This is a genomic window from Azotobacter chroococcum (assembly GCF_002220155.1).
Taxonomy (GTDB): Bacteria; Pseudomonadota; Gammaproteobacteria; order Pseudomonadales; family Pseudomonadaceae; genus Azotobacter; species Azotobacter chroococcum.
Window position 1 is genome coordinate 4,051,706 of the sequence record NZ_CP011835.1, and the last position, 452,511, is coordinate 4,504,216.

The 452,511-nt window shown below is 68.0% G+C and carries 397 protein-coding genes, 3 tRNA genes, 1 other RNA gene, 11 pseudogenes and 3 riboswitches (2 of these 415 only partly in view); of the genes and pseudogenes, 204 read left to right on the top strand and 208 right to left on the bottom strand.

The window, feature by feature from the left end; translation table 11 throughout:
• Positions 1-924 carry the 3' end of a retention module-containing protein gene (locus ACG10_RS18965; RefSeq protein WP_089169397.1) on the top strand. Its footprint begins 6,567 nt before the window's first position, so only the last 924 of its 7,491 coding nucleotides appear in the window; its start codon lies off the left edge, out of view; its stop codon occupies positions 922-924.
• A gap of 70 nt (positions 925-994) precedes the next feature.
• Positions 995-1,333, top strand: coding sequence for a tryptophan synthase subunit beta (locus ACG10_RS18970; RefSeq protein WP_089169398.1), 339 nt, complete (start codon positions 995-997; stop codon positions 1,331-1,333).
• A 16-nt stretch (positions 1,334-1,349) separates the two neighbouring features.
• Here ACG10_RS18970 and lapD read toward each other — a convergent pair whose 3' ends face one another.
• Complete coding sequence (lapD, locus tag ACG10_RS18975) at positions 1,350-3,290, bottom strand: cyclic di-GMP receptor LapD (protein WP_089169399.1); 1,941 nt, start codon at positions 3,288-3,290, stop codon at positions 1,350-1,352.
• 8 nt (positions 3,291-3,298) lie between these two features.
• Positions 3,299-3,958, bottom strand: a complete 660-nt coding sequence (gene lapG / locus ACG10_RS18980; protein WP_089169400.1) for a cysteine protease LapG — start codon at positions 3,956-3,958, stop codon at positions 3,299-3,301.
• A 227-nt stretch (positions 3,959-4,185) separates the two neighbouring features.
• Between lapG and ACG10_RS18985 the strand changes: the two genes are divergently transcribed.
• The 4 genes from ACG10_RS18985 to ACG10_RS19000 all read left to right on the top strand — a co-directional run bounded on the left by ACG10_RS18985 (position 4,186) and on the right by ACG10_RS19000 (position 11,906).
• Positions 4,186-6,501, top strand: coding sequence for a Tex family protein (locus ACG10_RS18985; protein ID WP_089169401.1), 2,316 nt, complete (start codon positions 4,186-4,188; stop codon positions 6,499-6,501).
• 4 nt (positions 6,502-6,505) lie between these two features.
• The gene (locus ACG10_RS18990) at positions 6,506-6,895 is read left to right on the top strand and encodes a PaaI family thioesterase (RefSeq protein WP_198318971.1); all 390 of its coding nucleotides are present in this window, start codon (positions 6,506-6,508) and stop codon (positions 6,893-6,895) included.
• A gap of 178 nt (positions 6,896-7,073) precedes the next feature.
• Entirely contained in the window at positions 7,074-8,657 is a 1,584-nt protein-coding gene (gshA, locus tag ACG10_RS18995; RefSeq protein ID WP_089169402.1) for a glutamate--cysteine ligase, read from the top strand.
• Between the two features lie 530 nt (positions 8,658-9,187).
• Positions 9,188-9,273, top strand: a riboswitch (cyclic di-GMP riboswitch).
• A gap of 422 nt (positions 9,274-9,695) precedes the next feature.
• Positions 9,696-11,906, top strand: a complete 2,211-nt coding sequence (locus tag ACG10_RS19000; RefSeq protein ID WP_198318972.1) for a glycoside hydrolase family 70 protein — start codon at positions 9,696-9,698, stop codon at positions 11,904-11,906.
• A gap of 226 nt (positions 11,907-12,132) precedes the next feature.
• Here ACG10_RS19000 and ACG10_RS19005 read toward each other — a convergent pair whose 3' ends face one another.
• Complete coding sequence (locus tag ACG10_RS19005) at positions 12,133-14,751, bottom strand: alpha-L-rhamnosidase-related protein (RefSeq protein WP_089169404.1); 2,619 nt, start codon at positions 14,749-14,751, stop codon at positions 12,133-12,135.
• 1,013 nt (positions 14,752-15,764) lie between these two features.
• Here ACG10_RS19005 and ACG10_RS23875 point away from each other — a divergent pair.
• The 13 genes from ACG10_RS23875 (at position 15,765) to gspM (ending at position 26,963) form a co-directional block, all read left to right on the top strand.
• Positions 15,765-15,908, top strand: a complete 144-nt coding sequence (locus tag ACG10_RS23875) for a hypothetical protein (protein ID WP_157731484.1) — start codon at positions 15,765-15,767, stop codon at positions 15,906-15,908.
• A 169-nt stretch (positions 15,909-16,077) separates the two neighbouring features.
• Complete coding sequence (locus ACG10_RS19010) at positions 16,078-16,647, top strand: type II secretion system protein N (protein WP_157731485.1); 570 nt, start codon at positions 16,078-16,080, stop codon at positions 16,645-16,647.
• Between the two features lie 35 nt (positions 16,648-16,682).
• Positions 16,683-17,408 (top strand): outer membrane protein assembly factor BamD, encoded by a 726-nt coding sequence (gene bamD / locus ACG10_RS19015; protein WP_089169406.1) that lies wholly within the window; start codon positions 16,683-16,685, stop codon positions 17,406-17,408.
• Positions 17,409-17,739: 331 nt separating this feature from the next.
• On the top strand, positions 17,740-19,626 hold the full coding sequence (gene gspD, locus ACG10_RS19020; protein WP_198318973.1) for a type II secretion system secretin GspD: 1,887 nt from the start codon (positions 17,740-17,742) through the stop codon (positions 19,624-19,626).
• Between the two features lie 6 nt (positions 19,627-19,632).
• The gene (gspE, locus tag ACG10_RS19025) at positions 19,633-21,150 is read left to right on the top strand and encodes a type II secretion system ATPase GspE (RefSeq protein WP_089169408.1); all 1,518 of its coding nucleotides are present in this window, start codon (positions 19,633-19,635) and stop codon (positions 21,148-21,150) included.
• A gap of 5 nt (positions 21,151-21,155) precedes the next feature.
• On the top strand, positions 21,156-22,373 hold the full coding sequence (gspF, locus tag ACG10_RS19030; RefSeq protein WP_089169409.1) for a type II secretion system inner membrane protein GspF: 1,218 nt from the start codon (positions 21,156-21,158) through the stop codon (positions 22,371-22,373).
• 67 nt (positions 22,374-22,440) lie between these two features.
• Positions 22,441-22,818 carry a type II secretion system major pseudopilin GspG gene (gspG, locus tag ACG10_RS19035; RefSeq protein ID WP_131255165.1) on the top strand — a complete coding sequence of 126 codons (378 nt, stop codon included), beginning with the start codon at positions 22,441-22,443 and terminating at the stop codon, positions 22,816-22,818.
• Positions 22,796-23,308 carry a type II secretion system minor pseudopilin GspH gene (gene gspH, locus ACG10_RS19040; RefSeq protein WP_157731486.1) on the top strand — a complete coding sequence of 171 codons (513 nt, stop codon included), beginning with the start codon at positions 22,796-22,798 and terminating at the stop codon, positions 23,306-23,308. The genes gspG and gspH overlap by 23 nt, the downstream gene beginning before the upstream one ends.
• The gene (gspI, locus tag ACG10_RS19045; protein WP_157731487.1) at positions 23,305-23,673 is read left to right on the top strand and encodes a type II secretion system minor pseudopilin GspI; all 369 of its coding nucleotides are present in this window, start codon (positions 23,305-23,307) and stop codon (positions 23,671-23,673) included. Before gspH ends, gspI begins: the two co-directional genes overlap by 4 nt.
• The gene (gspJ, locus tag ACG10_RS19050) at positions 23,670-24,296 is read left to right on the top strand and encodes a type II secretion system minor pseudopilin GspJ (protein WP_089169413.1); all 627 of its coding nucleotides are present in this window, start codon (positions 23,670-23,672) and stop codon (positions 24,294-24,296) included. Before gspI ends, gspJ begins: the two co-directional genes overlap by 4 nt.
• Entirely contained in the window at positions 24,293-25,342 is a 1,050-nt protein-coding gene (gene gspK, locus ACG10_RS19055; protein ID WP_131348695.1) for a type II secretion system minor pseudopilin GspK, read from the top strand. Before gspJ ends, gspK begins: the two co-directional genes overlap by 4 nt.
• Entirely contained in the window at positions 25,335-26,492 is a 1,158-nt protein-coding gene (gene gspL, locus ACG10_RS19060) for a type II secretion system protein GspL (RefSeq protein WP_157731488.1), read from the top strand. The genes gspK and gspL overlap by 8 nt, the downstream gene beginning before the upstream one ends.
• On the top strand, positions 26,493-26,963 hold the full coding sequence (gspM, locus tag ACG10_RS19065) for a type II secretion system protein GspM (RefSeq protein ID WP_089169416.1): 471 nt from the start codon (positions 26,493-26,495) through the stop codon (positions 26,961-26,963).
• A 19-nt stretch (positions 26,964-26,982) separates the two neighbouring features.
• On the opposite strand, the gene argA is transcribed toward gspM, so the two are convergent.
• The 4 genes from argA to ACG10_RS19085 all read right to left on the bottom strand — a co-directional run bounded on the left by argA (position 26,983) and on the right by ACG10_RS19085 (position 31,647).
• Positions 26,983-28,284 (bottom strand): amino-acid N-acetyltransferase, encoded by a 1,302-nt coding sequence (argA, locus tag ACG10_RS19070; protein WP_089169417.1) that lies wholly within the window; start codon positions 28,282-28,284, stop codon positions 26,983-26,985.
• Positions 28,285-28,400: 116 nt separating this feature from the next.
• Entirely contained in the window at positions 28,401-29,549 is a 1,149-nt protein-coding gene (argE, locus tag ACG10_RS19075; protein WP_089169948.1) for an acetylornithine deacetylase, read from the bottom strand.
• A 114-nt stretch (positions 29,550-29,663) separates the two neighbouring features.
• The gene (locus ACG10_RS19080; protein ID WP_089169418.1) at positions 29,664-30,929 is read right to left on the bottom strand and encodes an inorganic phosphate transporter; all 1,266 of its coding nucleotides are present in this window, start codon (positions 30,927-30,929) and stop codon (positions 29,664-29,666) included.
• A gap of 40 nt (positions 30,930-30,969) precedes the next feature.
• Entirely contained in the window at positions 30,970-31,647 is a 678-nt protein-coding gene (locus ACG10_RS19085; RefSeq protein ID WP_089169419.1) for a TIGR00153 family protein, read from the bottom strand.
• A 111-nt stretch (positions 31,648-31,758) separates the two neighbouring features.
• Between ACG10_RS19085 and ACG10_RS19090 the strand changes: the two genes are divergently transcribed.
• From ACG10_RS19090 to ACG10_RS19110, 5 genes are all read left to right on the top strand, one after another.
• Positions 31,759-33,123, top strand: a complete 1,365-nt coding sequence (locus ACG10_RS19090; RefSeq protein WP_039806345.1) for a CYTH domain-containing protein — start codon at positions 31,759-31,761, stop codon at positions 33,121-33,123.
• 52 nt (positions 33,124-33,175) lie between these two features.
• Entirely contained in the window at positions 33,176-33,859 is a 684-nt protein-coding gene (locus ACG10_RS19095) for a DUF502 domain-containing protein (protein ID WP_089169420.1), read from the top strand.
• A gap of 73 nt (positions 33,860-33,932) precedes the next feature.
• Positions 33,933-35,717, top strand: coding sequence for a GspE/PulE family protein (locus ACG10_RS19100; protein WP_089169421.1), 1,785 nt, complete (start codon positions 33,933-33,935; stop codon positions 35,715-35,717).
• 130 nt (positions 35,718-35,847) lie between these two features.
• Positions 35,848-36,099 (top strand): NfeD family protein, encoded by a 252-nt coding sequence (locus ACG10_RS19105; protein WP_089169422.1) that lies wholly within the window; start codon positions 35,848-35,850, stop codon positions 36,097-36,099.
• 87 nt (positions 36,100-36,186) lie between these two features.
• Complete coding sequence (locus ACG10_RS19110; RefSeq protein WP_089169423.1) at positions 36,187-36,522, top strand: DUF2388 domain-containing protein; 336 nt, start codon at positions 36,187-36,189, stop codon at positions 36,520-36,522.
• 591 nt (positions 36,523-37,113) lie between these two features.
• Here the strand turns inward: ACG10_RS19110 and ACG10_RS19115 are convergent.
• The gene (locus tag ACG10_RS19115; protein ID WP_089169424.1) at positions 37,114-37,785 is read right to left on the bottom strand and encodes a YceH family protein; all 672 of its coding nucleotides are present in this window, start codon (positions 37,783-37,785) and stop codon (positions 37,114-37,116) included.
• Between the two features lie 220 nt (positions 37,786-38,005).
• Here ACG10_RS19115 and ACG10_RS19120 point away from each other — a divergent pair, with 220 nt between their 5' ends.
• Genes ACG10_RS19120 through ACG10_RS19135 form a run of 4 tightly spaced genes read left to right on the top strand, consistent with a single transcriptional unit; the run spans position 38,006 to position 41,512 of the window.
• Positions 38,006-39,157 carry an MlaE family ABC transporter permease gene (locus ACG10_RS19120; RefSeq protein ID WP_089169425.1) on the top strand — a complete coding sequence of 384 codons (1,152 nt, stop codon included), beginning with the start codon at positions 38,006-38,008 and terminating at the stop codon, positions 39,155-39,157.
• Between the two features lie 8 nt (positions 39,158-39,165).
• Positions 39,166-39,954, top strand: coding sequence for an ABC transporter ATP-binding protein (locus tag ACG10_RS19125; RefSeq protein WP_198319090.1), 789 nt, complete (start codon positions 39,166-39,168; stop codon positions 39,952-39,954).
• Positions 39,954-40,892, top strand: coding sequence for an MlaD family protein (locus ACG10_RS19130; protein WP_039806362.1), 939 nt, complete (start codon positions 39,954-39,956; stop codon positions 40,890-40,892). Before ACG10_RS19125 ends, ACG10_RS19130 begins: the two co-directional genes overlap by 1 nt.
• Positions 40,889-41,512 carry an ABC-type transport auxiliary lipoprotein family protein gene (locus tag ACG10_RS19135; RefSeq protein ID WP_039806364.1) on the top strand — a complete coding sequence of 208 codons (624 nt, stop codon included), beginning with the start codon at positions 40,889-40,891 and terminating at the stop codon, positions 41,510-41,512. The genes ACG10_RS19130 and ACG10_RS19135 overlap by 4 nt, the downstream gene beginning before the upstream one ends.
• 10 nt (positions 41,513-41,522) lie before the next feature.
• On the opposite strand, the gene ACG10_RS19140 is transcribed toward ACG10_RS19135, so the two are convergent.
• Positions 41,523-41,681: a YqaE/Pmp3 family membrane protein gene (locus ACG10_RS19140; protein WP_012699156.1), complete on the bottom strand. Its 159-nt coding sequence runs from the start codon at positions 41,679-41,681 to the stop codon at positions 41,523-41,525.
• Between the two features lie 126 nt (positions 41,682-41,807).
• On the opposite strand from ACG10_RS19140, the gene ACG10_RS19145 reads away from it, so the two are divergent.
• Positions 41,808-43,271 carry a sigma-54 interaction domain-containing protein gene (locus ACG10_RS19145; protein WP_039806371.1) on the top strand — a complete coding sequence of 488 codons (1,464 nt, stop codon included), beginning with the start codon at positions 41,808-41,810 and terminating at the stop codon, positions 43,269-43,271.
• A 409-nt stretch (positions 43,272-43,680) separates the two neighbouring features.
• Here the strand turns inward: ACG10_RS19145 and ACG10_RS19150 are convergent, their stop codons facing one another.
• Complete coding sequence (locus ACG10_RS19150; protein ID WP_232487142.1) at positions 43,681-44,859, bottom strand: aspartate aminotransferase family protein; 1,179 nt, start codon at positions 44,857-44,859, stop codon at positions 43,681-43,683.
• A 265-nt stretch (positions 44,860-45,124) separates the two neighbouring features.
• On the opposite strand from ACG10_RS19150, the gene ACG10_RS19155 reads away from it, so the two are divergent.
• From ACG10_RS19155 to ACG10_RS19165, 4 genes and pseudogenes are all read left to right on the top strand, one after another.
• Entirely contained in the window at positions 45,125-46,024 is a 900-nt protein-coding gene (locus ACG10_RS19155) for a LysR family transcriptional regulator (RefSeq protein WP_039806376.1), read from the top strand.
• 164 nt (positions 46,025-46,188) lie between these two features.
• The gene (locus ACG10_RS23880; protein WP_136890505.1) at positions 46,189-46,404 is read left to right on the top strand and encodes a hypothetical protein; all 216 of its coding nucleotides are present in this window, start codon (positions 46,189-46,191) and stop codon (positions 46,402-46,404) included.
• Between the two features lie 353 nt (positions 46,405-46,757).
• Positions 46,758-47,219, top strand: coding sequence for a tRNA (uridine(34)/cytosine(34)/5-carboxymethylaminomethyluridine(34)-2'-O)-methyltransferase TrmL (gene trmL, locus ACG10_RS19160; protein WP_039806378.1), 462 nt, complete (start codon positions 46,758-46,760; stop codon positions 47,217-47,219).
• Between the two features lie 111 nt (positions 47,220-47,330).
• Positions 47,331-48,661: pseudogene (locus ACG10_RS19165) on the top strand (IS4 family transposase).
• Between the two features lie 44 nt (positions 48,662-48,705).
• On the opposite strand, the gene secB reads toward ACG10_RS19165, so the two are convergent.
• From secB to ACG10_RS19180, 3 genes are read right to left on the bottom strand one after another with little or no spacing between them, the layout of a single operon-like run.
• Positions 48,706-49,197 (bottom strand): protein-export chaperone SecB, encoded by a 492-nt coding sequence (secB, locus tag ACG10_RS19170; RefSeq protein ID WP_039806380.1) that lies wholly within the window; start codon positions 49,195-49,197, stop codon positions 48,706-48,708.
• Positions 49,198-49,223: 26 nt separating this feature from the next.
• A complete protein-coding gene (grxC, locus tag ACG10_RS19175) occupies positions 49,224-49,481 on the bottom strand; it encodes a glutaredoxin 3 (RefSeq protein ID WP_089169428.1) in 258 nt (85 codons plus the stop codon).
• A 7-nt stretch (positions 49,482-49,488) separates the two neighbouring features.
• Complete coding sequence (locus ACG10_RS19180) at positions 49,489-49,902, bottom strand: rhodanese-like domain-containing protein (protein WP_039806384.1); 414 nt, start codon at positions 49,900-49,902, stop codon at positions 49,489-49,491.
• Positions 49,903-50,081: 179 nt separating this feature from the next.
• Between ACG10_RS19180 and gpmI the strand changes: the two genes are divergently transcribed.
• From gpmI to ACG10_RS19195, 3 genes are all read left to right on the top strand, one after another.
• Positions 50,082-51,614, top strand: coding sequence for a 2,3-bisphosphoglycerate-independent phosphoglycerate mutase (gene gpmI / locus ACG10_RS19185; protein ID WP_089169429.1), 1,533 nt, complete (start codon positions 50,082-50,084; stop codon positions 51,612-51,614).
• Positions 51,615-51,743: 129 nt separating this feature from the next.
• Positions 51,744-53,015 (top strand): murein hydrolase activator EnvC family protein, encoded by a 1,272-nt coding sequence (locus ACG10_RS19190; RefSeq protein WP_089169949.1) that lies wholly within the window; start codon positions 51,744-51,746, stop codon positions 53,013-53,015.
• 29 nt (positions 53,016-53,044) lie between these two features.
• Entirely contained in the window at positions 53,045-54,382 is a 1,338-nt protein-coding gene (locus ACG10_RS19195; protein ID WP_039806388.1) for a S41 family peptidase, read from the top strand.
• Positions 54,383-54,440: 58 nt separating this feature from the next.
• Here the strand turns inward: ACG10_RS19195 and hisF are convergent, their stop codons facing one another.
• From hisF to hisB, 4 genes are all read right to left on the bottom strand, one after another.
• On the bottom strand, positions 54,441-55,211 hold the full coding sequence (gene hisF, locus ACG10_RS19200) for an imidazole glycerol phosphate synthase subunit HisF (RefSeq protein WP_089169430.1): 771 nt from the start codon (positions 55,209-55,211) through the stop codon (positions 54,441-54,443).
• A gap of 159 nt (positions 55,212-55,370) precedes the next feature.
• Entirely contained in the window at positions 55,371-56,108 is a 738-nt protein-coding gene (hisA, locus tag ACG10_RS19205) for a 1-(5-phosphoribosyl)-5-[(5-phosphoribosylamino)methylideneamino]imidazole-4-carboxamide isomerase (RefSeq protein ID WP_089169431.1), read from the bottom strand.
• Positions 56,109-56,182: 74 nt separating this feature from the next.
• Entirely contained in the window at positions 56,183-56,821 is a 639-nt protein-coding gene (hisH, locus tag ACG10_RS19210) for an imidazole glycerol phosphate synthase subunit HisH (protein WP_089169432.1), read from the bottom strand.
• Positions 56,821-57,414, bottom strand: coding sequence for an imidazoleglycerol-phosphate dehydratase HisB (gene hisB / locus ACG10_RS19215; protein ID WP_089169433.1), 594 nt, complete (start codon positions 57,412-57,414; stop codon positions 56,821-56,823). The genes hisH and hisB overlap by 1 nt, the downstream gene beginning before the upstream one ends.
• Positions 57,415-57,565: 151 nt before the next feature.
• Here hisB and ACG10_RS19220 point away from each other — a divergent pair, with 151 nt between their 5' ends.
• From ACG10_RS19220 to ACG10_RS19250, 7 genes are all read left to right on the top strand, one after another.
• Complete coding sequence (locus tag ACG10_RS19220) at positions 57,566-57,964, top strand: acetyl-CoA sensor PanZ family protein (protein WP_089169434.1); 399 nt, start codon at positions 57,566-57,568, stop codon at positions 57,962-57,964.
• A gap of 105 nt (positions 57,965-58,069) precedes the next feature.
• On the top strand, positions 58,070-60,310 hold the full coding sequence (locus tag ACG10_RS19225; RefSeq protein WP_089169435.1) for an AsmA family protein: 2,241 nt from the start codon (positions 58,070-58,072) through the stop codon (positions 60,308-60,310).
• Positions 60,307-61,395 (top strand): A/G-specific adenine glycosylase, encoded by a 1,089-nt coding sequence (gene mutY, locus ACG10_RS19230; protein WP_089169436.1) that lies wholly within the window; start codon positions 60,307-60,309, stop codon positions 61,393-61,395. The genes ACG10_RS19225 and mutY overlap by 4 nt, the downstream gene beginning before the upstream one ends.
• The gene (locus ACG10_RS19235; protein ID WP_089169437.1) at positions 61,392-61,664 is read left to right on the top strand and encodes an oxidative damage protection protein; all 273 of its coding nucleotides are present in this window, start codon (positions 61,392-61,394) and stop codon (positions 61,662-61,664) included. Before mutY ends, ACG10_RS19235 begins: the two co-directional genes overlap by 4 nt.
• Positions 61,665-61,773: 109 nt before the next feature.
• Positions 61,774-61,849: transfer RNA gene (locus ACG10_RS19240), tRNA-Phe, on the top strand.
• A 40-nt stretch (positions 61,850-61,889) separates the two neighbouring features.
• Positions 61,890-61,965 (top strand) — tRNA-Phe (locus ACG10_RS19245).
• A gap of 559 nt (positions 61,966-62,524) precedes the next feature.
• Entirely contained in the window at positions 62,525-62,923 is a 399-nt protein-coding gene (locus ACG10_RS19250) for a nuclear transport factor 2 family protein (RefSeq protein ID WP_198318974.1), read from the top strand.
• Positions 62,924-63,007: 84 nt separating this feature from the next.
• Here ACG10_RS19250 and ACG10_RS19255 read toward each other — a convergent pair whose 3' ends face one another.
• Complete coding sequence (locus tag ACG10_RS19255; protein WP_089169439.1) at positions 63,008-63,220, bottom strand: DUF3079 domain-containing protein; 213 nt, start codon at positions 63,218-63,220, stop codon at positions 63,008-63,010.
• Between the two features lie 210 nt (positions 63,221-63,430).
• On the opposite strand from ACG10_RS19255, the gene ACG10_RS19260 reads away from it, so the two are divergent.
• Complete coding sequence (locus tag ACG10_RS19260) at positions 63,431-64,120, top strand: nitroreductase (protein WP_089169440.1); 690 nt, start codon at positions 63,431-63,433, stop codon at positions 64,118-64,120.
• A gap of 19 nt (positions 64,121-64,139) precedes the next feature.
• Here the strand turns inward: ACG10_RS19260 and gcvP are convergent, their stop codons facing one another.
• From gcvP to ACG10_RS19305, 9 genes are all read right to left on the bottom strand, one after another.
• A complete protein-coding gene (gene gcvP, locus ACG10_RS19265) occupies positions 64,140-67,013 on the bottom strand; it encodes an aminomethyl-transferring glycine dehydrogenase (protein ID WP_089169441.1) in 2,874 nt (957 codons plus the stop codon).
• A 99-nt stretch (positions 67,014-67,112) separates the two neighbouring features.
• Positions 67,113-67,502, bottom strand: coding sequence for a glycine cleavage system protein GcvH (gene gcvH, locus ACG10_RS19270; RefSeq protein ID WP_089169442.1), 390 nt, complete (start codon positions 67,500-67,502; stop codon positions 67,113-67,115).
• A 45-nt stretch (positions 67,503-67,547) separates the two neighbouring features.
• Positions 67,548-68,630 (bottom strand): glycine cleavage system aminomethyltransferase GcvT, encoded by a 1,083-nt coding sequence (gene gcvT, locus ACG10_RS19275; RefSeq protein WP_089169443.1) that lies wholly within the window; start codon positions 68,628-68,630, stop codon positions 67,548-67,550.
• Between the two features lie 163 nt (positions 68,631-68,793).
• Complete coding sequence (locus ACG10_RS19280) at positions 68,794-70,410, bottom strand: ABC transporter permease (RefSeq protein WP_089169444.1); 1,617 nt, start codon at positions 70,408-70,410, stop codon at positions 68,794-68,796.
• A gap of 84 nt (positions 70,411-70,494) precedes the next feature.
• Positions 70,495-71,496, bottom strand: a complete 1,002-nt coding sequence (locus ACG10_RS19285; protein WP_089169445.1) for an extracellular solute-binding protein — start codon at positions 71,494-71,496, stop codon at positions 70,495-70,497.
• Positions 71,497-71,605: 109 nt separating this feature from the next.
• Positions 71,606-72,823, bottom strand: a complete 1,218-nt coding sequence (locus ACG10_RS19290; protein WP_089169446.1) for a 2-octaprenyl-3-methyl-6-methoxy-1,4-benzoquinol hydroxylase — start codon at positions 72,821-72,823, stop codon at positions 71,606-71,608.
• Between the two features lie 65 nt (positions 72,824-72,888).
• Complete coding sequence (gene ubiH, locus ACG10_RS19295; protein WP_089169447.1) at positions 72,889-74,076, bottom strand: 2-octaprenyl-6-methoxyphenyl hydroxylase; 1,188 nt, start codon at positions 74,074-74,076, stop codon at positions 72,889-72,891.
• 2 nt (positions 74,077-74,078) lie between these two features.
• Positions 74,079-75,413 carry a Xaa-Pro aminopeptidase gene (pepP, locus tag ACG10_RS19300; RefSeq protein ID WP_089169448.1) on the bottom strand — a complete coding sequence of 445 codons (1,335 nt, stop codon included), beginning with the start codon at positions 75,411-75,413 and terminating at the stop codon, positions 74,079-74,081.
• A gap of 38 nt (positions 75,414-75,451) precedes the next feature.
• Positions 75,452-76,006, bottom strand: coding sequence for a YecA/YgfB family protein (locus tag ACG10_RS19305; RefSeq protein WP_089169449.1), 555 nt, complete (start codon positions 76,004-76,006; stop codon positions 75,452-75,454).
• A 185-nt stretch (positions 76,007-76,191) separates the two neighbouring features.
• Between ACG10_RS19305 and ACG10_RS19310 the strand changes: the two genes are divergently transcribed.
• The 4 genes from ACG10_RS19310 to ACG10_RS19325 all read left to right on the top strand — a co-directional run bounded on the left by ACG10_RS19310 (position 76,192) and on the right by ACG10_RS19325 (position 77,658).
• On the top strand, positions 76,192-76,401 hold the full coding sequence (locus ACG10_RS19310) for a TIGR02449 family protein (RefSeq protein WP_039806438.1): 210 nt from the start codon (positions 76,192-76,194) through the stop codon (positions 76,399-76,401).
• Complete coding sequence (locus tag ACG10_RS19315; protein WP_039806440.1) at positions 76,398-76,712, top strand: cell division protein ZapA; 315 nt, start codon at positions 76,398-76,400, stop codon at positions 76,710-76,712. The genes ACG10_RS19310 and ACG10_RS19315 overlap by 4 nt, the downstream gene beginning before the upstream one ends.
• A gap of 29 nt (positions 76,713-76,741) precedes the next feature.
• A non-coding RNA gene (gene ssrS, locus ACG10_RS19320) (6S RNA) lies at positions 76,742-76,919 on the top strand.
• 79 nt (positions 76,920-76,998) lie between these two features.
• Positions 76,999-77,658: a 5-formyltetrahydrofolate cyclo-ligase gene (locus ACG10_RS19325; RefSeq protein ID WP_089169450.1), complete on the top strand. Its 660-nt coding sequence runs from the start codon at positions 76,999-77,001 to the stop codon at positions 77,656-77,658.
• Position 77,659: 1 nt separating this feature from the next.
• On the opposite strand, the gene ACG10_RS24780 is transcribed toward ACG10_RS19325, so the two are convergent.
• A complete protein-coding gene (locus ACG10_RS24780; RefSeq protein WP_264371134.1) occupies positions 77,660-77,794 on the bottom strand; it encodes a hypothetical protein in 135 nt (44 codons plus the stop codon).
• Positions 77,795-77,977: 183 nt separating this feature from the next.
• Between ACG10_RS24780 and ACG10_RS19330 the strand changes: the two genes are divergently transcribed.
• Positions 77,978-78,427 carry an EVE domain-containing protein gene (locus ACG10_RS19330; RefSeq protein ID WP_089169451.1) on the top strand — a complete coding sequence of 150 codons (450 nt, stop codon included), beginning with the start codon at positions 77,978-77,980 and terminating at the stop codon, positions 78,425-78,427.
• A gap of 14 nt (positions 78,428-78,441) precedes the next feature.
• On the opposite strand, the gene ACG10_RS19335 is transcribed toward ACG10_RS19330, so the two are convergent.
• The 4 genes from ACG10_RS19335 to trxA all read right to left on the bottom strand — a co-directional run bounded on the left by ACG10_RS19335 (position 78,442) and on the right by trxA (position 82,974).
• On the bottom strand, positions 78,442-79,410 hold the full coding sequence (locus ACG10_RS19335; RefSeq protein ID WP_089169452.1) for a CDP-6-deoxy-delta-3,4-glucoseen reductase: 969 nt from the start codon (positions 79,408-79,410) through the stop codon (positions 78,442-78,444).
• 85 nt (positions 79,411-79,495) lie between these two features.
• Positions 79,496-80,962: a 4-hydroxy-3-polyprenylbenzoate decarboxylase gene (ubiD, locus tag ACG10_RS19340; protein ID WP_089169453.1), complete on the bottom strand. Its 1,467-nt coding sequence runs from the start codon at positions 80,960-80,962 to the stop codon at positions 79,496-79,498.
• 96 nt (positions 80,963-81,058) lie between these two features.
• Positions 81,059-82,318 (bottom strand): transcription termination factor Rho, encoded by a 1,260-nt coding sequence (gene rho, locus ACG10_RS19345; protein WP_089169454.1) that lies wholly within the window; start codon positions 82,316-82,318, stop codon positions 81,059-81,061.
• A 329-nt stretch (positions 82,319-82,647) separates the two neighbouring features.
• On the bottom strand, positions 82,648-82,974 hold the full coding sequence (gene trxA / locus ACG10_RS19350) for a thioredoxin TrxA (RefSeq protein WP_039806448.1): 327 nt from the start codon (positions 82,972-82,974) through the stop codon (positions 82,648-82,650).
• Positions 82,975-83,302: 328 nt separating this feature from the next.
• On the opposite strand from trxA, the gene ppx reads away from it, so the two are divergent.
• Entirely contained in the window at positions 83,303-84,808 is a 1,506-nt protein-coding gene (ppx, locus tag ACG10_RS19355; protein ID WP_089169455.1) for an exopolyphosphatase, read from the top strand.
• Between the two features lie 40 nt (positions 84,809-84,848).
• Here ppx and ppk1 read toward each other — a convergent pair whose 3' ends face one another.
• A complete protein-coding gene (gene ppk1 / locus ACG10_RS19360; RefSeq protein ID WP_089169456.1) occupies positions 84,849-87,071 on the bottom strand; it encodes a polyphosphate kinase 1 in 2,223 nt (740 codons plus the stop codon).
• Positions 87,072-87,089: 18 nt separating this feature from the next.
• A complete protein-coding gene (gene hemB, locus ACG10_RS19365; protein ID WP_089169457.1) occupies positions 87,090-88,103 on the bottom strand; it encodes a porphobilinogen synthase in 1,014 nt (337 codons plus the stop codon).
• A gap of 356 nt (positions 88,104-88,459) precedes the next feature.
• Between hemB and elbB the strand changes: the two genes are divergently transcribed.
• Positions 88,460-89,113, top strand: coding sequence for an isoprenoid biosynthesis glyoxalase ElbB (gene elbB, locus ACG10_RS19370; RefSeq protein ID WP_039806452.1), 654 nt, complete (start codon positions 88,460-88,462; stop codon positions 89,111-89,113).
• A 25-nt stretch (positions 89,114-89,138) separates the two neighbouring features.
• Here the strand turns inward: elbB and ACG10_RS19375 are convergent, their stop codons facing one another.
• The 5 genes from ACG10_RS19375 to ACG10_RS19395 all read right to left on the bottom strand — a co-directional run bounded on the left by ACG10_RS19375 (position 89,139) and on the right by ACG10_RS19395 (position 95,232).
• Positions 89,139-89,588 (bottom strand): YaiI/YqxD family protein, encoded by a 450-nt coding sequence (locus tag ACG10_RS19375; RefSeq protein ID WP_089169458.1) that lies wholly within the window; start codon positions 89,586-89,588, stop codon positions 89,139-89,141.
• 170 nt (positions 89,589-89,758) lie between these two features.
• Entirely contained in the window at positions 89,759-91,645 is a 1,887-nt protein-coding gene (locus ACG10_RS19380; protein ID WP_089169459.1) for an FTR1 family protein, read from the bottom strand.
• A 103-nt stretch (positions 91,646-91,748) separates the two neighbouring features.
• Positions 91,749-92,381: a LysE family transporter gene (locus ACG10_RS19385; RefSeq protein ID WP_089169460.1), complete on the bottom strand. Its 633-nt coding sequence runs from the start codon at positions 92,379-92,381 to the stop codon at positions 91,749-91,751.
• A gap of 119 nt (positions 92,382-92,500) precedes the next feature.
• Positions 92,501-93,259 (bottom strand): TerC family protein, encoded by a 759-nt coding sequence (locus ACG10_RS19390; protein ID WP_089169461.1) that lies wholly within the window; start codon positions 93,257-93,259, stop codon positions 92,501-92,503.
• A 62-nt stretch (positions 93,260-93,321) separates the two neighbouring features.
• Positions 93,322-95,232, bottom strand: a complete 1,911-nt coding sequence (locus ACG10_RS19395; protein ID WP_089169462.1) for an ATP-binding cassette domain-containing protein — start codon at positions 95,230-95,232, stop codon at positions 93,322-93,324.
• Between the two features lie 49 nt (positions 95,233-95,281).
• Here ACG10_RS19395 and ACG10_RS19400 point away from each other — a divergent pair, with 49 nt between their 5' ends.
• Entirely contained in the window at positions 95,282-95,740 is a 459-nt protein-coding gene (locus tag ACG10_RS19400) for a TIGR02444 family protein (RefSeq protein WP_089169950.1), read from the top strand.
• Here the strand turns inward: ACG10_RS19400 and ACG10_RS19405 are convergent.
• The 8 genes from ACG10_RS19405 to ACG10_RS19440 all read right to left on the bottom strand — a co-directional run bounded on the left by ACG10_RS19405 (position 95,737) and on the right by ACG10_RS19440 (position 102,838).
• Positions 95,737-96,420 (bottom strand): AlgP family protein, encoded by a 684-nt coding sequence (locus ACG10_RS19405; protein WP_089169463.1) that lies wholly within the window; start codon positions 96,418-96,420, stop codon positions 95,737-95,739. The genes ACG10_RS19400 and ACG10_RS19405 overlap by 4 nt on opposite strands.
• Before the next feature lie 146 nt (positions 96,421-96,566).
• Positions 96,567-97,034, bottom strand: coding sequence for a sigma D regulator (gene rsd / locus ACG10_RS19410; RefSeq protein ID WP_089169464.1), 468 nt, complete (start codon positions 97,032-97,034; stop codon positions 96,567-96,569).
• Positions 97,035-97,238: 204 nt separating this feature from the next.
• Entirely contained in the window at positions 97,239-97,730 is a 492-nt protein-coding gene (locus tag ACG10_RS19415; protein ID WP_089169465.1) for a disulfide bond formation protein B, read from the bottom strand.
• Positions 97,731-97,863: 133 nt separating this feature from the next.
• A complete protein-coding gene (locus ACG10_RS19420; protein WP_089169466.1) occupies positions 97,864-99,093 on the bottom strand; it encodes a heme biosynthesis HemY N-terminal domain-containing protein in 1,230 nt (409 codons plus the stop codon).
• A complete protein-coding gene (locus ACG10_RS19425) occupies positions 99,090-100,205 on the bottom strand; it encodes a uroporphyrinogen-III C-methyltransferase (protein ID WP_232487143.1) in 1,116 nt (371 codons plus the stop codon). The genes ACG10_RS19420 and ACG10_RS19425 overlap by 4 nt, the downstream gene beginning before the upstream one ends.
• Positions 100,206-100,221: 16 nt before the next feature.
• On the bottom strand, positions 100,222-101,010 hold the full coding sequence (locus ACG10_RS19430; RefSeq protein ID WP_089169467.1) for a uroporphyrinogen-III synthase: 789 nt from the start codon (positions 101,008-101,010) through the stop codon (positions 100,222-100,224).
• Positions 101,007-101,945 (bottom strand): hydroxymethylbilane synthase, encoded by a 939-nt coding sequence (gene hemC, locus ACG10_RS19435; RefSeq protein WP_089169468.1) that lies wholly within the window; start codon positions 101,943-101,945, stop codon positions 101,007-101,009. The genes ACG10_RS19430 and hemC overlap by 4 nt, the downstream gene beginning before the upstream one ends.
• A 134-nt stretch (positions 101,946-102,079) precedes the next feature.
• Positions 102,080-102,838, bottom strand: a complete 759-nt coding sequence (locus tag ACG10_RS19440; protein WP_089169469.1) for a LytR/AlgR family response regulator transcription factor — start codon at positions 102,836-102,838, stop codon at positions 102,080-102,082.
• A 276-nt stretch (positions 102,839-103,114) separates the two neighbouring features.
• Between ACG10_RS19440 and argH the strand changes: the two genes are divergently transcribed.
• Entirely contained in the window at positions 103,115-104,509 is a 1,395-nt protein-coding gene (gene argH / locus ACG10_RS19445; protein WP_089169470.1) for an argininosuccinate lyase, read from the top strand.
• A gap of 39 nt (positions 104,510-104,548) precedes the next feature.
• Here argH and ACG10_RS19450 read toward each other — a convergent pair whose 3' ends face one another.
• Positions 104,549-105,523 carry a magnesium transporter CorA family protein gene (locus ACG10_RS19450; RefSeq protein ID WP_089169471.1) on the bottom strand — a complete coding sequence of 325 codons (975 nt, stop codon included), beginning with the start codon at positions 105,521-105,523 and terminating at the stop codon, positions 104,549-104,551.
• Positions 105,524-105,634: 111 nt separating this feature from the next.
• On the opposite strand from ACG10_RS19450, the gene ACG10_RS24560 reads away from it, so the two are divergent.
• Positions 105,635-106,102 carry a hypothetical protein gene (locus ACG10_RS24560; RefSeq protein WP_232487144.1) on the top strand — a complete coding sequence of 156 codons (468 nt, stop codon included), beginning with the start codon at positions 105,635-105,637 and terminating at the stop codon, positions 106,100-106,102.
• 66 nt (positions 106,103-106,168) lie between these two features.
• A complete protein-coding gene (locus tag ACG10_RS19460; RefSeq protein ID WP_039806481.1) occupies positions 106,169-106,411 on the top strand; it encodes a TIGR02647 family protein in 243 nt (80 codons plus the stop codon).
• An 11-nt stretch (positions 106,412-106,422) separates the two neighbouring features.
• On the opposite strand, the gene cyaY is transcribed toward ACG10_RS19460, so the two are convergent.
• On the bottom strand, positions 106,423-106,755 hold the full coding sequence (gene cyaY / locus ACG10_RS19465) for an iron donor protein CyaY (protein ID WP_089169472.1): 333 nt from the start codon (positions 106,753-106,755) through the stop codon (positions 106,423-106,425).
• A 174-nt stretch (positions 106,756-106,929) separates the two neighbouring features.
• Between cyaY and lptM the strand changes: the two genes are divergently transcribed.
• Genes lptM through ACG10_RS19500 form a run of 7 tightly spaced genes read left to right on the top strand, consistent with a single transcriptional unit; the run spans position 106,930 to position 112,296 of the window.
• A complete protein-coding gene (gene lptM, locus ACG10_RS19470) occupies positions 106,930-107,064 on the top strand; it encodes an LPS translocon maturation chaperone LptM (RefSeq protein WP_039806485.1) in 135 nt (44 codons plus the stop codon).
• A 55-nt stretch (positions 107,065-107,119) separates the two neighbouring features.
• Positions 107,120-108,367 (top strand): diaminopimelate decarboxylase, encoded by a 1,248-nt coding sequence (lysA, locus tag ACG10_RS19475; RefSeq protein ID WP_089169473.1) that lies wholly within the window; start codon positions 107,120-107,122, stop codon positions 108,365-108,367.
• A gap of 13 nt (positions 108,368-108,380) precedes the next feature.
• Entirely contained in the window at positions 108,381-109,211 is an 831-nt protein-coding gene (gene dapF, locus ACG10_RS19480) for a diaminopimelate epimerase (protein WP_089169474.1), read from the top strand.
• Positions 109,212-109,222: 11 nt separating this feature from the next.
• Entirely contained in the window at positions 109,223-109,918 is a 696-nt protein-coding gene (locus ACG10_RS19485) for a DUF484 family protein (RefSeq protein WP_089169475.1), read from the top strand.
• Positions 109,919-109,928: 10 nt separating this feature from the next.
• On the top strand, positions 109,929-110,828 hold the full coding sequence (xerC, locus tag ACG10_RS19490) for a tyrosine recombinase XerC (protein WP_089169476.1): 900 nt from the start codon (positions 109,929-109,931) through the stop codon (positions 110,826-110,828).
• Positions 110,825-111,526, top strand: coding sequence for an HAD family hydrolase (locus ACG10_RS19495; protein ID WP_089169477.1), 702 nt, complete (start codon positions 110,825-110,827; stop codon positions 111,524-111,526). Before xerC ends, ACG10_RS19495 begins: the two co-directional genes overlap by 4 nt.
• Before the next feature lie 5 nt (positions 111,527-111,531).
• Complete coding sequence (locus tag ACG10_RS19500) at positions 111,532-112,296, top strand: CPBP family intramembrane glutamic endopeptidase (protein ID WP_089169478.1); 765 nt, start codon at positions 111,532-111,534, stop codon at positions 112,294-112,296.
• 68 nt (positions 112,297-112,364) lie between these two features.
• Here the strand turns inward: ACG10_RS19500 and sutA are convergent, their stop codons facing one another.
• The 4 genes from sutA to glnK all read right to left on the bottom strand — a co-directional run bounded on the left by sutA (position 112,365) and on the right by glnK (position 115,074).
• Positions 112,365-112,685 carry a transcriptional regulator SutA gene (gene sutA / locus ACG10_RS19505; RefSeq protein ID WP_039806498.1) on the bottom strand — a complete coding sequence of 107 codons (321 nt, stop codon included), beginning with the start codon at positions 112,683-112,685 and terminating at the stop codon, positions 112,365-112,367.
• 122 nt (positions 112,686-112,807) lie between these two features.
• Entirely contained in the window at positions 112,808-113,233 is a 426-nt protein-coding gene (locus ACG10_RS19510; protein ID WP_089169479.1) for a secondary thiamine-phosphate synthase enzyme YjbQ, read from the bottom strand.
• 156 nt (positions 113,234-113,389) lie between these two features.
• Positions 113,390-114,703: an ammonium transporter gene (locus ACG10_RS19515; protein WP_089169480.1), complete on the bottom strand. Its 1,314-nt coding sequence runs from the start codon at positions 114,701-114,703 to the stop codon at positions 113,390-113,392.
• Between the two features lie 32 nt (positions 114,704-114,735).
• Positions 114,736-115,074 carry a P-II family nitrogen regulator gene (gene glnK, locus ACG10_RS19520; RefSeq protein ID WP_012703245.1) on the bottom strand — a complete coding sequence of 113 codons (339 nt, stop codon included), beginning with the start codon at positions 115,072-115,074 and terminating at the stop codon, positions 114,736-114,738.
• Positions 115,075-115,414: 340 nt separating this feature from the next.
• Here glnK and ACG10_RS19525 point away from each other — a divergent pair, with 340 nt between their 5' ends.
• Complete coding sequence (locus tag ACG10_RS19525; RefSeq protein WP_039806510.1) at positions 115,415-115,690, top strand: accessory factor UbiK family protein; 276 nt, start codon at positions 115,415-115,417, stop codon at positions 115,688-115,690.
• 31 nt (positions 115,691-115,721) lie between these two features.
• Complete coding sequence (locus ACG10_RS19530; protein WP_089169481.1) at positions 115,722-117,215, top strand: YifB family Mg chelatase-like AAA ATPase; 1,494 nt, start codon at positions 115,722-115,724, stop codon at positions 117,213-117,215.
• A gap of 105 nt (positions 117,216-117,320) precedes the next feature.
• On the opposite strand, the gene ACG10_RS19535 is transcribed toward ACG10_RS19530, so the two are convergent.
• From ACG10_RS19535 to ACG10_RS19545, 3 genes are all read right to left on the bottom strand, one after another.
• Entirely contained in the window at positions 117,321-118,184 is an 864-nt protein-coding gene (locus tag ACG10_RS19535) for an SPFH domain-containing protein (protein WP_089169482.1), read from the bottom strand.
• A gap of 28 nt (positions 118,185-118,212) precedes the next feature.
• A complete protein-coding gene (locus ACG10_RS19540; RefSeq protein WP_089169483.1) occupies positions 118,213-118,650 on the bottom strand; it encodes an NfeD family protein in 438 nt (145 codons plus the stop codon).
• A 110-nt stretch (positions 118,651-118,760) separates the two neighbouring features.
• Positions 118,761-119,642 carry a LysR family transcriptional regulator gene (locus tag ACG10_RS19545; protein WP_089169484.1) on the bottom strand — a complete coding sequence of 294 codons (882 nt, stop codon included), beginning with the start codon at positions 119,640-119,642 and terminating at the stop codon, positions 118,761-118,763.
• A gap of 117 nt (positions 119,643-119,759) precedes the next feature.
• On the opposite strand from ACG10_RS19545, the gene ACG10_RS19550 reads away from it, so the two are divergent.
• From ACG10_RS19550 to rep, 3 genes are all read left to right on the top strand, one after another.
• A complete protein-coding gene (locus ACG10_RS19550) occupies positions 119,760-120,182 on the top strand; it encodes a DoxX family protein (RefSeq protein WP_089169485.1) in 423 nt (140 codons plus the stop codon).
• Positions 120,183-120,230: 48 nt separating this feature from the next.
• Positions 120,231-120,959: a pirin family protein gene (locus ACG10_RS19555; RefSeq protein WP_089169486.1), complete on the top strand. Its 729-nt coding sequence runs from the start codon at positions 120,231-120,233 to the stop codon at positions 120,957-120,959.
• A gap of 117 nt (positions 120,960-121,076) precedes the next feature.
• Positions 121,077-123,086, top strand: a complete 2,010-nt coding sequence (rep, locus tag ACG10_RS19560) for a DNA helicase Rep (protein ID WP_089169487.1) — start codon at positions 121,077-121,079, stop codon at positions 123,084-123,086.
• Between the two features lie 110 nt (positions 123,087-123,196).
• On the opposite strand, the gene ACG10_RS19565 is transcribed toward rep, so the two are convergent.
• Complete coding sequence (locus ACG10_RS19565; RefSeq protein ID WP_232487145.1) at positions 123,197-123,583, bottom strand: hypothetical protein; 387 nt, start codon at positions 123,581-123,583, stop codon at positions 123,197-123,199.
• Between the two features lie 660 nt (positions 123,584-124,243).
• Between ACG10_RS19565 and ACG10_RS19570 the strand changes: the two genes are divergently transcribed.
• From ACG10_RS19570 to ACG10_RS19585, 4 genes are all read left to right on the top strand, one after another.
• Positions 124,244-124,465: a hypothetical protein gene (locus ACG10_RS19570; RefSeq protein ID WP_089169954.1), complete on the top strand. Its 222-nt coding sequence runs from the start codon at positions 124,244-124,246 to the stop codon at positions 124,463-124,465.
• Between the two features lie 296 nt (positions 124,466-124,761).
• Entirely contained in the window at positions 124,762-125,763 is a 1,002-nt protein-coding gene (locus ACG10_RS19575; protein WP_089169488.1) for a catalase family peroxidase, read from the top strand.
• Between the two features lie 361 nt (positions 125,764-126,124).
• Positions 126,125-126,200: riboswitch (cyclic di-GMP riboswitch) on the top strand.
• Positions 126,201-126,301: 101 nt separating this feature from the next.
• The gene (locus tag ACG10_RS19580) at positions 126,302-130,015 is read left to right on the top strand and encodes a hypothetical protein (RefSeq protein ID WP_089169489.1); all 3,714 of its coding nucleotides are present in this window, start codon (positions 126,302-126,304) and stop codon (positions 130,013-130,015) included.
• A 174-nt stretch (positions 130,016-130,189) separates the two neighbouring features.
• Entirely contained in the window at positions 130,190-130,762 is a 573-nt protein-coding gene (locus tag ACG10_RS19585) for a xanthine phosphoribosyltransferase (RefSeq protein WP_089169490.1), read from the top strand.
• A 52-nt stretch (positions 130,763-130,814) separates the two neighbouring features.
• On the opposite strand, the gene ACG10_RS19590 is transcribed toward ACG10_RS19585, so the two are convergent.
• From ACG10_RS19590 to dadA, 5 genes are all read right to left on the bottom strand, one after another.
• Positions 130,815-131,237: a c-type cytochrome gene (locus ACG10_RS19590; RefSeq protein WP_332460682.1), complete on the bottom strand. Its 423-nt coding sequence runs from the start codon at positions 131,235-131,237 to the stop codon at positions 130,815-130,817.
• A gap of 141 nt (positions 131,238-131,378) precedes the next feature.
• On the bottom strand, positions 131,379-131,927 hold the full coding sequence (locus ACG10_RS19595) for a cupin domain-containing protein (RefSeq protein WP_089169491.1): 549 nt from the start codon (positions 131,925-131,927) through the stop codon (positions 131,379-131,381).
• Between the two features lie 88 nt (positions 131,928-132,015).
• Complete coding sequence (gene alr / locus ACG10_RS19600) at positions 132,016-133,101, bottom strand: alanine racemase (protein WP_089169492.1); 1,086 nt, start codon at positions 133,099-133,101, stop codon at positions 132,016-132,018.
• Positions 133,102-133,134: 33 nt separating this feature from the next.
• Positions 133,135-133,488 (bottom strand): RidA family protein, encoded by a 354-nt coding sequence (locus ACG10_RS19605; protein WP_089169493.1) that lies wholly within the window; start codon positions 133,486-133,488, stop codon positions 133,135-133,137.
• Complete coding sequence (gene dadA, locus ACG10_RS19610) at positions 133,463-134,761, bottom strand: D-amino acid dehydrogenase (protein WP_089169494.1); 1,299 nt, start codon at positions 134,759-134,761, stop codon at positions 133,463-133,465. The genes ACG10_RS19605 and dadA overlap by 26 nt, the downstream gene beginning before the upstream one ends.
• Positions 134,762-134,895: 134 nt before the next feature.
• On the opposite strand from dadA, the gene ACG10_RS19615 reads away from it, so the two are divergent.
• From ACG10_RS19615 to ACG10_RS19625, 3 genes are read left to right on the top strand one after another with little or no spacing between them, the layout of a single operon-like run.
• A complete protein-coding gene (locus tag ACG10_RS19615; protein WP_089169495.1) occupies positions 134,896-135,384 on the top strand; it encodes an Lrp/AsnC ligand binding domain-containing protein in 489 nt (162 codons plus the stop codon).
• Between the two features lie 10 nt (positions 135,385-135,394).
• Positions 135,395-136,711, top strand: coding sequence for an NAD(P)/FAD-dependent oxidoreductase (locus tag ACG10_RS19620; RefSeq protein ID WP_089169496.1), 1,317 nt, complete (start codon positions 135,395-135,397; stop codon positions 136,709-136,711).
• A 28-nt stretch (positions 136,712-136,739) separates the two neighbouring features.
• A complete protein-coding gene (locus ACG10_RS19625; protein ID WP_157731505.1) occupies positions 136,740-138,293 on the top strand; it encodes a phospholipase D family protein in 1,554 nt (517 codons plus the stop codon).
• 103 nt (positions 138,294-138,396) lie between these two features.
• Here the strand turns inward: ACG10_RS19625 and ACG10_RS19630 are convergent, their stop codons facing one another.
• The 5 genes from ACG10_RS19630 to ACG10_RS19650 all read right to left on the bottom strand — a co-directional run bounded on the left by ACG10_RS19630 (position 138,397) and on the right by ACG10_RS19650 (position 142,764).
• Positions 138,397-139,533, bottom strand: coding sequence for an MFS transporter (locus ACG10_RS19630; RefSeq protein WP_089169956.1), 1,137 nt, complete (start codon positions 139,531-139,533; stop codon positions 138,397-138,399).
• Between the two features lie 57 nt (positions 139,534-139,590).
• Entirely contained in the window at positions 139,591-141,084 is a 1,494-nt protein-coding gene (locus tag ACG10_RS19635) for an aldehyde dehydrogenase (protein WP_089169497.1), read from the bottom strand.
• 133 nt (positions 141,085-141,217) lie between these two features.
• Positions 141,218-141,373 carry a 50S ribosomal protein L33 gene (rpmG, locus tag ACG10_RS19640; RefSeq protein ID WP_014854577.1) on the bottom strand — a complete coding sequence of 52 codons (156 nt, stop codon included), beginning with the start codon at positions 141,371-141,373 and terminating at the stop codon, positions 141,218-141,220.
• Positions 141,374-141,383: 10 nt separating this feature from the next.
• Positions 141,384-141,620: a 50S ribosomal protein L28 gene (rpmB, locus tag ACG10_RS19645; RefSeq protein ID WP_039806568.1), complete on the bottom strand. Its 237-nt coding sequence runs from the start codon at positions 141,618-141,620 to the stop codon at positions 141,384-141,386.
• 346 nt (positions 141,621-141,966) lie between these two features.
• Entirely contained in the window at positions 141,967-142,764 is a 798-nt protein-coding gene (locus ACG10_RS19650) for a class II aldolase/adducin family protein (RefSeq protein WP_232487146.1), read from the bottom strand.
• A gap of 198 nt (positions 142,765-142,962) precedes the next feature.
• Here ACG10_RS19650 and ACG10_RS19655 point away from each other — a divergent pair, with 198 nt between their 5' ends.
• Positions 142,963-144,540, top strand: a complete 1,578-nt coding sequence (locus tag ACG10_RS19655) for an ABC transporter substrate-binding protein (protein ID WP_089169499.1) — start codon at positions 142,963-142,965, stop codon at positions 144,538-144,540.
• A gap of 88 nt (positions 144,541-144,628) precedes the next feature.
• Here ACG10_RS19655 and rpoH read toward each other — a convergent pair whose 3' ends face one another.
• From rpoH to ftsY, 4 genes are all read right to left on the bottom strand, one after another.
• Positions 144,629-145,483 carry an RNA polymerase sigma factor RpoH gene (gene rpoH, locus ACG10_RS19660; protein ID WP_089169500.1) on the bottom strand — a complete coding sequence of 285 codons (855 nt, stop codon included), beginning with the start codon at positions 145,481-145,483 and terminating at the stop codon, positions 144,629-144,631.
• A gap of 102 nt (positions 145,484-145,585) precedes the next feature.
• Positions 145,586-146,593: a permease-like cell division protein FtsX gene (gene ftsX, locus ACG10_RS19665; protein WP_089169501.1), complete on the bottom strand. Its 1,008-nt coding sequence runs from the start codon at positions 146,591-146,593 to the stop codon at positions 145,586-145,588.
• A complete protein-coding gene (gene ftsE, locus ACG10_RS19670; protein ID WP_089169502.1) occupies positions 146,593-147,261 on the bottom strand; it encodes a cell division ATP-binding protein FtsE in 669 nt (222 codons plus the stop codon). Before ftsE ends, ftsX begins: the two co-directional genes overlap by 1 nt.
• A complete protein-coding gene (ftsY, locus tag ACG10_RS19675) occupies positions 147,258-148,646 on the bottom strand; it encodes a signal recognition particle-docking protein FtsY (RefSeq protein WP_039806579.1) in 1,389 nt (462 codons plus the stop codon). Before ftsY ends, ftsE begins: the two co-directional genes overlap by 4 nt.
• A 125-nt stretch (positions 148,647-148,771) precedes the next feature.
• Between ftsY and ACG10_RS19680 the strand changes: the two genes are divergently transcribed.
• The 6 genes from ACG10_RS19680 (at position 148,772) to ACG10_RS19705 (ending at position 153,975) form a co-directional block, all read left to right on the top strand.
• Positions 148,772-150,118, top strand: a complete 1,347-nt coding sequence (locus ACG10_RS19680; protein ID WP_089169503.1) for a M16 family metallopeptidase — start codon at positions 148,772-148,774, stop codon at positions 150,116-150,118.
• On the top strand, positions 150,111-151,598 hold the full coding sequence (locus ACG10_RS19685; RefSeq protein ID WP_089169504.1) for a M16 family metallopeptidase: 1,488 nt from the start codon (positions 150,111-150,113) through the stop codon (positions 151,596-151,598). The genes ACG10_RS19680 and ACG10_RS19685 overlap by 8 nt, the downstream gene beginning before the upstream one ends.
• Entirely contained in the window at positions 151,598-152,203 is a 606-nt protein-coding gene (rsmD, locus tag ACG10_RS19690) for a 16S rRNA (guanine(966)-N(2))-methyltransferase RsmD (RefSeq protein ID WP_039806586.1), read from the top strand. Before ACG10_RS19685 ends, rsmD begins: the two co-directional genes overlap by 1 nt.
• A gap of 50 nt (positions 152,204-152,253) precedes the next feature.
• A complete protein-coding gene (locus tag ACG10_RS19695) occupies positions 152,254-153,243 on the top strand; it encodes a hydrolase (protein ID WP_089169957.1) in 990 nt (329 codons plus the stop codon).
• Positions 153,244-153,312: 69 nt separating this feature from the next.
• On the top strand, positions 153,313-153,792 hold the full coding sequence (gene coaD, locus ACG10_RS19700) for a pantetheine-phosphate adenylyltransferase (RefSeq protein WP_039806588.1): 480 nt from the start codon (positions 153,313-153,315) through the stop codon (positions 153,790-153,792).
• A 107-nt stretch (positions 153,793-153,899) separates the two neighbouring features.
• Positions 153,900-153,975, top strand: a tRNA-Thr gene (locus tag ACG10_RS19705).
• Between the two features lie 182 nt (positions 153,976-154,157).
• Here the strand turns inward: ACG10_RS19705 and ACG10_RS19710 are convergent.
• Together ACG10_RS19710 and ACG10_RS19715 are read right to left on the bottom strand one after the other, a co-directional pair.
• Positions 154,158-154,469 (bottom strand): hypothetical protein, encoded by a 312-nt coding sequence (locus tag ACG10_RS19710; RefSeq protein ID WP_089169505.1) that lies wholly within the window; start codon positions 154,467-154,469, stop codon positions 154,158-154,160.
• A gap of 90 nt (positions 154,470-154,559) precedes the next feature.
• Entirely contained in the window at positions 154,560-154,859 is a 300-nt protein-coding gene (locus ACG10_RS19715; protein WP_039806619.1) for a hypothetical protein, read from the bottom strand.
• Positions 154,860-155,478: 619 nt separating this feature from the next.
• On the opposite strand from ACG10_RS19715, the gene ACG10_RS23885 reads away from it, so the two are divergent.
• From ACG10_RS23885 to ACG10_RS19725, 3 genes are all read left to right on the top strand, one after another.
• A complete protein-coding gene (locus ACG10_RS23885; RefSeq protein ID WP_131253805.1) occupies positions 155,479-155,739 on the top strand; it encodes a hypothetical protein in 261 nt (86 codons plus the stop codon).
• Between the two features lie 1,365 nt (positions 155,740-157,104).
• Positions 157,105-158,313: a sugar MFS transporter gene (locus ACG10_RS19720; RefSeq protein ID WP_232487147.1), complete on the top strand. Its 1,209-nt coding sequence runs from the start codon at positions 157,105-157,107 to the stop codon at positions 158,311-158,313.
• Positions 158,314-158,611: 298 nt separating this feature from the next.
• Complete coding sequence (locus ACG10_RS19725; RefSeq protein ID WP_089169507.1) at positions 158,612-159,583, top strand: glucokinase; 972 nt, start codon at positions 158,612-158,614, stop codon at positions 159,581-159,583.
• 76 nt (positions 159,584-159,659) lie between these two features.
• On the opposite strand, the gene ACG10_RS19730 is transcribed toward ACG10_RS19725, so the two are convergent.
• Positions 159,660-160,241 (bottom strand): hypothetical protein, encoded by a 582-nt coding sequence (locus ACG10_RS19730; protein ID WP_089169508.1) that lies wholly within the window; start codon positions 160,239-160,241, stop codon positions 159,660-159,662.
• Between the two features lie 603 nt (positions 160,242-160,844).
• Here ACG10_RS19730 and ACG10_RS19735 point away from each other — a divergent pair.
• The 4 genes from ACG10_RS19735 to ACG10_RS19750 all read left to right on the top strand — a co-directional run bounded on the left by ACG10_RS19735 (position 160,845) and on the right by ACG10_RS19750 (position 164,245).
• Positions 160,845-162,464: a malate:quinone oxidoreductase gene (locus ACG10_RS19735; protein WP_089169509.1), complete on the top strand. Its 1,620-nt coding sequence runs from the start codon at positions 160,845-160,847 to the stop codon at positions 162,462-162,464.
• A 94-nt stretch (positions 162,465-162,558) separates the two neighbouring features.
• On the top strand, positions 162,559-163,332 hold the full coding sequence (locus tag ACG10_RS19740; protein ID WP_089169510.1) for a haloacid dehalogenase type II: 774 nt from the start codon (positions 162,559-162,561) through the stop codon (positions 163,330-163,332).
• Between the two features lie 131 nt (positions 163,333-163,463).
• Positions 163,464-163,754, top strand: coding sequence for a type II toxin-antitoxin system TacA family antitoxin (locus ACG10_RS19745; RefSeq protein WP_089169511.1), 291 nt, complete (start codon positions 163,464-163,466; stop codon positions 163,752-163,754).
• Positions 163,751-164,245 carry a GNAT family N-acetyltransferase gene (locus tag ACG10_RS19750; RefSeq protein ID WP_089169512.1) on the top strand — a complete coding sequence of 165 codons (495 nt, stop codon included), beginning with the start codon at positions 163,751-163,753 and terminating at the stop codon, positions 164,243-164,245. The genes ACG10_RS19745 and ACG10_RS19750 overlap by 4 nt, the downstream gene beginning before the upstream one ends.
• Before the next feature lie 79 nt (positions 164,246-164,324).
• Here ACG10_RS19750 and ACG10_RS19755 read toward each other — a convergent pair whose 3' ends face one another.
• The 4 genes from ACG10_RS19755 to ACG10_RS19775 all read right to left on the bottom strand — a co-directional run bounded on the left by ACG10_RS19755 (position 164,325) and on the right by ACG10_RS19775 (position 168,561).
• A complete protein-coding gene (locus ACG10_RS19755; RefSeq protein ID WP_089169513.1) occupies positions 164,325-165,080 on the bottom strand; it encodes a metallophosphoesterase in 756 nt (251 codons plus the stop codon).
• Between the two features lie 71 nt (positions 165,081-165,151).
• Entirely contained in the window at positions 165,152-166,051 is a 900-nt protein-coding gene (locus ACG10_RS19760; protein WP_198318976.1) for an HNH endonuclease, read from the bottom strand.
• Positions 166,052-167,204: 1,153 nt separating this feature from the next.
• Positions 167,205-168,062 (bottom strand): restriction endonuclease, encoded by an 858-nt coding sequence (locus ACG10_RS19770; RefSeq protein ID WP_089169516.1) that lies wholly within the window; start codon positions 168,060-168,062, stop codon positions 167,205-167,207.
• Between the two features lie 232 nt (positions 168,063-168,294).
• Positions 168,295-168,561: a hypothetical protein gene (locus ACG10_RS19775; RefSeq protein ID WP_131256392.1), complete on the bottom strand. Its 267-nt coding sequence runs from the start codon at positions 168,559-168,561 to the stop codon at positions 168,295-168,297.
• A gap of 118 nt (positions 168,562-168,679) precedes the next feature.
• Between ACG10_RS19775 and ACG10_RS19780 the strand changes: the two genes are divergently transcribed.
• Both ACG10_RS19780 and ACG10_RS19785 read left to right on the top strand, forming a co-directional pair.
• A complete protein-coding gene (locus ACG10_RS19780) occupies positions 168,680-169,552 on the top strand; it encodes a WYL domain-containing protein (RefSeq protein WP_039806641.1) in 873 nt (290 codons plus the stop codon).
• Positions 169,553-170,113: 561 nt separating this feature from the next.
• Complete coding sequence (locus ACG10_RS19785; protein ID WP_232487148.1) at positions 170,114-171,118, top strand: substrate-binding domain-containing protein; 1,005 nt, start codon at positions 170,114-170,116, stop codon at positions 171,116-171,118.
• Here ACG10_RS19785 and ACG10_RS19790 read toward each other — a convergent pair.
• The gene (locus ACG10_RS19790; RefSeq protein WP_039806645.1) at positions 171,085-172,065 is read right to left on the bottom strand and encodes a LysR family transcriptional regulator; all 981 of its coding nucleotides are present in this window, start codon (positions 172,063-172,065) and stop codon (positions 171,085-171,087) included. The genes ACG10_RS19785 and ACG10_RS19790 overlap by 34 nt on opposite strands.
• Positions 172,066-172,252: 187 nt before the next feature.
• Here ACG10_RS19790 and ACG10_RS19795 point away from each other — a divergent pair, with 187 nt between their 5' ends.
• From ACG10_RS19795 to ACG10_RS19825, 7 genes are all read left to right on the top strand, one after another.
• Positions 172,253-173,767 carry an efflux transporter outer membrane subunit gene (locus tag ACG10_RS19795; RefSeq protein ID WP_039806649.1) on the top strand — a complete coding sequence of 505 codons (1,515 nt, stop codon included), beginning with the start codon at positions 172,253-172,255 and terminating at the stop codon, positions 173,765-173,767.
• Between the two features lie 9 nt (positions 173,768-173,776).
• A complete protein-coding gene (locus ACG10_RS19800; protein ID WP_089169519.1) occupies positions 173,777-175,954 on the top strand; it encodes an FUSC family protein in 2,178 nt (725 codons plus the stop codon).
• Entirely contained in the window at positions 175,944-176,144 is a 201-nt protein-coding gene (locus ACG10_RS19805) for a DUF1656 domain-containing protein (RefSeq protein WP_039806654.1), read from the top strand. Before ACG10_RS19800 ends, ACG10_RS19805 begins: the two co-directional genes overlap by 11 nt.
• 25 nt (positions 176,145-176,169) lie before the next feature.
• Positions 176,170-177,063 carry an efflux RND transporter periplasmic adaptor subunit gene (locus tag ACG10_RS19810; RefSeq protein WP_089169520.1) on the top strand — a complete coding sequence of 298 codons (894 nt, stop codon included), beginning with the start codon at positions 176,170-176,172 and terminating at the stop codon, positions 177,061-177,063.
• Positions 177,064-177,669: 606 nt separating this feature from the next.
• Positions 177,670-177,936: a DUF2790 domain-containing protein gene (locus ACG10_RS19815; protein WP_039806659.1), complete on the top strand. Its 267-nt coding sequence runs from the start codon at positions 177,670-177,672 to the stop codon at positions 177,934-177,936.
• 256 nt (positions 177,937-178,192) lie between these two features.
• A complete protein-coding gene (locus ACG10_RS19820) occupies positions 178,193-178,459 on the top strand; it encodes a DUF2790 domain-containing protein (RefSeq protein ID WP_089169521.1) in 267 nt (88 codons plus the stop codon).
• A 102-nt stretch (positions 178,460-178,561) separates the two neighbouring features.
• Positions 178,562-179,050, top strand: coding sequence for a nucleoside 2-deoxyribosyltransferase (locus tag ACG10_RS19825; protein ID WP_039806663.1), 489 nt, complete (start codon positions 178,562-178,564; stop codon positions 179,048-179,050).
• A 96-nt stretch (positions 179,051-179,146) separates the two neighbouring features.
• Here the strand turns inward: ACG10_RS19825 and phaP are convergent, their stop codons facing one another.
• Entirely contained in the window at positions 179,147-179,686 is a 540-nt protein-coding gene (gene phaP / locus ACG10_RS19830; RefSeq protein WP_089169522.1) for a TIGR01841 family phasin, read from the bottom strand.
• A 255-nt stretch (positions 179,687-179,941) separates the two neighbouring features.
• On the opposite strand from phaP, the gene ACG10_RS19840 reads away from it, so the two are divergent.
• On the top strand, positions 179,942-182,779 hold the full coding sequence (locus tag ACG10_RS19840) for a DUF3141 domain-containing protein (RefSeq protein ID WP_089169523.1): 2,838 nt from the start codon (positions 179,942-179,944) through the stop codon (positions 182,777-182,779).
• A 104-nt stretch (positions 182,780-182,883) separates the two neighbouring features.
• On the opposite strand, the gene moaA is transcribed toward ACG10_RS19840, so the two are convergent.
• From moaA to fdhD, 6 genes are all read right to left on the bottom strand, one after another.
• Complete coding sequence (moaA, locus tag ACG10_RS19845) at positions 182,884-183,876, bottom strand: GTP 3',8-cyclase MoaA (protein WP_089169524.1); 993 nt, start codon at positions 183,874-183,876, stop codon at positions 182,884-182,886.
• 123 nt (positions 183,877-183,999) lie between these two features.
• Positions 184,000-184,911, bottom strand: a complete 912-nt coding sequence (gene fdhE / locus ACG10_RS19850; protein ID WP_089169525.1) for a formate dehydrogenase accessory protein FdhE — start codon at positions 184,909-184,911, stop codon at positions 184,000-184,002.
• Positions 184,908-185,555, bottom strand: coding sequence for a formate dehydrogenase subunit gamma (locus ACG10_RS19855; RefSeq protein ID WP_089169526.1), 648 nt, complete (start codon positions 185,553-185,555; stop codon positions 184,908-184,910). Before ACG10_RS19855 ends, fdhE begins: the two co-directional genes overlap by 4 nt.
• Positions 185,552-186,439 (bottom strand): formate dehydrogenase subunit beta, encoded by an 888-nt coding sequence (gene fdxH, locus ACG10_RS19860; protein WP_269768824.1) that lies wholly within the window; start codon positions 186,437-186,439, stop codon positions 185,552-185,554. Before fdxH ends, ACG10_RS19855 begins: the two co-directional genes overlap by 4 nt.
• Before the next feature lie 19 nt (positions 186,440-186,458).
• Positions 186,459-189,515 (bottom strand): formate dehydrogenase-N subunit alpha, encoded by a 3,057-nt coding sequence (fdnG, locus tag ACG10_RS19865; protein ID WP_089169528.1) that lies wholly within the window; start codon positions 189,513-189,515, stop codon positions 186,459-186,461.
• Between the two features lie 102 nt (positions 189,516-189,617).
• Complete coding sequence (fdhD, locus tag ACG10_RS19870; protein ID WP_089169958.1) at positions 189,618-190,445, bottom strand: formate dehydrogenase accessory sulfurtransferase FdhD; 828 nt, start codon at positions 190,443-190,445, stop codon at positions 189,618-189,620.
• 343 nt (positions 190,446-190,788) lie between these two features.
• Here fdhD and ACG10_RS19875 point away from each other — a divergent pair, with 343 nt between their 5' ends.
• Positions 190,789-191,778: an ABC transporter substrate-binding protein gene (locus ACG10_RS19875; protein WP_089169529.1), complete on the top strand. Its 990-nt coding sequence runs from the start codon at positions 190,789-190,791 to the stop codon at positions 191,776-191,778.
• A 34-nt stretch (positions 191,779-191,812) separates the two neighbouring features.
• Here ACG10_RS19875 and ACG10_RS19880 read toward each other — a convergent pair whose 3' ends face one another.
• Positions 191,813-192,739, bottom strand: coding sequence for a ketopantoate reductase family protein (locus tag ACG10_RS19880; RefSeq protein WP_089169530.1), 927 nt, complete (start codon positions 192,737-192,739; stop codon positions 191,813-191,815).
• A gap of 59 nt (positions 192,740-192,798) precedes the next feature.
• Positions 192,799-193,797 (bottom strand): LLM class flavin-dependent oxidoreductase, encoded by a 999-nt coding sequence (locus ACG10_RS19885; protein ID WP_089169531.1) that lies wholly within the window; start codon positions 193,795-193,797, stop codon positions 192,799-192,801.
• 339 nt (positions 193,798-194,136) lie between these two features.
• Here ACG10_RS19885 and ACG10_RS24190 point away from each other — a divergent pair, with 339 nt between their 5' ends.
• Positions 194,137-194,499, top strand: a complete 363-nt coding sequence (locus ACG10_RS24190; RefSeq protein WP_198318977.1) for a hypothetical protein — start codon at positions 194,137-194,139, stop codon at positions 194,497-194,499.
• Between the two features lie 18 nt (positions 194,500-194,517).
• On the opposite strand, the gene ACG10_RS19895 is transcribed toward ACG10_RS24190, so the two are convergent.
• A complete protein-coding gene (locus ACG10_RS19895; protein ID WP_089169960.1) occupies positions 194,518-195,408 on the bottom strand; it encodes a LysR family transcriptional regulator in 891 nt (296 codons plus the stop codon).
• A gap of 182 nt (positions 195,409-195,590) precedes the next feature.
• On the opposite strand from ACG10_RS19895, the gene ACG10_RS19900 reads away from it, so the two are divergent.
• The 6 genes from ACG10_RS19900 (at position 195,591) to dctM (ending at position 202,622) form a co-directional block, all read left to right on the top strand.
• Positions 195,591-197,402, top strand: a complete 1,812-nt coding sequence (locus ACG10_RS19900; protein WP_089169532.1) for a sensor histidine kinase — start codon at positions 195,591-195,593, stop codon at positions 197,400-197,402.
• Positions 197,399-198,781, top strand: a complete 1,383-nt coding sequence (locus tag ACG10_RS19905; RefSeq protein WP_089169533.1) for a sigma-54-dependent transcriptional regulator — start codon at positions 197,399-197,401, stop codon at positions 198,779-198,781. The genes ACG10_RS19900 and ACG10_RS19905 overlap by 4 nt, the downstream gene beginning before the upstream one ends.
• Positions 198,782-198,926: 145 nt before the next feature.
• Positions 198,927-199,310, top strand: a complete 384-nt coding sequence (locus tag ACG10_RS19910) for a bacteriocin (protein ID WP_089169534.1) — start codon at positions 198,927-198,929, stop codon at positions 199,308-199,310.
• 316 nt (positions 199,311-199,626) lie between these two features.
• Positions 199,627-200,619, top strand: coding sequence for a C4-dicarboxylate TRAP substrate-binding protein DctP (gene dctP / locus ACG10_RS19915; protein WP_089169535.1), 993 nt, complete (start codon positions 199,627-199,629; stop codon positions 200,617-200,619).
• A 90-nt stretch (positions 200,620-200,709) separates the two neighbouring features.
• On the top strand, positions 200,710-201,342 hold the full coding sequence (locus ACG10_RS19920; protein WP_089169536.1) for a TRAP transporter small permease: 633 nt from the start codon (positions 200,710-200,712) through the stop codon (positions 201,340-201,342).
• Positions 201,339-202,622 (top strand): C4-dicarboxylate TRAP transporter large permease protein DctM, encoded by a 1,284-nt coding sequence (gene dctM, locus ACG10_RS19925; protein WP_089169537.1) that lies wholly within the window; start codon positions 201,339-201,341, stop codon positions 202,620-202,622. Before ACG10_RS19920 ends, dctM begins: the two co-directional genes overlap by 4 nt.
• Positions 202,623-202,780: 158 nt before the next feature.
• Here dctM and aroE read toward each other — a convergent pair whose 3' ends face one another.
• The 3 genes from aroE to ACG10_RS23890 form a co-directional block, all read right to left on the bottom strand.
• Complete coding sequence (gene aroE, locus ACG10_RS19930) at positions 202,781-203,635, bottom strand: shikimate dehydrogenase (RefSeq protein ID WP_232487149.1); 855 nt, start codon at positions 203,633-203,635, stop codon at positions 202,781-202,783.
• A 214-nt stretch (positions 203,636-203,849) separates the two neighbouring features.
• The gene (locus tag ACG10_RS19935) at positions 203,850-205,073 is read right to left on the bottom strand and encodes an ROK family transcriptional regulator (RefSeq protein ID WP_089169538.1); all 1,224 of its coding nucleotides are present in this window, start codon (positions 205,071-205,073) and stop codon (positions 203,850-203,852) included.
• Between the two features lie 209 nt (positions 205,074-205,282).
• Positions 205,283-205,423 (bottom strand): hypothetical protein, encoded by a 141-nt coding sequence (locus ACG10_RS23890; RefSeq protein WP_157731489.1) that lies wholly within the window; start codon positions 205,421-205,423, stop codon positions 205,283-205,285.
• A gap of 88 nt (positions 205,424-205,511) precedes the next feature.
• Between ACG10_RS23890 and fucP the strand changes: the two genes are divergently transcribed.
• The gene (gene fucP, locus ACG10_RS19940) at positions 205,512-206,843 is read left to right on the top strand and encodes an L-fucose:H+ symporter permease (protein WP_089169539.1); all 1,332 of its coding nucleotides are present in this window, start codon (positions 205,512-205,514) and stop codon (positions 206,841-206,843) included.
• Positions 206,844-207,359: 516 nt separating this feature from the next.
• Here the strand turns inward: fucP and ACG10_RS19950 are convergent.
• The 5 genes from ACG10_RS19950 to ACG10_RS19970 form a co-directional block, all read right to left on the bottom strand.
• Positions 207,360-208,298 (bottom strand): 2-hydroxyacid dehydrogenase, encoded by a 939-nt coding sequence (locus tag ACG10_RS19950; protein ID WP_089169541.1) that lies wholly within the window; start codon positions 208,296-208,298, stop codon positions 207,360-207,362.
• Positions 208,299-208,332: 34 nt separating this feature from the next.
• Positions 208,333-209,886, bottom strand: a complete 1,554-nt coding sequence (gene garD, locus ACG10_RS19955; RefSeq protein ID WP_089169542.1) for a galactarate dehydratase — start codon at positions 209,884-209,886, stop codon at positions 208,333-208,335.
• A gap of 21 nt (positions 209,887-209,907) precedes the next feature.
• Complete coding sequence (locus ACG10_RS19960; RefSeq protein WP_089169543.1) at positions 209,908-211,299, bottom strand: MFS transporter; 1,392 nt, start codon at positions 211,297-211,299, stop codon at positions 209,908-209,910.
• Positions 211,300-211,391: 92 nt separating this feature from the next.
• Positions 211,392-212,303: a 5-dehydro-4-deoxyglucarate dehydratase gene (kdgD, locus tag ACG10_RS19965; RefSeq protein WP_089169544.1), complete on the bottom strand. Its 912-nt coding sequence runs from the start codon at positions 212,301-212,303 to the stop codon at positions 211,392-211,394.
• 556 nt (positions 212,304-212,859) lie between these two features.
• Positions 212,860-213,621, bottom strand: a complete 762-nt coding sequence (locus ACG10_RS19970) for a FadR/GntR family transcriptional regulator (RefSeq protein ID WP_089169545.1) — start codon at positions 213,619-213,621, stop codon at positions 212,860-212,862.
• Between the two features lie 208 nt (positions 213,622-213,829).
• Between ACG10_RS19970 and ligB the strand changes: the two genes are divergently transcribed.
• A complete protein-coding gene (gene ligB, locus ACG10_RS19975; RefSeq protein ID WP_089169546.1) occupies positions 213,830-215,503 on the top strand; it encodes an NAD-dependent DNA ligase LigB in 1,674 nt (557 codons plus the stop codon).
• A 111-nt stretch (positions 215,504-215,614) separates the two neighbouring features.
• On the opposite strand, the gene ACG10_RS19980 is transcribed toward ligB, so the two are convergent.
• The gene (locus ACG10_RS19980) at positions 215,615-216,058 is read right to left on the bottom strand and encodes a c-type cytochrome (protein WP_198318978.1); all 444 of its coding nucleotides are present in this window, start codon (positions 216,056-216,058) and stop codon (positions 215,615-215,617) included.
• Between the two features lie 152 nt (positions 216,059-216,210).
• Positions 216,211-216,299, top strand: a riboswitch (S-adenosyl-L-homocysteine riboswitch).
• Positions 216,300-216,320: 21 nt separating this feature from the next.
• Between ACG10_RS19980 and ahcY the strand changes: the two genes are divergently transcribed.
• From ahcY to ACG10_RS19995, 3 genes are all read left to right on the top strand, one after another.
• The gene (gene ahcY, locus ACG10_RS19985; protein ID WP_089169548.1) at positions 216,321-217,730 is read left to right on the top strand and encodes an adenosylhomocysteinase; all 1,410 of its coding nucleotides are present in this window, start codon (positions 216,321-216,323) and stop codon (positions 217,728-217,730) included.
• Positions 217,731-217,865: 135 nt separating this feature from the next.
• Entirely contained in the window at positions 217,866-218,711 is an 846-nt protein-coding gene (metF, locus tag ACG10_RS19990; protein ID WP_089169549.1) for a methylenetetrahydrofolate reductase [NAD(P)H], read from the top strand.
• Positions 218,712-218,917: 206 nt separating this feature from the next.
• Positions 218,918-220,705 (top strand): DEAD/DEAH box helicase, encoded by a 1,788-nt coding sequence (locus ACG10_RS19995; protein ID WP_157731490.1) that lies wholly within the window; start codon positions 218,918-218,920, stop codon positions 220,703-220,705.
• Positions 220,706-220,894: 189 nt separating this feature from the next.
• Here the strand turns inward: ACG10_RS19995 and ACG10_RS20000 are convergent, their stop codons facing one another.
• From ACG10_RS20000 to ACG10_RS20015, 4 genes and pseudogenes are all read right to left on the bottom strand, one after another.
• The gene (locus ACG10_RS20000) at positions 220,895-221,356 is read right to left on the bottom strand and encodes a hypothetical protein (RefSeq protein WP_157731491.1); all 462 of its coding nucleotides are present in this window, start codon (positions 221,354-221,356) and stop codon (positions 220,895-220,897) included.
• Between the two features lie 146 nt (positions 221,357-221,502).
• Entirely contained in the window at positions 221,503-222,081 is a 579-nt protein-coding gene (locus ACG10_RS20005; RefSeq protein ID WP_089169551.1) for a YceI family protein, read from the bottom strand.
• Between the two features lie 14 nt (positions 222,082-222,095).
• Complete coding sequence (locus tag ACG10_RS20010) at positions 222,096-222,650, bottom strand: cytochrome b (protein WP_089169552.1); 555 nt, start codon at positions 222,648-222,650, stop codon at positions 222,096-222,098.
• A 164-nt stretch (positions 222,651-222,814) separates the two neighbouring features.
• Positions 222,815-224,311: pseudogene (locus ACG10_RS20015) on the bottom strand (flavin monoamine oxidase family protein); the annotation flags it as partial.
• A 158-nt stretch (positions 224,312-224,469) separates the two neighbouring features.
• Between ACG10_RS20015 and ACG10_RS20020 the strand changes: the two are divergent.
• Positions 224,470-225,876, top strand: a complete 1,407-nt coding sequence (locus ACG10_RS20020; protein ID WP_089169554.1) for an adenosylmethionine--8-amino-7-oxononanoate transaminase — start codon at positions 224,470-224,472, stop codon at positions 225,874-225,876.
• A gap of 111 nt (positions 225,877-225,987) precedes the next feature.
• Positions 225,988-226,707 carry a 16S rRNA (uracil(1498)-N(3))-methyltransferase gene (locus ACG10_RS20025; protein WP_089169555.1) on the top strand — a complete coding sequence of 240 codons (720 nt, stop codon included), beginning with the start codon at positions 225,988-225,990 and terminating at the stop codon, positions 226,705-226,707.
• A 12-nt stretch (positions 226,708-226,719) separates the two neighbouring features.
• Here ACG10_RS20025 and ACG10_RS20030 read toward each other — a convergent pair whose 3' ends face one another.
• From ACG10_RS20030 to pilG, 8 genes are all read right to left on the bottom strand, one after another.
• Positions 226,720-227,190: a chemotaxis protein CheW gene (locus tag ACG10_RS20030; protein WP_089169556.1), complete on the bottom strand. Its 471-nt coding sequence runs from the start codon at positions 227,188-227,190 to the stop codon at positions 226,720-226,722.
• Positions 227,191-227,233: 43 nt separating this feature from the next.
• The gene (locus ACG10_RS20035; RefSeq protein ID WP_089169557.1) at positions 227,234-228,244 is read right to left on the bottom strand and encodes a chemotaxis protein CheB; all 1,011 of its coding nucleotides are present in this window, start codon (positions 228,242-228,244) and stop codon (positions 227,234-227,236) included.
• On the bottom strand, positions 228,241-235,224 hold the full coding sequence (locus ACG10_RS20040) for a hybrid sensor histidine kinase/response regulator (RefSeq protein ID WP_089169558.1): 6,984 nt from the start codon (positions 235,222-235,224) through the stop codon (positions 228,241-228,243). The genes ACG10_RS20035 and ACG10_RS20040 overlap by 4 nt, the downstream gene beginning before the upstream one ends.
• A gap of 21 nt (positions 235,225-235,245) precedes the next feature.
• On the bottom strand, positions 235,246-236,115 hold the full coding sequence (locus ACG10_RS20045) for a CheR family methyltransferase (protein ID WP_377802449.1): 870 nt from the start codon (positions 236,113-236,115) through the stop codon (positions 235,246-235,248).
• 79 nt (positions 236,116-236,194) lie between these two features.
• Positions 236,195-238,243: a methyl-accepting chemotaxis protein gene (locus ACG10_RS20050; RefSeq protein ID WP_039806733.1), complete on the bottom strand. Its 2,049-nt coding sequence runs from the start codon at positions 238,241-238,243 to the stop codon at positions 236,195-236,197.
• A gap of 185 nt (positions 238,244-238,428) precedes the next feature.
• Positions 238,429-238,971 carry a chemotaxis protein CheW gene (locus ACG10_RS20055; RefSeq protein ID WP_039806735.1) on the bottom strand — a complete coding sequence of 181 codons (543 nt, stop codon included), beginning with the start codon at positions 238,969-238,971 and terminating at the stop codon, positions 238,429-238,431.
• Positions 238,972-239,022: 51 nt separating this feature from the next.
• Positions 239,023-239,388: a twitching motility response regulator PilH gene (gene pilH, locus ACG10_RS20060; RefSeq protein WP_039806737.1), complete on the bottom strand. Its 366-nt coding sequence runs from the start codon at positions 239,386-239,388 to the stop codon at positions 239,023-239,025.
• Between the two features lie 46 nt (positions 239,389-239,434).
• Entirely contained in the window at positions 239,435-239,842 is a 408-nt protein-coding gene (gene pilG / locus ACG10_RS20065) for a twitching motility response regulator PilG (RefSeq protein ID WP_039808301.1), read from the bottom strand.
• A gap of 231 nt (positions 239,843-240,073) precedes the next feature.
• Here pilG and gshB point away from each other — a divergent pair, with 231 nt between their 5' ends.
• The 7 genes from gshB (at position 240,074) to ACG10_RS20100 (ending at position 245,963) form a co-directional block, all read left to right on the top strand.
• Positions 240,074-241,030: a glutathione synthase gene (gene gshB / locus ACG10_RS20070; RefSeq protein WP_039806739.1), complete on the top strand. Its 957-nt coding sequence runs from the start codon at positions 240,074-240,076 to the stop codon at positions 241,028-241,030.
• 101 nt (positions 241,031-241,131) lie between these two features.
• On the top strand, positions 241,132-242,025 hold the full coding sequence (locus tag ACG10_RS20075) for an energy transducer TonB (protein WP_039806743.1): 894 nt from the start codon (positions 241,132-241,134) through the stop codon (positions 242,023-242,025).
• 86 nt (positions 242,026-242,111) lie between these two features.
• Positions 242,112-242,678: a YqgE/AlgH family protein gene (locus ACG10_RS20080; RefSeq protein ID WP_377802447.1), complete on the top strand. Its 567-nt coding sequence runs from the start codon at positions 242,112-242,114 to the stop codon at positions 242,676-242,678.
• A complete protein-coding gene (ruvX, locus tag ACG10_RS20085; protein WP_089169560.1) occupies positions 242,675-243,103 on the top strand; it encodes a Holliday junction resolvase RuvX in 429 nt (142 codons plus the stop codon). The genes ACG10_RS20080 and ruvX overlap by 4 nt, the downstream gene beginning before the upstream one ends.
• A gap of 44 nt (positions 243,104-243,147) precedes the next feature.
• Positions 243,148-243,657, top strand: coding sequence for a bifunctional pyr operon transcriptional regulator/uracil phosphoribosyltransferase PyrR (gene pyrR / locus ACG10_RS20090; RefSeq protein ID WP_039806751.1), 510 nt, complete (start codon positions 243,148-243,150; stop codon positions 243,655-243,657).
• Positions 243,658-243,675: 18 nt separating this feature from the next.
• On the top strand, positions 243,676-244,692 hold the full coding sequence (locus ACG10_RS20095) for an aspartate carbamoyltransferase catalytic subunit (protein WP_089169561.1): 1,017 nt from the start codon (positions 243,676-243,678) through the stop codon (positions 244,690-244,692).
• Entirely contained in the window at positions 244,692-245,963 is a 1,272-nt protein-coding gene (locus tag ACG10_RS20100) for a dihydroorotase (RefSeq protein ID WP_089169562.1), read from the top strand. Before ACG10_RS20095 ends, ACG10_RS20100 begins: the two co-directional genes overlap by 1 nt.
• A 67-nt stretch (positions 245,964-246,030) precedes the next feature.
• Here the strand turns inward: ACG10_RS20100 and ACG10_RS20105 are convergent, their stop codons facing one another.
• From ACG10_RS20105 to ACG10_RS20115, 3 genes are all read right to left on the bottom strand, one after another.
• Complete coding sequence (locus tag ACG10_RS20105) at positions 246,031-246,432, bottom strand: NINE protein (RefSeq protein WP_039806755.1); 402 nt, start codon at positions 246,430-246,432, stop codon at positions 246,031-246,033.
• 81 nt (positions 246,433-246,513) lie between these two features.
• Complete coding sequence (locus tag ACG10_RS20110) at positions 246,514-247,659, bottom strand: PilT/PilU family type 4a pilus ATPase (protein ID WP_039806759.1); 1,146 nt, start codon at positions 247,657-247,659, stop codon at positions 246,514-246,516.
• Between the two features lie 35 nt (positions 247,660-247,694).
• Complete coding sequence (locus ACG10_RS20115; protein ID WP_089169563.1) at positions 247,695-248,729, bottom strand: type IV pilus twitching motility protein PilT; 1,035 nt, start codon at positions 248,727-248,729, stop codon at positions 247,695-247,697.
• A 71-nt stretch (positions 248,730-248,800) separates the two neighbouring features.
• Here ACG10_RS20115 and ACG10_RS20120 point away from each other — a divergent pair, with 71 nt between their 5' ends.
• From ACG10_RS20120 to hemW, 9 genes are all read left to right on the top strand, one after another.
• Complete coding sequence (locus tag ACG10_RS20120; RefSeq protein ID WP_089169564.1) at positions 248,801-249,493, top strand: YggS family pyridoxal phosphate-dependent enzyme; 693 nt, start codon at positions 248,801-248,803, stop codon at positions 249,491-249,493.
• A gap of 17 nt (positions 249,494-249,510) precedes the next feature.
• Entirely contained in the window at positions 249,511-250,329 is an 819-nt protein-coding gene (gene proC / locus ACG10_RS20125) for a pyrroline-5-carboxylate reductase (RefSeq protein ID WP_089169565.1), read from the top strand.
• A 12-nt stretch (positions 250,330-250,341) separates the two neighbouring features.
• Complete coding sequence (locus tag ACG10_RS20130; RefSeq protein ID WP_039806769.1) at positions 250,342-250,935, top strand: YggT family protein; 594 nt, start codon at positions 250,342-250,344, stop codon at positions 250,933-250,935.
• Entirely contained in the window at positions 250,935-251,234 is a 300-nt protein-coding gene (locus ACG10_RS20135; protein WP_089169566.1) for a DUF167 domain-containing protein, read from the top strand. The genes ACG10_RS20130 and ACG10_RS20135 overlap by 1 nt, the downstream gene beginning before the upstream one ends.
• Positions 251,235-251,388: 154 nt before the next feature.
• Complete coding sequence (metX, locus tag ACG10_RS20140; RefSeq protein ID WP_089169962.1) at positions 251,389-252,528, top strand: homoserine O-succinyltransferase MetX; 1,140 nt, start codon at positions 251,389-251,391, stop codon at positions 252,526-252,528.
• A gap of 7 nt (positions 252,529-252,535) precedes the next feature.
• The gene (metW, locus tag ACG10_RS20145) at positions 252,536-253,129 is read left to right on the top strand and encodes a methionine biosynthesis protein MetW (RefSeq protein WP_089169567.1); all 594 of its coding nucleotides are present in this window, start codon (positions 252,536-252,538) and stop codon (positions 253,127-253,129) included.
• Positions 253,130-253,200: 71 nt separating this feature from the next.
• Positions 253,201-253,620, top strand: a complete 420-nt coding sequence (locus ACG10_RS20150; RefSeq protein WP_089169568.1) for a DUF4426 domain-containing protein — start codon at positions 253,201-253,203, stop codon at positions 253,618-253,620.
• Positions 253,617-254,213 carry an RdgB/HAM1 family non-canonical purine NTP pyrophosphatase gene (rdgB, locus tag ACG10_RS20155; protein WP_089169569.1) on the top strand — a complete coding sequence of 199 codons (597 nt, stop codon included), beginning with the start codon at positions 253,617-253,619 and terminating at the stop codon, positions 254,211-254,213. The genes ACG10_RS20150 and rdgB overlap by 4 nt, the downstream gene beginning before the upstream one ends.
• Positions 254,210-255,406, top strand: coding sequence for a radical SAM family heme chaperone HemW (gene hemW, locus ACG10_RS20160; RefSeq protein WP_089169570.1), 1,197 nt, complete (start codon positions 254,210-254,212; stop codon positions 255,404-255,406). The genes rdgB and hemW overlap by 4 nt, the downstream gene beginning before the upstream one ends.
• 73 nt (positions 255,407-255,479) lie before the next feature.
• Here hemW and trmB read toward each other — a convergent pair whose 3' ends face one another.
• From trmB to ACG10_RS20180, 4 genes are all read right to left on the bottom strand, one after another.
• Positions 255,480-256,202, bottom strand: a complete 723-nt coding sequence (trmB, locus tag ACG10_RS20165; RefSeq protein WP_089169571.1) for a tRNA (guanosine(46)-N7)-methyltransferase TrmB — start codon at positions 256,200-256,202, stop codon at positions 255,480-255,482.
• A gap of 93 nt (positions 256,203-256,295) precedes the next feature.
• Positions 256,296-257,090, bottom strand: a complete 795-nt coding sequence (locus ACG10_RS20170; RefSeq protein WP_089169572.1) for a thiazole synthase — start codon at positions 257,088-257,090, stop codon at positions 256,296-256,298.
• A 90-nt stretch (positions 257,091-257,180) separates the two neighbouring features.
• Complete coding sequence (gene thiS / locus ACG10_RS20175) at positions 257,181-257,381, bottom strand: sulfur carrier protein ThiS (RefSeq protein WP_089169573.1); 201 nt, start codon at positions 257,379-257,381, stop codon at positions 257,181-257,183.
• 86 nt (positions 257,382-257,467) lie between these two features.
• A complete protein-coding gene (locus ACG10_RS20180; protein WP_089169574.1) occupies positions 257,468-257,845 on the bottom strand; it encodes a DUF423 domain-containing protein in 378 nt (125 codons plus the stop codon).
• 69 nt (positions 257,846-257,914) lie between these two features.
• Between ACG10_RS20180 and mtgA the strand changes: the two genes are divergently transcribed.
• On the top strand, positions 257,915-258,628 hold the full coding sequence (gene mtgA, locus ACG10_RS20185; RefSeq protein WP_169531420.1) for a monofunctional biosynthetic peptidoglycan transglycosylase: 714 nt from the start codon (positions 257,915-257,917) through the stop codon (positions 258,626-258,628).
• A gap of 14 nt (positions 258,629-258,642) precedes the next feature.
• On the opposite strand, the gene radC is transcribed toward mtgA, so the two are convergent.
• Positions 258,643-259,317, bottom strand: coding sequence for a RadC family protein (gene radC / locus ACG10_RS20190; protein ID WP_089169576.1), 675 nt, complete (start codon positions 259,315-259,317; stop codon positions 258,643-258,645).
• 156 nt (positions 259,318-259,473) lie between these two features.
• On the opposite strand from radC, the gene coaBC reads away from it, so the two are divergent.
• The 4 genes from coaBC (at position 259,474) to argB (ending at position 263,759) form a co-directional block, all read left to right on the top strand.
• Positions 259,474-260,682 carry a bifunctional phosphopantothenoylcysteine decarboxylase/phosphopantothenate--cysteine ligase CoaBC gene (gene coaBC / locus ACG10_RS20195; protein WP_089169577.1) on the top strand — a complete coding sequence of 403 codons (1,209 nt, stop codon included), beginning with the start codon at positions 259,474-259,476 and terminating at the stop codon, positions 260,680-260,682.
• A 5-nt stretch (positions 260,683-260,687) separates the two neighbouring features.
• Complete coding sequence (dut, locus tag ACG10_RS20200; RefSeq protein ID WP_039806793.1) at positions 260,688-261,143, top strand: dUTP diphosphatase; 456 nt, start codon at positions 260,688-260,690, stop codon at positions 261,141-261,143.
• 177 nt (positions 261,144-261,320) lie between these two features.
• The gene (algC, locus tag ACG10_RS20205) at positions 261,321-262,718 is read left to right on the top strand and encodes a phosphomannomutase/phosphoglucomutase (RefSeq protein WP_198318981.1); all 1,398 of its coding nucleotides are present in this window, start codon (positions 261,321-261,323) and stop codon (positions 262,716-262,718) included.
• A 138-nt stretch (positions 262,719-262,856) separates the two neighbouring features.
• Entirely contained in the window at positions 262,857-263,759 is a 903-nt protein-coding gene (gene argB, locus ACG10_RS20210; RefSeq protein ID WP_089169579.1) for an acetylglutamate kinase, read from the top strand.
• A gap of 109 nt (positions 263,760-263,868) precedes the next feature.
• Here argB and ACG10_RS20215 read toward each other — a convergent pair whose 3' ends face one another.
• Entirely contained in the window at positions 263,869-265,323 is a 1,455-nt protein-coding gene (locus ACG10_RS20215) for a DUF3360 family protein (RefSeq protein WP_089169580.1), read from the bottom strand.
• Between the two features lie 364 nt (positions 265,324-265,687).
• A complete protein-coding gene (gene pyrE, locus ACG10_RS20220; protein WP_039806801.1) occupies positions 265,688-266,329 on the bottom strand; it encodes an orotate phosphoribosyltransferase in 642 nt (213 codons plus the stop codon).
• Between the two features lie 80 nt (positions 266,330-266,409).
• On the opposite strand from pyrE, the gene ACG10_RS20225 reads away from it, so the two are divergent.
• Positions 266,410-267,198, top strand: a complete 789-nt coding sequence (locus ACG10_RS20225) for an exodeoxyribonuclease III (RefSeq protein ID WP_089169581.1) — start codon at positions 266,410-266,412, stop codon at positions 267,196-267,198.
• 51 nt (positions 267,199-267,249) lie between these two features.
• Here the strand turns inward: ACG10_RS20225 and ACG10_RS20230 are convergent, their stop codons facing one another.
• Together ACG10_RS20230 and rph are read right to left on the bottom strand one after the other, a co-directional pair.
• A complete protein-coding gene (locus ACG10_RS20230; RefSeq protein WP_089169582.1) occupies positions 267,250-267,618 on the bottom strand; it encodes a DUF4870 domain-containing protein in 369 nt (122 codons plus the stop codon).
• A gap of 7 nt (positions 267,619-267,625) precedes the next feature.
• Positions 267,626-268,345, bottom strand: a complete 720-nt coding sequence (gene rph / locus ACG10_RS20235; protein WP_089169583.1) for a ribonuclease PH — start codon at positions 268,343-268,345, stop codon at positions 267,626-267,628.
• A 142-nt stretch (positions 268,346-268,487) separates the two neighbouring features.
• Between rph and ACG10_RS20240 the strand changes: the two genes are divergently transcribed.
• Both ACG10_RS20240 and gmk read left to right on the top strand, forming a co-directional pair.
• Complete coding sequence (locus tag ACG10_RS20240; RefSeq protein WP_089169963.1) at positions 268,488-269,351, top strand: YicC/YloC family endoribonuclease; 864 nt, start codon at positions 268,488-268,490, stop codon at positions 269,349-269,351.
• A 38-nt stretch (positions 269,352-269,389) separates the two neighbouring features.
• Positions 269,390-270,007, top strand: a complete 618-nt coding sequence (gene gmk / locus ACG10_RS20245; RefSeq protein ID WP_039806811.1) for a guanylate kinase — start codon at positions 269,390-269,392, stop codon at positions 270,005-270,007.
• 34 nt (positions 270,008-270,041) lie between these two features.
• Here gmk and ACG10_RS20250 read toward each other — a convergent pair whose 3' ends face one another.
• Positions 270,042-270,863 carry a sulfite exporter TauE/SafE family protein gene (locus tag ACG10_RS20250; protein WP_089169584.1) on the bottom strand — a complete coding sequence of 274 codons (822 nt, stop codon included), beginning with the start codon at positions 270,861-270,863 and terminating at the stop codon, positions 270,042-270,044.
• A gap of 373 nt (positions 270,864-271,236) precedes the next feature.
• On the opposite strand from ACG10_RS20250, the gene rpoZ reads away from it, so the two are divergent.
• The 8 genes from rpoZ (at position 271,237) to ACG10_RS20290 (ending at position 279,956) form a co-directional block, all read left to right on the top strand.
• Positions 271,237-271,500, top strand: coding sequence for a DNA-directed RNA polymerase subunit omega (rpoZ, locus tag ACG10_RS20255; protein WP_089169585.1), 264 nt, complete (start codon positions 271,237-271,239; stop codon positions 271,498-271,500).
• Between the two features lie 60 nt (positions 271,501-271,560).
• Positions 271,561-273,684: a bifunctional GTP diphosphokinase/guanosine-3',5'-bis pyrophosphate 3'-pyrophosphohydrolase gene (gene spoT, locus ACG10_RS20260; RefSeq protein WP_089169586.1), complete on the top strand. Its 2,124-nt coding sequence runs from the start codon at positions 271,561-271,563 to the stop codon at positions 273,682-273,684.
• A 53-nt stretch (positions 273,685-273,737) separates the two neighbouring features.
• Positions 273,738-274,121 carry a RidA family protein gene (locus tag ACG10_RS20265; RefSeq protein ID WP_089169587.1) on the top strand — a complete coding sequence of 128 codons (384 nt, stop codon included), beginning with the start codon at positions 273,738-273,740 and terminating at the stop codon, positions 274,119-274,121.
• A 335-nt stretch (positions 274,122-274,456) separates the two neighbouring features.
• The gene (locus ACG10_RS20270) at positions 274,457-274,747 is read left to right on the top strand and encodes a NifU family protein (RefSeq protein WP_089169588.1); all 291 of its coding nucleotides are present in this window, start codon (positions 274,457-274,459) and stop codon (positions 274,745-274,747) included.
• Positions 274,748-274,792: 45 nt separating this feature from the next.
• Complete coding sequence (gene vnfA1, locus ACG10_RS20275) at positions 274,793-276,361, top strand: vanadium-dependent nitrogenase transcriptional regulator VnfA1 (RefSeq protein ID WP_089169589.1); 1,569 nt, start codon at positions 274,793-274,795, stop codon at positions 276,359-276,361.
• Positions 276,362-276,614: 253 nt separating this feature from the next.
• The gene (gene nifE / locus ACG10_RS20280; protein ID WP_089169590.1) at positions 276,615-278,024 is read left to right on the top strand and encodes a nitrogenase iron-molybdenum cofactor biosynthesis protein NifE; all 1,410 of its coding nucleotides are present in this window, start codon (positions 276,615-276,617) and stop codon (positions 278,022-278,024) included.
• Between the two features lies 1 nt (position 278,025).
• Positions 278,026-279,411 carry a nitrogenase iron-molybdenum cofactor biosynthesis protein NifN gene (gene nifN, locus ACG10_RS20285; protein WP_089169591.1) on the top strand — a complete coding sequence of 462 codons (1,386 nt, stop codon included), beginning with the start codon at positions 278,026-278,028 and terminating at the stop codon, positions 279,409-279,411.
• Positions 279,408-279,956, top strand: a complete 549-nt coding sequence (locus tag ACG10_RS20290) for a NifB/NifX family molybdenum-iron cluster-binding protein (RefSeq protein ID WP_089169592.1) — start codon at positions 279,408-279,410, stop codon at positions 279,954-279,956. Before nifN ends, ACG10_RS20290 begins: the two co-directional genes overlap by 4 nt.
• 42 nt (positions 279,957-279,998) lie before the next feature.
• Here ACG10_RS20290 and ACG10_RS20295 read toward each other — a convergent pair whose 3' ends face one another.
• From ACG10_RS20295 to ACG10_RS20300, 3 genes and pseudogenes are all read right to left on the bottom strand, one after another.
• Positions 279,999-280,517, bottom strand: a complete 519-nt coding sequence (locus ACG10_RS20295) for an aspartate carbamoyltransferase (protein ID WP_089169593.1) — start codon at positions 280,515-280,517, stop codon at positions 279,999-280,001.
• A gap of 354 nt (positions 280,518-280,871) precedes the next feature.
• Positions 280,872-281,027 (bottom strand): annotated as a pseudogene (locus ACG10_RS23895) (IS630 family transposase); the annotation flags it as partial.
• 69 nt (positions 281,028-281,096) lie between these two features.
• Complete coding sequence (locus ACG10_RS20300; protein WP_089169594.1) at positions 281,097-281,375, bottom strand: hypothetical protein; 279 nt, start codon at positions 281,373-281,375, stop codon at positions 281,097-281,099.
• 245 nt (positions 281,376-281,620) lie between these two features.
• Here ACG10_RS20300 and ACG10_RS20305 point away from each other — a divergent pair, with 245 nt between their 5' ends.
• From ACG10_RS20305 to ACG10_RS20320, 4 genes are all read left to right on the top strand, one after another.
• On the top strand, positions 281,621-282,388 hold the full coding sequence (locus ACG10_RS20305; protein ID WP_089169595.1) for an ABC transporter ATP-binding protein: 768 nt from the start codon (positions 281,621-281,623) through the stop codon (positions 282,386-282,388).
• Positions 282,388-283,266 carry a Fe(3+)-hydroxamate ABC transporter substrate-binding protein FhuD gene (gene fhuD / locus ACG10_RS20310; RefSeq protein WP_157731492.1) on the top strand — a complete coding sequence of 293 codons (879 nt, stop codon included), beginning with the start codon at positions 282,388-282,390 and terminating at the stop codon, positions 283,264-283,266. The genes ACG10_RS20305 and fhuD overlap by 1 nt, the downstream gene beginning before the upstream one ends.
• Positions 283,263-285,272 (top strand): Fe(3+)-hydroxamate ABC transporter permease FhuB, encoded by a 2,010-nt coding sequence (fhuB, locus tag ACG10_RS20315; RefSeq protein ID WP_089169597.1) that lies wholly within the window; start codon positions 283,263-283,265, stop codon positions 285,270-285,272. The genes fhuD and fhuB overlap by 4 nt, the downstream gene beginning before the upstream one ends.
• Before the next feature lie 258 nt (positions 285,273-285,530).
• A complete protein-coding gene (locus tag ACG10_RS20320; RefSeq protein WP_089169598.1) occupies positions 285,531-286,532 on the top strand; it encodes an IS110 family RNA-guided transposase in 1,002 nt (333 codons plus the stop codon).
• Positions 286,533-286,869: 337 nt separating this feature from the next.
• Here the strand turns inward: ACG10_RS20320 and fhuF are convergent, their stop codons facing one another.
• From fhuF to ACG10_RS20365, 9 genes are all read right to left on the bottom strand, one after another.
• Complete coding sequence (fhuF, locus tag ACG10_RS20325; protein ID WP_089169599.1) at positions 286,870-287,595, bottom strand: siderophore-iron reductase FhuF; 726 nt, start codon at positions 287,593-287,595, stop codon at positions 286,870-286,872.
• A complete protein-coding gene (locus ACG10_RS20330) occupies positions 287,596-288,900 on the bottom strand; it encodes a lysine N(6)-hydroxylase/L-ornithine N(5)-oxygenase family protein (protein WP_089169600.1) in 1,305 nt (434 codons plus the stop codon). It abuts the gene before it with no gap.
• A gap of 137 nt (positions 288,901-289,037) precedes the next feature.
• Complete coding sequence (locus ACG10_RS20335; RefSeq protein ID WP_232487150.1) at positions 289,038-290,036, bottom strand: GNAT family N-acetyltransferase; 999 nt, start codon at positions 290,034-290,036, stop codon at positions 289,038-289,040.
• Positions 290,005-292,140 (bottom strand): TonB-dependent siderophore receptor, encoded by a 2,136-nt coding sequence (locus ACG10_RS20340; protein WP_157731493.1) that lies wholly within the window; start codon positions 292,138-292,140, stop codon positions 290,005-290,007. Before ACG10_RS20340 ends, ACG10_RS20335 begins: the two co-directional genes overlap by 32 nt.
• A gap of 300 nt (positions 292,141-292,440) precedes the next feature.
• Positions 292,441-297,816 carry an amino acid adenylation domain-containing protein gene (locus ACG10_RS20345; protein WP_198318982.1) on the bottom strand — a complete coding sequence of 1,792 codons (5,376 nt, stop codon included), beginning with the start codon at positions 297,814-297,816 and terminating at the stop codon, positions 292,441-292,443.
• On the bottom strand, positions 297,813-308,648 hold the full coding sequence (locus tag ACG10_RS20350; RefSeq protein WP_089169603.1) for a non-ribosomal peptide synthetase: 10,836 nt from the start codon (positions 308,646-308,648) through the stop codon (positions 297,813-297,815). The genes ACG10_RS20345 and ACG10_RS20350 overlap by 4 nt, the downstream gene beginning before the upstream one ends.
• Positions 308,649-308,727: 79 nt before the next feature.
• Complete coding sequence (locus tag ACG10_RS20355; protein ID WP_089169604.1) at positions 308,728-308,931, bottom strand: MbtH family protein; 204 nt, start codon at positions 308,929-308,931, stop codon at positions 308,728-308,730.
• A gap of 88 nt (positions 308,932-309,019) precedes the next feature.
• Positions 309,020-310,702 carry a multidrug ABC transporter permease/ATP-binding protein gene (locus ACG10_RS20360; protein WP_089169605.1) on the bottom strand — a complete coding sequence of 561 codons (1,683 nt, stop codon included), beginning with the start codon at positions 310,700-310,702 and terminating at the stop codon, positions 309,020-309,022.
• 39 nt (positions 310,703-310,741) lie between these two features.
• The gene (locus ACG10_RS20365; protein WP_089169606.1) at positions 310,742-311,293 is read right to left on the bottom strand and encodes a sigma-70 family RNA polymerase sigma factor; all 552 of its coding nucleotides are present in this window, start codon (positions 311,291-311,293) and stop codon (positions 310,742-310,744) included.
• A gap of 182 nt (positions 311,294-311,475) precedes the next feature.
• Here ACG10_RS20365 and ACG10_RS20370 point away from each other — a divergent pair, with 182 nt between their 5' ends.
• From ACG10_RS20370 to ACG10_RS20385, 4 genes are all read left to right on the top strand, one after another.
• Positions 311,476-312,216, top strand: a complete 741-nt coding sequence (locus tag ACG10_RS20370; protein ID WP_089169607.1) for a sulfite exporter TauE/SafE family protein — start codon at positions 311,476-311,478, stop codon at positions 312,214-312,216.
• A 137-nt stretch (positions 312,217-312,353) separates the two neighbouring features.
• The gene (locus ACG10_RS20375; protein ID WP_089169608.1) at positions 312,354-312,917 is read left to right on the top strand and encodes a HupE/UreJ family protein; all 564 of its coding nucleotides are present in this window, start codon (positions 312,354-312,356) and stop codon (positions 312,915-312,917) included.
• Between the two features lie 294 nt (positions 312,918-313,211).
• On the top strand, positions 313,212-313,610 hold the full coding sequence (locus ACG10_RS20380; RefSeq protein ID WP_089169965.1) for a hypothetical protein: 399 nt from the start codon (positions 313,212-313,214) through the stop codon (positions 313,608-313,610).
• A 497-nt stretch (positions 313,611-314,107) separates the two neighbouring features.
• Positions 314,108-314,500: a hypothetical protein gene (locus ACG10_RS20385; RefSeq protein ID WP_089169609.1), complete on the top strand. Its 393-nt coding sequence runs from the start codon at positions 314,108-314,110 to the stop codon at positions 314,498-314,500.
• A gap of 724 nt (positions 314,501-315,224) precedes the next feature.
• On the opposite strand, the gene hypE is transcribed toward ACG10_RS20385, so the two are convergent.
• The 16 genes from hypE to ACG10_RS20465 form a co-directional block, all read right to left on the bottom strand.
• Positions 315,225-316,250, bottom strand: coding sequence for a hydrogenase expression/formation protein HypE (hypE, locus tag ACG10_RS20390; protein WP_089169610.1), 1,026 nt, complete (start codon positions 316,248-316,250; stop codon positions 315,225-315,227).
• On the bottom strand, positions 316,247-317,386 hold the full coding sequence (gene hypD, locus ACG10_RS20395) for a hydrogenase formation protein HypD (protein ID WP_089169611.1): 1,140 nt from the start codon (positions 317,384-317,386) through the stop codon (positions 316,247-316,249). Before hypD ends, hypE begins: the two co-directional genes overlap by 4 nt.
• Positions 317,383-317,637 carry a HypC/HybG/HupF family hydrogenase formation chaperone gene (locus ACG10_RS20400; RefSeq protein ID WP_089169612.1) on the bottom strand — a complete coding sequence of 85 codons (255 nt, stop codon included), beginning with the start codon at positions 317,635-317,637 and terminating at the stop codon, positions 317,383-317,385. Before ACG10_RS20400 ends, hypD begins: the two co-directional genes overlap by 4 nt.
• Positions 317,637-319,943 (bottom strand): carbamoyltransferase HypF, encoded by a 2,307-nt coding sequence (gene hypF / locus ACG10_RS20405; RefSeq protein ID WP_089169613.1) that lies wholly within the window; start codon positions 319,941-319,943, stop codon positions 317,637-317,639. The genes ACG10_RS20400 and hypF overlap by 1 nt, the downstream gene beginning before the upstream one ends.
• 20 nt (positions 319,944-319,963) lie before the next feature.
• Positions 319,964-320,878, bottom strand: coding sequence for a hydrogenase nickel incorporation protein HypB (gene hypB, locus ACG10_RS20410; protein WP_089169614.1), 915 nt, complete (start codon positions 320,876-320,878; stop codon positions 319,964-319,966).
• A gap of 2 nt (positions 320,879-320,880) precedes the next feature.
• Positions 320,881-321,222: a hydrogenase maturation nickel metallochaperone HypA gene (hypA, locus tag ACG10_RS20415; RefSeq protein WP_169531149.1), complete on the bottom strand. Its 342-nt coding sequence runs from the start codon at positions 321,220-321,222 to the stop codon at positions 320,881-320,883.
• A complete protein-coding gene (locus ACG10_RS20420) occupies positions 321,215-322,261 on the bottom strand; it encodes a nickel-dependent hydrogenase large subunit (protein ID WP_089169615.1) in 1,047 nt (348 codons plus the stop codon). The genes hypA and ACG10_RS20420 overlap by 8 nt, the downstream gene beginning before the upstream one ends.
• Positions 322,258-322,707, bottom strand: a complete 450-nt coding sequence (gene hybE, locus ACG10_RS20425) for a [NiFe]-hydrogenase assembly chaperone HybE (RefSeq protein WP_089169616.1) — start codon at positions 322,705-322,707, stop codon at positions 322,258-322,260. Before hybE ends, ACG10_RS20420 begins: the two co-directional genes overlap by 4 nt.
• Positions 322,708-322,713: 6 nt before the next feature.
• A complete protein-coding gene (locus ACG10_RS20430; protein ID WP_089169617.1) occupies positions 322,714-322,932 on the bottom strand; it encodes a rubredoxin in 219 nt (72 codons plus the stop codon).
• Positions 322,929-323,783 (bottom strand): hydrogenase expression/formation protein, encoded by an 855-nt coding sequence (locus tag ACG10_RS20435; protein ID WP_039806918.1) that lies wholly within the window; start codon positions 323,781-323,783, stop codon positions 322,929-322,931. Before ACG10_RS20435 ends, ACG10_RS20430 begins: the two co-directional genes overlap by 4 nt.
• Entirely contained in the window at positions 323,780-324,229 is a 450-nt protein-coding gene (locus ACG10_RS20440) for a thioredoxin domain-containing protein (protein WP_089169618.1), read from the bottom strand. The genes ACG10_RS20435 and ACG10_RS20440 overlap by 4 nt, the downstream gene beginning before the upstream one ends.
• Positions 324,226-324,552 (bottom strand): HypC/HybG/HupF family hydrogenase formation chaperone, encoded by a 327-nt coding sequence (locus ACG10_RS20445; protein ID WP_089169619.1) that lies wholly within the window; start codon positions 324,550-324,552, stop codon positions 324,226-324,228. The genes ACG10_RS20440 and ACG10_RS20445 overlap by 4 nt, the downstream gene beginning before the upstream one ends.
• A gap of 2 nt (positions 324,553-324,554) precedes the next feature.
• Positions 324,555-325,184: a HyaD/HybD family hydrogenase maturation endopeptidase gene (locus tag ACG10_RS20450; RefSeq protein ID WP_039806925.1), complete on the bottom strand. Its 630-nt coding sequence runs from the start codon at positions 325,182-325,184 to the stop codon at positions 324,555-324,557.
• Positions 325,185-325,332: 148 nt separating this feature from the next.
• On the bottom strand, positions 325,333-326,055 hold the full coding sequence (gene cybH / locus ACG10_RS20455) for a Ni/Fe-hydrogenase, b-type cytochrome subunit (RefSeq protein WP_039806928.1): 723 nt from the start codon (positions 326,053-326,055) through the stop codon (positions 325,333-325,335).
• 16 nt (positions 326,056-326,071) lie between these two features.
• Complete coding sequence (locus ACG10_RS20460; RefSeq protein ID WP_089169620.1) at positions 326,072-327,880, bottom strand: nickel-dependent hydrogenase large subunit; 1,809 nt, start codon at positions 327,878-327,880, stop codon at positions 326,072-326,074.
• Positions 327,877-328,953 carry a hydrogenase small subunit gene (locus ACG10_RS20465; RefSeq protein ID WP_039806931.1) on the bottom strand — a complete coding sequence of 359 codons (1,077 nt, stop codon included), beginning with the start codon at positions 328,951-328,953 and terminating at the stop codon, positions 327,877-327,879. The genes ACG10_RS20460 and ACG10_RS20465 overlap by 4 nt, the downstream gene beginning before the upstream one ends.
• A gap of 276 nt (positions 328,954-329,229) precedes the next feature.
• Here ACG10_RS20465 and ACG10_RS20470 point away from each other — a divergent pair, with 276 nt between their 5' ends.
• Positions 329,230-330,540, top strand: coding sequence for an MFS transporter (locus ACG10_RS20470; RefSeq protein ID WP_039806933.1), 1,311 nt, complete (start codon positions 329,230-329,232; stop codon positions 330,538-330,540).
• A 10-nt stretch (positions 330,541-330,550) separates the two neighbouring features.
• Here ACG10_RS20470 and modC read toward each other — a convergent pair whose 3' ends face one another.
• From modC to ACG10_RS20490, 4 genes are read right to left on the bottom strand one after another with little or no spacing between them, the layout of a single operon-like run.
• Entirely contained in the window at positions 330,551-331,693 is a 1,143-nt protein-coding gene (gene modC, locus ACG10_RS20475; RefSeq protein ID WP_089169621.1) for a molybdenum ABC transporter ATP-binding protein, read from the bottom strand.
• 19 nt (positions 331,694-331,712) lie between these two features.
• Complete coding sequence (modB, locus tag ACG10_RS20480; protein WP_039806939.1) at positions 331,713-332,393, bottom strand: molybdate ABC transporter permease subunit; 681 nt, start codon at positions 332,391-332,393, stop codon at positions 331,713-331,715.
• A gap of 18 nt (positions 332,394-332,411) precedes the next feature.
• Positions 332,412-333,167, bottom strand: a complete 756-nt coding sequence (gene modA / locus ACG10_RS20485; protein WP_089169622.1) for a molybdate ABC transporter substrate-binding protein — start codon at positions 333,165-333,167, stop codon at positions 332,412-332,414.
• A 41-nt stretch (positions 333,168-333,208) separates the two neighbouring features.
• Positions 333,209-334,021, bottom strand: coding sequence for a TOBE domain-containing protein (locus ACG10_RS20490; protein WP_039806945.1), 813 nt, complete (start codon positions 334,019-334,021; stop codon positions 333,209-333,211).
• Between the two features lie 204 nt (positions 334,022-334,225).
• Here ACG10_RS20490 and ACG10_RS20495 point away from each other — a divergent pair, with 204 nt between their 5' ends.
• From ACG10_RS20495 to ACG10_RS24575, 4 genes and pseudogenes are all read left to right on the top strand, one after another.
• Entirely contained in the window at positions 334,226-334,654 is a 429-nt protein-coding gene (locus tag ACG10_RS20495) for a TOBE domain-containing protein (protein ID WP_039806947.1), read from the top strand.
• Positions 334,655-334,677: 23 nt separating this feature from the next.
• Positions 334,678-334,926, top strand: a pseudogene (locus tag ACG10_RS24565) (ATP-binding cassette domain-containing protein); the annotation flags it as partial.
• 103 nt (positions 334,927-335,029) lie between these two features.
• Positions 335,030-335,104: pseudogene (locus tag ACG10_RS24570) on the top strand (ATP-binding cassette domain-containing protein); the annotation flags it as partial.
• Between the two features lie 189 nt (positions 335,105-335,293).
• Positions 335,294-335,566, top strand: coding sequence for a hypothetical protein (locus ACG10_RS24575; protein ID WP_232487151.1), 273 nt, complete (start codon positions 335,294-335,296; stop codon positions 335,564-335,566).
• On the opposite strand, the gene ACG10_RS20505 is transcribed toward ACG10_RS24575, so the two are convergent.
• The 13 genes from ACG10_RS20505 to rsxA all read right to left on the bottom strand — a co-directional run bounded on the left by ACG10_RS20505 (position 335,520) and on the right by rsxA (position 347,304).
• Positions 335,520-336,413, bottom strand: coding sequence for a tungsten ABC transporter permease (locus tag ACG10_RS20505; RefSeq protein ID WP_089169623.1), 894 nt, complete (start codon positions 336,411-336,413; stop codon positions 335,520-335,522). The genes ACG10_RS24575 and ACG10_RS20505 overlap by 47 nt on opposite strands.
• A gap of 17 nt (positions 336,414-336,430) precedes the next feature.
• Entirely contained in the window at positions 336,431-338,680 is a 2,250-nt protein-coding gene (locus ACG10_RS20510; protein WP_089169624.1) for a TonB-dependent receptor, read from the bottom strand.
• Positions 338,681-338,743: 63 nt separating this feature from the next.
• Positions 338,744-339,439 carry a molybdate ABC transporter permease subunit gene (locus ACG10_RS20515; RefSeq protein WP_089169625.1) on the bottom strand — a complete coding sequence of 232 codons (696 nt, stop codon included), beginning with the start codon at positions 339,437-339,439 and terminating at the stop codon, positions 338,744-338,746.
• The gene (gene modA, locus ACG10_RS20520) at positions 339,436-340,224 is read right to left on the bottom strand and encodes a molybdate ABC transporter substrate-binding protein (protein ID WP_089169626.1); all 789 of its coding nucleotides are present in this window, start codon (positions 340,222-340,224) and stop codon (positions 339,436-339,438) included. Before modA (ACG10_RS20520) ends, ACG10_RS20515 begins: the two co-directional genes overlap by 4 nt.
• Before the next feature lie 472 nt (positions 340,225-340,696).
• Positions 340,697-341,092 carry a NifB/NifX family molybdenum-iron cluster-binding protein gene (locus ACG10_RS20525; RefSeq protein ID WP_039806959.1) on the bottom strand — a complete coding sequence of 132 codons (396 nt, stop codon included), beginning with the start codon at positions 341,090-341,092 and terminating at the stop codon, positions 340,697-340,699.
• Entirely contained in the window at positions 341,089-341,820 is a 732-nt protein-coding gene (locus ACG10_RS20530) for a dinitrogenase iron-molybdenum cofactor biosynthesis protein (protein WP_089169627.1), read from the bottom strand. Before ACG10_RS20530 ends, ACG10_RS20525 begins: the two co-directional genes overlap by 4 nt.
• A gap of 24 nt (positions 341,821-341,844) precedes the next feature.
• Complete coding sequence (locus tag ACG10_RS20535) at positions 341,845-342,108, bottom strand: RnfH family protein (RefSeq protein ID WP_089169628.1); 264 nt, start codon at positions 342,106-342,108, stop codon at positions 341,845-341,847.
• Positions 342,109-342,130: 22 nt separating this feature from the next.
• Positions 342,131-342,850, bottom strand: a complete 720-nt coding sequence (locus tag ACG10_RS20540; RefSeq protein ID WP_089169629.1) for an electron transport complex subunit E — start codon at positions 342,848-342,850, stop codon at positions 342,131-342,133.
• 13 nt (positions 342,851-342,863) lie between these two features.
• Positions 342,864-343,553, bottom strand: a complete 690-nt coding sequence (gene rsxG, locus ACG10_RS20545; RefSeq protein WP_089169630.1) for an electron transport complex subunit RsxG — start codon at positions 343,551-343,553, stop codon at positions 342,864-342,866.
• On the bottom strand, positions 343,550-344,650 hold the full coding sequence (locus ACG10_RS20550) for an RnfABCDGE type electron transport complex subunit D (RefSeq protein WP_089169631.1): 1,101 nt from the start codon (positions 344,648-344,650) through the stop codon (positions 343,550-343,552). Before ACG10_RS20550 ends, rsxG begins: the two co-directional genes overlap by 4 nt.
• Positions 344,647-346,137, bottom strand: coding sequence for an electron transport complex subunit RsxC (gene rsxC / locus ACG10_RS20555; protein ID WP_089169632.1), 1,491 nt, complete (start codon positions 346,135-346,137; stop codon positions 344,647-344,649). Before rsxC ends, ACG10_RS20550 begins: the two co-directional genes overlap by 4 nt.
• A gap of 20 nt (positions 346,138-346,157) precedes the next feature.
• A complete protein-coding gene (locus ACG10_RS20560; RefSeq protein WP_089169633.1) occupies positions 346,158-346,682 on the bottom strand; it encodes an RnfABCDGE type electron transport complex subunit B in 525 nt (174 codons plus the stop codon).
• A gap of 49 nt (positions 346,683-346,731) precedes the next feature.
• A complete protein-coding gene (gene rsxA, locus ACG10_RS20565; protein WP_089169634.1) occupies positions 346,732-347,304 on the bottom strand; it encodes an electron transport complex subunit RsxA in 573 nt (190 codons plus the stop codon).
• Between the two features lie 427 nt (positions 347,305-347,731).
• Between rsxA and nifL the strand changes: the two genes are divergently transcribed.
• The 8 genes from nifL to grxD all read left to right on the top strand — a co-directional run bounded on the left by nifL (position 347,732) and on the right by grxD (position 354,737).
• A complete protein-coding gene (gene nifL / locus ACG10_RS20570; protein ID WP_089169635.1) occupies positions 347,732-349,291 on the top strand; it encodes a nitrogen fixation negative regulator NifL in 1,560 nt (519 codons plus the stop codon).
• 19 nt (positions 349,292-349,310) lie between these two features.
• Positions 349,311-350,879: a nif-specific transcriptional activator NifA gene (gene nifA, locus ACG10_RS20575; RefSeq protein ID WP_089169636.1), complete on the top strand. Its 1,569-nt coding sequence runs from the start codon at positions 349,311-349,313 to the stop codon at positions 350,877-350,879.
• A 282-nt stretch (positions 350,880-351,161) separates the two neighbouring features.
• A complete protein-coding gene (gene nifB, locus ACG10_RS20580; protein WP_089169637.1) occupies positions 351,162-352,673 on the top strand; it encodes a nitrogenase cofactor biosynthesis protein NifB in 1,512 nt (503 codons plus the stop codon).
• A 42-nt stretch (positions 352,674-352,715) separates the two neighbouring features.
• A complete protein-coding gene (locus ACG10_RS20585) occupies positions 352,716-352,994 on the top strand; it encodes a 4Fe-4S binding protein (protein WP_039806982.1) in 279 nt (92 codons plus the stop codon).
• Between the two features lie 11 nt (positions 352,995-353,005).
• Positions 353,006-353,452 carry an ArsC/Spx/MgsR family protein gene (locus ACG10_RS20590; RefSeq protein WP_089169638.1) on the top strand — a complete coding sequence of 149 codons (447 nt, stop codon included), beginning with the start codon at positions 353,006-353,008 and terminating at the stop codon, positions 353,450-353,452.
• Positions 353,452-354,039 carry a nitrogen fixation protein NifQ gene (locus tag ACG10_RS20595; RefSeq protein ID WP_089169639.1) on the top strand — a complete coding sequence of 196 codons (588 nt, stop codon included), beginning with the start codon at positions 353,452-353,454 and terminating at the stop codon, positions 354,037-354,039. Before ACG10_RS20590 ends, ACG10_RS20595 begins: the two co-directional genes overlap by 1 nt.
• A complete protein-coding gene (locus tag ACG10_RS20600) occupies positions 354,036-354,398 on the top strand; it encodes a thiosulfate sulfurtransferase GlpE (protein ID WP_089169640.1) in 363 nt (120 codons plus the stop codon). The genes ACG10_RS20595 and ACG10_RS20600 overlap by 4 nt, the downstream gene beginning before the upstream one ends.
• A 9-nt stretch (positions 354,399-354,407) precedes the next feature.
• Positions 354,408-354,737 carry a Grx4 family monothiol glutaredoxin gene (grxD, locus tag ACG10_RS20605; protein ID WP_089169641.1) on the top strand — a complete coding sequence of 110 codons (330 nt, stop codon included), beginning with the start codon at positions 354,408-354,410 and terminating at the stop codon, positions 354,735-354,737.
• Between the two features lie 128 nt (positions 354,738-354,865).
• Here the strand turns inward: grxD and norR are convergent, their stop codons facing one another.
• The gene (gene norR / locus ACG10_RS20610; protein ID WP_089169642.1) at positions 354,866-356,410 is read right to left on the bottom strand and encodes a nitric oxide reductase transcriptional regulator NorR; all 1,545 of its coding nucleotides are present in this window, start codon (positions 356,408-356,410) and stop codon (positions 354,866-354,868) included.
• A gap of 177 nt (positions 356,411-356,587) precedes the next feature.
• Here norR and hmpA point away from each other — a divergent pair, with 177 nt between their 5' ends.
• Entirely contained in the window at positions 356,588-357,769 is a 1,182-nt protein-coding gene (gene hmpA / locus ACG10_RS20615) for an NO-inducible flavohemoprotein (RefSeq protein ID WP_089169643.1), read from the top strand.
• Positions 357,770-357,822: 53 nt separating this feature from the next.
• Here hmpA and ACG10_RS20620 read toward each other — a convergent pair whose 3' ends face one another.
• Positions 357,823-358,212: a hypothetical protein gene (locus tag ACG10_RS20620; protein ID WP_089169644.1), complete on the bottom strand. Its 390-nt coding sequence runs from the start codon at positions 358,210-358,212 to the stop codon at positions 357,823-357,825.
• 517 nt (positions 358,213-358,729) lie between these two features.
• On the opposite strand from ACG10_RS20620, the pseudogene ACG10_RS20625 reads away from it, so the two are divergent.
• Positions 358,730-358,846 (top strand): annotated as a pseudogene (locus tag ACG10_RS20625) (HPP family protein); the annotation flags it as partial.
• 92 nt (positions 358,847-358,938) lie between these two features.
• Complete coding sequence (locus tag ACG10_RS20630; RefSeq protein ID WP_089169646.1) at positions 358,939-359,760, top strand: formate/nitrite transporter family protein; 822 nt, start codon at positions 358,939-358,941, stop codon at positions 359,758-359,760.
• 61 nt (positions 359,761-359,821) lie between these two features.
• On the opposite strand, the gene ACG10_RS20635 is transcribed toward ACG10_RS20630, so the two are convergent.
• From ACG10_RS20635 to ACG10_RS20655, 4 genes are all read right to left on the bottom strand, one after another.
• Entirely contained in the window at positions 359,822-361,141 is a 1,320-nt protein-coding gene (locus ACG10_RS20635; RefSeq protein WP_089169647.1) for an MFS transporter, read from the bottom strand.
• A 710-nt stretch (positions 361,142-361,851) separates the two neighbouring features.
• Positions 361,852-362,514 carry a peroxiredoxin gene (locus ACG10_RS20645; RefSeq protein ID WP_089169648.1) on the bottom strand — a complete coding sequence of 221 codons (663 nt, stop codon included), beginning with the start codon at positions 362,512-362,514 and terminating at the stop codon, positions 361,852-361,854.
• 501 nt (positions 362,515-363,015) lie between these two features.
• A complete protein-coding gene (locus ACG10_RS20650) occupies positions 363,016-366,003 on the bottom strand; it encodes a M10 family metallopeptidase C-terminal domain-containing protein (RefSeq protein ID WP_089169649.1) in 2,988 nt (995 codons plus the stop codon).
• Positions 366,004-366,256: 253 nt separating this feature from the next.
• Complete coding sequence (locus ACG10_RS20655; RefSeq protein WP_089169650.1) at positions 366,257-368,857, bottom strand: glycosyl hydrolase family 28-related protein; 2,601 nt, start codon at positions 368,855-368,857, stop codon at positions 366,257-366,259.
• A 617-nt stretch (positions 368,858-369,474) separates the two neighbouring features.
• Between ACG10_RS20655 and ACG10_RS20660 the strand changes: the two are divergent.
• Positions 369,475-370,872, top strand: a pseudogene (locus ACG10_RS20660) (glycosyl hydrolase family 28-related protein); the annotation flags it as partial.
• 326 nt (positions 370,873-371,198) lie between these two features.
• Here the strand turns inward: ACG10_RS20660 and ACG10_RS20665 are convergent.
• The 5 genes from ACG10_RS20665 to ACG10_RS20685 all read right to left on the bottom strand — a co-directional run bounded on the left by ACG10_RS20665 (position 371,199) and on the right by ACG10_RS20685 (position 376,367).
• Positions 371,199-372,566 carry a sugar MFS transporter gene (locus tag ACG10_RS20665; RefSeq protein ID WP_089169652.1) on the bottom strand — a complete coding sequence of 456 codons (1,368 nt, stop codon included), beginning with the start codon at positions 372,564-372,566 and terminating at the stop codon, positions 371,199-371,201.
• Between the two features lie 215 nt (positions 372,567-372,781).
• Positions 372,782-373,930, bottom strand: coding sequence for a galactonate dehydratase (gene dgoD / locus ACG10_RS20670; RefSeq protein ID WP_089169653.1), 1,149 nt, complete (start codon positions 373,928-373,930; stop codon positions 372,782-372,784).
• Positions 373,931-374,003: 73 nt separating this feature from the next.
• The gene (locus ACG10_RS20675) at positions 374,004-374,627 is read right to left on the bottom strand and encodes a 2-dehydro-3-deoxy-6-phosphogalactonate aldolase (protein ID WP_089169654.1); all 624 of its coding nucleotides are present in this window, start codon (positions 374,625-374,627) and stop codon (positions 374,004-374,006) included.
• Complete coding sequence (locus ACG10_RS20680) at positions 374,620-375,585, bottom strand: 2-dehydro-3-deoxygalactonokinase (protein ID WP_089169655.1); 966 nt, start codon at positions 375,583-375,585, stop codon at positions 374,620-374,622. Before ACG10_RS20680 ends, ACG10_RS20675 begins: the two co-directional genes overlap by 8 nt.
• Complete coding sequence (locus ACG10_RS20685; RefSeq protein WP_089169656.1) at positions 375,582-376,367, bottom strand: IclR family transcriptional regulator; 786 nt, start codon at positions 376,365-376,367, stop codon at positions 375,582-375,584. Before ACG10_RS20685 ends, ACG10_RS20680 begins: the two co-directional genes overlap by 4 nt.
• A gap of 346 nt (positions 376,368-376,713) precedes the next feature.
• Between ACG10_RS20685 and pyk the strand changes: the two genes are divergently transcribed.
• The 4 genes and pseudogenes from pyk to ACG10_RS24195 all read left to right on the top strand — a co-directional run bounded on the left by pyk (position 376,714) and on the right by ACG10_RS24195 (position 380,526).
• Positions 376,714-378,159 carry a pyruvate kinase gene (gene pyk / locus ACG10_RS20690; RefSeq protein ID WP_089169657.1) on the top strand — a complete coding sequence of 482 codons (1,446 nt, stop codon included), beginning with the start codon at positions 376,714-376,716 and terminating at the stop codon, positions 378,157-378,159.
• 41 nt (positions 378,160-378,200) lie between these two features.
• Positions 378,201-378,335: pseudogene (locus ACG10_RS20695) on the top strand (hypothetical protein); the annotation flags it as partial.
• Positions 378,336-378,797: 462 nt separating this feature from the next.
• Complete coding sequence (locus tag ACG10_RS20705) at positions 378,798-380,036, top strand: maltoporin (protein WP_089169659.1); 1,239 nt, start codon at positions 378,798-378,800, stop codon at positions 380,034-380,036.
• Positions 380,037-380,184: 148 nt separating this feature from the next.
• On the top strand, positions 380,185-380,526 hold the full coding sequence (locus ACG10_RS24195; RefSeq protein ID WP_198318983.1) for a hypothetical protein: 342 nt from the start codon (positions 380,185-380,187) through the stop codon (positions 380,524-380,526).
• 28 nt (positions 380,527-380,554) lie between these two features.
• Here the strand turns inward: ACG10_RS24195 and ACG10_RS20715 are convergent, their stop codons facing one another.
• The 5 genes from ACG10_RS20715 to ACG10_RS20735 form a co-directional block, all read right to left on the bottom strand.
• The gene (locus ACG10_RS20715) at positions 380,555-381,655 is read right to left on the bottom strand and encodes an alkene reductase (protein WP_089169660.1); all 1,101 of its coding nucleotides are present in this window, start codon (positions 381,653-381,655) and stop codon (positions 380,555-380,557) included.
• Positions 381,656-381,712: 57 nt separating this feature from the next.
• Positions 381,713-382,768 carry an aldo/keto reductase gene (locus ACG10_RS20720; protein ID WP_089169661.1) on the bottom strand — a complete coding sequence of 352 codons (1,056 nt, stop codon included), beginning with the start codon at positions 382,766-382,768 and terminating at the stop codon, positions 381,713-381,715.
• A gap of 64 nt (positions 382,769-382,832) precedes the next feature.
• A complete protein-coding gene (locus ACG10_RS20725) occupies positions 382,833-383,474 on the bottom strand; it encodes an isochorismatase family cysteine hydrolase (RefSeq protein WP_089169662.1) in 642 nt (213 codons plus the stop codon).
• 74 nt (positions 383,475-383,548) lie between these two features.
• Positions 383,549-384,127 carry a cysteine hydrolase family protein gene (locus tag ACG10_RS20730; RefSeq protein ID WP_089169663.1) on the bottom strand — a complete coding sequence of 193 codons (579 nt, stop codon included), beginning with the start codon at positions 384,125-384,127 and terminating at the stop codon, positions 383,549-383,551.
• 74 nt (positions 384,128-384,201) lie between these two features.
• Positions 384,202-385,026 carry an alpha/beta fold hydrolase gene (locus ACG10_RS20735; protein WP_039807035.1) on the bottom strand — a complete coding sequence of 275 codons (825 nt, stop codon included), beginning with the start codon at positions 385,024-385,026 and terminating at the stop codon, positions 384,202-384,204.
• 350 nt (positions 385,027-385,376) lie between these two features.
• Here ACG10_RS20735 and ACG10_RS20740 point away from each other — a divergent pair, with 350 nt between their 5' ends.
• Positions 385,377-385,733, top strand: coding sequence for a helix-turn-helix domain-containing protein (locus ACG10_RS20740; protein ID WP_157731494.1), 357 nt, complete (start codon positions 385,377-385,379; stop codon positions 385,731-385,733).
• Here the strand turns inward: ACG10_RS20740 and ACG10_RS20745 are convergent.
• Entirely contained in the window at positions 385,723-386,697 is a 975-nt protein-coding gene (locus ACG10_RS20745) for a helix-turn-helix domain-containing protein (protein ID WP_089169665.1), read from the bottom strand. The two genes, ACG10_RS20740 and ACG10_RS20745, sit on opposite strands and share 11 nt — an antisense overlap.
• 401 nt (positions 386,698-387,098) lie before the next feature.
• On the opposite strand from ACG10_RS20745, the pseudogene ACG10_RS20750 reads away from it, so the two are divergent.
• A pseudogene (locus ACG10_RS20750) lies at positions 387,099-387,248 on the top strand (IS3 family transposase); the annotation flags it as partial.
• A gap of 50 nt (positions 387,249-387,298) precedes the next feature.
• On the opposite strand, the gene ACG10_RS20755 reads toward ACG10_RS20750, so the two are convergent.
• Both ACG10_RS20755 and ACG10_RS20760 read right to left on the bottom strand, forming a co-directional pair.
• Positions 387,299-388,183, bottom strand: coding sequence for a helix-turn-helix transcriptional regulator (locus ACG10_RS20755; protein ID WP_232487152.1), 885 nt, complete (start codon positions 388,181-388,183; stop codon positions 387,299-387,301).
• 329 nt (positions 388,184-388,512) lie between these two features.
• Positions 388,513-390,717, bottom strand: a complete 2,205-nt coding sequence (locus ACG10_RS20760; RefSeq protein ID WP_089169667.1) for an alpha-galactosidase — start codon at positions 390,715-390,717, stop codon at positions 388,513-388,515.
• Positions 390,718-391,235: 518 nt separating this feature from the next.
• Between ACG10_RS20760 and melA the strand changes: the two genes are divergently transcribed.
• The 11 genes and pseudogenes from melA to mgrA all read left to right on the top strand — a co-directional run bounded on the left by melA (position 391,236) and on the right by mgrA (position 406,095).
• On the top strand, positions 391,236-392,561 hold the full coding sequence (gene melA / locus ACG10_RS20765; RefSeq protein ID WP_039807052.1) for an alpha-glucosidase/alpha-galactosidase: 1,326 nt from the start codon (positions 391,236-391,238) through the stop codon (positions 392,559-392,561).
• A gap of 200 nt (positions 392,562-392,761) precedes the next feature.
• Positions 392,762-394,075, top strand: a complete 1,314-nt coding sequence (locus ACG10_RS20770) for an oligosaccharide MFS transporter (protein ID WP_039807054.1) — start codon at positions 392,762-392,764, stop codon at positions 394,073-394,075.
• 152 nt (positions 394,076-394,227) lie between these two features.
• The gene (locus tag ACG10_RS20775) at positions 394,228-394,992 is read left to right on the top strand and encodes an SDR family NAD(P)-dependent oxidoreductase (RefSeq protein WP_198318984.1); all 765 of its coding nucleotides are present in this window, start codon (positions 394,228-394,230) and stop codon (positions 394,990-394,992) included.
• Positions 394,993-395,135: 143 nt separating this feature from the next.
• On the top strand, positions 395,136-395,990 hold the full coding sequence (locus ACG10_RS20780; protein ID WP_039807059.1) for an SMP-30/gluconolactonase/LRE family protein: 855 nt from the start codon (positions 395,136-395,138) through the stop codon (positions 395,988-395,990).
• Between the two features lie 14 nt (positions 395,991-396,004).
• On the top strand, positions 396,005-396,862 hold the full coding sequence (locus ACG10_RS20785) for an aldose 1-epimerase (RefSeq protein WP_039807060.1): 858 nt from the start codon (positions 396,005-396,007) through the stop codon (positions 396,860-396,862).
• A 111-nt stretch (positions 396,863-396,973) separates the two neighbouring features.
• Entirely contained in the window at positions 396,974-398,653 is a 1,680-nt protein-coding gene (locus ACG10_RS20790; protein WP_089169669.1) for a glycoside hydrolase family 13 protein, read from the top strand.
• Positions 398,654-398,817: 164 nt separating this feature from the next.
• Positions 398,818-399,447 carry an LbetaH domain-containing protein gene (locus ACG10_RS20795; protein WP_089169670.1) on the top strand — a complete coding sequence of 210 codons (630 nt, stop codon included), beginning with the start codon at positions 398,818-398,820 and terminating at the stop codon, positions 399,445-399,447.
• 2 nt (positions 399,448-399,449) lie between these two features.
• Positions 399,450-399,760, top strand: a pseudogene (locus tag ACG10_RS20800) (transposase); the annotation flags it as partial.
• Positions 399,761-400,765: 1,005 nt separating this feature from the next.
• Positions 400,766-402,514, top strand: coding sequence for a glycoside hydrolase family 13 protein (locus ACG10_RS20805; RefSeq protein ID WP_089169671.1), 1,749 nt, complete (start codon positions 400,766-400,768; stop codon positions 402,512-402,514).
• A 254-nt stretch (positions 402,515-402,768) separates the two neighbouring features.
• Positions 402,769-404,487: a carbohydrate porin gene (locus ACG10_RS20810; RefSeq protein ID WP_089169672.1), complete on the top strand. Its 1,719-nt coding sequence runs from the start codon at positions 402,769-402,771 to the stop codon at positions 404,485-404,487.
• 564 nt (positions 404,488-405,051) lie between these two features.
• On the top strand, positions 405,052-406,095 hold the full coding sequence (gene mgrA / locus ACG10_RS20820; protein WP_089169673.1) for an L-glyceraldehyde 3-phosphate reductase: 1,044 nt from the start codon (positions 405,052-405,054) through the stop codon (positions 406,093-406,095).
• A 97-nt stretch (positions 406,096-406,192) separates the two neighbouring features.
• On the opposite strand, the gene ACG10_RS20825 is transcribed toward mgrA, so the two are convergent.
• Positions 406,193-406,978, bottom strand: a complete 786-nt coding sequence (locus tag ACG10_RS20825; protein WP_039807068.1) for an IclR family transcriptional regulator — start codon at positions 406,976-406,978, stop codon at positions 406,193-406,195.
• Positions 406,979-407,206: 228 nt separating this feature from the next.
• On the opposite strand from ACG10_RS20825, the gene ACG10_RS20830 reads away from it, so the two are divergent.
• The 5 genes from ACG10_RS20830 to ACG10_RS20850 all read left to right on the top strand — a co-directional run bounded on the left by ACG10_RS20830 (position 407,207) and on the right by ACG10_RS20850 (position 414,403).
• Positions 407,207-408,355: an efflux RND transporter periplasmic adaptor subunit gene (locus ACG10_RS20830; RefSeq protein WP_089169674.1), complete on the top strand. Its 1,149-nt coding sequence runs from the start codon at positions 407,207-407,209 to the stop codon at positions 408,353-408,355.
• A 3-nt stretch (positions 408,356-408,358) separates the two neighbouring features.
• On the top strand, positions 408,359-411,496 hold the full coding sequence (locus ACG10_RS20835) for an efflux RND transporter permease subunit (RefSeq protein ID WP_089169675.1): 3,138 nt from the start codon (positions 408,359-408,361) through the stop codon (positions 411,494-411,496).
• Positions 411,493-413,007 carry an efflux transporter outer membrane subunit gene (locus ACG10_RS20840; RefSeq protein WP_089169676.1) on the top strand — a complete coding sequence of 505 codons (1,515 nt, stop codon included), beginning with the start codon at positions 411,493-411,495 and terminating at the stop codon, positions 413,005-413,007. Before ACG10_RS20835 ends, ACG10_RS20840 begins: the two co-directional genes overlap by 4 nt.
• A 296-nt stretch (positions 413,008-413,303) precedes the next feature.
• Entirely contained in the window at positions 413,304-413,822 is a 519-nt protein-coding gene (locus ACG10_RS20845; protein ID WP_089166667.1) for a helix-turn-helix domain-containing protein, read from the top strand.
• A 29-nt stretch (positions 413,823-413,851) separates the two neighbouring features.
• Positions 413,852-414,403, top strand: coding sequence for a transposase (locus tag ACG10_RS20850; RefSeq protein ID WP_089169677.1), 552 nt, complete (start codon positions 413,852-413,854; stop codon positions 414,401-414,403).
• A 7-nt stretch (positions 414,404-414,410) separates the two neighbouring features.
• Here the strand turns inward: ACG10_RS20850 and ACG10_RS20855 are convergent, their stop codons facing one another.
• From ACG10_RS20855 to ACG10_RS20865, 3 genes are all read right to left on the bottom strand, one after another.
• Entirely contained in the window at positions 414,411-415,037 is a 627-nt protein-coding gene (locus tag ACG10_RS20855; RefSeq protein WP_089169678.1) for a 3-hydroxyacyl-CoA dehydrogenase family protein, read from the bottom strand.
• Positions 415,038-415,318: 281 nt separating this feature from the next.
• A complete protein-coding gene (locus tag ACG10_RS20860; protein ID WP_089169679.1) occupies positions 415,319-415,975 on the bottom strand; it encodes a CoA transferase subunit B in 657 nt (218 codons plus the stop codon).
• Positions 415,976-416,008: 33 nt separating this feature from the next.
• The gene (locus ACG10_RS20865) at positions 416,009-416,707 is read right to left on the bottom strand and encodes a CoA transferase subunit A (protein ID WP_089169680.1); all 699 of its coding nucleotides are present in this window, start codon (positions 416,705-416,707) and stop codon (positions 416,009-416,011) included.
• A gap of 137 nt (positions 416,708-416,844) precedes the next feature.
• On the opposite strand from ACG10_RS20865, the gene ACG10_RS20870 reads away from it, so the two are divergent.
• Complete coding sequence (locus tag ACG10_RS20870) at positions 416,845-417,750, top strand: LysR family transcriptional regulator (RefSeq protein WP_089169681.1); 906 nt, start codon at positions 416,845-416,847, stop codon at positions 417,748-417,750.
• A 129-nt stretch (positions 417,751-417,879) separates the two neighbouring features.
• Here the strand turns inward: ACG10_RS20870 and lpxO are convergent, their stop codons facing one another.
• Entirely contained in the window at positions 417,880-418,782 is a 903-nt protein-coding gene (gene lpxO / locus ACG10_RS20875) for a lipid A hydroxylase LpxO (RefSeq protein WP_089169682.1), read from the bottom strand.
• Positions 418,783-418,842: 60 nt separating this feature from the next.
• Here lpxO and ACG10_RS20880 point away from each other — a divergent pair, with 60 nt between their 5' ends.
• The 6 genes from ACG10_RS20880 to ACG10_RS20900 all read left to right on the top strand — a co-directional run bounded on the left by ACG10_RS20880 (position 418,843) and on the right by ACG10_RS20900 (position 425,078).
• Positions 418,843-419,475 (top strand): phosphoesterase, encoded by a 633-nt coding sequence (locus tag ACG10_RS20880; protein WP_232487153.1) that lies wholly within the window; start codon positions 418,843-418,845, stop codon positions 419,473-419,475.
• 146 nt (positions 419,476-419,621) lie between these two features.
• A complete protein-coding gene (locus ACG10_RS20885; protein ID WP_089169684.1) occupies positions 419,622-421,481 on the top strand; it encodes a bifunctional diguanylate cyclase/phosphodiesterase in 1,860 nt (619 codons plus the stop codon).
• A 14-nt stretch (positions 421,482-421,495) separates the two neighbouring features.
• Positions 421,496-423,196: a methyl-accepting chemotaxis protein gene (locus tag ACG10_RS20890; RefSeq protein ID WP_089169685.1), complete on the top strand. Its 1,701-nt coding sequence runs from the start codon at positions 421,496-421,498 to the stop codon at positions 423,194-423,196.
• Between the two features lie 201 nt (positions 423,197-423,397).
• Positions 423,398-423,886 carry a SixA phosphatase family protein gene (locus ACG10_RS20895; RefSeq protein ID WP_039807089.1) on the top strand — a complete coding sequence of 163 codons (489 nt, stop codon included), beginning with the start codon at positions 423,398-423,400 and terminating at the stop codon, positions 423,884-423,886.
• Positions 423,887-424,079: 193 nt separating this feature from the next.
• Positions 424,080-424,262 (top strand): hypothetical protein, encoded by a 183-nt coding sequence (locus ACG10_RS23900; protein WP_131256542.1) that lies wholly within the window; start codon positions 424,080-424,082, stop codon positions 424,260-424,262.
• A gap of 54 nt (positions 424,263-424,316) precedes the next feature.
• Entirely contained in the window at positions 424,317-425,078 is a 762-nt protein-coding gene (locus tag ACG10_RS20900; protein ID WP_089169686.1) for a CHAD domain-containing protein, read from the top strand.
• A gap of 9 nt (positions 425,079-425,087) precedes the next feature.
• Here ACG10_RS20900 and ACG10_RS20905 read toward each other — a convergent pair whose 3' ends face one another.
• The 8 genes from ACG10_RS20905 to ACG10_RS20940 form a co-directional block, all read right to left on the bottom strand.
• The gene (locus ACG10_RS20905; protein ID WP_089169687.1) at positions 425,088-426,245 is read right to left on the bottom strand and encodes a glutathionylspermidine synthase family protein; all 1,158 of its coding nucleotides are present in this window, start codon (positions 426,243-426,245) and stop codon (positions 425,088-425,090) included.
• Positions 426,246-426,254: 9 nt separating this feature from the next.
• Positions 426,255-426,935: a DUF1190 domain-containing protein gene (locus ACG10_RS20910; protein WP_089169688.1), complete on the bottom strand. Its 681-nt coding sequence runs from the start codon at positions 426,933-426,935 to the stop codon at positions 426,255-426,257.
• A gap of 20 nt (positions 426,936-426,955) precedes the next feature.
• On the bottom strand, positions 426,956-427,378 hold the full coding sequence (locus ACG10_RS20915) for a DUF350 domain-containing protein (protein WP_039807098.1): 423 nt from the start codon (positions 427,376-427,378) through the stop codon (positions 426,956-426,958).
• Positions 427,379-427,393: 15 nt separating this feature from the next.
• A complete protein-coding gene (locus ACG10_RS20920; RefSeq protein WP_089169689.1) occupies positions 427,394-428,047 on the bottom strand; it encodes a DUF2491 family protein in 654 nt (217 codons plus the stop codon).
• The gene (locus ACG10_RS20925; RefSeq protein WP_089169690.1) at positions 428,034-429,068 is read right to left on the bottom strand and encodes an ion channel; all 1,035 of its coding nucleotides are present in this window, start codon (positions 429,066-429,068) and stop codon (positions 428,034-428,036) included. Before ACG10_RS20925 ends, ACG10_RS20920 begins: the two co-directional genes overlap by 14 nt.
• A gap of 24 nt (positions 429,069-429,092) precedes the next feature.
• Positions 429,093-429,626, bottom strand: a complete 534-nt coding sequence (locus tag ACG10_RS20930; protein WP_089169691.1) for a rhomboid family intramembrane serine protease — start codon at positions 429,624-429,626, stop codon at positions 429,093-429,095.
• A 64-nt stretch (positions 429,627-429,690) separates the two neighbouring features.
• On the bottom strand, positions 429,691-430,392 hold the full coding sequence (locus tag ACG10_RS20935) for a PspA/IM30 family protein (protein WP_089169692.1): 702 nt from the start codon (positions 430,390-430,392) through the stop codon (positions 429,691-429,693).
• A 15-nt stretch (positions 430,393-430,407) separates the two neighbouring features.
• Positions 430,408-431,046, bottom strand: coding sequence for a YjfI family protein (locus ACG10_RS20940; RefSeq protein ID WP_089169693.1), 639 nt, complete (start codon positions 431,044-431,046; stop codon positions 430,408-430,410).
• A gap of 180 nt (positions 431,047-431,226) precedes the next feature.
• On the opposite strand from ACG10_RS20940, the pseudogene ACG10_RS20945 reads away from it, so the two are divergent.
• Positions 431,227-431,433, top strand: a pseudogene (locus tag ACG10_RS20945) (HigA family addiction module antitoxin); the annotation flags it as partial.
• 655 nt (positions 431,434-432,088) lie between these two features.
• Here the strand turns inward: ACG10_RS20945 and recD are convergent.
• The 5 genes from recD to ACG10_RS20970 all read right to left on the bottom strand — a co-directional run bounded on the left by recD (position 432,089) and on the right by ACG10_RS20970 (position 443,287).
• Positions 432,089-434,176 (bottom strand): exodeoxyribonuclease V subunit alpha, encoded by a 2,088-nt coding sequence (recD, locus tag ACG10_RS20950; protein WP_089169694.1) that lies wholly within the window; start codon positions 434,174-434,176, stop codon positions 432,089-432,091.
• Positions 434,173-437,853, bottom strand: coding sequence for an exodeoxyribonuclease V subunit beta (gene recB, locus ACG10_RS20955; protein ID WP_089169695.1), 3,681 nt, complete (start codon positions 437,851-437,853; stop codon positions 434,173-434,175). The genes recD and recB overlap by 4 nt, the downstream gene beginning before the upstream one ends.
• A complete protein-coding gene (gene recC / locus ACG10_RS20960; protein WP_089169696.1) occupies positions 437,850-441,299 on the bottom strand; it encodes an exodeoxyribonuclease V subunit gamma in 3,450 nt (1,149 codons plus the stop codon). The genes recB and recC overlap by 4 nt, the downstream gene beginning before the upstream one ends.
• A 149-nt stretch (positions 441,300-441,448) precedes the next feature.
• Entirely contained in the window at positions 441,449-442,783 is a 1,335-nt protein-coding gene (nhaA, locus tag ACG10_RS20965) for a Na+/H+ antiporter NhaA (protein ID WP_089169697.1), read from the bottom strand.
• Between the two features lie 183 nt (positions 442,784-442,966).
• A complete protein-coding gene (locus tag ACG10_RS20970; protein WP_089169698.1) occupies positions 442,967-443,287 on the bottom strand; it encodes an Arc family DNA-binding protein in 321 nt (106 codons plus the stop codon).
• A 292-nt stretch (positions 443,288-443,579) separates the two neighbouring features.
• Here ACG10_RS20970 and trhA point away from each other — a divergent pair, with 292 nt between their 5' ends.
• Positions 443,580-444,197, top strand: coding sequence for a PAQR family membrane homeostasis protein TrhA (gene trhA / locus ACG10_RS20975; protein ID WP_089169699.1), 618 nt, complete (start codon positions 443,580-443,582; stop codon positions 444,195-444,197).
• 234 nt (positions 444,198-444,431) lie between these two features.
• Here trhA and ACG10_RS20980 read toward each other — a convergent pair whose 3' ends face one another.
• From ACG10_RS20980 to ACG10_RS20985, 3 genes are all read right to left on the bottom strand, one after another.
• Positions 444,432-446,453: a glycoside hydrolase family 97 protein gene (locus ACG10_RS20980; RefSeq protein WP_089169700.1), complete on the bottom strand. Its 2,022-nt coding sequence runs from the start codon at positions 446,451-446,453 to the stop codon at positions 444,432-444,434.
• A 74-nt stretch (positions 446,454-446,527) separates the two neighbouring features.
• Positions 446,528-447,013, bottom strand: a complete 486-nt coding sequence (locus ACG10_RS23905; RefSeq protein ID WP_157731497.1) for a hypothetical protein — start codon at positions 447,011-447,013, stop codon at positions 446,528-446,530.
• 2 nt (positions 447,014-447,015) lie between these two features.
• Positions 447,016-448,635, bottom strand: coding sequence for a carbohydrate porin (locus tag ACG10_RS20985; protein ID WP_089169701.1), 1,620 nt, complete (start codon positions 448,633-448,635; stop codon positions 447,016-447,018).
• A 263-nt stretch (positions 448,636-448,898) separates the two neighbouring features.
• On the opposite strand from ACG10_RS20985, the gene ACG10_RS20990 reads away from it, so the two are divergent.
• From ACG10_RS20990 to ACG10_RS21000, 3 genes are all read left to right on the top strand, one after another.
• Entirely contained in the window at positions 448,899-450,182 is a 1,284-nt protein-coding gene (locus ACG10_RS20990) for an MFS transporter (RefSeq protein WP_089169702.1), read from the top strand.
• A 100-nt stretch (positions 450,183-450,282) separates the two neighbouring features.
• Positions 450,283-451,761, top strand: a complete 1,479-nt coding sequence (locus ACG10_RS20995; RefSeq protein ID WP_089169703.1) for a glycoside hydrolase family 32 protein — start codon at positions 450,283-450,285, stop codon at positions 451,759-451,761.
• Between the two features lie 355 nt (positions 451,762-452,116).
• On the top strand, positions 452,117-452,511 hold the 5' portion of the coding sequence (locus ACG10_RS21000; protein WP_089169704.1) for a glycoside hydrolase family 13 protein. 1,255 nt of this gene lie beyond the right edge of the window; 395 of the gene's 1,650 nt are visible here — the first part of the coding sequence; it begins with the start codon at positions 452,117-452,119; the stop codon falls past the right edge of the window.

Sequence of the window (452,511 nt, forward strand, 5' to 3'; positions counted from 1 at the left end):
GTCAACACCAGCAACTTCTCCTTCGGCGTCTCCGACGGACAGAGCATCGATCAGGGCGAAAAACTGACCTTCCAGTTCATCGACCAGTCGACAAACGCCGCCGCCGGCATGTCCTCCCTCAGCCTGACCGCCCTGCAGCTGGGATATGGTGAAAGCCTCACCTGGCAGGCCTTCGACGCCTCCGGCGCGCAGATTGCCACCGGCACCGTTCAGGGCCAGAACAGCCAGGGCACGCACGGCAGTGCGCTGGACATCGCCTTCACCATCACGGACGCAGGCGCGCGAATCGCCAGCATCACCCTCACCAGCGACACCGCCAGCACCTCGTTCAAGCTGGAGCTCGAAGCGGTTTCCGGCCAGTCCAGCACCCATGCCCAGCAGATCGAGCTCTACGCCACCGCCGAGGACGGCGATGGCGACAGCAGTGCCGAACAGACCCTGAGCGTGACTTTCGAGCCGGAGTCGACCCTGGCGGCCGGCGACAGCGGCTCGGCCCTGGCCGGCGACAGTGCCGACAACCTGCTGATCGGCAGCGACGAGGACGACATCCTCATCGGCGGCGCGGGCGACGACACCCTGACCGGCGGCGACGGCGCCGATACCTTCGTCTGGCGCGCCGGCGATACCGGCAACGATGTCGTCACCGACTTTGCCCCCAGCGAAGGCGACAGCCTCGACCTGAGCGACCTGCTCCAGGGGGCCGGTGAAAGCAACATTCTCGAGTTCCTGCAGCTGGACCAGGGCACCTCGACCCTGCGCATCAGCACGACCGGGGAGTTCGACACGGGCGGAACCGCGGATGCGACCATCCAGCTGCAGGACGGGGCCGGCGGCGCGCTGGATCTGTCCGCCTACGGCTCCACGGCGAACGACATCATCACCGAGCTGGTCAAGCAATCGGTCGCCAAGGTGGAGAACACCTGACCGGCCTGCCCTGCCGCCTCCCGGCGGCGGCTTGCCAGCTCACCCATTGGTCATGCGAGCGGGAGGCTCGATGCTGTATGTGAAACGCGATGCCCACGGCCAACTGCTGCGGGTGGAACAGGTGCCGTTCGAGGACATGGACGGCGGAATCGACGCGGCCAGTCCCGAGGCCCTGGCCTGGAAAGCCGGGCAGGCGGCGCAGAGCAGCCTGCTGCAGTTGCGCCAGAGCGATCTGGAAATGATCCGGGTGCTGGAAGACCTGATCTACGCGCTGATCGACAAGGGCGTGCTGCGCATCACCGACCTGCCGGAGGCCGCCCAGGCCAAGCTGGCCGGGCGCAGCCGGGCGCGCGACGCGCTGCAGGGACGCCAGCGGCTGCTCGACGAGGAGGACGGCGGGCTGATCTGAAGGCCCGCCAGCCTGTTTACAGTCCCCATGGCCAGGGCGCCGGCTCGCCGAGCCGGCGCCCCTGCCCGCCGGCGAAGCCCATCGCCTGCACGACCTGCCATTCCCCGTCGCTTTCCACCCGCTCGGCGATCAGCGGCAGGTCGATGCTGTGGGTCGCGCGATACATGGCCTCGATGAACAGCCGCTTGTCGTCCTCGCGCTCGATGTCGCGGATGTAGCTGCCATCCACCTTGAGGTGGGCGAGGCCGAGCCGGGCGAGGTTACCGATCAGGCTGAAGCGCCCGCCGAAGTGCTGCACGCCGAGACCGCAACCCAGCTCGTGCAGGCGCCGGACCAGGGCCTCCAGCGCCCCCGGCTCGGGCAGTTGCTCCTCGTCCGCCTCGAGAATCAGCCGCCCCCCCAGGCGGGCATGACGCTGCAGCAGCTCGGCCAGCCGCTCGAGGGCCGGGGGATCGCGCAGCGTGGCCCCGGTCAGGCTGAGGGCGAGCTGACCGTCGTGCACCTCCAGGTGCCGCAGGACCTGCTCGAGCATGGTCAGATCAAGGCGCGTGCTCCAGCCGAAACGCTCCAGCCAGGGCAGGAACTGCCCCGCCGGCAACAACCGGTCCTGCCCGTCTGGCAGGCGGGCGAGCACCTTGTAGTGGAGGACGCGCCCGGACTCGCCGGCGCCGACCACCGGCTGGAAGTGCAGCTGGAACAACCCTTCCCGAAGGGCGTGGTCGAGCCGGCGATACCAGCCGTCCCGCTCGTCCGCCGGCGGCGCCACGGCGCCGGGCTCGCCGCAGGCCCAGCGCGGCCCGCTCTGGCTGGAGGCCTGGGCCAGCGCCTCGTCGAGGGCGCGATAGAGCTCTCCCGGCGCCTCTCCGGCGCTGAAGGGCGTCAGGCCGATATGGGCGACCGGCAGGCGATCGCAGGTGCCGGTGTGGTAGAGGCTGCTCATGGCCTGGTCGAGCCGCTCGGCCAGCTGCTCGGCTGCATCGCGCTCCAGACCCGCCGCGAGGATGGCGAACTCGCCGCCGCGGGTGCGCGCCAGCAGGTCATGCCCGGCACAGGCCAGGCGCAGCTGCTCGGCCACCGCGACCAGCAGACGGTCGGCACGCTGCCCGCCCAGGCGCTGGTTGAGGCCGACCAGATCGTCGATGCGCAGCAGCAGCATGAAGCCGCTGCTGGCCCGCTCCTCGCCGGTCAGCCGCGACTGCAGCTGGAGGTCGAAATGGCGGCGGTTGCCGAGCCCGGTGAGGCTGTCGCGGTAGGCCTCGGCGTGCAGCCGCTCGCTGCGCAGGGCCTCCTCGCGGAACAGCGCCTTGAGCTTTTCCACCATCTGGTTCATCGCCTCGACCACCCGGCGCAGCTCCGGGGTGCGCGGCAGCTCGGGCAGGCTGAGGAATTCCCGCCGGGCGATGGCCCGCGACTGCTCGACCAGATAGTCCAGCGGCCGCAGCTGGCGGCGCAGCAGCAGGGCGCCAAGCACGGCGCTGACCAACCCGCAGAGCAGCAGCCAGCCGAGCCAGCCCAGCGCGCTCTGCCAGAGGCGGTCGATGGCGAACAGCGGATGGCTGATCACCTCGATCCGCGCCGCCTGCTGCCAGCCGCGGCTGACGATGGCGTCGGCACCCTCGGCGCGCAGGCCGACCAGCCGGGCGAACCAGTCCGGCGCATTGCCGCCGTCCGGCCCGCCCTGGCGCTCGACGATGACCCTGTCGTCCAGGCCGACCACCCGGATGCTCGAGTAGTAGCCGCTGTCGAAGATCGAGCTGACCATCAGCTCGGCCATCGCCGGATCGTCGATGTGCGGCGCGAGGGACAGGCCGAGGGCGGTGGCGGCGTCCTGGGCGTGGGCGCGCAGCTGGTTGGCGTACTGGCCGCGCGAGGTTTCCAGGCTGACCACGAAACTGCCGGCAAAGGCGACCAGCAGGAACAGGCAGATGGCGATCAACAGCTGTTTGAACAGCGACATTTCGGCTCCTAATGCTGCAGCGGGAAACCCTCGGCCTGCATCTTCTTCAGCAGATCCTGCCAGCGCGACAGCCGCTTGCTGTCGCCGACCTTCCTGTCGCCCGCACCGCCGGGCAGCCAGAGGCCCTCGCCGTTGAAGGCGTACACCGGCAGCAGGTCGTCGCGCCGGCTGGCCGGGAGGATCTCGCCGACCAGATTGTCGAGCACCAGCGGCACCGCATCCGGACGCGGATAGTAGGTGAGCACCATGTGCGCCTGGTTCAGGCGCAGCGCCTTGACGTAGGTGATGCGCAGCTTGCCGGCGGGCACGCCGAGGCGGCGCAGGCTGACGTACTTGGCGATGGCGAAATCCTCGCAGTCGCCGGCACCGCGGCGCAGCGCCTCGACCGGCGTGGCCCAGTAGTCGGCCTGGCGCCAGAGCACGGCGTCGTCCTTGAACTGCAGGCGCAGGTTGAAGAAATCGTTGATGGTACGCAGCTTGTCCAGCTCGCTGTCCCTGGCGCTGTCGGCCAGCAGGCTCTGCCAGGCGACGAGCCGCGCGCGCCCTTCGCCCAGCGGCCCGTAGAGCTTCTCCGCCCGCTCGAGGATGCGGGCGAAATCCCAGTCCTGCGCCAGCGCGCCGAACAGGCCGCCGAGGAACAGGCCCAGCACGGCGACGGCGGTGCCCATTCGACTTCTGCGCGGTCGCCTCGGGCGGAACATTCGACTGCAATCCAGGTGGAGGGGACGGGCCAGCGGCGATCTCCGCACGCATAATGGCGCATCGCCATTTAATGGCCGGCATGGTGGACAGTCGCCGGGGAAAACACAAGGCCGCCGCGCCTGTGCCCGGCCGTTATAATCGCCCTCCCCTGTGGCCGCTGCGGCCACCTTCCCCCGCCCAAGCAGGAAGTCATATGGACAGCATCAACGCCCGCATCGCCGAGGAACTCGGCGTCCGCCCGCAACAGGTCGCCGCCGCCGTGGCGCTGCTCGACGAGGGCGCCACCGTGCCCTTCATCGCCCGCTACCGCAAAGAAGTGACCGGCAGCCTCGACGACACCCAGCTGCGTACCCTGGAGGAGCGTCTGCGCTACCTGCGCGAGCTGCAGGAGCGGCGCACGGCGATCCTTTCCAGCATCGAGGAACAGGGCAAGCTGACCCCGGAACTGGCGCGCGAGATCAACCTGGCCGACACCAAGACGCGCCTGGAAGACCTGTACCTGCCGTACAAGCAGAAGCGCCGCACCAAGGGCCAGATCGCCCTGGAGGCCGGCCTCGGCGAACTGGCCGACGCGCTGTTCGGCAACCCCGGGCTGGCCCCCGAGGCCGAGGCGGCACGCTTCGTCGATGCCGAGAAGGGCTTCGCCGATGTGAAAGCGGTGCTGGAAGGCGCCAAGTACATCCTCATGGAGCGCTTCGCCGAGGACGCCACCCTGCTCGAACGGCTGCGCGGCTTCCTCAAGACCGAGGCCACCCTGAGCGCCCGCCTGGTCGCCGGCAAGGAGCAGGAGGGCGCCAAGTTCAGCGACTACTTCGAGCACGACGAGCCGCTCAAGGGTGCGCCCTCGCACCGCGCCCTGGCGATCTTTCGCGGGCGCCAGGAGGGCGTGCTGAGCGCCGCCCTCAGGGTCGGCGAGGAGCTGCCGGGCAGCATGCACCCCTGCGAAGGGATGATCGGCGAGCGCTTCGGCATCAGCAACCAGGGCCGCGCCGCCGACAAGTGGCTGGCCGAGGTGGTGCGCTGGACCTGGAAGGTCAAGCTCTACACCCACCTGGAAACCGACCTCTTCGGCGAGCTGCGCGAGGCCGCCGAAACCGAGGCCATCAACGTGTTCGCCCGCAACCTGCACGACCTGCTGCTCGCCGCCCCGGCCGGCCCGCGGGTGACCCTGGCCCTCGACCCGGGCCTGCGTACCGGCTGCAAGGTCGCCGTGGTGGATGCCACCGGCAAGCTCTTGGACACCGCCACCGTCTACCCGCACGCGCCGAAGAACGACTGGGACGGCACCCTGGCGACCCTCGCCAGACTCTGCGCCAGGCATGCGGTGGAGCTGATCGCCATCGGCAACGGTACCGCCAGCCGCGAGAGCGACAAGCTGGCCGGCGAGCTGATCAAAAAGCACCCGGACCTGAAGCTCACCAAGATCATGGTCAGCGAGGCCGGCGCCTCCGTTTATTCGGCTTCCGAGCTGGCGGCCCGCGAATTCCCCGAGCTCGACGTGTCGCTGCGCGGCGCGGTGTCGATCGCTCGCCGCCTGCAGGACCCGCTGGCCGAGCTGGTGAAGATCGAGCCCAAGGCCATCGGCGTCGGCCAGTACCAGCACGACGTCTCCCAGCTCAAGCTGGCGCGCTCGCTGGACGCGGTGGTCGAGGACTGCGTGAACGCCGTCGGCGTCGACGTCAACACCGCCTCGGCCGCGCTGCTGGCGCGCATCTCCGGCCTCAACGCGACCCTGGCGGGCAACATCGTCGCCTACCGCGACGCCAACGGCGCCTTCAGGAGCCGCGCCGAGCTGAAGAAGGTGCCGCGCCTGGGCGACAAGACCTTCGAGCTGGCCGCCGGCTTCCTGCGGGTGATGAACGGCGACAACCCGCTGGACGCCTCGGGCGTGCACCCGGAGGCCTACCCGGTGGTCAAGCGCATCGCCGCCGACACCGGCCGCGATATCCGTTCGCTGATCGGCGACTCGGGCTTCCTGAAACGCCTCGATCCTGCCAGATTCACCGACGAGACCTTCGGCCTGCCGACCGTCACCGACATCCTCAAGGAGCTGGACAAGCCCGGCCGCGACCCGCGCCCCGAGTTCAAGACCGCCGAGTTCCAGGAGGGCGTCGAGAGCCTCAAGGACCTGGTGCCGGGGATGATCCTCGAAGGCGTGGTGACCAACGTGACCAACTTCGGCGCCTTCGTCGACATCGGCGTGCACCAGGACGGTCTGGTGCACATCAGCGCGCTGTCGGAGAAGTTCGTCAAGGACCCCTACGAAGTGGTCAAGGCCGGCGACATCGTCAGGGTCAAGGTGATGGAGGTGGATATCCCGCGCAACCGTGTCGGCCTGTCCATGCGCATGGGCGACACCCCCGGCGAGAAGGTCGAGGGCCCGCGCGGCGGCGGCAAGCCGCGCGGCAATGCCCCGCGCAGCGAGCGCCATTCCGGCCAGGACAAGCCGGCAGCGGCGAACAACGCCATGGCCGCGCTGTTCGCCAATGCCAAGCAACTGAGGAAGTGAACGCGTGAGCATGCAAGAGGAAGAGGTCGGCCGGAGCAGCGCCTTCGGGCGCCTGCTCGGCCTGGAGATCCTGTCCGCCGGCGGCGGCGAGGCGACGGTGCGCCTGGCCATGCACGACGGCCTGCGCAACCTGCACGGCAAGCTGCACGGCGGCGCGCTGTTCTCGCTGATCGACAGCGCCATGGGCCAGGCCAGCCACAGCCTCAACGACGGCACGCCGGACAGCGTCACCCTGGAGTGCAAGGTCAACTACATCCGCCCGGTCAGCGAGGGCGAGCTGACCTGCCGCGCCTGGGTCGAGCACAGCGGCAAGCGCACCCAGGTGATCGAGGCCGAGGTGCACCAGCACGGCAAGCTGGTGGCCAAGGCGCTGGCCACCTTCGCCCGCCTGTAGGCGTTCCGTTGCCCCGCTTTGGGCAGGGTGGGAAACGGCCGCCGGCCTTTCCCACCACAAGCGGCGCCATGCTCCTGTCCTGCCGCCGCCATTTCCCCTCCGGCCCCGGGCCGACGATACTTGTATAGCCGTCCGTCCGTCCCCATATTGGGCCGACCGTGCCTGAAGGAATCCGAACTTGAGCGAGCTACTTTCCCGCCGCCTGGCCCTGCTGGGCGAGCCCGCCAACCAGTCCCTGCTCAGGCACTGCCTGCACGGCATCGAGCGGGAATGCCTGCGCGTCGATGGCAATGGCGAGCTGGCGCAGACCCCTCACCCAGAGACACTGGGCTCGGCGCTGACCCACCCGCAGATCACCACCGACTACTCCGAGGCGCTGCTGGAGTTCATCACCCCCGTCGAGACCGACCCGGCGGCGACCCTCGCCGACCTGGAGCGCATCCAGCGCTTCGCCTGCGCCACGCTCGACGGCGAATACCTGTGGAGCCCGTCGATGCCCTGCCCGCTGCCGGCGGAAGAGGACATCCCCATCGCCCGCTACGGCCGCTCCCACATCGGCCGGCTCAAGCACGTCTACCGCAAGGGACTGGCGCTGCGCTACGGCAAGACCATGCAGTGCATCGCCGGCATCCACTACAACTTCTCCCTGCCGGAAGCGCTCTGGCCGCTGCTCCAGCAGGCCGAGGGCGACACCCGCAGCGTCCGCGACTTCCAGTCCGAACGCTACATCGCGCTGATCCGCAACTTCCGCCGCTACAGCTGGCTCTTGATGTACCTGTTCGGCGCCTCGCCGGCGCTCGACAGGAGTTTCCTGCGCGATCGACCGCACCATCTGCAGGAGCTCGACGCCGACACCCTCTACCTGCCCTGGGCGACCAGCCTGCGGATGAGCGACCTGGGCTACCAGAACAACGCCCAGGCCGGCCTGACCCCCTGCTACAACGACCTGGCCAGCTACACCGACAGCCTGCGCCGGGCAGTTTCCACGCCCTATGCGCCGTACGCCGCGATCGGCACTCAGCGCGACGGCGAATGGCTGCAACTGAACACCAACGTGCTGCAGATCGAGAACGAGTACTACTCGAGCATCCGCCCCAAGCGCATCACCGGCAGCGGCGAGCGGCCGATCCAGGCGCTGGTCGCCCGCGGCGTGCAGTACGTCGAGGTGCGCTGCCTAGACATCGACCCCTTCCTGCCGCTGGGCATCGACCTCGACGAGGCGCGCTTCCTCGACGCCTTCCTGCTGTTCTGCGCCCTCGAGGACAGCCCCTGCCTCGCCCCGGACGAATGCGCCAGCTGCACCGGCAACTTCCTCAAGGTGGTCAAGGAAGGCCGCCGCCCCGGCCTGCACCTGCAGCGCCGGGGCAAGCCGGTACTCTTCGCCGACTGGGCCGGCGAGTTGCTCGAACGCCTGCAGCCCTGCGCCGAGCTGCTCGACCGGGCCTACGGCGGCGACGGCTACGCGAGCGCCCTGCACGCCCAGCAGGCCAAGGTCGCCAACCCCGAGCTCACCCCCTCGGCCAGAGTCCTCGCGACCCTGCGCGAACGCGGCGAAAGCTTCCGCGCCTTCGCCCTGCGCCAGAGCCTGGCCCACGCCGAAAGCTTTCGCGCCCGCCCGCTGGGCGAGGAGGAGCGCCAGGCCTTCGAAGCCGAGGCCCGCGCCTCGCTGGCCGAGCAGGCCGAACTGGAACGCCGCGACAGCGGCAGCTTCGACGACTTCGTCGCGGCGTATCAGACGAGCATCCAGACCGCCGGAGCCTGAGCGCTACCACCAAGGCCGGCAAGCCGGCCGTCTTGTCGGCAGGCGCCCCCTGGCGAATCCACCTGCCGCTTAACGGGGCATTCATTGCGGCGCAAGCTTTTGCGTCCGCCCGCTGGACGAGGAGGCGCGCCAGGCCTTCGAGGCAGAGGCCTACGCCTCCCTGACGGACCAGGAATGCCGGGCAGCGCTAAACCAGATGCTTGCTTCGCCGCCTATCGGTCGGCCTGGACACTGCCACCAAGGCCCTTTCAGCCAGTCCGTGCAGTTAAGGGCGGGTTACAGCCAAACGAGCTCTTCCCGTTACCCAAGGACTCCTCCAATCCGGCAGGGTTGCTCCTTATTTGCTCCTTTTCACCGCAAGTAGCTAACGAAGATTGCAATGTTTCGGTCAGTCAACCGTTCATCGAAGTCAACATATACGAATGTATAACAGCATGTTATCGTTAGCCTGCTTGCAAAGATAGCGCTGTCTTTTGGAGCGCCACAGCTTCGCTCCCTGGGTCAACTCACTCCACGGTGAGCGGAAGCTGAACTGAAAAAGGCAAAACCATCGAAAGATGGCGACGCAAAGTCTCCGGTCTAAAGGAAATTTTCCGATGATAGCGGGACCGCCAGTTTTGTATGTCGACACGGTTTCCGTGCTCGCTTCTGAACTATTGCTCTTTCACTCGCCCCTGCTGGTGCCCCGTGCCTGCAGTGCGGCCGCGTCGCGTGCGGATCAGGCCGCCCGGGTGCATGCAGCAATGCCTGGCAAGACTGCGCATGTCCTCTTCCGATGGGTCACTCAACCGAGAAGGGTCAGGGGTATCGACATGAGCACACCCGACGCCACCCTGGCCAGCAGGAAGTTGCCCCTGGCAGCGCCCCTGTCGTGACTTCTCATCACACAAGGTAAAGCGACTCCCCATGAGAGCATCACCAAGCCAATTTTTTGCAATTTCCCTGCTCAGCATCGCGATTTCAGGCCTGTTGTCAGGCGCAGCGGTTGCGGCACAGACCCCCACGGCGCTCGAGCAGGTACCCGACGGCAAGGGCGGCGTGAAATGGCAGGAAGTGCAGCACGACGCGTCGGCCGAGGAAGAGCAGAAAGGCCAGGGCCGGAAAAAGTTTCTCGGTATCCAGGCGATCACCACCGAGCCGGATGGCAGCGTGAAGGTCGAGATGGGCAAGCCCGAAGTCCGGCAGCCCGCGTCGGGTGACGTCTTCGTCTCCAACGAGAAACTCGACGAGCACGTCATCTTCCAGGCGTTCGCGCTCTATCAGCCGAACGACAATGCGACCTACAAGGCCCTGGCCGAGAATGCCCCGCAGTTGGCGCAGTGGGGCATCACCGATGTCTGGTCGCCGCCGCCCTACCGCGCCGCCTCCGACTCCAAGTACGGCGAAGGCTACGCGATTGCCGACCGCTACGACCTCGGCGCCTACGACAAGGGCCCGACCAAGTACGGTACCGCCGACGAGCTGAAGGCGGCCATCGGCGCCCTGCACAACAACGACATCCGCATCCAGGTCGACGTGGTTCCGAACCAGATCATCGGCCTGAACGAGCGCCACGTGCTGCCGGTGACCGGGATCGACATGTACGGCAACCCGATGAACCCCTTCCTCGACCACTATCTCTACTCGACCTACAGCAAGGGTTCGGCGCCGGGGCAGGCTGAGCACGGCGTGATCAAGGAATGGGACTACTTCCACTTCCACGGCACCACGACGCAGTACCAAGGCCTGTTCCGGGTGCTCAGCGATGCCAACAGCAAGCTCTACCGCTATCTTGGCCCGAACCATCCCGAAAACTACCTCCCGGCTTTCCTGGCCGAGAGCGACGCGGCCAAGTACGGCAAGATCAACACCATCGACGGCTATCTGCTGGCCGATACCTGGTTCGCGGTCGAGAACGCGGAGAGCGAAAACGCCGTGTATGCGCCGCTCTTCCTGTACTACGAAGAGCCGCGCAGTGGCGTCGTCGAGCAGACCTTCATGGACTTCGCGCGCGAGAACGGCTACACGGGCAGCGACGAAGATATCCGCGCCACTATGCTGGCCGAGCTGCGCATGACCCCCAACCCCATCGGCCCGCTGATGGACGAGTACCTGGCCGCCCAGCCCGGCTACTCGAAGAAATCGGAAGACGACGCCAGGGTCACCGCGCTGCGCTACGATGGCCCCGAGAACGACGCATCGCACATCGGTACCAACGTGCTCGACTTCGAGTTCCTGGTGGGCAACGACCTCGACACCATCCGCGAAGACGTGCAGCAGGAGCAGCTGAACTGGCAGAAATATCTGCTCGACTTCGGTTTCGACGGTTTCCGTATCGATGCTGCCTCCCACATCAACACCGATATCCTGCGCGACGAGGTGACTCAGCGGCTCAACTACTTCGCCGGCGAGGACGTCAACGAGCACCTGAGCTATATCGAGTCCTATGTGGCCCAGCAGGTCGATTTCGAGCAGTCCAACAACTACGGTCAGATGGCCATGGACGCCGGCCCCTTCTCGGGCCTGATGTTCTCCTTCGGCCGCGACTGGGCGCCGCTGCGCTACGCCTTCGAGGCATCACTGATCGACCGGGTCAACGGCGGTCCGGCACTGCCCAACTGGTCGTTCGTGAACAACCACGACCAGGAGCACAACATCCTGGTGAACGTCCCGCTGACCGAGGAAGAGGCCGGGGGCTACGAGCCGAACAGCCAGCCCTACGAACTGCGTCAGCTAGAGAAGTACGACGCCGACCGCAACAGCGTCGAGAAGCAGTGGGCGCCCCACAACGTCCCGGCCATGTACGCCATCCTGCTGACCACCAAGGACACCGTGCCGACCGTCTTCTACGGCGACATGTTCATGTCCTCGAAGCCGTACATGTCGACCCCGACACCGTACCGCGACGACATCGTGAACATCCTCAAGCTGCGCAAGCAGTTCGCCAAGGGCGAGCAGGTGATCCGCTACGAGAACAGCAACACCGGCAGCAACGGCGAGGACCTGGTCAGCAACATCCGTCTCGGCAACGACCGCAAGACAGGTGTGGCCGTGGTCGCCGGCAACAACCCGGCGCTGGATACGACGATCACCGTCGACATGGGTGCGCAGCACCGCAACCAGTGGTTCGTCGACGCCATGGGCTACCAGCCGGAGCGGCTCAAGACCGACAAGGACGGCCGCCTCACCGTTCAGGTCAAGGGCACCCAGAACGTGGACGTGAAGGGCTACCTGGCCGCCTGGGTTCCGGATCTCCAGGCCCAGGAGTGAGCCTGCTCGTCACCGAGCGGTTCGCTTGAAGGGAGGGCGGCTCGCCAGCGGGCCGCCCTCTTTGACCGATATTTTGTCCTGCTCCGTTTTGAAACCTCTCGACGCATGTTGATAGGCGCATCGAATCCCTCGAGCTGATGCGGAAGACCCGATGCACTGCATCGGGTCGACAACCATCGACTCCAACTCTGACGAAGTTATCTTCGGGGGCACCGATCAGACATGCTTAGCGGACGTCCGAAGGCCCGAGTTTCACAATCCGCACCTTGGCAATGCTGGCCCGATTGACAGGACCGCCTATTCCGCCGCTACCGGAATAGATGGCATTCGACTTCAGATAACTCATATTGAAATAATCGCTGAACACGAGACGATAGTTTCCGGGCTCCAGATCGACCGCCATCTCCGTAGACGTCCTCAGAGGTTGCTCACCATTACGCGGATCGACATGCGGCATTTGCACGATACCGGTAGCTACCACCTTGTTGCGGCCTCTCAGCACATCAATTTGTTTCACCGCGTTGGTGACCCCGGTATTAATGGCATATTGATGGTTGTTATAGACCAGCTCGATGGCGTAGCGACCAGACTCCCTGATAGCGATGTCCTGGATTTCCAACGTATCGGTGGGAGCACCCCAGTCGCGCAACGTCGGCTCGGTAATACCGTCAGAGGGCGGCGTTACCGCAACATTACTAAGCACGCGAGCATCGGTCACAGGAATGACCTGGACCGCTGCCTCATCGGAGCAGAACGGCGCCGAATGATGCGAACGATGGCCACTGCTGCTGAAGACTGCCTGCACTGCATAGCAGACACGGGATCCGGCGGGAGCCTTGCTGCGGTCAGTCCAGCTCATCTGCGTCAATCGATCGTCAACGAGCTTGCCATCCCGGAAAATACGATAGTACACCGAGTCGCTCGAAATCCCGGTATTTCCATTATCCGTAAAGTGGACAGTGTACTTGCCATCTTTTTGCACAATGGAGGTGACCTGCGGCTCGACAGGAGCAAAGACACGCGGATCCCGATGATCGCCTGGATCGACCTCTGGCGCCATGGTGATACGCGTATCACCGGCATGCAAGTCACCGAAGTCGACTTCGATGACGTTCGCAGCATTGTTCAGCTGACTTTCTTCGATGACGCCGGTAACCGGCGCTCCGTTCAAGCGTACCGTCTCAACCATGTAGTAGCCTGTCCCGGACATCGCCTTCGGCAAATTCAGCACCACGTCGAGAGAGCGGCCCTTGTAGTGGAGTCCGGAAAGCCGTGCCTGGGGTGAATCACCGAACAACTGCCGTGCTTTGGCCGTAAGGAATGGTTCGACCGTAATTCCAGACTTGTCGACTTGATATCCAAATATCGTCCCGATGACCATATTCAGATAACCCGCGACAGACCACAGCTGACGCTTGGAGTTGATCACCGGGCCATCATCATAAAAAGGCTTTCCGGTCAGCCACTCCAGGTTTTCCATGTTGGAGAGATTCAATGCCGCTCCCCGCACGAGGGATTGGATCGCGTTATCTGCGACCGCCGAATTACGGACCTTGGCAGCCGCCTGCAGCTCATATGCAGTGACAAAGGGCCATAGCGCACGGTTGTGATAGACCTCTACACCCGGCTGCTGCGGGTAATACACCGGAACGCCCAGCTCGCCATGCGGATAGTTGGCCAGAACCTCCGATGCACGGCTTGACGGAGCGATCCCGCTCAGGATGGCCAGAGCCGAGCCGAGCATGTCGAATTTTTCGACGGGTGCCTGATCCTCGGCCGCGCTCGTCAGACTCGCGTATAAACCCGCCTCTTCCAGCCAGAAATGTTTATTGATTTTGTCCTTCAGCGCATCGGCCCAATCATCATAGCGCTGCGCCAGCGGCGCATCACCATGTTCACGGGCCAGTCGCGCGGTCAGTCGCAGCGCCTGGTAATGAACGACGTTGGTCGACAGAGCCTTGGACTCGGACATGTGACTCAGGTTATCGACGATCCAAGTCGCGTAGGTCTGCGTGCGCCAGTCAAGATAGGATTGCTCACCGTTATACAGGCCGAGCGCCTGATCGAATGCCGCCTGGCGATCAGCTTCAATGGTGCCGCGCAAGGCGGCGTAGGCATAATCCGAGAACTTGTCGTAGGCCTCACCGGATAGGCTGTTGAGAACGCTTTCGGCCGCCAGAGCCCAGGTCACACGGTCCGTGCTCACCGGCCAACTGCCGCCGGAGCCGGTATCCTGAACAATCTGAAGGGTGCCCTCGGGAAGGCTCGCAGGCGACTGAGCCCCTTCACGGAAGTCGCTGGTCTTGAAGCGCAGCGAATTGATAACTTGCGCAGGATTAAGCTCGGCCAAGCCGAGCCGGGCCGCATAGGACAAGTCACGGGTCCAGACGTAGGTCCATTTTTCTCCTGTCTGGAAACAGTTGCAGGCAATGGGCTCGCCAGCATTGTAGCTGCCGTCACGGATCTCGCTGACACTCAGCATCTTCAAGTCGTCCATGGCCATGGCGAACAGGCCATCGAACATCAAGTTGCCGCTCCGCAGCAAGGGGTGCGCGGCATCTTCGGTGAAAACCCGCCGCTTCTCGGCATCGTCACGAAGGTCCATCGTCGTGCTGATCGTATAGGTGCGCTGCGCCGCTTCCTGATTGGTTACCGACACGGTGACCGTTTCATCGCGACCGTTCGGCTCGAGTGGGTAGGCTGGGAAGATCACCGAGTTATCTACCCCGTCCTCCCCGGTCTGGGCTGCCTGGGGATTGTCAGCATAAGCGCCCCCGTAGAGCGCCGCCAAGGACAGCGCTACAGCGGTCATAGCAGTGGTGCCAAGATATTTGCGACGAAACATACGAGCTTCCTATTGTTGGGATTATTGGTAAGCAAGAGGCGCGTTTCCTTGCGTATCGCGCTTTTTCCTTGAGGTGTACGACCTCAGGACCAAGGGCCCCAGGGTCGGAAGTCAGTGGCGGAGGGATTTGACTCGTAGCTGCAGATAACCGCAGCAGGCAATGTCCGCTGTCCTCCCGGTGCAGAGTGGCTGCCAGGGAAAGGCCAAGGACATCCTGGGGAAGGAGGAACATCGCCCACGATCGTGCGCGCATGGACAGCTGGAAGCATTAGGGATACCTCTTAGCTCTAAGACAGCGCTTTCTTGCGATCCGCAACACCGCAAGGCAAAGTCTGCTGCCGCCATTTTGTTGTTTTTATCGATTGCCATCAGGGCCACCCAACGCGGGCAGGAGAGTAAGCCTGCGCCCAAGTCAATGCCACTGGGATAGCGCAACCCTAGTGCCTGAAGTTTTGTTTGACAAGCGGCTTATTCCATAAAGTTCGCCAAGGTAAAACGATTCATCTAGATTTTCCGGGCAATCGCATGACCCCTTTCTCCCCTCTCCCATCAATGGGAGAGGGGCCGGGGGAGAGGGCGTGAATGACTGCCCCCACCCCCGTCATGCGATTGCCTCGTCTAGATTTCCTTGCGCAAAGCTCAATGAATAAGATAACGTTACCCAGATAAAGTCGGCAGTCGCCTAAGATCATCGGGCTTGATTCTTCTTAGCTATTTAGCTATCTGTTCGTTTCGGAGCGCCAACGCCCCCGGATGACAAGAGATAAAAACAACAAAATCACGGTGACAGATGTGTTGTGCGGCGAATTCAGACCCCACAAAGACAGCGCTGCCTCCGAATTAAGGTATCCTATGCTTCCCCGACAACGCTCCAGTGCCCATGGGTGACGCTGCTTGCGGCACATTCACGGCTCGTCAGGCGCACTGCCCACGCCCTGCTGTCGCCCTCGTCGTCTCCCACGGGAAACTCGACGAACATGTCATCTTCCAGGCGTTCGCGCTCTATCAGCCGAATGACAGCGCGACCTACCTACCACGCGGAGCGGCTCAAGAGCGGCAAGGACGGCCGCCTCACCGTTCAGGCCAAGGGCACCCAGAACGTGGACGTGAAGGGCTACCTGGCCGCCTGGGTTCCGGACACCCAGGCCCAGGAGTGAGAGTGAGCCTGCTCGTCACCGAGCGGTTCGCTTTAACGGGGGCGGCCCGCCAGCGGGCCGCCCCTCTGACCGAAATTCCGATCCGCACCGTTTCGAGACGGCTTTACGCATGTTGAATGATCTGATTGGGCACCGGACAGCCGCCGCGACGCTACCCAGAGCGCTCAGCATGATTCTGCTGACAGTTGCCTCGATCCAGGCGGTAGGGATCGCCAAAACGCTCTTTTGGCCCGAGTCATCGGCCTCCGCGGCGCCACTCGAGCGACGCGAGGCAACACCGGGCGATACGCCGACGCTCGATCTCAAGGCCATCCAGCAGGCGGAACTGTTCGGCTCGCTTGCAGAGGAGCCGGCCCAAAAGGCGCTTGCGACGCAGGTGAAAAGCCGTCTGAGCGTCAAGCTGCTGGGCGTCGTCAAGGCCCCCCAGGGGGGCACTTCCGTGGCCATTCTCGCAGAAGCCGGTCGGCAGCGAGCCTATGCCGTCGGCGACAGACTGTCAGGCAACGGCGACGCCAGGCTGATCGAAATCCTGGCGGACCGGGTGGTGTTCGAGGTGTCCGGTCAGCAGCAATACGTCGAGCTGGAAAAGCCCGCCCTGAATGACACAAAGGTCTCCATCGTCGCCAGCGCGCCGCTCCAGACGAGCCGATCGCTACGGCCTGGCGGAGCCGGCACGGGCGGCGAAGCGGATTCGAGTCGCCGTGCGCCGGGGCGAACGGACCCGGGCTATCAAAATTGATCCATGAGCTGTCTTTTGAAGAGGTACGGACCCGGATGACCCTCTGCCGATCAGCCAGCCGCCTCGTTGCGCTCGCCTTGCTGGCAGGGCTGGCGACTGGCTGCACCCCCTTCGGAAAAAACCTGCGTTCCGCGTCCTCCCCGGAAGAACCACGGGGGCAGTTGCTCTACGACGAGAGCATGGAGCTCATCCAGTCCCGTCAACATGAGGCGGCGGCAGCCCGGCTGGTCGAGCTGCTGCGCTCCAATCCACAGGGCAGGCAGCGCATCGAGGCGGCTCTGGCCCTGGCCTACAGCCAGCTGCAGCTCGACCGGCCGAAGGAAGCAGCCCAGCTGGCGACGCAGGTGATCGAGGAAAATGCCGAAACAGAGCGTATGGACTATGCGCTCTATCTGCGCGCCAATGCATTGCTGGCCCTCAGGCCCGCCCCCTCGGCCGCGCAGGTTCGTCAGGCAGCAGAGGATCTCGAGCGCCTGAGACAAGGCTACCCCGACAGCCAATACGCCGAACGCGCCAAGGAAACGCTGGCCAAGGTCGAGGAACGCCTGGCGGACAACGAGCTACAGGCCGCCAGGCTCCATTGGCAGCGCAATCAGCCCGTGGCGGTGGTGAACCGCTGTCGCTACATCATCGAGCGCTATCCCGACAGCGCTGCCGTCGGCGGCGCGCTGGAGATGATGGTTGGCGCCTATCGACAACTCGGCCTGAATGAGCTGGCCGACAGTACCAGGGCGATACGCAAAGGCAGCGTGCCACCCTAGCCTTGGACTCCGCCTCGCTTTCCTGGGAAATATTACGGATGGATCCGTTTAACGTGAAATTTCATAGTTTGCCGAATAAACGGATACAGCCGTGCATTATAAATACCCATTTACTTTTGACTTATCTGCCTCAGTATCTTCTCGATACGCAGATGCAGTGGTTACCCAGTCGATGGGGTGTGAAAGCCGGGCAGAGTCCTTCTCCGGCCTACACCAGCCGACGCATGCAGGCAGACCGGGAAAACTGTCTATCAAGACGCTTGTTGCGTCATTACTGTTCACTTCGTGGTTGCTGGCATGCCCGGCCGGGGCCGACGACTACAGCCTCGACATGCGCGACACCGATATTTCGGAGTTCATCGCCAGCATCGGAAAGCTCACGGGCAAAACCATTGTCATGGACCCGCGCGTCAAGGGAAAGGTCAGCATCAGCACTCCGAAATCGGTGACCAAAGAGGAACTCTACGAAATCTTTCTGGTGCAGCTCGGCGTCAATGGATACTCCGTCATCAATGTGGGAAAAGACATTCTGAAGGTGATTCCCCAGCAAGGCGCGAAACTGGAAGGGATCGAAGTTCAGGGTGGCGGCGCTACCCTGCCGCGTACCAGCGAAAAAATCGTCACCCGGGTAGTTCAGGTGCAAAACGTCGACGTAGCCGCCCTGGTGCCCATCCTGCGTCCGCTGGTGGATAACCAGAGCGGCATCATCACGCCCTACCCCGCCTCCAACGTCATTCTGATCACCGACCGCGAGGCCAATGTTCGGCGGCTATTGGAGGTCATCGAGCGGGTGGACAAGGCCGATAGCGACGATACCGAGATCATCTGGCTACAGAACGCCTCTGCGCAGGAGGTGAGCGAAACCCTGACGGCATTGATCCGCGAGCAGACCAAGGGCAGCGAAGGCTCGCGCCTGATGCCCATCATCAAGGCGGACGACCGGACCAACAGCCTGTTGATCCGGGCCGACAAGGCGAATCGCGACTATCTCCGCCAGGTCATCGGGCAACTCGACAGCGAGGTCCAGACCGACAACAACACCCGGGTCCACTACCTCAAATACGCCAAGGCCGAGGACCTGGCGGAGGTGCTGGAAAAGATCAGCGGCACCATCAGCGAAGAGGAGGGCAAGGCCCCCCCGGAATCCGCCGGGACCAATCAGGACGCCATCCATATCAAGGCCCACGAGGCGACCAACAGCATCGTCATGTCGGGCAGCCCGAGGATCATTCGCGACCTCGGGCAATTGATCGAGCAACTCGATATCCGCCGCGCCCAGGTCCTGGTGGAAGCGATCATCGTGGAAATGTCGGAAGATCGGGCCAAGGAAGTGGGCGTCCAGTGGCTGCTCGCAGATCGCAACGGCAGCGGACGGGCACTGGCGGGAACCAACTTCCCCACCACTACCCAAATGGGCCTCAACGGGATATTGGACGCCACCTCCGACGGCGATCCGTCAGTGCTGGGCGCACTGAGAAATGTCGGCGGCCTGACTGCCGGCGTGGGGCGCTTCAGCGGTTCGGGCCTGAATTTCGCCGTGCTCTTGAAGGCGCTGCAGGACGATACGAAATCGAACATTCTCTCCACCCCCAGTCTGCTGACCCTGGACAACCAGGCGGCCTCCATACTGGTGGGCCAGGAAATACCCGTGTCCACGGGTTCGACGCTCAGTAACGACAACGACGCGAACAACCAATTTCGAACGATCGAGCGCAAGGACGTCGGCGTCAAGCTGCTCATCACCCCGCAGATCAACGAGGGCGGTGCCGTGCAACTGCAGATCGAACAGGAAGTCTCCTCGGTGGGTCCGGAGGTTGGCGACGACGGCGTCAGCTTCAACAAGCGTCAAATCAAAACCGCCGTCCTGGTCGATAACGGTGCGACCATCGTCCTGGGTGGATTGATCGACGACGATATCGAGGAGGTGGGATCGAAGGTGCCCGGGCTGGGCAGCTTGCCGGTGGTGGGCCGCCTGTTCCGCTCGGACGGCAGTCGGATCGCCCGTCGCAATCTGATGGTCTTCATACGCCCCACCATCATTCGCGACCAGGAGATGCTGACCTCGGTCAGCAAGGCCAAATACGGTTTCATTCGGGACCGGCAATTGGCAGACAAGGACAGCGCCGTGGAGCTGTTTCCGGAAGAGAGACCGGCGGTCCTGCCCGAGTGGACGGGGCTTGGCCCCACGTCGATCAACGTTCTGCCGCCCAAGAAGTAAGCCGAGATGGCCGATTCAGTGTTTCCCGATGAAGAAGTCCGAGCGGACGCCACGCCCCCTCCTCAGCGGCTGCCATTCAGCTTCGCCGACCGCTATCGGCTGGTTGTCGAGCCCGAGACGAATCGATTGAGGTGTTACCACATCGAGCAGACGCCTCTCGAGGCGATCCTCGAGGCCAGGCGTTTCCTCAATGCGGAATTCGAGCTGGTGCCGGTCACGGCCGAACAGCTGGAGCGGCGCCTGGGAGCGCTCTACCAGCAGAGCGGTCAGGCCGATATGCAGCTGATCGAGAAGATCGGCGACGACGACGATCTGTTCGAGCTGATCGATGAACTGCCGGAGAGCGAAGACCTGCTCGCCGCCGAGGGCGATGCGCCGATCATTCGCCTGATCAATGCGATGTTGACCGAGGCGATCAAGGAAGGCGCATCCGATATCCATATCGAGCCCTACGAAAAGCGTCTGTCGGTGCGCTTTCGCATCGATGGCGTGCTGCGCGAAATACTGTCGCCCAACTACAAGCTGGCCACCCTGCTGACCTCGCGCATCAAGGTCATGGCCAAGCTCGACATCGCCGAGAAGCGCGTGCCGCAGGACGGCCGCACGGCGTTGCGCATCGGCGGCCGCGCCCTCGACGTGCGGGTTTCCACCCTGCCGTCCAGCTATGGCGAGCGCGTGGTGATGCGCCTGCTGGACAAGCAGACGGCACGCCTCAGCCTCAGCGATCTCGGCATGCCCGAGAACGCCCACCGGACCTTCGAGCGCCTGCTGCTGCAGCCCAACGGCGTCATCCTGGTCACCGGTCCCACCGGCTCGGGCAAGACCACCACGCTCTATGCCGGCCTCGGCATGCTCAACAACAGCTCGCGCAACATCCTCACCGTGGAAGATCCGGTCGAATACGCCATCGAGGGCGTGGGGCAGACCCAGGTGAATACCCGCGCCGGGATGACCTTCGCCAAGGGGCTGCGGGCGATGCTGCGCCAGGACCCGGACGTGCTGATGATCGGCGAGATCCGCGATGCGGAAACCGCCGAAGTGGCGATCCAGGCCAGTCTGACCGGCCACCTGGTGCTGTCGACCCTGCACACCAACAGTGCGGCCGGCGCGATCACGCGCCTGCGCGACATCGGCATCGACTCCTATCTGGTGGCCTCCAGCCTGAAAGGCGTGCTGGCCCAGCGGCTGGTGCGGCGACTCTGCCAGCACTGCCGCGAACCGGCGCGGATCACCGAGGAGGAAGCGCAGTGGCTCAACAAGCCCGAACTGGCGGGAACGGATGGCTATCGCAGCCGCGGCTGCGAGCAGTGCAACCAGACCGGCTATCGCGGCCGGGTCGGCATCTATGAGCTGGCGGTGGTGGACGCCGGACTGGCGACACTGATCAACCAGCGGGCCGGCGAGATGGAGATGCAGCAATACTTGAGTAGCAAGATGAATTCCCTGATGGACGAGGCGCGCCTTCTCGTTACCTGCGGCATGACGAGCGTCGACGAAGTGCTGCGCATCATTCGCAGCGATTGAACGCCATGGCCGCCTTCAGCTACCGCGCACTGACCACCGACGGCAAGACCAAGAACGGTCTGATCGAAGCCGACTCGCCACGCCATGCCCGCGCCATGCTGCGCGAACGGGGCCTGCTGCCCACCGCCGTGGAGGCGGCCGGCCCGGCCCGCGCCACCAGGACCGGCAAATTCCGCCTGGTCCGGCCGCTGCCGGCGCGCGACGTGGCGCTGCTGACCCGGCAACTGGCGACCTTGATCGACTCCGGCTTGCCGCTGGAAGAGGCGCTCTATGCCATAACCCGGCAAACCAGCAATGCCTTGTTGAAGGCGACCGTGCTGTCCGTGCGGGCACGGATTCTGGAAGGCCACAGCCTCGCCTCGGCACTCTCGGAATACCCGCGCAGCTTCAACGAGCTGTATCGGGCGATGATCACCGCCGGCGAGGAATCGGGGCACCTGAGCGGCGTGCTCCTGCGCCTGGCGGAATATGGCGAGCGGCTGCAGAAGATCCGCAGCAAGGTGCAGGTGGCGCTGATCTATCCGGTGTTTCTGACGCTGGTGGCGGTGGGGGTCATCGTCCTGCTGCTGACCTACGTGGTGCCCAAGGTGGTGGAGCAGTTCACCCATGCCGAACAGACGCTGCCGCTGCTGACCCGCTACCTGATCCTGATCAGCGATGTCCTGCAGCAATACGGCCTGCACATGCTCGCGGCGCTGGCGGGCCTCGCGCTGCTGGCGCGCTGGTGGCTGAGCGATGGCGGACGGCGCACCCGCTGGCACAAGGCGCAGCTGCGCCTGCCGCTGGTCAGCACCTTCGTCCTCGGCCAGCAGTCGCTGCAGTTCGCCCGGACCCTGGCGATCCTGGTCGGCAGCGGCATCGACCTGCTGCACAGCCTGAAAGTCTCCGCCGGGCCGATGACCAACCTCTACCTGAAACAGGCGGTGGTCAACACCGGCGACCTGGTGCGGGAAGGCTGCTCGCTGTCCCGCGCCCTCGAACAGTCCGGCCCCTTCCCGCCGCTGCTGGTGTACATGATCGCCAACGGCGAGCGCAGCGGCGAGCTGGAGAAGATGCTGGACAAGGCGGCCGAGAACCAGGAGGCGGAGTTCGAAAGCCGTGTCGCCTGGCTGCTCGGGCTGTTCGAGCCCGCGCTGATCCTGGTCATGGGCGGCATCGTGCTGTGCATCGTCCTGGCCATTCTCATGCCGATCCTGGAACTCAACAACCTGACCTCGTTTTGAAGGAGATATGCTCTTGAAAGCAACGATCCGAACGCGCCGGCAACGGGGCTTCACCCTGCTGGAAATCATGGTGGTGCTGGTGATTCTGGGCCTCCTGGTGGCGCTGGTGGCGCCGAATGTCCTGCAGAACCAGGACAGGGCAATGGTCGAAAAGGCCAAGGCCGACGTCGCCCTGCTGGAGCAGGCGCTGGACATGTACAAGCTGGACAACTTCCAGTACCCCACCACCAACCAGGGGCTGGAGGCGCTGGTGACGAAACCGGAAATCGACCCGCAGCCCAAGCGCTACAACAGCAACGGCTACATCAAGCGCCTGCCCCAGGACCCCTGGGGCAATCCCTACCAGTACCTGCAGCCGGGCACCAAGAAGGCGTTCGACGTCTACTCGCTGGGCGCGGATGGCGAGATGGGGGGAGAAGGGCTTGCAGCCGATATCGGCAACTAGCCCTGTCCGCGGCTTCACCCTGCTGGAAGTGATGCTGGTGATGGCGATTCTGGGCATGCTGGCGGTCACCGTCTCCCTGGCGCTGCCGGAGTCGTCCCAGCAACGCCTGGAAAGCGAGGCGCGCCGCCTGAAGGCGCAGATCGGTCTGGCGGCGGAACAGGCCATCTACCGCAATCGTGACCATGGCCTGTGGCTGGGCGAGGCCGGCTATCGCTTCTATCGACGCGAGAAGGCGCGCTGGCTGCCCGTGGACACCGATTCGCGGCTGGCGGCCCTGGCGCTGAACGAGGGGACCACCCTGCGCCTGCGCATGGCGGGACAACCGGTCGACACGAGCGGGAAGGCGCGCGAGCCGCAGATCTTCATCGCCAGCGACGGCCAGATCAGCGAGTTCGAATTGACCCTCGGCCATCCCGACGCGCAATGGCCGCAGGTGATCCGCGCCAGCTTCGCGGGCGATCTGCGGCTGGTGCAGGCGGAGCGGCCGTGAATCCGTCGCGACAGCACGGCCTCACGCTGCTGGAGGTGCTGGTGGCGCTCTCCATCTTCGCCCTGGCCGCCGGCGCCCTGCTCAAGATCGTCGGCGAGCACGGACGGCATGCCGGGCAGCTCGAACTCCGCTACTTCGCCCAGCTGGCGGCCCAGAACCACCTGGCGAATCTGCATCTGCAGCCGAACTGGCCGGCCACCGGCAAGCGCACCCGGAAGGTCGAGCTGGCGGGCTACAGGTTCACCCTCACCGAACAGGTGGAGGGAACCGACAATCCCGATATCCGTCGGGTGACGACCCGGACGACGGGCGACGACGGCCGGCTGCTGAGCGAACTGCAAGCCTTCATGGGAGCGACGCCGTGAAGGGCAGCGGCGGCTTCACCCTGCTCGAAGTGCTGGTGGCGATGGCACTGCTGGCACTGCTCGGGCTCGCCGCGGCGCTGACGCTCAACAGCGGCCTGCGCAGTCAGCAGGTGGTGGGCGAAAGCATCGAGTCGCTGCAGCACCTGCAGCTGGCCCAGCAGCTGCTGCGCCGGGACCTGGAGCAACTGGTCGTCCGCCAGGGACGGAACGAGCGGGGCGACGTTCGACCCCAGGTGCTGGTGGCTCCTGCCGATGGCGATCCGCAAGGGGTGCTCCTGGATTTCTACAAGGCCGGCCGGCGCATCCTGTCCCGCTCGTCGCCGGGGTCCAGCCTCGAGCGCGTGCGCTATCGCCTGCGCAACGGGCGTCTGATTCGCGAAAGCTCGCCCCTGATCGACACCCCGGTGGGCACGCAATGGCACAGCGCCACGCTGCTGGAAGCGGTAGAGGGCATCGACCTGCGTTTTTTCCACAACCGCACCTGGATCGACCAATGGCCGCCGCTGCGCGACGCGGCCGGCCAGGGTTCGGCCGCGATGCTCCCCCAGGCGCTGGAGCTGACCATCGAGACCGATCGCTATGGAGCGGTGGCGCAGATCGTGCTGCTGCCGAGCGCCCCATGAAGGGCTCGGCAATGGCGGCCAGGCGGCATGGCCGCGGCATGGCGCTGATGGTCGTATTGCTGGTGGTGGCCCTGATCTCCCTCATCGCGACCCACCTGGGATCGCTGGTCCAGCTCAACATCCAGCAGGCGGCCAACCGCGAGCAGTATCAGCAGGCCTACTGGTTCGCCCTGGGTGGCGAGAGGCTGGCGCGCAAACTGCTGGAATCGGCCCTCAAGACCGACAAGCTCACCCACCCGCGGCAGGCCTGGGCCGATCCGCGGCTCAGCTACCCGATCGACGGCGGCGTCATCAGAATCCGCATCCAGGACCAGAACGCCTGCTTCAATCTCAATGCCCTGACCACGCTGAACACGCCCCAGGACGCCTCCCAGACCAAGGAACCGCTGCTCTTGCGCCAGTTCGTCCGCCTGCTGGTGGAGCTGGGGGCCGACGAGTCGCAGACGGCACAACTGGTCGAGCCACTGCGCGACTGGCTCGACAACGACACCCTGCCGACCGGACTCAAGGGTGCCGAAGACCTGTTCTACACCGGCCTAGAGCCGGCCTATCTGCCGGCGAACGGCCCCTTGGCGGATCCGACGGAGCTTCATTTCATCGACGGCTTCCGGCAGCTGGCCGCCAAGGCCCGGGACGACGAACAGGGTTTTCTGAAGAGGCTTCGTCCTCATCTGTGCGCCCTGCCCGGCACCAAGCTGCAGGTCAACGTGAACAGCCTCGGCCCGGAGCAGGCGCCGCTCCTGTCGGCCCTGTTCGAGGGACAGGTCCCCTTCGGCCTGCTGACGCAATGGTTGAGCGAACGGCCCGCGGAAGGCTTTCGCAGTGTGGACGAGTTCTGGGCGCTGCTGACCCAGAGCGGCGACGACACGCTCTCCACCGACGTCGACGCGGCCGTCAAGACGCAGCTCAAGGTCTCCTCCGAATTCTTTCTGGCCCGGATTGAGGTCGACTACCACGACGCGAATTTGGTGCTGCTATCGCGCATCCAGATGCGCAACGGCACCTCCGCCGTGTACCAACGCCATTATGGAGCGCTCGATGAATGAATTTCTGCTGGTGAGTCTCGGGCCGCGGCCCGAGGCGCCCGTCGAGTGGCTGGTCTGGAGCCCGGACGAGGCCCGCTGCGTCGACGCCGGACGGCTCGCCCATGCCGACGAGCTTCCCCAGCTGGCGCAACTGGCCCGTACCCATCCCTGTTATGCGCTGCTGCCCCAGGAGCAGGTGCTGGTGACCGAAGTCCGGCTGCCCAACGCCAGCCGCGCCGCCCGGCGGACGATACCCTACCAGCTCGAAGAACAACTCTGCGACGACCCGGCCCTGCTGCATTTCGCGGTGGGCAGTCCGCGCGCGGACCACCGCTACCCGGTGGCGATCGTCGCGCGCATGCTGATCGAGTCCTGGCGCGACCGCTTGCGCGCGGCATCGATCCCGGCCAGGGCGCTGTTCGCCGATGCCCAGAGCCTGCGCTGCGACCCGGAGCGACTGATCGCGACGCCCCTGGGCGAACGCCTGCTGATCAACGGCGCCGGACTGGCCGGCCTGGCGTTCGCCAGCGCGGAACTGGCGAGCTGGCGACCGCTCCTGGAGCGGCACGGCGTCCTGGAAACGCTGCCCGCCGCGCCGGACGACCCGCCACTGGCGGCGCTGGCCGCGCGCCTGTCGCCCGAGCAGGCCATCGACCTGCTGCAGGGCGAGTACCGGCTGCAGGATGCGCCCGGAACACGGCTGCGTCAGCTGAGGATTCCCGCGGTGCTGGGCCTGCTGGCGCTGATCCTGGGCTTCGCCGCCCTGGGCCTCGAAAACCATCGGCTGGCCCGCCAGAAGGAGGCGCTCGACAAGCAGGTCGTCGAGCTGTTCCGCGAGGCCTTTCCGGAGGTGCGGAGAATCGTCGATCCGCGGACCCAGCTGGAGCAGCGGCTCGACGAACTGCGTCAACGCCGGCAGGGCTCGCGCTTTCTGCACCTGCTGGAAAAGAGCGTCCCGGCCTTTCGCCAGCACGGCGCCGTCAGGGTGACCGGCATGCGCTATGCAGAAGACGACCGGCGCCTGGAGCTGGAACTGCAGGCGGCCGAGCAGCCCGCCTTCGAGCGCTTCGCCGCCGCGCTGGAGCAGAACGGACTGCGGGCCCGGCTCGGCCAGGTGCAGAAGCGCCAGCAAGACACCACCGCCCAGATGGCCGTAGAGGGAATCGACTAGATGATCAAAGCCCGGATACAAGAGCTGAGCGACCGGGAAAGACTGCTTCTCGCGGGAGGCGCGCTGCTGTCCCTCGCCATGCTGCTCTACCTGCTCGCCTGGCGCCCCATGGCGGCGGAGCAGGCACGCCTGCGGGAGCAGGTGGAGCGCAAGCAGGCCCTGGTCGTCTGGATGAGCGCCGCGAGCGAAGAGGCGAAACGTCTGCAGCCATCCGGCACGCTGTCGGCGCCGAGCGACAAGCCCCTCGAACAGCTGCTGGCGGATCAGGCCTCGCGCCTGCAGCTCAAGGTGGCACAGGTCACCTCCGGCGGCGCGGGCGAGGTCACGCTCGCCTTCGACAACGCCGACTTCAACCGGCTGCTGCAACTGCTGGAGCAGTCGAGCCGGGACGGCATCCGCCTGCTCAAGGTCGACCTGCGCAGCGCCGCCGCGCCCGGCCGGGTGGGCGCACAGCTGACGTTTTCGAAGTAACGCCCCGACCGCCCGCCGCTCAGCCCAATGCCTTCTCGAACACCTTCGACTGGCGCTGGTAGTTGTACAGCGAGGCGCGCGCCGCCGGCAGGCGCTCGACGCCGCTGGGCTGGAAGCCGCGCTCGCGGAACCAGTGGGCGGTGCGGGTGGTGAGCACGAACAGGGTCTTCAGGCCGAGCGCGCGGGCGCGCGCCTCGATGCGCTCGAGCAGCTCGTCGCCGCGCCCGCCGTGGCGGTAGTCGGGGTTCACCGCCAGGCAGGCCAGTTCGCCGGCCTCGGAGTCGGCGATCGGATAGAGCGCGGCGCAGGCGATGATCAGCCCGTCGCGCTCGACGATGCTGAACTGGCCGATCTCGCGCTCCAGCACCTCGCGCGAGCGGCGCACCAGGATGCCCTGTTCCTCCAGCGGGCTGATCAGCTCGAGCAGCCCGCCGACGTCCTCGATGGTCGCCTCGCGCAGCTTCTCGAACTGCTCCTGGGTGACCAGGGTGCCGCCGCCTTCGCGGGTGAACAGCTCGGTGAGCAGCGCGCCGTCCTCGGCATGGCTGACCATGTGGCTGCGCCGCACGCCGGCGCGGCAGGCCTGGGCGGCGGCGTCGAGCAGCTCGGCCTGGTAGTCGGCGCCGAGGCGCTCGAGGTGCGCCGGGATCTGCGGCGGGCGCAGCTCGCGGATCAAGGCGCCATTCTCGTCGAGCAGGCCCGGCTCGGCGCCGAACAGCAAGAGCTTGTCGGCGCCCAGGTCGATGGCCGCGCGGGTCGCCACGTCCTCGCAGGCGAGATTGAAGATTTCCCCGGTGGGCGAATAGCCCAGCGGCGAGAGCAGCACGATGGCGCGCTCGTCGAGCTGGCGGCCGATGCCCTTGCGGTCGATGCGCCGCACCTCGCCGGTGTGCAGGTAGTCGACGCCGTCGACCACGCCGATCGGCCGGGCGGTGACGAAGTTGCCGCCGACCACCCGCAGCCGGGCGCCCTGCATCGGCGAGGCCGCCATGTCCATCGACAGGCGCGCCTCGATGGCCAGGCGCAGGCTGCCGACCGCCTCGATCACGCAGTCCAGGGTCGGTGCGTCGGTGATCCGCAGGCCGCGGTGGTAGCGCGGGGTCAGCCCGCGGGCGGCCAGACGCGCCTCGATCTGCGGGCGCGAGCCATGCACCAGCACCAGGCGCACGCCGAGGCTGTGCAGCAGCACCAGGTCGTGGACGATGTTGCCGAAGTTGGGATGCTCGACGCCCTCGCCCGGCAGCATGACCACGAAGGTACAGTCGCGGTGGGCGTTGATGTAGGGGGATGCGTGGCGGAGCCAGTTGACGTAGTCGCGCATGGAAAACCTGTCGATGGAAAACGCTTATCTGCGGTCGTGTGTGGGAGCGAGGCAATAATGCCCAATCAGTAGGGTGGACAAGCCTGCGGCGTTGTCCACCCTACGAACTGCGCCGCTCAGGTGGGATTCAGACAATAATGCCCGATCAGCTGGCGCAGCAGCTGCACGGTCGGCTCGACCCGCGCCAGCTCCAGGTATTCGTCGGGCTGGTGGGCGCAGGCGATGTCGCCGGGACCGAGGACGATGGTCTCGCAGCCGAGCTGCTGCAGGTAGGGCGCCTCGGTGCCGAAGGCCACTGCCTCCGCCCGATGCCCGGTGAGGCGCTCGGCCAGGCGCACCAGCTCGCTGCCGGCAGCCTCCTCGAAGGGCGGCACGCCGGGGAACAGCGGGGCGTAGTCGATGCGCACGCCGCGCCGCTCGGCCAGCGGCTGCAATTTGCCGCGGATCGCCGCGCGCAACTGCTCGGGGTCCATGCCCGGCAGCGGGCGCAGGTCGAACTCCAGGGCGCACTGGCCGCAGATGCGGTTGGGATTGTCGCCGCCGTGGATGCAGCCGAGGTTGAGGGTCGGCTGCGGCACGTTGAACAGCGGGTTGCGGAATTCGCGCTGCCACTGGCCGCGCAGCTCGAGCAGCTCTCCGATGGCCTCGTGCATCGCCTCCAGGGCGCTGTTGCCGAGGCTGGGGTCGGAGGAATGGCCGCTTCTTCCCTGGATGTCGATGCGCTCCATCATCACCCCCTTGTGCAGGCGGATGGGTTTGAGGCCGGTCGGCTCGCCGATCAGCGCGGCCCGTCCCAGCGGCCGGCCGGCGGCGGCCAGGGCGCGGGCGCCGCTCATCGAGCTTTCCTCGTCGCAGGTGGCGAGGATCAACAGCGGCTGGCGGAACGGCTGATCCAGCAGCGGGCGCACCGCCTCGATCACCAGCGGGAAGAAGCCCTTCATGTCGCACGCGCCGAGGCCGTACCAGCGGTCGTCGGCCTCGCGCAGGGTCAGCGGATCGCTCTGCCACAGCGCGGCGTCGAAGGGCACGGTGTCGCTGTGCCCGGCCAGCACCAGGCCGCCTGGGCCGCTGCCGCAGGTGGCGAGCAGGTTGGCCTTGCCGGGGGCGATGTCCTGGATCTCGCAGGCGAAGCCGAGGTCGCCGAGCCAGCTCGCCAGGCGCTCGATCAGCGGACGGTTGGGCAGGTCCAGGGAAGCCTGGGTGCAGCTCACCGAGGGCAGGGCGATCAGCTCGGCGAACTGCTGCTTGAGACTGGGAAGGGGCATGGCAGGCACTCGGAAGACGGTGCCCTGCATGATAGGTCGCATGGAGCGCGGGGGAAACCGGCCCTCTCCCCCGGCCCCTCGCCCCTGCATGGGCGAGGGGCTGGGGAGTCTCGGTCAGACGAAGATCGCCTTGAGCACGGTGAAGAACACGATCGACAGGATCGCGCCGGCCGGCAGGGTGATGATCCACGACACGAAGATCGAGCCGATCACGCCGAGGTTCAGCGCGCCGATGCCACGGGCGATGCCGATGCCCAGCACGGCGCCGACCAGGGTGTGGGTGGTGGACACCGGCAGGCCGATGGCCGAGGCGCCGACCACCGTTGAGGCGGTGGCCAGCTCGGCGGCGAAGCCGCGGCTGGGGGTCAGCTCGGTGATTTCCTTGCCGATGGTGGCGATCACCTTGTAGCCGTAGGTGGCCAGGCCGATGACGATGCCGACGGCACCGAGCAGCAGCACCCAGCCCGGCACCGCCGACTTGGCGCCGACCGCCATGTCGCCGCCGGACTGGATCACGCCGACGATACCCGCCAGCGGGCCGACCGCGTTGGCCACGTCGTTGGCGCCGTGGGCGAAGGCCATGGAGCAGGCGGTGAACACCATCAGCACGGCGAACACCTTCTCCACGCTGGCGTAGTGGAAGCCCTTGTCCGCCTCGGCATCGACCTGGATGCGGCTGAGGATGGCCATGCCCAGCAGCATCACCAGCACACCGATGCCGATCGCCAGGAGGGTGCCCTGGTTGCCGGAGAGGTGCAGGCCGACATGCTTGAGGCCCTTGGTCACGGTCATCAGGGCGACCATGAAGCCGGTGAGGAACATGTAGAAGGGCACGAAGCGCTTGGCGTTGCGGAACGGCTCATCGGTGTCGATGATCAGCTTCTGCACGCTCATGAACAGGCCGAAGGCGACCAGGCCGGAGAGAAACGGCGTCACCACCCAGCTGGCGACGATCGGGCCGATGGCGCTCCACTGCACCGCGTCCATCGACACGCCGACCGCGGCGAAGCCGATCACCGCGCCGATGATGGAGTGGGTGGTGGATACCGGCCAGCCCTTGGCGGTGGCCACCAGCAGCCAGATACCTGCCGCCAGCAGCGCCGACATCATGCCCAGCACCATCAGGTCGGGGGAAATGACCTCGGCATCGACGATGCCGTTCTTGATGGTTTCGGTCACCTCGCCGCCGGCCAGGTAAGCGCCGCAGAACTCGAAGATCATGGCGATGAAGATCGCCTGCCGGATGGTCAGTGCGCGCGAGCCCACCGAAGTGCCCATGGCGTTGGCCACGTCGTTGGCGCCGACCCCCCAGGCCATGAAGAAACCGAATGCGCAGGCGAGCAGAAGCAGGACGAAGCCATGGTCCGCAATAAGAGACATGAGATTGAGTACCTTTGAAACGCAGAAAGACCTTGGCGCTTCAGCGCGCCAGCAGTTGCTCCAGACGGCCGCCGACACGCTCGGCCCGGTCGGCGACCTCGCCGATCCATTCGATGATGGTGTAGAGGAACATCACGTCGACCGGCGGCAACTCACTCTCCAGCTTGAACAGCGCGCGGCGCACCTCGATCTGCAGGCGGTCGGTGTCCTCCTCGATCGCCTCCAGCTCCTCGACCATGGCCACCACCAGGCTCGCCTCGCGACCGGCGAAACCGGCCTCGAGCAGATCGTCCAGCTCGTTCATCGCCTTGAGCGCCTGGGCGCTGGCATCCACGCAACGCTGCACGTAGGTCAGCATCAGCGGCTGCAGGGCGGGCGGAACGATCATCTGCCGGCCGAGGACGAGCCCGGCGATGTCCTTGGCACGGTTGGCGACTTTGTCCTGTACACTCAGCAGCTCGAGCAGATCCGAACGCGGCACCGGCAGGAACAGGCTCTTGGGCAGGTGGATGCGCACGCTCTTCTTGAGCTGGTCGGCCTCCTTTTCCAGACGCACCATCTCCTGCTGCTCCTGTTCCACCCGGGCCCAGTCCTGAGCCATCACCGCCTCGAACAGCGGCACCAGGTGCGCGGCACACTCGTGCGCCTTGGCGATGTGCTGCTGCATCGGACCGATGGGCGAGCGGCCGAACAGACTGACGAAGGGATTGGTTGGCATAGGGTCGACCCCGTCTTCGAAAAGGCGGCAAGTATACGGAGCGTCCCGGACAGCCGCCAGAAAATGTCATATTCCTGAAACACCCAATGATAGGCGCCTGAAGCCACCACCATGGTCAAAGAAACCGAAATCAAGTTGCGCGTCAGCCGCGCCACCCTCGCCGCCCTGCGCGAGCATCCCCTGCTGAAGGCCCGCAGCGAAAGCGGCTGGCAGCGCCACGAGCTGTTCAACCAGTATTACGACACCCCGGCACGGGACCTGGCCCGCGCGCGGGTCGCCCTGCGCCTGCGGCGCGACGGCGGGCAGTACATCCAGACCCTGAAGAGCCGCGGGCAGAGCGTCGCCGGGCTGTCCGAGCGCAACGAGTGGGACTGGTACCTGGACCAACCCAGTCTGGACCCGGCACGGCTCGACGACCAGTGCTGGCCGGCGGAACTGGCCGGCCTGGACAAGACCCTCCTGCAGCCGATCTTCAGCACCGACTTCGTCCGCGAGAAGGCCGACCTGGTCTGGCAGCGCGACGAGCAGCGGATCGCCGTCGAGGCGGCGCTGGACCTCGGCCGGGTGGTCGCCGGCCCGTGCGCGGAGGAAATCTGCGAGCTGGAGCTGGAGCTGCGCGAAGGCGAGCCCGCCGCCCTCCTGGAGCTGGCCCTCGCCCTGGCCGCCGACCTGCCGCTGATGCCCTGCGACATCAGCAAGGCCGAGCGCGGCTACCGGCTGTTCGATCCGGCCAGCTACGCCCTCGCCCTGCCGGCGCCGGCCCCGGGCGCGGAGCTGCCGCTGGACGAAGCCTTGGCGCTCCTGGCCTGGCACCTGCTCGGCAGCAGCCAGCGGCTGGCCGAGCAGTACCGCTTCAGCGGTCACTGGAAGCTGCTGGAACAGTGGCTCGCCCAGCTGATCGACCTGCGCGCCCTGCTCGGCAGCCTCGGCCAGGCCGCCCCGCGGGCCAGCTCCAGCGGGCTGCGCGGCGCGCTGGACGCGCTGATCGAGGACTGGCGGCCGCAGCTGCTGGCCGGCCAGGACGACGAATCCGTGCGCCAGGCGGCCCCGGCCCGCTTCGCCGCCGAACTGGAGCAGACCCGCTGGGGGCTGTTCTCGCTGGAGGCCTCGCACTGGCTGCTGACCCGCGCCTGGACTGCCCGGCGCAGCGCCACCGGCCAGCGCCAGGGCGCCGCGCCGCTGGGCCGCTGGCTGGCGCACCTGCTGGCGGACGAGGCGCACGCCTTGCCGCTGGCGCGCTACCGCCTGCAGCCGGAAGGTCTAACGGAGCAACTTCCGCGTCTCGAGCGTATGTTAGTCTGGCTGCGCCTTGCCCGCGGCGTGCTGGAAATGCCCGAACCAGACCGCCTGTACGGCGAACTGGCCAAGCTCGGCGAGCTGGCTGCCCGCCCGCTGGACGACGACCTGCGCGAGCGGCGCGCCGCCCAGGCGCAGACCGTGGCGACCCTGAAACCCTGGAAAGCGCTGCTGAAATAGGCTCCCGCCGGCAGGGCGAGCCCTGCCGCGCGACCCCGTCCGGACGCACGCAATGTTCAAGCTAAGTCTCAAAACGATCTTCGCCACCTGGCTGACCGGCCTGCTGGCGCTCCTGCCGCTGACCCTGACCCTGGTGCTGCTGGCCTGGATCATCAGCCTGCTGGACCGCCTGATCGGCCCCTCCACCCTCGCCGGGCAGATCTCCGCCGGCCTCGGCCAGTACTTCGTGAGCAATCCGTCGCTGGCCTACCTGTTCGGCGGCTTCGTGCTGCTCGCCTGCCTCTATCCGCTGGGCCTGGCCGTGCAGCTGGGCCTGCGCGGGCCGCTGACCCGGCTGATCGACGTCACCCTGCGGCGCACCCCGCTGATCGGCCAGCTCTACAACCTGGCGGACCGCTTCGTCGCCCTGCTGGACAAGGACAAGAATCCCGACATCGGCGCCATGAGCCCGGTCTGGTGCTTCTTCGGCGGCGACGGCACCGCCGTGCTGGCGCTGCTGCCGAGTCCCACGCCGATCGAGATCGAGGGCCGCAGCTACCATGCCATCCTGGTGCCCACCGCGCCGATCCCGGTCGGCGGCGGGCTGCTCTACGTGCCGGTGGAGTGGGTGCGCCCGGCGCACATGGGGATCGACGAGCTGACCAGCATCTATGTCTCCATGGGCCTCACGCCCCCCCCGAAAGCCAGGACCAGGCGCGACCAGAGCCTCGACCTGGATCACGGAAAAGGCTTCTGAAGACGGCCGCCGCTTCGTCCCGGCGGCTCCATCGGGCATGCTGACGGCAGACGCAGAACCACCGAGACCCCGCATGCCTTCCATCGCTTCTACCCCCGAGGACCGCTGGCTCGACCTGGGCGACCTGCTGCGCGCGCTGGTCGCCCAGGGCCGGATCGGCCAGGACAGCGCCGAGCAGTGCCTGGCGATCCGCCGCAGCGCGCTGGACAGCCAGCAGCATCCGCTGGAGTTCCTCGCCGCCCAGCAGCCCGACGACCGTGCCCAGCCGGGGCGCAAGCTCGACCTGGAAAGCCTCACCCAGTGGCTGGCCGAGCATGCCGGGCAGCCCTACCTGCGCATCGACCCGCTGAAGATCGATGTCGCCGCGATCACCCCGCTGATGTCCTACGCCTTCGCCCAGCGTCACAGGATCCTCGCCGTGGCGGTCGCCCCGGACAGCGTCACCGTCGCCAGCGCGCAGCCCTTCGTCAGCAGCTGGGAAGCCAACCTGACCCATGTGCTCCGGCGGCCGATCCGCCGGGTGGTGGCCAATCCGGCGGAGATCCAGCGCTTCACCGTGGAGTTCTACCGCCTGGCCAGGTCGGTCAGCGGCGCCTCGGCCAGCGAACAGAAGATCAGCGGCATCGGCAACTTCGAGCAGCTGCTCAAGCTCGGCGCGGCGGACCAGGAGCCGGACGCCAACGACGCGCACATCGTCACCATCGTCGACTGGCTGTTCCAGTACGCCTTCCAGCAGCGCGCCAGCGACATCCACATCGAGCCGCGCCGCGAGCAGGGCAGCGTGCGCTTTCGCATCGACGGCGTGCTGCACAACGTCTACCAGTTCCCGCCGCAGGTGGCCATGGCGGTGGTCAGCCGGCTGAAGTCCCTCGGCCGGATGAACGTCGCCGAGAAGCGTAGGCCGCAGGACGGCCGGGTCAAGACCAAGGCCCCGGACGGCGGCGAGATCGAGCTGCGCCTGTCCACCCTGCCGACCGCCTTCGGCGAGAAGCTGGTGATGCGCATCTTCGACCCCGAGGTGCTGCTCAAGAGCTTCGACGCCCTCGGCTTCTCCGCCGACGACCTGCGCCGCTGGCAGAGCATGACCGGCCAGCCCAACGGCATCATCCTGGTCACCGGGCCGACCGGCTCGGGCAAGACCACCACGCTCTACACCACGCTGAAACAATTGGCGACGCCGGAGGTCAACGTCTGCACCATCGAAGACCCCATCGAGATGATCGAGCCGGCGTTCAACCAGATGCAGGTGCAGCACAACATCGACCTGACCTTCGCCAGCGGCGTGCGCGCGCTGATGCGCCAGGACCCGGACATCATCATGGTCGGCGAGATCCGCGACCTGGAAACCGCCGAGATGGCCATCCAGGCGGCGCTCACCGGCCACCTGGTGCTCTCCACCCTGCACACCAATGACGCGCCCAGCGCCATCACCCGCCTGCTCGAGCTGGGCGTGCCCTACTACCTGATCAAGGCCACCCTGCTCGGAGTCATGGCCCAGCGCCTGGTACGCACCCTGTGCCCGCACTGCAAGGCGCCGGTCGAACTCGACGCGGCCGACTGGCAGACGCTGACCCGGCCCTGGAACGCCCCGCTGCCGAGCGGCGCGCACCGGGCGGTGGGCTGCCCGGAATGCCGCGACACCGGCTATCGCGGGCGGGCCGGGGTCTACGAGATCATGCTGCTGAACGATGCCCTCAAGCCGCTGATCGCTGCCGACACCGACCTGCTCGCCCTGCGCCGCGCCGCCTTCAAGGACGGCATGCGCAGCCTGCGCCTGTCCGGCGCCCTGAAGGTCGCCGCCGGATCGACCACCCTGGAGGAGGTCATGCGCGTCACCCCACAGAGCGAGCAGCGCTAACCCGGTAGGATTGCAGCCTCCGGCCTGCTGCCGTATACCACCCGTCCATCGCCAGGGAGTCCCCCATGCCAAGCCGTCGCCTCGCCAGCCCCCATCCCGGTCCCGCCCGTGCCGGCCTGCGGAGTCGCCGATGCTGCTGACCTTTCTGCAAGGACTGTCGCCCTGGCACTGGCTAAGCCTCGGCATCCTGCTGCTGATCGTGGAAGTCTTCGACGCCGGCGGCTACCTGCTGTGGCTGGCCCTGGTCGCCACCGGCCTCGCCCTGCTGCTGCAGGTCCTGCCCGACTTTTCCTGGAAGCTGCAGCTGCTGCTGTTCGTCAGCCTGTCGACGCCGCTGCTGCTGCTCTGGAAGCGCTGGCGCCGCTACCTGCTGGACCGCTGATCCGATCGAGCGCATCCGCGCCCTGCGCCAGGGAACTCGACCCAGCCCGCAGTGATCTCATTTAGACATCACTCTCTGGAGTTTCCCATGAAAAGCAAGCTCGCCGGCCTCGCCGTCACCCTGGCCATCCTCCCCTTCGGCGCCGTGCAGGCCGATGATGACTTCGTGCGCGACATCATCTCTTCCGGCCTGACCACCGCCTCGACCTACCTGACCTTTAAGGACGACAAGCTGATCGTCGCCGCCCAGGAGGATGCGGGCAGCTTCGTCGCCAGCGACGGCCAGATCCGCGGCCCCTATCTGGAAGCGGCGCTGCGGCAGCTACGCGAGACCAGTCCGCAGCTGCAGGCCAGCGACATGGAGCTGGCCAGCGCGATTCTCGCCAGCCAGAACGAAACCCCGGCGCGTTTCGGCAGCCACTGAGACCTGCCTGAGCGCCGGTAGCAGCCGGGCGTTACCTCTGCATGGCGATGGGCGCCCAGCTGTTACCCCTACTTGCCCTGTGGGTAGCAAATCTGGGTGGAACGGAAACAGAATTTCCCCTCAGCAGGCTCTACAGAAAACCACATTTTTACTAACTAACTGATTTAAAACGATTTTATTTTTCTGGCACGGGTAATGCTCTATCTCATGCACAACAAAAATAAAAAACGGCATCTCTAAAGAACAACAACATGAAACGACTCTGACACAATAAAAATAAGCACGGCAGAGACGGCGCAAACTGATTTTTTTGGAGAGGATACGCGTTTCGGGGTCTAGTCCCCGCAGTCGGACAGAGAACAATAAAACTACCTTGAGGTAGCGCCCGGACTGACTGGATCACTTGGTGATCATCGCGATATCGGCGATCAAAGAAATACGTTTGCTCTTGGCCCGGCTGGGGCCGACTGAAGCATCTTCAGGGTGGCGGTCGACAAGAACAACAACAGATCGAGCACAAGAAGAACAAAGCACAAAGTCGATTTGGAGGGGAGCTCAGGCTCCCCTCCGTGCTTTGGCAGGTCACCCCGCTTACCCCCGCAGCCTGCCGCCCGCCAGTTCCCCTTCCAGTTTCGCCAGCCGCTCCTCCAGCTCGGCGATGCGCGCCTCCAACGCCTCGATCCGCCCACTCGCCGCCCCGTCGCTACCCGTCGCCTGGGTCGCACGCACAGCCAGCAGCTCCTCCAGATCCTCCGGCGTGCCCAGCTGGTGCATGTAGCGTTCCTCGCGCTGCCCCGACTGGCGCGGCAGCCGGCAGACCAGCTCACGACCAATCAGTCGCTCCAGCTGGTGCTGCAGGTCTGCGCCGTCGTCGAAGTCGTGCAGGCGGGCGCTGCGGGTCAGCAGCTCGTTGACGGTCTGCGGGCCGCGCAGCAGCAGCAGCCCGATCAGCACCAGCTGCGGCGGCGTGAGTTGCAGGGCCTTGTCGAGGCGGTGCTCCCAGCGGTCCGCCCGGCTGCCCATGACCAGCTGCACCAGCGAGCGCCCCTCCAGCTGGCGCAGACTCTGGCCGACCTGAGCGGGGCCGAGGTTCATCAGCAGCTCGCGGCTGGTCTTCTGGTTGCAGGCAAGCACCAGGGCATTGAGGGTCAGCGGGTAGCTTTCCGGGGTGGTCGCCTGCTTCTCGATCAGGCAACCCAGAATGCGGACCTCGATGGCGTTGAGCGGCTCCTGGGCAGGCGGCGCTTCGGACCGATCGGACATGGCAGAACATCCTCAATGTGGAAAACTGTTAGGGTCTGTTGACGTTTTGGCGTGAGCCTACGCCAAAACGTCAACAGACCCTAGCCTAGCGGCCGCGGCGCAACCTCGAACATAGCCGCAGGCGCCACCCAGCGCATGCTGTGATCGAAAAACGGGACTGCTATGATCCTCCGGAGATTCGCCGCAAGTCCCCCCGCAAGGCGACATGGACAGGGCAACGATGCACCCGACCCCCTCACCGCCAGGTCAGCTGCAGCTGCGCGGCGACGGCCAGCCCCCCGGACTGAGCATCGCCGGTGACTGGACGCTGCAGCACTACCCGCGCCTGAAACGCGAGATCGAGCGTGCCCGGCCGCGGCTCGATGCTGCCTGCCCGGTCGAGCTGGACGGCCTGGGCGCCCTCGACACCGCCGGCGCCAGCCTGCTGGTGGAGCTGCTCGGCCCCCAGCGCCTGGCGGATATCGCCCGCTGGGCGCCGCAGCTGCCGGCCGAGCGTCTGGCCCTGCTGCACACGGTCGCCACGGCGGTCGCCGGCGCCGCGGCCGCTCCCGAGGAGGAAGCGAAACGCTCCACCCTCCGGGACGAGCTGGCGCACATCGGCCGGGTCGTCGAGATGCTCTGGGAGCAGCAGCGCACCCTGTACGGCTTCATCGGCCTGACCCTCAGCACCCTGCTGCTGAGCCTGCCGCGTCCGCGGCGCTGGCGCGTCACCCCACTGGTCGCGCACATCGAGCGGACCGGCCTGGACGCCGTGCCCATCGTCGCCCTGCTGACCTTCATGGTCGGCGCGGTGGTGGCCTTCCTCGGCGCCACCGTGCTCGGCCAGTTCGGCGCCACCATCTATACCGTCAACCTGGTGGCCTACTCCTTCCTGCGCGAGTTCGGCGTGCTGCTCTGCGCCATCCTGATGGCCGGCCGCACCGCCAGCGCCTTCGCCGCGCAGATCGGCGCGATGAAGGCCAACGAGGAAATCGACGCGATCCGCGCCCTCGGCCTCGACCCGGTCGAACTGCTGGTGCTGCCGCGGGTCCTGGCGATGCTGGTGACCCTGCCGATCCTCACCTTCATCGCCATGCTCTGCGGCATCCTCGGCGGCCTGGCGGTCTGCGTCCTGGCGCTGGACATCTCGCCGGTGCAGTACTTCGCCATCCTCGAGCAGGAGATTTCCGTCAACCATTACCTGGTCGGCCTCGGCAAGGCGCCGCTGTTCGCCTTCCTGATCGCCGTGATCGGCTGCCTGGAGGGCTTCAAGGCCGGCGGCAGCGCCCAGTCGGTCGGCGAACGCACCACCTCCAGCGTGGTGCAGTCGATCTTCATGGTGATCCTGCTGGATGCCCTGGCCGCGCTGTTCCTCATGGAGATGGGCTGGTGAGCGCCGACATGCCGCCGCAGGAGCCCCTGATCCGGGTGCGCGGCCTGGTCAACCGCTTCGGCCGGCAGACGGTGCACGACGGCCTCGACCTGGACATCCGCCGCGGCGAGATCCTCGGCGTGGTCGGCGGCTCGGGTACCGGCAAGTCGGTACTGCTGCGCAGCATCGTCGGCCTGCAGCGGCCCAGCGCCGGGCGGATCGAGCTGTTCGGCGAGGACCTGCTGAGCCTGCCGGCCGCCCGGCGCTCCCGGCTGGAACGACGCTTCGGCGTACTCTTCCAGCAGGGTGCCCTGTTCACCTCGCTGAACCTCGAGGAGAACGTCGCCCTGCCGCTGATCGAGCATGCCGGGCTGGCGCGCCCCGAGGCCAGGCATCTGGCCCGGCTCAAGCTGGCCCTGGCCGGACTGCCGGCCAGCGCCGCCGGCAAGTACCCGGACGAGCTGTCCGGCGGGATGATCAAGCGCGCCGCCCTGGCCCGCGCCCTGGCGCTGGACCCGGAGGTGCTGTTCCTCGACGAGCCGACCGCCGGGCTCGACCCGATCGGCGCGGCGGCCTTCGACCAGCTGCTGCTGACCCTGCGCGACGCCCTCGGGCTCAGCGTGTTCCTGGTCACCCACGACCTCGACACCCTCTACACCAGCTGCGACCGGGTCGCCGTGCTGGCGCAGAAACGCGTGCTGGTCGCCGACCGCCTTGCCGTGGTGGCGGCCACCGACGACCCCTGGATCCGCGAATACTTCCACGGCCCGCGCGGCCGTGCGGCGCAACAGGCCGCCGAACTGCAGGAGACCCCCTGATGGAAACCCGCGCTCACCACGTGCTGATTGGTCTGTTCACCGTCGTGGCGGTGGCCGCCGCCCTACTCCTGGCCCTCTGGCTGAGCAAGTCCAGCCTGGACCGCGAATTCGACCACTACGAAGTGCTGTTCAACCATTCGGTGAGCGGCCTGGCGGTCGGCAGTTCGGTGGAATACAGCGGCATCCGGGTCGGCGACGTGGAGCAGCTCTGGCTCGACCCCGAGGACCCGCGCATGGCCCGCGCACGCATCCGCCTCGACAGCGGCACGCCGATCAAGCGCGACACCCGCGCCCGCCTGCTGCTGGCCAACATCACCGGCGCCCGCAGCATCCAGCTGTTCGGCGGCACGCCGCAAAGCCCGAAGCTCGAAGGCGAGGGCGGCAAGCCGCCGCTGATCATCGCCGATCCCTCCCCGCTCAGTACCCTGCTCGACGAGGGCGAGGATGTGATGAGCAGCATCAACAGCATCCTGACCGGCGCCAGCCACCTCTTCTCGACCGAGAACGCCAGCCGCCTCGGCCGCACCCTGGAGCATCTCGAGCAGGCCACCAGTGCAATCGCCGAACAGCGCACCGACCTCGGCCAGGCCGTGCAGCAGCTCAACCGGCTCGGCCAGCAGACCGGCGTCCTGCTCGAGGAAATCACCCGCCTGGCGCGTAACGCCAACGGCCTGCTGGACGACAACGGCCGCCAGCTGCTGGCCAGCGCACAACGCTCGATGGGCGCCCTCGAGCGCAGCACCACGCGCCTGGACCGCCTGCTGGCGGACAACCAGCAAGCCCTGGACAACGGCCTGAACGGCATCGCCGATCTCGGCCCGGCGATCAGTGAGCTGCGCACCACCCTCGGCGGCCTGCGCCGGGTCACCCGCCACCTCGAAGACAATCCTTCCGGCTTCTTCCTCGGCCGGGAGCAGATGCAGGAGTTCGCACCATGAGCCTCGGGTCCCGCCACCTCCCCGCCCTGCTCCTCCTGCTCGCCAGCCTGAGTGCCTGTTCGGTGCTGCCCGAGGCCGAGCCGATCCACGTCTATCGCCTGCCCGGCACGCCACTCCAAGCCCAGCCGGCCAGCTCCCGCCTCGATCGGGCGCTGCGCATCGCTACCCCGAAGGCCGACCGCATGCTCGGCAGCGCGCGCATCGCGGTGGTGCCGGAAGGCAACCGGATCAGCGCCTACCAGGGCGCACGCTGGAGCGACGACGCCCCGACCCTGCTGCGCGACCGGCTGATCGCAGCCTTCCGCGAGGATGGCCGGACAGCCTCGGTGAGCAGCGACGACAATCACCTGCATGCCGACCTGGAGCTGCTCGGCGACCTGCGCGGCTTTCACGCCGAATACGTCGGCGGCAAGCCGCAGGTACGGGTCAGCCTCGATGTCAATCTGGTGCATAGCACCAGCCAGCGCGTCCTCGCCAGCCGCCGCTTCGAGGTGCGCCAGAGCGCCGGGGACGAACGACTCGACAGCGTGGTCGCCGCCTTCGGCGCGGCCGGCGACCAGCTGAGCCGGCAGCTGGTGGACTGGACGCTGGCCCAGGGCGGGCGTCTGGCTGGCCGTTAAGCAGCGCCGCTCAGCGTCTGGCGATGATGTACACCGCATGGATGATGCCCGGCAGGTAGCCGAGCAGGGTCAGCAGGATGTTCAGCCAGAAGGCGCCGGCGAAGCCGACCTGCAGGAACACGCCGAGCGGCGGCAGCAGAATGGCGATGAGAATGCGCAGCAGGTCCATGGAAGTTCTCCGTCAATGCCCGGACGGGCTCCTTCCTGAATCGACCTGCCCCGCTCCTCAGGGTTCCTTGGCGCGCGCCGCCGGCGCTGGCCATACTTGCCCGGCAGCCGGCACAGGAGCTTCCCCATGGCGATCACCCGCAGCGATCTCGACGAAAACGGCCTGCTGATCGGCGTGTCGCCGGAGCGCTTTCGCGAGGTCGCCATGCCGCTGCTGTTCGACCAGCTGAATGCCCGCTGCGAAGGCACCATCGCGGTCAACCGCCAGGCGCAGATCGTCTGGATCAACGACAAGTACGCCGCCCGGCTGGGCGTGGCCGACCCACGCGGCGTGCTCGGCCGGCCCGTCGAGGAGATCCTCCCGGCCAGCCGGCTGCGCCAGGTCGCCCAGGGTGGCCAGCCGCCCCTGCTCGACCTGATGGCCTTCGGCGACGAGCACTTCGTGGTCACCCGGATGCCCCTGCGCGACGATCGCGGCATCCTGGTCGGCGCCATCGGCTTCGTCCTGCTCGACCAGGCCCGCCAGCTGGAACCGCTGATCGCCAAGTACAGCCAGCTGCAGAACCGCCTGGCCGCTGCCCAGCGCGAACTGGCCCGGGCGCGCCAGGCGCGCTACAGCCTCGCCGGCTTCATCGGCATCAGCGTGGCCGCCAGCGAACTCAAGCGCCAGGCCCGGCGCGCCGCACAGCTGGACGCCACCCTGCTGCTGCGCGGCGAGACCGGCACCGGCAAGGAACTGCTCGCCCAGGGTATCCACAACCTCTCGCCGCGCGCCCGGGGCCCCTTCGTCGCGCTCAACGTGGCGGCGATTCCCGACAGCCTGGTGGAAGCCGAGCTGTTCGGCACCAGCCCGGGCGCCTACACTGGCGCCGAGCGCAAGGCGCGGATCGGCAAGTTCGAGCTGGCCGACGGCGGCACCCTGTTCCTCGACGAGATCGGCGACCTGGCGTCGCCCCTGCAGGCCAAGCTGCTGCGGGTGCTGCAGGAACAGGAGGTCGAGCCGCTCGGCTCGAACCGGGTGAGGCGGATCGACGTGCGGGTGATTGCCGCCACCCATGTCGATCTGGAGGCGCGGGTCGCCGCCGGCACCTTTCGCGGCGACCTCTATTACCGCCTGAACGTGCTGAGCCTGCGCCTGCCGCCGTTGCGCGAGCGCCGCGAGGATATCCGCCCGCTCGCCGAACACCTGCTCGACGAGATCGCCAGCCGTTCCGGCCAGCCGCGGATCGAACTGGACGAGGCGGCACTGGAACTGCTGGCCGTCCAGCCCTGGCCGGGCAACGTCCGGGAACTGGGCAACCTGCTGGAGCGCGCCCAGCTGCAGACCGACGGCTCCCCCCTGGACCGCCAGGCGCTGCTCGCCCTGCTCGACGGCAGTCTGCCGGCCCGCCCGGAAGCCGCGCCCGCCGTCTCCGGCAATATGCCCGCCATCCCTCCCCTGGCCCGCAGCCTGGCCAATGCCGAGCGCGCCGCCCTGCTGGCGGCCCTCGCCGCCTGCAACGGCAACCGGCGGCGGGCCGCCCAGTGCCTCGGCATCGCCCGCGCTAGCCTGTACAACAAGCTGCAGCAATACGGACTCAACAAACGCTGAACGGCGCCCTTGTCCCGAGAACTGGACAGCGCCAGCGTCCAGAAAACTGGACATGTCCTGCCTGCAGGATGCCATTTGCTCTTGCACCTTGCCTTTATCCGGCACAATTGGCGTCATTCGCCGAAAATCATCGCCAATGAGCGTCCTCCCTGTGCCGGCACGAATCTCGCTGGAGTCTCCACAATCCCTTGCTCTCGCGAGTCGGCCAGAGCAGCGGCAGCGCAAAGGTTCAGTACGGTTTGGCGTGAAGGTTGGGCAGCATTCGGGCCCAGCCTCTTTTTTTCCCTCGCAATCGCGTTTTCACCCTCAGCCGCCTCCGCTGCAACGGCAAGCGCTCCACATTTCAAACGGGCAAAAAAACGCCCCGGCATTCCTGGCGGGGCGGCTGCGATTTCGCAAGAGACGGTATTCAGTTTCGGCCGGAGATCCGGCCCAGCGCACGCGTCAGGCGCTTGAGCATTTCGTCGATGTTGCCGTGGCTGACCGTCAGCGCCGGTGAAAAGCGCAGACAGTGCGCCTGCGGCGCATTGATCAGCAGACGCTCCTTCAGCGCCGCTTCCACCACCGCCGGGGCCGACAGGCCGACCAGCGGCAAACCCAGTAACAGGCCCTGACCGCGCAGCGGACCATGGCCATGATGGCGGGCCAGTTGTGCCAGCCCCTTGCGCAGATGCTCGCCGACTGCGCGAACGTGCTCGAGAAAGCTCGGCTCCAGTACGGTCTCGAGCACCGCCAGACCGGCAGCGGTCGCCAGCGCATTGCCGTGGCAACTGCCGACCAGATCGCCCGGCTCGAAGCAGCAGGCACTGCCACGGGCCACCAGGGCCGCCAGCGGCACGCCGCCCCCCAACCCCGTACCGAGCGCGATGATGTCGGCACGCACGCCATACAGTTCCTCGGCCAGCAGCACCCCGCAACGTCCGATCCCGGTCTGCACCTCGTCGAGGATCAGCAGCAGGCCCCGCTCGTTACACAGCCGAGTGACGCCCTGCAGGTATTCCAGGCTCGCCGGGATCGCTCCCGCCTCCCCCTGCAGCGGCTCCAGCATCACCGCCACGGTCTGCTCGTCGAGTGCGGCCGCCAGCGCCTCCAGATCGTTGAAGGGCACCCTGGCGAAACCCGACGTACCGTCCTTGTCCCTCGGGGACATGCAGCCCGAAGCTGCCAAGGCCCCCCGAGTACCGCCAGCAGGGCTGTCGAACGCAGTGACGATGCGCCCGGCACCGCCGCGATGCAGCCATCCCCACTTGCGCGCCAAGCGAATTGCCGCCTCTCTGGCCTCGGCACCGCTGCTCAGGAAGTACGCCTGATCGCTGTCGGTGGCTTGGCACAAGCGTGTGGCCAGCTTGAGCATGCCGAGGTTGTAGTACCCGGCGCCCGGGTTGATCAGGCTTTCCGCCTGACGCCGCAGGGCGCTCACCAGCACGCTGGGGCTGTGCCCCAGGCTGTTTGCCGTCAGCCCCTGGGTGAAGTCGAGGTAGGCATTGCCCTGGATATCCCACAGCCACGAACCCTGGCCGCGCACGAACAGCTGCGACGGACGCTCCATGGTGCGCATCATCCGCATGCAGGCCAAGGCATCACGCACCGGACGACTCCTCACGGCGGCAGCCGTCCTGGGACAGCGGCTTCGTACGCCGGCGTTCGGAGCAGGCGCTCCGGCAAGCTGCAGCACGGATCAACCCATAATTTGTTTCTTCAGCTTTACCTATGAACAGCTCTGGCACTACCGCCTGGTACATTACTCAGCCCAGCCTCCAGAGCGCTGTAAGCATGATCGACAGGCACTAGACTAAGAGGAATAGCCCCTGCGGGCCATTTCGATTTTCCAGATTTATTGATAAGAGAAAATTATGAATTTTCGCCAGCTACGCTATTTCGTGGCGCTGTACGAGGAAGGCCATGTCGGGCGCGCCGCAGAGCGGCTGAGCCTGTCGCAGCCGGCGCTCTCGCAGCAGATCCGCCACCTGGAGACGGACCTTGACGTCAACCTGTTTCAACGCACCGGCAAGCGCCTGCTGCCGACCCTGGCCGCACAGACCCTGTACAGCCATGCGGTGCCGCTGCTGGATGGCCTGGAGCGCGCCCGCGATGCCTTGCGCGCCTTTCGCGGGCAGTCGGCACGCAGCCTGGCGGTCGGCGTGCTGCAGACGGTCAGCACCAGCCTGGTGCCGCCGCTGCTGGAGCGCCTGCGCCAGGCACAGCCGCATCTGGTGGTACAGCTCTACGAACTGTCCGGCATCGATATCGAACGGCGCCTGCTGACCGGCACCCTGGATATCGGTATCGGCTTCCTCCCGCCGCGCCAGCCCGGGCTGCACAGCCTGCCGCTGTATGAGGACGAGCTGCAGCTGGTGATTCCGGAGAACCATCCGCTGAAGGACTTCAAGAAGGTTTCCCTGGCCCAGGCAGCGGAGCTGCCGATGCTGCTGCTCGGCGAGGAATTCCGCGTGCGGCAGATCTGGCAGGAGCAGCTCGCCATGCTCGGCCGACGCCCGCAGGTGCAGGCCGAGCTGAACAACATGAACAGCATTCTCGACAGCCTGCCGCAGACGACCCTGGCCACGGTGCTGCCGGGCTGCTCGCGCCCGCCGCACAGCCACCCGGACCTGTTGTGGAAACCGCTCAGCGAGCCGCGCATACCGCTGAAGATGGGACTGGTCTATCGCGACGCACAACGCCAGCAGGGCATGCTGGATCTGCTGCACTCGCTGCTGGAAGGGATGCCCGGCCTTCACGAGGCCCACGGCTGAACGCAGGATGCGCCCTTTCGGAGCGCACAAAAAAGAAAACCCCGCAGAGCGGGGTCTTGCAGACTGATTCTGACATCCGTGACTATCCGCCATCCTGGCAGAGCATCCCTGAATCGTCCCTGAGCCATCCATGAGTTTCGCCGCGCATCCTGCGCACATCATCCATGAGCAACGCCATCCTGGCGATCATCCCTGAGTTCCCCAACGCATCCTGCGCCAACCATCCCTGCGGCTTCACCCTCCCGGTGAATTCTCGACGACATCCCTGCCGTTCGATGCGCCTCCTGCGCGACCTCCCTATCACCTGCCATCCTGGCGGGGACCTGCGACGCCTTCCCTGTTTTTCGGTGCGCTTCCTGCGCGACGTCCTTGAGCAATAGAATATGCATCCCCCCGCAGGGTAAACAGTCGTGATCACCATCACACCATGTAAGCCTTTGCCTACATGCCTCGCCGGACCGTTCCGGTCCTGTCGCCCAGGTCCGAAAGTCCTGGCACACAGGATGCATCAAATCTGGCAAAGGGTTTCGGGGACCCCGGTACAGGCAGGCCGGGAACTCCCCTCTTTTATGCCTCCAGCCGGCCCTGCAGGCGTCAGACGCCCTCCTCCGGCAGCGCCGATACCGCCGGCCCCTGCCGCAGCGTGCACAGCCAGTGGGCAGGGACGGCGCCTCAGGTACGGCAAGGGTGCAGCGGCAGGGTAGAATGCCGGCCTCCCCGCCTGGAGCCGTGCATGTTTCACGTCATCCTCTTCCAACCGGAAATCCCGCCGAACACCGGCAACATCATCAGGCTCTGCGCCAACACTGGCTGCAGCCTGCACCTGATCGACCCGCTGGGTTTCGAGCTGGACGACAAGCGCCTGCGCCGCGCCGGGCTGGACTACCACGAGTACGCCACCCTCAAGCGCCATGCAGACCTGTCCGCCTGCCTGGACAGCCTCGGCCAGCCGCGCCTGTTCGCCTTCACCACCAAGGGCTCGCAGCCCTATCACAGCGTGAGCTACCGGCGCGGCGATGCCTTCCTGTTCGGCCCGGAAAGCCGCGGCCTGCCGCAGGAGATCCGCGAAAGCCTGCCGCCGGAACAGCGCCTGCGCCTGCCGATGCGCCCCGACTGCCGCAGCCTGAACCTGTCGAACACGGTGGCCGTGGCGGTCTACGAGGCCTGGCGTCAGCTCGATTTCGCGATGGAGTGAGCACACACAAAAAGCCCCCGCGAGGGTAATGCCAGTCAGTTAAGGCCGCCGCCTTGACCTTTGGTGGGCTGAAAGCAAAATCCGATGCCTGTTTTAGGCATCGGATTTTTTATGCGTCTCTCGCGTGCACTGGCCATCACTCACGATATTGCTGCTACGTCCCATGCACTCGATGGGCTGGGCGAGTTGCTTGACCCCGACCTGGTCAAATCTGCCTTCGAGACCGCTGGTGTAGCTACCCTGCGCAAGCGCCGCTTGCCTCTGGAGTCCATGATCTGGTGCGTGATCGGCATGGCGCTGTTTCGCCGAATGTCGGCCTGGGATGTCGTCAACCAGATGGACATCATGCTGCCCGGGCAGCGCCCCTTGGTGGCCCCCAGCGCTGTGGTTCAAGGGCGTCAGCGCTTGGGTAGCCAGGCTGTACGTGAAGTCTTCGCGCTGACGCAGCAGCGCTGGCATGCCTCGGCCAACCATCCGACCTGGATGGGGCTACGCCTGCTCAGTGTCGATGGGGTGGTCTGGCGCACGCCCGATACGCAGGAGAACCGTGAGCACTACGGCAGCTCCATCAACCAGCATGGCGATACCGGTTTTCCACAGGTACGCATGGTGTGCCAGATGGAGCTGACCAGTCACCTATTGGTCAGCAGCAGCTTCGCCGGTTACCACAGCAATGAGATGAAACTGGCCGAGCAACTGGTTGTCACTACGCCCGATCACTCGCTGACCCTGTTCGACCGTGGCTTCTACTCACTGGGCTTGTTGCACCATTGGCAGCAGGCCGGCACCCAGCGTCACTGGCTGATTCCGCTGCGCAAGGGGGCCCGCCATGAAGTCATTCACCGACTGGGGCGCCAGGATGCCATCGTCAGTCTGCCGACCTCGCCGCAAGCGCGAAAGCAATGGCCGGGCCTGCCGGAAACCCTGCAGGCGCGCCTCCTGAGCAAGACGGTCAAGGGCAAGGTGCGCCAGATCCTGACCTCGATGACCGATCCCCTGCGCTTCCCTCCAGATGAGATCGTCGATTTGTACAGTCAGCGCTGGGAAATCGAGCTGGGCTACCGGGAGATGAAGCAGAGCATGCTGGACAGCCGCTACACGCTGCGTAGCAAGACGCCGGAGATGATCGAGCAGGAGCTATGGGAGTACTGCTGGGCTACAACCTGCTGCGCTACCAGATGCTGGAGATGAGTCGCCACTGCCCGGGGATCTACCCCTGCGAGATGAGCTTCACCGCCTGTACCTGGGCGATCTTGGGGTTACTGAATGGCCTTTCCCTGCGGCATCCGGGCAATATCCCCAAATACTTGGCAGAGCTACATGCGTCAGCCATGCACTACGTACTGCCGCATCGGCGGGAAGATCGTTGCTATCCTCGCGCGGTCAGACCAAAGCCATCCAAGTATCAATCCAGAAATAAAAATGCCAGTCAGCTTAACTGACTGGCATTACCCTGCAGGGCGCTTTCTTCGGCAGGGCTGCAGCCTTACTGCACCGTGCCCGATGCCTGGCCCTCGGCCTGCATGCGCGCCAGTTCCTGGGCGTAGAGCACGTCGAAGTTCACCGGCGCCAGCATCAGGGCCGGGAAGGAGCCGCGCACGACCAGGTTGTCCAGCGCCTCGCGAGCGTAGGGGAAGAGCAGGCTCGGGCAGAAGGCGCCCAGGGTATGAGCCATGGCATCGGCATCCAGGCCCTTGATCAGGAAGATGCCGGCCTGCTGCACCTCGGCGATGAAGGCCACCTCCTCGCCAGTCTTCACGGTGACCGAGAGGGTCAGCACCACCTCGTAGAAGTCGCCGCCGTTGAGCGGCTTCTGCTTGGTATTCAGGTCCAGCTGGACGCTCGGCTTCCAGTCCTGGCGGAAGATCTCCGGGGCCTTCGGAGCCTCGAAGGAGAGGTCGCGCACGTAGATGCGCTGCAGGGAGAATTGGGCGTTCTGGCCGTCTTGTGCGGCGCCGTTGCTAGCTTGTTCAGTCATGGCAGAGCCTTGTTCGATTTGCGGATTCAATCCCCGAGCAGCGCGTCCAGACGGCCCGCGCGCTCCAGGGCATGGAGATCGTCACACCCACCGACATGGGTATCGCCGATCCAGATTTGCGGCACCGTCGTACCTCCAGCCGCCTTGCGGATCATTTCCGCATGTAGCTCCGGCCTGCCGTCGACGCCGATCTCTTGGTAGGCGACGCCCTTCCTATCCAGCAGCTGCTTGGCGCGAATGCAGTAGCCGCAGGTGCGCCTGGTGTAAATGACAACGTGTGGCATGGCTCCCTCACTTGACCACGGGCAGATTGTCCCCACGCCAGGTACCCATGCCGCCGCCCAGCCTGGCCACGCTGAAGCCGGCCTTCTGCAGGTCGCGACAGACGGTACCGGCGTGCTGGCCCATGGCATCGACCACGATGAGGGTCTTGGCCCTGAACTTTTCCAGCTCGGCCATGCGGCTGGCCAGCTTGTCGTAGGGAATGTTGAGGGCATCGACGATGTGCCCGCCGGAGAACTCCTTGTGGGCGCGCACATCCAGCACCATGCCCTGGCCACCGTTGAGCAGCGAGGTCAACTCGCCGCTGCTGAGGCTACGACCACCGCGACGCAGCTCGGTCACCAGCAGCAGGACCAGCAGGACGACCAGCAGGCCGACGAGGATGTAGTGGTTGGAAGCGAATTCGATCAGCTTGGGGACCATCGGGAAGTTCCAGAGCGGTAAAATCCCGGCAGTATACACAGCCCCCCAGGCCGGCTGAACCCGCCGCCGCCGCCGCAGTCAATGGCCATGACGCTGCCCCTGCGAGGCAGTAGACTGTCGCCCCCTGCATGCCCCGGGCTGCCGGGCGCCCACATCACCGCATCATCAGAGTCGGAACCATGACTGCCACCCCCAAACCGCTGGTACTCATCATCCTCGACGGCTTCGGTCACAGTGACAGCCCCGCCCACAACGCCATCCACGCCGCCCGTACCCCGGTGCTCGACCGCCTGAACGCCACCTGCCCCCACGGCCTGATCTCCGGCTCCGGCATGGACGTCGGCCTGCCCGACGGCCAGATGGGCAACTCCGAGGTCGGCCACATGAACCTCGGCGCCGGCCGCGTGCTCTACCAGGACCTCACCCGCGTCACCAAGGCCATCCAGGACGGCGAGTTCTTCGACAACCCGGCCATCTGCGCCGCCGTCGACCAGGCGGTCGACGCCGGCAAGGCGGTGCACATCCTCGGCCTGCTCTCCGAGGGCGGCGTGCACAGCCACCAGGACCACATCGCCGCCATGGCCGAGCTGGCCGTGCGCCGCGGCGCCGAGAGGATCTACCTGCACGCCTTCCTCGACGGCCGCGACACCCCGCCGAAGAGCGCCCTGAGTCCCCTGCTGACCCTCGACGCCTGCTTCGCCCGGCTTGGCAAGGGCCGTACCGCCAGCCTGATCGGCCGCTACTTCGCCCTGGACCGCGACAACCGCTGGGACCGCGTTCGGGCAGCCTACGAGCTGATCGTCGACGGCAGCGCCGAATTCGCCGCCGAAACCGCCGCGGCCGGCCTGGAGGCCGCCTACGCCCGCGGTGAGAGCGACGAGTTCGTCAAGGCCACCAGCATCGGCGCGCCGGTCAAGGTGGAAGACGGCGATGCCGTGGTGTTCATGAACTTCCGCGCCGACCGCGCCCGCGAGCTGACCCGCGCCTTCGTCGAGAAGGACTTCGACGGCTTCGCCCGTAAGCGCGTGCCGCAGGCCGGCTTCGTCACCCTCACCCAGTACTCCGCCAGCATCCCGGCCCCTTGCGCCTTCGCCCCGGAAGCACTGACCAACGTGCTCGGCGAGTACCTGGCCAACCACGGCAAGACCCAGCTGCGCATCGCCGAGACCGAGAAGTACGCCCACGTCACCTTCTTCTTCTCCGGCGGCCGCGAGGAGCCCTTCGCGGGCGAGGAACGCATCCTGATTCCCTCGCCGCCGGTCGCCACCTACGATCTGAAACCCGAGATGAGCGCGCCGGAGGTCACCGACCGGCTCGTCGAGGCCATCGAGCAGCAGCGCTTCGATGTGATCATCGCCAACTACGCCAACGGCGACATGGTCGGCCATACCGGGGTGTTCGCGGCGGCGGTCAAGGCAGTCGAATGCCTGGACGCCTGCCTCGGGCGCGTCGTCGCGGCGCTGGAGAAGGTCGGCGGCGAGGCGCTGATCACCGCCGACCACGGCAACGTCGAGCAGATGGAGGACGAGAGCACCGGTCAGGCGCACACCGCGCACACCTGCGAGCCGGTGCCGTTCATCTATGTCGGCAAGCGCCCGCTGCGCATCCGCGGCGGCGGCGTGCTGGCCGACGTGGCGCCGACGATGCTGAAGCTGCTCGGCCTGCCGCAGCCGAAGGAAATGACCGGCCAGCCGCTGGTCGAGCCGGCCTGAGGCGGAAAATGGCGTGGGCAGGCTTCCGGCCTGCCCACCGCCTGTCCGCAGCTGCTGCAATGCCCTGCAGCCCGACGACGGATTTTTAGGCATACTTAGGCCGATCCATTCCCCCCGATGCCGCCCGCCATGCACCGCACCCTCTCCGCCCTGATCCTCGCCCTCGTGCTCAGCCCGGCGCTCGCCGACGAGCGCAGCGAAACCCTGCAGCAGCTGGAGCAGGCCCGCCAGGACATCGCCGAGCTGAAGAAGCTGCAGGAGCAGCTGAACCAGGAAAGGGGCGGCGTGCAGAAGGAGCTGGGCAGGACCGAGCGGGAGCTGGGCGACCTGGAGAAGCAGGTGCGCGAGCTGCAGGATGAACTGGACGGCCGCGAGCGGGAGATCCGTCGCCTCGATCAGGAAAGGCAGACGCTGCAGAACGCCCGCGACGAACAGCAGCGGCTGATTGCCGTCCAGGCCCGCGCCGCCTACCAGAACGGTCGCCAGGAATATCTCAAGCTGCTGCTCAACCAGCAGCAGCCGGAACTTCTTTCCCGCACCCTGACCTACTACGGCTACCTCGACCAGGCGCGCCGTAAGCAGCTCGAGACCTTCGACGCGACCCTGCGCCAGCTGGCTGCGGTCGAGCAGGACCTCGCCACCCAGCAAACCCGGCTCGGCGAACGCAAGGGCGAGCTGGAGCGGCGCCGCGAGCGGCTCGCCGCCCTGCGCCAGGAGCGCCAGCAGGTGCTGGCCCGCTTGAACCGGGAGTACGCCAGCGGCACACAGAAGCTCAAGGCCCGCGAGGAAGAGCAGGCCGAACTCGGCCGGGTGCTGCAGCGCATCGAGGAAACCCTCGCCCGCCAGGCGCGCGAGGCCGAGGCAGCGCGTCAGCGCGCCCTCGCCGAACAGCGCCGGCAGCAGGAGCTCGAGGAGCAGCGCCAGCGTGCCAGAACGGCCGAGCCCGCCACTGAAAAACCGCAGCTGTCCAGCCGTCAGGAAGCGGCCCCCGACGGCCCCTTCGCCCGCGCGCGCGGCAGCCTGCCGTGGCCGGTCGATGGCCGTCTGCTGGCGCCCTACGGCTCAGCACGCAGCGAAGATGCCCGCACCCGCTGGGACGGCGTGCTGATCGGCGCCAGCGCCGGCAGCCCGGTGCGCGCCATCCATGGCGGGCGCGTGGTGTTCGCCGACTGGCTGCGCGGCTCCGGCCTGCTGGTCATTCTCGACCACGGCAATGGCTACCTGAGCCTCTACGGGCATAATGAGAGCCTGTTGAAAGGCGCCGGCGACATGGTCAAGGCCGGCGAGCCGATCGCCACGGTCGGCACCAGTGGCGGGCAGGACATGCCTGCGCTTTACTTCGCCATCCGCCAACAGGGCCGCCCCAGCGATCCCGCCCTGTGGTGCCGCGCGCAGGGATAGCGCCGCTTTCACTCGAGGAGTTCGTTTTCATGCCGCACCTGCCCCGTCCCCTCTCGCTGGCCCTGGCTGCCGCCTTCGCGCTCGGCGCCCCCTTCCTGCACGCCGCGGAGGCGCCTGTGCCAGTCGAGGAGGCGCCCGCGCCAGCCGCCGAGACGCGAGGCAAGCCTCTCCTGCCGCTCGACGAGCTGCGCACCTTCGCCGAGGTCCTGGACCGGATCAAGGCCGCCTATGTCGAACCGGTGGACGACAAGACCCTGCTGGAAAACGCCATCAAGGGCATGATCAGCAACCTCGACCCGCACTCGGCCTACCTCGAACCTGAGGAGTTCCGGGACCTGCAGGAGAGTACCAGCGGCGAGTTCGGCGGCCTTGGCGTCGAGGTCGGCATGGAGGACGATCAGCTCAAGGTGGTTTCGCCGATCGACGACACGCCGGCGGCCCGGGCCGGCATCGAGGCCGGCGACCTGATCGTCAGGATCGACGGCCAGCCGACCAAGGGCATGTCCATGCTCGAAGCCGTGGACAAGATGCGTGGCAAGCCCGGCAGCAAGATCGAGCTGACCCTGGTCCGCGAAGGCGGCCGGCCGTTCGAGGTCGAGCTGACCCGCGCGGTGATCAAGGTCAAGAGCGTGAAGGGCCAGCTGCTCGAGTCGGGCTATGGCTACCTGCGCATCACCCAGTTCCAGGTCAACAGCGGCGAGGAAGTCGGCAAGGTGCTGGCACGCCTGAAGAAGGAAAACGGCGGGCAGAAGCTCAAGGGCCTAGTACTGGACCTGCGCAACAACCCCGGTGGCGTGCTGCAGTCGGCGGTCGAGGTGTCCGACCACTTCCTCACCAAGGGCCTGATCGTCTACACCAAGGGCCGCATCGCCAACTCCGAGCTGCGCTTCTCGGCCGACCCGGCCGACGCCAGCGAAGGCGTGCCGCTGGTGGCGCTGATCAACGGCGGCAGCGCCTCGGCCGCGGAGATCGTCGCCGGCGCCCTGCAGGACCACAAGCGGGCGGTGCTGATGGGCACCGACAGCTTCGGCAAGGGCTCGGTGCAGACCGTGCTGCCGCTGAACAACGACCGCGCCCTGAAGCTGACCACCGCCCTCTACTTCACCCCCAACGGCCGCTCGATCCAGGCCCAGGGCATAGTCCCGGACATCGTGGTGGAGCGCGCCAAGCTGACCCAGGATGCCCAGCCGGAACACCTGCGCGAGGCGGATCTGGCCGGCCACCTGGGCAACGGCAACGGCGGGCCGGACAAGCCCAGCGGCAAGGATGGCCAGGGCAGCAAGGTGCGTCCGCAGGACGACGACTACCAGCTGAGCCAGGCGCTCAACCTGCTCAAGGGACTCAACCTGACGCGCGGCCAGCAATAGGTCACGTAGCGAACGGGTGGAAAGCCGCGCCGGCGCCTTCCACCCGGCGCCGGGCGGCTCAGCGCACCACGATGCCGCGGGCGGCCAGATAGGCCTTGGCTTCCGGGACCGTGTACTCGCCGAAGTGGAAGATGCTCGCCGCCAGCACCGCGTCGGCCTTGCCCTCGAGGATGCCGGCGGCCAGGTGCTCGAGGTTGCCGACGCCGCCGGAGGCGATCACCGGAATGCCCACCGCCTCGCTGATCGCGCGGGTCACGCCGAGGTCATAGCCGCTCTTCACGCCATCCTGATCCATGCTGGTCAGCAGGATCTCGCCGGCGCCGTAGCCCTCCATCTTCTTCGCCCACGCCACCGCGTCCAGCCCGGTGGGCTTGCGTCCGCCGTGGGTGAAGATTTCCCAGCGCGGCGCCTCGCCCGGGCCGGACACCTTCTTGGCGTCGATGGCAACGACAATGCATTGCGAGCCGAAGCGCTCGGCGGCCTCGCCGACGAACTCCGGAGTGAACACCGCGGCGGTATTGATCGACACCTTGTCCGCGCCGGCATTCAGCAGGTTGCGGATGTCCTGCACGGTGCGCACGCCGCCACCGACGGTCAGCGGGATGAACACCTGGCTGGCCATGCGCTCGACGGTATGCAGGGTGGTGTCGCGCCCCTGGTGGCTGGCGGTGATGTCGAGGAAGGTGATCTCGTCGGCGCCCTGCTCGTCGTAGCGGCGGGCGATTTCGACGGGGTCCCCGGCATCGCGGATGTTCTCGAACTGGACGCCCTTGACCACGCGGCCGTTGTCCACGTCGAGGCAGGGGATGATGCGTTTGGCGAGGGCCATGGCAGTCTCTCTCGTCGGTTGCATGCCGGCAATGGGCATGCGGCTTCTCGTGCTGATGGTTCCCACGCTCCGGCGTGGGAACCTCGCTCGGGACGCTAAGCGTCCCCGGTTGCGCGCCCACGCCGGAGCGTGGGAGCGATCAGCCGGTCTACGTCAGGGTTACCCCTTGAAGCTGTCGCACAGCGCCTGGGCTTCGGCCACATCGAGGGTGCCCTCGTAGATGGCGCGGCCGGTGATGGCGCCGACGATGCCTGGGGCGCGGGCATCCAGCAGCTTCTGGATATCGCCGAGGTTGTGGATGCCGCCGGAGGCGATCACCGGAATCCGGCTCGCCGCGGCCAGGGCTGCGGTGGCCTCGACGTTGCAGCCCTGCATCATGCCGTCCTTGGCAATGTCGGTGTAGACGATGGCGGACACGCCGTCGGCCTCGAAGCGCCGGGCCAGGTCGACGACCTGCACGCTGCTCACCTCGGCCCAGCCGTCGGTGGCAACGAAGCCGTCCCTGGCGTCCAGGCCGACGATCACCTTGCCCGGGAAGGCGCGGCAGGCCTCGCCGACGAACTCCGGCTGCTTGACCGCCTTGGTGCCGATGATCACGTAGCTGACCCCGGCCTTCACATAATGCTCGATGGTCTCCAGGGAGCGGATGCCGCCGCCGATCTGGATCGGCAGGTTCGGGTAGCGCCTGGCGATGGCGGTGACCACCTCGCCGTTGACCGGCTGGCCCTCGAAGGCGCCGTTGAGGTCGACCAGGTGCAGGCGGCGGCAGCCGGTCTCCACCCACTTGGCGGCCATCGCCACGGGATCGTTGGAGAACACGGTGGCATCTTCCATCAGGCCCTGGCGCAGGCGCACGCAGGCACCGTCCTTGAGATCGATTGCGGGGATAATCAGCATGTCTTTTTCCTAACGTCAGAAGAGCCCGTAGGGTGGAAAACCGCGCAGCGTTTTCCACCAGAATCCTGCGGCGCCTACCAGCGCCCGTCCCAGGCGGCGAAGTTCTGCAGCAGCTGCAGGCCGTGGGTGTGGCTCTTTTCCGGGTGGAACTGCACGGCAAAGCGCGAGCCCTCGGCCAGCGCAGCGGCGAAGTCGACCCCGTAGTGGCCGCGGCCGACCACCTGGCGCGGGTTGCCGGCCTCGATGTAGTAGCTGTGCACGAAATAGAAGCGGCCGTTGTCCGGGATGTTGTGCCAGAGCGGATGGTCGACGCTCTGGACGACCTCGTTCCAGCCCATGTGCGGCACCTTGAGGTGTTCGCCGTCCTCGACCAGGCCCTTGCCGAAGAAGCGCACCTGGCCGGGGAACAGGCCGATGCAGTCGACCCCGCCGTTCTCCTCGCTGCGCTCCATCAGCGCCTGCATGCCGACGCAGATGCCGAGGAACGGCCGGTCGACGCTCACCTCGCGGACCAGCTGATCGAAGCCCAGCCGGCGGATCTCCGCCATGCAGTCGCGGATCGCGCCGACGCCGGGAAACACCACCCGGTCGGCCTCGCGGATCACCTGCGCGTCGCTGGTGATCAGCACCTTGCCGGCGCCGACGTGCTCCAGCGCCTTGGCCACCGAGTGCAGGTTGCCCATGCCATAGTCGATCACGGCTACCGTCTGCATCACAGGCACCCCTTGGTGGAAGGCATCTGCCCGGCCATGCGCGGGTCGAGCTCGATGGCCATGCGCAGGGCGCGGCCGAAGGCCTTGAACACCGTCTCGATCTGGTGGTGGGTGTTGCTGCCGCGCAGGTTGTCGATGTGCAGGGTCACCTGGGCGTGGTTGACGAAACCCTGGAAGAACTCCTGGAACAGGTCCACGTCGAAGCTGCCGACCCGGGCGCGGGTGTAGGGCACCTGCATCGAAAGGCCGGGCCGGCCGGAGAAGTCGATCACCACGCGCGACAGCGCCTCGTCCAGCGGTACGTAGGCATGGCCGTAGCGGACGATGCCCTTCTTGTCGCCGATGGCCTTGGCGAAGGCCTGGCCGAGGGTGATGCCGACGTCTTCCACGGTGTGATGGTCGTCGATATGCAGATCGCCCCGGCACTCGATATCCAGGTCGATCAGGCCATGGCGGGCGATCTGGTCGAGCATGTGCTCGAGAAAGGGCACGCCGATGGCGAAGCGGGCCTTGCCGCTGCCGTCCAGGTTGATCGAAACCTTGATCTGGGTTTCCAGGGTGTTGCGCTCGACGCAAGCCGTACGTTCGGCCATCACAGCTCCGCTAGTCGTGGGACGAAAGGGCGTCATTATAGGCGCAAACCCCAAGCCTGGATAAGCCGTCCGGCGCGGCCCGCCCGGTGCGCAGACGGGCTCCGCTGGTTATCCTTGACGATCCAGCAAGCGACAAGGCCCCAGAAAAACCATGCCCGTCCACGTCGAAACGCTCACCACCGCCAGCCCCCAGGACCGCCTCGACCTGGCGAAGATCTATGCCGATGCCCCCGACTGGCTGCTCAGCCCGCATGCCGATGCCGAGCAGCTGATCGCCGCCGGCCTGGAAAGCGGCACGCTGATCGCCGGCCGCTTCAACGACCGTCTGCTCGGCGCCGCCCTGCTGGCAAGGAACGACGGCTGCTGGCGGCTGTCGCACCTCTGCGTGCGCAGGATCACCCGCGGCCGCGGCGTCGGTCGCCGTTTGCTCGACGAGGCCCGGCGCCTGGCCGAGGCGGCCGGCAAGCCCCTGCACCTGGCCGCCCCCGCGGATCAACTGGAAAGCCAGGCCCTGGCCGCCCGCACCCAGCTGCCGCTGGATACCCTCTGAGGCCCGCCCCGGCGCACAGTCGCCGGGCACGCGGCTCGGCCGCCATGACCGGCCGCTATACTCGGCGGCCTGTACCCCTCGCGAATCCCAACAAGGACTCCGCCCATGAAAACGCTCGGCAAAATCCTTGGCCTGATCGTCCTCGGGCTGCTGCTGGTCGTCGTCGCCCTCGGCTTCGCCCTCACCCAGCTGTTCGATCCCAACGACTACAAGGACGAGATCCGCCAGCTCGCCCGCGACAAGGCCAACCTGGAACTGACCCTGAACGGCGACATCGGCTGGAGCCTGTTTCCCTGGCTCGGCCTGCAGCTGCAGCAGACCAGCGTGGCCAGCACCCGCACCCCCGATCAGCCCCTCGCCGACCTGGAGATGATCGGCCTGTCGGTGCGGGTGCTGCCGCTGCTGCGCCGCGAGATCCAGATGAGCGACATCCGCGTCGACGGCCTCGAGCTGCACCTGCGCCGCGACAAGCAGGGCCGCGGCAACTGGGAAGACCTTGGCCGCCCGGCCCAGGCCGGAAAACCCGAGCAGCCGAAGGTGGCCGCCGGAGAAACCGCTCCGCCAGCCGAAGCGCCCGTTGAAACCCCGGCCGACGACACCGCCCGGGCGCTGCGCCTGGACATCGACAGCCTGACCCTGAACAACGCCCGGGTGGACTATCTGGACGAGCGCAGCGGGCAGAAATTCAGCGCCGAGAGCATCCAGCTCAGCAGTGGCGCGATCCGCCCGGACAGCGACATTCCGCTCAAGCTGACCGCCTTCTTCGGCAGCAACCAGCCGGTCCTGCGCGCGCGCACCGACCTCGAGGGCGTGCTGCGCTTCGATCCCGCGCTCCAGCGCTTCCAGCTGAACAATGCCCGGCTGTCCGGCGAGGCCTCGGGCGAACCGCTCAAGGGCAAGACCCTGAACTTTGCCGCCCAGGGCGAGCTGCTCGCCGACCTGGCCGCCCAGGTGGCCGAATGGAACGGCCTGAAACTCAGCGCCAACCAGCTGCGCGCCATCGGCGAGCTGAAGGTGCGCGAGCTGGACAAGAACCCGCAACTGAGCGGCGGCCTGTCCATCGCCCAGTTCAACCCGCGCGAATTCCTCGCCGGCATCGGCCAGGAGCTGCCGGCGACGGCCGATCCCGCCAGCCTGACCCGACTCGAGCTGAGCAGCCAGTTGAGCGGCACGCCGAGCGCCGTGGCCTTCGACAAGCTCGATCTGAAGCTCGACGACAGCCGGTTCACCGGTAGCATTGCCGTCGCCGACTTCGCCCGCCAGGCCCTGCGCCTGCAGCTCAAGGGCGACAAGCTGGACCTCGACCGCTACCTCGCGCCGAAGAGCGAGAAAAAAGAGGCCGCCGGCGCCGCCCGCCAGGCGGAGGTCAAGGGCGCCGTGGCCGTCGCCGTCCAGAACAGCGACACCCCGCTGCCCGAAGCGCCCACCCAGCAAGCCTGGAGCGAAGAAGCGGTGCTGCCGGTCGACACCCTGCGCAAGCTGGACCTGCAGGCCAGCCTCGACGTCGGCCAGCTGACCCTCGACCAACTGCCGATCGGCAACGCCCACCTGCAAGCCACCGCCAAGGACGGCCTGCTGACCCTGAAGAGCCTGCGCGGCGAACTCTTCGGCGGCAGCTTCGACGTGCAGGCCCGCCTCGACGCCCGCCCGTCCACTCCCCAGCTGAGCGTGCTGAAGCGCCTCAGCCGGATCCCGGTGGAGAAGTTCATCAAGACCGAGAGCAAGGAAGAGCCGCCGATCAAGGGCCTGCTCGACCTGAACGCCGACCTGGAAACCCGCGGCAACAGCCAGAAGGCCTGGGTCGAGGGGCTCAACGGCACGGCCAGCTTCGTCCTCCACGACGGTGTGCTGCCCGACGCCAACCTCGAACAACAGCTCTGCCTGGCCATCGCCACCCTCAACCGCAAGGGCCTGAACAATCCGCCCAACGCCAAGGACACCCCCTTCGAGGAGCTGAAAGGCAGCCTGCGCTTCACCAACGGCGTCGCCAGCAACCCCGACCTCAAGGCGCGCATCCCCGGCCTGACGGTGAACGGCAACGGCGACCTGGACCTGCGCGTGCTCGGCATGGACTACCGCATCGGCGTGATCATCGAAGGCGACAAGCGCGCCATGCCCGACGCCGCCTGCCAGGTCAACGAGCGCTACGTCGGCCTGGAGTGGCCGGTCCGCTGCCGCGGCCCGCTGGAGCTAGGCGCCAAGGCCTGCCGCCTGGATCGCGACGGTTTGCGCCAGATCGCCGCCAAGCTGGCCGGCGAGAAGCTCAACGAGAAACTCGAGGAAAAGCTCGGCGACAAGGTCAGCCCGGAACTCAAGGACGCACTGAAGGGGCTGTTCAACCGATGACTCCCGAGCAGTTCAACAGCGCCGTGCTCGACTGGTACGACCGCCACGGCCGCAAGGACCTGCCCTGGCAGCAGGACATCACGCCCTACCGGGTGTGGGTCTCGGAAATCATGCTGCAGCAGACCCAGGTCGCCACCGTGCTCGGCTACTACGAGCGCTTCATGGCCGCCCTGCCGACGCTGGAGGCGCTGGCCGCGGCGCCCGAGGACGAAGTGCTGCACCTGTGGACCGGGCTCGGCTACTACAGCCGAGCGCGCAACCTGCACAAGACCGCGAAGATCGTCATCGGGCAGCACGCCGGCGAGTTTCCCCGCTCGCCGGAGGCGCTCGCCGAGCTGCCCGGCATCGGCCGCTCCACCGCCGGCGCCATCGCCAGCATCAGCATGGGTCTGCGCGCGCCGATCCTCGACGGCAACGTCAAGCGCGTGCTGGCCCGCTACCTGGCCGAGGACGACTATCCGGGCGAGCCGCAGGTAGCCAAACGCCTGTGGGCGGCCGCCGAGCGTTTCACGCCGCAGGTGCGGGTCAACCACTACACCCAGGCGATGATGGACCTCGGCGCCACCCTCTGCACCCGTAGCCGTCCGGCCTGCCTGCTCTGCCCGCTGCAGGGCGGCTGCCGCGCCCACCTGCTCGGCCGCGAGACGGACTACCCGGCGCCCAAACCGCGCCGGGAGCTGCTGCGCAAGCGCACCCTGATGCCGCTGCTGGCCAATCGCGACGGCGCCATCCTGCTCTACCGGCGTCCATCCAGTGGAATCTGGGGCGGGCTCTGGAGCCTGCCGGAACTGGACGACCTGGACGCGCTCGACCCGCTCGCCGCCCGCCATGCCCTGCGCCTCGGCGAACGCCGCGAACTGCCGGGCCTGACCCACACCTTCAGCCATTTCCAGCTGGCCATCGTGCCCTGGCTCATAGCGGTGGAGAACGCCGCCCCCGCCGTGGCCGAGGCCGACTGGCTCTGGTATAACCTCGCCGCTCCGCCGCGCCTGGGCCTCGCCGCCCCGGTGAAGAAGCTGCTCAAACGCGCCCAGAGCGAACTGCAGATCCCGGCGGACCCGCCGACTTCGAGGAGAATCCCATGACCCGCACCGTGCACTGCCGCAAGTACAAAGAGGAACTGCCCGGCCTCGACCGTCCGCCCTACCCGGGTCCCAAGGGCGAGGACATCTACCAGAACGTCTCGAAGCAGGCCTGGGACGAATGGCAGACGCACCAGACCATGCTGATCAACGAGCGCCGGCTGAACATGATGAACGCCGAGGACCGCAAGTTCCTGCAGGGCGAGATGGACAAGTTCCTCTCCGGCGAGGAATACGCCCTGGCCGAGGGCTACGTGCAGCCGAAGGAGTGAGTCTCCCGAGCATTCCCAACGCCTGCGCTAAGCGCTTAAAAAAGCTAATTTTTTCGCCGGCTGCAGTTGACGCTCCGACGGGAAAGAGGGTTTAATGCCGGCCGTTGTTGCCCAGGTAGCTCAGTTGGTAGAGCAGGGGATTGAAAATCCCCGTGTCGGCGGTTCGATTCCGTCCCTGGGCACCACTTCCTTCAAGTGGTACTCCCGCAGTCACAACGCCCTTTCGCCCAGGTAGCTCAGTCGGTAGAGCAGGGGATTGAAAATCCCCGTGTCGGCGGTTCGATTCCGTCCCTGGGCACCACTGATTCCGAACGAAAAGCCTCAGCCATGCGCTGGGGCTTTTTGCTTTATGGGGATCGCAACCATCCGCATTCCCCCTGAATGCAAGACAATCCGCACGCAGCGTGCCAATGCCCCGGACGCCATGCAACTGCTGCCCCCGACGCCCGCCACGCTATCGCCGCCCATCACACACGAAAGACAAAAACCTAGAGAAACAGGCCACCAGCTCTCTCCGCAGCCTGTGACCGCGTATCGATTGAGGGGATATCCCCATCAACCCATACGACTGGCTCCGCCAGTGGAACGATGCCTCCTACAAGAAAGTGATCATATAACAAGAGTTTCGACAGAAAGTAGCCCTGTTACCCACCCACACATAATATTCATATAAATCAGCCAATTAACGTTAAACCACCCAGCTTACTCCGATATCCCGGGTATGATTCCAACGCTACACAACAAAGTGATAGCATGTCTTACCTCTAAACGAGGGATGGCTCTGAGCCCGTTTTCCAACCCGTGAAGAAGGATTCGAGATGATAAAAAGAACAATGCTGTTGGTAGCCGCTTTCTCTTCAATGGCGCTTGTAACCCCGACCGCCAATGCGGCCGACGAAACCGCCGCCATCGAGGCGGCTGCGGAGCAGTTGCGTGCGCTGATGGTGGACCCGGACAAGGCGAAGCTGGAAGCCCTGATCGCCCCGGAACTGAGCTATGGCCACTCCAGCGGCCAGGTCGATACCCGGGAGCGTTTCGTCGACGACCTGATGAGCGGCGCCTCCGATTTCCTGTCCATCGACATCAGCGAGCAGAGCGTACAGGCCGCGGGCGACACGGCGATCGTCCGCCATACGCTCACGGGCGATACGCACAACAAGGGCAAGGATCCGGCCAAGGTCAACCTGAGAATCCTGCAGATCTGGCAGCACCAGGGCGGCGACTGGCAACTGCTGGCCCGCCAGGCGGTACGCCTCTAACCAGCCCCGTGGAAACCGCCGGGAGCCCGACGCCGGCGGTTTCCACTGTCCCCTCGGGCCGGCCCGCCGATACGCCCCGACGAATCAGCGCGAGTGCTCCGTCGAACTCTTCGTCTCCACGGCCGGGTCGACGCTCCCATCCTCGAATATGTACCAGTCTTCTCCGAGCAGCTCGGCCGGGTGCATCGTCCGGTCGGCGCCATTTCCGCATGCCAGGGAAGTCGCCGGACAGTACCTGTCGCATCCCCAGCAGATCCGCTCGGGATGCTTTGGGTTCAAGGGAAATTTCTTCGCCATTCTCGTCGCCCTGGTGGTGTGTGTCGGAGGTTCGCAAGCCGCTTCGATAGGCAATCTAACGTTTTTCCCCAAGGATTTCGCGTAGATCGGCGAGTCGAGCCACTATCGGTCGGTAACCGGCAGGACGGACGACGGAGAGCGCCCATGGATGAAAAACCCCGGCGCCTGGGGTATACCTGCGTGTTCCTGGCCAATTCAAGGAGCTCGCCCATGCAGGTCGCAGACGCCATCCGCTCGCGCAAATCGGTTCGCCGCTTTCGTCCCGATCCCGTTCCCCGCGCGCAGGTCGAGCGCATCCTGGAACTGGCGGCGCAGGCGCCGAGCGGCGCCAACACCCAGCCGTGGAAGGTCCGTGCACTGGCCGGCGCGGCCCGCGATGCACTGTGCCGGGCGGTGAGCGCGGCGGCCGAGCAGGAGCCGCAGCGGCATCACGCCGAGTATGGCTACTACCCCGACCCCTGGTTCGAGCCTTACCTCGAGCGCCGGCGGACCATGGGCTTCAGCCTCTACGACGCGCTCGGCATCGCCCGCGGCGACCGGGCGGCGCGGGAGCGGCAGGCGCTGCGCAACTTCCAGTTCTTCGATGCACCGGTCGGCCTGCTGATTTCCATGGACCGGCGGATGAACACCGGCAGCTTCCTCGACCTCGGCATGTTCGTCCAGAACCTGATGCTGGCGGCCCGCGGCGAAGGCCTGCACAGCTGTCCCCAGGGGGTCTTCGCCGACTATCACCAGGTGGTGCGCGGGCTGGGGCTGCTCGACGAAGAAGAGATCCTGGTCTGCGCCGTGGCCCTCGGCCACGCGGACCCCGAGGCGCCGGAAAACGGCCTGGTCACCGCGCGGGTACCGGTGGCCGGATTCGCCGCCTTCCACGGCTTCGATGAGTCGGCCGGCGGCTGAGCTCCGCCGGCGCCTCCATTCACTCGCGGTAGTCGTCCAGCGGCACGCAGGCGCAGAACAGGTTGCGGTCGCCGTAGACGTTGTCCACCCGGCTCACCGTCGGCCAGTACTTGTGGGCGCGGGTGTGGGCGCTCGGCGTCACCGCTTCCTCGCGGCCGTAGGCGCGCTGCCACTCGCCGAGCACGTCGGCCAGGGTGTGCGGGGCATACTTGAGCGGGTTGTCCTCGGCGGGCCAGTCGCCGGCCTGGACCTTGGCGATCTCCGCGCGGATGCAGAGCATCGCCTCGACGAAGCGATCCAGCTCGTGCAGGGACTCGCTCTCGGTCGGCTCGATCATCAGCGTGCCGGGCACCGGGAAGGACATGGTCGGCGCGTGGAAGCCGTAGTCCATCAGGCGTTTGGCGACGTCCTCCTCGCTGATCCCGGTCTCCGCCTTGAGCGGGCGCAGGTCGAGGATGCACTCGTGGGCGACCCGGCCGTTGCGGCCGCTGTACAGCACCGGGAAGGCGCCGCCCAGGCGATGCGCCAGGTAGTTGGCGCTGAGAATGGCGACCTCGGTGGCGTCCTTCAGCTGCGGGCCCATCATGGCGATGTACATCCAGCTGATCGGCAGGATGCTCGCGCTGCCCCAGGGCGCCGCGCTGACCGCGCCGTTGTCCGGGTTCGGGCCGTCCAGCGGCACCACCGGGTGGTTGGCGACGAAGGGCGCCAGGTGTGCCTTGACGCCGATCGGACCCATGCCCGGGCCACCGCCGCCGTGGGGGATGCAGAAGGTCTTGTGCAGGTTCATGTGCGAGACGTCGGCACCGATATCCGCCGGGCGCGCCAGGCCGACCTGGGCGTTGAGGTTGGCGCCGTCCATGTAGACCTGGCCGCCGTGGCCGTGGATCACCTCGCAGATCTCGCGCACGCCCTCCTCGTAGACGCCGTGGGTCGAGGGATAGGTGAGCATCAGGCAGGACAGCGTGTCGCCGGCCGCCTCGGCCTTGCGCCTGAGGTCGTCGAGATCGACGTTGCCGGACTTGTCGCAGTCGACGATCACCACCTGCATGCCGGCCATCTGTGCCGAGGCCGGGTTGGTGCCGTGAGCCGAGGACGGGATCAGGCAGACATGCCGCCGGCCCTCGCCGCGGCTCTCATGGTACTTGCGGATCGCCATCAGGCCGGCGTACTCGCCCTGGGCGCCGGAGTTGGGCTGCATGCAGATGGCGTCGAAGCCGGTAATGGCGCACAGCCAGGCCTCCAGCTCCTCGATCATCAGCCGGTAGCCCTCGGCCTGCTCGCGCGGGGCGAAGGGGTGCAGGCTGGCGAACTCCGGCCAGGTGACGGGCATCATCTGGCTGGTGGCGTTGAGCTTCATGGTGCAGGAGCCGAGCGGGATCATCGCCTGGTTGAGGGCCAGATCCTTGTTCTCCAGCTGCTTGAGGTAGCGCAGCATCTCGGTCTCGCTGTGGTGGCGGTTGAACACCGGATGCTGCAGGTAGGCCGAGCTGCGCTGCAGCGCGGCGGGGATGCCCGGGGCGGCGGCATCGTCGAGCACGGCGAGGTCGAGGCCATGATCGGCACCGAGGAAGATCGCCAGCAGCCGCTCGACGGTCTCCGCCGTGCAGGTCTCGTCCAGGCTGACGCCGAGCCGGCCGCGGCCGAGGATGCGCAGGTTGATCCGCGCCTCCTGGGCGCTCTCGATGATCGCCGTCTGGGCACCGCCGACCTCCAGGGTCAGGGTGTCGAAGAAGTACCGGTTGAGGCGCTCGATCCCGCGCTGCGCCAGGCCCTCGGCGAGGATCGCGGTCAGCCGGTGGACGCGCCGGGCGATGCGCCCGAGGCCCTCTGGGCCGTGGTAGACGGCGTAGAAGCCGGCCATGTTGGCCAGCAGCACCTGGGAAGTGCAGATGTTCGAGTTGGCCTTCTCGCGGCGGATGTGCTGCTCGCGGGTCTGCAGGGCCATGCGCAGGGCGGTGTTGCCGCGGGCATCCTTCGAGACGCCGATGATCCGCCCGGGCATGGCGCGCTTGTACTCGTCGCGGGTGGCGAAGTAAGCGGCGTGCGGGCCGCCGTAGCCCATCGGCACGCCGAAGCGCTGCGCCGAGCCGAACACCACGTCGGCGCCCAGCTCGCCGGGCGGGGTCAGCACCAGCAGGGCGAGCAGGTCGGCGGCGATGCAGGCCAGCGCCTGCTGCGCGTGCAGCTGCTCGATCAGCGGCCCGAGGTCGCGGATCTCGCCATGGGTGTCGGGATACTGCAGCAGGGCGCCGAACACCGCGTGCTCGCTGAGCCTCTCCACGGCATCCACCACCACCTCGAAGCCGAAGCCGGCGGCGCGGGTGCGCACCACCGAGATGGTCTGCGGGTGGCAGTTCTCGTCGACGAAGAAGCGGTTGCTCTTGCTCCTGGCCACCCGACGGGCCATGGCCATGGCCTCGGCGGCGGCGGTGGCCTCATCGAGCAGCGAGGCGCTGGCCAGGTCGAGGCCGGTGAGGTCGATGGTCAGTTGCTGGAAGTTCAGCAGCGCCTCCAGCCGGCCCTGGGCGATCTCCGGCTGATAGGGGGTGTAGGCGGTGTACCAGCCGGGGTTCTCCAGCACGTTGCGCAGGATCACCGGCGGCGTGACGGTGCCGTGGTAGCCCATGCCGATCAGGCTGGTCCACAGCTCGTTGCGTTCGGCATAGCCTCTGAGCTTCGCCAGGGCGCCCTGCTCGTCCAGCGCCGCCGGCAGCGCCAGGGCGCGGTTCAGGCGGATCGCCGGCGGCACCGTCTGCTCGATCAGCTGGTCGCGGCTGGTCAGGCCGAGGCTGGCGAGCATGGCGCGCTGCTCGGCCTCGTCGGGACCGAGGTGGCGCTGCAGGAAGGCGTCGGGCTGCTGGAGTTGGGCGAGACTGGGAGTCTGGGACATGGCGGCTCTCGGCTGAAAGGACGAAGCCCCGACGGGCGAGGCTTCGGGAGGGAATGGGCTCGGCTTGCGGCGCCCGCGGGCGCCGCAAGCGCCTGGCGATCAGGCCTCGGCGCTGCAGGCGGCCTCGTAGCCGGCTGCATCGAGCAGCTTGCCCAGGTCGCCGGCGGCACTGGGCTTGAGCTTGAAGAACCAGCTGCCGTAGGGGTCGCTGTTGACCAGCTCGGGGCTGTCGGTCAGGGCCTCGTTGACCGCGATCACCTCACCGGCGATCGGCGCGTAGATGTCGGAGGCGGCCTTCACCGATTCCACCACCCCGGCTTCCTGTTCAGCGGCCAGCTGCTTGCCGACTTCCGGCAGCTCGACGAACACCACGTCGCCCAGGGCTTCCTGGGCGTGGTCGGAAATGCCCACGGTGACGGTGCCGTCCGCTTCCAGTCGGGCCCATTCGTGGCTGGCTGTGTAACGCAGATCGGCGGGGATATTGCTCATGTCGTGTCCTCGGAGTTGGGGGCGAAAGGGCTCGCCCGAAAAAATCTAGATCAAGGCCTTGCCGTGACGGACGAAGTTCGGCCGGACGACGCGGACGGGCAGCCAGCGGCCGCGAATCTCCACCTCGGCGCGCTCGCCGGTGGCCGCCGGCACTCGGGCCAGGGCGATGGACTTGCCGAGCGTCGGCGAGAAGCTGCCGCTGGTGATCGCGCCCTCGCCGACGCTCTCCACCCGTACCACCTGGCCGGTACGCAGCACGCCGCGCTCTTCCAGCAGCAATCCCACCAGTTTAGGCTGGCCGCCGGCGCGGCGCTGTTCCTCCACCGCCGCGCGGCCGATGAAGTCGCGCCCGGCCGGGTCCCAGGCGATGGTCCAGCCCAGGTTCGCCGCCAGCGGCGAGACGTTCTCGTCCATGTCCTGGCCGCAGAGGTTCAGCCCTGCCTCCAGGCGCAGGGTGTCGCGGGCGCCGAGGCCGCTGGGGGCGATGCCGGCGCCGACCAGATCGCTGAAGAAGTCCGGCGCCTGCGCCACTGGCAGCATGATCTCCAGGCCGTCCTCGCCGGTGTAGCCGGTGCGGGCGACGAACCAGTCGCCCTCGGCCAGCCCCTCGAACGGGCGCAGTTCGTGGATCAGCGCGGCGCGCGGGGCGGAGACCAGTTCGCCGGTGCGCACCCGCGCCTGCGGCCCCTGGATGGCGAGCATGGCCAGGTCGCGGCGCTCGCGCAGCTCGACGGCATGTCCGGCAGATTGTTCCTTCATCCACGCCAGGTCGCGCAGGCGGCTGGCGGCGTTGAGCACCAGGCGGTAGCCGAAGTCGGCGAGGTAGACGATGAGGTCGTCGATCACCCCGCCGCGCTCGTTGAGCATGACGCTGTAGAGGGCCTTGCCGGGGGTTTCCAGGTGCGCCACGTCGTTGGCCAGCAGACGCTGCAGCCAGGCGCGGGCCTCCGGGCCATGGACATCCACCACGGTCATGTGGGAGACGTCGAAGACGCCGCAGTCGCGCCGGACCTGATGGTGCTCCTCGACCTGCGAGCCGTAGTGCAGGGGCATGTCCCAGCCGCCGAAATCGACGATCCTGGCGCCCAGGGCAAGGTGCTGCTCATAGAGGGGCGTGCGCTGTCCCATGATGGTTCTCCTTCCGTGCCTGGCGCGTCGCCACGCGAAAGACCTGCGGGACAGGCCTGGCGAGGCCGCCGGCAGGCCGCGAATGGCGCGCATTGTAGCCGCAAGGCCGGGTCCGGTCACGGCGCCGGCAAGGTGGGGGCCGGACGCCGCCGGCCCTGGCGGCTCAGCCCGGCTGGCGTGCCGAACGGCGGATCAGGCCGATCACCGGCAGCAGGCCGACCAGCACCAGGGTCAGCGCCGGCAGCGCGGCGCGGGCCCACTCGCCCTCGCTGGTCATCTCGAAGATGCGTACCGCCAGAGTGTCCCAGCCGAACGGGCGCATCAGCAGGGTCGCCGGCATTTCCTTGAGCACGTCGACGAACACCAGCAGCGCGGCGCTCAGGGTGCCGGGCAGCAGCAGCGGCAGGTAGAGCCGCGAGAACAGCTGCGGCCCGCCGACCCCCAGGCTGCGCGCGGCCTCCGGCAGCGACGGACGGATCCGCGCCAGGCTGCTTTCCAGGGGGCCGAAGGCCACCGCCAGGAAGCGCACCAGATAGGCCAGCAGCAGGGCTGCCAGGCTGCCCAGCAGCAGCGGCTTGCCGGCGCCGCCAAACCACTCGGACAGCGGGATCACCAGCTCGCGGTCGAGATAGCTGAAGGCGAGCATGATGGACACCGCCAGCACCGAGCCCGGCAGCGCGTAGCCCAGATTGGCCAGGCCGACCGCCGCGCCCATGGTGCGTCCCGGCACCAGGCGCCGGGCGAAGGCCAGCAGCATGGCGCAGGCGACGGTGATCAGCGCGGCGCAGCCGCCCAGATACAGGGTGTGCAGGATCAGCCCGGTATAGCGCTCGTCGAGGTCGAAGCGGCCGCGCTGCCAGAACCACGCCAGCAGTTGCAGGAGCGGCACGACGAAGGCGCAGAGGAACACCAACCCGCACCAGGCGCAGGCCGCCGCGGCCTTGAAGCCGCGCAGCCGGTACAGCGCCCGGCCGCGCGGGCGCTCGGTGCTCGGCCGCGGCACGCCGCGGGCGCGGCGCTCGCCGTAGACCACCAGCATCACCGCCAGCAGCAGCAGGCTGGCCAGCTGGGTGGCGCTGGACAGGCTGTAGAAGCCGTACCAGGTCTTGTAGATGGCGGTGGTGAAGGTGTCGTAGTTGAACACCGAGACGGCGCCGAAGTCGGCCAGGGTCTCCATCATCGCCAGCGCCAGGCCGGCGCCGATCGCCGGCCGCGCCATCGGCAGCGCCACGCGCCAGAAGGCCTGCCAGGGCGACTGGCCGAGGGCCCGCGCGGCCTCCATCAGGCCCTTGCCCTGGGCCAGGAAGGCGCTGCGCGCGAGCAGGTAGACGTAGGGGTAGAACACCAGCACCAGGACCAGGATCACCCCGCCGGTGGAGCGCACCCGCGGCAGCCGCAGGCCGCTGCCGAACCACTCGCGCAGCAGGGTCTGCACCGGGCCGGAAAAGTCCAGCAGGCCGACGAAGACGAAGGCCAGCACGTAGGCGGGAATCGCGAAGGGCAGCATCAGCGCCCAGTCCAGCCAGCGCCGGCCGGGAAACTCGCAGAGGCTGGTCAGCCAGGCCAGGCTCACCCCGAGCAGGGTGACGCCGGCACTGACGCCCAGCAGCAGGGTCAGGGTGTTGCCGAGCAGACGCGGCATCTGGGTATCCCACAGATGCCTCCAGATTTCGCCGTCCACGCTGTGCCAGGAGAGCGCCAGCACGCTGAGGGGCAGCAGCACCAGGGAAGCGATGGCAAAGACGATGGGATACCAGCGGCGCTGGGCGGAATGGGACACGACAGCTCCCCGCTACGAAAAACGAATCGGGCTGCAGGCGGAGCGCTCCGCCTGCAGCCCGGGTTGACAGCCTCGGTGGGCGCCTCAGTTCCAGCCGGCGCGATCCATCAGGCGGATCGCCTCGGCCTGGCGCTTGCCGGCGACCTCGACCGGCACGCTGTCGGCCTTGAAGCTGCCCCAGGCGGCGACTTCCGCGGACGGTGCCACCTGCGGATTGGCGGGGTATTCCTGGTTGATGTCGGCCAGCAGGCGCTGGGCCTTGTCGCCGGTCATCCACTCCAGCAGCTTCTGCGCGGCCTGCGGATGCGGGGCGTGCTTGGTCACCCCGGCGCCGGAGAGGTTGACGTGCACGCCGCGATCGGCCTGATTCGGCCAGAAGGGCTTCACCTTCAAATCCGGGTTCTGCTTGTGCAGGCGACCGTAGTAGTAGGTGTTGGCCATGCCCACGTCACACTGGCCGGCGTCGATGGCCTGCAGCAGGGCGGTGTCGTCGGCGAACACGTCGGTGGCCAGGTTGTTCACCCAGCCCTTGACGATCTGTTCGGCCTGCTTCTCGCCGTGGGCCTCGATCAGGGTGGCGGTCAGCGACTGGTTGTAGACCTTCTTGCTGGTGCGCAGGCACAGACGGCCTTCCCAGTTCTCGTCGGCCAGGGCCTCGTAGGTGGAAAGCTCCTCCGGCTTGACCCGCTCGGTGGAGTAGAAGATGGTCCGCGCACGCAGCGACAGACCGCTCCAGGTACCGCTGGCGGAGCGGTATTGCGCCGGAATGTTGGCCTTGATCGTCGCCGAATCCAGCGGACGCAGCACGCCTTCCTGCTCGGCCTGCCAGAGGTTGCCGGCGTCCACGGTGATCAGCAGGTCGGCCGGGGTGTTCTTCCCTTCGGCCTTGAGACGGGCCAGCAGCGGGGCTTCCTTGTCGGTGATGAACTTCACCTTGACCCCGGTTTCGGCGGTATAGGCATCGAAGACCGGCTTGATCAATTCGTCGATCCGCGACGAATAGACCACGACCTCGTCGGCCGCCAGGGCGGCGCCGGAGAGCGCGCCCAGGGCCAGGACGGCGAGAATGTGCTTGCTTGCCTGCATGGAACCCACCTCATGTGAATTAAGTGCGGCGAATAATAGTGACTAGCATTTAGCTTCACAACTCGCCATATGTCGCGCCTTGTGTCGCGAACAGGGTGGGTTCGGGTGCTCAGGCGCGCGCCAGCTCCGGGAGGTCGCCGCTCAGCCCGAGGGCCTGGCGGACGAACAACGCCTTGCCCCCGGGCAGCTTGTCCATCCACTTCAGGCCGGTGTTGCGCAGCCAGCGCAGCGGCAGCGGATCGGCCTGGAACAGCCGCTCGAAGCCCTCCATCGCCGCCATCATCGCCAGGTTGTGGGGCATCCGCCGGCGCTCGAAACGGCTCAGCACGCGCAGCTCGGCCAACCGCTCGCCACGCCCGCGGGCATGCAGCAGCACCTCGGCCAGGGTGGCGGCATCGAGAAAGCCCAGGTTGACGCCCTGCCCCGCCAGCGGGTGGATGACGTGGGCGGCGTCGCCGATCAGCGCCAGGCCGGGTTCGACATAGCGCCGGGCATGCCGCTGGCGCAGCGGGATGCAGTGGCGCGGATCGACCTCCAGCACCGCGCCGAGCCGCCACTCGAAGGCGGCGCCCAGCGCCGCGGCGAAGGCCGCGTCGTCCAGCGCCATCAGCCGCCCGGCCTGCTCCGGCGTGGTCGACCAGACGATCGAGCACCAGTGGCGGTCGCCGTCCCGCTCCAGCGGCAGGAAGGCCAGCGGACCGTCGTCGGTGAAGCGCTGCCAGGCGGTACGGCGGTGCGCCTCGGCGCAGCGCACGCTGGTGACGATGGCGTGGTGCAGGTAATCCCACTCGCGGGTGGTGCAGCCAGCCAGGCGGCGGATCGCCGAGTTGGCGCCGTCGGCGGCGACCAGCAGCGGCGCGCGCAGCTGACGGCCGTCGCCGAGGCTGACCAGCCAACCGTCGCCGGAGCGGCGCAGGCCGTCCAGGCGCACCGCGGGCAGCAGGCCGATGCCGCTGCCGGCCAGGCGCTCGAGCAGGGCGTCCTGCACCACGCGGTTCTCGACGATGTGGCCGAGCACCTCGGCATGCACGCTGGCCGCGGCGAAGCGGATCTGCCCGGTGCCGGAGCCGTCCCACACCTGCATCTCGCCGTAGGGGGCGGCGCGCCGGGCGCGGATGCCGTCCCAGGCGCCGAGGCGCTCGAGGATGCGCTGGCTGGCGGCGGACAATGCGCTGACCCGCGGCTCGAAGGGCGCCTCAGGGCTCCAGGGAGCCACCTCGAGCGGCCCGCGGTCGAGCAGGAGGATATCCAGGCCGCTGTCCTGCAGGGCCAGTGCCAGGGTGCTGCCGACCATTCCGGCGCCGACGATGATCAGATCCGCGTGCATGCTTTCCTCAACTCGCAAGGGGCGTCCTGCCACGCCCGCCGTTCTTCGATGATCGCGCGTCAGGCTCAGACCTGCGCACGGGTGCCGAGCCCCATGGCCTGGCGGGCGAACCAGCGCTTGGCCGGCGGCAGCAGGTCGAGGCCGAGCAGGCCGAGACTGCGCCCGCCGGCGAGCAGCGGCGTGGCCATGCCGAACAGCCGGGTGAGCCGGTCGGAGAAGCCCACGGTCAACTGCTGGTCGAGGCGCTGGCGGGCCTGGTAGCGCAGCAGGGTGGCGAAGTCGCCGGGCTCGGCCGGACTGTCCAACAGCTCCTCGGCCAGGCACAGGGTATCGCGCAGGGACAGGTTGTAGCCCTGGCCGGCGATCGGGTGCAGGCTGTGGGCGGCATTGCCGAGCAGGGCCAGATGCGGGCGCACCTGCTCCTCGGCCTCGACCAGCGCCAGTGCATAGAGATGGCGGGCCCCCAACTGGCGGAAGGCGCCGAGGCGATAGCCGAACTGCTGCTGCAGCTCGGCGAGGAACTGCCGCTCGTCCAGCGCCAGCAACCGTCCGGTATCGCCCGTCGGGCGGGTCCAGACCAGCGCGCAGCGATTGTCCGCCAGCGGCAGCAGGGCCATCGGGCCGTCCTGGGTGAAGCGCTCGAAGGCCTGGCCGCGATGCGGCTCGCTGGGCGTGAGGTTGGCGATCAGCGCAGTCTGCCCGTAGGGCTGCTGACGCACATGGATGCCGAGCTGCTCGCGCAGGTCGGAGCGGCCACCGTCGGCGAGCACCGCCAGGGCGCAGTCGAGGTGGCTATCGTCGTCCAGCTGCAGCCGGTAGCCATCGCGCAGCGGGGTCATGCGCATCACTTCGGCCGGGCAGCGCCAGGTGACCACTTCGGGATCCAGCGCCTGCCACAGGCACTCGCCGAGCCAGGCGTTCTCCACCACGTAGCCGAGGGCCGGCACGCCCTCCTCCGCCGCGCGCAGGCGCGTGGCGCCGAAGCGGCCGCGCTCGGAGACATGGATCTGCAGGATCGGCTCGGCCCGGCGGGCGATCGCCGGCCACAGGCCCAGGCGCTCGTAGATCTGCCGGGTGCCGAAGGACAGCGCCGAGGAGCGCGCGTCGTAACTCGGCTGATAGGGTTCGCCGGGCGCGTGCGGCTCGATCAGCACGATCCGCCAGCCGCGCGCCTTGGCGCCCTCCTGCAGGGCCAGGGCCAGGCTCGCACCGACCAGGCCGCCGCCGACGATCGCCAGTTCCACCCGGGTCATGTTCAGGCCACCCGGCCGCGAGCCGCGGCCATCAGTGCCTCGATCTCGGCGACGCCCTTGGGCACGCCGCCGGTGAGGATCTCGCAGCCCCCTTCGGTGACCACCACGTCGTCCTCGATGCGCACGCCGATACCACGCCACTTGCGCTCAACCTTGTCGTTGTCGGCGGCGATGTAGATGCCCGGCTCGACGGTCATCGCCATGCCCGGCTCAAGCACGCGCCACTGGCCGTCGATCTTGTAGTCGCCGACGTCGTGCACGTCCATGCCCAGCCAGTGGCCGGCACGGTGCATGTAGAAGGGCTTGTAGGCCTCCTGCTTGATCAACTCGTCGACATCGCCGGCGAGCAGTCCCAGCTCCACCAGTCCGGCAACGATCACCCGCACCGTGGCCTCGTGGGCCTCGTTCCAGTGGCGGCCGGGCGCGATGTGCCGGAACGCCTCCAGGTTGGCGGCCAGCACCAGCTCGTAGATCGCCTTCTGCTCGGGCGAGAAGGTGCCGTTGACCGGGAAGGTGCGGGTGATGTCGCTGGCGTAGCAGTCGATCTCGCAGCCGGCGTCGATCAGCACCAGATCACCGTCGCGCAGCGGCATGTTGTTCTCGGTGTAGTGCAGGATGCAGGCATTGCGACCGCCGGCGACGATCGAGCCGTAGGCCGGCATCCGCGCCCCGCCCTTGCGGAACTCGTACTCCAGCTCGGCCTCCAGTTGGTACTCATGGAGTCCCGGACGGCTGGCCTGCATGGCGCGCACGTGGGCGCGGGCGGAGATGGCCGCGGCCTCGCGCATCACCGCCACTTCGGCGGCGCTCTTGTACAGGCGCATGTCGTGCAGCAGATGGTCGAGGGCGACGAACTCGCTCGGCGGCTGCGCGCCCTGGCGGGCCTTGGAGCGGATGGTCTTGATCCACTCCATCAGCCGGTGGTCGAACGCCTCGTTGCTGCCGATGGCGTAGTAGACCCGGCCGCGCCCCTCGATCAGACCGGGCAGGATGTCGTCGATGTCGGCAATGGGGAAAGCGTCATCCGCGCCGTAGTCGCGGACCGCCCCCTCCTGGCCGGCACGCAGGCCGTCCCAGAGTTCGCGCTCGGGATCGCGCTCGCGGCAGAAGAGCACGTATTCGCCATGCTCGCGGCCGGGAATCAGGGCGATCACCGCCTCCGGCTCGGGGAAACCCGAGAGGTACTGGAAGTCACTGTCCTGGCGGTACTGGTGCTCCACATCGCGGTTGCGGATATACACCGGCGCCGCCGGCAGGATGGCGATGCTGTTGGGCTCCATCTGCGCCATCAGCGCCTTGCGCCGGCGGACGTATTCCGACTTCGGGATGCAGGTCATGTACAGCTCCTCGGTTGACTGGCAAAAGCGTCGGCGCTTCAGTGCACGGACGGCTTGGGCGCCGGCGCAACCGGCCCGGCGCACTCGGCGAACAGCAGGAGCGGCGCGACCCGGAGGTACTCCATGACCTCCATGTAGGCACCCTCGCCCTCCTCGGACTCCTCCAGTGAATTCTGCACCTGGGCGATGGCGGCGAGATCCTGCAGCACTTCCATGGCCTCTGCGCTCAACGGCTTGTCGCGGGCAGTCAGGCCGAAACCGCCGAGAAAGCCCTGGCACCACTGCCCCAGGGCGGTAGCGCGCTCGGCCAGCGGCGCCTCGTCGGAAGGCAGCAGCAGGACCACGGCGACCTCGCCGCCAGCCAGTTCGCCCTTGACCATCTCCTGCAGGCCGACCAGCGCCTGGCGCACGTTGTCCGGAGTCTGGCTGCCGAGCAGATCGGCGGCATCGGTCAGCCAGGCGTCGGCCTCGAAACCGGCGCCGGCGCAGCTGCGACCGAGCAGCAGGCCATGCAGCTCCGCCGGGGACACTTCCCGGCCGGTCGAGGCCAGCAGGGCGGAGAAAGCCGCATAGGGGGATTTATCGGTGGACATATCGGACTCGCCTTCTCCGCTCGCCCGGTCTGCCGCGCCTTGCGAAAGCGCCGGCAGCTATAGGCGCCACGGGGAGCAAATGACTAGAATGTGATCGCGTATCCTAGCACCGGCGGATGCACCAAGACCATCGAAGCGCGCCGCCGGGGTCTCGAGCCCCGTTCATTCGCAAAGAAAGAGGCGCCATGGAAGACGACGACCTGCAAGCCCTCACCCGTCAGCTGGAGCTACTGATCCAGCGCCTCGAGCAGATCAAGGCCCACAACCGGTTCCTTCTGGCGAATGAAAAGGCCTGGCGAGAGGAACGCGCCCACCTCATCGAAAAGAACGAAATCGCCAGGCACAAGGTCGAATCGATGATTTCACGTCTGAAAGCCCTGGAGCAGGACTCATGAGCCAGCCGCACACCATTACCGTCCACATTCTCGACAAGGACTACTGCATTGCCTGCCCACCGGAAGAACGGGCCAACCTGGAAAGCGCCGCCCGTTACCTGGATGGGAAAATGCGGGAAATCCGCTCGAGCGGCAAGGTTATCGGCGCCGATCGCGTCGCGGTGATGGCTGCCCTCAACATCACCCACGATCTGCTGCACAAGCAGGAGCGTCTGGACCTGCAGGCCAGCTCGACCCGCGAGCAGGTCCGCACCCTGCTGGAGCGGGTCGACCGCGCCCTGACCAACAATCCGGATGAGCTGACGACTTGAGTTCGGTTGGATTCGGGTATACTGGCGATCACTCCCTGGTGTGTACGCCAGTCGGCCACGTCCCTCTCCCGATACGCAAAACTCTGGAGGCTGTACGTGTGACCCGTGTGCATGTCCGCCTGACGGAAAGCCTTAAAGTCATCGTCAGTCGCCACCTTGAACTTTCGGGTTCAAGGGTCAAGCCGGCAGCGGCACTTCGGGGAGCCCACTTTCTGCGCCTGCCGCGCCGCAGCAGCGAATCCCGCTGGATCGCCGTCTCTCCCTTATCGACACGCATTCATTCGGCATGATCGAAGCCGCCGGCCTTTCCCGCGCCCAGTTGCGCCGCCTGCTCCGCGAGCGGCGGCGCGCGCTCGCTCCTCAACGCCAGCGCCAGGCCGCCCGCCGGCTCTATCGCCAGCTGGCGCAGCATCCGCTGTTCCGCCGCTGTCGCCACGTGGCGCTGTATCTGCCCAACGACGGCGAGATCGACCCCGGACTGCTGCTCGACGCCGCACAGCGGCGCGGCAAGGCGACTTACCTGCCGGTGCTCAACGCCTGGCCGGCGACGCGCATGGTGTTCCAGCGCATCCATCCCGGCGAGGCACTGCACCTGAACCGCTTCCGCATCCGCGAGCCACGGCCGAACCGCGCCCGGCAGCGCAAGGTCTGGACGCTCGATCTGCTGCTGATGCCCCTGGTCGGCTTCGACTGCGAGGGTGGACGATTGGGTATGGGTGGCGGCTTCTATGACCGCAGCCTGGCCTATCGGACCCGCCACAAGTACTGCCGCAAGCCTGCGCTGCTGGGCCTGGCCCACGAATGTCAGAAAGTCGATCGGCTGGCGCTGGCCAGTTGGGACGTGCCACTGGAGGCCACGGTGACGGACAAGGCCTGGTATGCGGCCGACAGGAAGATGATGAGGCGGGGGCAGTTGCACCGCGATCCCTGCGGTGCCTGCGAATAGGTCAAAGACTGCGGAACAGGCTCGGCGACTGATCGCTCTGCTTTTGCTCCCAGTGGCTTTGCGCGTAGCCTGTGGTGACCACCCCCAGTCCGAAGAGAATGACGAGAACCCACAGTAGATCTGGCTTGCGCTTCATCGATTGCCTCCCCCTTCAAGGCACTGCACGATGATGAACAGCAAAATGGTGGCTGCAAAAGCCACCTCCCCCCAAAAAGCGGCGGCATTCTCCGCCAACTCGACCCGTCAATCAAACCCCGGTCGTCAACAAGATCGAAGCTTTTTCCGACGTCCCGATGACCGGCATCCGGAGCCGATTCCCATGCCGTATTGGCTGATGAAATCCGAACCCGACGTGCTGTCCGCGGCTACACTACAGCGCCTCCGCCAGGCGCGTTGGGATGGAGTGCGCAATTATCAGGCGCGCAACTTCCTGCGAAACATGCAGGCCGACGAGCTGTTCTTCTTCTACCACTCCAGCTGTCCACAACCGGGAATTGCCGGCATCGGCCGGATCGTCCGGACCGCCTATCCCGACCCCAGCGCCCTCGACCCGCACGGCCCCTACTTCGACACCAGGGCCAGCGCAGAGGAGAACCCATGGAGCGCGGTCGATGTGGAGTTCGTCGAGGCCTTCAGCGACATCATCGGGCTGGCACGCCTGCGCAGCATTCCCGAGCTGGCGCAGCTACCACTACTGCAGAAGGGCAGCCGGCTCTCGGTGATGCCGGTGGAGGCCGGCGAATGGGCTGCCGTGCTCGCGCTGCGCTGAGCGGCGGGCGGTCGTCAGGAGCGGGGAGCGTAGGCGAAGACGTCGGCGCGCATCTGCCGGGCCTCCATGCCCGCTTCGAGCAGCGCGTCCAGGGTGGCATAGACCATACCCGGCGAGCCGCTGGCATACACGTGCAACGCCCGGAGGTCGGCGAAGTCCTCGCGCACCGCCTCATGCAGCAGGCCACAGCGCCCCTCCCAGCCACACAGATCGCTGACCACTCGGTGCAGGTGCAGGTTGGGCAGGCGCTGCCACTCTTCCGCATAAGGCAGCCGGTAGAAATCCTCTGGTCGCCGCGCCCCCCAGTAGAGGTGGATCGGCCGGGTGACGCCATTCGCCCGACAATGCTCCACCAGGCTCTGCATCTGCGCCATGCCGGTGCCGGCGGCGATCAGCACCAGCGGACCGTCCGGCAACTCGACCAGACAGGCATCGCCGAACGGCAGGCGCACACGGGCGAAGCCCTGGCGGCGGATGAACGCCAGCAACTCCAGGGCCGATGTCTCGCGCGCCAGAACGTGCAGCTCCAGCTCACGCCCCATGCAGGGCGCCGAAGCCAGGGAAAAGGAGGAGAAACTGCCGTCCTCACGCTGCAGCTGCAGGTACTGTCCGGCGTGGTAGCGCGGCGGCTTGCCCGCCGGGGCGCGTAGGCGCACGCGGAACACGTCGCCGCCGAGCGCCTCGCAGTCGACCAGCTGGCAGCTCAGCTCGCGCACCGGCAGCTCGCCCGGTGCCAGCACACCATCCCAGTGCAGCACGCAATCCGCCTGCGGCCTGGCCTGGCAGGTCAGCAGTTCGCCCTGGGTGAGCAGCTCGCTGCCCTGGCGTATCTGCCCCTCGACCAGGCGCGCTGCGCAGGCATGGCAGTTGCCGTTGCGACAGCCCTGCGGGCACTCATAGCCGAGCCGCAGTGCGGCATCAAGGATGGATTCGCCGACATTCACATCGAGTTCGGCGCCAGAAGGTTGCAGGGTCACTTTCATGATGTTCCGCCGCTGAAGGGGTCAATCGGGGGGAGCGGCCCGGGCCGCGAACGGGTGAGACTGAAGGATCCGCCGGCCGGCGGCCTCAGTCGATGCCCAGCAGCGGCCAGAGCTCGTCGACACGCTGCTTCACCGCCGGGTCCTGGCGAATGGCCCGCCCCCACTCGCGGCTGGTCTCGCCCGGCCACTTGTGGGTGGCATCCAGGCCCATCTTCGAACCCAGACCGGAGATCGGCGAAGCGAAATCGAGGTAGTCGATCGGCGTGTTGTCGATCAGCACGGTGTCGCGCTTGGGATCCATGCGGGTGGTGATGGCCCAGATCACGTCGTTCCAGTCGCGGGCATTGATATCGTCGTCGGTGACGATGACGAACTTGGTGTACATGAACTGGCGCAGGAACGACCACACACCGAGCATGACGCGCTTGGCATGACCGGGATACTGCTTCTTGATGGTCACCACCGCCATGCGGTAGGAACACCCCTCCGGCGGCAGGTAGAAATCGACGATCTCCGGGAACTGCTTCTGCAGGATCGGCACGAACACTTCGTTCAGCGCCACCCCAAGCACGGCCGGCTCATCCGGCGGCCGACCGGTATAGGTACTGTGGTAAATGGCGTCACGGCGCCGGGTGATGCGCTCGATGGTGAACACCGGAAAACGGTCCACCTCGTTGTAGTAGCCGGTATGGTCGCCATAAGGACCTTCGTCGGCCATCTCCCCGGGATGGATGTGGCCCTCCAGCACGATTTCCGCACTGGCCGGCACCTGCAGGTCGCTGCCGACAGCCTTGACCAGTTCGGTGCGCTGTCCACGCAACAGCCCGGCGAAGGCATATTCGGACAGGGTATCCGGCACCGGCGTGACCGCACCGAGGATGGTTGCCGGATCGGCGCCCAGGGCCACCGCCACCGGGTAGGGACGATCCGGATGCTTCTGGCACCACTCGCGATAGTCGAGTGCGCCGCCACGATGGCTGAGCCAGCGCATGATCACCTTGTTGCGGCCGATCACCTGCTGCCGGTAGATACCGAGGTTCTGCCGCTCCTTGTTCGGCCCGCGGGTGATGGTCAGGCCCCAGGTGATCAGGGGCGCCGCATCGCCCGGCCAGCAGTGCTGCACGGGCAGCTTGCCGAGATCGACTTCCTCGCCCTCGAGGATCAGCTCCTGGCAGGGCGCGTCCTTCAACACCTTGGGCGCCATGCTGACCACCTTCCGGAACAGCGGCAGCTTGTCCCAGGCATCCTTCAGGCCCTTGGGCGGCTCAGGTTCCTTGAGGAAGGCCAGCAGGCGGCCGATCTCGCGCAGTTCGGAGACATCCTCGGCGCCCATGCCGAACGCCACGCGCTGCGGCGTGCCGAACAGGTTGCCGAGCACCGGCATGTCGAAGCCCTGAGGCTTCTCGAACAGCAGCGCAGGGCCCCCTCGACGCAGGGTGCGGTCGCAGATTTCGGTCATTTCCAGTACGGGTGAAACCGGCGTCTGGATGCGCTTGAGCTCGCCACGCGCCTCCAGGGCGCGCAGGAAGTCGCGGAGATCGGAGTATTTCATGGGTGCTGCGAGCCTCGGGCAGCAAGCCTCAGGCCAGAGGGTGGCGGCGCCAACCTGCCACCTCGCGGCCTGCGGCTTGCGACTTGTCGCGGCGGATTACTTCCGCTTCATCGACTGGAAGAATTCCTCGTTGGTCTTGGTGTCCTTCAGACGGTCGAGGAGGAACTCGATGGCGGCGATCTCGTCCATGGGATGGAGGATCTTGCGCAGAATCCACATGCGCTGCAGCTCCTCCTCACCGGTCAGCAGCTCTTCGCGGCGGGTGCCGGAGCGGTTGATGTTGATCGCCGGGAACACGCGCTTCTCGGCGATGCGCCGGTCCAGCTGCAGCTCCAGGTTACCGGTGCCCTTGAATTCCTCGTAGATCACCTCGTCCATCTTCGAGCCGGTCTCCACCAGCGCGGTGGCGAGGATGGTCAGGCTGCCGCCCTCCTCGATGTTGCGCGCGGCGCCGAAGAAGCGCTTGGGCTTCTCCAGGGCATGGGCGTCGACACCACCGGTGAGCACCTTGCCGGAGCTGGGGATCACCGTGTTGTAGGCACGCGCCAGGCGGGTGATGGAGTCGAGCAGGATCACCACGTCCTTCTTGTGCTCGACCAGGCGCTTGGCCTTCTCGATGACCATCTCGGCGACCTGCACGTGGCGGGTCGGCGGCTCGTCGAAGGTGGAGGCGACCACTTCGCCGCGCACGGTGCGCTGCATCTCGGTCACTTCCTCCGGACGCTCGTCGATCAGCAGGACGATCAGGTGACACTCGGGATTGTTGCGCGTGATGTTGCTGGCGATGTTCTGCAGCATGATCGTCTTGCCGGCTTTCGGCGGTGCGACGATCAGACCGCGCTGCCCCTTGCCGATCGGCGCGCAGAGATCGATCACGCGGCCGGTAAGGTCTTCGGTGGAGCCGTTGCCGGCCTCCATGGTGAGACGGAGGTTGGGGAACAGCGGAGTGAGGTTCTCGAAGAGAATCTTGTTCTTCGCGTTTTCCGGCCGGTCGAAGTTGATCGAGTCGACCTTGAGCAGGGCGAAGTAGCGTTCGCCCTCCTTCGGCGGGCGAATCTTGCCGACGATGGTATCGCCGGTGCGCAGGTTGAAGCGGCGGATCTGGCTCGGCGAGACGTAGATGTCGTCCGGCCCGGCCAGATAGGAGGAGTCCGCGCTGCGCAGGAATCCGAAGCCGTCCTGAAGAATCTCCAGCACGCCATCACCGGAGATTTCCTCGCCGCTTTTCGCATGCTTCTTCAGCAGGGAGAAAATCACATCCTGCTTACGCGAACGGGCCATGTTCTCCAGGCCCATCTGTTCGGCCATTTCCAGCAGTTCGGTAATAGGCTTTTGCTTGAGTTCGGTCAGGTTCATAAGACGATAAGAGGGCAGAAAGCGTTGAGCTTGGGATAGCCGCGCCGCAGGGAAGGCGATCGGATCGCTGTACTTATTCTAAAGGGGTGCGTCGGCGACGACTGACGGAGGACAGCGGTAAATTCGCTGCGAGAGCCGAATCTAACACCCTGCAAAAGGTGCGTCCAGCCTCGCACGACAAAAACCGCACCCCCGAACCCGGCGAGCAGGCCGCTCTCGGCCTTTCTCGATACACGCAGCTCGCCGGGCTCGAGACCACGGGACCAGCCAGTCCCGGCTTGCATGCTTTCAACCTGCCCGGGAGCGAAGGATGCGCTTGGCAGGCAAACTCAGATATTGCTGTCGAGAAAGGCGGCCAGCTGCGACTTGGACAGGGCGCCAACCTTGGTTGCCTCGACGTTGCCGCCCTTGAACAGCATCAGGGTCGGAATGCCACGCACGCCGTATTTCGCCGGAGTTCCCTGGTTTTCATCGATGTTCAGCTTGCAGACCTTCAGTTTGCCCTCGTAATCCTTGGCAATTTCGCTGAGCACCGGGGCGATCATCTTGCATGGTCCGCACCATTCGGCCCAGTAGTCGACAAGCACCGGCCCCTCGGCCTGAAGCACATCCTGCTCGAAGCTGGCGTCGCTGACATTGGTGATGAGTTCGCTCATGGAAAATCTCCGTGGTCGGAAGCACAAATTTCCGAACATGATAGCCCGCATTGGCCGGCACAGGAAGGCGAGCACGCCGCCCTGCCCCGCCCCAGGCCCTCCGGCATGCGAAAAAGAAAGCGGGGGATCCTCCCCCGGTCCGAGCCCGGCTGCCCATCGCCCTGGAGGCCTCCGCCCGGAGACATTCGGGCGCATCGTCCCGACCGTAGCCAAGCCTTATAATGGACCGTTTATCGCACAAGCTGCTTTGGACCCTTGATCCGTAAACTGGTACAACTGCTGCTCTCCCGTGGCCGGACGGCGCGGTTCTGCCATCGAGACACCTGACATGCCAAAAATCCAAGCCGAGAGCTTCCCCCTGATTGCCGCCATCGACCTTGGCTCCAACAGCTTCCACATGGTGCTGGCCAAGGCCGACCGGACCGAGATCCGCCCGCTCGAACGCCTGGGCGAGAAAGTCCAGCTGGGGGCAGGCCTCGACGACCAGCACCAGCTCAGCGAGGAGGCCATGCAACGCGGGCTCGACTGCCTGCGCCGCTTCGCCCAGCTGATCAACGGCCTGCCCAAGGGAGTGGTGCGCATCGTCGCCACCAATGCCCTGCGCGAAGCGCGCAACCGCAACGAATTCATCCGTCGCGCCAACGAGGTCCTCGGCCACCCGGTGGAAGTGATCTCCGGCCGCGAGGAGGCGCGCCTGATCTACCTCGGCGTCTCCCACACCCTGCCGAGCGCGGCCGGCAAGCGCCTGGTCGTGGACATCGGCGGTGGCAGCACGGAATTCATCATCGGCGAGAACTTCGAACCGCTGCTGCGCGAAAGCCTGCAGATGGGCAGCGTCAGCTACACCCGCAACCACTTCGCCGACGGCAAGATCACCCCGGCCCGCTACGCCCAGGCCTATACCGCCGCGCGCCTGGAGCTGATGGCCATCGAGAACGCCCTGCAACGCCTCGGCTGGCAGGAGGCGGTGGGCTCCTCGGGAACCATCCGCGCGGTTGGCCAGGCGATCCAGAGTGGCGGCTACAGCAACGGCGAAGTGACCGCCGAAGGCATCGCCTGGCTGAAGCGCAAGCTGTTCAAGCTCGGCGACGTGGACAAGCTGGACATGGACGGCATCAAGCCGGATCGCCGGGCCATCTTCCCCGCCGGCCTGGCGGTCCTGGAGGCGCTGTTCGACGCCCTGCAGCTGCAGACGATGACCTACTCGGATGGCGCCCTGCGCGAAGGCGTGCTCTACGACCTGCTCGGCCGTCACCACCACGAGGACGTCCGCGAACGCACCCTCGGCTCGCTGATGGAGCGCTATCACGTCGACGTGGAACAGGCTTCGCGGGTCGAGGCCAAGGCGCTCTCGGCACTCGAGCAGGTCGCCGCCGCCTGGGGTCTGGAGGACGAAAGCCATCGCGAACTGCTGAGCTGGGCGGCGCGGGTGCACGAGATCGGCCTGGACATCGCCCACTACCACTACCACAAGCACGGCGCCTACCTGATCGAGCATTCCGACCTGGCTGGCTTCTCCCGCAAGGACCAACAGATGCTCGCCCTGCTGGTCCGCGGCCATCGGCGCAACCTCCCCCGGGACAAGTTCAGCGAATTCGGCAGCGACGATGGCGACAAACTGGTGCGACTGTGCATCCTGCTGCGCGTCGCGATCCTCTTCCACCACATCCGTGGCACCCAGGAGATGCCCAGGGTGCAGTTCCGCGCCGGCGAGCGCGAGCTGGAACTGACCTTCCCCGACGGCTGGCTGAACGCCAACCCGCTGACCCAGGCCGACTTCGAACAGGAAGCCGAGTGGCTGGCGCGAGTCGGTTACAACATCCGGGTGTGCTGAAGCACTGGCGGGGCCGCCGTGCTGGCGGCCCCGCCGCGTTTTAGCGCGTACCGAGCATGGGATTGCTCAGCTTCTCCAGCAGCATCGTCTGGGCGTTGCGCGGATTCTGGTTGCCGCTCGGACTGTTGCGCAGATAGCTGCCGTCCGGCTGCAGCTGCCAACTCTGGGTGTTGTCGCCGAGGTAGGCCTCCAGCTCCTTCTTCACCCGCAGCATCAGTTTCTTGCCCTCCACCGGGAAGCAGGTCTCGACCCGCCGATCGAGGTTGCGCTCCATCCAGTCGGCACTGGACAGGTAGAGCTTTTCCTCGCCGTCGTTGAGGAAGTAGAACACCCGCGTGTGCTCGAGGAAGCGGCCGATGATCGAGCGTACCTGGATGTTGTGCGAGACGCCCAGGATGCCCGGGCGCAGGCAGCACATGCCGCGCACGATCAGGTCGACCCGCACCCCGGTCTGACTGGCCTTGTACAACGCCCGGATCATCTTCGCATCGGTCAGCGAGTTGATCTTGATGATGATGTGCGCCGGCCGGCCCTCGCTGGCATGCTGGGTCTCCCGGGCGATCATGTCGAGCAGAGCCTTCTTCAGGGTGAAGGGCGCATGCAGCAGCTTCTTCATGCGCAGGGTCTTGCCCATGCCGATCAACTGGTTGAACAGCTTGGAGACGTCTTCGCAGAGCGCCAGGTCGGCGGTCAGCAGGCTGTAGTCGGTGTACAGCCGGGCGTTGCCGGCATGGTAGTTGCCGGTCCCGAGGTGCGCGTAGCGGCGCAGCTCGCCGTTCTCGCGACGCAGGATCAGCATCATCTTGGCGTGGGTCTTGAACCCGACCACCCCGTAGATGACCACCGCGCCGGCCTGCTGCAGGCGGCTGGCCAGCTGCAGGTTGGACTCCTCGTCGAAGCGCGCGCGCAGCTCGACCACCGCGGTGACCTCCTTGCCGTTGCGCGCCGCCTCCACCAGGGCATCGACGATCTCCGAGTTGGCCCCGGAGCGGTACAGCGTCTGCTTGATCGCCAGTACGTGGGGGTCCTTGGCCGCCTGGCGCAACAGATCGACTACCGGCGTGAAGGACTCGAACGGATGCAGCAGCAGCATGTCCTGCTTGCCGATCACGTTGAACATGTTCTCGCTGTTCTGCAGCGCCTTGGGAATCACCGGAGTGAAGGGGGCGTGCTGCAGTTCCGGGTGGCTGTCCAGGCCGGTGATGCTGAACAGGCGGGTCAGGTTGACCGGCCCGTCGACCCGGTACATTTCCGCCTCGGACAGGCCAAACTGCTTGAGCAGATAGCCGGTCAGGTGCTGCGGGCAGGTATCCACCACCTCCAGCCGCACCGCATCGCCGAAGCGCCGGGAATACAGCTCGCCGCGCAGGGCGCGGGCCAGATCCTCGACATCCTCGTCCACCGACAGATCGGCGTTGCGGGTCAGGCGGAACTGGTAGCAGCCCTTGACCTTCATGCCCTGGAACAGGTCGTCGGCATGGGCATGGATCATCGAGGAAAGGAACACGAAGTTGTCGCCGGGACCGCCCACCTCTTCCGGAATGCGGATCACCCGCGGCAGCAGGCGCGGCGCCGGCAGTATGGCCAGACCGGAATCGCGACCGAAGGCATCCAGCCCCTCCAACTCGACGATGAAGTTCAGGCTCTTGTTCACCAGCAGCGGGAAGGGGTGAGTCGGGTCGAGGCCGATCGGCGTCATGATCGGCGCGATCTCCTCGCGGAAGTAGCGACGCACCCAGGCCTTGACCTTGGGCGTCCAGTTCCGGCGGCGGATGAAGTTGATCTGGTGGCGGGCCAGCTCGGGCAGCAGCACCTCGTTGAGGATGGCGTACTGGCGGGCCACCAACTCGTGCACCTGCTCGCTGATCCAGGGCAGCGCCTGATGCGGCTGCAGGCCGTCGGCGCCGGCCAGTTCGCGGGCGAAGGCGACCTGCTTCTTCAGGCCGGCGACACGGATCTGGAAGAACTCGTCGAGGTTGCCGGAGAAGATCAGCAGGAACTTCAGCCGCTCGAGCAGCGGATAGGACTCGTCCAGCGCCTGCGCCAGCACGCGGGCATTGAACTGCAACAGAGACAGCTCGCGATGGATGTACAGGCAGGTATCGTCCAGACTCGGCACCGCCGCAGGCAGAGCCTCGGGGACCGGCTCACCCAGGACGGGTGCCGCTTCCTGTTCGAGCTCCGCCTCCTCGAGTTCGGCGAGCGGTTCTTGTGCCGGTTCGGCTTCGAGCAAGGCGTTGTCGTTGAGACCTTCAGTGTTCATCTGAGCTTCCCGGAGCAGTTAATGGCCTTGTTTTAGCAGTTCTGCCGCGCGCCTGGCGAAGTAGGTGAGGATGCCATCGGCCCCGGCACGCTTGAAGGCGACCAAAGACTCGAGGATCACCGCCTCGCCCAGCCAGCCGTTCTGGATCGCCGCCATGTGCATGGCGTACTCGCCACTGACCTGGTAGACGAAAGTCGGCACGCGGAATTCGTCCTTCACCCGGCGGACCACATCCAGATAGGGCATGCCCGGCTTGACCATCACCATGTCGGCGCCTTCGGCCAGGTCCAGAGCCACCTCGTGCAGGGCCTCGTCGCCGTTGGCCGGATCCATCTGGTAGGTGTTCTTGCTGCCCTTGCCGAGGTTGCCGGCCGAGCCCACGGCATCGCGGAACGGGCCGTAATAGGCGCTGGCGTACTTGGCCGAGTAGGCCATGATGCGCACGTTCGAGTACCCGGCCAGCTCCAGCGCCTCGCGGATCGCCTGGATGCGTCCGTCCATCATGTCCGAAGGCGCCACCACCTGGGCGCCGGCCTCGGCATGGGAGAGCGCCTGCCTGACCAGCGCATCGACGGTGACGTCGTTCTGTACGTAGCCATGCTCGTCGAGGATGCCATCCTGGCCATGGGTGGTGAAGGGATCCAGGGCCACGTCGGTGATGATCCCCAGCTCCGGAAAACGCTGGCGCAGGGCACGGGTGGCTCGCTGGGCGATGCCCTCGGGATTCCAGGCCTCGGCGGCATCCAGCGACTTCTTCTCCGGCGGAGTCACCGGGAACAGCGCCAGCGCCGGAATGCCCAGGGCCACGCACGCCGCCGCCTCCTCGAGCAGCAGGTCGATGCTCAGGCGCTCGACGCCCGGCATCGAGGGCACCGACTCGCGGCGGTTCTCGCCATCGAGCACGAACACCGGCAGGATCAGATCGTTGGTGGTGAGCACATTCTCGCGCACCAGCCGGCGGGAAAACTCGTCGCGACGGTTGCGGCGCAGGCGGGTGGCGGGAAACAGACGATTGGCGGGGGTAAAGCTCACGGCGGACTCCAGGACCCGGGCAGGCGGGCGCAATGTGACAGTTATAAGCCGACCAGATGACCGAAATATGACGACCGGGACTCCAGCGATAGTCGCTCGTCGCCCCGGATTCCCATTGTCGCCAGCCGCGCCGCCGAGAGCCAGCACTTCGCCCGGGATTGCGCGGGAAGGCCTGCCATGGCGTCGTCGGCAAGGCTTGAAGCAGCCTGGCCATGTTGCCGGCATGTCGCCCGACGCGACGAGCGGCTAGGATTGGCCCACCGCTTCTCGTCCATTCCGGATGCGCAGCGCCCTTTCACCAGACCAGCCGGAATCCGCCGCAAGCGGAGGTGCCCGGCCCACTCCAGGAGGCTTCCATGAACAAGAAAGTTGCCGTCATCCTCTCCGGCTGCGGCGTCTACGACGGCTCGGAAATCTACGAGAGCGTGCTCACCCTGCTGCGCCTCGACCAGCGCGGTGCCCAGGTACAGTGCTTCGCGCCGAACGTTCCACAGATGCAGGTGATCGATCACTATCGCGGCGAGGAAATGCAGGAAAGCCGCAACGTGCTGGTGGAGGCGGCACGCCTGGCCCGCGGCAACATCAAGGACGTTCGCGAGGGCCGGGTCGAGAACTTCGATGCGCTGATCCTGCCCGGCGGTTTCGGCGCGGCGAAGAATCTTTCCGACTTCGCGGTGAGCGGCGCCAACTGCACGGTACAGCCCGACGTGCTGGCCTTCGCCCAGGCCTTCGCCCGGGCCGGCAAGCCGGTGGGACTGATCTGCATCGCGCCGGCGCTGGCGGCCAGGATCTACGGTCCCGGCGTGGTCTGCACCATCGGCAGCGATCCGGACACCGCGGCCACCCTGACCAAGATGGGCGCCCGGCATGAGATCTGTGCGGTGGACGAGATCGTCGTCGACACCGAGCGCAAGCTGGTCACCACCCCCGCCTACATGCTCGCCAAGTCGATCGGCGAAACCGCCGGCGGCATCAACAAGCTGGTCGATCGCGTCCTCGAGCTGACCTGAACGACGCCGGCGGTGCGCCGCCGGCTCAGCGGCCCAGGCGCACCAGCAGGCGATCCAGGGCGTTGGCGAACGCCTGTCGTTCGCGCTCGCCGTAGGGCGGCTGACCGCCGCCCATCTGGCCCTGGTCGCGCAGGTCGCTGAGCAGGTTGCGCAGCGCCAGGCGCTCGCCCATGTTGCGCTCGTCGAACTCGCGCCCGCGCGGGTCCAGCGCAGCCACGCCCTTCTTGAACAGGCGGTCGGCCAGCGGGATGTCGCTGCAGATCACCAGCTCGCCCGGCGCGGCATGCTCCACCAGATAGTCGTCGGCCGCATCCGGGCCGCTCGGCACCACGATCAGCCGCACGCAGGCGAACGCCGGCCTGACCTGACTCTGGCCGGCTACCAGCAGCACCTCGAAATTGCGCTTCAGGGCAAACTTGATCACCAGATCCTTGGCCGCCCGCGGACAGGCATCGGCATCGATCCACACACGCACGTCTCGGCTCCCCCGTGCAAAAGCGACAGTATGGCGCAAACGATAGTTCGAGCCGACCGGACACTGCCCGGCGGCTCTCTTGCCCGCCTGTCGCGCTCCACCTGGCCGCGCCGGGGCCGCAAACGGAAAGGGCGACCCGAGGGCCGCCCTTTTTCCGAACAGGCTGCAGTCTATGCCGCCGTGCGCCGCCGCCCGGCCAGCCAGCTGCGCCCGTAGAGCGCGGCAATGACCGCCACGACCAGCGCCTGGGCCGTCAGCGTCAGGGCGTCGGCATGGATGCCCAGCCACTCGAGCTCGAAGAAGGCCACCGGATGCAGATCCAGCACGCCCGCCTCCTGCAGCGCGGCGATGCCATGTCCGGCGAACACCACCGAGAGCAGGCAGAGCAGCGCCGCGTTGATGCCGAAGAAGAGCGACAGCGGCAGCCGGCGCGAGCCGCGCAGGATCACCCAGGCCAGCGCGACGAGCAGCGCCAGGCCGCAACCGGCGCCGGCCAGGACCATGCCGTGGCCGGCAGGCCCGGCCTGCAGCCAGAGGGTCTGGTAGAACAGGATGACCTCGAACAGCTCGCGGTAGATGGCGAAGAACGCCAGCACGGCGAAGCCCAGGCGTCCACCGCCACCGACCAGGCTGTTCTGGATGTAATCCTGCCAGCTCGCCACATGACGACGGTCATGCATCCACACGCCGACCCAGAGCAGCACCACACTGGCGAACAGGGCGGTGGAGCCCTCCAGCAATTCGCGCTGGGCGCCGCTGACGTCGATCACGTAGGCTGCCAGCGCCCAGGTCGCGACGCCGGCCAGCAGGGCCAGCCCCCAGCCGACATGCACGCTGCGCAGCGCCTGCTGCTGACCGGTGTTGCGCAGGTAGGCGACGATCGCCGCCAGCACCAGGATCGCCTCCAGGCCCTCGCGCAGCAGGATCAGCAGGCTGGACAGGAAGGTCAGCGAACCCGACATGCCGCCGCCGGCGAGCAACACGGCACTCTCCACCAGCTCGTCCTGGGCGGCCTCCAGGCGTTGCTCCATGGCTTCGAGGGGCAGGGAGTCCTGCAAACCCTGGCGGTAGCTCAGGAGCACCCGCTCGGTGGCCTTGCGCTGCTCCGGATCAAGGTTGTTCAGGGCGTCCTCGACCAGCTCGAAGCCCTCCAGATAGGCGGTCACCGACAGGTCGTAGGCCTCCTGCCGGTGACCGACGCGGTATTCCGCCAGGCTCTGGTTGAGGGTGTCGCGGGCCGAGTCGATCAGCTGCTGCGCGCTGCGCTGCGGGAACGGCGGCTGCGCGCGCTGGGCACGGAAGGCCGCGACGGCCTCGGCCCCCTGCTCCGCCGCCACCTGCTCGGGAGTCAGGCCGACCAGTTGCGCCAGGCTGAAGGACGGCCCGGTCGCTCCCGGGGCGGCGCTGAAGCCGGCGACATAACTGGCCAGGTCCCAGCGCTGGCGCTCGTCCAGCTGGGCGGCGTAGCCGGTCATGCCGGTGCCCTCGACGCCGAGGGTGATGGTGTTGAACTGATCGTGCAGGCTCAGGCGGTCCATCCGCGTCGCATCGCGCAGGTTGGACGGCGGCGGCTGCAGTCCGGCTCCGGCCGGGCCGTCGCCGGCACCCTCGGCCCCGTGGCAGGCGCTGCAGTACTGGGCATAGAGGGGCGCGGCCCGCGCCGGGTCGGGGGTGATCCGCGGGACCAGGCTGACCTGATAGGTCTCGGCCAGGGCGGCGGCCAGCTGGCGCGCCTGGACGGCCACCAGGGTACCCTCGCGGCGCTGGCGGATGTTCTCGCCCAGCTCGGCGACGCCCTGCATCAGCTTGTCCTTGCCACTGCGTTCCGGCAGGGCGGCGACCAGCTCCTGCAGGACGCCCTGGAACTCCAGCTGCTCCTCATACTCGCTGCTGTCGATTACCTGTCCGTCGGCCACGGTGGCCGGGTAGTCGGCGCCCAGATAGCCGAGCAGATGCAGGGCGCGGGCCATGCCCTGAGGCTCGGCCTGGGCGATCAGGCAACTCAGCGCCAGCAACGGCAGCAGCAGCCAGCTCAGAAAACGCTTGCGGATAAACATGGCAAATCCAAATGAGAATGAATCCGCACGAATTGTTACCCTCCTAACGTTTTCCCTCAAGCACCGATCCCGATGACTGGCGCGGCAATTTGCCGCAAGCACCTCAGCCCGGAGTGCGACGCACCAGTGCCAGGAGCCCGGCGGCAGCGACGAAAAAGCCAGCGAAGGTCCGGTTGAGCAGGCGCTGCTGGCGCGGCGAGCGCAGCAGACGCAGGACTCTTGCCGCCAGCCCGGTATAGCCGGCCATGACCAGCAGGTCGACGCCGATCATGGTTGCCGCCATCACCAGGTACTGCACCAGGAGCGGCCGCGCCGGATCGAGAAACTGCGGCAATACGGCAAGGATGAAGACGATCGCCTTGGGGTTGCCGGCGTTGACCAAAAAGCCGCGCAGCATCAGGGCGAGCGGCCGCTCCGGCCGGCGCGGGGCACGCTCGGCGGCCAGTTCGTCGACCGGTGCCTGCCACTGCCGCCAGCCCAGATACGCCAGATAGGCCACGCCGAACCACTTGATCAGGCCGAAGGCCAGCTCCGAGGTCGCCAGCAACGCGCCGAGCCCGGCGGCGACGACGGCGATCTGCACCGCCAGCGCCAGCTGCAGGCCGACGGCGTTCCAGTAGCCACGGCGAAAGCCGTGATTCAGACCACTGGACATCGAGGCGATGGCGCCGGCACCGGGCGACAGGCTGATCACCCAGCAGGCGGCAAAGTAGGCAAGCCAGGTTTCCAGGGCCACGGGCGGACTCTCCGGCAGGAAAGGTTGGAAACGACGCCGGCCCATCCGGGCCGGCGGTACTGCAGTCGATCAGGCAGGACAGCGCAGCACACCTGCGCACCCGCGGCACGCAGCCGGACTCAGTCCGGCAGATCCTTGTGCAGCTTCACCGGCTCGCTGAGCTTGCGCTTCATCGCGGTACGCACGCGGATGTTGAGCGCCTCGACGGCCAGGGAGAAAGCCATGGCGAAGTAGACGTAGCCCTTGGGCACGTGCACCTCGAAGGACTCGGCGACCAGCAGGGTGCCGACCACGATGAGGAACGACAGGGCGAGGATCTTCAGCGACGGGTGCTTCTCGATGAACTCGCTGATGGTGCCGGCGGCCATCATCATCACCAGCACGGCGATGACGATCGCGGCGATCATCACCGGCACGTTCTGCACCAGGCCGACCGCGGTGATCACCGAGTCCAGCGAGAAGATGATGTCGATCACCGCGATCTGCAGGATCACGCCCATGAAGCCGGCCTTCCTGGCGCCGCCTTCGTGGCCGGCCTCCTCCTCGCCCTCGACGCTGTGCCAGATTTCCAGGGTGCTCTTGAACAGCAGGAACAGGCCGCCGAAGAACAGGATCAGGTCACGGCCGGACACGCCCTGGCCGAGCACGCTGAACAGGTCGGCGGTCAGGCGCATCACCCAGGCGATCGACAGCAGCAGCAGGATGCGCGTACCCATGGCCAGCGCCAGGCCGAAGAAGCGCGCCTTTGGCTGCTGCTCCTTCGGCAAGCGGCCGACCAGAATCGAGATGAAGATGATGTTGTCGATGCCGAGGACGATTTCCAGGGCGGTCAGGGTGAAGAAGGCGACCCAGATCTCCGGGTTGCTGAGCCACTCCATTTGAGGCTACCTCTCGCTGCGGGGATGGTTGCGGAAAGTCTGGCTCATATCGCAGCCTGCGCTCAGGCGCCGACCTCCAGCTGGGCCTGCAGGGCCTCCAGGGTTTCCAGAGCCTCCAGCCAGGCCTCTTCAAGCTCGCCCTCGCGGCCCTTGAGCGCCGCCTGCTCGGCCAGCAGCTCGCGCAGCTCGTCCTTGCGCGCAGCCTCGTAAAGTGCGGCGTCGCCAAGCCGGATCTCCAGGGCGGCGAGCTTTTCCTGCACGCGGCCCAGCTCCTGCTCCAGCTTGTCCGCCTGGCGCTTGTGCGGCGCCAGCTGCTGGCGCAGGGCGGCGGCGGCCTGACGCTGGGCGCGCTTGTCGGTCTTGTCCCCGTTGGCCGCCGCTTCGGCAGCCGGCGCCTGGCGGGCACGATAGTCCACCAGCCAGCGGGCGTAATCCTCGAGATCGCCGTCGAAGCCCTGTACGCGGCCGTCGGCGACCAGCAGGAACTCGTCGGTGGTGCTCTTCAGCAGATGGCGGTCGTGGGAGACCACCAGCACCGCGCCCTCGAAATCCTGCAGGGCCAGGGTCAGGGCCAGGCGCATCTCCAGGTCGAGGTGGTTGGTCGGCTCGTCGAGCAGCAGGAGATTGGGCTTGCCCCAGGCGATCAGCGCCAGGGCCAGGCGGGCCTTCTCGCCGCCGGAAAAATTGCCCACCGGCTCGTCGCAACGATTACCACGAAAGTCGAAGCCGCCGAGAAAATCCCGCAGGGTCTGCTCGCGCTCGCCCGGGGCGATGCGCTGCAGATGCAGCAGCGGGCTGGCCTGGGCGTCCAGCGCATCCAGCTGGTGCTGGGCGAAGTAGCCGACCACCAGGTTCTCGCCACGGGCGAGTCGTCCCCCGAGCGGCTCAAGCTCGCCGGCGAGGGCCTTGATCAGGGTCGACTTACCGGCGCCGTTGGGGCCGAGCAGGCCGATCCGCGCGCCGGGCACCAGCTGCAGCTTGACCTTCTCCAGCACGGCCTTGTCGCCGTAGCCGAGGCGGCCTTCGGCGAGGTCGAGCAGCGGGCTGGAAACCTTGTCGGCCTCGCGGAAACGGAAATCGAAGGGCGAGTCCACATGCGCCGGGGCCAGCTCCTCCAGCCGCTCGAGCGCCTTGATGCGGCTCTGCGCCTGGCGCGCCTTGGTTGCCTGGGCCTTGAAGCGGCGGATGAAGCTCTCCATGTGGGCGCGCTGCGCCTGCTGCTTCTCGTAGGCCTGCTGCTGCTGCGCCAGGCGCTCGGCACGGGTGCGCTCGAAGGCCGAGTAGCCGCCGCGGTAGAGGGTCAGCTTGCGCTGTTCCAGGTGCACCACGTGGTCGACCACGGCGTCGAGGAAGTCGCGGTCGTGGGAGATCAGCAGCAGGGTGCCGGGATAGCCCTTCAACCACTCCTCCAGCCAGAGGATGGCGTCGAGGTCGAGGTGGTTGGTCGGTTCGTCGAGCAGCAGCAGCTCGGAGGGGCACATCAGCGCCTGCGCCAGGTTCAGGCGCATCCGCCAGCCGCCGGAGAAGTCGCCGACCCGGCGCTCCATCTGCTCGGTGGCAAAGCCCAGCCCGGCCAGCAGCTTGCGTGCCCGGGCATCGGCCGTGTAGCCGTCGGCGTTGTCCAGCTCGGTGTGCAGGCGGGCGATGGCCGCCCCGTCGTGGGCTGCCTCCGCCGCCGCCAGCTCGCGCTGGATGCGCCGCAGATAGCCGTCGCCGTCGAGCACATAGTCGACCGCCCGGCGCTCGAGGTCGTCAACCTCCTGGCGCATGTGGGCGATGCGCCAGTCCGGCGGCAGCTGGCAGTCGCCGGCATCGGGCGAGAGCTCGCCGCGCAGCAGGGCGAACAGGGTGGATTTTCCGGCGCCATTGGCGCCGATGAGACCGACCTTCTGGCCGGTGTGCAGGGTCAGTTCGGCGTCCTCGAGCAGACGCTGCGGACCACGTTGCAGGGTAAGATGCTGGATTCGGATCATGATGGCGGCGGAGTTTATCAGCTTCGCACGCACCGCGGAGGGACACGGCATGCCGCTCGACCTGCGAGCCTTCGCCCTGCAGCTGTACCAACGCCCCGGCGTCGAGGCCGCCTGCCTGGATTTGCAGGCACAGGGCGCAGATGTCTGCCTGCTGCTCTGCGGCGCCTGGCTGGAGGCGCGCGGTGTGGACTGCATGGAAGACCGCTGCGCCGAGCTGCGGCAACTGGCGCAGCCCTGGCAGGCGACGGTGATCGCACCGCTGCGGTGGCTGCGCCAGGACTGGCGCCCGGCCGCCCGCGGCGACGCCGTGCTGGCCGAGCTGCTGGAGCGACTGAAGGCACTGGAGCTGGATGCCGAGTGGGCGCTGCTGCAACGCCTGGAAACGGCCTGCCGCGACTGGCCGGCAGGGCCCGGCGCCGCGCAAGCCTGGCTGGAAGCCCTGACGGATACGGCAGCGGCCTGCCGCGAGGCGCTCGAAACCCTGCGCGCCGCGGCACGCGCGGATTAGGAGGCGCTCGGCTCGTCCGCTGCGGACGCGGCGCTCGCCGCGACGGATTCGGCCTTGCTGGAGGCCGGCGCTGCGGAACGGCTGCGCCGTGCTGCCGGCTTGCGGGGCGCAGCCGGCTTGGCAGGCTGCTCGGCCGCGGCTGCCGGGCGCGGTGTGCGCTTGGCCGGAACCGTCGCCTCGCCGGCCGCCGCGGCCGGCTTGGCGCGGCGGGAAGCCGCAGGCTTGCGGGCCGCCGCTTTCGGTGCAGGCTTGCTCTGCGGCTGGTCGGCCGGCGGCGTTCCGGGAGCCATCAGCGTCCGGGCGGCAGCCTCCCTCACCTGGGCGACGCCCTGCGCCAGCTCCAGCGCCTGCAGGGTGTCATGGCGCAGCCGGACGATATAGTCGCGGGTTTCCGCCTGGCGCGCCTTGAGCTCGTCGAGCAGCGGCTCCAGCTCATCGACCGCCTTCCGGCCCCTGACCTGCGCCTTGGCCTTGCCGGCCAGCGCGGCATCCTGCAGCTTCGCACGCGCCTCGTGCAGCTTTTCCTGGACCTTGCTGCGCTGCTTTTCCAGCTTGGCCAGCGCCTTCTCCGCATCCTGCAAAGCCTGGGTACAGGCCTCCTCCAGATGGACGAGCAGATTCTGCGAAAGCTGCTGCAGCAGGTGCAACGGGGTTGTGACAGGGGGTTTCTTGGCCGACATGACTGCTCCTAGCGAAGGGACTCCATCCATACTAACCACCCACCTCACAGCCGCCAACGAGCAACGATGCCGGCGCTGGCGGCGGACTCCGGACAGGAACCCGAGCCGCTGCGGCAAGCAAGGCGGCCTGCTGCCGGGGAAAGGGGTCAGGCGCTGGCGGCGATCTGCCGGTGCGCGTTGTGCAGCACCTCGATCAGGCAGTCTTCCAGCTCGAAGCGTTCGCGCAACAGGCTGCCGAGCGCCTCGAACTCGTGACTCAGGGAACCGTCCTGGCAATCGCCGTTGTCGCAACGGTCGTTGAAGGCCAGCGCCGCCTGGGTGATCGCCTCGAGACGGGGATAGATCTGCCGAGCCAGATCGAGTCCGCGCCGGTCGCCGAAGGATTCGGCCTCGCTCATCAGCTGCTCGTAGACCTCGAAATGCCCTGCGGAAACGTAATCGACCAGCAGTTCGCAGAAGACCTCCAGGGCTTCGGCATTGATCACGGGGGCCGGCTGCTGGTGCTTGATGGTCCCGAAGGCATCGGCCAGCGCGCGTCGCTCGACCAGCCAGCGATCGATCAGGAGATGGACACCGCCCCAGCGTTCCTGGGCGTCTTGATGAATTACAGGCATGGTCTGGCTTCCCTACGTTGTTTTGTTTTTCTAACCCCGGCGGGGCTCGCTATCGGTGCATCCGGCGTGGGAGGGTGCGATCGGACGACAGGATCGACTGACACATGCCGGCAGAGTATGCCCGTCGCGCCGTGCCAGCAAGCCATGCGCCGACGAAAGTTCATACGCTTGTTCGAGGCGCCAGGCGGGCGCCCCGGGGGGAGATCAGACGCGACGCAGCAGCTGGAACAGGGCGAACAGGATCATCGCGACGAACGCCAGCAGGCTCCATTCCGGCAGGCTCATGCCGAACAGCGTCCAGCCGACCTCGGCGCAGTCAGCCGTGCCATGCAGGACCTGGCGGACGATTTCCTGGAACGGCAGTGCCTCCATCATGTATTCCAGGCTGGGCAGGCAGGACGGCAGCTGCTCCGGCGGAATATTCTGCAGCCAGACCTGGCGCCCGGCGGTAGCCGCCCCACCCAGCGCGGCGAACAGGGCGAAGCCGGCATACAGCCGCCGGCCGAGCAGCGCCGGCCCGTGCAGCGCGGCGACCAGACAGACCAGTCCGAAGAGGATGACGAAGATGCGCTGCACGATGCACAGAGGACAGGGATCCAGGCCGACCCCATGCTCCAGGTAGAGCGCACCGCCGAGCAGCGCGAGACTAGCGAGAAAGGCGAGAAGAAAGAGGGAACGTGGGCTGGCCAGGCTCATGGCTGCTCCGAGTCGAAGACAAGGGCGCTACGGTAGAGGAAAGCGCCCCGGGCTTTCAAGGTACGAAAGCTCTAGGGCGCTCGATTCGTGCAGAGCCCGACAGTTGCCCACACGAAGGGGAACGCGGCCGCCCTCAGGGGGTGGCCGGCTCGGACAGCGCAGGCAGCCGGTCGAGCTTCAGCCCTTCCTGGAACAGCCGGTTGCTGTGTTCGGTTTCGCCCAACTGGGCCAGCAGGCGCGCCAGCTCGGCACAGGTTTCGGCGCTGCGGCTGAGGGCCAGGCTGGCCTCCAGGTATTCCCGCGCCTTGTCGAACTGCTCGTTGACCAGGCTCAGGCGGCCGAGAGTCAGCAGCAGCAGCGGATCTTCCGGCTGCTTCTCCAGCAGGCTCTGGGCCAGATGCAGCTGGCGCGACGGGTCGCTGCTGCGTATCTGGCCGTAGAGATAGGCCAGACGATCCTCGTAGTGCTGCTTGAGGGCCGCACGCAGGACCGCCTCGGCCTCGTCCTCCGAACCCAGCTCGCGCAGACGGGTGGCGTAGGCATAGAGCAGGCCGGCATCGTGCTGCAGCGACGAGGGCATCTGGCTCCAGCAGCCGGTCACCAGACTGCGGGCGGTTTCGCCCGCCTTCAGCTCGCCCTTGCCGGCCCGCTCCAGGGCCGCGGCCCAGGTCAGGTGTTCCAGATCGTCCAGCTTGTCGGCCGGCAGCACGCGGCGCTTGCGCAGCGTGGGCAGCAGCTGGCACAGCGCCGACCAGTCCTGCAGCTGGACGTAGAGTTTCTGCAGCAGGCCCAGGACATAGGCATGCTGGGGGTGATCCGCGTGCAGCTGTTGCAGGACGGCCAGCGCCGGCTGGTATTCGCCGCGGTCGATCAACAGGCGGGCCTGGGTCAGGCCGATGGCGACCTCCGCCTTCGGCTCGCGCTCGCGGGCCTGGCGCAGCAGATCATCGCTCTGGGCGTACTCGCCCAGCTCGTTGGCCGCCCGCGCGGCGCCCAGGTAGTGCACCAGCGGCTGCTGGTCGCTGGCCGCGGCCCGGCCCAGCTGACGCAGCGCCTGCTCCCAGTTGCCCTCGGCCAGATCGCGCTGCCCGTGCAGGGCGGCCTGGCGGGCGCGCCGGTTGCGGTTGCGCTGCGACCAGGGCAGCACCACGCCGGCCGAAGCGGCGACCAGGCCGACCGCCCAGCGCAGCACGAAGAAGGCGACACCCAGCACCATCAGCAGGCCGAGGAAGACCCAGAGGCTGGACTCGAAACGGTAGCCCTTGTAGGCGAACAGCACGTAGCCCGGATGCTCGGCGATCGCCATGCCGAGCAGGACGGCGCCGGCGATGACCGCCAGCAGGAGCAGATAGAGACGGCTCATTGACGGGTGCCCTCCTTCTTCGTGGAGGCGGCGGCAGCCTCGGCCTCTTCACGCTGCGCCTGACGGCGCTGCAGATAGTTCTGCAGCGCGCTCACGGTCGGCGACAGGTCGGGCATCTGCAGCGCCACCGGCTGCCTGGACAGCTCGGTCAGGCGTTTGCCGAGGGCGGCGCTCTGCGGATGATCCGGATTGAACTGGCCGGCCAGCACTTCCTGGGCCTGCTGCAGCGCCTGCCGGTAAACCTCGGGAGAGGCATTCAGCACCGCCCACTGGGCCTGCTCCAGGGCCAGCGCCAGGGTCAGGTGGACCTGCGCCAGGTTCTGCCCGCTCAGCAGCGGGCGGATGTCCTGATCGGCGTGCAGGTCGACGCGCACGAAGCGGGAGACCTTTTCCCACAGTTGCTGCCAGCGGTCGGCGACGAGCGGCGCCTGCTCCTGCTCGTAGATCGGCGCCAGCGGCTTGAGCTGGGCAGCCTGCTCGCGCAGCGCACCGAGGCTCAGGAAGAGGCCGATGCGGTCCGGCGGGGTCAGGCTGCGCAGGGCTTCCAGACTGCGCGCCAGCACCTGGCGCACCGGGAAGGAGGCCGGATCATCCTGCTCGCGCAGGATGCCGTCGGCCGCCTCGAGCAGATGACGGGCGCTGTTGATGTCCTGCATGGCGGTCAGACGCAGGTTGGCCAGGCGCAGCAGGTATTCGGCCTCGGCCAGCCGCCAGTCCTCGCGGCTGGCGCCGGTCAGCTTGTCGAGCCGCTGGACGAGCTTCTCCTGGCCGCTCTCCAGCATGGACATGGTGCGCGCTTGTGCCTCCAGATCGGAACGCGCCGCGAACTGCGACAGGCGGCCGGTGATGCTCCGCTCGCTCTGCTTCAGGGCATCCATCTGGCTGCTCAGGGCAGACTCGAAGCGGCTGCTCTGCACCAGTTCGCCGGCCTGCATCTCGCGCAGCTGCCAGAGGCCCCAGCCGCCGAGACCCGCGCCGCCGGCGCCGATCAGCAGGGCCAGGACGGCCACGGCGCCGGAGACTCCGCCACCCTTGGCGGTCGGGGCGGGCGCGGCGAGCGGTTGTTCATTGTTGTTGTTCGTAGGAGTGTTCGGGGGGGCTGCTTCGCTCACGTATACATCCTTCGGGTCAAAAGGTCGGCGCTGGGCGGCCCTGGAGCGCGGCCAGCAAGGCAGTGGCACTGGCGCCATGGCAGTCCACGACAGTCTGGAATCCCGCCGCACGGGCCATTTCGGCGACCCGCGGACTCGGCACAAACAAGGGTATCCGAAGCAGTGCCGGCCAGTCAGCCGCCGCCAGCTGGCGCAGATGCTCGAATCCTTGCCCGCTGCTGATCTGCAGGCCGTTCAGGCGCCCCATGCGGATCCGCTCGAGCAGGGTGCCGGGCGGGTAGTCCGGCAGGGTGCGCCGGTAGAGTTCGACATGATCGACGGGCAGCCCCCGGCTGTGCAACGAGTCGGCGATGAGTTCGCGACCGCCCTCCCCGCGCAGGATCAGCACCCGCGGCCGGGGCACGGCCAGCGCTGCGGCCAGCTCGGGCAGCGCCAGCAGCGCCTCGCTGTCCTCGCCGGCGGTCGGCCAGACAGCCCTCAGGCCGTAGTCGGCGAGGATCTCGCCGGTCGCCGCGCCGACGCCGAACCAGCACTGGTTCGCCGGCGGCTGTGGCCAGTAGCGGTCGAGCAGCTCCAGGCCCAGGCGGGCAGCGGGCTTGCTGACCACGATGACCGCGCTGTAGCGATCCAGGTCGAGAAACAGACTGCGCAGTTCCGGGGTTTCCGCCAGCGGCTCGATAGCCAGCAGCGGCAGGCTGCTGCCGTGGATGCCCTCCTCGGCCAGGCGGCCGGCCAAGGCGGCGCACTCCTCGGCCGGACGGGTGAGCAGCAGACGCCATCCATTGGAGTCCGGCCGCACCGTCATGGCCGCTCGCTCTCGCCGTAGACCGCCGCCAGAATCCGCTGTGCGCCCTGGGCCAGCAGCGCCTCGGCCACCCGCACGCCGAGCGCCTCGGCCTCGCCGCTGGGGGCACGCTCTTCGGCGCGCAGCAGCAGGCTGCCGTCCGGCTGACCGACCAGACCGCGCAGCCACAGCTGGTCGCCCTCCAGCTCGGCATAGCAGGCGATGGGCACCTGGCAGCCGCCGTTGAGGCGCTTGTTCAGCGCGCGTTCGGCGCCGACCCGCAGCGCGGTCGGCGCATGGTTGAGCGGCGCGAGCAGGGCCTGGATCTCGCGGTCGGCGCTGCGGCACTCGATGCCCACCGCGCCCTGCCCGCCGGCCGGCAGGCTGTCGGCGACGGCGATCCGGGAGCGGATGCGCGCCTCGAAGCCGAGGCGGATCAGCCCGGCGGCGGCGAGGATGATGGCGTCGTACTCGCCGGCATCCAGCTTGGCCAGACGGGTATTCACATTGCCGCGCAGGAACTGGATCTTCAGGTCGGGGCGGCGCGCCAGCAGCTGGGCCTGGCGGCGCAAGCTGGAGGTGCCGACCACGCTGCCGGCCGGCAGTGCGTCGAGACTGGCAAAGGCGTTGGAAACGAAGGCGTCGCGCGGATCCTCGCGCTCGCAGATGCAGTACAGGCCGAGCCCCTCGGGGAACTCCATCGGCACGTCCTTCATCGAGTGCACGGCGATGTCGGCTTCGTTCTCCAGCAGGGCGGTTTCCAGCTCCTTGACGAACAGCCCCTTGCCGCCGATCTTCGCCAGCGGCGCGTCGAGCAGCTTGTCGCCGCGGCTGACCATCGGCACCAGGCTGACCACCAGCCCCGGGTGGGCCTGTTCCAGACGCGCCTTGACGTGTTCGGCCTGCCACAGGGCCAGGGCACTCTTGCGGGTGGCGATGCGGATCTCGCGGGACATGGGGCATTCCAGAACGACGGAGTGCCGGGGATGATAGCAGGATCGGGCTGAAAGCTGGGCAGTCCTGCCCGTGGGGGACGCGCCGTCCATGCGCAGGGTGATGGCAGCAGGCCTCCCGGCCGGCCGGACGAACCTCAGGGCGCGGCCAGGTGGTTGTGCATCAGCTTGCGCACCCCGGCGACGTGCCGCCGGCTCACGGTCAGCGCGGAGTCGCCGAGGCCGCGCAGATAGAGCTGGAAATGCCCGAGCGGCGTGCGCTGCAGCCGTTCAATGCGGTCGCGGGCGACCAGCGCATTGCGATGGATGCGCACGAAGCGCTCGCCGAACTCATCCTCCAGGGCCTTCAGCGGCTCGTCCAGCAGCACTTCGCCGCCCTCGTGGCGCAGGGTCACGTACTTGTGGTCGGCGATGAAGAAGATCGCCTTGTCCACCGGCACCAGCTCGATACCCCGGCGGGTGCGCGCGCTGATATGGGTACGCGGCACATTGCCATCCGTCAGCGGCGGACGGGTCAACGCGGCCAGCTGGACCCGGCTGGGACGCTGGGCCCTCTGCAGGGCCTCGCGCAGCTGCTCGAGCCGCACCGGCTTCAGCAGATGGCCCACGCCGGTGTTCTGCAGCGCCGCCACGGCGAATTCATCGGCGGCGGCGCAGAAGATCAGGGCGGGCGAGGCCTCCCGCTCGCACAGCCGGGCGGCCACCTGCAGGCCGTCCAGCCCGGGCATGCGGATATCCAGCAGAACGATATCCGGCCTCAAGTTGTCGATCAGGGCCAGCGCCTCCTCGCCGTTGCCGGCCGGAGGCTCGAGCACGCGATAGCCATCGAGCTCGCTCACCTGTCGGCAGAGCTGCTCCCTGGCCAGAGGGTCGTCGTCGACGATCAGAACATTCATGTTGCTTCGGCTTCCCGCGTCAGTCCGGACATGAATAGCGTAGACAGCCGGAGTGACAGCCGTCACGGTCCGGGCCGGGAGAATTGTGCGGCACGCGGCGCCGGGCGCGGCCGGCAGGGGCTGCAGGGTTTTCCCGCATACCCTGCTATCATCCGCCAGGGCCTGTTAACACTACCCTCCGCAGTTGCGGAGGGTAGTGTTAACAGGCCCTCGTCCATCCACCCTGACGGCCGCCTCCGCGGCCGTCCGCATTTGCGCAGCAGCCGAGAGAACGCCATGAGCGCCGAGAAAACCAACCAGTCCTGGGGCGGCCGTTTCAGCGAGCCGGTCGACGCCTTCGTCGCCCGCTTCACCGCCTCCGTCGACTTCGACAAGCGCCTGTACCGCCACGACATCATGGGCTCCATCGCCCACGCCACCATGCTGGAGCAGGCCGGCGTGCTGAGCATTGCCGAGCGCGACGCGATCATCGACGGCCTCACCCAGATCCAGGCCGAGATCGAGGCCGGCCAGTTCGACTGGCGCGTCGACCTGGAGGACGTGCACATGAACATCGAGGCGCGCCTGACCGATCGCATCGGCATCACCGGCAAAAAGCTGCACACCGGACGTAGCCGCAACGACCAGGTGGCCACCGACATCCGCCTGTGGCTGCGCGACGAGATCGACGTGATCATCAAAGAGATCACCCGCCTGCAGGAAGGTCTGCTGGAGCAGGCCGAGCAGCACGCCGACGTCATCATGCCCGGCTTCACCCACCTGCAGACCGCCCAGCCGGTGAGCTTCGGCCATCACCTCCTGGCCTGGTTCGAGATGCTGTCGCGCGACCACGAGCGCCTGGTCGACTGCCGCAAGCGGGTCAACCGCATGCCGCTGGGCTCGGCCGCGCTGGCCGGCACCACCTACCCGATCCAGCGCGAGATCACCTGCCGGCTGCTCGGCTTCGAGGCCATCGGCGGCAACTCGCTGGACGGCGTGTCGGATCGCGACTTCGCCATCGAATTCTGCGCCGCCGCCTCCCTGGCGATGATGCACCTGTCGCGCTTCTCCGAGGAGCTGGTGCTGTGGACCAGCGCCCAGTTCAACTTCATCGAGCTGCCCGACCGCTTCTGCACCGGCTCGTCGATCATGCCGCAGAAGAAGAACCCGGACGTCCCCGAGCTGGTGCGCGGCAAGTCCGGCCGGGTGTTCGGCGCGCTGACCGGCCTCTTGACCCTGATGAAGGGCCAGCCGCTGGCCTACAACAAGGACAACCAGGAGGACAAGGAGCCGCTGTTCGACGCCGCCGACACCCTGCGCGACAGCCTGCGCGCCTTCGCCGACATGGTCCCGGCGCTCAAGCCGCGCGTCGAGGTGATGCGCGAAGCCGCCCGCCGCGGCTTCTCCACCGCCACCGATCTCGCCGACTACCTGGTGCGCAAGGGCCTGCCGTTCCGCGACTGCCACGAGATCGTCGGCCATGCGGTGAAGTACGGCGTTGCGACCGGCAAGGACCTGGCCGAGATGTCGCTGGATGAGCTGCGCCAGTTCAGCGACCAGATCGGCGACGACGTGTTCGCCGTGCTGACCCTGGAAGGCTCGGTCAACGCCCGCGACCACATCGGCGGCACCGCGCCTGCCCAGGTGCGCGCCGCCGTGGCCCGCGGCAAGGCGCTGCTGGCCGCGCGCTGAGACCGGGCTGTGTAGCGCGGGCGTGCCGCGCCGCCCGCACTACAGCCAGTTCTTGAACCTGAACCAGGCGTAGGACAGCGCCGCCGAGCCGACCATCAGGCCCAGCGCCAGCGGGTAGCCGAAGTACCACTCCAGCTCCGGCATGTGGCGGAAGTTCATCCCGTAGACGGTGCCGACCAGGGTCGGCGGCAGGAACAGCACCGCGGCGATGGAGAACACCTTGATGATGCTGTTCTGCTCGATGCTGATCAGCCCGAGGGTGGCCTCGAGCAGGAAGCTGCTCTCCCCGGACATCTTCGCCTGGTACTCGCCGAGGGAGCGCACGTCCCGTTCGGCGGTCTGCAGCCAGCCCCGCGCCGCCTCGTCCAGCCAGCCGTTGCCGGCCTGGCGGACGTAGCTGATCTGCCGGTCGATGCTCAGCAGGCTCTCGTTCAGTCGGGCCTGCAGGGCATTGTGCCGCCCGAGCAGCTTGACGACCTTCTGCAGGTCGGTCTTTTCCGGGTGGCGCTCGGCGGACTCGCTGAAGATCGCCCGCGACAGGCTGTTCAGTTGCTTCTGCAACGTCTCCAGCACGTCGGCGATGCGGTCGACGACGCTGTCGATCAGCGCCGCGAAAACCAGCTCGCTGCAGCACTTGGACCCGAGCCGCTGGACCCGCTGCCCGGCGAAGGTGCGAAACGCCGACAGCTCGGCGTAGCGCACCGTTACCAGCCACTGGCGGCCGAGCACAAAGGACACCTCGGCGATGCCGGGCTGATGCTCGCTGATGCCGCTGACCAGGCTGGCGGTCATGTAGAGGGTGCCGGCACTCTCGTAGAAGCGCGAGGAATCCTCGATCTCCGTCATTTCCTCGCGGGTCGGGATGTCCACCCCGAGCATCCGCTCGAGGAACAGCTCCTCCTCGCGGCTGGGCTGCAGCAGGTCGATCCACAGAGCGCCCGGCGGCAGCGCCTGGAGATCTTGCGCCGGCTGCCGGCGCAGGCCGTCGGCGTCGAGCAGGTAATAGGTGATCATGCAATGCCGTCCTGTTCCAGGGCATGGAGTGGAATGGACCGGCGACCGCGGCCTGCGGCCGGTCGCCGGGCGTTATCATCGCGCGGCCGATCCACCACGGAGTCACCGTCCATGAGTGCCGAGCGAACCACCGACGCGCGCAGGAGCACCTCGGGCGCCCCGCGCTTCCAGATCGCCGCCGACCGCCAGTCGGCCACGCGGCGCGTACGTTATATCGAGACCAGCCATGCCGACGACGGGAGCTGCCGTCTCTGCCAACTGGACAGCGGCACCTTGACCGCCGCAGGAGAACCCATGAGCCAGCCAGACCAAGAACCGATGGACGACGAAGCCTTCGCCGAACAGACGCTGATCGAGGCCATCGAGAACCAGATCGCGGCGGACGACCCGCCGGCCGCCAAGGCCACCCTGAACAAGCTGACCCTGGTCGGCTACGAACGGGAGGAGAGCCTCCGCCTGATGGCCCTGGTACTGGCCCACGAGATCGCCGCCATGCTGCGCGAGGACCGCCCGTTCGACAGCGCCTGGTACGCGCAGGCCCTGCGCGCGCTGCCGGAGCTGCCCGAGGCGGCCGGCTAATCAGCGCGACGGCCGCTACACTGGAGGACAACCGCCGTCGCCGACGGCCTGCCCCTGGAGTTGCCCATGGCCTTCACCCAAACGCTGGTTGCCGAACTGGAAATCCTCGCCCTGTTCAACCTGGACAACGTCCAGGAAGAAGGCATCAAGGTCCACCAAGATGCCGCCCCGGAGGCTGTGGCCGCCGCCCGCCGGCTGCACGACAAGGGTCTGATCAGCCGACCCGACGGCGGCTATCTGACCAGTCTGGGCGTGGACGCCGCCGAACAGGCGCAGAGCCTGCTGACCATCCTGAGCGGTCCGCGCTGACCGCCCGCGGCTCAGAGCTCGGGGAACTCCAGTTCCTCGCCGACCTGTTCGAGGGTGACGCGGGCCAGCAGCTCACCCAGGGAGTCGCCGCTGGCATCGCAGATCCAGCGGCCTCCGGCTTCGTCGTAGTCGAAGTGGAAGCCGCCGGAGCGCGCCGCCAGCCACAGCTGGCGCAGCGGCTCCTGGCGGCTGAGGATGAGCTGGCTGCCGTTCTCGAAGCGGACGGACAGCACGCCCGCGGAGTTCTCCAGATCGACGTCCAGGTCGCTGTCTTCGAAAATGTCCTCGACGGCCTGCTGCAGGTCGTCGATCAGTCCGTGGAAGCGGGCTTCGGTAAGGCTCATGCGGGTTCCTCGTCAGAACAATGGCGCTCAAGGCTGGCAACGATAGCCGATTCACACGCCGGCGGGGATGGCAGCGCCCTGCAGGGCCCGCCCGGCGGGGGGCCCGCGCATAGGCAAGGCGCCGGGGGGCCGGTATACTCCGGCGCACTCGATGCGTTCACAAGGATTTCCGTCATGAAGCGCCTGCTGCTTCAGCTACTCGCTCTGGCCGTGCTCGCCGCTCCCCTTGCCGGCTGTGGTCAGAAGGGCCCGCTCTACCTTCCTGACGACAAGAAAGCCGGCCACCGCAAAGACCGTTTCGAATTCTAAGAACCTGCCCGGTCGCCGCTGCGCGCCAGGACAGGCTTCTTCCCAGGAGGCCCCCATGGAACCCTTCAACTACCGCGACGGCTCGCTGTTCGCGGAAGGCGTGGCGCTGTCCGCCATTGCCGCACGCTTCGGCACCCCCACCTACGTCTACTCCCGCGCCCATATCGAGGAGCGCTACCGCGCCTACGCCGACGCCCTGGCCGGCATGCCGCACCTGGTCTGCTTCGCGGTCAAGGCCAACTCCAACCTCGCCGTGCTGAACCTCCTGGCGCGCCTCGGCGCCGGCTTCGACATCGTCTCCCGCGGCGAGCTGGAGCGCGTGCTGGCCGCCGGCGGCGATCCGGCGAAGGTGGTGTTCTCCGGGGTCGGCAAGACCCGCGAGGACATGCGCCGCGCCCTCGAGGTCGGCGTGCACTGCTTCAACGTCGAATCCGAGGTGGAGCTGGAGCGCCTGCAGGAAGTCGCCGCCGAACTCGGCGTCAAGGCCCCGGTGTCGCTGCGCGTCAATCCGGACGTGGATGCCCAGACCCATCCCTACATCTCCACCGGGCTCAAAGAAAACAAGTTCGGCATCGACATCGAGCAGGCCGAGGAGGTCTATGTCGGCGCCGCCGCGCTGCCCAACCTGGAGGTGCTCGGCGTCGACTGCCACATCGGCTCCCAGCTGACCACCCTCTCGCCCTTCCTCGACGCCCTGGACCGCCTGCTGCTGCTGGTCGACCGCCTGGCCGCGCGCGGCATCGCCATCCGCCACCTGGATCTCGGCGGCGGCCTCGGCGTGCAGTACCGCGCCGAGCAACCGCCTGCGCCCGGCGAGTACATCGCCGCGGTGCGCGACCGGCTTGCCGGCCGCGCCCTGGCCCTGGTCTTCGAGCCGGGCCGCTCGATCGTCGCCAACGCCGGCGTGCTGCTGACCCGTGTGGAATACCTCAAGCACACCGAGCACAAGGACTTCGCGGTGATCGACGCGGCGATGAACGACCTGATTCGCCCGGCCCTCTACCAGGCCTGGATGGACGTGGTGCCGGTGACCCCCCACGGCGGCGAGGTCTGCAGCTACGACTTGGTCGGACCGATCTGCGAGACCGGCGACTTCCTCGCCAAGGACCGCGAGCTGGCCCTGGTCGAGGGTGACCTGCTGGCGGTGCGCTCGGCCGGCGCCTACGGCTTCGTCATGAGCTCCAACTACAACACCCGCGGCCGCGCCGCCGAGGTGCTGGTGGACGGCGAGCAGATGCACCTGGTCCGCTGCCGCGAAACCATCGAGGAAATCTACGCCGGCGAAAGCCTGCTGCCCAACTGACACGGAGGCAGGCATGCTGCTGCGTTTCACCAAGATGCACGGCCTCGGCAACGACTTCATGGTCCTAGATCTGGTCAGCCAGCACGCGCACATCCAGCCCAAGCACGCCCGGCAGTGGGGGGACCGCCATACCGGCATCGGCTTCGACCAACTGCTGATCGTCGAGCCGCCGAGCCGGCCGGACGTGGACTTCCGCTACCGCATCTTCAACGCCGACGGCTCGGAGGTGGAGCAGTGCGGCAACGGCGCGCGCTGCTTCGCCCGCTTCGTGCTCGACAAGCGCCTGACGGTGAAGAAGCGCATCCGCGTGGAAACCAGGAGCGGTCTCATCGAGCTGGACGTTCGCCCGGACGGCCAGGTCTGCGTCGACATGGGCCCGCCGCGCCTGGAGCCGCAGGAGATTCCCTTCCAGGCCGAAGCCGCCGCCCTCAACTATTGTGTCGAGGTCGACGGCCGGGAGGTCGAGTTCGCCGCGCTGTCCATGGGCAATCCCCATGCGGTGCTGCGGGTGGAGGATGTGGAAAGCGCACCGGTGCACGCGTTGGGGCCTAAACTGGAACATCACCCACGCTTTCCGCAGCGGGTCAACGTGGGCTTCCTCCAAGTCGTCGACCGCCAGCACGCCCGGCTGCGCGTCTGGGAGCGCGGTGCCGGCGAGACCCAGGCCTGCGGTACCGGCGCCTGCGCGGCGGCGGTGGCGGCGATCCGCCAGGGCTGGATGGATTCGCCGGTGCTGATCGATCTGCCGGGCGGCCGACTGTCCATCGCCTGGGCAGGCCCTGGCCAATCGGTGATGATGACCGGCCCGGCGGTGCGCGTGTATGAAGGCCAGGTACGTCTATGAGGGTGTAGCCAATGAGTGAGCAGTCCCAGGAACCCGTCGATGCCACAGCGGTTGAAGATTTCCTGCGCCGGAATCCGCAGTTTTTCCGGGGGCGCGAAGAACTGCTGGCGGAGCTGAGCATTCCCCATCCGAGCGGCGCCGCGGTGTCGCTGGTGGAGCGCCAGCTCGGCCTTTTGCGCGAGCGCAACCACGAGCTGCGCGGGCGTCTGGGACATCTGATGGAGGTGGCCCGCGACAACGACCGGCTGTTCGACAAGACCCGCCGCCTGGTCCTCGACCTGCTCGACGCAATCACCCTGGAAGAGGCGGTCGGCCTGGTCGAGGACAGCCTGCGCCACGAGTTCCAGATTCCCTTCGTCGGGCTGATCCTGTTCGGCGAGCACGCCAGTCCGGCCGGCCGCTGGGTCGACACCGAGGAAGCCCTGCAGGCCATCGGCGGCCTGCTGGCCTGCGGCAAGCCGCTGTGCGGCGTGCTGCGCAGCCACGAGCTGGGCTTCCTGTTCGGCGAGGAGCGCCGTCCGCAGATCGGCTCGGCCGCGGTGGCCGCCCTCGACCACCAGGGCCTGCACGGCGTGCTGGCGGTCGGCAGCCCCGATCCCCAGCACTACCGGAGCAGCCTCGGCACCCTCTTTCTCGGCTACATCGCCGACGTCCTCGCCCGCCTGCTGCCGCGCCTGGCCAGCAGCCCGCTGCGCCCGGTCCGTTAGGGCCTAGAGCATGCAGGCCGATCTCGACGCCTTCCTCGACCACCTGCGCAGCGAGCGCCAGGTGTCGCAGCACACCCTCGACGGCTACCGCCGCGATCTCGGCAAGGTCTTCGCCTACTGCGAGCGGGAAGGCCTGGCTGCCTGGAGCGCCCTGGACGCTGCCCGCCTGCGCCGGCTGATCGCCAAACTGCACCTGCAGGGGCTCTCCGGCCCCAGCCTGGCACGCCTGCTCTCGGCGGTGCGCGGCTTCTATCGCTACCTGCTGCGCGAGGGCCGCTGCCAACACGACCCCGCCGCCGGCCTGAGCCCGCCCAAGAGCGAACGCCGGTTGCCGCGCACCCTGGACGCCGACCGTACCCAGCAGCTCCTCGACGGCGCCGTCGAGGACGACTTCATCGCCCGCCGCGACCAGGCTATCCTCGAACTCTTCTACTCCTCCGGCCTGCGCCTCTCGGAACTGGTCGGCCTGGACCTGGAGCGCCTCGACCTGGCCGCCGGCCTGGTGCGAGTGCACGGCAAGGGCAACAAGGTCCGCGACCTGCCGATCGGCCGCAAGGCGCGCGAGGCGCTGGAGGCCTGGCTGCCGCTGCGGGCGCTGACGCGGCCGGCCGACGGCGCGCTGTTCGTCGGCCGCCAGGGCCGCCGCCTGGGCCCGCGCGCCGTGCAGCTGCGGGTGCGCCAGGCCGGCGTGCGCGAGCTGGGCCAGCACCTGCACCCGCACATGCTGCGGCACAGCTTCGCCAGCCATCTGCTGGAGTCCTCCCAGGACCTGCGCGCCGTGCAGGAACTGCTCGGGCACGCCGACATCGCCACCACGCAGATCTATACCCATCTCGACTTCCAGCACCTGGCGGCGGTCTACGACCAGGCCCATCCGCGGGCGCGCCGTCGCAAGGACGAGACCCCATGAACATCCGCCTGATCACCTTCGACCTCGACGACACCCTGTGGAACGTCGCCCCGGTCATCGAAAGCGCCGAAGCCGAGCTGCGCGACTGGCTGGGCCGTCATGCGCCCCTGCTCGGCGCGGTGCCGGTCGAGCACCTGTGGCCGATCCGCGCCCGCCTGGTCGAAGGCGAGCCGGCGCTCAAGCACCGCATCAGCGAGCTGCGCCGCCGCGTGCTGCTGCACGCCCTCGAGGAGGCCGGCTACCCCGCTGCCGAGGCGCGGGAGCTGGCCGGGCAGGCCTTCGAGACCTTCCTCGCCGCGCGCCACCGCATCGAGTTCTTCCCCGAAACGCAGCCGACCCTGGAAATCCTCGCCGACCGCTACGTCCTCGGCGTGCTGACCAACGGCAACGCCGACGTGCGCCGCCTGGGCCTGGCCGACTATTTCCGCTTCACCCTCTGCGCCGAGGAGCTGGGCATCGGCAAGCCCGATCCGCAGCCGTTCCGCGAGGCGCTGCGGCGCGGCGGGGTGTCCGCCGAGCAGGCGGTGCACATCGGCGACCATCCCGACGACGATATCCAGGGCGCCCAGCGCGCCGGCCTGCGGGCGATCTGGTACAACCCCGCCGGCAAGCCCTGGAGCCACGCCGGCGCGCCGGATGCGCAGATCGCCAGCCTGGCCGAGCTGCCGGCACTGCTCGGCCGCTGGCAGGCCGGCTGACGGCCGTGCCCGGCGAGCCCCGCGCTCCCGGACTCCAGCAGACCTGCCCGGCGTCGAGCCGCTATCGCCTGCTGCCGCCAGCGCTGGTGCTGCTCGCCGGCAGCCTGTTCGTCGCCTGGGTGTTCGGCGTCCGGCCGCGCCTGGCGGACGGCCCCTGGCGCGCCGGCGTGCTGCTCGCCAGCCTGGCGCTGGCCACCCATCTGCTGCCCGGCTTCACTCCATTGTGGCTCGCCGAACCCCATCAGCTCAGTCCCGATGCGTCGCCCTACGGCGTGCGCCTGTCATGGGACAAGCTGCTGCTCGGCGCCACCCTGCTCGGCTGGTGGTGGACGGAAACCGCCGCGCGCCCCCACTCCCCGGCATGGCCCGGCCGGGCCTGGGCCCTGGCGACCCTGCTCGGCGTGCCGGCGCTGGCCCTGGCCACCGGCCTGGTGGCCTGGCAGCCGAAATGGCCCGCCGAGCTGCCGGTCTGGCTGGCGGTGAATCTTGGCGTGACGGTGCTGGCCGAGGAACTGCTGTTCCGCGGCCTGCTGCAGGGCGCGCTGGTACGGCGCCTCGGCACGGTCCGGGGGATCATTCTGGGCGCCACCCTGTTCGGCCTGGCCCATGCGCCCGTCAGTCCGCTGTTCGCCCTGCTCGCCGGTGCAGCAGGCCTCGGCTATGGCGGGGTCATGCAACTGTCCGGGCGGCTGGGCAGCGCCGTGCTGCTGCACGGAGCGGTCAACCTGCTGCACTTCCTGCTGCTCAGCTACCCGCTGCGCCTGAACTGAAGGCGCAAAAAAAGCGGCCCGGGATTCACTCCCGGGCCGCCCTTGCGCCACCAACCGGCTGGAAAGGCTCAGATGGGGCGGCTGCCATACTTGCTGTCGGGCTTCTTCGGCGGGTCGGCGACCACGTTCGGCTCGACCTCCTGCACCTTGCCGCCGCGCGCCAGGAATTCCTCCATGGCCCGCGCCAGCGCTTCGCGATCCTTCTGCTTGGCCTCGATGCTGGGCATCTCGTCGACCTCGGCGGAGCTCTTGGACTTCTTGCCGGAAGCCACCACCCGGTCGCTGCCGTCGTCCTCCTCAGCCGCTGCTTCGTCGGCAGCATTCAGCTCTTCACCGTCCTCCTCTTCACCCGCTTCCAGCTCTTCCTGTTCCAGTTCTTCATCGCTCATGTTCGACCTCACGACTTGGGTACAGCAGGTTGGTTATAGTCCCGCCAGCGATCACCGCGACCCTGGCCCGCGGACACTGCAATCGATGGGCGATTCCAGCTCTGAGAGCTGCGCCGAAAAAATCAGTTCCCCTGGCCCTGCAGCGTGGCCAGGACCCGACGCACACCGCCCTGCTCGCGGTGCTCGCCGAGATAGATGCCCTGCCAGGTCCCCAGCGCCAGACGCCCCGCCGTCACCGGCAGCAGCAGCTGGCAGCCCAGCAGACTGGCCTTGAAGTGCGCCGGCAGATCGTCCGGCCCTTCGTAGTCATGTTCGTAGCCGCCCTCGCCCTGGGGCACCAGACGGTTGAAGAAGCGCTCGAAATCGCGCCGCACCGCCGCGTCGGCATTCTCGTTGACGGTCAACGAGGCCGAGGTGTGCTGCAGCCAGAGGTGCAGCAGCCCCACCCGGCAGGAGGCCAGCGCCGGGAGACCGGCCAGCAGCTCGTCGGTCACCAGGTGGAAGCCGCGCGGCCGCGCCCGCAGGGTGATGGTCGTCTGTTGCCACATCTGCCGCAGTTCCTGGGTTGTGCCGCGGGAATTCTAGCGCGGCGCGGAAAAAAGCAAAGGGCGCCGAAGGCGCCCTTTTGACGGCTTGCCACCGGCGATGGGGGCAAAACCGCAGCGTGAACGGCGGCCGGAGCGTGCCGGCCGCCCTGCCCACACTCAGAGGTTGTAGCCGCGCTCGTTGTGCAGGGAGAGGTCGAGACCGATGGTTTCCTCCTCGTCGCTGACGCGCAGGCCCATCACCCGCTCGATCACCTTGAGGATCACGAAGGTGACGACGCCGGTGTAGATCACGGTGAAGAGCACGCCCTTGATCTGGATCCACAGTTGGGTGGCGATGCTGTCCACCTCGCCGAAGCCGCCCAGGGCCGGAGCCGCGAACAGGCCGGTCAGCACCGCACCGACGATGCCGCCGACGCCGTGCACGCCGAAGGCGTCGAGGGAGTCGTCATAGCCGAAGCGGCGCTTCACGGCGGTGGCGCTGTAGAAGCAGATCGCGCCGGAGGCCAGGCCGATCACCAGCGCGCCCATCGGGCCGGCGGTGCCGGCGGCCGGGGTGATGGCCACCAGGCCGGCGACCACGCCGGAGGCGATGCCCAGGGCGCTCGGCTTGCCGTGGGTCAGCCACTCGGCAGCCATCCAGGCCAGCGCCGCGGCGGCGGTGGCGATCTGGGTCACCAGCATGGCCATGCCGGCGGTGCCGTTGGCGGCGATCGCCGAGCCGGCGTTGAAGCCGAACCAGCCGACCCACAGCATGGCCGCGCCGATCAGGGTGTAGCCGAGGTTGTGCGGGGTCATGGCGACGCCCGGGTAGCCCTTGCGCTTGCCCAGCACCAGGCAGGCGACCAGGCCGGCGACACCGGCGTTGATGTGCACCACAGTGCCGCCGGCGAAGTCGAGCACGCCCCAGTCCCACATCAGCGCGCCGTTGCCGCTCCAGACCATGTGCGCGATCGGTGCGTAGACCACCAGAAACCACACCGACATGAACACCAGCATCGACGAGAACTTCATGCGCTCGGCGAAGGCACCGGCGATCAGCGCCGGGGTGATGATGGCGAAGGTCATCTGGAAGGTGATGAAGATGCTTTCCGGGAAGGTGCCGACCAGGCTGTCGGTGCTCAGACCGCTGAGGAAGGCCTTGTCCAGACCGCCGACGAAGGAGCTGAAGTTGAGCACGCCCTCTTCCATGCCGGTGGTGTCGAAGGCCAGGCTGTAGCCGAACAGGACCCAGAGCACGCTGATCAGGCCGGTGATGGCGAAGCACTGCATCATCACCGAGAGCAGATTCTTCGAGCGCACCATGCCGCCGTAGAACAGCGCCAGGCCGGGAACGGTCATGAACAGCACCAGCGCCGTGGCGGTCAGCATCCAGGCGGTATCGCCGGAATCCAGCGAAGCCTCCTGGGCGCTGGCCATGGCGGGCAGGAAGAGAGAGAAAAGGGCAGCAAGCCCTGCGCTTTTGCGCAGCATTGATTATCTCCTGGGGCGGGGGGATCGTAGGCTCAGATCGCGTCGGTGCCGGTCTCGCCGGTACGGATGCGGATGGCCTGTTCCAGATTGACGACGAAAATCTTGCCGTCACCGATCTTGCCGGTGTTGGCAGCCTTGGTGATGGCCTCGATGACATGGTCGAGCTGGCTGTCCTCGATGGCCACGTCGATCTTCACCTTGGGCAGAAAGTCGACCACGTACTCCGCCCCCCGGTACAGCTCGGTATGGCCCTTCTGCCGGCCGAACCCCTTGACCTCGGTGACGGTAATGCCCTGCACTCCAATCTCCGACAGCGATTCGCGTACGTCGTCCAGCTTGAACGGCTTGATGATGGCAGTGACTAGCTTCATGAAACGTATCTCCGTGTAGTGGACTTGCCCCAGGAATAGACGATCCCGATTCAAGTTTAAGCGCAGTGTCTGGCTTGCGTGTGGCCGCCTCGGGCCGGCCTGCTCGACGGCATCGGCGTCTGGCCGACGCCTCAAGGTGCCCTGTCTTCGCAAAGGCAAAAATCATACCGCCAACCACAAACGGCCAAAACCCCCATGAGCGATATGGTTATGAATCTTTCGCCGGACGGCCGCGGGGAAATGCCGCACCCGCCGGTGTACAGCCGCACGAAAACCATGCACGGCAGCCTTGCCGATGCCCCGTGATACACTGGCGAACGACTGATTCCGGAACCGCACCATGCTGCCGCCCAAAGCCCTGTTCGACACCCTCAGCACCCACGCCTCCCGCCTGTTCAGCGGTGAGACGCCGCTCCCGCCCCGCGAACTCGAGGCCCAGCTCAAGGCCTTGCTGCAGAGCGCCTTCAGCAAGCTCGACCTGGTCAGCCGGGAAGAATTCGACAGCCAGATGACCGTCCTCGCCCGCACCCGCGCCCGCCTGGAAGCGCTGGAAGCCAAGGTCGCCGAGCTCGAGGCCCGCCTGGGCGAGCAGCCCCCCACCCCGCCCGCCGCCTGACCGCGCGGGGAATGCGATCAAGGAGCGATCCATGTCCCTGGCCATCGTCCACAGCCGCGCCCAGGTGGGCGTCGAGGCGCCCGCCGTCACCGTCGAGGCGCATCTGGCCAACGGCCTGCCGGCGCTGACCCTGGTCGGCCTGCCGGAAACCGCGGTCCGCGAGAGCAAGGACCGCGTGCGCAGCGCCATCCTCACCTCCGGCTTCGACTTCCCGGCGCGGCGCATCACCCTCAACCTGGCCCCCGCCGACCTGCCCAAGGACGGCGGACGCTTCGACCTGGCCATCGCCCTGGGCATCCTCGCCGCCAGTGAGCAGTTGCCCGCCGAGGCCCTCGGCAACCTGGAGTGCCTCGGCGAGCTGGCCCTCTCCGGCAGCCTGCGGCCGGTCCGGGGCGTGCTGCCCGCCGCGCTGGCCGCCCGTGCCGCCGGACGCACCCTGGTGGTGCCACGGGCCAACGCCGAGGAAGCCAGCCTGGCCTCGGGGCTGAACGTGCTGGCGGTCGACCACCTGCTGGAGCTGGCCGCCCACCTGAACGGCCAGTCCCCGCTGGCGCCCTACCAGGCCCAGGGCCTGCTGCGCCAGACGCTGCCCTACCCCGACCTTGCCGACGTGCAGGGCCAGGCCGCGGCCAAGCGCGCCCTGCTGGTGGCCGCTGCCGGCAGCCACAACCTGCTGCTCAGCGGCCCGCCGGGAACCGGCAAGACCCTGCTGGCCAGCCGCCTGCCGGGACTGCTGCCACCGCTGGACGAGGGCGAGGCGCTGGAGGTGGCGGCGATCCATTCGGTGGCCGGCAGCGCGCCGCTCGCCGCCTGGCCGCAGCGGCCGTTCCGCCAGCCGCACCACAGCGCCTCGGGACCGGCGCTGGTCGGCGGCGGCAGCCGGCCGCGTCCCGGCGAGATCACCCTGGCGCACCAGGGCGTACTGTTCCTCGACGAGTTGCCGGAGTTCGACCGCAAGGTGCTGGAAGTGCTGCGCGAGCCCCTGGAAAGCGGCGAGATCGTCATCGCCCGGGCCAGCGACAAGGTGCGCTTCCCGGCGCGCTTCCAGCTGGTGGCGGCCATGAACCCCTGCCCCTGCGGCTACCTGGGCGACCCTGCCGGCCGCTGCCGCTGCACCCCGGAGCAGATCCAGCGCTACCGCGCCAAGCTGTCCGGCCCGCTGCTCGACCGCATCGACCTGCACATCGGCGTCACCCGCGAGGCCACCGCCCTGGGCGCACCGCGCCTGGACGGTCCGGACAGCGCCGGTGCCGCGGCCCAGGTGGCGGCGGCGCGCACCCTTCAGCTGGCGCGCCAGGGCTGCCCCAATGCGTTCCTCGATCTGCCCGGATTGCACCAGCACTGTGCACTGGACAACGAGGACCGCCAGTGGCTGGAGCGCGCCTGCGAGCGCCTCGGCCTGTCGCTGCGCGCCGCCCACCGCATTCTCAAGGTGGCGCGCACCCTGGCCGATCTCGAGGCGGCGCCGGGGATCGCCCGTGCCCACCTGGCCGAAGCCCTGCAGTACCGGGCCAGCAGCGCCTGAGCGGGAAAGTTTCGGCATCCCCGCCCCGCAGGAGCCAGCTTGCTGGCGATGCTTTTGGGCTGATCGCCAGCACGGGGAAAAAGGGTGGGTTGGAGAAAAAACCTCTCAGCCGCGCACACCCAGCTTGCCCACCAGGCCGCGCAGGGTTTCCTGCAGGTCGGCGGGCATCAGCACCACCTTGGCGTTGTCGCTCTGGGCGAGCTTTTCCACCGAAGCGATGTACTTCTCGCCAAGCAGGTACATCATCGGCCCGGGCTCGCTGCCGACCGCGCTGGTCACCCGGCGGATCGCCTCGGACGACGCCTCGGCCAGCAGCACCTGGGCATTGGCGTCGCGGCGTGCCGCCTCCAGACGCGCCTCGGCCTCGAGGATCGCCGCCTGCTTCTCGCCCTCGGCCTTGGTCACCGCGGCCTTGCGCTCGCGCTCGGCGGCGGCCTGCAGCTCCATCGCCCGCTGCATTGACTCGGACGGCTTGATGTCCTGGATCTCCACCGACTTCACCGTCAGCCCCCAGTCCACCGCCTCGTCGGCGATGCTCTCGCGCAGCCGCGCCTTGATCTTGTCCCGCGAGGACAGCGCCTCGTCCAGCTCCATCTCGCCGACGATGGAGCGCAGGGTAGTCATAATCAGGTTGCGGATCGCCTCGGAAAAGTCGGTGACCCCGTAGACCGCCTTGACCGGATCGGTGACCTTCACGAAGGCGATGGCATTGGCGAGGATCACCGCATTGTCGCGGGTGATGACCTCCTGCTGCTGCACGTCGAGGATGATGTCCTTGGTCACCAGCTTGTAGGCGACGTTGTCGAGGAAGGGAATGATGATATTCAGCCCCGGCCGCAGGGTGACGTGGTAGCGCCCCAGGCGCTCCACGACCCACTCCTCGCCCTGGGCCACCAGCCGCACGCCCTTGGCGATGGTGATGAGAGCGAACGCGAGCACCGCAATCGCCACTGCCAGTCCTGCACTCATGGGTTGCTCCTTGTTCCTTTCTGAAAGATCAGGCTTTGGCTACCTTGACGTAGCTGCCCTCGACCGACACCACCCGCACCCGCTGCCCCGCGGGAATCGCCGTCTCGGCCATGCAGGCCCACTCCTCGGCGCCGAGGACCGGCTTCTGGAAACGCACCCGGCCGCGCTCGAAGGGCGCGACGGCGCTGACCAGCAGACCCACCTCGCCGATCGTCTCGCCGGCCGCCGTGCCGATCCGCGTCGTCTGCCGGCCAGGCCGGAACACGCCGAACCACAGCGCGGTCATCGCCAGCGAACTCAGCGTCCAGACCAGCAGCTGCGCGGTCAGCGAAAGCGCGCCGGCCAGCAGCAGCACGCCCGCCACCAGCAGGGCGCCGAGGCCGAACCAGATCACGAAAAACGCCGGTATGGCCAGCTCCAGCAGGATCAGCACGATCCCGCCGACGACCCAATGCCACCACTCCATTGCCCTTCCTCCTGCGCACTCGGCGTCTACATGTCGGCCGCCGATATTAACTGGCCATTATTGCCGACAACAGGATGCAGCGCTGTGGAACGGTCTTGATCGAGCCCCTGTCAGCGACTCAGGGCTTCGTGCAGATAGTCGGTGAAGGCGCGAACCAGGGCCGAGGCCTGGCGATGCTGCGGATAGACCGCGTAGACCTTCGTCGGCGGCCCCTGGAAGGCTTCGAGCACCGGCAGCAGCGCGCCCGTGGCCAGCTGCGGGCCGACGATGAAGGTCGGCAGCCAGGCGAGGCCGAGCCCGGCGAGGGCGGCGTCGCGCACCAGCTCGCCGTTGTTGACCCGGTAGCGGCCACGCACTCCGACGCGCTCGGGACGACCGTCGCGCCAGTAGGTCCACTCCACCCCCTTGCCGTGGCCGTAGAGCAGGCAGTCGTGCTCGCGCAGCTCCGCCGGCGTCTGCGGCACGCCGCGGCGAGCGAGGTAGGCGGGACTGGCGCAGGTGACCATCTGCTGCGGAGCCAGGGCGCGGGCGATCAGCGTGGAATCGGCGAGCTCGCCGATGCGCACCGCCATGTCGTAGCCCTCCTCGAGCAGGTCGACCCGCCGGTCGCTCAGGTCCAGTTCGACGGCGACCTCCGGGTAGCGCTCGAGAAAGCCCGGCAGCAGGCGACCGAGATGCAGGGTGCCGAAGGACATCGGCGCCGACAGGCGCAGCGTGCCCCGCGGCGTCGCCCGCAGCTGCAGGATGGCCTGCTCGGCCGCCTCCACGTCGTCGAGGATCTGCCGGGCCCGCTCGCAGTAGAGCAGCCCCAGCGGGGTGACGGCGAGCCGGCGGGTCGAGCGGTTGAGCAGGCGCACGCCCAGCCTTGCCTCCAGGCCCATCAGCCGGCGGCTGACGAACTGCTTGGACAGCCCTAGCGCCTCGGCCGCAGCGGTGAAGCTTCCGCCGTCCACCACGGCGACGAACAGACGCATGTCCTCGAGCTGGTTCATTATCACTCCTGGGTAGACGATATTGCGCTTTTCGGCATCTTAATCGAATCGGGAAGAGACACTAGTCTGTACTCACGGTGCAAGACAAGGCACCCCTACCGACCAGGAGATACGGACATGACCCTTTCGACCCCGACCGCCATCCACACCGCCACCGCCTTCGCCGGCCGCGCCCTGCTGGGCTCGCTGTTCATCGTCAGCGGCCTGGGCAAGGCCGCCGCCCCGGCCGCCACCCTCGGCTATATCGGCAGCACCGGCATGCCCTTCCCCACGCTGGCCCTGGCGGCCGCGCTGCTGATCGAGCTGGGCTTCGCCACGGCGCTGCTGGTCGGCTACCGCACCCGCCTGGTCGCCGCCGTGATGGCCGGCTTCACCCTGGCGACAGCCCTGGCGTTCCACAACCAGTTCGGTGACCAGAACCAGCTCATCCACTTCCTGAAGAACCTGGCGATCGCCGGCGGGCTGCTGCAGGTGGCCGCCTTCGGCGCCGGCGCCCTGAGCCTGGATGCCTACCGTAGCCGCCGCATCGCCCACGCCTGAAGCTTCCCGCCCGGCTCCGGCCGGGCCTCGCCGACCGAGGAATCCGAGATGAACACCCACGAACTGCGCCGCTCCAGCGAGCGCGGCCAGGCCGACCACGGCTGGCTGCAGTCCCGCCACAGCTTTTCCTTCGCCGACTACCACGACCCCGAGCAGGTCGGCTTCTCCGACCTCTTGGTGATCAACGACGACCGCGTCGCCGCCGGCCAGGGCTTCGGCCGGCATCCGCACCGGGACATGGAGATCCTCTCCTACGTGCTCGACGGCGCCCTCGAGCACCAGGACAGCCTGGGCAACGGTTCGCTGATCCGCCCGGGCGACATCCAGCTGATGAGCGCCGGCACCGGCATTGCCCACAGCGAGTACAACGCCTCGCCCCGCGAGCCGGTGCACTTCCTGCAGATCTGGATCGTCCCGGCCGTCCGGGGCGTGACGCCGGGCTATCAGCAGCAGCGCTTCGCCGCCGAGGACAAGCGCGGCCGGCTGCAGCTGATCCTCTCGCCGGACGGCGAGCAGGGCTCGCTGCGCCTCCATCAGGACGCCCGGGTCTACGCCGGGCTGTTCGACGGCGCGGAACGGGCCAGCCTGGAACTCGGCGGGCAGCGCCACGCCTACGTGCACCTGGCGCGCGGTGCGCTGAGCGTCAACGGCCAGCGCCTGGAGGCGGGCGACGGCCTGCGCATTCGCCACGCCGAGCGGCTGGAGTTCGCCGACGGCGAGCAGGCCGAGGTGCTGGTCTTCGACCTGCGCCCGCACGAACGGCCGCGAATGGCATGAACGGCGCTGGGCACGGGGCTCAGGGACGACCAGCCGGATCGGCGGGCCAAAGCCCGCTGAAAAGGCGCCGGCCGGGGCTGCTAGAATGCCCGGCCGTCCCGTCCTGCGAGGTCTGCCATGTCCCGACTCAACCCGCGCCAACAGGAAGCCGTGACCTACGTCGGCGGCCCGCTCCTGGTGCTCGCCGGCGCCGGTTCCGGCAAGACCAGCGTGATCACCCGCAAGATCGCCTACCTGATCCAGCAGTGCGGCATCCAGGCCCGGCACATCGTCGCCATGACCTTCACCAACAAGGCCGCCCGCGAGATGAAGGAGCGTGTCGGCAGCCTGCTGCGCGGCGCCGAGGGCAAGGGCCTGACCGTCTCCACCTTCCACAACCTCGGCCTCAACATCATCCGCAAGGAGCACGCGCGGCTCGGCTACAAGCCCGGCTTCTCGATCTTCGACGAGGGCGACATCAAGGCCCTGCTGACCGACATCATGCAGAAGGAGTACGCAGGCGACGACGGCGTCGACGAGATCAAGAACTACATCGGCGCCTGGAAGAACGACCTGATCCTCCCCCAGGAGGCGCTCGACAAGGCGCGCACGCCCAGGGAGCAGACCGCCGCCATCGTCTACCTGCACTACCAGCGCACCCTCAAGGCCTACAACGCGGTCGACTTCGACGACCTGATCCTGCTGCCGGTGAAGCTGTTCCAGGAGCACCCGGACGTCCTGGAGAAGTGGCAGAACCGCATCCGCTACCTGCTGGTCGACGAATACCAGGACACCAACGCCAGCCAGTATCTGCTGGTGAAGCTCTTGGTCGGCATGCGCCACCAGTTCACCGTGGTCGGCGACGACGACCAGTCGATCTACGCCTGGCGCGGCGCGCGTCCGGAAAACCTCATGCAGCTGAAGGAGGACTACCCCTCGCTGAAGGTGGTGATGCTCGAGCAGAACTACCGCTCGACCAGCCGCATCCTGAAATGCGCCAACGTGCTGATCGCCAACAACCCCCACGTGTTCGACAAGCAGCTGTGGAGCGAGATGGGCCACGGCGACGAGATCCGCGTGATCCGCTGCCGCAACGAGGAAACCGAGGCCGAGCGGGTGGCCATGGAGATCCTCACCCTGCACCTGAAGACCGGCCGGCCCTACAGCGACTTCGCCATCCTCTACCGCGGCAACTACCAGTCGCGGCTGATGGAGCTCAAGCTGCAGCACTACCAGATCCCCTACCGCCTTTCCGGCGGCACCAGCTTCTTCGCCCGCCAGGAGGTGAAGGACCTGATGAGCTACTTCCGCCTCTTGGTCAACCCGGACGACGACAACGCCTTCCTGCGGGTGATCAACGTGCCGCGCCGCGAGATCGGCTCGGCGACCCTGGAAAAGCTCAGCCACTACGCCGGCGAGCGCAACCTCTCGCTCTACGAAGCCGCCGGTGAACTGGGCCTCGCCCAGCACCTCGACAGCCGCTACTGCGAGCGCCTGGCGCGCTTCACCCGCTGGATGGACGGCGTGCGCCAGCAGTGCGCGCAGCACGACCCGATCGCCGCCCTGCGCAGCATGGTGATGGACCTCGACTACGAGAACTGGCTCAGGCAGAACGCCTCCAGCGACAAGGTCGCCGAGGTGCGCATGGGCAACGTCTGGTTCCTCGTCGAGGCGCTGAAGAACACGCTGGAGAAGGACGAGGACGGCGAAATGACCATCGAGGAGGCCATCGGCAAGCTGGTGCTGCGCGACATGCTGGAACGCCAGCAGGAAGAGGAGGAAGGCGCCGAGGGCGTGCAGATGCTCACCCTGCACGCCTCCAAGGGCCTGGAGTTCCCCCATGTGTTCATCATCGGCGTGGAGGAGGAAATCCTCCCCCACCGCTCCAGCATCGAGGCCGACACCATCGAGGAGGAGCGCCGCCTGGCCTACGTCGGCATCACCCGCGCCCGGCAGAACCTGGTGCTGACCTTCGCCGCCAAGCGCAAGCAGTACGGCGAGATCATCGACTGCGCGCCCAGCCGCTTCCTCGCCGAACTGCCGCAGGACGACCTGGCCTGGGAAGGCCAGGAGGATGCGCCGGTGGAGGCCAGGGCGGCGCGGGGCAAGAACGCCCTGGCGGACATAAGGGCGATGCTCAAGCGCTGAGACCACCCGCCACAGCGGGTGCACATGAAACACCGGCTCAAGACTGCAGCGATCCGGCGCCCGAACATCGTCACCGGCCTGCCCCTGGCGCACCGGACGTCAATTTCTTCTCATTGGCCGTACCGGCGCACCAAAGATTTCACGCAAGCCTTGTATTGGGGCAGCGTGTGCGCATCGGCCACCACCATGCGATTGAGCGCGCAATCCTCCAAGGCCATGTCCAGCGCGGCATCCACATGGCGTTGCGCGTTGTCATGGTAGAGGCTCGAGCAGGCGTACGGGACGCCGATGACACCCAGAGTGAGGCCCACCTGCCGCAAGAGCCGGATCCAGCGCCGGGGATCGTCTGCCCACTCGACCAGGGCCTCGAAAAAAACCACAACCGGTTTCAATTTCGCGCCTCCTTCGGGGACCTCCCGAATCATCCTTAAGCTCTCGGTGGAGCTGATGATATTCAGGCAAGAAATTGGCCATCCCTGGCAGAGGGGGACTCGCATGGCTCGTCTCCTCGTCCGAGCGGTTTCAGCTGTCACGACCTGGGCGACACACCACGCGGTTCGGTCCGTGCGCCTCGATTTCCCGCGCCTGCTGCCACTGCAAGTCGGCATACCGGCGCAATGAGGCACAGCCCCCGCGGCTCCCGTTCGCGCAAGCCGATAGTTCTCATGCCCGCGTTGGGCCAGTTGCCGAGCCCTGCTCTCGGCGGCGTCGGTTGGTGCGGATCGCCCGGCACCATCGGCGCTTGAACTGCGCCCCCGATGGCGGCCCCAAACGTTCTTACCCGCGCGCACTGTAAGCCATTGCCTACAACGGCTTGAGAACCTTGCGGATTTATTCGGGACGGCTGCCGCACTACAGTCGCTTCCGCGCTGACGGATCGACACAGGCTGGCCAGGATGGCGGCCAGGGACTTTGCCAGCGTGCGGTTCAGCAGGGTCGGAGCATAGGGAGAACCAGGCATCACGGAAACAGGGACGTCCTCACTACTCGCCGTTTCTTATCCGATGAAGTCACCAAGCCCTCGGGCGCCTGCCAAGTCTGCACGACCATCGCGTGCGGATGGAGCCGAGCCGCCGACAGAAGGAACTCAGGTCGAAAGGTTCAGCAACCTCTCGGCCTGCCATTTTCACGAAAATCGACAAACTAGAATAAAAATGATGAAAGCCAGTGCCATCCCCCACTCCTCCTCCCGCCGCTTCCAGGTTCGCGATATTTCCGCCCAGTATGGCTGGCCAACCTTCGACCTCGTTTTCCACGACGCAGAGAGCAGCGTCGTGCGCTGTTCGGAAGCCATATGGGACTCGGAAGCCCAGGCTCTGGTCGAGGCAGAACGGCTCGAAGCCTCTCACGCCTGTCCCGTGCACTGGGAAGCGTCCTGACGGCCCGCCCGAGCCGCTCGATCGGCCGACTCCGGCGCCCGAAGTCCCCGACACCGCATTGCCACCCAGCGCCCGTCGACCTGCCCGCCGGCACAGAGCGCGATTCCGCGCCTGAACGGCTGCGGGCGGGTGGCTCAGGCCGTCGCGGTCTATTGGACCATGGTCCACGAGAAACAGCCTGCACGCCTCCCGCACACACGGCGGCCGGCCTTGTCATATCCGCAACCGGCTGCTGGCATGAAGAGTGCCGTATCCGCCACGGCGGTTCTTCAATCAGGGACAACGAGGAAAACAAGATGCAGAGGAAAGATCTGCCGGGCTGGCTGCTGGCCGCCGGCCTGGGACTGGCCGCCCCCTTCGGCATGGCGGCGCAGGACGACGTGACCCCGGAGCAGGTGGTCTCCGCCCTGGAGGACACCTTCGGCGTGACGCCGGGCGAGCGGCGCAACCACATCAAGGGAACCTGTGCGACCGGCGAGTTCGTCGGCCTGCCCGCCGCGGCCAGCTGGTCGCGCTCGGCGCTGTTTTCCGGACAGCCCGTGCCGGTCGTCGCGCGCCTCTCGCTGCCAGGCGGCAACCCCAAGGTCCCCGACACGGCCAGGTCGCCACGCGGCATGGCCCTGGAGTTCCGCCTGCCCGGCGGCGCCCTGCAGCACATGACCATGCTCAACACCCCGGTCTTCGGCGCGGCGCATCCGAAAACCTTTCTCGACCAGATCGTCGCCCTGAAGCCCGACCCGGCCACTGGCAAACCCGACCCGGCCAAACTCGAAGCCTTCAAGGCCAGCCACCCGGACAGCCGGGCGCAGGCGCAATTTCTCGCCGAACACAACCCGCCGCCGAGCTTCGCCAACAGCAGCTACTTCGGCATCCACACCTTCAAGTTCGTCGACGACACCGGCAAGGCCACCCTGGTGCGCTGGCGCTTCGTGCCCGAGGACGGCGAGAAGCAGCTCTCCGACGAGGAGCTGAAGAGCCTGCCGGCCAACTTCCTCGAGCAGCGGCTGATCGAGCGCACCGCCCGGGGGCCGCTGCGCTGGGACATGCTGGTGAGCATTGGCCAGTCCGGCGACCCGGAGAACGACCCGACCCAGGCCTGGCCGGAGCACCGCGAGCAGGTGAAGGTCGGCACCCTGACCCTGAGCGCGGCGATGCCGCAGAAGGGCGCCGCCTGCGAGAAGATCAACTTCGACCCGCTGGTGATGGCCGAGGGCATCGCCCCGACCGACGATCCGATCCTGCGCTTCCGCTCGCCCGCCTACGCGGTATCCTTCGCCAAGCGGCTGAGCGGGCAGTGACAGCAGGCGAAATACTGGCCAGCCGGGGCAGGCGAAGCGGCAGGTCCGCTGGTCGGAAAGACCTTCCCGCCCCGGATGACAAAACGAAAATACCCACCTGAATCCAGCCATTTATCTTCTGATCGCTGGCAAATATCGATATTTGCCGGCATCGAAGATCGAGTGGGTTTCTGCTATCGCATCGCCAGACCTTGGCTAGACTCAGCTGCAGAGTGCCAGCCCGTGATTGCACACTGACATGCATGTACATGGCTGCCTGCATGGCCTGGACACTGACGCGGCGGACTGTGGCAGCAGTCCGCCGCACCTAGAAACCATCACCTCGAGACGTTGCGGAGTTTTCGCGGAAGCTGTCGCACGTATTAGTCAAAGCCACACCCGCAGTGATGCGGGGCCGGAAAGCCCAGGGTCTTGCCCAAGACAGCCAGGCTGCCTCAACCGTGCGACGAGCACGTCGGTCGGTCCGTATCGATAGGACTGGAACTGCCACTTCAGTGGACGAAGTTCCCCAAACCCTCTATCGAGCAGGAGCTTGACCATGGGCACCATCTTCGAAACTGGCGAAGACGAGATCATCTACGTCAACGACGTCACCATCGACGAAAGCGAGGGGCTGCAGACCAGCGGCGTCGCCACGGCCACCGAGGACAACAACGACGACGACATACTGCTGAGCTCCATCGCCACGCTGCTCGGCACCCTGGACACCTTGGGTGCCCCCGCCGCCGGCGAAGCCATCGAGGCGGCGCAGAACCAGGTGCTGACCTTCGAGGCCGATGTGGACCCGAGCCTCAAGTTCACCCTGAAGAATGGCGAAACCGTGGTTACCGAGGTGCTGAGCGCCTTGAGCACGACCGCTGGCGGCGACCCCATCACCCTGGTCTGGATCAACGCCACCACCATCTTCGGCTATGCCGACCGGGGGGGAGCGAATGAGCGGGTCGCCTTCGCGCTGGTCCTGGAGAAGATAGAACCGACCGTCGGCGATCCCGGCGGCGCGCGAGTCACCATCGTTCAATACGAAGCGATCGAGCATCCCGATAACGGCTCCTTCGACGAGGCCGTCGACCTCACCGGTCTGGTGTTCGTCGATGCCGTCCAGGACGTCGCTTTCGACGACTTCTCCACCGCTGCAGCCGGACAGAACGACTGGAACCTGGTGACCGATCCCGAGACGGGAATCCAGCTCCTGTTCACTGGCTTTGAGCGGGGCATAGACACCGTCAATACCAGCGACTTCGGCATCGGCAGCAACGCGCAGTCGATCGGCGATACCGACGGGATAATCGTCGACTTCGTCAAAGGGCAGACCACGCCGACCCAGACCAGCGCCGACGATCTGGCCAACATCGATTTCAAAGAGCGCGTGGAAGGCCCGAGCGCTGGCTTCACCCTGGTCCAGGTGGGGGGCGGTCCGACCAACCGTGTGGATGCCATGGTCGTTGCCTATGACTCGGATGAAGTGGGCAAGAATCCGCCCCCGCCCGACGGTGATGGGGCCGCGACGGACGACTACACCGACGGCAACATCGATGGCACGCCAAAGACCATCATCAGCATCAAGGTCTGGTTGGTCTCCGACGACCCCAACGTCGCCGAGGTTTTGGTGCGCACTTGGCTACGCGACGGGGAGGTGACCTCAGGTGACGACAGCGGCGTCAGCTTCGCCATCGACGGGGATGGCGTGAAGATCACCGGCCTGCTGGACAACTACCGCGTCGAGTTCGCAGTCGACGGCATGCTCGATCGCTTCAGCGTGCAGAACGTCAGCGGCAGCGGCGGCAACAAGACCTTCGACCTCGGCGACATCCGCCTCGGCGGCCAGGTAGGCGACCAGGCCGAGGTCGGCAGCCATATCAACTTCGAGGACGACGGGCCGAGTCAGACCGTGACGGCCGGCACCACGACGGTGTCCGTCGAACTCGACGAGACCACCGGCGACAGCGACCGCTACGCCAGCGGCGAAACCGCCGACACTTACGTCAACGACGACAACGGCCACCTGGCCCAGGTCACCACCACCGTGGCCGGCGGCCTGGTCAGCCTGTTCAGCGCCGCCGGCGACTACGGCTCGGACGGCGCCGGCACCCTCACCCCGCTGCTGAGCTTCGTCGGCGTGCCGCCCGAAGGCCTCGCCACCAGCCTGAGCGCCACCCACGGCGGCGCCATCACCCTGTTCGCCGACAGCGCCACCCAGCTGAGCGGCAAGGACACCGATGGCCACACGGTGTTCACCATCGCCATCGTCGACGTCGGCGGCGGCGTGCTGCAGTTGCAGACCACCCTGATCGAGGCGCTGGACAACGGCAACGACACCCTGTTCGACGAGGCCGTGGCGCTGCTGCTACCCGCAGGCGCGCTGGAGCTGCAGTACCAGGTCACCCGCAGCGATGCCGAGGGCGACACCGTCGTCGCCTCCGACACCATCCTGCTCGCCGACGACGAAAACTCGGTCTTCGGCTTCGACGACGACGGGCCGACCCAGACGGTGAGCGCCGTCGCCAATGCCGCCGCACAGCTGGAAGTCGAACTCGACGAGACCACCGGCGCCAGCGACCGCTATGCCGCTGGCGAAACCGCCGACACCTACGTCAACGACGACAATGGCCACCTGGCCCAAGTCACCACCACCGTGGCCGGCGGCCTGGTCAGCCTGTTCAGCGCCGCCGGCGACTACGGCTCGGACGGCGCCGGCACCCTCACCCCGCTGCTGAGCTTCGTCGGCGTGCCGCCCGAAGGCCTCGCCACCAGCCTGAGCGCCACCCACGGCGGCGCCATCACCCTGTTCGCCGACAGCGCCACCCAGCTGAGCGGCAAGGACACCGATGGCCACACGGTGTTCACCATCGCCATCGTCGACGTCGGCGGCGGCGTGCTGCAGTTGCAGACCACCCTGATCGAGGCGCTGGACAACGGCAACGACACCCTGTTCGACGAGGCCGTGGCGCTGCTGCTACCCGCAGGCGCGCTGGAGCTGCAGTACCAGGTCACCCGCAGCGATGCCGAGGGCGACACCGTCGTCGCTTCCGACACCATCCTGCTCGCCGACGACGCGACCTCGGTGTTCAGCTTCGACGACGACGGGCCGCTCCCCCTCTCACCGGTGGCAGGCAGCATCGTCAACGCCGCGGGCGAGTCCGAAGCCTTCGCCCTGGATGACGACTCGCCGGAGAGCTTTGCCGCCAACTTCGGCTCGGATGACAAGGGCAGCCTGGTGTTCACCGGCATGAACAACCAGATACTGGCAAACGGAGCAGCGCTCAAAGACACGGCCGGCAACGCTCTCACCTCCAACAACGTGGCGATCACCCTCAGCGGCTTCGGCACCCACATGCTCACCGCCTCCGCAGGTGCGACGACGGTGTTCACCATGACCATGGACAGCACCAGCGGCGAGTACAGCATCGCGATGTTCGCCAGGATCGACGACGGTTCGTTCGACTTCGACAACTTCGCCACTGCACGGGCAGGCAAGTTCAGCTGGCTGGGAGTGGCCGGCGACGAGTTCGCCGACAAGGACCTGCTGGTCACCGGCGGTGTCCCGAATGTGACCACGGTGAACAACGACTCGGACGACCTGGCGGCCAACAACCAGTGGATCAACGCGGCCACCACCGATACGCCGGCGGAATTCCTGCGTCTGGACTTCGTCGATCTGGGGATTTCGGCCAACCAGGGCGGCAGCGATATCAGCACCATCCCGACCGCAACGCACTATGACGCCAACAATGTTGGCTTCACCATCATGCAGACCCAGTCCGGCCGACCGGTGGATGTGCGGATCACGGCGATCGATACCGAGGAGGGTCGCGGGATCGGCGGCAACGACATCGCGGCGGACCTGACGACCGGCACCCCCGACGAGATCATAGCCGTCACGGTGATCACCAACTCCCAGGACCCGGAGAACAACACCAAGACCTATCTGAAGCACGACGGGATAGATGACAGCGGCTTCGTCATCTGGGGAGAGAACGACGTGATCGTGCTCAACCTGGAGGGCGCCAACGCCAACCAGGCCCATCTGCGCGACCAGGTCTTCGTCAGCACCGAAGACGGCTTCAACCGCCTGGAGATCGGCAACGCCGAGGCCGTGGGCAGCAAGGACGCTTTCGCCATCGGCGACGTCGAGGTTGGCGCGGTCGGCCAGGAAATCGATCTCGCCTTCAACGGGCAGATCATCGACGGCGACGGCGATGCTGCCAGCATCGGCCTGGTCGGCGTAACCCTGGAGCCTGCCCCCGTGGTCTGACGCTCATGCCCCCGGACGCTCGCCGCCCGGAAACGACGCTGGCCGGCGGTGGCGCGTTCCACCGCCGGCCTCTTTTTGTCTGCTCTTTCGCCCGCCCACGTCGCCCTGTACTGTGCGTCGATCGGCGCTCCCGCGGGTCCATCAGGCGGCTTGCGGCTCATTCGAGGCAGTGTCATGGAGCAGTTGAAGCGAAAAATCCGCGAGCACGGCAGCGTGCTCTCCGAGCAGGTCCTGAAGGTGGATGCCTTCCTCAACCATCAGGTCGATCCGCCGCTGATGCAGGCGATCGGCCGGGAGTTCGCCCGGCGCTTTCGCGACCAGGGCATCGACAAGGTGCTCACCCTCGAAGCCTCGGGCATCGCGCCGGCGCTGATGACCGCGCTGGAACTGGGCGTGCCGCTGGTGTTCGCCCGCAAGCACCGCTCGCTGACCCTGACCGACAACCTGCTGACCGCCCGGGTCTATTCCTTCACCAAGCAGGTGGAGAGCACGGTGGCCGTATCCGCCAGCCATCTGGCGGCCGGCGAGCGGGTGCTGATCGTCGACGACTTCCTGGCCAACGGCCAGGCCGCGCTGGGGCTGGCCGCCATCGTCCGCCAGGCCGGGGCGAACCTGGTCGGGATCGGCATCGTCATCGAGAAGTCCTTCCAGTCCGGCCGCCGGGCGCTGGAGGAGCAGGGCTACCGGGTCGAATCCCTGGCGCGAATCGCCTCGCTGGCGGGCGGCCAGGTCAGCTTTCTGGAGTGAGCAGAAACGACGAAGCCGCCCGCAGGCGGCTTCGTCCTCGGCCAGGTCGCGATCAGAGACCGGACATCTTGCCGATGGCGTCCTTCAGCTCGTCGTCCGAGCAGTCGGCGCAGGTGCCTTTCGGCGGCATGGCGTTGAGGCCGGCGATCGCCGACTTGAGCAGGCCGTCGAGACCGCCCTTGGCATCGGCGCGGGCCGTCCAGGCGGCGCCGTCGCCGACCTTCGGCGCGTTCAGCAGGCCGGTGCCGTGGCAGGCGTTGCAGTACTTGGCGACGATGTCGTCGCCGCTACGCGCACCACCGCCGGCGGCGCCGGCAGCCGCGGTAGCGACGCCCTTGCATTCCTGGCCGGCCACGCAGACCTCGCCGACCGGCTTGAGACGCTCGGCGATTTCCGCGTCGGTCGCGGCCTGGACACTCGCCGCCCACAGGGACAGCACGGCGACCGGGGCCGCCAACATCTTGATCAGATTCACCCTTACCCCCCTCATCGTGGCTGGTTACGTGCGCCCGCGGCCACGGGTTTTCGCGAGCGGGCGGCAGTATAACCTTATGAAAGGCAGGCCGAAACAAGTCGACACAAGGCGGGCCTGCGGCCCGGCGACCCAGTGCGCCGCTCAGCAATGCGCCGGCGTGGCGGCGCTGAGCAGTCGCGCCGGCGCCGCGAAGGGATTGCAGAAGCGGTGCGGCTGGCCGGCAACCAGGTAGTAGCCATCGCCGCTCTCGAGGATGTAGCGCTGCTCGCCGACCTGCAGTTCCAGGCGCCCTTCGACGAGGATGCCAGCCTCCTCGCCGTCGCGGACCAGCAGCGTCTCGCCGCTGTCGGCGCCCGGCGGATAGGTCACCGAGAGGAAGGCCAGCGCCCGGTCGGGATGGTCCTTGCCGATCAGGCGCATGCTCAGCGGTCCGCGCGACAGCTCGACCTGCTCGGCGGCGCGGTAGACCACCGGGGCGCAGGTTTCCGCCTCGAGGTCGTGGGAGAAGAACTCCATCAGCGACATGGGAATGCCGCCGAGAACCTTCTTCAGGGAGCTGATCGAGGGGCTGACACTGTTCTTCTCGATCATCGAGATGGTGCTGTTGGTGACGCCCGCACGCTTGGCGAGTTCACGCTGGGAGAGGCCTTTGAGCTTGCGTATGGATTGCAGTCGAACACCGACGTCCAAGGCGGGAATCCTCTCGGGAGCCTGAACCAGTTGCGGTTAATGATGGCAACGGCGTTCAGTATTTACAACGCTCCGCCGCAAATTCCGTTCAGCCGTGCCAGACGCGGGCGACCCGCCGCACGTTGCAGAACAGCTGGTAGGCGATGGTGCCGGCCGCCGCCGCCACCGCGCTGGCCGGCACCTGGGCACCCCACAGCTCGACCCGGCTGCCGAGGCCGGCCCGGGGCAGCTCGGTGAGGTCCACGGTGAGCATGTCCATCGACACCCGGCCGATCAGCCGCGCCGGCTGGCCGTCGACGGCCAGCGGCGTGCCGTCCGGCGCGTGTCGCGGGTAGCCGTCGGCATAGCCCATGGCGACCACCCCGACGCGAGTCGGCCGCGGGCTGACGAAGCGCGCGCCGTAGCCCACCGGCTCGCCGGCCGGCAGCTCGCGCACGCTGATGATCTTCGACTCGAGGGTCATCACCGGCTGCAGCCGGGCCGCCTGCGCCTGGTAGTGCTCGAAGGGCGTGGCGCCGTAGAGCATGATCCCCGGGCGCAGCCATTCGCCCTCCTGGCCGCGGCGGAACAGCTGCGGCCAGCCGAGCAGCGCCGGCGAGTTGCGCAGGCTGAACTCCCCGTCGAAGCCCTCCGTCGCCGCCGCGAACTGCGCCAGCTGCTCGGCGACCCGCGGGCTGTCCAGCTCGTCGGCGCGGGCGAAATGGCTCATGGCGACGATCTTCGCCGCCTTGCCGCTGGCTGCGAGGCGCGCATGGGCCGCCCGGTAGTCGGCCGGCGCGAAGCCGACCCGGTGCATGCCCGAATCGAGCTTCAGCCAGCAGGTCAAGGACCGCGCCAGGGGCGTGCGCTCGATGGCCTCCAGCTGCCAGGGCGAATGCACCACGCACCACAGGTCGTGGCGCTGGATCGGCTCCAGCTCGTCCGCCTCGAAGAAGCCTTCCAGCAGCAGGATCGGCGCGCGGATGCCAGCCTCGCGCAGCTCCAGCGCCTCCTCGATGCAGGCCACCGCGAAGCCGTCGGCCTCGCCTTCCAGAGCCTGGGCGCAGCGCAGCGCGCCGTGCCCATAGGCATCGGCCTTGACCACCGCCAGGGCGCGGGCGCCGCCCAGTTCGCGGGCCAACCGGTAGTTGTGGCGCAGGGCGGCAAGATCGATCAGGGCACGGGCGGGGCGCATGGGATGTTGCTCTCGAAGGGGTAAGGGTGAGCCTCAGGGCAGCGCGGCGACGACCGTCATCTCCACCCGGGCGTCATCGCTGTACAGCCGGGCCTCGACGCAGGCCCGCGCCGGCGCGCAGCCGGCCGGCAGCCAGGCGTCCCACACCGCGTTGAGGCCGGCGTAGTCGGCGGCCATGTCCTTCAGGTAGATGGTCACCGAGAGCAGCCGCGACTTGTCGCTGCCGGCCTCGGCGAGCAGCCGGTCGACGTTGGCCAGGGTCTGCCGGGTCTGCTCCTCGATGCCGCCGCCGTAGTCGTCCGCCAGCTGCCCGGCCAGGTAGACAGTGCCGTTGTGGACGACGATTTCGCTGTAGCGCGCTTCAGTTCGCAGGCGCCGGATGGACATGGGTGGAGTTCTCCTGGGAGTTGCCGTAACGGGAAATGTCGAGGCCTGCGGCGCTGATCTGCGGGCGCTTGCGTGCCAGCAGGTCGGCCAGCAGGCGGCCGGAGCCGCAGGCCATGGTCCAGCCCAGTGTACCGTGCCCGGTGTTGAGGAACAGGTTGCGGTAGCGGGTCGCGCCCACGATCGGCGTGCCGTCCGGGGTGGCCGGGCGCAGGCCGGTCCAGAACTCGGCGCGGGCCAGGTCGCCGCCGCGGGGATAGAGGTCGCCCACCACCAGCTCGAGGGTTTCGCGCCGGCGCGGATTGAGCGACAGGTCGAAGCCGGCCAGTTCGGCCATGCCGCCGACGCGGATGCGCTGATCGAAGCGGGTGATGGCGACCTTGTAGGTCTCGTCGAGGATGGTCGAGGTCGGCGCCAGGGCCGGATCGACGATGGGAATGGTCAGCGAGTAGCCTTTGAGCGGATAGATCGGCGCGCGGATGCCCAGCGGCGCGAGCAGCTGCGGCGAATGGCTGCCGAGGGCCAGCACGTAGTGGTCGGCGCTTTCCAGGCGGCCGTCGATGCGCACGCCTGCGATGCGCCCGCCGTCGCTCTCCAGACCCTCGATGTGCCGGCCGAAGCGGAACTCCACGCCGAGCCCGGCGGCCAGCTCCGCCAGGCGGCTGGTGAACAGCCGGCAGTCGCCGGTCTGGTCGTTGGGCAGACGCAGGGCGCCGGCGAGCTTGTCGGCGACGCCGGCCAGGGCCGGCTCGACGCGGGCGATGCCGGCGCGGTCGAGCAACTCGTAGGGCACCCCGGAGCGCTCCAGCACGGCGATGTCCTGGGCCGCGGCGTCCAGCTGCTGCTGGGTGCGGAATAGCTGGGTGGTGCCCAGCTGACGGCCCTCGTAGTCGAGGCCGGTCTCGGCGCGCAGCTCGTCGAGGCAGTCGCGGCTGTACTCGGAGAGACGCACCATGCGCTCCTTGTTCAGCGCATAGCGCGCGGCGGTGCAGTTGCGCAGCATCTGCGCCAGCCAGAGGTATTGGCGGGGATCGGCGGTCGGCTTGATGGCCAGCGGCGCGTGGCGCTGCAGCAGCCACTTGAAGGCCTTGAGCGGCACACCGGGCGCCGCCCAGGGCGAGGCGTAGCCGGGCGACACCTGGCCGGCGTTGGCGAAGCTGGTTTCCATCGCCGGCCCCTCGGCGCGGTCGACCACCGTCACCTCGAAACCGGCCCGGGCCAGATAGTAGGCCGTGGTGGTGCCGATCACTCCGCTGCCCAGTACCAGTACGCGCATGACGGTTTCCCCCTGCAAGCTGCAAACCTTGAATGTCTCCAGTATAAAAAGCCCAAGCCAGTGGCTTGCACTATTTGAACGTCTATATTCAGGTGATTTTCCGGAAACGGGCACCTTCGCCCGGAGAAATCCATGTGAGAACCCAGCACCAGAGCCGCCGCGAACTGGACCGCATCGACCGCCACATCCTGCGCATCCTGCAGCAGGAGGGACGCATCTCGCTCACCGAGCTGGGCGAGCGGGTCGGCCTGTCCACCACCCCCTGCACCGAGCGGGTCCGCCGCCTGGAGCGCGAAGGCTTCATCCTCGGCTATGCGGCGCGGCTCAACCCGCAGTACCTGGGCGCCGGCCTGCTGGTGTTCGTCGAGATCAGCCTGGCCTACAAGTCCGGCGACATCTTCGAGGAGTTCCGCCGGACGGTGCTGAAGCTGCCCCAGGTGCTGGAATGCCATCTGGTTTCCGGCGACTTCGACTACCTGCTCAAGGCGCGCATCTCGGAGATGGCCTCCTACCGCAAGCTGCTCGGCGACATCCTGCTCAGGCTGCCCCATGTGCGCGAGTCGAAGAGCTATATCGTCATGGAAGAGGTCAAGGAAAGCCTGGAACTGCCAGTGCCGGAATGAGGAGTCGCCGATGAACGCATCGCCAGCGGGCTCGCCCGCCCCTGCGGACAACCACGCACCGTCCTACTACGCCGTCACGGCCGGCCCGCTGCCGGCGTTTCCGGCTCTGGAGGGCGAGCTGCGCGCCGACGTGTGCGTGGTCGGCGGCGGCTTCAGCGGGCTCAACGCCGCCCTCGAACTGGCCGAGCGCGGCCTCTCGGTGGTCCTGCTGGAGGCGCGGGTGCTCGGCTGGGGGGCCAGCGGGCGCAACGGCGGGCAGCTGATCCGCGGCCTCGGCCACGATCTGGAACGCTTCCGCCCGCTGCTCGGCGCGGACGGCGTGCGCGCCCTGAAACTGATGGGGCTGGAGGCGGTGGAGATCGTCCGCCAGCGGATCGAGCGCCACGCCATCGACTGCGACCTGACCTGGGGCTACTGCGACCTGGCCACCCGGGCGCGGCATGTCGCGCACCTGCAGGCGGAATGCGCCGAGCTGCAGGCGCTCGGCTACCGCCACGAGCTGCGCCTGCTGGAGGCCGGGCAGATGCACGAGGTGATCGGCTCCGAACGCTACTGCGGCGGCCTGCTGGACATGGGCTCGGGCCATCTGCATCCGCTCAGGCTGCTGCTCGGCGAGGCCGCCGCGGCGCAGGCGCTCGGCGTACGGCTGTTCGAACGCTCGGCGGTGACGAAGATCGACCACGGCCGCGAAGTCTGCGTGCACACCGCCCGCGGCCGGGTCCGCGCCGCCAGCCTGGTGCTCGCCGGCAACGCCCATCTCGGCGACCTCGAACCGGCGCTGGCCGGCAAGGTACTGCCGGCCGGCAGCTACCTCATCGCCACCGAGCCGCTCTCCCCGGCCCTGGCCGCCGAGCTGCTGCCGCAGAACCTGGCGGTCTGCGACCAGCGCGTGGTGCTCGACTACTTCCGCCTGTCCGCCGACCGCCGCCTGCTGTTCGGCGGCGCCTGCCACTATTCCGGGCGCGACCCGCGGGACATCGCCGGCTACATGCGGCCGAAGATGCTCAAGGTGTTCCCGCAACTGGCCGGGGTGCGGATCGACTACCAGTGGGGCGGGATGATCGGCATCGGCGCCAACCGCCTGCCGCAGATCGGCCGGCTGCCCGGGCAGCCCAACGTCTACTACGCCCAGGGCTATTCCGGCCACGGGCTGAACGCCACCCACCTGGCCGGCCGGCTGCTCGCCGAGGCCATCGCCGGGCAGCAGGGCGGCGGCTTCGACCTGTTCGCCCGGGTGCCGCACCGCCGCTTCCCCGGCGGCCCGCGCCTGCGCGCGCCGCTGCTGGCCCTGGGCATGCTGTGGCAGCGGCTCAGGGAGCTATGCTGACACGCAGCGATCGGCGTTTTTCCGGAGGATCGATGTGCGCATCCTCGTCCTGCTGGTCCTGCTCTGCCTGGCCGGCTGCACGGGCCAGGTTCCGCGGCAGCCCAGCGCAGCCCTGCCGGCCCAGGGCACCTGGCTCGGCGCGACCGTGCAGGCCGCAGCCGGGCGCCATCCGGCCGGGCAGTCCGGCTTCCGTCTGCTGAGCGACGGCAACGAGGCCTTCGCCGCCCGCGCCGAACTGCTCCGCCACGCCCAGCGCAGCCTCGACCTGCAGTACTACATCGCCCACGACGGCCTCAGCACCCGGCTGCTCACCGCAGAGCTGCTGCAGGCCGCCGACCGCGGCGTGCGCGTCCGCCTCCTGCTCGACGACACCACCAGCGACGGCCGCGACCACCAGATCGCCGTGCTGGCCGCCCACCCGAACATCCAGATCCGTCTGTTCAACCCGCTGCACCTCGGCCGCAGCCACGGGGTCACCCGCAGCCTGGGGCGCCTGCTGCATCTCTCCCAGCAGCACCGGCGCATGCACAACAAGCTGTGGGTGACCGATGGCTGCGTGGCCATCGTCGGCGGACGCAACCTTGGCGACGAGTACTTCGACGCCGAGCCGGAGCTGAACTTCGCCGACATCGACCTGCTCGGCGCCGGTCCGGTCGCCGAGCATCTGGCGCATGGCTTCGACCAGTACTGGAACAGCGCCCTGAGCGTGCCCATCCAGCAGTTCCTGTACCGCCCGCCCTCGACCCGGGCGCTGGCGCGGCTGCGCGCCCGCCTGCAGCGCTCGCTGACCCGCGCCACCGTCGAGCAGCCGGACCTGCACGGCGCCCTGACCGCCTACCGGCGCGAGCCGCGCCTGCGGAACTGGCTGGAACGGCTGACCTGGGCCCACAGCGTGGCGCTCTGGGATGCCCCCGCCAAGGTGCTCAGCCAGGGAGTCCCCGAGCCGCACCTGCTGCTCGGCGCGCAACTGGCACCGGACCTGCGGCAGGTCTCCAGCGAGCTGATCATGATTTCCGCCTATCTGGTGCCCGCCGCCGACGGTCTCGTCTATCTGACCGGCCTGGCCGACGGTGGCGTGCGCGTCAGCCTGCTGACCAACGCGCTGGAAGCCACCGACGTGCCCATCGTGCATGGCGGCTATGCGCCCTACCGCAGGCCGCTGCTGGAACATGGCGTGCGCCTGTTCGAGCTGCGCCGGCAGGGCCATGGTTCCGGCTCGCGCTACAGCTGGAGCGGCACCTCGGCCTCCGCGCTGCACAGCAAGGCGGCGATCTTCGACCGGCGCAAGGTGTTCATCGGCTCACTCAACTTCGACCCGCGCTCGCTGCTGTGGAACACCGAGGTCGGCGTGCTGGTGGACAGCCCGGTGCTGGCCGAGCGAATGCGCGAACTGGCCCTGGCGGGGATGCGGCCGACGATCAGCTACGAGGTGCGTCTGCTGGAACGCGACGGGCGCCGGCGGCTGGTCTGGATCGCCGAGGACAACGGTCGACGCCGCATGCTGGAAACGGAGCCCGGCAGCTTCTGGCGCCATTTCCACGCCTGGCTGGCAGAACTGATCGGCCTGGAAAACCTGCTCTGACTGCAGCGATCTCTGGGCGCGCAGCCTTCAGCTCCCTCTCCCCCAGCCCCTCTCCCATGCCTGGGTCCGGGCACTCCTTGAGCCCGAGTACAGTGAAACGGCTCTAGGCGGCCTCGCCGGCAGCCGTGCGGCGCAGTTCCAGCAGGAGAAAGCCGGCCGCGCCGGCAGCCATCAGCAGCGGCAGCGCATGCCCGCTCAGCCACTGGCTGGCCGCGCCGGTGGCCAGCGGTCCGAGCAGGCAGCCGATCCCCCACAGCTGGGCCACATGGGCGTTGGCGCGGACCAGCGCCGCATCGCGGAAGCGCTCGCCGACAAGGATCAGGGCCAGGGTGAACAGACCGCCCGCGCTGGCGCCGAACAGGATCAGCAGCCCCCAGATGAAGGCGCTCTGCAGCAGCGCCGGAATCGCCAGGCTGACCAGCAGCAGGACCAGGCCGCAGGTGCGGAACAGGGCCCGGCGCGGCACCCCGTCGGCGAGCCAGCCGAGCGGCAGCTGCAGCAGCGCATCGCCGATCACCACCGCGCCGGCCATGCGCAGCGCGGTCGCCTGGTCCAGCCCCTGGCGCAGACCGTAGACCGGCAGCAGGGTGAGGATCATGGTCTCGAAGGCGGCGAACAGCACCACCGCCCAGGCCACCGTCGGCAGGTGCCGGCAGAATCCACGCAGACCGCGCCCGACGCCCGGGCGGGCATCCATCTGCGGCGCACCGCGCGCGCCGAGCAGAAGCAGCGTGCCGCCGAGCATGAGCAGCACCGCGCCCCAGAAACCGGCATCTCCGGCGGTTCCCAGCCAGCTCAGCAGCAGCGGGCCGGACAGCTGGCTCAGCGCATAGCCGGTGCCGTACAGTGCCACCAGCCGGCCGCGCCAGGCCTCCACGGCCAGCTGGTTGATCCAGCTCTCGCCGAGGATGAACACCAGGGTCAGGGTCACACCGAGCCACAGGCGCAGCGCCAGCCACAGCGGGTAGCTCGGCAGCAGGGCCAGCAGCGCCACCGACAGCGCCCCGACCAGCAGACTCAGGCGCATCAGCCGCGCCGCACCGAAGCCCGTCGCCAGGCCTCCGGCCAGAGACGCGCCGAGCAGCACGCCGATGCCCGGCATCGCCGCCATCACGCCAATGGCGAAGGGTCCATGGCCCCAGCCCTCCAGACGCAGGGAAACCAGCGGCAGACTCAGCCCGAGGGCCAGCCCGACACTGATCACCGCGGCACAGACGGCGAAATAACTGGCCCAGGGCATGGACGCCGCCAGCGGAGCCGGCAGGCGTTCCGGGCGGGCCATGTCAGGGCGGCGCCGTCACAGCTTGATCCAGGTGGCCTTCAGCTCGGTGTACTTGTCGAAGGCATGCAGCGACTTGTCGCGGCCGTTGCCGGACTGCTTGAAGCCGCCGAACGGCGCGGTCATGTCGCCACCATCATACTGGTTGACCCACACGCTGCCGGCGCGCAGCGCCCGGGCGGTGCGGTGGGCCCTGGACAAGTCGCGGGTCCAGATTGCCGCGGCCAGGCCGTAGCTGGTGTCGTTGGCGATCTGCACGGCCTCCTCGGGAGTGTCGAAGGCGATCACCGAGAGCACCGGGCCGAAGATCTCCTCGCGAGCGATCTTCATGGCATTGCTCACCCCGTCGAACACCGTCGGCTCGACGTAGGTGCCGCCGGTCTCCTCGAGGACGCGCCGGCCGCCGGCCAGCAGGCTGGCGCCCTCGTTCAGTCCGGCCTCGATGTAGCCGAGCACGGTGTCCAGCTGCTGGTGGTCCACCAGGGCGCCGACATTGGTCGCCGGGTCCAGCGGATGGCCGGGCCGCCAGGTCTTGAGCGCCTCCAGCAGCAGCGGCAGGAACTGGTCCTTGATCGAGCGCTCGACCAAGAGGCGCGAGCCGGCGGTGCACACCTCGCCCTGGTTGAAGGCGATGGCGCCCGCCGCGGCCTCGGCCGCGGCCCTGAGGTCCGGCGCGTCGGCGAAGACGATGTTCGGGCTCTTGCCGCCGGCCTCCAGCCAGACGCGCTTCATGTTCGACTCGCCGGCATAGACCATCAGCTGCCTGGCGACCCGGGTCGAGCCGGTGAACACCAGGCAGTCGACGTCCATGTGCAGCGCCAGCGCCTTGCCCACCGTGTGGCCGTAGCCCGGCAGCACGTTGAGCACGCCGGGCGGGATGCCCGCCTCGAGCGCCAGCTGGGCGAGGCGGATGGCGGTCAAGGGCGACTTCTCCGAGGGCTTGAGGATCACCGAGTTGCCGCTGGCCAGCGCCGGCCCGAGTTTCCAGCAGGCCATCAAGAGCGGAAAGTTCCACGGCACTATGGCCGCCACCACGCCGATCGGCTCGCGGGTGACCAGCCCCAGCTCGTCGTCGGGGGTCGCGGCCACCTCGCCGTAGAGCTTGTCGATCGCCTCGCCGCTCCAGCGCAGCGCACGGGCCGCCGCCGGCACGTCGATCCTCAGCGCGTCCGTGATCGGCTTGCCCATGTCCAGGGTTTCCAGCAGGGCCAGCTCCTCGCGGTGGATTTCCAGCAGCTCGGCCAGACGGATCATCACCGCCTTGCGCTTGGCCGGTGCCAGGCGCGACCAGCGACCGCCCTCGAAGCTGCGCCGCGCCGCCGCCACCGCCAGCTCGGCATCGGCCACGTCGCAACTGGCCACCTGCGCCAGCAGGCGTCCGTCGATCGGACTCAGGCAGTCGAAGGTCGCGCCGTCGACGGCCGCCAGGTAGTGGCCGTCGACGAAGGCGCGGCCCTCGAGGGTCAGGCTGCGGGCACGCTCTTCCCAGTCGGTGCGCGTCTGTGTGGTCATGGGGGCATCCTCTCGTCACTGAAGCGATCGAAACACCCTACCCCCCGCCCCCGGGGCTTTCAATACGGGCGCGGGGCCCGAAAACGAAGAAGCCCGCCAAAAGGCGGGCTTCTTCGTCAGGCAGCCGGATCAATTACTTGATCTTGGCTTCCTTGTAGATCACGTGCTTGCGCACGACAGGATCGTACTTCTTGATCTCGATCTTGTCGGGGGTGGTGCGCTTGTTCTTGTCGGTGGTGTAGAAGTGGCCGGTACCGGCGCTGGACACCAAACGGATCAGATCACGCATGACTATCTCCTCAAACCTTTTCGCCGCGAGCGCGCAGCTCGGACAGTACGACGTCGATACCGCGCTTGTCGATGATGCGCATGCCCTTGGCGGAAACGCGCAGACGCACGAAACGCTTCTCGGATTCGACCCAGAAGCGGTGATGCTGCAGGTTCGGCAGGAAACGACGGCGGGTTTTGTTGTTCGCGTGGGAAATGTTGTTCCCGGTAACCGGACCCTTACCGGTCACTTGACAGACTCTCGACATGCCTCAGCCCTCAAAAACCACATGCCCAACCCGGCATGGGTTGGCCGCTTATCTTTCAGTCATTCGGCGCCCGGCGATTCGTGCGAAAGGCTTCCGCACGCCAGTTGCGCCACGATTCATCGGGGTCTGACCGGCTGTCACTGCCAACGCAGGAAGCGGGCCCCTAGAAAAGAGCGCTGCTTTATATCAGAAAGCCTCCCATTGGGCAAGAATCGCAAGGCTTCGGGCGGCCGCCGGCGGGCCCTCGCGCCATCCTGTGCTCATGCCGTCGATGCCCGGCTCGCCCCGGCATCCCTGCCACCGGCAGAACACCAATAAATCCGCCCCTCCCCCTCTCGCGGAGCCTTCAGTCCCGATAGGAAGCATCCAGCGCGTCGACCTTCCGCACCCAGGCATCGAACACCGCCCTGCACAGCTCTGGCTGCCGGGCGCCTGCCTGCAGACGAGTCCGGGCCAGTACGTCCGCCGACAGGCGCGTCATGCGCCCGACAGAGGCGGCGGCGATCTGGATGTCGCAGGCGCGCTGCAGCAGCCACAACCACATGAACGCCTCCTCGAGCGTCTCGCCCCAGGTCAGCAAGCCGTGGTTGCGCAGGATGACCACGCGCCTGTCGCCGATGCTCGCGAGCATCCGCGCCCGCTCCTCGAGGTTCACCGTCACGCCTTCGAAGTCGTGATAGGCGACCTGACCATGCAGCTGCGCCCCATAGAACGAATCATGGGACAGCCCGTCCTCCAGGCAGGCGACCGCGCTGCCGGTGGTCGTGTGCGTGTGCATGACGCAATGGGCGGCCGGGATATGGCCGTGAATGGCGCCATGGATCACGAAGCCGGCCAGGTTGACCGGATGCCCGGCTGGCCGGACGGGCCTGCCTTCGAGGTCGACGGCGACGAGATTCGAAGCCGTCACTTCGCTGTAGTGCAGCCCGAACGGATTGATCAGGAAGACCGTCTCCGGCCCGGGAACGCGCAGCGTGATGTGATTGAAGATGGACTCGGTCCAGCCCAGATGGTCGAAAACGCGATAGCAGGCGGCGAGCCGCACCCGGGCCTGCCGCTCCGCCTCGGAGATCGGCAGCAGACGGTCGCCGAGGCGGGGCGCCCGATCCATCAACAGATCCTTGGGCTTCGAGGTTTCGCTCACGTCCGTTGCCCTCCCGCGCACCCTGATGAATGTCGAAGGATAGCTTCGCTACGGCGCCCGATGCGGCATGAAGGCAAAATCCGCTTATCGAAACGTACGGGGATAGCCGGCCACGGGTGAGCCACTTTCCAGGAAAACTGCTCCAGAATAGCCCTCCTCCCCGAAAACCCGCCCGTCCGCCCCTTTCAGGAGCCCCGCATGCGCCTCGCCCTTCTTCCGCTGTTGTTCGCCCCGCTGCTGAGCCAGGCCGCCAGTCTCGTCGTCTGCACCGAGGCCAGCCCGGAGGGGTTCGACGTGGTGCGCTACAACTCGCTGACCACCACCAACGCCTCCGCCGACGTGCTGATGGACCGTCTGGTCGAGTTCGACCCAGAGAGCGGCCAGCTGCAGCCGGGCCTGGCGCAGAGCTGGCAGGTGTCCGCGGACGGTCTGGTCTACGACTTCCGGCTGCGCGAAGGCGTGGCCTTCCACCAGACGCCCTGGTTCACCCCGAGCCGGACGCTGACTGCCGAGGACGTGCTGTTCAGCTTCCGGCGCATGCTCGATCCGACCCACCCCTGGCACAGGACGGCGCCGAGCGGCTATCCGCACGCCCAGTCGATGCAGCTCGGCGAGCTGATCCGCAGCATCGAGGCGGTCGGGCCGCAGCAGGTGCGCTTTACCCTCGCCCGCCCCGACGCCACCTTCCTCGCCACCCTGAGCATGGGCTTCGCCTCCATCTATTCGGCCGAGTACGCCGCCCGGCTGCTGGCCGCCGGCACGCCGCAGCAGCTCGACAGCCAGCCGGTCGGCACCGGCCCCTTCGTGCTCAAGCGCTACCAGAAGGACGCGCTGGTGCGCTATCTGGCCAACCCCGACTACTTCGCCGGAAAGCCCGCCGTCGACGGGCTGGTCCTGGCCATCACCCCGGACGCCAACGTGCGCCTGCAGCGCCTGCGCCGCGGCGAGTGCCAGATCGCCCTGTCGCCGAAGCCGCAGGACGTGCGCGCGGCGCAGGACGATCCGAGCCTCGAGGTGGTCGCCACCCCGGCCTTCATGACCGCCTTCGTCGCCCTCAACAGCCAGCACCCGCCGCTGGACAGGCCCGAGGTGCGCCAGGCGATCAACCTCGCCTTCGACAAGGCCAGCTACCTGAAGGCGGTGTTCGAGGGCAGCGCGCAGCCGGCCGACGGCCCCTATCCGCCGACTACCTGGAGCCATGCCGCCGACCTGCCGGGCTATCCCCACGATCCGGCCCGGGCCCGCGAACTGCTGGCCAGGGCCGGGCTGGCGGAAGGCTTCAAAACCACTATCTGGACGCGTCCGGCCGGCAGCCTGCTCAACCCCAACCCGGCGCTCGGCGCCCAGCTGCTGCAGGCCGACCTGGCCAAGGTCGGCATCCTGGCAGAGATCCGGGTGATCGAGTGGGGCGAGCTGATCCGCCGCGCCAAGGCCGGCGAGCACGACCTGCTGTTCATGGGCTGGGCCGGCGACAACGGCGACCCCGACAACTTCCTCACCCCGCAGTTCGCCTGCGCCTCGGTCGCGTCGGGACTGAACTTCGCGCGCTACTGCGACGCCCGGCTGGACCAGCTGATCGCCGCGGGCAGGCGCAGCAGCGACCAGGCCGAGCGAAGCCGGCTGTACCGGGAGGCACAGAAGCTGATCCGCGAGCAGGCGCTGTGGCTGCCGCTGGCCCACCCCACCGCCGCCGTGCTGGTCCGCAGGGCCGTCGAGGGCTATCAGGCCAACCCGTTCGGGCGCCAGGATTTCAGCAAGGTGCGGGTGGAGCGGTGAGAGAGAGGGAGGGAAGCAGAGAGGCGACAGCTACGCTGCCGTTGGTGGGTTACGGCCTGTGGCCTAACCCACCCTACGGGGAAGGGGGTTACGCCAGAATCGAGCCCTTGAGCTTGTTCAGAGCGCTCTTCTCCAGCTGGCGGATACGCTCGGCGGAAACCTTGTACTTGGCCGCCAGGTCGTGCAGCGTGGCCTTCTCCTCGGCCAGCCAGCGCTGGTAGAGGATGTCGCGGCTGCGCTCGTCGAGCCCGTCCAGCGCCTCGTGCAGGTTGGCCGCGGAGCTGTCGCTCCAGTCGGCCTCCTCCAGCTGGCGCGCCGGGTCGTAGCGCTGGTCCTCGAGGTAATGGGCCGGCGCCTGGAAGGCGCTGTCGTCGTCGGCATCGGTCGCCGGGTCGAAGGCCATGTCCTGGCCGCTCAGGCGGCTTTCCATCTCGCGCACCTCGTGCGGCTCGACGCCCAGGCTCTCGGCCACGGCCTCGACCTCGTCGTTGTTCAGCCAGGCCAGGCGCTTCTTCTGGCTGCGCAGGTTGAAGAACAGCTTGCGCTGCGCCTTGGTGGTGGCGATCTTGACGATGCGCCAGTTGCGCAGGATGAACTCGTGGATCTCGGCGCGGACCCAGTGCACCGCGAAGGACACCAGGCGCACGCCCATTTCCGGGTTGAAGCGCTTGACGGCCTTCATCAGGCCGACGTTGCCTTCCTGGATCAGGTCGGCCTGGGCCAGACCGTAACCGGAGTAGCTGCGAGCGATGTGGACGACGAAGCGCAGGTGCGCCAGCACCATCTGCCGCGCGGCTTCCAGGTCCTGCTGGTAGTAGAGACGATCGGCCAGTTCGCGCTCCTGTTCGGGCGTCAGCAGCGGGATGCTGTTGACCGCGTGCACGTAGGCCTCCAAGTTGGCGCCGGGGACCAGGGCGGAAACAGGTTGCAGGGAATTGGTCATGCGAATCCTCCGTCTCACTGGGAATGGCCAGTGTAGCATCGGAGGCTCTGACTGCAAGCCGCCGTAAAAGCTCCGTTACAGCCCAGCCGAAGCGCCTGCCAATCAGCGCGGTGCCAGCTCGCTCAGGTGCCGCGCCACGGCCAGCCAGGCACCGACATAGCCGAGCAGGACGGCCCCGAGCAGCAGCGACAGACCGTCCTCCAGCGGTACCCCGCCGAGGGCGAAATCGCTGCCGTAGAGCCCGGCCAGGCTCAGCACCGACGCGTTCAGCCAGTCGAGCCCGTAGACCAGCACCAGCCAGGCCAGCAGCCCGGCGCCGCCGCCGTACAGCGTGCCCATATAGAGGAAAGGTCGACGCACGTAGCCGTCGGTGCCGCCGACCAGCTTGATCACCTCGATCTCGCTGCGGCGGTTTTCGATGTGCAGGCGGATGGTGTTGCCGATCACCAGCAGCAGGGCCAGCACCAGCAGCAGGGTGAGACCGAAGACGAAGCGCTCGCCGAGCGCGAGGATCGCGCCGAGGCGCTCGACCCAGAGCAGGTCGAGCTGCGCCAGCTGCACGCCGGACAGATCCGCCAGCTGCTCGCGCAGGGTTTCGAGACCGGCCTTGTCGATCTGCCGGGGGGTGACCAGGATCACCCCGGGCAGGGGGTTCTCCGGCAGCCCGCGCAGCGCCTCGCCGAGTCCGGACTGGCGCTGGAACTCCTCCAGTCCCTGCTCGCGGCCGATCCACTCGGCCTCGGCCACTTCCGGCAGCGCGGCGATCCTCGCCCGCAGGCGCTCGCCCGCCGCATCGTCCACGTCCAGCGTGGTGAACAGGGAAATCTGCGCGGCGCGCTGCCAGGAGCCGCCGAGCCGCGCGACGTCGTCGAGCAGCAGCGACAGCCCCATGGGCAGGCTGAGGGCGACGGCCATCGCCAGGCAGGTGAGGAAGCTGCCCACCGGCTGGCGGCCGAGCCGGCGCAGGCTGTCGACCAGGCTGGCGCGGTGGCTGTCCAGCCAGGCCACCAGCAGCGTGACGAAATCCGGCTCGGCGCTCTTCACCTCGGCCCTGGGCAGGGCGCCGACCCGTTCGGATGGCCGCGGCTCGGGCAGGTTGGAATCGCTCATCAGGCGGCCTCCCCGTCGGCGATCAGCCGCCCGCGCTGCAGGGTGAGCAGGCGGTGGCGCATGCGCGCGATCAGCGCCAGGTCGTGGCTGGCGATCAGCACCGTGGTGCCGAGACGGTTGATGTCCTCGAACACCTTCATGATCTCCGCGGCCAGGCGCGGATCGAGGTTGCCGGTCGGCTCGTCGGCCAGCAGCAGGGCCGGCTGGTGGACCACCGCACGGGCGATGCCGACCCGCTGCTGCTGGCCGGTGGACAGGTCGGCCGGGAACTGCTCGGCCTTGTCCTGCAGGCTGACCCGCTCCAGGGCGAGCAGGGTGCGCCGGGCGATCTCGTCCTTGCCCAGGCCGAGAATCTTCAGCGGCAGGGCGACGTTGTCGAACACGCTGCGGTCGAACAGCAGCTGGTGGTTCTGGAACACCACGCCGATCTGCCGGCGCAGGAAGGGGATCTGCGCGGTGGTGATGCTCGACAGATCCTGCCCGGCGAGCAGCAGCCGGCCGCTGGTCGGCCGCTCCATGGCCAGCAGCAGGCGCAGCAGGGTGCTCTTGCCGGCGCCGGAATGGCCGGTGACGAACAGGAACTCGCCGTGCCGCACGTGGAAGCTCAGCTCGTGCAGGCCGACATGGCCGTTGGGATAGCGCTTGCCGACCTGTTCGAAGCGGATCATTGCGCCGGCTTCTCCGCGAACAGCGCGCGGACGAACTCCTCGGCGACGAAAGTGCGCAGGTCGTCGACGCCCTCGCCGACGCCGATGTAGCGGATCGGCAGGCCGAACTGCTTGGCCAGGGCGAAGATCACCCCGCCCTTGGCGGTGCCGTCCAGCTTGGTCAGCGCCAGGCCGGTGACCTCCACCGCCTGGTTGAACTGCCTGGTCTGGTTGATGGCGTTCTGGCCGGTGCCGGCGTCCAGCACCAGCAGCACCTCGTGGGGCGCCGCGTCGTCCAGCTTGCCGAGCACCCGGCGGACCTTCTTCAGCTCCTCCATGAGATTGTCCTTGGTGTGCAGGCGACCGGCGGTATCGGCGATCAGCACGTCCATGCCGCGCGCCTTGGCGGCCTGCAGGGCATCGAAGATCACCGAGGCGGAATCCGCGCCGGTGTGCTGGGCGATCACCGGAATCCGGTTGCGCTCGCCCCACACCTGCAACTGCTCGACGGCGGCGGCGCGGAAGGTGTCGCCGGCGGCGAGCATGACCTTCTTGCCATCCTGCTGCAGGCGCGCGGCCAGCTTGCCGATGGTGGTGGTCTTGCCGGCGCCGTTGACGCCGACCACCAGGATCACATAGGGGCGCTGCGCGGACTCGAGCGCCAGCGGCTGCTCGACCGGCTTGAGCAGCGCGGTCAGCTCCTCCTGCAGCGCGCGGTACAGCGCCTCGCTGTCGGCCAGCTCCTTGCGCGCCACCCGCAGGGTCAGGCTCTGGATGATCGCCGTGGTGGCCTCGACACCGACGTCGGCGAGCAGCAGGCGGGTTTCCAGCTCCTCCAGGAGCTCGTCGTCGATCGCCTTCTCGCCGAGAAACAGGCTGGCCATGCCTTCGCCGAGAGTCGAGCCGGTCTTCGCCAGCCCCTGGCGCAGGCGGGCGAAGAAGCCGGACTTGTTCGGCCGCGGGGCGGGCTGGGCGACCGGGACGGCCGGCTCGGCCTCGACCGCCGGCAGCGGCTCGGGCTCGCTCACCGGCGCCGCTTCCGCGGCGGGAGCCGGCGTGCCGTGCGCGGCGCCGCGCCAGCGGCTGGAGAAGACCACTTCCTCTTCGGGTGCGGCAGGCGCCTGGTCGGCGACCTCGGGCACGGACGATCCGACAGCCGGGGTCTCCGGCTGCACCTCGACCACCGGCGCCGGCACCTCGACCACCGCCGGCTGCGGCTCGGGCTCGGCCGGGCGGGCGGCCTCGGCGGCTTCCTCCGCCGGCGACGGTTCTTCGCTGCCGGCTTCCGGAGCAGCTTCCTCGGGGGCGGGCGCCGGTGCGGATTGTTCCTTCTTGCGGAACCAGCCGAACAGGCCTTTCTTCTCTCCGGCCTCGGCCGGCTTCTTGTCGTCGTTTGAACCAAACATGCAGACGGCTTTCTCAGGGGGGCGATGAGACCGGCGGGCTTGGCCGCCGGCGAAACGGATGGTTATCCTAGCACCTCCCTGCCCGCCGGGCTAAGCTCGCGGGCCGCCCCACAGGTCCGACATCAATGAACGTGATCGCCCGCCATGCCGCCGCCCTGCTGCTCGGCATGCCGCTGACGGCGCTGGCCGCCGCTCCCCAACCGACCCACGAATACACCCTGGACAACGGCCTCAAGGTCATCGTCCGCGAGGACCACCGCGCCCCGGTGGTGGTCTCGCAGCTCTGGTACAAGGTCGGCTCCAGCTACGAGACGCCCGGCCAGACCGGCCTTTCCCACGTCCTCGAACACATGATGTTCAAGGGCAGCCGCAAGCTCGGCCCCGGCGAGTCCTCGCGGATCCTGCGCGAACTCGGCGCCGAGGAGAACGCCTTCACCGGCGACGACTACACCGCCTACTACCAGGTGCTGGCGCGCGACCGCCTGCCGGTGGCCCTCGAGCTGGAGGCCGACCGCCTGGCCAGCCTGCGCCTGCCGCCGGAAGAGTTCGACCGCGAGATCGAGGTGGTCAAGGAGGAGCGCCGCCTGCGCACCGACGACCGCCCCAGCGCCCAGGCCTACGAGCGCTTCAAGGCCATGGCCTATCCGGCCAGCGGCTACCGCACCCCGACCATCGGCTGGATGCCCGACCTCGACCGGATGAGCGTCGACGACCTGCGCGCCTGGTACCAGGCCTGGTACGTGCCGAACAACGCCGTCCTGGTGGTGGTCGGCGACGTCAGCGGCGACGAGGTGAAGGGCCTCGCCGAGCGCTACTTCGGCGCCATTCCGGCCCGCCCGCTGCCGGTCGCCAAGCGCCCGCTGGAGCCGGCCGAACCCGGCGAGCGGCGCCTCCGGCTGAACCTCAAGGTGCAGTTGCCGAGCCTTTTGTACGGCTTCAACGTGCCCGGCCTGGCGACCGCCGAAAATCCCCGCGAGGCCCATGCGCTGCGCCTGATCGCCGGCCTGCTCGACGGCGGCTACAGCGCGCGCATCCCGGCCCGCCTGGAGCGCGGCGAGGAGCTGGTGTCCGGCGCCGGCGCCGGCTACGACGCCCACGTGCGCGGCGACAGCCTGTTCGTTCTCAACGCCACGCCCAACGTGCAGAAGGGCCGCAGCCTGGAAGAGGTCGAGGCCGGCCTCTGGCGCCTGCTCGACGAACTCAAGGAAACCCCGCCGACCGCCGAGGAACTGGAGCGCGTGCGCGCCCAGGTCATCGCCGGCCTGGTCTACGAGCGCGACTCCATCGCCCGGCAGGCGACCACCATCGGCCAGCTGGAAACCGTGGGCCTGTCCTGGCAGTTGATCGACGAGGAACTGGCCGCCCTGGAGTCGGTCACCCCGCAGGACATCCAGGATGCCGCACGCCGCTACTTCACCCGCTCGCGCCTCACCGTCGCGCACGTTTTGCCCGAGGAGGCCCACCATGACTGATGAGCGCACCCGCCTGGGTTACGGCCTGATCGGCCTGATCCTGCTGCTTCTGCTCGGCCTGCTGGCCTGGCTGGCCAACCTGCCGCCGCGCCCGTCCGCCCCCGCTGGCGAAGCACCCACCGGCCCGGCCCGGCTGGAGTCGCTGGCCCGGCTGAACGGCGAGCCGCCGGTCCATCGCGCCCTGAACATCCAGGACTGGCGCACTGCCGAGGGCGCCCGGGTGCTCTTCGTCGAGGCCCGCCAGCTGCCGATGTTCGACCTGCGCCTGACCTTCGCCGCCGGCAGCAGCCAGGACGGCGGCACCCCCGGCCTGGCCCTGCTGACCAACGCCATGCTCAACGAAGGCGTGCCGGGCAAGGACGCGACCGCCATCGCCGAGGGCTTCGAGGGCCTCGGCGCCCAGTTCGGCAACGGCGCCTACCGCGACATGGCCGTCGCCAGCCTGCGCAGCCTGAGCGACCCGGCCAAGCGCGAGCCGGCGCTCGCCCTGTTCCGCGAGGTGCTCGGCCGCCCGGACTTCCCGGCCGACGCCCTGGCGCGGATCAAGAACCAGATGCTGGCCGGCTTCGAGATGCGCAAGCAGAGCCCCGGCAAGCTGGCCAGCCTCGCACTCAACCGCCAGCTGTTCGGCAGCCATCCCTACGCCCACCCGAGCGACGGTGACACCGAATCGATCGCGCCGATCGGCCGCGAGCAGCTGCAGGCCTTCCACGCCCGCGCCTACAGCGCCGCCAACGCGGTCATCGCGCTGGTCGGCGATCTGTCCCGCAGCGAGGCCGAAGCCATGGCCGCGGCCATTTCCGCCGCGCTGCCGGCGGGTCCGGCGCTGGCCAAGCCGGCCGCCCCGGCGCCGCCCAAGCCGGGCCTGCAGCACATCGAATACCCCTCGCAGCAGACCCACCTGATGCTCGCCCAGCTCGGCATCGCCCGCGACGATCCGGACTACGCGGCGCTCTTTCTCGGCAACCAGATCCTCGGCGGCGGCGGCTTCGGCGCCCGGCTGATGGAGGAGGTGCGCGAGAAGCGCGGGCTGACCTACGGGATCTACTCCGGCTTCACCCCCATGCAGGTGCGCGGCCCCTTCATGATCAACCTGCAGACCCGCGCCGACTACAGCCAGGGCACCCTGGAGCTGGTGCAGCAGCTGGTCCGCGCGTTCATCGCCGAGGGACCGACGGCGAAGGAGCTGAAGGACGCCAAGCGCGAGCTGATCGGCAGCTTCCCGCTGTCCACCGCGAGCAACGCCGACATCGTCGGCCAGCTCGGCGCCATCGGCTTCTACGACCTGCCGCTGAACCACCTGGAGGTCTTCCTGCAGCAGGTCCAGGCGCTCACCGTCGAGCAGGTGAAGACGGCCATGGCCAGGCACATCGATCCGGACGGCTTCGTCGTGGTCAGCGCCGGGCCGACCGTCGAGCAGAAACCGCTGCCGCCGCCGACCGCGCCCGCCGAGCGCCCCGCCGTCACGCCGGAGCACTGATGCGCCAGCCCGCCCGCTCTTCCCGCCCGGCCGCCCGTCCCCACGGCGGCCAGGGCCTGCTGCGCATCATCGGCGGCGAATGGCGCTCGCGCCGCTTCGCCTTTCCCGAGGCGCCGGGTCTGCGCCCGACCCCCGACCGGGTCCGCGAGACCCTGTTCAACTGGCTGGCGCCCCATGTCGAAGGTGCCCGGGTGCTCGACCCCTTCGCCGGCAGCGGCGCGCTCTACCTGGAAGCCCTGTCGCGCGGCGCCGGCCAGGCGCTGGCGCTGGACCTCAACGGCGAGGCCGTCGCCAGCCTGCGCCGCCACCTCGACAGTCTGCGCTGCGGCAACGGCCAGCTGCTGCAGGGCGATGCCCTGCGCTACCTGGAGCATCAGTCGCCGAGCCCCTTCGACCTGGTGTTCCTCGACCCGCCGTTCCACCAGGACCTGCTGACGCCTGCCTGCCGGCTGCTCGAGGAGCGTGGCTGGCTGGCCCGCGACGCCTGGATCTACACTGAAAGCGAAGCTCCGCCCTCCGCCCTCGGCCTGCCGGACAACTGGCGCCTGCACCGGGAAAAGCAGGCCGGCCAGGTGTATTACGCGCTGTGGCAGAGGACCGGCTGAAGCGCCAAGCCGCCTTGGCGCTGTCATGGACGAACCTGCGGGTTCCGCCGATGAACGACGCACCCTTTCGCCCCGCCTGGTGGCTGCCCGGTCCGCACCTGCAAACCCTGTGGGGACCGCTGTGCCGCCGGCTGCCGCCGCTGGAGCGCCGCCGCGAGCGCCTCTGGCTGGCCGACGGCGACTTCCTCGACCTCGACTGGCACGGCCCGAACGATCCGCAGGCGCCGCTGGTGCTGGTGCTGCACGGCCTGACCGGCTCCTCCCGCTCGCCCTATGTGCTCGGCCTGCAGCGGGCCCTGGCGGAGCGCGGCTGGGCCAGCGCGGCGCTGAACTGGCGCGGCTGCTCCGGCGAGCCCAACCGGCTGCCGCGGGCCTATCACTCCGGCGCCAGCGACGACCTCGCCGCGGCCATCGCCCACCTGCGCAGGCTGCGCCCGCACACTGCGCTGCATGCGGTCGGCTACTCGCTGGGCGGCAACGTGCTGCTCAAGCACCTCGGCGAAAGCGGCGCCGACTGCGCCCTGCAGGCGGCCGTGGCGGTGTCGGTGCCGTTTCGCCTGGACCAGTGTGCCGACCGCATCGGCCAGGGCTTCTCGCGGCTCTACCAGGCGCACTTCATGCGCGCCATGCGCCTCTACGTGGAGGACAAGCAGCGCCAGTTCGCCCGCCTCGGTCAGGCCGAGCATCTCGCCACCCTGGAACGCCTCGGCCCGCTGCAGGGCCTGCGCACCTTCTGGGAGTTCGACGGGCGCATCACCGCACCGCTGCACGGCTTCCTCGATGCCGGCGACTACTACCGGCGCGCCTCCAGCCGCTACTTCCTCGCCGCCATCCGCGTGCCGACGCTGATCGTCCAGGCCGCCGACGACCCCTTCGTGTTCCCCCACAGTCTGCCGCCGCCGCACGAGCTGTCGGCGAGCATCCAGTTCGAGTTGCAACCAGGCGGCGGCCATGTCGGTTTCGTCGAAGGCTCGCCGCACCGCCCCGGCCTCTACCTGGAGCGGCGCATCCCCGCCTGGCTGGCGGCTCTCCCGCGCTGAGCCCGGCTTGGCCGCGGGGGACGGCTGAGCTACCATCCGGGCCTCCATGAACCCGCCAAGGACGCCGTGATGAACCGCGTAATCTACCCGGGAACCTTCGACCCCATCACCAAGGGACATGGTGATCTGGTCGAGCGCGCCGCCAAGCTGTTCGACCAGGTGATCATCGCCGTGGCCGCCAGCCCGAAGAAGAACCCCCTGTTTCCCCTCGAGAAACGCGTCGAGCTGGTCCGGGAAGTCACCCGTCACCTGCCTAACGTCGAGGTGGTGGGATTCTCCAGCCTGCTCGCACAGTTCGCCCGGGACCAGAAAGCCAATGTGCTGCTGCGCGGCCTGCGCGCGGTGTCCGATTTCGAGTACGAATTCCAGCTGGCCAACATGAACCGCCAGCTGGCCCCGGAAGTGGAAAGCCTGTTCCTCACCCCCTCGGAAAAGTACTCCTACATCTCCTCCACCCTGGTCCGGGAAATCGCCGCGCTGGGCGGCAACATCGACCAGTTCGTGCATCCTGCGGTGGCCACCGCCCTGCGCGAGCGCTTCCGCACCTGAGCAGCCACACGCGGCGCATCGCGGCCAAATTGCTGGCCAGGCCGGGCGATAGCCGAAGTCAAGCGTTTACTCGGCAAACCAAACGGCTATAATGGCCGCCCCTTCTAGCCGGTATAGCTCAGCAGGTAGAGCAACTGACTTGTAATCAGTAGGTCCCGGGTTCGATTCCTGGTGCCGGCACCAATTAAATCAACGACTTAGGCTCGCAGCGATGCAGGCCTAAGTCGTTTTTGCCTCCAATTACTGCGCACCTCTCCACCCGCTCCCCAATCGAGTCTGTCCGCTTTCTCCGCTTCGCCCATCCGCCGCCCGCCAGATGGCACGGCTGATCGACAGGAAGCTCCAGCGCGGGCGCGGGCGCCACCTCAATGCACGGACGGCGAACCCAGCAGCGGCCCCAGGTAGGCGTCGTCGATCAGGAGTTCCAGGTACGCGTTGTCGATCATGGTCGTTGCCGAGTCGCTATCCGTGATACCGGCCGTCTCGATCCCTTCGATCTGCTTGGCCAGCCACAGCAGCAGTTCCTCGCGCGTCAGGAGCGCCGGGCCGAACTCTTGTTCGAGCTGATCGGCCAAGAGGGTGAGCCGGTGACGCTCACGGGCCTCTGCAGGTGTGCGTTCGGCCCCGGCACGGACGTTGCGGCGAAGGTCGCTCAGATTGTCGTGATTGTTTTCCATCTTTCCGCTCCCGTTCCCCGATCCTCCGGCGCGTCCTGCTGGCGATCGGGGAACTGCATCTGTAACGGTTGCGGCCTTTCCGTGGCACGCTCAATCGACGATATCGGCATCACCCCAGCGCCAGCGGGCGATGGCCAGGGCCTGGTTGCGGCTCATGAACGGGCCGATCAGGGTGAATCGGTAGCCTGGCATCGAAACCGTCCAGGCGTTGCGTCGAGGATGATCCTTGGCGGCGTTCAGGATCTCGATGACCAGGGCCTTGTGTGCCTTCAACTCGGCCAACAGATCAGGGGGAGGCAGATGCTTTGCCTCCAGATGCAGGCGGTTGCCTTTCGGGGTGAGGGTGACGCCTTCATCTTTGGCCCGCCGGATGATTTCGAATGCATTCATAGCCGTTTCTCCAGGGCAGCGAATCGACCGCACAGGAAAGAAAAAGCCCAAAAATGTTCGAAAGGATGAAGACTAGAACACAGTCTTTGTCGAAGCCAAACGGAGGAGCACTGCGACAGAAAGCCGGGCAGCAGCCGGACTCTGCAATGCTACGGCCCCTATTATCGACCGGAAGATCGGCATTGCACTCATCGGTGTATGTTTGCACAAGGCCGGACAGCATTCAGGGACAGAACTCCCGACGGACCTGCCGCACTCGTGCGATGGCGAACGCTACAACAGCGAAAGCTTGACGCCGCCCTCCATGACGCTGTTCCAGCGCCAAGGAACTGCCGGAATATTTCAGGCCCACCCATGCAGTTAGTTTGCAACCTTCGGGATGGGCATCGATCCCCAACAAGGCTTTCACACTTGGCGTCCCGCCTTTTACCCAATTTTCACAATCCCGAATATTTACCCTACAAAAGATACAAGTATTGGTTTGAGTTCGAAAACGGGACACAACCGTTCGTCGCCAAAGTCGTCTACGGGAAGAGCTGGCGTCATTTCGATACTTAACTGTTAAAGTCGAGCAGGCTCGATCAACCTAATAAGGCATCAAGCTCTGGAGTTCTCTGAAATGGATGGATTTGCACGCTGTGCTTATAGGCGCCTTGAACTGGCACACGTCTATCGCGACACGGCCAACGAGCTGTGCAGTGAAGATGACCATAACCCTTCAGTAAAGTTTTTCAGAAACAAAGCCTACTACGAGAAGGTCCGTGCCAGCGCCCTGCTGGAAATGCTGGCGGATATCGCTCACAACAAGTCAATGGAATCCCAGCAAGCTGCCAACAATCAATTAACGAGCCCTCCGGAAACCGAACGCTTTTTATGCTAGCCTGATTTGACCGGCTGGCGGGCAGAACAAGCGCAGGCCGTGTCCAAGCTGTCTTGAACTCTCGTTCAGGGGATAAGCCTGGCAGGCTCTGCGTCGAAACAAGGCCACCTCCAACAACGCCTGTTCAGGATTGACCGGACTTCGTTGCGGTCTTTCCGAACTCCATCCCTGCGGATTGTTCGCGGCCCGGCCGCGAACTACCTGTACGCGTATTGAAAACCGGCGCTGCCGGACTTCCGCTACCTGAACTGCGCGCCCCCGGCAGGCGGGCAGCGGCAGGCCATGGGAGCGATCGGGATTCGCCGCGGCCCTGCCCCGCTGAAAACACCGCCGATCTTCCAGACGAATGGTCATTCCCATCCTTCCAACCGGAAGCCGGGACAAGAGGGTGCGCATGGACAGCGCCGACTTGCCGCAGGAGGCTGGGGAGTCATTCGTAAGAGTCTCCCTGTAGCGGCTGCGCCGGCACTACCGCGAGGCTGATCCCGTGGCAGCCATACCAGTGGGATGCCAATAAAGCCCGCTGGTGAATCGATTTACCAACAGCTAGACTCGGGAATCGAGCCACTTGCCAAACGAAATCCCAGAGACTAAGGTAGCGCTACCTCAGCGATACGAGCCTGCGTTAGGACAGCGCTCCATCCCGAGGGGCCGCTTCAAAATCGAGATAACGTTAAAGCGGCAATCGACAAGAACAACAAGCAGGATGGCAGCAACGCTCTGCTGTGCGATGGGTCTGACCTCGCAAAGATAGCGCTGTCCTCCGCAGGCGAGGTGTCTCATGTGCTCATCTACCGCTACGTTGATCAACCCAGGGGCCGCCGGCCGTGGCCAGCCCCGCTCCCCTCAGGCGCCTTGCCTGCGCAGCACTGCAGGCTTCCGAAGGCGCCGCTTCCGTTCCTCCCGCGGCGCCAGCTCGCGCGTCGTGCGATCGGTGGCCAAAGCCGACTGAGCGATCGCCGCCTGAAGCAACCCATCACCCGGCGTTGCGGCAAGACGGCGACCTCCCGATCTCGCTCCCCCGGAAAGACGCAAGCCCAGGCTGCCGGCAAGGCTTCCCGAAGCACCGCCGAGCGGCAGGCAAGCGCCCCGACATGACCGGACGCGACATCCCTTTGGCGGGCCTGGCGCGTCAAGGACGGCAGCGTCCGGCCTGCAGCAGGAAGCCGTACCGAATTTGATCCGGGAACGCCGTTCCCGGCTCGAAACCTTGCCTGGGCTGCGTTCTGCGCGCCCGGCAGAAGGCTCCTTGAAAGCAACAATCACAACAAGAGGAAATCCACGATGACGACGGTAGAAACGACCTTTAGCGGAGCTGACTCGGGCAGCCTGGCAACAGCCCAAACGAAGAAACTGAGCCTGTACGTGTTTGCCCTGTTCTTCATTTTCGGCGGCCTGACCAGCCTCAACGACGTACTGGTTCCCAAGCTGAAAAGCCTGTTCAGCCTCAGCTATACCGAGGCCATGCTGGTGCAGTCGGCGTTTTTCTTCGCCTACTTCGTCGCCTCCATCCCGGCAGGCCTGCTGATCGCCCGGATCGGCTACATGAAAGCCGCCGTTATCGGTCTGCTGACCATGGCCGCCGGCTGCCTGCTGTTCATACCGGCGACCCTGTCGACGCTGTTTCCGGCCTTCCTGGGCGCCCTGTTCATCCTGGCGGTGGGTGTCACCACCGTTCAGGTCGTGGCCAACCCCCTGCTGTCGCTGCTGGGGCCGAGCTCGACCGCGCACAGCCGCCTGACCCTGGGCCAGGGCTTCAACTCGCTGGGCACCACCGTGGCCCCCTACATCGGCGCCATCCTGATCCTCGGCGCGCTGAACGAAGTGGACCCGGCCACGCTGTCGGGAGCCGAACTCACCGCCTTCCTGGCCCATGAGGCCAGCGTGATCAGCAACACCTATGCCGGCATCGCCCTGGTGATCTGCCTCATCGCCGCCATCGTCTGGCTGCAGCGCAACGCGCTGAAGTCCACCCGCAAGCCCGAGCGCCTCAATCCGTTTTCCGCCCTCGACCTGCTGAAGCAGCCGCGCTTCGCCTTCGGTGCCGCCTGCATCTTCCTGTACGTCGGCGCCGAAGTGGCGATCGGCAGCCTGCTCACCGACTACCTGATGCTCCCGACGACCCTGGGCATGGCTGCGGAAGAGGCCGGCAAGCATGTGGCCTTCTACTGGGGTGGCGCCATGGTGGGCCGCTTCATCGGCGCGGCCCTGATGCGCCGCTTCGCGCCCGGCAAGCTGCTGGCCTTCGCCGCCACCACCGTCATCGTGCTGCTCACCCTCTCCGCGATGTCGACCGGCACCCTCGCCGGCTGGTCGCTGCTGGCCGTCGGCCTGTTCAACTCCATCATGTTCCCGACCATCTTCACCCTGGCCTCCGAAGGGCTCGGCGAGCGGGCGGCGGAAGGCTCGGGGCTGATCTGCTGCGCGATCGTCGGTGGCGCCATCATCCCGCCGATCACCGGGTTCGCCGCCGACCTGTCGACCCTGGCCCTGGCCCTGGCCGTTCCGGCCATCTGCTACGCCGGCATCGCCTACTTCGGCTGGTACGCACGCCGCCCGCACGTGGCGGCCTGAACGGACGGCGATCCCGAGGGCGATCCGAAGGCCGGCGGACCTTCCTCGCCGGGGCGAATCCAGCGCCCCGGCGAGCGTCGGCAAGGATCGGATCCGCCGCGGCGCGACGAGGGCTTGGCCCCTCGCCGCGCCGCGGCCATGACGAACCGACACCGCCTCCTGCTCGCACGCCCATTCAACCACTTCATCAAAGCAACAAGAGCACACGATCCATGACTGTCGAAACCTACGTCCCAGCCCCCAGCTCGACTTTGACCATCATGCACATGGCGTGCTCCACGTTGCCGGAGGAACTGCAATGAAACTGGCACTGGTCGGTGACATCGGGGGCACCAATGCGCGCTTCGCCCTCTGGAAAAACGGTCGGATCGAGTCGGTGCGCACGCTGGCCGCCGCCGAATTCGCCACCCCGGAGCGGGCCATCGAGGATTACCTGTCCGCCCTCGGACTGCCGCTGGACAGCCTCTCCAGCCTGTGCCTGGGCTGCGCCGGGCCGGTGTCCGGCGAGGACTTCCGCTTCACCAACAACCACTGGACCCTCAACCGCACGGCCTTCCGCAATACGCTGCAGCTGGACAACCTGCTGCTGATCAACGACTTCACCGCCATGGCGCTGGGCATGACGAGCCTGCGTGAAAACGAGCGCATCCAGATCTGCCCCGGCGAGGCGGAGGCCGACCGTCCGGCGCTGGTGATCGGCCCGGGCACCGGACTCGGCGTCAGCACCCTGCTGCCCGACGGCGAGCGGGGCTGGCGGGTGCTGCCCGGCGAAGGCGGGCATGTCGACCTGCCGATCGGCAGCCTGCGCGAGGCGGCCCTGTGGCAGCAGCTGTTCGCCGAACTCGGCCACGTGCGCGCCGAGGACATCCTCAGCGGCAGCGGCCTGGTCCGGCTCTACCGCTCGATCTGCGCCCTGGACAACCATGTGCCGCACCTGACCTCGCCCGCCGAGATCAGCAGCGCCGCCCTGGCCGGCGATCCGGTCGCCGAGGAAGTGCTGAGCCTGTTCTGCATCTGGCTCGGACGCGTCGCCGGCAACGGTGTGCTGTCCCTCGGCGCGCGCGGCGGGGTGTACATCGTCGGCGGGGTGATTCCGCGCTTCTCGGCCTTCTTCCAGTCCAGCGGCTTCGCCAAGAGCCTGTGCAGCAAGGGCTGCATGAGCCACTACCTCGAAGGCGTGCCGGTCTGGCTGGTGACCGCCGAATACCCCGGCCTGGAAGGCGCCGGCGTCGCCCTGCAGCAGATGCTCGACGCGCCCGACGCCGCCTGACTCCCTTTCCCCGCCCTCCCCACCCGGGAGAGGGCGGCGCACGCTGCCGCCCCGGCCTTCGCCGGGGCGCGTTCCCCTAACGTTTCACCAGACGCAGCTTCGGCGGCGACGCCACGGGCGCACGGCGCGCATCGGCGGCGTTCGCGCGGATGAACTCCACGATGGCGTAGTGGCAGGCGTTGAACAGCGGGCCGTCCTTCCAGGACTCGCCCTGATGCTCGGCGCTGTCCTCCAGGGCCTCGACGAAGACAACCTCCAGCAGCCTGACAGGCCCCTCACCACGGAGCGCGACGCGCTGGACCGGATTCACGTTCAGCAGGTCGCACAGGCCATCGAAGCCCAGGGCCCCGGCGATCTCCTTGCGTCCCAGCACCAACAGGCGCCCGAAGCTCGCCAGTGCCTGGCACAGGTCGTTCATGGCGTCGTAGCGGTGGCTGGCGGCCTGCCGCTCCAGATCGGCCACGGCGAGCTTGGTGAACGGCAGGAAGGGCCGCAGCCTGCCGGCCTGGCGGCGCAGCGCGCGGCGCTCGGCGCGAATGACGTCCAGTTCCTGGGCGAGAACCCGGCAGAGGCGGCGGATCGCGATCAGCCGGGTACGCACAGTAGCTGTCGGCCGGTCGGAGAGGTCGACGAGAAGACGCAGGTGTTCGGCTTTCATGGGAACTACTCCATCCTGGATTGCAGGGCACCGTGCGCAACCGCACGGTCAGCAGGCCATCTCCGTCTCAGTCTTGTCCCTCGTTCCGCTTTCGGCCAGTGCCGGCACCTGCTGTCCGTCGCCCCGCCGGCCCGGGCCGCACGGGCGGAATTCCGCCTTCCGCGGCGGGTTTGCCACCTTCCCAATGGCGACATTTCGCCACATACCCCGCAAAAAATGCCCAACCCTTGCTCCAGAGCATGGATTTTCGGCGCTTTCAGGTGAATGGCACACATCCTGCTCCTTGCACCTTCGTGCGATGCGGGACGGCCCTGCATCCACCGACGAAAGCCTTCCGGAAACGGAAGGCCAGCGCATCGACGGGTGCGCGCCCGGCCGCGGTCGGGCGACGCATCCCCAGGAGAAGCAGGTTCTGACGGCCTTGCGCGCCCGCGCGGCCGTCCTGGACGTGCCGAACAAGAACAACAGTTGATCCGGATGCGACAGCTTCATCGACAGTAGCGGCAGGCCATGTCGGCGATCCCGACCGGCCATCGGCAGCGCGCCAACCAGTGTCTGCCAAAGCCTTGCGAAACCTACTAACAACTTCAACGGGTCCGTCTTATGAAAAAACTGTTACTGACTTTCCTGTGCGCCAGCATCGTCGGCTGTGCCAAACAGGACGACGCGGAAAAGACCGTGGACGTCCTGCTGATCGGCGGCGGCATCATGAGCGCCAGCCTCGGCACCTACCTCAAGGAGCTGGAGCCCGACTGGACGATCGACATCTACGAACGCCTCGACCAGGTCGCCGAGGAAAGCTCCAACCCCTGGAACAACGCCGGCACCGGCCACGCGGCGTTCTGCGAGCTGAACTACACCCCCGAGAAGCCCGACGGCCACGTCGACATCAGCAAGGCGCTGGCGGTCACCGAATCCTTCGAGATCTCTCGGCAGTTCTGGGCCCACCAGGTCGAGAAGGGCGCGCTGAACAATCCGAAATCCTTCATCAACGACGTGCCGCACATCAGCTTCGTCTGGGGCGACGAGAACGTCTCCTTCCTGAAGAAGCGCCACGAGGCGATGCAGCACAGCACGCTGTACCGCGGCATGCAGTACACCGAAGACCACGCGACGATCAAGCAATGGGCGCCGCTGGTGATGGAAGGCCGCCCGGCCGACCAGAAGGTCGCCGCGACCCGCATGCCGATCGGCACCGACGTCAACTTCGGCGAGATCACCCGCCAGCTGATGGGCGCATTGACCAAACACGACGACGTCACGCTGAACCTCAAGCACGAGGTGCGCGACTTCGAGCGCAACGACGACGGCACCTGGAGCGTGACGGTCGCCGACCTGGCCAGGGGCGGCGAGGAAAAGACCATCAAGGCCAGGTTCGTGTTCATCGGCGCCGGCGGCGGCGCGCTGCCGCTGCTGCAGAAGACCGGCATTGCCGAGGCCGACGGCTACGCCGGCTTCCCGGTGGGCGGCCAGTTCCTCTACACCAGCAACCCGGAAGTCGTCGAGCGTCACCTGGCCAAGGTCTACGGCAAGGCCTCCGTCGGCGCCCCGCCGATGTCCGTGCCGCACCTCGATACCCGCGTGATCGACGGCAAGCGGGCGCTTCTCTTCGGCCCCTTCGCCACCTTCTCCACCAAGTTCCTGAAGAACGGCTCGCTGCTGGACATGCCGCGCTCGCTGAGTTCGGACAACTTTATGCCGATCATGCACGCCGGCCTCGACAACCTGCCGCTCAGCACCTACCTGATCGGCCAGCTGATGCTCAGCCAGGAAGAGCGCATCGAGGAACTGCGCGAGTACTTCCCGGAAGCCAAGTCCGAGGACTGGAAACTGCTCAACGCCGGCCAGCGCGTGCAGGTCATCAAGAAGGACCCGGAGAAAGGCGGCGTCCTGCAGTTCGGCACCGAGGTCGTGGCCGCCGCGGACGGCAGCATCGCCGCGCTGCTGGGCGCCTCGCCGGGCGCCTCCACCGCCGCGCCGATCATGCTCACCGTGCTGGAGAAGACCTTCAAGGACAAGATCAAGACCGCCGAGTGGCAGGCCAGGCTGAAGGAGATCATTCCCTCCTACGGCCAGAAGCTCGACAACAACCTCGAGCTGACCAACAGCGTCCGCGCCATGACCAGCGAGCGCCTGCAGCTGAACTTCATGCCGGTCGAGCCGGAAGCCGCCGAGGCCCAGGCCGAAGCCGCCGCTCCGCAGCCCACCCAGGCGGCCCTGTAAGCCGTCCCGCCCCGAACTCCCCCTCGCCCTGAGGGGGGATGTTTTTTTTCAGCCTCCCGAAACAGACACCGTCCCCATCGACAAGGAACTCCCGATGCGTCCCCTTCATGTTCTCCTGACGTTGCTGCTGACCTTCCTCATGGCCGGCCTGCAGCCGGCCCTGGCCGAATCCGCTCCAGGGCAGACCAGCCCGAAACCCAGGGTCATCTTCTTCGACGTCAACGAAACCCTGCTCGACCTGGAGTCCATGCGCCAGTCGGTCGGCGCGGCCCTGGGCGGCCGGCAGGAGCTGCTGCCGCTGTGGTTCTCGACCATGCTGCACCACTCGCTGGTCGAAAGCGCCACCGAGCAATACCACGACTTCGGCACGGTCGGCACCGCCGCGCTGATGATGGTGGCCAGGAACAACGACATCGCGCTGACCGAGCAGCAGGCCCGCAGCGCGATCGTCACGCCCCTGCTCAGGCTGCCGGCCCACCCCGAGGTGCGCGAAGGCCTGCAGGCGCTGAAGAACCAGGGCTACACCCTGGTCACCCTGACCAACTCCACCCGCCGCGGGGTGCAGACGCAACTCGAGAACGCCGGGCTGGCGGACCTGTTCGCCGACAACCTGAGCATCGAGGAGATCAAGCTCTACAAGCCGCACCTGCGCACCTACCGCTGGGCCGCCGAACGGATGGGCGTCAAGCTGGAAGAAACGCTGCTGGTCGCAGCCCACGGCTGGGACGTCGCCGGTGCCAAGGCCGCCGGCATGCCGGCGATCTTCGTCGCCCGCCGCGGCCAGACCCTCTATCCGCTGGCCGCCGAGCCAGACCGCACGGTCAAGGACATCCGCGAGCTGGCCGAGGTGCTCGGCAGCAGCCGATGAGTCCCGGCCGGCGCCACCCTCTGCAGCCGCGTTTTTCGCCGAAGCCCGGGACCATCGATCGGCCGGCCTGGATGCCGTTTGTCATTCGTACTAACATGACAGTCATTGGACAAACGCCCCGAGGTGCAACCATGGCTGCCACGAACAGCAGCGCCACCCGCTCCGCCCGGCTCGGCCTGCGCGCCACTCCCGAACAGGAGGCGGTGCTTCGTCGTGCCGCGGAGGTGGCCCGCAAGTCCCTGACCGACTTCATCCTGGACAGCGCCTGCCAGGCCGCGGAGCAGACCCTGCTCGACCAGCGGCTGTTCATGGTATCGGGCAACCAGTACCAGACCCTGATGGATTTGCTGGAGCGCCCGGCCCAGGACAACGATGGCGTGCGCGATCTGTTCGCGCGCAAGGCGCCCTGGGATGCGCCATGACCCTGCGCGCGCCCGAATCGCTGGGGCCGGCGCACCAGCTTGAGGCATTCGACTGCGGCAAGCCGGCGCTCAACGACTGGTTGCTGCGCCACGCCCGGCAGGCGCAAGGCAGCGGCTCGGCCAAGACCTTCGTCGTCGCCAACGGAGATCGTATCGCCGGCTACTTCAGCCTGACGGTGGGACAGGTCGACACCTTGGAAGTACCTGAGCGCATTCGCAAAGGGATGGGGCAATACCCCATTCCGGTGGTGATCCTGGCGCGGCGGGCGGTCGATCGCTCCTACCAGGGGCAAGGCATCGGGATCGGCATGCTGCAGGATGCCATCCGGCGAACCCTGGTCATCGCCGAACAGGCCGGCATCCGGGCCCTGCTGACCCACCCTATCGACGAGCAGGCTGCGCAATTCTATGGGCGCTTCGGGTTCATCGCCTCACCGCTGCGAGAGCAGCAACGCCTGCTCCTGCTCAAGGACGCCCGGCGCTGGCTCTGACCACAGGCGCCTCGACAACCAAGGCTGCCCACCCAATCGGAAAGGCTTGATCCGCCCCCTCGGGAATGTCTCCCCTTCGTCAGGCCACCCCGCTCTCCTCCAGCGTCACCACGCAGCACGGATCGAAGGCGACCTGCTCGCCCGCGTAGCCGCGCGGATTGGAGATCACTCGGGTGCCGGCGACCTGATAGTCGACCGCGTAATGGGTGTGGCCGTGAATCCACAGATCGAGGCCCTCGCCCATCAGCTCGTCCCAGGCGTTGACGAAGGCCGCATCGAGGGGCGTGCCGGCGTAGGGATGGCCGGCGATCGAGCGCAGCGACGGCGCATGGTGGCTGATCACCACCGTCGGCCCGGCGACTGGCTGCGCCAGCGAGTCGCGCAGCCAGTCGTGGGAAGCCGTAGCCAGGGCGGCGAAATCCTCGGGCATGGGTTCGCGCGCCTCCGCGCCCCAGCGGATCTGCCGGAAGTCCGAAATCCGCCGCTGCGCCACCTGCCGCGCCGCCGCCTCCTCGCCGGTCGCCCGGTAATCCGTCCAGGCGGTGACGCCGAGAAAGCGCACCCCGCCCAGCACCACCTCGTCGAAATCCAGCACACGCACCTGCTCGTCGGCCGCCTCGCGCAGCTGCCGCAGAATCTCCTGCAGACCGCCGCCGTAATACTCGTGATTGCCCGGCACATAGAGCACCGGGCAATCGAACACCCGCCGCGCCCACGCTACCCCCCGCGCCCCGACGTCGATATCGCCGGCCAGCACCACCACATCCGCCGCCACCGGCGCCGGGGTGAAGGGGGACAGTTCGTTGTGCAGGTCGGAGAGGATATGGATGCGCATGGGACTGCTCCTTGACGTCTCAGAGGACTATAGCCGGGCAGTGTTGCGGGGAGGTGGATGGCCGCGGCTACTTACACGAAGTCGCCTCTGCTCACAGCGGCAGAGTCGCCGACACCGCTATCGACGAACACATGCTGCCGATGCCAGGCGACGAAGCGGGCCTCCGGCCTGAAGCGCTCCGGCAGCCTGATCGGGCGACCGGCCAACGGCTGCAACACCTGGCGCACGAAGGGATCGGCATTTCGACGCAACGGCTCGGCGAGCAGGATGCGGTAATCGTCGTCCAGGCTCAGCAGCCCCTGATCGAAGGCCCGGTCGTGCAGGGCCGAAAGACACAGTCCATTGGCGGGGTTGAGGCGGTTCGCTGGGGCCTGGCACCAGGGGACGATATGGCTGGCAATGAGCAGGCTGGGCTCGGCTAGTCCAGACATGCAGCAGCGGCCGGCATAGCTGCCGAGCACGGCGCGGCGGAAGAACTGCTGCTTGATCCGCTGCTCGATGAGCACCTGCCGAGTCGCGCCGGTGAAGTCTTCGGGAATGTCGACCGCCTCGTCCGCTTCCTCGGGCGGAAGCCCATGCTCGGCGCGCAAGGCTTGGCGCAACTGCGCGCACTCCACGGCCAAGCCCTCCCAGTCGGCCTGAAAAAGCTCCCAAACCTGTCGATCCAGCCGGGAGGCCCCCGCCAAGCCCTTGCGCCCGCTGGCGACGATGGCCGGGTCGAGGCTGGCGAAATTGCACAGCTTCATCGCCACCGCCGAAGGCGTGCGGCCGATCAGGCCAGCCAGTTCGACGACCTCGGGATTTCCTTGATGCAACTGACCGAAAGACAAACGGCAATACAGGTGAAAAGCCAGCTTGAGTTGGCCGATGGTCCAGCGGTTCGAGTTCATCGTTTTTCGCTCTCTACCAGTTACGAGATACGGCCGAACTCCGCGCCGGAAATACCGGCAACAATGCTTTTGCAAAAACATTTATGCAGCGATACTCCAAGGAGTCGATGGAAGCAAACCCCATCCTCAATCGGTCTATCCCATTGGACTAAACCCATTCGCCGCACTGCAATAGCGATCAATCATTCGCTCACGAGAAAGTTGCCGACCACTCTCCTCCCCAATCTCCCAGCGCCGACACTCCAACTTGAACCATGCTTTCGCAGCCTTACGGCATTCGCGGTATTCAATGGAGCCGCGAGGATGATTTCCACAAACACTGCCATAATCGATACGATTGTCCACGACCCCCCAAATAGCGACAGTGCTATGACCATTGGCATGAATGGTCCGACTTTCGGTTTCCCTGTGGCTAGTATTACGCCGCGCTTGTCGAGCCGTATCTTGGCGCTCACTACGATACTGCGCGAGGTATTCGTCGGAGACCATTCCTTGTGGCTTTGCCGCCTGCGGAGCTGAGCGTGGAAGTTCGCCATAACGACAACGCACGACATTTTCGTCGATGAGCTTATCGGACCCCATGCACTGATCCAACGTGTCTGGCTCGAGACTAGTTCTACTGGGCTTGATGGGTTCCAGTTCTTGCGGAATTTGGATGGGTACCGGTCTATCCAACATCGCCGGTGGAGGATTTGCCATTGGCTCGGCGGCTGTTTGAGCACCTGTACTCAGGGAATTATTTGTCAGCCTGAACTCCGAGATCAGGCCGTAGATAATCACAACTCCGCCTATGAGTGCAGTGATCGCATACACACGAAAGTTGCTCGACCCATATGCACGACTCTTTGCTCTACGACTACGAATATAGTCTGGCGCGTCGTCCCAGTCAGTTCCCCAGTCGTTTCTTTTGACCATGACACCCTACTTGCCTATTCCTTGGCGGATATGTGAGGCATGCGCCCCGAGTCCAGACCCGCGAACAATAAAAATATCAGCCTTCAAGATTACCGCAGCATAATAGCCACAGGCCAGCAATCAATGGCGCACTCGGGACGGATACACACTAACGATCGCCACCAAGTGCAATCGCTCATCGCCACACCACATCGAACACAGCATTCATCGGCTCGATGACGCTAGTTTCCTCGAAGAACCGCCGGGCATTGCGCTCGTAGTAACCGTGCGTATCGCTCAACGCTGTGCATCCTTGTACGTGAAGGGCCTCAGCCGCCCGTCATACCCGCGTGCCGCGGCACTCCGGGTAGTTCGAGCAGCTCCAGAATTGGGTGCCGGCCTTGTTGCCGCGCTTGACCGTGCGCCGCACCATGGGCGAGCGGCAGAGCGGGCAATGGCGCACCGAGGCTTCCGGGGCCGAGCGGCCGGCCGCTCCGGCGATCCAGTAGTCGAGGGTTTCGCCATCGATCAGGGTCAGCTTGCAGCTGGCGGCGAACTGCCGGGCGTCTTCGGTGAAGCTCCCGGAGGTCACCACGAAGCCGCCGGCCGCGCCCTGCGCCGCGACCACCCCGTAGAGTTCGCGCACCACCTTGACGCCGACCTTGAGGGCGCGCCACTGCTTGCACTGCACCAGAAACCGCTTGCGGCCCTTGCGCACGATGAGGTCGACGCCGCCGTCCGGACCGGCGTTGCCGGTTTCCTCGACAGCATAGCCCTGGCGGCGAAACACCTCGCCGACCAGGCGCTCGAACTGCTGCCAGTCAATCCCGTCGGAAACGGCTGCCGGGTTGTTCAGCGCCTTGCGAAACAGCCAGCCGCGCTTCATTTGCCGGCCGATCGACAGCAGCGCGCCGAGGCCCAGCAGGCCGGGCAGCAGGTACTGGCCGGCCCAGGCGGCGAGCGGCACGAGCGGTTCCAGGGCCTGCTGCGGATCGCGGCGCAGGTCCTGCACGAGTTTTTCCAGCTCCGCCAGGCTGTCGGGCAGGGCCAGGCTGTCCAGCGTGGGCAGCGCCCCCTGCGCGGCCAGGGGATGCAGAAACCACCACGCGCCGAGGCCGGCGGGCAGGCTCAGCCACCAGGGCAGCAGGGCGCAGAGCCGGATCAGGCCGGCGACGGGCGAGAATTTTCTTCGGGGCAACGAGGGGCTCCTGTCGGGCGGTGGTGCGCCGCTGTTCAGGAGCCTTGCCAGGAGAACATGCGGTGCGGTGGGCGACGCTGCGGTCGTCCATCCTGCCGCCGGTTCCCTGGCAGGCGAGGCAAGCGCTGGACTGAATCACGGTCCGCGGGAGATCGGGCTGCAAGATTACTGCAATATCACGGCCATTGACCACAAAACCCCTGGCCAGCCAGGCCATCCACAGCGTTTCAACCTATTTCACCGTCCATTGCCGCAGCAGCCTCAGCTGCATTTCCAGCCGCTCGCTGCGCGCCCGTTCCGCGCGCAGTTCCGAGCGCAGCTCACGGCACGTCTGCTCCAGTTCCAGCTCCCTGATGCGCAGGCGCTCCAGGGAGGCCCGGGCCTCGGCGAGCCTTTCCTTCAGGCCGCGGATCTGCTGGCCCTGCAGCAGCAGGCCCGGCACCGACAGGCTGGCCAGCAGCACGCCGCCCGTTCCCCACAGCTGCCACATGACTTCCATTCCCTCTCCCCTGCTCCGGCAGTACGTCCCGAATGACTGCGGCAGGATATGTAGCCTTAAAAGACATATCTAGAATGTAGACTTGTACAGGTAAAGTTTTCGTACGGATGGAGAGGTCATGAAACGGGAACAATCGATTGCCCAGGTGCGCTGGGACCTGGCATTGCGCTATCGGCTGATCGAGACGGTCGCCTGGTGGGAAGGGCGGCTGACCACGCAGCACCTGATGCAGAGCTTCGGCATCAGCCGGCAGCAGGCGTCCAAGGACATCAATACCTACATCACCGAACATGCGCCCAAAAACCTTACATATGACCGGCACCTCAAGGGCTATGTGCCCGCGGCGAAGTTCAAGCCGCTGTTCATCGACGACAGCGCCGATGCCTATCTGCACCTGCTGAACCAGAGCCACGAGCGCGCGCCGCACATCGAGGGCCTGGCCCTGGCCTATGCGCACACCGAGGTGCTGCGGGTGCCCGACCGCACGGTGCGCGCCGAGGTGCTGCGCCCGCTGCTCAAGGCCTGCCGCGAGGGGCTGCGCCTAGAAACCGAGTACGTGTCCCTGGCCAATCCGCTGCCGGAGGTGCGCCTGATCGCGCCCCACACGCTGGTCTACACCGGGATGCGCTGGCACGTGCGCGCCTACTGCGAGAAGAACCGCGCCTACCGGGACTTCGTGCTGAGCCGCCTGCGCGGCGTGCCGGGGCTGCTGGACGCCTCAAGCCACGGCCGCGCCGGCGACGAGGGCTGGAATGCCGGGGTGACCATCCGCATCGAGCCGGACCCGCGCCTCAGTGCGGAGCAGCGGGCGATCATCGAGACCGACTACGGCATGCGCGACGGACACTTGGCAGTCGCCAGCCGCGGCGCCCTGGTGCAGTATGTGTTGCAGCGCTTCCAGATCGATACCACCAAGATCGAGCCGAAGGCCGCCGCCCAGCAGATCGTGGTGGCCAACCTGGAGGAACTCGCACGCTGGCTGTACAAGTAGGGATTTTCCTTCCACTTTCTGCCATTTTCTGTAAGCCATCGGCTATACATACGGTCAGCGGAAATGGATGAAACCCCCGCTACAGCAATACCGGCCAAATGCCAAATCATTGAAAGAATGGAACTGTTTTTTTGCAGTGCAACATAAGAATGGCCGGGCGGTAATTTTCGGTCGCTTGTCCCGTCCGGCCGCGGCGCTAATATCACTTTCAGGTCGATGGAGCGACTCAGGCTGGCAAGGATGGCGGTCAGGGACATCGCAGGACGGCGATTCACCAGGATGGTGATACAGGGAAGCGCGAAACAGACAAGGAGGCGGGGTTACCCCCGCCTCCTTTGTTTTGTCCGCGAGAAAATCTCCCGACCGACGGCTGCGCGGAGCGCGCGGCCAACCCCACCGGCGACCGATCAGCTAACACATCAGAAACCGCCATCGCTACACTACCTTCGTCTTAGTATCGCCGGATGCGGCAGGATGGGGTCCGTCCAAGGCGGGCACACTAAAGAAACGATAAAAGCACGGTCGGTCCGCCAGGATGCTGCCGCCTGCTAAGGATTCGGTGTGAACAGGCCGTATTTTCACCCGCTGCCTTGCCTTGCAGGTCTGCTCAGCGCATTGCTGCTCGCTCCCCTCGCCAGCGCCGAGGCCCTGCAGTTCGCGCTGCTCGCCAAGCGGACCGATCAGCATTTCTTCCTCGAGGTCGGCCAGGGCTGCGCCGAAGCCGCCGCGGCCGAGGGCGATACCTGTCTGTTGCTGGGTGCCACTGGCCCGGCGCATTTCCGCCGGCAGAACGAGGCCCTGGAGCAGGCCCTCAGCCGCGGCCTGGACGGCATCGCCCTGTCGGTGACCCATTCCCGCTGGCTGGCCGAGCACGCGCTCAAGCACCTGGGCCGGACGCCACTGATCACCTTCGATTCGGACCTGGCGCCGGCCGAGCGGCATCTGCGCCGCGGCTACGTCGGCATCGACAACCTGGCCTTCGGCCGGCAGCTCGGCCTGCTCGTCCAGCGCTTCAGACCGCAGGGCGGCAGGCTGTGCATCCTCAACAGCAGCCAGCAGGACCCCAACCTGCGCGAGCGCCTGGCCGGCATCCGCCAGCAGCTGCGCGGCGTCCAGGGCGCGGACGGCGCCGAACGGCTGGCCGGCGAGAATGGCTGGCGCGAGGTGAAACGCTGTCCGCTGTACACCGCCGACAATCAGGAGAACGCCCTGCGCCAGCTCGCCACCCTGCTGCAGGCCACGGAGCTCGATGCGATCGTCGCCGTCGGCAGCTGGCCGATCTACGACGCCGAAGCCTTCCGCCGGCAACTCGGCCCGCTGCTCGCCGAACTCGACGCCAGGGGCAGGCGCCCGGCCATCGTCATGACCGCCGACGAGCCCGACGCACGCCAGCTCGCGCTGCTTGACGACGGCCTGGTGCAGGCCTATGTGGGGGCGAAGAGCCGCGAGATCGGCCGGCAGAGCTACCACATGCTCAAGCGTCTGGCGCAAGGCCAGCCCGTCGCCGGGCAGGTCCTCGTCGACAGCCAGGTCTACCTGCCCGACACTGCGCCGGCAGAGCCCTGAGACACCCGCTCGGGCCGGCTGCACTCGCCCAGGCTGCGCAGGTCGGCCTCCAGGTGGCGCGGAATGTAGTCGCGCAGGAACTCCACCCAGGTGCGGATCTTGGCATCCAGATACTGCCGCGACGGGTACAGCGCATAGACCCCGAGCGGATAGAGGGTGTACTCCGGCAGCACGCGCACCAGGCTGCCGTTCTGCAGGCTCTCCAGCGCCGAGTAGACCGGCAGGGCGCCGATCCCCATGCCGGCCTTGAGCGCCACGGTCATGGCGTCGACGGTGTTGACCTGGAAGTGGGTCTGGCTGATGGTCACCAGTTCCTCGCCATCGGGCCCCTCGAGCAGCCACCTGTCGAGGCTCATCACCGGATAGACCAGGCGCAGGCAGCGGTGCCCGGTCAGTTCGGCGGGCGTCTGCGGCAGGCCGTGGCGGGCGAGGTAGGCCGGCGAGGCGCAGAGCACGCTGTAGATCCTGCCGAGCTGCTTGGAGATGAAGCCGGAGTCCGGCAGCTCCGGCGCGGTCACCACCGAGACGTCGTAGCCTTCCTCGAGGATGTCGGTGGTGCGGTTGGCCAGGGTCAGGTCGAAGCTGACCTCCGGATACTGCTCGCTGTATTCGGCGACGGCCTTGATCAGATAGTGGTGGCCGATGCCGGTCACCGCATGGACCTTCAGGTTGCCGGCGGGGCACGCATGGGCCTGGCTGGCCTCGGCCTCGGCCTCCTCGATGTAGCCGAGGATCTGCTCGCAGCGCTGCAGGTAGCGCTGGCCCGCCTCGGTGAGGGCGATGCGCCGGGTGGTGCGGTGCAGCAGGCGGGTGCGCAGGTGGGTCTCCAGGGAGGCGACCGCCCGCGAGACGTAGGAGGTGGTCAGGTCGAGACGGGTCGCGGCGGCGGTGAAGCTGCCGGTCTCCGCCACGCAGGCGAAGATGCGCATGTGGGAGAGGATGTCCATGGATCGCTGTTCCGCTGGGGAGGGGCGGCACGCCGCAGGCTGCTACTGGCAGGAAGTCTGCCAAGGATTATGGCTTTTTAGTACAGAATTCATCATCAAACTGTCGCCTTATTCTCCCGCGTTCATCCACCTAAAATTGACCTAACGCAAGATCTTCCGCCTCCTCCCGCACATCAGGATCACTACAGTGCCTCGCAATCTGTGGTCGGGCCTCTGCCTGTCCAGTCTGCTCGCTGTGCTCTCGACACTCTCCGGCTGCATCAACAGCCAAGGCATCCTTCCCCAGGCGCTGCGCCTGAACGACGACAAGCTGCTCACCGACAAGCCGATTCGCAAGGCCGCCAGGAAGGCGGAATGGCCGCGCGACCGGTGGTGGCAGGCCTATGGCGACCCGCAGCTGAACGCCTGGGTCGAGCTGGCCCTGGCCGACAGCCCCGACCTGGCCACGGCCGCCGCGCGCGTGCGCCAGGCGATGGCGATGGCCGGGGTCGCCGAGTCCGAGCATGCGCCGCAGGTGAAATTCGACGCCTCGGTGCAGCGCAAGCACTGGCCGGCCGACCAATACTTCTACGGCCCCGGCCTGCTCGGCGACACCACCGGCTGGAACAACACCTCGTCGCTGGGCATGAACTACGACCTCGACCTCTGGGGCCGCCTGCGCAGCGACACCGAGCACGCCCTGAGCCTGGCCGAAGTGGCGGCCACCGAGGAGCGCGCCGCGGCGCTGGAACTGCAGAGCAACGTGGTGAGCGCCTACATCCAGCTGGCCCTGCACCACGCCCGGCTGGACATCGCCGAGGCCGAGCTCAGGCAGCGCGAACAACTCCTGGAGCTGGCCCGCGAGCGCCTGGCGATCGGCATCGGCACCCAGCTGGAGATCAGCGAGGCCGAGGCGCCGCTGCCGGAAGCCCACCGCCGGATCGACCTGATCCACGAGGCCATCGCCCTGACCCGCAACCAGCTGGCCGCCCTGGCCGGCAAGGGCCCCGGCGAGGGCGCGCGGCTCGAACGGCCGAAGCTGTCGCTGCACGGCGAGCCGGCGCTGCCCTCGAACCTGCCGCTGGAGCTGCTCGGCCGCCGCCCGGACGTGGTCGCGCGGCGCTGGCAGGTGGCCGCCGAGGCGCGCGGCATCGAGGTGGCCAAGGCGGACTTCTATCCCAACGTCAACCTGGTCGCCTTCCTCGGCTCGGGCTCGACGACCGGCGACGTGCTGAACTTCCTGACCAACGGCAGCAAGCTGACCTACGGCATCGGCCCGACCCTGAGCCTGCCGGTGTTCGACGGCGGCCGCCGGCGCGGCAAGCTCGGCGCGGCCACCGCCGCCTACGACATCGCCGTCGAGCAGTACAACCGGACCCTGGTGGAGGCGCTCAGGGGCGTGTCCGACCAGTTGATCCGCCTGCACTCGCTGCACGAGCAGGAGATCTTCGTCGGCCACGGCCTGGAGACCGCCGAGCGCCGCTACAAGCTGGCCGAGGAGGCCTACCGGCGCGGCCTGACCGACTACCGCAGGGTGCTCGAGGCGCAGAGCGCCCTGTTCGACCAGCAGTTCCTCGAACAGCAGGTGCACGCCGAACACCTGACCGCCCAGGCCGGCCTCTGGGTCGCGCTCGGCGGTGGCGTACTCACGGAAGACCGCGGCCCCGCCACCGAGCAACTGGACGCTCACGAGATTTCGCTGCACCTCCCCGGCCGTCACTGAGGACCCCCCATGAAAACCGTGGCTGACGCACCGGTCGGCGCCTTCCGCCGCGCCCTGGGCGACTGGGCGCTGAGCGAGGGCCTGACCTGGGTGTTCGTGTTCAAGGCCCTGTTGACCGCCTTCGTCGCCCTCTGGCTGGCCTATCGCCTGGAGCTGCCGCAGCCGAGCACCGTGCTGGCCACGGTGTTCATCGTCATGCAGCGGCAGAGCGGCGAGGTGCTGGCCAAGAGTTTCTACCGCATCATCGGCACCCTGCTGGGCCTCGTGGTGATGGTTACCCTGATCGCCCTGTTCAACCAGGAGCGCGTGCTGTTCCTGCTCTGCCTGGCGATCTGGGTCGGCCTGTGCACCGCCGGCGCGGCGCGCTACCGGGACTTTCGCGGCTACGCCTGCGTGCTCGCCGGCTACACCGCGGTGATGATCGGCCTGCCGGCCACCTTCGACCCGGACGGCGCCTTCATGCAGGCCCTCTGGCGGGTGCTGGAGATCACCGTGGGGATTCTCTGCACCGGCCTGGTGATGGGCCTGATCCTCCCGCAGACCAGCGGCGCCACCCTGCGCAGCACCCTCGCCACGCGCTTTCGCGACTTCGCCGGGGTCGCCTGCGCGGGGCTGGCCGGCGAGCTGGAACCGCAGCGCATGGAGGAGATCAGCGCACGCCTGGCCGCCCAGGCCGTGGCCCTGGAGAACCTGCGCAACGCCAGCGCCTTCGAGGACCCCAACATCCGCCTGCGCAGCGGCCGCCTGGCGCGCCTGAACAACGAGTTCATGGTCCTCTCGACGCGCTTCCATGCCCTCTACCAGCTGCTCCAGCGCCTGCAGGGCGAAACCGGCGTCCGCGTGCTCGAAGCCCTGCAGCCGTGCCTGGCGCAGGTCGGCTCGGAGCTCGCGCCGCTCGCCGGGCGCCTGTACAGCGACCAGGACGCGGCGAACCTCGCCCTGGGCCTGGCGACCAGCAAGCAGGCGCTGATGCAGCGCATCCGCGACGGCCGCCAGCAGCTCGTCGAGCAGCAGGCCGACGAGGCGCAGCTGACCGACTTCAACACCGCCGCCGAGCTGCTGTTCCGCTTCACCGACGATCTGCACGGCTATGCCCAGACCCAGGCCTCGCTGGCCGACCAGCACCACAGCCGGGAAAAATGGAAGGGCAACTTCACTCCGCGCGCCAACGGCCTGGCCGCAGCGGTGGCGGGCATCCGCTGCGCCCTGCTGATCCTGGTGCTCAGCGCTTTCTGGCTGGCCAGCTCCTGGCCCAGCGGCAGCACCTTCGTGCTCACCGCCGGTCTGGTCTCGGCGCTCAGCTCGACCTCGAGCAACCCCGCCCGCCTGAGCCGCCAGCTGCTGTTCGGCGCGAGCGGCAGCGCGGTGGCCGGCTTCGTCCTGCAGTTCTGGGTCTTCCCCTGGCTGGACGGCTTCGCCCTGCTCTATGCCTCGCTGGTGCCGGTGATCGCCTTCGGCGCCTTCCTGCTCGCCCGGCCGCAGACCCTCGGCTACGGCGTCGGCCTGCTGATCTGGTTCTGCATGCTCGCCCTGCCGGCCAACCAGACCCACTACCTGCCCTACCGCTTCTTCAACGAGTACCTAGCGGTGCTGTCCTCCATGGGCCTGGTGGTGGTGTCCATGCTGATCCTGCCGCCCGACCGCCCCTGGCTGTGGCGGCGTCTGGAGCAGGACCTGCGGATGCGCGTGGTGTTCGCCGTCAGCGGCAAGCTCAAGGGCCTGGTCGACGGCTTCGAGAGCGGCACCCGCGACCTGCTCAACCAGGCCTACGGCCTGGCCGCGCGCCGTCCGGACGTGCAGCGCCAGCTGCTGCGCTGGATGTTCGCGGTGCTGGAGATCGGCCATGCGGTGATCGAGCTGCGCCAGGAGCAGGCCGCCCTGCCCGACGAGCCCTGCTACGCCGCGGACACGCCCTGGCAGCAGGGCGTGCGGGCCATGGGCCGCGCCCTGGTGCGCCTGTTCATCCAGCCCGACGAGGCCAACCGCCAGCGCGCCCTGGCCGCGGTCGAGCAGGCCATCCAGGCGGTGCGCGACACCCCCGAGCCGCGTCCGCCGCAATTCGACAGCTCGCCGCTGCGCCGGGTGCTCAGCTACCTGCACTTCATCCGCAGCTCGCTGCTCGATCCCAATTCGCCGCTGGCCGCGGGTTCCGCCAGCACCGCCGGGAGAGTCGTCCATGCCCCGTGAAATCGCCCTGTTCGGCGTCTACCTGCCGAGCCTGACCCTGCTGTTCCTGGCCACCCTGGCCGGCGGCTGGGCCCTCGACCGGCTGGCCGCCTGGTTCGGCCTGTACCGCCACGCCTGGCACCCCACGCTGCTGCGCATGAGCCTGTTCACCTGCCTGTACGGGCTCGTCGCCCTGTACATCTATCGCTGAATCGTCACCCCACATAGGCCCGGATATGTCCTGGAAAAGAGTCATCAGTGTCGTCTTCACCCTGCTGGTGTTCGCCGCCGCCGCCTACATCGTGCGTACGCTGTGGGTGCATTACATGGATTCGCCCTGGACCCGCGACGGCCGGGTGCGCGCCGACGTGATCAACATCGCCCCCGACGTCGCCGGCCTGGTGGTCGAGGTGGCGGTGAAGGACAACCAGCAGGTCAGGAAGGGCGACCTGCTGCTGCGCATCGACGACGAGCACTACCGCCTGGCGCTGAAGCAGGCCGAGGCCCTGGTCGCCGCACGCAAGGCCCAGTTGCAGATGAACCAGGAGAACGCCCAGCGGCGGACCGACCTGGACGCACTGGTGGTGTCGAAGGAGAGCCGCATCAACGCCAGCCACCTGGCCCATGCCGCCCAGGCCGACTACCAGGAGGCGCTGGCGCAGCTCGAGGTGGCCAGGCTCAACCTGAGCCGTACCGAGGTGCGCGCGCCGGTGGACGGCTACGTCACCAACCTCAACGTCTTCGAGGGCGACTTCGCCAACCGCGGCGAAGCAGCCCTGGCCCTGGTCGACAGCCACTCCTTCTACGTCTACGGCTACTTCGAGGAAACCCGCCTGCCGCTGATCCGCGTCGGCGACCAGGCCGAGCTGCGCCTGATGAGCGGCGAGCGCCTGAGCGGCCGGGTCGACAGCATCGCCCGCGGCATCTACGACCGCGACAACCCGGAAAGCCGCGACCTGGTCGCCGACGTCAACCCGACCTTCAACTGGGTGCGCCTGGCGCGCCGCATCCCGGTGCGCATCCGGATCGACGAGGTGCCGGAAGGCGTGACCCTGGCCGCCGGCCTGACCTGCACGGTGATCGTCACGCCCCCCGCCGACCGGCCGCGCCCGCTGCCGGATCGCTGGTAATCCGGCTCCGGCAACCCGGCGGCGTCGCGTTTCCGGACGCGCACGCGCGCAGCGGGCAGGGACGCCGCTTGAAACTGTCCGGCGATAATCGCCGGAAAGAAAAAAATTGTTCGCCCGGCAAATCTTTCTATTTGCCGGGCAACTTTTGCTGCGCGCCTCTCGCTATTTCCCAAAACTTCCGACGGATATGTTCCGCCGCGCCTGCGTGCGCCATGGACATATAAAAAGTTACTGTAGCACTGTTGCGCAGCCTGCCTCACGCCCCCTCGCCAAATATCCGTCCAAAGACGGCGAGCCAGCCGCTCCGAGCATCGAAACCTGAACTTCTGCCGCTAAGCTATTGCCGCACATGGCTTTTTTACCACCCCAGAAGCGGCCAACGTCCCCGGCCATTATTGCTCATCTACTCAACAGTCCTTGTGGTTATTGCCTATGTAACGTGATTTTCACAAACATTAAAATGAACTCACCTTCCGGAAAGAAGTTGAAAAACCGGAAGCAACCCGTTGCCCAACAGCAGTATCCACACGTTGGACAAGTACTTGTTCCGGCTCATGCGAAGCCGGGCAAGTTCTCGATAAAGTTTCGCTCTACAGGTGAGTCTCGATGAAAGCGTTGGCCTTGCTGGCTTTGGCTGGGGTTTCGTGCATGGTGGTGGCCGAGGAACAGTCCACTCCCGCGCATACCCAGGAATCGTTGGAAGTGGAACGCTACGAATACGCCATGGATCTGGATATCGCCCGGGTCATCGAAAGCCCCGACATTCCCGACGTCTGCCAGGTGGTGCCGGTGCAGATGACCTACGAGGACCACCAGGGCAAGCGCCACGTCCTCGAATATCTGGTCATGGGCAAGGGCTGCTCGAACGGCTGACCGGCCGCGCTGGCGGAGAACGCCGAGAGGGACGGGCATGATTGTTGCCGATCCGCTCAAGGGTCCTTGTCGCAATCGGCCATATGACCCGCTCCCCGCACTCTTTAAAGTGAACGGGCCTTCCGGGAGTGACGACGACACTGGAAGGCCTTCTGCCCAACGGCCGCTTCTCTGCGCATGTTGAGCATCCGCGCCGGCCGGTCCACAAGACCGGTCGACGCGACCTGATGCGGCCCTCCCCTGACAGGTAACTCCGATGAAAGCCCTGACCCTGCTGGCGCTGGCCGGTTTTTCATGCATGGCTGCCGCCGAAGGGCGGATGCTGGCCATGAACGACACGAGCGCGGCGAACGCCGAGCGCTACGACTACTCGATGGATCTGGATATCGCCCGGGTCATCCGCACCGACGAAATTCCCGACATCTGCGCGGTGGTGCCGATCCGGATGGTCTACGAAGACAGCCGCGGCGAGCGGCACACCATCGAATACAGCGTCATGGGCCGCGGCTGCGGCGGTTTCTGAAGCCACCCGGCTTGCTCTTCCCCCCGCCTGCGCGCGAACCTCGGCACGGGGACGGACCGGCGCCCTGCCGGCCCCGCCCGGAAACGCAGCGAGGGAAACGCCATGCCGAAGATCTATCTGGCCGGTCCGGACGTGTTCCGTCCCGACGCCGTCGAACGCGGTGAGCATCTCAAGCGGCTGTGCGCCCGGCACGGCCTGGAAGGTCTCTATCCCCTGGACAACGCCCTGCCTGCGGGACTTTCGCCGGCCGCGACGGCGCAATGGATTCTCGCGGCGAACCTCGCCCTGCTGCACAGCGCCGATGCCGTACTGGCCAATCTCGAACCCTTCCGCGGCGCGGAACCGGACTCCGGCACGGTGTTCGAGGCAGGCATCGCCGTCGCCCTCGGCAAGCCGGTGTGGGCCTGCTTCGCGCCTGCCGGCGACCTGCGCGCCCAGGTTCCCCACGGGGCGGACGGCCGCGATGCCCAAGGCTGGCTGGTGGAGGACTTCGGCCTGCCGCGCAACCTGATGCTCGCCTGCAGCTGGGCGGGGTACAGCGCGACGGTGGAAACGGCGATCGCCGACCTGGCCCGGCACCTCGGCGTCTGAGGCGGGGGCGCCGGCCGCCGCCGAAAGGCGAAATCCGCCGGGGGAGCGCGGCCTCGGCCGCGCTGTCGCCTGTCGAAGCCGCTCCCCGACGCCGGCTCAGCCCTTCGGCCGGACGGCGCCGGCCGCGGCGCGGCCGGCCTCGCGACTCAGGCGGATCACGTTGTCGGCCAGCGCCACGCCCTGTCCGGCAGCCTTCAGGCTACGCCCGTACAGGCAGTCGACGCCCTTCGCCGTGGTCTCCAGGACGCTCACCAGCGGATCGGCATCCGCCGGGGCGTTCTTCGCCACTTCCGCGACCATGCCGCGCAATTGCCGGGTTCCGCTATCCATCTGCTGCCGGGCCAGATCGAAAAGGACCTTCTGGCCCGCCGCGGCCAGCTCCTGGACCTGCCGCCCGTACTCCAGCAGCCGCTCCGCCTGGGCCGCCGGCGACAGCTCGGCGGCCGCCTCCGGCTCGCGCACCGAGAGCAGCCGGCGCCAGCCGGCGAAGAAGCCGTCGCTGGCCAGGCGCAGCGCCTGGAACTGCAGGTGGACGAGCCGCTCGCTGCTGTCGATCGTCTCCTCGCCAAGGCGCTGCGCGGCTTCCAGTCCGGACAGCTGGCCGTTCTGGAACGCTTTCGAATCAAAGATGGACATGTCTGAATCTCCCAAAGGCAACGACCGGGTCGGCCAGGCGCGCCGGATCGCGGCGGGCCGTCTGCCGCATTATTGCTTTCCTTATGCCTTGCTGCATGAGTTTTTGCATCGCAAAAAAGGTTTGATCCCTCGAGCCCCCTCCGCTATAAGAAACGGGCCATTGTCCCCGAGCCTCCATGGCCCACGAATCCACATCTGCTGGCTTCCCTGGAGGAGCGCACTGCTTGGCCTTACTCCAACACGAAGAGGGTGATCATGAGCCAGGAGACTTTTTTTGCGCAGCAGGAAGACTGCTTCTCCTCTTTCCACAACTACCTTCAGCATATCGGCAAGCTGCAGAGGCTGCAGGCGCGCAACCTGCAGGACAATCTCCACCGGCGCCAGGCAGACTCGCTGCAGGCGCTGGCCGAGTGCTCCGCGCAGCCGCCCGGCGCCGCCGACTGGACCGACTACCTGACCGACTTCAACCAGCGCACCCTGCTGTTCTGGGACACCCTGCGCCAGCGCGCCGACAACACCCTGCACCACCGCCAGGCCGGCTACCCGATACTGCTCAAGTTCGACCACGAGCTGCTGCTTGACGGCCGCGACCTGCCGGCCCCGGTGAACTACTCGCTGCTGCGCATCCTGCCCGGCCCGAACCAGATGACCGACGTCTCCCTGCCGCCGGTGATCGTCATCGATCCGCGTGGCGGCCACGGTGCCGGCATCGGCGGCTTCAAGGAGGAGTCGGAGATCGGCGAAAGCCTGCGCGCCGGACACCCCACCTACTTCATCTCCTTCAGCCACAGCTCGGAGCCCGGCCAGACGCTGAGCGACATCGCCCTCGCCCAGGCCCGCTTCATCGAACTGGTCACCGAGCGCCACGCCCAGGCCGGCAAGCCGGTGCTGATCGGCAACTGCCAGGCCGGCTGGGCGCTCATGGGGCTGGCGGCCCTGCGCCCGGAGCTGCCGGGACTGCTGGTGGTGGTCGGCGCCCCGCTGTCCTACTGGGCCGGCGTCAACGGCCGCAACCCGATGCGCTATGCCGGCGGCCTGCTCGGCGGCGCCTGGATGACCCGCCTCGGCAGCGACCTCGGCAACGGCCGTTTCGACGGCACCTGGCTGGTCAACAACTTCGAGATCCTCGACCCCAGCCACGCCCTGTGGAGCAAGTACTATGAGCTTTTCTCCAGCATAGACAGCGAAGCGCCGCGCTTCCTCGATTTCGAGCGCTGGTGGGGCAGCCCCAACCTGTTCAACAGTGAGGAGATCGAGACCATCGTCGACGAGCTGTTCATCGGCAACCGCCTGACCGGCGGCCAGGGCACCCTCACCGACCTGCGCCAGATCGAGGCGCCGGTCGTGGTGTTCTGCTCCTACGGCGACAACATCACCCCGCCGCAGCAGGCGCTGAACTGGATCGCCGACCTCTATCCCTCCGACCTGGCGCTGCACTCGTCCGGGCGCACCATCATCTACCTCAAGCATGCCAGCGCCGGCCACCTGGGCATCTTCGTCTCCGGCCAGGTGGCGCGCCGCGAACACCGCCAGCTGATCGGCGCCATCGACGCGATCAAGGCCCTGCCGCCCGGCCTGTTCGAGCTGATCATCGACGACGTGCCGCATCCGGATGGCGGCACCCAGGCCTACAAGGTGCACTTCGAATCCCGGCGGATCGCCGACATCGTCGCCGAGGACGACGGCGGCGACGATGAGCGCGAGTTCGAACTGGTCAATCGCGTATCGGCGATCAACAGCACCGTCTACGACTGGACGGTACGCCCCTGGCTGAGCCGGGCGATCAACGAACCGACCGCCGAGCGGCTGCGCCAGAACCATCCCTTCCATCTGCAGCGGCTGGCCTGGAGCAGCCTGAACCCGGCGTTCTGGTGGCTGTCCGGAACGGCCGAGCTGGTCCGCCACCAGCGCCATCCGGTGCGCCACGACAACCCGCTGCTGGCCTGGCAGGACTTCGTCTCCGGCTGCGTGGAGAACACCCTGGACACCTGGCGCGACCTGCGCGACGCCGGCCAGGAGCTGGCCTTCCACATGTTCTACGGCGGGCTCAGCACCCTCGCCGGCGGTCAGCGGGCGAGCGCGGCCGAGAAGTTCGTCAGCGAACGGGAGCGGGCCCTGCTCGAGCGCCTGTACGAGGCCCTGCCACTGGGCGGCGCGCGGGAGGCGGCGATCCGCATCCTGCTGCTGCTCGCCCGGGCCAGCGGCCGGCTGGACAAGGTGATGCTGGAAAGCATCGTCAAGGACTACCGCCGCCGGGCCAGCGCCGACCCGCACATCCCGGACGTCGCCAGCCTGCGGGAAATCACCCGCCAGCAGAACCTGCTGGTGTTCGCCTATCCCGAGGAGAGCCTGCAGACGCTGCCCGAGCTGCTGCCCGAAGCCGCCGAACGCCGGCGGATCCTCGCCGAGGTGATGGACATCGAGCCCGTCTGGCAGCGCAGCGACGGCCCGCTGGGCACGCTCTGGCGCCGGCTGTTCGAGGTGCTGGAGCTGCCGCCGGCGGACTTCGCCCGGCTGCCCCTGGAGGAACCCGAGGCGGTCGCGGCGCCCGCCCCTGCCGAAACGAGCGCGGCCACGCCGATCCCGGAAAGCGCGCCGCCGGCCCCCGAGCCGAAGGTGCGCCCCGCGGCCGAAGCCGCCGCCGTGCCGGCCAGCCGGCAGGAAGCGCTGATCGAGCCGGCCCCGGCCGTCGTGCCGGAAATCCCGGCCAGCGCGCCTGAGCCCGAGGCGGTCGAGCCGGCCGCGGCGCCCGTAAAGGCCGAGCCTGCCGCTGCCGAAGCGCCGGCCGAGGCCGCACCGGCAGAAGCAACGCCCAAGCCGCACATCCGCATTCGCGCCAATACGGTGATCGCCGAGCCGGCGGAAGCGCAGCCCGCCGGCGCAGCCGCGCCGATCGCCGCCGAAGCCTCCCCCGCCCCGCTCGAAGCCGCGCCGGCCAGCGCCGAAGCCCCTCCGGCCCCGCTCGAAGCCGCCCCGGCCAGCGCGGAAGCGTCCCCGGCCCCGGCCCAAAGCGCGCCGGCGCCTAAGACCGCCAAGCCGCGCCAGCCCCGTCGGCCGCGCAAGCCCACCAGCACCAAGCCCGGCAACAAGTAGCGCACGAAACCGGCAGGAGCCAGCTTGCTGGCGATCAGCGACAAACATCATCAGCGGGGACGCGACGTCCCCCTGGCTCCTACCGCCGCTCCGCAAACTCCCACCTATCCCCCACTGGCATTCATGAAGCGCAGCACCTGAACCTCGCCGCCCGCGGAGAAGTCGTGCTGCTGCGGCTTGTGCAGCAGGGCGCGGTCGATGGCGTCCAGCAGCGGCCGGTCGTCGCCCGGATGGCGGCGCAGCAGGGCGCGCAGGTCCAGCGACTGCTCGTGGCCGAGGCAGAGCAGCAGGCGGCCCTCGACGGTCAGCCGCAGGCGGTTGCAGCTGGCGCAGAAATTGTGGCTGTGCGGCGAGATGAAGCCGATGCGGCTGGCCGGATGCCCCGGCAAGCGCACGTAGCGGGCCGGCCCGCCGCTCTGCTCGGCGCAGTCGAGCAGCGCGTAGCGGCTGGCGATCCGCGCGCGCACCTCGTCGCTGGAGCAGAAGGCCTCGCCGCGCGAGCGGCCGACCTCGCCCAGCGGCATTTCCTCGATGAAGCTGATATCCAGCCCGCGTACCACGGCGTAGTCGACCAGGTCGAGCACCTCGTCGGCGTTGCGCCCCTGCATCACCACGGTATTCAGCTTGATCCGCTCGAAGCCGGCGGCGCGGGCCGCCTCGATGCCGTCGAGCACCCGCGCCAGTTCGCCGGTACGGGTGATGGCGCGGAAACGTGCCGCATCCAGGCTGTCCAGGCTGATGTTGAGCCGCTTCACCCCGGCCTCGGCCAGCGGCCGGGCCAGCCTAGCCAGCTGCGAGCCGTTGGTGGTCATCACCAGCTCGCGCAGGCCGGGTAGCGCGGCGATCCGCTCGCACAGGCCGAGGATGCCCTGGCGCACCAGCGGCTCGCCGCCGGTGAGGCGGATCTTCTTCACCCCGCGGCCGACGAACAGCCGGGCCAGGCGGTACAGCTCCTCGAGGCCGAGGATCTGCTGGCGCGGCAGAAAGCGCATGTCCTCGGCCATGCAGTAGACGCAGCGGAAGTCGCAGCGGTCGGTCACCGACAGCCGCAGGTAGTCGATGGTGCGTCCGAAGCGGTCTTGCAATGCACTGGCCATGGGGATTCTCGTCAAAGGTATTCGGTGAACCGTCGTAGGGTGGATAACGGCGTAGCCTTATCCACCGCGCAGGACTCCGGTGGAAAACGCTGCGCGGTTTTCCACCCTACACAACGCCCTCGTTCAGCCGGGGAAGAGGAACGGGTTGAGGCCGCTGCGATAGAAGCCCTGGCGCTCCACCTCGGCGTCCAGCGCGAGGGAGGCCAGGTCGTCGGCGATCACCTCCAGCTGCGGGTCGCGGTCCTCGTGGAGGACCTTGAGGTAGCTGTTGCAGTCGCCGCAGCTTTCCGCGCGGATCACCGCCTGCTCGCTGTCCAGCGACCAGTAGTCGAGCCGGCCGCCCTCCTCGCAGTTGCTGCACTTGGTGCGCACCATGTGCCAGCGGCTCTCGCACAGCCCGCAGTGCAGGTAGCGCAGGCCGCTCTGGGCGCCGCCGCGGATCACGCTGGCGACCGGCGCGCCACCGCACACCGGGCAGCACTGGCGGCCCTCGCCGCCCCTGGCCTGGCCGCTGGCCGGCAGCTGCGCGGCCAGTTGCGTCCAGTACAGCGACAGTGCGGCCCAGAGGAAGGGTGCGCGGTCGCTGCCGACCACCAGGTAGTCGCCGGCCAGCAGGGCGTCGGCCAGCCGCTCCAGGGCGATCCCGTCGCAACCGCGCAGCCCGGTGAGGGTGTGCGCCACGGCCGGATTCGCCGCGGCCGGCAGGCGTTCGAGCAGGCCCTGCAGCAGTTCGCGCCAGTGCCGCTCGCGCGGCAGGGTGGTGGCTTCCAGCGGCGGCAGCGGTCCGCCCAGACGGGCGGGCAGCGTGGCGACCAGCGCCGCGGGCAGCGGCAGCGCCTCGGCGACCTGCTGCTGCGCCTCGGCGATGCCGGCGGCGAAGCGCAGGTAGTCGGCCATCGGATGGCCCTCGGCGAGCTGGCGCAGGCGCGCGGCGCGGCGGCCGTAGCGGTTTTCCAGATTGGGCAAGATCAGCGGCACGATGGCGCCGATGCCACCGCTCGGCTTTTCGTCGGCAACCAGGCGGATGCTGTTCATTCGCCGCCCTCGCTCTTGGTTGCCGGCTTGGAGATCTGCCGGTACCAGCGGTCGTGGTGGCTCCTGGCCCAGCGGCGCGACACGTAGCCGGTGACCATCCCGGAAATCGAGCCCTTGACCCAGAAGGCCAGGTAGGCGTGGCCGAGGATCAGCAGGATCAGCGCGATGCCGGCGGCGGCGTGCAGGAACAGGCCGAGGCGGATCAGCGGGATGGGCAAGGCCGGGGCGAAGTACGGCCGCCAGATCGCCAGGCCGCTGAGCAGCAGCACGCTGATCAGGCTCATGATTCCCCAGAACAGGATCTTCTGGCCGGCGTTGTACTTGCCGATCCGCAGGGGCTTGTCGTGGTTGCCGAGCAGCACGTCCTTGAGGTTGGCGAACCAGGCGAGGTCCTCGCGCTCCGGCAGGTTGTACTTGACGAAGCGGACGAACAGGTAGACCAGGGCGAGAAACACCACGACGCCGAGGAAGGGGTGCAGGATGCGCGCCATCTGTGGCGTGCCGAGCACCGCGCCGAGCCCGCTCAGGGTCGGGAAGAACCAGGACAGCCCGGAGAGCGCGGCGAGGAAGAAGCAGATCACCATCACCCAGTGGCAGGCGCGCTCGGGGAAGCGGGTGCGCAGGATCATGTCGCGCTTGTTCATGCCTTGGTCTCCTCGTGGTCGTCGGCGTGCTCGTCCACTTGGTTCGGGCCGACGCCGACGTAGTGGAACAGAGTGCCGGCCAGGGTGGCGAAGAAGGCCACCGCGGCGGCCGGCTTCATCCAGCCCTTCCAGCCCTGGATCGCACTGCTGATGCGCGGGTCCCTGGGCAGCTTGTGGTACAGCTCGGGCCGGTCGGCGTGGTGCAGCACGTACATCACGTGGGTGCCGCCGACGCCCTGCGGGTCGTAGAGGCCGGCGTTGGCGTAGCCGCGGCTGTGCAGCTCCTCGACGCGCTGGCCGGCCAGGTGCTGCATGTCGGCCTTGCTGCCGAAGCTGATCGCCCCGGTCGGGCAGGTCTTGGCGCAGGCCGGCTCCTGGCCCACCGCCACGCGGTCGGAGCACAGGGTGCACTTGTAGGCCTTGTTGTCCTCCTGGCTGAGCCGCGGCACGTTGAACGGGCAGCCGGCGACGCAGTAACCGCAGCCGATGCACTGCTCGGACTGGAAGTCGACGATGCCGTTGGCGTACTGGACGATGGCACCCGGGCTCGGGCAGGCCTTGAGGCAGCCGGGATCGGCGCAGTGCATGCAGCCATCCTTGCGGATCAGCCATTCCAGCTTGCCGTTCTCCTGCTCGACCTCGTCGAAGCGCATCACCGTCCAACTCTTGGCGCTGAGGTCGATGGGGTTGTCGTAGACGCCGACGTTGTGGCCGACCTCGTCGCGCAGGTCGTTCCACTCCGAGCAGGCCACCTGGCAGGCCTTGCAGCCGATGCAGATGCTCACGTCGATCAGCTTGGCGACTTCCGCCTTGTGGTCGCGGACCTGGGTCGGCGGAGTCAGCGCGCTGGTCGCCGAGCGCTTGAGGATGTCTTGGGATTGCATGGACATGAATAGCCCTCCATCAGACCTTTTCAATGTTCACGAGGAAGGCCTTGTACTCCGGCGTCTGCGAGTTGGCGTCGCCAACCGCGGGCGTCAGGGTGTTGGCCAGGAAGCCCTTGCGGGTGGTGCCCTCGAAGCCCCAGTGACAGGGGATGCCGACGGTGTCGACCAGCTTGCCGTCGATCTCCAGGGTGGCGATGCGCTTGGTCACCACCGCCTTGGCCTTGATGAAGCCGCGCATCGAGGTGACCTTCACCGTGTCGCCGGCACGGATGCCCTTCTGCGCCGCCAACTGCTCGCCGATCTCGACGAACTGCTCGGGCTGGACGATGGCGTTCAGCCGCGAGGCCTTGGTCCAGTGGCGGAACATCTCGGTGATCGAGTAGGTGGTGGCGACGTAGGGGAAGTCCGCCGCGCTGCCCATGCGCTTGCGGTCGTTGTCGAACAGCCGGGTGGTCGGGTTGAAGGTGACCTTCGGGTGCAGCGGGTTGTGCTCCAGCGGCGACTCGATCGGCTCGTAGTGCTCGGGGAAGGGTCCGTCGCCCAGCGCGCCGGCCGCGAACAGCCGGCCGAGGCCCTCGGGCAGCATGATGAAGGGGTTGGCCTCGCTGCCCGGCGCGAGCGTGGCGGCGAAGTCGGCGATGTCGATGCCGCTCCAGCGCTGGCCGTTCCACTCGATCAGCTTGCGTTTCGGGTCCCAGGGCTTGCCCTGTGGGTCGACCGAGGCGCGGTTGTAGAGGATGCGGCGATTCTGCGGCCAGCACCAGGCCCAGCCCGGGGTGCTGCCGAGGCCCTGGCCGTCGCTGGCGTTGTCGCGCCGCGCCATCTGGTTGCCGGCCTCGGTCCAGGAGCCGGCGAAGATCCAGCAGAAGCTGGCGGTGCTGCCGTCGGCGCGCAGCAGGGAGAAGTCGCGCAGCAGCTCGCCCTTCTTCGCCAGCAGGTTGCCCTGCGGGTCGTAGAGGTCGGCCAGGGCGTAGCCGTTGGCCTCCTTGGCGACCTCCTCGGGCGCCGGGTCCTCCGGATCGCTGTAGTTCCAGGCCATGTTGAGCAGCGGCGCGGGGTTGGCGCCGCCCTCCTTCGCGTACAGCTCGCGCAGCCTGAGGAACAGGTGGCCGAGGATCTTGCCGTCGTGCCAGGCCTCGGCCGGCGGCGCCGCACCCGCCCAGTGCCACTGCAGCCAGCGCCCGGAGTTGGCGATCGAGCCGTTCTCCTCGGCGAAGCAGGACGACGGCAGGCGGAACACCTCGGTCTGGATCTCGGCCGGGTTCACGTCGTTGGCTTCGCCGTGGTTCTGCCAGAAGTTCGAGCTCTCGGTGACCAGCGGGTCGATCACCACCAGGTATTTCAGCCTGGAGAGGGCGGCGACCGCCTTGTTCTTGTCCGGGAAGGCGGCGATCGGGTTGAAGCCCTGGGCGATGTAGCCGTTGACCTTGCCCTCGTACATCAGCTCCATATAGCGCAGCACGTCGTACTCGACGTCCCACTTGGGCAGCCAGTCGAAGCCCCAGTCGTTGTCCTTGGTCGCCTTGTCGCCCCAGACGCTCTTCATCAGGCTGACGAAGAACTTCTCGGTGTTCTGCCAGTAGTTCACCTGGCCGGGCAGCAGCGCCTTGGGCGTGCTCTGCGCCAGGTAGGTGGCCAGGTCGGGCTGGCGCTCCGAGGGCAGGTTGAGGTAGCCCGGCATGCGCACCGAGAGCAGGCCGAGGTCGGTGTAGCCCTGGATGTTCGAGTGGCCGCGCAGGGCGTTGATGCCGCCGCCGGGCATGCCGATGTTGCCGAGCAAGAGCTGGATCATCGCCGCGCCGCGGATGATCTGCACGCCGCTGGTGTGGTGGGTCCAGCCGAGGGCGTAGAGGAAGGTCGCGGTCCTGTCCGGCGCGCTGGTATCGCCGAGCAGCCGGCAGATCTCCAGGAAGTCCTCCTTGGGCGTGCCGCACAGGCGCGTGACCATCTCCGGGGTGTAGCGGCTGACGTGCTGCTTGAGGAGGTTCCACACGCAGCGCGGATGGCTGAGGGTCGGGTCGCGCCGGGCGTGGCCGTTCTCGTCCAGCTGGTAGGCCCAGGAGCTGCGGTCGTACTGCTTCTTCGCCTCGTCGTAGCCGCTGAACAGGCCCTCGTCGAAGCTGAAGTCGTCGCGCACCAGCAGGCTCGCGTTGGTATAGGCGCGCACGTACTCGTGCTGGATCCTGTCGTGGGCGATCAGGTAGTTGACCACCCCCATCAGGAAGGTCACGTCGGAGCCGGCGCGGATCGGCGCGTAGAGGTCGGCGACCGCGGCGCTGCGGTTGAAGCGCGGATCGACCACGATCAGCTTGGCGCCGTTGCGGATCTTCGCCTCGATGGCCCACTTGAAGCCCACCGGGTGGGCCTCGGCGGGGTTGCCGCCCATGACCAGGATGACGTTGGCGTTCTTGATGTCCACCCAGTTGTTGGTCATCGCGCCGCGGCCGAAGCTGGGCGCCAGGGCGGCCACGGTCGGGCCGTGGCAGAGCCGCGCCTGGCAGTCCATGCCGAGGATGCCGAGGGCGCGGGTGAAGCGCCAGTCGAGGGCGCCGGTCTCGTTGCTGGCCGCCGAGGAGCAGAGCATGCCGGTGGTCAGCCAGCGGTTCACGGTGAGCCCGGCGGCGTTCTTCTCGACGAAGTTGGCGTCGCGGTCGTCCTTCATCAGCCGGGCGATGCGCTCGATGGCCTCCTCCCAGCTGATCCGCTGCCACTTGTCCGAACCCGGCGCGCGGTACTCGGGGTACTGCAGGCGCTGCTCGCTGTGGATGAAGTCGACCAGGCCGGCGCCCTTCGGGCACAGCGAGCCGCGGCTGACCGGATGGTCCGGGTCGCCCTCGATGTGGAAGATCCGCGGCTTGGCGTTCTTCGCGCCGTCGCCGAGGCTGTACATCAGCACCCCGCAGCCCACCGAGCAGTAGGTGCAGTTGTTGCGGGTCTCCCTGGCGCGCAGCAGCTTGTACTGGCGCGGCTGGGTGGCGTGGGCGACGCCGGGGGCGAAGCCGAGGGTGGCGGCGGTGGCGCCGGCCACCCCGACGGTACAGAGCTTGAAGAACTGTCTTCTGCCAAGTTCCATGACGATCTCCTGAAAGGTAGGGGCGAGCGCAGGCCGCGCTTCGACGGGAAACGCTCGGGACTTTCGATTGGGGTGCGGGGTCCGCCGGCGGCGGGACGGGCCTTACGGGGCGCGCGGTACCGGGCTGTAGACCCGCGCCGCGCTGTGGTGCGGCAGGTGGATCAGGTTGAGGCGGTGGCGGCGCGCCCAGTCCACGGTCAGCGCGGTGGGCGCCGACAGGCCGACCAGGGTGCCGATGCCGGCGCGCACCGCCTTGTGCAGCAACTCGACGCCGCAGCGGCTGGTGACCACGGCGAAGCCGCGGCCGGGTTCCAGCCGTTCGCGCGCGAGGGCGCCGATCAGCTTGTCGAGGGCGTTGTGCCGGCCGATGTCCTCGCGGCACAGGCGGATCTCGCCGTCCCCGTCGACGAACAGCGCGGCATGCAGGGCGCCGCTCTGGCGGGCCAGGCGCTGCTCGGCGGCGATGCGCTTGCGCAGATCCTCAAGGTGTCCGGCCGGCGGCAGCGGCACCGGCTCGAGCGCCGGCAGCTGCGGCAGCGCCTGCTCCAGCGCCTCCACCCCGCACACCCCACAGCCGCTGCTGCCGGCCAGCTGGCGGCGCTGCCGCTTGAGCTGCCAGAAGGCGCGGCTGGCGATCTCCACCTCGGCCCGCCAGGCCTCGGCGCCCTCGACGAGCCGCAGGTCGTAGATTTCATCGGCACTATCGATGATGCCGGCGGTCAGAGTGAAGCCGTGGACGAAGTCCTCCAGCCCCTCCGGCGTGACCATCATCACCGCATGGCTGAGGCCGTTGTAGCTGATCGCCAGCGCGCATTCCGCCGCCAGAGGCACCTCGGAAACCTGCGCCGGAAGGCCGATCTCGGCATAGCGGTAGACACCCGTGACGGCCGGGGGAGGCTCCTTGGCTGGGGGACTGGCGTGATGCGGCATGGCGGCGCACTCGGCGATGAATTGACACAAGTCAAGTTTATTCTCGGCCCCGAGGCCCCGACCAATCGCTATTGCCGATTCATTGATCGACAGTATCTATCAATACGACCGCCACATGCGGCATCCTGCCGCGCAGGCCGCGCCGCTCCGCTGTCCGTTCCCTGACGAGAGTCTCCGCCCTGCCGGGCCGACCACGCGCTCCTTAGCCTTTGGTCTAACCCCCGACGACGCCACTAAATGCGCAAAATTCATATAAATATAGAATTATTATTCACTTAATGAATTAAAAGCGCAGCGCTAGCATCCCTCCCCAGCACGGAAAACCAAGAGAGAGGGAACACCCATGTCGCAACATCCGGGCGGCCTGTCGCGCCGCCGCTTTCTCGCCGGCAGCGCCGGCGCCCTGGCCCTGGCGCCCCTGCTCGGCCACGGCCTGCGCGCCGAGGCGGCCACGCCGGGCCGGCTGCGCGTCGCCCAGTACAAGGGCGGCGACAGGCTGCTGCTGGAGGCCGCCGGCCTCGCCGACACGCCCTACCCCATCGACTGGGCGGAATTCGCCTCGGGCAACCTGATGGTCGAGGCAATGAACGGCGGCTCGCTCGACCTCGCTTACGGCAGCGAGATCCCGCCGCTGTTCGGCTTCATCAAGGGCGCGCGCATCCGCGTGGTCGGGGTGATCAGGGGCGACGTCAACGAGCAGACGGTGCTGGTGCCGAAGGACTCGCCGATCCAGTCGATCGCCGACCTCAAGGGCAAGCGCGTCGGCTACGTGCGCGCCACCACCACCCAGTACTACCTGACCAAGATGCTCGCCGAGGTCGGCCTGAGCTTCGCCGACATCGAGGCGGTCAACCTCACGGTGCCCGACGGCGCCGCCGCCTTCCGCACCGGCCAGCTGGATGCCTGGGCGATCTACGGCTACTCGGTGCCGCTGGCGCAGAGCAACGCCGGCGCCCGCGTGCTGAAACGCGCCAACGGCTACCTGTCGGGCAACTACCTGTTCTTCGCCGCCCCGGAGGCCATCGCCGACCCGCAGCGCCACGCGGCGATCGCCGACTTCTTCGCGCGCCTGCAGAAGGCCTTCGCCTGGCGCCAGGCCAATCCCGAACGCTACGCCGCGGCGCTCGCCGCGGAGATCGGCGTGCCGGTCGAGGCGGTGCTCGCCCTGCTGCGCAACGAGAGCCAGGTGCGCCGCCTGGTGCCGGTGGACGATGCGGCGATCCAGAGCCAGCAGGACGTGGCCGATACCTTCCTCAAGGCCGGGGTGATCGAGCGGCCGGTGGACGTGCGGCCGCTGTGGGATGGAAGCTTTGCGGCCGCGCTAGCGGGTTGAGCCGACGCCCGGCCCCGCCGTGCGCCGGGCGGGGTCAGGTCTGGGGAATCGACAGGCAGCCGAGCAGGGTTCTGAGCACCGGCACCGGCTCGCCGTAGCGCTCGGCGATGGCGATCGGCGCGGCGAGCAGCGCCTCGGTTTCCAGCCGGCGTCCGGCCAGGCGGTCCTGCAGCATCGAGGTGCGCGTGCCGCCCACCTCCTCGGCACGGCGCACCCGCAACTCGGGGGTCATGCTCAGCGGATGGCCGTCGCGTTCGGCCAGGCGGAAGATTTCCGCCATGCCGGCGAGCAGCACCGCACGGGTGCGCGGCGTGCGCGCCAGCTCGCCGACCGTCGCCCCGGTGATCGCACTCAGCGGGTTGAGAGTGGCGTTGCTCATCAGCTTGGTCCACACCTCGCGGCGGATGTCCGCCGAACTCTCGGCGGGAATCCCGGCGGCCTGCCAGAGAGCCACCAGCGCCAGCAGCGGCGCATCCGGCTCGCCCTGCACCCGCGCGCAGATGTAGCGGTCGCTGCCGGTGCGGCGCACGCGGATGCGGCCGGGCGCGGTGCGCTCCACCGCATGCTGGACGACCAGCGCCACGCTGCGCGCCAGCAGCGGCGCGCCGGCGATCTCGCCGTCGCGGTGCGACCACCACCAGGGAATGCCGTTCTGCAGGAAGACGTATTCGGTGGCGGCGTCGCCGAGGGCCGTCAGACGCGGCAGCAGCTCGCCCAGGTCGTGCGACTTCACCGCGACGATGACCTGGGCGAAAGGCCCCTGCAGCGCATCGAGCGGCGCATAGCGCACCGTCGGCGCCTGCCAGAACTCGTCGCCCTCGGCCGCGATCCCGTCGGCCGCGATCCCGGCGCCCGGGCGCAGCGCCACCGTCACGGCGTGCCCGGCCAGGCTCAGAAGGCCGGCGAGGTACAGGCCCAGACTGCCGCCGCCGATGACGGCGATGGGTTTTCCTATCGACATGCAATGCTCTCCTTGGAGGGGGCCGGCAGCGCGCGGGCGGCAGCCGCCGGTCGCGGAATTCAGAACGGCGCGAAGACCTCGACCGGCAGGCGCAGGGGAATCCGCTCGCGCACCTGCGGCAGCAGCTCGCGGCCGAACTCGATGGCGTCGGCGAGCGGGTCGAAGCCACGCACCCGAAAGCTCTCGACGCCGAGGCGATGGTAGGCGGCGAAGGCTTCGGCGACCTGCTCCGGGGTACCGACCAGGGTCGCGGAATCGCCGTCCAGGCCGCACCACAGGCAGTCGTCGAACACCTGGCCGCGCGAGGCGAAGGGCAAGAGCCGCCCGGCCCGCTCCCAGGCGGCGGCCTCGCTGGCGCCGAGCACCACGCGCAGCGAGAGGCCGAAGCGCACCGCCCCGGCACGCCCCTCGCGGGCGGCGGCGGCGCGCACCATGCCGATGCGCACGGCGACGGTGGCGAGCGGCTCGCCGGCCATCGCATAGACGTCGGCATGCCGGCCGGCCAGCCTGGCCGCGGCCGGCGAGGCGCCGCCGCAATGGATCGGCAGGCGCGCCTGCAGCGGACGCAGTGCAGCCTGGTGGCCCTGCACCCGGTAGTAGCGGCCCTCGAAGTCGAAGGGCCGGGTGCTGCTCCAGGCCTGGCGCAGCAGGCCCAGGTATTCGTCGCCGCGCGCCGGCCAGTCGCTGCGCTCGAGGAAATCGCCGTCGCGCTGCGGCACCCCGTCCTCGACCAGCAGCAGCGCCGCGCGGCCGTCGCAGAAGTGGTCGAGGGTGGCGAACTGGCGCGCCGCTTCGGTCGGCGCCAGCAGGCCCGGCCGGTGCGCCACCAGCAGGCCGAGCCGGCGGGTCTGCTGGGCGACGTGGGCGGCCACCTGCAGGCCGTCCGCAGCGGCGTCGTGCCAGCCGATCAGCGCCGCATCGAAGCCGCCATGCTCCAGGGCGCGGGCGCAGGCGCCCAGATAGGCCTTGTCCAGCGGTACGGCGCCGGGCGGCAGGGGTTCGCGGATCTCCCGCGCGGGAAGGACGCCGATGAGTTCGACGCGGCTGGCGCTGAGCATGCTGCGGCTCCGGATGGGCGGATGGAATGCTGGAGGGGGAGCCTACCGAGCCGGGCTTTTAATATCCAAAAACCATTTTTCATATGGTTATAAAGAGCTGACAGTTCTAAAAACCTGTTCGCCGTCTTTTGCCCAGGCCATCCGTTTCGCCCGCCGCTCTTCCAGCGGCGCCGGCACGGCTCTCCAGCCCGGCCAAAGAGCGCTCCACGAGCCGGCGCGGTACTTTTCTACGCTGAGTGAAGGACGCCGCTCGCGAGGCCAGGCGGGCCTGCGGGCAGCGGCGTCGCGGCCGCCGGCATCATGTCCCTCAGCCCCCTCTACCGACAGGCAGGCGCCCAGATGAGCCCCATTTACGAGCCCCACCACACGCCCCCCATCCCCGTCGGCCGGTTCGCTCTGCGCATGCTTGCGCACGCCTGCGTGGCACTGGTGGTGATCGCGATCTCGCTGCTTCTCGGCATGCTCGGCTACCGGCACTTCGAGCAGATGTCATGGATCGATGCGTTCGTGAACGCGGCGATGCTGCTCGGCGGCATGGGGCCGGTCAAGACTGTCGACCTGAGCCCGCCGGGGAAGCTCTTCGCGGGAATCTACGCGCTGTATGCCGGACTGGTGTTCATCGCGGTGATGAGCATCATGCTGGCGCCGGTGGTGCACCGGGTGCTTCACCGCTTTCACTGGGAAGGGGAAGAACCGAAGTGACGCGGCGCAGGCGCACCCTCAGTGCGGCGTACGGAAGAACGCCTTGGCCTCGCGGAAGCAGGCCTCCGCCAGCGGCGAGCGCGGGGCGGCGCGGCGGATGATCAGGCCCAGCGGAGCGAGGGTGCGGGCGTCCTCGATGGGGATCAGTTGCAGGTGTTCGGACTCCCGCTCGAAGCCGCCCTCGAGCGGGACGATGCCGCAGCACAGCCCGGCGCCGACGGCGCGCACCAGCAGGTAGACGGCATCGGTCTCCAGGCGCAGGTTGGGGGTCAGGCCGTGGCGGCGAAAGCCGTGGTCGATCGACTGGCGAAAGTGCATGCCGGTCGACAAGAGGCCCAGCGGCAGCTCGGCCAGTTCCGCCCAGCCTAGTACCGGCGCGGCGAAGCTGAAGCGTCGCGGGTCGTGCAGCAGGCCCATGTGCACCTCGGTCAGCGGATAGGCGTCGAACAGCACCCGGTCGAGGCGTTCGAGGTAGGAAATCCCCAGGTCGAGCTGGTTGCGTCCGAGCCGTTCGTAGATCTGTTCGCTGCTCAGCACCGAGACCACGAAGCGCAGGCTCGGGTGCAGCTCGGCGAACAGGCCGACCAGGTTCATCGGGTCGAAGCCGGCCAGCGGCACCACGCCCAGGCGCAGGGTGCCGACCAGCTGGCCGCGGCAGGCGGCGGCCTCGGCGTGCAGGCCCTCCTCCGCCGCCAGCAGCGTGCGCGCCCAGGCCAGCACACGCAGGCCGGCCTCGGTGAAGCCCTCGAAGCGGTGGCTGCGGCGGATCAGTTCCAGTCCCAGCTCCGCCTCGAGGTCGCGGATGCGCATCGACAGGGTCGGCTGGGTCACGTGGCAGCGCGCGGCAGCTTGGCCGAAGTGCCGGGTCTGTTCGAGGGCGACGAGGAATTTCAGCTGCTTGATGTCCACGCGACGGCCTTTGCTGGGAAACCAGGCGCCAGCTTGCCGGCAATCGCCGCGCCAGGAAAGCATGGCGGACCAGGCTTGCACGATTCCTGCAAGCAACACGCCAGTCGCGTGCCGGTTATCCCTTCCCGCCGCCTTGGGAAATAATGGATGACAGGCCCCCTCCATCCGTCGAGCGCATCGCCATGCAACTGCCCTCCTTCCTCCGCCGCCCGCGCTGGCGCAGCCTGGCGCTGCTCGCCCTGCTGCTGGCGCCGCTGCTCTGGCCGCTGCAGCAGCTGGCCGAGCGCTATTACCTCGGCGAGCTGCTGCAGCAGAACCGCCAGACCCTCGACCTCTACGTCGCCAACCTGCTCGGCACCCTGCGCCGCTACGAGGTGCTGCCGCAGATCCTCGGCGACCTGCCGGCGCTGCACAACGTGCTGCGCGATCCCCAGCAGCCCGGGGCGGCGGACGAGGCCAACCGGCTGCTCAAGAAGATCCTCGAGCGCACCGGCGCCGACTCGCTGTACCTGTTGGACGCCAGCGGCCGCACCCTGGCCACCTCCAACTGGGACCAGCCGGACAGCTTCATCGGCCGCAACTTCGCCTTCCGCCCCTATTTCAGTGAGGCCATGGCCGGCCGCCAGGGACAGTTCTTCGGCCTCGGCACCACCTCCGGCAAGCGCGGCTACTACTTCGCCGCGGCGGTGCGCGACGGCGGCAAACCCCTCGGCGTGCTGGTGATCAAGGTCGACCTGGACCGTACCGAACAGCTCTGGGGCAATACCCCCGAACGCCTGCTGACCACCGACAAGCACGGCGTGGTGATCCTCACCTCGCACGCCGACTGGCGCTTTCGCGCCACCCGGCCGCTGGAAGCCGGCGAGCTGGCCGAGATCGCCGCCAACCTGCCCTACCCGACCCGCGCCCCGCAGCCGCTGCAGCTGAACCCCGGGGACTGGCTGGTCCAGCAGCAGCACATCGAGGAAACCGGCTGGACGGTGCAGATCCTCGCCCCGCGCACGCTGCTCGAACGCCCGGTGCGCGCCGTGCTGGTCAGCGGCAGTGCCGGGCTGCTGGTGCTGATGCTGCTGCTCGGCCTGCTGCTACAGCGCCGCCGCCACTACCTGGAGCGCATCGCCCTGGACAGCCGCACCCGCCAGGAGCTGGAACGCCGCGTGCAGGAGCGCACCCAGGATCTGGAAGACCTCAACCAGCGCCTCAAGCAGGAGGTGCTGGAGCGCGAGCAGGCCCAGCAGGAGCTGGTCCGCGCCCAGGACGACCTGGTCCAGGCCGGCAAGCTCTCGGCCCTCGGCACCATGAGCGCGAGCATCAGCCACGAACTCAGCCAGCCACTGGCGGCGATCCGCAGCTATGCCGACAATGCCGGCGTGCTGCTCGACCATGAGCGCTATCCCGAAGCCCGCGACAACCTGCAGCAGATCAGCCAGCTGACCAAGCGCATGGCGCTGATCATCGCCCACCTCAAGGCCTTCGCCCGCCGCGACCGCCAGGCGCCGGAAAGCGTCGCCCTGCAGCCGGCGCTGGAGGACGCCCTGGCCCTGCTGGCCAACCGCCGGCGCAGCCTGGAGGTGGAGCTGGTCCGCGACCTGCCGGACGCCACCCTCTGGGTGCAGGCCGGCGAGACGCGCCTGCGCCAGGTGCTCGGCAACCTGCTGGCCAACGCCCTCGACTCGCTGGCCGACCGGGCGCCGCCGCGGCGCCTGTGGCTGAGTACCCAGAACCTCGATGACGGACGGATCAGCCTGAGCCTGCGCGACAATGGCCCGGGCTTTTCCGCCGAGGCCCTGGAGCGCGCCCGCGAACCCTTCTACACCACCAAGACCACCGCCCGCGGCCTGGGCCTGGGCCTCGCCATCTGCGACAGCCTGGTCAACGCCCTGGGCGGCGAGCTGCTGCTGGCCAACCAGCCGGGCGGCGGCGCGCTGGTCACCCTCAACCTGCAGCCGGCCACCAGCGCGGTCGGCGCCCAGACCGTGGAGGACTACCCATGACCGTCGATGCCACGACCCAGGTGCTGCTGATCGACGACGACCCGCACCTGCGCCAGGCGCTCAGCCAGACCCTCGACCTGGCCGGCCTCAAGGTCTGCGCCCTGGCCGACGCCCGCGGCCTCGCCGAGCGCCTCGACCGCGACTGGCCGGGCGTGGTGGTCAGCGACATCCGCATGCCCGGCATCGACGGCCTGGAGCTGCTCGGCCAGCTCAAGGCGCTCGACGCCGAGCTGCCGGTGCTCTTGATCACCGGCCACGGCGACGTGCCGCTGGCGGTGCAGGCGATGCGCGCCGGCGCCTACGACTTCCTGGAAAAGCCCTTCGCCAGCGAGGACCTGCTCGACAGCGTGCGCCGCGCCCTCGACCTGCGCCGCCTGGTGCTCGACAACCGCAGCCTGCGCCTGGCGCTGGCCGACCGCCAGGAACTGTCCGCCCGCCTGCTCGGCCAGTCGCCGGCCATCGCCCGCCTGCGCGAGCAGATCGGCGCGCTGGCGGCGACCAGCGCCGACGTGCTGATCCTCGGCGAGACCGGCAGCGGCAAGGAGGTGGTGGCGCGCGCCCTGCACGACCTGTCGAACCGCCGCGCCGGCCCCTTCGTGGCGATCAACGCCGGCGCCCTGGCCGAGTCGGTGGTGGAGAGCGAGCTGTTCGGCCATGAGGCCGGTGCCTTCACCGGCGCGCAGAAGCGCCGCATCGGCAAGTTCGAGTTCGCCAACGGCGGCACCCTGTTCCTCGACGAGATCGAGAGCATGAGCCTCGACGTGCAGGTCAAGCTGCTGCGCCTGTTGCAGGAGCGGACGGTCGAGCGGGTCGGCTCGAACCAGCTGATCCCGCTGGACATCCGCGTCGTCGCGGCGACCAAGGAGGACCTGCGCCAGGCCGCCGACCAGGGCCGCTTCCGCGCCGACCTCTACTACCGGCTGAACGTCGCGCCGCTGCGCATCCCGCCGCTGCGCGAGCGCGGCGAGGACATCCTGCTGCTGTTCCAGCACTACGCCGATGCCGCCGCCACCCGCCACGGCCTGCCGCCGCGCAGCCTGCAGCCGGAGCAGCGCGCCCAGCTGATGCTGCACCCCTGGCCGGGCAACGTGCGCGAGCTGCAGAACGCCGCCGAGCGCTTCGCCCTCGGCCTGGAACTCGGCCTCGGCCCGGCGCCGGGCGGCCAGATGCCGCCCGCGCTGCCCGGCGGCGGCTCGCTCACCGAGCAGGTGGAAGCCTTCGAGCGCGCGCTGATCGCCACCGAGCTGAGCCGCCCGCACGGCTCGCTGCGCAGCCTGGCCGAGGCCCTCGGCGTGCCGCGCAAGACCCTCCACGACAAGCTGCGCAAGCACGGCCTGAACTTCGCCGACGGCGGAAACCCGCCGGACGATGCCGCCTGAGCAGCGGCCCGCCGCCGCCGGCCGCGGCCGGCTTCGCCCTTGAAGCATGTCTCAACTGGCAGACAGGCGGCAGTCCGGGGGTTTGCCGGGCAGCTGGTCGCCCGCCACAATGCGTTGCCTTTTTCCTGAACCAGAGGTTCGCAACATGCGTAAAACGCTTTCCATCCTGACCCTGAGTCTGCTGTGCGCCCACGGCGCCCTGGCCGGCGAAGGAACCACCCAGACCGCCATCGGCGGCGGCGTCGGCGGCGCCCTGGGCAACGTGCTCGGTCAGAGCATCGGCGGCAGCACCGGGGCGGCGGTCGGTGCCGGCCTGGGCGGCGCGGCCGGTGGCGCCGTCGCCGCCAAGAGCGGCAAGAAGACCAAGGCGGCCCTGGGCGGCGGTCTCGGCGCCGCGGGCGGCTCGCTGCTCGGCAACAAGCTCGGCGGCAGCACCGGCGCCGCCATCGGCGCCGGCCTGGGCGGCGCGGCCGGCGGCGCCATCGCCAACGGCATCGGTGACAAGAAGCACAAGCACCACCACGACTGATCGTCCCGGGACGCCCGGCAAGGTCCGCACACCGCGGGCCTTGCCGGTGGCGAAAATCCGCCGCGCCCCCCCCCCCGCAAATGGCGAATATCCGCCACTCGCTTGGCGCAAATCTCCCTTCATCCCCCCGCCGAAACGGCGCCGCGCGGCAGGCGATCGCCTGCGGCCAAGCTGCGGCACGACAGTTGCTGAGGCCCTGTCCTGGCGAGCGTGCGGGCCGGCCAGTCGGCAAATGCCGCCTAGACTTGTCCGGAACGCTCTGCCAAAGCCCCGTCCGGGGGGCCGCCAACAACAACAAACAAGAAAGGTAACGCCCATGCTCCGCTTCACTGCCAAGGCACTCGTCTGCGCCCTCTCCATCGGCCTCGCCGGCCTGACCCAGGCCGCCGATCCCGTGATCATCAAGTTCTCCCATGTGGTGGCGGAACACACCCCCAAGGGCCAGGGCGCCCTGCTGTTCAAGAAGCTCGCCGAGGAGCGCCTGCCCGGCAAGGTGCGGGTCGAGGTCTACCCGAACTCCTCGCTGTTCGGCGACGGCAAGGAAATGGAAGCGCTGCTGCTCGGCGACGTGCAGATCATCGCCCCCTCGCTGGCCAAGTTCGAGCACTATGCCAAGCCGATCCAGATCTTCGACCTGCCGTTCCTGTTCGACGACATGGCCGCGGTCGACCGCTTCCAGGCCAGCCCGGCCGGCCAGGGCCTGCTCGGCTCGATGGAGAGCAAGGGCATCACCGGCCTCGGCTACTGGCACAACGGCCTCAAGCAGCTGTCGGCGAACAAGCCGCTGTACGAGCCGAAGGACGCCCGCGGCCTGAAGTTCCGCGTGCAGGCCTCGCAGGTGCTCGAGGAGCAGTTCAAGGCGGTGCGCGCCAACCCGCGCAAGATGAGCTTCGCCGAGGTCTACCAGGGCCTGCAGACCGGCGTGGTCAACGGCGCCGAGAACCCCTACTCGAACATCTACAGCCAGAAGATGCACGAGGTGCAGAAGTACATCACCGAGTCCAACCACGGCCTGCTCGACTACATGGTGATCACCAACACCAAGTTCTGGAACGGCCTGCCGGACGACGTGCGCGGCGAGCTGCGCAAGATCATGGACGAGGTCAGCGCCGAGGTGAACAAGCAGGCGGACGCTCTCAACCAGGGCGACAAGGAGCGCATCCTCGCCGCCGGCACCACCGAGATCATCCAGCTGACCCCCGAGCAGCGCGCCAAGTGGCGCGAGGCCATGCAGCCGGTATGGAAGAAGTTCGAAGGCGAGATCGGCGCCGACCTGATCAAGGCCGCCCAGGCCGCCAACCAGCCCTGACCTGCCGCGGACAGCCCCGCCGGGCGGGCCGGCCGTAGCGCCGCGACCCGCCACGGGGCCTGCCCCTTCGCCCTACCGGAGACACCTGCCATGCATGCCCTGCGTCAGGTCTGGGACCACTTCGAGGAAGGATTCATCGCCTTCCTGCTGGCGGCCATGACCCTGGTGACGTTCGTCTACGTCATGCTCAACAACCTCTACGCCTTCTTCTACGCCCTGGGCGACCGCTTCGCGTTCGCCAGCGACTTCTTCTACGCCCTCGGCGACCCGATCCTCGAGTGGGCCCAGGCGATGACCTGGAGCAACGCCCTGACCAAGGCGCTGTTCGCCTGGCTGATCTTCTTCGGCCTGTCCTACGGCGTGCGCACCGCCGGCCACATCGGCGTCGACGCGCTGGTCAAGCTGGCCAGCAAGCCGGTGCAGCGCCTCCTCGGCCTGATCGGCTGCATCGCCTGCCTGGCCTATGCCGGCCTGCTCGGCGTGGCCAGCTTCGAGTGGGTCAAGACCCTGTTCGACGCCGCCATCGGCGCCGAGGACCTCGGCCACTTCGGCGTCCAGCAATGGCACATCGGCCTGATCGTGCCGCTCGGCTTCGCGCTGGTGTTCGTCCGCTTCGCCGAGATCTTCGTGCGCATCCTGCGCAATGAGCAGACCGGCCTGGGCCTGGCCGACGAAGCCGCCGAGGTCGCCAAGCTGACCGACCACGAGGAGCTGCGCAAATGACCATCCTGTTCCTGTTCCTCGCCCTGTTCGTGCTGATGTTCATCGGCGTGCCGATCGCCATCGCCCTGGGCCTGTCCGGCTCGCTGACCATCATGCTGTTCAGCCCGGACTCGGTGCGCTCGCTGGCGATCAAGCTGTTCGAAACCTCCGAGCACTACACCCTGCTGGCGATTCCCTTCTTCCTGCTCGCCGGCGCCTTCATGACCACCGGCGGCGTGGCGCGCCGGCTGATCGACTTCGCCAACGCCTGCGTCGGGCACATCCGCGGCGGCCTGGCGATCGGCGCAGTGCTCGCCTGCATGCTGTTCGCCGCACTGTCCGGCTCCTCGCCGGCCACGGTGGCGGCGGTCGGCTCGATCGCCATCGCCGGCATGGTGCGTTCGGGCTACCCGCAGGCATTCGGCGCCGGCATCGTCTGCAACGCCGGCACCCTGGGCATCCTGATCCCGCCCTCGGTGGTGATGGTGGTCTACGCCGCCGCCACCGAAAGCTCGGTGGGCAAGCTGTTCATGGCCGGCGTGGTGCCGGGCATCCTGCTCGGCACGGTGCTGATGGTCGCCATCTACGTGGTCGCGATAAAGAAGAACCTGCCGGCGCTGCCGCGGGCGACCTTCCGCGAATGGCTCTCCGCCGCGCGCAAGGCGATCTGGGGCCTGCTGTTGATGTTCATCATCCTCGGCGGCATCTACTCGGGGATGTTCACCCCCACCGAGGCGGCGGCGGTGGCGGCGGTCTACGCCGGCTTCGTCGCGCTGTTCGTCTACAAGGACATGCACCTGCGCGAGGCGCCCAAGGTGATCCTCGAGTCGGGCAAATTGAGCATCATGCTGATGTTCATCATCGCCAACGCCATGCTCTTCGCCCACGTGCTGACCACCGAGCAGATCCCGCAGACCATCACCGCCTGGGTGATCGAGATGGGCCTGTCGCCGTGGATGTTCCTGCTGGTGGTGAACATCGTGCTGCTGGTGGCCGGGGCCTTCATGGAGCCCTCGGCGATCATCCTGATCCTTGCGCCGATCCTCTTCCCGATCGCCGTGCAGCTGGGCATCGACCCGATCCACCTGGGGGTGGTCATGGTGGTCAACATGGAGATCGGCCTGATCACCCCGCCGGTGGGGCTGAACCTGTTCGTCACCTCGGCGGTGACCGGCATGACCGTCGGCCAGGTGATCCACGCCGCGATGCCCTGGCTGCTGCTGCTGCTCGGCTTCCTGCTGATCATCACCTACGTCCCGGCCATCTCTCTGGCCCTGCCCAACTGGCTGGGGATGAGCTGAAGCGCTGCACAACCGAATCCTTGCCTTTGCCCGGCCCTGCGCCGGGCTTTTTTTCGACCTCGCCGCGCCGGGCAGCGAAAGGTTCGTCGCCCCTGCCCGGCGAAGGCGGCCCGGATGCTCAGGGAGAGACAGCCGGGCTCCCGGATCGAGGGCCGGCGCTATGCATGAAAGATGCTCTCCAGCGCCCGGCGCATCACCGAGGCGTCGACATCGATGCCCGTCCAGTACTTGATGCCGATGACGCCCTGATTGACCAGCATGCCCAGCCCGTCGAGCACGCGGCAGCCGCGCGCCTCGGCGCTGCGGATCAGGTGGGTTCGCGGCGGGTTGTGGATGCCGTCGGCGACCACCATGCCGGGATGCAGCGAATCCAGATCGAGATCGAGACGCTGGTCGACGTTCGGATACAGGCCGATGGAGGTGGCGTTGATCAGCATGTCGGTATCGCGCGGCACCGCCACCGTGCCGTTCCACAGGCGCAGTTCGGCGGAAGTCGGGGTCTTGCCGTTCAGCAGATCGACCAGCGTCTGGCCGGTGTCGCGGCTCCGGTTGACCACGGTGATGTGGCTGGCGCCGGCCAGGGCGAGTTCCACACTCACCGCGCGCGCCGCGCCTCCCGCGCCGAAAATCATGACGGATTTGCCACGCGGATCGACGACCTCGCGCATGGCCTGGACAAAGCCCTTGCCGTCCGTGTTTTCGCCGATGAACGCGTCGCCGCGCCGGACGATGGTATTGACCGCGCCGATGATCTCGGCCGACGGGCCGAGCCCGTCGAGATGCTCGATGACCGCGACCTTGTGGGGAATCGAGCAATTGAAGCCGGCCCAGCCCATGGCCTTCGCGCCCCGCACGGCATCGCCGAGAAACTGCGGCGCCACCTCGCAGTTGATGTAGCGCCAGTCGAGTCCGTGATGGCGATAGGCGGCCTCGACCATCGCCACCGTCGGATTCTCGGCGGCCGGCATCGCGAACGATCCGGTCAGCGTGCTCAGAAAATTTGGCTCCATCATGATGCGTCCCCACGACAGTCGGTGATTTATGGATTGTTTTGGAAAAACTGTGGTGTCGCTGCAAAGCGGGCGATCCGGCCCGCCCCCAGCGCTCCGCACTAATTCACGATGAATGAATTATTAATCGAAGGCAAGCCTTCCGCCGCGCGCAGTGCCCGAGCGCGCAAACAGCCGGGAAGTCGGAATGGCTATCGGGTGCGGGACGCTCGGGGCGTCAGCCGGCCCCGGCGGAGGCGAAGGCCTGCAGGTCGAGCAGGAAGCGGGCCGACAGCGGCAGGCTCGCCGCGCCGAGCGAGCGGGCATGGGCGCCGATCGTGCCCGCCTCGATCAGCGGCAGGCGGATGCCGCTGGCCGGGATTTCCGCCAGATGGGCCCGCACCCTCTCCACCAGCAGGGTCCGGATGCGGACGGGCATCCAGCCATCGACGAGGCAGGCCTCGAAGTCGTAGACCGCTGCCGCCGCCGCGGACGCGGCGGCGATCGCGCGCGCCGCCTCGTCGGCCCAGGCCTCGACCAGGGCCTGCGGAAAATGCCATTCCGAGGGTGTGTCCCACAGCCGGTCGGCCGCCTCGTCCGCGGCGCCCAGCGTCCGCTCCAGCACCGACAGCGAGGCGATGTCGAGCAGCACGGCCTGTCCGCCCCGCCCGTCCGGCACCGGCATGGAACCGATCGCCCCGGCATTGCCGGTTCGCCCGGGCACCAGACTGCCGTTCAGGACGATCCCGCCACCGATGAAATACCCGACATAGAAATACAGGAAGTCCCGCGGCGTGCGCCCCTGTCCGAAGAGCAGCTCCGCGCCGCAGGCGGCCGTGGCGTCGTTCTGCACGTAGACCGGAAAGCCGGTCGCCGCGCCGATCTCGGCGCCGATATTGCGCTCGCGCCAGCCGATCAGCGCCTCCTCCGGAACGCCCAGGGTGCGCCACCAGTCCCAGATCTGGAACGGCATGGCGATCCCCAGTCCGGCGATCCGGGCACGTTCTTCGGCGCCGATCTGGCTGAGAATGTCGGCGACCGCGGAGTTCGCGAAACGCACCACCGCGTCGGGCGTCGGGTAGTGATGGCGTTCGGTCACCCGCGAGCGGATGCCGCCGAGGAAGTCCACCAGCACCAGGTCGAGGCTGCGATGCCCGACCTTCAGGCCGAGGCTGAACGCCCCCTCCCGCGCCAGCCCGAGCGGCACCGACGGCTGGCCGATCCGGCCGCGCAGCGGCTGGCCGCGACAGATCAGCCCGTCGTCCTCCAGCGCGCGCATGATCACGGACACCGTCTGCGCCGAGAGCCCGGTCAACCGGGTGAGTTCGGCCTTGGTCATCTCGCCACGGCTGCGCAACAGCGACAGCACCAGGCGTTCGTTGTGCGCCCGCACGCCGCGCAGATTCGAGCCGCGCAGGCCGCCCACGCCATCATGCCCCACCCCTTCGGGAACGATCGTCATGCCATTCAATCCGCGCGCCTCCTCCCGCCCCGGGGAAAGCGCCGGATCGGCCTCGATGCCTCCCGGCCAGGCGCCTGACCGCGCAAAACAGCAGCAATCCCGTGGTAGTTCAAAACGCCCCCTCCAGATTCATGCGCCCCATGGCGAGGTCGCGGTGCCCGCGAAGAGGACCGCCTGATCGGCCATTCCCCTGACGAAATGGGCGTATTTCACCAGATCGGGAAGCCTTTTTCAGGAAAACTTTGGAAACCCAGCCCATGGCCCGCCGATCCGGAGCGCTCGGCAAATATGAAAAAATCATTGACATGAATCGTTTCAGCAAGCATTTTTCCCAGCAATCCGATAGCCATCCACCGGATATTTCCTGTCCAGGGAAGGGGCGGACAACAGCACTTCAACACAATAATTCACAAGAATTGAATTTCTGGAGACGCAGCCATGTCGACACGTCGAGAATTCGTACACCGGGACAAGCTCCTGCCCTTCATCCTGCTGGTCTGCTGCTTCGCCGCCTGGGGCGTGGTCGGGACCATGACCGATCCGCTCGTGCAGGTCTTCAGCACGGTCTTCAGCATGAGTACCCTGCAGGCCTCGCTGGTCCAGTTCGCCTACTACGGGGCGTATTTCCTGCTAGCCATCCCGGCGGCCCTCATCAACCAGCGCTATTCCTACAAGACCGGCGTGCTGGTCGGCCTGGGCCTGGCCATCTGCGGGGCGCTGCTCTTCTATCCCGCCAGCCTGGCGATGACCTACGGCCTGTTCCTGCTCGCGCTGTTCACCCTGGCCGGCGGGCTGGCGATCCTGGAAACCTCGGCCAATCCCTTCGTCATCTCGATGGGGCCTGAAGGCAACGCGACCCGCCGGCTGAATCTCGCGCAGTCCTTCAACCCGGTCGGGACCAACATCGGCGTCCTGCTGGCGGCCACCCTGATCCTGCCGAACCTGAACTCCGCCACGGCCGTCGATCGGGCCACGATGAGCCAGGCGGACCTGCTCGCCATCCGCTCGACCGAACTGCAGGCGGTCATGCTGCCCTACGTCGGTTTCGCCTTCGTCCTGCTGGCGATCTGGATCGGCATCGCCCTGACCCGCATGCCGGCCCAGGAGAAAGCGAAGGCGAAGGAAGCGCAGCCGGGCAACGGCGAGTTCGCCGCCATTTGCGGGCGACTGTTCCACAACGCGCATTACCGCTGGGGCGTCGTGGCGCTGTTCTTCTACATGGCGGCGCAGACCTGCACCTGGACCTTCACCATCCAGTACGCGCAGCAGGCCACCGGCGCCACCCCTGCGGCGGCCGGGATGTATCTGCAATACAGCATGATCGTCTTCCTCGTCGCGCGCTTCGTGGCGACCTGGGCGATGGGTTATATCCGTCCCTCCATGCTGCTGGTGCTGCTCGGGTCCGCGGCCACGGGCCTGACCTTCTATGCCGCCCTCAACCCCGACCTTTCGGGCGTCTGGGCGCTGGTGGCGGTCTCCGCCTGCCTCTCGCTGATGTTCCCGACCATCTACGGCATCGCGCTGATGGGGCTCGACGAGACGGAGGCCAAGTTCGGCTCGGCGGGGCTGGTCATGACGCTGCTGGGCGGCGCACTGACGCCGATGGTCCAGGGCGCGGCGATCGACGCCTTCGGTGCGGCGACCTCCTTCGTGGTGACGGGCGCCTGCTTCCTGCCGGTGGCGGCCTACGGCCTGTTCCACCTGAGCACCTCGAAGGCCGGCCTGTTCGACTTCCGCTCCACCGCCCGCAAGGTGGCCAAACCCGCCTGAATACGGCACCCGGAAACGAACAGCGGCGCCCAGGGCGCCGCTGTTCGTTTCGGAGCCGCGAACCGGCCGGCTACACCTCTGCCGACGCGACAGGTGCAGGTTGCCGAGGCGCCTGCAGTGCCGGAAGGCGCAATCGTCCCGGGCGCTAACGACGGCCGACTCAGGAAGCGAAGACCTTGCCCGGATTCATCAACCGTGCAGCTGCCTTCGGCGCCCAGCGACAGGGGGAACAGGCGCCCGGCCTCGGCAGCGGCCTCCTGCAGCCGCTGCAGGACGACGCCAGCCACGGGTGGTCACCGGCGAGCCGCCGGTCATTTCCTTCCTGGTGTACCCCTCGAGGCGGCAAGGCCTTCGCCCTCTTCCGCTCCCGCGGAGCACCATAAAAAAGGCGCACTCGTGGTGCGCCCTACTGCAGGAACCAGAAAATGTGCGAGGGTCGCGCCACGCCGCTTGTGGCAGCGCCGCGCCTTATGGAACTGCCGCCCAGAGCAGCGCCATAACCGGTGCGAAGAGCTGTCAGACCGGGGTCAGCAGCTCTCCCTTGTCGATGAACGCCTGCAGGTTGGCGATGACCAGCTCCTCCATCTGCAGGCGGGTTTCCTCGGTGGCGCTGCCGACGTGCGGCAGCAGCACCACGTTGGGCATGTCCAGCAGCGCCGCCGGCACCTGCGGCTCGCGTTCGAAGACATCAAGAGCCGCGGCGCCGAGCCGGCCCTCGGCGAGCGCGGCGACCAGCGCCGCCTCGTCGACCACCGAGCCGCGCGCCACGTTGACCAAGAGGCCCTTCGGCCCCAGCGCCGCGAGCACCTCGGCATTCACCAGATGATGGGTCGAAGGTCCCCCCGGACAGGTCAGCACCAGGAAATCGGCCCACTGCGCCAGCTCCACCAGGGAAGCTGAGTAGCCGTAGGGGCAGCCGGCCAGCGGCCGGCGGTTGTGGTAGCGCACCTGCATGTCGAAGCCGCTGGAGCGCCGCGCCAGCGCCTGGCCGATGCGGCCCAGGCCGACGATGCCCAGGCGCTTGCCGCTGACCCGGGTGGCCAGCGGGAAGTTGCCGATCAGCCACTGGCCGGCGCGAACGAAGCGGTCGGCCTCGGCGATCCGCCGCGCGCCGTCGATCAAAAGGCCCATGGCCAGGTCGGCGACGCATTCGTTGAGCACGTCCGGCGTGTTGCTGAGCGGGATGCCGCGCCGGCGCACCGGCTCCAGCGGGATCGCGTCGTAGCCGACGCCGAAGCTGCAGATGGCGCGCAGGTTGGGCAGCGCCGCAAGCATCGCCGTCGTGCAGCCGAAGCGCGCCGAGGTGACCAGCACCTCGAACTCCGCGCCGCGTTCGGCGAGGAAGGCCGGGCCGTCGGCCTGCTTCCAGTACGGCTCGGCGCCGTACTCCTCGGCCATGCGCCGGTTGAAGCGCTCGCTCAGGCTGCCGACCTGCAGCACTTTCAGTCCCTTCATCGAAAATTCCTCAGCTGGGTTCGGGAGACGGGCCTCAGGTTACCGGCGCCGGATTGAACAGCACCAGGTCGTTGTGCAGGCGGTGCCGCTCGGCCCAGGTGCGCGTGCGGCCGCTGGCCACGTCGAGGTAGAGCCGGAAGATTTCCCAGCCCAGTTCCTCCAGCGACAGCCGTCCGGAGGTCACCCGCCCGGCGTCCACGTCGATCAGGTCCGGCCAGCGCTCGGCCAGTTCGGTGCGGGTGGCCACCTTGATCACTGGCACCATCGCCAGGCCATAGGGCGTGCCGCGCCCGGTGGTGAAGATGTGCAGGTTCATCCCGGCGGCCAGCTGCAGGGTGCCGCAGATGAAGTCGCTGGCCGGGGTGGCGCAGAACTGCAGGCCCCTGCCCTTGACCCTCTCGCCCGGCGCAACCACGCCGGCGATGGGGCTGGAGCCGGACTTGGCGATCGAGCCCATGGCCTTCTCGACGATGTTGTTCAGCCCGCCCTTCTTGTTGCCGGGGGTGGTGTTGGCACTGCGGTCGGCCATCCCCCGCTCCAGGTAGCGGTCGTACCAGTCCATCTCGCCGATCAGCGCATCGGCCACCTCGGGCGTCGCCGCCCGCGGGGTGAGCAAGTGGATGCCGTCGCGCACCTCGGTGTTCTCCGAGAACATCACGGTGGCGCCGGCGCGCACCAGGAGGTCCGCGGCGACGCCCAGCGCCGGGTTGGCGGTGATCCCGGAGAAGGCATCGCTGCCGCCGCACTGCATGCCGACCACCAGCTCGGAGGCCGAACAGGTCTCGCGGCGCCGCGCGTCGAGCAGCTTGAGGCGCGCCTCGATCAGGCCGAGGATCTGCTCGACCATCCCGGCGAAGCCGTTGCCCGACTCCTGCAGGCGGTACAGCCACTGCTGCTCGCTCATCCCGCTGGTCAGCGCATCGCCCGGCATCAGCTGGACCGGCTGCAGCTTCTCGCAGCCGAGGCCGATGACCAGCGCCTGGCCGCCGAGGTTGGGGTTGCGGGCCAGGTTGAACAGGGTGCGGATCGGGATCACCGCATCCGGCGCGTTGATCGCCACGCCGCAGCCGTAGCTGTGGGTCAGGGCGATCACGTCGTCGACGTTGGGGTATTTCGGCAGCAGCTCCTTGCGCGCCCGCTCGACGCAGTGCTCGAGCACCCCGGCCACGCACTGCACGGTGGTGCTGACGCCGAGCAGGTTGCGCGTGCCGACGCTGCCGTCGGGATTGCGGAAGCCCTCGAAGGTGTAGCCCTCCAGCGGCTCGAGCGGCGCGGCGACCTGGGTCGCCCGCGGCAGGTTGTCCAGCGCCGGCGGCTCCGGCATGCGCAGGTGCGCCTCGGTCACCCAGCTGCCGCGGGAAATCGGCTGCAGGGCGTAGCCGATGACCTGGCCGTAGCGCACCACCTCGGCCCCTTCGGCGAGGTCCGTCAGCGCCACCTTGTGGCTCTGCGGGATGTTTTCGACAGCTTCCAGACCGTCGGTGAAGCGGCTGCCGGCCGCCACGCCCTGGTCGTTAACCACCACGCCGACGTTGTCGTCCGCGTGCAGGCGGATGTAGCGCGGCGAATCCTGATGTTCGATCAACATGACACTACCCTCGTACGGATTTCACACGGACGCCGCGCTGCCCTGGGGACCGAGCGGGCTGGCCGGGGCCTCTTCGTTGCGGGCCGAGCCGCCCTGGTTCGGGCCGTCCTTGAGTTCGACGCGCTGGATGCGGCCGACGATCACCAGGTAGCTGAACACCGCCACCAGCGCGTTGGCGCCGACGTACACCAGCGCCCACTTGAAGGAGCCGGTGGCACTGATGATGTAGCCGATGACGATCGGCGTGGTGATCGAGGCGATGTTGCCGAAGGTGTTGAACAAGCCGCCCGACAGACCGGCGATCTGCTTCGGCGAGGTGTCCGCCACCACCGCCCAGCCCAGCGCGCCGAGGCCCTTGCCGAAGAACGCCAGGGTCATGAAGCCGACCACCATCCACTCCGCCTCGACGTAGTTGCAGAACACCATGCTGGTGGAGAGCAGCAGGCCGGTGACGATCGGCAGCTTGCGCGCCAGGGTCAGCGAATGGCCGCGGCGCAGCAGGGCGTCGGAGAGCACCCCGCCCAGCACGCCGCCGATGAAGCCGCAGAGGGCCGGCAGCGAGGCGATGAAGCCGGCCTTGAGGATCGACATGCCGCGCTCCTGCACCAGGTACACCGGGAACCAGGTGAGGAAGAAGTAGGTGATGCCGTTGATGCAGTACTGGCCGAGGTAGACGCCGACCAGCATGCGGTTGGTCAGCAGCTGGCGGATGTAGTCCCAGCGCGGCCCCTGCCCGCCCGACTTGCGGGCGCTGTCCATGTCGACCAGGCCGCCGTTCTGCTCGATGTGCTCCAGCTCGGCCGGGTTGATGCGCGGGTGTTCCTTGGGGTTGTAGATGGTCTTCAACCAGATGCCGGAGAAGACGATGCCGAGCACGCCCATCATGATGAACACATGCTCCCAGCCGAACTTGTGGACGATCCAGCCCATCAGCGGAGCGAACAGCGCGGTGGCGAAATACTGCGCGGAGTTGAACACCGCCGAGGCCGTGCCGCGCTCGGCGGTGGGGAACCAGGCGGCGACGATGCGCGCGTTGCCGGGGAACGACGGCGCCTCGGCGAAGCCGACCAGAAAGCGCAGCATGAACATGGTGGTCACCGCCCAGGCCACCGGCATGCCACCGACGAAGCCCTGCAGCAGGGTGAACAGCGACCAGGTGAAGATGCTCACCGCATAGACGCGCTTGGAGCCGAAGCGGTCGAGCAGCCAGCCGCCGGGGATCTGCCCCAGTACGTAGGCCCAGCCGAAGGCGGAGAAGATGTAGCCGAGGGTCACGGCGTCGAAGCCGAGATCCTTCTGCATGCTGGAGCCGGCGATGGAAATGGTGGCGCGGTCGGCGTAGTTGATCGTCGTCACCAGGAACAGCATCAGCAGGATCAGGTAACGCACGCGGGTTTGCTTGATGGCTTGCATGGCGTTGGGTTCCACGAATTGTTTGTTGTTGTGTGGACGGCCGGGCGAAGCGGCACCCCCGGAGACGAAGCCGCTCCGGGGGCGCGCTGGGCTTACTGCGGGCCGAGCTTCCTGATCAGCGCGGCAAGGCGCTCGTACTCGTCGGGCAGCAGGTCGGTCAAGGGCGCGCGCACCGGGCCTGCGTCGTGGCCGACGATCTTCGCCCCGGCCTTGACCATGCTCACCGCATAACCGGCGCGGCGGTTGCGGATCTCCAGAAGCGGCAGGAAGAAGTCGTCGATGATCTTGCCGACGGTGACCTGATCGTCGGCGGCGATCGCCTTGTAGAACTCCATCGCGGTGCGCGGGATGAAGTTGAACACCGCCGAGGAGTAGACCGGCACGCCCAGGGCCTTGTAGGCCGCGGCGAAGACTTCGGCGGTCGGCAGGCCGCCCAGATAGGTGAAGCGCTCGCCCAGGCGGCGGCGCACCGAGACCATCAGCTCGATGTCGCCCAGGCCGTCCTTGTAGCCGATCAGGTTCGGGCAGCGCTCGGCCAGCTGCTCCAGCAGGCTCGGGGTCAGCCGGCAGACGTTGCGGTTGTAGACCACCACGCCGATCTTCACCGACTTGCAGATCGCCTCGACGTGGGCGGCGACGCCTTCCTGGCTGGCTTCGGTCAGGTAGTGCGGGAGGATCAGCAGGCCCTTGGCGCCCAGGCGCTCGGCCTCCTGGGCCATGTGGATGGCCTGGCGGGTCGGGCCGCCGACGCCGGCGAGGATCGGCACGCTGCCGGCGCAGGTGTCCACTGCGGTCTTGATGATCTGCGGGTACTCGTGGATATCCAGCGAGAAGAACTCGCCGGTGCCGCCGGCGGCGAACAGGGCGCTGGCGCCGTAGGGGGCCAGCCACTCCAGGCGGCGGGCGTAGGACTCGGCATTGAAGTTGCCGGCAGCATCGAAGTCGGTGACCGGGAAGGACAGCAGACCGGAGGAGAGGATGGACTTGAGTTCTTGTGGAGTCATTGGTCGAGCACCCTGCGTGGTGAGGTGGAAGTCACCGGTCGGCGACCGGGCTTGGAAATAAGTTATCGTATGACTTCCGTAAAAACTAGCCCCTCTCCGTGCCTTTTCCAGCGTATCCAGCGCCTGGCAGCATTTCTCGAAAAACCAAAAAACCTCTACATTTCGATAAATTTATTTATAAATCATCGAGTTACTGAGTGCTTGCAGCAGTTTCTCGGAACAACCCAGCCTCTCGAATCCGACAAGCAGTCATCGTATCTTTTCACAAGGGATGCCGTGAGCAGGAGCGAAACCGCGGCGGCGCGCGGCCATGTCCGCCTGAGCGGGAGCGGATACTCACGGCATCGCAGGCCGTCGCCGGGGATTTCCGCGATGCGCGGCGAGAAGCCGGGGCCGGCGCGACCGGCGAGCAGTCGCGAAAGCAGGTCAGCGCATGACGATGGAGGCTTGCACACGCCACGCCGGCTTCGGTCCGGGCGCTCGGCGCTGCAAGGGGAGGATGGCGAAGGACCAGGCCGGCGGCGCGGACCGCGATCCGTACGCCGGGGCGGGGGGATCAGGCCGGCTCGGAACCGGCCTGCTGGGATTCGGCCTCTTCGTGGGCCTGGCGCAGACGTTCGCGGCTGTTGGTCAGGTGCAGGCGCATGGCGGCGCGGGCCGCCTCCGCGTCCTGGCGGGCGATGGCCTCGTAGATTTCCTCGTGCTCGCGGCTCAGCCGCGCCTGGTACTGCTGCTGGTCGGCATGGGCGATGTGCGCCGAGTCCAGGCGGGTGCGCGGAATGATGCTGGTGCCGAAGTGGCTCATGATGTCGGTGAAATAGCGGTTGCCGGTGGCCAGGGCGATCTGCATGTGGAACTGGAAGTCGCTGGCGACCGCATCGCTGGCCTGGCTGGCGCGGTTGAAGGTGTCCAGCGCCGCGCGCATGGCGGCCAGCTGCTCGGCGCTGCGCCGGCGCGCGGCCAGGCCGGCGCACTCCACCTCGAGGCTGACGCGCAGCTCGAGGATGGCCATCACGTCGCGCAGGGTGACGATGGTCGCCGGGTCGATGCGAAAGCCGCTGGTGCTCGGCGTGTCCAGCACGAAGGTGCCGATGCCGTGGCGCGTCTCCACCGTGCCGGAAGCCTGCAGGCGCGAGATGGCCTCGCGCACCACGGTGCGGCTGACCCCGTGGGCCTCCATGATTTCCGACTCGGTGGGCAACTTCTCGCCGCGCTTGATCTGCCCCTCGCGGATCTGCCGGGTCAGCTCGGCCACCAGGTCCTGGGCAAGGCTGCGGCTCTTGCGCCGCGGGCGCGGCAATGTGCTGTCGTTGCTCATCTCGATGCTCGGTATCGGTTGCAGTCCGGGAGCCCATCATACCCCTCGCCGTTGTACGACAACAGCGACAATTGTCGGAGCGCCGGCAGAACGGACGCCCTGTCCCGCCAGGCCGTGATACCCGTCAAGACTTCGCCAGCCGCGCCTTCGGCCACAGGGCCCCGCCGCCTAGACTGGAGCGCTTCGCCCACCGAGCAAGGATGCCTCGATGACCCGCCGGATCGCGCTTTCCGTTGTCTGCCTGTTCGCCCTCCCCGCGCTCGCCGCGCCCTGCCCCGACTGGCCGGAAGCCCGCGCCGGCACCGAGCTGGCGGCGCTCGCCGAGCGCCTGCGCCAGTGGGACGACGCCTACCACCGCGACGGCCGCACGCCGGTGGCGGACGAGCTCTACGACCAGGCCCGCGCCCGCCTCGCCTTCTGGCGCCAGTGCTTCCCCGCACAGGCCGGCGCATCGCCCGAGACCCTCGCCGGCAGCGCCGGCCCCCTGCCCCACCCGCTGCCGCACACCGGCCTCGCCAAGCTCGACGAGGCGGCCGTGCGGGACTGGATGGCCAGCCGCGAAGACCTCTGGATCCAGCCCAAGGTCGACGGCGTGGCGGTCAGCCTGGAATACCGGGACGGTCGCCTGCAGCGCGCCATCAGCCGCGGCGACGGCCGTCGCGGCCAGGACTGGACGGCCCAGGCGCGACGCCTGCCGGCGGTGCCGCAGGAAATCGCGGAGCGGCGCCGGCTGATCCTGCAGGGCGAACTCTACTGGCGGCTGCCCGGCCACGTGCAGGCCGCGGCCGGCGGCCGGGGCGCGCGAAGCCGGGTCGCCGGCCTGCTGGCGCGCCAGACGCTGGACGAGGCAGAGGCCGCCGGGATCGGCCTGTTCGTCTGGGACTGGCCGAACGGCCCGACGGAAATGACCGGGCGGCTGGACGGCCTGGAGCGGCTCGGCTTCGCCGACGCGCGCCGCTACAGCCAGCCGGTGGCGGATTTCGCCGCGGCCCGCCAGTGGCGTGAACGCTGGTACCGCGAGCCGCTGCCCTTCGCCAGCGACGGCGTGGTGCTGCGCCAGGGCCGGCGTCCGCCGGGCGAGCGCTGGCAGGCCGAGCCGCCGCACTGGGCGGTAGCCTGGAAATACCCGCTCGCCCAGGCGCTGGCCGAGGTGCAGGCGGTGCGCTTTCGCATCGGCCGCAGCGGGCGCATCACCCCGGTCGTGGAGGTGCAGCCGGTGCGCCTGGACGACCGGCAGATCCGCCGGGTCGCCCTCGGCTCGCTCGGCCGCTGGCAGGCGCTGGACATCCGCCCCGGCGACCAGCTGGCGATCCGCCTGGCCGGGCTGAGCATCCCGCAGGTCGACAGCGTGGTCTGGCGCGCTGCCGAACGCCCGGCGCTGGCGGCGCCCGATCCGGCCGCCCATCACGCGCTGAGCTGCTGGCGGCCGACGGCGGGCTGCGAGGAGCAGTTCCTCGCCCGTCTCGACTGGCTGGGCGGCCGGCACGGCCTGGCCCTCGGCGGAATCGGCCGCGGCACCTGGGAAGTTCTGCTGGAGAACGGCCGGCTCGACGACCTGCTCGACTGGCTGGAGCTGGACGAGGCGCAGCTGGCCGGCCTGCCCGGCTTCGGCGAACGCAGCGCCGGCCTGCTGGCCGAGCGTTTCCGCACGGCGCGGCAACGGCCCTTTCCCGTCTGGCTACGGGCTCTGGGTCTGCCGCCGAGCGGCGAGGCGGCGCTGCCGCCCGCCTGGGAGGAACTGGCCGGGCGCAGCCTGGAGCAGTGGCAGGGCGAGCCGGGCATCGGTCCCGGCCGCGCCCGCCGGCTGCAGGCCTTCTTCCGGCATCCCGAGGTGCAGGCGCTGCGGCAACGGCTGCAGGCGGCGGGTGTCGAGGGCTTCTAAAGCGATGCGCTGGAAAACGCTGCGCGGTTTTCCAGCCTACGATGCCGGGCCGAGCCGCAGGGTGAATAACGGCGCAGCCTTATCCACCGGGCACGCTTTCCCCAGGCACCCTCAGTAGGCGCGGAACTCCCGGTGACAGGCCTCGCAGGCATCCTCCACGCGCTGCACGTGCGGCGCCAGGGCCTTGGGCTCCAGCGGCCGGACCGCGGTCGCCGCGACCAGCGCCGCGGTGCTCTGCTCCAGGTCGCCGGCCAGCTGGCGGAAGCGCTCCTGGCGCTGCCAGAGCTCGTCGCGGGCGCTGCTGTCCTCTTCCCTGACCTGCGGGAAGTGCTGCCAGGGCTGGCGCGACAGCTCGTCGAGGCGCGCCGCGCCGGCGGCGAAACGCTGCTCGTCGAAGCCCAGCCGGCCGCGCAGCATGCCGCCGAGGTCCTCGCTGGTCTTGAGCATCTGCTTGAAGAGCGCCTGGCGCTTGCCGAGCGGCGAGTCGGGATCGACGCCGTTGCAGGCGACCAGGGCCAGGGCGACCACGCCCAGCAGAATCGGCTTGAAAGTCATGGCTCGTTCGGGGGTTGCTGGCGAAGGGCGGCGATTATCCCCCGTCGCGCCGGCCATTGCCACGACCCGCGCCCCCTTGGGGTTTGCCGGCGCAGGCGGCTATAATCGGACGGATTTTTCGCGGCCGACTCCGCTTCGGCCGTTCCCGCCACCCTTCCGAGGGGCGCTGCAGCAGGCCGGCCATCGGCCTGTCAGGCTCGGAAGGGGCGTTTTCCGAACGCATCAACGGCGCCCATTCGCACATTACGAATGGAGACTCTGCATGAGCGCTGTCATGACGCCTGCCGCTTTCACCGACTACAAGGTCGCCGACATTGCCCTGGCCGACTGGGGCCGCAAGGAAATCATCATCGCCGAATCCGAAATGCCGGCGCTGATGGGCCTGCGTCGCAAGTATGCCGCCGAGCAGCCGCTGAAAGGCGCGAAGATCCTCGGCTGCATCCACATGACCATCCAGACCGCGGTGCTGATCGAGACCCTGATCGCCCTGGGGGCGGAAGTGCGCTGGTCGAGCTGCAACATCTTCTCCACCCAGGACCAGGCCGCCGCGGCCATCGCCGCCGCCGGCATCCCGGTGTTCGCCTGGAAGGGCGAAACGGAAGAAGAGTACGAGTGGTGCATCGAGCAGACCCTCCTCAAGGACGGCCAGCCGTGGGACGCCAACATGGTGCTCGACGACGGCGGCGACCTGACCGCCATCCTGCACCAGAAGTACCCGCAGATGCTGGAGAAGATCCACGGCATCACCGAGGAAACCACCACCGGCGTGCACCGCCTGCTCGACATGCTCAAGGCCGGCACCCTCAAGGTCCCGGCGATCAACGTCAACGACTCGGTGACCAAGAGCAAGAACGACAACAAGTACGGCTGCCGCCACAGCCTGAGCGACGCCATCAAGCGCGGCACCGACCACCTGCTGTCCGGCAAGCAGGCGCTGGTGATCGGCTACGGCGACGTGGGCAAGGGCTCGGCGCAGTCGCTGCGTCAGGAAGGTATGATCGTCAAGGTCTCGGAAATCGACCCGATCTGCGCCATGCAGGCCTGTATGGACGGCTTCGAGCTGGTTTCCCCGTACCTGAACGGCGAGAACGACGGCAGCGAGGCCAGCATCGACAAGGCCCTGCTCGGCAGGATCGACTTGATCGTCACCACCACCGGCAACGTCGCCGTATGCGACGCCAACATGCTGAAAGCGCTGAAGAAGCGCGCCGTGGTGTGCAACATCGGCCACTTCGACAGCGAGATCGACACCGCCTTCATGCGCCGTAACTGGGCCTGGGAAGAGGTCAAGCCGCAGGTGCACAAGATCCACCGCACCGGCGCCGGCAGCTTCGATCCGCACAACGACGACTACCTGATCCTGCTCGCCGAGGGCCGCCTGGTGAACCTGGGCAACGCCACCGGCCACCCGAGCCGGATCATGGACGGCTCCTTCGCCAACCAGGTGCTGGCGCAGATCCACCTGTACGGCGAGCGCTTCGCCGACCTGCCGGCGGCCGGGAAGGCCGCGCGCCTCTCCGTAGAAGTGCTGCCGAAAAAGCTCGACGAGGAAGTGGCGCTGGAGATGGTCAAGGGCTTCGGCGGCGTGATTACCCGCCTGACCGGCCAGCAGGCCGAGTACATCGGCGTCAACGTGGAAGGCCCGTTCAAGCCGGACACCTACCGCTACTGATCGTAGGGTGGGTTAGGCCGCAGGCCGTAACCCACCGACCGGCCATCGGGCCGGTAATGGGGATGCCTGCCGGCATCCCTGGCGGGTTACGCCGCGTTGCGGCCAGCCCTCCCTACGCATTCAAGGACCCTATCCATGTCCCAGGAACGCCGCTACAGCTTCGAATTCTTCCCGACCAAGACCGAGGCCGGGCACGAAAAACTGATGACCGTGGCCCGCCAGCTGGCCGGCTACGACCCCGATTTCTTCTCCTGCACCTACGGCGCCGGCGGCTCGACCCGCGACCGTACCCTCAACACCGTGCTGCAGCTGGACGGCGAGGTGAAGGTGCCGACCGCGCCGCACCTGTCCTGCGTCGGCGACAGCAAGGCCGAACTGCGCAGCCTGCTGAACACCTACCAGGACGCCGGCATCCGCCGCATCGTCGCCCTGCGCGGCGACCTGCCCTCGGGCATGGGCATGGCCAGCGGCGAGCTGCGCCACGCCAGCGACCTGGTGGAATTCATCCGTGCGGAAACCGGCGAGCACTTCCACATCGAGGTCGCCGCCTACCCGGAGATGCACCCCCAGGCGCGCAACTTCGAGGACGACCTCCGCCACTTCGCCGCCAAGATGCAGGCCGGGGCGAACAGCGCGATCACCCAGTACTTCTTCAACGCCGACAGCTACTTCCACTTCGTCGAGCGGGTGCGCAAGCTCGGTGTGGAACAGCCGATCGTCCCGGGCATCATGCCGATCACCAACTACAGCAAGCTGGCGCGCTTCTCCGACGCCTGCGGCGCGGAACTGCCGCGCTGGGTGCGCAAGCAGCTGGAGGCCTACGGCGACGACCTGGAGAGCATCCAGGCCTTCGGCGAGCAGGTGGTGACCCAGATGTGCGAGAAGCTGCTCGACGGCGGCGCGCCGGGCCTGCACTTCTACACCCTGAACCAGGCCGAACCCAGCCTGGCGATCTGGAACAACCTCGGACTGCCGCGCTGAGGCGCCTGCCCGTCGCCGCACCGCGCGGCGGCGGGCACACTTCCCGAGCGCGCGGCTCTGATATACTCCCAGCTTCCGCCAGGCTTGCGCCCGGCTGCTCGGCCCACGCAGGCCCAGCAAGACCGGTCGGGGTCACGCCCTCTCGCGTGATTCGCGCCCGGCACGTTCGTACCTTCGGGCCCCGCCCTAACCAGACAGGATTTCCCATGTCCTTTGCTTCCCTCGGGCTCTCCGAGGCATTGGTCCGCGCCGTCGAGGCCGCCGGCTATGCCCAGCCCACTCCCGTGCAACAGCGGGCCATCCCCGCCGTGTTGCAGGGCCGCGATCTGATGGTTGCCGCCCAGACCGGCACCGGCAAGACCGGCGGCTTCGCCCTTCCCGTACTCGAACGACTGTTCCCCGGCGGCCATCCCGACAAGGAGCACCGCCACGGCCCGCGCCAGGCCCGCGTGCTGGTGCTGACCCCGACCCGCGAACTGGCCGCCCAGGTGCACGACAGCTTCAAGCTCTACGCCCGCGACCTGAAACTGGTCAGCGCCTGCATCTTCGGCGGGGTTGGCATGAATCCGCAGGTCCAGGCCCTGTCCCGCGGCGTCGACGTGCTGGTGGCCTGTCCCGGACGCCTGCTCGACCTGGTCGGCCAGGGTAGCGTCGACCTCTCCCACGTGGAGATCCTGGTGCTCGACGAAGCCGACCGCATGCTCGACATGGGCTTCATCCACGACGTGAAGAAGGTCCTCGCCCGGCTTCCAGCGAAGCGGCAGAACCTGCTGTTCTCGGCGACCTTCTCCCAGGACATCATCAACCTCACCAACAAGCTGCTGCACGATCCCGAACGCATCGAGGTGACGCCGCCGAACACCACGGTGGAACGCATCGAGCAGCGCGTCTTCCGTCTGCCGGCCAGCCACAAGCGCGCCCTGCTCGCCCACCTGGTCACCCAGGGCGCCTGGGAGCAGGTGCTGGTGTTCACTCGCACCAAGCACGGCGCCAACCGCCTCGCCGAATACCTCGACAAGCACGGCCTGCCGGCTGCAGCGATCCACGGCAACAAGAGCCAGAACGCCCGCACCAAGGCCCTGGCCGACTTCAAGAGCGGTGCCATCCGCCTGCTGGTGGCCACCGACATCGCCGCCCGCGGCCTGGACATCGACCAGTTGCCCCATGTGGTCAACTTCGAACTGCCCAACGTCGAGGAGGACTATGTCCACCGCATCGGCCGCACCGGCCGCGCCGGGCGCAGCGGCGAGGCGATCTCGCTGGTCGCGCCGGACGAGGAGAAGCTGCTCAAGTCGATCGAGCGCATGACTCGCCAGAGCATCCCGCAGGGCGACTGGGCGGGCTTCGACATCAGCGCCGTCGAGGCGGAGAAGCCCGAGGTCCGCGAGCCGCACCCGCCGCGCAACGCCGGCAGCGCCGGTCGCAAGGACAAGGGCAAGGACAAGGGGCAGGAAAAACCCCGGGAGAAAACCGCGGAAAAGGCCCGCGGCAAGGAGCGGCCCCAGCAGGCCAAGGGCGGCGGCCAGCCGAACCGGCCGGCGCAGAAGGCCAAGGAGCAGCCTGCCCGCCAGGCGATGGCCCCCAACCTGCCGCCGAATCGCGATCCCGAGGAGTTCCTCGACGACGAGATCGACAACTTCGGCAACCGCGCCGACTACGTCAGCCCCTACCAGAACAAGCAGCAGCGCGGCCGCCGTCCCGGCGCGCCCGGCCAGACGGCCGGCGCCAACCGCGGCCCGGCTCAGAACCAGGGCCCGCGCGCTCCGAAGCGCCAGGGCCAGGGCTCCGGCCAGCCGCGCCGCGCTCCGGTACCAGCCTACCGCAGCGAGCAGCCCCGCGAGGAAGCGCCGCGCAAGCCGGAGCGGCAGCCGCTGATCCTGCACAAGGAGTCGAAAAGCGACCGCTTCCCCACCGCGGAACAGCTCGACCAGCTGACGGAACGCCGCCCGCGCAGCGAGAAGCCGGCACTGCTGACGCGCAACCGCGAGGAGTGAGGCGGACACCCTCCTCCGTTCACAAAACGCCAGACCGTGGAAAACACGCTGCAGCGGCTTGAACAAACGCCCCGACGTGCTCGGGGCGTTTGCTTTTGGGTCCTTGGCAGATCCTGAAAACGGGCAACGGCCCGGTTTTCATCCAGTCTGTTCGCGTCGGCTTTTTTCGGTCGGCAAGCCACTCACGGCTCAATCGATGACGATGTTCTTCTTGACCGGGCAGGTGACCAGGCGGCCGTCGTCCGGCATCTTCAGGGACAGGGCATAGGCGCCCGGCTTGAGGGAGGACAGGTCGGCCTGGAACAGGAAGCCGGACTTCAGGAAGCCGTCCTGCTTGAACGCGGCGGCTACGTCGGGGCGGTCGATCCTGTGGGGAGCTTCGAGGGAATAGGAAAAACTGCCTGAATCCTTCAGGAATACCTGAAGTGTTGCTGGAACCGTGTTGGTGGTGCTGTCCACCGCCCAACCAGCGAACTCCACGACTCCCGCCTTGACGCGCACCAGCGGGTCCGCCTTGCCGTTGATCGCATCCAGCGAGCATTTGTCCGAAAGGACGGTGACGACGCGAGACGCGGAATCGTCCGGAGCGCATCCGGCAATGGCCGCCAGCACGGCGGCCGACATCAGCGCGATGATGGTTTGTCGATGCAAGGCTCGCTCCTCGAAGGCCGCGCGCATTCTGCTGCAAACGCGCCGAGGGTGCCAGACCGGCCTTGCATGGGGAGAGCGCCTGCGCAATGCCGCTCCTCGCGGGCGAGCGGCATTGCGGCTGCGTGCCGGCTTTTGCGGGCGGTCGCCTACTGGCGCACGCCCTCCACCGAGAGGATCAGCTCCACCTCCTGGGAGGCCGGGCCGAGCTCCTTCTGGATGTCGAAGTCCTTCAGCTTCAGCTTGGTGCTGCCCTCGAAGCCGGCGCGGTAGCCGCCCCAGGGGTCCTTGCCCTCGCCGATGAACCTGGCGGCGATCACTACCGGCTTGGTCACGCCGTTGAGGCTCAGGTTGCCGAGGATGTCGAAGCTGCCATTGCCGTTGGGCTTGACCTGGGTGGATTCGAAGGTCGCGGTCGGGTGCTTGGCGACGTTGAGGAAATCCGGGCTGCGCAGGTGCTTGTCGCGCTCGGCATGGTTGGAGTCGACGCTGGCGGTCTTCAGCTTCACCTGAATCTTGCTCGTCTCGGGCTGGGCGGCGTCGAAGCTGAAGTGGCCGTCAAAATCGCGGAAGGTGCCGTACAGCCAGCTGTAGCCCAGGTGGCTGATCTTGAAGTTGACGAAGGCGTGCTGGCCTTCCTTGTCGATCAGGTAGTTGGCGGCCATGGCCTGGCCGGCGCCGAGCAGGGCAGAACCGAGCGCCAGGGCGGCGAGTGTCTTCTTGAGCATGGGATTCTCCTTGGTTAGCGGATGTCGCGGCCGAGCATGCGGGCCAGGGTCGCGTCACGGTCGATGAAATGGTGTTTCAGGGCAGCCAGGGCATGCACGACGGCGAGTCCGACCAAAGCCCAGGCGAGCAGCTCGTGCACCTCGCCGGCGAGGTCTTCCTGGTTGGGCAGGCCACTGAGCAGCGCCGGCACCTCGAACCAGCCGAACACCGGGATCGGCCGGCCGTCGGCGGTGGAGATCAGGTAGCCGGAGATCATCAGCGCGAACAGGCCGAGGTAGAGCAAGGCGTGGCCGGCCCGGCTGCCCAGCCGGGTCAGCCGGCCGTGGCTGGGCAGGGCCGCCGGCGGCGGGCTGACCAGGCGCCAGGCGAGGCGCAGCAGCATGACCAGGAACAGCAGGATGCCGACGCTCTTGTGGATGTCCGGGGCGCTGCGATACCAGGGGCTGTAGTAGTCCAGGCCGCCCATCCACAGGCCAAGGCCGAACAGGCCGAAAACCGTCAGCGCCACCGCCCAGTGCAGCAGGATGCTGACCAGGCCGAAACGGAGGGGGGAGTTGCGCCATTGCATGTGCGACATTCCTTGGCTTGGGGATGTGCACAGCCTAGCGGCTCATCTATCGATTTAAAGCGGAAATTTTCGCTTTAAAAGATCGAATCGTTCGATAGTCGAACGATTGTACCGGCGCGGCCATGGCGACCGCGCCGGTAGGCCCGTCAGCGGAACAGCTGCGTCAGCCGGGAGAAGAAGCCTTCCTTGCGCTCGCCCTCGGCCGGTGGCTCCGCCACGGGCGCAACCTTGGTCTGGGCGACCGCCGGCTGGTCCAGCCGGGTGATCTGCGGCGCCGGCACCGGCCGCCCGGCGCGCAGCTCGCGCAACTGCTCGGCGGCGCGCTTGCCGCTGCGCAGAGCGCCTTCCAGGGTGCCCGGATAGAGCGCATCGGTATGCTCGCCGGCGAAGGCCACGCGCTCCAGCGGCTGCTCCCAGAGCCGCCAGTAGCGGCTGATCTGCCCCGGCCCGTAGGCCAGGTAGGCGCCGCCGAGGCCGCTGTCGCCGCTGTAGCGGCGGATCTCGTAGCCGGTGTAGGCGCCGCGGGCCTTGGGGTAGTGCTCGTGCAGGCGGATCAGCAGCTGGTCGGCCACCTGGCGGTCGCCGAAGGCCTGCAGCAGGCGGGCGTTGTCGCCGGACAGGTTGACCAGCACGTTGGCGCCGCCCTTGGTCGCCGGCTCGATCCACAGCATGCCGAGGCCTTGGTTGCTGTAGATGTTGCCGCTCATGCGCGCCTTGCTCTCCCACACCGGCGTCTTGAACTTCAGCAGCAGCTGGTCGCGCCAGCCGTAGCTGGTGCCCTTCAGCGCACCGCGGTGGCGCTCCGGCAGCGCCGGGGTGAACTGGATCTGCCCGAGGGCCCGCAGCGGCACTGCCAGCACCAGGTAGTCGGCGCTGTAGCTGGCGCTCCCGGCCTTGATCGTCACCCCCGCGCGATCCTGGCTGATCGCCGACACCCGCACGCCGGTCTTGACCGTCTTCAGCTCCTTGGCCAGGGCCTGCGCCAGCACCGGGCTGCCGCCGGGCAGGCGGGCGCTGCGCAGCTCGCCCTCGTCGACGCCGCGGTAGACCCGGCCCTGCTGGGCGAGGTAGAGCAGCGACAGGCGCGACGGCTCGTCGTAGTGCGAGCGGATGCGCTGGTTGACCAGCTGGCGGGCGGTGGTCGGCAGCTTCAGCTCGTCCAGCCAGCGCGCCGCATTGCCCTGGTCGAGGGCGAACAGCTTGCGGTCGGCGGCCGGATTGAGCGGGTCCTTGATGGAAGCCGCCAGTTCGTCGAGCGCCTGCTCGTAGCGCTTCAGGCCGTCGGCGACGGCCGGCTGCTTCTGCGCCAGCTCGGCGGCGCTGAAATAGCTGCCGTCGATCAGGTAGCCGGAGCCGCGCACCGCCTCGGGCGCCGGCTGAGTCTTCAGTTTGAAGTGCGTCAGGTAGGCATTGAGCAGCGGCTGGACCCTGGCGCTGCCGATCCACTCGCCGCCGGCCAGGCCGGAACGCCCGCCGGCGCTGCCGCGGGCCTCCAGCAGGGTGACCTGCCAGCCGTCGCGCTGCAGCTCCCAGGCCGCGGCCAGGCCGGCCAGGCCGCCGCCGACGACCAGCGCCGTCGGCTGTTTCTCCTTGCCCAGCGCCACCACGCTGAACAGCCCCATCCCGACAAGCGCGGACACCCGCAGCCAGCTCCGGAACATCTTTCCGCCCCCGAATCAATGAGTTGACGCACAGCCTCGCGGTGCGCGGCGCGGAGCATACGCCAGCGCCCTGCCGGCAGCCAGCCATCAGCGACGCCAGGCAGCAAAGCGCGGCGCAGCTCTGCTAGGCTCTCGCCGATCGTTTCCCGGAGAGCCCCATGAGCCTCAACGCCGACTGGATGCAGCGCGACCTCGCCGTGCTCTGGCATCCCTGCACCCAGATGAAGGACCACGAACGCCTGCCGCTGATCCCGATCCGCCGAGGCGAGGGCGTCTGGCTGGAGGACTTCGACGGCAAGCGCTACCTCGATGCGGTCAGCTCCTGGTGGGTCAACGTGTTCGGCCATGCCAATCCGCGGATCAACGCGCGGATCAAGGCACAGCTGGAAAGCCTGGAGCACGTGATGCTCGCCGGCTTCAGCCATCAGCCGGTGATCGAGCTGTCCGAGCGCCTGGTGGCCGTCACCCCGGCCGGGCTGGATCGCGTGTTCTACGCCGACAACGGCTCCTCGGGCATCGAGGTGGCGCTGAAGATGAGCTTCCATTACTGGCGCAACTGCGGCCGGGCGGAGAAGAAGCGCTTCGTCACCCTGACCAACAGCTACCACGGCGAGACGGTGGCGGCGATGTCGGTGGGCGACGTGGCGCTGTTCACCGACACCTACAAGCCGCTGTTGCTGGACACCCTCAAGGTGCCGAGCCCGGACTGCTACCTGCGCCCGCAGGGGGTGAGCTGGGAGGAGCATTCGCGGACGATGTTCGCCCACATGGAGCAGACTCTCGCCGAGCATCACGGCGAGGTCGCCGCGGTGATCGTCGAGCCGCTGATCCAGGGCGCCGGCGGCATGCGCATGTACCACCCGGTGTACCTCAAGCTCCTGCGCGAGGCCTGCGACCGCTACGGCGTGCACCTGATCCACGACGAGATCGCCGTCGGCTTCGGCCGCACCGGCAGCATGTTCGCCTGCGAGCAGGCCGGCATCGCCCCGGATTTTCTGGTGCTGTCCAAGGCGCTCACCGGCGGCTACCTGCCGATGGCCGCGGTGCTCACCACCGATACCGTCTACCAGGCGTTCTACGCCGACTACGCCACCCTGCGCGCCTTCCTGCACTCGCACACCTACACCGGCAACCCGCTGGCCTGCGCCGCCGCCCTGGCGACCCTGGACATCTTCGAACAGGACGACGTCATCGAGCGCAACAAGCCGCTGGCCGCGCGCATGGCCCAGGCCACCGCGCATCTCGCCGATCACCCGCACGTCGCCGAGGTGCGCCAGACCGGCATGGCCCTGGCCATCGAGATGGTCGCCGACAAGGCGGACAAGACCCCCTACCCCTGGCAGGAGCGCCGCGGCCTGGCCGTCTACCAGCATGCCCTGTCGCGCGGCGCCCTGCTGCGCCCGCTGGGCAGCGTGGTGTACTTCCTGCCGCCCTACGTGATCACGCCGGACGAGATCGACTTTCTCGCCGAGGTGGCCAGCGAGGGCATCGACCTCGCCACCCGCACGGCGGTCAGCGTGGCCGTGCCAAGCGGCGCACCTGCCGAGTTCCGCGATCCCGGGTAGGGCGGGTGCAACCCGCCACCAATGGCAAAGGCTCGATCCACAATGGCGGGTTGCACCCGCCCTACGGCCAGCGGTTAAGCTTGCGCTTTTTACGCCTCTCGAAGCCTGCCCATGCGCCTGTCCCGTTTCTTCATCGACGCTCCTCTGTCCCCCGGCCGCCATGAGCTGCCGGAAGCCCAGGCCCACTATATCGGCCGCGTGCTCAGACTCGCCGCCGGCGATGCCGTGCAGCTGTTCGACGGCAGCGGCCGGGAGTTCCTCGGCGAGCTGGTCGAGGTGGGCAAGAAAAACGTGCAGGTCGAGCTGCGCGAACAGTTCGCCGGCCTGGCCGAATCGCCGCTGCGCATCCACCTCGGCCAGGGCCTGTCGCGCGGCGAACGGATGGACTGGGCGATCCAGAAGGCCACCGAGCTGGGCGTGGCGCACATCACCCCGATCGTCAGCGAGCGCTGCGAGGTGCGTCTGAAGGACGAGCGCGCCGACAAGCGCCTGGCCCACTGGCAGCAGATCGCCATCAGCGCCTGCGAGCAGTGCGGCCGCTCGGTGCTTCCGGCGATCCATCCGCCCATGCTGCTCGGCGACTGGCTGGCACGTACCGAGGCCGAGCTGAAACTGGTCCTGCATCCGATCGCCGAACCTCTGACCAGCCATGTCCGGCCGGCCACGCTGGCCTTCCTGATCGGCCCCGAGGGCGGCCTGTCCGAGGCGGAGGTGGCGGAGGCGCAGCGCGCCGGCTACCAGGCCGCCCGCCTCGGCCCGCGGGTGCTGCGCACCGAGACCGCGCCGGTGGCGGCGCTGAGCGTGGCCCAGCAGTTGTGGGGAGACTTCTGAGCGCTTCCGCGCTTAGATCAGTCCGGCGTCGGCCAGCTTTTGCTCCAGCGCCTGCAGGTCGGGAATCCGCGCCACACCGCCCTCCAGCTGCACCGCCGCCAGCTCCAGCGGCGCCAGCTCGGCCTCGGCGCGCGGCAGCCGGGCGTCGACCTTCAGTGCACGCGGAATGCTCTGCAACAGCAGGGCCAGGAACTTCACCCGGGGTCGCCCGCCGAGGGCGTTGAACACCGCCACCCGCGGCGTCGCGCCAAGCGGTGCCGGCCCGCCGCTGGCGGCCTCGAAGGACAGCAGCGGCAGGCGCAGGTCGCGCCAGCCGATCTGCCCGAGCAGCCAGGGCGGCAGGTCGGGCGCGGTCTGCACGCCGCGGTAGGGAATGATCTCGGCCACCGCCACGTTGGGCAGCAGCAGGGTACGGTCGGCCAGCGGCAGCAGCAGGGCGGTAAGGCTGTCGACGCCGGTCGGATTGGCTACGGCTTTATTCATGGACGCTCCTGCAAGATCGATGCGTGGCTGCGGGCAGTTTTCCTCATTCGGCGCACTCCTCGGCCAGTCGCTGCACCAGGGCCTCGGCGAGCTCCCGCGGCGTGCCGCTGAACTGGCTGTAGCCACCTTCGCGCAGGCTGTCCGGCATGCTTGAACAGGCGCAGCTGCTGGCCCGCTGGGTCCAGACCTCCCCGCCCTGCCGGCGCAGGTAGGCGGCCGCCGCGGTGCCGTCGCTGCCCATGCCGCTGAAGGCGATCACCCCGCAGCGCGGGCCGAACTGCCGGGCCAGGTTGAGCATCATCTGGTCGATCGACGGGCTGTAGGGTTCCGGCCAGGGACGCGCGGCGATCGACAGCGCACCATCCTCGGCGAACCCCAGCTCGTGGCGGATCGGCGCCACCACCACCTCGCCGCAGCTCAGCCGCTCGCCGTGGCGGACGGGGATGACCTGCCACTGGCTGTGGCGGCCGACCGCCCTGGGCAGGGCCGACTCGAAGGAGGGGTCGATGTGCTGGGCGTAGACGAAGGCGACCGGCAGGCCGCCGGGCAGCGCATCGAGGAACGCTTTGACCGCCTCCGGGCCGCCCAGGGAGGCCGCCAGCAGCCAGACCTGACAGGGCGGCTGTCCGGCCGCCAGCGGACTCTCGCGCAGCGCAGCCGGCAGCGGCAGCCGGCTCGGCCGCTGCCCCTCGTCGAGCAGCGCCGCGAGGGTCGGCCCGACCGCCTCGGCCGGGTCGCGCACCAGTCGCTTGAGCTTGCCGATCAGCCGCCGCTCCCAGCGCGGATAGTGTTCCGAATGGCGCTCCGGCGCCTGGCCCTGGCCGAACAGCACCGGCACCTGGCTGGTCTCGAGCAGTTCGTCGAGCAGCGGCGCGTCTTCCAGCTGGGTCAGATCGACCAGCCAGAGATCCGCCGCACAGGCGGCCAGGCCCTCTTCGTCGAGGCGCGCCGGGTCGCTGTTGAGCACCACCTCGTAGCCGTTGCCGACCAGCGCCTGCTGCAGCACATGGCGCTGCAGCGAGGTGTCGGCGATCACCGCGATGCGTGCGCTCATCGTGCTTCGGGCTCCCTGACCAACCGGCGGATGCTTTCCAGCAGCAGCGCCTCCTGATAGGGTTTGCCGAGGTACTCGTCGACGCCGAGGGCGAGCGCGCGGTCGCGGTGCTTATCCCCGGTACGCGAGGTGATCATGATGATCGGCAGGTCCTTGAGACGCTCGTCGTGACGCACCCGGGCGGCCACCTCGAAGCCGTCCATGCGCGGCATCTCGATGTCCAGCAGCATGACGTCCGGGCGCCGCTCCTGCAGCTGGGCGAGGGCATCGGCGCCGTCCTTGGCGGTCATGCAGTCCATGCCATGGCGCTCCAGCAGGCGGCCGGTGACCTTGCGCACGGTGACCGAATCGTCCACCACCATCACCAGCAGCGGCCGCTCCTTCTCGGCCTCGGCAGGCGCCTCGGCCAGGACCGGCACACTCGGCTGCAGGCTGGCCAGCCGCTCGCGCAGGGTCGCCAGCAGGTCGAGAATCACCACCACCCGGCCGTCGCCGAGGATGGTCGCGCCGGAGATCCCCGGCACCACGGCGAACTGCGGACCGAGGCTCTTCACCACGATCTCGCGGGAACCGGCCAGGCCGTCCACCTGCACCGCCACCGCCTGCTCGCTGGAGCGCAGCAGGATCACCGGCAGCGGCATGTGCTGGCCGGCCAGCCTGGGCTGCTGGCCGTTGTCCAGCAGCTCGCCGAGATAGCGCAGCTCGTAGCGCTTGCCGGCGTACTCCAGGCCCGTCTGCTCCGCCGGCCCGTCGGCACGCCGCGCATAGAGCGCCTCCAGCTCGCGGGGCGCTACCCGCACGATGCCCTCGATGGTGTTCAGCGGCACCGCATAGAGGTCCTCGCCGGCGAGCACCATCAGCGCGCGGTTGATCGACACGGTGAACGGCAGGCGGATCAGGAAGCGGGTTCCGGCGCCCGGGGTCGACTCGATGCTCATCGAGCCGCCGAGCTGCTTGACCTCCGAGTGCACCACGTCCATGCCGACGCCACGTCCGGAAATCTGCGTGACCCGGTCCGCCGTGGAGAAGCCCGCCTCGAGGATGAACTGCAGCACCTCATGGTCGGACAGTTGCGCGTTGGGCTTCATCAGGCCGCGCTCGACGGCCTTGCGGCGCACCGCATCGAGACGGATGCCGCCGCCGTCGTCAGCCAGGGTGAGCAGGATGTCGCCGCCCTCGCGCAGCAACTCCAGGCGGATGGTGCCCTGCTCCGGCTTGCCGGCGGCGCGGCGCACCTCGGCCGGCTCGATGCCGTGGTCGATGGCGTTGCGCAGCATGTGCTCCAGCGGCGCGACGATGCGCTCCAGCACGCTGCGGTCCATTTCCCCCTCGGCGTTGCCGACGCTGAACTCCACCGGCTTGTCCAGCTCGCCGGCGACCTGCCGGACCACCCGGCGCAGGCGCGGCAGCAGGCGCTCGAAGGGCACCATGCGGGTGCGCATCAGGCCTTCCTGCAGTTCGGTGTTGACCCGCGCCTGCTGCAGCAGCAGGGTCTCGGCATCGCGGCTGCGCGCCGCCAGGGTTTCCTTGAGGTCGAGCAGGTCGGAGGCCGACTCGAACAGCGCCCGCGACAGTTGCTGCAGCTGCGAGTGGCGGTCCATCTCCAGCGGATCGAAGTCCTCGTAGCCAGCCCGCTCGGCCTCGGCCTGGTAGCGGCTGAGGATCTGCGCCTGGGTCTCGGTGTCGAGCCGGCGCAGCTGGTCGCGCACCCGCTCGATGGTCGACTCCATCTCGGCCAGGGTGAAACCGATGTCGCTCACCTGCTGCTCGACCCGGCCGCGGAAGATCGAGGTTTCCCCGGCCAGGTTGACCAGGCTCTCGAGCAGCTCCGCCGGAACCCGGACCATTTCCTGCGGGGCGCGCTGGGCGGCGGCTTCCCGCGCAGCCTCGGCGGCCCGCTGCACGAACGGCAGGCTCTTGCTCGCAGTGGCGCCGGCGGCAACCTCGCTGGCGGCGAGCAGCGGGCCGCCCGGCAAGGTCAACGGCGCCGCAGCGGCCGGCACGGGTTCCGCGGGCGGTGCCGCGACGGCCTCGGGCTGCGCTTCGGCAATCTCCGGCATGAGCGGCTGCGGCGCGGCAGCGGACGCCGGTTCGGCCTGGACCGCGGTAGCGGCGGCTTCCGGCGCCTGGATGCCGGTGCACCAGTCGCGGATCGCCGCGATCAGCGCCTCGCCGTCCTGCAGCGGACGCCGCTTGCGCAGCGCCTCGAGCATCACGGCGAGGCGGTCATGGCAGGCCTGCAGCAGTCCGGCGAGGGCCGGACCGGCTTCCAGCCGGCCATTGCCGAGCCCTTCGTAGAGGAACTCCAGTTCGTGGGCGAGATCGCCGATCTCGCCAATCCCGGCCATCCGCGCGCCGCCCTTGAGGGTATGCAGGTCGCGCTGCAGGGCTTCCAGGGCAGTGCGGTCGGCGGCCTTGGCCAGCCAGCGCTGCAGGGCCGCACCGGCGCTCTCGAGGATGTCGAAGCCCTCTTCGAGGAAGATCTCCACCAGCTCGGGATCGCACTCCGGCGCGAGGAAGGCCTGGACCGGGCCCGGCTCCGCAGCGGCCCCAAGCGGCGCGTCCCGCCCCGTGGAGAAGTCGAGCAGCGGCCTGTCGAACGGCGGCACGTCCGCCGCAAGGTCGAAGGATTCGGCGAACGACAGCGCCTCGCCGAATGCCTCGAGGGCGACCGGCTCCAGCGCTCCGGCTCGCATGCCCCGGGTCTCGGGACTGAGCGCCGCGGCTTGCCGGCGCCAGCCTTGCAGGGCCTGGACCAGATCCTGTGGATCGCCCAGCGGCAGCCTGGCCTGCAGTTGCTCGACGAGCTGCGCCAGCCTGTCGTGACTGCGCTCGAGCAGTGCGCCGAGGCCGGCCAGATCCGGACGGGCCTGTTCCAGCAGGTCCTCGTAGAGGTCTTCCAGCTCATGGGCGAGATCGGCGATCGGCGCGATGCCGGCCATCCGCGCACCGCCCTTGAGGGTATGCAGGTCGCGCAGCAGGGCGGTCAGCGCCAGACTGTCCTCCGGCTGGCGCAGCCAGCGCTGCAGCGTCCGGGCGGAGCTTTCCAGCAGATCGAGCGCCTCCTCGAGGAACAGCGCGGCGAGCTCGTCGTCCACCTCGCCGTCGCCCGGCAGGATCCCGGGCGTCACCGCAGCCGCTGCGAGCACTGCCGGGGCCGGTTCCGCGACCTCCGGCGGCCGGGCGGACGGCTGCGCGGCAAGCGGCTCGGGCTGCCCAGGCGCAGGCTCGGCGATGGACGGCTCGGCCGGCTCCAGCGGGGGCAGTTCCGGCGCGGCGAGCTCCAGCGGCTGAAGCGCCGGGATGACGGCCCCGCTCTCCGGCACGGCAACCGCCAGCTCGGGCGTCTCGACCGGCAGGACCTCGAGCGGCTCAGCAGCAGCCGGCTCGGGCTGCGCGGGCGACGGTTCGGCGAGTTCCGCGGCGGCTTCGGATGCATCCAGCTCAGCAAGATCCAGCTCGTACAGCGCCGGGATGGACGCTTCGCTCTCCGGCACGGCAGCCGCCAGCTCGGGCGTCTCGACCGGCAGGACCTCGAGCGGCTCCGCGATAGCCGGCTCGGGCTGCGCGGGCGTCGGTTCGGCGAGTTCCGGCTCGGACCTGGGCAGGTCGGCCGCGGAGCGCTCCGCGTCGCCCTCCTCCAGCGCCAGCGGCTGCGGCGCTGCCGTCTCGTCGAGCAGGGCCTGCAGGGCGGCCACCCGCTCGGGCTGCGGGGTCACTTCCAGGGCGGCGGCGACCTGATCGAGCATGCCGATCAAGGCCTCGTGGGCGGCTTCGGCCTCATCGAAGAAGCGCTCGCCGAGGCTCAGGTGGCCGGCCTGCACGGCACCGTACAGGGCCAGCAGGGCCTGGCAGAGCGCGTCGATCTGGGCCAATTCGGCCTGCCGCGCGCCGGCGCCGAGGGCCTCCAGCTCGCCGAGCAGCGCGGCGAGTTCCGGCGCCTGGGCCGGCTGGGCCCGCCAGTGGCGCAGCAGATCCTCGGCATCCAGCAGGGTGTCCATGTCCTCGGCGAGGAAGCGGCCGATCTGTCGGGGATCGCGCACGTTGCCGCTGTCGTCCTGCCAGCCCTCCTTGGCCGCTTCGAGGCGCTCCTGGTGCAGCCGCCTGACTTCGGCAAGAAATGCCACGCTGCCGTCGATGGGCGCCAGCGGCTGGCTGTCCAGCTGATCCAGGCCGCGCCGCAGCAGCTGTGCGGCGCGCTGCAGCAGTTCGACCTCGGCCAGATCGATGAGAATCAGATTGGTCTTGTATTCCTTGACCAGCCGCTCCAGCGGCATGGCGATCTCCGCGATCGGCAGGAGGCCGGCCATGTGCGCGCTGCCTTTGAGGGTGTGCAGGGCGCGCTGCAGGTCGTCGGTGACGCCCTGCGGCAGCTCCCGGGCGCAGGCGGCGAGGAAGCGGTCGAGGGTCTGCAGGTGGACGGCCGCCTCGTTGCGGAAGATTTCCAGCAGCTGCGCGTCGAGCTCGTCGCCAGCCTCATCGGCCGATGGCAGCAGCACGGCAGGCTCGGCCCCGGCGGGCGCCGCCGGCTCCTCGCCGAGGGCCAGGGCATGGGCGGCGGCCGCCAGGCGATCGACATCGTCGCGCTGGCGCTGGGCCTTGGCGGCGAACTCCTCGACCAGCGCCGGCATCAGCGCCAGCACCTCGGCCACCACCTGCCGCACCGCAGCGCCCGGCTGGATGCTGCGGTCGAGCACGCGGTTGAGCAGGTTCTCGATGGACCAGGCCAGCTCGCCGATGATCAGCGCCCGCACCATGCGCCCGCTGCCCTTGAAGGTGTGGAAGGCACGGCGGACCTCGACCAGCGCCTCCTTGTCGGAAGTGTCGGCGCACCATTGCGGGAAATATTCGCCGAGGGTTTCCAGCACTTCGCCGGCTTCCTCGATGAACACCTCCAGCAGGTCCTCGTCCACCGGTGCCTCGTCGGCCGGCGGCGGCAGCAGGCTCGGCGGCACCTCGCCGGCCGGCGGATTGATCGCCTGCACGGGGGCGGCCAGGACCTCGGCCAGACTCGGTTGCGCCTCGGCCTCTTCGGCCGGCGCCGGGACCTGCGCGTCTCCGGCCGGCGGCAGGAATCCGGCTGCAGGCGGGGCGGCCGGCACAGGCGTTTCCGGCGCCGCGCCGGCAGGCTCGACCAGCGGCGCGGCCGGGAGATCGGCCTGGACGGACGCCGGCTCGTCTGCAGCGTCCGGCGCGGGAGTGGCTGCGGGAGCGGCTTGTGCAGCCACCGCCTCGCCCGCGGCCGGGGCGGCGACGCGGGCGGGTGCCGCGGTGTCGCGGTCGAGGATCGAGGGCTTTTCCGCCAGCGGATAGCCGAGGCTGGCCAGGCTTTCCTCGGCCACGTCGAGCAGCCGCTCGCTGGCGCTGCCGTGGTCCTCGCTCAGGCGCTCGAGGTAGTACTCGATGCCGGTGATGGCATCGGCCAGGGTATCCAGGCTCTGCCAGTCCGGCACCACCCGGCCGACCAGCAGCTGCTCCTGGATATAGCGGTTGCAGCCGTCGATCAGTGCGCTCGCGCGGGCCAGGGGAATCATCGACAGTCCGCCGCGGACCTGGGTCAGCAGCAGCGGCACGCGCTGCAGATGTTCGTGGTTCCACTGCGAGGCGATGAACTCGATGATCGCGTCCTTGGCCTGCTCCAGGCCGGTGCGCGCCTCCTTGATCACCATCTGGTGGATCTGCGCCACGTCGGTGGTCGGCAGCAGGCTCTCCTCGCGGCTGCGCTCCTCGGCCGTGCCGACCATGCCGGCGAGGGTCGCCTCGACGTACAGCAGCGCCCCGGCGACATCCATCAGCACGGCGTCGTCCGGTGTCCGCTGGCCACGGGCCAGGCCGCGGATCGCCTCGAGCTGGTCGACGACGATCTTGCGCGGCTGGCCGAAACCGAGCACCCCGAGGGTATCGCCGACCTGCTTGAGCGGCGGCAGCAGGGACTCCAGCTCGGCGAGCTGGCGGCGGTCGCTGCGCACGAAGAGGTCGAGGCTGTCCTTGACCCGCACCAGCTCCTCGCAGAGAGCAGCGACCACCGAACGCATCGCGTCGCGGTCCGGGCCGGCCAGGCGCGCGCGCTCCTCGTCGACCACGCCGCTGTCGGGCAGCAGCTCGTCGAGCCGGTAACGCGCTTTCAGCGCCTGCAGACGAGCACCGCCGACCGGGGCCTTGGCGGCGTAGAACAACAGGCCTCTGAGCAGCTCCTCCGGCGCCGGCTGGTTGATGCCGTCGACGCCCTGCTCCACCAGCCGTTTCAGCTCCTTCTCGACCTGGCGCAGCAGATCGCGCAACGCGCCGCCAAGGCTCACGCTGCCGTCGCCCAGGCCCTCGACCAGCGCGGCGGCGATTTCCCACAGGGGACCGAGCGGCGCGTTGCGGCACAGGCTTTCCAGACGGGCGAAGACCTTCGCCAGGTAGCCCAGATTGGTGGCCGCGTCCTGGTCGCGGATGACCCCGACCAGCGCCAGCTGCAGCATCTGCCGCAGCTTGCGCAGCAGGACCGCGGTTTCCGGGGTGCGCAGCGCGGCCAGGGCCGTCTCCGACAGCGGCGCCGGGCCGCCGAGATCCGGCGCGAACAGGCTGTTTTCCGAGAGCAGGCCTTCGCCGCGGGCGACGCGCAGGTCGTTGAGCAGCGGCAGCACCACCAGCGGCAGGTCGCGGCGCGCCGTCTGGATCCGCTCGAGGTAGACCGGCAGTTGCAGGATCGCCTGCATCAGCACTTCCAGCGCCTCGCCGCGGTTGCTCGTGCGGTCGTCCAGCATGGCCTGGGCGAGCTGCTCCATCTCCTCGGCGAGCAGTGCCGCGCCATAGAACTCGACCATCTGCAGGGTACCCTGCACCTGGTGGATATAGGCCAGGCAGAAGCGTATCCGCGACAGATCCTGCGGGCTCTCGACAAAGGCTTCCAGGGCATGCCGGGCCTGTTTCAGGGTCTCCGCGATCTCGCCCTTGACCCATTCCAGGGCGACATAATCGTGCCGATCACCCATAGCGACTCCAGTCAACGTGAACTACCCCCTGCGGGTGAAGGCCAGTGCCCGAGGGTCGGCCACCGGCACCAGGTCCGGATGCTGCCAACCGCCCACCTCGCCCACTCCCACCACCAGGAGACCGCCCGGTGCCAGCCGCTCGGCCAGCCGGTTGAGGATCTCGCGGCGGCGCCAGCGACGAAAGTAGATCAGCAGGTTCTGGCAGAAAATGACGTCCATGCCCGACATCGGCGCCTTGGCCAGGTCCAGCACGTTGAGCCGGGTGCCGCACACGCGCGACGCCAGCCCCGGCAGGATCCTGTAGCGCCCGTCCGGCTGGGCGATGAAATAACGCTCGCGCAGCGCCGCCTCCAGGCGCGCCAGCTTGGCCGCCGGATACAGCCCGCGGCCCAGCTTCTCCAGGGCGCTGCGGCTGATGTCGGTGGCCGTGACGCCGAAGCGCTCGGCCGGCGCCGCGATCTCGCTGCCCAGGACCTCCATGGCGGTGATGGCCAGCGAGTAGGGCTCCTCACCCGTGGAGCAGCCGACGCTCCAGAAGGCCCAGGGGCGCTGTACCCCCTCCTCGGCCAGACGAGCGCGCAGATAGCGCTCGAGCAGTGCGAACGAGGGGGCGTGGCGGAAGAAGCAGGTTTCCTGGACGGTCAGGCGATCCAGCAGCTGCAGCCACTCCAGCGCGCCGCGCGGCCCGTCGACGACCCGCCGGTAGTAGCTGGCGTAATCGCTCAGGCCCAGCTCGCCCATGCGGGCGCTCAGGCCGATCTGCAGGAAGCGCCGGCGCTGCTCGTCGAGCACCAGGCCGCAGCGTTGCTCGAGCAGGCGCTGCCAGTCATGGAACTCGGCCGCGGACAACTCCGCCGAGGGTTTCATCGCCCAGGCGTTTCCTGGCTGTATAGCCCGAATCTCGTTCATGCGCACCCGGCGGCCCACGCGGGGCCACCGCCTCTTTGTCGGTCCGGAGCCGGTTGGCGGCTCAGAGCGTGTCTGCGGTTTCCGGCAGGGTGAAACCGGATACCGACTTGCGCATCTCGCTGGCCAGCTTGGCCAGGTTGCCGATGCTCATGGCGGTGGCGCTGGTACCGGCGGAGGTCTGCGAGGTGATCTCCTGGATCACGAACATGGTGTTGGAGATGTGGCCGGCCGAGGAGGCCTGCTGGCGCGCCGCGTTGGAAATGTTCTGGATCAGCGCGGCGAGGGTCTTGGACACCTTCTCGATCTCTTCCAGGGCGACCCCGGCGTCCTGCGCCAGGCGGGCACCGCGGACCACCTCGGTGGTGGTCTGCTCCATGGAGATCACCGCCTCGTTGGTATCGGTCTGGATGGTCTTCACCAGCGCCTCGATCTGCTTGGTCGCCGCCGAGGAGCGTTCGGCGAGGCGCTGCACCTCGTCGGCCACCACCGCGAAGCCGCGGCCCGCATCGCCGGCCATGGCCGCCTGGATCGCGGCGTTCAGGGCGAGGATGTTGGTCTGGTCGGCGATGTCGTTGATCAGGCTGACGATGTCGCCGATCTCCTGAGACGACTCGCCGAGGCGCTTGATCCGCTTAGAGGTATCCTGGATCTGCTCGCGGATGTTGTCCATGCCGGTGATGGTGTTGTGCACCACCTCGTTGCCCTTGTTGGCGATGGCCACGGAGCGCTCCGCCACCGCCGAGGACTCCGCGGCGTTCGCCGATACCTGGTCGATGGAGACCGCCATCTCGTTGACCGCCGCCGAGGCACCGGCGATTTCCTGGGCCTGATGCTCGGAGGCCTCGGCCAGGTGCATCGCGGTCGCCTGGGTTTCCTGGGCGGAGCCCGCCACCTGCTGGGCCGTCTGGTTGATGGTCGCCACCAGATCGCGCAGCTGGTCGATGGAGTAGTTGATGGAGTCGGCGATGGCGCCGGTGAAGTCCTCAGTCACGGTCGCCGCCACGGTCAGGTCGCCGTCGGCGAGGTCGGCGATCTCGTCGAGCAGCCGCAGGATCGCGGCCTGGTTGCGCTCGTTCTTCTCCGCGGTTTCCAGCAGGCGCTGGCGGGTACCCTGCACCATGACCAGAGCGATCATGACGATGGCCGCCACCATCAGGATGACCAGCACATAGCCGGCCACGGAGGTCAGCTCGCGCTCGTCGGCCAGGCCTTCCAGGCTGAGGGCCAGGGTCTTGGACTTGTCCAGCAGGGTCTGCGCAACGGCGAAGACGGCATCGAGCGACTCATGCACCTGAAGCAGCTCCGGCGAAGCTTCGAGAATCTCGTCCACCGAGCCGGTGACGAACTGGAACAGCTCGGTGATCCCGGCCAGACGCTCGAGCACCTTGGGATCGCTGACCTTGCCGATGCCTCGGGCCGGATTGCCGTGGCGCATGCCGTTGAGCACGAGACCGAACTCGCCGGTATCGTTGCTGAAGCGGTTGGCGGCCTCGATCGCGCCCTTGCCGCCCTCGAGCACCATCTTCACCGCGGCGAGAATCCGCTCGGCCAGCAGCGCCTGGCGCTGGGCCAGCGCCACCTGGGAGGCCGGAGCACCGCTGGCCACCAGGCTCTCGACCACCTTCTCGAACTCGTCCTGCAGCTGCGGCACGGTTTCGGTCAGGGTCGCCGCCACCGTATGCATGGACAGGATGGCCTTCTGGCTGGCGAGAATGGCGGCACTGTTGGTTTTCAGGGTATCCCAGTCGGCCTGTACCGCATCCATCGTCTCCTGCACCGAGAAGGGCGCCGGCGGCAGACCGGCTTCCTCGTCGCCATTCTTCAGGACGCTCCAGCGCTGCTCGAAGTCCATGCTGGACTCCTTGAGCAGGGCGAAGGCCGGCCCGTTGCCTGCAGCCGCCTCACCGGCATTGGTGGCGATGCGCTGGGACAGGACGCGCAATTCGCCGGCGTGGGCGATGTATTGTTGGTCGTTGACCGCCTGGGTGTTGAGGTAGGTGAAGATGGCGAACAGCAGAATGATGGAAACGATCAGGATCACGAAGAATCCGGCCAGCCATGCACTGCTGCGCAGGGTCGCCCATAAAGAGTCCGTGTTGTGTTTTTGCATGCTCCCCCCCTGTCTTACCCTGCAGAACGACGGTCCCCTGTACCGCCGATGAGCCGGCCAGCGGCCGACCCGACATTAAGTGGCGCCCGCCAGGAGCGCCATTGAAGGCAAGGTTGCGCACCCTGCCGCCCGGGACCCCGTCCAGCCGGGTCCCGGTTTGTTCGGAAACGGACGGGGCGTTCGGCTCAGTGCCGCGACGCCACATCGAGAAAGCCGGCATCCCGTGCCAGCGCGTGCGGACTGAACACCAGCCAGGGCTGCGCGCACTGGAACACGCCGAGAATGAATGGCTGGATCGCCGCCTCCAGGGGCGGCAGCCGCTCGGCGAAGGTTTCCACCGGAAAGTGCTGCAGGCCGAAGACCTCGTCGACGATCAGTCCGGCGAACACCTCCTGGCAATCCACCACCAGTACCCGCCGCTGCTTGCGCTGGGCTGCCGCCTCGCGGCCGAAGAACTCGCACAGGTCCATGATCGGCAGCAGGCGCCCGCGCACGTTGGCCACCCCCCGGACCCAGCTCTTCACCCCGGGCAGCGGGGTGTAGCGCGGCTCGTGCAGCACCTCGCTCACCTCGCCCATGGAGGCGATGAACAGCCGCTCGCCCATGCGGAAACCGATGCCGCTCCAGGTCTGGGTCGTCTCCTGCTGGGCAGGCAGCACGGCAGCCAGCGAACGGCAACGCCGATCGATCTCGAGCAGGAGTTGGAAGGGCGTTTCTGCAGGCGACATCCGGACTGTGCCTTTATGCGTATGTGCAGTGGCGGGAGCGGTGGGCAGGCATCAGCCGACCAGCACAGCGTTCAGGGTTTTCAGCAGGGTGTTCTCCTCCACCGGCTTGGTCAGGTAGTCGCGGGCACCCTGACGCTTGCCCCAGACCCGGTCGGTCTCCTGGTCCTTGGTGGTGACGATGATCACCGGGATATGGCTGGTTTCGTCATCCTTGGTCAGCTGGCGGGTCGCCTGGAAGCCGTTCAGCCCTGGCATGACGATATCCATCAGCACGGCGTCCGGCTTCTCCTGACGGGCCAGGGCCACGCCGTCGGCACCGTTTTCCGCCTTGAGCACGCTGTGCCCGTGCTTCTCGAGCATGGCGGCCAGCTTGTACATCTCGGTCGGCGAATCATCGACAATCAGAATTCGAGCCATGGATTTCCCCATACGGAATAAGGCGGCGCGGCCCTATGGCCGGCACTCAGGATGCTTGCTCTACCGGGACGAAATCGGGCACATGGGCCCTGATCGCGCCCAGCAGCTCTTCTTTGCTGAAGGGCTTGGTCAGATATTGGTCGGAGCCGACAATGCGTCCCTTGGCCTTGTCGAACAGACCGTCCTTGGAGGACAGCATGATCACCGGCGTGGACTTGAATGCGCTGTTGTTCTTGATCAAGGCACAGGTCTGATAGCCGTCCAGTCGCGGCATCATGATATCGACGAAGATGATCCGCGGATGGCCATCGGCGATCTTGGCCAGGGCATCGAAGCCGTCCACGGCGGTGATGACCTCGCACCCCACCTTCTTCAGCAGAGTTTCCGCAGTGCGACGAATCGTCTTGGAATCGTCGATCACCATGACCTTCAAACCGTCGGAATGCTGTTCCATATTCGCCTTACCGGGCTCCGCCGAGCCGTTGACCACAGGTTGCTCCCAGGCCATCTGGGACTTGCCGGCGAAGGACCACCCCATCGCCGGGACGTTTTAGCACACTCGCTCCGCATCCAAACGTGCACTCGCTCAAGGTTTTCTTGACCGAGCGCCGGGCCGACGCCACTCTGGGCCCCTCTTTTTGCATCCCGGCCGGCATTCCGGCCGCCTTTCCCCGGAGGACACCCCATGAGCATTCGCCTCGGGATCGTCATGGACCCCATCGCGCAGATCTCCTTCAAGAAGGACAGCTCGCTGGCCATGCTGCAGAGCGCACAGGCGCGCGGCTGGTCGCTGCACTACATGGAGCCGCAGGATCTCTACCAGCGCAGCAGCGAGGCCCGCGCGCGGATGCGTCCCCTCAAGGTGTTCGACGACCCGGCGCACTGGTTCGAACTGGAGGAGGAGAACGATGCGCCGCTCGCCGACCTGGACGTGCTGCTGATGCGCAAGGACCCGCCCTTCAACAGCGAATACGTGTATGCCACCTACCTGCTCGAACTCGCCGAAAAGGCCGGCTGCCTGGTGGTCAACCGCCCGCAGAGCCTGCGCGACTGCAACGAGAAGTTCTTCGCCACCCAGTTCCCGCAGTTCACGCCGCCGACCCTGGTGAGCCGCCGCGCCGACATTCTGCGCGAGTTCGCCGCCGAGCACGGTGATGTCATTCTCAAACCACTGGACGAGATGGGCGGGGCCTCGGTGTTCCGCCACCGCCAGGGCGACCCCAACCTGTCGGTGATGCTGGAAGTACTGACCGAGCACGGCACCCGGCAGATCATGGCGCAGCGCTATCTGCCGGCGATCAAGGACGGCGACAAGCGCATCCTGATGGTCGACGGCGAACCCGTCCCCTATTGCCTGGCGCGCATTCCGGCCCCCGGCGAGACGCGCGGCAACCTCGCCGCCGGCGGCCGCGGGGTGGCCCAGCCGCTGACCGAGCGCGACCGCGAGATCGCCGCCCAGGTGGGCCCGGAGCTGCGCCGGCGCGGCCTGCTGTTCGTCGGCCTCGACGTGATCGGCGAGCACCTGACGGAAATCAACGTCACCAGCCCGACCTGCATCCGCGAGATCGACAACGCCTACGACACGCACATCGGCGATCGCCTGATGGACGTGATCGCGCAAAGGCTGGCGGCCAGGAGCTGAACCGCCGGCCGCCCCGGGGCGACGAAGCTGCCGCCTGGTTCATAGACTTTTCGCCGTCCCCTCGGCAGACTGCGCGGCAACCCGTAGCCAGCCGAAGAGCCATGACCGCAGCCTCTCCTCCGCCCGTACCCGCCCGCCCCGGCGTCCGTCCCGCGGATCGCCTGGGCCTGACCCTGGTCCTCGCCGCGCTGCTGCACCTGGCCGTGATCCTCGGTCTCGGCTTCGGGCTGCCGAAACCCGCCGAGGTCAGCAAGACCCTGGAAATCACCCTGTCCACCTTCAAGAGCGAGGAAAAGCCCAAGGAGGCCGACTTCCTCGCCCAGGACAACCAGCAGGGCAGCGGCACTCTGGAACACCAGGCGAAACCCAAGACCACCGAGACCGCGCCCTTCCAGGACACCGAGATCAACCAGGTCACCCCGCCGCCCGCCGCACCGCCGGCAGCACCCAGGCAGGAACCGAAGGCCGCGGTGGCGACGCACAAGCCGCAGCCGGAAAAGACGCCGGTCAAGCGCGAGCCGGCCAGGCCGGCTCCGCCCGCGCCGACGACGCCGACCTTCGACAGCGCCCAGCTGTCCAACGAGATCGCCAGCCTGGAGGCCGAGCTGGCCAATGAAGTCCAGCGCTATGCCAAGCGCCCGCGGATCCACCGCCTCAACGCGGCCTCGACCATGCGCGACAAGGGCGCCTGGTACAAGGACGAATGGCGCCGCAAGGTCGAAAGGATCGGCAACCTCAACTACCCCGAGGATGCCCGTCGCCAGCACCTCTACGGCAGCCTGCGCCTGCTGGTGTCGATCAACCGCGACGGCACCCTCCACGAAGTGCTGGTCCTGGAATCCTCCGGCGAGCCCATTCTGGACCAGGCGGCGCAGCGCATCGTCCGGCTGGCCGCCCCCTACGCCCCGTTCACCGGCGACCTGGCCGACATCGACCGCCTGGAAATCATCCGCACCTGGCGTTTCGAGCGCGGCGACCGGCTGTCGAGCAACTGACGCCGGCCCGACCGTGCAGACTCGCCGCGCCACCCTGTGCCACTCTTGAAGCCTGCGCCCCGAAGCTTGAAACTAGGCCGATGAAGATGAACACAGCCCCCCAGTATCTGAAGAATCATTTCCTGATCGCCATGCCGCACATGGCCGATCCCAATTTCGCACAGGCCCTCGTCTACCTGGTCGATCACAACGAGCAGGGCGCCATGGGCCTGGTGGTCAACCGCCCGAGCGAGCTCGACCTGGGCCAGGTGCTCGCCCAGCTGAGCCCGGACAGCCCGACGCTCGAAGCGCGCCGCGGCCTGCCGATCTACACCGGCGGCCCGGTACAGACCGACCGCGGTTTCGTCCTGCATGCGCCCGGCTACCGCTTCCAGGCCACCCTGGAGCTGGACGGGCTGGCGCTGTCCACTTCCCAGGACACGCTGCTGGCGATCGCCGACGGCAGCGGCCCGGCGCGCTGCCTGATCGCCCTCGGCTACGCCGGCTGGGACGCCGGCCAGCTGGAGGCCGAGCTGCTACAGAACACCTGGCTGACCTGTCCGGCCGATCCCGCGATCCTCTTCGACACCCCGGCCGAACAGCGCCTGCCCGCCGCCGCCGCCCACCTGGGCATCAACCTCGCCCTGCTGACCTCCCAGGCCGGCCACGCATGAGCGGGCCGCGCCTGCTGCTCGGCTTCGACTACGGCACCCGGCAGATCGGCGTCGCCGTCGGCCAGGCGATCACTGGCCAGGCCCACGAACTCTGCGTGCTCAAGGCGCAGAACGGCGTGCCCGACTGGAACCAGATCGAGAACTTGATCCGCGAGTGGCAGCCGGACGCCATCATCGTCGGCCTGCCGCTGAACATGGACGGCACGCCGAGCGAGATGAGCGCGCGCGCCGAACGCTTCGCCCGCCGCCTGCACGGCCGCTTCGACCTGCCGGTGCATACCCACGACGAGCGTCTGACCACCTTCGAAGCCAAGGGTCATCGCTTGGCCCAGGGCCAGCGCGACGGCTATCGCCAGCGCCCGGTGGATGCCCTGGCTGCCGCCCTGTTACTGGAAGGCTGGCTGGCGGAACGCCCGGCCGGCTGAAACCGCGGCGCCGCGACCTGCGGCGCGCCCAAGGAGACCATCCCATGACCCTGCCCGATCCCGCTGTACTGCTGCCCAGGATGGCCGCCGAGCTGACACGCCACCTGCAGGCCCACCGCATCGACACGCCGCGCTTCGTCGGCATCCATACCGGCGGCGTCTGGGTTGCCCAGGCGCTGCTGGCGGCCCTCGGCCGCGAGGAGCCGCTGGGCGTGCTCGACGTGTCCTTCTACCGCGACGACTTCACCCAGAGCGGCCTGCACCCGCAGGTACGCCCCTCCGCGCTGCCCTTCGAGATCGAGGGCCAGCACCTGGTGCTGGTCGACGACGTGCTGATGACCGGCCGCACCGTGCGCGCCGCCCTCAACGAACTGTTCGACTACGGCCGCCCGGCCAGCGTGACCCTGGTCTGCCTGCTCGACCTCGACGCCCGCGAGCTGCCGATCCGTCCGGACGTGGTCGGCCAGACCCTGTCGCTCGCCCCCGACGAACGGGTAAAATTGCTCGGCCCCGCACCGCTCGCCCTCGAGCGCCAGGCCCTTGCCTCCGCCTAACCCAAGAGTCCCTTCGCGATGACGCCGAACGACGCCAAGCGCCCGCTGCAGCTCAACGACCAGGGCCAGCTGCGCCACTTCCTCTCGCTCGACGGCCTGTCCCGCGAGCTGCTGACCGAAATCCTCGACACCGCCGACTCCTTCCTCGAGGTCGGCACCCGCGCCGTGAAGAAGGTCCCGCTGCTGCGCGGCAAGACCGTCTGCAACGTGTTCTTCGAGAACTCCACGCGCACCCGCACCACCTTCGAGATGGCCGCCCAGCGCCTGTCCGCCGACGTGATCACGCTCAACGTGTCGACCTCCTCGACCAGCAAGGGCGAGACCCTGTTCGACACCCTGCGCAACCTCGAGGCGATGGCCGCCGACATGTTCGTCATCCGCCATGCCGACTCCGGCGCCGCGCACTTCATCGCCGAGCACGTCTGCCCCGACGTGGCGGTGATCAACGGCGGCGACGGCCGGCATGCCCACCCGACCCAGGGCATGCTCGACATGCTGACCATCCGCCGCCACAAGGGCGGCTTCGAGAACCTTTCGGTGGCCATCGTCGGCGACATCCTGCACTCGCGGGTGGCGCGCTCCGACATGCTCGCCCTGCGCACCCTCGGCTGCCCGGACATCCGCGTGATCGGCCCGAAGACCCTGCTGCCGACGGGCCTCGACCAGTACGGCGTACGCGTCTTCCACGACCTGGCCGAAGGCCTCCGGGACGTCGACGTGGTGATCATGCTGCGCCTGCAGCGCGAGCGCATGCAGGGCGGCCTGCTGCCCAGCCAGGGCGAGTTCTACCGGCTCTACGGCCTCTCCACCGCGCGCCTGGCGCTGGCCAGGCCGGACGCCATCGTCATGCACCCGGGACCGATCAACCGTGGCGTGGAGATCGAGTCGGCGGTGGCCGACGGCGCCCAGTCGGTGATCCTCAACCAGGTCACCTACGGCATCGCCGTGCGCATGGCGGTGCTGTCCATGGCCATGAGTGGGCAGACCGCGCAGCGCCAGCTCACTTCCGAATCCGTCTCCGAGGAGCAGATCTGATGCGTACCCGTATCCTCGGCGCCCGTGTCATCGACCCGGCCAGCGGTCTGGACCAGGTCGCCGACCTCTACCTGGCCGACGGCAGGATCGCCGCCATCGGCCAGGCGCCGGCCGCCTTCGAGGCCGAACAGACCCTCGATGCCCACGGCCTGATCGCCGCGCCCGGTCTGGTCGACCTGTCGGCCGCCCTGCGCGAGCCCGGCTACAGCCGCAAGGGCAGCATCGCCAGCGAAACCCGCGCCGCCGCCGCCGGCGGCGTCACCAGCCTGTGCTGCCCTCCGCTGACCAAGCCGGTACTGGACACCCCGGCGGTAGTCGAACTGATCCTCGACCGCGCCCGCGAAGCCGGCCACACCAAGGTCTTCCCGGTCGGCGCGCTGACCCGGGAGCTGGCCGGCGAGCAGCTGGCCGAACTGGTCGCCCTGCGCGACACCGGCTGCGTCGCCTTCGGCAACGGCCTGGCCAGCTTCGCCAGCCACCGCAACCTGCGCCGCGCCCTGGAATACGCCGCCACCTTCGACCTGACCGTGGTGTTCCACTCCCAGGACGCCGCCCTCGCCGAGGGCGGCCTCGCCCACGAAGGGCCGATGGCCAGCTTCCTGGGACTGGCGGGCATTCCGGAAACGGCGGAAACCGTGGCCCTAGCCCGCGACCTGCTGCTGGTCGAGCAGGCCGGCGTGCGCGCCCACTTCAGCCAGCTCTCCAGCGCCCGCGGCGCGCAGATGATCGCCGAAGCCCAGGCCCGCGGCCTGCCGGTGAGCGCCGACGTGGCGCTGTACCAGCTGATCCTCACCGACGAAGCGCTGGCCGACTTCTCCAGCCTCTACCACGTACAGCCGCCGCTGCGCTCGCGCGCCGACCGCGACGGCCTGCGCGAGGCGGTCAGGAACGGCACCATCCAGGCCATCGCCAGCCACCACCAGCCCCACGAGCCGGATGCCAAGCTGGCCCCGTTCGGCGCCACCGAGCCCGGCATCAGCAGCGTCGAACTGCTGCTGCCGCTGGCCCTGAGCCTGGTCCAGGAAGGCCTGCTCGACCTGCCGACCCTGCTCGCCCGCCTCACCCACGGCCCGGCCCAGGCCCTGCGCCTGCCGGCCGGGAGCCTCGCGGCCGGCGCCCCGGCCGACCTGGTGCTGTTCGACCCGGAGGCCGCCACCCTGGCCGGCGAGCACTGGCTGTCCAAGGGCCGCAACTGCCCGTTCATCGGCCACGTCCTGCCCGGCGCGGTACGCTACACCCTGCTCGACGGGCGGATCAGCTACCAGGCCTGATGGCTGCCTGCGCAGCGCCCGCACAAAGACGAGGCCCGCCAACCGGCGGGCCTCGTCTTTGTGGGGATCAATAGCTCCGTTGGGCGTTGCGCAGGGATACCTGCTCGTTCAGCGTCCAGAAGTCGTAGAGCACGCCGATCAGGAACAGGCCGCCGGTCAGCAGGTAGAGCAGGCCGGTCAGCCACTTGCCCAGGTACATGCGGTGCACGCCGAAGATGCCGAGGAAGGTCAGCAGCAGCCAGGCGATGTTGTAGTCGGTGGAGCCGGCATGAAAGCGCAGGTCCGCCTCGCGGTCCATCGACGGGATCAGGAACAGGTCGATCAGCCAGCCGATGCCGAGCAGGCCGAGGGTGAAGAACCAGATCGTCCCGGTCAGCGGACGGCCGTAGTAGAAGCGGTGCGCGCCGAGAAAGCCGAAGATCCACAGCAGGTAGCCGACGAGCTTGCTGTGGGTGTCCTGAAGCTGCATGACGAATCTCCCGAAAGACATTCAGGATGGGCGAAGGCGGCCGCGACGGCAAGGGCCCTGCCCTGCGGCAGCTCCGGCCCTTCAGCGCATGCGCCGGCCGGTGTCCTCCTCGCTGGCCTGCAGGCTGAGCCCGTCGGCCACGCTCTCCAGGTGCCGGCTGTCGGTCTCCGACTCCAGCTTGATCATCAGGCGCAGGTCGTTGGCCGAGTCGGCGTGGCGCAGGGCTTCCTCGTAGGTGATCTCGCCCTGGCTGTAGAGCTGGTACAGCGCCTGGTCGAAGGTCTGCATGCCCTGTTCGGTGGAGCGCTTCATCACCGCCTTGAGCTCGTGGACCTCGCCCTTGCGGATCAGGTCGGCGACCAGCGGGGTATTGATCAGCACCTCGATCACCGCCCGGCGCCCCTTGCCGTCCGGCGTCGGGATCAGCTGCTGGGCGACGATGGCGCGCAGGTTCAGCGACAGGTCCATCCACACCTGGTGGTGACGGTCGGCGGGGAAGAAGTTGATGATCCGGTCGAGCGCCTGGTTGGCGTTGTTGGCGTGCAGGGTGGCCAGGCACAGGTGGCCCGTCTCGGCGAAGGCCACCGCGTAGTCCATGGTTTCGCGGGTGCGGATCTCGCCGACCATGATCACGTCCGGCGCCTGGCGCAGGGTGTTCTTCAGCGCCACCTCGAAGGACTCGGTGTCGATGCCCACCTCGCGCTGGGTGACGATGCAGCCCTGGTGTTGGTGGATGAACTCGATCGGGTCCTCGATGGAGATGATGTGGCCGCTGCTGTTCTGGTTGCGGTAGCCGATCATCGCCGCCAGCGAGGTGGACTTGCCGGTGCCGGTGGCGCCGACGAACAGCACCAGGCCGCGCTTGGTCATCGACAGCTCGCGCAGCACCTCGGGCAGCTGGAGCTCGTCGAAGGTCGGGATGCGCGTCTCGATGCGTCGCAGCACCATCCCCGCCAGGTTGCGCTGGTAGAAGGCGCTGACCCGGAAGCGGCCGATGCCGCGGGCGCTGATGGCGAAGTTGCACTCGTGGCAGGCGGCGAACTCGCGGCGCTGCTGTTCGTTCATCACCGCGAACACGGTTTCCCGGGCCTGCTCCGGCGACAGCGGGTTGCGGGTCACCGGCACCAGGCGCCCGTTGAGCTTCATCGACGGCGGCATGCCCGCGGTGATGAACAGATCGGAAGCGCCCTTCTCCATCATCAGGCGCAGCAGCTTTTCGAATTCCATGGTCGTGATCGCCTGTCGCGCCCGCGCAGCGGCGCTTAGAAGTTGTCGGGAATCTTCGCCTTCTCGCGGGCGTTCTCGCGGGTGATCGCGCCCCTGGACAGCAGGTTCTTCAGGCACATGTCCAGGGTCTGCATGCCGATCGAGCCGCCGGTCTGGATCGCCGAGTACATCTGCGCCACCTTGTCCTCGCGGATCAGGTTGCGGATCGCCGGGGTGCCGATCATGATCTCGTGGGCCGCCACCCGGCCGCCGCCGACCTTCTTCAGCAGGGTCTGGGAGATCACCGCCTGCAGCGATTCGGAGAGCATCGAGCGGACCATCGACTTCTCCTCCGCGGGGAACACGTCGACCACCCGGTCGATGGTCTTGGCCGCCGAGGTGGTGTGCAGGGTGCCGAACACCAGGTGGCCGGTTTCCGCGGCGGTCAGCGCCAGGCGGATGGTTTCCAGGTCGCGCATCTCGCCAACCAGGATGACGTCCGGGTCCTCGCGCAGCGCCGAACGCAGCGCCTCGGCGAAGCCCAGGGTGTCGCGGTGCACCTCGCGCTGGTTGATCAGGCACTTCTTCGATTCGTGGACGAATTCGATCGGGTCCTCGATGGTGAGGATGTGGTGGTGCTTGTTGGCGTTCAGATAGTCGAGCATGGCCGCCAGGGTGGTCGACTTGCCCGAGCCGGTGGGGCCGGTGACCAGCACCAGGCCGCGCGGCACCTCGGTGATCTTCTTGAACACCTCGCCCATCCCCAGATCGTCCATGCTCAGCACCCGCGACGGAATGGTCCGGAACACCGCGCCGGCCCCGCGGTTCTGGTTGAAGGCGTTGACCCGGAAGCGCGCCACGCCCGGCACCTCGAAGGAGAAGTCGGTCTCGAGGAATTCCTCGTAATCCTTGCGCTGCTTGTCGTTCATGATGTCGTAGATCAGCGCGTGCACCTGCTTGTGATCCATCGGCGGCAGGTTGATCCGGCGCACGTCGCCGTCGACGCGGATCATCGGCGGCAGGCCGGCGGAGAGGTGCAGGTCCGACGCGCCCTGCTTGGCGCTGAAGGCGAGCAGCTCGGTAATGTCCATGGGGGTCCCCAATCACAAACAAGCGGGTAGAATGCCGCGACAACCGGCGGCCCGGGCAGGAAACGGCACAAATGTCCACGATCCCAGAGAGTGTTGCAAAGGTTCGCGCGCGTATCCGTGAGGCGGCGCAAGCTTCCGGGCGCGATCCGCAGAGCGTGCAGCTGCTGGCCGTGAGCAAGACCAAACCTGCGAGCGCCCTGCGCGAGGCCTTCGCCTGCGGCCAGCGCGACTTCGGCGAGAACTACCTGCAGGAGGCCCTGGCCAAGCAGGTCGAGCTGGCCGACCTGGAGCTGACCTGGCATTTCATCGGGCCGATCCAGTCCAACAAGACCCGCGCCATCGCCGGGCATTTCGCCTGGGTCCACGCGGTGGACCGGCTGAAGATCGCCCAGCGCCTGTCCGAACAGCGCCCGGCCGACCTGCCGCCGCTGAACCTCTGCCTGCAGGTGAACGTCAGCGGCGAGGCGAGCAAGTCCGGCTGTGCGCCCGCGGAACTGGCGGCACTCGCCGGCGCCGTGGCGGAGCTGCCCAACCTGCGCCTGCGCGGGCTGATGGCGATTCCCGAACCGACCGACGACCCGGCCGCCCAGCGCGCCGCCTTCGCCCGCCTGCGCGAGCTGAAGGACGGCCTCGGCCTCGCTCTCGACACCCTCTCCATGGGCATGAGCCACGACCTGGAGGCCGCCATCGCCGAAGGCGCCACCTGGGTGCGCATCGGCACCGCCCTGTTCGGCGCCCGCGACTATGGGCAGCCTTCCCGCTAGAGAAAGGAAAGTCCCTCATGAGTGACACCCGCATCGCCTTCATCGGCGCCGGCAACATGGCCGCCAGCCTGATCGGCGGGCTGCGCGCCCAGGGCGTGCCAGCCACCGCGATCCGCGCCAGCGACCCGGGCGCCGAGCAGCGCGCGCGCATCGCCGTCGAGCACGGCATCGAGCTGTTCGCCGACAACGCCGAGGCCGCCGCCGGCGCCGACGTGGTGGTGCTGGCGGTCAAGCCGCAGGTGATGAAGGCGGTCTGCCAGGCGCTCGCCATCCACCTGCGTCCGGAACAACTGATCGTCTCCATCGCCGCCGGCATCACCTGCGCCAGCCTTGAAGCCTGGCTGGGCGAGCGCCCTGTGGTGCGCTGCATGCCGAACACCCCGGCGCTGCTGCGCCAGGGCGTCAGCGGCCTGTTCGCCAACCCCCGGGTGTCCGCGGCCCAGCGCCAGCAGGCCGAACAGCTGCTCGGTGCGGTCGGCCTGGCCCTGTGGCTCGACGAGGAGCGCCTGATCGATGCAGTGACCGCCGTCTCCGGCAGCGGCCCGGCCTATTTCTTCCTGCTCATGGAGGCCATGACCGCCGCCGGCGAGCATCTCGGCCTGCCGCACGACATCGCCGCGCAGCTGACCCTGCAGACCGCCCTGGGCGCCGCGCGCATGGCCACCGAAAGCGGCGTCGACGCCGCCGAACTGCGCCGCCGGGTGACCTCGCCGAACGGCACCACCGAGGCGGCGATCAACACCTTCCAGGCCGGCGGTTTCGAAGCCCTGGTGCAGCAGGCGCTGGACGCCGCTGCCCGACGCTCCGCCGAACTGGCCGAACAGCTGGGCCGATAAGGAGCCTACCCGATGAATGGAATGAACACTGCGGTCATCTACCTCGTGCAGACCCTCGGCAGCCTCTACCTGCTGATCGTCCTGCTGCGCTTCATCCTCCAGCTGGTGCGCGCCGACTTCTACAACCCCCTCAGCCAGTTCGTGGTCAAGGCCACCCAGCCGCTGCTCAAGCCGCTGCGGCGGGTCGTGCCCGGCTTCGGCGGGCTGGACTTCGCCTCCCTGGTGCTGGCCATCCTGGTCCAGCTGGCGCTGATGATCGGCGTCCTGCTGCTGATGGGCTACGGCGTCGGCGGCTATCTGCTGCCGCTGCTGCTCTGGTCGGCCATCGGCGTCACCTCGCTGTTCCTCAAGGTGTTCTTCTTCGCCCTGATCGTCAGCGTGATCCTCTCCTGGGTCGCCCCCAGCAGCTACAACCCGGCCGCGCAGCTGGTCAACCAGATCTGCGAGCCCCTGCTGTCGCCGATCCGCCGTATCCTGCCGAACCTCGGCGGGCTGGACATCTCGCCGATCTTCGCGTTCATCGCGCTGAACCTGGTCGACATGCTGGTGATCAACAATCTCGCCGCCATGAGCGGCATGCCGCGCGCGCTCAGCCCCTTCCTCTGATGAGCTGGTTCCGTTGGGACGGCGAGGACCTGATCCTCGCCTGCCACCTGCAGCCCAAGGCGAGCAAGGATGAATTCGCCGGGCTGCACGGCGAGCGCCTGAAGATCCGCCTCACCGCCCCGCCGGTGGAGGGCAAGGCCAATGCCCATCTGCTGGCCTTCCTCGCCGGCGCCTTCGGCGTGCCGAAGAACCAGGTGAGCCTGGAAAGCGGCGAGCTGAACCGCCAGAAGCGGGTACGCATCCGCCAGCCGCGGCAGCTTCCCGCGCTGCCCGGCCTCACCCCGCGGCCGGGCACCTGAACCGCGGCCGGTGTGGTGTTGCAGCCCTTGCCAGGGGCATGACCCTTGCCGGCAGGCAGCGCCTTGCCCGGGCGGCCTTCAGGCGGCAACGCAAGCGTGGAAATAATCGATGACAGGCCCTAGACTGGCGCCTCTTTTTTGCAAGAGCAGGGGCCTGCCATTGGCTTTTCCCGAAGATTCTGTCGGTCTGGTTCGCCCGCAGATGCTGCACTTCAGCGAACCGCTGATGCTCGCCTGCGGACGCAGTCTGAGCGACTACGAACTGGTCTATGAAACCTACGGCGAACTCAACGCGGCACGCAGCAATGCGGTGCTGATCTGTCACGCCCTGTCCGGCCATCACCATGCCGCCGGCTACCACAGCCCCGAGGAGCGCAAGCCCGGCTGGTGGGACAGCTGCATCGGCCCCGGCAAGCCCATCGACACCCGCCGCTTCTTCGTCGTCAGCCTGAACAACCTCGGCGGCTGCAACGGCTCCACCGGCCCCGGCAGCCTCAACCCGGCGACCGCCCGCCCCTACGGTGCGGACTTCCCGGTGGTGACGGTGGAGGACTGGGTGCACAGCCAGGCGCGCCTGGCCGAGGCCCTGGGCATCAATCAGTGGGCGGCGGTGGTCGGCGGCAGCCTCGGCGGCATGCAGGCCCTGCAGTGGACCATCAGCTATCCCGAGCGGGTGCGCCATTGCCTGGCCATCGCCACGGCGCCCAAGCTGTCGGCGCAGAACATCGCCTTCAACGAGGTGGCGCGCCAGGCGATCCTCTCCGATCCGGACTTCCACGGCGGGCATTTCCAGGAGCACGGGGTGATCCCCAAGCGCGGCCTGATACTGGCGCGCATGGTCGGCCACATCACCTACCTGTCGGACGACGCCATGGGCGAGAAATTCGGCCGCGAACTGAAGACCGACCAGCTCAACTACGACTTCCACAGCGTCGAGTTCCAGGTGGAAAGCTACCTGCGCTACCAGGGCGAGGAGTTCTCCGGACGCTTCGACGCCAACACCTATCTGCTGATGACCAAGGCACTGGACTACTTCGACCCTGCCGCCGCGCACGGCGACGATCTGGCCAGGACCCTGGCCGCGGCCCGGGCCGACTTCTGCCTGATGTCCTTCACCACCGACTGGCGCTTCTCGCCGGCCCGCTCGCGGGAAATCGTCGATGCGCTGATCGCCGCCGGCAAGAACGTCAGCTACCTGGAAATCGACGCGCCGCAGGGCCACGACGCCTTCCTGATGCCGATTCCCCGCTACCTGCAGGGATTTCGCAGCTACATGAACCGAATCGCGGTATGACACGCCCATGAGAGCCGATCTGGACATCATCCAAGAGTGGATTCCCACCGGCAGCCGGGTGCTCGACCTCGGCTGCGGCGACGGCGAGCTGCTGGCCCGGCTGCGCGAGCACAAAGAGGTCAGCGGCTACGGCCTGGAGATCGACCCGCAGAACATCGCCGCCTGTCTCGACAAGGGCGTCAACGTGATCGAGCAGGACCTCGACAAGGGCCTCGGCAACCTCGCCAGCGCCAGCTTCGATGTGGTGGTGATGACCCAGGCGCTGCAGGCCGTGCATTACCCGGACCGCATCCTCGAGGAGATGCTGCGGGTCGGCCGCACCTGCATCATCACCTTCCCCAACTTCGGCCACTGGCGCTGCCGCTGGTATCTGGCAAGCAAGGGGCGGATGCCGGTTTCCGAGTTCCTGCCCTATACCTGGTACAACACGCCGAACATCCACTTCTGCACCTTCAAGGACTTCGAGGCCCTGTGCCGGGAGCGCCAGGTGCAGGTGCTGCAGCGCCTGGCCGTGGACCGCGAACACCGGCATGGCTGGGCCAGCCGCCTGTGGCCTAATCTGTTAGGTGAAATCGGCATCTACCATGTCAGTCGCCGCTGACCGCGCCCCCGGCCGGCCGCGGCGACCCGGGCGGATGCCCTCGCCCCGCGTTCCTCGGTAAGGAGATCGCCATGTCTCGCCCCGCCCTGTTCCTGCTTGCCCTCTGCCTGTCGCTGTCGGCCACCGCCGCCGAGCGCCTGCAGAAATTCGCCGACCTCGATGTGCACTACAGCGCCTTCAATTCCGGCTTCCTGCAGCCGGAAATCGCCAGCGCCGCCGGCATCGTCCGCGGCAAGAGCCAGGGCGTGCTCAACATCGCCGTGCTGAAGGCCGGCAAGGCCCAGCCCGCGACGGTCAAGGCCCAGGTGCGCAACACCCTGGGACAGATCCGCACGCTGAGCTTCCGCGAGGTGCGCGAGGGCGAGGCCATCTACTACCTGTCGCAGTTCCCCTTCGACCAGGAAACCCTGCACTTCAAGATCGACGTCCAGAGCGGCGGCGGTCCCCTCAACAGCTTCGAATTCGACCAGCAATTCTTCCCCGACGAATGATGACTCTCTCCCAACTGGTACTGGCCAGCCACAACGCCGGCAAGCTCAAGGAACTCCAGGCCCTCCTGGGCGACGCCGTCCAGGTGCGCTCGGTCGGCGAATTCAGCGACGTCGAGCCGGAAGAAACCGGCCTGTCCTTCGTCGAGAACGCCATCCTCAAGGCCCGCCACGCCGCCCGCGTGTCCGGCCTGCCGGCGCTGGCCGACGACTCGGGCCTGGCGGTGGACGCCCTCGGCGGCGCGCCGGGCATCTACTCGGCGCGCTATGCCGGTGGCGGCGGCGATGCGGCGAACAACGCCAAGCTGCTGGAAGCGCTCCGCGACGTGCCGGACGCCGAGCGCGGCGCCCGGTTCGTCTGCGCCCTGGCCCTGGTGCGGCATGCCGAGGATCCGCTGCCGATCCTCTGCGAGGGCCTCTGGCACGGGCGCATCCTGCACGCCCCGCGCGGTGCGCAGGGCTTCGGCTACGACCCGCTGTTCTGGGTGCCGGAATGCGATTGCGCCAGCGCCGAGCTGGCACCGCCGGAGAAGAACCGCCTGAGCCACCGCGCCCGCGCCATGGCGCAGCTCAGGCAGCGGCTGGGGCTGGCATGAGCCGGCAACCCTCTCCCCCTGCGCCTCTCCCGGAGGACGAGAGGGAGAAAAGCGGATTCCAGCTCCCACCTCTGGCGCTGTACATCCACATCCCCTGGTGCGTACGCAAGTGTCCGTACTGCGACTTCAACTCCCACGCCGCCGGCCCCGAACTGCCGGAAGAAGCCTACGTTGACGCCCTGCTCGCCGACCTCGAGGCGGACCTGCCGGCTGCCCACGGCCGCGGGCTGGTGTCGGTCTTCCTCGGCGGCGGCACGCCCAGCCTGTTCTCCGCCCGCGCCCTCGACCGCCTGCTGAACGGGATCGAGCGGCATCTCGCCTTCGCCCCTGACATCGAGATCACCCTCGAGGCCAACCCCGGCACCTTCGAACAGGCCAAATTCGCCGACTACCGGCGCCTCGGCATCAACCGCCTGTCGATCGGCGTGCAGAGCTTCCAGACTGCCCAGCTCCAGGCGCTGGGCCGCATCCACGACGGCGTTGATGCGATCCGCGCCGCCGAAATGGCGCAGCGCGCCGGCTTCGACAACTTCAACCTCGACCTGATGCACGGCCTGCCCGGCCAGGACGTGGCCGGCGCGCTGGACGACCTGCGCCAGGCCATCGCCCAGGGACCGACGCACCTGTCCTGGTACCAGCTGACCCTGGAGCCGAACACCCTGTTCTGGAGCCAGCCGCCGGAGATTCCCGAGGACGACCTGCTCTGGGACATCCAGGAAGCCGGCCAGGCGCTGCTGGCCGCCGAAGGTTTCGTCCAGTACGAAACCTCGGCCTATGCCCGGGACGGCCGGCGCGCACGGCACAACCTCAACTACTGGACCTTCGGCGACTTCCTCGGCATCGGCGCCGGCGCCCACGCCAAGCTCAGCGATCCGCACGGCCACATCCGCCGCACCTGGAAAACCCGCCTGCCGAAGGATTACCTCGACCCGGCCAGGCGCTTCCAGGCCGGCGAGCGCCTGCTGGAAGCGGCCGAGCTGCCGTTCGAGTTCATGATGAACGCCCTGCGCCTGACCGGGGGCGTGCCGGCGGAGCTGTTCGCGCAGCGCACCGGCCTGCCGCTGACGACCATCGCCGAGCCCTGCGCCGCCGCCCGCGCCGCCGGCCTGCTGGAGAACGATCCGCAGCTATTGCGCCCGACCGCCCGCGGCCAGCTGTTTCTCAACGACCTGCTGCAGCATTTCCTGCCGTAAGCCTGTCCACCGAAACGACCAACGGTGGGCAAGGCCTGCGGCCGTTTTCCACCCACCCTACGCTACGTCCTGCTCAATCGACGCGCTGGAACTTCAGATCCCATACCCCGTGGCCGAGGCGCTCGCCGCGGCGCTCGAACTTGGTCACCGGGCGCTCCTCGGGGCGCGGCACGTAGGCACGGTCCTCCGCCAGGTTGCGGTAGCCGGGCGCGGCATTCATCACTTCCAGCATGTGCTCGGCATAGGGCTGCCAGTCGGTGGCCATGTGCAGCACGCCACCGACCTTGAGTTTCTGCCGCACCAGCTCGGCGAACGCCGGCTGGACGATGCGCCGCTTGTGATGGCGGCTCTTGTGCCACGGGTCGGGAAAGAACAGCAGCACGCGGTCCAGGCTGGCGTCGGCCACGCACTGGCGCAGCACGTCCAGCGCATCGCAGCTGTAGACGCGCAGGTTGGTCAGGTTCTGCGCCAGGGTGCCGTTGAGCAGGGCGCCGACGCCCGGCTTGTGCACCTCGACGCCGATGAAGTCCTGCTCCGGCGCACTTGCCGCCATCTCCAGGGTGGAATGGCCCATGCCGAAGCCGATCTCGAAGGTGCGCGGCGCATGGCGTCCGAACACCTGGTCGAAATCGCGCAGGCCATCCTCCAGGGACAGGCCAAATTTCGGCCAGCCCTGTTCGAGGCCGCGCTGCTGGCCTTCCGTCATGCGCCCGGCGCGCATCACGAAACTCTTGATGGTACGCAGACGCGGCGCTTCGTCGGCGGTTTGCGGCACTTGTTGGATTTCGTCAGTCATAACGCTTCCTGAAAAGACAAACGAGCCCTGCCCTCGCGGGCAGGACTCGCTTCGCTGAACGCAGGCGACGCCGGGCGCCGCCCGGCAAATTAATTAACGGATCAAGCCTTCCAGCGGCGACGAGGCGCTGGCGTAGAGCTTCTTCGGCATGCGCCCGGCAAGCCAGGCCAGGCGCCCGGCCTCGATGGCGTGCTTCATCGCCCGGGCCATCAGCACCGGGTCCTGGGCGTGGGCGATGGCGCTGTTCATCAGCACCGCCTCGCAGCCTAGCTCCATGGCGATGGTCGCGTCCGAGGCGGTGCCCACCCCGGCATCCACCAGCACCGGCACCGTCGCCTCCTCGAGGATGATGCGCAGGTTGTAGGGGTTGCAGATGCCGAGGCCGGTGCCGATCAGGCCGGCCAGCGGCATCACCGCGATGCAGCCCATTTCCGCCAGCTGGCGGGCGATGATCGGATCGTCGCTGGTGTAGACCATCACGTCGAAACCGTCCTTGACCAGCACCTCGGCGGCCTTGAGGGTCTCGATCACGTTGGGGAACAGGGTCTTCTGGTCGGCCAGCACTTCCAGCTTGACCAGCTTATGGCCGTCCAGCAGCTCGCGGGACAGACGGCAGGTGCGCACCGCTTCCTCGGCGGTGTAGCAGCCGGCGGTGTTCGGCAGGATGGTGTAGCGCGCCGGGCTGATCACGTCGAGCAGGTTCGGCTCGCCGGGGTTCTGGCCAATGTTGGTGCGGCGCACCGCGACGGTGACGATCTCCGCGCCGGAGGCCTCGATGGCCTGGCGGGTCTCCTCGAGATCCTTGTACTTGCCGGTGCCGACCAGCAGACGCGACGTGTAGGTGCGGCCGGCCAGGGTAAAGGGCTTGTCGTTGCGAGCGGGACTCATCGGGATTTCCTCCTGGGCAGGCGGTTGAAAGGGTGGAGCCGGAGCGCCCTCCCGCGGTCGGGCCGGGCGCGGAGGTGTTTCAACGAGCTGCTAACCACCACCAATGGCATGCACCACCTCCACCCGGTCGCCCTCGCGCAAGGCGGTGGCGGCGTGCAGACTGCGGGGCACGATGTCGAGATTGAGTTCGACCGCGACGCGCCGGCCGGCCAGATCCAGACGGGCCAACAGATCGGCGATGGTCTGGCCATCGGCAAGGTCGTAGGGTTCGCCGTTCAACTGAATGCGCATGACGGGTTCGCTGCGTCCGGAAGGTTCGGCATTCTAGCGCCGATCCGCGGCGATCACCAAGGCAGCGGCGGGGGGCCACCCGGCACTCAGACCGAGCCCCCCAGGCGCCAGCCGGCCAGCCCCAGGCACAGCCAGCCGAGGAGGAAGGCCAGGCCGCCGAACGGTGTGACCAGGCCGAGCTTGAAGCCGCCCAGGGTGAGCAGGTAGAGGCTGCCGGAGAACATCAGGATACCCAGGCCGAACAGGATGCCGGCGGACGCCAGCAGGCGCCCCGGGCGATGCAGGGCGAGCAGGCCAACCACGAGCAGCGCCAGGGCGTGGAACTGCTGGTAGTGCACGCCGGTCTGGAACACCTCGAGGTATTCCGGGCTCAGCAGACCGCGCAAGCCATGGGCGCCGAAGGCGCCGAGGGCGACGCCGGCGAAGCCGAACAGGGCCGCCAGCATGAGAAAGACACGCGCCATGAATGAACTCCGGACAGACGAAAGAGGGCCGCTATAATGGCCCGCCCGACCGCCCCGGCCAAGTCGACCATGCCCCGCTCCCTGCTCCGCCGCCTGCTCCAGCTTCCGCTCTGGCTCGCCGCCGGCTCCCTCCTGCTGGTGCTGAGCCTGCGCTGGGTGCCGCCGCCGGGCAGTGCGCTGATGGTGGAGCGCAAGGTCGAGTCCTGGCTGGATGGCCGCCCGCTCGACCTGCAGCGGGAATGGCGCCCCTGGGCCGAGCTGCCGGACGATCTGAAGATGGCGGTGATCGCCGCCGAGGACCAGCACTTCGCCGAACACTGGGGCTTCGACCTCGCGGCGATCCGCGCCGCCCTGAAACACAACGAGCTGGGCGGCACGCTGCGCGGCGCCAGCACCCTCAGCCAGCAGGTGGCGAAGAACCTGTTCCTCTGGTCCGGGCGCAGCTGGCTGCGCAAGGGCATCGAGGCCTGGTTCACCGCCTTGATCGAGCTCTGCTGGTCCAAGCAGCGGATTCTCGAGGTCTACCTGAACAGCGCCGAATGGGGCGACGGGGTCTTCGGCGCCGAGGCCGCCGCCCGTCATCATTTCGGCATCGGCGCCCCCTACCTGTCGACCCGCCAGGCCAGCCTGCTCGCCACCGTCCTGCCCAATCCGCGGGAATGGAGCGCGTCCGCGCCGAGTGCCTACGTCAATCGCCGCGCCGACTGGATCGCCCGGCAGATGCGCCAGCTGGGCGGCAGCGCCTACCTCGAACGCCTCGACACGCCGCGCCCCGCACGCTGAGCGCTCGGCAGCCGCTACAGCCAGCCGTGTTCGGCCATCGACAGCGGCTCGCCGTCGCCGACGATGAAATGGTCGAGCACCCGCACGTCGACCAGCGCCAGCGCCTCCTTCAGCCGCTGGGTCAGGCTGCGGTCCGCCTGGCTCGGTTCGGCGACGCCGGAAGGGTGGTTGTGGGTGAGGATCAGCGCAGCGGCGTTGTGCGCCAGGGCACGCTTGACCACTTGGCGCGGATAGACGCTGGCGCCGTCGATGGTGCCGTGGAACAGCGCCTCGAAGGCCAGCACCCGGTGCTTGGCGTCGAGGAACAGGCAGCCGAAGATCTCGTGGGGCTCGTGGCGCAGGCGCGCCTTCAGGTAGTCGCGCACCGCCTGCGGACTCTCCAGCGCCGGATCGCGGCGCAGGCGCTCGGCCAGATGACGGCGCGACATCTCCAGCACCGCCTGCAGCTGGGCGAACTTGGCCGGACCGAGGCCGAGGCGACGGCTGAACGAGGCGCGATCGGCCTCCAGCAGGGCACGCAGGCTGCCGAAGTCGTTCAGCAGATGGCGGGCCAGGTCCACCGCGCTTTGCCCGGCGACCCCGGTGCGCAGGAAGATCGCCAGCAACTCGGCATCGCTCAGCGCCAGCGCGCCCTGGTCCAGCAGTTTTTCCCGCGGCCGCTCCGTCGCCGGCCAGTCCCGAATGCTCATGCCACCTCCCTGTCGACCCCCGCTGATCCCGGTGCGGGGCTGTGCTATCTTAGCCGGCATTTTGTGCCCGGCCGTGACGGGGAGCACGCCCGGACAGCCTCGCAAGGCAGCCGGGGGCCTGGGCAAGCGATCACGACAACGAAGCAAGGCAGGCCTATGCAGCGGCTGTATCGGAAACGCATCGTCCTGGGCGTCGGCGGCGGCATCGCCGCCTACAAGAGCGCGGAGCTGGTCCGCCGCCTGCGCGACCAGGGAGCGGAAGTCCATGTGGTGATGACCCGGGGCGGGCGCGAGTTCATCACCCCCCTGACCCTCCAGGCCCTGTCCGGCCATCCGGTGCATCTGGATCTGCTCGATCCGGCCGCCGAAGCAGCGATGGGCCATATCGAACTGGCCAAGTGGGCCGATCTGGTACTGATCGCCCCGGCCACCGCCGACCTGCTGGCGCGCCTGGCTCAGGGCATGGCCGACGACCTGCTGACCGCCCTGGTGCTGGCCACCGACGCACCGGTGGCCCTGGCCCCGGCGATGAACCAGGCGATGTGGCGCGACCCGGCGACCCAGGCCAACACGCAGACCCTCGTCGGGCGCGGCCTGCGTCTGTTCGGTCCGGCCGAAGGCAGCCAGGCCTGTGGCGACGTCGGCCCGGGGCGCATGCTGGAACCCACGGAGCTCGCCCAGCGGGTCGCCGACTGCTTCGCAAGCGGCTGCCTGACCGGCCGCCATGTGCTGATCACCGCCGGACCGACCCAGGAAAACATCGACCCGGTGCGCTACGTCACCAACCACAGCTCCGGCAAGATGGGCTTCGCCCTGGCCGAGGCCGCCGCCGAGGCCGGCGCCCGGGTCACCCTGGTCAGCGGCCCGGTGCACCTGCCGACGCCGGACCGGGTCGAGCGCATCGACGTGGTCAGTGCCCGCGACATGCTCGCCGCCTGCGAGGCGGCGATGCCCTGCGACCTCCTCATCGCCGCCGCCGCGGTGGCCGACTACCGGCCGCAGGTGGTCGCCCCGCAGAAGCTTAAGAAGGACCCGAACAACGACGACGGCCTGCTCCTGCAGCTGGTGCGCAACCCGGACATCCTCGCCACCCTGGCGCAGCGCGCCGACCGCCCGTTCAGCGTCGGCTTCGCCGCCGAGACCGAAAACCTGCTGGAATACGCCTTGCGCAAGCTGAACGCGAAGAACCTCGACCTGATCGTCGCCAACGATGTGGCCAACCCCGGCATCGGCTTCAACAGCGAGGAGAACGCGGTCAGCGTGATCGACCGCGCGCAGCAGGAAACCCGCCTCGCCCAGACCAGCAAGGGCAAGATCGCCCGCCAGCTGATCGCCTTCATCGCCGACCGCCTCGACAAGGCCTGATACCCATGCACAGTCTGCAAGCCAAGATTCTCGATCCCCGCCTGGGCAGCGACTATCCGCTGCCGGCCTACGCCACCGCCGGTTCCGCCGGCCTCGACCTGCGCGCCATGCTCCAGGAGGAGCTGAGCTTGGAGCCGGGCCAGACCGCGCTGATCCCCACCGGACTGGCCATCCACATCGCCGACCCGGGACTGGCCGCGCTGGTCCTGCCGCGCTCGGGCCTGGGCCACAAGCACGGCATCGTCCTCGGCAACCTGGTCGGGCTGATCGACTCCGACTACCAGGGCGAACTCATGGTCTCCTGCTGGAACCGCGGCCAGAGCAGCTTCCGCATCGCGGTCGGCGAGCGCATCGCCCAGCTGGTGCTGGTGCCGGTGGTGCAGGCGCACTTCGAGCTGGTCGAGGCGTTCGACGCCAGTCAGCGCGGCGCCGGCGGCTTCGGCCATTCGGGCAGTCACTGACGTGGAACTCTGCGCCGCCCCGTCCATCAAACCTGCGGGCCGGCGCCTGATGGCAATCGAATGGCCGCCAGCCCACCGCGTCGGTCGCCGACTGCTGCACTCAACGACATGCCCGACATGGACATCCTTGAAGTAACCCGGACCGCCAGTCCGGAAACATCGGAGCACCACCCCCGCATGAACAGCCTCCAGAAAGCCCCCTCCCTGCCCGCCAGCATCTTCCGGGCCTACGACATCCGCGGCGTGGTCGGCGACAGCCTGACCCCGGAAGCCGCCTACTGGATCGGCCGCGCCATCGGTTCGGAAAGCCTGGCCAAGGGCGAGCCGAACGTATCGGTCGGGCGCGACGGCCGCCTGTCCGGCCCCGAGCTGGTCGAGCAGCTGATCCGCGGCGTGCGCGACAGCGGCTGCACCGTCAGCGACGTCGGCATGGTGCCGACCCCGGTGCTCTACTACGCGGCCAACATCCTCGCCGGCAAGTCCGGCGTGCAGCTCACCGGCAGCCACAACCCGCCGGACTACAACGGCTTCAAGATCGTCATCGCCGGTGACACCCTGGCCAACGAACAGATCCAGGTGCTGCGCGAGCGCATCGAGAGCGGCAACCTGAGCGCCGGCGAAGGCCGCGTCGAGCAGGTCGACGTGCTGGAACGCTATTTCGAGCAGATCCGCGGCGACATCCGCCTGGCGCGCAAGCTGAAGGTGGTGGTCGACTGCGGCAACGGCGTCGCCGGGGTGATCGCCCCGCGCCTGATCGAGGCGCTCGGCTGCGAGGTGATCCCGCTGTTCTGCGAGGTCGACGGCAACTTCCCCAACCACCACCCGGACCCGGGCAAGCCGGAGAACCTGGAAGACCTGATCGCCAAGGTCGCCAGCGAGAAGGCCGACCTCGGCCTGGCCTTCGATGGCGACGGCGACCGCGTCGGCGTGGTGACCAACAGCGGCGCCATCATCTACCCCGACCAGTTGCTGATGCTCTTTGCCAAGGACGTGGCCAGCCGCAACCCCGGTTCCGAGATCATCTTCGACGTCAAGTGCACCCGCCGCCTGACCCCGCTGATCAAGGCCAGCGGCGGCCGTCCGCTGATGTGGAAGACCGGCCACTCGCTGATCAAGAAGAAGATGAAGGAAAGCGGCGCCCTGCTCGCCGGCGAGATGAGCGGGCACGTGTTTTTCAAGGAGCGCTGGTTCGGCTTCGACGACGGCATCTACAGCGCCGCGCGCCTGCTGGAGATCCTTGCCCAGGATTCGCGCAATGCCGACCAGGTGTTCGCCGATTTCCCGGTGGACCTCTCCACCCCGGAGATCAACGTCAAGGTCACCGAAGAGAGCAAGTTCACCATCATCGAGGCCCTGCAGCGCGATGCCCAGTGGGGCGAAGGCGCCGAGGTGAGCACCCTCGATGGCGCGCGCGTCGACTACCCGAAGGGCTGGGGCCTGGTGCGCGCCTCCAACACCACCCCGGTGCTGGTGCTGCGCTTCGAGGCCGAAACTGCCGAGGAGCTGCAACGCATCCAGGAAGTGTTCCGTGCGCAGCTCTATAATGTCGCCCCGGATCTGAAGCTGCCGTTCTAAATCCGGCCGGCATGCCGAGGCCGACGCCCGCCGCCAGGCGAGCGTCGGCCTTTCGCCATTTGGACGGCGACCGATTTCTCGCCGGCGCCTGCAGGCGCCGGACGCATTCACCCCAGTCTCTGTTCAGCGGAGTTCAGCATGACCCTCAGCCGTGATGCCGCCACCCAAGTCGCCAAGGTTCTCTCCGAAGCACTGCCCTACATCCGCCGCTTCGTCGGCAAGACCCTGGTGATCAAGTACGGCGGCAACGCCATGGAAAGCGACGAGCTGAAGACCGGCTTCGCCCGCGACATCGTGCTGATGAAGGCGGTCGGCATCAACCCGGTGGTGGTGCACGGCGGCGGCCCGCAGATCGGCGACCTGCTCAAGCGCCTGTCCATCGAGAGCCGCTTCGTCGACGGCATGCGCGTCACCGATGCGCAGACCATGGACGTGGTGGAGATGGTCCTCGGCGGCCAGGTCAACAAGGACATCGTCAACCTGATCAACCGCCACGGCGGCAGCGCCATCGGCCTGACCGGCAAGGACGCCGGGCTGATCCGCGCCAGGAAGCTCAAGGTCACCCGCCAGACGCCGGAAATGACCCAGCCGGAAATCATCGACATCGGCCAGGTCGGCGAGGTCGAGTCGGTCAATACCGGGCTGCTGAACATGCTGGTGCAGGGCGACTTCATCCCGGTGATCGCGCCGATCGGCGTCGGCGCCGACGGCGAGTCCTACAACATCAACGCCGACCTGGTCGCCGGCAAGGTCGCCGAGGCGCTCAAGGCCGAGAAGCTGATGCTGCTGACCAACATCGCCGGACTGATGGACAAGGAAGGCCGGGTGCTCACCGGACTGTCCACCGAGCAGGTCGATGCCCTGATCGCCGACGGCACCATCTACGGCGGCATGCTGCCGAAGATCCGCTGCGCTCTCGAGGCGGTCCAGGGCGGCGTGACCAGCGCGCATATCATCGACGGCCGGGTGCCCAATGCGGTGCTGCTGGAGATCTTCACCGACACCGGCGTCGGCACCCTGATCACCAACTGCCAGGGCTGACCACGGCCGGGTCCACCCCGGCACCCGCAGCATCCGAAACGAAAAAGGGGGGGAGCCGAAGCTCCCCCTTTCTGCTTTGCCGGATGCCCTCCCGGCCGCGGCAAGAACCTTACAGCAGTGCCGGAATGCCCGGGATCTGGCCGATGGCCGCCAGGATGCCGGTCAGCAGCAGGAACACCAAGGACGGGATGATCCAGCGGTGCACGGCGCCCATCGCCTGGCCCCGCTCCTTGTCACCGATCAGGCCCAGGTTGTCCAGCAGCATGGTCAGCGACCAGCCGAAGGCCGGGTTCACCAGCGCCGAGGAAAAGATCACCACGGCCGCGGACTGCGAGGTCTTGCCCTCGCGGGTCATCTGCATGCCGGCTTCCAGCAGCGGCAGGTAGACGCCGACCAGCAGCGCCACGCTGAGCACCGGCGGCCAGACCGCCAGGTCCATCGGGTAGCCCCAGAGCGCTGCCACCACGCAGAGCAGGCCGGTCAGGATGGCGCCGGCCGGGATCGGCCGCTTGGCGATGGCCGCCGGCACCAGGTAGGTCCCCCAGGAGGAAGTCAGGTTGCCGCCACCCAGCGCGGTGCCGACGATCTGGCGCGCCGCCGCGACGCACATGGTGTCGTCGATGTTCATCAGCACCTTGTCGGAGCCTTTCGGGTAGTTCAGTTCCTGGAAGACCCGATGGCCCAGGAAGTCCGGGGACCACATGGCCACGGCGAGGATGGCGAAGGGGGCGACGGCCAGGAAGTGTTCCATGTTCGGCAGGCCCATCTGCCAGCCGGTGGTTTCACCCCACCAGTAGGCCGGATTCAGGTTGGGAATGCCGGGCTCGGTCTTGAACTCGAAGGGCGCGCCCAGCGCGAAGGCGATCAGCGCCGCCAGGGCGCAGCCCAGGGGGATGGCCAGCCAGCGCAGCCTGACGTGCTCCAGATAGGCATACAGCACGATGGTGGCGAAGATCACCACGAAGGCGATGTAGGCCATGTTGAAACCTTCGGCCCAGGCGAACAGCTTCTGGATCTGGCCGACGATGCCGATGAAGCCGAGATAAAGCAGCAGGCCGCCGCAGACCCCGTCACTGGTCAGGCGCGCCATCAGGCTGCCGCCCTTCAATATCCCCAGCATGAAGCCCAGCACGCCGACCATGATGCCGAAGGCCATCGGGTGGCCGCCGGCGGCCATGATCAGCGGAATTAGGGGAATCAGCGGGCCGTGGGTACCGGCCAGGTTGGCCGTCGGGTTGAGGATGCCGGAGAAGAGGATCACGAACAGCAGCGCGACGATCAGCATCTCATAGCGAACGTTCTCGATCACGAAGGCATCGCTCAGCCCCAGGGGCGCGGCGAAGGCGCCCGCCACGGCAGCCACCATCACGATCTTGCCGATGGTCGCCGCTACCGCGGGAACCCAGTCCTCCAGCTCGAAGCGGTAGTCGCGGAACGGCAGGTTCACCCGCCAGCGCTTCGGCGCCATGATCTTCAGTTCATGATCGAGGTATTCCGACCTCGATGCGAAGGATTCCTTTGGCCTATGTAGATCGCGGTAACTTATTTCATTGTAATCAGTCATGTTTTCATACCATCCAGAAAATTCATATGACGGGCACAGGCCGGCCACGGCCGGCTTGGCCCGACTAAATCTTTTTGTTGTTGTTCAGGCAGCGACCCATCCCGCGCGAGCGCACATGGCGTCGCGCGACCACGGACCGGTCGATTCAAATTCGGATGGTCGAAGCTCTGAGGCGGGCGTGACGGGGCACGCCGGGAACAGCAAGAGGTGGCAACGCGGTACCGGGGGCCTCAGGCACCGACTATCAGCCAACCGAATGGGTCTGACGGGCCTCCAACGGGCCCCGAACAGGCATGCCAATCCAGAAAGCGAATAATTGGCGCGATTATCGGCGCCCCGAAGCCGCCCAGCTATCAGCTATTGGTCAAATGCCGTATTGCGCGCGGTAGGCTTCCACGGCCGGCAGATGCCGCTTGAGCTCGGCATCTTCGGCCAGATATTCCAGCACGTCGGAGAGGGAGGCGATGCTGACCACCGGCATGGCGAAGTCGCGCTCGACTTCCTGGATCGCCGACAGCGCGCCCTGGCCGCGCTCCTGGCGGTTCAGCGCGATCAGCACGCCAGCCGCCTGGGCGCCCTGGCCCTGGATGATCTGCATCACCTCGCGGATCGCCGTGCCGGCGGTGATCACGTCATCGACGATCAGCACCCGCCCGGCCAGCGGCGCCCCGACCAGGGTGCCGCCCTCGCCGTGATCCTTGGCCTCCTTGCGGTTGAAGCACCAGGGCAGGTCGCGGCCGTGGTGCTCGGCCAGCGCCACCGCGGTCGCCGCGGCCAGCGGGATGCCCTTGTAGGCCGGCCCGAACAGCACGTCGAAGGGGATGCCGCTGTCGACCAGCGCCGAGGCGTAGAAGCGCCCCAGCCGGGCCAGCGCCAGACCGCTGTTGAACAGCCCGGCATTGAAGAAGTAGGGGCTGGTCCGCCCCGACTTGAGGGTGAACTCGCCGAAGCGCAGCACACCGCGCTCGATGGCGAAACGAATGAATTCGCGCTGGTAGGCCTGCATGAAAAGTCCCGATAGGCACCGATTTAGCTATATGCTCCGAGGTCGGGTATCATACACGCTGGTTTTTTTGGGGGCCATGTATGCGGATCATCAGTGTAAACGTCAATGGTATTCAGGCTGCCGTCGAGCGGGGCCTGTTCAGCTGGCTGCAAGCCCAGAATGCCGACGTGATCTGCCTGCAGGATACCCGCGCTTCCGCCTTCGAACTGGACGATCCGACCTACCAGCTGGACGGCTACTTCCTCTACGCCAGCGAGGCGGAGGTCCCGAGCCAGGGCGGCGTGGCGCTCTATTCGCGACTGCAGCCCAAGGCAGTGATCGGCAGTCTCGGCTTCGAGACGGCCGATCGCTACGGGCGCTACCTGCAGGCCGACTTCGACAAGGTCAGCATCGCCAGCCTGCTGCTGCCCACCGGCCAGGGCGGCGACGAGAGCCTGAACCAGAAGTTCAAGTTCATGGACGACTTCGCCCACTATCTGGACAAGCAGCGCCGCAAGCGCCGCAAGCGCCGCGAATACATCTACTGCGGCTCGCTGTACGTAGCGCACCAGAAGCAGGACGTGAAGAACTGGCGCGACTGCCAGCAGCTGCCCGGTTTCCTGGCGCCGGAGCGCGCCTGGATGGACCAGATCATCGGCCACATGGGCTACGTGGATGCCCTGCGGGAAACCAGCCGCGAGGGCGACCTCTACAGCTGGTGGCCGGACAGCGAACAGGCGGAAATGCTCAATCTCGGCTGGCGCTTCGACTATCAGCTGCTGACCCCGGGCATGCGCCGCTTCGTGCGCAACGCCCGCCTGCCCCGGCAGCCGCGCTTCTCCCAGCATGCCCCGCTGATCGTCGACTACGACTGGCTGCTGAGCCTGTAAGCGACGCCACCCCAGAAAAAAGCCGGCCATGCCGGCTTTTTTCTGGTCCGCTCACTTCACCAGACGCAGACAGAAGGGATAGCGCCAGGCCTCGCCGGCATTCGCCCGGATGCCGGCGATGACCACCAGCACCAGCGTCGTCAGGTTGACCAGCAGCATCAGCGGGAAACCGATGAAGACCCAGGCCAGCGCACCGCAGAGCATCATCAGCAGGCTGTAGGTGATCTGGAAGTTGAGCGCCTCCCTGCCCTGCCGGTCGACGAAGGGATCGCGGTCCTTCTGCAGCTGCCAGACGATCAAGGGCCCCAGCACGTTGCCGATCAACGGCGCCACGAACCAGAAGAAGGCCGCGTAGTGGCAGAGCATCGCCCAGCGACGGGCCTGCGGGTCGGGCAGCGGAACGAGCGACTGCGAAGTCATGGCGATCTCAGTCGGCCAGCACGGCGCGCTGCAGCTCGAACAGCTCGCGGATGCCCTGGGTGGCCAGGGCCAGCATGGCGTTCAGCTCCTCCGGCTGGAAGGGCTCGCCCTCGGCGGTGCCCTGTACCTCGATGAAACCGCCGGCGTCGGTCATCACCACGTTGAGGTCGGTCTCGGCGTCGGAATCCTCGGGATAGTCCAGATCCAGCACCGGCTCGCCCCGGTAGATGCCCACGGAAACCGCCGCGACCATCTGCTTCAGCGGATCGCCCTTCAGCGCGCCACGCTTCTTCAGCACCGCCAGGGCATCGACCAGCGCCACCATGGCGCCAGTGATGGAGGCCGTGCGAGTCCCGCCGTCGGCCTGGATCACGTCGCAGTCGACGTACAGGGTGTTCTCGCCCAGCTTGCTCATGTCCAGCGCGGCGCGCAGCGAGCGGCCGATCAGCCGCTGGATCTCCAGGGTGCGCCCGCCCTGCCGACCCCGACTGGCCTCGCGCGCGGTACGCTCGCCGGTGGCCCGCGGCAGCATGCCGTACTCGGCGGTCAGCCAGCCCTTGCCCTGGCCCTTGAGGAAGCGCGGTACGCCGGACTCGGCGCTGACCGTGCAGATCACCCGGGTGTCGCCGAACTCCACCAGCACCGAGCCCTCGGCATGCCGGGTGTAGTTGCGGGTAATGCGGATCGGACGCAACTGGTGGGGCGCACGGCCACTGGGACGCTTCATCTGGGCTTACCTGTACGGTCGGGGAAAATTTGCCGGCCATTATAGGACGCCGATTGCCAGTCGGACATGCCGATTGGGCCGCGCCGACGCACTGCGCTACAATCCGTTCCCTTTAAATACGACGAATCGAGAGGTGGACACCATGGCGCACAGCATGACTGCCTTCGCCCGCGCCGAACGGGCCGGCGCTCACGGCACCCTGAGCTGGGAGCTGCGCTCGGTCAATCACCGTTATCTCGAACCGCACCTGCGCCTGCCCGAGGCCTTCCTCGACCTCGAGGGCACCCTGCGCGACGCCCTGCGCCAGGGGCTGTCCCGTGGCAAGGTGGAATGCACCCTGCGCTTCGACGAGGGCAGCGCCGGGCAGCCGCTGCAGATCGACCGCGAGCGCGCCAGCCAGCTGGTGGCCGCCGCCGAAGGCATCGCCGCGCTGATCCGCCAGCCGGCGCCGATCAACCCCCTCGAGGTCCTCGCCTGGCCCGGCGTGCTGGTCGCCACCGCGACCGATCACCAGGCCCTCAAGGCGGAAGCCCTGAGCCTGTTCGACGAGGCGCTGGCCCAGCTCAAGGCCGGCCGCGCCCGCGAAGGCGTGGAGCTGGCCCGGCTGCTCGCGGAGCGCCTCGACGCCATGCTCCAGGAGGTCGAGAGCCTGCGCCAGCTGGTCCCGCAGATGCTCGCCAACCAGCGCCAGAAGATCCTCGACCGCTTCCGCGACGCCCAGCTGGAGCTGGAGCCGCAGCGCCTCGAACAGGAACTGGTGCTGCTCGCCCAGAAGAGCGACGCGGCCGAGGAGCTGGATCGCCTCTGCACCCACATCGCCGAGGTCCGCCGTGTGCTCAAGGACGGCGGCACGGTCGGCCGCCGGCTGGATTTCCTGATGCAGGAACTCAACCGCGAGGCCAACACCCTCGGCTCCAAGGCCTTCGACCCCCGCTCCACGCAGACTGCGGTCAACCTCAAGGTACTGATCGAGCAGATGCGCGAGCAGGTGCAGAACATCGAGTGAAGCCCCTTCCCACGAGAATCCGCGTCCAGGAAACGTCCATGTCCGCCACCGGCACCCTCTACATCATTTCCGCACCCTCCGGCGCCGGCAAGACCAGCCTGGTCAAGGCCCTGATCGACGCCCTGCCGCAGGTGCGGGTATCGGTTTCCCACACCACCCGCGGCATGCGCCCGGGCGAGGTCGAAGGGGTGAACTACCACTTCGTCGAGCGCCCGACCTTCCTCGGCATGCTCGAACGGGGCGAGTTCCTCGAATACGCGGAGGTCTTCGGCAACCTCTACGGCACCTCGCAGCTGTGGCTGGAACAGACCCTGGCCGAAGGCTTCGACCTGATCCTGGAGATCGACTGGCAGGGCGCCCAGCAGGTCCGCCGGCTGCTGCCCCAGGCGCAATCGATCTTCATCCTGCCGCCGAGCCAGGAGGCGCTGCGCCAGCGCCTGACCAACCGCGGCCAGGACAGCGACGAGATCATCGAGCGGCGCATGCGCGAAGCGGTCAGCGAGATGAGCCACTACCTGGAATACGACTACCTGGTCATCAACGACGACTTCGCCCACGCCCTAGAGGACCTGAAGTCGATCTTCCGCGCCCGCCAGCTGCTGCAGGAAACCCAGCAGCGCCGCCACGGCGACCTGCTCGTCGAATTGCTGGCCTGAGGCCGCGCCGGCAGCGCGCGGCCCCAGCGCCCGTTCAGTGCCGGTGCAGGAAGGTCTTCAGCGCGGACACCAGCAGGATCACCCCGAGCAGGAGCATCAGCAGCCGCGTCGGTACCAGGCCGAGCAGCAGGCCGCCCAAGGCGGCACCAAGGATCGAGCCCGCCGCCATCCAGCCGAACAGCGGGCGTTCCCGGCCAAGGATGGCGAAGGCGCCGGAGCTGCTGTAGCGGGCGAAGCCGACGATCATGGTCGGCAGGCTGACCATCAGCGACAGGCTGCCGGCCAGCTTGATGTCCACCCCATAGAGCAGCACGATGGTCGGGATCAGCAGCTCGCCGCCGGCCACCCCGAGCAACGCCGCCACCACGCCGATGCCCAGCCCGGCGAGCAGGCCGGCGAGCAACTGCAGCGGCGCCGAAGCGAACAGCGGCGCGCTGCCATCGTGCAGCCCGACGGCGGCCTCCGCCAGCATCACCAGCGCCAGCCCCACCAGCATGACCATGACGATGCGGTCGAGCCACTGGCGCGACAGGCGCAGCGCATGCCCGGCCGCCCACCAGGCGCCGACCAGGCTGCCGGCCAGCAGGTTCAGGGCGATCCCCAGATGCGCCGCCAGTTGCTCCAGGGGGATGCCGCCGCTGCGAAACAGCAGGGCCGCAGCGACCACCACCAGGCTCATCGCCTTGTTGAAGATGACCGCTTCCAGGGTTTCCAGACGGAACAGCCCGACCAGCACCGGCAGGCGGAATTCCGCCCCGCCCAGGCCGATCAGCCCGCCCAGGGTGCCGATCAGCGAGCCGGCGAGGAAACCCTGGGCGCTGCGCAAGGAGGGCTGCATGGATTCAATGGCTTTCATGTCGTGCACTCACCAATATGCATACAAATAGATAACGAATACCTATTCAGCAAGAAGCACGCCACCTGCCAAAAAGGCCTTATCTCAGGATTTGCAAGGCATACCTCGGCCCGCCACGCCCCGGCGAAACCGGCGCATTTCGCTATATAGAAAAGGAAATCGCGCTACTTAGGGAACCGCTCGCGAGCCTGTCGCAACGCCAGCTCCTCGTCTGCGCCGCTGTCGCCTTTGCGACAAAGCCGACAGCCCGGCCCTTCCCCCGCCGGCGACCGCGCGGCCATTTGGCCCTTCCCTTCGAAGTGGCGTTTTCCTAGACTAGCCAGTCCGCTTGCCCATTTGGCTATTGCCACTCCCATTCGTCACGAGGAATACCATGGCCCGCGTTACCGTTGAAGACTGCCTGGACAACGTCGATAACCGCTTCGAGCTGGTCATGCTCGCCAGCAAGCGCGCACGCCAGCTGGCCACCGGCGGCAAGGAGCCGCGGGTACCCTGGGAGAACGACAAGCCCACCGTGGTCGCCCTGCGCGAGATCGCCGCGGGCCTGGTCGACTACAACGTCATCGCCCAGGACGAGATCGTTGCCGAGGAGCCGCTGTTCGCCGCCTTCGAGGAAGACAGCAACGAGGCCCTGTAACGCGATGTCCGACAGCGGTCGCAGCACGGGAGCACTGTCCGCTCGCCAGGGGGGACACCCTTGGCCAGCATAGAAACCCTTGCCGATCGGCTCCTGACCTACCTCGCCCCGGACCAGGTCAACCTGGTCCGCCGGGCCTATTACTACGCCGAGCAGGCCCACGACGGGCAGCGCCGGCGCAGCGGCGAACCCTACGTCACCCATCCCCTCGCCGTCGCCAACATCCTCGCCGACATGCACATGGACCATCAGAGCCTGATGGCCGCGATGCTCCATGACGTGATCGAGGACACCGGCATTCCCAAGGAAGCACTGGTCGAGCAATTCGGCGAAACCGTCGCCGAGCTGGTCGACGGGGTCAGCAAGCTGACCCAGATGAAGTTCGAGAACAAGGCCGAAGCGCAGGCCGAGAACTTCCAGAAGATGGCCATGGCCATGGCCCGCGACATCCGCGTGATCCTCGTCAAGCTGGCCGACCGCCTGCACAACATGCGCACCCTCGACATGCGCACCCTCGACGCGATGCCCTACGAGAAGAGCCGGCGCATCGCCAAGGAAACCCTGGAAATCTACGCACCCATCGCCAACCGGCTGGGCATGCACAGCATGCGCGTGGAGTTCGAGGACCTCGGCTTCAAGGCCATGCACCCGATGCGCTCGGCGCGCATCCGCCAGGCGGTGCGCCGCGCCCGCGGCAACCGCAAGGAAATCGTCGCCAAGATCGAGCAGTCGCTGGTCAACTGCCTCGAGCGCGAGGGCCTTGGCGGCGACGTCAAGGGCCGCGAGAAGCACCTCTACAGCATCTACAAGAAGATGCGCGGCAAGCGCAAGGCGTTCACCGAGATCATGGACGTCTACGCCTTCCGCATCGTGGTCGACAAGGTCGACACCTGCTATCGCGTGCTCGGCGCCGTGCACAACCTCTACAAGCCGCTGCCCGGCCGCTTCAAGGACTACATCGCGATTCCCAAGGCCAACGGCTACCAGTCGCTGCACACCACCCTGTTCGGCATGCACGGCGTGCCCATCGAGATCCAGATCCGCACCCGCGAGATGGAGGAGCTGGCCAACAACGGCATCGCCGCCCACTGGCTGTACAAGTCCGGCGACGAGGACCCGATCCGCGGCAACCACGCGCGGGCCCGGCAATGGGTCAAGGGCGTGCTCGAGCTGCAGCAGAGCGCCGGCAACTCGCTGGAATTCATCGAGAGCGTGAAGATCGACCTGTTTCCCGACGAGGTCTACGTGTTCACGCCCAAAGGCCGCATCATGGAGCTGCAGAAGGGCTCCACGGCGGTCGACTTCGCCTACGCGGTGCACACCGACGTCGGCAACAGCTGCATCGCCTGCCGCATCAACCGCCGCCTGGCGCCGCTCTCCCAGCCGCTGGAAAGCGGCGCCACGGTGGAGATCGTCACCGCCCCCGGCGCGCGGCCGAACCCGGCCTGGCTGAACTTCGTGGTCACCGCCAAGGCACGCACCCACATCCGCCACGCCCTCAAGCAGCAGCGCCGCTCGGAATCCATCAGCCTCGGCGAGCGCCTGCTCAACAAGGTGCTCGCCGGCTTCGACGCCAGCCTCGAACAGACCCCCGAGGAACGCATCCGCGAAGTGCTCGACGAGTACCGGATGGAAGTTCTCGAGGACCTCTTGGAAGACATCGGCCTGGGCAACCGCATGGCCTACGTGGTGGCCCGCCGCCTGCTGACCAGCGAAGGCGAGGAACTGCCCAGCGCCGAGGGCCCGCTGGCGATCCGCGGCACCGAAGGCCTGGTGCTGAGCTACGCGCGCTGCTGCTCGCCGATCCCCGGCGACCCCATCGTCGGCCACCTGTCGGCGGGCAAGGGGATGGTCGTGCACCTGGAGAACTGCCGCAACATCGGCGAGATCCGCCACAACCCGGAAAAATGCATCCCGCTGACCTGGTCCAAGGAGGTCAGCGGCGAATTCAACGTCGAGCTGCGTGTCGAGCTGGAACACCAGCGCGGCCTGATCGCCCTGCTCGCCGGCAGCGTCAACGCCGCGGACGGCAACATCGAGAAGATCGGCATGGACGAACGCGACGGCCGCACCAGCGTGGTCCAGCTGGTGGTCAGCGTGAAGGACCGCATCCACCTGGCCCGGGTGATCAGGAAGCTGCGCGCCCTCAAGGGCGTCCTCCGCCTCACCCGCGTACGCGCCTGACGGCGGGCGCCGGCCCGCGCGCCCGTTCAGACTTTCCCCCCAAGGAGCTCCCCATGAGCAAGACCGTGATCAACACCGACAAGGCCCCCGCCGCCATCGGCACCTATTCCCAGGCGATCAAGGCCGGCGACACCGTCTACCTGTCCGGACAGATCCCCCTCGATCCCAGGACCATGGAACTGGTCGAAGGCGACTTCGAAGCCCAGACCGTGCGGGTGTTCGAGAACCTCAAGGCGGTCGTCGAGGCGTCCGGCGGCTCGTTCGCCGACATCGTCAAGCTGAACATCTTCCTCACCGACCTGGCGCACTTCGCCAAGGTCAACGAGGTCATGGGCCGCTACTTCGCGCAGCCCTACCCGGCCCGCGCCGCCATCGGCGTCGCCTCCCTGCCGCGCGGCGCGCAGGTGGAAATGGACGGCGTCCTGGTCCTCGGCTGAGGCCCGCGGGCGGAGCCGCCGCTCCGCCCTTCCCCGGCGGCACACGCCCCCGCCTCGCAGCGTTATATTTACGAATATATAACGCTTGCCCTACACTGCTTCCCGGCCCCGCCAGCCAGGCACCCGAGCCTTGGCGGGAGAAGGATCTGTTCGCCCCTGTCCGGCACCTCCGGACAAGTCACGCATTCGCATGAATGACCTGCGCCGGGCCATCCCCGAGGGACGGCTGCGCATTCGACAATCTGTCCGCCATCCGCTGCACAGCGCACGCCGGAGCACCGCCCCGCGCGCGGCCTCCCGGCAGCCGAGGCGGGCACGCCATGAGGAGGCACACCATGTCCAACCCGCCGCTGGATAGCGAGGAAACCGCAACCACCCTCGCGATCACGCCGATCCCCGCCGAGTCCCTGCCGCTGGTGCGCGACACCATCGAGCGCCTGCGCCCGGGGGTGCAGCGCGACGGCGGCGACCTGGAGCTGGTCACCGTGCAGGACAACATCGTCCGCCTGCGCCTCAAGGGCGCCTGCGTCGGCTGCGCGATGTCCGCCCAGACCCTCGGCGGCGTGCGCCGCGAGCTGGTCAGGGTGCTCGGCAACCCCTCGGTTCGCGTGCTGCCGGCCCCCTGAGCAACCCCCATGCGCCCGACAGAACGCCAGACAGGAGCGGTTTCCATGTCCAGTCTTCCCCACTACTGCGAATGCGACTTCGGCGAGTGCCGCACGGACCTGCTGCCGCTGCTCTACGAAATGAGCCAGATCGCCACGGAGAGCGGCGACCTGTCGAGCATCATCAACATCCTGCTGCGCCTGATGCAGCGCCACATGAAGGTGGTGCGCGGCATGGTCAGCCTCCACGACCGCGACTCCGGCAGCATCGTCCTGCACGAGAGCTTCGGCCTCAGCGCCGAGGAGGCCGGCAAGGGCGTCTACCTGCTCGGCGAGGGCATCACCGGGCGGGTGGTGGAGACAGGCCAGAGCATCGTCGTGCCCTGCATCCGCGACGAGCCGGCGTTCCTCAACCGCACCGGCAGCCGCGACTGCGAAAGCGACGACGCCAACCTGTCGTTCATCTGCGTGCCGATCATGCGCGGCCGCCAGGTGATGGGCACGATCAGCGCCGAGCGCCTCTACGACAACGCCGAGCTGCTCAAGCTCGACGTCGAGGTGCTGTCGATCCTCGCCACCACCACCGCCCAGGCGGTCGAGCTGTACCTGGTGGAAAACGTCGAGAACGTCGCCCTCGAGGCGGAGAACCGCCGGCTGCGCAGCGCGCTGGGGGAACGCTTCAAGCCCGTCAACATCATCGGCAACTCCAAGCCGATGCTCGAGGTCTACCAGCTGATCGAGCGCGTGGTGCGCACCAGGACCACGGTGCTGATCCTCGGCGAGAGCGGCGTCGGCAAGGAACTGGTGGCCGGCGCCATCCACTACAACAGCCCGATGGCCAAGGGGCCGTTCGTCAAGTTCAACTGCGCCTCGCTGCCCGAATCGGTCATCGAGAGCGAGCTGTTCGGCCACGAGAAGGGCTCCTTCACCGGCGCCATCGGCCTGCGCAAGGGCCGCTTCGAGGAGGCCGCCGGCGGCACCATCTTCCTCGACGAGGTCGGCGAGATGTCGCTGACCACCCAGGCCAAGCTGCTGCGCGTGCTGCAGGAGCGCAGCTTCGAGCGGGTCGGCGGCAACACCACCATTCATGTCGACCTGCGGGTGATCGCCGCGACCAACCGCAACCTCGCCGAGATGGTCGCCGAGGGCAGCTTCCGCGAGGACCTCTACTACCGCCTCAACGTCTTCCCGATCACCATCCCGCCACTGCGCGAGCGCGGCAGCGACATCATCACCCTGGCCGACCACTTCGTCTCGCGCTTCTCGAAGGAGATGGGCATCGAGGTCAAGCGCATCTCCACCCCGGCGCTGAACATGCTGCAGACCTACCACTGGCCGGGCAACGTGCGCGAACTGGAGAACGTCATCGAGCGGGCCATGCTGCTCAGCGAGGACGGGGTGATCCACGGCTACCACCTGCCGCCGTCGCTGCAGGCGCCGGTGGTCGGCGACGGCGAGGCGCCGGCGGACGGCCTCGAGGCGCGCCTCAACGCCATCGAGTACGAACTCATCGTCGAGGCCCTCAAGCTGCACCACGGCAACATGACCGAGGCCGCGGCCCACCTCGGCCTGACCCGCCGCGTGCTCGGCCTGCGCATGGGCAAGTACCACCTCAACTACCGGAACTACCGCTGAGCGCGGGCGGCGGGCCGGGCGCCGTTCGCGAAGGTACTGCCGCGTACAGGGATCGTTCGCCGCGGTACGCCCAGGCCTCGTCTCCCCCGACCAAACCGCTCTACGGCGCGGCTTTCCTGGATTGGCGCGCTGTTTGCTCCAGCCCTCTGCAGGGGTTCGCGGCGGAGCGCTCCCCGCCGCACGCGCTCCGCCCGCCGAACGGCACTTTTCCATCCACCGCACGCGACGGCTGCTGCCCGTCCGGAGGGGTACGATGAACCAGACCGAAATCCACAACCTGCTCGACGAGCCGGCCTGCACCCACAACACGGCGGGCAAGACCGGCTGCGCGCGCTCGCGCCCCGGCGCCACCCAGGGCGGCTGCGCCTTCGACGGCGCGCAGATCGCGATCCTGCCGATCGCCGACGCCGCGCACATCGTCCACGGCCCGATCGGCTGCGCCGGCAGCTCCTGGGACCTGCGCGGCAGCAGCTCCTCCGGCCCGCAGCTGTACCGCCTGGGGATGACCACCGAACTGTCCGACATCGACGTGATCATGGGCCGCGGCGAGAAGAAGCTGTTCCACGCGATCCGCCAGGCGGTCGAGCGCTACCGTCCGCAGGCGGTGTTCGTCTACGGCACCTGCGTGCCGGCCATGCAGGGCGACGATATCAAGGCGGTGGCGCGCGACGCCAGCCAGCGCTGGGGCGTGCCGGTGATCCCGGTGGACGGCGCCGGCTTCTACGGCACCAAGAGTCTGGGCAACCGCATCGCCGGCGAGACCCTCTACCGCCACGTCATCGGCAGCCGCGAGCCGGCGCCGCTGCCGCCAGGCGCCGTCGGCTGCGGGATCAAGGTGCACGACGTCAACCTGATCGGCGAATACAACATCGCCGGCGAGTTCTGGCGCGTCGCGCCGCTGTTCGACGAACTCGGCCTGCGCATCCTCTGCACCCTCTCCGGCGACGCGCGCTTTCGCGAGGTCCAGACCATGCACCGCGCCAAGGCCAACATGGTGGTCTGCTCCAAGGCCATGCTCAACGTCGCCCGCCACCTGCGCGAGGACTACGGCACGCCGTTCTTCGAGGGCAGCTTCTACGGCATCGCCGACACCTCGCAGGCGCTGCGCGACTTCGCCAAGGCGATCGACGACCCGTCGCTGTCGGTACGCACCGAGCTGCTGATCCTGCGCGAGGAGAACAAGGCCAGGGCGGCACTCGCCCCCTGGCGCGAACGGCTGGCCGGCAAGCGCGCGCTGATCTTCTCCGGCGGGGTGAAATCCTGGTCGGTGGTCTCGGCGCTGCAGGATCTCGGCGTCGAGGTGATCGCCACCGGCACCGAGAAATCCACCGAGGAGGACCGCGCGCGGATCCGCGAACTGATGGGGGCGAACGCCCGGATGATCGACGACAACGACCAGGGCGCGCTGATCGCCACCTGCATCGAGAGCGGCGCCGACATCCTGATCGCCGGCGGCCGCTACCTGTACGCCGCGCTCAAGGCGCGCCTGGCGTTCCTCGACATCAACCACGAACGCGACTTCGGCTACGCAGGCTACGCAGGCTTCGTCGAACTGGCCCGCCAGCTGGCGCTGGCCGTGCACAGCCCGGTGTGGCAGCGCGTGCGCCAGGAGCCGCGCTGGGTGCGCGCGAGCACCACGACAGCCCTGCGGGAGGAAGCCTGACATGGCCCGGATCGTCCAGACCAACAAGCCGCTGAGCGTCAACCCGCTGCGCGTCAGCCAGCCGATGGGCGCCGCGCTGGCCTTCCTCGGCCTGGCCCGCAGCCTGCCGCTGGAACACGGCGCCCAGGGCTGCACGGCGTTCAGCAAGGTGTTCTTCACCCGCCACTTCCGCGAGCCCATCCCGCTGCAGACCACCGCGCTGGACATGTTCAGCAGCGTGCTCGGCGGCGACGAGCGGCTGCACGAGGGCCTGGCCACGGTGATCGACGAACACCGCCCGGAGGTGGTCGGGCTGGTCACCACCGGCCTGGTGGAAATGCAGGGCGCCGACATCCGCCGCGTGCTGCGCAGCTTCCATGCCGGGCGCTGCGAAAGCGCCAGCGTCGTCGCGGTGAACACCCCGGACACCCTCGGCGGGCTGGAGAGCGGCTACGCCCTGGCGGTGCAGGCGATCATCGCGGCCCTGGTGCCGGACGCCGTACTGCCGGCGGCGCAGCGCGCCCATCGCCAGGTCAACCTGCTGGCCGGATCGATGCTGACCCCCGCCGACGTCGAGGCGATCCGCGAATGGATCGAGGCCTTCGGCCTGCAGGCGGTGATCCTCCCCGATCTGGCCGACTCCCTCGACGGCCACCTGACGCCCCAGGGCTACAGCACCCTGACCAGCGGCGGCACCAGCCGCCAGGCGATCGCCGCCATGGGCCGCTCGGCGCTGACCCTGGTGATCGGCGACTCCCTCGGCAGCGCCGCCGACCTCTTGCAGGCGCGCACCGGGGTGCCGGACCTGCGCCTGCCCGGGCTGACCGCGCTGGCCGACTGCGACGCCTTCGTCCAGGCGCTCGCCGACGTCTCCGGCCGCCCGGTGCCGGCACGCATCCTCCGCCAGCGCGAGCAACTGCTCGACGCCCTGGTCGACAGCTACGTCCCGGTCGGCGGCGCGCGCATCGCCATCGGCGCCGACGCCGACCAGCTGGTGGCCCTCGGGCGCTTTCTCGACGACATCGGCGCCCGCCTGGTCGCCGCGGTCAGCCCCTGCCGCACGACGGCGCTGCAGGCGCTGAACGTCGAGGAGGTGGTGGTCGGCGACTTCGAGGATCTCGAAGAGCGCGCCCGCGAAGCCTCCGCGCAGCTGCTGATCGGCAACTCCCACGCCCTGCAGAGCGCCGAGCGCCTGGGCATCCCGCTGCTGCGCGCGGGCTTCCCGCAGTACGACCACTACGGCGCCGCGGCGCGCCTGTGGGTCGGCTACCGCGGCGCGCGCCAGCTGCTCTTCGAACTGGCCAACCTGTTCGCCCCCCGGGGCGCCGGCATCGCCCCCTACCACTCGCCGCTGCGCCAGGACTTCGACGGCGCCGCCGAACCTTCCGCGAGGAGCATCTCCGCATGATCAAAGTCGCCTTCGCCTCCAACGACCGCGTCAACGTCAACCTGCACTTCGGCGCCGCCGACACCCTGGTGGTCTACGACGTCTCGCCGGGCTACGCCGAACTGCTCGGCGTCGGCGAATTCGTCAAGGTCGACATGAAGGGCGAGAACCGCCTCAAGGCCCTGTCCACCGACGAGGAAACCACCAACGTCGTCGACCTGCAGCTCAGCGCCGAGGAACTGGAACGCCTCGCCGCCAAGCCGCCGGAAGACAAGGTGATCGCCAAGCTGGAGTTCCTCGACGGCTGCTCGGCGATCTACGCCGCCTCGATCGGCACCTCGTCGATCAAGCGGCTGATCGCCGCCGGCATCCAGCCGATCATCGTCGGCACCGGCCAGACCATCGAGGACCTGCTCAACGAGGTCAGCCTCGCCCTGCACTGCGGCGGCCTGAGCTGGGTGGAGCGCGCCAGGGCCAAGGCCGAACGCACCGCCCAGGCCCCCGCCGCGCCCCGCGAAACCGGCGGCGGGCTGCGCCTGATCACCTCCATCGACGAGCTGGAGTAGCCGTCATCTCCCGTGCGCTGCTACAGAGGCGGCGGGAGACGCTCAGTGCATCGAGTGATGATGCGCGGAATGCCCCTCCACGGCGTCCTTGCCGTGGTCGCCGAGCTGGGCGCCGATCCAGGCGTGAAGCGCATGGATCAGCTCGGGCCTGCTGGCGATGAACTGCAGCTGCGCACCGTTCTGGATATCCGCATACTTCACCGACATCTCGCCCGGCCTGGCCTGCCTGAGCGCCTCGAGGCCCGGCATGTCGTGGCCATGGATGGTTTCCGGGCCGGAAAAATCGCCCTTGGCGAACTGATCGCCGATGTCCTGCAGATGCTGACGGATCAGCCTCAGCTGGGCAGGGTCCGCACCGTCCTTCAAGACGACTTTCTGTACGCCGCCGTCAGGCGTTCTTTCAAAGATATGCGTGGTCTGGCTCAAGGCGAAGGGCATCACCTGCGTACCACGCCGGGCGACCTCCGCCTGGCGCTCGGGCGATGCCTGCGACGCGAATGCCTGGCCGGAAAGACATACAGCGATGCCCAGTACCGACAAGAGCCTCAACGATCTTTCCATGGAATTCAAAATACCCTCCTGCATCAAATGCCTGTTCAACGCCTCAACGACCGGCCAGCGACTTGCCTGCGGCAAGTTCCGAAGCCGGCAGTTCTTCAACCGGCCATCAGCCGCCGGCCATTGCCGAAACAATACATTCTCACCCGGTTCCCGCTCACCTTTTGGGGGCGAACGGCATGCCCGGACCTCTCCCCTCTCCCTGGCCGGGAATACGACTGCATGGATGCAGGAGATAGGCCGGCGCAGGAGGCCAAAGCCGAGGGGCCGGGGGAGAGGGGAAGCAGGCCGTCGTTCCCAAAGATCGCTGCAGGCTTGAGCCGGGGTTTCACGAACATGCTCTAGTGGCCTGCCTGATTAGTCCACTAACTCATTCCGGATTACTGCCAGCTTTGCTCGATGCACGGAGCTGATAATCGACTCAGCCGTTTTGCTCCAGCGGAACGGCTTGGTCGAATGTTCGTTATGAGCCTCAATGAAGCGACGAATAGCCGCTCTCAGGTCAGCCACGCTGTAATTGCATGTGGTTGTCGGGGGGTTACCAGCTGCCCGCAGGCGACGGCGGCCAGCTGTTCATCAGGCTCATGCCCTTCTCGCGACCACGATCGCGTCGAGCGACTGCGCGATGAGGCTCCCCACGCGGCCGAGCGGGCGGATCGGGTCGCCGGCCGAATCCTCGACCTGCAGCGTGGCCCGGTCCTGCAGGGCGCTGAGCGGGTATGCGATATAAGGGTCGAACGGGCCGACGGCGACGCCGATCCGAAGATCGGCCAGCACGGCGGAACTGGCGAAGAACAGTGCAGCGGCGAGCAGGGCTGCGCGCCGGCGGGCGAAGGCCCGGAAGAAACTGGCGGTATGCATGACGGCACCGTGCTTATTGTTGTTGGTGGCTTTCGTTCGTCTGGCAGGATTGGACTCTGATTGGAAATAAAATTCCAATAAATACAATTTAAGAATTTTATTTCCAAAAGCACCCCGGAAAATACCTTCTCACCCGCGTCCCAGACACTCCCGGGCCAAACAAACAATTGATAAGCATTATCATCTGAATTAAAGTCCCGGCTTCTGCGCAGCGCTGCTGCCTATCGCCAAGGAGTGGAGCCCCGATGTTCGAGCTGGACGACGTCAGCTTCAGCCTGCCCGGCCGCCACCTGCTGCAGCAGGTCAGCCTGCAGATTCCCCACGGCCAGATGGTCGGCCTGATCGGCCACAACGGCTCGGGCAAGTCGACCCTGATCAAGCTGCTAGCCCGCCAGCTCGTCCCGGCCGGCGGCCACCTGCGGCTGGACGGCAAACCGCTGGACGCGTGGTCCGAGCGTGAATTCGCCCGTCACGTCGCCTACCTGCCACAGCAACTGCCGGCGGCGGAAAGCCTGACGGTGCGCGAGCTGGTCGGCTTCGGCCGCTACCCCTGGCACGGCCTGCTCGGGCGCTTCACCGCCGACGACCGGGTCCACGTCGACCGCGCCCTCGAGCTGACCGGCACCGCCGGCTTCGCCGAGCGGCTGGCCGATCAGCTCTCCGGCGGCGAGCGCCAGCGCGTCTGGCTGGCCATGCTGCTGGCGCAGAACAGCCGCTACCTGCTGCTCGACGAGCCGACCTCGGCGCTGGATCTCGCCCATCAGGTGGAAGTCCTCGCCCTGGTCCGCGACCTCAGCCGCCACCTCGGGCTCGGCGTGGTGGTGGTGCTCCACGACATCAACATGGCCGCCCGCTACTGCGACCGCCTGGTCGCCCTGCACAGCGGGCGCCTGCTGTTCAGCGGTACGCCGGCCGCGCTGATGAACCCCGCCACCCTGGAGGCGATCTACGGCATCCCGATGCGCGTGCTGCAGCATCCCGAGGCCGGCCAGCCGATCGCCGTGGTGCACTGATGCGCGCCCTGCTCGCCGCGCTGCTGCTGGCGCTCGCCACGCCCCTGCCGGCCGCGCCGCCGCAGCGCATCGCCACGGTCGACTGGGGGCTGGCCGAAACCCTGCTCGGCCTCGGCGTGACGCCGGTCGGCGTGGCGCAGCTCGACGGCTACCGGCGCTGGGTCGGCGAGCCGGCGCTGCCGGCCGACGTGGTCGACCTCGGCCTGCGCGTCGAGCCGAACCTGGAGCTGCTCGCCGAACTCAAGCCCGAGCTGATCCTGATCAGCCCGCAGTTCGAGAACGCCCGCGCCCGTCTGGAACGCATCGCCCCGGTGCAGAGCCTGGCGCTGTTCACCCCGGACGGCGAGGCCTACAGCGGCGCCCAGCGGGTGGTCCGCGAGCTGGCCGGGCTGCTCGGCCGCGAGGCCGCCGGCGAGGCGCTGATCGCCCGCGTCGACGCCCGTCTGGCGGCGGTCCGTGCGCGGCTGGCCGAACGTCCGCAGCCGCCGCTCTACGTGGCCAGCTTCCTCGATGCGCGGCACGTCCGCCTGTTCGGCGCGCAGAGCCTCTACCAGGGGGTACTCGAACGGGTCGGCCTGGAGAACGCCTGGCGCGGGCGCACCAACTACTGGGGCTTCGCCCAGGTCGGCATCGAGCGGCTGGCCGAACGCCCGGAGGCGGCGCTGCTCTACCTCGAACCGCTGCCGCCGGATGCCGCGCGCGGCCTGGCCGCCAGCCCGCTCTGGCAGCGCCTGCCGCTGGTCCGCGCCGGGCGCGCGCACGCCCTGCCGCCGGTGTGGAGCTTCAACGGCCTGCTCGCCGCCGAACGCTTCGCCGGGCTGCTCGAAGCGCAGCTGACCGCCACCCCGCCTTCGGACTCCGAAAGGGCCCAGCCATGACCGACCTGCCCAGCGCCGCCCTGCCGGCGACCCTTTCCCATCCGGCCTCCCGCACGCCGCTGCCGCTGTGCCTCGCCCTGCTGCTCGCCGCCGCCGCGCTGGCCGGCGCCGACCTCGCCGCGCGCCTGCCGGCCGCGCAGTGGCTGCCGGCGCTGTTCGCCCCGGCGGCGGACGACATGCGCCAGCTGCTGCTGCACTTCAGCTGGCTGCCGCGCCTGTGCATGGCCGCGCTGTGCGGCGCCGCGCTGGCGCTGGCCGGCACCCTGATGCAACAGGTGCTGCGCAACCCGCTGGCCTCGCCGGGCACCCTCGGCGTGGCCAGCGGCGCCCAGCTCGCGCTGGCGCTGGCCACCCTGTGGGCGCCGCAACTCCTGGTCGACGGCCGCGAATGGGTGGCCCTGGCCGGCGGCGGCCTGGCCACCCTGCTGGTGTTCGCCCTCGCCTGGCGGCGCGGCCTGGCGCCCCTGACGGTGATCCTCGCCGGGCTGGTGGTCGGCCTCTACCTCGGCGCCCTGGCCAAGGGCCTGATGCTGGCCCGCGAGCAGGACCTCAGCGCGGTGTTCATCTGGGGCTCCGGCTCGCTCAGCCAGAACGGCTGGCAGGGCGTGGCCTTTCTGCTGCCGCGCCTGGCCGTGGCGTTGCTCCTGCTGCTGCCGCTGCTGCGCCCGCTCGCCCTGCTGGAGCTGGACGACAGCGGCGCGCGCAGCCTCGGCGTGCCGCTCGGCCTGCTGCGCTTCATCGGCCTGGCCCTGGCGGTCTACGTCAGCGCCTGCGTGACCAGCGCCGTCGGGGTGATCGGCTTCATCGGCCTGGCCGCCCCGGCCATCGCCCGCCTGCTCGGCGCGCGGCGCTTCAGCCAGCGCCTGCTCTGGGCGCCGCTGCTCGGTGCGGCGCTGCTGCTGCTCACCGACCTGGCGATCCAGCGCCTAGCCGGGCCGCTGGCCGAGCTGCTGCCGACCGGCGCCGCCACCGCCCTGCTCGGCGCGCCCTTGCTGCTCTGGCTGCTGCCGCGCCTGCAACTGACCGGCGGACGCCCGCAGCCCACTGCCGGCGCTGCAGCCTGGCGTCATCCGCGGCCGCGGCAACGGCTCGCCCTGCTCGGCGCCCTGCTGCTGCTCGGCGTGCCGCTCGCCCTCGGCGTCGGCCAGGGCCTGCACGGCTGGGGCTGGCAGCTCGACGGCGCGCTGCTCGACTGGCGCCTGCCGCGGGTGGTGGTCGCCCTCGGCGCGGGCGTCCTGCTGGCGCTGGCCGGCACCCTGGTGCAGCGGCTCACTGCCAACCCGATGGCCAGCCCCGAGGTGCTCGGCCTCGGCGCCGGCGCGGCGCTCGGTCTGGTGGCGCTGCTCTTCCTGCTGCCCGGCGCCGGCCTGGCATTGAAGCTGCCGCTCGGCGCCGGCGGCGCCCTGGCGGTGCTGCTCTTGATCGTGGCGATGAGCCACAGGAGCGGCTTCGCCCCCGAGCGGGTGCTGCTGATCGGCATCGCCCTGACCGCCTTCTTCGACGCGCTGCAGGTGATCCTGCTGGCCGGCGGCGACCCGCGCGGGCAGAGCCTGCTCGGCTGGATGTCCGGCTCCACCTATTTCGTCGACGCGCCGACCGCCTGGGCGCTGCTCGCCGGCGCCCTGCTGCTGCTCGCGGCGACCCTGCCCTGCGTGCGCTGGCTGGAGCTGCTGCCGCTCGGCGAGGGCAGCGCGCGCGCCCTCGGCGTGCCGCTGGGACGCAGCCGGCTATGCCTGCTGCTGCTGGCGGCGCTGATGACTGCCGGGGCGACCCTGGTGGTCGGCCCGCTGAGTTTCGTCGGCCTGCTCGCCCCGCACCTGGCGCGCCTGCTCGGCCTGACCCGGGCATTGCCGCAACTGCTCGGCGCCAGCCTGCTCGGCGCGCTGACCCTGCTGCTGGCCGACTGGCTGGGGCGCAACCTGCTGTTCCCCCTGCAACTGCCGGCCGGCCTGCTCGCCTCGCTGGTCGGCGGGGCCTACTTCATGTTCTGCCTGGGACGGCGCTGAGGGGCGGTCGGGATCGGTCGGAGCCGGCGCGCAGGCATAACAACGTAGAGCGGGTGCAACCCGCCGTTTCGGGGCGGGCCTTTGCCATTTCCGGCGGGTTTCACCCGCCCTACGGGGCTGAGGGACGGGTCGGGATCGGTCAGAGCCGGCGCGCAGGCATAACAACGTAGGGCAATGAAATGGACTCCCCCCTCCTACGGCGTCAACGCGCCAGGCTGAAGTTGCTGGAAACAGCAGTCACCCGAGGAGGGAGTCCCCATGAAACTCAAGCGGATAGGCGTCGATTGGGCAAAGCAGGTATTCCAGCTTCATGGCGTCGACAGCCACGAGCAGGCGGTCTGCCGCAAGCAGCTCAAGCGCTCGCAAATGCTGGACTTCTTTCGTCGACTCGAGCCCTGCACGGTGGCGATGGAGGCCTGTGGCAGTGCCCATTACTGGGCGCGAGAACTGCGGACCCTCGGGCACGAAGTGCGTCTGATCGCGCCGCAGTTCGTCAAACCCTACGTCAAGAGCGGCAAGAACGACGCCAATGACGCCGAGGCGATCTGTGAGGCGGCCAGTCGACCGAGCATGCGCTATGTCGAGGTGAAGAGCGCCGGGCAGCAGGCCAGCCAGGCGCTGCACCGGATCAGGAGCCGCCTGATCCGGGCACGGACGGCGCTGGTCAACGAGATTCGCGGGCTGCTGGGCGAGTTTGGCCTGGTCGAAGCCCGGCACGGCGTTGCAGCCACCCGCCGACTGACGCAGACGGCTCTGGATGCGCAGAACGGCTTGCCCGGGCAGATGCGCGAGCTGCTGGCGGAGTTGAGCGGCGAGCTGGACGAGCACGATGCGCGGTTGTCCCGTCTCGACGACATGATCCAGCGCCAGGCTCGCGAGGACGAACGCGTGGGGCGCCTGCTGCACGGTCCGATCACGGCCACCGCCCTGGTGTCGGCCGTGGGCGATGCTCGCCAGTTCAGCAGCGCCCGGCAGTTCGCTGCCTGGCTGGGGCTGGTTCCCCGCCAGCACTCCAGCGGTGGCAAGGAGCGCCTGGGGGCGATCAACACGCGGGGCGATAGCTACTTGCGGACCCTGCTGATTCACGGCGCCCGGGCAGTGCTCAGGCACTGCCAGGACAAGGCCGACCGGCGCAGTCAGTGGCTTCGGCAACGGGTCTGCCGGCGCAACCCGAACATCGCCACGGTTGCCCTGGCGAACAAGAATGCCCGGATCGTCTGGGCGATCCTCAGCCGGGGCGAGGGTTATTGGCCAGGCTGAGCCCCGGGTTGTACAGCCGGGGAGACGTTGAGCGGTAGATCCACCACGATTGCACAGTGACGCAGCGATGACGAACCGGGCGAACCGGCATGTGTGAAACCTGCTTGCACCCCAGGCCCTCTGGTTACCAAGGCCGCTAGGGCGATCAGGCGCACATGAGCGGACATTCATCATGGCTCGGGGCAAACAGAGCTCCATCGAAAGCCGGATATACGGAAGCAGTCGTACCACGGTCGTCGACAAAGCGTTTCACTGGCAAACCGGGGGGAGTCCATATACGGGTGAAACCCGCCATTGTGCGTCGGGCGTTGGCCATGTCCGGCGGGTTTCACCCGCCCTACAGGGGCGGCGCGTCCCGGCGCGGGCAGTCGTCGCAGAGCGGCAGGCCGAGGCGGTCGAGGATGCAGCAGCCGCGGCGCTGCCGCCGCGGCGGCCGGCCGGCGCCCTCGGGAAGGTAGCGGACCGGCTCGAACAGCGGGTTGCGCGTGCCGTCCGGGCGCAGGGGGGACGCCAGCAGGGCGCGGCCGTCGGCCAGCCGGGCGGCGGGCAGCGGCAGGGCCTCGAGCTGGCCGAGGAACCATTCGAAGTAGTCGCCGGCATTGCCCCAGAACAGCCGCGGCGCCGCCTTGGAATGCGCGGCGAGGATCTGGATCAGCGGCTGCAGGTGGCCGTCGAGCAGTTCGGCGAAGCGCGCGAAGGGATCGGGCGGGCTCGCCCAGGCTGCGCCGCCATGCGCCAGCTTGAAGGCTTCGGGCAGGCCGTCGGCGCCGGCCACCACCCCGATGTCGTCGAGATCCAGCGGCAGGCGCCAGTCGAGGATGAGGCTCGCGGCCAATACCGGCGGCAGCAGCCGGCGGAAGTAGTATTTCGACCACAGCGACAGCCGCGCGCGCGGGTCGCCGCCGGCGTATTCGGGGGCGAAGCGCGCCAGCTGCCCGTCGAGCTGCGCGGGAGAAAGGAAGACGCGCGCCGGCAGGGCGGCGCGCGGGTCGTCGGCCAGGGTCAGCACGTCGCGGTAAGCAGCGAAGGCGCCCTGGAACAGGGGAGCGAGCGGCGGGATCACTCAGGCACAGGCCGCCTGCGGCTGGCGGCAGGCCGCGAGCAGCGCCTCGGCCACCTCCTGGGAGCGCACCGCGACCACCGACAGCAGGGTGTCGCTGAGCCCGTGGCTGTCCTCGCAGCAGCCCTGCAGGAAGATGTTCGGCTGGAACCCGGCGCGGGTCGGCAGGCGGTAGCTGCGCTCCAGCCCGGCGTCCTTGTGCAGGTGGCGCTCGATGCCTTCCAGCAGGCGCCAGTGGGCGTCGCGGCGGTAGCCGGTGGCGAGCACCAGCAGGTCGAACGCGTGCACTTCCTCGCCGCCGTCCCGGGTGTCGCGCAGGCTCAGGCGCAGGCCGTCGGCGCCGGGCGTCACCGCCTGGACCTGCCGATTGGCGAGCAGGCGGCGCTGCTCGGCGCCGATCACCTGCTGCTGGTAGAGGTCCTGGTAGATGCTCTCGATCAGGTCCAGGTTGACCACCGAATAGTTGGTGTGGCTGAGCGAGCGGATCAGCTGCTGGCGGGCGGCCTGCGGCTGGCGGTAGACCACGTCGGTGAAGGCCGGGTCGAAGATCTCGTTGACGAAGGGGCTGTCGTCCGCCGGGCGCATCGCCTGGGCGCGCATCACCAGGCTGATCTCGGCCTGCGGATAGCGGCCGGCGAGGTCGCTGTAGATCTCCGCGGCGCTCTGCCCGGAGCCGAGCACTGCCACCCGGTAGCGGCCCTCGCGCTCGGGGCAGCACTGGCCGATGCGCTCCAGGTACTGCGAGGAATGGATCAGCCGCGGCTCGCCCCTGAGGCCGGCGAACAGCTCGGGGATCGCCGCCTGGGCGCCGATGCCGACCACCAGGTTGCGGGTCAGCCGGGTATGCGTGCGGCCGTCGGCCAGCCGCGAGACCACCCGCAGGCGCTGCACCTCGCCGCGCTCCTCGACGCCCTCCACGGCGACCACCTGTTCGCCGTAGTGCACGCGCTCGGCGAAGTGGCCGGCGGCCCAGCGCAGGTAGTCGTTGTACTCGATGCGCGACGGGTTGCAGCTGCCGAGGTTGATGAAGGGCAGCAGGCGCTGCTTCTCGTGCAGGTAGTTGACGAAGGTGAAGCGGCTCGCCGGATTGCGCAGGGTCGCCAGGTCCTTGAGGTAGGAGATCTGCATGCGGCTGTTCTCCAGCAGCATGCCGCCGTGCCATTCGAAGGCCGGCTTGCTATCCAGGAAGCAATAGCGCAGCCCGGACTCGCGGGTCCTGGAGTCCTCCTCCAGGGCAATGGCGATGGCCAGGTTGGCCGGGCCGAAGCCCACGCCGATCACGTCGTATTCCAGCGTTTCTATGCTCATGTGCAATGTCGATCCTGTCGTCTGTGACATTCCAAGGATGGCCGCCGGGCCGCGCTGCGGGCGCGGAGGGCCGGGTCCCTGCCTGACCTCATCAGTGGTGTGGCCGCGTGGATCGCGACTCGCTTTTTAAACGTTGCTCACGCCAGCCGGCAGCGGGCGAAGAAGGCTTCGCGCTCCAGCACCATCAGGGCGGCGCGCTTGTGCGGGAAATCGAACTCCTTGAGCCGGGCGAAGCCCAGGGCCTGGAGGTGCTGGATCATCCGCGCGTTGTCGGCGCGCGGCTCGCAGACGATGCGCCGGGTGCGCGGCTCGTCGAGGAACAGGTAGTGGGCCAGCGCGCCGAGCCAGGCGGCAACCCTGTGCGGGCCGCGGTGGCGGTCCTCGCCGACCAGCATGTGGATGCCGCGGTCGTAGTCGTCGACCGCATAGAAGGGCGCGATACGGTCCTCCTTGGCCCAGTAGGCCTCGTAGTAGGCGAAGGGCTCGTCGTCGAAGGCACCGATCAGGGTCAGCACCCGCGGGTCGGCGGCCAGCTCCTCGAGGTAGCGGCGGTGCCGCGCCAGGTCGCCCTCCTCCTGCCAGAAGGCAGCCACCCGCGGATGGTTCTGCCAGCGGTTGAAGCGCGCCAGGTCCTCCTCGACGTCGAGGGTGCGCAGCGCCACCCAGGCGCCGAGGCGGGCGTCGAAGCGCCGGTAGACCTCGCCCTGCGGCTTGGGCGGGCGACGCGGATGGCGCCGCCCGGAGGCGTGCATGCACATCTGCTCGGGATAGCCGGCGCTGCGCCGGCCGCGCAGCCAGAGCCCCGGCAGCTGCCAGAAGGCGGCGCGCTCGATGAGCGGCACCCCTGCGTCGAGACGGACCAGGCCGTTCTCCAGCAGCGCTTCCGGCACCCCGCCGGGCAGGGCCAGCGCCAGGCGCTGGCAGTCGGGCTCGCGGCTGAAGCGCCAGTAGGCCAGCGCCTGCAGGGCGAATTCCGGCTCGGCCGGCGGCTGGCAGTGCAGCGTTCCGTCGGCGCCCTCCAGGCGCAGCAGCGGCGCGCCGTCGAGCAGCAGCAGGCTGCCCTCGGCGGACAGCCGCCGGCCGTCGGGCAGCGGCAGTTCGGCGTTACCAGGAGTAGGTGAGAGAGGCTGTGACATTGCGGCGGTTCCCATACCAGCAGTAGTAGTCGCAGGTGGCGACGAACTTCTTGTCGGTCACGTTGGTGGCGTTGAGCTGCAGCTTGATAGCGTCCCAGCTGTAGCTGGCCATGGCGTCGTACAGGGTGTAGGACGGGACTTCCATGGTCTCGGTGTTGTCGCCCCAGCTGTTGCCGGTGTAGCGCGCGCCGCCGCCCAGGGCGAGGCCGTCCAGCGGACCGCCCCTGAAGGTGTAGACCGCCCACAGCGAGGCCATGCGGTCGGCGACCTGCGAGGGGGTCTTGCCGCGCTCATTGGCGCGCGGCGACTTGGTGGTCTCGGCGTCGAGGTAGGTCATCGAGCCGGTCAGGCTCAGGCGCTCGGTGACGTTGGCCACCGCCTCGAACTCGATGCCCTTGGTGCGCACCTCGCCCAGCTGGGTCTGGATGCCGCCGCTGGTGTTCTTGCGCACGTTGCTCTGGGTCAGCTCGAACACCGCGAGGTTGAAGGAGCCGTCGAAGCCGGGCGGCTGGTACTTGATGCCGGCCTCCCACTGTTCGCCCTCCTCCGGCTCGAAGGGATCGCCGGTGCGGCCGTTGACCTCGGCGACCGGCAGGAAGAACTCCGAGTAGCTGAAGTAGGGGGTCAGGCCGTTGTCGAACAGGTAGGCCAGCCCGGCGTTCCAGGTGAATTCCTCGTCGCGGACGTTCTTGTCCACCCCGGTGGTGCGGTTGTCGATGTCGGCGCGCGACTTGTCGTAGCGCCCGCCGAGCAGCAGCACCCAGCGGTCGTCGAACTTGACCTGCTCCTGCAGGTAGAGGCCGAGCTGGTCGAAGCGGGTGCGGAAGTCCTGCAGGTCGGCGTCGGTCACCGGGCGCAGGGTGGAGGTGACCAGGCTGACCCGGCCTCCGTAGCTGGGGTTATAGATGTCGATGGGGCTGAGCACGATCGGGTCGCTGGCGTAGTCCTTGTCGTCGATGTCGAGCTTCTGGTAGTCGAGGCCCATCAGCAGGGTGCTCTTCAGGCGGTCGCCTTCCCACTTGTAGACCACGCGGTTGTCCACCGAGATCGAGTCGGACTGGCCGTCGGCGTTGCTCAGCCCGCGCATCAGCTGGCGGCGGGCCGGGTCGGAACCGGGTATCAGGTCGTTCAGGTAGCCGGCGCTGTACATCTGCCGCAGCTCGACGTCCATGTGCCCGTAGCGCAGGTTCTGCTGGAACGACCAAGCGTCGTTGAAGCGGTGGCTGAACTCGTAGCCGAAGCTGTACTGGTGGCGCTCGAACTTCTCGTAGTTCGGATCGCCCACCGCGTCGTTGTCGTGGATCTGCCCGTTGGCGGTGTGGGTCAGGCTGCCCTCGGCGGGCAGGAACTGCAGCATCGGGTCGGAGTTGTCGCGGTCCAGGCTAGCGCGCAGGGTCAGCGCGGTGTCGTCGGTGAAGTTGAAGGTCAGCGTCGGCGCGAACAGCATGCGCTCGGCGTTGACGTGGTCGACCTGGGTGCCGTTGTCGCGGCTGAGCGCGGTGATCCGGTAGAGGATGCGCCCCTCGTCGTCGAGCGGACCGCCCATGTCCAGGGTCATCTGCTTGTGGTCATAGCTGCCGTACTGCACGCCGACCTCGCCGAAGGCGGTGGAGGGCGCCCGCTTGCTGACCAGGTTGATCGCCCCGCCCGGCGGGTTCTGGCCGTAGAGCACCGAGGCGGCGCCCTTCAGCACCTCGACCCGTTCGAGCATGAAGGGGTCGATCTGCCAGCTGAAGAAGCCGGAGGAATGCACCCGGTTGCCGTCGCGGTAGAGGCCGTTGTTGGCCTGCTTGAAGCCGCGGATGATGAACCAGTCCTGCTTGTTGTCCTCGCCGAAGTAGCCGGCCTGCACGCCGGCAGTGTAGCGCAGGGCGTCGCTGACGCTGACCACCTTGCGGTCGCGCATCTGCTGCTCGGTGGTGATCGACACCGCCCGCGGGATCTCGTTGAGCGCCGTGTCGGTCTTGGTCGCGGACAGGGTGCGCTTGGCGGTGTAGCCGGTGTCCGGGCCGACCGGGCTGTCGGCTTTGTCGACCACCGTGACCTGCTCCAGCTGCAGCGCGCCCTTGTCCTCCTCGTCCTCCTCGACGGCACCGGCCGGCATGGCCCCGCGCCCAGCGCGCAGAGCAGCGCCACGGCCAGACGGCCTCGGGCGAAGGGAGCAGACCGCCCCCATGGATGATGCAACAACCTCATGCTCCTGACTCCCCCGCAAACCATAAATAAGAAGGCTTCTTGTTTGCATCCGGACTGCCTGTAAAGACGGATCGGGGCGGGGAAAATTTAGGGATTTCCGGTAAAAGATTGTTTCATTGCGGCAAGGGATTGATCTGCAATGGAATAAAAGCACGCAGCGCACAGGGTGGGTAACCGCGCAGCGTTACCCACCAACGGCAGCGCCCCCCTACCCCTCCAGCCCGTCCAGCACCTGCGCCAGCCCGGCGAGCACCTCAGCGGCGCGGACGATGCCCAGGTGGTCGGTATCGACGATCCGCTCGCCGGCCGGCTCGCCCAGCACCCGGCGCAGCCCGGCGCGCAGCAGGTCGGCGCGCCCCGGCGGCTGCGCCGCCCACCAGCAGTGCGGGCGCACCGAAACCTGCGGCAAGCGGTAGCCGGCGCACAGGCGGCGCAGGTGCTGCTCCACCGACCAGGCGAACAGCAGCTCCTCCAGGCTCTGCCGGGCCAGGGCGTCCAGCGGCTGCGCGGCCAGCCAGGCGCGGCAGGCCGCCGGCCAGTCCAGCGGCGCCAGCGGCGCGAGCCGCTCCAGCAACTGGTCCGGCGCCGCCAGCTCCGGCAGCAGCAGGCGCAGGTGCCCGGCGAAACGCACCCGCGCCTCGGGATGGCGGGCGTCGTCGGCGGGGATCTCGGTGCCCGGCACGTAGCAGTCGAGCAGGCCGAGGAAGGCCACCGTCTCGCCGCGCGCCTCCAGCCGCGCCGCCAGCTCCAGCGCCAGGCTGCCGCCCAGCGACCAGCCGAGCAGCCGGTACGGCCCCTGCGGCTGTTCGGCGAGCAGCGCGTCCAGATAGGCGTCGGCCATCGCCGCGAGGCTTTCGTCGCGCCACTGCGGGTCAAGGAAGCTGCGGCACTGCAGGCCCAGCAGGCTGTGCCGGCCCTCCAGCGCTGCGGCCAGCGGCTGGTAGCCGGTGGCCCGGCCGGTGACCGGGTGCAGGCAGAACAGCGGCGTGACAGGCGCGGTCCGGCGTGACAGGCGCACCAGCGGCAAAGGCCCGGCGGCGCCGGCGCGGGCCAATGCGTCGAGCAGCGCCAGCAGCTCGCGGCGGAAGGCCTCGGCCAGCGCGCGGATGGCCTCCTCGGCGTAGTGGCCGGCGGCATATTCCCAGGCCAGCGCCAGCGCGCCGTCGAAGATCTGCCCGTTGACGGCCAGCGGACTGCCCAGCGGGTTGTCAGGCGCCTGCTGGGCGCCGCCGCCTTCAAGCGGGCGGAACCAGCCGTCCGCCTCGCCGGCGTACTGGCCGAGGTAGTTGAAGGTCAGCTGCGCCGCCGGCAGCGCGGCCAGGGCGGCGCGCGCCTCGGGCGTGCCGAGCCAGCGCAGCGCGCCGTAGCCGACACCGCCGCGCGGCACCTGGAGCAGCCCGGCGAGCACCCGCTCCAGCTGCGCGAGCGGATCGCCGGCCGGCAGCAGGCGCAGCGGGTAGAGGCTGGTGAACCAGCCGACCGTGCGGCTCGGGTCGAGCCCTTCGGCCAGCGCCTCGCGGCCATGGCCTTCGAGATCGACGCGCAGCGCCGGCGCGCCGCTCCGGGCGCAGTAGGCCCGGGTCAGGGCGGCGAGCAGCAGGGCGTCGACACGCCCGCCGGCCGCGCCGCCGAGCAGCCGCTGCGTGGTCGCACGGTCGAAGGCCAGGCGCAGGCTGCGGCGCTCGGCGAAGCTCGCCCGCGCCACAGGCCGCTCCGGCTCCGGGCCGGACAGCTGCGAGCACCAGAGATCCAGCTCGCGCCGTGCCTCCTCGCCCAGCGCCCAGCGCTGCAGATGCTCGGCCCAGGCCTTGAAGGAGCAGGTCCGCGCCGGCAGTGCGGCGCCCTGCCCCGCCGCCAGCTGCCGGTAGGCGGCCAGCAGATCCTCCAGCAGCACCCGCCAGGATACCCCGTCCACCGCCAGATGGTGGATGGCCAGCAGCAGGCGGTCCGGCTGCCCGCTCTGGCGCAGGTAGAGCGCGCGCAGCAGCGGGCCTTCCTGCAGGTCCAGACTGCGCTGGGCCGCCGCGCAGAAGGCTTCGGCCTCGCCGGCATCGACGGCCTCGCGCCGCCAGAGCAGTTCGTGGCGCTCGTCCAGCGTCCCGTACCACTGGCGCCAGACGCCGTCTTCCTCGGCAAAATGCAGACGCAGCGCGTCGTGGTGCGCCACCAGCGCCTGCAGGGCCTGCTCCAGCAGCACGGGATCGAGCGGGCGCTGCAGCTCCAGCCACAGCGACTGGTTCCAGTGCGCCGGCACGGCCTGGCCGAGGGCGAAGAAATGCGCCTGGATCGGCGTCAGCGGCACGACGCCTTCGGCCGGCCCGGTGTCGACGGCCGGGGCCGCCAGCGGGCGCGCCACGCCGGCCAGATCGGCCAGACGCTGATGCTGGAACAGATCGCGCGGCGTCAGCGCCAGCCCCTGCTGGCGCGCACGGCCGACCACCTGCAGGGCGACGATGGAGTCGCCGCCCAGCGCGAAGAACTGGTCGTTGCGCCCGACCCGCGGCAGGCCCAGCAGCTGCGCCCAGATCTCGGCGAGGATGCGCTCGCTGTCGCCCTGCGGCGCCTCGTAGTCGTCGCGGGCCTGCCACTGCGGCTCGGGCAGCGCGGCGCGGTCCACCTTGCCCGCCGGGGTCAGCGGCAGGCGCTCCAGCACCATCAGCTGCGCGGGGACCATGTAGTCCGGCAGCGCCTCGGCCAGTTGCTTGCGAATCTCGAGCGGATCGAGCGGGCCGCGCGGCACCAGATAGCCCACCAGTTGCCTGCCGGCCGGCGTCTCGCGGGCGATCACCGCCGCCTCGGCCACCTGCGGATGGGCCAGCAGGCGGCTTTCGATCTCGCCCAGCTCGATGCGGAAGCCGCGGATCTTCACCTGCTGGTCGAGCCGCCCCAGGTAGTCCAGTGCGCCGTCTTCACGCCAGCGCACCAGGTCGCCGGTGCGGTACATACGCTCGCCGGGTGCGCCAAACGGGTCCGGCAGGAAGCGCTCGGCGGTCAGCTCGGGGCGCTGGTGATAACCGCGCGCCAGGCCCACCTCGCCGCCGATGTACAGCTCGCCGGCCACGCCGAGCGGCAGCGGGTTGAGTTCGGAATCGAGCACGTACAGCCGGCGCGGGCCGACCGGGGTGCCGATCGGCGCATAGGCGGCGTCCAGCGCCGTGCCGGGGAAGGCCTCCCAGATCAGCGGGGTGACCACCGTCTCGGTGGGGCCGTAGCCGTTGATGATCCGTTTGGGCTGAAGAACTTTCTGCAGGCGCTCGTAGGTCTCGCGGGTGAAGGCCTCGCCGCCGAGGGTCCAGGAGCGCACCGGCAACTTCAGGTCGTGTGCCTCGATCCAGTCGAGCAACTGGCCGACGTAGCTGGGCGGGAAGCAGGCGATGGTCACGCCCTCCTTCTGCAGCACCGCGCAGGTCTGCTCGGCCGTCCACAGCTGCTGGTCGCGGATCACCAGCCGGCTGCCGAAGGCCAGCGGCACCGTCCAGCGCTCCAGGGCGCCGTCGAAGCTGATCGAGGCGAAGTGCAGCTCCACGTCGTCCGGGGTCATGCCGTAGCGCTGGCCGATGGTCTGCACGTGCATGGACAGCCCGGCGTGGTTCACCGCCACGCCCTTGGGCCTGCCCGTCGAGCCGGAGGTGTAGATCAGGTAGGCGAGGTTCTGCGGATGGATAGTCACGGCCGGCAGCTTGGCGCTGTAGTTGCCGGTATCGAGCAGGTCCAGGCAGAGCGCCTCGACGCCCTCGCCCAGCGGCAGCCGTCCGCGCAGGGCCGAGGTGGTGACCAGCCATTTCAGCCCGGAATCCTCGGCCATGTAGGCCAGCCGCTCGCGGGGATAGTCGGGGTCGAGCGGGACGAAGGCGCCGCCGGCCTTGAGGATCGCCAACAACCCTTCGATCATCGCCGTGCCGCGCTCCAGGCACAGGCCGACCCGCGCCTCCGGGCCGACGCCGCAGGCGATCAGGTGCCGGGCCAGGCGGTTGGCGCGGGCCTCCAGCTCGGCGTAGCTGACCCGCGTCGCGCCGTGGACCAGGGCGATGGCCTGCGGGCGCAGGCGGGCCTGCCCGGCGATCAAGTCGGGCAGCAGGCGGGCCGGATCGTGGGACTGGCGGCAGGCGTTCCAGGCCTCCAGTTGCGCCCGGTCCTGCGCATCGAGCAGTTGCAGCTGCGCCAGCGGCCGGTCGAGGGACTCGCCCAGGCGTTCGAGCAGGCCGGCGAAGTGGCCGGCCATGCGCGCCACCAGAGTGCCATCAAGGCGCTCGCGGGCGTGGGTGAACACCAGGCGCAGCGCGCCATCGGCGCCTTCCTCGCTGTCCAGCGCCAGGTCGAAGATGGCGTGCGGCACCGGCTGCTCCAGCGGCGTCAGGCGCAGGCCGGGCAGTTCGTGCAGCGCGCCGAGGTCGCGGCGCTGGTGGTTGAACAGCACCTGGAACAGCGGCGTCTGCCCGGGGCTGCGCGCGGGGGCCAGGGCCTCGACCAGCCGGTCGAACGGCAGGTCCTGGTGCTCCTGGGCCTCCAGGGCGCGTTGGCGCACCTGGCCGAGCAGGTCGCGGAAGCTGTCCTGCGGGCTCAGCTCGGCGCGCAGCACCTGGGTGTTGACGAAGAAACCGATCAGCGGGGCGATCTCCGCCCGCTGGCGGTTGGCCACCGGCACGCCGACGCGGATGTCGCGCTGCCCGCTGTAGCGCGCCAGCAGCAGCTGGAAGGCAGCCAGCAGCAGCTGGAACAGGGTCGCGCCCTCGCCCCGGGCCAGCGCGCCGAGGCGTGCGGCCAGCGCGGCGGGAATCTCCCGCACGAGGCGCTCGGCGCTGCGTCCGGTGCCGCCGTCCTGGCGGTACGGCAGGGCCAGCAGCGGCTGCTCGCCGCCCAGCCGCTCGCGCCAGTAGGCGAGCTGGCGCTCGCCTTCGCCGGCATCCAGCCAGGCGCGCTGCCAGGGGGCGAAGTCGGCATACTGGATCGGCAGGGGCGCGAGCGCCGGCGCCCGGCCCTGCTGCAGCGCGGCGTAGGCGCCGGCCAGCTCGGCGGCGAACACGCCGATCGACCAGCCGTCGGAGACGATGTGGTGGGTGACGATCTGCAGCCGCCAGCGCGCCGCGTCGAGCTGTAGCAGCTGCACCCGCAGCGGCGGGCCGCCGGCCAGGTCGAAGGGCCGCGCGGCATGCGCGTCCGCCAGCTCTTCGAGGCGCTGCGGCGCGCCGCGCAGGTCGTGCTCCTCCAGGGCCGGCGGCCGCGGCGGGTCGATGACCTGCCAGGGCTCGCCGTCGGCTTCGACGAAGCGCGTGCGCAGCGCCTCGTGGCGCTCGACGATCAGGGCCAGCGCGCCGAGCAGGGCCGGGCGGTCCAGCATGCCGTCGAGGGCGAAGGCGCCGACCATGTGGTAGGCGCTGCTCTCCGGCTCCACCTGGCCGGCCAGCCACAGCCGGCGCTGCGCGTGGGAGGCCAGCAGGCGTTCGCCGCGCGGCGCCGGCACCAGCGGCAGCAGCTCGAAGCGGATGCCCCTGGCCTTCAGCAGTTCGAGAAAGCGCCTCTGCTCGGCCGCGCCGAGGGCCAGGAAACGCCGCGCCAGCGCGGCCTTGTCGATCGGATTGCTCACAGTGCCTCCAGCTCGTCGAGCAGCGCCGCCATCTCCTGCAGCGCCCCGTCCTCGCTCCCGGCGCCGGCCGGCGCCTGCGGCGCCAGCGACTCGGCCAGGGCGGCGAGACTGTCCAGTTCGAAGAAGGCGCGCAGCGGCACCTCCAGCTCCAGGCGCTGGCGCACCAGGGCCACCGCCCGGGTGGCCAGCAGCGAATGCCCGCCCAGCTCGAAGAAGTTGTCGTCGAGGCCGACCTGCGGCACTTCCAGCAACTCCGCCCAGATCGCCGCCAGGGCCTGCTCCAGCGCGCTCTGCGGCGCGCGAAAGCTGCGCGTCTGCCAGTGCGGCTCGGGCAGCGCGCGGCGCTCCAGCTTGCCGTTGGGCGACAGCGGCATGCGCGCCAGACGCACCAGCGCCGCCGGCACCATGTGCTCGGGCAGCGCCGCCTTGAGCGCGGCCTTCAGCCCGGCCAGCCAGGCGGCCTCGTCGGCAGGCTCGCCGTCGGCGACCAGATAGCCGACCAGCTGCTTGCCGATCTGCGTGTCGCGGGCCACCACCACGGCTTCGGCGACCCCGGCCCGGGCGGCGAGCAGCGCCTCGATCTCGCCTAGTTCGACGCGAAAGCCGCGGATCTTCACCTGATGGTCGATGCGCCCCAGGTAGTCGACCGCGCCGTCCTCGCGCCAGCGCGCCAGGTCGCCGGTGCGGTACATGCGCGAGCCGGGCGGGCCGAAGGGGTCGGGCAGAAAGCGCTCGGCGGTCAGCGCCGGGCGGCGGTGGTAGCCGCGCGCCAGGCCGATGCCGGCCAGGTACAGCTCGCCCGGCACGCCCACCGGCACGCGCTGGAGCCGGCCGTCGAGGATGTGCAGGCGCAGGTTGGCGATCGGCCGGCCGATCGGCACCGCCGCCCGCCCCTCGTCGACGCAGCTCCAGTGGCTGACGTCGATGGCCGCCTCGGTCGGGCCGTAGAGGTTGTACAGGGCGACGCCCGGCAGGCGCTGGAACAGCCGCGCCTGCAGCTCGACCGGCAGCGCCTCGCCGCTGCAGACGATGCGCGTGAGGCTCCGACAGGCCCCGAGCCCCGGATGGGCGACGAAGGCCTGCAGCATCGAGGGCACGAAGTGCAGGGTGGTGACCCGGTGCCGGTCGATCAGTTCGACCAGCCGCTGCGGGTCGCGGTGGTCGCCCGGCGCGGCGACGGCCAGGCAGGCACCGGTCATCAGCGGCCAGAAGAACTCCCAGACCGAGACGTCGAAGCTGAACGGGGTCTTCTGCAGCACGCAGTCGCCGGGGCCGATGCGGTAGGCCTCCTGCATCCACAGCAGGCGGTTGGCCAGGGCCGCGTGGCTGTTGCCGGCGCCCTTGGGCTGGCCGGTGGAGCCGGAGGTGTAGATGACGTAGGCCAGATCGTCCGGCTGCAGGTCGACCGCCGGCGGCGTGGCCGGCTCGGCGCTGCAGTCTTCCGTGTCCAGGCAGAGCACGGCGAGGCCGTCGGGCAGCGGCAGGCCGTCGAGCAGCCGGCTGTGGCCGAGCAGCAGGGCGATGCCGGAGTCCTCCAGCAGATAGGCCAGGCGCTCGGCCGGGTAGTCCGGGTCAAGCGGCACATAGGCGCCGCCGGCGCGGACGATGGCGTGCAGGCCGAGCACCAGCTCCACCGAGCGCTCCAGGCTGATGCCGACCGGCACGCCGGGGCCGACGCCGCGGGCGCGCAGACGCCGGGCCAGGCGGTTGATCGCGGCGTCCAGCTCGGCGTAGCTGAGCCGGCGCTCGCCGAAAGCCAGCGCCGGGGCGTCCGGGGTGGCCGCGGCCTGCCGGGCGATCAGCGCGCTGACCGGGACGAAGGGGCCGTAGTCGCGCCCGGTACGGTTCCAGGCGGCGATGCGCGCCTCCTCCTCCGCGGTCAGCAGCGGCAGCTGGCCGATGGCCTGCTCCGGGTCGTCGCACAGGCCTTCCAGCAGGTGCAGGAAGTGCTGCACCAGGCGCTCGATGCGCGGCGTCCCGAACAGCTCGCAGGCGTAGCCGACGAAGCCGGACAGGCGGCCGTCGGGGTCTTCCTCGGTGTCCAGGCCCAGGTCGAACTGCGCCCCGGCCGCGCCGGGGTCGAACGGATCGACAGTCAGCCCCGGCAACTCGTGCAGGGCGGAGAAATCGACCGTCTGGTGGTTGAAGGCGACCTGGAACAGCGGGTGATGGCCGAGGCTGCGCTGCGGCTGCAGCGCCTCGACCAGCTGGTCGAAGGGCAGCTCCTGATGGGCCAGGGCCTCGCGGCTGGCCTGCTGCAGCTCGCCGAGCAGCCGGCGGAACGGCTTGTCCGCGCTCGGCGCGCCGCGCAGCACCAGGGTGTTGACGAAGCAGCCGAGCACGCCCTCGGTCTCCGGCAGACTGCGGCCGGCCACCGGCACACCGACGCGGATGTCCTCCTGGCCGCTGTAGCGGTGCAGCAGGGATTGCCAGGCGGCCAGCAGCACGGTGAACAGGGTGGCGTTCTCGCGCCGGGCCAGCTCGCGCAGGCGGGCGGTCAGCGCCTGCGGCACATTGAAGCGCAGGCGCGCCCCGCGCAGGGCGGCGCGCGGCGGGCGCGGATGGTCGGCGGGCAGCTCCAAGAGCGGCTGATGCTCGCCCAGCGCGGCGCGCCAGTAGTCCAGCTGGCGCGCGCCCTCGCCGCTTGCCAGCCAGTCGCGCTGCCACTGCGCGTAGTCGGCGTACTGCAGCGGCAGCGGATCGAAGCGCGGCTCGCGGCCCTCGGCGAAGGCCGCGTAGGCGCGGCAGAACTCGTCGATGAAGCGCTGCAGCGACCAGCCGTCGGAGACGATGTGGTGCTGCACCAGCAGCAGGCGGTGCCGGTCCTCGCCCAAGCGCAGCAGGGCCACCCGCAAGAGCGGCTGACGCGCCAGGTCGAAGGGCGTGTGCAGCAGCTGCGCGGTGATCGCCTGCACCGCCGCCTCGCGCTCGGCCGGCGCCAGTTCGGCCAAGTCGTGGTGGACGATGCCCAGCCCGGTCGGCGGTAGGACGAGCTGGCGCGGCTCGCCGTCGGCCTCGACGAAGCGCGTGCGCAGGCTCTCGTGGCGCGCCACCAGCAGATCCAGGCTGGCCTGCAGGGCGGCGCGGTCGAGTCGGCCGTGCAGGTCGAGGCCGGCCGGCATGTGGTAGGCGGTGTTCTCCGGCTCCAGCCGGGCGAGGAACCACAGGCGGCGCTGGGCGTGGGACAGCGGCAGGGCGCCGCTGCGCGGCAGGCTGCGGAGCGCCGGCGCCGGCTGCTGCGCGGGGGCGATGCGTGCGGCGCAGTCGGCCAGGCGCGGGGCCTCGAACAGGGCGGCGAGGCTCAGCGCCAGGCCGTGCCCGCTGCGCAGGCGCGACACCACCTGCAGGGCGACGATGGAGTCGCCGCCCAGCGCGAAGAACTGGTCGTTGCGCCCGACCCGCGGCAGGCCCAGCAGCTGCGCCCAGATCTCGGCGAGGATGCGCTCGCTGTCGCCCTGCGGCGCCTCGTAGTCGTCGCGGGCCTGCCACTGCGGCTCGGGCAGCGCGGCGCGGTCCACCTTGCCCGCCGGGGTCAGCGGCAGGCGCTCCAGCACCATCAGCTGCGCGGGGACCATGTAGTCCGGCAGCGCCTCGGCCAGTTGCTTGCGAATCTCGAGCGGATCGAGCGGGCCGCGCGGCACCAGATAGCCCACCAGTTGCCTGCCGGCCGGCGTCTCGCGGGCGATCACCGCCGCCTCGGCCACCTGCGGATGGGCCAGCAGGCGGCTTTCGATCTCGCCCAGCTCGATGCGGAAGCCGCGGATCTTCACCTGCTGGTCGAGCCGCCCCAGGTAGTCCAGTGCGCCGTCTTCACGCCAGCGCACCAGGTCGCCGGTGCGGTACATACGCTCGCCGGGTGCGCCAAACGGGTCCGGCAGGAAGCGCTCGGCGGTCAGCTCGGGGCGCTGGTGATAACCGCGCGCCAGGCCCACCTCGCCGCCGATGTACAGCTCGCCGGCCACGCCGAGCGGCAGCGGGTTGAGTTCGGAATCGAGCACGTACAGCCGGCGCGGGCCGACCGGGGTGCCGATCGGCGCATAGGCGGCGTCCAGCGCCGTGCCGGGGAAGGCCTCCCAGATCAGCGGGGTGACCACCGTCTCGGTGGGGCCGTAGCCGTTGATGATCCGTTTGGGCTGAAGAACTTTCTGCAGGCGCTCGTAGGTCTCGCGGGTGAAGGCCTCGCCGCCGAGGGTCCAGGAGCGCACCGGCAGCTTGAGATTCTGCGCCTCGATCCAGTCGAGCAACTGGCCGACGTAGCTGGGCGGGAAGCAGGCGATGGTCACTCCCTCCTTCTGCAGCACCGCGCAGGTCCGCTCGGCCGTCCACAGCTGCTGGTCGCGGATCACCAGCCGGCTGCCGAAGGCCAGCGGCACCGTCCAGCGCTCCAGGGCGCCGTCGAAGCTGATCGAGGCGAAGTGCAGCTCCACATCCTCGGGGCTCATGCCGTAGCGCTGGCCGATGGTCTGCACGTGCATGGACAGCCCGGCGTGGTTCACCGCCACGCCCTTGGGCCTGCCCGTCGAGCCGGAGGTGTAGATCAGGTAGGCGAGGTTCTGCGGATGGATAGTCACGGCCGGCAGCTTGGCGCTGTAGTTGCCGGTATCGAGCAGGTCCAGGCAGAGCGCCTCGACGCCCTCGCCCAGCGGCAGCCGGCCACGCAGGGCCGAGGTGGTGACCAGCCATTTCAGCCCGGAATCCTCGGCCATGTAGGCCAGCCGCTCGCGGGGATAATCGGGGTCGAGCGGGACGAAGGCGCCGCCGGCTTTCAGAATCGCCAGCAGGCCTTCGATCATCGCCGTGCCACGCTCCAGGCACAGGCCGACCCGCGCCTCCGGGCCGACGCCGCAGGCGATCAGGTGCCGGGCCAGGCGGTTGGCGCGGGCCTCCAGCTCGGCGTAGCTGACCCGCGTCGCGCCGTGGACCAGGGCGATGGCCTGCGGGCGCAAGCGGGCCTGCTCGGCGATCAGTTCGGGCAGCAGGCGGGCCGGATCGTGGGACTGGCGGCAGGCGTTCCAGGCCTCCAATTGCTCCCGGTCCTGCACGTTCAGCAGGTCGAGAGCCGCCAGCGGACGCGCCGGATCGCCGACCAGCTCGACGAGGATCTGCCGCAGCAGGCCGGCCAGCCGCCCGATGCCCTCCTCGTCGAACTGCGCGCGGTCGTAGGCCAGCAGCAGCTCCAGTTCCTCGCCCGGCAGCACCGCCAGGGTCAGCGGGTAGTGGGTGGCCTCGTGGCTCTGCGGCGCGCCCAGGCGCAGCCCGCCGCGCTCGGCCTGGCGCAGGGCGTCGCCCAGCGGGTAGTTCTCGAACACCAGCAGGCTGTCGAACAGCGCCTCGCCGGCGCGCCCGGCCCAGCGCTGGATGTCGTAGAGCGGCGTGTGCTCGTGCTCGCGCAGCGCCAGGTTGTCGGCCTGCAGCGCGGCCAGCCAGGCGCCGAGCGGCTGCGCGGCGGGCAGCGCGACCGGCACCGGCAGGGTGTTGATGAAAAGGCCAGGCAGCCGCTCGCTGCCGGCCAGCTCGGCCGGCCGGCCGGCCACGGTGGTGCCGAAGCAGACCCGCGAGCGGCCGGTCAGGCGTCCGAGCAGCAGGGCCCAGGCGCCCTGGATCAGGGTGTTGAGGGTCAGGCCATGGCGCTGGGCGAAGCCGCGCAGCGCGGTTGCCTGCTCTGCCGCCAGCGGCAAGGGATGGCGCGCCGGCCCTTCGCCCGGCGTGCGGCAGACCAGGCTGCCGGCGACCCGCCCGGGCTCGGCGAAGCCCTGCAGCCGGGCGCGCCAGAAGGCTTCGTCGGCCGCGCCGTCGCGCCGCGCCAGCCAGGCGATGTAGTCGCCGAACTGACCGTGCGGCGCGGCCGGACGCTCGCCGTGGTAGAGCGCCAGCAGCTCGCCGAGCAGCAGCGCGGTGCTCCAGCCGTCGAGCAGCAGGTGGTGCAGGGTCCAGACCAGCAGCCAGTCGCGCGCGCCGCGGCGCAGCAGGGCCAGGCGCAGCAAGGGCGGCCGGGCGAGGTCGAAGCCGCGGGCGCGCTCGGCGGCGCAGAAGGCCTGCAGCGCGGCGTCGAAGTCCGCCTCGGCGCGCCAGTCCAGCTCCTGCCAGGGCAGCTCGACGGCGCCATGCACCGCCTGCAGCGGGGGTTCGCCGTCGAGGAAGGCGCTGCGCAGGATGGCGTGGCGTGCCAGCACCTCCTCCCAGGCCCGGCGCAGGCGCAGCGGATCGAGGCCGGAGAGCGGCAGGCACAGCTGGTTGACGTAGCTGCCGGCGCCGCCGAGCCGGCTGTGGAACAGCAGGCCCTGCTGCAGCGGCGACAGCGGGTAGAGATCCTCGACGCCGCGCAGCGCGTCCAGACGCGGCTGGTCGAGCCCGGCCAGCGGCACGTCGCTGGGGGTCAGGCCGGCGGGCGCGTGGGCGCAGTGGGCGCGGATCGCCCGCAGCTCGTCCTGCAGGCGCTGCAGCAGGCCTTCGAGGGTCGGGCGCTGCCACTGGCTGGGGCTGAAGTCGAGGCGCAGGCGCAGGGCGCCGCCGCGCTGCTCGGCGTCGATGCACAGGGGCGCGTCGAGCGGCGCATCGGCCTCGCGCCAGAGGCCGGCGTCGAGCAGGCGCAGCGGCCCGCCGCGCGCGTCCTCGAACTGGCCCAGGTAGTTGAACAGCACCTGCGGGACGACCCCGTCCAGCTCGCCGCGCCGGCGCAGCAGACCGTAGGCCAGGCCGCCGTCGCGCACCGCGCGCAGCTGCTCCTTGACCGCCTTGAGGCTGCCCGGCAGGTCAGCCGCCGGCTGCAGGCGCAGCGGGTAGAGGCTGGTGAACCAGCCGACCGTGCGGCTGAGGTCGAGGTCGTCGAACAGCGGCGTGCGGCCGTGGCTTTCCAGGTGCAGGCAGACGCAGCACTGCTCGCTCCAGGCGCAGAGCACCCGGCTCAGCGCGGTGAGCAGCACCTCGTCGGCGCGCAGCCGGTAGGCCTGCTGGGCGGCCTGCAGCAGCTCGCGGCTGAACTCGGCCGGCAGGCTCAGTTCGAGACGCTGGCGCTGGCCCTCACGGGCCGACTCGCGGGACAGCAGCGGCAGCTGCGCGCAGGCCCGCTCCTGGGCCTGCCAGAACGCGCGCTGCGCCTGCGCCGGGCCAGCGGCCCAGTCCTGCAGGCGCTCGACCCAGGCCTGGAAGGAGCTGGTCCGCGCCGGCAGCGCGACGCGTTGCCCCGCCGCCAGCTGCCGGTAGGCGGCCAGCAGATCCTCCAGCAGCACCCGCCAGGACACCCCGTCCACCGCCAGGTGGTGGATCGCCAGCAGCAGGCGGTCGGCGCGGCCCGGCTGGCTCAGCCAGCAGGCGCGCAGCAACGGCCCCGCGTGCGGGTCCAGGCTGCGCTGGGCTTCGGCGCCGAGCGCCGCGATCTCGTCCTCACCGGCCATCTCGCAGAGCCAGAGCAGTTCGTGGCGCTCGTCCAGATTCCCGTACCACTGGCGCCAGACGCCGTCTTCCTCGGCAAAATGCAGACGCAGCGCGTCGTGGTGCGCCACCAGCGCCTGCAGGGCCTGCTCCAGGAGGATCGGCTCCAGGTCCTCGGCCAGCTCGAACAACAGGTACTGGTTGCACGGCGCCGTGCCCTGGCGCTCGAGCAGGCGCGCCTGGATCGGCAGCAGCGGCACGACGCCTTCGGCCGGCTCCTGCTCGATGCGCGGCGCGGCCACCGGCCGGGCCGCCGCGGCCAGCGCCGCCAGGCTCTGCTGCTGGAATACGTCGCGAGGGGTCAGGCCGAGGCCGGCCTGACGCGCGCGGCCGACCACCTGCAACGCGACGATGGAGTCGCCGCCCAGCTCGAAAAAGCGATCCTGCCGGCCGACCTGCGCCAAGCCCAAGAGCTGCGCCCAGATGTCGGCGAGGATGCGCTCGGGCTCCGTCTGCGGCGCCTGGTAGTCGCCCTGCGCCTGCCACTGCGGCTCGGGCAGCGCGGCGCGGTCCAGCTTGCCCGCCGGGGTCAGCGGCAGGCGCTCGAGCAGCATCAGCTGCGCGGGGACCATGTAGTCCGGCAGCGCCTCGGCCAGTTGCTTGCGAATCTCGAGCGGATCGAGCGGGCCGCGCGGCACCAGATAGCCGACCAGTTGCCGGCCGCTCGGGGTTTCCCGGGCGATCACCGCCGCCTCGGCCACCTGCGGATGGGCCAGCAGGCGGCTCTCGATCTCGCCCAGCTCGATACGGAAACCGCGGATCTTCACCTGCTGGTCGATCCGCCCCAGGTAGTCCAGCGCGCCGTCTGCGCGCCAGCGCACCAGGTCGCCGGTGCGGTACATACGCTCGCCGGGTGCGCCAAACGGGTCCGGCAGGAAGCGCTCGGCGGTCAGCTCGGGGCGCTGGTGATAACCCCGCGCCAGGCCGATCTCGCCGCCGATGTACAGCTCGCCGGCCACGCCGAGCGGCAGCGGGTTGAGTTCGCCGTCGAGCACGTACAGCCGGCGCGGACCGACCGAGGTGCCGATCGGCGCGTAGGCGGCGTTCAGCGCGGTGCCGGGGAAGGCCTCCCAGATCAGCGGGGTCACCACCGTCTCGGTGGGGCCGTAGCCGTTGATGATCCGTGGCGGCTGGAGAACCTTCTGCAGCCGCTCGTAGGTCTCGCGGGTGAAGGCCTCGCCGCCGAGGGTCCAGGAGCGCACCGGCAACTTCAGGTCGTGTGCCTCGATCCAGTCGAGCAACTGGCCGACGTAGCTGGGCGGGAAGCAGGCGATGGTCACGCCCTCCTTCTGCAGCACCGCGCAGGTCTGCTCGGCCGTCCACAGCTGCTGGTCGCGGATCACCAGCCGGCTGCCGAAGGCCAGCGGCACCGTCCAGCGCTCCAGGGCGCCGTCGAAGCTGATCGAGGCGAAGTGCAGCTCCACGTCGTCCGGGGTCATGCCGTAGCGCTGGCCGATGGTCTGCACGTGCATGGACAGCCCGGCGTGGTTCACCGCCACGCCCTTGGGCCTGCCCGTCGAGCCGGAGGTGTAGATCAGGTAGGCGAGGTTCTGCGGATGGATAGTCACGGCCGGCAGCTTGGCGCTGTAGTTGCCGGTATCGAGCAGGTCCAGGCAGAGCGCCTCGACGCCCTCGCCCAGCGGCAGCCGTCCGCGCAGGGCCGAGGTGGTGACCAGCCATTTCAGCCCGGAATCCTCGGCCATGTAGGCCAGCCGCTCGCGGGGATAGTCGGGGTCGAGCGGGACGAAGGCGCCGCCGGCCTTGAGGATCGCCAACAACCCTTCGATCATCGCCGTGCCGCGCTCCAGGCACAGGCCGACCCGCGCCTCCGGGCCGACGCCGCAGGCGATCAGGTGCCGGGCCAGGCGGTTGGCGCGGGCCTCCAGCTCGGCGTAGCTGACCCGCGTCGCGCCGTGGACCAGGGCGATGGCCTGCGGGCGCAAGCGGGCCTGCTCGGCGATCAGTTCGGGCAGCAGGCGGGCCGGATCGTGGGACTGGCGGCAGGCGTTCCAGGCTTCCAGTTGCGCGCGCTGCGCCGCGTCCAGCAGGTCCAGCTCGGCCAGCCGGCGCTCGGGGTCGGCGACGAATTGCTCGAGCAGGGCGACGAAGCCTTCGACCAGCCGCTCGACGCTCGCCGCCTCGAACAGCTCCTCGGCCCAGGCGACGGTGATGCTCAGGCCGCCGTCGGCGCCGCGCACCGCGTCCAGCGCCAGGTCGAAGGGGATTTCGCGGGTCGGCAGCCGCTCGAACGCCGTGTCCAGACCGGGTAGCCAGTCGGCCGGCAAGGGCTCGTCGTGGCGGTAGTTGAAGGCGATCTGGAACAGCGGCTGCTGGCCGAGGCGACGCTCCGGCTGCAGCTCCTCGACCAGCCGTTCCAGCGGCAGCGTGCGGTGGGACTGGGCGCGGCGCAGCCGCGCGCGCACCTCGCCGAGCCACTGGCGCACGCTCAGCCGCCCCTGCGGACGGCCGGCCAGCACGACGGTGTTGACGTGGAAACCGAGCAGCGCCTCGTTGTCGCGCGTGCGGTTGGCCACCGGCACGCCGACGCGCACCTCCGGCTGGCCGGAGAGCCGCGCCAGCTGCAGCTGCAGGGCGGCGAGCAGCAGGTTGAAGGGGGTCGCCCGGCATTCGCCGGCCAGCGCCTGCAGCCGCGCGACCAGCGCCGCCGGCAGGCGCAGTTCGTGGAAGCGCGCCCGGCAGGCGGCGCGCGGCGGACGCGGACGGTCCGGAGCGAGGCTCTGGGCCGGCGCCTCGCCGGCCAGCTCGGCGCGCCAGAAGTCCAGCTGGCGCCGGCACGCGTCGCCCGCCAGCCAGTCGCGCTGCGCCCGGGCGCAGGCGGCGTAGGCCGCGTCCAGTGCGGCGGCGTCCGCTGCCGGCGGAACCTCTGCGGCGCGGAACAGGCGATAGCCCTCGGCCAGCTCCGCCATCAGCCGGCGCAGCGACCAGGCATCGAAGACCAGGTGATGCATCACCATCACCAGCGCATGGCGCTGCGCGCCGAGGCGATAGAGCTGGCAGCGCACCAGCGGGCCGCGGGCCAGGTCGAAGGGCCGCGCGACGAAGTCGCCGGCCCGGCGCTCGAGTTCCGCGTCGCCGGCACCGTCCAGCTCGACCAGCTCCAGCGGCATGGGCTCGGCCGCCGCCAGGGTCTGCTCGGCGACGCCGCCGCGCTCGCGCAGCCGGGTGCGCAGGACGGCATGGCGCGCCAGCAGGCGGTCCAGGCTGTAGCGCAGGGCCGCGGCGTCCAGCGCGCCGGAAAACCGCCAGAGGCCGGCGAGGTGGTAGGCGTCGCTGTCCGGCTCCAGGCGGCTGAAGAACCACAGCCGCTGCTGGGCCGGGCCGAGCGGCTGCCAGGCCGGCGCAGCCGGCGGCAGGGGGGAAAGCGGGGAATGGGCGGTCATGTCGGCACCTCGGAGGCGGAACGGCCCGGCCGCCGGGCGGCGACCGGAATGGCGGCGAAAGCGGATGGCGGCGCCGGTCTCACTCGGCCATGGCCTCGCGCAGGCTGCGCGGGCGCATGTCGGACCAGATCCCGGAGATGTGCGCCAGGCAGGTCTGGCGGTCGCCGCTGATGCCGACCTCCTGCCAGCCGGCCGGCACCGGCTTGTATTCCGGCCAGATCGAGTACTGCTGCTCGGCATTGACCACCACGTGGAACTGGGTATCGGCTTGGTCGAAACTCATGGCTTGGCTCCTGGTTCGGTCGGGCGGCACGGTGCCGCATCACTGGTTACAGACGGATAAAGACGCGAATAATTTTCATTAACAACGGCTAGTCGGCGGCCAGCGCCCGCGCCGGCCCGCCGATGGCCTGCAGGGCATCGGCGCTGGCGCGCGCGCGCTGCTCGCCGGTCAGCTCGACGAGCCGGCCGCCGTCCATCTTCAGCAGGCGGTCGGCCTGGTCGAAGTAGTGATCGTCGTGGGTGATCGCCAGCACCGTCTTGCCCAGTGCCTTCAGTTGCGGCAGCAGCTCGCGGTAGAACAGCCGGCGGAACAGCGGGTCCTGGTCCGCCGCCCATTCGTCGAGCACCAGGATGTCGCGCTCCTCGAGCATCGCCAGCAGCAGCGCCAGGCGCTTGCGCTGGCCCTGGGAGTAGCGGGTGTCGAGCAGCCGGCCGCCAGCGTGGCGGACCTTGTGCGCCAAGTGCAGGCGCTCCAGCCAGTGGTCGGGCCTGCCCTCTTCGGCCTCGCCGCCCTCGGGGCCGAGCAGCCGGGCGAACAGGTGAAAATCGGTGAACACGCTGGAGAACAGCCGCCGGTAGGCCGGCCATTCGGCCTCGTCCAGGGCACGGCCGTCGAGCAGGATCTGCCCGGCCACCGGCCGGTAGAGGCCGGTCAGGAGGCGCGCCAGGGTCGACTTGCCGCTGCCGTTGCCGCCGACCAGGAACAAGAGTTCGCCGCGCTCGATGCACACATCCAGCGGGCCGACGTCGAATCCGCCCTCGTCACCTTCGCCGGGGTAGCGGTAGACCACCCCGCGCAGTTCCAGGCGCTGCCAGGCCGGCGCCGGCGCCGGCGCCTCGAAATCGCGGCACAGCGGCGCCAGCTCCAGCGCCTCCAGCGCGTCCAGGGCGACCCGCGCGGCGAGCAGGCTGGGCAGCGAGCCCACCGCGGCGATCAGCGGCGCGCGCAGGAACAGCACGGTGAGGGCGAAGGTCGCCGCCACCGCGGCGCCGGCCCAGCCCAGGCCGCCGGCGCAGTAGAACACCAGGCCGATGCTGCCGAGCACCATGATGTTCGCCCAGTTGCCGGCCAGGCCGTTGTAGATGTCGGCGCGGGTCACGTGGTGGCGGTAGGCCTCGGCGTCTGCGTCGAACTCCTCCTCGTACAGGCGGCGGGCGCGCTCGCGGTTCAGCGCCAGCTCCTTGCGCCCGTCGATCAGCGCCTGGTAGTCGCGGTAGAGGCGGTCCTCGGCCTCGCGCAGCAGGCGGATGTGCCGGTTGACCCGGCCGACGCACAGCCAGCCGACCGCCAGGGTGAAGCCCATCCAGGCGAGGGTCACGGCGAACAGCGGCGGCGACAGCCAGGCCAGGTAGGCGAAGGCGGCGACGCTCAGCACCAGGCCGTAGACCAGCTCCGGCAGGTGCACGAAGGCGATGGTGATGTTGCGGATGTCGCTCGACAGGCTGGCGAGGATGCGCGAGCCGCCGAGTTGCTCCAGGCGCTGGATGTCGGTGTCCAGCAGGCACTTCACCAGGTCCCGGCGCAGGCGGTAGACGAAGCGGTGGCCGAGGCGATGCAACGACACCTGGGCAGCCGCGGCGACCAGCAGCAACAGCGCCAGCAGGGCGCCGAACTGCGCCAGGGCGAGGCCCGGCCGCTCGCCGACGGCGATCAGCCGCAGGTTGATGAAGGCGAGGGTGCCGATGCTGAGCAGCACGCTGGCCAGGCTCAGCAGCATGACCCCGGCCAGGGTGCGGGGATTGTCGCGAAACAGCAGGCGAAGCAGTTTCATGGGGTCGTCCTGTGCGCTGCGCCGTCCGGCGCAGACGGGTCAGTCGTCGGGTTTCAGGCGGTCACGGCAGTGACCCAGGGCGTCGCGGATCAGGAAGTGCACGGCGGTCGGCGAGGCGCCCAGGCGGGCGGCCACCTCGCGCTGGCTGTAGCCTTCCAGCTGGGTCATGGCGAAGGCCGTGCGGGCGCGCTCGGGCAGCTCGTCGAGAGCCTCGAGCAGGGCGCTCCATTCGCACTGGCCGAGGGTCGCCCGTTCCGGCGAGGGGGTCGTCGCGACCTGCTCGCCGAGCGACGCCTCGTCGACGTGGTAGCGGTTTTCGAGGATCAGCCGGCGCAGGCGGTCGATGGCCTGGTTGCGCACTACCCGGAACAGGTAGCGGACCGGACACTGGATGTTCTGCACGGCACGGCCCTCCCAGAGCTTGAGGAAAGCCTCCTGGACCACGTCCTCGGCCAGCGAGCGGCAGCCCAGCACCTTGAAGGCGACCTCCACCAGCAGGCGCCACTGGCCGGCGTAGATGGTTTCCAGCTCCGTTTCCAGCGCATCCGCCGCGACCTGCACGCCGAGCGAACACGCAGCGCAACCCTTCATCGACAGCTTCCCTGACTCGAGCGAAGCAGCGAATCTAAATGATAAATATTATCAATACAATACTAGCAATCCGGCAAAGTCGCATCCTTGACGCATCGGCCGCCATCCGCCGCTATTGCTCCGTCCCGGCGAAACGGGTACAGCTAGGCGCCCGCACGCCCGCTCAGGAGCACTGCACGCCCATGCTGTCCACGGAACTTCTGCTCCTCGCCGTCCCGGCGGTGCTGCTGACCGGCCTGTCCAAGGGCGGCTTCGGCGGCGCCTTCGGTGGCATCGCGGTACCGCTGCTGGCGCTCGCCGTGCCGCCCACCCAGGCCGCGGCGATCATGCTGCCGATCCTCTGCACCGCCGACCTGGTCGGCCTGCGCGCCTACTACGGCAAGTGGGACCTGGCGAACCTGAAGATCATGCTGCCCGGCGCGCTGCTCGGCGTGCTGCTCGGCGCGCTGACCTTCGGCATGCTCGACGAGCGGGTCATCGCCCTGCTGATCGGCAGCATCGCCGTGGCCTTCGTGCTGCTCAACCTGCTGCGCCCGCCGGCCAGCACGGCCGGACTGCCGCCGGCCCGCGGCAAGGGCACGGCGCTCTCCACACTGGCCGGCTTCACCAGCTTCGTCGCCCACGCCGGCGGCCCGCCGGTGATGATGCACCTGCTGCCGCAGCAACTGGACAAGGTGCGCTACGTCGCCACCATCAACGTGTTCTTCCTGCTGACCAACGCGGTCAAGCTGCTGCCCTACGCGCTGCTCGGGCAGTTCTCCACCGACAACCTGCTGAGCAGCCTCGCCCTCGCGCCGCTGGTGCCGCTCGGCGTGTGGGCCGGCCTCTGGTTGCAGAACCGGGTCAACCACGTCTGGTTCTACCGCATCGCCCGCGCCGGCCTGCTGCTCGCCGGGATCCAGCTGATCGCGCAGAACCTCTGAGCCGGCAGCGTCCCGCTGAGGCGGCAGCCCGGACGCTGCACCGCGCGGCCCTTTTGCCTTAAGCTGCGCAGCCAGCCGCTTCGCATAGCGCTTCGAAGAGCATCGCCGTTCCCCGACTTGCCCCCAGGATCACCGAGATGAACACACGCCACCTTCTGCCCCTGCTTGCTCTGACCCTCCTGCCCGGCGCCGCCTTCGCCCATCCCGGGCATGGCGAGAACGGCCTGATCGCCGGCCTGCTGCACCCCTTCGGCGGCCTCGACCACCTGCTGGCGATGCTGGCCATCGGCATCTGGGCCGCGCTGCAGCCGCGCGCCCTGAAGCTCGCCGTGCCGGCCGCCTTCCTCGCCGCGCTGCTCGGCGGCTTCGCCCTGGCCGTGGCCGGCGTCGGCCTGCCGCTGGTGGAAACCGGCATCGCCCTCTCCGTGCTGCTGAGCGGCCTGCTGATCGCCGGCGCCGCCCGCCTGCCGGCACCGCTGGCGCTGACCCTGACCGCCGCCTTCGCCCTTCTCCACGGCCACGCCCACGGCTTGGAAGCCAGCGGCAGCCTGGCGGCCTTCGCCGTCGGCTTCCTCGCTTCCAGCCTGAGCCTGCACCTGGGCGGCGGCCTGCTCGCCACCGCCGTGCAGCAGCGCCTGCCCCTGCTGGCCCGTGGCGCCGGCGCGGCCATCGCCGCCAGCGGTGCGCTGATGATGATCTGATCGCCGCCCGGCGACAGCCAGCCTCCGGACCGGGCCAGGTGCCCGGTCTTTTTTTGCGCGGCCGCACGGAGAGGCACAAGGCCGATCACCTTTCAGTGACCCAGATCAACAAAAACCCCATTTTCTGCAGGAATTGCGACAAAACCTCTGTCACTATCGCGACACTTTGTCGCGAGAGTTGTTCTCACCGACACATAACCATTTGATTCTTATGAAAGAATCAAGCCTGGCATGATTCGTGAAGAAAACAAAGCGAAGCCCACTGAAATGCTCCTCGGAGGAACCGCCATGAACATGCAAGCGTTCGGCATTCTGACCCTGACCTTCAGCCTGTTGGCTCTGAGCAACGTACAGGCCGACGAGATCATCGGGGAAACCGAAGACCGGACGGCCGGCCAGTCGGCCGGCGGCATGACCGGCATGATGGTCGGCGCCATCGGCGGCCCGATCGGTGCGCTGATCGGCGCCGGCGTCGGCGCGCTGGTCGGCAGCTCCGGCCAGGAAGCCGCCAACAGCGGCGAGCACGCCCATCAGGTGCGCACCGACAGCGGCACGGTGAAGACCGTGCGCTCCCCCAACCGCCGCTTCGCGGCCGGCGACCAGGTCGAGACCCGCGGCAACCGCCCCTATCCCACATCCGCCGGCAAGTCCGCCGCCCTGGCCGACAACGGCGACACGCGCACCCTGCGCTGAATCGCCTGCCGCTGCCCCGGCGGCTTTGGCATCGCGTTTTGCGCCGCCTCGCCGCCCGCTCCGGGTGACAGGCGCCGGCGCTCGGCCCTCCAGAGCGTCCGCTCCCGGCCCGCCCCAGGCCACGCAGCGACGATCCGTGCCGAAGCTCCACCCCCACTCTAAGCAAAGGTCCGCACTCGCCGATGGCGAGGAGAAGGTGCTGCGCTCGCCGCCGGCTCGCCCCGAACACACCAGCGGCTCTCTCCCGCCGCGCCCGGCGTGTCGCCAGTCCATCGCTCCAGCAGCCTCATCCATGCCGCCGCCCCACGGGGGCAGCACGGCCTGCCGTGAAGGTCAAGCGGTCCCAAGCACAAAAAATTGTTTCTTTTCTTGACCCACATCAATTGTAAGGGTAATTTCAGTTCCAACGGAGACGGAAGCCCTGCCAAAAGCAGCGCCTCAGGTCCCGCTCGACGATTTGACCCGGATCGCTGGAATGTTTCCTCGGAGGAACCGCCATGAAAAAGCTCGGCACCCTGGCTCTGACCCTCGCCCTGCTGGCCGCCGGTAGCGTGAACGCCGCCGAAGTTCTCGAGGAAACCAAGGATCAAACCACCGGCAAATCGGTCGGCGGCATGAACGGCATGATGATCGGCGCCATCGGTGGTCCGATCGGCATGCTGATCGGCGCCGGCATCGGTGCCCTGTTCGGCGGCGAAGCCCAGGAGGCCACCGGCCTCAGCGACCGCGCCTACAAGATCCGCACCGCCGATGGCAAGGAAAAGGTGGTGCGCTCGACTGAAGCGTTCGCCGTCGGCGACAAGGTCGAGACCCGCGGCAACCGCGCGTTCAGCGATGTCGCCAAGGCGGATGACAGCCTCTACGACAGCGCGCTCAGCTACCGCGAGTAAGTTATTCCACACCAAAAGCCCGGCTCTTCAGCCGGTTTTTTGCTTTGTGGGATTCGGTTGAATTGGTGTGGGCGTTAAGTCCCACATAAAACATCACACTTTCCTCGGCCCGAGCGACAGGTTTCGCCTTGCACGGCGACTCACTTTTTTCAGTCGCGAAAAAAGTAAGCAAAAACGCTTGCCCCTATCATCCGGCCCTGCGCTACGCTCCGGGTCCCCTCCCTCCGTCGTCGCTTCAGGGACACGCTGCGAAGGGCCATCCATGGCCCTCGCAGCTCTCGCGGCATCCATGCCGCTCGATCCCTTGCGCAACGACTCCGCTCGGCCTTCTGAAAGGGGCGTTCGGCGCTGCCTGAAAATTTTTGCATCAGCAGCAAGAAGAGCTTTTGGGCTTCTGCCCAACCATCAGCCCCCCAACCCCGTCAGGAAGCCGAGCGCAGGCATTGCAGAGGGGGACGCGAGGCATGGACGCCGAGCGACGAACGAAGGGACAGGGACGTCCCTTCGTGAGGGGCCCCCGGAGCAGTGCCGGAGCGAGGGAACCCGTAACGAAGCGCAGCGCAGTGGAGGGCCGGATGTCGGGTGCCCTTCTCTTTGGTCACTTTCTTCTTGGGCAAGCAAGAAGAAAGTGACTCGCCGTGCAGGGCGAAACCTGTCGCTCGGGCCGAGGAAAGCAGGCAGCTTGAATAACCGAAGGCTAGGCCAACACCACCCTTCTGACTTGTCAGCAAATCCTCGGCAACTGCTCCCCATTCAACCAGTCCACCATCCGGCTCCCGCCGAACAGCGTCTCCATCTGCACGAAGCAGCGCTCGTCGGCCACCACCGTGCCGATGATCGCCGCCTCGCGCCCCTGCGGATGCTCGCGCATGACCTCGAGCAGACGCTCGGCCTGTTCGGCCGGGCAGATGGCGATCAGCTTGCCCTCGTTGGCCACGTACAGCGGGTCGAGGCCGAGGAATTCGCAGGCGGCGCGCACCGGCTCGCGCAGCGGGATGGCCCGTTCGACGAGTTGCATGCCGACGCCCGACTGGCGGGCCAGTTCGTTGAGGGTGTTGCCCAGGCCGCCGCGGGTCGGGTCGCGCAGGCAGCGGATCTGCGGCACCGCCTCGACCATCGCGGCGACCAGGCCGTGCAGGGCCTGGGAGTCGGAGCCGATGTCTGCCTCGAAGCCGAGCCCTTCGCGCAGCGAAAGGATGGTCACGCCGTGGTCGCCGATGCTGCCGGAGAGCAGGATGCGGTCGCCCGGCCGGGCCCGATCCCCGGAGAGGTAGAGCCCCGGCGGCACCACGCCGACCCCGGTGGTGGTGATGAACACCCCGTCGCCCTTGCCACGCTCGACCACCTTGGTGTCGCCAGTGACCACCGGCACGCCGGCCTCGCGGGCGGCGGCGGCCATCGACTCGACGATGCGCGCCAGGTCGGCCAGCGGAAAGCCCTCCTCGAGGATGAAGCCGGCGGCCAGGTAGCAGGGCCGGGCGCCGGCCATGGCCACGTCGTTGATGGTGCCGTGCACGGCGAGACTGCCGATGTCGCCGCCGGGGAAGAACAGCGGCGAGATCACGTGGCTGTCGGTGGCCATCACCACCCGCCCGGGCGGCAATTCGAACTGCGCCTGGTCGTTGCGCTGGTCCAGCCATTCGTTGCGCAGGGCGCGGGCGAACAGCTCCTCGATCAGCTGGCCCATGGCACGGCCGCCGCTGCCGTGGACCATCTCCACGCTGCCGTTCTTCAGATCGAGCCGGCTCATCGGGCCACCCCCACGGCAGCCTGGCGCTGGCGGCCGTAGGCGTACCAGGCGGCGCAGGCGCCCTCGGAGGAAACCATGCACGAACCGAGCGGGTTGTCCGGGGTGCAGGGGTTGCCGAACAGCCTGCAGTCGCGCGGGCTCTTCGCCCCGCGGAGGATCGCCGGGCATTCGCAGGCCTTGTTCTCCAGCCCGGTGCGTGGCTCGAGGGCGAAGCGCCGCTCGGCGTCGAACTCGGCGAATTCCGCGCGGATCTGCAGGGCGCTGTGCGGCACGGCGCCCAGGCCGCGCCACTCGAAGCTTTCGCGCAGCTCGAAGACCCGTTCGGTCAGGGCTTTCGCCTTGCGGTTGCCTTCGGCAGTCACCGCGCGGGTGAACTGGTTCTCCACCTCGGCGCGCCCCTCGTTGAGCTGGCGTACCAGCATCAACAGCGCCTGCAGCAGGTCCAGCGGCTCGAAGCCGGCGATCACCAGCGGCGTGCCGTACTGCTCGGGGAAGGGCGCGTAGGGCGCGCTGCCGATCACCGTGCTGACGTGGGCCGGGCCGATGAAGCCGTCCAGCTGCAGCTTGCCGGCACGCGCCTCCGGGGTGGCGAGGATGGCGTGCATCGCCGCCGGGGTCAGCACGTGGTTGCAGAACACCGAGAAATTCTTCAGGCCGAGCCTCTGCGCCTGCTCGATCACCAGCGCGGTGGGCGGGGTGGTGGTCTCGAAGCCGATGGCGAAGAACACCACCTCTTTACTCGGGTTGTCCTGCGCCAGCTTCAGCGCCTCGGCCGGCGAGTAGAGCATGCGCACCGCGGCGCCTTCGGCGCGCGCCTTGAGCAGGCTGACCCGGCCGGACGCGGGCACGCGCAGCATGTCGCCGTAGGTGCAGAGGATCACTTCCGGGCGGCGCGCCAGTTCGATGGCCATGTCCAGCCGGCCGATCGGCATCACGCAGACCGGGCAGCCCGGGCCGTGGATCAGCCGCACGCTGGCCGGCAGCAGGTCGGGGATGCCATAGCGAAAGATCGCGTGGGTGTGCCCGCCGCAGAACTCCATCAGCCGGTACTGGCGCGCGGAATCGGCCTCGGCGGCGATGCGCGCGGCGAGCTGGCGCGCGGTGGCGCCGTCGCGGAATTCGTCGACGTACTTCATGAGGCATCTCCCTGCGCGGCCTGCTCGGCCTCGGCCAGCCGGCCGAGTTCGGCAAGCAGCGCCAGGGTGCGCTGCGCCTCGGCCTCGTCGAGCTTCTGCAGGGCGAAGCCGACGTGCAGGATCACATAGTCGCCCACTTTCAGATCGTCGAGCAGGGCGACGTTGATAGTCTTGCGCAGGCCGCCGATGCAGGCGACCGCGCTCTGTTCGTCGAGCAGTTCCTCGATGCGGACCGGAATGGCCAGGCACATCACGCTTGTCCTCGTGTCGATGGGATGTCCGGTGCCAAGAGCACCACCCAGGCCTGGCCGAGGGCCAGACCGCCGTCGTTGACCGGCGCGCGCCGCGGCAGCAGCGGCTCGAGGCCGGCAGCCTGCAGGCGCGTGCAGAGCCCGTCGCGCAGCACGGTGTTCAGGAAGCAGCCGCCGCCTAGGGCGATCCGGCGCAGGCCGGTGGCTTCGGCCGCACGCACCACCCAGGCGGTGAGTGCGGCGATCAGCACGGCGTGGAACAGCTCGGCGCCGACCCGGCTATCGTGCGTATCCGCCAGGCGCGCGAGCAGCGGCGAGAGGTCCAGCCGGTTGTCGTCCCCGATCCGCCAGAGTGCGGGAACCGCTTCCGGCAGGCCGACCACCCGCGACTCCAGGCGCAGCGCCGCCTCGGCCTCGTAGCGCTGCCGTTCGCCGAGGCCCAGCAGACCCGCCGCGGCATCGAACAGCCGGCCGGCGCTGCTGCTTGGCGGGCAATTGAAGCCGCGTTCGAGCATCCGCGCAATGGCCGCGCTGCCGGGCTCGGCGGCGAAGCGCGTGGCGATCTCGTCGCCGCGGCCCAGCGCGTGCAGGGCGCCGGCGGCCATGCGCCAGGGCTCGCGGGCCGCCTGGTCGCCGCCGGGCAGCGGCAGCGGATTCAGCTCGCCGAGCCAGACGCAGCCGTCCGCCATCACCTTCAACAGTTCGCCGCCGCGCAGCCGGCCGTCGGCGCCGAGGCCGAAGCCGTCCAGCGCCAGGCCGAGCACCGGCTCGGCGAGGCCGTGCTCGGCCAGCACCGCGGCGATATGGGCGTGGTGGTGCTGAACGGGGTGCAGCGGCAGGCCGTGACGCTCGGCATGCTCGCGGGCGAAGCGGCTGGCGAAGAAATCCGGGTGCAGGTCGCAGGCGATGCGCTCGGGATGGACGCCGAGCAGCTCGCCGAACTGCGCCACCGTGCGCTCCAGGGCGCGGCAGGCGTCGGCGCTGTGCAGGTCGCCGATGTGCGGGGACAGCCAGGCGCGATCGCCCTGGGTCAGGCAGATGGTGTTCTTCAGCTGGCCGCCGAGGGCCAGCACCGAGGGGCCGCTGCGGGCCAGGCGGATTTCCTGGGGCGCCAGGCCGCGGCCGCTGCGGATCACCACCGGCGCGCGGCCCAAAGCGCTGACCAGCGAGTCGTCGACGCGATTGAGGATCTCGCGGTCGTGCAGCAGCCAGAGGTCGGCGATGCCGGCGAGCTTCTCGCGCGCCTCAAGGTTGCCGGTGATCAGCGGCTCGCCGCTCAAGTTGGCGCTGGTCATCACCAGCACCAGGTCCTGGGGCGCGGCGGTCCAGGCCGTGCCGGCCGGCCGCCCGGCGGCCTCGTGGAACAGCAGCCAGTGCAGCGGGCTGTGCGGCAGCATCATGCCGAGCCAGGCGAGATCCGGCGCTACTTCGGCGGCGAGCAAGCCATCGGCGGCGGGCCGCCTGCGCAGCAGCACCACGGGCGCGGCCGGGTCGATCAGCTCGTTCAGGCCGCTCGCGTTCAGCTCGACCAGGGCCTCCAGCGAGGCCGGGTTGGCGACCATCAGCGCGAAGGGCTTGGCCGGGCGGCGCTTGCGCCGGCGCAGCAGGGCTACCGCCCCGGCATTGCGCGCATCGCAGGCCAGGTGGAAGCCGCCGACGCCGCGCAGGGCGACGATTTCGCCGCGCAGGAGAGCCGCCAGCGCCAGGGCGACGGGATCGCCGGGCAGGCGCTCGCCGGATGCGTCCTCGCACCAGAGCTTGGGGCCGCAGGCCGGGCAGGCGATCGGCTGGGCGTGGAAGCGCCGGTCGGCCGGATTCTCATACTCGCGCCGGCAGGCCGGACAGAGTTCGAAGCCGGCCAGGCTGGTCTGGGCGCGGTCGTAGGGCAGGCGGCGGATCAGGCTGTAGCGCGGGCCGCAGTAGGTGCAGTTGATGAACGGATGGCGCCAGCGGCGGTCCTGCGGATCGCAGAGCTCTTCGAGGCAGGCCGGGCAAACCGCGGCATCCGGCGGCGGCGCCAGCGCCCTGCCCGCTTCGTCACGGCTCGGGACGATGGCGAAGCCGGCAAAATGCGCTCCGGCAGGGAGGCTCTCGCGCTGGATGGCATCGAGCCGGGCCAGCGGCGGCAGCTCGGCGGGCAGGCGCCGCTCGAATTCGGCGAGCGCCGCCGGCGGGCCCTGCAGGTCGATGCGCACGCCCTCGCCGGTGTTGCACACCTCGCCGGCCAGGCCGAGGGAGGTGGCCAGACGATGCACGCCGGGGCGCATGCCGACCCCCTGCACCCGGCCGCGCAGCAGCAGGCGCACGCCCGCCTTCGCAGCCTCGTTCAGAGCAGCGCCTCGAGGGCCTGCGCCTGGGCCCTGAGGGCGTCGATCCGGGCGCGCAGGCGGGCGCCGCGCTGGCGCTCGAGCCACGCCAGCCACTCGCCCATGCCCTCGCCGCTGCGCGCCGAGACGCGGATCACCTCGATGTCCGGGTTGACCCGCCGGGCGTAGGCGATGCAGGCCTCGACATCGAAGTCCAGGTACGGCAGCAGGTCGGTCTTGTTCAGCAGCATCAGGTCGGCGGCGTGGAACATGTCCGGGTACTTGAGCGGCTTGTCCTCGCCCTCGGTGACCGAGAGGATCGCCACCTTGTGCGCCTCGCCGAGGTCGAAGGCCGCCGGGCAGACCAGGTTGCCGACGTTCTCGATGAACAGCAGGCCGCCTTCGAGGTTCTCCAGCCGCGCCAGGGCATGGCCGACCATGTGCGCGTCCAGGTGGCAGCCCTTGCCGGTGTTGACCTGCACCGCCGGCACGCCGGTGGCGCGGATGCGCGCGGCGTCGTGGTCGGTCTGCTGGTCGCCCTCGATCACCGCCAGCGGCCGGTGCCGGCCGAGCAACTCGATGGTTTTGGTCAGCAGGGTGGTCTTGCCCGAGCCGGGGCTGGACACCAGGTTGAGGACGAACAGCGACAGGGCCTCGAAGCGCGCGCGGTTCTCGGCGGCGTAGCGGTCGTTCTTGCCGAGGATGTCCTGCTCGATCTGCACCATGCGGCTCTGGCTGAGGCCCGGCGCGTGGGCGCGGGCCGGGCCCTGGCCGAAGTGCAGGTTGAGACCCTCGACCACCAGCGGCGCGGCCTCGGCCGGCGCCGGGCGGCGCACGAAGGCGTGCTCGCGGTGATGATGGTCATGGCCGTGATGATGGTGGTGCTCGCCCTCGATCCGGGTTTCGCCCTCGGCGCAGCCGCAAACGGTACACATGCTTATTCTACCTCCAGTTCCTTGACCCGCAGCTCGTCGCCCTGGGTGACCTGCAATCGGTAACTGCCGCACTGCGGGCAGGCGTCGTAGCGCTGGCGGATCGCCACGCTGGCGTTGCAGCCGAGGCACCAGGCGCGCCCCGGCAGCTCGACGATCTCCAGGCGCGCGCCCTCGGCCAGGCTTCCGCGGGTCACCGCCTCGAAGCAGAAGCGCAGCGACTCGACCTCCACCGCGGCCAGCGGGCCGATCTCCAGCCACACCGCCTTGACCCGCTCGAAGCGCTGCGCCGCGGCCTGTTCCTCGAGGAGCTGGACGATGCCCTCGGCGATCGACATCTCATGCATGGACGATCTTCACCTCGAACGCGACGCAGGGATCGACCGCGAGGATCAGCGCGCGCAGCAGCGCCTCGCTGTCTTCCTCGACCACCCGCACGCCGCACAGCCGACGGCGCAGCGGGCCGTCGGCATGGAAATTCCAGTCGGTCGGCGCCAGCAGCTGCCAGGCGCCGACCGTCCCCTCGTCCAGGCGCACCCGGTGCAGCAGAGCGCCGCGGGCGGTCTGCGCCAGGCCGACGCCCTCCCCCGCGTCCAGTCCGCCCACCGCCGGCGGCAGCGGCGGCTGCTGCAGCGAGTCTATCGCCTGCGCCGTGCGCTGCAGCAATGCGCCGACGTGCTGCTCGATCTGCGCGGCCGCCGTCGCCTGCATCCCGGCAATGGCGGCCGGGCCGGTGATCCGCGGCGCACCGGCGATCTCGGCGCGGGCATCGCCGGCACGCAGCTGCGCCAGCAGCGCCGACAGAGCGGCCGGATCGAAAACCGCCGGCGGCGGGCCGCCGAGGGCGACCTCCCGCCAGCGGCTCAGACGCGGCCCCAGCCAGTCGGCCGGCGCCGGCAGCGCCAGATCGGCCCAGGCGGCGGCCAGCTCGGCCAGCGTCTCCTCAAGCTGCGGGTCGGCCGACAGCGGCGCGGCGCGCAAGGCGGTCAGCGGCTGCAGCCGCGCCGCACCGCGCCGGCACAGGGCGACCAGCACCTTGAGCCGTTCCAGCGGTAGCGGCAGCTCCCAGACCTGCACCAGGCGCAGCAGGGATTCGCGGATCAGCTCCAGCTCGGTGAGCCGGGTGCGGCCCTCCTCCACCTCGGAAATGGTCGTCCAGCCGGCGGCCCGCTCCAGCGCCCGCAGCGCCGCCACCTGCTGCGCCGCGGCGCACAGGCTGAACAGCAGCGGCAGGCGCGCCAGGGCCGCCTCCGCGGTCTGCCCGACCAGCAGGCGGGAAAGCTGCGCCAGCGGGCGCTGCAGCCGGGTATCGACGGCACGGATGACGCCGTCCTGCAGGCGAACCTCCACCCGCAGGCGCCCGGCCAGTTCAGCCAGGGCGCTCACGGCGCGCCGCCGAGGGCACGACGGAACAGCGCGCGGCGAGTCAGCTGCGCCGGCTGCGGCGGTTCGGGTTCGGCGAAGACCAGCCGCAGCACCTCCTCGGCCATCGCCCGCGCCCCGGCCTGGTCGGGGAAGTCCTGCATCGGCGAGCACAGCGAGGCGCTGGCGTAGCGGCCGAGGCTTTCGTCCTCGTGCAGGGTGCATTCGTAGTCGCCGGAGGGCAGCGACAGCACCGCGCGCGCGCCCTTGGCCGGCAATTCGGCCTCGGCCGGCGGCTGCCAGAACAGGTTCATGCACCAGGGCGTGATCAGCACGCCGAGCGCGCCGACGCCCTCGACCGCACGCCAGCCGAGCAGCTCCACGGCGAGCGCCGGGTTGTACACCGGCAGCCCGGCCATGCGCGTGCCGACCGCCCGGTAGTAGGCTTCGATGGCTTCGCGGCTGTGCATGAGCCTTCAGTCGTCCACGACCATGAACTGCTCGCGGTCGCCGTCGCACTGCGGACAGCGCCAGTGCGCCGGCAACGCGGCGAAGGGCGTGCCCGCCGGGATCTGCCAGACCTCGTCGCCCACGGCAGGATCGTAGCGGTGCCAGCAGATCTTGCACTCGAGCACGGCGTCGTCCGCCAGGCGCGCGGCGTCGCCCAGGTAGCTGCCCTCGAAGCGCGTGCTCACTCCAGCGCCTCGCGGATCTCGCGCAGCCGCTCGGCGGAGTCGTCGATGTCCTCCTGGGCGGCGCAGGCCGCCTGCGGGATGGCGGTCACCTCCAGGGTATCGAGGATCAGCCGGTCGGTGCTGTTGAAGTACTGCACGCGCCAGATGCCGGGGGTCGCGGTGCTGGCGATGCGGCAGTTGCCGTAGCCGCGCGACAGCACGGTCACCGGCCCCTCGCCCAACTGCTCGGCAAGGAAGCGCTGGTCCTCCGCGGAGAACGGCAGCAGCGACAGGTTGATCACATGCGGCGTGGCGCTCGCGTGCTCGGCATGCTGCTTCGCCGCCTCGAGCAGCTCCACCAGCACCGGGCCGGCATTGAGCAGATCGTCCGGAAGAGTGGCGCCGAGGCGCGGCCAGCGGGCCTCGGCGAAGGCCCGGCGGCGCACCAGCGCGGGGATGTCGGCGACCTCCAGCCACTGGCCGACGACCTCGCCCAGGCCGACCTGCAGCTGCACCCACCAGACCCCGGCGAGCACGGTTTCCTGGATGCGCACCGGGCGCTGGCCGCCGACCTGGATCGCCACCTCGCCCTCGCCGAGGATCTGCTGGAGCAGCTTCAGGTCGGCCTTGGGCTGGCGGTCGAGGCCGATCACCCGGCTCTGCTCGCCGATCCGGTAGGCGGTCAGCGCCTCCTGCAGCCGCTCCAGCAGCGCCAGGGCGATCGGGTGCGAGTCCAGCTGCTCGGGCTCCGGCAGCGAGGGGCGCTCGAAGGTGTGCATCTCGCGCGGCATCGGCAGGTAGTCGAGCCGGTCCTCTTCGCCGTGCGAGCCGGGGCCGAAGCCGGGCGGGAGAATGGACTGGGTGCCGATCATGGTTCGCTAGCCTCCATCTGGCTGCAGGAAGAATATGCGCCGCCATCCAGCGACAGCACGGGAATGCGTGGCAGGTCTTCGGGCTCGCCGGCGAGGATCGCCGGGATGCGCTCGAGGTATTCGCCCCAGTTCAGCACCCGCGACAGGCTGCCCAGGTAGCGCCCGTCCTTCAGAAACACCAGGGTCGGCCAGACGGCGAAGCCGTAGCGCCCCTGCAGGCCGGCTTCGTCCTCGCCAGCGACCAGCGCTGGAGCGAGCTGCGGGAAGGCTTTGACCAGCTCCGGGAGGATCACCGCGACGTCGAGCGATTCGGGAAAGCGCTTGGGATCGCCGGCGAAGAACAGCACGGAGAACGGCTGCGCCTGCACCTGGCGGTCGAAACCGGCGGCGTCCAGCAGCGGGTAGCCGAGCGTCGCGGTCAGGCGCTCGATCAGGGGATGACTCATGGGGAATGCGGCTCCTTGGGTGGCAGTTGCGCCTGCAGGTGGGGCGGCAGTTGCGGCTCACGGTCGAGGTCGGCGAACAGCCCGTCGAGCGCGGCCAGATCGCCCGCCTGCACGGCCTGCAGCGCGCACAGGGCGTCGCGGATCTGCGCGGCGCGCTCGGCGTCGAGGGCTTCGCGGGCGGCATCGAGGAACACCAGCAGCCAGTCGCCGGGCGCCGGCGGCTCGATCAGCCGGGTGTCGATCCAGCGCGCCTCCCGGTCGTCGCCGCACAGCGCGCGGCCCGGCGCGCACTCCAGCACCTGCAGGGGAATGCCGATGCACATGCTCAGTCGTCCTCCCGGCCCGGCTGGGCGATGAAGCGGATGTCGCCGTGGCGGTAGGCCAGCTCCTCGGCCGGGCGTTCCGCCTCGTAGCGGCCCAGGGCCAGCTGCGCCGGGGCCAGTTGCTCGGCATCGCCCTCGCGCGGCGTGGCGAGCACCCCGCGTTCGGCGAGGAACGCCAGGGCGATCGCCAGCGCCGGCTCCAGCTGGGCGCGCACCGGTTCGCGCAGGCTGCCGCCGAAGTCCTCCAGCTCCGCGGGCTGCACGCCGACCAGCAGCAGCTCGCGCGGATAGGCGCCGGTGAACGCGGCGAGCGCCAGCACGTCCTGGAAACCGGTCTGGTGCAGGCTCATGCGCTTGGCACCCATGAACCTGGGCACCTCGTCGTCGCGCACGACCTTCAGGGTGCCGGGCGCCAGGCCGTAGTCGACGGCGTCGAAGACGATCAGGCAGTCGGCCTGCTGGACGTGCTGCACCAGGTAGATGCCCTGGGTGCCGCCGTCCATCAGCCGCACGCCGTCGGGAAAGCGGTAGCGCTCGTTGAGCAGCTCGACGCAGCGCACGCCGAAGCCTTCGTCCGCCCAGAGCAGATTGCCGATGCCGAGAATGAGGATGTTGGGGCTGGAGCCTGTCATGGATCGTTTACCGCCGGGCTATAAGGCCCGGACCGTGGGTCAACTCGCACGTCCCTGATGGCGAAAGCCCGGGACGACCAGCGGCCCGGGCGGTGAAAAACAGTGCGGCACAGACTGCCTGCGCCCCCTGGCGGTGCACCAGCGGCGGTCAGTCCGGCCTGTCGTCCTTGAACATCCGCCAGCCGCCGACCATGGTGGAGATCAGCGACTGCCGGGACACGATGTCTTCGCGCACGGCCAGATAGACGTGGATCATGACGAAGACGACGAGGTACCACATGCCAAGATGATGCCAGGTATGCACGTCCTGGCTCTGGCCGAACAGCGGGATCACCCAGCCGAACAGCCGGTCGGCCCAGCTGCCCTGCCCCAGGCCCTCGGCGTAGAGGGCGAAGCCGGTGACGCTCATGAACACCGCGCCGATCACGAAGAAGCAGAACATCGCCAGCTGGCCCAGCGGGTTGTGGCCGATGTACTTCTTCGGGACCTTCTCGAGGAACAGGTACCAGCGCACCTCGTGCCACAGCTCCTTCCACCAGGCCTTGCGGTGCACCGGCACGAGAAACAGCTCGCGGGCGTGGTGGTTGCCGACGAAGGCCCAGTAGACCCGGCCGAGGAAGCCGATCGCCAGCACGTAGCCGGCGGCGAAGTGGGCGAAGCGGATGTAGCCCATCAGGTAGTTGTCCATCGCCTCGCCGGGCATCGTCGGCAGCGGCGCGCCGATGAAGTAGCCGGTCACGCCGAGCACGACGATGGACAGCGCCGTGACCCAGTGCCACAGGCGCAGCGGCGCCTCGTAGACGTACACCGCGGTCTGCTTGCGGACCTTCTCCTGGCCGTCGCCGGTTTCCAGGGATTTTTCCAGTGCCATCGCGCAATCCTCCGGTTCAGCGGACCTTCACCCGGGTCAGCTCCTGGCCGTCCGGCGACATCACGTGGGTCGAACAGGCCAGGCAGGGGTCGAAGCTGTGCAGGGTGCGCAGGATCTCCACCGGCTCGTCCGGGCGCTCCATCCTGGTGTTGAGCAGCGCGGCCTCGTAGGCGCCGATGTTGCCCAGATGGTCGCGCGGGGTGCCGTTCCAAGTGGTCGGCACGATCGCCTGGTAGTTCTCGATCTTGCCGTCTTTGATCCTGATCCAGTGGCCCAGGGCGCCGCGCGGCGCCTCGTTGATGCCCACGCCCTTGGCCTCCTTCGGCCAGGTGCTCGGGTCCCACTTCTCGACGTTGGCGGTGGCGCGGTCGCCGGCCTTGATGTTGCCGACCAGGGCCTGCCAGTCGTCGAGCATGCTGTCCACCGCCAGCTCGCACTCCAGGGCGCGCGCCAGGGTGCGGCCGAGGGTCGAGGGCAGGAACTGCTTGAGGCCGAGGGCCAGGCCGGTGCTCTGGTTGAAGGCGGCCAGCGAGCGGTCGACCTGCTCCTTGACGTATTCGCGGCCGGAGGCGTAGGCGATGATGTAGCGCGCCAGCGGGCCGACCTCCATGGCGTGGCCGCGCCAGCGCGGCGCCTTGATCCAGCTGTACTTGTGCGCCTCGTCCAGCTCCTTGATGTTCGTGCGGGTGCCCTTGGTGTTCGGACCGAGTTCGAATTTCGGCTCGGTGACGCCGTCCCAGGGGTGCAGGCCCTTGGTCTCGTCGGCGTAGCGGTACCAGGAGTGGCTGACGAACTCCTGGATCTCCTCGGGATCGCGCACGTCGACCGGCAGCACCTCGTCCCAGTTGCCGCCGACGATGGCGCCGGCCGGCAGCAGGTCGCTGGACTTGTCGCCCGGGACCTTGGTGAAGGTGCCGTAGGACAGCAGGTTGTGGCCGGCCAGGCCGCCGCCGTACAGCCAGTCCTTGTAGATCCCGGCGACCGCCAGGACGTCCGGCAGGTAGACGTTCCTGGTGAACTCGCGGGCCTCGTGGATGCGCTCGAGGACGAAGTTCAGGCTGGTCATGTTGACCGGCGCGCCGGCGGCGCCGACGTCGTCCAGGTTGATGGCACAGGCCACGCCGCCGACCATGTAGTTGGGGTGCGGGTTCTTGCCGCCGAAGATCGTGTGGATCTTGACGATGTCCTTCTGCAGGTCCAGCGCTTCCAGGTAGTGCGCCACGGCCATCAGGTCCGCCTCGGGCGGCAGCTTGTAGGCCGGGTTGTCCCAGTAGCCGTTGGAGAACAGGCCGAGCTGGCCGCTCTCGACGAACTTCTTCAGGCGTGTCTGCACGTCGCGGAAGTAGCCGGGGCTGGACTTGGCATGGGCCGGCGAGACCGCCTGCTGCAGGGCGGAAGTGGCCTTGGGGTCGGCCTTCAGGGCGTTGACCGGGTTGACCCAGTCCAGCGCGTGCAGGTGGTAGAAGTGCACGATGTGATCGTGCACCTGCAGCGTCTTGTCCATCAGGTTGCGGATCAGGTGCGCGTTGTAGGGGATCTGGATGCCCAGGGCATCCTCCACCGCGCGCACCGAGGTCAGCGCGTGGGTGCCGGTGCAGACGCCGCAGATGCGCTCGACGAAGGCCCAGGCGTCGCGCGGGTCGCGGCCCTTGAGGATGACTTCCAGACCGCGCCACATGGTGCCGGTGGACACCGCGTTGGTGATGATGTTGTTGGCGTCGACGTTGACCTCGCAGCGCATGTGGCCTTCGATGCGGGTCACCGGGTCGACGACGATGCGCCGGCCGGATTTGTCCAGCTGGCTGGCGTTCGGCAGGCTGCTCATGCCTGATCCCCCTTGTTCTGCAGACGCTTGATGGCGGTGACCGCGGCGTGGGCGGCGATGGCGGCACCGACGCCGCCGGCGACCGCGGCGCCGATCTGGTCGGCGTTCTTCTCGATGCCGAACTGCGGGATGGTGGTCAGCCGCTCATAGAACGAGCCCTTGTCCCAGAAGCCGTCCTCCGAGCAGCCGATGCAGCCGTGGCCGGCCTGGATCGGGAAGGAGGTGCCCTCGTTCCAGCGCACCGTGGAGCAGGCGTTGTAGCTGGTCGGGCCCTTGCAGCCGACCTTGTACAGGCAGTAGCCCTTGCGCGCGCCCTCGTCATCCCAGTGCTCGACGAACTGGCCGGCGTCGAAGTGCGGGCGGCGGTAGCATTTGTCGTGGATGCGCTGGCCGTAGAACATCTTCGGCCGGCCCTGGCGGTCCAGCTCGGGGAGCTTGCCGAAGGTCAGCATGTAGGTGATCACCCCGGTCATCACCTCGGCGATCGGCGGGCAGCCCGGCACCTTGATGATCGGCTTGTCGGTGATCACCTTGTGGATCGGCACCGCCTGGGTCGGGTTCGGCTTGGCCGCCTGCACGCAGCCCCAGCTGGCGCAGCTGCCCCAGGCGATCACCGCCTTGGCGTCCTTGGCGGCGTGCTTGAGCTGGTCGAGGAACGGCTTGCCGCCGACGATGCAGAACATGCCGTCCTCGTTGAGCGGCGGGTTGCCCTCCACGGCGAGGATGTATTCGCCCTTGTACTTCCTCATGGTCTCTTCGAGGGCCGCCTCGGCCTGGTGGCCGGCGGCGGCCATCAGGGTGTCGTCGTAGTCCAGCGAGATCATCGACAGCACCACGTCCTTGACCAGCGGGTGCGCGGAGCGGATGAACGACTCGGAGCAGCAGGTGCACTCCAGGCCGTGCAGCCAGAGCACCGGGGTGCGCGGCCTGGTTTCCATCGCGTGGGCGATCTGCGGGGCGAAGGTGGGGCCGAGGCCCAGGGCCGCGGCCGTCAGGCTGCAGTACTTGAGAAAGCTGCGGCGGGTGATGCCCTGACGCCGCATCACGTCATAGAAGGTTTCGAGTTGAGACATGCCGTTACCCTTGTGGCCAGGTCGTTTCGGCGCCCCTGCGCGTCGTCCTTCGGCTATGACGGCGCGCCGGCGAAATTGCCCACGGTTGCTGAATAAAAACCGCGCGAATAATGCGCCAATGCCATGCTTTTGTCATGACTCGGCGCGGGGACATTCGTCGGAGGAAAGGCCCGGCCGCTCTGGCCAGGGCGATGGCGGCCGCAGCTGCCCGGCCGTGCGTAATTTGCTATGGTGCGCCGGCGTTCCCTTGCCCCCAGTCCCGAGAAGCCAGCCCCCATGCCCGCCGAGCACTCCGGCGCCGCGCCCGCGGCGCGCCCGTTGACCCGCAGCGACCTCAAGACCCTCTCGCTCTCCGCCCTCGGCGGTGCGCTGGAGTTCTACGACTTCATCATCTTCGTGTTCTTCGCCGCGGTGCTCGGCAAGCTGTTCTTCCCTGCCGAGATGCCCGAGTGGCTGCGCCAGCTGCAGACCTTCGGCATCTTCGCCGCCGGCTACCTGGCGCGTCCGCTGGGCGGCATCGTCATGGCCCACTTCGGCGACCTGCTCGGCCGCAAGCGGATGTTCACCCTGAGCATCTTCATGATGGCCGTGCCGACCCTGTGCATGGGCCTCTTGCCGACCTACGCGCAGATCGGCATCTGGGCGCCGCTGGCGCTGCTGAGCCTGCGCGTGGTGCAGGGCGCGGCGATCGGCGGCGAGGTGCCGGGGGCCTGGGTGTTCGTCTCCGAGCACGTGCCGGAGCGGCGCATCGGCTTCGCCTGCAGCACCCTGACCGCCGGGCTGACCGCCGGCATCCTGCTCGGCTCGCTGACCGCCAGCGCGATCAACCGGGCGTTCAGCCCCGCGGAGCTGGCCGACTGGGCCTGGCGCATCCCCTTCCTGCTCGGCGGGGTGTTCGGCCTGGTCTCGGTCTACCTGCGCCGCTGGCTGCACGAGACGCCGGTGTTCGCCGAGCTGCAGCTGCGCCAGTCGCTGGCCGCCGAGCTGCCGCTCAAGGCGGTGCTGCGCGAACACCGCCCGGCGGTGCTGCTATCGATGCTGCTGACCTGGGTGCTGTCGGCCGGCATCGTGGTGGTGATCCTGATGACCCCGACCCTGCTGCAGACCCAGCACGGCTTCGCCGCTGGCGAGGCGCTCGCGGCCAACAGCCTGGCGATCGTCGGCCTGACCTTCGGTTGCGTGCTCGCCGGCCTCTCGGCGGACCGCTTCGGCGCCGGGCCGACCTTCGTCTGCGGCGGCCTGCTGCTGCTACTGAGCTCTTCGGCGTTCTACGCCAGCCTCGCCGAGCACCGCGACCTGCTGCTGCCGCTGTACGCCCTGGCCGGCCTCTGCGTGGGCACCATCGGCGCCATTCCCATGGTGATGGTCAAGGCCTTTCCGGCGGTGGTGCGCTTCTCCGGGCTGTCGTTCTCCTACAACCTGGCCTACGCCATCTGCGGCGGCCTGACGCCGATCCTGGTCAGCCTGCTGCTGAAGTGGAGCCCGCTGGGGCCGGCCTACTACGTCGGCGCGCTGTGCCTGCTGCTGGTGCTGGCCGGCGCGGCGCTGTGGCGGCGCACCGCCCTGGCACCGGCGCCGGCCGCCTGAAGCGGCGGCCTCAGCCGAGCAGCGCCACCGCCTTGATCTGCGCCCACATGCGCTTGCCGGGCAGGACTTCGAGCTGGTCGCAGGAGCGGCGGGTGATGCGCGCGATCAGCGGCGTGCCCTCGGCGTCCAGGCGCACCAGCACGTGGGCCGGGGTGTCGGCCTCGACCACCTCGCGGACCGTGGCCGGCAGCACGTTGGTGATGCTGGTGTCCTCGATCCGCTGGAGCGCCAGGCTGACGTCGCGGGCGTGCACGCGCAGGCGCAGGTGCTGGCCGAGCGCCTCCGGGCGGCGGGCGACCAGCACTGCGCCGCCGGGAAACTCGAGACGGCTCAGGTGGTAGTGGTCGTCGTGCTCGGCCACCACCGACTCGATGACCACCCCGGCGTCCTCGCTGAAGGCGGTGGGCAGGTCGAGGCGCGCCAGGGTTTCCTGCAGGGCGCCCTGGGCCGCCACCCGGCCCTGGTCGAGCAGCACCACATGGTCGGCGAGGCGCGCCACCTCGTCCGGCGAATGGCTGACCAGCAGCACCGGGATGTCCAGCTCGTCGTGCAGGCGCTCGAGGTAGGGCAGGATCTCGTTCTTGCGCTTGAGGTCAAGCGCCGCCAGCGGCTCGTCCAGCAGCAGCAGGCGCGGACTGGTGAGCAGCGCGCGGGCAATGCCGACACGCTGGCGCTCGCCGCCGGACAGGCGGCCGGGCAGGCGGTCGAGCAGGTGGCCGATGCCGAGCAGCTCGAGCACCCGCTCCCAGGACACCCGCCGGCTGGCGGCGTCGACGCGCTTCAGGCCGTATTCCAGGTTGCGCCGCACCGTCAGATGGGGAAACAGGCTGGACTCCTGGAACACGTAGCCGAGCGCGCGCCGGTGGGTCGGCAGGAACACCCCGGCGGCGCTGTCCTGCCAGACCTCGCCGTTGATCTCCAGGTAGGCCTCGGCGGCCCGCTCCAGGCCGGCGACGCAGCGCAGGGCGGTGGTCTTGCCGGAGCCGGAATGGCCGAACAGCGCAGTCACCCCGTGTCCCGGCAGTTTCAGGTCGATATCCAGCGCGAACCCGGCATAGTTCACCCGGAAGCGGGCGCGGATGCCGTCCGCCGGCACGCTGGCCGAACGGGCGGCGTCGGCCTTGGCGGCGGCGAGTTCGAGGGTGGTGCTCATGGGGAAACCTCCCGGCGGATCAGCTCAGCCCCGGCTTGAAGCGGCGGCTGGAATAGAGGGCGAGCAGCACGAGGAAGGAGAACAGCACCATGCCACCGGAAAGCCAGTGGGCCTGAGCGTACTCCATCGCCTCGACGTGGTCGAAGATCTGTACCGCCACGGTGCGGGTCTTTTCCGGGATGTTGCCGCCGATCATCAGCACCACGCCGAACTCGCCCACGGTATGCGCGAAGCCGAGGATGGCGGCGGTGACGAAACCGGGCCGGGCCAGCGGCAGCACCACGGTGAAGAAGGTATCCCAAGGGCCGGCGCGCAACGTCGCGGCGACCTCCAGCGGGCGCTCGCCGATCGCCTCGAAGGCGTTCTGCAAGGGCTGCACGACGAAGGGCAGCGAATAGAACACCGACGCCACCACCAGGCCGGCGAAGGTGAAGGGCAGCGTGCCGAGGCCCAGGGACTGGGTCAGCTGACCGACAGGGCCGTACGGCCCCATGGTCACCAGCAGGTAGAAGCCGAGCACGGTCGGCGGCAGCACCAGCGGCAAGGCCACCACCGCGCCGATCGCCCCCTTCAGGCGCGAGCGGGTGCGCGCCAGCCACCAGGCGATCGGCGTGCCGATTATCAGCAGCAGCAGGGTGGTCAGCGAGGCCAGCTCCAGGGTCAGGCGGATGGCGGCGAAATCGAGTGCGGACAGCGGCATTGCCGGGGCCTCCTGCGCTTACAGGTCGTAGCCGTAGGCCTTGATCACCGCGGCGGCCTTGGGCCCCTTGAGGTAATCGACCAGCGCCTGGGCCGCCGGGTTGTCCTTGCCCTTGGCGAGAATCACCGCATCCTGGCGGATCGGATCGTGCAGCTCGGCCGGCACGGTCCAGCCGGAGCCTTCGGTGAGCTTGCCGTCCTTGGACACCTGCGACAGGGCGACGAAGCCCAGTTCGGCGTTGCCGGTGGAAACGAACTGGTGCGCCTGGGCGATGTTGGCGCCCTCGACGAGCTTCGGCTTGACCGCCTCGCCCAGGCCGAGCTTGGCCAGCACCTGGATGGCGGCGGCGCCGTAGGGCGCGGTCTTCGGGTTGGCGATGGCCAGGTGCTTGAAGGCGTTCCTCTTCAGCACCTCGCCCTTGCCGTCCACGTAGCCGGGCTTGGCCGACCAGAGCACCAGCTTGCCGATCGCGTAGGTGAAGCGCGAGCCCGGAACGATGGCGCCTTCCTTCTCCAGCCGCTCCGGGGTGGCGTCGTCGGCGGAGAGGAAGACCTCGAAGGGCGCGCCGTTGTGGATCTGGGTATAGAAACCGCCGGTCGGGCCGAGGGAGGCGATCACCTTGTGGCCGGTGTCCTTCTCGAACTCGGCGGCGATCTCCTTGATCGGCGCGGTGAAGTTGGCGGCGACGGCGATCTGCACCTCCCCGGCCTGGGCGGCGCAGGCGAGCAGACCGGCGCTCAGGGCGATGCACAGGCGGGACAGCGAAAAGCTCATGGGACTACTCCATGTTGAAGGAAACGGAACAGGGAAACGGCTCAGTCGTAGACGGCGAGGATCACGCTGGACGACTTGAAGAAGGCGCAGGCCTCCACCCCCGGGGCCAGGCCGAGCGCCTCGCAGCTGTCGGCGGTGACCACGCAGGTCACGCTGCGCCCGGACGGCAGCGCCAGGGTCACCTCGCTGTTCACCGGCCCCTCGTGGATCTCGACGACCTCGCCCCACAGCTGGTTGCGCGCGGTGAGCTTGAGCGAGCGCTCGGTGGTGAGCATCACCGACGAGGACTTGACCAGCGCGAAGACCTCCTTGCCCATGGCCAGCTCGAGGTTTTCCGCGCTGGCCTTGGTGATGATCGCGGCGATCTCGTTCTCGGCATCCAGGCGGATGCGCACCTCGTAGTCGACGCCACCGACGCGCAGGCCGGTGATGGTGCCGGCGAACTGGTTGCGCGCGCTGGTCTTCAGGCTCATCGAGTGCATGAGGCGCTGGAAGGCCTGGATGTCGCCGCCGGTCACCTCGTTGAGGCGCTCGGAGAGGCGGTCGAGGGCGTGCTGGTACTCGATCTCCAGGGCACGGTACATGGCGATGATTCGCCGGCCGTATTCGGTGAGCTGGGTGCCCCCCCCCTGGCGGCCGCCGGCGACCCGCACCACCAGGGGCTCGGGGGCGAGGTTGTTCATGGTGTCGATGGCATCCCAGGCCGCCTTGTAGGAAAGCGGCACGGCCTTGGCGGCCCGGTTGATCGAGCCCTCGCGCTCGATCTGCTCGAGCAGGCGGATGCGGGTATCGGACAGGGCGGTACCGACATCGGTGTCCAGGGACATGCGGGCAAGAAAGCGGGTGGCAGTCATCGTTTGCGGCCTGTAACTTATCTATCTACATGAGTTTATATAAGGCAATTCACATGCCAAACGGCATTTCGCTATTGTTCCGTGCCTATAATGGACTTGTCTATACTCCCGCTCCACATGAGTTGTCATGTTCACGACAATTTATGTTGCACATGATATAGCGGTTGTGCCAAACCCTGCAGACAATCGGATGAGGAACACAGCATGAAAATCAGCGCCCGCAACGTCTTCAACGGTACCGTCAGCGCCCTGAAGGAAGGCTCGGTCAACGCCGAGGTGGACATCGTCCTGGGCGGCGGCGACAAGCTCGCTGCCGTGGTGACCCTGGAAAGCGCCAGGTCCCTGGAGCTGGCCGCCGGCAAGCCGGTGGTCGCCGTGATCAAGGCGCCCTGGGTCCTGCTGATGACCGACAGCAGCGGCTATCGCCTGTCCGCCCGCAACATCCTGACCGGCACCGTCAAGAGCATCGAGACCGGCGCGGTCAACGCCGAAGTCACCCTGGCCCTGCCGGGCGGCACCGAGATCACCTCCATGGTCACCAAGGAAGCCGTGGCCGAGCTGGGCCTGAAGCCGGGCGCCAGCGCCAGCGCGGTGATCAAGGCCTCCAACGTGATCCTCGGCGTTCCGGCCTGACGGACGACTCCTCCACGGATGGCATGGGGCGTGCTTGCAACGGGCACGCCTCGTCACGAGCCTCCGCCACGCCCCTCTTCACGCTTCCGAACTTCCTTCGCCGTCCGCGCTCCAGCCATCCGGCACCGCCGGAGCGCCTGCACTTCCACCTGCGCAAGCGCCTGACCTCGGCCAGCGGCCCCCTCGAACTCGACATCGAACTGGACATCGCCCGCGGCGAAAGCCTCGCCCTGCTCGGCCCCTCCGGCAGCGGCAAGACCAGCCTGCTGCGCCTGCTCGCCGGCCTGCAGCCGGCCGACGGCGGCTACATCGCCGCCTTCGGGCGGATCTGGCTGGACAGCGCCTGCGGCATCGACCGCCCGGCGCGCCGACGAGCTGCTCGAGCGGGTCGGCCTCGCCGGCCTTGCCAACGAGCGGCCGGCACGCCTGTCCGGCGGCCAGCAGCAGCGCCTGGCGCTGGCCCGCGCCCTGGCCGCGGAGCCGGAGCTGCTGCTGCTCGACGAGCCGCTCTCGGCCCTCGACGGCGCCCTGCGCCGCGACCTGCAGGACGCCCTGGCCGCCCTGCGCGAGCGCCAGCGCACCACCCTGCTGCTGGTCACCCACGATCCGGGCGAGGCCCTGCGCCTGTGCGAACGCGCGGTGCTGCTGGAGGCCGGCCGGGTCGCCGCCGATGCGCCGCCGGCGCGGCTGTTCGGCGCCGGCGGCCCTGCCGATGCCGAGCAGCGCCTGACCCTCGCCGGCCGGGTGGTCGAGCGCATCGCTGCCGCCGACGGCAGCCCGCTCTACCGCATCGAGGCCGAGGGCCGCACCTGCCTGGCCCGCGCGGCGGAGCGCGCCGGGCTGGAGCCGGGCGACAGCGTGCTGGTCAGTGCCGGGGACTGGCTGGCGACGCCGCTCCACGGCCTGCGCTGAGCGCCGGCGGCGCCTCCGCCAGCCCGTAGATCCAGGGGCCGCCGGCCTCGGCGTCGGCGGCGGCCAGATCGGCCTGCCCGGCCGGCGAGACCAGGTAGTCGACCACCCGCCGGGCGCCTTCGCGCGCCGCGGCGGAAGCCGGATGGGCCGGCCCCGGCTCCAGCGCCACATAGGCCCGGCGCATCCGCCGGTCGCCGCGCAGGAGGATCTCCAGGCCCTCGCCGTGCAGCTTGCCGAAGGCCGCCGGAATCCCGCCGACCACCACGTAGGCCCGCTGCCGGGCGGCCTGGGCGAGGATTTCCTGCGGCCGCTCGCCCTCGTCGGGCAGCACCCAGTCCGCCGCCGGGCGGATGCCGGCCTGCTTCCACAGGCGCTGGACGATCTCGTGGCTGCCGGCATCGCGGAAGGCGACGAAGGGCGCGCGCGCCGCGGCGATGCGCCGCAAGGCCTCGGTGCCGTCCGCCGCGCCGCGCACCCCGGCCAGGTCCTCGGCGGGACCGACCAGCACGTGCTCGTTGAAGCCCCACACCTGCATGCGGCCGCCCAGCCCCGCGGCCTGCAGGGCGAAGGTCTCGCTGCCGCCGTGGATCAGCAGCAGCTCGGCCTCGCCGCGCACGAAGCGCGGCACTATGGCCTCCTTGTTCGCCACCGCGACCAGCTCCAGGCGAACGCCGGTGGCCGCTTCCAGGCGCGCCCGCAGCCGCTCGCCGACGCCGCTCAGCTGGATGCCGCCGACCATCGCCAGGCGCAGCGGCTCCCCGGCCCGCGCGCCCGGCACCAGCGCCAGCAGCAGGCCGAGCGCCAGGGGCGCGCAGCGGGCCAGCCCCCTCAGGTTCCTCAACTGCATGATCTTCTCTCCTCTGCTCAGAACTCGTAGGCGAGCTTGGCCATCAGCGTGCGCGGCACGCCCGGGAAGAAGCTGCTGCCGTTGTTGGTCTCGTTGGCGTTGTTGAAGCCGATGTAGCGCTTGTCGAACAGGTTGATCACCGCCAGGTTCGCCTGCAGCCGGCCCCGGCTGACCGGCACGCGGTAGGCGAGGTCGAGGTTGGTCACGCTGTAGGCGGCCATGGTCTGGGTGTGCTCGACGTTGGCGTAGCGCCGGCCCATGTAGTGCAGCACCGGCGACAGGGTGAAGCGGCCATGGGTCCAGGCGGCGCCGAGGGTGGCCATGCGCCGGGGCACGTCGGGCAGTTGCTCGCCCTCGGTCTCCAGGGTGGTGTTCGCGCCGGTCTGCAGGTCGTCCTCGAACTCGGCGCGGATCCAGCTCAGGTTGCCGAACAGGTTCAGCCCGGGCAGCGCCTCCCAGCCGCCGGCCAGCACCAGGCCGAAGCGCCGCGCATCGGCGATGTTCTGGGTGTAGGAGGCCTTGTACTCGGGGTCGTAGAGCGAAACGCCCTTGTTCCTGTAGCGGGTGTAGAAGAGCAGCGGCTCGAGATAGCCGCGGGCGAAATTGAAGCGCACGGCGAGGTCGATGCCATCGGCGACCTCCATCTCGCTGTCGCTCCACAGCTGCTGCTTGGACACGCCGGAGACCACCGGCGAATGGAAGGAGTCGAAGGCCGGCGTGCCCAGGTTGCGTCCGGCCGAGGCGCGCAGCTCGATCATCGGGCTCAGCCGGTAGCGCAGCGCCAGGTAGGGTGCCCATTCCTCGATGGTGCTGCTGTCGACGCTGCGCGACGCCACCTCGCCCCGCGACCGGTCGAGGGCGTCCTCGTAGGACAGATCGCCGACTCCCGCAGGGTCGTAGTACTTGATCGAGGGCAGCACGTCGCGTACGTAGCGCACCCCGGCCTTGACGTTGAGGGCGCCGAAATCACGCTCGGCGACGGCGAACAGGTTGTGCAGATCGTGACGGTGGTCGACGTCGGCCAGCATGCTCCATCTGGAGAAGGTCAGGCCGCCGGCGGCGTTCGGCGTGTAGTCCTTCCAGCGCGTCGCCGGCGCCGGCGGCTCGCTGGACACCCAGCCGTAGCCGAAGGTCAGCCCGGTGCCGGCCAGCCTGGTGTGCAGCTCGGCGATCGCCCCGTAGGTCTTCTGGTCGATCCGCCACTTGCGCACGACGTTGCCGCTGGCATACAGGTACTCGCCGTCCTCCTTGCTGTAGAAGGGCTTGAACACCAGGTGGGTGTCGGCGCCCAGCGCATAGTCGAACTCGGCGAAGGCCGCAGTGGTCTTGAACGCCTGGCGGTTGTAGCCCTGCCAGTTGGCCAGCGCCGCGGCGCCCTTGCCGGTGGGGCTTTCGTCGTAGTCGATCTCGTCGTAGAGCGACTGGTCCTTCGACTGCTCGTAGCTCAGGCCCTTGTAGTTGTCCGCGGCCATCTCGTTGTGGGCGGCGAAGAACTTCATGTCCAGCGCACCGAGCCCCTGGGTCAGGCCCATGGCGAAGGTGTCGCGGCGCTTGGGCGACTGCCCGCTGCCGCGCCACTTGTCGGCGCCGGTCCTGGAGGCCGAGACGAACAGCGCGGTGTCGCTGGCCAGCCGGCCGCTGTCGAGGCGCACGAAGCGGCGGCGGAAGTCCTCCTCGCCCACGCCGAGGGACACCATGCCGCCCGCCTCGGCCTTGGGCCAGAGGATGCGCGTGTCGAGCTGGCCGGAGCTGTCGTAGAGGGAGAAGCGGTCAGGCGCCACCGGGCCCTGGGCGAGCGAGACGCCGGCGATGTTCTCGGCATCGAGCAGGAAAAGATAGCCCGGCCCCGGTCCCGGACCATTGAGCGGCATGCCCTCGACGGTGCCGTTGGCGCCGTGGGTGGCCATCTCCCCGCGCACCCGCAGGCCCTTGTTGCCGCCCTGCTGGTTGACCAGCCCCCAGGCGTCGGTACCGTGCACCTGCACGGCCGGCAGCCGGGAAATCATCGAATAGGGATTGCTGCCGCCCTTGCCGCCGAACAGCTCGATGCCTTCGCGGCCGACCCGGTATACCGTCGACGGCGAGTCGGGGTCCGAATCGAACCAGGGCGCCTGCGACTCGTCCGCCTCGCCGGTCACCAGGATCGGCGACAGCGCCTCTTCGGCCGGCACGCCGGTACAGGCCAGCGCCGACAGCAGGGCGGCGCAGCAGCGGGGGAACGCGGGGCGCCAGCCGGCCGGCGGCGCATGAACGGGAAACTGCTTCATGGGAGTCTTTCTCTGGTAGTACGAAAATCGAAAAAACCCTGGGAATGGAGAGGCCGGGGAGCGCTACAGGGCTCCCAGCCGGCGCAGCACGGCGAACAGCGCGAGGGAAACCAGGCCGAGCAGCAGCGAAAGCACGGCGGCGCGCTCGAACTCGCCGCCGCCGACCGCGTTGAAGATCTCCAGCGACACCGTAGTGGTGCGCCCGGAGACGTTGCCACCGAGCATCAGGGTGATGCCGACCTCGCCGAGCGAGCGCCCGAGGCCGAGCACCAGGCCGGCGGCCAGCGACCCGCGGATGTTCGGCAGCAGCACGCGCAGGAAGATCTCCGGCTCGCCCTTGCCGAGCACCCGGGCCGCCTCGCCGAGCCGCGCCGAGAGGCTTTCCAGCGCCGACTGCACCGGCTTGACCACCAGCGGCAGGCCGGCGATCAGCGAGGCGATCAGCACGCCCCAGAAGGAGAACACCACCTCCACGCCCCAGGTCTCGCCCAGCCAGGCGCCGAGCGGGCCGCGGCGGCCGAGCAGCATCAGCAGCAGGAAGCCGGTGGCGACCGGCGGGAACACCAGCGGCAGGCTCACCAGCGCATCGAGCAGGCCGCGGCCGACCCAGCCCGGGCGCGCCAGGACATAGCCCAGCGCCAGGCCGAGCAGCAGGTGCAGCGCGAGCGTGGCCAGCGCCACCTCGGCGGTCAGCCGCAGGGCGTCGACGACGGCCGGCTCGCCGAGCACAGCCGCCAGCAGCCGGAAAGTCTCGCTCACAGCCCGTGCCGGGTCAGGATGGCCTGGGCTTCGGGGCTGGCGAGGTATGCGGCCAGCGCCTCGACGCCGGGCGGGCTCTCGCGTCCCTCGACGACGCCGGCGACGATGCGCACCTCGTCATAGAGAGCCGGGTCGATCTCGAGGAAACCGCCGATGCGCTCGCGCACGCCGAGCGCGTCGGTGAGATTGATGAAGCCGGCATCCACCTCGCCGCTGACCAGATAGGCCGACACCTGCGGCACGTTGGCCACCATGAGCAGCCGGTCCTCGAGCGTCTTCGCCAGCGCGCTGCGCGCGAGGAACTGGCTGGCGGCCTTGCCGTAGACCGCCTGACGCTGGTCCGGCAGGGCGATGCGGGCGAATTTCGGATCGACGAGGTCCTCCGCTTTCGCCAGCGTCCGGCCGCTCGGCCAGGCCAGCACCAGGCGGCCCCGACCGGCCGGCAGGTAGCGGGCGAAGGCGGGCTGCCCGGCGTTCTCGAGGAAGGTCTGATCGCCGAACACCACCGCCACCCTGTCGCTCTGCCGGGCCTGCGCCAGCACCTGGCCCATGTGCCCGAAGAACGGCTCGATGCGGATGCCGCTGTGGCGCTCGAAGGCCGCCGCCAGCTCGCTGACCGGACGCTTGTAGCCGGCGCCGGCGGCGATGGTCAGCGACTCGGCGGCAGAGGCCGGCAGGGCGCTGACAGCGGACAGGCCGGCGAGCGCCAGCCAGAGGCGAAGGCCGCGCGCACGGCGACGAAGTGCGCGGCCAGCGGCCCGCGCGAGAAGGGTGGACAGATTCATGCTGTCATGGCTCCTGCTTTTCTATATACATAGAAATACAAAGCACACGGCATGCCATTGGATAGCCACCACAACCATAAATATAAAATATTTAAAATCAATTATTTATATATAAAAAGAGTCGACACACCGCCAGCTTTCGCTCGGAAAGCGAAAATTGTTATATGTATAACAATAAATATAAATAAAATGTTGGGAACTCGACAGGCGAGCGCAAGCCGTCCAGGCCAGGCGTCGGACGCGTCGGTCACAGGCAGAAGGACGGCAAGGGGAGATAAGGCGGCAGCGCTTGACGCACAGGCGGCGAGCGGCGCTCGGCGGCCCGCCAGGTCAGGCGAAGCGGGAAGCGGAAAAAAGAGGACGCCCGAGGCGAGGGAAAGCCGGGCGGTTCCCCTCCCCCGGCCCGGGAAGAGGAGGAAACCCGCGCGCCGCCGGCCAGGCCGGCTCGACGGCGCGCAGTGGGCGACAGGCGTTAGTGCTGGTGCCCTTCCCCGCCGCAGGAGTGCTCGTCGTGGGGCTTGCCGGGCGGCAAGTCGCCGGCCAGGAAGGCCTTGACCGCCAGTTCCGGGTCGCTCTCGCCGGTGGTGAGCAGGCTCACCCCGCGCTCGCCGAGGCGGCGGATGACGCCCTCGCCGGCGGTCGCGGCGATGGCCAGGTCCACGACATGCAGCGGATGGCGCTCGGGGTACTCGGTGACGTGCCAGTGGTGCAGGACAGCCTTCTCCGCCAGCTCGATGGCATAGATGTTCACCGGCGCCTGGCCCGGCCAGACGTCGAACACCTCCCAGCGCTGGGCACGCCCGGCATGGTCGGCCACGCGGCCCTGGCGGTCGACCGCCACGGCAATCAGTCGGCGCTCTTCGCTCATGCCCTGGCCGCCTCCTCATCCTCGTCGGACACGGCGAAGCGCACGCGCTCCTCGGCGCCGACGCCGACCAGCTTGGCCAGCCACGGCGGCGGCGAGCCGGCCATGACCGACTGCAGCTCGGCAACCGCCTCCTGCGCCGCGCAGCCCTTGGGCTTCTTCAGCGGATGGATGCCGGCGCGGACCACCTTGGCCGCCGCCGGTCCGCCGATGGACACCACGTAGAGCACCTGGCAGTCCTGGATCTGCTCGACGCGCCAGGCGTTCTTGTCCTCGGCCAGCGCCACGTCCAGGGTGGAGCGGATGTCGATCAGCGCGGCCTCCCTGGCGCTCACCTGATAGACGAGAAAGCGCAGGCAGGAACCGAAGTGCCCGTCCAGCTGCTCGCCGTTGTTGGAGGCGATGGCCACGCGGATCGAGCCTTCCGGCATGCGCTCCAGCTTCACCGGGTGGGGCAGGCTGTCGACCTCGGCCTCGCCCCAGAGGATGCGCACCGCATCCTTCAGCGCCGTCATCGGAGTGTCGAGCATGTCGACATCCTCCTCGGAGCCGGCCAGGCCGATCTTCAGGTCGGTGACGCTCACGCCCTGCAGGCTCTCCTCGGTCAGCGGACCGTCGATCTGCTGGTGCAGGATCTCCAGCAACTGGCCGACCGTGGTACCGGGCAGAGCCCTGGCAGCCAGGGCGATGCGCAGCGCGGTTTCGCGACTCATGTTCACGGGGGTTACCATAAGCGGCCTCCTGGGCGACTGAACTCAATCGTCATCATCGTCGTCATCGTCTTCGTCCACCTTCGTGATGCGCTGGTAGATCTCGACGCGGTCGCCATCCTTGAGCGGACTGTCCAACTTAACGAACTTGCCGAATACCCCGACCTTCTGCTTCTTCAGGTCGATGTCCGGGCAGCAGCGCAGTACGCCGGACTGCTCGATCGCCTGCTCCACGCTGCAGCCGTCCTCGACCTTGCAGCTGAGCTGAAGGGGCTTGGCCGGATCTGCGTATACCACTGAAACTCTCATTTCGCTATCACTCCTCGGCCGGTTACTGCAGGACGATCAGTTCGCCGTGGGTCTGCTGCCGGCGTTCGGCGCGCTTGCGGTCGATCACCCGCTTGGCGGCCAGCAGGAAGCCCAGCACGATGAAGGCGCCCGGCGGCAGGATGGCCAGCAGGATGCCCTGGAAGTCGGGGATCACGGTGATTTCCATCCACTTGAAGTACGGGCCGAGCAGCGAGGACGCCTGGGAGAACAGGGTGCCGCTGCCGAGGATCTCGCGGATGCCGCCGATCACCACCAGCACGGCGGTGAAGCCGAGGCCCATGCCGGCGCCGTCGAGAATCGAGGGCAGCACCGGGTTCTTGGTACTGAAGGATTCGGCACGACCAAGCACCGCGCAGTTGGTCACGATCAGCGCGATGAACAGGCCGAGCACCTTGTACAGCTCGTGCATCCAGGCGTTCATCGCCATGTCGATCAGGGTCACCACGCCGGCGATCACGCCGATCATCACCGGGTTGCGCACCTCGGGGGAGATGGTGTGGCGCATCGAGGAGATGAGCCCGTTGGTCAGGATCAGCACCAGGGTGGTGGCCAGGCCCATGCCCAGGCCGTTGGTGGCGGTGGTGGTCACTGCCAGCGCCGGGCAGAGCGCGAGCATCTGCACCAGGGCGACGTTGTAATCCCACAGGGCCGAGGTGAAATAGTGCCACGGCACTTTCTTCTTTTCAGGTGCGCCGGCGGCGGATGCTGCACATTCACTCATGGTTGGGCTCCTCTTACTCGGCTTTCAGCTGCCCGGCATGCCGGGTCTGGAACTGCAGGCCCTGCAGCACGGTCTTGACCACGGCACGCGGGGTGATGGTGGCGCCGGCGAACTGGTCGAACTGGCCGCCATCCTTCTTCACCTTCCACTTGTCCAGCACGGTGTTGTCCAGCGACAGGCCGTCGAAGACCTTGATCCAGTCGCTGCGCGAGGCCTCGATCTTGTCGGCCAGGCCGGGGGTTTCCTTGTGGGCCAGCACCCGAACGCCGAGAATCTTGCCCTGGGCATCGACGGCCATCATCTGGCTGATGGGACCGCCGTAGCCGATGTTGCTGCCCTGGAAGACCACCGCGGTGAGCTTGCCCTGCAGGCGCGCCGGGAACACCTCGACTTCGCCGAGTTCCGCATCCTGCACCTTGAAGCCGTCGGCCAGCGGGTTGTTGTCGTACAGCGACTGGGGCAGCACCTCGCGCAGCGTGGCCAGCCGGTCAGCCATCTGCTGGTCGGCGATGGTGCCCTGGGTCATGGCGTTGCCGATCAGCAGGAGCAGGGCCACCACGGCGCAGATCAGCCCCAGCGACAGGCCCTGGTAGGCCACCATCGGGCGCCACTTTTCCAGGCGCTCGAGGAGCGTGGGCTTGCCTGCGACCGCCTCGCCGGACGCGGCGGCCTCCTCGGCCGGAGTCATCGTCGTATCGTTCATACCTTGTCCACCTCTTTAACCTGGCTGGTCCACTTGGCCGCGACCAGCGGCTTGCCCCGGACGTTGCGGCCGTAGGCGCGCGGCCGCCAGTAACGGTCGATCAGCGGGGTCAGCGCGTTCATGAAGAGCACCGCGAAGGCGGCCGCTTCGGGGAAGCTGCCCCAGGTGCGGATCACGTAGATCAGCACGCCGCAGCCGACGCCGAAGATCAGCCGGCCGACGCGGCTGATCGGCGAGGTCACCGGGTCGGTGGCGATGAAGAAGGCGCACAGGATCAGGCCGCCGGAGGTCAGGTGATAGAGCCCGCCGGCATAGCGATCCGGATTGATCAGGTAGGCGATGCTCGCCATCGCGAACACGCTCGCCAGCATGGCGACCGGGATTTCCCAGTGGATGATCCGGCGCAGCACCAGCCAGACGCCGCCGACCAGCAGCAGCAGCTCCGAGGTCTCGCCGAGGCTGCCGGGCGTGCTGCCGAACAGCGCGGAGATCACGTTGAAGCTTTCGCCAAGGATGTCCTGGGCGGTGCGGTTGAGGGTCAGTTCGGTCTTCAGGTTGCCCAGCGCGGTGGCGCCGACCATGCCATCGGCCAGCGGAGCGCCGGCGAAGGTGATCGCCAGGCTGTCGATGAAGCCCGGAGCCGAGCTCGAGAACAGCGGATGCGGCAGCGCCCAGGTGGTCATCTGCAGCGGGAAGGCGATCAGCAGGGCGACGCGCGCCAGCATGGCCGGGTTGAAGGGGTTCTGGCCGATGCCGCCGTACAGCTGCTTGCCGATGCCGACGGCGAACAGGCTGCCGCCGACGCCGATCCACCAGGGCGCCCACGGCGGCAGGGAGATCGCCAGCAGCCAGCCGGTGAGCAGGGCCGAGCCATCGAGCAGACGGCGCATGGGCTGGCCGAGCAGGTGCAGGCAGGCCGCCTCGGTGGCCAACGCGCTGGCGCAGGTGACCAGCCACAGGTTGATGGCCGGCCAACCGAACATCACCAGGCCGAACAGGGTGGCCGGCGTGAGCGCCAGACACACGTCCAGCATGATGCGGTTGACCGAGGAGCGGTCGTGGGCGAATGGCCCCGCCGCGACGCTGATGGTACTCATGACTCTACCTCATTGCTCGGCTTGGCGGCCTTGGTCTTGGCGGCCTTGGCTGCCTTGGCGGCTTCCTTGGCGGCCTTGGCGGCGGCCTTGGCGGCCTCTTCTTCTGCCAGACGCGCGGCGCGGGCCTCGGTCTGGCGCTTGATGTAGTCGCTCTTGCGGGAGGCGCTGCGACGTTCGTCCTGCTGGCCCTTGGCGTACTGGAAGTACTGCACCAGAGGAATGTGCGAAGGGCAGACGTAGGAGCAGCAGCCGCAGAGGATGCAGTCGCGCAGGCCGTATTCGTTGGCGCCGTCGTAGTCGTCGGCGCGGGCGTAGAGGGCCATGTCCAGCGGGGTCAGACCCATCGGGCAGGCGTCCACGCAGCTGGCGCAGCGGATGCAGGGCGCCGGGTCCTTGTTCGGCAGCTCGTGCTGGGCCAGCGCCAGCAGGCCGGTGGCGCCCTTGATCACCGGCACCTGGGTGGAGGGCAGCACTGCGCCCATCATCGGCCCGCCGAGCAGCATCTGCTGGGGGGTGCCGGTCAGGCCGCCGCAGGCGTCGATGAGCGACTGCACCGGGGTGCCGATCAGCACGTCGAGGTTCTGCGGGGTCTTCACGCAGGCGCCGGACACGGTGACCACCCGCGAGATCAGCGGGCGGCCATAACGCAGCGCCTGCTGGATGGCGTACACGGTACCGGCGTTGTGCACCAGCACGCCGACGTCGGTACTGCGCCCGCCGGCCGGCACTTCGCGGCCGGTGACCGCCTGGATCAGCTGCTTGGCCGAACCCATGGGATAGAGCGCCGGCACCGCCAGCACCTCGATGGCGCCGAAGTGCTCGGCGGCGGCACGCATCGCGGCCAGGGCCTCGGGCTTGTTGTCCTCGATGGCGATGACCACGCTGTAGGCGCGCAGGATGTGCTGGATCAGCCGGGCGCCGTCGACGATTTCCGCGGCGCGCTCGCGCATGATGCGGTCGTCGCAGGTCAGGTAGGGTTCGCACTCGCTGCCGTTGACCACCACGGTCTTGATCTCGTGGCGGGTGCCCTGCTTGAGCTTGACCGCCGCCGGGAAGATCGCCCCGCCAAGACCGACGATGCCGGCCTGGGCGACGCGGTCGGCGAGCACCAGCGGGTCCTCGGCGAACGGATCGCCGGACACCGCCAGATCGATCCAGCGATCCTCACCGTCGCTTTCCAGGGTGATGCCGGTGGTGGTCAGCCCGGACGGGTGCGGCGCGGCAATCGGCCCGATGGCGACGATGCGTCCCGAGGTGGGCGCGTGCACCGGGGCGGAGACTTCCGTCGGCGGGAAGGCCAGCAACTGGCCCTTGAGCACCGTGTCGCCGACCTTGACCATCGGCAGGGCTTCGGCGCCGGCGTGCTGGCGCAGCGGCAGGTAGAGACGCGGTGGCAGCGGCAGGCTGCCGATGGGCAGCGCGGCCGAGAGATCCTTGTGGGCGGCCGGATGGACGCCGCCACGGATACTGGAAAGATTGAAGTGCATGCGAAGGCTCCGTAATCGACTCAGGCGGCGGCAGGCTTGTTCCAGCGCCAGGTGTCCAGGGTCTGCTCCTGCGGGGTCAGGATGACGCAGTCTTCCGGACAGGCGTCGCGGCACTTGCCACAACCGGTGCAGGCATCCTCCAGCACCACGTGGACCTGCCCGCTGGCGCCGACGATGGCGTCGGTGGGGCAGGCACGGTAGCAGCGGGTGCAGCCGATGCACTGCGAGGCCTCCACCCGCGCCATCATGGGGGCAGCCATCTGGCTGGCATCCAGACTCACGCCGAGCATCTCGGCCAGCTTCTCGGCCAGGCCCACGCCGCCGGGCGGGCAACAGGTGACCGCAGCATTGCCCTCGACGATCGCCACGGCGGCAGCACCGCAGCCGGGGAAGCCGCACTGCCCGCACTGGCTGCCCGGCATCAGGTCGCTGACTTCCTTGATCAGGGGGTTTTCGTCGCTGACCGCGAACTTGCGGGCCGCCAGGCCAAGGCCGAAGCCCAGGAGCAAGCCCATCACAGTCAGAGCCAGAGTTGCCTCTATCATAAATTGCCCTCCTCTCGTCGCCGGTCGCACCGGCCGTCCAGTATCAGAATCAGATCAGGCCGCCGAAGCCCATGAAGGCCAGCGCCAGCAGGCCGGCGGTGACGAAGGCGATCGGCGGGCCGGAAAAGGCGGCCGGCACGTTGGCCAGGGCCAGGCGCTCGCGCAGGCCGGCGAAGATGACCATGATCAGCGAGAAGCCCAGGCCCGAGCCCAGGCCGAACAGCACGGCCATGGTCAGGTCGTGGCCCTCGCGCACGCTGAGCAGCGGTACGCCGAGCACGGCGCAGTTGGTGGTGATCAACGGCAGATAGATGCCCAGCGAGCGGTACAGCGGCGGGCTGACCTTGCGGATGATCATCTCGATCAGCTGCACCATGCCGGCGATGACCACGATGTAGGCGAGGATGCGGATGAAGCCGATGCCCAGCGGCAGCAGCACGTAGTGCTCAATCAGCCAGCTGCTGGCACCACCGAGGCCCATGACCAGGGTGGTGGCCACGGCCAGGCCGATCGACGGATCGAGCTTGCTCGACACGCCCATGAACGGACACAGGCCCAGAAAGCCCACCAGCACCACGTTGTGAACCAACACGGTGCCTAAGAGAAACAAAACGTAATCCATAAGCGACCTCACCTACTCGGCTGAACCTTGGATGCACCTTTGTCGGGCGCACGCTTTTGCCGAAGACTTTTTGCATCAAGCATGCCAGCGCTCAAAATTTACACAGGCACACCTTGCAACCCCTCAAAAACTTGACCTAAATCAATAAAGAGCTTCGCTACGCCGACCGCCTATCCACCCGGCGCACCCGGTTTTGTAAGGTTTGTGACAGCTCGTTATTGAGCCTGCCGCCCAGCTTGTGCGCTTTCGCACAGCTAGGGAGCAGCCACCCGGAAATTCATTGTTCCGCGGCTTTTCCGAGCTATTCGGCGCGCCCGGACACTCAAGGTGCGGCACAGGATTTGCTAATTTTTTTCAGGCCCAACGCGCCACTCCGGCGGACGCGCATCTCGCGCCCGCCGGTTTCCCCGGATAGACGAGGCACAGCATGACCCCGGCCAACCCGACCCTGAGCAACGAGCCGCAAGCGCCTCATGCCGAGAGCGACGAGCTGCTCCCCGAGATATTCCGCCAGACGGTGGAGCATGCGCCCATCGCCATCTCCATCACCGATCTCAAGGCCAACATCCTTTACGCCAACCGCGCCTTCCGCACCATCACCGGCTACGACAGCGAGGAAGTGCTCGGCAAGAACGAATCGATCCTCTCCAACGGCACCACGCCGCGCCTGGTCTACCAGGCCCTGTGGGGCCGGATGGCGCAGAAGAAGCCGTGGTCCGGCGTGCTGGTCAACCGGCGCAAGGACCAGAGCCTGTACCTGGCCGAACTGACCGTGGCACCGGTGCTCAACGAGGCCGGCGAAACCATCTACTACCTGGGCATGCACCGCGACACCAGCGAGCTGCACGAGCTGGAACAGCGCGTCAACAACCAGCGCCTGATGATCGAGGCGGTGGTCAACGCCGCCCCGGCGGCGATGGTGGTGCTCGACCGCCAGCACCGGGTGGTGCTGTCCAACCCGAGCTTCTGCCGCCTGGCCCGCGACCTGGTCGAGGATGGCGCCAGCGAGAGCCTGGTCGCGCTGCTGCGGGAAAACCTCGCCACGCCCTTCGAGAAGCTGGAGAACCAGGGCACCGCCTTCTCCGGCAAGGAGATCTCCTTCGACCTGGGCGGCCGCTCGCCGCGCTGGCTGTCCTGCCACGGCCGGGCCATCCACATCGAGGACGAGCAGGCCCACGTGTTCTTCACCCCCACCGAGGAGCGCTACCTGCTGCTGACCATCAACGACATCTCCGAGCTGCGCCAGAAGCAGCAGGACTCGCGGCTCAACGCGCTGAAGGCGCTGATGGCCGAGGAGGAACTGCTGGAGGGCATGCGCGAGACCTTCAACGCCGCCATCCACCGCCTGCAGGGCCCGGTCAACCTGATCAGCGCGGCGATGCGCATGCTCGAGCGGCGCCTCGGCGACCAGGCCGGCAACGATCCGGTGCTGAGCGCCATGCGCGAGGCCAGCGAGGCCGGCATGGAGGCACTGGACAACCTCAGTGGCTCCATTCCGGTGCGCATGGCCGAGGCCAAGATGCCGGTCAACCTCAACCAGCTGATCCGCGAGGTGATCACCCTGTGCACCGACCAGCTGCTGGCGCAGGGCATCGTCATCGACTGGCAGCCGGCGCTGCGCCTGCCCTGGGTGATGGGCGGAGAAAGCAGCCTGCGCAGCATGATCAAGCACCTGGTCGAGAACGCCATCGAGTCCATGAGCCAGAACCAGGTCAGCCGCCGCGAGCTGTTCATCAGCACCCGCGTGGAGAATCATCTGGTGCGCATGGAGATCACCGACAGCGGCCCGGGCATTCCACCCGAGCTGGTGCTCAAGGTGTTCGAGCCGTTCTTCAGCACCAAGCCGCCGCATCGCGTCGGGCGCGGCATGGGCCTGCCGGTGGTCCAGGACATCGTCGCCAAGCACGCCGGCATGGTGCACGTAGACACCGCCTATCGCGAGGGCTGCCGGATCGTCGTCGAGCTGCCCTTCTCGGCCTCCACTTGAACAGCGACAGGGAATGCCCATGAATGCACCCATCCCTCAGCGCTCGGCCAAACAGACCCAGGTCGAACTCTATGACCTCCAATTGCAGGCCCTGGCGAGCATCGCCCGTACCCTCAGCCGGGAGCAGCAGATCGACGAGCTGCTCGATCAGGTCCTCGCCGTGCTGCACAACGACCTCGGCCTGCTGCACGGCCTGGTGACCATTTCCGATCCGGAGCACAGCGCCCTGCAGATCGGCGCCATCCACACCGACTCGGAAGCGGTGGCCCAGGCCTGCGAGGGCGTGCGCTACCGAAGCGGCGAAGGCGTGATCGGCAACGTGCTCAAGCACGGCAACAGCGTGGTCCTCGGGCGCATCTCCGCCGACCCGCGCTTTCTCGACCGGCTGGCGCTGTACGATCTGGAAATGCCGTTCATCGCCGTGCCGATCAAGAACCCCGAGGGCAACACCATCGGCGTGCTGGCGGCCCAGCCGGACTGCCGTGCCGACGAGCAGATGCCCGCGCGCACGCGCTTTCTGGAGATCGTCGCCAACCTGCTGGCGCAGACCGTGCGCCTGGTGGTGAAGATCGAGGACGGCCGCGAGGCCGCCGACGAGCGCGACGAGCTGCGCCGCGAGGTGCGCGGCAAGTACGGCTTCGAGAACATGGTGGTGGGCCACACCCCCACCATGCGCCGGGTGTTCGACCAGATCCGCCGGGTCGCCAAGTGGAACAGCACCGTGCTGGTCCTCGGCGAGTCCGGCACCGGCAAGGAGCTGATCGCCAGCGCCATCCACTACAACTCGCCGCGCGCGCACCGCCCGTTCGTGCGCCTGAACTGCGCCGCGCTGCCGGAAACCCTGCTCGAGTCCGAACTCTTCGGCCACGAGAAGGGCGCCTTCACCGGCGCGGTGAAGCAGCGCAAGGGACGCTTCGAACAGGCCGACGGCGGCACCCTGTTCCTCGACGAGATCGGCGAGATCTCGCCGATGTTCCAGGCCAAGCTGCTGCGCGTGCTGCAGGAGGGCGAGTTCGAGCGGGTCGGCGGCAACCAGACGGTGCGGGTCAACGTGCGCATCGTCGCCGCCACCAACCGCGACCTGGAAAGCGAGGTGGAGAAGGGCAAGTTCCGCGAGGACCTCTACTACCGGCTGAACGTCATGGCCATCCGCATCCCGCCGCTGCGCGAGCGCACCGCCGACATTCCTGAGCTGGCGGAATTCCTCCTCACCAAGATCGGCCGCCAGCAGGGCCGCCCGCTGACCGTCACCGACAGCGCCATCCGCCTGCTGATGAGCCACCGCTGGCCGGGCAACGTGCGCGAGCTGGAGAACTGCCTGGAGCGCTCGGCGATCATGAGCGAGGACGGCACCATCACCCGCGACGTGGTCTCGCTGACCGGAGTCGACAACGAGAGCCCGCCGCTCGCCGCGCCGCTGCCCGAGGTCAACCTGGCCGACGAGAACCTCGACGACCGCGAACGGGTGATCGCCGCCCTCGAACAGGCCGGCTGGGTGCAGGCCAAGGCCGCGCGGCTGCTGGGCATGACGCCGCGGCAGATCGCCTACCGCATCCAGACCCTCAACATCCACATGCGCAAGATCTGACGAGAACCTCCGGCAATGGATGGCCGGCTTCTCCCCTCCCCGCTCCCCGAATCCGTTCGCCACAGGCCCCTGCCCAGGCCGGACAGTGCCTGCCTTCCCCCTCTTCGCATCGCTTGTCGCTTGTCGTACAGAAGCACGTGCAGGACCGTGCGGATTTGTCCGTTGCGCGACAAACCGGGCCCCACAATTTACGATAAATCCTTTAAAAACATCAACTTAAAGAAACGGCACGGGTATTGCTCGGCTCTTGGGGTAAAGACTCTCTCAGCCGGAGACCAGACCATGGAACTGAGCGTACTTGGGCAAAACAATGGGGGGCAGCAAAGCGCTGGCGGCTGCTCCTCAAGTAGCTGCGGCAGCACGAACGATCAGCTCTCCCACCTGCCGGAACACATTCGCGAGAAGGTGCACAACCACCCCTGCTACTCGGAAGAGGCGCACCACTATTTCGCGCGCATGCACGTGGCGGTGGCGCCTGCCTGCAACATCCAGTGCCACTACTGCAACCGCAAGTACGACTGCGCCAACGAGTCGCGTCCGGGCGTGGTGTCCGAAGTGCTGACCCCCGAGCAGGCGGTCAAGAAGGTCAAGGCCGTGGCCGCCACCATCCCGCAGATGACCGTGCTCGGCATCGCCGGTCCCGGCGACCCCCTGGCCAACCCGCAGCGCACCCTCGAGACCTTCCGCATGCTCAGCGAGCAGGCGCCGGACATCAAGCTGTGCGTCTCCACCAACGGCCTGGCCCTGCCGGAGTGCGTCGAGGAGCTGGCCAAGCACAACATCGACCACGTGACCATCACCATCAACTGCGTGGACCCGGAGATCGGCGCCAAGATCTATCCGTGGATCTACTGGAACAACAAGCGCATCCGCGGCGTCAAGGCAGCCAAGATCCTCATCGAGCAGCAGCAGAAGGGTCTGGAGATGCTGGTCGCGCGCGGCATCCTGGTGAAGGTCAACTCGGTGATGATCCCCGGGGTCAACGACGAGCACCTGAAGGAAGTGAGCAAGATCGTCAAGGCCAAGGGCGCCTTCCTGCACAACGTCATGCCGCTGATCGCCGAGCCCGAGCACGGTACCTTCTACGGCGTGATGGGCCAGCGCAGCCCCGAGCCGGAAGAGCTGCAGGACCTGCAGGACGCCTGTGCCGGCGACATGAACATGATGCGCCACTGCCGTCAGTGCCGCGCCGACGCGGTCGGCATGCTTGGTGAGGATCGCGGCGACGAGTTCACCCTGGACAAGATCGAGTCGATGGAGATCGACTACGAGGCGGCGATGGTCAAGCGCGCCGCCATCCACGCAGCGATCAAGGAAGAGCTGGACGAGAAGTCCGCGAAGAAGGCCCGGCTGGCTGGCCTGTCTGTTGCATCTGTCCAGAACAGCACGAGCGGCCGCTACCGTCCGGTGCTGATGGCCGTGGCCACCAGCGGCGGCGGACTGATCAACCAGCACTTCGGCCATGCCAGCGAGTTCCTGGTGTACGAGGCCTCGACGTCCGGGGTGCGCTTCATCGGCCACCGCCGGGTCGACCAGTACTGCGTCGGCAACGACACCTGCGGCGAGAAGGAAAGTGCGCTCGCCGGCAGCCTGCGCGCCCTGAAGGGGTGCGAGGCGGTGCTCTGCTCGAAGATCGGCTTCGAGCCCTGGAGCGATCTGGAGGCCGCCGGCATCCAGCCCAATGGCGAACATGCCATGGAGCCGATCGAAGAGGCGGTCATGGCGGTCTATCGGGAAATGATCGAGTCGGGTCGCCTGGAGAATGACGGAGCCCTGCTGCAGGCCAAGGCCTGAAGCCGGGTACGGGACAGTTCGAGGATTGCGTGGAGGTGCGTGATGGCGCTGAAAATTGTGGAATCCTGTGTCAATTGTTGGGCATGTGTCGATGTCTGTCCGAGCGAAGCGATCTCCCTCGGTAGCACGCACTTCAAGATCAGTGCGAGCAAGTGCACCGAGTGCGACGGCGACTACGAAGAGAAGCAGTGCGCGAGCATCTGCCCGGTCGAGGGGGCGATCCTGCTCGCCGACGGCACCCCGGCCAATCCGCCGGGCTCGCTGACCGGCATTCCTCCGGAGCGTCTGGCCGAAGCCATGCGCGAAATCCAGGCCCGCTGAGGAGAGCCGAGATGACCAGCACCAGCATCGTTTTCTACGAGAAACCAGGTTGCGCCACCAACCGCCTGCAGAAGCAGCTGCTGCGCTCGGCCGGCCTGCAGCTGGAGGTCCGCAACGTGCTCAGCGAGCCCTGGACGCCCGAACGCCTGCGGCCGTTCTTCGGCGACCGCCCGGTGGTCGAGTGGTTCAACCGCTCGGCGCCGGCGATCAAGTACGGCGAGCTGGACCCCACGCAGCTGAGTGCCAGCCAGGCACTGGACCTGATGCTGGCTCATCCGATCCTGATCCGCCGCCCGCTGATCAGCTACGGCTCGCAGTACATGGCCGGTTTCGACCTGGTCAAGCTGTGCACCCACCTGCCTGCCAACAGCGATCTGCCCGAGTCTGGCAGCGAGCGGGAAAGCCGCTCCGCCGGCCCGCAGGGTTCGATCGGTTGCCTGGCTGCAGGGAGTCAGTAATGACCAAGGCAGTGGCCTGTCAGGAGGCCGCCCCGCAAACCGCGCACCATGAAGGTGCCAACCACTGCTGGCTGGAGCGGATCATCCAGTCCCAGCGTGACGGACTGAGCTGCCTGCCGTTCCATCTGGGCCTCGACGAGCAGAGCTATGCCGCGCTGATCCAGAGCCATTTTCCCGAGCTGGCCACCCAGACCAGCGCCGGCCTCGGCTCGCTGGCCCACGAATGCAGCGAGCTGCGCGAAGACCTGCTGGAAATGCGCCGCGACGAATGGGCGGAGCTGCGCGACCTGCTGCTGGGCAGCCGGCGCGGCAGCGAGCCGGAGGAAGCCTGGCTGGCCAGCATCCTCGCTGCCGCCTGCCTGGGCGGCGACCACCTGTGGCGCGATCTGGGACTGGAGAGCCGCGAGAGCCTGAAGGCCCTGCTGCTGCACAACTTCCCCAGCCTCGCCGAGCGCAACGTGCAGAACATGCGCTGGAAGAAATTTCTCTACAAGCAGCTGTGCGAACAGGGCGGCGGCTACGTCTGCCGAGCCCCCAGCTGCGAGCAGTGCCCTTCTCATCACGACTGTTTTGGAGCAGAGGTATGACCCCATTCGCCCGCATCGCCATCGAACAGGCCGAAGCCCTGCTGACCGACCAGGACAGCGTCATGCTGCTGGACACCCGCGACGCCCGCGCCTACTGCCAGGGGCACGATCCGCGCGCCATCCACCTCAGCGACCTGAATCTGCGCACCCTGCTGAAGGTCACCCCGAAGCAGGTGCATCTGATCTTCTGCTGTGCCGATGGGGCTTCCAGCCCGGACATGGCACGCCTGTTCGCCGAATTCGGCTTCATCAACTGCTACAGCCTGGAGGGTGGCTACGCCGCCTGGAAGTCCAGGCCGCAACACGCAGCCAAGGCCCGCGGCATCCGCGCGCGGCACGCCGCTGCCCTGCTCGGATAGGAGAGAACCATGCAAACACTGGACACCGAAGCACGCATTCGCAAGCAGATCGCCGAGAACCCGGTGATCCTCTACATGAAAGGCACCCCCGCGGCGCCGGAATGCGGCTTTTCCCGCGCCGCCGTCGGCGCCCTGAGCAAGATCGGCAAGCCCTTCGCCTTCGTCAACGTGCTGGCCGCCCCGCACATCCGCGAGAAGCTGCCGAAGCTGTTCCAGTGGCCCACCTTCCCCCAGTTGTTCGTCAACGGCGAACTGATCGGCGGCTGCGACATCATCCTCGAGATGGAAGCCGACGGCAGCCTGCAGGCGCTGCTGGAAAAGGCCACCACCCAGGCCTGATCCGTTCCTCGGCGCCCGGCGTCCTCACCGATCCGCCGGGCTTTCCGGCGTCTCGAACCGTAGGGCGGGTGAAACCCGCCTCTTGTGGAGCGGGCGGGTTGCACCCGCCCTACCACCCTCCTACAACCTCAGCGCAGCCCCAGACGCCTGGCCAGGCGGTGCAGGTTGGCGCGGTCCACGCCGAGCGCGCGGGCCGCGGCGGCCCAATTGTGGTCGTGGGCCTCGAGAGCGGCGAGGATCCGCTCGCGCTGGAACTGCTCCAGCGCCTGGCGCAGGTCGCCGGTCGCCGGGACCTGTGCGCTGGTCGTCAGCGGTGCTTCGTCACCCGTCGCGCCCGGCAGGTCCAGCAGCTCCGCGCCGATACTGAGAATCCGCCGATGCTCGCCGCCGGCCATGGCCCTGAGCGCGGCACGGCCGATCAGGTGCTCCAGCTCGCGCACGTTGCCCGGCCAGTCGTAGGCGAGCAGCGCGGCCTGGGCCTCGGCGCTCAGGCGCAGGCCGCGCAGGCCGAGGCGGGCGCGGTTCTCCTCGAGGAAGAAGCCGGCCAGCAGCAGCACGTCGCGGCCGCGCTCGCGCAGCGGCGGCACCGGCAGCGGATAGACGCTGAGGCGGTGGTAAAGGTCGGCGCGGAAACGTCCGGCGCGCACCTCGCCGGCCAGGTCGCGGTTGGTCGCGGCGATCACCCGCACGTCCACCCGGTGTTCGCGATCGGAGCCGACCCGCTGCAGCTGGCCGCTCTGTAGCACCCGCAGCAGCTTGGCCTGCACCGCCAGCGGCAGTTCGCCGACCTCGTCGAGGAACAGGGTGCCGCCGTCGGCCAGCTCGAACTTGCCGCTGCGCTCGGCCAGCGCCCCGGAGAAGGCGCCGCGCACGTGGCCGAACAGCTCGCTCTCCACCAGGGTGTCGGGCAGCGCCGCGCAGTTCAGGCTGATCAGCGGCTTGTGGGCGCGCGCCGAGGCGGCGTGGATGGCCTGCGCCACCAGCTCCTTGCCGACCCCGGTCTCGCCGCTGACCAGCACGCTCAGGTCGCTGCCGGCGACCACCGCGATCTCCTCCACCAGGCGCCGGTGGGCGCGGCTCTGGCCGATCAGCTCGTGGCTGCCCTGGCGGTCGGCGGCCTCGCGGTAGGCCTCCATCAGCCGCTCGTCGCGCTCGGCGCGGCGGGTCAGCGCGCTGATCCGCTCGCCGACCTGCACGGTGGCGGCGGCCAGGCTGGCGAAGGCCTCCAGGCTGGCCAGGTCGATGCCGTCGAAGCGCGCCGGGTCCAGGGCATCCAGGGTCAGCAGGCCCCAGGGGCGCGCGTCCAGGTACAGCGGACAACCGAGGCAGTCGTGGACCTCCAGCTGGCTGGACAGCCCTTCCACCAGACCGTCGTAGGGATCGGGCAGGCTGCAGTCGCTGGCGAAGCGGGTGGCGCCGCGCTGCTCCAGCAGCGCCCGCAGGCGCGGCTGCTCGTCGAGACGGAAGCGCCGCCCCAGGGTATCCGGGCTCAGCCCGTCCACCGCCAGCGGCACCAGGGTATCGCCGTCCAGACGCAGCAATGCCGCGGCGTCGGCCGGCAGCAGGCGGCGCAGGGCGCCGAGCAGGCGCCGGTAACGTTCGGCCTCCGGCAGCTCGCGGGTCAGATCGGCGACCAGCGGAAGGAAGGCATCGAGCAGCGGAGGTGTAGTCATCTGGATAACATCATGTCTGGTTGACGACCAACTACCGTAGTCAAAACAACAGCAACAGGCAACAGGCCGGCGATTTCCGCGGCCTGTGGCCCTGGCACGAAAACTGATGGCAATTCCCGCATCCCTGGCGGCGCCTCGAGCGGCCGTCCCTTGCAAGCCCAGTTACAGGAGTCGTCCATGCTGACCGAACAACAACGCGCCATCATCAAGGCCACCGTACCGCTGCTGGAAACCGGCGGCGAAGCCCTGACCCGGCATTTCTACCGGATCATGCTCGCCGAGTACCCCGAGGTGCGCCCGCTGTTCAACCAGGCCCACCAGGCCAGCGGCGAACAGCCGCGCGCGCTGGCCAACGCCGTGCTGATGTACGCCCGGCACATCGACCGCCTGGAGGCCCTCGGCCCGCTGGTCGGACAGATCGTCAACAAGCACGTGTCGCTGCAGGTGCTGCCGGAGCACTACCCGATCGTCGGCACCTGCCTGCTGCGCGCGATCCGCGAGGTGCTCGGCGCGGAGATCGCCACCGACGCGGTGCTCGACGCCTGGGGCGCGGCCTACGGGATGCTCGCCGGGCTGCTGATCGGCGCCGAGGAAGCGGCCTATGCCGCCAATGCCGCGGCGCCGGGCGGCTGGCGCGGGGCGCGGACGTTCCGCGTGGCGCGCCGGGTGGTGGAGAGCGAGGAAATCGTCTCCTTCCACCTGCGTCCGGAGGACGGCGGCGTGCTGCCGGCCTTCCAGCCCGGCCAGTACATCGGCCTGCGCCTGCTGCTCGACGGCGAGGAGGTGCGCCGCAACTATTCGCTGTCGGCGGCGCCGAACGGCGAAGCATACCGTATCAGCGTCAAGCGCCACGCCGAGGGCCGGGTGTCCCGCCACCTGCACGAGCAGGTCCGCGAAGGCGACCGCCTGGAGCTGTTCCCGCCGGCCGGCGAGTTCGTCCTCGACACCTCGGACAAGCCGCTGGTGCTGATCGGCGCCGGTGTCGGCGTCACCCCGCTGCTGGCCATGCTGGAAGCGGCGCTGCCCGGCGGCCGGCCGGTTCGCTTCATCCACTGCGCGCGCCACGGCGGCGTGCAGGCCTTCCGCCAGCAGGTCGAGGTGCTGGCCGCGCGGCATCCGCAACTCAAGCCGTTCTTCTGCTACAGCGAACCGCGCGCCGAGGACCGCGCCGACGCCAGCGGCCGGCTCGACACCGAACGCCTGGCCGCCTGGCTGCCGGCAGAGCGCGACCTGGAGGCCTATTTCCTCGGCCCGCAGCCGTTCATGGCGCAGGTCAAGCGGCAGCTGCGCGAGCTCGGCGTGCCGCAGGAGCAGTGCCACTACGAGTTCTTCGGCCCGGCGCAGGCGCTGGAGGAGTGATTCGCCTGCCGCATCTGAGCCGCGGAGCGCGGCGCAGGTGCGGCGGCGGAGTCTTACCGCTGCAGGTCGGAACGCGGCGGCACGGCGGGGACTTGCGGGGCCTGGACGTTCGGACGCGGCGGCTGGCCCTGCGGCTGTGGCGCCTGGGCGTTCGGACGCGGCGGCTGCCCCTGCGGCTGTGGCGCCTGGGCGTTCGGACGCGGCGGCTGCCCCTGCGGACGCGGCACCTGGGCGTTCGGACGCGGCGGCTGTCCCTGCGGATGCGGCGCCTGGGCGTTCGGGTGTGGCCGCTGGCTATGGACGGTCGGCGGAACGGTTTCGGGTGTCGGCGCTACGCGGGAAGCGCCTACCGCCGGAGCGGTACGGGGGGCGGGCGGGACCGACTCGGCAAAGGCCGGAGCGGCAATCAGGCCGGTAAGGGCAATCGCAAGAACTTTATTCATCTTTCTACTCTTTGGGAGCGAGGAACGCAGAAGGAGTGCAATGACAACGGAACAGCTTCAACGGGCGGCGCCCCTGACGGACAGAGGCCAGGCCGGACGCCTGGGCACTTGCGACGAGCAAATGGCAAAGCGCCATGCCAATGCTGCGCGTTGTGCCGCATCAAGGCAATTGCCTATCTGCCATGTCTTGAATGCCTTCGCACCCAAGCCGGCTTCTGGCTGCCGAAAGCCGCCTTTGACTGCAAAAAATTGCTGCAAACCGGCAAAATTATGAATTTGCCTCGACTCAGCCAGCCTTCAACCATGTGGCGACCTTGTCCTGCTCCGCCACGCATTGCCGCATGCCCGACAAGACCTCCACCCCCAGGCTGAAAACCCTGCTTCCCGTGCTGCTGCTCGCCGCCGCCTCCAGCCCCTTCGCCCGCCGCAGGGCGATACTCGCCGGCAACCTGCTGTGCGCGTCGATCGGCATCCTGCTGGGATCGCGCGGACTGGCCACGGTCCCGACCGCCGGCCGCTCTCCGAGCAGGCCCTGCACTGCCTGCCTGTGCTGGACGACGGCGCACGCCTGGTCGCCCAGACCGACCTGATCGCCGCGCTGTACCGGCTCTGGCTGCAGCAGCTGCCGGTCTGAGACGGACGCCGGGCGCCGGTGGACAGGGCCAAGCCCTCCCCTCTAGAGTGCGACCTCTGCCGACGCCGGGTCGGCGCAGCGGACTCTCTCGCATGACTCAACAACCCTTTCTCGGCGACAGCTGCCCGCCGGCGCAGATCGCCCGGCGCATCGAAGGCATGGGCGTCGCCAAGGCCCGCGTCGATACCCTCACCCTGCTGGTGCTCTCGGTGCTCGCCGGCGCCTTCATCTCCCTGGCCGCCCTCCTCTACACCGTGGTGCTCACCGGCAGCGAGCTGGGCTTCGGCCCGACCCGGCTGCTCGGCGGCCTGAGCTTCTGCCTGGGCCTGGTGCTGGTGGTGATCGGCGGCGCCGAACTGTTCACCGGCAACAACCTGCTGGCGATGGCCTGGGCCAGCCGGCTGATCGGCAGCCGCGAGGTGCTGCGCAACTGGGTGCTGGTCTACCTGGGCAACGTGGTCGGCTGCCTGGGCACCGTGCTGCTGGTGCTCTGGGCGGGCAGCGCCGGCCTGAACGACGGCGCGGTGGGCGAGATGGCGCTGAAGATCGCCCGTGGCAAGGCCGAACTGACCCTCGGCGCAGCCTTCGCCCGCGGCATCCTGTGCAACGCCCTGGTGTGCCTGGCGACCTGGCTGGCGATGGCCGGGCGCAGCGTGACCGACAAGATCCTCGCCATCCTCTTTCCGATCGCCGCCTTCGTCGCCCTCGGCTTCGAGCATTCGATCGCCAACTGGTTCTTCCTGCCCTTCGGCCTGGCGCTCGACGGCCAGGGCGCGGTGTCGCTCGCCGGCGCGGCCGGCAACCTGCTCGCGGTGACCGCCGGCAACCTGGTCGGCGGCACCCTGCTGGTCGCCGGCATGTACTGGCTGGCCTATCTGCGCGGCGGCGACACGCTGGAAGAGCGGCCGTCCTGAACCGCCCGCGCCAGAAAAGCGAAGGGGGCCGAATGGCCCCCTTCTTCATGGCGAACGACTCTCAGCTCTCGATCTTGCGCGGCGCCATGAAGTACATCCAGGTCAGCGCCAGGAAGTACATGCTCGGGATGATGACGAACAGCACGGCATAGTTGTTGTTGGTGGCGGTCAGCACGTAGCCGACGATCTGGGTCATGAACATGCCGCCGATCGCCGCGCACATGCCGCCGAAGCCGAACACCGTGCTCATCAGGTGCTTGGGCGTGTAGTCCATCACCAGGCTCCAGATGTTGGCGGTCCAGGCCTGGTGCGCGCCGACGGCCAGGGAAATCGCCAGCACCGCAACCCACAGGCCGCTGGCATTGGCGGCGAACACCACCGAGCAGATGCAGATGGCGAAGATCAGCATCGACACCAGGCGCGCGCGGATCGGCTTCACCCCGCGGCCGATGAGGAAGGACGAGAGGATGCCGCCGCCGATGCTGCCGAAGTCGGCGGTCAGCCAGATCAGCATGAGCGGGATGCCCATCTGGGTCACGCTGATGCCCAGGTTGTACTGCTGGTTGAGGAACGGCGGCAGCCAGTACAGGTAGAACCAGAACACCGGCGCGGTGATCATGTAGGCCACGGCGAAGGCCCAGGTGCCGCGCATGCGCAGGATGCGGGAGAAGGGCACCTTGACCGGCTCGGGCTCGGCTTCCTTGCTGATGTACTCCAGCTCGGACTGCCTGACCTTCGGATGCTCCTCGGGGTTGTAGTAGTTGATGGTCCAGAACACCAGCCAGACCAGGCCCAGCAGGCCCATGCCGACAAAGGCGGCCTGCCAGCCCCAGACGCTGAGGATCAGCGGCAGCAGCGCCGGGGTGACCATGGCGCCGACGTTGGTGCCGGCGTTGAAGATGCCGGTGGCCAGGGCGCGCTCGCCGGCCGGGAACCACAGGCGGGTGGTCTTCACGCAGGCCGGGTAGTTGGCCGCCTCGGTCAGGCCGAGGATGAAGCGGCAGATCATGAAGCCGACCGCCGAGGTCGCCAGGCCGTGGGCGCCGGTGGCCAGGCTCCAGAACAGCACGGCGAGGAAGAAGGCGCGCTTGACGCCGACCTTGTCGATGAAGCGGCCCTGCAGCAGGAAGCCGACGGCGTAGCCGACCTGGAACCAGAAGTTGATGTTGGCGTAGTCCATGGTGGACCAGCTCATCTCCTTGGCCAGGATCGGCTGCATCACGCCCAGCGCGGCGCGGTCGATGTAGTTCAGGGTGGTGGCGAAGAACACCAGGGCGAGCATGCCCCAGCGCACCTTGCCGACGGCCAGGGCGGCGCGGACCTTGCTGCCGACCGACTCATGGGCCGATGCAGGGGATTCGGCAGCCGTGGGTATAGCCATGGAAGTACCTTGCGAAGTGAACATTGTCAGTAGCCATCCGTTCGGGGACCGGGGATGCGGCAGTCCGGTCGAGCCTCTTTCGTGCTCCAGCAACGCCAGTGGAGTGAAAGGTCCTTTTCCAGGCGTGTAGCGAGCCCTCCTGCCGGCTGGCGGGAATGCTCCGGATTACTGGATGCGGTTAATGGCGCTGGTTCAGCGCAGCGGATTCAGCGGGAAGCTGGTCGGTCGCAACTAGGCCTTCTGGCGCAGACGGACGACGGCCAGGTGCGCAGGCCGCGACAGCGGGACATCCGCAAGGGCTTGATGGGGAAGAGCGCAGGCTTGGCGGAATTGAACTATGCACATGAGCGTTTACCGATCTTGAAGTTGTTATATACGGGCTCCGGTTGCCCGGCGAACACGCCTGCAACCTGGTAGCCATCTTGGCCAGCGCTCAAAAAAGCGTCAATCGACCAGCCGGGCTTCTGGTCGATAATCGAACACAACTAACCATCCGGTACATTTTGCGTTTCCGAAGAAGCCCCAGCCACGGCTCGCGCCTCCGGCGCCGGAAAGAACCGCGACCGAAGCGCCGCCCAGCCCGCCGAACCGGCACGCCAGGCAACGGCCAATCATGGAGTTTTCCCGGAAAATGGCTGCCGATCGTACGCATCTATCCGTATGAATGCGGCTTTGCCGACGGCGCTACGGACCGCCGCCGGCAACGCGACTCAGGCCGCGGACTGCTTGACGATGCGCAGGTAGGGCTTGGGTGCCTGCCAGCCCTGCGGGAACAGTTGCTTCGCCTCGTCGTCGGACACCGAGCCGGCGATGATCACATCCTCGCCCGGCTTCCAGTTCACCGGGGTCGCCACCTTGCTCGCCTGGGTGAGCTGCATCGAATCGAGCACCCGCAGGATCTCGTCGAAATTGCGCCCGGTGGTCATCGGGTAGCTCAGCATCAGCTTGATCCGCTTGTCGGGGCCGATCATGAACACCGAGCGCACCGTCGCGTTGGTGGCGGGCGTGCGGCCTTCCGAGGTGCCGGGCTCGTCCGCGGGCAGCATGTCGTAGAGCTTGGCCACTGCCAGGTCGGGGTCGCCGATCAGCGGGTAGCGGGGGAGACAGCCCTGGGTTTCCTCGATATCCCTGAGCCAGGCCTGGTGGCTCTCGACGGGATCGACGCTCAGGCCGATGAGCTTGCAATGGCGCCGGCTGAACTCCGGCTCGATCTTCGCCATGTAGCCGAGCTCGGTGGTGCAGACCGGGGTGAAGTCCTTGGGATGGGAAAACAGGATCGCCCAACTGTCGCCGATCCAGTCATGGAAGCGGATCCGGCCCTGGGTGGTCTCGGCGCTGAAGTCGGGGGCGATATCGTTGATGCGTAATGACATGAGCGAAGCTCCTGCGTGGGTCATTCGGACGGCGATTCCACCAGCGACCAGCAGCGCCCAGGCCCGGTGATCCACGACCCCCATCGGCGGCGGCGGACGGAGCCCGGGCAGGCGCCCCGCGGCGAACACGCCGGGCATGGCCTGCAGCGATCGCAGGCACTGCTTAGGTATAACCCCGCAGGCGTCTTATTCAAGCGCAGCGCCCGGATGCGGACCGCGCAGCGGGGCCTCTTTCGGCCAGCTCCCGTCGACGGCACAGGGCGCGCCGGCACAGGCGGCCGAGCCCCTCTGAAACGGTGGTTTCACATGAAGCCGGGCCGGGCGGGCTGGGGATGAGCGTGCGGCGGTCCGGGAGCGGCGGTCCGGCCAGTATGCCGGCCTGCACACCCACACCGGACGCATGGAGTGCAAGCTGCTGCAATGCAGGCCTGCGGTGAAAGCGGGAAGGAAGAAGAGCCGGCGAGCGGTGGAACGCGGGGGCGTCACCGCCCCCGCGCCGCTTCAGGCGACCTGCTCGGGCTGCGTGGTCGTGGTGCCGATCAGCTCGAGCTCGGTGGCCGTGGCGAAGATGAAGTCGTCCGCACCGAGCTGGTCGGCGTGGTTGCCTTCCAGGGCGATCTCGAAACGGTTGCCTTCGGCGTCGGCGTCGAGGTCCTTGAGGTAGGTCTTGGTGCCGGCATCGTTCAGGACGATCGCCAGGGTGCCGTCGTGCCCCGAGCCCAGGCCGGTGTAGCCGAGCGCCGAGAGGTCGATGAGATCGTCGCCGTGGCTGAAGTCGGTGATGCTGTCGATCTCGCTCACCCCGCTGTCGTAGTTGCGGAAGCTGTCCAGTCGGCTGCTGAAGCGGAACACGTCGTCGCCGCTGCCGCCGGTCAGGGTGTCGCGCCCCGCGCCGCCGTCGAGGATGTCGTTGCCGCCGGCGCCGTCCAGGCTGTCCTGCCCGGCCCCGCCGAGCAGCTCCTCGGCTGCGCTGCTGCCGGTGAGCGTGTCGTTGCCGTCGCTGCCCTCCAGCACAAGACGCCCGTCGAGAATCAGGTTGGCCGCGCTCAGCCCGCCGAGGTTGCCGTCCAGGGCGATCTCGAAACGCTCGCCCGCGGCATTCGCCTCGAAGCTCTTCAGGTAGGTGCGGGTGCCGGCGCCGTTCACCTGCACGGCCAGGGTGCCGTTGTAGCCGTCGCCGAGGCCGCTGAAGCCGAGCCCGGACAGGTCGATGCGGTCATTGGCCAGGTCGAAGTCGGTGATCAGATCGGCGAAGCTGCTGCTCGCCGTGCGGTGGCTGTCGGTCAGCTCGCTGAAGCGGAACACGTCGGCTCCGCCGCCGCCGCTCAGGGTGTCGCGGCCGGCGCCGCCGTGGATGATCTCATCGGCGCTGGTGCCGGCCAGCCTGTCGTTGCCGGCGGTGCCCTCGAGGATCCGCTGTCCGGTGGACGTGGCGAAGATGAAGTGCTCGGCGCCGAGCAGGCCCTGGTAGTTGCCGTCGAGGGAGAACTCGAAGCGGTAGCCGTCGGCACCGTTCTCGTAGCTCTTCAGGTAGGTGCGGTCGCCGGCACCGTTGAGCACCACGGCGAGGGTGCCGCCGTAGCCGTCGCCCAGGCCGCTGAAGCCCAGCGCGGAAACGTCGATCCTGTCCTCGCCCAGGGTGAAGTCGGTGATGCGGTCGCCCTGGTTGTCGAGGGTGTCGTAGTTGCGCTGGCTGTCGGTCAGCGCATCGAAACGGAACACGTCCGCCCCGGCGCCGCCGGTGAGGCTGTCGCGCCCGGCGCCGCCGACCAGGATATCGTTGCCGCCGGCGCCGTCGAGGCTGTCGTTGCCGGCGTGACCGAGCAGCGTCTCGGCAGACGAGGTGCCGAGCAGCGCATCGTCGCCCGCGCCGCCCTCGATGGCGGCACGCTCGAAGAGCAGGTTGCCGGCATTCAGCAGGCCTGTGAAATTGCCCTCCAGGGCGATCTCGAAGCGCCGGCCCTCGGCATCCGCCTCGAGGCTCTTCAGGTAGGTGCGGCTGCCGTCGGCGCTGGTCTGCAGCAGCAGGGTGCCGTTGTAGCCGTCGCCCAGGCCGGAAAAGCTCAGCTCGGAGAGGTCGATGCGGTCCTGGCTGGCATCGAAGTCGACGATCAGGTCGTTGAAGCTGGCGCTGGCGGTGCGGTGGCTGTCCGCGCGGGCGGAGAAGCGGAACACGTCGGCGCCCTCGCCGCCGGTCAGGTTGTCGCGCCCGGCGCCACCGTCGAGGATGTCGTTGCCGGCCCCGCTGTTCAGGCGGTCGTTGCCGGCATGGCCGAGGAGCGTCTCGTGGGCGTCGCCGCCGGTCAGCGTGTCGTTGCCCGCGCCGCCCTCGAGGGTCGCCTGCTGGCCGGTGCCGGACTGGTCGGAAACCGTCGAGTTGGCGCCCTGCAGCAGCACGGCGCCGCGCTGGGTGCCGTCGATGCTGTTGGCGTAGAGCCTGCTGTAGTCGGTGCCGTCGTTGCGCTCCTGGATGCCGTAGGTGGAATTGGCCGAGCCGGTGATGACGTTGCCTTCGATCCAGGTGTTGACCGTCGTGTAGAAGTTGCCGGAAACCCCGGCGGTATCGTCGTAGGACTGCAGGGTGATTTCCGGATAGGCACCGTTCTGCGCGTTGTCGTGGATCTGGTTGTCGAGGATCTGCACGTCCTGGGCGCCGTAGACGCGCACCCCGGAGGAGCCGTTGCCGTAGATGTCGGCGTTCTGCAGGGTGACGTCGTCGGCCAGCTTGATCAGCACGCCCTCGAGGCCGTTGTCGTAGTAGGAGCCGCCGTCGATCAGGATGTTGTAGGGGTGGGCAAGATCGTAGGAGCCGCGCTGCACCACCACGCCGGCGCCGCCGTTGCCGTAGGCGACGTTGCCGGTCATGGTGAAGTCGTGGGTGCTGGTGACGATGTTGAAGCCGTGGCGGTCGTTGTTGTAGGCGACGTTGTTCTCGAACACGCTGTCGATCAGGTAGTCGGCGACGAAGCCGTCGAGGCCGTTGTCGTGGGCGACGCTGTCGCGGATCGTCAGGTTGATGGTCTGCTCGTGGGGGTCGAAGCCGTAGCCGGACATCTCGCGGATTTCCACCCGCTCCAGGGTGACGTCGCGGTCGGCGCCGTCCACGCCGGGAATGTAGCCGTTGAACCAGCCGTCGACCTTGGCGGTGACGTTGTCGCGGTTGCCGTCGAGGGTCAGGTCGCTCATGCCGAAGTTGCTGGTTTCCTCGCCGTAGGCCGAGCGGACCATGCCGGTGACCTTCTGGTCCCAGCCGTCGACCAGCTTGATGACGGTTTCGCCCATGCCGGCGCCGACCATGTAGACGTTGCTCTTGATCATCAGGCAGCCGTCCGAGGGCTCCTCGCCGCCGCTGACCCGATACTCGCCGGCCGGCAGGTAGACGGTGCCGCCGCCCGCCGCGTGGGCGGCGTCGATCGCCGCCTGGATGGCGGCCGTATCGTCGGTGACGCCATCGCCCAGTGCCCCATAATCTTTGACGTTGAAATCCATCGGTTCGCTTCCCGTTCCAGTGAAATGCAGCCGAGCGCTGCTTGAAGATGGAGAGGAAGAGTCGACTGCGCGAACAAGTCTTTCCCGTCTCCGGCTTGGACGCGACTGCACGGCCCGGCTCGCCGGCGCCGGGGAGGCGCGCAAGCGAGACGGCCGACTGCGTAGCTGGGGAATGAGACTGGCGCGCGGGCCGTTAGTTCGCCCGTCCCAGAGCGCGTGCGAGGGCGTCCGGGGCGGGCGGGCGGGTGCCGCGTCAGGCCGCCAGGTCGGTCTGGCTGCCGCTGATGCCGAGCAGTTCCAGGTCGGCCGCATCGAAGGCTATATCAGCCTCGGAGAGGCTGTCGGCGAGGTTGCCTTCGAGGGCGATCTCGAAGTGGTTGCCCTGGGCGTCGGCCTCGCGATCCTTGAGGTAGGTCCTGGTGCCCTCCGCGTTCAACAGCACGATGAGGGTGCCGTTGTAGCCGTTGCCCAGACCACTGTAGCCGAGGGCGGAGAGGTCGATGAGATCGGTCCCGACGGTGAAGTCGACGATGTCGTCGACCCGGCTGGTCCCGCTGTCGTAGTTGCGGAAGCTGTCCTGACGGTCAGCGAAGCGGAAGATGTCCGCACCGCTGCCGCCGGTCAGGTTGTCGCGGCCGGCGCCGCCATCGAGCAGGTCGTCGCCCGCACCGCCGTCGAGCAGGTCGCGCCCCACACCGCCGAGCAGTTCCTCGGCCGCGCTGCCGCCGGCGAGCGTATCGGCGCCGCTGCTGCCCTCGAGGGTCTGGCGTCCGTCGAGGATCAGCTGCTTCTCGCCCACGCTGGAGAAATCACCCTCCAGGGCGATCTCGAAGCGCCGGCCGTCGGCATCCGCGTCGAAGTTCTTCAGGAAGGTGCGGTTGGTCTCGCTGTCGGTCCACAGCAGCAGGGTGCCGTTGTGACCGTCGCCCAGCCCGGTGAAGCCCAATCCGGAAAGATCGATCCTGTCCTCGGCCAGGTCGAAGTCGGTGATCAGGTCGCTGAAGTTGTCGCTTTCGGTGCGGTAGCTGTCGGTCAGCGCGCTGAAGCGGAAGGTGTCGGCACCCTCGCCGCCGGCGAGCTGGTCGCGCCCGTGGCCGCCGGCCAGGTTGTCGGCACCGGCGCCGCCGTTCAGCACATCGTTGCCCACGCCGCCCGCCAGGCTGTCGTCGCCGCCGGCGCCGTCGAGGCTTTCCGCCGCCACGCTGCCGAGCAGGGTGTCGTCGTCCTTGCCGCCGGCGATGGCGCTGCGCTCGAAGATCAGGTTGCCGCTGTCGAGCAGGCCGCTGAAGTTGCCTTCCAGGGCCAGCGTGAAGTGCCGGCCGTCGGCGTCCGCCTCGTAGCTCCTCAGGTAGGTGCGGCTGCCGTCGCTGTTGGTCAGCAGCGCCAGGGTGCCGTTGTAGCCGTCGCCCAGGCCGGTGAAGCCGAGTCCGGCCAGATCGATGCTGTCCTGCCTGGCATCGAAGTCGACGATCAGGTCGCTGAGGTTGCTGCTGGCGGTGTAGTAACTGTCGCGGACCGCGGTGTAGCGAAACAGGTCGGCGCCCTCGCCGCCGGTCAGCCGGTCGCGGCCGAAACCGCCGTCGAGGATGTCGTCGCCGGCCGCGCCGTCCAGGGCGTCGTCGCCGCTGGCGCCGATCAGCAGGTCGTCGGCCGAGGTGCCGGTCAGGCGGTCGTCGCCGCCACCGTCCTCGAGCAGCTGAGCATCGCCGGCGAAGCCCTGGCTGCTGGCGACATACGTCGAGTGGCTGCCGCTGAGCAGCACGGTGCCGCGCTGGGTGCCGCTGAGGCTGTTGCCGCTGACGGTGCTGTAGTCGGTGCCGTCGGCGCGCTCCAGTACGCCGTAGGTGGAGTTGGCCGAGCCGACGATGGTGTTGCCCTGCACTGTGGCGTTCAGCGTCTCGTAGTAGTTGCCGGACGCCCCGGCGGTATCGTCGTAGGCATCCAGGAGGATTTCCGCGTTGGCGCCGTTCTGCGCGTTGTCGTGGATGTAGTTGTCGAGGATCTGCACGTTCTCGGCGCCCTGCACCCGCACCCCGGCCGCGCCGTTGTTGTAGATCTCGGCGCCCTGCAGGGTGACGTCGGTGCTCATCTTGATCAGTACGCCCTCCCCGCCGTTGTCGTGGAAGGAGCCGCCCTCGACCTGGATGTTGTAGGGCAGCGCCCGGTCTTCCGAGTTGCGCTGGATGACCAGGCCGTTGGCGCCGTTGCCGTAGGCGACGTTGTTGCGGAACACGATGTCGTGGCTGCTGGTGGTGATGTTGAAGCCGTGGCGGCCGTTGTTGTAGGAGACGTTGTTCTCGAAGGTGCTGTCGATCTGGAAGTCGCCGACGAAGCCGTCCTTGCCGTTGTCGTGGGCGACGCTGTCGCGGATCGTCAGATTGATGGTCTGCTCGTGGGGATCGAAGGCGTAGCGCGACACCTCGCGGATCTCCACCCGCTCGACGGTGACGTTGTAGTCGGCGCCATCCTTCTCGGGAATGTAGCCGGTGTAGAAGCCATCGACCTCGCCTTCGGTGTTGTCCTGGTTGCCGTCGATGGTCAGGTCGCTGATGCCGTAGTCGTGGGTTTCCTCGCCGTTGGCCGAGCGGATGATGCCGGTGAGCTTCTGGTCCCAGCCGTCGACCAGCTTGATGACGGTTTCGCCCATGCCGTCACCGACCATGTAGACGTTGCTCTTGATCATCAGGGCGCCGTCGGAGGCCTCGTCGCCGCCGCTGACCCGGTACTCGCCGGCCGGCAGGTAGACCGTCCCGCCGCCGGCCTTGTGGGCGGCATCGATCGCCGCCTGGATGGCATCCGTGTCATCCGTTTTTCCATCTCCTTTTGCACCAAAATCCTTGACGTTGAACTCCATCTGTTTCTCTTCCGTATGCAAATTGCGCAGTCGAGCGCTTTTGAGGAAGTGAGACGGGGAGATGCCGACTGCCCGAACAAGCATTCCCTGCCTCTGGCATCGTCGCGACTACTCGACCCCTGCGCCCGAAGCGCGCCCGAGCGCTCCCTGAATGGGCATGGGAAATGCTCGACGGAAAGGTCGACGCGGTGCCGTTCGCCTAGACTGACGAACTGCTTTTTAGTTCTTTATGGAATTATGAATTTATTTTTAATAATTGACATGCGTCACAAAAACGCACGCCAGCCCCCCCTCAATCGCCCGCCAGGCCTTATCCCATCAGCGTTTCGGCACGTTCGTACCGATAAAAACCATCCGCTCCGCTGCGCCAGGGGGCATGTGCCACTCATCGTTTCCTCGCGAACTAATGATTTGCACGCCAGTCCCACCCCCGGCACCGCGTCGGCCTGATCCCCCGGAGCGTTTTCCCATGCCCTTCGAAAGCACCCGGAGGCGCTTCGGGCGCAGAGGTCGAACAGTCGCGACGATGCCGGGGGCGGCAAAGGCCGGCCGGCGTTTCCCGCCTCGACTCCTTCAAACCGCGCTCGGCTGCGCATTCAGCATACGGAAGCGAGTAGATGGATTTCGATGTCAAGGATTTTGGAGCAAAGAGTGATGGCAAGACCGACGATACGGAAGCCATCCAGGCGGCGATCGACGCCGCCTACGCAGCAGGGGGCGGCACCGTTCGCCTGTCGGCCGGCGAATACCGGGTCAGCGGCGGCGACGAGGCCTCCGATGGAGCGCTGATGATCAAGAGCAACGTCTATATGGTCGGCGCCGGGATGGGCGAGACGGTGATCAAGCTGGTCGACGGCTGGGATCAGAAGCTCACCGGCATCATCCGCTCGAAGAATGGCGAGAAGACCCACGACTACGGCATCAGCGACCTGACCATCGACGGCAACCAGGACAACACCGAAGGCGAGGTCGATGGCTTCTACACCGGCTACATTCCCCACGAGGACGGCGCCGACTACAACGTCACGGCCGAGCGGGTGGAGATCCGCGAGGTGTCGCGCTACGGCTTCGACCCCCACGAGCAGACCATCAACCTGACGATCCGCGACAGCGTCGCCCACCACAACGGCAAGGACGGCTTCGTCGGCGACTTCCAGATCGACAGCACCTTCGAGAACAACGTCTCCCACGACAACGGCCGCCACGGCTTCAACATCGTCACCAGCAGCCACGACATCCTCCTGCGCGACAACGTCGCCTACGGCAACGGCGCCAACGGCCTGGTCGTCCAGCGCGGTTCGGAAGACATCGACCATCCCTACAACATCCAGATCGAGGGCGGTTCCTACCACGACAACGGCGAGGAGGGGGTACTGATCAAGATGACCAGCAACGCCAGCCTGCAGGGCGCCGAGATCTACGGCAACGACGCGGCCGGGGTGCGCGTGCGCGGCGTCGACGGCGTACAACTGCTCGACAACGACATTCACGACAATGCGCAGGGCGGCGGCAAGGCGGAAATCGTCCTGGAGGACTACGATGACCGCGACGGGGTGTCCGGCAACTACTACGAGACACTGAACGCCACGGTGCAGGGCAACAGCGTCGCCGGCGCGGCGCAGCTGCTCAGCAGCGAGGGGCGCGACCTGCTCGACGGCGCGGCAGGCAACGACCTGCTCGACGGCGGCGCCGGCCGCGACACCCTGAGCGGCGGCGGCGGTGCCGACACCTTCCGCTTCGCCGACCGCCAGGACAGCTTCCGCAACTACGAGGGCGACACCAGCCGGGTCGACGACATCGTCGACTTCACCCCGGGCGCCGACCTCATCGATCTCTCCGGGCTCGGCTACAGCGGCCTGGGCGACGGCTACAACGGCACCCTCGCCCTGCTGCTGGACGAGAACGGCACCAAGACCTACCTCAAGGACCGCCAGGCCGACGCCGGGGGCAACCACTTCGAGATCGCCCTCGACGGCAACCTCGTCGACAGCCTTTCCGCGACCGACATCGCCTTCGACGCCACCCAGCTCGAACTGCTCGGCACCACCGACCTGCAGACCGACCAGGTCGCCTGACGCGTCCGTCGGCCGGCTGCCCTCCGGCAGCCGGCCCGATGCGCCCTACTCGCCGATCAGCCTCAGCTCGGCCTCGTTGGTGGCGCGGAAATCGGCGGGCTCGCGGTACACGCCGTACCACACCAGCGCCCAGAGAAGACCGAGCAGCAGGCCGATGGCCAGGGCGTAGAGTGCCCGCGGCGGTACCGGTGACTTCGGAAGCCCTCACAAAAAGGCCCCTGCCCGAGGATACCGGGCAGGGGCCTCGCCGAGGCTTGCGGTGGACGTCAGTGACCGTGGCCGACGCTCTCCTCGATGGCGTGGGTCGGAGCCTTTCTGGCCGCCACGGCGAACCACAGCACATACACGTAACAGAGCAGCGGCGCGATGAAGGCGAGCGACTTGGACCCCGTCACCTCTTCGATCTTGGCAAAGACCAGCGGCAGAATGGCGCCGCCGACGATGGCCAGACACAGAAGGCCGGAAGTCGCCGACGTCGGCGCGCTCGAACGTTGCAGGGTCAGGGTGAAGATGGTCGGGAACATGATCGAGTTGAAAAGCCCGATCAGGAGTGCCGCGAATGCCGGGATCAGGCCCGAGGTATGGGGCACCGAGGTCAGAACGACATCGATCATGCCGGAGGGAGCCGATGGCAGCATATCCTTGGTCAAAATCACGACCAGACAGAGCCCGATGGCGCCTACGGCCACGATGGCGAGCATGGCGTAATCCTTGACGACCTTGAGCAGGGCCGAACCGGCAAAGCGGCCGATCATGGCGAACAGCATGTAGAAGGTGGTCAGGTGTCCGGCCGATTGGGCCTCGATGTTGAGAATGTTGGCCTGTTCAAGGTAGAGCAGCAGGTTGAGCGAGATGGCCACTTCAGCGCCGACGTAGAGGAAGATGCCGACGGAGCCGAGATTCGCCCATTTGGAGGTCAGGGCAGTGAACGGCGAAACCAGCTGGCCCGTCCTGGGAGCTGCCGCCGTAATTCTGTCGCGCACCAGCCAGATGGCGAGGATGAAAAGTGTCAGTGCCAGGCCAATCGCCAGATAGACATTGGTGACGAAGCCGAGCGCTTCTTCGCGCATCAGATCGGTGATCACTACATCCCTCTTGAAGATGTCGCCGTTGAGCAGAAAGGAAGCCCCGAAAAACAGGCCGCAAGCCGCACCCAGCGAGTTGAAGGATTGCGACAGATTCAGGCGGAAGGCCGAGTCTTCGGGGCTGCCCATCGATGCGATCAGTGGGTTGGCCGCCACCTGAAGCAGGGTTACACCAGAGGCCATGATGAAAAGAGCGGCCAGAAAAACCAGATAGACATGAACCGTGGCCGCGACGATGGCGATAAGGCAGCCGGCAACGATGCCGCCCAGACCGACCATGATCGACTTGGCGTAACCGAATCTCGACAGAAAGGCCGCCGACGGCAGCGAGACGACGAAATAAGCGAGAAAGAAGGCGAATCCCGTCAGCATCGACTCGACCGGCGTCAGGGTGAAGACCGTCTTCATGGTTTTCAGCAGCGGGTCGAGCAGGTTGGTGACCAGCGCCCAGATGAAAAAAAGCGCGGTCACGTAAGTTACGGCGAGGGCGAGACCCGAGCCGCCGGTTCTGACGGCGTCCGCCTGGGCGCTGAAGCTGTTATCGGACATATAAAGCCTACCTGTAGGATTGTTCTTGTAAGTGACTTTCAGGCGTTTGAACCCAAGCGTTTGAATCGCCCCGGTTTCATGGGCACCTCCAGGCCTCCTGACGAGGCCCATGGAGGCGCCATGAACGGCGTTACCCTGAAGAATGCGGGAACAAAGCGCTCAAGCGGATGACCGAGCGCGGCCTGCCCGTTCTGGTCGGCGCGCCGCGGCCGGACTTACCATTCGGCGACGCTGCCGTCGGCATGGCGCCAGACGGGGTTGCGCCAGCGGTGGCCGACCTCGGCGCGCTCGAGCACGTAGTCCTCGTTGACCTCGATGCCGAGCCCCGGCCCCTGGGGGATGTCGACGAAACCGTCGCGGTAGGCGAAGACTTCCGGCTTGGCCAGGTAGTCGAGGATGTCGTTGCTCTCGTTGTAGTGGATGCCCAAGCTCTGCTCCTGGATGAAGGCGTTGTAGCAGACCGCATCCAGCTGCAGGTTGGCGGCCAGGGCGATCGGTCCCAGCGGGCAGTGCAGCGCCAGGGCGACGTCGTAGGCCTCGGCCATGGCGGCGATCTTGCGCGTCTCGGTGATGCCGCCGGAATGCGAGGGGTCGGGCTGGATGATGTCGACGAAGCCGTCGGCCAGCACTCGCTTGAAGTCCCAGCGCGAGAACAGCCGCTCGCCGAGGGCGATCGGCGTCGAGGTGTGCTCGCGGATGTCGCGCAGCGCCTCGTAGTTCTCGCTGAGCACCGGCTCCTCGATGAACATCAGCCGGTACGGCTCCAGCTCCCTGGCCAGGATCTTGGCCATCGGCTTGTGCACCCGGCCGTGGAAGTCCACGCCGATGCCGATGTCCGGACCCACCGCCTCGCGTACCGCCGCCACGTTGGCCACCGCCGCGTCGATCTTGGCGTAGGAGTCGACGAACTGCAGCTCCTCGGTGCCGTTCATCTTCACGGCGGTGAAGCCGCGGCCGACCACCTCGCGGGCGGCGCGGGCGACGTCGGCCGGGCGGTCGCCGCCGATCCACGAATACACCTTGATGCGCTCGCGGCACTGGCCGCCGAGCAGCGCGTGCACCGGCACGCCGAGCGCCTTGCCCTTGATGTCCCAGAGGGCCTGGTCGATGCCGGCCAGGGCGCTCATGTGGATCGGGCCGCCGCGGTAGAAGCCGGCGCGGTAGAGCACGTTCCAGTGGTCCTCGATCAGCCGCGGGTCCTTGCCGACCAGGTAGTCGGCCAGTTCCGCGACGGCTGCTGCCACGCTGTGCGCGCGCCCTTCGACGATCGGCTCGCCCCAGCCGACGATGCCCTCGTCGGTCTCGACCTTCAGGAACAGCCAGCGCGGCGGCACGATATGGGTGGTCAGTCGGGTGATCTTCATGACTTGCCTCTTGTTGTGCGGGCAGGCCAGGCCTGCCGGGGGGATCGGGAAATTCCGGGTATGGGGTATCGCTTCAGGCCTGCGTCTGCCGCCAGGCGGCGACGAAGGCCGCGGCCCGCTGCCCGACCTCGGCGGCGCCCAGGCCCGGCCGGTACAGCGCCGAGCCCAGGCCGAAACCGCTGGCGCCGGCGTCGAGGTAGGGCTGCAGGCTGTCCGGGGCGATGCCGCCGACCGGCAGCAGGGCGATGTCGCGGGCGAACACCGCGCGCCAGGCCTTGACCACCGCCGGGCCGAACTGCTCGGCGGGGAACAGCTTGAGCGCGTCGGCACCGGCCTCCCGCGCGGCGAAGCCCTCGGTCGGGGTGGCCACGCCGGGGGCGCAGAACAGCCCGGCGGCCTTGGCCGCACGGATCAGCCGCGCGTCGCTGTGCGGCATCACGATCAGCCGGCCGCCGGCAGCGGCGACCGCCTCGATCTGGGCCACCTCGAGCACAGTGCCGGCGCCGACCAGACAGCGCTCGCCCAGCGCGGAGGCCAGCCGGCGGATGCTCTCCAGCGGTTGCGGCGAGTTCAGGGGGACCTCGATCAGGCGAAAGCCGGCGTCGTACAGGGCCTGCCCGACCGGCAGGATCTCCTCGGGGGTGATGCCGCGGAGGATGGCCACCAGCGGCAGCTGGCGCATGCAGGCGTCAAACATAGTCGGTACTCCAGGTGGGGATGGCGGGGGTGGCGAGCAGGCCGGCGGCCTCGGCGATCCGCCAGAGTCCGGCGCTGCCGGCCTCCTCGAGGAGGCGCACGTCCTCCACGCCGAACTGCCGCAGGGCCTCGCGGTAGCGCCGGCACAGCGCCCCGTCGCCGATCAGCACCAGCGGCGGGCAGGCGCCGTCGAGGCTGGCAAGGGCGCAGCGCAGCTCCTCGCCGATCAGCAGGCCGGAGAGGTAGTCGAGGCTCTCCTCGGCGGCCAGGCGGCCGGTCAGCACCAGGCTGCGGGCGCTGAACAGGCGGCCGGCGACGGCACCGTCGCGGGCCAGTTCGAGACCGCGGGCGAAGGCGTCCGGCGCCGGCCGGCTGCCCTGCGCCCGGGCCGGCCGGCCGAGGATCGAGTGGTCGCGCAGCACGGCGAACAGCTCACCGGTCATATACGTGGAGAAATGGCGGATAGCGCTGTCTTCGACGGCCGCCCATTTCGAGTGGGTGCCCGGCAGCACCAGCAGGGCCTTGGCTGACAGTTCCGGGGCCAGCTGCAGGGCGCCGAACACCTGGGTTTCCTCGCCGCGCAGGACGTTCGGCAGCGCGCCGGCGTCCAGCACCCCGGGCACCAGGTGCAGGCTGCCGCCGTCGCCGCTGTCGATCCGCCGCAGGCCGCCGACCAGTCGCGCGGCATCGGCCGGGCACTCCACGTAGGGCACCTCCTGCCAGCCCTGGGCGCTGCCGATCATGCCGGCGGCCAGCGCCGGCAGGCCGGGCCAGCGGGCGCGCCAGTCGCCGGTCAGGGCGGCGAAGGCGCGGGCGAAGTCGCCGTCGGGCACATGCTGGATGCCCCAGGGCTCGGCGCGGCGGTCCAGCACGCGGCCGCCCTCGCCCAGCAGGTAGGCGCGCAGCGAGGAGGTGCCCCAGTCGAGGCCGATCAGACGCGGAATTTCGGAGTCGCTCATGGTTGGTTCCAACCCAGTTCGTGGGAGATGGCCCGGGCGCAGGCGATCGCCTCGGGTCGCAGGTCGCGCAGGCGCGCCTCCGGCATGAAGGGAATGGCACCGGTCACGCTGAGCGCGGCGACGATGGCGCCGCCGGCATCGCGGATCGGCGCCGCCACGCAGCGCACGCCCAGTTCGTTTTCCTCGAGGTCGAAGCTGCTGCCGGCGGCGGCGTACTCGCGCATCTGTACGCGGTACTCGTCCCAGGGCGTGAACTGCTCGCGCAGCCCCGGCTGGCCGGCGCGGCGCGCCAGGCCTTCCTCGTACAGCTCGTGCCACGCGGCCTCGTCCAGGTCGAGCATCAGCGCCTTGCCGACCCCGGTGAGGGCCAGCGGCATGCGCAGGCCGACCCGCGAGCGCATTTCCAGGCCTCGGGTACCGGGCAACTTCTCGATGTAGAGCACGTCGCCGCCCTCGCGCACGCCGAGGTGGATGGTGTCCTGAGTCAGCTGCGACAGACGCTCCAGATGGGGCTGGGCGAGCTTGACCAGGGGCAGCTGCTCGCGGGCCTTGAAGCCCAGCTCGATCAGCCGCGCGCCGAGCAGGTAGCCGTTCGGGGTGCTGCGCAGATAGCCGGCCTGCACCAGCGCCGCGGCCAGACGGTGCGTGGTGCTGCGGGTGCAGCCGATCCGCGCGCCGATCGCCGGCAGACTGGTATCGCCCTGGGCCACCGCGTCGATCACGGCCAGGCCGCGGAACAGCGCCTGGGCGCCCGGGGGAATGCTGTTGTCGTGTTCGGGCATGGAAAGCCTCCTGATGGGGAAAACACTAAACCGGATCTTTGATCATTTCAATATGTGAGAATATATCCCATATTTTGGGAAAACTGAAAGAAACGCTAATGGATAGTCAGCCGCCGAGCCAAACTGAATGCAAAATCCCATAATATGGGATTTTATCTCATATATTGAAACATGATGATGCCTGGTTTAAGGTTTTATCCACCCGAGGCTTTCATGCCAGGACATGACAACGCTCCCTCAGGCGCCCAGGCGCTGTTCCTCAGACTGGCCGCGATCAACAAGGGAAAGTGGTTGGCATCCACTTGAGCTTTTACAAAACAACTATTTCCCCAGAGGAATGAGAGCCATGCTGCGTAGAACAAAAATCGTCGCCACCCTCGGCCCAGCCACCGAAACCCCCGAAGTCCTCGAAGGCCTGATCAAGGCCGGGGTCGACGTGGTGCGCTTGAACTTCTCCCACGGCAAGGCCGAGGAGCACATGGCCCGCGCCGCGCTGGTGCGCGAGATGGCCGCCAAACACGGGCGCTTCGTCGCCATCCTCGCCGACCTGCAGGGACCGAAGATCCGCATCTCGCGCTTCGCCGAAGGCAAGGTGATGCTGCAGAAGGGCCAGCAGTTCATCCTCGACGCCGCCCTGGACAAGAACGCCGGCGACGCCAGCCGCATCGGCATCGACTACGAGGCGCTGATCACCGACAGCAAGCCCGGCGACATCCTGCTGCTCGACGACGGGCGCGTGGTGCTCAAGACCCTCAAGGTCGAGGCCACCCAGCTGGTCTGCGAGGTGCTGGTCGCCGGCCCGCTGTCCAACAACAAGGGCATCAACCGCCAGGGCGGCGGCCTGTCCGCCTCGGCGCTGACCGAGAAGGACTGCGAGGACATCAAGACCGCCGCGAACATGCAGGTCGACTACCTGGCGGTGTCCTTCCCGCGCGATGCCGCCGACATGCAGCACGCCCGCCGCCTGATGCAGGAAGCCGGCGGCAACGCCGGGCTGGTGGCGAAGATCGAGCGCGCCGAGGCGGTGGCCGATGCGCAGGTGCTCGACGGCATCATCCTCGCCTCCGAGGCGGTGATGGTCGCCCGCGGCGACCTGGGCGTGGAGATCGGCGACGCCGAGCTGGTCGGCGTGCAGAAGCGCATCATCGAGCGGGCGCGGGTGCTGAATCGCGCGGTGATCACCGCCACGCAGATGATGGAGACCATGATCACCCAGTCGCTGCCGACCCGCGCCGAGGTGTTCGACGTGGCCAACGCGGTGCTCGACGGCACCGACGCGGTGATGCTCTCGGCCGAGACTGCCGCCGGTTCCTACCCGGTGGAGACCGTGGAAGCCATGAGCCGGGTGATCCTCGGTGCCGAGAAGCACCCGCTGGCGCATCGTTCCAAGCACCGCATGGACCAGGTGTTCCACAAGATCGACGAGACCATCGCCCTGTCGGCCATGTACGCGGCCAACCACCTGGAAGGGGTCAAGGCGATCATCTGCCTGACCGAGAGCGGCGACACCCCGCGGCTGATGTCGCGGATCCGCTCGCACCTGCCGATCTACGCCTTCTCCCGCCATCCGCGCACGCAGAGCCGCGTGGCGCTGTTCCGCGGCGTGAACCCGGTGCCCTTCGAGACCGACCGGATCGCCGAGGCCGAGCTGAACGCCCGGGCGGTGAAGGAGCTGATGCAGCGCAACCTGGTGTTCGAGGGCGACCTGGTGCTGATCACCAAGGGTGATGCCGGTGCCCAGGGCGGCACCAACACCCTGCGCATCGTGCGCGTCGGCGACATCGTCCAGTGAGGGAGGGACATTCGATGCAACGCAACACGCCCAGCCAGGAGGCGGTGGTCACCCTGGCCGGGCAGATCAAGACCGGCTCGCTGTGCCACTCGGACCGGGTCGGCCAGTACAACCCGCTGCTGCGCATCGAGGAAGCGCTGCAGGGCAAGGCGCCTATAGCGCGGAGTCGCTCCTGAAGCGCCGCTGCTGCAGCCGCTGAGCCCCGTCGGTCGACCGAGCGGGTCCGGCTCTACCTTGAAACAAGCCTGAGGAATACCCCCTCAGGGCTTCGAATAAATATAAGAAGGTTCACTGACATGCTGTATTGCCCATCCTTGTCTTCGGAATTCTCTCGCTTCTCCTCCCTTGTCCGTGCCCTGGTTATCTGCGCCCGCCCGAGCGACGCCGTGCGGATGCGTTCCTCCACGCCGGCACGCTGCCCCTTGCCCACGCCTGGCTTCTGACCACCGGTGAAGACGCGCGAGCGAGGGTAAAAGCCCTTCATTTCCCACGACCGGATAGCCCTGCTGGAGCCTGTGCGTGCCATGACAGCCGCGAAGACAGCGCTGTCTGGACGAGTGCAAATTCCTGGCGGTAATCGACGACAGCCCTGGGTACAGGGCTTTACCGACCAGAAAACAACAAGAATCGGAGCGGATATGAAAAGAATTACCGTGAAAAAGGCACTTTTCCCCTTGTGCGCCCTTTTTGTGTTGCCCATGACGGCTCAGGCGGTCAATTTCAGCGGCTATTACCGCCTCGGGATTGGCGGCAACAGCAAAGGCGGTACGCAATCCTGCTTTCAGTTGCCCGGCGCGCCCACGAAATACCGGCTCGGCAACGAGTGCGAACAGTGGAGCGAGCTTGCCTGGGACCACGATATCGCCCTGGCCGATGGATCGACGCTCTCCGGCATGGTCATGGGCGGCTTCTACAACCCCATCGGGCACAAGCCGAAGTTCAAGGACTCCAACGAGCATGGCGGTGGCTTCTCGCGGATCCAGCAGATGTTCGTCGAATGGAAGAATGCCGCGGTGCTCAACGGCGGCAACTTCTGGGTCGGGCGCCGCTACTACAAGCGGAACGATATCCACATGACCGACCTCTACTACTGGAACCAGAGCGCCACCGGTTTCGGTTTCGACGAAGTGCCGATCGGCGACCTGCGCTACAGCTACGTCTTCTCGCGCAAGGACAACCAGAACCAAGACCCCTACGTTACCCGTCACGATTTCAACGTTGACGGCTTCAAGACCAACCCGGGTGGCGAGGTGCAGTTGGGGGTCAGTTATCTGCAGGAGGCAGGCGGTAGCGACAAACACAGCGGCTGGTCGGTGGCCGTGCAGCACAAGCAGGAAGGCTTTCTCGGCGGCAACTACAACACCTTCGCCCTGCAATACGGCGAGGGGCCGGGCACGGGCCTGGGCTACACCGGAGATTCCAACCTGGACAAGGAGAACAAGAGCTGGCGCATGGTCGAGTACTTCGACTGGCAGACCACGGAGCGCTTCGGCGGCCAGTTCCAGCTGGTCTACCAGAAGGACGTCCGACCCGACGGCGACAACTCGCGCTGGCTGTCGTTCGGCGTGCGGCCGGTCTACGCCTTCACCGAGACGTTCAAGCTGAGCGCCGAGGTTGGCCACGACCAGATCAAGGCGACCGACGGCACCCGCAAGCTGACCAAGTTCAGCATCGCGCCGACCTGGTCGCCGGGCGGCCCGGGCTTCTGGGCGAGGCCGGAATTTCGCATCTACTACACCTACGCCACCTGGAACGAGGCGGCACAGCGCGCGGCCACCGAGATGAACCCCGATTCCGCGCTGTCCGAGACCGGTGCCTTCGGTACCGACCGCCACGGCAGCAACTTCGGCGTGCAAGTCGAGTACTGGTGGAAATAGGGTTCTTGGCAGCGAACTTTCTTACGTGTCATCAAATTGAACGTTCATTTGTTCGCTATTTTTCCGTCCGCAGCACGGACAACAATCCAGACGGCTCACCAGCCGTCTGGGCGATCAGCCAGGGCAAGGTCGTGATCGCGATGGATCGATGACGCTGGGCAGCATGATGATGGGTGTTGAGGCATACTCCACCAACGCATCAACGCTTAATGGTCGTATGGCCGGAAACCTTCCGTCCTCGCCCGCCGGGTCCTTTCTGTTCCAGGCCGCCATTCTGGCAACGTTCGCCAGTGGTAAGCGGTACAACTGTGACCTCAACGCCAGCTACAACATCGCGGTCCACTATTGGGCCTGGAAACTCAAGCTGGCTCGCCGTAAGGATGGGCAGTTGCCGGAGGACAGAAGCTCCCTTGGCAAACCGGGAATGCCGGTCACGCTCTCAACGCTCTGGCTGCGAGAGCGGGAAGCCTCTCATCAGTGCGCAGCATGATGAGGGGAGCATTCACAGGTAACCGAGTTCAACCAGCCCAAGCCGGATAATCGGTATAGCCTTCGGTGCCACCGCCGTAGAAGGTCGCCTGATCCGCCTCGGCAAGGGGCGCCCCCTGGGCGAAGCGCTGCACCAGGTCGGGGTTGGCGATGTAGGGCCTGCCGAAGGCCACTGCGTCGGCCAGCCCGGTTTGCAGCAGGGCTTCCGCGCGGGCCGCGGTGTAGCCGCCGCAGACCACGATGGCGCCGGGGAAGCGGGCGCGGACGGCTTCGCGAAAGCCCTCGGGGTAGCCCGGCACGCCCATCCATTCGGCCTCGTGCAGGTGCAGGTAGGCGAGGCCGCGCCGGCCCAGCTGCTCGGCCAGGTACAGCGCCATCGGTCCGGCTTCGGCGTCCTCGATGTCGTTGTAGGGCATCCAGGGCGACAGTCGGATGCCGACCCGTTCGGCACCCACCGCGGCGACCACCGCATCGACGACTTCCAGCACCAGGCGCGCGCGGTTCTCCAGGGAGCCGCCGTAGGCGTCGTCGCGCCGGTTGGTGGCGGTGGCGAGGAACTGGTGCAGCAGGTAGCCGTTGGCGGCATGGATCTCCACCAGGTCGAAGCCGGCGGCGATGGCGTTGCGGGCGCCCTGGGCGTAGTCGGCGACGATGCCGGGGAGTTCCTCGCCGCGCAGGGCGCGCGGCTCGTCGCATGGCGGATGGGCGGGCGTGCCGTCGGCCTGGATGATGAAGGTCTGCATGTTGGCACGGATCGCCGAGGGCGCGACCGGCTGACCGCCGCCGGGCTGCAGCGAGGCGTGGGAGATGCGCCCCACGTGCCAGAGCTGCAGCGCGATGTGCCCGCCCTGGCGGTGCACCGCGTCGGTCACCCGGCGCCAGCCGTCGATCTGCGCGCCCGAGTAGATGCCCGGGGTCAGTGCATAGCCCTGGCCCTGGCGGGAGATCTGCACCGCCTCGGTGACGATCAGCCCGGCGCCGGCGCGCTGCGCGTAGTACTCGGCGTTGAGGGCGGTCGGCACGTCGCCCGGCTGGGCAGCCCGGGAGCGCGTCAGCGGCGCCATGACGACGCGGTTGGGCAGGGTCAGCGTGCCGAGGCGGAGGGGGGACAGCAGCTTGTCGATGGCCATGCTTGCTCCTTGTCGAGGTCGACGGATGTTTCGATAAGTGATGGAGGCGCAGGTTGCTCAGGCGACGGGAATGGTTGGCATCCGGAAATCCGGGTGGCCGCCCAGGACGGCCGGGAGCTGCCCGGCGATCTGCTCGTGGGGCGTTCCCGGGGCGACGGCGCTGGCGGCCTCCAGGCGGGCGAGCTGTTCCGCGCTCGGGGCGAGCTGCAGCGCGCCGAGGGTCGCGTCGAGCTGCTCGCGGGTGCGCGGCCCGAGGATGGGGATCAGGCTGGTGCTCGAGCGGGCCGCCCGCTCGCGCAGCCAGGCGATGGCCACCTGGGTCGGCGAGGCTTCCAGTTCCGTGGCCACCGCCTGCAGGGCATCGAGGATCGCCGTCTCGCGCGGCGAGTTCTCGGTACGCACCAGGGTGCCGAGGCCGCTCAGGCGGCCTTCCGTCGTGCCCGCACGGTACTTGCCGGTCAGCAGCCCGCCGCCGAGCGGCGACCAGAGCGCCGCGCCCAGGCCCAGCGCCTCGGCCATCGGCAGCAGTTCGCGTTCGGCGCTGCGCTCGGCCAGGCTGTACTCGAACTGGATGCCGGCCAGCGGCGCCCAGCCGCGCAACTCGGCCAGCAGGTCCGCGCGGGCGATGCGCCAGGCGGGAAAGTTGGACAGGCCGGCGTGGAGGATCTTGCCGGCGCGCAGCAGATCGTCGAAGGCGCGGAGGATTTCCTCGAGCGGCGTCACGCCGTCGGCGGTATGCGCCCAGTACAGGTCGAGGTAGTCGGTGCCGAGCCGCTTCAGGCTGTCCTCCAGCAAGCGCACCATGTTCTTGCGGCCGTTGCCGGTGCGCGAGACTCCGGCGTCGGGCGAGGCGCCCAGGCCGTACTTGCTGGCGACGACGAAGCGCTCGCGGTCGCTGGCGATGAACTCGCCGAGCAGCGTCTCCGCCTGGCCGAACTGGTAGATGTCGGCGGTGTCGATGAAGTTGCCGCCGGCCTCCACGTAGCCGTCGAACACCCGCCGCGCCTCGTCGCGCTCGGTGCCGTAGCCCCAGCCCGTGCCGAAGTTGCCGGTGCCCAGCGCCAGCTCGGAAACGCGCAGGCCGGTGTTCCGGCCGAAGGTCATGTAACGCATGCAACTCTCTCCCTGATTGTCGGCACACCGGGGCGCGCCTGCATTTATATTGCGATCATGATTTTTAAAACCGGGATGCTGAATCCTGGTGCAATGCGGCAAGAAGCTCGGAAGTGCTGACAATCGCGTGAGCGTAGGTCGGTCCGTTGATCTCATGGGCGGCGTGCATGGCTTCGGCGCTGAATGCCGCCGTGGCGTCGCGAACCAGGGTCACGTGATAGCCCAGCTCCGCCGCGAACTTGCCGGTGGACTCGATACAGGTGTTGGCCAGCATCCCAACCACCACAACCTTCTCGATGCCATGCTGCTTTAGCTGGAAATCGAGGTCGGTATTGGCGAAGCCGCTTGCGCCCCAGTGCTCATGGACCACGATATCGCCCGGTTGGGGCTGGAAGTCCGGATGCCACTCTCCGCCCCAGCTGTCGACCGCGAACACCTGTGCATGACTCGCATTCAGCTGGTAGGGGCTCGGATGCTTCCAGCTCTGCAAGTCGTTGGGCCGGGCCCGGTGGTGCGGCACATAGAAAATCCGGATGCCGGCCCGGCGCATGGCGTCGACCACCGCGCGCAGGTTGGCCAGCGTACCCACGGCATCGGCGACCGGCTTGGCCAAGCCGTTCAGCTTGCCGCCATCGCTGAGAAAGTCGTTATAGGGGTCGACGAGCAGCAAGGCTGCGTCGTCTCTGGAGTAGAGGCTTGCGGTCATTACGCGCTCCTGCAAGTAGGGTAAGGGACAGCAGCCCCTGGGTTCGTCCTTGGCGCTCCCGATGGCCGTTGGGGTCAGGTCGCCGGACACGATGTCCCGCATATCTTCAGATAGTCGGCGGTGGACACGACCGAGGCGTAGCCGAAGGCGAGTGCAGCCATGAAGGCGGCATGCACCTGGGCCGCCGGAACTTTCACGCCATTGAACTCCAGGTCGAGCGTGGCGCAGGCGTCATGCAGCACTGTGGTCCGGTAGCCGAAATCGACCGCCGCACGGGTAATGCCATCCACGCACATATGGCTCATGTTGCCGACCACCACCACTTCATCGATGTCATGGCGGTCGAGCACTTCCTTGAGGTCGGTCTCGCGGAAGGAGTTGATATGGTGCTTCAGCACCACGTGCTCGCCCGGGCGGTTGAGCACACTGGGATGGATCTGCGCACCTTCGGACCCGGGCCGGAAGAATGGCGCATCGTCGCTGGGGAATTCGTGGCGTATGTGCACCACCAGGTTTCCGCTTTCCCGGAAGGCATCGATCATCAGCGCCGCTTTGCCGGCGGCCTGCTCGACATGGCTGAGCGTCCATCTGCCGCCGGGGAAATAGTCGTTCTGGATGTCGACGACGATCAGTGCCTTCCTGCTGGCGTTCATGCTACTCATGACCTTCTCCTGCTGCTGAGGGGCCGATGGACAAGGCTATCGGCACGAATGGAAGGCAGGGATATTCAACCCTGCAGGAACGCCAGCATGTCGGCGTTGAGCTTTTCCTTGTGCGTATCGGTGATGCCGTGCGGCGCACCCGGGTAGATCACCAGTCTGGCATGACTGACCAGCTTTGCTGCGGCCCGGGCGGCCGCATCCACCGGCACGATCTGGTCATCGTCGCCATGCAGGATCAGAGTCGGAATGTCGAACTTCTTTAGATCTTCGGTGAAATCGGTCTCCGAAAATGCCCTGATGCAGTCGTAGGCATTCTTGTGCCCGGCCATCATACCCTGCAGCCAGAACGCATCGATCACGCCTTGGGAGGGCTTGGCGCCCGGCCGGTTGTAGCCGAAGAAGGGGCCGCTGGCGACAGCCTTGTAGAGCTGCGAACGGTCGGCAAGAGAGGCGGCACGCATCTCGTCGAATACCGCAATGGGCAGCCCGCCGGGATTGGCCTCGCTCCTGACCATCAGCGGCGGCACGGCGGAAATCAGCCCCGCCCTGGCGACACGTCGGGTTCCATGGCGGCCGATGTAGCGGGCCACTTCGCCGCCGCCGGTGGAAAAGCCGAACAGCGAGGCATCTTCGACGTCCAGGGTGTCGAGGAGTTGCGCCAGGTCGTCGGCGTAGGTGTCCATCTCGTTGCCGTTCCAGGGTTGACTCGAGCGTCCGTGCCCGCGCCGGTCGTGGGCGATCACGCGATAGCCGTTGGAGGCCAGGAAAAACATCTGGGATTCCCAGCTATCGGCGTTCAGTGGCCAGCCATGACTGAGGACGACCACGGGACCCGATCCCCAGTCCTTGTAATAGATCTGCGTGCCGTCGCGGGTGGTGATGGTACTCATGATCTTTCTCTCTCCATTGCGTCGTTGAGGAGCGGGAGTGGGAACGGCTGTTCCATACCCCCCAGAGTGCCGATTGACGATGCAGCGAATAGCGAGCCGTGGGGGATTCTTGCGGAGACTGCTGCCCAGCGGCTACGTAAAATCGGCAAGCGAATGTCATGGTCTGGGCTGGGCACCGGGCGGTTCAAACGTTCCGTATGCCTCTGGTCGGTCATCTCTTCTCTTTGCCTGTTTTACGTAGTGCGCCAAGCAGGCTTGGCGCAGCCTGAAGGCCTATACCAACCCACCCGATCAAGGACATGACCAAGGCTAAGGTTCCGTTACCTCGAACCAGGCTTACCCCATCCCGCATGAGCAGACGCCACCCCTCGCGGGAAGCGATCATTGGCAAGGTGCTCGAGCTGCTTCCAGACAGGGAAGGCAAACCCTTGCGACTGGCTGACCTGTGCAAGGCGACAGGCGTCAGCGAGCGGACATTGCGTTCGGCTTTCAGTGAGGCTTTTGGCATGGGACCTAGCCGCTACTTGAGGCTGCGTCGCTTGCACCTGCTACGAGCCGCGCTCGCCGTTGCCGATCACCGGCACGACACTGTGATGGCGATAGCCATGCGCTTTGGCTATTCGGATTGTGGTCGCATGGCCTCGGAGTACTATGCCCTCTTCGGCGAGTACCCCAGTGCGACGCTTCTTCGCGGTGTCAACGGATAATGGAATGGAGGGGAAGGGTGCCAGCCGTCCGCAGCCGGCCATGCAGCGATTGCGAGGGGAGCTCTCCGAAGTAGGTTCTGTAATGGCCGGCGAAGCGGCCGAAATCCCATACTCCGTATTGCGCACAGATGTCGGTGATCGTGTCCCCGGGCCTCGCCTGAAGGATTGCGCCGCGTATCGTGTGCAGCCTGTGCATCATCAGGTAGCGATGCGGACTCATCCCGAGATAACGGTTGAAGACATTGCGCAGCGTACGTTCCGATGCGCCGGCCGCGACGCACAAGTCTTCCATATGGACCGGGGCCTCCTTGATCGACGCCAGCAACTCCAGAGCCTTGCGCAGAATCTGCTGGTGATCCAGGCGAGCGCGCGGTGTCCGGCCTGGCGTTGCAAGCGGGAGCAGCGTGCGGAACACCCGGTCCATCAACTCTGTCCGGGCGGCGTGCTCGGCGGCAGGGTTGTGCAAGTCCTCCGGCGCCTGCTGATCGATGCGAAACAGGCGGCGTGCGAGCCAGATGAGTGGCGCGATATCCCTCTGGGCGACATTGACCAGGTTGCGCGACAGTATTGAAGGATCGAACTCGTCCTCGTGCACCTTTGCCCAGCGCAGCACCAGTTCGCATGACATGGCCACCGTCATCCAGGTCGCCGGTTGGCTGGCATCGATGTGGAACATCGCATCGGGAACCATCCAGGCCAGCAGGCGGCGATCGAAGCGATGCCCGTTCACTACGGTGCATTCGTGTCGATTCAGCGGCAGAAAGATATTGAAGAAGCCGGGAAGACCGACGCCGCTGTAGACGGTCCCGGCACCCTCCCGGCCGAACATCAGGGCAACCCCGTTCAGTTCTACGACCCGCAGCCGCCAGTCGCGCTGCTGCCGTGAACGCAATACATAACGTCCCTGCACGCCATACAGCGCTTCTTCGAACTCGTCGAAGTCCGCACAGACAAGCCGGCTCATTGGCAATCCCCTGAAGAAAAAGCGCTCATCTTTCCTTGGGCCGAAGTTCGAAAGCGCGCTTCAGGCATAGAAGATCATGTGAAGAAGCGGTGCTCAAGGACAAACGAAAGGTCAGGCAGTGTTCCGCCCTGTCCGCAAATATCTACTCAAGTGCGACACAAGTCGCGATAGGTACAGTTGCTGGCACAAGCCTCGGAGGAGCTGGTGATGCCGCGCCTCGGCGAGCCGGTCGAGCCGGCTTGGATCGGGGCGGTGGAGCCGTGGTGACGAGGAGGAGCCGAGGGTGATTGGCGGGGCGCTATGCCGCAGGAGGCCGAGCTGCTGGCTACTCTGCAATCGTGCAAGCCTACCCGGCCCTTGCGGATGAGTGCGCCAACCAGTTGCAGGCGAGGCATGGAGCCGAGTGCACTCACGGGGAACGCTTCGGTACGCGTGCCCAGATGCGTCAAACCGTGTTCGAATACATCGAGAGCGACTACAACCGCCAGCGGCGTCATAGCACGCTGGGATACATCAGTCCGGAAGCCTTCGAGGCCCGGATGAGTGCTTAAACCTGTGTCCACGAGTACAGGGCAAGATCACTGCCGACGGGGCGCCCGGCTCAGAGGCGGCCCCGGCTGTTCACGTACAGGCCGCTGAGGCGGAACTCGCTGGGGGACAGAGAGAAGGCGTGGCGGAACAGCTTCGAAAAGTAGTTCGGATCGTGGATGCCCACCGACAGCGCAATGGCCTTGACCGACAAGTCGGTCGCTTCGAGCAGATGGGCCGCACGTTTCATGCGTTCATTCAGGACATATTGCGCCGGCGACATGCCCACCGTGCGGGTGAACAGCCGGGAAAAATGGGAACGGCTCAGACCGGCCAACTGGGCCAGGCTCGCCACATCCAGTTCGTCGTCCTCCACCTGCGGGGCTAGGGTATCGGGCTCGCAACGCAGGCAGGCATGGATGTGATTCTGGATGGAGGCGATCACCCCCGTTCGCGTCGCATCCAAGGCGACATCCTGCACAAGCAGGTCGTCGTGCAGCGCCATGAGCGTCTCGTAGGCCAGGGCCGATGCCCGGCCGGCGGTCAGTTCCGGCGAACGGATCAGGGCATCGACGTTTTCGGCCAGGCATTCGATGCTCTTGTCGCTCAGGCGCAACACCGGACCGCGTTCGTCCAGCAAGGCCCGTTGCAGGCGGAGAGCTTCCTTGCCGTACATGGCGATCCAGAAGAACTCCCAGGTCCCCCCCGCCTCCAGCCAGTAACAATGGTCGTGCGGGACCAGTACCAGCATGGTGTCGCCGGCGCGTAGCCGGTAGTGCCGTCCCTCGAAGCGCAGGTTGCCCTCCCCCGCCAGGGTGTGCTGCACGATGGCGAAAGGCGTGCTGCCACGTCGACGACCATCCCAGCAGTAGGTGCAGTCCTGTACCCGGTCATAGCCGGCATTGGTCGGCATGGTGTGCAACTGATGCCTGCCGCGTGGCAGGGATATGACCTTCATGGCCGGCCCCCTCGCCTGCATATCGCAGAGCACAGAATTACCCGTCATGGCATGAATCTCTTTTTATTCGACTTGTCGAGATGCGCCTCTATCAGGGTCTGTTGAGGTAACTCCAGAACCCTTCGTTTCCGTTGATAACGTTCGCGAGAAGCAACACTGGCGTGGCCACGGCAAGCTTGCCGGTACCCAGGAACGTCCAGGATGAACCAGTTCCAGCAAAGGGTATCCGGTGCCTCCCGGCAACCGGACCGAATCCCGGAGCATAGGGGGCGCAACCGATCAGAGCCGCTGTCGGCTGCGCCCCTATGTTCCGGCCAGAGGCCGGAGCCTTACACAGCCTGCAATTCCATGACCATGGCGGACAATGGCGGCATGAAAGGCGGGAAAATCCCGACATCCATCAACGTCGCTCCGCTGACCGGGACTTTTCCGGAAAATACCGCCTTTTGCGCCTCGGACGGCCGGTACCCTGCTGGCAAGTTTTGCGGCTCAGGGAGGGTGATGCGATAGGTTTTCGCGGGGTCGAGCCCGCTCAGCCTGATGGGCGAAGGTCTGCGGGCGGAAACCCAGTCGCGCTGGGCCACCAGGAAGACCCCCGACCGTGCATCGTCGGAGACGACCCCTCGCACGACCCGTGCCGGGTCCGCCGCGCAGAACTGTGCCTGCCCGTGATGAAGCAGGCCGCGCAGCCGCTTGTGGAGCGCGATCCACGCCTTGAGCCGCGTGCACTCCTCGGCGGACAGGTGCGTCGGATCCAGCTCCAGCCCCAGATGCCCGAAAATTGCCACGCAAGCCCGGAAATCCAGCGTCGTCGTGCGACCGGTGATCCCGTTCGGAACCTCCGAGATATGGCAGCCCGTCACCTCCGGCGGCAGGAAATGCCATGCCGCGCCCTGGATCGCCAGACGCTCCAGCGCATCGGTATCGTCCGAAGTCCAGACGCGTTGCGTATGTGCCAGCGCGCCCCAGTCGGCCCGGCCGCCGCCGGATGCGCAGCTTTCGATCTCCAGCTCGGGATGCGCCTTGTGCAGCCGCTCCCACAGTGCATAGAGCGCCAGGACCTGGCGGCGGTAGGCCGCGCGACCTTGTGCATCGGATGCCTCGACCAGATCGCGATTGAAATCCCACTTGATGTAATCGATCCGCACGCTGGCGACCTGCTCGGAGATCGCCTCGAACAGGTAATCCGAGACCTCGGGCCGCGAAATGTCCAGCACCAGCTGGTTGCGGGACGTCCACAGAGGATAGCCGCGCGTCTGCAGCACCCAGTCCGGATGCGCGCGATACAGGTCGCTGTCCGGATTGACCATCTCCGGCTCGTACCAGAGCCCGAACTCCATGCCGTGCCCGTGAATCCTGTCGGCCAGGGGACGCAGGCCATTCGGAAAGACCGAAGCGGCCGAGAACCAGTCGCCAAGCCCGGCATCGCAATCGCGTCGTGCCCCGAACCAGCCGTCATCCAGCACGAACCGTTCGATGCCGAGTGCGGCCGCCGCGTCCACCTGGCGCATCAGCTGATCCTCATGCAGGTCGAACCCGCTCCCTTCCCAAGAGTTCAGGAGGACCGGGCGCGGTTTCATCTTGCCACCCTGCCAGTGCAGGACGTGGCGACGCGCATGGGCCTGGAAGGCCCGGGCGCATCCGGAAAACCCGGCGGACGAATAGGCGGCATAGGCAACCGGTGTGACCAGCTCGGCTCCAGGCGCGAGATCTCCCTCGCCCGAATAAAGATATTCGCCGCACGACAAACGGACGCGTCCGTCCTCCATCCGCTCCACGCAGAGACGATGACCGCCGCTCCAGCCAAGCTGTACGGCCCAGGCTTCGCCCTCGTTCTCCGAGGTGTTGGCCGGCGAGAGCAGCATGCCGGGGAAGTGGTCGTGCGTGCGGTTGCGGCGGCTCTCCACCACGATCCCGCCACGGGTCAGGTTCATCGGCTCGATGCCGAATTCATTCCCCCACTCGCCGGACAGCACATGCGCGGTATCGACCGACTCGGGCAGCAGATAGGTGCCCGAGACAAGCCGCTCGACCCGCAGGGTCTGCGTGCCGGTATTGCTCAGCCGCGCCTGGCTGGTCAGCACGTCATCCGGGCCGAGTTCCAGATTCAGCACTAGCGCAAGCCCGGATACGGTGTCTTTCCCCCGTACCACAAGCCGCTGGCCCTCGCGTGCCACCTGTTCGGTCTCGAAATTCGCAGTCCAGCCACTTCCATCGGGACGCGCTGCGATCAGGCCGGGCATATCGAAATTCCAGCAGCCGATCGTATCGAGCAGCGTGATCAACGGGCGCCACTGGTCCGGCCCGTTATTGGGGCTGTCCGGGGCACGCACGGCGAAGATCTCGGCCTCCGAGATTTCCTGCGGCAGGCGCCGCCCCCAATACGCGATTTCCGGCAACCCTTCCCGGCGACGGATCAGCAATAAAGTGGAGTTCGTACCATCCAGCCGGATCACTGCTTCAGGATGGCTGCCCCCCTGACCGGCCAATTCGATTTCCGGAATGAATGGAGGAGTGATAGGTGCTTGGGTCATAAGGCTGTCCTGTCATTTTTGTCGACTGTTTGGCCGAAGAATTGCCCACCCGCGAGAAGGGCAGGAAGCGATTGGGTGGTTGCTGTTGGCGCCTTCCTGAATGGCGTGGATCCTGGCTTCTGCAAACACCACCAAGCCCCATGAACAAGGCCCGGCGAGCAGCCATGATCGGTTCGTGAGGGCACCGGCACGGTGTCCTGTCGCCGCTCGGCACCGCGGCGGTGGCCCCGCGGGGACTTGAGCACCGCGACGATGACGCCGCCGGCGTCGCACCCGCTGTGGAAAGACACTAAACCGGATTCCCGCCTGTTTCAACATATGAAACCAAATCCCATATAATGGGATATTCAGGACTTTCCTGTCCGAACAATGCAGAGCACAGAATTACCCGTCATGGCATGAATCTCTTCTATTCGGGGGGTGAACCGACTCCTACCATGGAATTCCAGCGGTTCTTGCCAAGCGTCCTTGCCCTGAACCGATAGTGCTTATTACAAGTAAAACAAGAGGAGAAGCAGATGACTCTCAAAGCCACCAAGATCGCCCTGATCGGTGCCGGTTCGACGGTATTCATGAAGAACCTGCTGGGCGATCTGTTGCAGGTCGAGAAGCTGCGCAATGCCCATATCGCCTTGATGGACATCGACCCGCATCGGCTGGAAACCTCGCAGCTGGTCGCCGGCAAGATCGCCGAGGCGGTCGGCGCCTCGCCCACCTTCGAAGCCACCACCGACCGACGCCGCGCTCTGGACGGCGCCGACTACGTGATCACCATGATCCAGGTGGCCGGCTACAAGCCCGGCACCGTGACCGACTTCGAGGTGCCGAAGCGCCATGGCCTACGCCAGACCATCGGCGACACCCTGGGCATCGGCGGCATCATGCGCGGCCTGCGCACCGCGCCCGTGCTGGTGGACATCGCCAAGGACATGCGCGAACTCTGCCCGAATGCGCTGATGCTGCAGTACGTCAATCCGATGGCCATCAACTGCCTGGCGCTGAATCGTTTCGCCCCGGAAGTTCGCACCGTCGGGCTCTGCCATTCCGTGCAGGGCACCGCCAAGGAGCTGGCCGAGGACATCGGCGTGCCGATCGACGAGATCCGCTACCGCTGCGCGGGCATCAACCACATGGCCTTCTACCTGTCCTTCGAGCGCCTGCTGCCGGACGGCCGCACCGAGGACCTGTACCCGCGCATCCGCTCGGTGCTCGACACCGGCAAAGTGCCCGACTGGAACCGGGTCCGCTATGAAGTGTTCAAGCACTTCGGCCATTTCGTCACCGAGTCTTCCGAGCACTTCGCCGAATACGTGCCCTGGTTCATCAAGCGCCATCGCCCCGACCTGATCGAGCAGTTCAACATCCCGCTCGACGAATACATCCGCCGCTGCGAGAAACAGATCGGTGAATGGGGACAACAGGAGCAAGCCCTGCTGGCCGGCGAAGGCCTCAAGATCTGCCGCAGCCACGAATACGCCTCGCAGATCATCGAGGCCGAACTGACCGGCAAGCCGACCCTGATCAACGGCAACGTCATGAATACCGGGCTGATCGCCAACCTGCCGGAAGGCGCCTGCGTCGAGGTGCCCTGCGTGGTCGACCACAACGGCATCCAGCCGACCCGCATCGGCGACCTGCCGGTCGGCCTTGCCGCCCTGATGCAGACCAACATCAACGTGCAGACCCTGACCGTGGAGGCGCTGGCCAGCGGCCGTCGCGAGCACGTCAAGCAGGCGGCGATGCTCGACCCGCACACCGCTGCCGAACTCAGCCTCGACGAGATCGACACCCTGGTCGACGAGCTGATCGAGGCCCACCAGGGCTGGCTGCCGCACCTGCGCTGACCGCCCTCCTGGCTGAGCGAAAACCCTGTCTCGAGGGTGGCTTTTCAACGAGACATAGAACGGACTTGACTGCCGTCAGGCCTTCGCGCTCGCGTGGTGCCCTGAAAAAGCACAGGCGCTGCCGGTCGGACGAAGCCTCACGGCCAGTCAAGTCAGAATGAAAAATTTCCCGATAAAAACAATGAGCCGGGGTATACCAAATGAACTTGATGCTCGATGCTGCAGCGGGTCGTGCCCTTCCCTATTTCAAATACGGCACGATCTTCTTCCTCTATTACTTCATTGCCGGTGGAACGGTCCCCTTCCTCGTCATCTGGCTGGGCGATGCGGCCAAGCTGGATGCCGGCGCCATCGGTCTGCTGTTCGGCTGCCAGGCGATCATCGCCATGCTGCTTCAGCCGCTGTTCGGCGTGCTGACCGATCGCCTGGACAACCGCAAGCACCTTCTCTGGTGCATCGTCACCCTGCTGGTCCTGCTGGCCCCCTACATGAAGTGGGTGTTCATGCCCCTGCTGATGGAAAACCTGGTAGTGGGCGCTCTGGCCGGCGGGCTTTACTTGGGCATTGTCTTCGCCGCCGGCGGCGGGACACTGGAGGCCTATCTCGAGAAAGCCTGCCGGGCCAGTGATATCACCTATGGCCGGGTGCGCATGTTCGGCGCCATCGGCTATGGAAGTTCCGCGGCCATCTCGGGAATGCTCATCAGTAGCGATCCCGAATTGATTTTCTGGATCGGCTCGGGCTGCGCCCTGGTGCTGGCCCTGCTGCTCTGGAGAGTCCAGCCGGGTTCGACCGTTGCCCAGACCGATGACCTGCAGGAAAAGTCGGCGCCCATTTCCTATGCGACGGTCAAAAATCTGGTGTCCGATCGACGCTTCTGGTCCCTGGTGCTGTATGTCGTGGGCGTCGCCTGTCTCTACGACGTGTTCGACCAGCAATTCGCCAACTTCTTCCGCGGCTTCTTCGCCTCCCCGCAGCAGGGCACCCAGGTGTTCGGCTTCGTGACCACGCTGACCGAAGGCGGGGTCGCCCTCATGATGTTCTTCATTCCCTGGGTGTTGACCCGTATCGGCGGAAAGAATGCCTTGATCGTTGCCGGAGTCGTGATGGCGATGCGCATCATCGGTTCCGCCTTCGCGTCGAGTCCTGCCGAAGTGGTTGCCTTGAAGATGCTGCATGCCCTGGAAGTGCCCTTGATCTATGTCGGCATGTTCAAGTACATCGAAGACGTCTTCGATACCCGACTGTCCGCGACCATCTACATGATGGGCTTCATCTTCGCCAAGGGACTTGGCGTCAGCCTGATTTCCCCCCTGGCCGGCTATATGTATGGGGCTTTCGGCTTCCGGGAAGGGTATCTGCTCCTGGGCAGCCTGGCCCTGCTGTTCACCGTCGTTTCGATCTTCAGCCTCGACCGGGGCAGGCATAAAAGTGCCTACTCGCCGGACACCCGCGAGGACGGCCCTGCCGTGATCGACGCCCCGGCGCTGTCCCCGGCGCTGCTCTCGAAATAGCGACAACTGAATCAATCGCCTGAAAGCAACCGGCCAGCCGATTTGCAGGAAATCAACATAAAACCTTGCAGATCGGCGAGCCGGCCAAGCCATGCGATGGCCGTGAACAACAAGAGACACATTGAGAGGTTGATATGGTATCGAGCAATAAAATGGACCTGCATCCCGTCTATCCGGACCTCAAGGGCAAGACCGTACTGGTTTCGGGCGGCGGATCGGGAATCGGCGAGGCCATGGTCCGCGCCTTCGCCAGGCAAGGCGCCCGGGTCGCCTTCGTCGACATCGCCCGGGAGGCCGGCGAAAAGCTGGAAGCCGAGCTGCTTGCCGAGGGACACGAGGTCGGTTTTCGCTGCTGCGACATCACCCGGGAAAGCGCCTATCGGGAGGCCATCGAGAGCCTCGCCAAGGCACTGGGGCCGATCACCGTCCTGATCAACAATGCCGCCAGCGACACCCGCCACACCCTGGAAGAGGTCGGTTCCGACAGGTTCGACCAGTTAATCGCCGTGAACCTCAAGCATGCCTTCTTCGCCATCCAGGCGGTGGCGCCGATGATGAAGGAAGCCGGCGGCGGCTCGATCGTCAACTTCGGCTCCATCGGCTGGATGATGGGCTCCAGCGGCTATCCGGTCTACGCGGCCAGCAAGGCGGCCACCCACGGCCTGACCAAGACCCTGGCGCGCGAGCTGGGCCCCCACCGTATCAGGGTCAATACCCTGGTTCCGGGCTGGGTGATGACCGACAAGCAGCTCGCCCTCTGGGTCGACGACGCGGCCAGGGAGCTGATCAAGCGCAGCCAGTGCCTGCCGGGCAGCCTGGAGCCGGCGCACATCGCCAGCATGGCGCTTTTTCTCGCGTCCGACGCGGCGGCCATGTGTACCGCGCAGAACTTCGTCGTCGATGGCGGCTGGGTATAAGTCTGTTCGACAAAACGTCAGCCCTGGAGTGTTTTTCTTTTGCCTCGGGGTTGCCGGCTCTACTCCTTACGGTTTCTGCAGAGGCTCGACTTTATAACCTGAAAGTCGCCGGACGATACCGTGCAAAACTCAGGATAGTGTTCATGATTCATGATGTGTTCGATGCACGAAGCTGTATCTTGGGCGAAGGCGTAATCTGGCATCCCGAGCGGAAACAGCTGTTCTGGTTCGATATTCTTGGCCGCAAGTTGCTCTCCAACTTTGCTGGCCGCCAGCAAGAGTGGAACTTCGATGATTGCGTATCGGCCGCCGGATGGGTGGATTCAAGCACGCTGCTGATCGCCGGCGAGAGGGCACTGTTTACCTTTGATATCGAGACCGGCAAACAATGCCAGGTTATCCCCTTGGAGGCCGACAACCCGCTCACCCGGTCGAATGACGGTCGTGCCGATCCCTGGGGCGGATTCTGGATCGGCACCATGGGAAAACAGGCGCAGTACAAGGCCGGGGCCATCTATCGATACTTCAAGGGAGAACTCCGACCCCTGTTCCCCTCCATCACCATCCCCAATGCCATCTGCTTTTCGCCGGACCGCCGCTATGGATATTTCGCAGATACCGCCGAAGGCATGATCTGGCGCCAACCTCTGGCGGAGCATGATGGCTGGCCGGTGGGCGAGCCCGAATTATTCATAAACTGCCGGGATCTTGGCTATAACCCGGACGGTGCAACCGTGGACAACTTTGGCCATCTCTGGAATGCCACCTGGGGTGCGGGAATCATTGTCCGCTATACGCCAAACGGCATGCTGGAGAGCATCCTCGACTGTCCGGCGAAAAACATGACCTGCGTGGCGTTCGGCGGCGAGAGCCTGACCACCTTGTTTGCGACCTCCGCACAGCAAGAGCCGTCCGATCCGGCGTCGCGGCATGCCGGATCGACCTTCAGTTTCGAACTCGGGATTCAAGGTCTGCCCGAATATCAAGTCATCCTCTAGTTTGGTGGGTTTTCATGATTACCCTGCAGAATGAATCGACGTGTCTTGAACTACTCCCCGAACTCGGCGGAGGCATTGCAAGTTGGGTTGCCATGGATTCTGGCCAGCCACTTCTCCAAAGTCCGGTCGACAATAAACACACTCCTTATAGTTGGGGAAAACTCGCCTGCTTTCCATTGGTGCCCTGGTCGAACCGGATAGAGCACAGCGGCTATGAAACTGCACGAGGATGGCTTTCCTTGTCCTGTTTCCAGGAGGATGAACCCTATCCCATCCACGGCACTGCCTGGCATCAACCCTGGGAAGTGGTCAGTCGCTCTGCGCAGGAGGCCCTGCTTCGGCTGGACTCTCAAGACCCCTACCCCTACAAGGCCGAGCAGAAAATCAGCCTGGCCAATGACAGTCTCATCCTGGAGTTGTCCGTAGAGCATCTGGATCACTATCCGGCCTGGTATGGAATCGGGCTTCACCCCTTTTTCCCCCGCTGGGAAAACACGCAACTTCAGGCCTTCGCCGAAGCCGTCTGGTTCGAGGAAAACCAGCGCCTGCCGCGCGTCGAAAGCGCCATCGAGGGCGACTGGCGTTTCGCCGATGCCAACAGGCTGCCGAAGACCCTGATCGACCATGCCTTTTCCGGCTGGAACGGCCGGTTTCTGATAAAGCAGCCGGAGGCTGGCTATCAGTTGGAATGCTCTGCAAGCAACTCCCGATTCTTCGTGCTGTATACCCCACCGGGCAAAGACTTCTTCTGCTTCGAGCCGGTTTCCCATCCCATCAATGCGCATCACCTGGAAGGCCGACCAGGACTGCAACTGCTGCAGCGCAATCAAAAGATCGATATGCGCATGGTCCTGACCTACCGGCCGCTGTAGCGACCTGCTTCTTTTTCGGCCGATGCACAAGGAAATGCGCCTGTCGCCCATCGACAGGCTCGACAACAGGGAGCGCATATGTTTCGTCGCAAACTTTTAAGCACCGTCGCCATGACCGCCGTGACTTCGCCCTTGGAGGCGCTCCCGGGCGGCACCTCCGCGGCCAGCCTCCAGGCAGCCGAGGCCGGGCTGGCGTGGTGGACTGATGCGATCATCTATCAGATCTACCCGCGCTCCTTCACCGACGCCAACGGCGACGGGATCGGTGACCTGCCGGGGATCGCCTTGCGGCTGCCCTACCTGAAGCGCCTGGGCGTGGATGCGCTGTGGCTGTCACCCTTCTATCAATCGCCCCAGGCCGACGCCGGCTACGACGTGGCCGACTACCGCGCGGTCGATCCGCTGTTCGGCACGCTGGAGGATTTCGATCGGCTGTTGCACGAGGCCCATGGCCTGGGCATCAAGGTGATCGTCGACCTGGTGCCCAACCACAGCTCCGACGAGCACGCCTGGTTCCAGGCGGCGCTCAAGTCGCCACCCGGCAGCGCCGAACGCGCCCGCTACCTGTTCCGCGACGGTCGCGGCGCGAATGGCGAACTGCCGCCCAACAACTGGCAGAGCGTATTCGGCGGCCAGGCCTGGTCGCGGGCGTCGGGCGACCGGCAATGGTATCTGCACCTGTTCGACAGCAAGCAGCCCGACCTGAACTGGGACAACCCGCAGGTTCGCGCCGAGTTCGAGGAGGTGCTGCGCTTCTGGCTGGACCGGGGCGTGGACGGCTTCCGGGTCGACGTGGCGCACGGCCTGGTCAAGGACTCGGAACTGCCCGATGCCGAACACCGCAAGGAAAACGGCATCCTGGTCGGCCCCATGTGGGACCAGGACGGCGTGCACGAGATCTACCGCGCCTGGCGCCGCATCCTCGACGAATACCCGGGCGAGCGCATGATGGTGGCCGAGGCCGTGGTCGGCTCCCACTCCCGGCCGAACTACCTCCGCCCCGACGAGATGCAGCAGGCGTTCAATTTCGACTACCTGCTGCTCGAAGGCTGGGAGGCGGCGGCCTTCAGGAACGTCATCGACGCCTCGCTGGCCCTGTCGGCTGCGGTGGACGCGACGACCACCTGGGTGACCTCCAACCACGACGTCGTGCGCGCGCCTTCGCGCTATGGCCTGAGCCGGCCCGGCGCCCACCCCAAGGGTATCGACGCGGCCGGCGAGCAGCCGGACGAGGCGCTGGGGCTGCGCCGCGCCCGCGCCCTGGCCCTGCTCACCCTGGCCCTGCCCGGCTCGGCCTACATCTACCAGGGCGAGGAACTGGGCCTGCCCGAGCACACCACCCTGGAGACCCACTACCGCCAGGACCCCATGTTCATCCGCACCCGGGGCGCGGACATCGGCCGCGACGGCTGCCGGGTGCCACTGCCTTGGGAAGCGCAGGCGCCGTCCCTCGGCTTCGGCCCGGGCGACCGGAGCTGGCTGCCGCAACCGGCGGCGTACGCCCGCTATGCGGTGGATCGCCAGGAAGGAGTGGCCGGCTCCACCCTGGAGCTGTACCGGCAGATGCTGCAGCTGCGCCGCGAACATGCACTTGGCAAAGGCCAGCTGCGCTGGATCGACGCCGGCCGGGATGTACTGGCCTTCGACAACGGCGACATCCGCGTCCTGATCAATTTCGGAACCGAGCCCGCCGAGCTGCCGGCGGGCGGCCAAGTATTGCTGTCCAGCGAACTGCTGGAGGAGCCGGGCGAGCTGCCCGCCAATACGGCAGTCTGGTTGACAAGACCGTAACCGCCCTCACGTTGAAGCGTCAGCGTGCCCGATAACAGGCCCCGTCCCTGCGGGTTGCGCGGCAAATGGCGCAGCAACGCGACTCGCGGAGAGTAGTGTTAACAGGCCCTAGTCAACCGCTTCGCGCCGGTTACCTCTGCGCTAGACATCGGAGACACTTACACATGCCCACTCCCATTATTCCTCTCGGCAGCTTCGTTGCTGCGCTTTCGACATCGCCCCTAGAGCCTTGGGCATCCTCTGCACCCTGGGCACTGACAAGCCACTCCGAAGCGATAGTCCGGCACCTGCTCGGCACCCTTGACGCCTCCGAATTCACCATCTCGAACGAGATCGCCATTCACATCACGGCAATTGTGGAACCTGGCGTCGTGCTCAAGGGGCCGTTGATCCTTGGGCCTCGGTGCTTCGTCGCCTCCGGTGCCTATCTGCGTGGCGGCAACTGGATTGCCGAGCGTTGCGCCTTTGGGCCGGGCGCCGAGCTGAAGTCCTCCTTCGTCTTCGCAGGCACCAGGCTCGCTCACTTCAACTTCGTCGGTGACTCCATACTCGGCGGCGACGTGAACCTCGAGGCCGGTAGCATCATCTGCAACTACCGCAACGAGCGCGTCGACAAAGAGGTTCGCATTCGTGTCGGCGAGACACTGCATCCGACCGGCTGCCACAAGTTCGGCGCTGTTGTCGGCGATCATTGCCGCATTGGCGCCAACGCCGTCTTGGCGCCCGGTGCGATCTTGCCGCCTGGTTCAGTTGTACATCGCGCTTCGCTGCACGACGATGAGGCAGGTGTCTAGACAAGCGTTGCCGGTATGTACTGGCTGACAAAGGTTATGACAGCGAAAGCCTGCGCCACTACTGCGACCGGTATGGCATGAAGCCATTATTCCCTTACGCAAGATGCACCGTAAGGCTCGACCGGACTTGCCTCGCCCGTTTGGCAGACCTCAGTACAAAAAGCGCAATGCGATTGAGCGACTGTTCAGTTGGCTCAAGGAAAAGCGCCGTCTTTGCACCCGTTATGACAAGCTGGTCAGCAGCTTCAAGGCTATGGCCACGCTGACCTGCATCGAAAAACGCTTACGTGCCGACTTCTCAGACAAACTCTAACCCAATACTTCCGACGCATACTTCATGCGCACGGCCTTACTGGACGATCGATTCACCACTACAGTCCCGATTGATATTGAAAGCACCACCCACTGCAAACAATCTTCATGAACAAGCTCTCGACCCATATTCACGTGTGCCAAACAAGCCGGCATACCGCAGTTTATGCCTGACTTATCACAGCGCACAGAACTCCCTATCAAGGCATAACTTTCCCCTATTCGCGAAACAAATCGACTCTTATGATTGAGAGAAAGCAAACGGCACTTATCAACCCATGATCTTATCAGCCATGGGCCAATGCGATCAGTCTGACATTTAGCTGGCGATCAAACCGAATCGACAATCGCTCGTTTGGAAACGCATTGTGAAAAATGGCCTTGATTGAACCGAAGCAAAATGAGCTTCACGGCAACCGCGTCCCAGCCGCAGCGCCTCGGAAAGACCGAGCGCCGCCGATCAGACGGCCTCCGATGGCTGGCTGGACTGGGATGACAAGTTTTCCTATAAAAATAATGAGTCCAGGGTGGGCCTATGAACTTGACGCTTGATATGGCAGTTGGTCATGTTCATGCCATATTTGCAGTACGGCATGGAACTTTTCCTTTATTACCTTATCCTCGGTGGCACTTCCCTCTTCCTCGTCATCGGGCTGGGCGATGTCATAGGCATGGCTGCTCCGCCGCCAGTTAGGGCACAACTACATCAAACCTCGTGAGTCGGCTCTGTGGCGAAGGGTCATATATTGATCCGAGCTATTCTGGGGCAGTGGCATACGCAACAACAGCTCCTTGAAAAAGCCACAACTTCCCCTCATGGGACCCAATACTTAGCGGCAATCAATAAGAAGGCGACAGGCATCGTCTGCTTTGCGGGAAATATCTCTGCAAAGATGACGCTATGGCGGACCAGGGTATTTCATGGATGGCTCTACCTATTAATAAGTTTGTGATCGTTGGCGATGCCTCCTTGCTTATCAATAAGCCCAATAATAGAGAAGCTCATATGTATTCGCGTCGTAACTTTTTGAAAACCGCTGCCATCACTACTGCGGGTCTGTTCCTGCAGGGCGGCCTATACACCACCAGCGCTCAGGCAGCTCAGGCCGGGCCGGAGTGGTGGCGCAATGCGGTGATCTATCAGATTTACCCACGGTCTTTCGCCGACGCCAATGGCGACGGCACCGGCGACCTCGCAGGCATCATCGGCAAGCTCGACTACCTGCAGACGCTGGGCATCAATGTGATCTGGCTGTCGCCGGTGTTCCGCTCGCCAATGGATGACAACGGCTACGACATCTCGGACTACTGCGACATCGCCCCGGAATTCGGCACGCTCGCGGAGATGGAAATGCTGATCGCCGAGGCCGCGCGGCGCGACATCCGCATCCTCATGGACCTGGTCGTCAACCACACCTCCGACGAGCATCCCTGGTTTATCGAGGCGCGCAAATCCAGGGACAACCCCTACCGCGACTATTACATTTGGCGCGCACCCCGCACTGATGGCTCCGCGCCGGATGAACAGCGCTCGAACTTCGGTGGCAGCGCCTGGGAATTCGACGCGACGACCGGCGAGTACTACTTCCATCTGTTCTCGAAGCGCCAGCCGGACCTGAACTGGGCCAATCCGCAGGTGCAGCAGGAAGTGCACCGGATGATGAACTGGTGGCTGGACAAGGGCATCGGCGGATTCCGCATGGACGTCATCGACCTGATCGGCAAGGACGTCGATCGCGGCATCACGAGCAACGGCCCGCGCCTGCATCCGCTCTTGCAGGAGATGAACGCCGCGACCTTCGGCGCACGCGACGTACTGACGGTCGGCGAAACCTGGAGCGCGACGCCGGAGATCGCCAAGCTGTATTCGGAGCCCGCCCGCCGCGAGCTATCGATGGTGTTCCAGTTCGAGCACATCACCCTGACCTGGGATCCACAGGACGGCAAATGGACGCCGCGCGCCTTCGACCTGCGCGAATTCAAGGGGGTCATCGGCAAGTGGCAGAAAGCCCTCGCCGACATCGGCTGGAACTCGCTGTTCTGGAACAACCACGACCTGCCGCGCGCGGTGTCGAAGTACGGCGATCCCGGTCGCTACCGGATCGAGTCGGCGAAGATGCTTGCGACCGCGCTGCATTTCCTGAAGGGCACGCCCTACATCTATCAGGGCGAGGAAATCGGCATGACCAACGTGCGCTTCGCATCGATCGAGGACTATCAGGATATCGAAACCCTAAACCTGTACCACGAGCGCACCACGGCGGGGGTATCGCATGAGGCGATGATGGAAGGGATCTATGCCAATGGCCGCGACAACGCACGCACGCCGATGCAGTGGGACGCGAGCGAGAATGCCGGCTTCTCGCGCGGCAGGCCGTGGCTGAAGGTCAATCCCAACTATCGCGAGATCAATGTCGCCGCCGCGCTCGGCGATTCAGGATCGATCCTTCATCACTACCGCACGCTGATCCGGCTGCGCAAGGAGCGTCCGGTGATCGTTCACGGCGACTACCGGCCGCTTCTGGACGCGCATCCACAGGTCTTCGCCTACGAGCGCCAGCTTGGCGACCAGCGCATCGTGGTCATCAACAACTTTTCCGGGCAGCTGGTCGAGCTTGAGCTGCCGGCCGATCTGCGCGACCTCGCGGGCGAAAGCCTGGTGAGTAACTACGGGCCCCGCAACGTGCTTGGGCAGCACCTGACACTGCAGCCCTACGAATCCTTCGCCATCGCGCTGGGCACACCGACGGCCTGACGAGAGGTTTTCCCCGGTCCGTCCATGACCAGGACAGATAGCGGCTGTGCTGGCGAAGCGGGCTTCGTCGGGTCTGCCAGCCCCCATGCCTGGCGCAGGGGACGACCCGCCCGCGTCGACACAGGCCTGTCCCGATTTGTCCCGGCGTCGTGACATCTGGCAGTCCTGGCCGCCCGGCACAGGCGATAGCTCCGGGCGCCGGCCTGTGTGACCAGCCGCTGGCAAGCCAATACAAAAACAAGAAGAGATTACCCATGAATTCTGCAGCCTATCGCCCCTGGGCCGGCTTTTCCCTGCTTTTCCTCTCCACCAACCTGCTTGCCGCGCCGGCGCCAAGCGTCGAGGAACGCCTCGCCCGGCTCGAAGCGCGTGCCCTGACGGCCGAAGCCGACGCCGCGCGACTGCGCAGGGAGGTCGAGCAGCTCAACAGGCAGTTCGCCATTAACTCCTCGCTGCCGACACAATTGCAATTGTCGCTCAGCGAGCGCGTTGCCCAGGTCGAAGCACGCCAGCAATCCCTGGAGGGCCGCACTTCGGAGCTGGCGTCTTCGCTCGACCCGATCGAGGGTCTGACGGAGGGCTTCTCTTTTGCCGGCTATGCGCGCTCCGGTATGAGCGTGAACTCACACGAGTCCGGTGCGGGTCGTGGCAGTCCCTATATGACCCCTGCCGGCTCGGTGGGCGGCTCCGTTGGCCGGCTGGGCAATGAAATCGATACCTATGCGAGCGTGACCTTCATGAAGGAAAGCCAGGCCAGCAACGGCACGCACGCGAAGTTCACGGTGAAAATCGCCGATGGCATGGAGACGCCCAACCCCTGGGCGGCGGATGAAAGCAAGATCCACGTGCAGCAGGCATACAGTGAGCTCTACGAGCTGGCGTCGTTCCGGGACATTCCCATGCTGCGCGATGCGCGCCTGTGGGCGGGCAAACGCAGCGATCGGGATAATTTCGATATCCATTGGCTCGACATGGATGTGGTTTCCCTTGAAGGAACCGGTGCCGGTATCTACGACGTGCGACTGACCGACGACTGGAGCCTCAATGCTTCTTTCATGAGCCGTTCCTATGGCGACTTCGACGTCGAGACCAACAAGGACATCAGAAGCTATATCGGCACTCTCAATCAGTTCTTCGACGACGGGCGCTGGCAATTCATGCTCAGCGGGATCTACTCGGATCAGAACGATGCCAAGCTGAACAAGAAGGAATCCAAGCCTGAGGGGCTCGATAAATGGGAAGGCACTATTCCAGCAGATTTGATGGAACTTGTTCAGAGTTTCCCCAAGCCTGAGGGTCACGATAAGTGGCTGAGCCATAAGGAGTACGACGTCGACGACAGCGGCAACCGGTTGAACAAGGCAGGCTTCAGCCCGGCCGGAAGCGGCTGGCATGGCCTGCTGGCCTATCACCGGCCGGACTTTTTCGGCCAGGAAGGCATGTTCAAGGCCGCGCTGCTGTATGGCTTGGGGCTTGGTGCTGAACTCAAGAGCATCGGCTCCGACGGCGAGCTGATCGACGATGCCCGGGCGTTGCGCCTGGCCATGTATGGCCAAACCCGCCTGAGCGACCATTGGCGCATCGCCCCGGCCCTGGTTGCCGAGCACAGCAAGGATCGTTATGTGCCCGGCGACGACTATCGCTGGCTGACCTTCAACATGCGCCTGGCCAACGAGCTGACCAGCAACTTCGAAATGGTCTACGAGTTCAGCTGGCAGAGCATGGACCTCGATCCGCTCGGCTACGACGGCCGGCAAGCGGCCAGCGGCGACTTTTGGAAATTCACCCTGGCGCCGACCTTCAAGGCAGAGTCCGGAGACTTCTTCGAGCGCCCCGAACTGCGCCTGTTCGCCACCTATATGGACTGGTCCAAGGAGCTCGACAACTTCAGCACGAAAGACGATTTCGGCCAGAAAGGCTTCAAGTCCGGCGGTACCTGGCAATTCGGAACGCAGATGGAGACCTGGTTCTAGGGCCTGTTGACGTTTTGGCGTGAGCCGCGTTGCCGCGCCAAATGCCGCCAGGCAAGGCGCGGGGCGCCGGCAATGGTCATTCCCTTGCCAAGCCCCGCAACGCCGCATGGCGGCATTTGACGCGCAACCCGAAGGGACGGGGTCCGTTTGGCGCAGCACGGCGTCTCTCCTCGTTCATTTGGAATGACCAAACTTCTCTCCTCGCTCCTTGTTCTGCGCCAAACGGGCCTCCGTCGCGGCCTACGCCAAAACGCCAACAGGCCCTAAGGTCCGTCGGTCGCTCTCGGTGGCTGTGGATAAGCACTGAAGCAGGGAGAGCACCCGCCGCCAACGCTACGGCTCGCCTCAATCGGGAGGCCGGTACGGTACCGTACCGGCCTTCCTTTCCTCGGTCGCCAGCGCCTTCACGACAGAGCACAAAATTACCTGTTGCAGCATAAGTCTCTTCTATCCGTGTGATGCACCGCTTTCTATGCTGGGGCTCGATCGGTCTCATCGAGTCCTTGCACTGGATTGACGCCGTAGCTGATTTCTCACTTGTGCCTCTGCGAAAAGGAATCCTCCATGAGCTATAGCGCCGCGCCGAACCGCTACGAGCGCATCCCCTACCGCCGCGTCGGCCGCAGCGGCCTGGTGCTGCCGGCCCTGTCCCTGGGTCTGTGGCACAACTTCGGCGACAGCACCCCGCTCGACACCCAGCGCGCCCTGCTGCGCACCGCCTTCGACCTCGGCATCAACCACTTCGACCTGGCCAACAACTACGGACCGCCCTACGGCAGCGCCGAGATCAACTTCGGCCGCCTGCTGCGTGAGGATTTTCGCGCCTACCGCGACGAGCTGATCCTCTCCACCAAGGCCGGCTGGGACATGTGGCCCGGCCCCTACGGCCAGGGCGGCGGTTCGCGCAAGTACGTGCTCGCCAGCCTCGACCAGAGCCTCAGGCGCCTGGGCGTCGACTATGTGGACATCTTCTATTCGCACCGCTTCGATCCGCACACGCCGCTGGAGGAGACCGCCGGCGCCCTGGCCGACGCCGTCCGCCAGGGCAAGGCGCTGTATGTGGGCATCTCCGCCTACTCGGAAGGCAAGACCCGGGAGATCGCCGCCCTGCTGCGCGAGCACAAGGTGCCGCTGCTGATCCACCAGCCGGCCTATAACCTATTCAACCGCTGGCTGGAAAAGGACCTGCTGGCCACCACCGAGGAACTCGGCGCCGGGGTGATCGCCTTCACCCCGCTGGCCCAAGGCCTACTCACCGACAAGTACCTGCACGGCGTGCCCGCCGATGCGCGGGTCAACCGCCCCGGCGGCACCTCGCTGCGTCCCGAGTACCTGTCCGAGGCGAATCTCCGACGGGCCCGGGCGCTCAATGAAATCGCCCGCCGACGCGGCCAGAGCCTGGCCCAGCTGGCCCTGGCCTGGCTGCTGCGCGATGCGCGGGTGACCTCGGCGCTGATCGGCGCCAGCCGCCCGGAGCAGCTCGTCGAGAACGTCGCCGCCCTGGACAACCTGGCGTTCGACGCCGAGGAACTGGCGGAGATCGACCAGCATGCCGCCGCAAGCGGGGTCAACCTCTGGGACAGGCCCTACACCGACTGGAAGGACTGAAAAAGCCTTGCGCATCGGCTACCAGACCTGATGCCAAGCCCATCCGCTGCAGCCCCGACGTAGTTTCTGCGCTCCTCGGGGCTTGCAGCCTCTTGCTTCAGCGCTGGCAGGCGGTGCGGCCGATCGCCCGTTCGATGTCGCGCTTGCAGGCCAGCAGGGCCTCCTGGATCGCCTCGACGTGCCGCGCCGCGCGCGCGGAGGGCAGCACCACGGAGATCGCGTAGCGGCCCAGATAGGTGTCCAGGGCCACCGAGCCGGCGCTGATGCCTTCGCTGCACTCCTCGTGGTCGAAGGTGAAGCCGGTCTTGCGGATCTCCGCCAGCTCGGCCAGCAGGGCCGGCAGGTCGCGGGTGTGGCGGGTCATCTGCGGCAGCGGATCGGGCAGCAGCGCACGCACCTCGTCGTCGCCGAGGCCGGCCAGCAGCACCTTGCCGGCCGAGGTCGAATGCATGGGCGCGAAGGCGCCGATGGGAAACACCACGCGCAGGTCGCGCTCGGCGACGATGCGGTCGATCACGTGGATCTTCTCGCCGGCCGGCTTGGCCAGCGCCACCGACTCCTGCAGCCGGTTGGACAGGCACTCCAGATAGGGCCGCACCAGGGAAATGATGTCGGTCTGCGTCTGGTAGACCAGCTGGCCCACCGCCGCGCCCAGGCGGAAGCCGCCGCTGGGGCCCATGGCCTCGACCAGGTACTCGGTTTCCAGCGCGCAGACGATGCGCTGCACGGTGGAGCGCGGCAGCTTCACCGCCTGGGCGATCGCCGCCAGGCTGAGTCCCTGGGGATGCTCGCTCAGGGTACGCATGATCGCCGCGGCGCGGGCGATCACCTGGATGCCGCCCGCCTTGCTCTCTTCGCCGGTTTCCGGCGCTTCTCTGCTCATCACTGGCTACTCGTCAAAATCATCGCGGCCCCTCCGCCCGCACATCCCCGGCGCGGAACGGTCGAATCGACCATCCCTGCCACTCCTCCCTGAACCGGCCGGCATTTTCTCTCCTGTCACAGGTTTTTACGAATCCGCTATTACCCAGTAAAAACCACCTGATGATACACTGCACCGCAATACGGTACAAAAATCCCTCTTTCCCCCTTTCACCAGGAGAGCCGCCCCGTGAAACGCAGAGCTCCGTTCCCCTTCATCCAAAGCCTGCCGCTGGCCCTAATCCTGCTGCTGGCGGCGTGCAAGGAGGCCGAGCAGGCGGCCGCCCCCGCGCCGCCTGCGGAAGTCGGCGTCTATACCGTGCAGGCGCAGCCCCTGACCCTGACCACCGACCTGCCGGGCCGCACCTCGGCCTTCCGGGTCGCCGAGGTGCGCCCGCAGGTCGGCGGCATCCTCCAGGAGCGCCTGTTCACCGAAGGCAGCGAGGTGAAGAAGGGCCAGCCGCTCTACCAGATCGACCCGCGCACCTACGAGGCGGAACTGGCCCGCAGCGAAGCCAACCTGAGCACCGCCGAGAACCTCGCCAAGCGCTACGAGCGGCTGCTGCAGACCAGCGCGGTCAGCCGCCAGCAGTACGACGACGCGATCTCCGCCTGGAAGCAGGCCCAGGCCGAGGTGCGGGTCCGGCGCATCGACGTGCAGTACACCAAGGTGCTGGCGCCGATCAGCGGGCGCATCGGCCGCTCCACCATCACCGAGGGCGCGCTGGTCACCACCGGCCAGACCCAGGCGCTGGCCACCGTGCACCAGCTCGATCCGATCTACGTCGACGTCACCCAGCCGATCGTCCGCCTCCTCGAACTGCGCAGCGCGCTGGAGTCCGGCCGCCTGCAGAGCAGCGGCAAGGACCAGGCCGAGGTCAGCCTGACCCTGGAGGACGGCAGCGTCTATCCGCTGACCGGCACCCTGAAGTTCTCCGAGGTCAACGTCGACCAGGGCACCGGCTCGGTGACCCTGCGCGCGGTCTTCCCCAACCCCGAGCGCAAGCTGCTGCCCGGCATGTTCGTCCACGCCCAGCTCAAGGAAGGCGTGCAGCAGAACGCCATCCTGGTCCCGCAGCAGGCGGTCATTCGCGATGTCCGCGGCGTCGCCACCGCCTGGGTGGTCAAGCCGGACAACAGCGTCGAGCTGCGCGAGCTGGAAACCCTGCGCACCGTGGGCAACGCCTGGCTGATCGGCGAGGGCCTGGCCAGCGGCGAGCGGATCGTCGTCGAAGGCACCCAGCGGGTGCGCGGCGGCGCCACGGTCAAACCGGTCGAGGCCGGCAACATCGACCTGGTGGCCGACTTCGCGCCCACCACCGGCCAGGGAGGACGCTGAATCATGTCGCGCTTCTTCATCGACCGGCCGATCTTCGCCTGGGTGATCGCCCTGGTGATCATGCTCGGCGGCGCCCTGGCCATCCTCAAGCTGCCGATCACCCAGTACCCGAACATCGCCCCGCCGGCGATCCAGATCAGCGTCACCTACCCCGGCGCCTCGGCGCAGACGGTGCAGGACACCGTGGTGCAGGTGATCGAGCAGCAGCTCAACGGCCTCGACGGCCTGCGCTACATTTCCTCGGTCAGCAACGCCGACGGCAGCCTGCAGATCACCGTGACCTTCGAGCAGGGCATCAATCCCGACATCGCCCAGGTCCAGGTGCAGAACAAGCTGCAGCTGGCCACCCCGATGCTGCCCGAGGAAGTGCAGCGCCAGGGCATCCGGGTAGTGAAGTACCAGGTCAACTTCATGCTGATCATCGGCCTGGTGTCCACCGACGGTCGGATGACCGGCTTCGACATGGGCAACTACATCATCTCCAACCTGCAGGACCCGATCTCGCGGACCAAGGGGGTCGGAGACTTCCAGGTGTTCGGCTCGCAGTACGCGATGCGCATCTGGCTCGACCCGGAGAAGCTCAACAGCTACCAGCTCACCCCGCAGGACGTGGTCGACGCGGTCGGCGCGCAGAACGTGCAGATCTCCTCCGGCCAGCTCGGCGGCCTGCCGGCCAGCAAGGGCGTGCAGCTCAACGCCACGGTGATCGGCAAGACCCGGATGCGCAGCGCCGACGAGTTCAAGGAGATCCTCCTCAAGGTCAACCGCGACGGCTCGCAGATCCGCCTCAAGCACGTCGCCGAGGTCGGCCTGAGCGCCGAGAACTTCTCGATCGCCTCCCGGTTCAATGGCATGCCGGCGGCCGGCATGGCCCTGCGCCTGGCGCCCGGCGCCAACCTGCTGGAGAGCGTGGCGGCGGTGCGCGAGACGGTGGACAACCTCAAGCCCTACCTGCCCGAAGGCGTCGAGGTGGTCTATCCCTACGAGACCGCGCCGATGGTCTCCGCCTCCATCGAGGCGGTGGTGCACACCCTGTTCGAGGCCATCGTGCTGGTGTTCCTGGTGATGTACCTGTTCCTGCAGAACTTCCGCGCCACCCTGATCCCCACCCTGGCGGTGCCGGTGGTGCTGCTGGCCACCTTCGGCGTGCTGTTCGCCTGCGGCTTCACCATCAACGTGATGACCATGTTCGCCATGGTGCTGGCCATCGGCCTGCTGGTCGACGACGCCATCGTGGTGGTGGAGAACGTCGAGCGGATCATGGTCGAGGAAGGCCTGTCGCCGAAGGAGGCGACCCGCAAGTCGATGGGGCAGATCTCCGGCGCGCTGGTCGGCATCGCCCTGGTGATCTCCGCGGTGTTCCTGCCGATGGCCTTCTTCGGCGGCTCCGCCGGGGTCATCTACCGGCAGTTCGCGATTACCATCATCTCGGCGATGTCCTTCTCGGTGCTGATCGCGCTGGTCTTCACCCCGGCGCTCTGCGCCACCCTGCTCAAACCGGTGCCCCAGGGCGAGCATCACGAGAAGCGCGGCTTCTTCGGCTGGTTCAACCGCACCTTCGAGCGCAGCGCCGACGGCTACCAGCGCGGCGTGGGCGGCATCCTCAAGCGGCGCTGGCGCTTCATGCTGATCTACCTGCTGCTGATCGGTGGCGTCGCCTTCCTGTTCGAGCGGCTGCCCGGCTCCTTCCTGCCCAACGAGGACCAGGGCACGCTGTTCGTGCAGGTGCAGCTGCCGCCGAACTCCAGCGCCGAGCGCACCGAGGCGGTGCTGGCCGAGGCCCGCGACTGGCTGCTCAACGAGGAAGGCGCCACCGTCGCCTCGGCGTTCACCGTCAACGGCTTCAACTTCGCCGGCCGCGGGCAGAGTTCGGGCCTCTTGTTCGTCAGCCTGAAGCCCTTCAGCGAGCGCACCACGCCCGCGCAGGACATCTTCGCCCTGGCCGGGCGGGCGGCCGTGCGCTTTGCGCAGATCAAGGACGCCATGGTGATCCCGGTGGTGCCGCCGGCGGTGCGCGAGATGGGCAACGCCAGCGGCTTCGACATCTTCCTGCAGGACTACGCCGGCCTCGGCCACGAGGCGCTGATGGCGGCGCGCAACCAGTTCCTCGGGCTCGCCGCGCAGGAGCCGGTGCTGACCATGGTGCGTCCGAACGGCAAGGACGACGAGGCGCAGTACCAGGTGACCATCGACGACGAGAAGGCCCGCGCGCTGCAGGTGTCCATCGCGGAGATCAACAACACCATGTCGGTGGCCTGGGGCTCGGCCTACGTCAACGACTTCATCGACCGCGGCCGGGTCAAGCGGGTCTACGTCCAGGGCAAGCAGGACGCGCGCCTGGCCCCCGAGGACTTCGACAAGTGGTACGTGCGCAACGCCGAAGACCAGATGGTGCCCTTCTCCGCCTTCGCCAGCGGCCAGTGGGTCTACGGCTCGCCCAAGCTGGAGCGCTACAACGGCATCGCCTCGGTGGAGATCCTCGGCCAGCCGGCCGCGGGCTACAGCACCGGCGACGCCATGGCGGCGGTGAACCGCATCGCCGCCCAGCTGCCGCCGGGCATCGGCATCGCCTATACCGGGCTATCCTACGAGGAGCGCGCCGCCGGCTCGCAGGCGCCGGCGCTCTACGCGCTGTCGCTGCTGATCGTGTTCCTCTGCCTGGCGGCGCTGTACGAAAGCTGGTCGGTGCCCTTCTCGGTGATGCTGGTGGTGCCGCTCGGGGTGCTCGGCGCGGTGGCCGCCACGCTCCTGCGCGGGCTGTCCAACGACGTGTTCTTCCAGGTCGGCATGCTCACCACCATGGGTCTCGCGGCGAAGAACGCGATCCTCATCGTCGAGTTCGCCAAGGACCTCCACGAGCACCAGGGCCGCACCCTGCTGCAGGCCGCCAGCGAGGCCGCGCGCCTGCGTCTACGACCGATCATCATGACCTCGATCGCCTTCGCCCTCGGCGTGCTGCCGCTGGCCATCGCCACCGGCCCCGGCAGCGGCAGCCAGCACTCGATCGGCACCGGCGTGCTCGGCGGGACCCTGGCGGCGACCTTCCTGGCCATATTCTTCGTGCCGCTGTTCTACGTCATGGTGGTCAGGGTGTTTGAAAGAAAAGAAAGGACGGCCGAAAGCGAAGGAGTGACTGCATGAAGCGCAAATACCTGACCCTGGCGGTGGCCTGCGCCCTGGCACTGCCGGGCTGCACAATGATTCCCGACTACCTGCGCCCGGAAGCGCCGGTCGACGCCGCCTGGCCGCAGGACGCCGCCTATGCGCCGGAGCAGCCGGCCACCCGGCCGGCCGCGGACTTCGGCTGGGAGGAGTTCTTCCGCGACCCGGCGCTCAGGCAGATGGTCGCGCTGGCCGTGGACAACAACCGCAACCTGCGCCAGGCGGTGCTCAACGTGGAAGCCTACCGGGCGCTGTACCGCGTGCAGCGCTCCGAGCTGTTCCCGCAGATCGACGTGGAAGGCACCCAGAGCCGTCAGCGCTGGCCCGCCGACTACGGCAGCGGCGGCGGCGGCGGGGCCAGCGGCGGCAGCAGCGAGGGCGGCCAGACGAGCACGGCTCCCAAGCCCGAGGCCTTCATCCAGACCCACCACTCCGTGACGCTGGGCACCAGCGCCTGGGAGGCGGACCTGTTCGGGCGCATCCGCAGCCTCACCCGCCAGACCAAGGAGGACTACCTGGCCACCGAGGAAGACCGGCGCAACGTGCACATCGCCCTGGTCGGCGACGTGGCCACCGCCTACTTCGCCTGGCGCACCGACCAGGCCCAGCTCAAGCTGACCGAGTCGACCCTGGCCAGCTACGAGGAGAGCCTGAAACTGATCGAGGCCAGCGAGGAAGTGGGTGTCGCCTCGCAGCTCGACGTGCGCCAGGCGAAGACCCTGGTCGACCAGGCCCGCGCGCAGAAGGCCCTCTACACCCGGCAGATCGCCGAGGACGTCAACGCCCTGCGGCTGCTGATCGGCGGTCCCTTCCCGACCGACCTGCCGGCCGGCCTCGACATCAACGACGCCATGCTCGCCGGCTTCCCCGCCGGACTGCCCTCCGACCTGCTGCTGCGCCGGCCGGACATCCGCGCCGCCGAGCACCGCCTGCTGGCCGCCAACGCCAGCATCGGCGCGGCGCGCGCGGCGTTCTTCCCGAACATCAGCCTGACCGCCCGGGCGGGCACCGCCAGCCGCGATCTGTCCGGCCTGTTCGACTCCGGCTCGGGCACCTGGAACGCCGTGCCGACGATCAACATTCCGATCTTCACCTTCGGGCGGCTCAAGGGGAACCTGGAGTACACCAAGCTGCAGAAGGAAATCAACGTCGCCGCCTACGAGTACAGCATCCAGACTGCCTTCCGCGAGGTCGCCGACGGCCTGGCCGCGCGTGGCACCTACGACGACCAGCTCAAGGCCCAGGGCGACCTGGTCGACAACAACCAGGCCTACTACGAACTGGCCCGCCAGCGCTACGACGAGGGCGTCGACAGCTACCTGACGGTGCTCGACGCCCAGCGCGAACTCTTCGCCGCCCAGCAGCAGCGGCTCAACGACCGTCTGCTGCAGCTGAACGGCGAAGTCGGCCTGTACAAGGCGCTCGGCGGCGGCTGGGAACGCGGCAGCATCGCCGATGCGACGACGACGGCCTCCGCCAGCACCCCCTGAACCGGCAGCGCGACCGGGCCGCGCAAGGCAGCCCGACCCTAGAGCAGTTTCACCCTATTCAAATTCGCCTTTGGGGGGCGATCAGGATAACGACATGCGTGGATGGCCGCTCCGTAGGTCGGGTTAGCGTAGCGTAACCCGACAGCCTGCCCGGCATTGCCTGTCGCGTCGGGTTACGCCCTACGGGCTAACCCGACCTACAGGCGCAGCAGTGATCCGGTATTTCATGAAAATGCCCTAGTGCAGTTTCATAGGTGTAGTTGTGGAAATTATGGCATCAGGCGATGCTATGCCCCATGAAAGCACCTCTATTCGTTCGCCCTTTGACTACCGAGGAACGGCAGGCCCTGCAGGTTGGCCTGCGTGCCCGGGAAGCCTTCACGCTGCGGCGCTGCCAGATCCTGCTGGCCAGCGCCGACGGCAAGACCGCCACGGAAATCGCCGCCCTGTTCGGCTGCGCCACGCAAACCGTACGCAACACCCTGCGGGCCTTTGCCGCCGAGGGGTTGTCTTGCCTGACGGAGAAGTCGCATCGGCCCAAACGTGTCCGTCCCTTGCTTGCGGGCACGCAGGCCGAGCGCTTGCGCGCCTTGCTGCATCGCAGCCCCCGCGATTTCGGCAAGCCCACCCGCTTGTGGACCTTGAGCCTGGCCGCCGAAGTGGCCTTCGAGCAGGGGCTGACCGAACGGCAGCTGAGCCACGAGTCGATCCGCCAGGCCCTGATGCGCCTGGGCGTGGGCTGGAAGCGGGCCAAGACCTGGATCACCAGTCCGGATCCGCACTATGCGCGCAAAAAAAGCGACGCGACTGGCTGATCGAACTGGCCACAACGCACCCGGACTGGGTGCTGGGTTTTCAGGACGAGGTCTGGTGGAGTCGTTTCGCGCGCCCGTTCCTGAAGGCCTGGAGCGCGGGTCCGGCTTTGCGCCTGCAGCAGTTGTCGGTGGATCCGCAGGATGCCGAACCCAAGGCGCTGAGCTGCTATGGCCTGCTGCGCGCCGACACGGGGCAGATGCTGCTGCGCTTCGTCAAGGGCCGCCCGGTCAGCCAGGTGACCGAGGACTTCCTGGAGTGGGTCTGCGAGCGCCTGGCGAGCGAAGGGAAGAAGGCGCTGCTGATGATCTGGGACAACGCCAGCTGGCATGTCAGCCACCGGGTGCGAGCCTGGATCGGGGCGCACAACCGCCGGGCCAGGGCCGAGGGTGGCGTACGGATCGTAACCTGCCGCCTGCCGAGCAAGAGCCCCTGGCTGAACCGGATCGAGCCCTGCTGGGTGCATGGCAAGCGGGCGATCCATGAGCCCGAACGCCCATTGACGATCGCCGAGGTGATGGAGCGAGTCTGCACCTATTACGGTTGTGAACAGCTCCCGCCACTTGAACAGGATGTTGATTGAAACTGCACTAGTCGACCGTCTCCTCGATCAGGGCTTGCGCGCAGGCGCTTGCCGACGCTCCGGGAGCCACCGCTTCCGGAATGGCCTTGTCCAGCACCATGACCTCCAGCGCCATCCCGGCCAGCAGCACCCGGACGCGCTCGAGGTGCTCGGCCCGGGTCAGACGGCCCGGCACGACTTCCACCAGCGGGATCAGGTGGGGCGGGCTCTGGAAATGGACGATCAGCAGCCGCCCGGGATGGCGCATGTTCTCGGCCAGCCGGTCGGGGGACAGGTCGCGCGTGTTGCTGGCGATGACGGCCTCGGCATCGACGATCCGCTCCAGCTCGGCGTAGAGCGCCCGCTTGAGCTCGAGCCGCTCGGGAAGCGTCTCGATGAGCAGCCAGACGCCGGCGACGTCCTTGAGCCGCATGCTGGTGGCGAGCCGCGCCAGGGTCGCCGCCGTCCGCTCCCGCTCGAAACGACCGGCATCGGCCAGCTCGGTCAGGATCGCCCGGGCCGCGGCCGGGACGCCGGCGAGCTGCTCCGCCGAGGGATAGAACAGCAGCACCTCATGGCCATGCCGCGCGAAGTGGGTGGCAATGCCGATGCCTCTCGGGTCGGAGCCGAGGATGGCAATGGAGGGTGAAGACATGGAGGGGTTCCATTCTTGTTGTTATTGTCCCTGGCCGGGCAGGAGGTCGGTCGCGTTCGATCGCCGGTCCCGCCCCGAAGCACAGGCTGGCCGGCCCCCTGTGCGCGCCGCGCCGGATCATACCGTGCGGCGGCGTGACCGGCACGCGACGGTTCGAAGCGCCCGACGGGCTACCTCGGAATGATAATGCCATTGCGCCATGACAAGGATGCCGGATTCCAACACAGCGCCCCGCCCGCCGCCAGCCCCGGCCCCCAGCCGGAACGCAGGCGGGATGGACTTCAGAAGCTCATTTCCGGCACCTGCCCGGGCACCACCAGCTTGCCGGCGGTCCTGGCGACGATCTCCTCGACGCTCACCCCCGGCGCGCGCTCCCTGAGCACGAAGGCGCCGTGCTCGATCTCCAGGTAGGCCAGGTCGGTGAGCACCTTGCGGATGCAGCCGGCGCCGGTCAGCGGCAGCGAGCAGCGCGCCAGCAGCTTGGACTCGCCGTCCCTGGAGGCGTGGGTCATGGTGACAATGATGTTGTCGGCGCCGGCGACCAGGTCCATGGCGCCGCCCATGCCCTTGACCAGCTTGCCCGGAATCATCCAGGAGGCGATGTTGCCCTCGACGTCCACCTCGAAGGCGCCGAGCACCGTCAGGTCGACATGCCCGCCGCGGATCATCGCGAAGGATTCGGCCGAGGAGAAGATCGAGGCGCCGCGCCGCGCGGTCACCGTCTGCTTGCCGGCGTTGATCATGTCGGCATCCACTTCGTCCTCGCCGGGGAAGGCGCCCATGCCGAGCAAGCCGTTCTCCGACTGCAGCATCACGTCCATGCCCTCGGGGACGTAGTTGGCCACCAGGGTGGGGATGCCGATCCCCAGGTTGACGTAGTAGCCGTCCTTCAGCTCGCGCGCCACGCGCTGGGCCATCTGTTCGCGGGTAAGTGCCATGGGAGTCTCTCTTGTTCGGTCGGATGGGCAGGATCAGGCGCGCACGGTGCGCTTTTCGATGCGCTTCTCGAAGCGGCCGAGGATGACGCGGTCGACGTAGATGCCGGGGGTGTGAATCTGGCTGGGCTCCAGCTCGCCCGGCGCGACGATCTCCTCCACCTCGACCACGGTGATCCGCCCGGCGCTGGCCACCACCGGGTTGAAGTTCTGCGCGGTGTGGCGGTAGACGACGTTGCCGAAGTGGTCGGCCTTCCAGCCCTTGACGAGGGCGAAGTCGCCGGTGATCGCCTCTTCGAGGATGTAGTGCCGGCCGCGGATCTCGCGCACCTCCTTGCCCTCGGCGACCGGGGTGCCGTAGCCGGTCGCGGTGTAGAAGGCGGGTATGCCCGCGCCGCCGGCGCGCAGCTTCTCGGCCAGGGTGCCCTGCGGGGTCAGCTCGACCTCCAGCTCGCCGTCGAGCAGCTGGCGCTCGAACAGGGCGTTCTCGCCGACGTAGGAAGCAATCATCTTGCGGATCTGCCGGTCCTCGAGCAGCACGCCCAGGCCGAAGCCGTCGATGCCGCAGTTGTTGGAAACCACGGTCAGATCCCGGACCCGCCGGCGGCGGATCTCGGCGATCAGGTTTTCCGGGATGCCGCACAGGCCGAACCCGCCGGCCAGGACGGTCATGCCGTCGGTGAGCCCTTCGAGGGCCTCTGCGTAGGTGTTCACGCGCTTGTCGAGTCCGGCCATGCTGTTCTGCCTCTTGTTGTTGTCCTGCTTCCGCAGCGCCGCTGGCGGAGAGCGATATCAAGTTGAGGTCAGTGTCATTCGCCATGACTTATTTGTTAAGTTTGTTTTACCAATGCATTGATTTGGAAACCCAATGAATGACCCTCAAGCAGCTGCGCGCCTTCCTCGCCGTGGCGCAGAGCCTGAGCTTCGCCCAGGCCAGCGAGCGCCTGCACCTGTCCCAGCCGGCGCTGAGCCTGACGATCAAGGGACTGGAGGAGTCCCTGGGCGGTCGCCTGCTCAGCCGCACCACCCGTAGCGTGAGCCTGACCCCGGAGGGCGAGAGCCTGCTGCCGCTCGCCCGGCAGCTGCTGGCCGACTGGGACAATGCCGAGGAAATGCTCCGCCAGCGCTTCACCCTGCAGCTGGGCAGGGTCGCCGTGGCCGCCATGCCGTCCTTCGCCGGCAACCTGCTGCCGGCGGCGCTGAAGGTCTTTCGCGGCCGTTATCCACAGGTGAACGTCGCGGTGCACGACGTCATCAACGAGCAGGTGATCGAGATGCTCCGCAACCGGCGGGTCGAGCTGGGCATCGGCTTCGAGCCGGAGGCCCCGGACGGTCTGGCGTTCGACGCGCTGTACACCGACCGCTTCGTCGCCGTGCTGCCGCCCGACTCGCCGCTGGCCGGACGGCCGCGGCTGAGCTGGACCGAACTGCTCGGCGAGGACTTCATCGCCCTGCAGCGCCCTTCCGCCGTGCGCCTGCTGCTGGAAGAGCACCTGGCGGTACACGGGGAGAGGCTGCCGGTCGCCTTCGAAAGCCATCAGCTGGCCACGGTGGGGCGCATGGTCGCCAGCGGCCTGGGGGTGAGCGCGGTGCCCGCGCTGTGCATCGGCCAGATGCAGGAGCTGGGCGCCCGCTGCGTGGCCCTGCACGAGCCGGTCATCGAACGGCGCATCGGCCTCTTGACCCAGGCCGACCACGAACTGTCGACCGCCGCCCAGGCGCTGCGCGAGGTGCTGCTGGAAGCCATCGACACCTATCGGCTGGGCGGCCCTGCGTAGCGCGGCTTCACTGTCGGCCCCCTCCCTCTCCCGGGCACGGGAGAGGAAGTTGAGAGCACAACGCCTCCGGCAGCGCCCGGAAACGAAACGGGCCACGCAAGGTGGCCCGGTTTCATGCGCTTGAAGCCATCAGCTGAGCAGGAACATCCCGAACAGACCGCCCAGCGTGCCCCACTTCAGGCTGTAGTAGAGGTTGCGGCTGCGCTTCTTCAGCGCCTTGCCCTGCAGACGCAGCCAGTACAGGTACTTGAAGGCGCGATTGACCCCACCGGTCCTGTCGCCGGCGTCGTTGGGCGAGCTGGCGGCGGCCATCACCGTGCGGCTGAACCAGCGGTTCAGCGCGGTCGCCCAGCCATACTTCAAGGGGCGCTCCATGTCGCAGAAGAAGATCAGGCGATCCTGGTCGGTGGTGTTCTCGGCGTGGTGGATGTAGGTCTCGTCGAACACCACCGCCTCGCCGTCCTTCCAGGCGTAGTGCTCGCCGTCGACGCTGATGAAGCAAGCCGGATCGTTGGGGGTGGACAGGCCCAGATGGTAGCGCAGCGAACCGGCGTAGGGGTCGCGGTGGCGCACCAGCCGCGCGCCCGGCGGCAGCACGGTGAACATCGCCGCCTTGACCGAGCCGACCTCCTGCAGCAGCGCGGTGGTCTTCGGGCACAGCTTGCTCGCCGAGGGATGGCTGTCGCCGCCGTACCACTTCAGGTAGAAGCGCTTCCAGCCGCTCTTGAAGAAGGAGTTGAAGCCGGCATCGTTGTAGGTGTCGGAACGCTTGATCTCGCCGGCCTGGAACAGCGCCTGCGCCTCGTCGCGGATGGTCTCCCAGTTGTCCTGGAAGCGCTTCATCTCCGGGAAGTCGTCGGGCGACAGGTAGGGCTTGTTGGGCACGCTGGAGGTCAGGTACAGGAGGGTGTTCAGCGGCGCCAGAAAGCTCGAATGGTCGGTGAGCTGACGGGGGAGCTTGTGACGGACCCGGCCGCGCAGATGCACATAGCCGACGGAAAAGACCAGAACTGCAAGGATGAGGAATTTCACGGGCACTGGGATCATGACTGGAAAAAGGAAGAAACCCATGCTACGCCGGAGCGGACCGAGATGCCATCAACGAAGCGGACAGGCGCCATGCTGCCGGACGGGCTGACCCGCTATTCCGACCTGGCGGTCATGCTGCCGGCGGCCGGGGTGATCGCGGTCTGGCTGCTGGCGGGAAGATCCCCGCGCGCGCTGCTGGCCTGGCTGGTCACCCTCGGCGCCTGCTACCTGCCGGTCGTCCTGAGCAAGCTCGCCTTCAAGGGCTGGGGGTTCGGCATACGCGCCCTGGACCTCACGGTCATCAGCGGCCAGGCGATGAACGCGACCCTGATGCTGGTGGTCCTGACCAGCCTGCTGGCCCGGCAGATCCGCCCCGCCTGGCGCTGGCCGGCGGCCCTCGCGGCGCTGGCGGTGGCCTGGTGGTACGGCCTGCTGCAGATCGCCGCCGCCACGCACCCCGTGTCCGAGGCCGTCGCCGGCTGCCTGCTCGGCACGGCCGGCGCCCTGCTCTTCCTGCGCCGTCTCGAAGGCCTCGCGCTGCGGCGCATCCCGGCCGGCGTCCTGCTCCTCGGCCTGCTCGCCATCGGCGCCGCCACCGAGGCCCCCCGGCTGCCGGTCGAGGTCTGGCTGGACCGCCTGGCGACGGCCCTCTCCGGCCGGCCGGCGGCCTTCGCCCCGCGCGCCTGGCGCGACTGAGGCGCGGCTACGGGCCGCGCCCGGGCCGGGCGCCGCGCTTTTTCGGCAGAACTGGCACGAACGTCATACAACCGTCATGGAATTGTCGTGGAATAGCCCGGCACCAACATCATGGCATTTTGCCTTACCCCAGCGGGGGTCCCTCCATGACCGTCACCGAGCAGCTGAGCGCCCTGGACCTGATCCTTGCCCGCGGCACCCTGAGCACCCTGTTCCAGCCCATCCTCAGCCTCTCCGAACGCTGCGTCCACGGCTACGAGGCGCTGAGCCGCGGCCCCTCCAACAGCCCCCTGCACGCGCCCATGCCGCTGTTCGGCGCCGCCCGCCACGCCGGCCGGCTCAACGAGCTGGAGGCCCTGTGCCGGAAGAACGCCTGCCAGCGCTTTCGCGAACTCGAGCTCGGCGGCCGGCTGTTCCTCAACGTCTCGCCGGAGGTCCTGCTGGAGCCCGGGCGGCGCACCGGGCACACCCTGGAACTGCTGAAGGAGCTGGGCATCGCGCCGCAACAGGTGGTGATCGAGCTGACCGAGCAGACCCCCATCGAGGACTTCGGCCTGCTCGATGCGGCCCTGTGCCACTACCGCGCCATGGGCTTCTCCATCGCCCTCGACGACCTCGGCGCCGGCTACGCCAGCCTGCGCCTGTGGTCCGAGCTGCGCCCCGACTACGTGAAGATCGACCGCCACTTCATCGACGGCATCGACCGCGACCCGCTCAAGCGCGAATTCGTCGACTCCATCCTGCGCATGGCCAGGGCCTCCCAGGCGCGGATCATCGCCGAGGGCATCGAACGCGCGGAGGAACTGGCCACCCTGGTCGAGATGGGCGTCGACCTGCTGCAGGGCTACCTGTTCGCCCGCCCCGCGGAGCACCCCGCCGAGATCCGCGACTGCCTGCCAGCGACCAGGCTGGCCGGCCCGCCCCTCGTCGAGGAAGGCAGCGACCTCAGCGTGCTGCTCATCGAGCAGCCGGGGGTGGCCGACAGCACACCGGTCGCCGAGGTCCTCGAGCGGTTCCGCAGCCAGGCCTCGCTGAACCTGCTGGCGGTCCTCGATGCCGGGCAGCGCCCGGTCGGCGTGGTCCACCGCCAGGCGCTGTCCGATGTCCTACTCAAGCCCTTCGGCCCCGAGCTGTTCGCCCGCCGGCCGATCCAGCGGCTGATGGGCGAGGACTTTCTCGCCGTCGACCAGGGGCATTCCCTGCAGCAGGTCAGCCGCCTGCTGACCGGGCGCGCCCGCCAGCGCATCGAGGAAGACTTCGTGATCACCCGGGACGGCCGCTACCGGGGCATCGGCCGGGCCATCGACGTGCTCCGGCTGATCACCGAGCAGAAGCTGCAGCAGGCCCGCCACGCCAACCCGCTGACCCTGCTGCCCGGCAACGTGCCGATCCAGCAGTACCTGACCCGCCTGCTGCAGAACCCCCGCGAGGCGCTGGTCTGCTATGTGGATATCGACCACTTCAAGCCGTTCAACGACTGCTACGGCTACGCCAGGGGCGACGAGGTGCTGCTCGACCTGGCCAATTGCCTGGGCGCCCGGATCGACCCGCAGTGCGACTTCCTCGGCCATATCGGCGGCGACGACTTCCTGCTGGTGCTGACCTCCGCCGACTGGCGCCAGCGCCTGGCCCGCCTGCAGGAGGACTTCGCGGCGCAATGCCAGCGCCACTACCGAAGCGAGCACCTGGAGGCCGGCTACTTCGGCGGCCATGACCGCCGGGGCCGCCCCAGCCAATTCCCGCTGCTCAGCCTGTCGCTGGGCTGCGTCCAGCTGTTTCCGGAAACCTGCGTGCAACTGGACGCCGCCCGGCTCGCCGAACTGGCCTCGCAGGCCAAACAGCAGGCCAAGTCCCGGCAGGGCAACAGCCTGAACCTGGTCGACACCCGCCAACTGGCGCGGCGGCGGGACACCGCCCGGCAGGCGCAGGAGAACGGATTACCTGATACCGCGCTTGCATTCCAGGGCACATGCGAACGTGCCGAGTCCTGCGCGACGTCTACTTAGTTATGGAGATTTTCATGTTGGGTTTCTTGCGCAACCTGAGCATCAGGGCGATCGTCACCACCACCCTGGCCTGTTTCGCGCTCTTGATCGGCATCATCGCCGCGCTGGGCTACACCGGCACCGATATGGCCAACCAGGCGCTCGAGGACCGGACACGGACCGCCACCCGCATCGACCTGCTGCGCCAGATCGACAGGCTGAGCCTGAAGGTCTTCGCGCACCTGGAGGCCTACGGCAAGATGAGCGCCGTCGGCCTGGTCGGCATGGTGGAGCGGCAGGAGCAGCAGGCCGAACTCCGGGAGCTGCTCGGCACGGCCCGCACGTCCCTGGCGGACTTCAAGGCCATGCCGCCGTTCGCCCGGGAGGACGGGCGCCAGCTGCTGGAAACGGTGGCCGGCGACCTAGACGAGAGCCTGGCGGCGCTCGACAGGCAGCTGCAGGCCTGGGTCGAGCAGGACACCGACACCTACGACCAGCTCGAGGACGAGATGATCTTCAAGCGCGGTCCCCAGGTCGCCAGGGATCTGGCCGATACCCTGGCCTACCTCGAAACCCATGGCGCACGGCAGCTGGCCGATTATCACGCCAGTCTCACCGCCTTCGCCATCGTCGGCGGCCTCGCGCTGGGCCTCGCCCTGCTGCTGATGCTGGGGCTGCGGGCGATGCTGCTGGGCTTGGTGGTCAGGCCGGTGAGCGAGGCGGCGGAGCACGTACAGCGCCTGGCGCGGGCGGACCTGTCGCAGCCGATCCCGGTGAGCTCGGGCAACGAGATCGGCCAGTTGCTGGGCGCGCTGCGCGAGATGCAGGAGAGCCTGGTGCGGATCGTCGGCAGCGTGCGCGCCGGCAGCGGCTCGATCCTGGTCGGCGCGCAAGAGATCGCCAGCGGCAACGCCGACCTGTCCTCGCGCACCGAGCAGCAGGCCGCCTCGCTGGAAGAAACCGCGGCGAGCATGGAGGAGCTGACCGCAACGGTGAAGCAGAACGCCGACAACGCCCGCCAGGCCAGCGCGCTGGCCAACGACGCGTCGGGCACTGCCGGGCAGGGCCGCGAAGTGGTCGGCCGGGTGGTGGAGACGATGCGCGAGATCAGCGACAGCTCGCAGCAGATCGCGCGGATCGTCGGGGTGATCGACTCGATCGCCTTCCAGACCAACATCCTCGCCCTGAACGCCTCGGTGGAGGCGGCGCGTGCCGGCGAGCAGGGCCGCGGCTTCGCGGTGGTGGCCGGCGAGGTGCGCAACCTGGCGGGGCGCTCGGCGGAGGCGGCGCGGGAGATCAAGGCGCTGATCGAAGCCTCGACCAAGCGGGTCGGCGACGGCTCGCAGCTGGTCGAGCAGGCGGGCCGGACCATGGAGGAAGTGGTCAGGTCGGTGCAGCGGGTGACCGACATCATCGACGAGATCTCGGCGGCCTCGCACGAGCAGAGCGAGGGCATCGGCCAGGTGAACACGGCGATCGCGCAGATGGACGAGGTGACGCAGCAGAACGCGGCGCTGGTGCAGGAGGCGTCGGCGGCATCGGCCTCGCTGGCCGAGCAGGCACGGCATCTGGAGGAGGCGGTGGCGGTGTTCCGGCTGGGCGCAGGGCAGGAAGCCCGGACGGCGCGGAGCGACACGGCGCAATCCCGCTCAGGAGAGCAGCACAGGCTGGCCGTGGCGAAGGAATCTGCCAGGCCGGCCCTGGCCGTCGCCGAGGAGCGCTGGGAAGCCTTCTGAGCGGGCCAGAGCGGGAGGCGCCTGCCGCGCCGCGCCCAGCGGGGCCGTCTTGCAATCGGCCGGCAATGATCTAGCTTGAGTCGACACATCATGGATGCAGCCTTCGGTGGCGAACCGAAAGCCGCATGCGGGCGTGCCCTGCAAGCACGCCGCCCAAGGGACGGGGCAACGCTTCCGAACGGCCAAATAGGTGAGTGCACCATGAAAACGCTGTTTCTCGTTCGTCATGCCAAGGCAAGCAAGGACGATCCCGAGTTGCCCGACCAGGACCGGCCCTTGACCGAGCGGGGCGAGAACGATGCCCCGAAGATGGGCAAGCGTCTGGCGAAACGGGGGGTGAAACCCGATCTCATTGTATCGAGCCCGGCAAAACGGGCGCTCGTCACGGCAGAAGCCATCGCCAGGACGCTCGATTACAAGCCCAAAGACATCATGACCAACAACGAGCTGTATGTTTCCGAGGCGGACAACCTGCTCGACATCATTCATGGGTTCGACGACAAACTGGAAGATGTGATGCTGGTCGGCCACAACCCGGCGCTGGACGAACTCGCCCATCGCCTGTCGAGCAAGATCGACCACCTGCCGACCTGCGCCGTCGTCAGGCTTTCCTTCGATACGCAGTCCTGGTCGGCCGTCGGCACGACCAAACCCGCGAAAGTGCAGCTGGATTACCCGAAAAGCGCCTGAAACACGCTCCGCCATGCGGCCGACGAGCACTCTTCCAATCGCACCGGCAACGCCTGCCGGGCCGGACGCTGGCGGCCCCGCCGGCGGCAAGTGCCGTGGGCTGGCCTATAGTCAGTATCGATTCGGGCCTCGAGAGCCGAGCATTCGGTCGCCAAGAGATGTCCGTCTCCTTTCCACTTTCCCGGACTTCGCAATGATCGTCAGGATGGAAAAAGCCGGTAACCAGGCCGGCTATGTGGTTTGGTTGAATCAATACAAGGTCCGTTTCAACAGTCAGAGCACGGCGGAAGCCTTCGTCGCGCAGTTGCAGGCGCGCCTGCAGGCGCCGCATCCTCTGCCGGCATGTGGCAACCAGGCGACCGATCCGTCGCGATGATCGCGCGACGTTATCCGGCCACTGTAGCCGCGCCGGCTGTTTGGGAGATTAGGGATGATTGTCGATCGGCTGGTCGAGCACGTCTTGCAGCTGGATGTCGCGCTGATGGCCAGCGGCGCCCGGCTGCAGGCGCGCAGCGACGAGGAAGCGCTGCACGATCTGCGCGTCGCCGTGCGCCAGTTGCGCAGCGTGCTGCGGCCGCTGCGCGGCCTGTCCGACATCGATGCGCTGGAGGTCGTGGCGGCGGCGGTCGGCCATGCGAGCACGCCGCTGCGCGACACCGAGGTCCTGCTGCAGGAGTTGCAGGCCCGCGGTCTGGCCGAGCTGAGCGCGCCCCGCCGGCAGGCGCTGGAGGCGGGGCGCGACGCCCTGCTGGCCAGCGCCGAATGGCTGTTGTTGCGCAATGCCCTGGAGGCCTGGCCGGCAGTCTGCCGCCGGGCCGAGCGGCTCGGCGATCTCCAGGGGCTGCGCAAGCACATCCGCAAGCGGCTGGCCAAGCAGCAGCGCAAGCTGGCCGAAGCCCTGCGCGATCCGGCCCATGACCGCCACCGGCTGCGCGTGCTGATCAAGCGGGTGCGCTACGCCGACGAGGCCTATCCCGAGCTGTCGGCCCTGCCGGCCGGCACGGCCAAGCGCCTGAAGGCGGCGCAATCGGCGCTCGGCGACTGGCACGACCGTCTGCAGTGGCTGCAGCGGGCCGAGCGGGAGGCCGATCTGCAGCCCCTGTGCGAGGCGTGGCGCCAGGCCCTGGCCGACGCCGCGCAGCGTTCGGACCAGGCGCTCGAGCCGCTCTGCAGGGATTTCCCGCTGGAGTGAGCCCGCCCCTCAGTCGAGGATGACGTGCGGCAGGAAGCGGCTGGAGTCGCGGGTGATCGGGCCGTCGTCCTCGCGGATGCCCATGCCCGCGGCGTTGTCGCCGATCACCCAGGAGCCGATCAGGGTGTGGTTGCCGGCGAAGCGCGGCAGCGGCGCGCAGGCCTGCAGGATATAGGGCGCATCGGTGTAGGGACCGTCGACCCGGAACGCCTCGCCCGCCGCCGTGCACAGCTCCACGTTGGCCCCCTCGCGGGAGAAGAAGGGCTTGCGCACCCAGCCTTTGGGCACCGGCTTCGCGGCATCCGTGTCCAGATGGCAGGGCAACAGGTTCGGATGGCCTTCGTGGAACTCCCAGAGCAGCGGCAGGATGCCCTTGTTGGAGAGCAGCGCCTTCCACGGCGGCTCGAAGAACTGCGTGTCGCAGTCGGCCAGCGCCGCGCCGAACGGCTCGTGGAAGACGAACTCCCAGGGATGCAGCTTGAACAGGTGGGGAATCCAGCGCTCCTCCAGATCGACGAAGCGGCCCTCGGCGTTCAGGCCGATGTCCTCGAGGTCGATGTGGCGGGTCGCGATGCCCACCTGCTCGGCGATCCCGCGCAGGTAGTCGGTGGTGCCGCGGTCCTCCGCCGAGCCGCGGATCGAGGCGAAGTAGAAGGGCCGGCGGATGCCCAGCTCGGAGAACGCCTGGCGCAGCTGGTCCTCGATGCTGTTGAACTGGTCGGCGTGGCGCGGCAGCCTGCCGAGCGCCATGCACTCCTCCAGCCAGCCCCACTGGAAGGCGGCGCTCTCGTAGAGGCTGGTCGGGGTGTCGTAGTTCAGCTCCAGCAGCCTGGCCGGCCCGCGCCCGTCATAGGAGAAGTCCATGCGCCCGTAGAGGTGCGGATGGCCCTCGACCCAGGAGGTGCGGATCAGCTCGTGGAACGCCGGCGGGATCGCCAGACGCTCGAGCAGCTCCTCGCTGTGCACCACCCGCTCGACCAGATCCATGCACATCGCGTGCAGCTCGTTGGTCGGCGCCTCGATGTCGTTCTCGACCTGGGCGAGGCTGAAGCGGTAGTAGGCGCGCTCGTCCCAGTAGGGCTCGCCGTCGATGGTGTGGAAGCGGAAGCCGAGCCGCTTGGCGGTCCGCCGCCAGTCCGGTCGTTCGTCGATCGCGATTCTCTGCATGAGGCCTCCTCAGCCGCCGACGCTGCTGCTGCCGCCCCAGCCGCTGCGCGCGCTGGACTGGCTGCCGAAGCCGCCGCGCGAGGTGGCCGCGGAGGTCGAGATCGGCTTGCTGGTGGTGCGGCTGTAGCCCTGGCCGTAGCGGCTCTGCTGCGAGTTCGGGAAGCTCGCGCCCTGCTCGATGCGCCGGCCGAGGGTCGAGGTGGAGAAAGTGCCGCGGCCGTCGCGGTGGCGATACACCGGCTCGCTGTAATAACGCCCGCCGCCGCTCATCAGGTTGCCGATCAGCAGCCCCATCAGCAGGCCGTCCAGGGAGCTGCCCGAGGCGGCCGCCTGGGCGCGGGCGCTGTCCATCTGCGCCTGGCTGACGCTGCCGCCGGCGGTCAGCTCGAAGCCGCCCGGCTGCGGCACGTAGCGGCCGGCGGAATCGGTCTGGCAGTAGCCGGGCACGAAGTCGGCCTCGCAGTCGGCCTGCCGGTCGTATACCGGTGCGACGCGCCGGTGCTCGGCCAGGGCGGTCATGTAGGCGTCGGAGCAGACGTCGACCGGGAACTTCTGGTTCACGCACTCCTGCACCGACTGGAAGCGGAACTTCTGTTCGATGTTGTAGGTGTCCTGCGGCCCCTCACAGCCGGCGATCGCCAGGCTGATCGAGGTGGCCAGGGACAGTTGCACGTAGCTGCTGCGCTTCATCGGGGCCTCCCGCCGGCCGCTCAGTTGGGGGTCATGCAGGCCGCGTTGAGCAGGCCGACGCCGACCGCCACCGCCGCCACGTAGATGCCGGAGGCGATTTCGCCCTTCTGGATCCGCGCCGGCAGGTCGCGCAGCGCCAGGTGGACGGCGAAGAAGGCCAGCAGCTGGACGATTGCGGCGATCAGCACCCAGACCACGAAGTCGAGCAGGCCGACCGAATGGGCGATGACGCTGCTGGCGGGGATGGCGAAGCCGACGATCGCCCCGGCCAGGGCGATCGCCGCCGCCACGTTGCCCTCGCGGATCAGGGCGAACTCGCGGTGCGGGGTGAGCCGCGTGTAGACCAGCTGGAAGAGGAAGAAGAGGACCGCCGCGCCCAGCATGTAGGCGAGGAAGCCGAACACGGCCGCCTGGTTGAGCGACATTTGCAGTGCGTCGAGCATCGGTATTTCCCTGTTTCAGATGAGGTGCAGATCGGTGGTGTAGAGCGAGACGCCCAGCGCGGTGCTGAGGCTGACGGCGCCCTCGCCGTCCTCCTCGACTGAGAACAGCAGGAACTCGCGCCGCGCGGTGAGCCCGGTGTCGCGGGCGTAGAGCATCGCGTAGTGGCCGATGCCGTAGGTTTCGTCGTTGGCGCTGCGCACGCGCTCGAAGAAATCCACCAGCCGGGTCTGGCCCTGCTCGGTGCCCCACTCGCGGACGAACTCGACGCCGTCGAGGCTGTAGCGCGGCAGGCCGATGGGGCTGTCCGGCCCGGCCAGGCGGCGCAGCTCCGCCTCGCTGGCGACGCTGGCGCAGTCGAGGTAGTTGAACAGGATCAGCGACTCGACCTGCCCGTCCCGCGCGCCGCTGGTGTGGACCTGCAGCCAGAAGTCCTGGTCGTCCAGGTAGTAGCGCGACAGCCAGTGGGACTGGCCGAGGTCGATCACCCCCTCGCTCCAGATCGGCTGGCTGGCGGGCACGCAGACCCGGGAATGGCCCTCGAGCAGCAGGCCCAGGCTGGGGTCGAAGCCCACCGCCCGGCCGCGGGCGAGCCCCAGCGGGTCGGCCGCCGGCGCCACGGATTCGCTCTTCGGGGCTTCGAAGCCCATCATGCGCTTAAGCCAGCTCATGGCAACTCTCCTTGAGACGGGCGGCGGCGATGTAGAACAGCTCGCCGCCCCGGATGCGGGTGTCGCCGGGCGGGTTGACCGCCGGCAGGTGCTCGCCGATGGCGCGGTAGCCGATCAGGGTCGCGTTGTGGCGCTGCTTGAAACTCAGGTAGAGGTCGCCGAAGCGCCCCTCGAAGCCGTCCGGCAGCCTCAGCCGGTACTGGGTGGCGCCCTGACCGACGCTGAGCAGCTCGTTGATCACCTCCGACGAGCCGGGGTCCTGGGAGGAGCGCACCAGCATCTCGATGGCCATGCCGGAGGTGCACTCCAGCTTCGGCGCGTAGGCGCGGGCCAGGGCGGCGGTCTCGCTGTTGTTGAAATGCGCCACGACGTGGCCCGCCGGATTCAGTTGGTTGACCGCCAGCACCGTGGCCAGGGTCAGGTCGTCCGAGCCGGTGCGCACCAGCACCCGCTCGGCGCCGGGCACACCGGCGCGGCGCAGCAGGGCAGCCGAGGACAGGCTGTCGCCGCGGACGAAGGCGGCCTGGCCCGGCATCGGGTTTTCTTCCAGGGCCGCATCGCAGATCACGATCAGGTCGTCGTTGGAGGTTTCGTCCTCGAGCAGCAGCTCGACGACCCGCTCGCTGACCTTCCCCTCCCAGCCGATCAGCACCGTGTGGGCCGTGCGGTCGGTGTACTCCCCTTTGCCCTTCATGCCTTTTCTCCAGAAGTCGATCACCCGATTGGTGGCCTTGCCGATCGTCGCGGTGAGCAGGGCGATGCCGCCGATCATCACCCAGCCGGCCACGAACAGGCGCCCGGCCGGCGACAGGGGCGCGAGATCGCCGTAGCCGACGGTCAGCGCCGTGGTCAGATAGAAATACGCATAGGTCGCCGGCGCCGTCAGGTGCGACTCGCCCAGCGCCAGCAGGCCCGCGTAGGCGACCAGGACGTGCAGCCCCGTGGCCAGGCCCAGCCCGGCCCAGCTGAAGCGCGCGAAGAAGGCGGCCGCATGAAGGCGCAGCAGGACGAAGATCGACATGGCTTCCGATTCCAGTGCAGGGGATCAGGGCGGCAGCAGCCGCGCCGCGACCAGGCCGGCGAGCGCCCCGGCGATGTGCGACTCGAACGAGGTCCCCCGCCCCGGCAGCAGGCCGAAGACCAGGCCGCCGTAGAGCAGGAGCACCACGCCGGCGACCAGCAGGTTGCGCCAGTTGCGCCGGTACCAGGCCCGTGCCAGGAGCCAGGCCCACAGGCCGAACACCCAGCCGCTGGCGCCGACATGCAGACCGTCCCGGCCGAACAGCCAGACCAGCAGGCCGCCGAGCAGGACGACGACCAGGCTGACGGCGACGAAGCGCCGCCTGCCCTCGGCGGCCACCAGGGTGCCGAGCACCAGGAAGGGCAGCAGGTTGCCGGCCAGGTGCGGGAACGAGCCATGCAGGAAGGGCGAGGCGACGATACCCGGCAGCCCCCAGAGCGACTGCGGCAGCAGGCCGAAGCCGTTGAGGCTGTAGCCGCTGAGCGCGTTGACCACCTGCAGCGCCAGCATCAGCCCGGCCACACCGGCCACCACGCGGAATCCGTCGACGATATTCACTGCCTGTCCCTGACCTGCGGCGCGCCGGGGACGGGGCCTCCCCCGTCCCCGGCGCGCCAAGGCCTTACTCGGCGGCCTGCTTGCGCAGGCGCTCCAGCACCGCATTGGCGCTGCCGGCATCCGGCACGATGCCGGCTTCCTTCAGGCGCCGCTCCAGGTCGCTGCCGGTGGACACCTCGGCCAGCTGCTCCTGGGCCTCCAGCTCGGCGGCGCGCTGGTTCTGCCTGGCCTTCAGGCGATTGAGGGTGCCGACCGCGGTCTCCAGCTTGCCGTTGGCCCCGCCACTGGCGATGGAAGCGCTGACCTGGGCCTTCTGCACGCTCTCGCGGGCGCGGGCCATGTCGACCTGCTGGCGCAGGCTCCTGATGCGCGCCTCGGCCTTGGCGACGTCCTTGCGCATCTTCTCGACGTAGGCGCCGAACTCGCTGGCCTGCCGGTGCTCGGCGTCGCGCTCGTTGGTCAGATTGGCGATCAGCTGCGCGGCTTCGGTCGCCAGATCCTCGCGGCTGGCCTTCAGCGCCGCCAGGGCCTTGGCTTCGAGGTCCTTGATCTTGGCGTCGTGCTCGGCCACGCGGCGGCTCGCCAGGCTGTGCTTGGCCATGATCGCGGCCAGCTCCTGGCGGGCGCCGGCCAGCGCGGCATCGGCGTCGCGGATCTCCTGGTCGAGGATGCGCAGTGCCTGCTGGTCGACGATGGCCTCGCCGACTTCGCTGGCGCCGCCGCGGATGGCGGTGAACAGCTTGCTCCAGATGGACGTGCCTGACATGCGGATGCTCCCCTGTTACTTGAAGAAGTCTTCGAACGCCTCGGCGGCGCGCTGAAGGTTGTCGACCAGGGTGAACACCTCGGTCACCACGTTGGTCAGGCTGGAGCCGGAGCTGAGCGCGCCGAACATGTTGTAGACGGTCTGCCCGTTGGGCATCGTCTCGATGCCGATCGAGGACAGCGGGAACAGCTCCCGGCTGCGCAGCACGGCGTCGTTGAAGCGGGCGACGTCGGCGATGGCCTCCCGATCGACCAGCACCGAGTCGACGATGATCTGCTCGCCGACCACCGCGAGGTAGATCGGCAGGCCGCCGTACTCGTTCATCTCCAGCTTGATGCTCGGCTCGGCGCCCTGGACCAGGGCGATGCCGATCTCCCCGGACCTCACCTCGTCCAGCGCCTGCAAGGCGCCGTAAAGGCGGTCGATGGTCCAGTTTTCCCCTGCGCTCATGTATTCCTCCCATTTGAATGTGCCGGCCAACAGCGGCTGGCGTAGTCGCTTCTCGAGCTGCTTGAGCCGTTCCCGGTTCTCGGGCAGCACCCAGGCTTCGTGCTTCACGTAGCCGGCCTCGGCCAGCGCGCTGCGCATGCGCCTCATGTAGAAGCTGGAGGGCTTCTTCTGCGCCCCGGCCGGAGTGGACTTCCTGCTTGGCATGGCTTACCAGATCCATCACATGTGAGAAAAGCTAGATCAAAGTTCCAGCACTGGCAATATCTCACACGTGATGGATTTCGGGCGACGTCCGCAAAGCGCGACGGGGTTGGCAAAAGAGCGGCAATTCGATGGTTTGTGCAGGGCTGTGCCACATGGCGCCGGCCGCGGTGCGCCAAGCGCGTGGCCCGCCGGCTGGGCTTCGCCCGGGAAACCCTGTCCCGCATCCTGCACGGTCATGCACCGATCAGCCCGGACCTGGCTATCCGTCTGGAGATGGCCGGCATCGGCAAGGCGCGCACCTGGCTCGCTGTGCAGGCCGACTACGACATCTGGCAGGCCCGGCAACGCCAGCAGCCCACCATTGAGCGCTTCGCCGCGCACATGTAACCCAGCGCGGAGCGGCCATTCACCGGCTCCAGGATCGCCGCGCCTGCTCGGGCGGCGTCCCGCTGTAAGCCATCGCCTACAGCAGATCGAGCGTTCGCCCAATAGGATCGGAACGGCTGTCGGAGTAGAGTGACTCCCATACCGACATCGAAGGATCGATGAAGGCTGCTAGGGCTTGAAGACAAGGGAACCGCCGCAAGGATCGCGGCATCATCAGGATGATGACTCCCAGGGATGAGGTGAGACGACAAAAACGGCGAGGCTAACCCCTCGCCGTTTTTGTTTTGCGCCAAAAAAAGCGGCTCGACGCCTTCGCACCGAGGGTGCTGCACCTGGCAGCAGGGCGTTTCCGGGGCAATACACGCGGAGCCGGGCAAGTGCGGGCCTGAGTCACCCTGCCACAGTGACGCCATGCCACGGTGACGGGGTACGCCATCCGGGTACACTGCAGATGGTCATCACTGTGAGCTTTCTGCTTCCATAGCACGCCGGCATGTTGTCCTCCAGCAGCATCGCCGGCATTTTCTTTTGTCGGCCACCGCCCACGCGCCTCCCCCTCTCCTCGGCCGCTCCTGCCACGCCGCACAGTTCGTCGCCAGGGCTGACCACCAGCCACCAGTACACCCGCTTCCGATTCCGGCAGGAGACTCCCTGCTCATCCAGGCATCGCCCTCTCCCCCAACGCCTCCACCAACCCGCTTCTCCGCTCCACCTGCCGCCTGACCGCCTCGTCGAACACGCCGCTGCGGCTTTCGATCAGACTGAACCAGTGCCGCGCGCGGGTGATGCCGGTGTAGACCAGCTCCTTGGTCAGCACCGGGTTGAGGGTGTCGGGCAGGATCAGCGCGGTGTGGGCGAATTCCGAGCCCTGGGACTTGTGCACGGTCATGGCGAACACCGTCTCCACCGCGCTCAGGCGGCTGGGCAGGATGTAGCGCAGCCCGTCCGAGCCGTCGTTGCGCGGGAAGACCACGCGCAGCACCGTCTGCGCCGGCGCGTCGGGCTCGGGCAGGCGCAGGGCGATGCCGATGTCGCCGTTCATCAGGCCCAGGCTGTAGTCGTTGCGGGTCATCAGCACCGGACGCCCTTCGTACCAGCCCTGGTCGCCCTCGAGCAGGCCGCGCCGGTGCAGGGCAGCGGCGATCCGCGGGTTGAGCCCTTCGACGCCCCAGGGTCCCTTGCGCACGGCGCAGAGCAGCTGGAATTCGTCGAAGGCCTTGAGCACCGCTGCTGCCCAGTTCTTCCAGTCGTCATGGTCGGGCGGGCAGTCGGCGGCCGGGCGCGCCTCGCGCAGCCGCTCGAGGTAATGGGCATAGCCCTGCGGCTTGGCCTGGTCCTGCATCGGCAGGCCGCCGAGCAGCAGGCGCTCCAGTGCCGCATCCTCCTCGCCGCGCAGGCGCAGCACGTGCAGGTCGCGGCTGCCTTCGGCGAGGATGGTCCGCGCGCCGGCCGCATCGCGACAGTTGACCGCGCGGGCCAGGCGGCCGATGCCCGAGTCGCTGCCGAAGCGCCGCGAGTGGCGCAGCATCACGGTGCGCTGGGCCAGCGGCTGGCGTCCGGCGTCGCCTTCCTGCAAGGCGGGGTCGGCGAGGGTTTCGCCGCCGACCGCCTCCAGCCAGGCGCGGGTGTCGGTGCCGTAGAAGCCGCCCTCGGCGTCGCGACAGAGGTCGCCGAGCAGCGCGCCGGCCTCCACCGAGGCGAGCTGGTCCTTGTCGCCGAGCAGGATCAGCCGGGCGTGGCGCGGCAGGGCGGCGAGCAGGCAGGCCATCATCTCCAGGTCGATCATCGACGCCTCGTCGACCACCAGCACGTCGAGCGGCAGCGGGTTGCCGGCGTGGTGGCGGAAGTGGCGGCTGTCCGGCAGGCTGCCGAGCAGCCGGTGCAGGGTGGTGACCTCGCTGGGAATGGCCTTTTTCACCGAGTTATCCACATCCAGCGAGGCGACCTGGGCGCCGATCGACTCGGTCAGCCGCGCGGCGGCCTTGCCGGTCGGTGCGGCGAGGCGGATGCGCAGCGCCTGGCCGGCGGCCAGCGCCGGGGCCTGCAACAGCGCCAGCAGGCGCACCACGGTGGTGGTCTTGCCGGTGCCGGGGCCGCCGGTGATCAGGCTGAAGCTGCCGCGCGCGGCCAGGGCGCAGGCGAGCTTCTGCCAGTCGATCTGGCGCTCGCCGTCGACCAACAGCGGCTCGGGGAAGAGCTGGCCCAGGCGATGGGAAAGATCCGCCGGCAGCGCCGGCGCGTCGTTCAGCCGCGCGCCGATCGCCGCGGCCACCGCGCGCTCGTAGTTCCAGTAGCGGCGCAGATAGAGGCGCTCGCCGGACAGCACCAGCGGCGCCTCCTCGCCCGCGCCGTCGAGCGCCACCAAGCGGCTGGTGGCCAGTGCCGCCTGCCACTGGCCCAGCCCGACGCCGGCGAGGATCTCCGAGGGCAGCAGGCTGGCGCGCGCGGCGTCCTCGCCTTCCGGCGGCAGCGACAGGGCGAAGTCCGGGCTGGCCAGGGTCGCCGCCAGGTCCAGGCAGACGTGGCCGTGGCCGAGCTGGTGGCTGGCCAGGGCGGCAGCGAGCAGCGCCAGCGGCGGGCAGCTGTCGTCCAGTTCGCGGAAGAAGCCGGCCAGCGCGCGGTCGAGGGCGCGCAGCCAGCCGCGCTCGACCCAGGCGTCGAGCAGCGCCAGCAGGCCGGCGGCGTCGTGCAGTTCGGCGGCCGGCGCCGCTTCGCCCATCAGCAGGGACAGTTGTTCGCTCATGCCAGGGCCTCCCCTTGCTTATCCATGGACGGCTCACCCTTGAACAGCGCATCCAGCGCCTCGATCAGTTCGCGCGGCGGGCGGGCATGGTGGATACCCTGCCCCGCCGTGCGGCTGCCGCGCAGGAACAGATAGAGCGCGCCGCCCATGTGCTCGTCGTAGTCGTAGCCGGGCAGGCGCGCCTGCAGCTGGCGGTGCAGCGCCAGCAGGTAGAGCACGTACTGCAGGTCGTAGCGATGGCTGGCGACCGCCGCCGCCATCGCCTCGGCGGTGTAGGCGGCATCGCCCTCGCCCAGCCAGTTGGACTTGTAGTCGAGCAGGTAGTAGCGCCCGCCGTGCTCGAACACCAGGTCGATGAAGCCCTTGAACATGCCGTTGAGCCGGTCTTTCGCCAGCGCCGGACGCAACCGGCCGGGCAGCACCTGGCGCTGCACCAGCGCGTCGATCCGGCGCACGTCGACCTGGCGCGCCTCGAACCAGAACTCCAGCTCCGGCTGGTACTGGCGCAGCCCGGCCAGCGCGGCGCGCTCGCCAGCGCCGAGCGCCAGGGGCGTGGTCAGGAGCTCGAGCAGCCAGTCGGCCAGCGGCTCGATCCACTCGGTCATGCCGCGCAGCTGGCAGCGCCGGGCGATCAGCTCGCGCAGCCGTGCGGGCTTTTCGGCCAAGGCGGCGAAGCCCTCGCGCCCGGCCATTTCCAGGAGGCCATGGAGGAAGGTGCCGGGGTTGGGGCCGCGCGGGAAGCGGTGCAGGCTCGGCGTTTCGCCCGCGCGCAGCGGCACGAACACGCTCACCCGCTCGTCGTCGGCGGCCTTCTGCGCCGCCGGGCTGTCCGGCGCGGCGTCGTCGAAGCGGCTGGCCAGCGCCTCTTCGCTGGCGCCGGTCTGCAGGGCGCTGTAGGAGGCGATCCACCAGTGCTCGGCGGCGCGCCGCGCCGGGGTGCGCCAGTGCGGCCTGGTCTGGGCGGCGAGCTGCTCGCGGAAGGTCTCATGGCCGACCTCCGGCGCCGCCAGCACGCAGCTTTCGCCCGCCACGTCGAGCGGCGCCAGCCACTGCTCCAGCGCAGCCGTGTCGGCCAGCGGCGCGCCGCCGCCGAGCAGATAACCGAGCGCCGAGTCGTGCAGGCGCGACTGCCTGGCGTTGCCGACCTTGAGGTCGGCGATGCCCAGCCAGCAGGCGTGGCGGGCGCGGGTCAGGGCCACGTAGAGCAGGCGCAGCTCCTCGCCGAGGCGCTCGCGGTCGGCCAGCGCCACTTCCTCCGTACCGGGGCTCAGCACCAGCCGGCGGCGTTCGCCGTCGTGCACCTGCAGCGGCTGGCCGCCCTCCACCGCGCGGAAGGCGCAGATGAACGGCAGGAACACCAGCGGGTATTCGAGGCCCTTGGACTTGTGGATGGTCACCACCCGCACCAGCGCCGCGTCGCTCTCCAGGCGCAGCACTTGCTCCTCGGCGGCCTGGATCTCGCCGGCCAGCAGCTCGGAGAGGTGGCGGATCAGCGCCTGCTCGCCGTCCAGCTCGGCGGCGGCGCGCTGCAGCAGCTCGGCCAGATGCAAAAGGTTGGTCAGCGCGCGCTCGCCATCGGGGCGCGCCATCAGCCGCTGCGGCAGGTCGAAGTCGTGCAAGAGCTGGTGGAGCATCGGCAGCACGCCCTGGCGCTGCCAGCGCTGGCGGTAGCCGCGGAACTGCATGACGCGCTTCTCCCAGATGCGCTCGTCCTGATTGAGCCGCTCCAGTTCGGCCAGCGCGAGGCCCAGGCTGCGGCTGGCCAGCGCGGCGCGCAGCGGGCGGTCGACGTCCGGCTCGGCGCAGGCGCGCAGCCAGAGCAGCAGGTCGCGCGCCTCGGGGCTGGCGAACACCGAATCCTTGTCCGACAGGTAGACGCTGCGCACCCCGCGCGCGGCCAGCTCGCCGCGGATCGTCTCGGCCTCCTTGAAATTGCGCACCAGGATGGCGATGTCGCTGGGGCACAGCGGCTGCAGTTGCCCGTCGCGGACGAAGCCTGCCTGGCCCTGCTGGCCGAGGGTCAGCAGGCGGGCGATCTCGGTGGCGGCGCGCCCGGCCATCTCGTTGCGGTAGGCGCTGCCGGAGAGCGGCGCCTCGCCCGCCAGATGCCAGAGCGTCAGCGCCGGCGGCGCGCTGCCCTCGACCTGCCAGAGCTCCTCGCGGCCCTTCGCGGCCACTTCGTGAAAGGGCAGCGGATTGGCCGCGCCGTCGCGGAACAGGAAGGCGCCGCGCCCGGCCTCGCGCTGCTCGGCCAGGCGGAACACCCGGTTGACCGCCGCGACCAGCGCATGACTGGAGCGGAAGTTGGTGTCCAGGTCGTAGTGGCGGCCGGCGGTGGCCTGGCGGGCGCGCAGGTAGGTGTGGATGTCGGCGCCGCGGAAGGCGTAGATCGCCTGCTTGGGGTCGCCGATCAGGAACAGGCCGCCGTCGGCGCGGTTGGCCTGCACATCGTAGATGCGGTCGAAGATGCGGTACTGCAGCGGGTCGGTATCCTGGAACTCGTCGATCAGCGCCACCGGGAACTGGCTGCGGATCACCCCGGCCAGGCGCTCGCCGTTGTCGCCCTGCAGCGCGGCGTCGAGGCGGGTCAGCATGTCGTCGAAGCCCATCTCGGCGCGGCGGCGCTTCTCCTGCTCGAAGCGCCGGCAGACCCAGGCGGCGGCGTGGCGGCGGGCCGGCTCGTCGGGGCCGGGCAGCGCCCTCAGGCGGGCCGGCAGCTCGCGCATGGCCTCCAGCGCCACGTGCCGCGGCGGCTCGCCCTTCCAGGCCTCGGCCAGGCCCTCGGGGGTCAGGCGGGTGAAGCCGGTGCCGAGGTCGAGGGCCGCCTGGTCGCCGGCGGCCCAGGTGCGCAGCTTCTCGCACCAGGGCTGGTAGTAGCGTGCCTGGATCTTGCGCCCGTCCACCTGTTTGGCCTTCACCGCCGCATCGAGCAGCGCCTCCAGCTCGCCGGCCCAGGCGCCCCAGCCTTCCTTCAGCCGGGCCAGTTCGCCGGCCTGCGCGGCCAGCGCCCGCTCCAGCAGCGCGCCGAGCGCCTCGACCGGCGCCGCCTCCGCCTCGCCGAGCAGCGGGCGCAGCTTGTCCCTGAGCAGCGCATCGGGGTGCTCCCAGTGCTCCATCACCCAGCCCAGCGCCGCGCCGGAAAGCGGGTAGCAGTGCCGGCGCCAGTAGTCGCGCACCACCTCGGCCATCAGCTCGCCGTGGTCGGTTTCCAGGGTCTGGGTGAACAGGCTGCCGCTGTCGAAGGCGTGCTCGCGCAGCATGCGCTGGCACCAGCCGTGGATGGTCGACACCGCCGCCTCGTCCATCCACTGCGCGGCGATGTCCAGGCGCCGCGCACAGGCCGGCCAGCGTTCGGCAGCGAAGTCGCCGCGCAGTTGCCGGAGCAGCTCGTCGCCGTCTTCCTCCCCGCGAAACACCCTGGCCGCCTCGACCAGCCGCGCGCGGATGCGGTCGCGCAGCTCGCGGGTGGCGGCGTCGGTGAAGGTCACCACGAGGATTTCCGGCGGCAGCAGCTCGCGGGCAAAGCCCGCCTCGCCGCCGTGGCCGAGCACCAGGCGCAGGTACAGGGCGGAAATGGTGAAGGTCTTGCCGGTGCCGGCGCTGGCCTCGATCAGCCGGCTGCCGTGCAGCGGGAAGCGCAGCGCCAGCGGGCGTGCGGGGGTCGTCGGCTGGCTCATGCGCGGGCCTCCTCCGTGAGTTCTGCGGGCGGGTGCTCGAGCAGCGACTGGTACAGGTCGCGGCTCCATTCGTAGAAATCGCCATCGGCGATCAGGGCGGCAAAGGTCGGGTACTGGCGCGCCAGACTGGCGCTGCCGGCCGCCTCGCCGCCGTGGTTGTAGCCGCCCTCGTAGGCCTTGCAGGCGGCCTCTCCGGCCTTCGCCTCGTCGTTCACATTGAGCAGCCAGGCGATGGCGGTGTTCAGCGCCACCGGCAGCGGCGCCTCCAGACCGGCGCGCCAGGCTTCCAGCCACAGGCGCAGGATCGCCTGCGCCTTCGCCTGCTCGATGGGGGCGAACTTCAGGCTGGCATCCTCGCTGACCAGCAGGGTGGTCAGCGGCACGTCGCAGGCCGCGGCGGCGACATGCGCCACCCAGGGCCTGAGCAGGCGGTGCCATTTCCAGCCGTCCTTGCCGCGCCGGAGGTCGCCGGGCTGCAGCTCGATGCGCGCCAGCGCGCCGCCGGCATTGCGGCGCAGGCCGCCGAGCCAGCCCTGCAGCTCGACGCCGGCATGCGCGAACTGCACGGGTTTCGGCGAGTCCAGGCGTTCGGGCCAGTCCGCGCAGAGTGCCCGGTAGCGCCCGATCTGCTCCGGCAGCGGCTTCAGCACGGACTCGCGCAGGCGCTCGCCGAAGCCGGCCAGCGGCAGCCGGCCGCTGCGCTGCAGGCGCAGGGCGGCGGCCTCGAGCGCCGGCCCGACCTGCGCCGGATCGTCCTCCAGGACCAGGCTAGCGGCGTCCAGCAGGGTCTGGCGCAACTGGTGCAGCTCCAGGCCGTCGAGGCCGAAGGGCTCCTCGTCGAGCTGCGCCTGCACCTGCTCGTCCAGGTGTACCTTGAGGCGCTGGGTGAAGAAGTGCTTGACCGGGTCGCGCAGGAAGTTCTGCAGGGTCTCCAGGGCCAGCGCGCCGTCCGGCTCGAACGGCGGCAGCGCCTGCAGCGCCCCGGCCTGCCCGCCCTGGCGATGCAGCGCGGCCCATTCGCGGGCGTAGCTGAATAGCGCACCGTCGCCCTCGAAATAGCGCCGGCTGAACGGCTGCAGCGGGTGCTCGGTGGTCAGCGCCTCCAGCAGGTCGCCGCCGCCGGCCAGGGTCCAGCCGCTGGCGACATGGTCGCGCAGCTGGCCGAGCAGCACCGAGGCCGGCCGCTCGCAGTTGTCGCGGATGCTGCGCCCCACCCAGCTGACGTAGAGCTGCTCGCGGGCGGCGAGCAGCGCCTCGAGCAGCAGGTAGCGGTCGTCCTCGCGGCGCGAGCGATCGCCCGGACGGTAGTCGCCGGCCATCAGGTCGAAGTCCAGCGGCGTCACGCTGCGCGGATAGTCGCCGTCGTTCATGCCGAGCAGGCAGACCATGCGGAACGGGATGGCGCGCATCGGCATCAGGGTGCAGAAGTTCACCGCGCCGGCGAGAAAGCGCTGGCTCAGGCGGCCCTGATCCAGGGTGCCGAGCCAGGCCTCGCGGACCACGCTGAGCGGCAGGGGCTCCTCCAGAGCGACGCCGGCGCACAGCTCCAGCCACTCCTCCAGCGCCTCGCCGAGCTGGCCGAGCAGGGTCTGGTCGCGCTCGCTCTGGGGCAGGAAGAAGTCGCCGAGCATGGCCTGCAGGATGCGCCCCCACTCGGCCGGCGCGGCAGGCTTGGCCAGGCGCCGGTGCAGGGCGTCGAGGGCGTCGAGCAGTTGCACCAGCGGGCCGATCAGCGCGGCGTCCAGCCCGCCGATCTCGTCGAAGGGCTCGATGCCGGCGCAGGGCGCGCCGCGGCCCACCGCGTAGCCGAGCAGCATGCGGCGCAGGCCGAAGCGCCAGGTGTTCTGCTCCAGGTCCGCCGGCAGGCCGAGGCCGGCGCGGCGTTCGGCGTCCAGGCCCCAGCGGATGCCCGCGCCCTCGATCCAGCGGCGCAGGGTCGGCAGCTCGCTCGCGTCGATGGCGAAGCGCGCGCGCAGCGCCGGCACGTCGAGCAGGTCGAGCACCTCGCTGACGGTCAGCCGGCCTTCCGGCAGCCTGAGCAGCTGTTCGACGGCGATCGGCAGTGGATCGCAGCCGCGCTGCCCCTGGTCGGCGAGGGTGAAGGGGATGTAGCGCGCGTCATCCAGGGCGTACTGGCCGAACACCGCCTGGATGTGCGGCGCGTAGGCGTTGACGTCCGGGACCATGACGAGCACCTCGCGCGGGCGCAGGCTCGGGTCGGCGGCGAAGCGGTCCAGCAGCTGGTCGTGGAGGATCTCGACTTCGCGCTGGGCGCTGTGGGCGATGTGAAAGCGCAGCGAGCGGTCGGCCCTGGGATCGACCGGCGGCCACGCCTGGCGGGTTTCCTCCAGGGTGCGCAGGTGGAGGATGTCGTCCTGCAGCTGGCCGAGCAGGTGCGTGGTGTCGCCCGCGCCGAACAGGTCGATGCGCCCGCCGAGAATGGCGAAGCGCTCGCGGTAGTGCTCGGGGTCGTCGTGCATGTCCAGCAGGTTGATGTAGTCGCGGCCCTGCTTGCCCCAGGCGGCCAGCAGCGGATGGGCGTGCTGGTGCAGGTCCTCGGCGGACAGCCCCGGCGCCAGGCCGCCCTTGCGCTGCTGGCGGCGGTACTGGTGGCGCAGCAGGTCCTGGTCGGGAACGATGTCGCCCCAGTGGTACTGGCAGGGGTTGTGCACGCAGAGCAGCACCTGGCTGAAGCGCGCCAGGGTGGCCAGCGCCTCGAGGGTCTGCGCCGGCAGCGAGGAGATGCCGAACACGATGACCCGGCGCGGCAGGCCGGGCGGCGCCGCCTCGAGCGTGCGCAGGCGCTCGACGAAGCGCAGGTGCACGCCGGCGCGGCTGGCGGCCAGCGCCTGGCGGCCGACGTCCTCGAGCAGGGCGCGCCACAGCGCCGGCTGCCAGCGCGCCGCCTCGTCCAGCGGCCTCGCGCCGTTGCGCGAGGTGCGCAGCTGGTCGCGGCCCTCGGCCCAGTCGGCCAGCCAGTCGGCGCGGTACACCTGGTACTGGTCGAACAGGTCGGCCAGGCGCTCGGCCAGCTGGTGGCGCTTGCGCAGGTCGGCGTCGTCGGCGAGGAAGCGGCTCAGCGGGGCGAACGCCTCGCCCTGCAAAAGGCCCGGCAGCAGGCGCATCAGCCGCCAGGTCAGCGGCGCCTTGTCGAGCGGCGACTCCAGGGGAATGTCGGCGCCGCCCAAGAGCGCGCGATAGCTGCGCCAGAGAAAGCGCGCCGGCAGCTCGACCTGGATCGCCGCGGCGATGCCGCAGCTGTCCTGCCCGGCCAGCGCCAGCTTCAGCCACTGGGCGATGCCGTTGCTCTGCACCAGCACCACCTCGTTCTCCAGCGGCGCCAGCGGATGCAGCCGCATCCACTCCACCACCAGCTCGCGCAGCTCCTCCAGGCGGTTGCCGTGCACCACCATCAGACCCGGCGTCAGCCCCTCGTCACCCTGCATGCCCTGCTCCCTTGTGCAAAGAAGGGCGACATTGTGCCACTCGAGGGCGACAGCGAGTGTCGCGCCCGACCGCCGCCGGCGAAGGGGAAACGGGCGGTCGCGTCGGCACAGACCGGCCGCCAGGCGTGCGATTGCCTGTCCCGTGCGCCTCAGGGGGCGCGGTTCTTCTGGCGGGTCACCCGGAACAGGAAGGCGAGACCCACGGCGGCGGAAAAGAGCGAGGCGAGGAAGATGCCCAGTTTGGCCTGATCGAGCAGGCTCCTGTCGAACGCCAGGTTGCTGATGAACAGCGCCATGGTGAAGCCGATCCCGGCGAGGATGCCGCCGCCGGCCAGCAGCTTCCACTCAAGCTCGGGGGGCCTCATCGCGCCCAGGCGCAGCGCCAGCCAGGTGAAGGCCAGGATGCCGGCGGGCTTGCCGAGCGCGAAGCCGACGAACACCGCGACGCTGATCGAGCCGCCGAGATCGCCCGGCGACAGCGACACCCCGGCGTTGGCGAAGGCGAAGAGCGGCATGACGAGATAGGCTACCCACGGATGCAGGGCGATCTGGATCCGTTCGGCCGGCGCCAGGGTTTCGCGCGCCGCGGTTTCCGCCAGACGCAAGGACTGCCGGTCCCGGGTGTCCCCGCTCCCTTCATTGCCGGCCGGATACGCGATGACTCGATCCAGAATGCCATACAGGCGCTCGTCGCTGACCCACCGGCCGGTGGGGGTCATCAAGCCCAGGAGCACGCCGCTGATCGTCGCATGGACTCCGGAGCGGTCGACGGCGAACCAGATGAAGACGCCCGCCAGGACGTAGAGCGCAATGCTGCGAATGCCGACGAGGGCCATCAGGCGAACCACCGCGAGCCCCACGACGGCGAAAGCCAGCGCGCTCCAGGACAGGTCATGGCCATAGCCGATGGCGACCACCAGGATGGCGCCGATGTCGTCGACGATCGCCAGCGACAGCATGAATACCCGCAGGCTTTGCGGAATGCGCGACTTCAGCAGCGCCAGACAGCCGATCACGAAGGCGGTGTCGGTGGACATGACCACGCCCCAGCCCGCCTCGCCGGGCTGGCCCGACTGCAGGAGCAGGTACAGCGCCGCCGGTACTGCCATGCCCCCCAGAGCCGCCGAGACCGACAAGGCGGCCATGCGCGGCTCACGCAATTCGCCCAGCACCAGCTCCCGCTTGAGCTCCACGGCGACGAGGAAGAAGAACAGGGTCATCAGTCCGTCACCGATCCAGTCTTTCATGGAGCGGACAAACGCCAGCGAGCCGATCTGCAGCCCCATGGGAGTTTCCCATACGCCCAGAAAGGCCTCGGCCCAGGGTGAATTGGCAAGCCCCACGGCAGCGACCGTGAAGAACAGCAGAACGGCAGCGGCGACCGCCTCGATGCGCAGGAAGCGGGCCAGCGGTCTGGTCAGCCGCTGCACGGATTCATGGGGCAGCCGGGAGAAATCGGAGCGTCCCTGCGGGTCTTCGGGCATGGCGCGAGTCCTCGGATGTTGGCTCAGGCGGTTGGGACTCTAGCGGAGCGCTTTCGCCTGGCTGGAGAGGTGCAGGCGGCTCGGGCATCGCGTCTGGATTTGAACCGACGGGACCTCAAGGCTGTGCGGATCGCGGCCGACATGGCGACGGCAATCGCCGAGGCGCTGAGCCAAGTGAGGATATTACCTGGGCTTGTGCTCTTCCGGGGGGAGAGGCGCGGCCTGCTTGGCATTCAATACTTTTTGAGCCTCCTGAAGGGCGTTTTTTACCTCGTTGAGATCTTCGGCAGCACTAAGGCCGGCCTGCAGCACGGCGCCAAGCTCGACCATCAGCGCGTCCCGGGCGGCCTTGGCTTCGACGATGTCCTCGTTGGCGAAGGTTTCCTCCAGGCGGGCGACGATTTCGGCCGTAGCCGATCGATTATTGTCTCTGGCAGCCTCCATGAGTTTGACTTTCAGCTCTTCCGGAAGGCGAAGATTGAAGTGCGGGTCTGTGTCGCTCATGCGTGACCTCGATCTGGATAGCGTTTGCAGGGCCACTCCCTGGGGTTGGACGCCCGCGTGTGCAGGAGTTCCCCGTCCCTGGCCTTTCCGTTCAGTATGGCAACCCGTGCCGGGAAACGCGGCCGGGCTGACCCGCGGTCCAGGCATGCGCAGTGCCCCTGGCTGGCGGTCAGGCAAGACCGAAGGCTGGTGGCTGCACTATCCTGTCCACAAAGTGTCCACAAAGGCCACTCCTGATATCCAACCCCAGCGGATACCGATTGCTGAACGCATCGCCATCGAGGTGCTCGGTATGTATCACGGTGAAAGGTTCAACGCTTGGACCCATCTGGTCGGCGCGCTCCTGGCGCTGGTCGGCATGGTCTGGCTGCTGGTGGTGGCGAGCCTCGACGGCACGCCACAGAAGATCGTCGCCAGCGCGATCTACGGTGCGACCCTGCTGTTGCTCTACAGCATCTCGACCATCTACCACAGCCTGCGCGGGCGAGCGAAGGCGATCATGCGCAAGCTCGATCACCTGTCGATCTACCTGTTGATCGCCGGCAGCTACACGCCCTTTTGCCTGGTGACCCTGCCCGATGCCTGGGGCTGGTCGCTGCTGGCGATCATCTGGAGCCTGGCGCTGTTCGGCATGCTGCAGGAATTCAAGCCGCATTCCGAGGCGCGGGTTCTCTCGCTGGTGATCTATGCGGTGATGGGCTGGCTGATGCTGGTGGCGGTCAAGCCGCTGCTCGCCGCCCTGGGCAGTGCGGGCTTTACCTGGCTGCTGGCGGGCGGGATCGCCTACACCGTGGGGATCGTCTTCTTCGCCTTCGACAGCCGCTTCCGTCATTGGCACGGCATCTGGCACCTGTTCGTCATGGCCGGCAGCCTGCTGCACTTCGTGGCGATCTTCTTTTATGTGGTGTGAAAGGCAGGCTGATCCGGTCGGTTTCCGTGTTCAGCCAGAGAATCACCGGCCAGAGCCTGTCCCGGCGCGGCTTGGGCGACAACGCCGCAATCGCGGCCAGCAGAGGCTCGGAAGGTCACTCGCATTCACGCCGACGATCCCGTTCGGAGAGAGGCAGCTTGAACAATTCCGTGGGTGCGTAATTGAAGAGGGAATTGCAAGCCCGAGTCACCCCGGGCTTGCCTATATATGGAGTTAAAGTTTGATAAAACGGATAGCGGTACCACCGCCAGGCTTCAGATCCAGGCTGAGCACAGTATCTCGACTAACGGTCTGGGAAACGATTTCGATCGCCTCGGGATTATCGCGCCAATCCGCGTTGGCAGCGTCGCGGTAGATCTCGGCACGGTATTGTGCAGCAGGCTCCAGGAACGATAGATCCACGGGTAACATTCTCGCCTCTTCATTGGTAATCGCGCCCAAGTACCAATCGCTGCTGTGTTTATCCTGACGCGCCATAATCAAGTACTGCCCGATCTCACCGGCGAGCGTTTTACTGTCTGACCAGTCCGTTGGTACGTCATCGATAAATTTGAAAGCAGCTTTGCCTTCATAATTTTCTGGCAGGTCTGCGGCCATTTGCAATGGGCTGTAGATAGTGACATACAGCGCCAACTGATTGGCCAAGGTGCTGGGAACGCGATTGTTGGGTCGATGCTTTTTGTAGTCGAACTTGAAAATACCCGGGGTAAAGTCGGTAGGGCCAGACAGACCGCGGGTAAAGGGAATGATCACCGTGTGATTTGGCAGGTTGCCCGTATCGGGGCTGCCGCCGTTGTATTCCATGCCGCGCACGCCCTCGCGTGTCATCAGGTTGGGGTAGGTGCGACGCAGCCCGGTATCTTTAACGGTTTCGTGCGCATTCACCATGATGTTGTACTTGGCTGCCGTCTCGACAACCTTCTGGAAGTGGCGCACCATGAATTGCCCTTGATGCGATTCCTTGCCATCCAGGCGAGGACCTACATAGCCCATTTTCACAGATTGAATTCCCTGCTTTTTATAGTAGGCAAAGGCTCGCTCCATCTGCTCCTCGTAATGCGTGACACCCGCTGCAGTTTCATGATGGCCAATCAAGCGCAAGCCCTTTGACTGGGCATACTCGGTCGCGGCGTCGATATCGAAGCCGACCACAGGCTCATCAAACACGAAGGTTGGTTTGCGCTTCCACCACTCGCCTTCCCAGCCCTTATTCCAGCCTTCGACCAGCACACCGTCGATATCATGCTTGGCGGCAAAATCTATATACTGCTTGACGCGCTCCGTAGTCGCACCTTGATCCTCGCCAGGACTCCACGACTTGTTACCGATGTGCATCTCCCACCAAACACCCATGTATTTGCCCGGCTTCACATAGGATGAAACATCACCGAGCTTGTTCGGCTCGTTCAGATTCAATACCAAATCAGAATTGAGCAAATCGGCAGCGCTATCGGCGATTTGAATCGTGCGCCATGGTGTCTCCAGCGGTGTTTGCGCATAGACACGGGTTCCATCAGCCCAAGGAACCAAATCTGCCTTGAGGGTAATGTGATTTTCGGCGGTATTGCGCAGCGACATGCCGGCGTAGTCGATGAGCGCTGCTTCGTGCACAGCGATAGCGACATTATCCTCGACGCCGGTGAGAGTTAACGGTGTATGCGCCACATCGATACTGCTGAGCGCAGAATTTAGATATTGATACTCATAGTCCTGTTCACGGTATGCAGGAATCCACCAGGCATGGTAATTCCGTGCAAAGGCAAATTCGGTCAACTCGTCCTCAATGGAAAATTTATCCAACTGCTCTTGCTTGGGTATGACATAGCGGAAACCGACACCGTCATCAAACGCGCGAAAAACCACTTCAAACTTGCGCTTCAGCCCTGTTTTTTCAGCCAAGTAGAGGTGTAGCTCATTGTGCTCATCGCTCACGGTGGCACGCTCGCCCCAGACTGGTTGCCACTGCTTTCGCACTGTCTCCTTGTCTGCTTTTACAAGCTCCAAATCACCCGCCAGCTCGGGCTGGCCCTTTATCGCAAAGCCAAGCCTGGAGGGTTTGATAATAGCCTTATCGTTAAAGCTGATGGAGTATTCCAGGCCAGCAGGCTGGTTATTCACACTCACCCGAATGCGACCATCCGGCGACAACAAGTGTTGCTGATCAACCTGTTCGGCAAAGGCACCAAAGGTAGTGGATAACAAGAAAAATGCTAACAGCTTATGGCGTGAAAACATGTGGACTTCCTATTGTTGACATTATTGGTGGTAACATGCCTGCTTCCTTGCGCATTGCTCTCCCAGGCAGGAACTCAATCTCGGAGCCGAAACAGTCCCCCAAATAAAATTTGTAACCCGAGCATCGGAAATCTAGCTTGTAAATCAGGGATGGCTTTACTAACGAATGCCCCATTGCGCTTCCTTCTGGAGCAGAGCGAAAGCAGGTGAATAACTCTGGACGGGAAGCTGGAAGTGAAATTTCCCGTAACTCTGCAAGCCTTGGCAGGTAAAGCCATGGAAACCTCGACGCGCAGACGACGCTTTAAGCTTTGGGGTCTATATTCATCACAAGCCTGATTTGTCGCCGTTTCTTGTTGTTTTTGAACTTTGCCGGCCATAAAGCTGTGGCTATCATAATTCTGCGCCGGATAAGTTAACGTTAACTTAGCACTTGAAAATTTGTTTGCCAACCCGTTTTCATAGGGCAACCGTGCCAGACTTGCTTCCTGACTACGAAAAAGGCCAGCCATGCCACACTGCAGAGTCGTGGCACCACAAATTGAACTTGTGATGTGCATGGCTAGAACCAGGTTTCCATTTGCACCCCGAGCTGCCAAACACCACCGGATTTGAAACCCTTCTGCCCGAAATCGTCTGTTGTGCTGAAGTTATCGAGATCCTTGGACCAATTCATATAGGTGGCGAACAGGCGCAGTTCGGGACGGGTAAAGAAGTCCCCGGTCTCCGCCTTGAAGGTCGGCGCGAAGGTGATCTTCCAGAAGTCGCCGTTGGCCGTTTGCCGGCCATCATAACCACGCGCATCGAGGTCCATGGTCTGCCAGGTAAATTCGTAGAGCATTTCGAAGTTGCTGGTCAGCTCGTTGGCCAGCCGTACATTGAAGGTCAGATAGTTGTAATCGTCGTCGGGCACATATCGGTTCTTGCTCTTTTCGGCAATCAGGGCCGGCGCGATGCGCCAATCGTCGTTCAGACGGGTATGGCCATAAATCGCCAGGCGCAGCGTTTCGGCTTCATCGAGGAGTTCGCCATCGCCGCCGATGGTATTGACCTCCCCTCCCAGCCCCTTGCCGTACAGCAGCGCGGTCTTGAAGAAGCCTTCACCACCGAAAAAATCCGGCCGGTGATAGGCGAACATGCCGTGCCAGCCCTTTTCACCGGGACTGAACCCCGCCTTGTTCACTCGGCTGTCCTCGTCGGATAGCTTCCTCTTGTCACCGTTCAGCTTGTCATTGTTCTGGCCCGAAGAAATCGCGCTCAGCATGAGTTGCCAGCGATCGTCATCGAAATACTGGTTGAGGGTGGCGACATAAGTCCTAATGTCCTTGTTCGTCTCCGTGCCGAAATCGCCGTAGGAGCGACTCATCAGCGAGGCATTGAGGCGCCAGCCGTCGGTCGGCCGCACGTCGTAGATGCCGCCACCGGTTCCGGCCAGGAAAACAATGCCCCGGTCGAGCCAGTGGATGTCGTAATTGTCCCGGTCGAAACGCTTGCCGGCCCAGATGGTGGCGTCGCGCAACATGGGAATGTCCTGGAACGACGCCAGATTGCCGAGTTCGGCATATACCTGGCGAACGTTGAGCGAGCTATCGCCCGAGGTCCAGTCGTTGGGGGTTTCCACCCCATCGGCGATCGCAAACATGTACTTCGAGCGCGTGCCGTTGCTGGCCTGGGTTTCCTTCGAGAATTTCGCCTCCACGTAGGTGTCGACCTCATTGCCCAGCCGGCCGACGGACCCACCTATCGAGCCGGCGGGGGTCACGTTGGGGCCACCACGACCGCCGCCGCTTCCATTGGTCATCATGCCGGAACGGGCATAGGCGCCAAAGGAGAAGCCCTCCGTCAAGTCCTCGATCGAATCCACCGAAGACGCCAGTGTCGAGGTGCGGGTCTCCAGGGACTGCTGGCGTGCCTCGATCTGGGCGACTCGCTCGCTGAGCGACAGCTGTAATTGTGTGGGCAACGAGGAATTGACGGCGAACTGCCGGTCGAGCCGCTCGACCTCCCTGCGCAATCGAGCGGCATCGGCCTCGGCTGCCGCCGCCCGCCTCTCGGCGACGATGGTTCTGGCCTCGAGCCGGGCGAGACGCTCCTCGACGCTCGGCGCCGGTGCGGCAAGGAGATGGGTGGAGAGAAAAAGCAGGGAAAAGCCAGCCCAGGGGCGACAGGCCGCGGAATGCATGGGTAAACCTCTTGTTCTTGTAATAGGTACTGCCAGGACGCCTGCGAACCGGCCATCCCCTCGCGCGCCGCAGGCGACCCGGAAGGCCCGGATCGGCAAGTTCCTGCTGCGCACCGGGCAACGGAAAGCGGCCCTTCGCGACGTCCTCAACGCCTGCTTACGCTCCCCCGATCAAACGATTACGCTTGACAGCAAGCTGGGGGGAGTAGCGTAATACGCCTCGATGTTAACGTTACCTCCAATAAAAACAAGAGGGTTGTTCCATGCATCTCCCGTTCAAACGCGAGTACTGGCTGGTCAGTGGTCTGCTGTTCTTCTTCTTCTTCGCCTGGTCGTCGAGCTATTCGCTGTTCTCGATCTGGCTGCACCGGGTCATCGGCCTGAGCGGCACGGAAACCGGCTTCATCTTCGCCGCCAACGCCATCGCCGCGCTGCTCATCCAGCCCTTCTACGGCGCCCTGCAGGATCGCCTGGGCCTGTCCCGCAAGCTGCTGGTCTGGATTGGCGTGCTGCTCGCCTGTGCCGCGCCCTTCGCGATCCACGTCTACGCCGGCCTGCTGGCCCACAACGTGGTGCTCGGCGCCCTGGTCGGCGCCGCCTTCCTGGCCTTCGCCATGCTCGCCGGCGTGGGCGTCATCGAGTCCTACACCGAGCGGCTGTCGCGGCATGCCGGCTTCGAGTTCGGCACCACCCGGATGTGGGGCTCGCTGGGCTGGGCGGCCGCGACGGGCGTGGTCGGCGTGGTGTTCAACATCGACCCGGACATCGCCTTCTACATGAGCAGCGCCGCCGGCCTGGCGTTCCTGCTGATCCTCTCCCGGCTGGACATGGACGCCTTCAGGAACCACGAGGCGCAGGCCGGCGAGTCCACGCCGGTACGCACCGCCGACATCCTGCAGCTGCTGCGCCTGCCGCGCTTCTGGGCGTTCAGCCTGTTCCTGACCGGGGTTGCCGGGGTCTACATGATCTACGAGCAGCAGTTTCCGGTGTACTTCGCCTCCTTCTTCCCCACCCCGGAGGAAGGCACCCGCGCCTACGGTTACCTGAACTCCTCGCAGGTGCTGGTCGAGGCCGTGCTCATGCTGTTCGCGCCCTGGGTGGTCGCCCGCACCGGCGCCAAATACGGCCTGCTGCTGGCCGGCACCATCATGTTCGTGCGCATCCTCGGCTCCGGGCTGGCCACCGAGGCCTGGACCGTCGGCGCCTGCAAGATGCTGCACGCCATAGAGGTGCCGATCCTGCTGGTCGCGGTGTTCAAGTACATCTCCGTCAACTTCGACGCGCGGCTGTCGGCCACGCTCTACCTGGTCAGTTTCCAGTTCGCCCAGCAGCTGACCGCCATGCTGCTGTCGCCGGCGGTGGGCTACGGCTACGACAAGGTCGGCTTCGCCAGCGTCTACCTGCTGCTGGCCGGCCTGGTCGGCCTCTGCCTGCTGCTGTCCTGGTCGCTGCTGCGCGCGGACCCGTCGCGCAAGGCCTCCCGGGTGGCGGACAGCGCCCTGGCGCTGCCGGCCATCGCCCAGTCGGCCAACCACTACGAACCCTAGTGAGGAAAGGCCCCCGCAAAAGCCACTTCGCGTCATCCCCGTCCCGGCGGGGATGACGCCCCCGCTCAAGACCTTCCCACGCACCCTCAAGGATCACGACATGCCGGTTGACCTACTGGACGAGGCGCAGCGCGCCATCGAAACAACCCTGCCCGAGCGCGGCAACGACTACCGCCTCGGCTACCACCTGACGCCCCCCGCCGGCTGGATGAACGACCCGAACGGACTGGTGTATTTCCGCGGCGAGTACCATGTCTTCTACCAGCACCATCCGTATTCGCCCCAGTGGGGACCGATGTACTGGGGGCATGCCAGGAGCGCGGACCTGGTCCACTGGGAGCATCTGCCCATCGCCCTGGCCCCCGGCGACGCCTATGACCGGGACGGCTGCTTTTCCGGGTCGGCCGTGGTGGAGGGCGACACCCTGTACCTGATCTACACCGGGCACCGCTGGCTGGGCGAGCCGGGCAATGACGAGCACGGCATACAGCAGGTCCAGTGCCTGGCCAGCAGCACGGACGGCATCACCTTCACCAAGCACGGGGTGGTGATCGAAACGCCGCCGCATCCGGACATCATGCATTTCCGCGATCCCAAGGTCTGGCGGCGCGGCGACCACTGGTGGATGGCGCTCGGCGCCCGCCAGGGCGACGACCCGCAGCTGCTGCTCTATCGCTCCCGGGACCTGCGCCAATGGGAATGCCTCGGCCGCGCCCTGGAGGGCCGGCGGCAGCCCGACGGCTACATGTGGGAGTGCCCGGACCTGTTCGAGCTGGAGGGGCGCGACGTCTTCCTGTTCTCGCCGCAGGGCCTGGAGCCCGACGGCTACGAGCGCTGGAACCTGTTCCAGAACAGCTATCTCCTCGGCCGGCTGGGCGAGAACGCCTGCTTCGTCGCGGAGACCGAACTGCGCGAGATCGACCACGGCCACGACTTCTACGCGGCGCAGACCCTGCTGGCGCCGGACGGGCGCCGCCTGCTCTGGGCCTGGATGGACATGTGGCAAAGCCCGATGCCGAGCCAGGCCCACCACTGGTGCGGCGCGCTGTCCCTGCCGCGCGAGCTGAGCCGCGACGGCGACCGGCTGCGCATGCGCCCGGCCCGCGAGCTGACGGCGCTGCGCCAGTCCCGGCAGGCGCTGGCGATCGGCACGCTCGAGGCGCAGAGCCGCAGGCTCGCGGTGCGCGGCGCCCTGCTGGAGCTCGAACTGGAACTGGAGCTGACCGGCAGCACGGCCGAGCGCTTCGGGCTGGCCCTGCGCTGCAGCGACGACGAACGGGAGCGCACCCTGCTGTATTTCGACGCCATGGCCCGGCGCCTGGTGCTCGACCGGCAGCACTCGGGGGCCGGCGTGAGCGGCGTGCGCAGCGTGCCGATCGCGCCGGGGCAGGCGCGGATCGCCCTGCGGATCTTCCTCGATCGTTCGTCCATCGAGGTGTTCGTCGACGACGGCGCCTACACCCTGAGCAGCCGCATCTACCCGCGCCCCGACAGCCTGGGCGTGAGCGCCTTCGCCGTCAACGGGCGTGGGGTGTTCGGCGAGGGTACGGCCTGGAGCCTGGCCGACCTCAAGCTCTGAACGGTCTCCCTGGCGTCGTGCGTGCCGCCTGCCATCGTGTTGGCTGCATGGGCACGGAGCCCGGGGTGGCCTGCTACGTGCCCGACGACGAGGACGGCCAGTACCGAGCCGTGCGCCAAGCGTTCGAGCGCGGCTATCGCCGCCGCTTGCATGCTAACCGAAAACGAGGGGAGGACCGTCGGTCTCACCGTGGTCGATGTATGGCACCTTGAGTTGGTGCAACTGATCGAGCGGCTTGCCCGCCAGCACGTCGACAACTTGGATATCGTGCTCATCAGCAAATTCATCACCAGAGGTGTTTCACGGCTCTGTTGAATCTTTGGGACGAACAAAAAAATTAACGAGGGTTCTCATCGTGGAAACGAAGTGGTGGCATAACGCCGTGGTGTATCAGATCTACCCACGCTCTTTCGCCGACGCCAATGGCGACGGCACCGGCGACCTCGCAGGCATCATCGGCAAGCTCGATTACCTGCAGACGCTGGGCATCAATGTGATCTGGCTGTCGCCGGTATTCCGCTCACCGATGGACGACCACGGCTACGACATCTCGGACTACTGCGACATCGCCCCGGAATTCGGCACGCTCGCGGAGATGGAAATGCTGATCGCCGAGGCCGCGCGGCGCGACATCCGCATCCTCATGGACCTGGTCGTCAACCACACCTCCGACGAGCATCCCTGGTTTATCGAGGCGCGCAAATCCAGGGACAACCCCTACCGCGACTATTACATTTGGCGCGCACCCCG

What these genes read in the sequence shown, in the direction of transcription:
- ACG10_RS18970 (WP_089169398.1), top strand. Translation starts at nt 995, where the DNA reads ATGCTGTATGTGAAACGCGATGCCCACGGCCAACTGCTGCGGGTGGAA.
- lapD (WP_089169399.1), bottom strand. Translation starts at nt 3,290, where the DNA reads ATGTCGCTGTTCAAACAGCTGTTGATCGCCATCTGCCTGTTCCTGCTG.
- lapG (WP_089169400.1), bottom strand. Translation starts at nt 3,958, where the DNA reads ATGGGCACCGCCGTCGCCGTGCTGGGCCTGTTCCTCGGCGGCCTGTTC.
- ACG10_RS18985 (WP_089169401.1), top strand. Translation starts at nt 4,186, where the DNA reads ATGGACAGCATCAACGCCCGCATCGCCGAGGAACTCGGCGTCCGCCCG.
- ACG10_RS19005 (WP_089169404.1), bottom strand. Translation starts at nt 14,751, where the DNA reads ATGTTTCGTCGCAAATATCTTGGCACCACTGCTATGACCGCTGTAGCG.
- ACG10_RS23875 (WP_157731484.1), top strand. Translation starts at nt 15,765, where the DNA reads ATGACAGCGCGACCTACCTACCACGCGGAGCGGCTCAAGAGCGGCAAG.
- ACG10_RS19010 (WP_157731485.1), top strand. Translation starts at nt 16,078, where the DNA reads ATGATTCTGCTGACAGTTGCCTCGATCCAGGCGGTAGGGATCGCCAAA.
- bamD (WP_089169406.1), top strand. Translation starts at nt 16,683, where the DNA reads ATGACCCTCTGCCGATCAGCCAGCCGCCTCGTTGCGCTCGCCTTGCTG.
- gspD (WP_198318973.1), top strand. Translation starts at nt 17,740, where the DNA reads ATGCGCGACACCGATATTTCGGAGTTCATCGCCAGCATCGGAAAGCTC.
- gspE (WP_089169408.1), top strand. Translation starts at nt 19,633, where the DNA reads ATGGCCGATTCAGTGTTTCCCGATGAAGAAGTCCGAGCGGACGCCACG.
- gspF (WP_089169409.1), top strand. Translation starts at nt 21,156, where the DNA reads ATGGCCGCCTTCAGCTACCGCGCACTGACCACCGACGGCAAGACCAAG.
- gspG (WP_131255165.1), top strand. Translation starts at nt 22,441, where the DNA reads ATGGTGGTGCTGGTGATTCTGGGCCTCCTGGTGGCGCTGGTGGCGCCG.
- gspK (WP_131348695.1), top strand. Translation starts at nt 24,293, where the DNA reads ATGAAGGGCTCGGCAATGGCGGCCAGGCGGCATGGCCGCGGCATGGCG.
- gspL (WP_157731488.1), top strand. Translation starts at nt 25,335, where the DNA reads ATGAATGAATTTCTGCTGGTGAGTCTCGGGCCGCGGCCCGAGGCGCCC.
- gspM (WP_089169416.1), top strand. Translation starts at nt 26,493, where the DNA reads ATGATCAAAGCCCGGATACAAGAGCTGAGCGACCGGGAAAGACTGCTT.
- argA (WP_089169417.1), bottom strand. Translation starts at nt 28,284, where the DNA reads ATGCGCGACTACGTCAACTGGCTCCGCCACGCATCCCCCTACATCAAC.
- argE (WP_089169948.1), bottom strand. Translation starts at nt 29,549, where the DNA reads ATGCCCCTTCCCAGTCTCAAGCAGCAGTTCGCCGAGCTGATCGCCCTG.
- ACG10_RS19080 (WP_089169418.1), bottom strand. Translation starts at nt 30,929, where the DNA reads ATGTCTCTTATTGCGGACCATGGCTTCGTCCTGCTTCTGCTCGCCTGC.
- ACG10_RS19085 (WP_089169419.1), bottom strand. Translation starts at nt 31,647, where the DNA reads ATGCCAACCAATCCCTTCGTCAGTCTGTTCGGCCGCTCGCCCATCGGT.
- ACG10_RS19090 (WP_039806345.1), top strand. Translation starts at nt 31,759, where the DNA reads ATGGTCAAAGAAACCGAAATCAAGTTGCGCGTCAGCCGCGCCACCCTC.
- ACG10_RS19095 (WP_089169420.1), top strand. Translation starts at nt 33,176, where the DNA reads ATGTTCAAGCTAAGTCTCAAAACGATCTTCGCCACCTGGCTGACCGGC.
- ACG10_RS19100 (WP_089169421.1), top strand. Translation starts at nt 33,933, where the DNA reads ATGCCTTCCATCGCTTCTACCCCCGAGGACCGCTGGCTCGACCTGGGC.
- ACG10_RS19105 (WP_089169422.1), top strand. Translation starts at nt 35,848, where the DNA reads ATGCTGCTGACCTTTCTGCAAGGACTGTCGCCCTGGCACTGGCTAAGC.
- ACG10_RS19110 (WP_089169423.1), top strand. Translation starts at nt 36,187, where the DNA reads ATGAAAAGCAAGCTCGCCGGCCTCGCCGTCACCCTGGCCATCCTCCCC.
- ACG10_RS19115 (WP_089169424.1), bottom strand. Translation starts at nt 37,785, where the DNA reads ATGTCCGATCGGTCCGAAGCGCCGCCTGCCCAGGAGCCGCTCAACGCC.
- ACG10_RS19120 (WP_089169425.1), top strand. Translation starts at nt 38,006, where the DNA reads ATGCACCCGACCCCCTCACCGCCAGGTCAGCTGCAGCTGCGCGGCGAC.
- ACG10_RS19125 (WP_198319090.1), top strand. Translation starts at nt 39,166, where the DNA reads ATGCCGCCGCAGGAGCCCCTGATCCGGGTGCGCGGCCTGGTCAACCGC.
- ACG10_RS19130 (WP_039806362.1), top strand. Translation starts at nt 39,954, where the DNA reads ATGGAAACCCGCGCTCACCACGTGCTGATTGGTCTGTTCACCGTCGTG.
- ACG10_RS19135 (WP_039806364.1), top strand. Translation starts at nt 40,889, where the DNA reads ATGAGCCTCGGGTCCCGCCACCTCCCCGCCCTGCTCCTCCTGCTCGCC.
- ACG10_RS19140 (WP_012699156.1), bottom strand. Translation starts at nt 41,681, where the DNA reads ATGGACCTGCTGCGCATTCTCATCGCCATTCTGCTGCCGCCGCTCGGC.
- ACG10_RS19145 (WP_039806371.1), top strand. Translation starts at nt 41,808, where the DNA reads ATGGCGATCACCCGCAGCGATCTCGACGAAAACGGCCTGCTGATCGGC.
- ACG10_RS19155 (WP_039806376.1), top strand. Translation starts at nt 45,125, where the DNA reads ATGAATTTTCGCCAGCTACGCTATTTCGTGGCGCTGTACGAGGAAGGC.
- ACG10_RS23880 (WP_136890505.1), top strand. Translation starts at nt 46,189, where the DNA reads ATGAGCAACGCCATCCTGGCGATCATCCCTGAGTTCCCCAACGCATCC.
- trmL (WP_039806378.1), top strand. Translation starts at nt 46,758, where the DNA reads ATGTTTCACGTCATCCTCTTCCAACCGGAAATCCCGCCGAACACCGGC.
- secB (WP_039806380.1), bottom strand. Translation starts at nt 49,197, where the DNA reads ATGACTGAACAAGCTAGCAACGGCGCCGCACAAGACGGCCAGAACGCC.
- grxC (WP_089169428.1), bottom strand. Translation starts at nt 49,481, where the DNA reads ATGCCACACGTTGTCATTTACACCAGGCGCACCTGCGGCTACTGCATT.
- ACG10_RS19180 (WP_039806384.1), bottom strand. Translation starts at nt 49,902, where the DNA reads ATGGTCCCCAAGCTGATCGAATTCGCTTCCAACCACTACATCCTCGTC.
- gpmI (WP_089169429.1), top strand. Translation starts at nt 50,082, where the DNA reads ATGACTGCCACCCCCAAACCGCTGGTACTCATCATCCTCGACGGCTTC.
- ACG10_RS19190 (WP_089169949.1), top strand. Translation starts at nt 51,744, where the DNA reads ATGCACCGCACCCTCTCCGCCCTGATCCTCGCCCTCGTGCTCAGCCCG.
- ACG10_RS19195 (WP_039806388.1), top strand. Translation starts at nt 53,045, where the DNA reads ATGCCGCACCTGCCCCGTCCCCTCTCGCTGGCCCTGGCTGCCGCCTTC.
- hisF (WP_089169430.1), bottom strand. Translation starts at nt 55,211, where the DNA reads ATGGCCCTCGCCAAACGCATCATCCCCTGCCTCGACGTGGACAACGGC.
- hisA (WP_089169431.1), bottom strand. Translation starts at nt 56,108, where the DNA reads ATGCTGATTATCCCCGCAATCGATCTCAAGGACGGTGCCTGCGTGCGC.
- hisH (WP_089169432.1), bottom strand. Translation starts at nt 56,821, where the DNA reads ATGCAGACGGTAGCCGTGATCGACTATGGCATGGGCAACCTGCACTCG.
- hisB (WP_089169433.1), bottom strand. Translation starts at nt 57,414, where the DNA reads ATGGCCGAACGTACGGCTTGCGTCGAGCGCAACACCCTGGAAACCCAG.
- ACG10_RS19220 (WP_089169434.1), top strand. Translation starts at nt 57,566, where the DNA reads ATGCCCGTCCACGTCGAAACGCTCACCACCGCCAGCCCCCAGGACCGC.
- ACG10_RS19225 (WP_089169435.1), top strand. Translation starts at nt 58,070, where the DNA reads ATGAAAACGCTCGGCAAAATCCTTGGCCTGATCGTCCTCGGGCTGCTG.
- mutY (WP_089169436.1), top strand. Translation starts at nt 60,307, where the DNA reads ATGACTCCCGAGCAGTTCAACAGCGCCGTGCTCGACTGGTACGACCGC.
- ACG10_RS19235 (WP_089169437.1), top strand. Translation starts at nt 61,392, where the DNA reads ATGACCCGCACCGTGCACTGCCGCAAGTACAAAGAGGAACTGCCCGGC.
- ACG10_RS19250 (WP_198318974.1), top strand. Translation starts at nt 62,525, where the DNA reads ATGGCGCTTGTAACCCCGACCGCCAATGCGGCCGACGAAACCGCCGCC.
- ACG10_RS19255 (WP_089169439.1), bottom strand. Translation starts at nt 63,220, where the DNA reads ATGGCGAAGAAATTTCCCTTGAACCCAAAGCATCCCGAGCGGATCTGC.
- ACG10_RS19260 (WP_089169440.1), top strand. Translation starts at nt 63,431, where the DNA reads ATGCAGGTCGCAGACGCCATCCGCTCGCGCAAATCGGTTCGCCGCTTT.
- gcvP (WP_089169441.1), bottom strand. Translation starts at nt 67,013, where the DNA reads ATGTCCCAGACTCCCAGTCTCGCCCAACTCCAGCAGCCCGACGCCTTC.
- gcvH (WP_089169442.1), bottom strand. Translation starts at nt 67,502, where the DNA reads ATGAGCAATATCCCCGCCGATCTGCGTTACACAGCCAGCCACGAATGG.
- gcvT (WP_089169443.1), bottom strand. Translation starts at nt 68,630, where the DNA reads ATGGGACAGCGCACGCCCCTCTATGAGCAGCACCTTGCCCTGGGCGCC.
- ACG10_RS19285 (WP_089169445.1), bottom strand. Translation starts at nt 71,496, where the DNA reads ATGCAGGCAAGCAAGCACATTCTCGCCGTCCTGGCCCTGGGCGCGCTC.
- ACG10_RS19290 (WP_089169446.1), bottom strand. Translation starts at nt 72,823, where the DNA reads ATGCACGCGGATCTGATCATCGTCGGCGCCGGAATGGTCGGCAGCACC.
- ubiH (WP_089169447.1), bottom strand. Translation starts at nt 74,076, where the DNA reads ATGACCCGGGTGGAACTGGCGATCGTCGGCGGCGGCCTGGTCGGTGCG.
- pepP (WP_089169448.1), bottom strand. Translation starts at nt 75,413, where the DNA reads ATGACCTGCATCCCGAAGTCGGAATACGTCCGCCGGCGCAAGGCGCTG.
- ACG10_RS19305 (WP_089169449.1), bottom strand. Translation starts at nt 76,006, where the DNA reads ATGTCCACCGATAAATCCCCCTATGCGGCTTTCTCCGCCCTGCTGGCC.
- ACG10_RS19310 (WP_039806438.1), top strand. Translation starts at nt 76,192, where the DNA reads ATGGAAGACGACGACCTGCAAGCCCTCACCCGTCAGCTGGAGCTACTG.
- ACG10_RS19315 (WP_039806440.1), top strand. Translation starts at nt 76,398, where the DNA reads ATGAGCCAGCCGCACACCATTACCGTCCACATTCTCGACAAGGACTAC.
- ACG10_RS19325 (WP_089169450.1), top strand. Translation starts at nt 76,999, where the DNA reads ATGATCGAAGCCGCCGGCCTTTCCCGCGCCCAGTTGCGCCGCCTGCTC.
- ACG10_RS24780 (WP_264371134.1), bottom strand. Translation starts at nt 77,794, where the DNA reads ATGAAGCGCAAGCCAGATCTACTGTGGGTTCTCGTCATTCTCTTCGGA.
- ACG10_RS19330 (WP_089169451.1), top strand. Translation starts at nt 77,978, where the DNA reads ATGCCGTATTGGCTGATGAAATCCGAACCCGACGTGCTGTCCGCGGCT.
- ACG10_RS19335 (WP_089169452.1), bottom strand. Translation starts at nt 79,410, where the DNA reads ATGAAAGTGACCCTGCAACCTTCTGGCGCCGAACTCGATGTGAATGTC.
- ubiD (WP_089169453.1), bottom strand. Translation starts at nt 80,962, where the DNA reads ATGAAATACTCCGATCTCCGCGACTTCCTGCGCGCCCTGGAGGCGCGT.
- rho (WP_089169454.1), bottom strand. Translation starts at nt 82,318, where the DNA reads ATGAACCTGACCGAACTCAAGCAAAAGCCTATTACCGAACTGCTGGAA.
- trxA (WP_039806448.1), bottom strand. Translation starts at nt 82,974, where the DNA reads ATGAGCGAACTCATCACCAATGTCAGCGACGCCAGCTTCGAGCAGGAT.
- ppx (WP_089169455.1), top strand. Translation starts at nt 83,303, where the DNA reads ATGCCAAAAATCCAAGCCGAGAGCTTCCCCCTGATTGCCGCCATCGAC.
- ppk1 (WP_089169456.1), bottom strand. Translation starts at nt 87,071, where the DNA reads ATGAACACTGAAGGTCTCAACGACAACGCCTTGCTCGAAGCCGAACCG.
- elbB (WP_039806452.1), top strand. Translation starts at nt 88,460, where the DNA reads ATGAACAAGAAAGTTGCCGTCATCCTCTCCGGCTGCGGCGTCTACGAC.
- ACG10_RS19380 (WP_089169459.1), bottom strand. Translation starts at nt 91,645, where the DNA reads ATGTTTATCCGCAAGCGTTTTCTGAGCTGGCTGCTGCTGCCGTTGCTG.
- ACG10_RS19390 (WP_089169461.1), bottom strand. Translation starts at nt 93,259, where the DNA reads ATGGAGTGGCTCAGCAACCCGGAGATCTGGGTCGCCTTCTTCACCCTG.
- ACG10_RS19395 (WP_089169462.1), bottom strand. Translation starts at nt 95,232, where the DNA reads ATGATCCGAATCCAGCATCTTACCCTGCAACGTGGTCCGCAGCGTCTG.
- ACG10_RS19400 (WP_089169950.1), top strand. Translation starts at nt 95,282, where the DNA reads ATGCCGCTCGACCTGCGAGCCTTCGCCCTGCAGCTGTACCAACGCCCC.
- ACG10_RS19405 (WP_089169463.1), bottom strand. Translation starts at nt 96,420, where the DNA reads ATGTCGGCCAAGAAACCCCCTGTCACAACCCCGTTGCACCTGCTGCAG.
- rsd (WP_089169464.1), bottom strand. Translation starts at nt 97,034, where the DNA reads ATGCCTGTAATTCATCAAGACGCCCAGGAACGCTGGGGCGGTGTCCAT.
- ACG10_RS19415 (WP_089169465.1), bottom strand. Translation starts at nt 97,730, where the DNA reads ATGAGCCTGGCCAGCCCACGTTCCCTCTTTCTTCTCGCCTTTCTCGCT.
- ACG10_RS19420 (WP_089169466.1), bottom strand. Translation starts at nt 99,093, where the DNA reads ATGAGCCGTCTCTATCTGCTCCTGCTGGCGGTCATCGCCGGCGCCGTC.
- ACG10_RS19430 (WP_089169467.1), bottom strand. Translation starts at nt 101,010, where the DNA reads ATGACGGTGCGGCCGGACTCCAATGGATGGCGTCTGCTGCTCACCCGT.
- hemC (WP_089169468.1), bottom strand. Translation starts at nt 101,945, where the DNA reads ATGTCCCGCGAGATCCGCATCGCCACCCGCAAGAGTGCCCTGGCCCTG.
- ACG10_RS19440 (WP_089169469.1), bottom strand. Translation starts at nt 102,838, where the DNA reads ATGAATGTTCTGATCGTCGACGACGACCCTCTGGCCAGGGAGCAGCTC.
- argH (WP_089169470.1), top strand. Translation starts at nt 103,115, where the DNA reads ATGAGCGCCGAGAAAACCAACCAGTCCTGGGGCGGCCGTTTCAGCGAG.
- ACG10_RS19450 (WP_089169471.1), bottom strand. Translation starts at nt 105,523, where the DNA reads ATGATCACCTATTACCTGCTCGACGCCGACGGCCTGCGCCGGCAGCCG.
- ACG10_RS24560 (WP_232487144.1), top strand. Translation starts at nt 105,635, where the DNA reads ATGAGTGCCGAGCGAACCACCGACGCGCGCAGGAGCACCTCGGGCGCC.
- ACG10_RS19460 (WP_039806481.1), top strand. Translation starts at nt 106,169, where the DNA reads ATGGCCTTCACCCAAACGCTGGTTGCCGAACTGGAAATCCTCGCCCTG.
- cyaY (WP_089169472.1), bottom strand. Translation starts at nt 106,755, where the DNA reads ATGAGCCTTACCGAAGCCCGCTTCCACGGACTGATCGACGACCTGCAG.
- lptM (WP_039806485.1), top strand. Translation starts at nt 106,930, where the DNA reads ATGAAGCGCCTGCTGCTTCAGCTACTCGCTCTGGCCGTGCTCGCCGCT.
- lysA (WP_089169473.1), top strand. Translation starts at nt 107,120, where the DNA reads ATGGAACCCTTCAACTACCGCGACGGCTCGCTGTTCGCGGAAGGCGTG.
- dapF (WP_089169474.1), top strand. Translation starts at nt 108,381, where the DNA reads ATGCTGCTGCGTTTCACCAAGATGCACGGCCTCGGCAACGACTTCATG.
- ACG10_RS19485 (WP_089169475.1), top strand. Translation starts at nt 109,223, where the DNA reads ATGAGTGAGCAGTCCCAGGAACCCGTCGATGCCACAGCGGTTGAAGAT.
- xerC (WP_089169476.1), top strand. Translation starts at nt 109,929, where the DNA reads ATGCAGGCCGATCTCGACGCCTTCCTCGACCACCTGCGCAGCGAGCGC.
- ACG10_RS19495 (WP_089169477.1), top strand. Translation starts at nt 110,825, where the DNA reads ATGAACATCCGCCTGATCACCTTCGACCTCGACGACACCCTGTGGAAC.
- sutA (WP_039806498.1), bottom strand. Translation starts at nt 112,685, where the DNA reads ATGAGCGATGAAGAACTGGAACAGGAAGAGCTGGAAGCGGGTGAAGAG.
- ACG10_RS19510 (WP_089169479.1), bottom strand. Translation starts at nt 113,233, where the DNA reads ATGTGGCAACAGACGACCATCACCCTGCGGGCGCGGCCGCGCGGCTTC.
- ACG10_RS19515 (WP_089169480.1), bottom strand. Translation starts at nt 114,703, where the DNA reads ATGCTGCGCAAAAGCGCAGGGCTTGCTGCCCTTTTCTCTCTCTTCCTG.
- glnK (WP_012703245.1), bottom strand. Translation starts at nt 115,074, where the DNA reads ATGAAGCTAGTCACTGCCATCATCAAGCCGTTCAAGCTGGACGACGTA.
- ACG10_RS19525 (WP_039806510.1), top strand. Translation starts at nt 115,415, where the DNA reads ATGCTGCCGCCCAAAGCCCTGTTCGACACCCTCAGCACCCACGCCTCC.
- ACG10_RS19530 (WP_089169481.1), top strand. Translation starts at nt 115,722, where the DNA reads ATGTCCCTGGCCATCGTCCACAGCCGCGCCCAGGTGGGCGTCGAGGCG.
- ACG10_RS19535 (WP_089169482.1), bottom strand. Translation starts at nt 118,184, where the DNA reads ATGAGTGCAGGACTGGCAGTGGCGATTGCGGTGCTCGCGTTCGCTCTC.
- ACG10_RS19540 (WP_089169483.1), bottom strand. Translation starts at nt 118,650, where the DNA reads ATGGAGTGGTGGCATTGGGTCGTCGGCGGGATCGTGCTGATCCTGCTG.
- ACG10_RS19545 (WP_089169484.1), bottom strand. Translation starts at nt 119,642, where the DNA reads ATGAACCAGCTCGAGGACATGCGTCTGTTCGTCGCCGTGGTGGACGGC.
- ACG10_RS19550 (WP_089169485.1), top strand. Translation starts at nt 119,760, where the DNA reads ATGACCCTTTCGACCCCGACCGCCATCCACACCGCCACCGCCTTCGCC.
- ACG10_RS19555 (WP_089169486.1), top strand. Translation starts at nt 120,231, where the DNA reads ATGAACACCCACGAACTGCGCCGCTCCAGCGAGCGCGGCCAGGCCGAC.
- rep (WP_089169487.1), top strand. Translation starts at nt 121,077, where the DNA reads ATGTCCCGACTCAACCCGCGCCAACAGGAAGCCGTGACCTACGTCGGC.
- ACG10_RS19565 (WP_232487145.1), bottom strand. Translation starts at nt 123,583, where the DNA reads ATGCGAGTCCCCCTCTGCCAGGGATGGCCAATTTCTTGCCTGAATATC.
- ACG10_RS19570 (WP_089169954.1), top strand. Translation starts at nt 124,244, where the DNA reads ATGAAAGCCAGTGCCATCCCCCACTCCTCCTCCCGCCGCTTCCAGGTT.
- ACG10_RS19575 (WP_089169488.1), top strand. Translation starts at nt 124,762, where the DNA reads ATGCAGAGGAAAGATCTGCCGGGCTGGCTGCTGGCCGCCGGCCTGGGA.
- ACG10_RS19580 (WP_089169489.1), top strand. Translation starts at nt 126,302, where the DNA reads ATGGGCACCATCTTCGAAACTGGCGAAGACGAGATCATCTACGTCAAC.
- ACG10_RS19585 (WP_089169490.1), top strand. Translation starts at nt 130,190, where the DNA reads ATGGAGCAGTTGAAGCGAAAAATCCGCGAGCACGGCAGCGTGCTCTCC.
- alr (WP_089169492.1), bottom strand. Translation starts at nt 133,101, where the DNA reads ATGCGCCCCGCCCGTGCCCTGATCGATCTTGCCGCCCTGCGCCACAAC.
- ACG10_RS19605 (WP_089169493.1), bottom strand. Translation starts at nt 133,488, where the DNA reads ATGTCCATCCGGCGCCTGCGAACTGAAGCGCGCTACAGCGAAATCGTC.
- dadA (WP_089169494.1), bottom strand. Translation starts at nt 134,761, where the DNA reads ATGCGCGTACTGGTACTGGGCAGCGGAGTGATCGGCACCACCACGGCC.
- ACG10_RS19620 (WP_089169496.1), top strand. Translation starts at nt 135,395, where the DNA reads ATGAACGCATCGCCAGCGGGCTCGCCCGCCCCTGCGGACAACCACGCA.
- ACG10_RS19630 (WP_089169956.1), bottom strand. Translation starts at nt 139,533, where the DNA reads ATGCCCTGGGCCAGTTATTTCGCCGTCTGTGCCGCGGTGATCAGTGTC.
- ACG10_RS19635 (WP_089169497.1), bottom strand. Translation starts at nt 141,084, where the DNA reads ATGACCACACAGACGCGCACCGACTGGGAAGAGCGTGCCCGCAGCCTG.
- rpmG (WP_014854577.1), bottom strand. Translation starts at nt 141,373, where the DNA reads ATGCGTGATCTGATCCGTTTGGTGTCCAGCGCCGGTACCGGCCACTTC.
- rpmB (WP_039806568.1), bottom strand. Translation starts at nt 141,620, where the DNA reads ATGTCGAGAGTCTGTCAAGTGACCGGTAAGGGTCCGGTTACCGGGAAC.
- ACG10_RS19655 (WP_089169499.1), top strand. Translation starts at nt 142,963, where the DNA reads ATGCGCCTCGCCCTTCTTCCGCTGTTGTTCGCCCCGCTGCTGAGCCAG.
- rpoH (WP_089169500.1), bottom strand. Translation starts at nt 145,483, where the DNA reads ATGACCAATTCCCTGCAACCTGTTTCCGCCCTGGTCCCCGGCGCCAAC.
- ftsX (WP_089169501.1), bottom strand. Translation starts at nt 146,593, where the DNA reads ATGAGCGATTCCAACCTGCCCGAGCCGCGGCCATCCGAACGGGTCGGC.
- ftsE (WP_089169502.1), bottom strand. Translation starts at nt 147,261, where the DNA reads ATGATCCGCTTCGAACAGGTCGGCAAGCGCTATCCCAACGGCCATGTC.
- ftsY (WP_039806579.1), bottom strand. Translation starts at nt 148,646, where the DNA reads ATGTTTGGTTCAAACGACGACAAGAAGCCGGCCGAGGCCGGAGAGAAG.
- ACG10_RS19680 (WP_089169503.1), top strand. Translation starts at nt 148,772, where the DNA reads ATGAACGTGATCGCCCGCCATGCCGCCGCCCTGCTGCTCGGCATGCCG.
- ACG10_RS19685 (WP_089169504.1), top strand. Translation starts at nt 150,111, where the DNA reads ATGACTGATGAGCGCACCCGCCTGGGTTACGGCCTGATCGGCCTGATC.
- rsmD (WP_039806586.1), top strand. Translation starts at nt 151,598, where the DNA reads ATGCGCCAGCCCGCCCGCTCTTCCCGCCCGGCCGCCCGTCCCCACGGC.
- ACG10_RS19695 (WP_089169957.1), top strand. Translation starts at nt 152,254, where the DNA reads ATGAACGACGCACCCTTTCGCCCCGCCTGGTGGCTGCCCGGTCCGCAC.
- coaD (WP_039806588.1), top strand. Translation starts at nt 153,313, where the DNA reads ATGAACCGCGTAATCTACCCGGGAACCTTCGACCCCATCACCAAGGGA.
- ACG10_RS19710 (WP_089169505.1), bottom strand. Translation starts at nt 154,469, where the DNA reads ATGGAAAACAATCACGACAATCTGAGCGACCTTCGCCGCAACGTCCGT.
- ACG10_RS19715 (WP_039806619.1), bottom strand. Translation starts at nt 154,859, where the DNA reads ATGAATGCATTCGAAATCATCCGGCGGGCCAAAGATGAAGGCGTCACC.
- ACG10_RS23885 (WP_131253805.1), top strand. Translation starts at nt 155,479, where the DNA reads ATGGATGGATTTGCACGCTGTGCTTATAGGCGCCTTGAACTGGCACAC.
- ACG10_RS19725 (WP_089169507.1), top strand. Translation starts at nt 158,612, where the DNA reads ATGAAACTGGCACTGGTCGGTGACATCGGGGGCACCAATGCGCGCTTC.
- ACG10_RS19730 (WP_089169508.1), bottom strand. Translation starts at nt 160,241, where the DNA reads ATGAAAGCCGAACACCTGCGTCTTCTCGTCGACCTCTCCGACCGGCCG.
- ACG10_RS19735 (WP_089169509.1), top strand. Translation starts at nt 160,845, where the DNA reads ATGAAAAAACTGTTACTGACTTTCCTGTGCGCCAGCATCGTCGGCTGT.
- ACG10_RS19740 (WP_089169510.1), top strand. Translation starts at nt 162,559, where the DNA reads ATGCGTCCCCTTCATGTTCTCCTGACGTTGCTGCTGACCTTCCTCATG.
- ACG10_RS19745 (WP_089169511.1), top strand. Translation starts at nt 163,464, where the DNA reads ATGGCTGCCACGAACAGCAGCGCCACCCGCTCCGCCCGGCTCGGCCTG.
- ACG10_RS19750 (WP_089169512.1), top strand. Translation starts at nt 163,751, where the DNA reads ATGACCCTGCGCGCGCCCGAATCGCTGGGGCCGGCGCACCAGCTTGAG.
- ACG10_RS19755 (WP_089169513.1), bottom strand. Translation starts at nt 165,080, where the DNA reads ATGCGCATCCATATCCTCTCCGACCTGCACAACGAACTGTCCCCCTTC.
- ACG10_RS19760 (WP_198318976.1), bottom strand. Translation starts at nt 166,051, where the DNA reads ATGTTTTTGCAAAAGCATTGTTGCCGGTATTTCCGGCGCGGAGTTCGG.
- ACG10_RS19775 (WP_131256392.1), bottom strand. Translation starts at nt 168,561, where the DNA reads ATGGAAGTCATGTGGCAGCTGTGGGGAACGGGCGGCGTGCTGCTGGCC.
- ACG10_RS19780 (WP_039806641.1), top strand. Translation starts at nt 168,680, where the DNA reads ATGAAACGGGAACAATCGATTGCCCAGGTGCGCTGGGACCTGGCATTG.
- ACG10_RS19790 (WP_039806645.1), bottom strand. Translation starts at nt 172,065, where the DNA reads ATGGACATCCTCTCCCACATGCGCATCTTCGCCTGCGTGGCGGAGACC.
- ACG10_RS19800 (WP_089169519.1), top strand. Translation starts at nt 173,777, where the DNA reads ATGAAAACCGTGGCTGACGCACCGGTCGGCGCCTTCCGCCGCGCCCTG.
- ACG10_RS19805 (WP_039806654.1), top strand. Translation starts at nt 175,944, where the DNA reads ATGCCCCGTGAAATCGCCCTGTTCGGCGTCTACCTGCCGAGCCTGACC.
- ACG10_RS19810 (WP_089169520.1), top strand. Translation starts at nt 176,170, where the DNA reads ATGTCCTGGAAAAGAGTCATCAGTGTCGTCTTCACCCTGCTGGTGTTC.
- ACG10_RS19815 (WP_039806659.1), top strand. Translation starts at nt 177,670, where the DNA reads ATGAAAGCGTTGGCCTTGCTGGCTTTGGCTGGGGTTTCGTGCATGGTG.
- ACG10_RS19820 (WP_089169521.1), top strand. Translation starts at nt 178,193, where the DNA reads ATGAAAGCCCTGACCCTGCTGGCGCTGGCCGGTTTTTCATGCATGGCT.
- ACG10_RS19825 (WP_039806663.1), top strand. Translation starts at nt 178,562, where the DNA reads ATGCCGAAGATCTATCTGGCCGGTCCGGACGTGTTCCGTCCCGACGCC.
- phaP (WP_089169522.1), bottom strand. Translation starts at nt 179,686, where the DNA reads ATGTCCATCTTTGATTCGAAAGCGTTCCAGAACGGCCAGCTGTCCGGA.
- ACG10_RS19840 (WP_089169523.1), top strand. Translation starts at nt 179,942, where the DNA reads ATGAGCCAGGAGACTTTTTTTGCGCAGCAGGAAGACTGCTTCTCCTCT.
- moaA (WP_089169524.1), bottom strand. Translation starts at nt 183,876, where the DNA reads ATGGCCAGTGCATTGCAAGACCGCTTCGGACGCACCATCGACTACCTG.
- fdhE (WP_089169525.1), bottom strand. Translation starts at nt 184,911, where the DNA reads ATGAACAGCATCCGCCTGGTTGCCGACGAAAAGCCGAGCGGTGGCATC.
- ACG10_RS19855 (WP_089169526.1), bottom strand. Translation starts at nt 185,555, where the DNA reads ATGAACAAGCGCGACATGATCCTGCGCACCCGCTTCCCCGAGCGCGCC.
- fdxH (WP_269768824.1), bottom strand. Translation starts at nt 186,439, where the DNA reads ATGCAATCCCAAGACATCCTCAAGCGCTCGGCGACCAGCGCGCTGACT.
- fdnG (WP_089169528.1), bottom strand. Translation starts at nt 189,515, where the DNA reads ATGGAACTTGGCAGAAGACAGTTCTTCAAGCTCTGTACCGTCGGGGTG.
- fdhD (WP_089169958.1), bottom strand. Translation starts at nt 190,445, where the DNA reads ATGCCGCATCACGCCAGTCCCCCAGCCAAGGAGCCTCCCCCGGCCGTC.
- ACG10_RS19875 (WP_089169529.1), top strand. Translation starts at nt 190,789, where the DNA reads ATGTCGCAACATCCGGGCGGCCTGTCGCGCCGCCGCTTTCTCGCCGGC.
- ACG10_RS19880 (WP_089169530.1), bottom strand. Translation starts at nt 192,739, where the DNA reads ATGTCGATAGGAAAACCCATCGCCGTCATCGGCGGCGGCAGTCTGGGC.
- ACG10_RS19885 (WP_089169531.1), bottom strand. Translation starts at nt 193,797, where the DNA reads ATGCTCAGCGCCAGCCGCGTCGAACTCATCGGCGTCCTTCCCGCGCGG.
- ACG10_RS24190 (WP_198318977.1), top strand. Translation starts at nt 194,137, where the DNA reads ATGAGCCCCATTTACGAGCCCCACCACACGCCCCCCATCCCCGTCGGC.
- ACG10_RS19900 (WP_089169532.1), top strand. Translation starts at nt 195,591, where the DNA reads ATGCAACTGCCCTCCTTCCTCCGCCGCCCGCGCTGGCGCAGCCTGGCG.
- ACG10_RS19905 (WP_089169533.1), top strand. Translation starts at nt 197,399, where the DNA reads ATGACCGTCGATGCCACGACCCAGGTGCTGCTGATCGACGACGACCCG.
- ACG10_RS19910 (WP_089169534.1), top strand. Translation starts at nt 198,927, where the DNA reads ATGCGTAAAACGCTTTCCATCCTGACCCTGAGTCTGCTGTGCGCCCAC.
- dctP (WP_089169535.1), top strand. Translation starts at nt 199,627, where the DNA reads ATGCTCCGCTTCACTGCCAAGGCACTCGTCTGCGCCCTCTCCATCGGC.
- ACG10_RS19920 (WP_089169536.1), top strand. Translation starts at nt 200,710, where the DNA reads ATGCATGCCCTGCGTCAGGTCTGGGACCACTTCGAGGAAGGATTCATC.
- dctM (WP_089169537.1), top strand. Translation starts at nt 201,339, where the DNA reads ATGACCATCCTGTTCCTGTTCCTCGCCCTGTTCGTGCTGATGTTCATC.
- aroE (WP_232487149.1), bottom strand. Translation starts at nt 203,635, where the DNA reads ATGATGGAGCCAAATTTTCTGAGCACGCTGACCGGATCGTTCGCGATG.
- ACG10_RS19935 (WP_089169538.1), bottom strand. Translation starts at nt 205,073, where the DNA reads ATGACGATCGTTCCCGAAGGGGTGGGGCATGATGGCGTGGGCGGCCTG.
- ACG10_RS23890 (WP_157731489.1), bottom strand. Translation starts at nt 205,423, where the DNA reads ATGGCTATCGGATTGCTGGGAAAAATGCTTGCTGAAACGATTCATGTC.
- fucP (WP_089169539.1), top strand. Translation starts at nt 205,512, where the DNA reads ATGTCGACACGTCGAGAATTCGTACACCGGGACAAGCTCCTGCCCTTC.
- ACG10_RS19950 (WP_089169541.1), bottom strand. Translation starts at nt 208,298, where the DNA reads ATGAAGGGACTGAAAGTGCTGCAGGTCGGCAGCCTGAGCGAGCGCTTC.
- garD (WP_089169542.1), bottom strand. Translation starts at nt 209,886, where the DNA reads ATGTTGATCGAACATCAGGATTCGCCGCGCTACATCCGCCTGCACGCG.
- ACG10_RS19960 (WP_089169543.1), bottom strand. Translation starts at nt 211,299, where the DNA reads ATGCAAGCCATCAAGCAAACCCGCGTGCGTTACCTGATCCTGCTGATG.
- kdgD (WP_089169544.1), bottom strand. Translation starts at nt 212,303, where the DNA reads ATGACTCCACAAGAACTCAAGTCCATCCTCTCCTCCGGTCTGCTGTCC.
- ACG10_RS19970 (WP_089169545.1), bottom strand. Translation starts at nt 213,621, where the DNA reads ATGAGCAACGACAGCACATTGCCGCGCCCGCGGCGCAAGAGCCGCAGC.
- ligB (WP_089169546.1), top strand. Translation starts at nt 213,830, where the DNA reads ATGACCCGCCGGATCGCGCTTTCCGTTGTCTGCCTGTTCGCCCTCCCC.
- ACG10_RS19980 (WP_198318978.1), bottom strand. Translation starts at nt 216,058, where the DNA reads ATGACTTTCAAGCCGATTCTGCTGGGCGTGGTCGCCCTGGCCCTGGTC.
- ahcY (WP_089169548.1), top strand. Translation starts at nt 216,321, where the DNA reads ATGAGCGCTGTCATGACGCCTGCCGCTTTCACCGACTACAAGGTCGCC.
- metF (WP_089169549.1), top strand. Translation starts at nt 217,866, where the DNA reads ATGTCCCAGGAACGCCGCTACAGCTTCGAATTCTTCCCGACCAAGACC.
- ACG10_RS19995 (WP_157731490.1), top strand. Translation starts at nt 218,918, where the DNA reads ATGTCCTTTGCTTCCCTCGGGCTCTCCGAGGCATTGGTCCGCGCCGTC.
- ACG10_RS20005 (WP_089169551.1), bottom strand. Translation starts at nt 222,081, where the DNA reads ATGCTCAAGAAGACACTCGCCGCCCTGGCGCTCGGTTCTGCCCTGCTC.
- ACG10_RS20010 (WP_089169552.1), bottom strand. Translation starts at nt 222,650, where the DNA reads ATGCAATGGCGCAACTCCCCCCTCCGTTTCGGCCTGGTCAGCATCCTG.
- ACG10_RS20020 (WP_089169554.1), top strand. Translation starts at nt 224,470, where the DNA reads ATGAGCCTCAACGCCGACTGGATGCAGCGCGACCTCGCCGTGCTCTGG.
- ACG10_RS20025 (WP_089169555.1), top strand. Translation starts at nt 225,988, where the DNA reads ATGCGCCTGTCCCGTTTCTTCATCGACGCTCCTCTGTCCCCCGGCCGC.
- ACG10_RS20030 (WP_089169556.1), bottom strand. Translation starts at nt 227,190, where the DNA reads ATGAATAAAGCCGTAGCCAATCCGACCGGCGTCGACAGCCTTACCGCC.
- ACG10_RS20035 (WP_089169557.1), bottom strand. Translation starts at nt 228,244, where the DNA reads ATGAGCGCACGCATCGCGGTGATCGCCGACACCTCGCTGCAGCGCCAT.
- ACG10_RS20040 (WP_089169558.1), bottom strand. Translation starts at nt 235,224, where the DNA reads ATGGGTGATCGGCACGATTATGTCGCCCTGGAATGGGTCAAGGGCGAG.
- ACG10_RS20050 (WP_039806733.1), bottom strand. Translation starts at nt 238,243, where the DNA reads ATGCAAAAACACAACACGGACTCTTTATGGGCGACCCTGCGCAGCAGT.
- ACG10_RS20055 (WP_039806735.1), bottom strand. Translation starts at nt 238,971, where the DNA reads ATGTCGCCTGCAGAAACGCCCTTCCAACTCCTGCTCGAGATCGATCGG.
- pilH (WP_039806737.1), bottom strand. Translation starts at nt 239,388, where the DNA reads ATGGCTCGAATTCTGATTGTCGATGATTCGCCGACCGAGATGTACAAG.
- pilG (WP_039808301.1), bottom strand. Translation starts at nt 239,842, where the DNA reads ATGGAACAGCATTCCGACGGTTTGAAGGTCATGGTGATCGACGATTCC.
- gshB (WP_039806739.1), top strand. Translation starts at nt 240,074, where the DNA reads ATGAGCATTCGCCTCGGGATCGTCATGGACCCCATCGCGCAGATCTCC.
- ACG10_RS20075 (WP_039806743.1), top strand. Translation starts at nt 241,132, where the DNA reads ATGACCGCAGCCTCTCCTCCGCCCGTACCCGCCCGCCCCGGCGTCCGT.
- ACG10_RS20080 (WP_377802447.1), top strand. Translation starts at nt 242,112, where the DNA reads ATGAACACAGCCCCCCAGTATCTGAAGAATCATTTCCTGATCGCCATG.
- ruvX (WP_089169560.1), top strand. Translation starts at nt 242,675, where the DNA reads ATGAGCGGGCCGCGCCTGCTGCTCGGCTTCGACTACGGCACCCGGCAG.
- pyrR (WP_039806751.1), top strand. Translation starts at nt 243,148, where the DNA reads ATGACCCTGCCCGATCCCGCTGTACTGCTGCCCAGGATGGCCGCCGAG.
- ACG10_RS20095 (WP_089169561.1), top strand. Translation starts at nt 243,676, where the DNA reads ATGACGCCGAACGACGCCAAGCGCCCGCTGCAGCTCAACGACCAGGGC.
- ACG10_RS20100 (WP_089169562.1), top strand. Translation starts at nt 244,692, where the DNA reads ATGCGTACCCGTATCCTCGGCGCCCGTGTCATCGACCCGGCCAGCGGT.
- ACG10_RS20105 (WP_039806755.1), bottom strand. Translation starts at nt 246,432, where the DNA reads ATGCAGCTTCAGGACACCCACAGCAAGCTCGTCGGCTACCTGCTGTGG.
- ACG10_RS20110 (WP_039806759.1), bottom strand. Translation starts at nt 247,659, where the DNA reads ATGGAATTCGAAAAGCTGCTGCGCCTGATGATGGAGAAGGGCGCTTCC.
- ACG10_RS20115 (WP_089169563.1), bottom strand. Translation starts at nt 248,729, where the DNA reads ATGGACATTACCGAGCTGCTCGCCTTCAGCGCCAAGCAGGGCGCGTCG.
- ACG10_RS20120 (WP_089169564.1), top strand. Translation starts at nt 248,801, where the DNA reads ATGTCCACGATCCCAGAGAGTGTTGCAAAGGTTCGCGCGCGTATCCGT.
- proC (WP_089169565.1), top strand. Translation starts at nt 249,511, where the DNA reads ATGAGTGACACCCGCATCGCCTTCATCGGCGCCGGCAACATGGCCGCC.
- ACG10_RS20130 (WP_039806769.1), top strand. Translation starts at nt 250,342, where the DNA reads ATGAATGGAATGAACACTGCGGTCATCTACCTCGTGCAGACCCTCGGC.
- ACG10_RS20135 (WP_089169566.1), top strand. Translation starts at nt 250,935, where the DNA reads ATGAGCTGGTTCCGTTGGGACGGCGAGGACCTGATCCTCGCCTGCCAC.
- metW (WP_089169567.1), top strand. Translation starts at nt 252,536, where the DNA reads ATGAGAGCCGATCTGGACATCATCCAAGAGTGGATTCCCACCGGCAGC.
- ACG10_RS20150 (WP_089169568.1), top strand. Translation starts at nt 253,201, where the DNA reads ATGTCTCGCCCCGCCCTGTTCCTGCTTGCCCTCTGCCTGTCGCTGTCG.
- rdgB (WP_089169569.1), top strand. Translation starts at nt 253,617, where the DNA reads ATGATGACTCTCTCCCAACTGGTACTGGCCAGCCACAACGCCGGCAAG.
- hemW (WP_089169570.1), top strand. Translation starts at nt 254,210, where the DNA reads ATGAGCCGGCAACCCTCTCCCCCTGCGCCTCTCCCGGAGGACGAGAGG.
- trmB (WP_089169571.1), bottom strand. Translation starts at nt 256,202, where the DNA reads ATGACTGACGAAATCCAACAAGTGCCGCAAACCGCCGACGAAGCGCCG.
- ACG10_RS20170 (WP_089169572.1), bottom strand. Translation starts at nt 257,090, where the DNA reads ATGAGTCCCGCTCGCAACGACAAGCCCTTTACCCTGGCCGGCCGCACC.
- thiS (WP_089169573.1), bottom strand. Translation starts at nt 257,381, where the DNA reads ATGCGCATTCAGTTGAACGGCGAACCCTACGACCTTGCCGATGGCCAG.
- ACG10_RS20180 (WP_089169574.1), bottom strand. Translation starts at nt 257,845, where the DNA reads ATGGCGCGTGTCTTTCTCATGCTGGCGGCCCTGTTCGGCTTCGCCGGC.
- mtgA (WP_169531420.1), top strand. Translation starts at nt 257,915, where the DNA reads ATGCCCCGCTCCCTGCTCCGCCGCCTGCTCCAGCTTCCGCTCTGGCTC.
- radC (WP_089169576.1), bottom strand. Translation starts at nt 259,317, where the DNA reads ATGAGCATTCGGGACTGGCCGGCGACGGAGCGGCCGCGGGAAAAACTG.
- coaBC (WP_089169577.1), top strand. Translation starts at nt 259,474, where the DNA reads ATGCAGCGGCTGTATCGGAAACGCATCGTCCTGGGCGTCGGCGGCGGC.
- dut (WP_039806793.1), top strand. Translation starts at nt 260,688, where the DNA reads ATGCACAGTCTGCAAGCCAAGATTCTCGATCCCCGCCTGGGCAGCGAC.
- algC (WP_198318981.1), top strand. Translation starts at nt 261,321, where the DNA reads ATGAACAGCCTCCAGAAAGCCCCCTCCCTGCCCGCCAGCATCTTCCGG.
- argB (WP_089169579.1), top strand. Translation starts at nt 262,857, where the DNA reads ATGACCCTCAGCCGTGATGCCGCCACCCAAGTCGCCAAGGTTCTCTCC.
- ACG10_RS20215 (WP_089169580.1), bottom strand. Translation starts at nt 265,323, where the DNA reads ATGACTGATTACAATGAAATAAGTTACCGCGATCTACATAGGCCAAAG.
- pyrE (WP_039806801.1), bottom strand. Translation starts at nt 266,329, where the DNA reads ATGCAGGCCTACCAGCGCGAATTCATTCGTTTCGCCATCGAGCGCGGT.
- ACG10_RS20225 (WP_089169581.1), top strand. Translation starts at nt 266,410, where the DNA reads ATGCGGATCATCAGTGTAAACGTCAATGGTATTCAGGCTGCCGTCGAG.
- ACG10_RS20230 (WP_089169582.1), bottom strand. Translation starts at nt 267,618, where the DNA reads ATGACTTCGCAGTCGCTCGTTCCGCTGCCCGACCCGCAGGCCCGTCGC.
- rph (WP_089169583.1), bottom strand. Translation starts at nt 268,345, where the DNA reads ATGAAGCGTCCCAGTGGCCGTGCGCCCCACCAGTTGCGTCCGATCCGC.
- ACG10_RS20240 (WP_089169963.1), top strand. Translation starts at nt 268,488, where the DNA reads ATGGCGCACAGCATGACTGCCTTCGCCCGCGCCGAACGGGCCGGCGCT.
- gmk (WP_039806811.1), top strand. Translation starts at nt 269,390, where the DNA reads ATGTCCGCCACCGGCACCCTCTACATCATTTCCGCACCCTCCGGCGCC.
- ACG10_RS20250 (WP_089169584.1), bottom strand. Translation starts at nt 270,863, where the DNA reads ATGAAAGCCATTGAATCCATGCAGCCCTCCTTGCGCAGCGCCCAGGGT.
- rpoZ (WP_089169585.1), top strand. Translation starts at nt 271,237, where the DNA reads ATGGCCCGCGTTACCGTTGAAGACTGCCTGGACAACGTCGATAACCGC.
- ACG10_RS20265 (WP_089169587.1), top strand. Translation starts at nt 273,738, where the DNA reads ATGAGCAAGACCGTGATCAACACCGACAAGGCCCCCGCCGCCATCGGC.
- ACG10_RS20270 (WP_089169588.1), top strand. Translation starts at nt 274,457, where the DNA reads ATGTCCAACCCGCCGCTGGATAGCGAGGAAACCGCAACCACCCTCGCG.
- vnfA1 (WP_089169589.1), top strand. Translation starts at nt 274,793, where the DNA reads ATGTCCAGTCTTCCCCACTACTGCGAATGCGACTTCGGCGAGTGCCGC.
- nifE (WP_089169590.1), top strand. Translation starts at nt 276,615, where the DNA reads ATGAACCAGACCGAAATCCACAACCTGCTCGACGAGCCGGCCTGCACC.
- nifN (WP_089169591.1), top strand. Translation starts at nt 278,026, where the DNA reads ATGGCCCGGATCGTCCAGACCAACAAGCCGCTGAGCGTCAACCCGCTG.
- ACG10_RS20290 (WP_089169592.1), top strand. Translation starts at nt 279,408, where the DNA reads ATGATCAAAGTCGCCTTCGCCTCCAACGACCGCGTCAACGTCAACCTG.
- ACG10_RS20295 (WP_089169593.1), bottom strand. Translation starts at nt 280,517, where the DNA reads ATGGAAAGATCGTTGAGGCTCTTGTCGGTACTGGGCATCGCTGTATGT.
- ACG10_RS20300 (WP_089169594.1), bottom strand. Translation starts at nt 281,375, where the DNA reads ATGCATACCGCCAGTTTCTTCCGGGCCTTCGCCCGCCGGCGCGCAGCC.
- ACG10_RS20305 (WP_089169595.1), top strand. Translation starts at nt 281,621, where the DNA reads ATGTTCGAGCTGGACGACGTCAGCTTCAGCCTGCCCGGCCGCCACCTG.
- fhuD (WP_157731492.1), top strand. Translation starts at nt 282,388, where the DNA reads ATGCGCGCCCTGCTCGCCGCGCTGCTGCTGGCGCTCGCCACGCCCCTG.
- fhuB (WP_089169597.1), top strand. Translation starts at nt 283,263, where the DNA reads ATGACCGACCTGCCCAGCGCCGCCCTGCCGGCGACCCTTTCCCATCCG.
- ACG10_RS20320 (WP_089169598.1), top strand. Translation starts at nt 285,531, where the DNA reads ATGAAACTCAAGCGGATAGGCGTCGATTGGGCAAAGCAGGTATTCCAG.
- ACG10_RS20330 (WP_089169600.1), bottom strand. Translation starts at nt 288,900, where the DNA reads ATGAGCATAGAAACGCTGGAATACGACGTGATCGGCGTGGGCTTCGGC.
- ACG10_RS20335 (WP_232487150.1), bottom strand. Translation starts at nt 290,036, where the DNA reads ATGTCACAGCCTCTCTCACCTACTCCTGGTAACGCCGAACTGCCGCTG.
- ACG10_RS20340 (WP_157731493.1), bottom strand. Translation starts at nt 292,140, where the DNA reads ATGCCGGCCGGTGCCGTCGAGGAGGACGAGGAGGACAAGGGCGCGCTG.
- ACG10_RS20350 (WP_089169603.1), bottom strand. Translation starts at nt 308,648, where the DNA reads ATGACCGCCCATTCCCCGCTTTCCCCCCTGCCGCCGGCTGCGCCGGCC.
- ACG10_RS20355 (WP_089169604.1), bottom strand. Translation starts at nt 308,931, where the DNA reads ATGAGTTTCGACCAAGCCGATACCCAGTTCCACGTGGTGGTCAATGCC.
- ACG10_RS20360 (WP_089169605.1), bottom strand. Translation starts at nt 310,702, where the DNA reads ATGAAACTGCTTCGCCTGCTGTTTCGCGACAATCCCCGCACCCTGGCC.
- ACG10_RS20365 (WP_089169606.1), bottom strand. Translation starts at nt 311,293, where the DNA reads ATGAAGGGTTGCGCTGCGTGTTCGCTCGGCGTGCAGGTCGCGGCGGAT.
- ACG10_RS20370 (WP_089169607.1), top strand. Translation starts at nt 311,476, where the DNA reads ATGCTGTCCACGGAACTTCTGCTCCTCGCCGTCCCGGCGGTGCTGCTG.
- ACG10_RS20375 (WP_089169608.1), top strand. Translation starts at nt 312,354, where the DNA reads ATGAACACACGCCACCTTCTGCCCCTGCTTGCTCTGACCCTCCTGCCC.
- ACG10_RS20380 (WP_089169965.1), top strand. Translation starts at nt 313,212, where the DNA reads ATGCAAGCGTTCGGCATTCTGACCCTGACCTTCAGCCTGTTGGCTCTG.
- ACG10_RS20385 (WP_089169609.1), top strand. Translation starts at nt 314,108, where the DNA reads ATGAAAAAGCTCGGCACCCTGGCTCTGACCCTCGCCCTGCTGGCCGCC.
- hypE (WP_089169610.1), bottom strand. Translation starts at nt 316,250, where the DNA reads ATGAGCCGGCTCGATCTGAAGAACGGCAGCGTGGAGATGGTCCACGGC.
- hypD (WP_089169611.1), bottom strand. Translation starts at nt 317,386, where the DNA reads ATGAAGTACGTCGACGAATTCCGCGACGGCGCCACCGCGCGCCAGCTC.
- ACG10_RS20400 (WP_089169612.1), bottom strand. Translation starts at nt 317,637, where the DNA reads ATGTGCCTGGCCATTCCGGTCCGCATCGAGGAACTGCTCGACGAACAG.
- hypB (WP_089169614.1), bottom strand. Translation starts at nt 320,878, where the DNA reads ATGTGTACCGTTTGCGGCTGCGCCGAGGGCGAAACCCGGATCGAGGGC.
- hypA (WP_169531149.1), bottom strand. Translation starts at nt 321,222, where the DNA reads ATGCATGAGATGTCGATCGCCGAGGGCATCGTCCAGCTCCTCGAGGAA.
- hybE (WP_089169616.1), bottom strand. Translation starts at nt 322,707, where the DNA reads ATGCACAGCCGCGAAGCCATCGAAGCCTACTACCGGGCGGTCGGCACG.
- ACG10_RS20435 (WP_039806918.1), bottom strand. Translation starts at nt 323,783, where the DNA reads ATGATCGGCACCCAGTCCATTCTCCCGCCCGGCTTCGGCCCCGGCTCG.
- ACG10_RS20440 (WP_089169618.1), bottom strand. Translation starts at nt 324,229, where the DNA reads ATGAGTCATCCCCTGATCGAGCGCCTGACCGCGACGCTCGGCTACCCG.
- ACG10_RS20445 (WP_089169619.1), bottom strand. Translation starts at nt 324,552, where the DNA reads ATGTGCATCGGCATTCCCCTGCAGGTGCTGGAGTGCGCGCCGGGCCGC.
- ACG10_RS20450 (WP_039806925.1), bottom strand. Translation starts at nt 325,184, where the DNA reads ATGACAGGCTCCAGCCCCAACATCCTCATTCTCGGCATCGGCAATCTG.
- cybH (WP_039806928.1), bottom strand. Translation starts at nt 326,055, where the DNA reads ATGGCACTGGAAAAATCCCTGGAAACCGGCGACGGCCAGGAGAAGGTC.
- ACG10_RS20460 (WP_089169620.1), bottom strand. Translation starts at nt 327,880, where the DNA reads ATGAGCAGCCTGCCGAACGCCAGCCAGCTGGACAAATCCGGCCGGCGC.
- ACG10_RS20465 (WP_039806931.1), bottom strand. Translation starts at nt 328,953, where the DNA reads ATGTCTCAACTCGAAACCTTCTATGACGTGATGCGGCGTCAGGGCATC.
- ACG10_RS20470 (WP_039806933.1), top strand. Translation starts at nt 329,230, where the DNA reads ATGCCCGCCGAGCACTCCGGCGCCGCGCCCGCGGCGCGCCCGTTGACC.
- modC (WP_089169621.1), bottom strand. Translation starts at nt 331,693, where the DNA reads ATGAGCACCACCCTCGAACTCGCCGCCGCCAAGGCCGACGCCGCCCGT.
- modB (WP_039806939.1), bottom strand. Translation starts at nt 332,393, where the DNA reads ATGCCGCTGTCCGCACTCGATTTCGCCGCCATCCGCCTGACCCTGGAG.
- modA (WP_089169622.1), bottom strand. Translation starts at nt 333,167, where the DNA reads ATGAGCTTTTCGCTGTCCCGCCTGTGCATCGCCCTGAGCGCCGGTCTG.
- ACG10_RS20490 (WP_039806945.1), bottom strand. Translation starts at nt 334,021, where the DNA reads ATGACTGCCACCCGCTTTCTTGCCCGCATGTCCCTGGACACCGATGTC.
- ACG10_RS20495 (WP_039806947.1), top strand. Translation starts at nt 334,226, where the DNA reads ATGAAAATCAGCGCCCGCAACGTCTTCAACGGTACCGTCAGCGCCCTG.
- ACG10_RS20505 (WP_089169623.1), bottom strand. Translation starts at nt 336,413, where the DNA reads ATGCAGTTGAGGAACCTGAGGGGGCTGGCCCGCTGCGCGCCCCTGGCG.
- ACG10_RS20510 (WP_089169624.1), bottom strand. Translation starts at nt 338,680, where the DNA reads ATGAAGCAGTTTCCCGTTCATGCGCCGCCGGCCGGCTGGCGCCCCGCG.
- modA (WP_089169626.1), bottom strand. Translation starts at nt 340,224, where the DNA reads ATGAATCTGTCCACCCTTCTCGCGCGGGCCGCTGGCCGCGCACTTCGT.
- ACG10_RS20525 (WP_039806959.1), bottom strand. Translation starts at nt 341,092, where the DNA reads ATGAGCGAAGAGCGCCGACTGATTGCCGTGGCGGTCGACCGCCAGGGC.
- ACG10_RS20530 (WP_089169627.1), bottom strand. Translation starts at nt 341,820, where the DNA reads ATGGTAACCCCCGTGAACATGAGTCGCGAAACCGCGCTGCGCATCGCC.
- ACG10_RS20535 (WP_089169628.1), bottom strand. Translation starts at nt 342,108, where the DNA reads ATGAGAGTTTCAGTGGTATACGCAGATCCGGCCAAGCCCCTTCAGCTC.
- ACG10_RS20540 (WP_089169629.1), bottom strand. Translation starts at nt 342,850, where the DNA reads ATGAGTGAATGTGCAGCATCCGCCGCCGGCGCACCTGAAAAGAAGAAA.
- rsxG (WP_089169630.1), bottom strand. Translation starts at nt 343,553, where the DNA reads ATGAACGATACGACGATGACTCCGGCCGAGGAGGCCGCCGCGTCCGGC.
- ACG10_RS20550 (WP_089169631.1), bottom strand. Translation starts at nt 344,650, where the DNA reads ATGAGTACCATCAGCGTCGCGGCGGGGCCATTCGCCCACGACCGCTCC.
- rsxC (WP_089169632.1), bottom strand. Translation starts at nt 346,137, where the DNA reads ATGCACTTCAATCTTTCCAGTATCCGTGGCGGCGTCCATCCGGCCGCC.
- ACG10_RS20560 (WP_089169633.1), bottom strand. Translation starts at nt 346,682, where the DNA reads ATGATAGAGGCAACTCTGGCTCTGACTGTGATGGGCTTGCTCCTGGGC.
- rsxA (WP_089169634.1), bottom strand. Translation starts at nt 347,304, where the DNA reads ATGGATTACGTTTTGTTTCTCTTAGGCACCGTGTTGGTTCACAACGTG.
- nifL (WP_089169635.1), top strand. Translation starts at nt 347,732, where the DNA reads ATGACCCCGGCCAACCCGACCCTGAGCAACGAGCCGCAAGCGCCTCAT.
- nifA (WP_089169636.1), top strand. Translation starts at nt 349,311, where the DNA reads ATGAATGCACCCATCCCTCAGCGCTCGGCCAAACAGACCCAGGTCGAA.
- nifB (WP_089169637.1), top strand. Translation starts at nt 351,162, where the DNA reads ATGGAACTGAGCGTACTTGGGCAAAACAATGGGGGGCAGCAAAGCGCT.
- ACG10_RS20585 (WP_039806982.1), top strand. Translation starts at nt 352,716, where the DNA reads ATGGCGCTGAAAATTGTGGAATCCTGTGTCAATTGTTGGGCATGTGTC.
- ACG10_RS20590 (WP_089169638.1), top strand. Translation starts at nt 353,006, where the DNA reads ATGACCAGCACCAGCATCGTTTTCTACGAGAAACCAGGTTGCGCCACC.
- ACG10_RS20595 (WP_089169639.1), top strand. Translation starts at nt 353,452, where the DNA reads ATGACCAAGGCAGTGGCCTGTCAGGAGGCCGCCCCGCAAACCGCGCAC.
- ACG10_RS20600 (WP_089169640.1), top strand. Translation starts at nt 354,036, where the DNA reads ATGACCCCATTCGCCCGCATCGCCATCGAACAGGCCGAAGCCCTGCTG.
- grxD (WP_089169641.1), top strand. Translation starts at nt 354,408, where the DNA reads ATGCAAACACTGGACACCGAAGCACGCATTCGCAAGCAGATCGCCGAG.
- norR (WP_089169642.1), bottom strand. Translation starts at nt 356,410, where the DNA reads ATGACTACACCTCCGCTGCTCGATGCCTTCCTTCCGCTGGTCGCCGAT.
- hmpA (WP_089169643.1), top strand. Translation starts at nt 356,588, where the DNA reads ATGCTGACCGAACAACAACGCGCCATCATCAAGGCCACCGTACCGCTG.
- ACG10_RS20620 (WP_089169644.1), bottom strand. Translation starts at nt 358,212, where the DNA reads ATGAATAAAGTTCTTGCGATTGCCCTTACCGGCCTGATTGCCGCTCCG.
- ACG10_RS20630 (WP_089169646.1), top strand. Translation starts at nt 358,939, where the DNA reads ATGACTCAACAACCCTTTCTCGGCGACAGCTGCCCGCCGGCGCAGATC.
- ACG10_RS20635 (WP_089169647.1), bottom strand. Translation starts at nt 361,141, where the DNA reads ATGGCTATACCCACGGCTGCCGAATCCCCTGCATCGGCCCATGAGTCG.
- ACG10_RS20645 (WP_089169648.1), bottom strand. Translation starts at nt 362,514, where the DNA reads ATGTCATTACGCATCAACGATATCGCCCCCGACTTCAGCGCCGAGACC.
- ACG10_RS20650 (WP_089169649.1), bottom strand. Translation starts at nt 366,003, where the DNA reads ATGGATTTCAACGTCAAAGATTATGGGGCACTGGGCGATGGCGTCACC.
- ACG10_RS20655 (WP_089169650.1), bottom strand. Translation starts at nt 368,857, where the DNA reads ATGGAGTTCAACGTCAAGGATTTTGGTGCAAAAGGAGATGGAAAAACG.
- ACG10_RS20665 (WP_089169652.1), bottom strand. Translation starts at nt 372,566, where the DNA reads ATGTCCGATAACAGCTTCAGCGCCCAGGCGGACGCCGTCAGAACCGGC.
- dgoD (WP_089169653.1), bottom strand. Translation starts at nt 373,930, where the DNA reads ATGAAGATCACCCGACTGACCACCCATATCGTGCCGCCGCGCTGGCTG.
- ACG10_RS20675 (WP_089169654.1), bottom strand. Translation starts at nt 374,627, where the DNA reads ATGTTTGACGCCTGCATGCGCCAGCTGCCGCTGGTGGCCATCCTCCGC.
- ACG10_RS20680 (WP_089169655.1), bottom strand. Translation starts at nt 375,585, where the DNA reads ATGAGCGACTCCGAAATTCCGCGTCTGATCGGCCTCGACTGGGGCACC.
- ACG10_RS20685 (WP_089169656.1), bottom strand. Translation starts at nt 376,367, where the DNA reads ATGCCCGAACACGACAACAGCATTCCCCCGGGCGCCCAGGCGCTGTTC.
- pyk (WP_089169657.1), top strand. Translation starts at nt 376,714, where the DNA reads ATGCTGCGTAGAACAAAAATCGTCGCCACCCTCGGCCCAGCCACCGAA.
- ACG10_RS20705 (WP_089169659.1), top strand. Translation starts at nt 378,798, where the DNA reads ATGAAAAGAATTACCGTGAAAAAGGCACTTTTCCCCTTGTGCGCCCTT.
- ACG10_RS24195 (WP_198318983.1), top strand. Translation starts at nt 380,185, where the DNA reads ATGACGCTGGGCAGCATGATGATGGGTGTTGAGGCATACTCCACCAAC.
- ACG10_RS20715 (WP_089169660.1), bottom strand. Translation starts at nt 381,655, where the DNA reads ATGGCCATCGACAAGCTGCTGTCCCCCCTCCGCCTCGGCACGCTGACC.
- ACG10_RS20720 (WP_089169661.1), bottom strand. Translation starts at nt 382,768, where the DNA reads ATGCGTTACATGACCTTCGGCCGGAACACCGGCCTGCGCGTTTCCGAG.
- ACG10_RS20725 (WP_089169662.1), bottom strand. Translation starts at nt 383,474, where the DNA reads ATGACCGCAAGCCTCTACTCCAGAGACGACGCAGCCTTGCTGCTCGTC.
- ACG10_RS20730 (WP_089169663.1), bottom strand. Translation starts at nt 384,127, where the DNA reads ATGAACGCCAGCAGGAAGGCACTGATCGTCGTCGACATCCAGAACGAC.
- ACG10_RS20735 (WP_039807035.1), bottom strand. Translation starts at nt 385,026, where the DNA reads ATGAGTACCATCACCACCCGCGACGGCACGCAGATCTATTACAAGGAC.
- ACG10_RS20740 (WP_157731494.1), top strand. Translation starts at nt 385,377, where the DNA reads ATGAGCAGACGCCACCCCTCGCGGGAAGCGATCATTGGCAAGGTGCTC.
- ACG10_RS20745 (WP_089169665.1), bottom strand. Translation starts at nt 386,697, where the DNA reads ATGAGCCGGCTTGTCTGTGCGGACTTCGACGAGTTCGAAGAAGCGCTG.
- ACG10_RS20755 (WP_232487152.1), bottom strand. Translation starts at nt 388,183, where the DNA reads ATGAAGGTCATATCCCTGCCACGCGGCAGGCATCAGTTGCACACCATG.
- ACG10_RS20760 (WP_089169667.1), bottom strand. Translation starts at nt 390,717, where the DNA reads ATGACCCAAGCACCTATCACTCCTCCATTCATTCCGGAAATCGAATTG.
- melA (WP_039807052.1), top strand. Translation starts at nt 391,236, where the DNA reads ATGACTCTCAAAGCCACCAAGATCGCCCTGATCGGTGCCGGTTCGACG.
- ACG10_RS20770 (WP_039807054.1), top strand. Translation starts at nt 392,762, where the DNA reads ATGAACTTGATGCTCGATGCTGCAGCGGGTCGTGCCCTTCCCTATTTC.
- ACG10_RS20775 (WP_198318984.1), top strand. Translation starts at nt 394,228, where the DNA reads ATGGACCTGCATCCCGTCTATCCGGACCTCAAGGGCAAGACCGTACTG.
- ACG10_RS20780 (WP_039807059.1), top strand. Translation starts at nt 395,136, where the DNA reads ATGATTCATGATGTGTTCGATGCACGAAGCTGTATCTTGGGCGAAGGC.
- ACG10_RS20785 (WP_039807060.1), top strand. Translation starts at nt 396,005, where the DNA reads ATGATTACCCTGCAGAATGAATCGACGTGTCTTGAACTACTCCCCGAA.
- ACG10_RS20790 (WP_089169669.1), top strand. Translation starts at nt 396,974, where the DNA reads ATGACCGCCGTGACTTCGCCCTTGGAGGCGCTCCCGGGCGGCACCTCC.
- ACG10_RS20795 (WP_089169670.1), top strand. Translation starts at nt 398,818, where the DNA reads ATGCCCACTCCCATTATTCCTCTCGGCAGCTTCGTTGCTGCGCTTTCG.
- ACG10_RS20805 (WP_089169671.1), top strand. Translation starts at nt 400,766, where the DNA reads ATGTATTCGCGTCGTAACTTTTTGAAAACCGCTGCCATCACTACTGCG.
- ACG10_RS20810 (WP_089169672.1), top strand. Translation starts at nt 402,769, where the DNA reads ATGAATTCTGCAGCCTATCGCCCCTGGGCCGGCTTTTCCCTGCTTTTC.
- mgrA (WP_089169673.1), top strand. Translation starts at nt 405,052, where the DNA reads ATGAGCTATAGCGCCGCGCCGAACCGCTACGAGCGCATCCCCTACCGC.
- ACG10_RS20825 (WP_039807068.1), bottom strand. Translation starts at nt 406,978, where the DNA reads ATGAGCAGAGAAGCGCCGGAAACCGGCGAAGAGAGCAAGGCGGGCGGC.
- ACG10_RS20835 (WP_089169675.1), top strand. Translation starts at nt 408,359, where the DNA reads ATGTCGCGCTTCTTCATCGACCGGCCGATCTTCGCCTGGGTGATCGCC.
- ACG10_RS20840 (WP_089169676.1), top strand. Translation starts at nt 411,493, where the DNA reads ATGAAGCGCAAATACCTGACCCTGGCGGTGGCCTGCGCCCTGGCACTG.
- ACG10_RS20845 (WP_089166667.1), top strand. Translation starts at nt 413,304, where the DNA reads ATGAAAGCACCTCTATTCGTTCGCCCTTTGACTACCGAGGAACGGCAG.
- ACG10_RS20855 (WP_089169678.1), bottom strand. Translation starts at nt 415,037, where the DNA reads ATGTCTTCACCCTCCATTGCCATCCTCGGCTCCGACCCGAGAGGCATC.
- ACG10_RS20860 (WP_089169679.1), bottom strand. Translation starts at nt 415,975, where the DNA reads ATGGCACTTACCCGCGAACAGATGGCCCAGCGCGTGGCGCGCGAGCTG.
- ACG10_RS20865 (WP_089169680.1), bottom strand. Translation starts at nt 416,707, where the DNA reads ATGGCCGGACTCGACAAGCGCGTGAACACCTACGCAGAGGCCCTCGAA.
- ACG10_RS20870 (WP_089169681.1), top strand. Translation starts at nt 416,845, where the DNA reads ATGACCCTCAAGCAGCTGCGCGCCTTCCTCGCCGTGGCGCAGAGCCTG.
- ACG10_RS20880 (WP_232487153.1), top strand. Translation starts at nt 418,843, where the DNA reads ATGCCATCAACGAAGCGGACAGGCGCCATGCTGCCGGACGGGCTGACC.
- ACG10_RS20885 (WP_089169684.1), top strand. Translation starts at nt 419,622, where the DNA reads ATGACCGTCACCGAGCAGCTGAGCGCCCTGGACCTGATCCTTGCCCGC.
- ACG10_RS20890 (WP_089169685.1), top strand. Translation starts at nt 421,496, where the DNA reads ATGTTGGGTTTCTTGCGCAACCTGAGCATCAGGGCGATCGTCACCACC.
- ACG10_RS20895 (WP_039807089.1), top strand. Translation starts at nt 423,398, where the DNA reads ATGAAAACGCTGTTTCTCGTTCGTCATGCCAAGGCAAGCAAGGACGAT.
- ACG10_RS23900 (WP_131256542.1), top strand. Translation starts at nt 424,080, where the DNA reads ATGATCGTCAGGATGGAAAAAGCCGGTAACCAGGCCGGCTATGTGGTT.
- ACG10_RS20900 (WP_089169686.1), top strand. Translation starts at nt 424,317, where the DNA reads ATGATTGTCGATCGGCTGGTCGAGCACGTCTTGCAGCTGGATGTCGCG.
- ACG10_RS20905 (WP_089169687.1), bottom strand. Translation starts at nt 426,245, where the DNA reads ATGCAGAGAATCGCGATCGACGAACGACCGGACTGGCGGCGGACCGCC.
- ACG10_RS20910 (WP_089169688.1), bottom strand. Translation starts at nt 426,935, where the DNA reads ATGAAGCGCAGCAGCTACGTGCAACTGTCCCTGGCCACCTCGATCAGC.
- ACG10_RS20915 (WP_039807098.1), bottom strand. Translation starts at nt 427,378, where the DNA reads ATGCTCGACGCACTGCAAATGTCGCTCAACCAGGCGGCCGTGTTCGGC.
- ACG10_RS20920 (WP_089169689.1), bottom strand. Translation starts at nt 428,047, where the DNA reads ATGAGCTGGCTTAAGCGCATGATGGGCTTCGAAGCCCCGAAGAGCGAA.
- ACG10_RS20925 (WP_089169690.1), bottom strand. Translation starts at nt 429,068, where the DNA reads ATGTCGATCTTCGTCCTGCTGCGCCTTCATGCGGCCGCCTTCTTCGCG.
- ACG10_RS20935 (WP_089169692.1), bottom strand. Translation starts at nt 430,392, where the DNA reads ATGTCAGGCACGTCCATCTGGAGCAAGCTGTTCACCGCCATCCGCGGC.
- ACG10_RS20940 (WP_089169693.1), bottom strand. Translation starts at nt 431,046, where the DNA reads ATGCCAAGCAGGAAGTCCACTCCGGCCGGGGCGCAGAAGAAGCCCTCC.
- recD (WP_089169694.1), bottom strand. Translation starts at nt 434,176, where the DNA reads ATGAGCGAACAACTGTCCCTGCTGATGGGCGAAGCGGCGCCGGCCGCC.
- recB (WP_089169695.1), bottom strand. Translation starts at nt 437,853, where the DNA reads ATGAGCCAGCCGACGACCCCCGCACGCCCGCTGGCGCTGCGCTTCCCG.
- recC (WP_089169696.1), bottom strand. Translation starts at nt 441,299, where the DNA reads ATGCAGGGTGACGAGGGGCTGACGCCGGGTCTGATGGTGGTGCACGGC.
- nhaA (WP_089169697.1), bottom strand. Translation starts at nt 442,783, where the DNA reads ATGCCCGAAGACCCGCAGGGACGCTCCGATTTCTCCCGGCTGCCCCAT.
- ACG10_RS20970 (WP_089169698.1), bottom strand. Translation starts at nt 443,287, where the DNA reads ATGAGCGACACAGACCCGCACTTCAATCTTCGCCTTCCGGAAGAGCTG.
- trhA (WP_089169699.1), top strand. Translation starts at nt 443,580, where the DNA reads ATGTATCACGGTGAAAGGTTCAACGCTTGGACCCATCTGGTCGGCGCG.
- ACG10_RS20980 (WP_089169700.1), bottom strand. Translation starts at nt 446,453, where the DNA reads ATGTTTTCACGCCATAAGCTGTTAGCATTTTTCTTGTTATCCACTACC.
- ACG10_RS23905 (WP_157731497.1), bottom strand. Translation starts at nt 447,013, where the DNA reads ATGCACATCACAAGTTCAATTTGTGGTGCCACGACTCTGCAGTGTGGC.
- ACG10_RS20985 (WP_089169701.1), bottom strand. Translation starts at nt 448,635, where the DNA reads ATGCATTCCGCGGCCTGTCGCCCCTGGGCTGGCTTTTCCCTGCTTTTT.
- ACG10_RS20990 (WP_089169702.1), top strand. Translation starts at nt 448,899, where the DNA reads ATGCATCTCCCGTTCAAACGCGAGTACTGGCTGGTCAGTGGTCTGCTG.
- ACG10_RS20995 (WP_089169703.1), top strand. Translation starts at nt 450,283, where the DNA reads ATGCCGGTTGACCTACTGGACGAGGCGCAGCGCGCCATCGAAACAACC.